This window comes from Pseudonocardia sp. P-1 (assembly GCF_058111925.1).
The window spans coordinates 285757-739612 of record NZ_CM176614.1; the positions used below are offsets into that span (position 1 = coordinate 285757).

Consider the following 453856-nt stretch of genomic DNA (forward strand, 5'->3'; position numbering starts at 1 on the left):
GGCCGGTCCGCGCCGGGTGCTGCGCGAGACCCTCGCCGGGATCGGGCCGGCCGAGCTCGGGGCGGTCCTCGCGGAGGTCCGGGCCCGCTGAACGGCGCAGGCACCGGTGTGAGCGGGCCGTTCGCGGCGACGAGCGGCACCCCGACCTGGTCTTGCTCACTCCGGGTGAACCATCCGGCGCGGTCCGTTGCCCACACGGCTTACCGCCCCGGATGCGCCCGGCGTGCGGCGTGGGTCACCGTTCACACTGGTACCCGTGAAGACATTCGACGACTTGTTCGCCGAGCTGCAGGCCAAGGCCCAGGAGCGGCCGGCCGGTTCGGGGACCGTCGCCGCGCTGGACGCCGGGGTGCACGCCCAGGGCAAGAAGGTGCTCGAGGAGGCCGGTGAGGTCTGGATCGCCGCCGAGTACCAGGGCGACGACGAGCTGGCGGAGGAGATCTCGCAGCTGCTGTACCGGCTGCAGGTGATCATGCTCCAGCGGGGGCTCACCCTCGAGGACGTGTACAAGCATCTGTAGGTCGACCCGACCCACCGACACCACCACCGACGACGACCGTCAGGAGAGCGGAAATGCTCCGCGTGGCACTGCCGAACAAGGGCACCCTGGCCGAGCCCGCCGCGACGATGATGCGCGAGGCGGGGTACCGCCAGCGGACCGACTCGCGCGACCTCAGCGTGGTCGACGACGAGAACGAGATCGAGTTCTTCTACCTGCGGCCCAAGGACATCGCGACCTACGTCGGCAAGGGTGACCTGCATCTGGGCGTCACCGGCTTCGACCTCATGGAGGAGTCGGGCAGCCAGACCCAGGAGATCATCCCGCTCGGCTTCGGCAAGTCGCGGTTCCACTTCGCGGCCCCGGCCGACGCCGACTGGAAGATCGAAGACCTCGACGGCCGCAAGATCGCGACGTCCTACCCCCGTCTGGTCCGCTCGTACCTCTCCGGCAAGCGGATCGGCGCGGAGATCGTGAAGCTCGACGGCGCGGTGGAGATCTCCATCCAGCTGGGTCTGGCCGACGCGATCGCCGACGTCGTGTCCTCCGGGCGCACGTTGCGCCAGCACGGTCTGCAGATCATCGGCGAGGCCATCGCCACCTCGCAGGCCACGCTCATCGAGCGGGAGAAGCGGCACGACCGCGCCGAGGACGCCGAGACCACCCGCCTGAAGAAGGTCTTCGCCGACCGGCTGCAGGGCGTCGTCGTGGCCCGCGAGTACCTGATGATGGACTTCGACTGCCCGGAGGGGCTGCTGGAGGCCGTGGAGAAGGTCGCACCGGGCCTGCAGGCGCCGACGGTCTCGCCGCTGTCGAAGAAGGGCTGGGTCGCGGTCCGCACGATGGTGCGCACCAAGGACACGAACCGCGTGATGGACAAGCTCGCCGACATCGGCGCCACCGCGATCCTCACCTCGGAGATCCGGTCCTGCCGCGCGATGACGGTCAACGGCCACGGCCACTGAGCCCACCCCGTCCGACGTCCGTTCCCCCCACGGCGGCCCGCCCCGGTGACTCCGGTGGCGGGCCGCCGTCGTGCGGCCGGGGCGGTGCCGGCGGCCGTACGGCTAGCGGGCCCGGACGGTCAGGGCCTGGGCGATCCGGCCGGTGTGCCCGTCGTCGTCGAACAGGGTGGCCGAGCAGGTGCCCAGCCCGTCCGGCCCGACGACGGTCGCGGCGTCGACGCCGATCCACTCGCCGGCCGGGGCCCGGTGCAGGTGCACCGTCAGCTCGGTGTTGACGAACAACCAGCGCGTCACGTCCAGCGGTGCGGCGAGCCCGTTCGCACAGTCCGCGGCGACCATCAGTCGCTGCGCCGGGCTCGGATCCTCACCCTCGACGAGCGGGACCCGCATCCGGATCCAGCCGCGCCCCGGGCCCTCGTCGCCGAGGCTGCCCCCGTCGAGCCAGGCCCACTCGATCGCGTCGAGGAACCCGGGCAGCCAGCCGTCCGGCCGCTCGGTGCGCACGACGGCGGCGTCCCGCCCGGGCAGCGCGGCTGCCTGCCCCTGCGCGACGACGGCGGTGTCGGACGCGGCGAGCCGCCAGGCCCGGGCCCGCAGCACGTCCCGGTCACCGGCGCGCATCGTCGCCGACAGCAGCTCGATCGTCCGCCCGGGCCGCTCGACGCCCGCGGTGACCGTGACCGGCCCGGCGGGCACCGCCCCGAGCACCTCGACGGTGACGCGGGCGATCCGCCACCCCGCCTCGGCGCCGCCGGGGCGGGACTCGGGCAGCCGTTCGAGGGCGCGGACCAGCAGCGCCGAGGGCGGGCCCATGTGCTGGGCGTCGGCGAACCAGGGGCCGGTCGTCGACGGCGTCGCCTCGAAGGCGGCGTGGGTGACGCCGTCGGCGGTCTGCTCGCCGCGGGGCAGGTAGAACGGGCCGGGCGGGATAGGGGGCGGTGCGCTCACCCGTCGATCATGCCGCGCCGCCCGGCCAGCCGGGATACGGCGGGGGAGTACCGCCCCACGCGGGGCAGTGGGCCTTGTGGTCGCAGGTGCGGCAGGCCGGGCCGGTGCGGGGCCGGAAGTCCCCGGTGGGGGCGGCGAGCCGGATGGCGGTCCACACCGCCTCGAGCAGGCGCCCGAAGCGGGTGAGCTCCTCGGCGTCGGGCCGGTAGGCCAGGGCGGTGCCGTCGGCCAGGTAGAGCAGGCGCAGCTCGTCGGGGACGCGGCCGTGGGTCAGCAGGACGGCCAGTGCGTAGAACTTGAGCTGGAACAGCACGCCGGACTCGTAGCCCTCGCCGGGCGTCGCGCCGGTCTTGTAGTCGACCACCCGCAGCCCGTCGGGACCGTCGTCGAGCCGGTCCAGGATGCCGCGCAGCGGCACCGGCGCCGCGTCGCCGGCGCCGGGCAGGGCCGCCTCGATGCGGGTCTCCACCGCCGTCGCGGAGACGCCGGCCGGGTCCTCCAGGGCGAAGTAGCGGTCGAGCAGCGCGGAGGCCGAGTCCAGCCAGAGCGCGAGCTGCGGGTCCTCCGGGCCGCTGAACAGCGCCGCCGCGGCGGGCTCCGCGGCCGCGAGGTCGTCCCAGCAGGGGCCGAGCAGCTCCCGCGCGGCCTGCGGGGTCCGGTCGGCCGGGTCCCGGGCGAACAGCCGCTCCAGCACCGCGTGCACCAGTGTCCCGCGGACCTGCGCCTGCGACGGCGGCTCCGGGAGCCGATCGACCGCACGGAACCGGTAGAGCAGGGGGCAGCGGCGGAAGTCCGCCGCACGCGACGGGGACAGGGCGGGGGGACGCGGTGCGGTGGCGGCCGGGGACGCACCGGGTCCGGCCGCGCGGGCGGACGGGGGCTCCTGGACGGTCACGCGGGCAGGCTAGCCGGGCCCCCCGACGATTCCGGGATCCGATCAGCCGGGCGGGGCGGTCGTCGCCGGGTCGGGCTCGCCCTCGGGCACGGCCGGCGCGGGCGGGGCCGGCTCCGGGGGTGTGGAGGCGGGATCCCCGGGCGCGGCCGGGTCGGCCGAGCCCTCCGGCACCGGAGTCGCGCCGGGTGCCGGTGACGGTGCGGTCGCCGGTGGCGTCGCGGCGGGGGCCGGTGCCGTGCACGCGGTCAGGAGGTCCTCCGGGCCGGCGTCCGGGCAGGTCGAGCCGTCGGCGAGGCCGCCGTGCAGAACGTCCGGCTCGCGCGGGTTCTCCGGGCCGCCGAGCAGGGTGTCGGCTCCGGCGCCGCCGTAGAGCCGGTCGGCCCCGTCCCCGCCGGAGAGGCGGTCGTCGCCGTCGCCGCCGAGCAGCACGTCGTCCCCGGCCCCGCCGTCGAGTACGTCGTCCCCGCCCGCCCCGACCAGGCAGTCCCGGCCCGGGGACCCCGTGATGCGGTCGGGTCCGGGGGTGCCCACGACGAGCAGCGGCCCGGTCGCACCCGGCCGGTCGGTGCGGGCGTCGAACACGGCGCCGTCGCCGCTGAGGACGACGGTCTCGGTGACCGAGGTGATGCCGGCGTCGACGCACTCGGCGGGCGGGGCGGCGACGGCCGGGACGACGCTCGGCGAGGCGACCCGCAGGGACCGGGTGCCGAGCAGGTTCGTGCCGATCCTCAGGGTCCCGTCCACCCGGTCGGTGAAGCCGCCCGAGACCGCCAGCCGGAGCGTCGCCGCCTCGGTGCGCGGCAGCAGCACGACCGGTCCGACCGCGACGGTCAGGGGGACCGTCACCACGGTGCCGGGCGCGAGCGTGGTGACCACGCGGTCCTTCCCGTCGAGCAGCGCGCAGTACGACTCGGCGGTCCGCGACCCGATCCGGACGGTGAGCGACCCGACGTTCAGGCCGTCGAGCAGCCCGCCGACCCCGGTGGTGCAGGCGGTCGAGGAGTACGCGGGCAGCGACACCGACAGCGTCGCCGGCACCGAACCGCGGTAGTCCACGGTCACCGAGGTGGTCGTCGTCGAGTTCGCCCGCAGGCCGGTCAGGGCGACCGCGGGCGGGGTCGCGCGCCCGCCCAGCACCACCGTGCCCGCCGAGGTCGAACCCGCGGCACCCGGGTCGCTGTCGGTGAACACGGCCCAGGTGCCCCAGGCCGTGGCCGACACCGCGACGAGCACGGCCGCGGCCCCCAGCGCGAGCGCTGCCCGCCGCCGGGGGACCGCCGGGCTCACGACTGGTTCAGGGTGAACGTCGACCCGACGGTGATCCGGTCGCCCTGCACCTTGTTGTCCGCCGACGGCGGCAGCGCGAAGGTCAGCGTGTAGGTACCGGTGGCCCCGGCGCCCAGCGGCCCGGACGGCAGCGGGCTCTGGACGAAGGTGCGCAGCGGAACCGCCGCCCCCGCGGTGCCCACCCCCGGCCCGGAGACGACCTGGACGGTCATCTCCTCCTGCAGGTTGCCGCCGGCGGCGCAGGCGTTCGCGGCCACCTTCTCCGCCTCCGCCTCGGGCTCGGTGCAGGTGACGTCGGACCCGGTCGCGGTCAGCGATCCGGTGACGGTGCCGGGGACGGAACCGGCGTTGCGGACGTCGACGGTGACGGTGGTGGAGAAGCCGGGGGCGATGGTGGCCTGGTTGAAGAGGACCTTGTCGGCGTTGGAGCCGACGGTGAGGTCGAGGGTGCCGGAGGAGACCTGCCCACCCGGCCCGTCCTCGGTGTCGGTGAAGGCGGCGTAGGTGCCGAGGCCGATCGCGAGTACCGCGACCGCGACCGCGACGACACCGATCCCGACGCGTGTGCGTGTGTCCATGCGCGTGGAGGTTCCCATTGCATCGTCGCAGCTCACCGCCCGATCGTGTACGTCGGGTGTCCGGGAGCGGACCTAGGGTGAGCGGATGGGCCGAGATTCCGTCGCTCCCTCGCATACGTCATGGCCGGTGCCGGCCGTATCCCGCCCGTCCGCGTGGCGCCGGATCGGTGGGGCGCTCGTCACCGTCGTCGTGCTCGGGCTGGTCGGGATGGCCGCGGCGGTCGCGGTCGTCCCAGCGCTGACCGGGTCCCGCGCGTACACGGTGCTGTCCGGGAGCATGGTCCCGACCCTTCCCGTGGGCTCGCTGGTCGTGTCCCGCCCGGTGGACGCGGCCGACGTCGTGATCGGTGACGTGATCTCGTTCGTCGATCGCGACCGGACCAGCGGCGAGACCCGGACCGTCACCCACCGTGTGGTCGCGGTCGATCCCGGCCCCGCGTTCACCACCCGCGGCGACGCGAACCCGGCGCGGGATCCGCATCCGGTGACGGCGCGGGACCTGCTGGGCCGGGTCTGGTACCACCTGCCCTGGGTCGGTGGCGCAGCCGGGTTCCTGCGCACCGGCCCGGGCCTGGTGGTCGGTGGGGGAGCGGTGCTCCTGCTGCTGGGGCTCGGCCTGCTCGTGCCGCGCCGCCGACGCCCCGGCGACCGGGCCGTGCGGGAGCGCGGATAGCGTCGTCGCCCGTGCACGACGCCCTCCCGACCTCCGACGGTGCCACCGGTCCCGTCGACGCCGACCCCACCGACGCCGACCCCACCGACGCCGACCCCACCGACGCCGACCCCACCGACGCCGACCTCACCGACGCCGACCTCACCGGCGCCGACCCGGCCGACGCCGACCCCGCCGACGACGACCACGTCGCCGGGAGCGCCGACGTCGTCTGGGAGCCCCCGCGCCGCGGCGGGCCGTTCCGCGAGGGCGACCGGGTCCAGCTCACCGACCCCAAGGGGCGCCGCTACACCGTCGTCCTCCAGGCCGGCGGGGCGTACCACACCCACCGCGGCCAGATCGACCACGACGACATCATCGGCTCGCCCGAGGGCGGGCTCGTGCACTCCGCGGCGAACACGCCGTACCTGACCATGCGCCCCCGCCTGGCCGACTACGTGCTGTCGATGCCCCGCGGCGCCCAGGTGATCTACCCCAAGGACTCCGCGCAGATCCTCATGTGGGGCGACGTGTTCCCCGGCGCGCGGGTACTGGAGGCCGGCGCCGGGTCCGGCGCGCTGACCTGCTCGCTGCTGCAGGCCGTCGGGCCGACCGGCAAGGTGATCTCCTACGAGGTCCGCGACGACCACGCCCCGCACGCGGTCACCAACGTCGAGACCTTCTTCGGCCACCGGCCCCCGCACTGGGAGCTGACCGTCGGTGACGTCCGGCAGCACCGCGGCGAGGTCGACCGGGTCGTGCTGGACATGCTCTCGCCGTGGGACGTGCTCGACACCGTGCGCGACTGCCTGGTGCCGGGCGGGATCCTCGTCGGCTACGTCGCGACCACCACCCAGCTGTCGGTGCTCACCGAGGCGCTGCGGGAGATGCAGTGCTGGACCGAGCCCGAGTCCTGGGAGGCGATGGTCCGCCCCTGGCACGTGGTGGGTCTGGCTGTCCGTCCGGAGCATCGGATGATCGCCCATACGGCCTTCCTGCTGACCACCCGGCGGCTCGCCGACGGCGTCACGCCGCCCCGGCAGCAGCGACGGCCGACCGGCCGCTGACCTGTGCGTTCTGTCCGGTTTCGACCGGATCGCGGCCGCGACGCGCCGGAGCGCGGAACGAGAACGTTACGAACTACCCTCCGTGTGGACGTGGCGGTGACGCCCGTGAAGCCGCAGAGTGACCACATGGTGCCGACCGGCTGAGGCCCGGATCACCGGTTCGACGCACCGTCGCGGTCACCCGTCACGGGTACCGTGGTGAGACGGAACACGGAGGGAGGCTGCCGTGAACCACCCCTACGACGACGGTCCCGGCAACCAGGGTTTCCAGTCTGACCGCGACCTCAGCCCCGCTGAGGCCGCCGAGCACATCCGTCATCTCGAGCACGAGATCTCCTCGCTGCGTCAACGGCTGACCGAGACGCCCCGGCACGCCCGAGTGCTGGAACAGCGGCTCGCCGAGACCACGAGCCGGCTCTCCGCGCTCAACGCTCGGAACGAGAAGCTGACCGAGACCCTCAAGGAGGCCCGCGGCCAGCTGGTCGCGCTCCGCGAGGAGGTCGACCGGCTCGCGCAGCCGCCGTCCGGCTACGGGGTCTTCCTCGGCCGGTACGACGACGACACGGTCGACGTCTTCACCTCCGGCCGCCGGATGCGGGTCCCCGTGTCCCCGGCGGTCGAGGGCGAGACGCTGCGCAGCGGCCAGTCCGTCCGGCTCAACGAGGCGCTCACCGTGGTCGAGGCCATGGGCTTCGAGCAGGTCGGTGACCTCTACTCGCTGCGGGAGATCATCTCCCGTCCGGGTGAGGACGGCTCGGCCGGTCGCGGCCTGGTCGTCGGCCACTCCGACGAGGAGCGGGTCGTCTGGCTGGCGGCGCCGCTGTTCGAGCTCGGACAGGAGGAGGGCACCAGCCCGCTCAAGTCCGGCGACTCGGTCATGGTCGACTCGCGGGCGGGCTACGCCTACGAGCGGGTCGCCAAGGCCGAGGTCGAGGACCTCGTGCTCGAGGAGGTCCCGGACATCGCCTACTCCGACATCGGCGGCCTGTCCCGGCAGATCGAGCAGATCCAGGACGCGGTCGAGCTGCCGTTCCTGCACACCGAGCTGTTCACCCAGTACGAGCTGCGCCCGCCCAAGGGCGTGCTGCTCTACGGGCCGCCCGGCTGCGGGAAGACGCTCATCGCGAAGGCCGTCGCGAACTCGCTGGCGAAGAAGATCGCCAAGCAGCGGGGCGACGACCCGGACGAGGGGCGCGCGTTCTTCCTCAACATCAAGGGCCCCGAGCTGCTCAACAAGTTCGTCGGCGAGACCGAGCGGCACATCCGGCTGATCTTCCAGCGCGCGCGGGAGAAGGCGAGCGCCGGCACCCCGGTGATCGTGTTCTTCGACGAGATGGACTCGATCTTCCGGACCCGTGGCTCGGGTGTGTCCTCCGACGTGGAGACGACGATCGTCCCCCAGCTCCTGGCCGAGATCGACGGCGTCGAGGGCCTGGAGAACGTCATCGTCATCGGTGCCTCGAACCGTGAGGACATGATCGACCCGGCGATCCTGCGGCCGGGCCGGCTCGACGTGAAGATCAAGATCGAGCGCCCGGACGCCGAGGGCGCGATCGACATCTTCTCCAAGTACATCACCGACACCCTGCCCATCCACGAGGACGACCTGGCCGAGTTCGGCGGCGACCGCACGGCGTGCACCACCGCGATGATCCAGCGGATCGTCGAGCGGATGTACGACGAGTCCGAGGAGAACCGCTTCCTCGAGGTCACCTACGCCAACGGGGACAAGGAGACCCTCTACTTCAAGGACTTCAACTCCGGCGCGATGATCCAGAACATCGTCGATCGCGGGAAGAAGTCCGCGATCAAGGCGGTGCTCGAGTCCGGCCAGCCGGGGCTGCGGGTCCAGCACCTGCTGGACGCGATCGTCGACGAGTTCGCCGAGAACGAGGACCTCCCGAACACGACCAACCCCGACGACTGGGCGCGGATCTCGGGCAAGAAGGGGGAGCGGATCGTCTACATCCGCACCCTGGTCACCGGCAAGAACGACGCCACCGGCCGTGCGATCGACACCGCGTCGAACACCGGCCAGTACCTGTAGGCGCGCTCCGCGCGCACGGGCCCCGCCGCATCCTGCGGCGGGGCCCGTCGTGTGTCCGGGGATCGTCACCCGGTGGAATGATGTCCGGACGAAACGGGCATCCTGTGCACGGAGCCGTGCACGTCCGTGTCGCGGCCCGCCACCACGGAGGTCGTCATGGCCGGCATCATCGGGCGCATCAGCGCATTCCTGAAGAGCCCGCAGGGGCGTCGCTACAGCGACCAGGCCAAGCGGATGGCGAGCGATCCGCGCAACCGGCAGCGGGCGCAGGACATGCTGCGCCGCTTCCGCGGGAAGCGCTGAGCGCTGTCCGATCCGTTCACGACGCCGGGCCGCCCGCGGCCTAGCGTCGTGGGCATGGACACCTCGATCGGCGCCGAGCTCGACATGATCGGCATCGTGGTCACCGACATGACCCGCTCGCTGGCCTTCTACCGCCTGCTGGGGCTGGAGTTCCCCGAGGGCTCCGAGACCGAGGCGCACGTGGAGACCACGCTGCGCGGCGGTGTGCGTCTGGCCCTGGACCTGCAGTCGATGGTGGAGGGCTTCCACCCGGGCGCCGCCCCGGACGGCCACGGACGGGTCGGGCTGGCGTTCCGGCTGCCGACCGTCGCGGCCGTCGACGACGCCTGGCGCCGGATCACCGCGGCCGGTCACGCCTCGGTGCTGGACCCGTTCGACGCGCCGTGGGGGCAGCGCTACGCCACCGTCGCCGACCCCGACGGCTCGTCGCTGGACCTGTTCGCCTGGGCCTGACCCGCGGCGCGGACCCCGCTCACCGCGGGCCGGGCGGCGGCGGGAGCGCCAGTGCCAGCAGCCGCGACGACAACGACTTGCCGTGCGTGTCCAGCTCGGTCGACACGGTGACCCCGCCGCCGCGGATCCCGGTGCAGACGAACTGCAGGCAGCTCACCCGGGGCAGCTCGTGGCGGGTGACCTCGCCGCCGACCCAGCGGTCCAGGCCCGCCCGCACCAGCTGCGGGGTCAGCACGGCCACGAGCAGCGGGTAGAACGCGTCGTCGTACGGGACCACGGTCAGCGTCGCCACCGTCCCCTTGTCCCCCGCGCGGCAGTGCGCGATCTCATGCAGCAGCACAGCCGGCCTCCAGGACGGTGACCCGCGGGACGACGGCCGCGCGGGGGACGAGGGTGGACAGCACACCGACGACCTCGTCGAGCCGGGCGCGCACACCGCCCCCGCCCGCCGGGCCGTTGGTGTAGAGCGCCTCCACCTCGTGGGCGAGGACGTCGAGCACGACCGGGTCGTGGTGCAGCGCCGCGACCCGCAGCCGCGCGTCGGTGTCGCCGCCGCGGACCTCGATCCGGGGGGCGACGGCGAGGCCGCGGACCCGCTCGGCGACGACGTCGGCGGCCAGCCGGGCCCGGGCCGCGGCGTTCGGGCCCACGTAGGAGATCCCGGCCTCGACCCGGTGCCCGGCCCGGTAGCCGACGCTGACCTTGAGCTCGTCCGGGCGGGCCCGGCCGGTGGCGCCGGTGACGCGGACCCGGTCGGGGCCGTCGTCGTCCACGGACACGCCGCGCAGGTCCAGGACGACGTCGGGGGTGCGGTAGCCGGTCGGGTCGGTCACCTCGTAGAGCAGCTGCTCGCGGACCGTGTGCCGGTCGAGTCGGCCGCCGGTGCCGTCGAGCTTGCCGTAGCGCGCGGTCCCGTCGGCGGCGACGTCGGCGAACGGGAACCCGAGATCGGCGAGCCGGGGGACGTCGAGGTGCCCGGGGTCGGCGGCGTACCCGCCGGTCAGCTGTCCGGCGCACTCCAGCAGATGTCCCACCAGGGTGCCCGCGGCGGCCTCGTCCGGGTGGTCGAGATCCCACCCGAGCCGGTGCGCCAGCGGCGCGAGGAACAGCGAGGGGTCCGCCACCCGCCCGGTGACGACGACCGCGGCTCCGGTGTCCAGCGCGGGCGCGATCGCGTCGGCGCCGAGGTAGGCGTTGGCCGACACGAGCTCGCCGTGCTCGTGCAGGGGGACGCCGTCCTCGGCCGCGCGCGCCGCGGGGTCGACCACGTCGAGCACGTCGTCGCCGGTCACGACGGCCACCGGCGCGGCGGACCCGAGGCGGTCGAGGTGCTCGCGCACGACACGACCGGCCGCCGGTGGGTTGGCCGCCCCCATGTTGGTGAGCAGCCGGACCCCGCCCGCGAGCAGGTCCGGCAGCAGCGCGGTCAGCCGCTGCCCGAGCCGGGGGTCGTACCCGGTGGCCGGGTCGGCGAGGCGCCGGCGGTGGCCGAGGGCGATGGTGCGCTCGGCGAGGCACTCCAGGACGAGGTCGTCGAGCGCGCCGCGGCGGGCCAGGTCGACCGCGGGCCCGATGCGGTCACCGGCGAAGCCTGCACCGCTGCCGATCCGGGTGGTGGCCGAGGGCATCGGGGTCTCTCCTCAGAGGCTCAGGGCGCCGGTGAGCAGCGCGACGACGGTCATGACGGCGGTGGTGCCGAACGCCCACCCGAAGACGAACCGCTGGTGGCGGCCCAGCTCGACGGCGGTGAGCCCGAGCAGGATGAAGGTCGAGGCGGTGAGCGGGCTGAGCGGGAACCCGGTGGTCATCTGGCCCAGGATCGCGGCCCGGGCGACCTCCGCCGGGTCGCCGCCCAGCGCGGCCGAGGTCTCCGCCAGCACCGGCAGGACGCCGAAGTAGTACGCGTCCGGGGTGAACACCAGGCTGAGCGGCATCGAGGTCAGCGCCACCGCGACGGGGAGCACGCCGCCCGCGCCCTCGGGGACGAGCCCGACCAGCGACTGCGCCATCGCGGCGATCATCCCGGTGCCGCCCAGGACGCCGGTGAACACGCCCGCCGCGAAGATCATCGCCGTCACCAGCACGACGTTGTGGCCGTGCTTCTCGAACAGCGCGCGCTGGCCGTCCCAGGTCGGCCGGTTGACCAGCAGTGCGACGACGAAGGCGCAGAGGAACACCACCGGCAGGTCGGCCAGCTGCAGGAGCAGCACGACGACCAGGGTCAGGGTGAGCACGACGTTGACCACGAACCGGACCCGGTCGGCCCGCGACCGCACGGCGGGCGCCCCGGCGGCCCCGGGTGCGTCGGCGGGCTCGGGCAGCGCGACGACGCCGAGGCGGGCGCGTTCGCGGCGGCCGATGACCCAGGCCGCGAGCAGCACCCAGGCGATCCCGGCGGCCATGGCGGGCAGCAGCGGCACGAACACGTCGGAGGCGGTGAGGTCGAGCGCGGCCATCGCCCGCGCCGTCGGGCCGCCCCACGGGATCATGTTCATCACCCCGGCCCCGAGGCACACCAGCGCCGCCAGCACGATCCGGCGCATCCCGAGCCGGTCGTAGAGGGGCAGCATGGCGCTCACCATGATCAGGAAGGTGGAGGCGCCGTCACCGTCGAGGGCGACGAGCACGGTCAGCGCGGCCGTGCCGACGCAGATCTTCAACGGATCCCCGCCCGCCCACCGGACCACCCGGCGGATCGCCGGGTCGAACAGCCCGGTGTCGAGCATCAGGCTGAAGTACAGGATCGCGAAGGTGATCATGAAGGCGACCGGGGCGACGGTCTCCAGACCGGTCGCGACGTACTCGCCCAGCCCGCCGCCCAGCCCGGCGGCGACGGCGGCGGCGGCCGGGACGACGGTCAGGGCCAGCAGCACCGACACCCGCCCGGACAGCACGGCCGCCAGGAACACGGCGATGGTCAGGAATCCGATCGCGGCGAGCATCGTCGACCTCCTCGTCGGCGTCCGGGCCGGCATCGGCCCGGACGTACGGTGCGGGCCGGAACCTATGATCGTCAAAGACCGAATCCGGATCGACTGATGCGGTGGCGACATGGATCTGACGTTGCAGCAGCTCAGGACGGTGGTCGCGGTGCACGACGCGGGGGGATTCACCGCGGCCGCGGCCGTGCTGCGGACTGCGCAGCCCTCGCTGAGCCGCACGGTCGCCGAGGTCGAGCGGCTTCTCGGGGCGCGGCTGTTCGAGCGGACCACCCGCCGCCTGGAACCGACCCCGGCCGGCGCGGCGGTCGTCGCGGCCGCGCGCCGGGCCCTCGACGGGGTCGCGGCGGAGCTGCGCCACGTCGAGCACGTCCTGGACGGGCAGGCGGGCACCGTGCGGATCGCGACGCTGCCGTCCCTCGCGGCGATCCTGCTCCCGGGGGTGGTGTCGGCGTTCCTGCACCGCCGCCCGGGGGTCCGCCCGGAGATCTCCGACGCCCTCGCCGACGAGGTCACCGAGCGGGTGCGTTCCGGCCGGGCCGACCTCGCCGTCACCGTGGTGCACGGCCGGGCCCCCGAGGACCTCCTGGTCACCCCGGTGGCCGCCGACCGGTTCTGCGCCCTGCTGCCTCCCGGTCACCCGCTCGCCGGGCGCCCGGAGCTGCGCTGGACCGACCTCGACGGCGAGGAGTTCGTCGACTTCGACGCGTCCACGAGCATCCGCCAGCACGTGGACCGGGCGCTGGCCGAGTCGGGCAGCCGCCCCGGGCGCGGCGTCGCGGCCCGCAACATCGCCGCGGTCGCGGGGCTCGTCGCGGCCGGCCTCGGCGTGACGGCCGTGCCCGGGCTGGTGGTGCCGCTCACCGGTTTCGCCGGACTGGCCGCGGTCCCGCTCGCCGATCCGGTCGTCCGGCGGCGGATCGCGCTGGTGCTCCCGCGTGGACGCCGCCCCGTCCCGGCCGCGTCCGCGTTCGCCGGGCTGCTGACCGGGGCGTCGGTACGGCCGCCCCTGCCGGCGCACGCGCGGTGGGCGGCACCGGTCGCGCCTCTCGGCACGGGGGACCGGGCCTAGGAGCCCGGCCGGACGGCGACCGGGAGGGCACCGGGGGCCACCCCGGCCAGGGCCCGGACCTCGCGGGACAGGTGGGGCTGGTCGGCGTAGCCGGTGCGGGCGGCGACGGCGGCCGGGGGACGCCGTCGTACAGCAGCGCGGCCGCGGCCCGGAAGCGCAGCACCCGCCGTGCGACGGCCGGTCCGTACCCGAGAGTGGCGACGCAGCGGCGGTGCAGGGTGCGTCCGGTGACGCCGAGCCGGTCGGCCAGCTCCGCGGCGGGCATGCCCCCGGCCAGGGCGCGCAGCGCGGGACGGGGGAGCGGGGCGGGCGTCCGGTCGTCCACCGCCGCCGCCTGCAGGGCGAGGGCCAGCCGGGCGAGCCACGCGGCGTCGCCGTCGCCGTCGTCGGCGGGGGTGGGCCGGAGCAGCCGTCGCCGGCCGGGGTCGAGCACGTCGGCGAGCGGGACCCGGCGGTCGCGCAGCGCGTCGGCCGGGACGCCCAGCAGGGCCGGGAGGGCGCCGGGGCGGAAGCGCAGGCCGGTGGTCACGCCGCCCGCGGGCGAGCCGGCGAGGTGCGCCGCGGTGTCGGGACCCGCGACGACCGCCCGGCCGCCGGACAGGAGCAGGTCCATGCAGCCGTCGGGGAGGACCCGCTGGGTGTGCGGCGCGGTACCGGTGTGCGCCCGCCAGGCCACCTCGACGACCGCGCGCAGCGGCCCGGTGGGAGGCGTCTCGGCGTAGCTGCGCACACGGTCAGGCTACGGACGCGCCGCGACCCCGGGCCGCGGGTGCGGTCCGGGGTCGCGCAGGCGTGCGAGGGTGCGGTCAGGCGGTCTTCAGGACGGCCTCGATCTCGAGCAGGACGCTGATCTTGTCGCCGACGACGACGCCGCCACCGTCCATCGGCAGCTCGATGTCGACCCCGAACTCGGAGCGCTTGACGGTGGTCGTGGCGGTGAAGCCGGCGCGGGTGCCGCCGTAGGCGTCCGGGCCGAAGCCGCCCAGCTCGAGGTCGAACTCGACGGGACGGGTGACGCCCTTGATCGTGAGGTCGCCGGCCAGGACGAAGTCCTCACCCTTGGCGGTGAGGCCGGTGGAGCGGAAGGCCCACTCCGGGTACTTCTCGACGTCGAAGAAGTCGGCGGAGCGGATGTGGCCGTCGCGCTGCTCCTGGCCGGTGGTCAGCGAGGTGGCGTCGACGGTCGCGGTGACGCTGGAGTCCTCGAACTTCTCCGCGGTGACGAGCTCGCCCGAGACGCCGGTGAAGCGCCCGCGGACCTTGCTGACCATCATGTGACGGACGGAGAACGAGACGTCGGAGTGCGCCGCGTCGATGTCCCAGGTGCCGACGACGTAGCCGGGGATCGTGGTGGCCGTGGTCATGATGTCTCCTCGCGAGATGGTTGAACTTTCACTTGTTGAGAGCGATACTAGGGACAACAAGAGAAACGCTCAAATGTTTCGGAGGGTGCTGTGGGTCACACACGCTGGCTCGACGACGAGGAGCAGCGGACGTGGCGGGCGTTCCTCGCCGCGCAGCGGCTGGTGTCGGACAAGGTCGAGCGACGGCTGCAGTCCGGGGCGGGGATGCCCCAGGCGTACTACGAGATCCTGGTCCGCCTGTCCGAGGCGCCGGACCGCACTCTGCGCATGAGCGTCCTCGCGGACTCCGCGCTGTCCTCGCGCAGCCGGGTGTCGCACGCGGTGGCCCGGATGGAGGAGGCGGGCTGGATCGAGCGGCGGTCCTGTCCCACCGACCGCCGCGGCCAGCTGGCCCGGCTGACCGACCGCGGCTTCGAGGTGCTGGCCGGTGCGGCCCCGGACCACGTCGAGAGCGTCCGCGAGGCGGTGTTCGACGGGCTGACCCCTGCCCAGCAGGCCGGGCTGCGCGAGGCGTGCGAGGCGGTCGTCGCGCACCTGTCCGGTGGCGGGGAGTGGCCCGTGACCCGGGACTCGGGACCGGACGGCCCGGACCCGGCCCAGGCGTCCTAGGCTGGGCACATGCCTCATTTCGACGTCGTCGTACTCGGAGCCGGACCCGGTGGATACGTGGCGGCCATCCGTGCTGCCCAGCTCGGCCGCAGTGTGGCGGTGATCGAGGAGAAGTACTGGGGCGGTGTCTGTCTCAACGTGGGCTGCATCCCCTCCAAGGCGCTGCTGCGCAACGCCGAGATCGCGCACATCGTCACCAAGGAGCAGAAGACCTTCGGTCTGTCCGGTGAGGTGTCGCTCGACTTCGGCGCCGCCTTCGACCGCAGCCGTTCGGTCGCGGACGGGCGCGTCAAGGGCGTGCACTTCCTGATGAAGAAGAACAAGATCACCGAGCTCGACGGGTTCGGCCGGTTCACCAAGCCGGGCGAGATCGAGGTCGAGCTGTCGAAGGGCGGCAACGAGACCGTCACCTACGACGACGTGATCATCGCTGCGGGCTCCACCGTCAAGCTGCTGCCGGGCACCGAGCTGTCCGACCGCGTCGTGACCTACGAGGAGCAGATCCTCACCCGCGAGCTGCCGGAGAGCGTGATCATCGCCGGTGCCGGTGCGATCGGCGTCGAGTTCGCGTTCGTGCTGGCCAACTACGGCGTCGACGTCACCATCGTCGAGTACCTGGACCGGCTGCTCCCGCTCGAGGACGCGGACGTGTCCAAGGAGCTGCTCAAGGCCTACAAGAAGCTCGGCGTGACGGTGCGGACCTCCACGAAGGTCGAGTCCATCACCGACGACGGCAAGGGCGTCACCGTCTCGGTCTCCTCGTCCAAGGGCAGCGAGGAGCTGCGCGCGGACAAGGTCGTGCAGGCGATCGGCTTCGCCCCGCGGGTCGACGGCTACGGCCTCGACAAGCTCGGCGTGAACCTCACCGAGCGCGGCGCCATCGAGATCGACGACTACATGCGCACCAGCGTGGAGCACGTCTACGCGATCGGTGACGTCACCGCGAAGCTCATGCTCGCCCACGTCGCCGAGGCGCAGGGCATCGTCGCCGCCGAGACCCTGGCGGGCGCCGAGACCCAGGAGCTGAACTACAAGATGATGCCGCGCGCGACCTTCTGCAACCCGCAGGTGGCGTCGTTCGGCTACACCGAGGCCGAGGCCCGCGAGCTGGCCGACGAGAAGGGCTGGAAGGTCAACACCGCGACCTTCCCGTTCACCGCGAACGGCAAGGCGCACGGCATGGCCGAGCCCGCCGGCTTCGTCAAGCTGATCGCCGACGACACCTACGGCGAGCTGCTGGGCGGGCACATCATCGGCGCCGAGGCGACCGAGCTGCTGCCCGAGCTGACCCTGGCCCAGAAGTGGGATCTGACCGTCCACGAGATGGCGCGCAACGTGCACGCGCACCCGACCCTGTCGGAGTGCCTGCAGGAGGCGATCCACGGCCTGGCCGGCCACATGATCAACTTCTGATCACGGCCGCGACGGGCCCGCGTCCCACCCGGGAAGCGGGCCCGTCGCGCTGTCCGGCCCCGCCTCCGGGTGCACGGGGACCCGCCGGCGGGGCGGGGAGGGTCAGGACCGGCGGGAGTCCGGCTCGCGGCGGGCGGTGTGCTCGCGACGCGTGGTGGAGCCCGCGGCGGCGCGCTGCTCGTGGCGCTCGGCGGCCAGTGCCGCCTCCACCGCGGCCTGCACGGCGGCGGTGTTGACGTCGGGATCGATCAGCCTGGCGGCGGCGAGGGAACGGGCCGAGACCGAGATGCTGACCATGGGTGACTCCTGGAACTGTCGCGTGGTGGGCGTGGTGGGCGTCGGGGGAGGCTCCACGCTGGGCCCTTCCCGGGGTGGCGTCGCGCGACCCGCCCGGTGTCGACCGATTCAGGTACCGATGTGGGTGACGTATGTTACCCACTGGTAAACGCGCTGGCCCGAGGACCTTAACGGACGAGGTCGGCCAGCAGCAGGCGGGTGACGTACAGGCCGTCGGGGACCCAGGCCCGGTCCGGCGCGCCGATCCGGGCCGCCAGCTCGTCGAGGGTCCACCAGCTGCCCTCGGCCACCTCCGAGGGCTGGTGGGTCACCGGGCCGTCGGAGAAGGCGCGGTAGACGTGCACGTGGGCCCGCAGACCGTCCGGGCCGGTGCCGGGCCCGGTGTCGACACCCAGCGCGTCGGCGTCGAAGGCGACCACGGCCAGCTTCTCCAGCGGCACGCCGGTGACGCCGAGCTCCTCGCCCAGCTCGCGGGCGGCGCACGCGTCGGGGGTCTCGCCTTCGTCGAGGACCCCGCCGGCGAGGCAGTCCCACATCCCGGCCATGACCAGCTTGGTGTCGGTGCGACGGTGCACGTAGACCCGCGTGCCGTCGGCGGAGCGGAGCAGGACCGCCGTCGTGGCGTGCCACAGCGAGCGCGCGTAGACCTCGCCGCGCTCGGCGACGCCGGTGGGCGTGCCACCGGCGTCGAAGACGGTCAGGCGCTCACGTGCGGGATCGGTCACGCCACGATGATCCCGCCGGGCCGCGGTGCACCCCGGGTGGGGGCGCGGACGGTTAGTCTCGTGCAATGCACTCTCGCGCAGGGGGCCGGTCGTGACGGCCCGCCGGATCATGGGCACCGAGGTGGAGTACGGCATCGCCGTGCCCGGTGACCCCACCGCGAACCCCGTCGTCACCTCGACGCAGGTGGTGCTGGCCTACGCCGCCGCGGCGGACGTGCCCCGCAACCGCCGGGCGCGCTGGGACTACGAGGTGGAGTCGCCGCTGCGCGACGCCCGGGGGTTCGACCTGTCGGCGCCGTCGCTGGCGCCGCAGCTCGACACCGACCTCGACGACCTCGGCGCGGCGAACGTCATCCTCACCAACGGCGCCCGGTTCTACGTCGACCACGCCCACCCGGAGTACTCGACTCCCGAGGTCCTGTCCCCGCGCGACATCGTGACCTGGGACAAGGCCGGCGAGCGCATCATGCTGGAGGCGGCGAACCGCGCGGCCACCGTGCCGGGCGCGCCGCGGATGCAGCTCTACAAGAACAACGTCGACGGCAAGGGCGCCAGCTACGGCTCCCACGAGAACTACCTGATGGCCCGGACGACGACGTTCCCGTCGATCGTCACCGGCCTCACCCCGTTCTTCGTGACCCGCCAGGTCGTCTGCGGCGCCGGCCGGGTCGGCCTCGGTCAGCAGGGTGACGAGGCCGGCTACCAGATCGCCCAGCGCTCGGACTACGTCGAGGTCGAGGTCGGACTGGAGACCACGCTCAAGCGCGGCATCATCAACACCCGCGACGAGCCGCACGCCGACGCCGACAAGTACCGCCGCCTCCACGTCATCATCGGCGACGCGAACCTGTCCGAGATCTCGACGCTGCTCAAGGTCGGCACCACCGCCCTGGTCCTCGACATGATCGAGAAGGGGCGCTCGTTCGAGGACCTGCGCCTGGCCGAGCCGGTGAAGTCGGTCTCGCGGATCAGCCACGACCCGACGCTGCAGCGGACCGTCCCGCTGGCCGACGGCCGTCACCTCACCGCGGTGCAGATCCAGCAGGAGTACCTGGCCCGCGCGGTCGAGCACATGGAACAGACCGTCTCCCCGCGCCGCGAGGAGTGGGACCCCGACACCCGCGAGGTCGTCGAGGAGTGGGAGTCGGTGCTGGTCGACCTGGAGCGCGACCCGATGCTGACCGCCGACCGGCTCGACTGGACGGCCAAGCTCAAGCTGCTCGAGGCCTACCGCGAGCGCGACGGCCTGACCTGGGCGTCGGGCCGGCTCGGGATGGTCGACCTGCAGTACTCCGACGTGCGGCTGGCCAAGGGTCTCTACAACCGGCTCGTCACCCGCGGGTCGATGCGCCGGCTGGTCACCGAGGAGCAGGTCGCCGCGGCGATGACCGAGCCGCCCGAGGACACCCGCGCCTACTTCCGCGGCACCTGCATGGGCCGGTTCCCGGTCGAGGTCGCCGCCGCGTCCTGGGACTCGGTGATCTTCGACCTGGGCCGCGAGTCCCTGGTGCGCATTCCGACACTCGAGCCGCTGCGCGGGACCCGCAAGCACGTGGGGGAGCTGTTCGAGGCGGTGTCGACGGCCGAGGAGCTGGTCGACAAGCTCACCGCCTCCTGAGCCCGCCCGCCGGGGGGAGCGGATCACACGCCGCTGCGCAACAGGCGATTTTGTCGCCCCCGGTGGGTAGGGTGAACCTGCAGGCAACTCTGCGAGGAGGAGGCGTCATGTCCCAGGAGCAGACCAAGCGCCAGGGTGGCGGCGACGGAGACGACGAGTCCGGGGAGAACGCGTCCGGATCCGGTCAGGAGCGCCGCGAGAAGCTCGGTGAGGACGTCGACACCATCCTCGACGAGATCGACGACGTGCTGGAGGAGAACGCGGAGGACTTCGTGCGGTCCTACGTGCAGAAGGGCGGTGAGTGAGCCCCACGAGGCCACTCACCCTGCCGCACCCCGGCACCAGCAGTACCGTCCCGGCCGGGTCCGCACCTGCGGGCCCGGCCGTGCCGGAAGGGCCGCGGACCCCGCCGACGTGGGGGAGCGGGACCACCGGCGCACGCAGTTCGAACGAAAGGCACGTCCGAGAGATGGAGTTCCGGCCGTCGGTCACCTCCGGGCTGGTGCCCGGGCACCACACGGGTCAGCTCGGCACCTTCCTGACCGGGTCGCAGTCGTTCTCCGACTTCGTCGGCGGCGCGGCCCCGCACCTGCTCCCCGGCGCGGGCCTGGACCGGACAGCCGGTCCCGGCACCTCCGCCGACGCCCTGGGCGTCCCGCACGGCACCACGATCGTCGCGCTGCTGTTCGCCGGCGGCGTCGTGATCGCCGGTGACCGGCGCGCGACCGCGGGCAACGTGATCGCCCAGCGCGACATCGAGAAGGTGTTCGTCACCGACACCCACTCCGCCGTCGGCATCGCCGGCTCCGCGGGGATCGCGCTGGAGATGGTCCGGCTGTTCTCGGTCGACCTCGAGCACTACGAGAAGCTCGAGGGCGTCCCGCTCTCGCTCGACGGCAAGGCCAACAAGCTCGCCGGCATGGTCCGCCAGAACCTGGGCGCGGCGATGCAGGGCTTCGTCGTCGTCCCGCTGTTCGCGGGCTACGACACCGACGCCGCCGACCCGGCGCAGGCCGGCCGGATCGTCACCTTCGACCCGACCGGCGGCCGGTACGACGAGAACCTCGGCTTCCACGCGGTCGGTTCCGGCTCGGTGTTCGCGAAGTCGTCGCTGAAGAAGCTGCACGACCCGGCCGCGGACCTCGACGGCGCGGTGCGCACCGCGGTCGAGGCGCTCTACGACGCCGCGGACGACGACACCGCCACCGGTGGGCCGGACACGGTGCGGCGCATCTACCCGGTGGTCGTCGGCATCACCGCGGAGGGCGCCGTGCGCCGCGACGACGCCGAGATCGCCGCCGTCGTCGACCAGGTGATCGCCGGGCGCCGGGAGCGCCCTGGCGGTCCGTCCCGCTGACACCCTCCCCGCACGAAGCACGAGCCTGGAGCGCCTCCCCATGACGATGCCGTTCTACTCCTCCGTCGACCAGCTGCTGCGCGACCGTTCCGAGCTGGCCCGCAAGGGCATCTCGCGCGGCCGCAGCGTGGTCGTGCTGACCTACGCCGGTGGCGTGCTGTTCGTCGCGGAGAACCGGTCGACGGCGCTGCACAAGGTCTCCGAGATCTACGACAAGATCGGCTTCGCCGCGGTCGGCCGGTACAACGAGTTCGAGAACCTGCGTACCGGCGGGATCCGGATGGCCGACTTCCGCGGGTTCACCTACGACCGGCGCGACGTGACCGGCCGGATGCTGGCCAACGCCTACGCCCAGGCGCTGGGCACCGCGTTCGTGGAGCAGCAGAAGCCCTTCGAGGTGGAGCTCTGCGTCGCCGAGGTGGGCGTCGAGGCGGCCGGGGACCAGCTGTACCGGATCACCTACGACGGGTCGATCACCGACGAGCCGCGCTTCGTCGTCATGGGCGGTCAGACCGAGCCGATCTCGCAGAAGCTGTCCGAGACCTACGAGTACGGCCTGGAGCTGGGCGCGGCGATCGAGGTGGCGCTGGGCGGGCTGCAGGTGCCGGGCGCGGACCCGGCGTCGCCCGGCAACGGCGCGAACGCGCAGCCGCGGGTCCTGGGCGCCGAGGCGCTCGAGGTCGCGGTGCTCGACCGGACCCGGCCACGGCGGACCTTCCGCCGTCTCGAGGGTGCGGCGCTGGCCGACCTGCTCCCGGCCGCGAACCGCGGCACCGAGGAGCCCGAGCCCGACGTGGCGGGCGGGGACGACACCCCGGCCGCCGGTGGGGCACTGGGCGGGGACGGGGCGTCCTGACCCGCTTCTCCGCGACCACCGCGTCCGAGGCCGTCGTGACGGCCTCGCGAGACGACGTCTGGCGCGTCCTGACCGATCCCGATGTGCTGCCGACGCTGACGCCGCTGCTCAACCGGATCGACGCCGACTCCGCGCGGGACGCGGCCGTCGACGGCTACGAGCTGTGGCGCTGGCACATGGTGCGGATCGCGGTGCTCGGGGTGGGCATCAAACCGGTGTTCACCGAGCGGATGACCTTCGTCGAGGGCAAGCGGATCGAGTTCACCCATGCGCCGCCCACCGGAGTCAGCGAGTGGGCGGGCGCGGAGGGCTACTACGCGCTGAGCGACGCCGACCCGGAGCCGGACGGCTCGCCGGCGACGCATCTGGAGATCTCGCTGACCGTCGACGTCGACATGCCGCTGTCGCGGCTCGCGGCGCCGGTGGTGACCCGGACGATGAAGGCGACGATGGACGCGACCGGGGACCGGTTCGCGGCCAACCTGCTGCGTCGCCTCGGGGCGCGCGAGCGCTGAGCGGGTTCAGCCGCGGTCCGGGTTGTCGACCGGGAGCTCCAGGGTGATCGACCCGGCGCGCTCGAAGGTGAGGGTGACCGGGTAGGTCGGGCCGACCGACAGTGCCTGGCGCAGGTCGTCGAGGGTCACCGTGGCCCGGGTGACCGACGCCGCGCCGGCGGGGACGGTGGACCCGGTGTCCCCCACCAGCAGCGTCGCGCCGCCGAGCAGGGCCTGCTCGCCGCCGACGGCGACGTCCTCGGCCAGCGGGGAGCTCGCCGAGACCAGCCGGTCGGCGGTGTCGCCGCTGTTGACCGCGACGAGGCGCAGCCCGACGTCGGAGCCGGCGGGGTGGGCGATCCCGCCCTCGGCGTCGTCGGCGGGTGCGATGGCCGCGTCGCGGATCTCGATCGTGCCGATCGAGGCGACCGCGTCGCCCGCGGTGCCCATCGGGTCGTCCAGGTCGACGGTGGGTGCGGCGGTGCCGCACCCCGCGAGCAGGAACAGGGCCAGCAGTGCGGGCGCGGTACGTCGCATGTGCCCGGGTTCCCCGTTCCGGGCCCGTCCACGCACGGTCCGTCTCCGTGGCATGCTGGTTGAAGAATCAACCATATTGGGGGAGCGGATGAGCGACATCGTCTTCGGCATGGACACCTTCGGCGACGTGCCGGTGGGCGACGACGGCACGCCGCTGTCGCACCCGCAGGCCATCCGCCAGGTCGTCGACGAGGTGGTGCTGGCCGACGGGGCCGGCGTCGACGTCGTCGCGCTGGGGGAGCACCACCGCCCCGAGTACGCCATCACCACCCCGGAGACGGTGCTCGCCGGGATCGCGACCCGTACCTCCCGGATCCGGCTGTCCTCCGGCGTCACCGTGCTCAGCTCGGACGACCCGGTGCGGGTGTACCAGCGCTTCGCCACCCTCGACGCGCTGTCCGACGGCCGTGCCGAGGTCATCGTGGGCCGCGGCTCGTTCACCGAGTCCTTCCCGCTGTTCGGCTACTCCATGAACGACTACGAGCAGCTGTTCGAGGAGAAGCTGGAGCTGTTCGTGCAGCTCCTCGACGAGAAGCCGGTGACCTGGCGGGGCGCCACCCGCGCCGCGCTCGACGGCGTCGAGGTCTTCCCGACGACCGGCCGCCGGCTGCCCGTGTGGGTCGGGGTCGGCGGCTCGCCGGAGTCGGTGGTCCGCACCGCCCGCCACGACCTGGGCCTGATGCTCGCCATCATCGGCGGCCCGGCCGGACGGTTCGCGCCCTACGTCGACCTCTACCACCGCGCCGTCGAGCAGTTCGGGCACGCGGCGAAGCCGGTCGGCATGCACTCGCCGGGCTTCGTCGCCGACACCGACGAGGAGGCGAAGGAGATCTTCTTCGCCCCGTACAAGGCGCAGATGGACCGGATCGGCGCCCAGCGCGGCTGGCCGCCGCTGGACCGCGCCCGGTTCGAGGCCGAGGTCTCCGGCGGTGCGCTGCACGTCGGGTCCCCCGAGACGGTGGCCCGCCGCATCGCCGACTCGATCCGCTCGCTGGGCGCCCAGCGCTTCGACCTGATCTACACCGTCGGGCCGCAGCCGGTGTCCGCCCGGCTGCGCGCGGTCGAGCTGTACGGCACCCGGGTCATCCCGATGGTGCGCGACATGCTCGCCTGAGCGGACCCACACTCCCCCCGGCGGCCGGAGGGAGTGGCTGCGGCCCCGGGACTCAGGCGGGGATGATGCGGGCCGCCGCGGCGCGCAGGCCGTCGACCAGGGCGCGCAGGGCGGGGAGGTCGGCGTCGGACCCGCGGGTGGCCAGGACCAGTGAGCGGCCCGCCGCGGGCCGGCAGGGCAGCAGGCGCACGCCGTCGTCGGCGGTGACCGGGACCGGGCCGGTGCCGCCGGGGACCGCGGACCCCGCCACCGCCATGCCCGGGACCAGCGCGATCGCGAGCCGCGCACGGACCAGCGCCAGCTGCGTGGCGAAGTCGCCGACCCGGTAGCGGATGTCCGGTTCGGTCCCGACGCCGCGCAGCAGCTGCAGCAGCGCCTCGTAGGGCTCGGTGCCGACCGGGCCGGAGGTCCACACCCGCCCGGCCAGGGTGCGCAGCGGCACCGGGTCGGGCCCGGTGAGCGGGTCGTCGGCGGGGACGGCGAGCATCGCGGGCTCGGTGGCCAGCGCGGTCACCCGGATCCCCGCGGGCAGCCGGGCCGGACGCTGGGTCCAGCTCTCCATGAGCACCGCGTCCAGGTCGCGCGACTGCAGCGCGGGCAGCAGGTCGACGACCTCGCCGTCGTCGACGGTGGGGACCAGCCGGGGGTGCGCGGCGGCCAGTCCGTCGATGACCTCGGGCAGCAGGGTCCGCAGGGCGCTCGCGACCGAGCCGATCCGCAGGGGTCCGGCGGCGTCGTCGTGCAGGGCGGCGAGGTCGCGCTCGGCGCCCGCGACGGTCGCCGCCGCGGTGGCCGCGTGCCCGGCCAGCACGTGCCCGGCCGCGGTGAGCCGGATCCCCCGCCCGTCCGGTTCGACGAGCCGGGCGCCGGTCTCACGTTCGAGCTTGCGCAGCTGCTGGGTCACCGCGGGCCCGGTGATGTGCAGCGCGGCCGCGGCGGCGCCGACCGAACCGTGCTCGGCGACGGCGTCGAACACCCGCAGCCGGTCCCAGGAGATCACACAGCACAGCTTATCGGTACCGGGTAGGAACAATCATTGGAGCTTCGCGGTGCCGGCGGGGATCGTGGAGCACGTGAACGCACGCACCACCCCCGATCCGCACTCCGCCCTCCTTCTCGTCGCCGGCGCCTCGGTCCTGGCCTGGACCGGCATCCTCGTCGCGCTCGCGGGCGCCGACCCGGCGACGGCGTCGGTCTGGCGGTGCGTGCTCGCCCTGGTCGTGCTGGGGCCGTGGGCACTGGCCGAGTACCGCCGCGCCGGTGGCCTCCCACCGGCGACGGTCGGCTGGTCCCTGCTGTCCGGGGTGTTCCTGGGTGCGGACTTCCTGCTGTGGACCCGCGCGGTGCTCGACGCGGGCGCCGGGATCGCGAACGTGGTGCTCAACATCCAGGTGCTGGCGCTGCCGCTGATCGCCTGGGCCGTCGCGGGGGAGCGGGTCCCGCGCCGGCTGGTGTACGCGGCGCCGCTGCTGCTGGGCGGCATCGCGCTGGCCGGCGGGGTGCTCGGCGCCGGGGTCGGCGGACCGGAGCCGGTGCGCGGCGCGGTGCTCGGCACCCTCGCCGGGATCGCCTACGCCGGGTTCCTGCACCTGAACCGCTCGGTGTCGCGGGGGCGTCCGCGTCACCTGGTGACCCCGGTCGCGCTGGCGACCGTCGGGGCCGGGGTGACCTGCGGGATCGTCGGCGTCGCCGGGGGCGGGATCGCGGTCGCCCTGCCCGCGACGACCTGGGCCTGGCTGATCGTGCTGGCGCTGGCCGGGCAGGTGGTGTCCTGGGTGCTGATCGGGCGCGGCTCGGCCGGGCTGGCGCCGGGCACCGCGGGGGCGCTGCTGCTGGTGCACCCGGTGCTGTCGGTGGTGCTCGGCATGCTGGTGCTCGGGGAGACCCTGACCGCGTGGCAGGTCGCGGGCTGCGCGCTGGTCGTCGCCACCGTCGCCGCGCTGGTCGGTCCGGCCGGGACCACCGGGCGGCTGCGCCGGGTGGTGGACCGCCACGAACGGGCCTGGGCCACGCTCACCCCGCGGGCCTGACCCGCCTGGTCACAGCTCGATGCGCTCGGCCCCCGTGTAGACGTTGCCGGTCCGCCCGCGCAGGAACCCGACCAGGGTCATCCCGGACTCCTCGGCCAGCTCGACGGCCAGCGACGACGGCGCCGACACCGCCGCGAGCATCGGCACCCCGGCCATCACGGCCTTCTGCACCAGCTCGAACGACGCCCGCCCCGACACCATCAGCACGGTGCCGGTGGCGGGCACCCGGCCGTCCATCACCATCCGGCCCAGCACCTTGTCCACCGCGTTGTGCCGGCCCACGTCCTCGCGGGCGGCGAGCAGGCCGCCGTCGGCGTCGAACAGGGCGGCGGCGTGCAGCCCGCCGGTGGAGCCGAACACCTTCTGGTGCTCGCGCAGCCGGTCGGGCAGCTCCAGCAGCAGCTCCCGGCCGATCCGCAGCGGGTCCGCCGCCGGGGAGTGGCGGGTCTTGAGCTTCACCGCGTCCAGCGAGGCCTTCCCGCACACCCCGCACGACGAGGTGGTGTAGAAGTTCCGCTCCACCGACGCGTCCGGCGGGGCGACGCCCTCGGCCAGGTCCACGTCGAGCACGTTGTAGGTGTTGCGGCCCTGCTCGTCGACGGAGTTGCAGTACCGGGCCCCGGCCAGGTCCAGCCCGGAGCCGATCACACCCTCGGTCAGCAGGAACCCGTGCGCGAGCTCCACGTCGTGGCCGGGGGTGCGCATCGTCACCGACAGCGCCTTCCCCCCGACGCGCAGCTCCAGCGGCTCCTCGGCCACGAGGGTGTCCGGCCGCGAGCGAGTGCTGCCGTCCGCGTTCAGGTGCAGCACCGGTCGCCGCACGGTGAGCCGTCCCATTCCGATCCCCTCCCGCTGTCGACCCCCCAGGGTAGGAGGAGGATCAGCCGCGTGCGCGGGTACGGGGGGCGGCGGCCGGGGGCGGGGATCGTGCCGGCGGGCGGTGCGTCCTCGCGGATGGGGTCGGCGAAGGCGTCGCTGGACTGGCACGGGGCGGCGCTGCTGACCCGCACCGTCGCCGTACTGGGCCGGGCGGTGGACGGGCCGCTGGTCGTGGTGCGTGCCGCCGGGCAGGAGCTGCCGGAGCTGCCGCCGGGCACCGAGGTCGTCGACGACCCGGTCCCCGGGCTCGGCCCGCTGCCCGCGATCGGCGCCGGGCTGGCCGCCGTCGCGGGCCGGGCGCAGGCGGCGTTCGTCGCGTCGGTCGACCTGCCGCTGCTGCACCCCGCCTTCGCCGCCCGCGTGCTGGACCTGCGCGGGGAGCACGACGTCGCGCTGCCCGAGGCGTTCGGGCACCACCAGCCGCTCGCCGCCGCCTACGCCACCGCACTCGCCCCCGTGATCGACGGGCTGACCGCGGCCGGGCAGGGCCGCCCGCCGTCGCTGTTCGACCGGGTCGCGGTGCGCCGGCTCGGCGAGCAGACCCTGCGCAGCGACCCGGTACTGGCCCGCCTCGACCCGGACCTGGCGTCGCTGACCAACGTCAACACCCCCGCCGAGCTGGCCGCGGCCCGGGCCCGCCCGCTGCCCGCGGTGCGGCTGGTCGAGGGGGCGTGATCCGCACCGTCCGCGCCCGCACGGCGGGGGAGCTGGGGCGCCCGGTGGCCGTCGCGGGCGGGACGGGGCCGCTGCCGCCGTGGTTCCCGCTGGTGACCGGTGACGAGCTCGAAGGGGTGTGACGGGGGTCTCGACCTTGCTACGGTGCGGAGGCCGAAGGTCACCACCACCACCCCGGAGGTCGACGATGACCGCCACCCGCCCGCAGGGATCGCGCCGGGGCTTCCGCCCCCGCCACGTCCGCCTCACCGAGCCGCTGGTCCGCGAGAACGGGGTGCTGCGCCCGGCGTCCTGGGACGAGGCCCTCGACCGTGCCGCGGCCGGGTTCGCCGGTGTCCCGGGCGACCGCTTCGGCATGTTCAGCTGCTCCAAGGCGACCAACGAGATGAACTACGTCGCCCAGAAGTTCGCCCGGGCGGTGATGGGCAGCAACAACGTCGACAGCTGCAACCGCACTTGACACGCTCCCAGCGTCGTCGGTCTGACGGCAGTGTTCGGTGCCGGCGGCGGCACCTCCGCCTACGTCGAGGCGGAGAACGCCGACCTCCTCGTCCTGTGGGGTAGTAACGCCCGCGAGACGCACCCGATCTTCTTCCACCACGTGCTGCAGGGGATCCGCAAGGGCGCCCGGATGTTCTCGGTCGACCCGCGCCACACCTCCACCGCGCACTGGGCGGACTCCTGGCTCGGGCTCGACGTGGGCACCGACATCGCGCTGGCCAACGCGGTCGGCCGCGAGATCATCCACGCCGGGCTGGTGAACCACGCGTTCGTCGAGCGCTCCACCACCGGCTTCGAGGACTACCGGGCCGCGGTGGAGCCGTACACGCTGGAGCGCGCCGAGGAGATCACCGGGGTACCGGCGTCGTCGATCCGGGAGCTGGCGCACGCCTACGGCCGCGCCGACCGCGCCCAGATCTGCTGGACCCTGGGCATCACCGAGCACCACAACGCCGCCGACTACGTCTTCGCCCTGATCAACCTCGCGCTGCTGACCGGGCACGTCGGCCGCTACGGCTCCGGCCTGGTGCCGCTGCGCGGGCAGAACAACGTGCAGGGCGGCGGCGACATGGGTGCCATCCCGGCCAAGCTGCCCGGCGGCTACGACGTCGGCGACGCCGAGGCCCACGCCCGTTTCCACGCCGTCTACGGCGGCGTCGAGTTCCCCGACCGTCCCGGCCGGCACCTGTCGCAGATGTTCGAGGCGATGGAGGCCGGACAGATGAGCGCGCTGTACTGCATCGGGGAGAACCCGGCCGAGTCCGAGGCCGACGCCACCCACGCCCGGCACCTGTTGTCCTCCCTCGACCACCTCGTCGTCCAGGACATCTTCCGCACCGCGACGGCCGAGCTCGCCGACGTCGTGCTGCCCGCGGCCGCGGACTGGTGCGAGTACGAGGGCACCGTCACCAACTCCGAGCGCCGCGTCCAGCGGGTCCGCAAGGCCCTCGACCCGCCGGGCCTGGCCCGCCCCGACACCCACATCATCTGCGGCGTCGCGCAGCGGCTCGGGCACGACTGGGGCGAGCCGACGGCCGAGCAGGTGTGGGACGAGCTGCGCTCGGTGTCGCTGAACTGGCACCACGGCATGAGCTACGACCGCCTCGACGCGCTCGGCGGCATCCAGTGGCCCTGCCCCGCCGAGGATCACCCGGGCACCCCGCTGATGCACACCCGGCTGTGGGCCGACGACCCGGACGAGCGCGGCGCGCCGGCGCCGTTCACCCCGGTCGAGCACGTCCCGCCGGCCGACGAGCTCACCGAGGAGTACCCGATCCGGCTCACCACGGTGCGGCTGCTCGACGCCTACAACTCCGGGGTGCAGACCGGCGGCTACGCCTCGCCGCTGCGCCGCCGCGAGTCGCTGCGCATCGACGCGGCCGACGCCGCCGCGCTCGGCGTCACCGACGGCGACCGGGTGCGGGTCACCAGCCGTCGCGGCAGTGTCGAGGCGCCGGTGTGGGTCGACCGGTCGCTGCGGCCGGGGCTGGCGTCGTTCACCCCGCACTTCACCGAGCAGGTCGACGTCAACGCGCTCACCAACGACGCCTGGGACCCCAAGTCGGGCACCTCGGAGTTCAAGGCGACCGCCGTGCGGATCGAGAGGCTGTGAATGGATCTCCACATCTCCACCGCCGCACCGACCGCGGCCGAACGGGACACGATCGACGCCGCGTTCGCGCTGCTCGCCCCCACCGCCGCGGACGCCACCGCCGGGGACCGGCCGACCCGGTCGGCGCACGCCGGGCACGCCGCCCGCTCGCGGCGCCACCTGCTGCTGCCGCTGCTGCACGCGGTGCACGACGCGGCGGGCTGGCTGTCGGAGGGGTCGCTGAACCACGTCGCGCGGACGCTGCAGGTCCCGCCGGCCGAGGTGTACGGCGTCGCCACCTTCTACGCGATGTTCTCGGTGGAGCCGCGCGCGCCGCGGGTGGTGCACGTCTGCGACGACGTGGCGTGCGGCCCGTCCGGCGGCGAGGAGATCGTCGCGGCGCTGGAGCGCGACCTCGACGGCGGGCGCGCCTGCGTGGTGCGCAGCCCCTGCCTGGGACTGTGCGAGCGGGCGCCCGCGGTGCTGCACCAGCGCGCGGGCGAGCCCGACCTGTCACAGGCCCCCGCGACCCCGCAGGCCGTCCTCACCGCGGCGCACGCGCCCGCCGACCCGGCCGGGGAGCAGGCGGCCGAGGCCGACCGGGCCTTCGCCGACACCACCGTCTCGGCCCCGCAGACCCGGACCGGGGAGCACCTGCGGCTGCTGCGCCGGGTCGGCGTCGTCGACCCCACCTCGCTCGACGACTACCGCGCCCGCGGCGGCTACGCGGCCCTGCGCCGCGCGGTCCGCCTCGGCGCCTCCCGGGTGATCGCCGAGCTCAAGGACGCCTCGCTCACCGGGCGCGGCGGCGCCGCGTTCCCCACCGGCGTCAAGTGGGAGGGTGTGGCGCAGTCCCCGGAGCGCCCGCACCACCTCGTCTGCAACGCCGACGAGTCCGAGCCGGGCACCTTCAAGGACCGGGTGCTCATGGAGGGCGACCCGTTCGGCCTGGTCGAGGCCATGACGATCGCCGGCTACGTCACCGGCGCCACCGTCGGGCACCTCTACGTCCGCGGTGAGTACCCGCTGGCCACCCGCCGGCTGCAGGACGCGATCGCCGCGGCCCGGGCGCGCGGCCACCTCGGCGACGACGTGATGGGGGAGGGCTTCGCCTTCGACATCGACCTGCGCCGCGGGGCGGGCGCCTACATCTGCGGTGAGGAGACCGCGCTGCTGGAGTCGATCGAGGGCTACCGGGGCGAGCCGCGGAACAAGCCGCCGTTCCCGGCGACCTCCGGGCTGTTCGGGAAGCCGACCGCGATCAACAACGTCGAGACCCTCTACAACGTGCTGGAGGTGCTGAACATCGGCGGCGGGGCGTTCGCCGCGGTCGGCGGGGGCCGGTCCACCGGGTCCAAGCTGTTCTGCGTCTCCGGTGCCGTCGGCGCCCCCGGGGTGTACGAGGTCGACTTCGGCACCACCCTGCGCGAGCTGCTCGACCTCGCCGGGGGCACCCGCGGCACGCTGCGCACCGTGCTGCTGGGCGGCGCCGCGGGCGGGTTCGTCCTCCCGCAGGACCTCGACGTGCCCCTCACCCTGGAGGGGGCCCGCGACATCGGCGCCACCCTCGGGTCCGGTGTCGTGCTCGTGTTCGACGACCGCGCCGACCTCACCGCCACCCTCCGCCGGATCGCGGCCTTCTTCCGCGACGAGTCCTGCGGGCAGTGCGTGCCGTGCCGGGTCGGGACGGTCCGCCAGGAGGAGGCACTGGCCCGGCTGGAACGCGGTGCCCCGCTCGGGTCGCGGGAGACCGAGCTGGGCCTGCTCGACGACCTCGCGCGGGTCATGCGCGACGCGTCGATCTGCGGGCTCGGGCAGACCGCGCCGTCGGCCGTCGCCTCGGCACTCGACCTGGGGCTGATCGCGGCGCCGTCGCACTCGTCGAACGGACACGGAGGGCGTCGATGACCACGACCAGCGGGAAGGGCCCGATGGGGCCGGGCGGCGGCTCGCGGGCACCCCGGGCCGGGGAGGTCGACGGTGCGCCCGAGGCCGACGCGTCGTCCGGCGACGGCACCCCCGGCGACGGCCCCGGCGCGGGCGAGGGCGTCGCCGCCCTGCACCGCACGAACGGGGCCGGCGCGGTCGGCGTGACCGTCGCCGACCCGGCGGGCTCCGGTCCCGGACCGGCCGAACGGCTCGCCGGCGGCCCGGTGATGCTCGGCGCGATCCGGCGCACCGTCACCGTCTCCCTGGACGGCACCGAGGTCCGGGTCCCGGAGGACGCGACGATCCTCGACGCCCTGCACCGCGAGGGCTCGCCCGCCCAGGCCGACACCCCCACCCTGTGCTGGGCGCCGAACATGGACCCGGTGAACGCCTGCCGGGTCTGCGTGGTCGAGGTCGAGGGCTCCCGCGCGCTGGTGCCCTCCTGCGCGCGGCGCTGCGAGGACGGCATGGAGGTGCGGACCGACACCGACACGGTCCGGCACAGCCGCCGGATGGTCCTCGAACTGCTGGCGTCCTCGGTGGACATGACCCAGGCGAGCGCCGACGTGGCGCGCTGGATGACCGACTACGGTGTCGACCCCGACCGCTACGGCCCACCCGCCCCGCCGGCCGCGGCGGGGGAGCGCGACCGCCGCCACGCCGGTCACCACCCGGCCCCCGACGGCGCGACCCGGGCCACCGTCGCCCAGCCCGTGAAGATCGACAACGAGCTCTACGTGCGGGACTACTCGCGGTGCATCATGTGCTACAAGTGCGTCAACGCCTGCGGGACCGACGCCCAGTTCACGTTCGCGATCGCCGCCGCGGGCCGCGGGTTCGACGCCCGCATCGCCACCGAGCACGACGTCGAGCTGCCCGGGTCGGCCTGTGTCTACTGCGGCAACTGCATCGGGGTCTGCCCGACCGGGGCGCTGAAGTCCGTCGCCGAGCACGACCGCCGCGAGGCAGGCGACTGGCACCCCGACGAGGAGACCGTCACGACGACGATCTGCTCGTTCTGCGGGGTCGGCTGCAACCTGGAGCTGCACGTGCAGCGGGGCGAGATCGTCAACGTCACCAGCCCGGCGGACCACTCGGTCACCCACGGGCACCTGTGCATCAAGGGCCGGTTCGGGTTCCGGCACGTGCAGAACCTGCCGGAGGCGTGAGCACCGCGGCCACGAACCGGGTCAGCTCCCGCTCCACGTGCTCGGCCACCGGCAGCCGGGGGTCGAAGCTCCACCACAGCAGGGTGCCCTGCCAGTGGGTCGCCAGGAGCGCGCCGGCGCCGTCCGGGGCGCCCGGGGTGCCGGCCAGGCACGCGTCGAGGACGTCGGTGAGCGCCTGCCGCCAGGCGGCGCCCCGCCGTCGGACGTCGGGGTCGAGGAGGTCCTCGCGCAGGACCAGCAGTGCGTCGGCGTAGCTGTCGATCCCGCCGTACTGCCCCGACAACCCGACCAGGAACGCGACGGCGCCCTCCGGCGTGCGCTCCGCCTCGGCGCCGCTCCCGGCGGTCTCGCGGTCGAGCCGGTCCCACGCGTGCAGCAGGGTCCGGCGCAGCAGGTCGGACTTGCCGCCGAAGCGCTGCACGAGCGTGGCCGGGGCCAGACCGCTCGCCCCGGCCAGCGCGGCGAAGGTGAGCGCCTGCGGCCCGCGGGCGTGCAGCACGTCGAGGGCGGCGTCGAGGACGTCCGCGTCGGGGACCTGCTTGCGACGGGGCACGGCTCACCCTCTCAGGCGGGCGGCGCCGTCGACGCCGCGGACCCGGCGAGGCCGGCCGGGTCGGGGCTGTAGGCGACCATCCAGGTCGGCTCGATCCGGTAGAAGACGACCTCGTCCCAGACGAACCCCTCCGGTCCGTAGCAGCGCTGCAGGTGGTCGAGGGTCGCGGGCCACCGGGGGTGCGCGGGCGCGCCGGCCGGGTTGAGCGGGTGCGCGGTCCCGTGCGTGAAGATCCCGAGGTCGTCGCCGCGCAGGTGGGCGGCGCTCACCGCGGGGCGGTCCGCGAGGTGACGTGCCTTCACGGCGCCGGGGTCGGTGCCGACGACCCACGCGCCGTGCAGGAAGTGTCCGTCCACACCACTGACCCGGGGCTCGCCGCGCCGCGTGGTGGTGGCCAGCGCCAGGGTGCAGATCCCGGTGGCGACCCGGACGAGCTGCGCGGCGGTCAGCGTCCGTTCCCCCGGGGTGACGATGCTGCGCAGGTGGTTCCCGGCTCCGGAGACGGAGGCGTCCAGCAGTCGCTGGAGGTCGGTGAGCTCGGTGGTCGTCTCGAACATGCCGGTGGTCGGTCCCCTCGTCGGCTCGGGTGGGCTCCGACGAATATAACCGAATGCTCGTTTACAAACAACTCGGTCCCCGGCAGGCTGCCCGGTGTGACGGACCTGAGGGACAGGGTGGCGCTGGTGGCGGGCGCGACGCGCGGCGCCGGGCGGGGGATCGCGGTCGAGCTGGGCGCCGGCTCAACGTCTTCTACGACCTGGCCAAGATCGCGCCCATCCGGCTGGCCCGGTCCTGGGCGCACGAGCTGCGCGGGCACGGCGGGACCGCGGTCGCGGTCACCCCGGGCTGGCTGCGCTCGGAGATCATGCTGGAGCAGTTCGGGGTCACCGCCGACACCTGGCGCGACGCGTGCGTGACCGAGCCGCACTTCGCGATCTCGGAGAGCCCGCGGTTCGTCGGCCGCGGGATCGCCGCGCTGGCCGCCGACCCCGACCGGCACCGCTGGAACGGCCGCTCCACCTCCTCGGGCGAGCTCGGGCGGGTCTACGGGGTCGACGACGTCGACGGGTCCCGGCCCGACGCCTGGCGCTACGTCACCGAGGTCCAGGACGCGGGACTGCCCGCCGACACGACCGGCTACCGGTGAGGCTCACACGGACGCGCGCGCGTCGCGCCGCCGGATGACCAGCAGCGCCAGCAGCGCGAGCACCGCGGCCGCGACGCAGAACGCGATCCCTGCGGTCCGCAGCCCCCACGCCTGGCTCGACGCCCCCAGCCCGACGACCGGCAGCGAGATCGCCACGTAGACCACCACGAAGTACGACGACGTCGTCCCCGCCCGCTGGTGGGCCTCCACCCGCGCGTTCACCGCGGCCAGGCCCTTGGAGAACGTCATGCCCTGACCGGCCCCGGCGACCACCGCGCCGGCCACCAGCTCGGCCATCGATCCCTGCGCCACCGACAGTGCGACGAGCGCGAGACCGGCCGCCAGCAGCACACAGCCCAGGGCGAGGATCCGCTCGGTGGGCGCGGTGCGGACCGCGAGCTGTGCGAGCACCGAGGCGCCCAGCAGCAGCAGCGACATCGCCCCGGCGACGGCATGGTTCGGGATCCCGATCAGGTCCGACACGATGCGCGGGGACAGCGCGGTGAACAGGCCCAGCACCGCGAACCCGGCGAACCCGGCCGTCGCCGCCGGCACGAACACGGCGCGCACCGCGGGCGGCACCTCGGGGACCTGCGGCCGCAGGGCCGGGTGCGCGGGCCGGTCGGTCACCGTCTCCGGGGCGCCCAGCACGAGGAGCCCGCACAGCGCGACGGCGACCGCGTGCACCGCGAAGGACAGGTGCAGCGGCGCGGGCAGGTACTCCACGGCCACCCCGGCGAGCGCCGCGCCCAGCCCGAGCCCGCCGATGTTCGCGACGGTCGCGACCGCGGCCCCGCGTTCGCGCCACGACTCCGGTGCGGCCTCGATGACCGCGGCGGTCGCCGCCCCCGCGAAGATCCCGGCGGAGAACCCGGACAGCAGCCGCCCCACCAGCAGCACCCACACCGGACCCGCGACCAGGAACACCAGGCTCGACGCCAGCGACAGCGCCACACCGGCCAGCAGCACCGGTCGCCGCCCCAGCTGGTCCGACCACCGGCCGGTGACCAGCAGCGCGGCGAGCACACCGACCGCGTAGAGCGCGAAGACCACGGTCTGGACGGTGGGCGAGAACCCGAGCTCGCGCTGGTAGAGCGCGTACATCGGGGTCGGCATCGTCGCCCCGAGCATGACCACGGCGAACGTCACGGCCAGGCCGGGGAAGGCGGCGGCCCGAGGCAGGCGGAGGATGGCGGAACCCCTTCCGGTGGACGTTGCGCGGTGCACCGCCATGATCGCAGCCGGTCGGTGCGACGGCATCCGCACCTGCGCCGCCCCCGGCCGGACGGTCAGGGGCGGCGCAGGACGTGCAGGTCCACCCCGCCCGGCAGCCTGCGGGATGTGACCGTCCAGGTCTCCCGGGCCGCGTCGAGCCAGCGGGGCGCCTCGGGCCGCCCCGGGTCGGCCAGCCACACCTGCCCGTCCGGGCCGGTCACCTGCGGCAGCAGCGCGGTGAGCGCGTCCGCGGCGGCCGCACCGTAGAGCACGTCGGCGGCCAGGACCAGGTCCCAGCCGCGGCCGGTCAGGGCGTCGCCGGAGCCGTCGAACGCGGCGACCGCCGTCGCGACCCGCAGCCCCGCGCGGCGCGCGGTCGCCGCCACCCAGCCCGGTGCGGCGGGCGAGCGGTCGGTCGCGAGCACCGGGTGCGCCCCGGCCCGGGCGGCCACCAGCGACGGCAGACCCAGCCCGCAGCCCAGCTCCAGCACCGAGCGTCCGGCCAGCAGGTCGGGACCGGCGTCGTCCAGCGCCGTCGCCAGCGCCCGCCCGGACGGCCACAGCCGCGCCCAGTGCGGCGGGTGCAGCTCCTCCACACCCTCGTCGACGGCGACCGGGTCGAACGCGACGGCGTCCGGGTCGGCGGGACGCAGCAGGTCCAGCGGCCCGCCCGGGAGCCGAACCCGCTCGTGCGCCCCCGGGTCAGACACCGGCGCGGTGGGTGAACCGGCCGCCGACGAGCGTCGCCGCGACCGGCATGGCCCGCAGCGTCGCCGGGTCGCAGGAGGTCGGGTCGGCGTCGGTCAGCACGAGGTCGGCGGGCGCGCCCACGGCGACCGCGGCGGCCGAGCCGTCGACCACCCCGAACGACGCACCGAGCGCGGTCGCGCGGTCGATCTCCTGCTCGGGGTGCCAGCGGTCCCGGTCGTCGGCGGTGCGGTGCACGGCCGCGGCGAGCGCGATCCACGGGTCCAGCGGCGCCACCGGGGCGTCGGAGCCGAGCGCGAGGCGGGCCCCGGCACGGTGCAGCGTCGCGAACGCGAACGCCCGGCCGGTGCGGCCCGCCCAGAGGCGGTCGGCGACGTCGCGGTCGTCGAGGGCGTGCTCGGGCTGCACGCTCGCGACCAGGCCGAGCCCGGCGAAGCGGGGCACGTCGTCGGCGGTGAGCAGCTGGGCGTGCTCGACCCGCCCACGGGCGCCGGTCTCGGCGAACGCGTCGAGGACCAGGGTGTTGGCGTGGTCGCCGATGGCGTGCAGGGCCGCGGTGAGGCCGGCCGCGTGCGCCCGGGCCAGGAGCGGCCGCAGCTGTGCCGGCGGGACCAGCAGCAGCCCGCACGGGTGCTCCAGGGGGTTCTCCGCCGGCGCGGGGTAGGGGTCGTAGCAGTAGGCGGTGCGGGTGTTGAGCGACCCGTCGGTGATCACCTTCAGCGGGCCCGCGGTCAGCAGGCCCCCGGTGCCCTCGACGACGTCGCCGCTGCGCAGCCCGGAGGCCAGGGCGTCGTCGAGGCGGTCGGGCCACACCGACGCCTCGACCCGCAGCCCGGTCGTGCCGCCGGCGATCCGGCGCCGCCAGTCCGGCAGCGACCACGGCGCCTCGAAGTCGACGACGCCGACCACCCCGCGCGCCGACGCCGCGGCGACGGCGTCGTCGACGAACCCGTCGAGGACCTCGGTCGGTGCGTCCTGGAGCGCGGGGGAGACGACGGCGAAGAACTCCGACTCCCGGATCCGGCCGGTCGGGTGCCCGCCGTGCCCGAAGCGGGCCAGCGCGGCGCCGTTGAGCCACCCCTGGTGCAGGTCCCCGGACACCAGCACGACCGGGGTGTCACCGGTGACCGGGTCGAGCAGCGAACGGTGCGCCTCGTCGGGCCACAGCGCGTCGCGGAACCCGAACCCGACCAGTACCTCACCGGCGGCGGGCGGTGCGGTCGCCATCCGGGCCGCGACGAGTGCCGCGGCGTCGGCGGCCGAGCGGGCGCCGGACACGTCGAGCCTGCGGCGGGCCAGCGCCCACTGCGCCATGTGCACGTGGTGGTCCCACAGCCCGGGGAGCAGCGCCCGCCCGTCGCACCCGACGACCTCGGCGCCGCCCGGGTCGAGCCCGGCGCCCACGGCGCGCACCCGGCCCCCGGCCAGGAGCACGTCGAGGGGGTCGCCCAGGCCGTCGCAGCCGGGCCGCAGCGGCCGCACCGACCGCAGCAGCACGGTGCCCGTCGCCACGGTGTCCGTCGCCACGGTGCCCGTCGGCACGCCGCTCATCCCTGGAACGGGCGGTCCCGCCCGGTCCAGCGGTCCTCGTCGCGGCGGTAGACCGGGATCGGCTTCTCGGCGACCCGGAAGGTGTAGCGCCCTGCCTCCTCGACGACCTCGCCGTCGGTGGCCAGCATGCTCGGCTCCAGCAGCTCGACGTCGAGGCTGGGTACCTCCCGCTGGTGGTAGACCCGGCTGTGCCCCAGGGCCCCCAGGATCAGCGCGAGGACGACCCGCAGCCGGGAGAACCGCACGTCGGCGCGCAGCCAGCGGACGTCGAGCAGGCCCGAGTCCAGCGTCGGACGCCAGGCGGGCACCGCGCCGCGCGGGTGGTACGGGCCGTTGCCCACGAACAGGAACCAGACCTTGTACCAGCGGTCCCCGAGCCGGACCGAGATCTTCTCCGAGCGCTGGAGCACCGTGATCAGTGCCGCGGCGAACGCCGGCCACTTGCCGTAGCGCGGCTGCCACTGCTCGCGCAGCCGCACCAGCTCCGGGTAGGAGCCGATCGAGGCGGTGTTGATGAAGTAGCGGGTGCGGGTGACCGAGACGTCCTCGGGGTCGTCCAGGCGGCCCGGATGGGCCTCGACCAGGGCCAGGTCGACCGCGACGGCCTCGCCGGCCTGGGTGGCGTCGACGGCCTCCTGGGTGTCGTAGACACCGACGTCGCGGGCGAAGTGGTTCAGGGTCCCGCCGGGCACGACGACCAGCGGCAGGCCGTGCCGGTCCGCGACCGCGGCGGCGGTCGCGACGGTGCCGTCCCCGCCCGCGACGCCGACCGCCTGCACCCAGGAGCCGAGCCGGTCCAGGGCGTCGGTCAGCATGTCCTCGACCTTCACCCCGTCACCGACGACGAGGTGGTGCGCGGCGGGCAGCCGCTCGCGGACCTCCTCGGACACGTCCTGGTCGGGCGGCCCGGAGAACGGGTTCGAGACGATGACCAGGCCCTCGCCCTGCGGCAGGACCGGGACGGTGTCGATCGGGCGGGCGCGGGCCTCGTCGCTGGGACGCACCGGCCACCAGCGGTTCGTCAGCTTCGCCACGCCGGTGCCGATCGCCGCCCCGACGAGCACGTCGGAGGTCCAGTGCACGCCCACGTGCACCCGCGACCAGCCCACCAGCGCCGCCAGCGGCACCACGACCGGTGCGGCCCGGCGGTTCTCCATCACCACCGCGGTCGCGAACGCCGCGGCCGAGGCGGCGTGCCCCGACGGGAACGACGACGACGACGGCGGGTCGGCCACCGTCCGGTAGACGGGCAGCTCCGCCGCGGCCGGCCGCCGGCGCGGCAGCAACGGCTTGAGCAGCGCGTTCGCGGTGAGGCTGGTCAGCGCGATGGAGGCGATCCCGCGCATCGCCGCCTTGCGCCCGGCGCCGCGGCGCACCGCCATCAGCGCCGCGATGGTGAACCACAGCACGCTGTGGTCGGCGGTGCGGGTGAGCCGGCGCAGCGAGGTGTCCACCCGGCTCGGCGGACGGCTCGCGATGAACTCGGTCACCGCCCGGTCGGCCCGGGAGACCGAGTCCACCCCGCGGTCCAGACGACGGGACCTGCGGGCGACGCGTTCGAACCATCCACTCACAGTCGTGACAGTAGAGGGGGTCGGGCGCCTACCCTGAACGGCATGCAGCGTCGGATCTTCGGGGTCGAGACGGAGTTCGGTGTCACGTGCACCTTCCACGGGCAGCGCCGACTGTCCCCGGACGAGGTGGCGCGCTACCTCTTCCGCCGGGTGGTGTCGTGGGGCCGGTCCTCCAACGTCTTCCTCCGCAACGGTGCCCGTCTCTACCTCGACGTCGGGTCGCACCCCGAGTACGCCACGGCGGAGTGCGACTCGCTGACCCAGCTCGTGTCGCACGACAAGGCCGGTGAACGGATCCTCGAGGACCTCCTCGTCGACGCCGAGCGACGCCTGGTCGACGAGGGCATCGGCGGGGACATCTACCTGTTCAAGAACAACACCGACTCCGCGGGGAACTCCTACGGCTGCCACGAGAACTACCTCGTCGCGCGGCAGGGCGAGTTCTCCCGGATCGCCGACGTGCTCCTGCCGTTCCTGGTCACCCGCCAGCTCATCTGCGGGGCCGGGAAGGTCCTGCAGACCCCGCGCGGCGCCGTGTACTGCCTGTCCCAGCGGGCCGAGCACATCTGGGAGGGCGTCTCCTCGGCGACGACCCGGTCCCGGCCGATCATCAACACCCGCGACGAGCCGCACGCCGACGCCGAGCGCTACCGGCGGCTGCACGTGATCGTCGGCGACTCGAACATGTCCGAGGTGACGACCCTGCTCAAGGTCGGATCGGCCACCCTGGTGCTGGAGATGATCGAGGCCGGCGTCCAGTTCCGGGACTTCACCCTGGACAACCCGATCCGCGCGATCCGCGAGATCAGCCACGACCTCACCGGGCGCCGCCCGGTGCGGATGGCCGGCGGCCGGGAGGCCTCCGCGCTGGACATCCAGCGCGAGTACCACGCCCGCGCCGTGGAGTACCTGGAGGCGACCGGGCACCCGGACCCGGCGATGGCGCGCGTGGTCGAGCTCTGGGGCCGCACCCTCGACGCCGTCGAGTCCCAGGACCTGTCGAAGATCGACCGGGAGATCGACTGGGCGATCAAGCACCGGCTGGTGGAGCGCTACCGGGCCAAGCACGACCTGGAGCTGTCCAGCGCCCGCGTCGCCCAGCTGGACCTGGCCTACCACGACGTCCGCCGTGGTCGCGGCCTGTTCGACATGCTGCAGCGCAAGGCGCTGGTCGACCGGGTCACCGACGACGGCGAGATCGAGGCGGCCAAGGACACCCCGCCGCAGTCGACCCGGGCCAAGCTGCGCGGGGACTTCATCGCCGCCGCACAGGCGGCCGGACGGGACTTCACCGTCGACTGGGTGCACCTGAAGCTGAACGACCAGGCCCAGCGAACCGTGCTGTGCAAGGACCCGTTCCGCGCCGTCGACGAGCGGGTGGACCGCCTGATCGCCTCGCTCTGACCGCGGCCCCGGGGTGGGTGGACACCCACCCCGGGGTACGGCTCAGTCGGGCTGGGCGATCCGGCCGAACCGCGACTCCTGCGGGTCGGCGAACACGTGCAGCCCGAACCGCGACGACAGCTCCCGGCAGACCGCGACGCCGCGCACCGAGTTGCCGTGCCGGTCCAGGCCGGGGGAGTACACGCCGAGCCCGAACCAGCGCGGCAGCACCCCCATGATCCCGCCGGACACCCCGCTCTTGGCCGGGATGCCGACGTCGTGCGCCCACTCGCCGGCGGCGTCGTACATGCCGCACATGCTCATCACGCTGACCACGGTGCGCAGGTGCTCGCTCGGCAGTGCGCGCTCGCGGGTCAGCGGGTTGACCCCGCCGTGGGCCAGGGTGGCGCCCATCGCCGACAGCTCCGGCGCGGTCACCGTGATCGAGCAGGCGGCGAGGTAGACGTAGAGGGTGTCGTCGATGTCGCCATGCAGCATGCCCAGGCTCCGCATGAGGTAGCTGAGCCCGAGGTTGCGGTCGTTGGAGACCAGCTGCTCGTCGAGGACCGCGCGGTCGATCTCCAGCGACGGGTTGCCGGTGTAGACCCGGTTGCGCTCCAGGAGCCGCTCGGCGCGCTCCTCCTTGGTGGCCCCCTTGACCATGTTCGCCGCGACCAGCGCCCCCGCGTTGATCATCGGGTTGAACGGGCGGTGGTGCGTCTCGTCGAAGGTGATCGAGTTGAACGGGTCCCCCGACGGCTCGACCCCCACCCGGCGCAGCGTCTCGGCCAGGCCGTTGTCCTCCAGCGCGAGCCCGTAGGTGAAGACCTTCGAGATCGAGTGCAGCGGGAAGCGGACGTCGCAGTCGCCGACCTGCCACTGCGTGCCGTCGACGTTCGTGCCGGCCAGGCCGAACTCCTCGGCGCGGGCCTCCATCTCCGGCGGGTAGTAGCTGACGACCTCCTCGCCGGGCAGCAGGATGCCGCTGCCGGCGGTGCAGGTGCTGCGGAGGTCCTCGAACTGCTGCTGGACCATTTCGCGTTCGGCCTGCGCGACCATCGGTGTCCCTTTCGTCGAGGGTGTCCGGTCGCACCGTAGCGAGCGCGCGGCTCAGGCGTGGCGCAGCGGCCAGGGCGCCCACACGACCGGAGCGTCACCCGGGCCGGCGCACGCGGTCGCCCCACGGCCGTCGGACGCGGTGCCGGCGACGGTCTCCCCGGACGACGACCTGCCGCGGTGCGGTCCGAGCGCGTGCCCGGCCCACGTGACGCCGTCGCGACGGGCGCACCACTCCCGGAACGTCCCGGCGACGACCGCCGCGACGGTGTGCTCGAGCTCGTCGGCGACCTGCTCCCAGGTGTCGTCGCAGGCGTCGCACCCGCACGGCGGCAGGTGCGCGGACAGCAGGTGCCCGGCCCGGACCACGACGCCCGGGAAATCCGTCCGGACCAGCGTCACCGTGGCCGCGTCCGGGTCGCGCGGGCGCAGCGTCGTCACCCGGACCGCGCCCGGCTCGTCCCGGGCGGGGGCGTCCTCGTGCTCGACATCGACGTCGTAACGGGCGGCCAGGTGCGCGGCGACGGCGTCGGCGACGGTGTGCAGCGGCCGGAACCGCTCGGAGTGGGTCACCACCGAGTAGCTGTCCTCCGGCGGGCCGTCCGGACCCCAGCGGCTCCCGTACGGGACGACCGCGCCGGTGGCGTCGTGGAACACGGCGGCCGGCACGTCCGGTCGCCGGTAGGTGTCCATGCCCGGCAGGGTGCCGGACCCCGCGGGCCGGGCGCACCCGGAATCTCCGGGCCCGGATCGGCGACGCCACCGGGGCGTCGTCCCTCCGGCCGGGGGCGTCCGGTCACCGGACCTACGGCCCGGGCCGCCGCGGGGCCGGGATCCGGGCCGCGGGTCGCCACAGCCGCTCCCAGCCCATGTCCGCGAAGCAGGGACCCTGGGTGGCCTCGGAGAACTTGATGTCGTTGTGCCCGGCGTTCCACTCCAGTACGACGGGCCGCTCGTCGGCGTCGACGGCCAGGTCCCACCCGACGCAGCGCGCGAACGGCATCCCCCGGTGCAGCTGCAGCACCGCGGCGACGCACCCGTCGAAGCCCGGCACGGTGGTCCCCGTGAACCCCGCGCCGGAGTCGGGGTGGGCGTCGACGCGCGTCCAGCGCGGGGTCAGGCCGTGGTCGGCGAGCCGGCCGGTCGTGGTGTCCACGGCGACGCGCACGTGGCTGGCGGAGCGCACGTGGGTGTCGGCGGCGCGCCCGAACCGCAGGTAGGCGGCCCGGACCGAGGCGACGCCGTCGTCGGTCACGACGGTGGTGACCCGCATCGTCGCCACCGAGCCCGGGGTGAACCCCGCGAGCAGCGGGTGCTGGTCGACCCAGCTCTGGAACACCCCCGACGGCAGCCCGCCGAGCTCGGCGGGGTCGAACCCCGACCGGTGCAGCACCCGCACCCCGGCGCCCTGGATCGAGTCGTCGGACTTGAACACCGCCCGGTCGGAGCCGGCGAACAGCACCGACGCGAGCCCGGCGCGGTCGAGGTGGCGCAGGTCGCGGTCGTAGAGGCCGCCGTTGACCCAGTAGGCGACGTCGGCGAACAGGTCGGACCGCAGCAGCCGCCGCGACAGCGGCTTGAGCTTCGAGACCTCGCCGTAGGGCCCCTGCACCGCGGGGAGCACGACCCGGCCGTAGTAGTTGTCGGGGATCCAGCCCTCCCGGAACTTCCCGGCCACCGCGGCGTAGACGCGCAGCCAGGGGGCGTAGCCGCGCCAGCCCAGCACGTCGCCGGCCCAGGCGTCGCACGCCCGGGCCGTCGCCGGGTCGGACGGACCGCGCTCGGCCTCGATCGCGGCGAGGAGCGCCGCAGCCTCCCCGCGGTGGCGGCGGTGGAACCGGATGGCCCCGGCCCGGCGCAGCGCCCGGTCCGCGACGACGTCCAACGTGGCCATGCGTGCCCTGCTCCCGGTGTCGACGACGATGTCCCCCAGAGGACTCGTCCGCGGCGCCGGATCGTTAGAGCCCGTCGGGCAGCCAGCCGTCGCCGGAGGGGTACATCTCGGTCGCCTCCTCCCGCCGGCCCGGGCGCACGATCCGGCCCAGCCGCGACTCCGACGGGTCGGCGAACACGTGCAGCCCGAACCGGTCGGACAGCTCGCGGCACACCGCGACCCCCCGCACCGAGTTGCCGTGCCGGTCCAGCCCGGGGGAGTAGACGCCGACCCCGATCGCGTCCGGGATCGCCGCCAGGATCGCCCCGGACACGCTCGACTTGGCCGGGATCCCGACCTCGTAGGCCCACTGCCCGGCGGCGTCGTACATGCCGCACATGCTCATCACGCTGAGCACGTCACGGGTGTAGGTCCGGGGCAGCGCAGGCACCCCGGTGAACGGGTTCGCCCCGCCCCGGGCCAGGGTCGCCGCCATCGTCGACAGCTCCGCGGCGGTGACGGTCACCGAGCAGGCCGCCAGGTAGACGTACAGGTTGTCCTCGATGTTGCCGTGCAGCATCCCCAGGCTGCGCATGAGGTACGACAGGGCGACGTTGCGGTCGTTGGAGACCAGCTGCTCGGCCAGGACGTCGTCGTCGACGGCCAGGTCGGGGTTGCCCGCGTAGATCCGCAGCCGGGTCAGCAGCCGCTCGACCTTCTCCTCCTTGGTGGCGCCGTGCACCAGGTTCACCGCGACCAGCGCCCCCGCGTTGATCATCGGGTTGAACGGGCGGTGGTTGACCTCGTCGAAGCTGATCGAGTTGAACGGGTCGCCGGAGGGCTCGACCCCGACCCGCAGCAGGACCTCCTCACGGCCGTTGTCCTCCAGCGCCAGGCCGTAGGTGAACACCTTGGAGATCGAGTGCAGCGGGAAGCGGACCCCGGCGTCGCCGACCTCCCACTGTGTGCCCTCGATGTCGGTGGCGGCCAGCCCGAACAGCTGCGCCTGCCCGGCCATCGACGGCGGGTAGTACGCGACGACCCGCCCGTCGGGGACCCCGCCGGGGCTCCCGACCGCACGGTGCAGCTCCTCGAGCTGCCGCTGCACGATCGCGCGCTCGGTCTGCTGCTCCATCGGCGCCCCTCCTCGCGGACCGGTCCGTCCGGTGCGGAGCGCAAACTAGATCACCGGTGCCGGGTCACTCGATCCCGGGCATGATCCGGCGGCGCAGCTCGGCCAGCTCGTCCTGTACCTCCGGGTCGGCCGGACCCGCCTTCTCCGGCGCCGGGGCGACCCCCATCGACCGCAGCAGCCCGGTCGCGGCCGCGGCCGGGTCCCCGGTCTCCCCGAGGACCGGGTGCAGACCCTGGTCGGCCAGGTGGTGGAACACCAGATTCACCACGGTCCACGGGTTGAACGTCTCCTGCTCACCGGACATGCGCCACCTCCACGTGCCGGTACGGCCGCGGCGCCGCACCCCGGGTCGAGCCTTTTCCGTTCACGCGCCGCCGTCAACGACCCTGTCGCAGGATGAGACACCGATCAGCGGTGACCGGTCCCCAGACCGGCGTCGCGGGCGGCGACGATCGCTGCGGCCCGGTCCGCGACCCCCAGCTTGAGGAAGATCGACGACACGTAGTTGCGGACGGTCTGGTGGCTCAGGTGCAGCTCGGCTGCGATCACCGGGTTCGGCAGGCCCGCCGCGATCCGGTCGAGCACCTCCCGTTCCCGGGCGCTGAGCTGCGGGAACGTCTCCGGGGCCGCAGCCGTGCCCCGGTGCACCGCCAGGGCGGCGTCGGCGACCGCGGGCCCCAGCACCGACCCGCCCGCCGCGACGATCCGGATCGCCGCGGCGATCTCGGCCTCGTCGGAGCCCTTCACCAGGTAGCCGCGGGCACCGGCGCGCAGCGCGGCCAGCACCGTGCCGTCGTCGGACAGCATCGTCAGCACCACGACCGCGACGTCCGGGTGGCGCTCGGCGAGCCGTGCGGTGACCGTCATCCCGTCCGGACCGGGCAGGTACAGATCCAGCACCACCAGGTCGGGCCGGGTGGTGGCGACGGCGGCGAGCGCCGCGTCGCCGTCCGCGGCCTCACCGGCGACCTCGGCGTCGGGCATCCGCTCGACCACCCCGCGCAGCCCGGCCCGGAACAGCGGGTGGTCGTCGACGACCAGCACCCGCACCGGGCGTCCCGGCTCACCCACCGGACCGTGCCCCGCCCACCGGAAGCACGGCCCGGACCAGCGTGCCCGTGGGCACTCCGGGGAGCACCTCCAGCGTCCCACCCAGCGACCGGGCCCGCTCCGACATCGAGGCCAGACCGGTCCCGCCGCTCGGCGCCGCACCGCCCGCGCCGTCGTCCTCGATCTCCAGGCACAGCCTCGGCCCGTCCAGGGTCAGTCGCACCGAGCACCGCCCGGCCGCCGCGTGGCGCAGCACGTTCGTGATCGCCTCAGAGGTGATCCGGTAGGCGGCGACCTCGACGGCGGCCGGCAGCGTCGTGCCGTCCAACCCGCTCTCCACGACGAACCGCGGCGCGCTGTCGGTGTGCCGGAACGTGGTGAGGTACCGGTCCAGCGCCCCGGCCAGACCGAGCTCGTCGAGCGCTGGGGGGCGCAGCGCGTCCACGATCCGCCGCAGCTCCCCGATCACGTCCCGGACCTCGGACTTGACCGCGTCCACCCGGTCCGGGACCGCTCGGGCCGGGTCGGCACCCCGTGCGGCGTGCGCGATCCCGTCCAGGGCGAGGACCAGCGCCGCCAGTGACGGCCCGACGCCGTCGTGCAGGTCGGCCCGCAGTCGTCTCCGTTCCCGCTCCAACGCCTCCACCAGCGCCTCCCGGGACCGGCGCAGCTCGGAGCGCAGCACCGCCGCCTGCACCGTCGCGGCCAGCGGGCGCGCCAGGTCCGCCAGCAGGACCTGGTCGCGCGCGGTCAGCGGCTCCCCGGGGCGGCGGGTCGCGACGTGCAGCTCACCCACCGGGGTCCCCTGGTGCAGCAGCGGAACCGTCTCCACCGCGCGCCCGTCGCCGGGGCGGCGGCCGAGCACCGACTCGGTGCCGCACTCCCCGCCGCTCCCGTCCGCCTGGCCGTCGTGGACCCGCAACGCCACGTACGGGACCCGCAGCGCGGTGCGGACCTCGGCCAGCGCCGCTCCCGGAACGTCCTCGGGGTCCAGGTTCGCCTCGAGCCGCTCGGCCAGCCGGGTCAGCGCGGCGTAGGGGTCGTCGCGGTCGCCGTGGATGAGGGTCCGCGCCATCCGTTTCACCCGCGACAGCAGCGGCGCGAGCACCAGCGCGACCGTGGCCGCGCCCAGCAGCGCCGCGCCCTCGGGCAGGACCCGGTCGGCCAGACCGACCACCCCGACGTAGACCAGGAGCAGGCACAGCGCGACCGTCCCGAACACCAGCGTCCGGTGCAGGGCGGGCTCGACGCCCCAGAGCCGGTGCCGCACCACCGCGACAGTGATCGCCAGCGCGGCCAGCCCCAGCGCCAGGCCGGTGAGCACGTCGCTCACCGGTGGCCCCGGCACGAACAACGACGCCGCGACCACCGCGGCCGCCAGGAGGAACCAGCGCAGCCGCACCCGCTCCCCGTCATCGCCCCGCAGATAGGTCACCACCGCCGCGGGGACGCAGACGAACGCCGCCGCGAACACGCACCCCACGACGAGCCCCTCGACCAGCGGCGTCACCCACCGCGGGCCGGTCACCAGGGGGTTCGCGGCCAGTCCCAGGGCGACCCGCGGCTCGAGCAGGCTCAGCACCGGTACCGCGACCAGCACGACCAGCAGCACCCGTTCGGCGACCGTCCAGAACCGGCCGGCGGGCCGTCCGTCCGGGAACCACAGCGGCAGCAGCGTGATGAGGGCCAGGAACGGCGTCCAGGTGGCGCCCGCGACCAGCGCCGCCCACTCCGCCCCGGGCAGTGCACCGGGGCGGCTCCGCAGCGCGTAGTCGGCCCAGCTCAGCGCCAGGAACGACACCCCGAGACCGGCAGCAGACAGGAGCACCAGACCGATCCGGTGCCCCGGCCGTCGCGCGAGAACGAACGCTCCCGCCGGCGGGACGAGCACCCCGACCAGCGCGTTCACGACGTACACCGACCCGGGCCCGAGAGTCCGCCAGTTCACCACCGCCGGCGGGACGGCCGCGGCGACGCACACCGCGGACCCGACGGCCACCGCCCACACGGCGACGACGGTGCCGCGGCGGGCCGGACGTATCCCGGCGGGTTCCACCGGCCCATCATCGTGCGCCGGGGTCCCGCTGTCACCGGACACCGGTCACAGACCGGACGGGTACACCGGTCCCTGGCCGTGGGACCGCCGCCCGCGCTGCACTCGTCGTCGTCCGTCGGGTGACGGGGCGAACGGAGAGAGGGTGGACGGCGATGACAGGGACCGAGCGATGGCTGGCGATCACTGCGGGCGCGGGTGTGCTGGGCGGCGTTGCGTGGACGGCGAAGGTCGTGACGCTGTGGGCGACCGGCACGGAGGGCGGGCTGGACCAGCTGTTCTTCGGGGTGGGGTTCGCCGCGTTGCTGCTCGCGGCGACCGGGCCGGGGGTGTGGCTGCTGCGCGGGCGGCCGATGGCGTGGCGGGTCCTGGGCGGCGTCCTCGGGCCGCCCCTGGGCGTCCTGATCTTCCTCGTGGGGGTGCAGGGGGCGGTGGAGCCGGTGAACCCGGCGCTGCCGTTCGGGCTGGCGGGGGAGGTCGGGATCGTGCTCGCCGCGCTCGCCGGAGTCGTGCTCGGCGGCGGGCGGATGGTGCGGGTCGTCGGCGACCGGGTGTCGGCGCCGTCGGCGACCTGAGGCGACACCCCGGCGCGGTCCCGCGTGCCTGCGGCCCGGGGCGCCCGATCCGTCCCGTCCGGCCTGGCTACGATGCCCGTCGTGTCCTCCGCCCGCGCCGAGCGACTGGTCAACCTGGTGCTCTGCCTGATGTCGACGCGCCAGTACCTGTCCGCGGAGCGGATCCGGTCGATCGTCCCCGGCTACGCCGACGGCGCCGGCGACGAGGCGTTCTTCCGGATGTTCGAGCGGGACAAGGCCGAGCTGCGGGAGCTGGGCGTGCCGCTGGAGACCGGCCACAACTCGGTGTCCGACACCGTCGAGGGCTACCGGATCGCCCGGGCCGACTACGAGCTCGGCGAGATCCACCTCGACCCGGACGAGGCGACCGTCGTCGCGCTGGCCGGGAACCTGTGGGACTCCCCGGAGCTGGCCGGCGCCGCGCACGGGGCGCTGGTGAAGCTGCGCGCCGCGGGCGTCGAGGTCGCCGAGACCCCGGCCGCGGCGATCCGGCCGGGCGCCGCCGCGGGTGAGCCGGCCCTCGCGCCGCTGCTGGGCGCGGTGCGCACCGGCCGCGTGGTCACCTTCGACCACCGCCGCGGCGGCCCCACCGGCGAGCTGGTGCGGCGGACCGTCGAGCCCTGGGGCGTGGTGTCGTTCCGGGGCCGCTGGTACCTGGTGGGCCACGACCGCGACCGCGACGACGTGCGCTGTTTCCGGCTCTCCCGCGTCGAGGGCCCGGTGCGTGCCGTCGGACCGGAGGGCGCGGTCACCGTGCCCGACGGTGTCGACCTGCGGGCGCTGGTGCGTGCCTCGGCGGGCCCGCAGCCGGTGTCGGGCACCGCACGGGTCTGGGTCGCGGCGGGACGCGCGGCCGGGCTGCGCCGCACCGGCCGCGAGCGCGGGCCACGCGAGCACGCCGGACGGCCGGGCGTGGAGATCGAGCTGGACCTGCGCGACCGAGGCACCGTCGCGCGGTGGCTGGCCGGGCACGGCCCGGACGTCGCCGTCCTCGACCCGCCGGAGCTGGCCCGCGCGGTCCGCGAGCTGTGGGAGGCCGCGCTCGGCGCCGGTGCCCTCGGGACCCGCACGTGAGCCGCCAGGGCGTCGCCCAGCGCCTGCCCCGGCTGCTGTCGCTGGTGCCCTACCTGCGGGCGCACCCCGGGGTGCCGGTCGCCGAGGCCGCCGCGGACTTCGGCGTCGACGAACGGCAGCTGCGCAAGGACCTGGAACTGCTGTGGATGTGCGGGCTGCCCGGCTACGGGCCGGGTGACCTGGTGGACCTGTCCTTCGCCGGGGACACCGTCGACGTCGTCTTCGACGCCGGGCTGACCCGGCCGCTGCGCCTGACCACCACCGAGGCGACCGCGTTGCTCGTGGCGCTGCGGATGCTGCACCAGACCGCCGGGGTCGTCGACTCCGACGCCGTCGGGCGGGCCATCGCGAAGGTCGAGGCCGCGGTGGGGGAGGCGGCCGGTCCGGGCGGTCTGGTCACCGTCGAGTCCGGGATCGGCGAGCGCGACACCACCGCCGTCGTGCGCCGGGCCCTCGACCGCGGGCGCGCGCTGCGCATCGTCTACTTCACCGCGGGCCGTGACGCGGTGTCCCGCCGCGACGTCGACCCGATGCGGCTGGTCGTCAGCGGCGGGCGCGGCTACCTGGAGGCGTGGTGCCGCCGTGCCGAGGACGTGCGGATGTTCCGCCTGGACCGGGTGGAGCAGGCCGAGGAGCTCGACGAACCGGCCCGCGCCCATCCCGAGGCCCGGCCCGTCGACGTCTCGCACGGGCTGTTCAGCCCGCGCGCCGAGCACCGGTACGCGGTCCTGGAGCTCGACCCGGACGCGCACTGGGTCGCCGAGTACTACCCGGTCGACGAGGTGCGCACCGGGGCCGGTGAGCTGGTCGAGGGCGACCCGCCACCCGGCGCGCCGGACCCGGTGCCCGCCGCGGCGGGCGGCGACGAGCTGCGGGTGCTGCTCCGCTTCGCCGACGACGACTGGCTGGTCCGCCTCGTCCTGGGGCTCGGTGGCGCGGCCCGCATCGTCGAGCCCCCGGAGCTGGCGACGGCGGTGCGCGAACGGGCCCGCGAGGCCCTCCGGATCGCCGACGCATCACCCTGAGTCACCCCGACACCCCCGGGAGGGGGAATGCGACAGGATGACGACGACGGTATGAACACCGGGTGACCGGAGCCACGTCCCGGGACGGGGGGACCGGGCGACCGATTCGCCCGTGTCTACACTCGGTGTCGACCCGGCCCGATCGACGCGAGGTGGACCCATGCCCGGTGGTTACGAGTGGCTGATCATCATCGCCGTTCTGCTCCTGCTGTTCGGCGCGAAGAAGCTGCCCGAGATGGCGCGGTCGGTCGGTCAGTCCGCCCGCGTGTTCAAGGGCGAGATGAAGGGCCTCAAGGACGACGACGCCCGCAGCCGGCAGGCCGAGGAGCCCAAGCCCGCCCAGGAGCTGCCCGCCGCCGCACCGGCGCCGCAGCAGACCGCCCCGGCCCCGCAGCAGACGCCGCAGCAGCCGCCGGCACAGGCCACCGACCGGCCCGCCGGTCCGACCGCCTGAGGCACCTCCTCCCGTGAAGGCGCCGTTCCGTCGGAAGCGCAGGCTGAACCCCGACGGGACCATGACCCTGATCGAGCACCTCTACGAGCTGCGCAACCGGCTCGGCATCTCGCTCGCCGCGATCGTGGTGACGACGGTGTTCGGCTACATCTGGTTCGAGGTCTCGTTCTTCGGTTTCCCGAGCCTGGGTGAGCTGCTCAAGGAGCCGTACTGCTCGCTGCCGCCCTCGGCGCGCGCGTCGCTGACGGCCGACCCGAACGCCTGCACCCTGCTCGGCACCACCCCCTTCGACCAGTTCATGCTGCGCCTGAAGGTCGGGGCGACGGCCGGAGTGATCCTGGCCTGCCCGATCTGGCTCTACCAGCTGTGGGGCTTCATCACCCCGGGCCTGCTGAAGAAGGAGCGCCGCTACGCGCTGGGCTTCGTCTCGGTGGCCGCGGTGCTGTTCGTCGCCGGCGCGGTGCTGGCCTACCTGATCATCCCGCAGGCGCTCGGCTTCCTGCTGACCATCGGTAGCGAGATCCAGACGACGGCGCTGACCGGCACGTCGTACTTCTCGCTGGTCGTGAACCTGATCGTCATCTTCGGGGTCAGCTTCCTGATCCCGCTGCTGGTCGTCGCGCTCAACGCGGCCGGGGTCGTGTCCTACGACGTGCTCCGCCGCTCCCGGCGCGGGCTGATCTTCGGGCTGTTCTGCTTCGCCGCGATCGCCACGCCCGGCCAGGACCCGATCTCGATGCTGGCGCTGGCGTTCGCGCTGACCCTGCTGTTCGAGGGCGCCATCCAGGTCTGCCGGATCACCGACCGGCGCCGGGCCCGCCGTCGCGCCGCCGAGGGCTGGGACTCGCTGGACCCGGACGAGCCCTCGCCGCTGGACACCACGCCGTCGCCGATCGAGGGGCCGTCCCGGATCGAGCCGTCCCGGATCGAACCCCCCGCGCCGGTGTCGACCACCCGGGCACCCGTCGTTGCCCCGGACGGCGGCACCGCGGGTGCGGGGAACGGCCGCGCCGGGGGTGCCGGGACGAACGGGACCGTCCCCGGGGCGCCCCGCTACGACGACATCACCTGACCGGGGCGGTGCCGCGGACCCCCCCGCGGCCCCGTCCGGCACGGCTCCGTAGGCTTGCCCCCCGGATCGGGTCGGGCGGCACTGAGGAGCGGGTCGGGACAGATGAAGTACAACCGGGTGGTCATCAAGCTCAGCGGACAGGCGATGGCCGGTGCCGACGGCTTCGGGTTCTCCGCGCAGGCCCTGTCCCACCTCGCCGACCAGATCCGGCAGATGCGCGCGCTGGGGGTGCAGGTCGCGGTCGTCGTCGGCGGCGGGAACGTGTTCCGCGGCAACCGCTCCGAGACCTGGGGGATCGACCGCGTCGAGGCCGACAACATCGGCATGCTCGGCACCGTGATCAACGGTCTCCTGCTGCGCGGCAAGCTCTCCGCGGGTGGTGAGGAGAACGTCCGCGTCATGACGGCGATCCCGATCAACGCCGTCGCCGAGCCGTTCCTGCGGCTGCGCGCCAAGCGGCACCTGGAGAAGGACGCGATCCTGATCTTCTCCGGCGGCAACGGGCAGCCGTTCATCACCACCGACTACCCGAGCGTGCAGCGCGCCCTGGAGATCGGCGCGGACGCGCTGCTGGTGGCCAAGCACGGCACCGACGGCGTCTACGACACCGACCCGCGCACCAACCCCGACGCCCGCCGCTACGAGCGCCTGCCCTACGACGAGGTCCTGTCGCGCCGGCTGGCCGTGATGGACCAGACCGCGTTCATCCTGGCCCGCGACCACGGCCTGCCGCTGCACGTGTTCGACATCGAGAAGGACGGCCTGATGGCCGCGATCTGCCGTGGTGAGCACCACGGCACGGAGATCAACCCCGACATCGTCGAGGCGGAGTTCGCCCACCCGGAGTAGGCCGGCGGTGCCACGTGGCCCGGCTCACCCTGTGACGGAGCAGGGTGTCGGTGCCGTGTGACAGCCTGGGGCCGTGAATGGTTCCGCCGCCGACCCGGCCGCCGCGTACGCGGCGGCGAAGGCCCGCGCCGCCTATCCGCGGCTGGCCGAGTTCACCGGTCTGATGCCCTTCGACCTGGACCCGTTCCAGCGCGAGGCGTGCGAGGCCCTGGAGGACGGCCACGGCGTCCTGCTCTGTGCGCCCACCGGCGCCGGCAAGACCGTCGCGGGTGAGTTCGCCGTGCACCTGGCCCTGTCCGAGGGCCGCAAGTGCTTCTACACCACGCCGATCAAGGCGCTGTCCAACCAGAAGTACGCCGACCTGGTCGCCCGCTACGGCGCGGACGCGGTCGGCCTGCTCACCGGTGACACCGCGGTCAACGGTGACGCCCAGGTGGTCGTGATGACCACCGAGGTGCTGCGCAACATGATCTACGCCGACTCCGACAAGGCGGCGAACCGTCGGCTGGACCACCTCGGCTACGTGGTGATGGACGAGATCCACTACCTGGCCGACCGGTTCCGCGGCGCGGTCTGGGAGGAGGTCATCCTCCAGCTGCCCGGGCACGTCGCGGTCGTCGGGCTCTCGGCCACGGTCAGCAACGCCGAGGAGTTCGGCGACTGGCTGGTGGAGGTCCGCGGCGACACCCGCGTGGTGGTCGACGAGCACCGCCCGGTGCCGCTGTGGCAGCACATGATGGTCGGGAACCGGTTGTTCGACATGTTCGGTGAGCGGAGCACCCCCGGCGGGCCCGGTGAGGTCGTCGTCGACCCGGAGCTGGTCCGCTACACCCGCGAGATGGCGCGGCGGGACTTCACCACCTCACGCGGCTCGGACCGGGCGGGCGACCGCGGGCCGCGCGGCCGGGGTGGTCCGCAGCGCGGCCGCACCCGGGCGGGAAGACCGACTCCACGGCCGTCGTCGGGCGGGGGCCGCGCGGGGGCGGGCCGTCGCGCGGTGGGTTCCGGCCGCCGTCGCGGGTGCAGGTGATCGACCGGCTCGACCGCGAGGGGCTGCTGCCCGCGATCACGTTCGTCTTCTCCCGCGCCGGCTGCGACGCCGCGGTCGGCCAGTGCGTGCGGGCCGGGGTGCGCCTGACCGTGCCCGAGGAGGTCGACGAGATCCGCCGGATCGTCGAGAAGCACACCGGCGACCTGCCGCAGGCCGACCTCGGCGTGCTCGGGTACTGGGAGTGGCGCGAGGCCCTCGAACGCGGCGTCGCCGCCCACCACGCCGGGCTGCTGCCGGCGTTCAAGGAGACCGTCGAGGAGCTGTTCGTCGCCGGCCTGGTGCGCTGTGTGTTCGCCACCGAGACCCTGGCGCTGGGCATCAACATGCCCGCCCGCACCGTCGTGCTGGAGCGGCTGGTCAAGTACAACGGCGAGGCCCACGTCGACCTCACCCCCGGCGAGTACACCCAGCTCACCGGGCGTGCCGGGCGGCGCGGGATCGACGTCGAGGGCCACGCCGTCGTGCTGTGGGCACCCGGCATGGACCCGGAGCAGGTCGGCGGGCTGGCCTCCACCCGCACCTACCCGCTGCGCAGCTCGTTCCGGCCGGTCTACAACATGTCGGTCAACCTGGTCGGGCGCCTGGGCACCGACGCCGCCCGCGAGCTGCTGGAACGCTCCTTCGGGCAGTTCCAGGCGGACCGCTCGGTGGTCGGGCTGGCCCGGCGGATCGACCGCAACACCGAGGCCCTGGACGGCTACCGGGAGGCGATGAGCTGCCACCTCGGCGACTTCGCCGAGTACGCCGACCTGCGCAGGCGCATCGCCGACCGGGAGAAGTCGCTGCGCCGCCAGAACACCGTCGCCGCCCGCGACGAGGCCTCGGAGTCGCTGCGCGAGCTGCGTCCGGGCGACGTGATCGCGGTGCCCTCGGGCAAGCGCGCCGGGATCGCCGTGGTGCTCGACCCGGGGATCGGGGCGGTGTCGGCCGCGGGCCGCGACGCCGAGGTCCGGCCGCTGGTGTGCACCGAGGACCGCTGGGCGGGACGGTTGTCGGCGGCGGACTTCCCGGACGCGGTGGAGGTGCTGGGCCGGATCAAGCTGCCGAAGCGGGTCGAGCACCGGTCCCCGCAGGTCCGCCGGGACCTGGCCTCCTCGCTGCGTGCCTCCCGGCTGGGGGAGGGGCGCGCCCTCGGGCGTCGTCGCCGGCCCGGGGTGCAGGACGACCCGGAGCTGTCGACACTGCGCCGGGCCCTGCGCGCGCACCCCTGCCACGGCTGCGACGACCGCGAGGCGCACGCCCGCTGGGCGGAGCGGCACGCGAGGCTGGAGCGGGAGACCGAGACGCTGCGGCAGAAGGTGCGGGCCACGACGCACTCGCTGGCCCGGGCGTTCGACCGGATCCGGGCGCTGCTCGCCGAGCGCGGCTACCTCGTCCCGGCGGGGGAGGCCGAGCCCGGCGAGGAGGAGATCACCGCGCACGGCCGGGTGCTGGCCCGGCTGTGGGGCGAGTCGGACCTGCTGGCCGCCGAGTGCCTGCGGCACGGCGCGTGGGACGGCCTGGAGCCCGACGAGCTGGCCGCGGTGGTCTCGGCGCTGGTCTACGAGTCCCGCCGCGACGACGCACCGATGCCGCGGCTGCCCACCGGCCCGGTGTCCGACGCGCTGGAGCGGACCGTTCGGCTGTGGGAGGAGCTCGACGCCGACCAGCGCCGGCACAAGGCCGAACGCACCCGCGCACCCGACCTGGCCTTCGCCTGGCCGATGCACCGGTGGGCCCGCGGCGAGTCCCTGGCACAGGTCCTGGAGGCCGCCGAACGGAACGGGCACGAGTTGTCCGCGGGCGACTTCGTACGCTGGACCCGGCAGGTCCTCGACCTGCTCGACCAGATCGCCGGGGTCGCCGGGCGGTCGAGCGCGGTCGGGAAGGCGGCCCACCGGGCCTCCGGTGCGGTCCGGCGCGGCGTGGTCGCGGCCGGTATGCAGTAGCAGTCACGAACAGCACCGGCAGTCACGAGCAGCACCAGCTGTCACGACGGCACGACGAGAGAGACGGGCGGACGAGTAGGCGATGAACAACCCGCAGGGACCGGACCGGCATCCCGAGGATGCCGCGGAGCGGACCGGGGAGATCCCCGCCTGGGGCACGCCACCGCCCGGCGGGTGGGGCGCCGACCCCGAGACCACCGGAGCCTGGTCCCCCGACCGCGACGACCGTGACGGCTGGGCCGCCCCCGACGCCGCCCACGACGCCGGCGGCGCACCCGCGCAGGGCACCGGCGGCTGGGACGCCGTCCCGCCCGCGGGCGGACGCCACAGCGGCGACACCGGCGGCTGGGCCGCCCACGACGGGGGCGCCGGGGACCCGGCCCGCGGCGAGCCGCTGTGGGGCGACGAGGCCGGCCCCGACACCGGCACCGACGGCGGATGGGCCGTCCCGACCGGGCGCCGCGCCCGTCGCCGGGCCGCCGAGACCGGAGCGCCCACCGACGCCGTCCCCGCGTCGTCGCCCGGGTCGCCCTGGGCCGACGCGCAGACCACCGCGGCCGTCCCGGCCGACGGCGGGTCCGGGCCGGGCGGATGGCAGAACCCCGGCCCCGGCGAGGACGAGCCCTGGGTCTCCCGGGACGCGGTCCGCTCCCCGTCGCGGACGCGGCGCTACGTCCTGGCCGGGATCGGCGCCGTGGTGGTGGCCGCACTCGTGGTCGGCGCGCTGTTCTGGGCGGGCGTGCTCGGCAGCGACCGGCTCGACCGCACCGCGCTGCAGGCCGGGGTCAACCAGGTCCTCACCCAGGACTACGGCCTGCAGGTCGGCGCGATCGCCTGCCCGGAGGACGTCGAGGTGTCGGCCGGCACGCAGTTCACCTGCCAGGCCGTCGTCGACGGCGAGCAGGTGGAGGTCCCCGTCGTCGTGACCAGCGACCAGGGCGACTACCAGGTCGGGCGGGTCTGACCGGGCCGCGGTGGCGGGCCGGGTAATCGGCTGGCGCGCGGGGCGCGCGGACGCGAGGCTCGTCGGATGTGAGCCCCGATGACCCGTTCGCGCCGCACCCCGCCCCGCCGGCCGTCGCCCCCCACCCGGTCCGGACCCTGACCGACCCCGCCGACCGGCGCCGCGCGTTCGACCTGTTCCTGGGCACCCTGCACCACGGCCCGATCACCGACGACGCGTGGGAGGCCCACGGGCAGGCCCCCGACGAGCACTGGCTCGGCGTCGTCGACCCCTCCGGTGCGGTGGTCGGGTCGGCGTACTCCTTCCCGACCCGGCTGACCCTGCCCGGCGGGGCCCGGGTCCCCGCCGCCGCGGTCAGCGGCGTCGGGGTGCGACCCGACCGGACCCGCGCCGGGCGCCTGACCGCGCTCGTGCGCGCCCAGCTGACCGCGGCCCGCGACCGCGGCGACGTCGCCGCGGTGCTCCGCGCGTCGGAGGCCGGCATCTACGGTCGCTACGGCTACGGCGTCGCCTCCCGCGCCGACCAGGTCCGCGTCACGGCGGGGGCCGCGTGGCGCCCGGAGGCCCCGGCCGGGGGCACGGTGCGGATGCTCGACCCCGACGAGGCGACCGGGCTGCTGCCCGGCCTGCAGGAACGCCTCGCCGCGGACCGCCCGGGCGGGATGACCCGCTCCGCGCGCTGGTGGCGGCGGGCGCTGCGCCCCGCGGGCCCGCCCGCCGGCGAGTACAAGGGCGTGGCGGTGCACACCGGCACCGACGGCGTCGACGACGGATTCGTGGTGTGGGGCGTCGCGGAGGGCGACCTGGCCACCGGCGGCACGGACGAGGTCCGGGTGCAGCAGCTCTGGGCCGCCGGGCCCGCCGCGACCGCCGGGCTGTGGCGGTTCCTGACCGGCCTCGACCTGGCCGGCGCGGTGACGAGCTGGGCACGTCCCCTCGACGAGGACCTCGACCTGGTGCTGGCCGACTCCCGGGCCCACCGGGTCACCGGCCGCGGCGACGACCTGTGGCTGCGCCTGCTCGACCCGGACGCCGCGCTGCGGGCCCGCGCCTGGGGCCCCGGCGGACCGGTCGTGCTGCGGGTGCACGACGCGTTCCTCGGCGACACCGGCACCTGGCGTCTCGCCGACGGCGCCGCCGAGCCCGCCGCCGGCACCGATCCGGACCTGGAGTGCACCGTCGACGCGCTGGCGGCGGCGTTCCTCGGCGACCGGTCGCCGTCGTCGCTGGTGGCGGCGGGCCGCTGGCGCGAGCACACCCCCGGCGCCCGGGTCCGGGCGGACGCGCTGTTCGCGGTGCCCGGACCGGCGCCGTGGTGCGGCACGTTCTTCTGAGCGTCCCCGCCGCCGACGCGGACGCTCAGGCCCGGCGGCGGGCCCGGACGACCGCGTCGTGGCCGGTCACCGTGCTGCCGTCGGGCAGCGTCACCGGCCGCGGCCGCGCGTCGGCGACCAGCACCTCCCACCGGTCCGGGTCGAGCGCACCGGCGAGCTCGTGCTCGTCGGGGAACAGCTCCGGCTCCGGCGGGCGCGGGATCCCGGCGGCCAGGTCGCGCGGGTGGTGCAGCACCAGCAGCAGCGTCCCGCCGGGGGCGACGGCGTCGGCGAGCGCGGCGTACAGCGGGCGGCGCACGTCCGGGGGCAGGTGCAGGAACTGGGCGTTGACCAAGTCGTAGACGCCCGCGGCGGGCGGGGCGGAGCGCAGGTCGGCGGCGGTGAGGGTGACCGCGTCGGCCCACCCGGCCCGCTCGACGGCGGCCCGGGCCCGCTCCACCGCGACGGGGGAGACGTCGACGGCGTCCACCCGCCAGCCCCGCGCGGCGAGCCACACCGCGTCGCCGCCCTCCCCGCAGCCGACGTCGAGCGCCCGCCCGGGCGGCAGGTCCGCGGCCTCGGCGACGAGGGCGGCGTTGGCGTCGCCGCTCCAGATCTGCGGACGGGTGTCGTAGTGGGCGTCCCAGAACGCCGCGGACCAGCGGTCCTCGGTCACGGTGGCTCCTCCGGTGGATGTGGTCGGTGTGGTGGGCGCAGCGGCGGTGGTGATGCCGGTGGCGAGTCCGTGCACCCGGTCGTCCGCGACGAGCGCGGCGACCCGGCGCTCGGACGCGGCACCGAACGGGTCTGCGGGAGAGGAGGTCATGGCACCACCCTGCGCGCCTCCGCGCGAGACTGGCAAACATCGTTGCCAGGATGGCAAACTGCCGGTGTGGACGAGGCGATCGCGGACACCCTGGCCGGCGTCGGCCCCCGGCTGGCCGGGCTGCGCACCGCGCACGGCATGACCCTGGCCGACCTGTCGGAGGCCACCGGCATCTCGGTGAGCACGCTGTCGCGCCTCGAGTCCGGCGGGCGCCGTCCGACCCTGGAGCTGCTGCTCCCGATCGCGGCCGCCCACCAGGTGCCGCTCGACGAGCTCGTCGCCGCCCCACCGGTCGGCGACCCGCGGGTGCGGCTGCGGCCGCGCCGGGCCAACGGGATGACCGTCGTCCCGCTGACCGAGCGCCCCGGCGGGCTGCAGGCGTTCAAGATGCTCATCCCGTTCCGCGGCGACGAGCCCGACCCGCGGGTGCACGAGGGCTACGAGTGGCTCTACGTCCTCGACGGCAGGCTGCGCCTGGTCCTCGGCGGGCACGACGTCGTGCTCGGCGCCGGGGAGGCCGCCGAGTTCGACACCCACGTCCCGCACTGGTTCGGCTCCGCCGACCGCGACCGCGCCGTCGAGCTCCTCAGTCTGTTCGGCCCGCAGGGCGAGAAGATCCACACCCGCGCCGCGCCGCGGGAGCGCCGCACCGCAGGCAACTGAGGCTGAGCCTCAGTCGAAGAACGCGGGCACGTCCACCGGGCCGCCCGCCTCGGCGAACTCCGCCGCGACCGCCCCGCGCAGCGCCTCGTCGTACAGCAGGTCGGCCACCACCGCCGCCAGCCCGGCGGCGCCGTCGAGCACCGCGCGGTCCCCGGCCGCGCTCGCGGCGGCCTCGGCGAACCCGGTGGTGTGCAGCGCGGTGCCCGGCTCCGCGATCGCGATCATCGGATGGATCGACGGCACCCGCAACGAGACGTTGCCCAGGTCGGTCGACCCGGTCTCGGTGTCCGGCACCACCCCGCGCGGGTACACCGTGCGCCCCCGCCCGGCCTGGTGCACCGCCCAGCGCGCGGCGAGGGTCCGGTTGTGGCGGATCGGCAGGTACGGCGGGCGCGGGTCCCACTCCAGGGTGTGGCCGCAGCCGGTCATCGCCGCCGCCGCGACGGCGATCGCCTCCACCCGCGTGGTCAGGTCCCGCAACGTCTCCGGGTGCTGCGAGCGCAGGTAGTAGCGCGCCGACGCCCGTTCCGGTACGACGTTGGGCGCCTGCCCGCCGTCGACCACGACGCCGTGCACCCGATCCCCGTCGGGGATGTGCTGGCGCAGCATCGCGATCCCCTGGTACCCCATCACGACCGCGTCCAGGGCGTTGCGGCCCCGGTGCGGCTGGGCCGAGGCGTGCGCGGCGACCCCGTGGTAGGTCACCTCCAGCTGGCGGCGCCCCAGGAACGGGTGGTCGGCGATGTCGTGGGCGAACGGGTGCACCATCACCGCGGCGTCGACGCCGTCGAAGGCGCCGTCGCGGGCCATCGTCTCCTTCCCGCCCCCGCCCTCCTCCGCCGGCGTGCCGAGCAGCACCACGGTGCCGCCCACCGGGTGCGCGGCGAGCACCCGCGCCAGCGCCAGGAACGCGCCCACCGCCGCCGAGCAGATCACGTTGTGCCCGCAGGCGTGCCCGATGCCGGGCAGCGCGTCGTACTCGGCGAGCACCGCGACCGTCGGGCCGTCCCCGGAGCCGAGCGTCGCCCGCAGCGCCGTGTCCAGCCCGTGCACGCCGACGGCGGCGTCGACCCCGTGCCCGGCCAGCAGCGCGGCCACCGCGGCGACCGAGCGGTGCTCGGAGAACGCGGTCTCCGGGTGGGCGTGCAGGTCGTGCGACAGCGCCAGCAGCTCGTCCCGCAGCTCCTCGACCGCGGCCGCCACCGCCTCCCGCACCGCGGCCGGGGCGCCGTCGTGGGGGGAGGTGATCGGGTCGGCCGCCGCCGCGCGCACCGCGGTCTCCCGGGCCACGGCCTCGTCGTACGCCGACGACGGCGGGACCGGCAGCCCGTGGTCCGGGCAGGTCACGACGACGCCGCCGCGTCCAGGGCCTTCCGCAGCCGCCCCACCGACGACTCCAGACCCCACCGCCGTGCCAGCTCGTCGAGCCGGTCCGGGTCGGCGAACGACGCCGGGAGCACGTCGTCCCGGCTCAGGTCGACCTCGGCGTCGGTCCGCACCCGCACCACCGGCTCGACGACGTCGAGGTAGTCCCGCGCCGCCGCCAGCTTCGCCCGCGGCCCCGGCCCGATCCGGGTGTCGCCGTCGCCGACGGCGGCCAGCAGCTCCGCCCACGAGCCGAACCGGCCCACCAGCGTCGCCGCGGTCTTCGCCCCGACCCCGGGCACGCCGGGCAGCCCGTCGGAGGGGTCCCCGCGCAGCATCGCCATCTCCGCGTACGCCGCACCCGCCCGCTCCCGGGGCACCCCGAACTTCTCGGCGACGTCGTCCGGGCCCAGGTTCTCGGCCTTGTTCAGCCCGCGGCCGATGTACAGCAGCCGCACCGGCGGGGCGTCGCGCACGATCTGCATGAGGTCCCGGTCCCCGGACACCCCCAGCACCGGGTCGGAGGCCTCCCGGTGGGCCAGGGTCCCGATGACGTCGTCGGCCTCGCAGCCCACGGCCCCGCCGGTCGCGATCCCGGCCGCGGCCAGCACCTCCATGATCAGCGGCACCTGCGGGGCGAGGGTGTCCGGCACCTCCTCGGGCACCCCGGCCGGCACCTCGTCGCCGGCCCGGCCCGCCTCGACCCGGTGCGCCTTGTACGACGGCAGCGCGTCCACCCGGAACGCCGGCCGCCAGTCCAGGTCGAGGCAGGCCACCAGCCGCACCGGGCGGTGCTCGGTGACCAGCCGCGCGATCATGTCGGTGAACCCGCGCACCGCGTTCACCGGCGTCCCGTCCGGGGCGGTGACGCTCTCCGGCACGCCGAAGTAGGCACGGAAGTACATGCTCGCGGAGTCCAGCAGCATCAGCGGGCGCTCACTCATGCCGCGAGTCTGGCACCGCCGCCGTACCCGGGTGGGCGCCGCACCCGCGCGGACCGTGCAGAATGCCCGGTGTGGAGAACAGCGGAACCACGACGAACAGCGGACCTGCTGCGGTCACCGGGCGCGACGACTGGACCGCCGAGCGGGATCTGTTCGTCGTCACCGAGCAGCGCGGTGGCCCCGCCGAGGACGCCCTGGCCGACACCGGCCCACTCGCCCGCGAGTTCGCCACCCTCACCGGTGCCCTGCTCGCCTCCGGCACGGTCGCCGACGTCCTCGCCCGGGTCGTCGCCGCGGTCCGCCGGGTCGTACCCGGCGCGGACATGGTCAGTGTCACCCTCCGCGACGACGACGGCTGTTTCCACACCCCCGTCGAGACCGACCCCGCCGCGTCCACGATCGACGAGGCCCAGTACACCAGTGGCCGCGGTCCCTGTGTCGAGGCCGCCCGCGCCGACGGCCCCGCGCTGGCGTTCTCCGACGACCTCGCCGCCGAGAGCCGCTGGAGCGACTTCGCCCACGCCGCCGTCGGGCACGGGTTCCACTCGGTGCTGGCGGTCTCGCTGATCCCCGACGCCGAGCCGCCGCGGCTGCCCGGCGCGCTCAACGTCTACGCCACCGACCGCCGGGCGTTCACCTCCGCCGACCGCGACCGCCTGATGCTGCTCGCCACGCACGCGTCGCTGGCCCTGGCCACCTGCGTCGCCGTGTCCGACGCCGGGCTCCAGGAGACCCAGCTGCGCCAGGCGATCGCCTCGCGCGACGTGATCGGCCAGGCCAAGGGCATCCTGATGGCGCGCCGCGGGCTCACCGCCGAGGAGGCCTTCGACGTGCTCCGCCGCACCTCCCAGGACCTCAACGTCAAGCTCGTCGAGCTCGCCGGGACCGTCACCGCGCACCCCACCGCGCTCGACACCGACTGACCCGCGCTCCGGCTCCGCAGGCGTCCGGTGACGCAGCGCGTCCGGACGCCCACCGGCCTCCGCCCGGCCCACGCCGCGGTGCTCCGGGTGGCGGTCGTGTACCCCCCGTGCCCGCCTACGCTCACGGTCATGACCGATGCCGTCCCCACCGAGCTGCTCGCCGACCGGCTGCGCCGTGCCGGTGAGCACGCCGCCGAGCAGGGCACCGACGTGCTGTTCCTGACCCCGGGAACCGACCTGCGCTACCTGACCGGGTTCGACGGGTCCTCGCACGAGCGCCTGACCTGCCTGATCGTCCCGGCCGCCGGGCACCGGGCGCCGCCCGCGCTCGTCGTCCCGTCGCTGGAGGCGCCCGGGTTCGCCGGTGTGCCGCTGGAGGCGCTCGGCATCGACCTGGTCATCTGGACCGACGGCGAGGACCCGTACCTGCTGGTCAGCGACCTCGCCGGCGGCCCCACCCGGATGTCGGTCGACGACGACATGCCCGCCCGCCACGTCCTCGGCCTGCGCCACGCCTTCCCCGACGTCCCGCAGTACCTCGGCGGCACCGTGCTGCGCGAGCTCCGCATGCGCAAGGACCCGGCCGAGATCGACCGCCTGCGCGAGGCCGGCGCCGCCATCGACCGGGTGCACCGGCGGATGGGCGAGTTCCTGCGCCCCGGCCGCACCGAGGCCGAGGTCGGCGCCGACATCACCGCCGCGATCATCGCCGAGGGCCACACCGAGGCCGCGTTCGTCATCGTCGGCTCCGGCCCCAACGGCGCCAGCCCGCACCACGACGTCTCCGACCGCGTGATCGAGGCCGGCGACGTCGTCGTCATCGACATCGGCGGGCCGCTGCCCGGCGGCTACAACTCCGACTGCACCCGCACCTACGCCGTCGGCGGCGAGCCCGGACCGGACGTCAAGGAGACCTACGCGGTGCTGCAGGAGGCCCAGGAGCGCGCCGTCGCCGCCGTCCGGCCCGGTGCCACCGCCGCCGACATCGACGCCGCCGCCCGCGAGCACATCGCCGCCGCCGGGCACGGTGAGCACTTCATCCACCGCACCGGGCACGGCATCGGCCTCGACGTGCACGAGGAGCCCTACATCGTCGGCGGCAACGACCTCGTCCTCACCGAGGGCATGACCTTCTCGATCGAGCCCGGGATCTACCAGGCCGGCAGGTGGGGTGCCCGGATCGAGGACATCGTCGTCGTCACCGCCGACGGCGTGGAGCGGCTCAACACCACCGCCCGCGACCTCGTCGTCCTGTAACGACCCCCCGGGGCGCGTTCGGGGTCACCCTCCGGGTGTTCCCCGAGCGCGCCGGGCCCCGGTGGTGCCAGGGTGGGGGAGGTCCCACCCGCACCACGAAGGAGCACCCCGTGAACATGCCCGTGACCCAGCGTCTCGTCCGTCCCCGCAACGGGAAGGTGATCGCCGGGGTCTGCGCCGGGCTGGCCGACCGTTTCGGGATGGGTCGCAACACCGTGCGGTTCCTGTTCGTGCTGTCCTGCCTGCTGCCCGGCCCGCAGTTCGTCATCTACCTGGCGCTCTGGCTGATCATGCCGAAGAGCACCGTCTGACCGGTGTGAGCGCCGTCGCGGGGACCCGGTGTGGACCCGTGACGGCGCCCCTGCCATCATCTCCCGCGTGATCGAGCCGACGACCGCCGCCGCCGCGCGCCCCGTGCGCGTCGCCGCGTGTCGCTGTCGTCGGGGTCCGTCCCCGCGCGGCTGACACCGCCGTCCCGGCTCACCGTCCGTGGACCGCTCACGCCGCCCGGGTACCGACCCGCTCCGGACCCGAGTCCGTACCGGCCGCCCCGGCCCCGCACGCGAAGCGATCACCAGGTGCACACCCTCTCCGGCCAGACCGTCCTGGCCCTGCACGCCCACCCCGACGACGAGTCGATCTTCACCGGTCTGACCCTGCGCCGCCTCGCCGACGCGGGCGCCCGCGTCGTGCTCGTCATGGCCACCGGCGGCGACCTCGGCGGGTCCCGCCTCCCCCTGGAACCCGGCGAGACCGTCCCCGACCGCCGCCGCCGCGAGCTCACCGACGCCGCCGCCCTGCTCGGTGTACATCGCCTGGTGCTGCTCGGGCACCGCGACTCCGGCCTGCCCGGCGGCCCCGGCCTGCGCCACCCGCGCGCCCTCGCCGGCGCCGACCCCGTCGCGCTCGGCCGCGCCGTCGCCGAGATCGTCGACGCCGAGGGCGCGGGCACCGTCCTGCACGACGACGATGCCGGCATCTACGGCCATCCCGACCACCGCGCCGCGCACGCCGCGGGTGCCATCGCCTGCTCGCTCACCGGCGCCCACGGCTACCGGATGACCGTCGACCGCGAGCACCTCGCGCTGGCCGCGCGCGACCGGCACCTCGTCCACGGCGCCGCGCACGCCGCCGGCGTCGGCTACGGCCGGGTCACCGCCGAGATCGCCGTCGCCGTCGGGGGCGGTCCGGCCGAGCTCGCCGTGAAGCGGGCCGCGATGCTCGCCCACGCCAGCCAGATCGCCCCGGACGCGGTCGACGAGGCCGGCTTCGCCGCCGCCTACGGCTACGAGTGGTTCCTCCCCGGCGAGAACACCGGCGGCCGGGCCCGCGGCGGTGTCCTGGAGGCGCTGGGCAACGCCCATCTGCTCGCCGGGACCCGCTGACCGCAGCCCCCGTCCCGCGCCCGCTCCCGCCCCGGGCCCGGTCCCGCGTCCGATGCCGCCGCGTCGGGCGGTCGCGGCGCTCCACTACGCTGTCCGCACGACCGCGCTCCGCCGCAGCACGACGAGCGGTGACCGAGCAGGTGCGGTCGGTACGGGTAGGGTCGCCCGGTCGACACCGATCGGGCGGGGGAGAGGACGAGCATGGTCGAACCGCCGGGCCCGGTCCTGGTCGTGGTTCCCACCTACGACGAGCGGGAGAACCTCGGTCCCGCCGTCGCGCGGCTGCACGCCGCGCTGCCCGACGCCGACGTCCTCGTCGTCGACGACGCCAGCCCCGACGGCACCGGAGAGCTCGCCGACGCCCTCGCCGCCGCCGACGAACGCGTCCGCGTCCTGCACCGCTCCGGCAAGGACGGCCTCGGCGCCGCCTACCTCGACGGCTTCCGGCACGCACTGACCGGCGAGCACCAGGTCGTCGTCGAGATGGACGCCGACGGCTCGCACGCCCCCGAGGACCTCCCCGCGCTGCTCGCCGCCCTGGCCGACGCCGACGTCGTCCTCGGCTCCCGCTACGTGCCCGGCGGGCGCGTCGTGAACTGGCCCTGGCACCGCGAGCTCCTCTCCCGCGGCGGCAACCTCTACTCCCGCCTCGCACTCGGCGTGCCGCTGCGCGACATCACCGGCGGCTACCGCGTCTACCGGCGCACCGTGCTCGAGCAGCTGCACCTGGACTCGGTCGCCTCCCAGGGCTACTGCTTCCAGGTGGACATGGCCTGGCGGGCCCTGCAGGCCGGGTTCCGGGTCAGCGAGGTCCCGATCACCTTCACCGAGCGCGAGCGCGGCGCCTCCAAGATGAGCGGCGGCATCGTCGCCGAGGCGCTGTGGCGGGTCACCTGCTGGGGCCTGTCGCACCGGCTCGGCCGCGACACCCCCCGGCGCCCCGCGGGGCCGGTCACCGAGGGCGCCGCACACGGCTGAGCCGCGCGGCGCCCCCGGGTGCGCTCAGGCGCGCGCCGGCAGGGCCGCCAGCTCCGGCACCAGGTCGTCGAGACCGAGCGTGCCCTGGGCGAGCGCGGCGGCGTGCCACGCGGCGAGGTCGAACTGCTCCCCGCGGGCTGCGTGCGCGGCCCGGGCCCGCTCCCGCCCGGTCAGCCAGGCCCGCTCGCCCAGCTTGTAACCGATCGCCTGGGCCGGTCCGCCGAGGTAGCGCAGCAGCTCCGAGTCCGCCATCGCGTCCCCACCGCCGACGTGCCGGCCGAAGAACTCCCGCCCCAGCTCCGGGGTCCACCGCTGACCGGCACCGACCGGCGAGTCGTCCGGTACCGGCAGCGACAGGTGCATCCCCAGATCGATCACCACACGCACCGCGCGCAGCATCTGGGCATTGAGGTAACCCAGCCGCGAGCCCGGGTCGGAGTGGTGGCCCAGCTCGTCCATGAGCCGCTCCGCGTAGAGCGCCCAGCCCTCCACGTCCGCGCTCACCGCACCCACCAGCGACGTCTGGAACGTCGACAGCTCCCGGCTGCGCACCGCCCACGACGCCAGCTGCAGGTGGTGGCCCGGGACGCCCTCGTGGTACCAGGTGCTGATCAGGTCCCACAGCGGGTAGCGGTCGTCCTCGCTCGCGGGCAGCCAGGTCCGGCCCGGCCGCGAGAAGTCCAGCGCCGGCGGTGTGTAGTACGGCGCCGCCGCGCTGCCCGCCGGCGCCAGCCGGGACTCGACCTCCCGCAGCCGGCCGGACAGGTCGAAGTGGACACCGTCGAGCTCGGCGATCGTGTCGTCCATGATCTTCTGCAGGTGCGCCCGGGCGGCCTCCCCGCCCACGACGACCCCGGTCGAGCCCCCGTCGGTCTCCAGGAACTCCATCGCCTCGCGCACGCTGCCGCCGGGCACGATCCGCGCGGCCTCGACGGCCATCTCCTCGCGGATCCGGCGGAACTCCGACCAGCCCCACTCGTAGACCTCGACGGTGTCGATGTCGGCGCCGTTCCAGAACCGGTTCGCGGTCCGGTACCGGTCGGGGCCCACGCCGTCCGGGGTCCCCTCCGCGGCCGGCAGGTACTCCGCGGCCAGCCAGTCCCGCAGCTCGCCCAGCGCCGCCGTCGCCTCCCGCGCACCGCGGTCCAGGTCGGCGCGCACGGCGTCACCGACGGAGGCGTCCGCGGCGAACCCGGCGAACCAGCCACGGCCGCCCGCGTCGCCGTTCCAGGCGTCGATCTGCTCGGTCACCCGCACCACCTGGCGCGGTGTGGCGAACAGACCGCGACGGCGGCCCTCGGCCAGGGACGCCCGGTACCCGGCGAGTGCCTCGGGGACCCGCGCCATCCGCGCGGCCACGGTGGCCCAGTCCTCGTCGCCGTCGACCGGCATGAGGGTGAACGCGGTCCGCAGGGTCGCCAGCGGTCCGAACAGCTCCTGCACCGCGCGCAACGGCTCCCCGGAGGTCAGGTGGTCGAGCTGGGCGCCGAGGCGCTCACGCAGCAGCCGCGCGCAGCGACGCTCGTCGGGGTCGGCGGGCTCCCGGGCGCCCGTGGCGGTGTCCAGCCGCTCCAGGGTCTCCCGACAGGCGGCGACGAGCGCGGCGGTGCCGTCGGGGGAGAGGTCGGGCAGCTCGTCCTGCCGCTCGGTCCAGCCGAGGTCGCCGGCGAGGACCGGGTCGAGCTCGGCGAGGCGCCGGACGTGGTCGTCGGCGAGGTCGCGGACCGCCCGGGCGGGGCGGGAGGGGCTGGCGGTGCCGGTCTGCTGATCGTTCATCACCGGTCATCATGCCCGCACGCGACGGAGCCCGGACCCCCCTGAGGGATCCGGGCTCCGTGGTCACCGGGTGGTGGTCCGGTGTGTGCCTGCGGTGCGGCCGGGATCAGGCGATCTCGGCGCGCCGCTCGCGCAGCAGCTCCAGGCGCTCGTCGAGCAGCTCCTCGAGCTCGGCGATCGACCGGCGCTCGAGCAGCATGTCCCAGTGCGTACGCGGCGGCTTCTGCTTCTTCTGCTCCGGCTCGGTCCCGTCCACCCGACGACCGACGCCGCCCTGCGGGGACTCCCACGTCGCGGGAGCCTCGGCGTCGTTCGCGAACGGCACCTGGAACTCGTAGCCGGACTCGGACACATAACGGACCATCTGCCGCGGCGCCAGGTCGTGGTTGCGGTCCGTCTCGTAGCTGACAGCCCCGAGCCGGCTGCCACGCAGAACGCGGTCGGCCATGCGTCACCCTCCTGTAGCGCGATGTCGAGGGAGCACCTCGACGGTTACGTCTTCGCCACCGGGTGTAACGTACGTGGAGCTACGGTATTCCGGCGGCAGGGCAGAACAGACCCGCTCGAGTTACCTCGCGGTAACCCGCTCTGCGCCCGATTGACCAGTGTTCCCTATCGCCGCCCGTTACACACTCCGATGTGACGTGTCAGCCATGTGTGACGGTGCCCACCGGGGTGTCGACGAGTGTTCACACAGCCGACCGGAGCGGTGCACGGCCGGGGGAGCGCACCGGCAGCAATGCGACCAGGCCCGCCGCCAGGACCAGCACGATCCCGATCGTCCCGGCCCGGTCCGAGCCGAACACGTAGGTGAACAGGCCGATGAGCGCCGGCGCCAGGAACGACACCGCGCGCCCGGTCGTCGCGTACAGACCGAACAGCTGGCCCTCCTGCTGCGCCGGGCACACCCGCAGCAGGTACGACCGCGACGACGCCTGCGCCGGCCCCACGAACAGCCCCAGCACCAGACCGAAGATCCAGAACATGGTCGGCCCGGACACGAACAGGAGCACCACCCCGACCACGACCAGCCCGGCCAGCGAGCCGACAACGACCGCCTTCGGGCCGAACCGGTCGTCGAGCCTGCCCCCGAGCAGCGCCCCGGCGGCGGACACCACGTTGATCGCCACGCCGAAGATCAGCACCTGGCCCGGCTCCAGCCCGTACACCGTCACCGCCAGGACCCCGCCGAAGGCGAAGATCGCGTTCAGGCCGTCCCGGTACAGCGCGCTCGCCCCGAGGAAGTACACGGTGTGCGGGCTGGCCCGGTAGAGCGCGCGCAGGTCGGTCACCAGCCTGCGGTAGGAACCGGCCACGCCCAGCTTCGGGCCGTGCGGTGCCACCGGTGGCGTCTCGGGCAGCAGGAGGAACATCGGCGCAGCGAACACCGCGAACCACACCGCCGCCACCAGCACCGCGATCCGTACGTCCAGCCCGTCGGCGGTGGGGACACCGAGCAGGCCGCCGTCGCCGGACAGCAGGAACACGTACACCCCGAGCAGCAGCACGATCCCGCCGATGTAGCCCAGCGCCCAGCCGAAGCCCGACACCCGCCCGACCGTCGCCGGCGTCGACACCTGCGCCATCAGCGCGTAGTACGACACCGCCGCCAGCTCGGCGAAGATCGACGCCAGCGCCAGCAGCAGCAGGCCGAGCCACAGGTAGGACCAGTCGTCGCGGACGAAGAACATCCCGGCCATGCAGAGCACGACCAGCGCCGTCCACACCCCGGTCGCCCGCAGCCGCCGCCCCGTGCGGTCCGCGCTCTGCCCGACCACCGGCGCCATCAGTGCGATCAGCACCCCGGCGGCCGCCGTCGACCATGCCAGCCAGCTGTTCGCACTGACCGAGCCCGGCAGGTCCGCCCCGACGGCGTCGGTCAGATATACCGAGAACACGAAGGTCAGCGCGATGTGCTGGAACCCCGAGGAACCCCAGTCCCACAGACCCCAGGCCCACAGCCGGGATCGGCGGGGCGGGGCCGGCTCTGCGGTCGGAGCGGTCGAGGCGGTCACGGCGCGAGCGTATCGACGCCCGCGGGACCCGGCCTCCGATCATCTACGCAGGCGCCCACCCGGTCAGCTCCCGACGACGTCGAGCAGCCGGTCCGGCCGGTCGGACAGCAGTCCGTCCACCCCGAGGGCCAGCAGCCGTCGCATCTGCTCGGCCTCGTCCACCGTCCACACGTGCACTTCGTGCCCGGCCCGGTGCGCCGCCTCGACGAACCGGCGGTCCGACGCCACCGGGATCGGCCCGAACATCGGCGGGACCTGCGCGAACACCCCTGCCGGCGCCGGCAGCAGCCGGCCCGGGACGCCCCACGCGCGGGCCCGCAGCGCCACCACCTCGGCCTGCCCCATCGACGTGCACAGCCTCGGCCCGGCCAGCGTCCGGGCGACGCCCAGCCGGCGGGCGGAGAACGAGCCCAGGCACACCCGGTCCCAGGCGTCGGCGGCGTCGAGCACCGCCAACGTCGGCGCGACGACCTCGGCCGACTTCAGCTCGATCGTCACCCGCACCCCGGGGACCGCGTCGAGCACCTCGGCCAGCCGCGGCAGCGGCTCGGTGCGCTGCGCCCCGGTGACCCGCACGGTGTCGAGCTCCGCGGCGGGGCGCGCGTCGATCCGCCCGGTGCCGTCGGTGGTGCGGTCCAGCGTCGGGTCGTGGTGCACGAACGGCACCCCGTCGGCGCTGGCGTGCACGTCCATCTCGACGTAGCGCAGACCGTGGTCGGCGGCGGCGGTGAACGCGGCGACGGTGTTCTCGCAACCGGCCAGCTCCCCGATGTGCCAGCCACGGTGGGCGTAGGCGCGGGGGTGCGGACCGTCGAGGTACGGGTGGTGCACGGCGGTCAGCCTGGCACCTGCCCGATCACGCCACCACGGGGGAGCCGGAAACCCTCGGTGTCGATCAGGGGACGCATGAGGTCCCCGTGCGTGTCCAGCCGGGCCGGTAGATCGTGGAGGGTGAACACCAGGTCCGCGGGCTCGCGGCAGCCCTCGACCTCCGCCCACGTCACCGGGGTCGCGACGGTGGGTCGCTCGCGGCCGCGCAGCGAGTAGGAGGCGATGGTGGTCTTGGCGGTGTTGTTCTGACTCCAGTCGACGAAGACCTTGCCGCGCCGACGGGCCCGGGTCATCACCGCGATCACCTCGCGCCGGTGCTCCGCGGCCAGCCGCTCGGCCACCTCGCGGGCGAACTCACTGGTCCGCTCCGGATCGGTGACCCGCGCCGGCAGGTAGAGCTGCATCCCCTTGCCGCCCGACGTCGACGGGTACGCCACGAGTCCGTGCTCGTCGAGCAGGTCCCGCACCCACAGCGCCACCCGGCAGCACTCCACGATCGTCGTGCCCTCGCCCGGGTCCAGATCGAACACCACGCGGTCCGGCGGGTGGCGTCCGTCGCGCGGGCCCAGGCGCCACTGCGGCACGTGCAGCTCCAGCGCGGCCAGGTTCGCCGCCCAGGCCAGCCCCTCGGCGTCGGCGAGGACCGCGAAGTCCGCGGACTCCGACCGGCCGCCGGGCGTCCCGACGCGGGCGGTGCGCAGCCATTCCGGCGCGTGCCGGGCCACGTTCTTCTCGAAGAACGACGACCCCTCCACCCCGTCCGGCCAGCGCTTGAGCGTCGCCGGCCGGGCGTCGAGGTGCGGCACCATCACCTCGGCGACGGCCAGGTAGTGCCCCAGGACGTCGGCCTTGGTCGTGCCGGTGGCGGGGTAGAGCACCTTGTCCGGGTTGGACAGCGACGCCCGCCCGTACCCCTCGCGTCGCGCGGTCCCGCGCTGTGCCGTCCTCCGGCTCGTACCGTCCACCCGGACCTCCCGCCAGTCGTCGCCCGCGCCCTCGGGGTATCCGGATCCGGCCCGGACGGCGACCACCCCGGGCAGGCCCTGGTCGCGCACCGCGTCGAGCAGCCGGGCGCCCGCGTTCGGGTACGACGGCGCCGCCCGCCGGTGCGGCCCGTCCAGCGGCAGCTCCTCCAGCAGCGCGCGACGCTCCTCGGCGGGCAGCGCCCGGACGTCGCGGCCGCCGGTGTGCAGGACGTCGGCCACCCACAGCTCGCCGCGGCCGGTCAGCTCGGCGTCGAGCAGGTGCCCCCCGGCGCCCAGCGCGGGCCCCAGGCCACGCAGCGCACCCGGCGGGTCGAACGGCTTCCCGGCCCGGCCGTCGCCGTCCACGGGGCGCAGGGACAGCCGGCCGCCGTCCACCCGCACCAGCACCCGGCGGCCACCGAAGACCGGGCGGACCGTCCAGTCGTCCCCGGTGGGCAGCCGGTCGGCGGGGCGGGGGACGGCCAGGACGACGTCGTGGGGGAGCGGCTCACTCCCGGCGTCCATGCCGTCGGGCTGGTCCCGGGTGCGGCGCAGCAGCCAGTTGTCCTTCCGCCCGCCGGAGCTGCGGTGCAGCAGCACGAACCGGCCGCGGACACGCCCGCCGTGCAGGACGAACGCGATCTCGCGGTCGTTCCACTTCTCGGTGTCGTAGCGGCCGTGGTCCCAGATCGCCATCCCGCCGCCGCCGTACTCGCCGCGCGGGATCTCCCCGGAGAACTCCAGGTACTCCAGCGGATGGTCCTCGGTCCGCACGGCCATCCGGACGGTCTCGGAGTCCTCCGGCAGTCCCTTGGGGACCGCCCACGACGCCAGGACGCCGTCGCGTTCGAGCCGCAGGTCCCAGTGCAGCGCCGTCGCGTGGTGCTCCTGGACGACGAACCGGTCGCCGACGGCGTCCGGCGGCCCGGCGTCGTGCTCGGGCACCGGCTCGGGCGTGCGCCGCGCGTCGCGCCGGCGGCGGTACTCGTCCAGGGGCACAGCGGCAGCGTAGTGACCGGCACCGACACCGACCGGGTCGTCGTTATGACAGTTCCGGTGGGGCCGGGACGGCTCGACCGTGCGGGGAGTGCCGGTCGAAGATACGTTCGACCCATGACCAACGACCACAGCGCCGACGCCGTCGACCCCGGGACGGCCGAGAAGGACCCCGCGGACTGGACGACCGGCGACGAGCCGATGACCGGCCCGCAGCGTTCCTACCTGGAGACGCTGCTGCAGCAGGCCGGGCAGGACGCCCCGGAGGACCTGGGCAAGCTGACCAAGGCCGAGGCCTCGAAGCGGATCGACGAGCTGCAGGACGCGACCGGCCGCGGCAACTGAGCCGGTCCGGTCAGGGCGCGACGAGTTCCACCTCGAAGCCCTCGGCGTTCTCCGCGAACAACGCGGTGTGGTTCGGGCCGCCGGCATGCGGGTAGGCCCCGGCGAACAGCTCGGACCACCCGTGCGCGGCGCAGTCCGCGCGCAGCGCGTCGAGCCGGGCGCGGCCGGACACGGCCAGGGCCAGATGGTTCAGACCCGGACGCGTCCGGTCGTGCACGCCGTGGACGGCCGGCGACTGTTCCAGGACCACGTACACGCCCGAGGGGTGGGTCCAGATCCGGCCGCGGTCCCAGCCGTCGTCACGCAGGGTCCAGTCGAGCTCTGTGAGCAGCCAGTGGAACGACGGCGCCGTCCCGGTGAGGTCTCGGGTCCACAGCTCGACATGATGGATGGCGGCGGTCATCGATCCACCTTAGCGTCGAGCCGATAATGCACGTTATGACAGTTCGAGCGGTGCGGGCCTGCGCACCGAGGTGACCCTCCTCCCCCCCGAACGGCGCCATGCCGCAAGGATCACCCGGCCCCGGTGCCTCCGAGACCTCCCGGCGTCCTAGGTTGGACGCGTGAAGGTCCTGCTGCTCGAAAACATCCACCCCCGCGCCGCCGAGGCGTTCCGACGCGACGGCTTCGAGGTCGAGACCCGGCCCGGGTCGCTCAGCGGCGACGAGCTGCACGACGCGCTCGCCGGTGTGCAGCTGCTCGGCATCCGCTCCAACACCACGATCACCGCCGAGGTGCTCGATGCCGCCAAGGACCTGCTGGCCGTCGGCTGCTTCTGCATCGGTACCAACCAGGTCGACCTCACCGCGGCCGCCGAGCGCGGCATCGCCGTGTTCAACGCGCCGTACTCGAACACGCGCAGCGTCGTCGAGCTGGTCATCGGTGAGATCGTCGTGCTGGCGCGGCGGCTGACCGAGAAGACCCAGCGGATGCACGAGGGCGTCTGGGACAAGTCCGCCAAGGGCGCGCACGAGTTCCGCGGCCGCACCCTGGGCATCGTCGGCTACGGCAACATCGGCACCCAGCTGTCCAACATGGCCGAGGCCATCGGCCTGCAGGTCGTGTTCTACGACACCGCCGACCGGCTCGCCCACGGCAACGCCCGGCGGATGCCGAGCCTGGACGCGCTGCTGGCCGAGTCCGACGTCGTCTCCATCCACGTCGACGGCCGCCCCGGCAACGCCGGACTCTTCGGCGCCGAGCAGTTCGCCCGGATGAAGCCCCGCTCGATGTTCATCAACGCCTCGCGCGGCATGGTCACCGACGAGCACGCCCTGCGGGACAACATCCTGTCCGGGCACCTCGCGGGCGCCGCCGTCGACGTGTTCCCGGTCGAGCCCAAGGCCCAGGGCGACGAGTTCGACTCACCCCTGCGCGGCCTGGACAACGTCATCCTGACCCCGCACATCGGCGGGTCGACCCAGGAGGCGCAGGAGGGCATCGGCACCTTCGTCTCGCGCAAGATGCTCGACTTCGTGCAGCTCGGTGCCACTCCCCTGTCGGTGAACCTGCCCAACGTCGGCGCCCCGAACCCGCCCGGGGTGTTCCGGACCGCCTACCTGCACACCAGCACCCCCGGTGTGCTCGCCGACATCAACCGGCTGCTGGCCGACGCCGGCGTCAACGTCGTCGGGCAGTCGCTGTCCACCGGCGGCGACCTCGGCTACGTCCTGACCGACACCGACCAGGTCCTGCCCGAGGACGTGCTCTCGGCGCTCCGCCGGGCCGCCCAGACCGTCTGGCTGCGGTCCTACCGGCTCTGAGCGCTCAGGCGCAGGCGTTCGCGCCGTACTCCTCGACGTCGGAGGGATGCATCGGGCCGTGCACCCCGTGGAAGACGACGAACTCGACGCCGGTCGGGCGGCGGAACAGCCCGCCCGTCCGGCGCCGGTACACCAGCGGCGCGCAGCGGTACCCGAACAGTGCTCGCGCCCACCCCTCGGCCTCGCCGCGCGCCAGCGGCTCCGACCCGGTGACGGCGAGCTCCCAGATCCCCACACCGGTCGCCGGGGAGCTCCGGTCCGGTGCGGTCGAGGCCACCAGCGTCAGCTCACCGGTCCCCCGCATCGCCGGGACGACGGTCCGCGCGCGGTGCCAGTCGGCCACCGGGTGCGGGTAGGGGTAGGTCAGCAGGCCCTCGCGCAGCGCCGTCACGGGTCCCCCGTGCTGCTCGTGGATCAGCTGTGCCAGGTCCACCGACCGCTTGCGGCGCAGGTCGGCGTTGACCAGACCGGCTTCGACCGTCATCCCCGTGGCCTCATTTCCGTCCCCGCGTCCCGGGACGGACCTCCGGCGCTGAGGCGGCGCGGTGGGGCCCGACGCCCGGGTGGGAGGACCCTCGAACGGTCCGGCGTCGGCACCGTGTTCTACGGCTCGTAGAGCATTCTAGATCACGTGTGGCATCCGGGCGAGAGCGGGATCACATGATCGCCGGATCACACGAGTCGTCGGTAGTGCACGCTCAGCGGATCGACCGGGTAGTCGGCGAACGGCGGGCAGACGGCGAAGCCGAAGCGCTCGTAGAGCCGCCGCGCCGGGGCCCAGTACTCCCCCGCGCCCGTCTCCAGGTACACCGCCCGGTGCCCCCGCCCGCGTGCCGCGTCGAGCAGCCGGGTCAGCACCGCGGCGCCGACGCCGCGACCGCGGGCCCGCTCGGCCGTCCGCATGGACTTGATCTCCGCTGCCGGGTGCTCGGGCACCGACCCGGCCGCCAGCTCGCTCAGCGCGCCGCAGCCGAGGAGGGTGCCGTCGTCGTCGCGGGCGGCCCAGACGGTCACACCGGGCCCGCGGAGTCCGTCGAGGTCGAGCGCGTGTGTGCTCTCCGGCGGCCCCTGGGCGCGCATGTCGGAGAGGTGCCCTGCCAGGAACCGCCGGATCTGCGCTCCGGACAGGTCGTCGACGTCGATCTGCACGTGCTCCATCCTGGACCCTCCCCCGGCGGGCACGGCTCAAGAATTGCTCAAATACTGCGCCGACCCATTCGGCACGCTCCTATCGTCGGTACATCGCACTTTCACCGGCGGCGGGTGGCCGCGAACCGACCGGCGAGGAGAACACCGTGAGCGCAGTCGTCGCAGTACTGCTGGTCATTGTCCTGATCGGCCTCGCCGTCCTGATCGGAACGCTCCGTGAGGTGCGTCCGACCAGGCCGAGTGTGGTCCGGGCGCGGGAGTTCCGCCGTTCCGCCCGGCCGGGCGCCCACGATTAGGAGGACCTCCGTCGTTATGCTTCCGGAGATCCCGGGTGAATCCGGGGCGGCGAACCGGGAGGAACTGCAGTGGCGAAGGTCGAGACGATCCGGCTGGTCGACGACATCACCGGCGGCGACGCCGACGAGACCGTCGATTTCGGGCTCGACGGCCGCCGGTTCGAGATCGACCTGACCGCGGACAACGCCGCGGCGCTGCGGGACGCGCTGGCCCCGTTCGTCGGGGTCGCGCGTGCCGCGGGGTCCCCGCGCACCGGACGCAACGCGGGCGTGTCCGCGCCGTCGGCCGGGCGCAGCGGTGCGGACGGCTCGGACGCCGCGACCCGCGAGCACAACCGCGCGGTGCGGGCCTGGGCCCGGGAGAACGGCTGGACACTGTCCGAGCGGGGCCGCATCCCGTCCGAGGTCGTCGAGGCCCACCGCCGCGCCCAGGACGGCGACGCCGCGGGCGACACGCCGCAGGGACCGGTCGCCGGTGAGCCCGCCGGCGAGGCCAGCCCGGCGGCGCGGGCCGTCCCGGACAGCGAGAGCGGGGACGAGGCCCCCGCGGAGCGCAGGCAGCCCTCCGCCGCGGCGCCCGCGGTCGAGTTCAGCGGCTGACCCCGCTCCCCGGGCCGGTCCGGCCCGGGGAGCCCGTCACCGGCTCGGTGACGGGATGCCCGGCGGCGGCGCCGGCAGCGGACCGGAGCTGTAGAGCCCGGAACGGTCCACGTCGCGACGTTCCAGGGTCGGCGCGACCGCGTTCGGCCGGTACGGCTGGATCGCCTGCACCTTGCCCCAGTCCCGGCCCGGGTCGCCCTCGAGGTAGGTGGGCAGCTCCGCCTGCTTGCCGATCACGGTGATCCAGCCCAGTGGGCCGCCGGCCTGCGGGGACGACCACCCCTCCCCGTCGGCACGCATCTGGCTGCCGTCGGCCTGCAGCCGGTAGGCGGGGACCTCGGCGATGCCGCCGGAGGTCCGGAACGGGTGCAGGCACGGGCTGGCGAGCGACACCGGGTACTCGAGGAACATCGGCTGGTCGCCCACGACCTGTGACAACGGCGCCAGCTGCGGCGCCCGCAGCGGCGCGATGGCGAGCCAGCCGTCGGCGCCGAGCGAGTTGTCCTGCACGACCATCCGGACCTCGGTGGCCGCTCGGGCGGTCTCGGGCAGGTCGAACCGCAGCTCGCGCCACGGCATCTCCTCCACCCGGCCGTCGTCGAGGGTGGTCTGCTCGACGACGCGGACCCGCCCGTCCGACAACCGTGTCGCGTACTGGACGGTGAGCCGGTTCCCGTTGCCCAGGCGCCCGGCTGCCGTGACGACCAGCGGTGTGGTGCCGGCGCGCTGCTCGGCGGTCAGCATCACCCACGGGGTGCGCAGGGTGCCGGTGTTGCGGTCGCCGCGGGGCACGTAGCTGCCGAACGCGGGTGCCGCGTCGCTCCCCAGACCGCCGGACAGGACGTACTCGAACCCGGAGGCGCCGGTGCCGCCGCCGGTCGGCGGGATCCCGTCGCGGACGAAGCCGCTGCCCCCGCTGTTGGGGTCGAGCAGCTGGGCGTCGGGGCTGTTGGCGGGGACCACCCCCGGGGCCAGCGGTGCCGGGGTCGAGGTCGGCTCCCCCGGCGGGGGCGGCGGCGCGACGGTCGGGAGCAGCCCGGAGCGGGCCGGCGCGGCCATCCCGGTCGGCTCCGGGGCGGGGGGCAGCACGCCGTCGACGGGCCTGCGCTCGGCGAACACCTGGCTGGCGAGCCCGCAGGACCCGCCGAACGGGTGCGACAGCGCGTCGGCACCCATCGTCCACGTGCCGGAGCGGTCCTGGACGGCCGAGACCATCGACCACACGTTGAACGTGACGAGCAGCCCGCACAGCACCGCCAGTGGCGCCGAGGTCAGCCGCAGCCGCCGGGTCGCCCGCAGCGCTGATGACGCGTCGCGGCGCCAGTCCCGGGCCCGGACCCAGCGGCCGACCACCGGGATCCGCCCCAGCGCGCGTTCGACACCCGCCAACTGGTCGGGGTGCCGCTCCTCGCGGATCCCGCGCAGGTGCTCGACCCCGGCCCCCGCGGCGAGCAGCAGCGCGACGAGCAGCAGGATCGTGGAGAGTTCGTAGCCGGCGACGGTGACCTGCTCACCGGCCCAGGGCACGCCCCAGTTGTTCGTGTACCACCACAGGTTCGGCCCGGCCGCGGACAGCGCCGCCACCAGGAACACCGCCGACAGGAACGCGAGCCGGTTGCGCAGCGAGCGCAGGACGTCCGAGCCGGTGGCGATAGCGGCGAGCGCCACCATGCCCGAGCCCAGACCGACCAGATCCCCGAAGTGGTGGGTCCACTTGGTCGGGGTGAGCGCGAAGATCAGCAGCGCGATCACGGTGCTGCCGATGAGGCGCTGGGCGGGCCCGAGCGCGGCACCGGGGATCCGGTTGCGCCGGATCAGCACGACGACGCACGCCAGCAGGCAGAGGATGACCAGCAGGATCGGGAACCGGCGCGCGATGGACCCGTCCGCGAGCCCCTCGAACAACGGCGCGTAGCGCTGGGCGATCTCGGTGTACCACGGCCAGTCCGGGCCGATGTCGGACCGCAGCCGGGTGGAGTCGATCACCGCGGCCCAGCTCTGGTCCGCCCAGGCGATCATCAGGATCGCGGTGCCCGAGGCCAGCAGGGGCGCGAGCACCGGCACCGCGCCGACGGCCCGGATGCGGGCCGCGAGCAGGTGCCACAACGGACGCACACCGGCGATGAACGGCGCGATCGCGATCAGCCCGGCCGGGTTCGCCCCGACCGCCATCGACGCCGCGAACAGGCCGAGCGCGACCGGCAGCAGCCGCTGCAGGGCCAGCGCCCGCTCGACGCAGACCAGCGCCAGCAGCGAGCACACGACGACGACCGGCTCGGGCCGCAGCCCGGAGTTGTAGGCCATCCAGAACGCCAGGAACACCATGCCCGCGGCCCAGGTGGCGGCGCGGGAGCGGCGGGCCTGACGGCCCAGGCGCGGGAGCAGGCCGCGGGAGACCAGCCACCAGGCCATGATCCCCATCAGCACCGAGGGCAGCCGCAGCCACAGCAGCGAGTCCGAGACCCGCACCCACAGCGCGTAGAGGTCGTAGAACCAGCCGAACGGCGCCTCCGCGGCGTCGTACCAGCGGTAGTAGTTGCCGACGTAGCCCGAGGTGGGGACGTCGCGGACGATGCCGAGGGTGAACCCGTCGTCGGAGGTCTGGCCCCCGATCGCGGCCCACCCGACCAGCACCACTGTGACGATCAGGTCGATCGGCCGGGGCCTCGCACGGGACCACCAGCGGCGCAGCCGCGGCGGCCACCGCCCGGCGAGACCGCCGATGGCGTCGCGGCCCGCCCGGTGCGGGCTGCGGCCCAGGTGCCGGTCGACGCCGGCCAGCGCGAGCAGCGAGCCCAGCAGCGCCGCCACGGCGACGACGGTGGCCGCGGTCTTCCACACCGACGGGCTGGTGTCGAAGCGGGTGTCCGGGGTGATCCGGACCGCGGTGCCGGCCGTCGGGTCGAGCGCGGTGTCCAGGTCGGAGTAGATCCCCACGACCTGCGGCCGCAGGTCGCCCTCGAAGGTCTGCGCGCCGGAGCCCAGGTCGATCGTGGTGGACGTGCCGTCGGAGGTGATCCGGACCTCCGACGGGCCGGCCCGCAGCGGCGCCGTGGCGAGCTGCTGGCCACGGTCGACCAGCGCCAGCTGGCCGTCGGCGACGGTCAGGACCATCCCGGAGCGGGCGCCCTCCGGCGACTCCGGCGGAACGGTCGACAGCACCGTGGCCGAACCGTCGGTGCGGTCGTCGAGGCTGCGGATCGCGTCGGCGGGGACGACCACGGACATCGTCTCCGGGCGCAGCGCGACCAGCGGCGCGTTGACGTCGGCGGTGCCGTCCGTCACCGACGGCCAGACGATCGTGGTCGTGTGCTGCACCACGGGCAGGAAGGGCACGGCGACGGCGAGCACGAACGCCAGGAGGCCGAGCCGGCCCGCCCAGCGCAGGCGTCGACGGTCGCGGAGCGTGTCGACCGGAGCCGGCGCGGCGACCGTCGCTTCGGAGGTGAGCACCGAACGACGGTAGCGGCCTCGCTCCGTGTGATCCGGGGAGCCCCCGGGGGTGATCAGCCCACCGGGACGTGGTGCCGGTCGCGGAACCGCCTGCCCTGCAGCCACCACCCGAGGACGCGGGTGATCCAGGGCAGCATCACGTACACCATGACCGGGGTCAGGACGATCGTCGTGACCGCCAGCCGTGGCACGACGGGCCAGTCCGCGAGCAGCGCGCCGAGGGTCACCGTGGCCAGGAGGTTCATCGGGAAGAAGACGAGCCAGATCGTCGTCGCCTGCTTCCAGCGCGGCGGTGTGACCTGGGGTGGGCCGGCCGTCTCCACCGCGGTGGGCTGGTCGAACCAGCCCTCGATCCCGGTGCGGCGCTCGGCCCGGGTCATCTCCGCCAGGCCCTGGGCGGACCCGAGCCACCAGCGGCGCTCCGGGCTGGCCTCCCAGCGCCCGAGCGACTCCGGGGAGTCGAAGCGGGCCAGCATGTGCCACTCGTCGGAGCCGTCGCGGCTGCGGACCCAGCCGCCGCCGAGGAAGCCGGGGAACCCCTCGGCCATGAGCAGGCCGGAGCGGATCCAGGCGGTCATCTCCGCGGCGTGACCGGGGTCGGCGCGACGGGTGAAGGAGACCGTGACGGGGTCGCCGCCGGTCGGAGCGGGAGCGGACGCGGCGGCGGGGGTGGTGCCGTCGGCCCGGTCGCGGGTGTCGAGGGACATGCCCGTCATGGTGACCGCTGACCCGCCGGACTCCCAGCCCGGCCGCACGACATCACTCCGGGACACTCTCCGGAGCCCGCTCCCCCGCCGTCCCGCGTCGAGAGGTCCCGCCGTGCCCGTACCCGTCCTGCGCCGGGCCACTGCCCGTGACGTGCCGTCCGTCGTCGCGCTGCTGGCCGACGACCCGCTCGGCGCCACCCGGGAGACCCCGGACGACCTGGCGCCCTACCTCACCGCGTTCGCCGAGCTCGACGCCGACCCGCGACACCTGCTCCTGGTCGCCGACGACGACGGCACGGTCGTCGGGACCCTGCAGCTCAGCCTGCTGCCGGGCCTGGCCCGCCGCGGCGCGCTGCGGGCACGGATCGAGGCCGTCCGGGTGGTCGCGGGCCGGCGCGGCGACGGGCTCGGGGCGATCATGGTCCGGTACGCCGTCGACGAGGCCCGTCGACGTGGCGCGGCGCTCGTCCAGCTCACCTCCGACCGGTCCCGTACCGACGCCCACCGGTTCTACGAGCGCCTCGGGTTCCTCCGGACCCACGACGGCTTCAGCCTCCCCCTCACCTGACGGCCGCTCCCCCGGCTCGGCTCGGTCCTGGCGGCTCTGTTGTCGTCGTTTCGACGACCACGAGTAAGCGTCAATGAAACATTGACCTCAGAGGAAACCGAGGCGCCGGCGGCGGGGATCCGGACCACGAGCGGGTCTCGACAGCCGTGGGGGCATTCCGGTTCGCCCCCGTCCGGCCGCGGGAGGTTCAGCGGGCCCTGGACAGGCCCGGTCGTGCGTGGCCGCCGGATGGTCCGTCCCCGCCGCGGCGGCCCGCACAGGGCCGTCCAGGGCGCCCCCAGCGCCTCCTGAGCCTCCTGGGCCTCCTCCGGCGACGACCGGCCCCCGGGGCGCCACCGGCGCGTGGCCCGGCCGCCGGCACCGCGGCCGTCGTCGTGGCCCGCTCCCCCGCGACACGCCGGTGTCGCGCAACGGTTGACCGCGCGTATGCGTCAATGAACCATTGACATCATGAGGTACGAGGAAGCGCAGCGCTGGCTGGAACGGGCCGACCCCTCGATCGCGAAGAAGCGGGAGTCCATCACCGAACAGCTGGACGGGATGAAGGAGCGGGCGGCCGACGGCGTCCTCACCCACGACGGGGCGGCCGCCTGGTACGCCCTGGTGCAGGAGATGCGCCGGCTGGCCGACTACTACGAGCGCGACCTGATCCGCACCCTGCGGGCCGGCGGGATGACCTGGAAGGAGGTCGCCGACGCCGTCCAGGCCCAGCTGTCGAGCCGTCAGGCGGCCCAGGCCAAGTGGAAACGCCTGGTCGACCCGACCCGGCGGACCACCAACGGGAACATGCGCCGAGGCGGACGTCCCCGCCAGGACCAGGTCCCCCGGCACGACGGGTCCACGGAGCCGGACGGGAGCGCCGGTCAGGATCGGACGGAGTAGTCACCCTTCCCCCGGACGGCCCTGTCCGGTGACGGTGCGCAACCTCCGGTGACCGTCGTCGTTGATCCTCGTGACGACGGCATCCGAGGAGGCGGCTGGTGGCTGGACAGGGCAACGACCGGCGCAGGTGGGCGGCGGTCGTCTCGATCGCGGTCGCGGTGTGCACGGTCGGCCTCGCGCTGGTCCCGCCCGCCCAGGCGGCGGCACCGGAGCCCGAGCAGGTCGCGTCGGTGCAGGACCTGCTGGACCCCTCCCCGCCCGGGTCGAACGACTGGGGCTGCCGGCCGTCGGAGGAGCACCCGGAGCCGGTCGTCCTCGTCCACGGCCTCTCGGCCAACCAGGGGAACAACTGGGCCTACATGGCCCCGCAGCTGGCCCAGCGCGGTTACTGCGTGTTCTCCCTGACCTACGGCCGCAACCCCCTGGCCCCGCCGCCGCTGACCCAGGTCGGCGGGCTCGCCCCGATGGAGGACAGCGCCGCCGAGCTCGCCGCGTTCGTCGACCGGGTGCGCGGGGCCACTGGTGCCGCGAAGGTCGACATCGTCGGCCACTCCGAGGGTTCGCTGATGCCGAACCACTACGTCCGGTTCCTCGGGGGCGCCGAGAAGGTCCGGCGCTACGTCGGCCTGACCCCGCTCTGGGACGGCACGAGCACCGCCGGGCTGGCGTTCCTGAACCGCACCGGTGAGCAGCTCGGCCTCGGCCCGGCGGTCGGCACCGTCCTCGACCCGCTGTGCGCGTCCTGCCGTCAGTTCCTGCGCGGCTCGGACTTCCTGCAGCGCATGAACTCCGACGGCGGGCCCCGCGCCGACGGCGTCGACTACACGATGATCCTCACCCGCTACGACGAGCTGGTCGTCCCCTACACCTCGGGCCTGCTCGACGGCGCGCACAACATCGTTCTGCAGGACGGCTGCCCCACCGATCTCGCCGAGCACGTCGCCGTCGCGTTCGACCCGGTCACGCTGCAGCACGTGCTCAACGCGCTCGACCCGGCCCGTGCGAACCCGGTGCGCTGCCTGCCGGTGGGCCCGGACGCACCCGCCGCGTCCTGACCGTGCCACGCTGTCGCCCGTGACGGCGGTGACGACGGCGGAGGACCTGCTCGCGGCGGCCCGGGACGGCGTGGAGGTCGGCTCGGCCGTCCTGGACGAGACCGACCTGCGGGAGACCGACCTCGCCGGGCTGGTCCTGCGGGGCGGTTCGCTCGCCGGGGCGGATCTGCGCGGCGTGCGGCTGGACCGGGCGCGGATCACCGGGACGTCGCTGGCCGGGGCCGATCTGCGCGAGGCGGACCTGACCGACGCCGTGCTCGGCGGGGTCGACCTGTCCGGGGCCCGGCTGGCCGGGGCGACGCTCGGCGACACCCGGTTCACCGGCTGCCGGATGATCGGCACCGTCCTGCGCGGACTGCGTGGGCTGACGGCGTCGTTCGTCCTGGACGACTGCTCGCTGCAGCTGGCCGACCTGCGCGACGTCGCGATGCGCGGGCTGCGGATCGCCGACTGCGACCTCTCCGAGGCCGATCTGTCCGGCGCCGACCTGCGCGACGTCCGGTTCGAGCGGTGCCGGCTGCGCGGCACGGTGCTGCGCTCCACCCGGCTCGACGGCGCCGACCTGCGGGGCTGCGATCTCGGCGAGGTCACCCCCGACACCCCGCGCGAGCTGCGCGGGGCGATCGTCTCCCCCACCCAGGCGGGCGCGATCTGCGCGGCGCTGGGACTGACGGTGCTCGAGCCGTAGGCCGGGTCAGCCGACGGGGCGGTCGAGACCGCCGCGGCGCATCGCGTCCTCGACCTGGCCGGCGATCCACGGGTCCTCGTCGCACTGCGGACCGGCCGCGGTGAGCGGGCCGAGCCGGACGACGTCCGCGGCGCGGCAGAGCGGCGAGGTGCCGGCGAGCTCGTCGTCGCCGGTCTGGTCGTCGGGCACGACGGGGCGCGAAGCGTCCGCGACCCGGTCCTGCCGGGCCGCCTCCTCGCGGTGGTAGGCGGCGAGTTCGGCGTCCCCGGCGGCGCGGGCCGCGTCGGCCCGGGACCGTGCCTGGTCGCGCAGCTCGGCGGCCACGGTGCTGACCCGGTCCGCGGTCCGTGCGTCGCCCGCGCGGGTGGCGGCGTCGCGGGCCCCGCCGACGGCGTCCAGCACGATCTCGCCGCGCCCGGGGACAGCCACGGCGTCGGTCGGGTCGACCGCTGTGCCGTCGACCGCCGTGCCGTCGGCGGCCGCGGCGGTGGGGGTGACGTCCCGGGCCGGGTCCGTGCCGGCGGCGCCACCGACGAGGGCCGCCGCCAGCCCGGCACCGCCGACCAGCGGGACGGTGCCGAGAAGGGCCAGGCGGCCCGGCGTGGTGCGTGGACGTCGGTGCCGTGCGCTCATCGTGATCGCCTCCTGCACTGTCGGTAGCCGGAGCCGGAGGGGCTCAAACCTGCCTCGCCCGGCCGGGCCTCAGCAGGGGACGATCACGAACCGGACGACACGACAGACGACGCCCTCGGTGCGCGGGGCGTCCCCGGTCGGGGCGGGGGTCGCGGTCCGGGCGTCGTCGGGCGCGGTGCCGGTCGGCGGGGCCGGGGTGGTGGTCGGGGCGGGCGGCGTCGTGGGTGCCCCGGTCGGGGGACGGCGGCGCGACGGCGCGCGTCGGCCTGCTCCCGGGCCCGTTGCGCGGCACGGTCCTGCGCCGCGCGCTGCTCCGCGGCCAGACGCTCCCGTGCGGCGGCCTCGGCGGCCCGGCGCTCCTCGGCGATCCGGCGGTCCTCGGCGATCCGGGCCGTGGCCGCCCGCACCGCCCCGTCGGCGACGGCGGCCGCGCGCGTCTCGCGGGCCGCGACCGGTGCCGTGGTGGGCGCGATCCCGGTGCCGGAGCCGTACCAGCGCGACGGCATCGGGATCGACGAGGCGTCGTCGACGGTCGGGCCGGACGCGAAGGTCGGTACCGGGACGTGGTCGTCGACCCGCTGGTCCGCCGGAGCGACCCCGCCGAGGACCCCGGTCCCGAGGAGACCCGCGACGGCGACCGACGCGACCAGCACCACCGGGACGACCCCGGCCAGGGTCACGCGGAGACGCCGGCGGCCCCGCGGCGGCCGGGCCCGGCCCTCGACCGGTCGTGGCGCGTCCCACGGGCCGACGGGCGCCGTCGCGGTCGCGCCCCGGGAGCGGGCAGCGGAGCTCGGCCACACCTCGGGCCCGGCGGGGTCCGGGCCGGCCGGGCCGGGCCCGCCCGGCATCCGGTGCCGGCCGGTCACGTGGTGGAGCCGCTCGCCGTGCGCATGGGGTGATCGTCACCGGCGGACGGCGGTACGGCCATGCACCGAACGGGTGTGTCGCCGTCGCAGGCCGTCCCGGTGGGGTGAACTGCGCGCCGCCCGGACGGGCGGCCGGGCTCAGCCCCCGAGCAGCGACAGCGCGGGTCCGGGCACCCGGACGTCGACGGGCGGGGTCTCGGCGATCCGCAGGCGCAGCCGGAGCAGCGCCCCGTCCGCGGCGCCGGTGTCCGGGTCGGCCGGTGTGACGGTGCCCGGGGAGACACCGGAGGAACCACTGCCGGCCGGGTCGTCGTCCGGCGGTGCGGCGGACCGTGGGGCGGCCTGGGGCGGGACGGCCACGCGCGGGTCGGGCACCACCGGCCGCGGGACCGTCGGCCGGGACGGGGCGGACCACCCGGTGTCGTCGCCGGGTGCGGTGTCGTCGGCCGGGGGCGTGTCGTCCGGGGCGGTGTCGTCCGGGGCGGTGTCGTCCGGGGCGGTGTCGTCCGGGGCGGTGTCGTCCGGAGCGGTGTCGTCCGGAGCGGTGACCTGGCCGGGCGCCGGCGCAGTGCCCGTGCCGGGCGCGACCGCGAGGGGTCCGGGCGCGGTGCGGTCAGCCGGGCCCGCCGGAGCGGGGCCGTCCGCCCCGCCGGTCGTCGACGGCGGTGCGGCGGCGCGCGACGCACCACCCCCGCCGGACCGGACCGGGCCGGACCCGCCGGTGGCCGTACCCGGCGACCCCGGCTCCCGGGGCGACCCCGCCGTGGAGTTCCGGGGTGCGGCGGCCGCGGCGTCGGCGGCCGCCCGCACCGGTGCCTGCGCGAGCGGTGCCGGGTCGGCCATCCGCGCCGGGGAGCCACCGCCGGGCACGGCGGGACCGGCGGCGAGCGGCGCGGCCGGGCGGGGGCCGGTCTGCTCCCCCTGCTCTCCCTGCGCCGCGACGGGCTGCTCCCCCGGCGTCACGGTGACGACGACCGCCGCGGCGACTGCGATCGCCCCGACCACGGGGACCGTCACGGCCAGGACCCGCCTGACCAGTCCGGCCCCCGCCGCCCTCCGGTGCCTGCCGCTCATCGCTCGGTCCTCCCCCACGTCCGGTACCGCCCCGCGTCACCGAGCGTCGAGTCTGGACCAGACGGCGCTGCGGGGCCAGCCCGAACGGGTGAGCAGGAACGGTGTCACCGCTCCAGTGCGCTGTGCATCCGCGCGAGCCGGTCCGTGCGCTCGGCCCGCAGCGACAGCGCCGTCTCCAGGTCGACCGCCACGAACCGGGTGCGGGTGCGCGGCGCCGACTGGGCGACGACGTCGAGGTCCCCGGAGATCACCGTCGCCACCATCATGTAGCCGCCGCCGGACACCGCGTCCCGGTGCAGCACGATCGGCTCCACACCGCCCGGGACCTGGATGGAGCCGATCGGGTAGGGCGAGTCGACGATGTTCGACGGGTCCTGGCCCGCCCCGAACGGCGGCTCACGGTCGACGGTCTCCAGCTCCCCGCCGGTGTAGCGGAACCCGATCCGGTCCGCGACCGGGGTCAGCGTCCACGTGGTGTCGAGGAAGGTGGCGCGGCCCCGGTCGGTGAGCCGGTGGTCGTAGAGCCCCATCACGACCCGGACCTCGACGTCCTTCGCGAGCGACGGCCGCAGGTCCTCGGGTACGACGAGCCCGGCCCGGCCGGTGCCGGACCCGACGGGCAGGACGTCGCCCTCGGCCAGCGGCCGGCCGTCGAGCCCGCCCAGGGCGCCGAGCGCGTACGTGGCGCGGCTGCCGAGCTTCTCCGGCACGTCGATCCCGCCGGACACCGCGAGGTAGGCCCGTGCGCCGGCCTTGAGGTAGTCGAAGGCCAGCACGTCGCCCTCGGCGACGTCGAAGGACTCCCAGACGGGCACCGCCGACCCGTTGACCTTCGGGGCGATCGTCGCCCCGGCGACGGCGAGGGTCGCCGGGCCGGTGAACACCAGCTCCGGGCCCATGTAGACGATCTCCAGTGCGGCGGCGCCGTCCGGGTTCCCGACCAGCGCGTTCGCGCAGGTCAGCGAGTACTGGTCCAGCGCGCCCGACGGCGGGATGCCCAGGTGGTAGTAGCCGGAGCGGCCACCGTCCTGCACGGTGGTGGACAGACCGGGCTTGCGGACCTCGATGCGTGTCACGCGAGCACCTCCAGCAGGCGCTTGTTGTAGCCGTCGGGGTCGTCGAGGAACGGTTGCAGGTCGAACGCCACCGGACGGGCGGTGATCCGGTACTCCCCCGCCTCGGCGGCGGCGTGGAGCTGGTCGTACTCGTCGCGGTCGATGCCGCGGAACTTGACCATGTCCCCGGGCCGCATGAACACCATGTGCTCGGTGAAGTCGGGCTTGCTCTGGGTCGGGTCGTAGATCGGCGCCGGGGTGATGCCGAACATCTGGTAGCCCCCGGCGCCGCGCACCGAGTAGATGCAGGAGAAGCAGCCGCCGTAGCCGACGGTCTGCTTGGGGGTGTCGGTGCGCGGGCGCAGGTACTTCGGCACCACGATCTGCCGGTCCCGGGGCACCATCTGGTACTTGAACGGCAGCCCGGCGCTCACGCTGTCGCTGCCGGGCGCGACCCTGCTGCGGGCCAACGCGCTGAAGAACGTGCTGACCTGGGCGGCGAACGCCGTCGCCGCGGTCGGGTTCGCGGTCCTCGGCGACGTCGCGTGGGCCGCGGTGCCCGCGCTGGCCCTGGGCCTGCTCATCGGCGGCCGGCTCGGCCCGGTCGTGGCCCGGCGTCTCCCGGCCCGCCTGGTCCGGATCGGCATCGCGGTCGCGGGCCTCGGCCTGGCCCTGCGGCTGTTCGTCCAGGCCTGGCTCTGAGCGGTCCGGCGTGGCCCTGCGCCACGCCGTGGGCGGGCCCTCAGCCCCGGCGGTACTCCAGCATCGCGGTGACCGGGCCGTCGGTGCGGTGCCCGTGGCGGCGCAGCCAGCCGTCGAGCTTGCCCTGCACCGTCGGCAGGTCCGGGCGCCGGTGCGGCTCGGTGCGCATCGCCTGCTTGAGCAGCGCCAGGTGGGCGGTGCGGCTCGGCAGGTGGGTGAGCTTCGCCCCCGCCGCGGCCGCCCGCAGCCCGGCGACGGCGTCGGCGGACTCCCCGCGCGGTGGGTGCCCGCTCAGCGCGAACGACACCGCCGCCGCGAGCTGCCAGGCGTCGGAGGCGGGCGAGGCGGGCTTCCCGGCCGCGGCCTCCGGCGCCAGGTAGTCCGGCGTGCCCAGGACGTAGCCGGTCTGGGTCAGCGTGGAGTCGCCCTGCTTGCGCGCGATCCCGAAGTCGATCAGGTGCGGGTGCCCCTGCGGGTCGACGACGATGTTGCCCGGCTTGATGTCGCGGTGCAGCACCCCGGCACGGTGCGCGGTGTGCAGGGCCCCGGCGATGCCGGTCCAGATGCGGGCCGCGGAGATGTCGTCCACCGGGCCCTGCTCGCCGACGAGCTGGCCCAGGGACATGCCGTCGACGTACTGCATGACGATGACCAGCCCGTCCATGCCCTGCAGGCCAGGGTCGGACGAGGCGTGCAGCAGGTCGTGGATCTGCACGCAGCACGGGTGGCGCAGCGCGCCGAGCGCGGCGGCCTCCCGGCGGATGCGCTCCTCGGTCTCCGGGTCCGCGGCGTGCGCCGACTTGACCGCGACGGTGTGGCCGAGCTTGGCGTCGTGGGCCAGCCAGACCCCGCCGAAACCACCGGCACCGAGGCGGCGCATCAGCCGGAACCGGGGCGCCCGCGGCGGACCGCCCGCCACGGGTGCGACGAGCGTGGGCCGGCGCGGCGGCCCCGCCGGGGGCCGTCCCGCACCGGAGACCGGGCCGCGGGCCGCTCCCGGCACCGGGCCGCGGAGCGGACCCGCGGCGGGGTGCGCGGCCGGGCCGGTGAACGGCGGCGGTCCGGCGGGCGGGCGCCCGGCCGGGCCGGGGGCGTACCCGGCGGGTGGCAGCGCGCCGTACCCGGACGGCGGGCGGGGCGCGGCGGCGAACCCGGCGTAGGGCGCGGACTGCTCGATCGAGGACGGCCCGCGGGTGCCGTCGGTCCCGGCGGCGCCCGGGGTCTCGCGGGCGGAGAAGCGCTGGGCGAGACGCTCGGCGACGCTGGGCGTCGCGGCGGCGCCGGACTGCGGGGCGAGCCCGTCGCCGCCACCGCGCCCGGCCCGCGACGACCCGGTGCCGGTGCGTCCCGCGGCGGGCGGCTCGGCGCGGCGCGGCGGCGCGTCGCGCCCGGCGCGGATCCGCTCGACCGTCGCCCGCGACGGTGCGGGGAACAGCGGGACGATCAGCACCCCGGCCAGGCTCGCTGCCAGGATGCCGACCCACAGGTGCTCGGCGGTGCCCGCGGGGACCCCTCCGGTCAGCACGATCAGCGCGAACAGCGGGAGCCAGAAGAACTTGGCGGGCCAGCGGGGCCCACGACGCAGCGCGGTGCGCGCCTGGACCGCGACGAGCACGGTCGCGAGCAGCGGCACGACGCCGAGCAGGGCGACGGAGGTGACCGACGTGACGACGTCCCCGCCGATGGACCCGGCCACGGTGCCGCGGCCCAGGTAGCTGCTCTGGGTCCCGACGACGCTGCAGGTCTCGACCCGGATCGACGAGGTGGCCGACGGGCTCAGCCCGGGGACGGCCGGCACGCCGGCGGTGGCACGGCTGAACACCCCGCCCGCCCCGACGAACACCGCCAGCGGGAGCAGGCCCGCCGACAGCACACCGATCCCGGCCAGCAGCACGGACTCGGCCGAGCCGTAGCCCGACGAGGACCCGGAGCCGATCCCCCGGCGCAGCAGCGCGACCAGCGCCGCACCCGCGGTGGGCAGCAGCCCCGTCAGCACGCCGAGCGCGGTGACCGACCAGGCCCAGTCCCCCGGGCACACGTCCGGCACACCGAGCCCGCGGATGCCCTCCAGAACCCCGGCGACGAGCGCCACCAGCGCGTCCACGCCCGTCCTCACCCCCGAACTCGGTCCGGGTGCGGCCACCCGGACTGCCCACTATCGCATCACCCGGGTGGGGCCCGGCGGAGCAGCGGGTGCACGGGGGCGCGCGCGGGCGGGCGGAGCGGGGTCAGCGCACGAAGAGGTCCAGGTCGGTGTTGAACCGGTCGAGCAGCTCGGCCAGGGAGTCGCGGTCGTGGGTCGGCCAGTGCGCGATGACCTCGCGCAGCGGCGCCAGGCGGGCCTCGCGGACCTGCTCCCGGGCGGCGAGGCCGGCCGGGGTCAGGGTGACGCTGACCGAGCGGGGGTCGCGCTCGTGCGGGGACACGTCGACGAGGCCGGCCCGCGACAGGCGCGAGACCTGGCGGCTGGCGGTGGGCTTGGAGACGCCCAGCTTGCCGGTCAGCGCGGTGAGCGAGAGGGCGCCCTCGTCGTCGAGCAGCATGAGGACCGGGTAGGTGTAGCGGTCCACGGCGTCGTTCGCGCCGTAGCCGTTGGACCACACCGACTCCATGGTGCGGCGGACCAGCAGCGTGATCTGCTTCTCCAGCGAGTGCAGCGGGTCCTGGGTCGCCGTGGCGAGACCGCCGGTCGCCACGGTTGCGTCGTCGTCAATCGGGTCAATCGGACGTTCCGTCATGATTCGCATGCTACACACGTTGCGGACTGCAACATTGACGATCGCAATCACGTAAGCGGATCGAAAGGTTCGTGCGCCTTCACGCAACGATGCTCCGCCGAACGAGTGTGATCAGCGACGCCCGTCGTCGAAAGCGCTGGACGAACCGCCCGCTACCGGACGGAGCGCCCGCCTCGTGTTACCCACGTGTTGCGTCTCGCAATCATTAGCGTTGCAATCGATCTTACCGGGCGACGCGGCCCGGGCCACGAGATCGAGGAGGCGCTCAACCGTGTGCGGAATCTGCGGCTGGATCGACTACCGACACGACCTGGGGGCGGACGAGCACGCCCGCACCCTCGCGGCGATGAACGACACGATGTCCTGCCGCGGACCGGACCAGCAGGGCGTGTGGGCCCAGGGTCCGGCGGCGCTGTGCCACCGCAGGCTCGCGGTCATCGACATCGAGGGCGGCCGCCAGCCGATGACCCTCGACGAGGGCGGGGCCCCCGCCCTGCACATGGTCTACTCCGGCGAGACCTACAACTTCCGCGAGCTGCGCGAGCAGCTCGCCGCCGCCGGGCACCGGTTCCGGACCTCCAGCGACACCGAGGTCGTGCTGCGGGCGCACCGCGAGTGGGGCGCGAAGGACCCACGGGACGTCGCCCGCCGGCTCAACGGCATGTTCGCCTACGCCCTGTGGGACTCCGGCACGAACGAGCTGGTGCTGGTGCGTGACCGCCTGGGCATCAAGCCGCTGTACTACTACCCCACCCCGCACGGGGTGCTGTTCGGCTCCGAGCCCAAGGCGATCCTGGCCAACCCCGAGGCCGAGCGGGTCGTCGACGCCGAAGGCCTGCGCCGGGCGCTGGCGTTCGTCTCCGACATGTCCAACGCGGTGTTCCGCGGCATGCGCGAGGTCCCGCCCGGCTGCGTCGTGCGGGTCTCGCGGGACGGCGGCGTCCGCGAGGAGCGCTACTGGCAGCTCACCGACACCGGGCACACCGACGACGTCGACACCACCGTGCACCACGTCCGCGAGCTGCTCGAGGACACCGCGCTGCGCCAGCTCTACGCCGACGTCCCGCTGTGCACGCTGCTCTCGGGCGGGCTGGACTCCTCGGCGCTCACCGCGCTGGCCGCGAAGCACGTCGACGGCACCGTGCGGTCCTTCGCGGTGGACTTCGTCGGCTACGCCGACAACTTCGTCGCCGACGACGCGCGCGGTACCCCCGACTCCCCCTACGTGCACGAGGTCGCCGAGTACGTCGGGACCTCGCACCGCGACATCGTGCTGCGCACCGAGGACATGATGGACCCGGCCGTGCGCCGGGCCACGGTGCACGCCCGCGACCTGCCCGCCGGCATCGGCGACATGGACTCGTCGCTGTACCTGCTGTTCTCCGCGATCCGCCAGGAGTCCACGGTCGCGCTGTCCGGGGAGTCCGCCGACGAGGTGTTCGGCGGCTACCGCGACTTCCACGACCCGGAGACCGTCGCCGCGGACACCTTCCCGTGGCTGGCCGGGCGGATGATGAACGCCGACCAGTCCGACCCCGGGCTGTTCGACCGGGCCCTGTGGGACAAGCTCGACGTCCCCGGCTACCTCGACGACCAGTACCGGGCCGCGCTCGCCGAGGTGCCGGAGCTGACCGGCCCGGCCGCCGACGACCCGCACGAGCGCCGGATGCGCGAGATCTGCTACCTCTACCTGACCCGCTGGCTGCCGGTGCTGCTGGACCGCAAGGACCGGATGAGCATGGCCGTCGGGCTCGAGGTGCGGGTCCCGTTCTGCGACCACCGCCTCGTCGAGTACGTCTTCGGCACGCCGTGGGCGCACAAGAACTTCGACGGGCGCGAGAAGTCGCTGCTGCGCCACGCCACCTCCGACCTGCTGCCCGAGTCGGTGGTGCAGCGGGTCAAGAGCCCCTACCCCTCCACCCAGGACGACTCCTACGAGAAGTCGCTGCGCGACCAGGTCGCCGAGATCGTCGGGCAGGGCGACGACGCGCCCGTCGCGCCGCTGGTGGACCGGGCGGCGGTGCGGCGCAGGCTCGACGAGGGCGGTGGCCACGAGGCCAACTCGATGGGCCGCCGGATGCAGCTGGAACGCATCATCGACCTCAACACCTGGATCGGCGACTACGACGTGCAACTCTCGCTGTAGCCCCGTGGCAGGTTCTCCCCGTGGGTGGTTGTGTGGGTACCGACCCGCACGACCACCCACGAGGTGAGGCCACATGGGACTGACCCGCACCGACGGCCCGCTGTCGCCGTACGCGCCGACCACGGTGAACTACGCGATCGACGGCCCGCCGCACAAGCTGCTCATGCATCCGTTCCCGAGGCGGGTGCGGGCGGAGTTCGCCGGGCGCACCGTGCTCGACACCCGCGGCGGGTTCCTCGTCCACGAGTCGAACCTGCTGCCCGTGCTCTACGTCCCCGAGACCGACCTCGACCAGGACGTGCTGGTCGCCACCGACCACACCACGCACTGCCCGTTCAAGGGCGACGCGTCCTACCGGTCGCTCGTCGTGGGCGACCGGATCGCCGAGAACGCCGTCTGGCACTACCCCGAGCCCGTGGCGGCCGCACCCTGGCTGCGCGGGCTCGCCGCGGTGTACTGGAACGCCGCCGACGCCTGGTACGACGAGGACGAGCAGGTCTTCGCCCACCTCACCGACCCCTACACCCGGGTCGACGTGCGCCCGACCCACCGCGAGGTCGTGGTCACCCACGTCGCGACCGACGGCGTCGAGACGGTGCTGGCCCGCTCGGAGCACCCGTGGGTGCTGTCGGAGACCGGGCTGCCGAACCGCTGGTACCTGCCCGCCGCCGACGTCGCCGTCCCGACCACGCCGAGCGGGCTGCGCACCCGCTGCCCCTACAAGGGCGAGGCGCACTACGAGCACGCCGACCTGCCCGGCGGGACCCGGCTGGCCGAGGTGTTCTGGCACTACCCCGACCCGCTGCCGGAGTCGGCGCGGGTCGCGGGACTGCGGTCCGTCGCGGGCGGCAGCCGGGACGACGGCTCCCGGGTCGTGGTCACCGTCGACGGCGCCGAGGCCTGAGGGGATCCGGCAGCGCTCAGTCCTCGTCGGCGACGATCAGGGCCTCGATCGCGGGCAGCGCGGCCTCCAGCGCGGCGCGCTGGGCGGCGTCGAGCCGGTCGAGACGGCGGGCGACCAGCGCGGTGCGCTGGCTGCGGACCTCGCGCAGCCGGTCGAGCCCGTCGGCGGAGATCGAGATGAGCACGCCGCGGGCGTCGCCCGGGGCCGCCGCGCGCTCGACCATGCCCTGGTCGTCCAGCGCGGACAGCACCCGGGACATCGTCGGTGCGGTCACGCCCTCCCGACGGGCCAGCTCCGACAGGCGCAGCGGGCCGTGCTGCTCGACGGTGACCAGGGTCGACAGCTGCAACGGCGGCAGCGACTCGGAGCCGTCGATGCGGATCCGGCGGTTCAGCCGGCCCACGGCCAGCCGCAGCCGGGATGCCACCTCGTCGTCGCTCGTCTCGAAGCGGCTCGACACCACGGTGCCGCCGGAGCCGCCGGACTCGCTGCCCGATCCCTCACTCATCGCCCCATTCTGCCAAAGAAGTGATGAGCAATGGCATCGGCCCTCGGAGGCGGCGGGGGCGTGGAAGGGTCGGGGAGATGGAGACCCCCGACCCCGTCGCCCTCGCCGGCTCGCTGATCGCCCTCGGCACCCGGGGCGGCGGGGAGCGCGCGGCCGCCGACCTGCTCGCCGGCCTGCTCGACGACGGCGGCTTCACCGTGCGCACCGAGCCCGACCCGGCCGACCCGGCGCGGGCGAACCTGGTGGCGCGCCGCGGCGACGGCCGCCCGCCGGTGACCCTCACCGGGCACCTCGACACCGTCCCCGCCGACCCGGCGGGCTGGTCGTTCGACCCGCACGCCGGTGACGTCGTCGACGGGCGGCTGCGCGGGCGCGGCAGCACCGACATGAAGGCCGGGGTCGCGGCGCTCGTCGTCGCGGCGCTGCGCAGCGACCCGGCCACCCCGCTGCAGCTGGTGTTCACCTTCGGCGAGGAGACCGGCGGCGACGGCGCCCGCCTGCTCACCGGCCTGGAGCCGTCACCGCTGCTGGTGGTGGCCGAGCCGACCGCCAACCGGGTGCTGCACGGCCACAAGGGCGTGCTGTGGCTGCGGCTGGTGCAGCACGGGGTCGGCGCCCACGGGTCGCGCCCCGAGCTGGGCGACAACGCACTCGTCGCGCTCGGCCGGGTCGCGGCGGCGCTGCACGACCACACCTGGCCCGTCAGCGCCACGCACGGCGCCGCCACGGCCAACCCCGGGACGCTGCACGCCGGGCTGCAGCCCAACCTGGTGCCCGACCGCGCCGAGCTGGAGGTCGACCTGCGCCTGGTCCCCGGCCTGGACGCCGCCACCGCCCGCGACGAGGTCGCCGGGATCGCCCGCGCCGCGCTGGCCGCCACCCCCCACCGCGGCGTCCCGGACGTCGAGGTCCGCTTGGACCTGCCCGCCGTCGCGACCGACCCGGCCGACCCGCGGGCGGCCGCGGCCGCGACGGTGCTCGGGTACGGCGGGCCGGCGGCGTACGCGTCCTACTTCACCGACGCGTCGGTGCTCGTCGGGGCGCTCGGGGACCCGGCGGTGCTGGTGTACGGGCCCGGCGACCCCGAGCTGGCGCACGTCACCGACGAGACCTGCTCCGCGGCCCGGGTCGGCGAGGCCGCCGACGCCCTGGTCCCGGCGCTGGTCAGAGCTTGCGCAGCCGCACCCGCGTGACGTCGTGGCTCGGCCCCTTGGTCAGCACCGCGCTGGCCCGTGAGCGGGTGGGCAGCACGTTCTGCTCCAGGTTGGGCTGGTTGATCGTCGCCCAGATGTGCTCGGCCCGGGCCACGGCCGCGTCGTGGTCGAGCTCGGCGTAGCGGCGGAAGAACGACTGCGGGTCCCGGAACGCGGTCTCGCGCAGCCGCAGGAACCGCTCGACGTACCAGCGGCGGACGTCGGCCGTGGCGGCGTCGACGTAGACCGAGAAGTCGATGAAGTCCGACACGGTCAGCGCGCCCGCGACCGCGGGCTGGAGCACGTTGAGGCCCTCGACGATGAGGATGTCGGGGCTGCGGACCACGAGCTGGGAGTCGGGCACGATGTCGTAGACCAGGTGCGAGTAGACCGGGGCGCTCACCTCGGGGCGGCCCCCCTTGATCTCGGAGACGAACCGCAGCAGCTTGCGGCGGTCGTAGGACTCCGGGAAGCCCTTGCGCTCCATCAGCCCGCGGGCCTGCAGCTCGGCGTTGGGGTAGAGGAACCCGTCGGTGGTGACCAGCTGCACGTCGGGGTGCTCCGGGGAGCGGGCCAGCAGCAGGCGCAGCAGCCGCGCGGTGGTCGACTTGCCGACCGCGACCGAGCCGGCGATCCCGATCACGAACGGGGTGCGGGCCCCGCCCGAGCCGAGGAAGCGCTGGTAGGCCCGGTAGAGCCGCCCGCCCTCCTCCACGTGCAGGTTGAGCAGCCGCGACAGCGGCAGGTATACCTCGCGGACCTCGTCGAGGTCGACGAAGTCGCCGTAGCTGCGCAGCTGCTCGAGCTCCTGGGCCGACAGCGGCACCGTGGTCGAGGACGCGAGCTGCGCCCAGGAGCGGCGGTCGAAGTCCACGAACGGTGAGGCGCTCCCCCGGGCCAGCCCGGAGCTGCGCCGGCCGCCGTACTGCGGGGGCGCCGCGGCCGCGCGGGTCGCGCGCTCCGACGGGGGCGTCGGCTGCGGGGCGCTCACCGCTGCGCCGCGGTCGGGGCCCCGGCCACCGGCCCCCGGCGGCCGTCCGGGGGACCCGGTGGCGCGGGGAGCGGTGCGGAGGGCGACGTCGCCGTGGTCATGGCTGACCAACCTAGACCCCGGTCACGGCCCGGATCACCGTCGGGACGCCGTGAGATCACTCGCAGCTCCCGTCGGGCGGGCCGGGCGCGGCCGCCGTATCGTCGTGCACCGTTTCTCCCTGATGGAGGCCCTGAGCTCCGTGTCCATCCTGCTCTCCTGTCTCGGGCTGCTCGCGGTCGTCGCGCTCACCCTGGGAACCGCTGTCTCCGTCGCCTCGGAGTTCTCCCTCACCGCGCTCGAGCGCAGCCGCATCGACGCCGCCGTCGCCCGCAGCGACGACCGGCGGACCCGCTCGGTGCAGCGGGCGCACGCCGGCCTGTCGTTCCAGCTGTCGGGCTGCCAGCTCGGCATCACCGCCACCACCCTGGCCACCGGCTACATCGCCGAGCCCGCCGTCGCCGAGCTGATCCGGCCGGTGCTGGAGGCCGTCGGGCTGCCCGCCGGGATCGCCTCGGGCACCGCCACCGTGCTGTCGCTGGTCCTGGCGACGGTGCTGTCGATGGTGTTCGGCGAGCTGGTCCCGAAGAACCTCGCCATCGCCCACCCGATGGAGGTGGCGCGCTCGGTGGTGTGGCTGCAGGCCGGGTTCGCCGCGGCGTTCCGCTGGCTCATCACCGGCCTGAACACCGCGGCCAACGCCATCGTGCGCCGCCTCGGCATCGAGCCGGCCGAGGAGCTGCGCTCGGCCCGCTCCCCCGGCGAGCTGAGCTCGCTGGTCCGGGCCAGCGCCGAGAGCGGCAGCATCGACCCGGGCACCGCGGTGCTGCTGGAGCGCTCGCTGCGCTTCACCGACCGCGTCGCCGAGGACCTGATGACCCCGCGCGTGCGGGTGGAGACCATCGACGCCACCGACACCGTGACCGACCTGGTGGCGCTGGCCCGCCGGTCCGGGTTCTCCCGGTTCCCGGTCGTGGACGGCGACCCGGACGTCCCGCTGGGGCTGGTGCACGTCAAGCAGGCGTTCTCGGTCCCGCCGGCCCGCCGCGCCGACACCGCGGTGCGGGACCTGGCCCGGCCGGTCGAGACCGTGCCGTCGTCGCTGGACGGTGACGAGCTCATGACCCGGCTGCGGGCGGCCGGGCTGCAGACCGCCGTCGTCGTCGACGAGTACGGCGGCACCGCGGGCCTGGTGACCATGGAGGACCTGGTGGAGGAGATCGTCGGCGACGTCCGCGACGAGCACGACCGCGGCGAGCAGAACCGGGTGCGCCGCCTCGGCGACGGGGTGTGGGCACTGTCCGGGCTGATGCGCGACGACGAGGTCGACGAGGCCACCGGCTTCCGGATGCCGCACGGGGAGTACGAGACCCTCGCCGGGCTGGTCGTGGCCCGGCTGGGCCGCATCCCCGACGTCGGCGACGCCGTCGAGGTCGACGGGTGGACCCTCGAGGTCCTGCGCCGCGACCGCAACCGGGTCGCCGAGGTCCGGGTGGGGCGCACCACCGACCGCACCACCGACCGCACCGCGGCGCACGGGGCGGTGCCGGCGTGAACGACCTGATCGCACTGCTCGCCGCCGTCGCCCTGCTCGGTGTGAACGCGTTCTTCGTCGCCGCGGAGTTCGCACTGATCTCCGCCCGCAAGGACCGCCTGGAGGCCATGGCCGACGGCGGGTCCGCCGGGGCGCGGCGGGTGCTCGACGCCTCGCACGACCTGTCCCGGATGCTCGCGGCCTCCCAGCTGGGCATCACCATCGCCTCGCTGCTGCTCGGCCGGCTCGGCGAGCCCGCCGTCGCGCACCTCATCGACGGGCCGCTCGCCGCCGTCGGGGTGCCGGAGGCGTTCGCCTACCCGGTCGCGTTCGCGGTGTCGCTGATGATCGTCGTCGTCGCGCACATGATGCTCGGCGAGATGGTGCCGAAGAACATCTCGATCGCCGGTCCCGAACGCGCGGCGATCCTGCTGGTCCCGCCGTTCCTGGTGTGGACCCGGGTCACCCGCCCGTTCATCGACCTGTTCAACGCGATGGCCAACGGCACCCTGCGCCTGGTCGGGGTGACCCCGCGCGACGAGCTGGAGACCGCGTTCACCACCGGCGAGCTCGCCGAGATGCTGGGCGACTCGCGCCGGGAGGGCCTGCTCGACGACTCCGAGAGCTCCCGGATCGAGCGGACCCTGTCCTCGGCGGAGGCGACCGTCTCCGACGTCGTCGTCGCGCTGGAGGACCTGGTCTGCCTCGACGCGGGCCCCGGCGGGTCGACGACGGTCTCCGCGCTCACCGAGGCCGTGGAGCGGACCGGGTACTCCCGCTTCCCGATCCGCGGCGCCCAGGGCAGGCTCACCGGGTACCTGCACGTCAAGGACGTGCTGGACCTCGCCGACTCCGAGTCGGCGACGATCCCGCCGCAGCGGGTGCGCAGCCTGCCCTCGGTCCCGGCCTCGGCCCGCCTGGACGAGGCGCTGGCGACGCTGCGGGCGGCCCGGGCACACCTGGCCCGCGCCGTCGACGGGCACGACACCACCGTCGGCATGGTCACCATGGAGGACCTCACCGAGGCGTTCGTCGGCAGCGTCCGCGACGCCACCCACGCCCCCGGCACCCCGACCTGACCCGGGCGGGTCGTACCGTCGGACACCGTGCCCACGCCCTCCGCCCCCACCACCGCCGTGCCCGTCCTCGACGGCGCCGCGTGGCGGGCGCGGGCGGCGGCGCACCGGGATCGGGTCGCGGTGTGGACCGTGCCGCACCGCGAGCGGCGACGGCGCGGCGAGCCGCACCCGGTGTGGGACTTCCTGTTCACCTACTACTCCCACCGCCCCGCCCAGCTGGAGCGCTGGGACCCGGGTGCCGGAGTGGCGCTGGCCGACGCCGCGGAGCTCGCCGACCGCCCCGGCCACGTCACCCGGCCCGACGGCACGGTGCTGTTCGACCCCGCGGCGGCGCCGGCGCGGCTGCGGACGACGGCGGCGTTCGTGCACCGGCTGCTCACCGCGACCCGCTCCCGGGCGCCGCGGCTGGGCTGCTTCGGCCTGCACGAGTGGGCGATGGTCTACCGCACCGACGACGCCCGGCACCGCGACACGGTGCCGCTGCGCCTCGGGCGGGCGGGCACCGACGCCGTCGTCGAGTCGGCGCGGATCAGCTGCACCCACTACGACGCCTACCGGTTCTTCACCGACGCCGCGGCCCCGCGCAACGAGCTCGTCCCGACCCGGGAGCGGCAGGTCGACATGGAGCAGCCGGGCTGTCTGCACGCGACGATGGACCTCTACAAGTGGGCCTACAAGCTCGCCCCGGCGGTGCCGTCGGAGGTCGTGGCCGACTGCTTCGCCCTGGCCGCGGACGTGCGCGAGCTGGACATGCGGGCCTCCCCCTACGACCTGTCCGGCCACGGGTTCGACCCGGTGCCGATCGAGACGCCCGCCGGGCGCGCCGAGTACGCCCGCGCCCAGGCCGGGTTCGCCGAGCGGGCGGCGCCGCTGCGCGAGGAGCTGATCGACCTCGCGGGGCGCCTCGCCGGGGCCGGTGACCGGCCCGGGAACGACGACGGGGCCGCCGGGGAGGTCCCCGGCGGCCCCGCGATCGCGTAGCGGCTCAGCTCGCGACGAGCTCGTCCAGCAGGCCGGTGCGGGCCGAGGCGACCAGGTCGGCGAACTGGTCCACGCTCATCTGCACGCGCTGGCCGAAGTCGTCGGTGACCACGATGCGCTTCTCCGGCGCGGCGTCGTCGTCGACGTACAGCTCGGGGCATCCGCAGTTGCAGCTGCCGCAGAAGGTGGCGATGTGTCGCACTCGGGTGCTCCTCGTCGTCGGTCCGGGGTGGCGGGACGGGTGCCCGCGCCGTCGTGAGGGGTCGCGCACCCGGGCCCGCCGGTTCCGGGCGTCACCCGATGGGGTCAACCGGTCACCGTCGGGGCACTAGTGCTTCGGGAGGTCGGCCGGGTCGGTGCCCTCGATGAAGAAGTCGATGTCGTTGTGCTCGGAGGCGCCGTACGGGGCGAGGTCGGTGACGCCGTGCGCAGCGAGCACCTCGTCGTCGATGAAGGTCTGCCCGGTGGGGCGGGCCGGGTCGGTCAGGACGGCCACGGCGGCGTCGGCCATGATCTCCGGGGTGCGGGCCCGCCTGCCGGCGTCGTCGCCGCCGAGCAGGTTGACCACGGCCGCGGTGGCGATGGTGGTGCGCGGCCACAGGCAGTTGGCCCGGATGCCGTCGCCGGCGAACTCGTGCGCCCAGCCCAGGGTCAGCAGCGACATGCCGTACTTGGAGAGCATGTAGGGCGGGAACTCCCCGAGCCACTTCGGGTCGAGGTTGATCGGCGGGGACAGGGTGAGGACCTGCGCGTCGTCGGAGGCCTTCAGGTGGTCCAGCGCGGCCCGGGTCAGCAGGTAGGTGCCGCGCGAGTTGATCGACTGCATGAGGTCGTAGCGCTTGGGCGTGACGTCGGCGGTGCCGCTCATGTTCAGCGCACTGGCGTTGTTGACGACGATGTCGACCCCGCCGAAGGTCTCGACGGCGGTCGCGACGGCGCGGTCCACGTCCTCCTCGACCCGCACGTCGCCGACGACGGCGACGGCCTTGCCGCCGGCCTGCTCGATCTCGGCGACCGCGGTGTGCACGGTGCCGGGCAGACGGGGGTCGGGCTGGTCGGTCTTGGCCAGGATGACGGAGTTGGCGCCGCGGCGGGCGGCCGCGAGCAGGATCGCGAGGCCGATGCCACGGCTGCCGCCGGAGATGACGATGGTGCGGCCGTTCAGGTCCCGCTGGGCAGGCTGGGTCATGGGGTCCTCCGGTGACGGTGCGTCGGTGCACGTGCTCGGAGCGCACTGTAACAGTCAGATCTGACCGTTTCCGTGGAGGTGGGTCACACGCGCCGGTCGCAGTCGGTTCAGGGCGGCCGCGACCTCGTGCCGCCGCGGCACCGCGACGTCCACGGGGGCGCCCCGGGTGATCGCGTCGGGCCCCTCGCGGCGCACCGCCTCCTCCAGCCGGTCCAGGGCCTGTGCGAGGGTGACCCCGCGCAGGTCGAGGGCGGCCAGGGCGTACCCGACGCCGGTGGTCTGGCCGGGGTCGGCGAGCTGGGCTATCGCGGACAGGTCGATGTCGTCGGCGCCGAAGGTGAGCCGGCCGCGGCCACGGGCGGTCACCCGGCGCCGGCCGCGCACCGAGGCGTCCACGCTGCGGGGGTCGAACTCGCGGCGCGCGAACGCCGGGAACGCGGAGTCGCCCGCCTCGTCCGCCCGCCCGGCGATCTCCCGGGCCCGCCCGGTGACCTCGGAGGCGGTGTAGTCCTGCAGCAGGACCACCGTGTCGGCGCGGTCGAGGTACTCCCCCGACCCGCCCATGACGAGCACGGTGGACACCCCGTGCCCGCGGTGCAGCGGCCGGACCCGCTCGACGAACGGGACCAGCGGCTCGGCCGGGATCAGCGCGCGCATCCGGTCGTCGCGGATCATGGCGTTGGTGGCGGCGGTGTCCTCGTCGATCAGCAGCACGCCGGCACCGGCCTCCAGCGCCTCGACCGTGGCGGCGGCCTGGGAGGTCGACCCGGACGCCGACTCCGTCGAGAAGTCGTCGGTGGGGTTCCCGGACGGCAGGCCGGTGACGAAGGCCGACACGTCGACGCGCTGCACCGAGCGCTCGTCCTCGGCGCGCACCGACACCGTGTCGGCACGGGCGACGACGAGCTCACGGCCGTCGCCGGGGACGTGGTCGTACACGCCGCTCTCCAGCGCGCGCAGCAGCGTGGACTTGCCGTGGTAGCCGCCGCCGACGATCAGCGTGACCCCCTCGGGGACGCCCATCCCGGTCACCGTGCCGCGGTGCGGGACGTCCAGGGTCACCCGCAGCTCCGGCGGGGAGACGAACGGCACCCCGCCGGCCAACGGCCGGTCGTCGACACCGGAGGCCCGCGGCAGCACCGCGCCGTCGGCGACGAACCCGACCAGGCCACGACCGGCCAGCGCGTCGCGCAGGGCACCCGCGTCCTCGACGGTCTCCACGAACTGCTCGGCCGCGGCGGTGTCGGCGGTCTCCCAGCGCAGCGCGCCGAGCACCGCGCGGGCAGCACGACCGTCAGCGCGGCGGCCGCGGCCCCGCCGTCGATCCGGCGCCCACGGCCGGGCAGCGGGACCGACAGCTCGGCGACGACCGTGCCGTCGGGCCGGATGCGGACCGCGCTGCGGTCGAGCACCTCCTGGCCGCCCGCGTCGACCCGCAGGGTGCTGTGCTCCACCGCGCGGCGCAGGGCGCGGGCGAGGAACCCGCCGAGGGCACGCGCGCGGACGGCGCCGTGGTACAGGCCGGGCGGCAGTCCCGCGGTCCGGGCGGGCACGGTCACCCGCAGCCGCGACGGCGGCGCGAACGGGTCGGCCTGCACCGTCCGGATCTCGAGGTCGTAGCCGTCCTCACCCGTCCAGACGCCGGTGAGGCCCTTGTAGGAGCGGTACGAGGCTCCGTCGAGGTCCTGCAGCCGGTAGCCGAGCGCGGCGACGTCGCCACGCCGGCGGGGTGCGTCCGGGCGGTCGTGCGGGGTCATGCGGGGTTCACTCCTCCACCGTCGTGGCGGCCACCCGCGGACCCGCCGGGCCCGGTCCGCGGCGGACCGGGCCCGGGCGCGGGTCAGCGCGCGGTGAACGCCTGGATCACCAGCTGGTCCCCGGGCGGGGTGGCGGCGCAGCCGGTGCCCTCCATCGGGACGAACAGCGAGTCGGTCTCGCCGGGCGGGTAGACGCGCAGGCCGCGCACGGCCGTCGGGCGGCAGGCCGCCTCGTCGAAGTTGCGCACGTTCACCACCCGCAGTGTCGCACCGGCGGTCCCGCCGGGGGCGAGGCGCACCGGGTCGCCGTGCCCGCCCTGCATCGCGGCGGCCGGGCCGATCTGGTGGCCGTCGTCGCCGCCGACGTAGGACACGCCGGGAAAGCCCCGCACGTAGCAGGTGCGGCCGCCCTGGTTGCGCAGCGTCAGCGTGACGTACGACGAGCCCGCGGCGCCGCCGCCCGGGTCGGCCGCGACCGAGCCGGCGAGCTCGGAGGTGTGGCAGCGCTCGTCGCCGCCCGCCTCGGCGCCCCCGGTGCCGGTGTGGGTGCCACCGTTCCCGGCTCCCCCGGCCGATCCGGTGCCCCCGGCGTCGGACACCGGGGCGCTCGTCGTCGGCGCGGCGGCGCTCGGGGTGGCGGAGGCGCCACCGGAGCCGGCGGCCGCCGGCCAGTCGCCACCGCCACCGCAGCCGGCCAGCACGGCGCCGCAGGCGGCGATGGTCACGGCCCAGCGGGCGGTGCGGTGCAGGACATACCCGTCCATGTCAGTCCCCCGATCGTCATGGTGTGTACGTCTCCTCGGACGTATCGGCACGCAACCGGTTGCCCCGATCCTTCGTGATGCGAACGAGAGTTCACCCGTCCGTTCCCGACAGGCGCCCGGTCGGTACCGTCCTGTCCCGTGTTGTCGCGTATGTCCGGTATTCATCTGGCCCGTGGGGCCGCGATCGGCGTGGTCGAGACCATCCCGGGGGTCAGCGGCGGGACCATGGCCCTGGTCGTCGGGATCTACGAGCGCCTGATCGCCCAGGGGGCCCACCTCGTCGCCGCGGCCCGGGGGCTGCTCCCGGGCGCGGCGGGCGGTGACGCGGCGCCCCGCGAGGAGCTGCGACGGCTGGACTGGGGCCTGCTGCTGCCCGTCGCACTGGGCATGGTGCTGGCGGTCCTGGCGGCGTCGCAGGTGCTCCCGGGGCTGATCGAGGACCACCCCGTCGGCGCCCGGGCGGTGTTCCTGGGGATGGTCGCCGCGTCGGTGGCGGTCCCGCTGCGGATCACCGGGCGGCTGCGCGGGCCGCGCGAGTGGGCGCTGGTCGTCGTCGCGTTCGTGGCGACGTTCGCGGTCAGCGCGCTCCCCCCGGCCGTCGGCGACGGCCGCCCGCCGATGCCGCTGGTCGGGCTGGCCGCGGCGGTCGCGGTGTGCGCGTTGGTGCTGCCGGGCTTCTCCGGGTCGTTCCTGCTGCTGGTGTTCGGGCTCTACGAGCCGACCCTGCGCGCGGTGCGCGACCTCGACCTGGCCTACATCGCGGTGTTCGGGCTCGGCGCCGTGCTGGGGCTCGCGAGCTTCGTGTCGGTGCTGACCTGGCTGCTGGAGCACCACCGCCGCACCCTGATGGTGATCATGACCGGGGTGCTGCTGGGGGCGCTGCGGGCGCTGTGGCCCTGGCAGGACGACGCCCGCGGTGTCCTGGCGCCCGACCCGGGCTGGTGGTGGATGCTGCTGCCGGCCGCGGCCGGCGCCGCGGTCGTCCTGGCGATCATGGCCGTCGAGCGGCGGGTGGACGGGTCGGCGGCGCCGGCCGCCCCGGAGGACACCCCCGAGCGCGCCCCTGACCGGGCCGCGACCCGGGTCATGGACCGCGTCCCGGGCCCCGTCGCGGACCCGGGCGCGCACCGCGCCCTGGACCGGACCGTGGACGACGCCGACGTGACCCGCCCGATCCCCCGGGTGGAGCCGCCGCCGCGCCGCGACCGCTGAACGGCGGGCCCGGGATCCCGACGGCCGGGCGCCCGGCTCAGCGCTCCAGCCACTCCGGGCGTCCGGAGCCGCGCGGGACGAGCACCGTGCGGTACTCCCCCGGCGTCGCGCTCATCGTGACCTGGTCGGTCACCCCCTGGTAGTGCCCCAGCGCGGTCTGCGCGGTGAACGTCTCCGGGGCGGGGTAGGCGTGGCGCTCGCCGGTGCCCGCGACCTCGCGGGCGTAGCCGAGGTCGAGGACACCGAGCTCCAGCATCCAGAGCGCGGCCCGGGCCAGCGACACCTCCACCGCCCAGGAGCCGCCCTCCACCGCGCGGCGGCGCAGTGCCGCCGCGACCCCGGCGGCGGTCAGCCAGGACACGATGTAGTCGTTGACGACCAGGATCGGTGAGAGCCGGGGCGCCACCGTCGGGTCGGTGGCCGAGCCGCCCTCCAGGGTCATCATCCCGACCAGGGTGCCCGCGGACTGGTCGAACCCGACGCGGTGCGCCCACGGCCCGACCGGCCCGTGCAGGGTGTTCGAGGCGTGCACGATGCCGGGCCGCACCGCGGCGGCCTCCTCGGCGGACAGCCCGAGCCGGTCCAGGTAGCCGGGGCGGCGGTTGGCGTAGAACACGTCGGCGTCGGCGAGCAGCCCGCGCAGCAGCGCGGCGCCGTCGGCGGCGTGCGGGTCCACCGTGGCGGACCGGACGCCGACGTTCGCGGTGACGTAGGTGCTGTCGTGCTCGAACTCCGTGGGGCGCCAGATGTTGAGCACGTCCGCGCCGTGCAGGGCCAGCGCCCGGCCGGTCCCGGCGCCGGCGATGACGTGGCCCATCCCGAGTGCGCGCAGCCCGTCCAGCGGCAGGTCGGCGCGGCGGCGCTGCGGGAACGGCTCGGGCGGGGCGTCGCCGATGCGGCGCAGGGTGATCGGCGGGGTGCCGGCCAGCGCCGCGTGCTGCTCGGTCGCGAGCCACTCGGCGGGGGTGCGGGCCATCGGCATGACGATGCCGGCGTCGCTCGCGGCCGCCTCCAGCTCGGCGGCGTCCCACCGGGCGACCGCGTTGGCGACGCCGCTCTCGGGCACCCCGAGGAAGGTCTCGGCCCGGGCCCGCAGTGCCGGGTACGGGTTGAGCGGCATCACCCAGCGGTCGTCGCGGGTGCGGTGGAACGAGAACCCGAGCGCCTGCGAGGTGATCACCGGGCTGGCGGCGGGATGGCCGTTCACCAGCTCCCAGCGGCGGTCGTAGAACGGGCAGAGCCGGTGCGGGGCGCGGCGCACGTCGACGGTGACGTCCTGGCCGTCGCCGCCGCGGTCGCGGTGCACCGCGGCCATCCCGACCGACTTCGCGGCGAGCGCGACGGCCGCACCGCCGCCGAGGCGCAGCGCGCTGGGCACGACCGGGTCGGCGCCGACGAAACCGACCCGCCCGCCGGCGTCGGCGCCGCTCATCCCGACGCAGCCCAGCAGCCCGTCGAGGGCCGCGCCGGGGTCGAAGGCGTCGTCGGTGGCGGGGGACGCGACGTTCGCGAGGATGCGCTCGGCGGTGGCGTCGCCGGTCGTGGCGCCGGTCGTGGCGCCGGTGGTGCTCATGCGGTGGGTCCTTCCACGTGCCGGGCCCGCAGGTACTCGCCCACGGACTTGCCGATCTGGTCCACGCGCAGATTGGCCGAGCCGCCCGAACCGAGCAGCCCGACGAGCACCAGGTGCACCGCGCGCAGGTGCGGGAACTCGTGGCGGACGATGCGGCCCCCCGCCTCGGGGAGCAGCGCGGCCGCCCGCTCGGTGGTCAGGGTGGCACGCAGCCACTCCCAGTGCGCGGGGTCGCGGCACCAGACGCCCACGTTGGCGTTGCCGCCCTTGTCCCCCGCCCGGGCCCACGCGTAGTCGCCCAGCTCGGCGCGCGGGCCGGTCGGTGCGGGCAGGTCCGGCTCCGGGTGCACCGGCTGCGCGGTCTCCTCCGCGGTGGCGGTCCGGGTGGCGCGCGGGACCTCGACCCGGCTGCCGTCGTCGAGGACGGCGTGGTGGTCGAGCAGCGCGGACTCCAGCAGCGCGGGCCAGTACTCGATCCGCGGCCACGGCTGCGACGCCCGTGGCGCGTGCCCGTCGTGGTGGAAGCCGGGGAAGCCCTGCAGGTACAGCGACCCGACGGCCGGTGCGAACCGGAGCAGCGGTTCCTTCTCGCGGGCGGTCGCGATCACCCGGATCGGGACGGTCGCCGCCCACTGGGTCGGCGGGTCGACCGCGGCGACGCCGAGCGGGGTGACCTCGAGGGAGTCGACGTGCCCCTCCAGCGCGGCACGCAGCTGGGCGCGCAGCAGCTCCACCTTGCCCTCGACGTCCGGGGCGGTGCAGAACAGCATCGTGGAGATCTCGTAGCCGATCGGGGCGAACACCGCGACCTTCGCCGTGGGCGGCGGCGGGGACCCGGTGACGGGGCCGATCGCGACCCGGTCCGGGCCCTCCTGGCTCAGCCGCACGGAGTCGAGGTGCACGGTGACGTCGGGGTTCAGGTAGCGGGGGCCCTGGATCTCGTAGAGCAGCTGCGCGGTGACGGTCTCCACGGTGACGGTGCCGCCGTCGCGGGCGTGCTTAGTGATCACCGAGGAGCCGTCGGCGGCGACCTCGGCGATCGGGAAACCGGGGCGCAGCATGCCGGGCACCGACCGGAACCCGGAGAAGTTTCCGCCGGTGGCGTGCGCACCGCACTCGATGACGTGCCCGGCGGTGACCGCGCCGGCCAGCGCGTCGAACTCGTCGGGGCCCCAGCCGTGCCACCAGGCCGCCGGGCCGGCGGTGAGCGAGGCGTCGGTGACCCGCCCGGTCACGACGACGTCGGCGCCGGCGGCCAGCGCCGCGGCGATCCCGAATCCGCCGAGGTAGGCGTTCGCGGTGATCGGGGTGAACCCCCAGTCCTTGAGCGGGGCGCCGGTGTCGAGGTGCTCGAGCCCGTGGCCGTCGGTGTGGAAGTCGGCGAGCCGGTCGAACACCCCGTCCCCGGCGACGTGCGCGACCCGCAGCGGCAGCCCGGCCGCCGCGATCCGGCCGCGCAGCTCCTGCGCCATCCCGGCCGGGTCGAACCCGCCCGCGTTGGTGACGACCCGGATCCCGCGCCGGGCGATCTCGGGCAGGTGCGGGGTGAGCTGGTCCAGGGCGTAGGCGACGTAGCCGGGGCCGCCCCGCCCGGCCGCGGCGGCGAGCGCGGCGAGGGTGATCTCGGCGAGGTAGTCGCCCATCAGGACGTCGACCGGGTCACCGGCCATCGCCTCGTCGACGGCGGTGTACCGGTCGCCGAGGTAGCCGGAGACGTTCGCGATGCGCACGGGACGGGAGGCCATGCCGGTCACGCTAGGACGGCGGCCGTACCGGTGACCAGGACCGATGGATGCAGGTCGGCGTGACCTCTAGGGTCACGGTTCGTGGAGCTGTTCCATCTGCGGTACTTCCTCGCCGTTGCCGACGAGCTGAACCTGACCCGGGCGGCGGCCCGGCTGCACCTGGCCGCGTCGCCGTTGTCGCGGCGGGTCCGCGACCTGGAGCGGGAGCTCGGCGCGCCGCTGTTCACCCGGTCCGCGCGCGGGATGGCGCTCACCGCGGCCGGACGGGCGCTGCTGCCGCGGGCCCGCGACATCGTGGCCCGGGTGGAGGCGCTGCCCGGCGCGCTGGCCGCCGCGGACGGGCACCCGGTCGTCGTCGTGGGGATGGCGCCGGACGTGACCGCGGCGGTCCGCGACGGGTTCCTGGAACGGCTGCGGGCCGCCCGCCCGGAGCTGGCGGTGCGGATCCGGCCCGGGACCAGCGCGGAGCTGGCCCGTGCGGTCGCCCGCCGCGAGCTGGACCTGGCGTTCCTGCACGGCGGGAGCGACGACCCCGGGCTGACCGTGCGGCGGGTGGACACCCGGCCTGCCGCCGTCGCCGTCGGGCACGGGCGCGGCTTCGACGACCGCACCGAGGTCCGCCTCGAGGAGCTGGCGGAGCTGCCGTACGTGTCCATCCGCTACGACGCCGCGCCGGCGGTCTACCGGGCCACCGGCGAGCTGCTCGCCCGGCACGGCGTGCACCGGCGGATCGAGCTCGACACCCACAACCCGGGCGACCTCACCCACGTCGTGGCGGCCGGGGAGGCGTTCACACTGGTCGGACTGGGGTCCGGCGCCACGCACAAGGCGTTCGTCGGGGAGCCGGTGCACGTGCTGCCGGTGACCGGGGCGCAGGTGCGGCTGGGCACCGACGCGGTGTGGCGCGGTGACCGGGCCGCCGACCCCGGCGACGTCGTCGGCGTACTGGCGGCCGCGGCCGGGACGCCGACGGGCCCCGTGGCGTGATGCCACGGGGCCCGGCTGCGGGACGGGTGCGGTCGGGTCAGACGCGGGCCGGGGCCCGGTCACGGGCCTCGAAACCGGCCTCGATCTCGTCGAGGGACAGGTGCGCGGTCTCCCGGGCCGACCAGGCCGACGCCGCCGCGACCAGGCAGATCACACCGCCGAACACGGCGACCGGCAGCCAGCCGCTGACGCTGTTCTCGGCCAGGGCTGCGGCGATGGTGGGGGCGAAACCGCCGAACGCGAAGCCGATCTGGGTGCCGACGGCCATACCCGTCAGGCGGACCTTGGCCGGGAACATCTCGCCGTAGAACGAGGGCCACACGCCGTTGGCGGCGCTGTAGACGATCCCCGACAGCAGGATGCCCGCGCCGAAGACCAGCAGGACCACCCCGGTGGACACGGCCCACAGGTAGGCGGCGAGCAGCACCGCGCTGCCCAGCGCGCCCGCGATGAACACCGGGCGCCGCCCGATCCGGTCGGCGAGCGTGGCGAACAGCGGGATGGCGGCGAGGGCGACCACGTTGGCGCTCACGACGACCCACAGCATGGTCGAGCGCTCCAGGCCGACGGTGTTGACCGCGAACGACAGCGCGAACACCGTCATCAGGGTGCTGACCGAGGCCACCGTCGCGGCGAGGGTGACACGCAGCAGGTTCGGCCAGTGGCCGCGGAACAGCGCGGCGATCGGGAGCTCGTCCTTCGCCTTCGGTGCGCCCTCGGCGTCGGCGACCTCGGTGGTGAACACCGGGGTCTCGTGCAGCGTCCGCCGGATCAGCACACCGGCGACCATCACCAGCACGCTCGCCCAGAACGGCACCCGCCAGCCCCAGGACAGCAGCGCGTCCTCGGGCAGCAGCGCGATCGGCAGGAACACCGCGGTCGCGATGATCTGCCCGCCCTGGGTGCCGGACAGGGTGAAGCTGGTGAAGAACGCGCGGCGGCCCTGCGGGGAGTGCTCCAGCGTCATCGAGTTCGCGCCGGCCTGCTCACCGCCCGCGGACAGGCCCTGCAGCAGCCGGCAGGTCACCAGCAGCGCCGGGGCGAGCACCCCGACCTGGCCGTAGGTGGGCAGGAAGCCGATCGCCAGCGTCGCGACCCCCATCATCATCAGGGTCGCGACCAGCACCTTCTTGCGCCCCAGCCGGTCACCGATGTGACCGAAGAGCACCGCACCGAGCGGGCGAGCGACGTAGCCGAAGCCGAAGGTGGCCAGCGACAGCAGCGTGCCGGCGACCGGGCTGGAGTCGGGGAAGAACACCTTGTTGAACACCAGCGCCGCGGCGGTGCCGTAGATGAAGAAGTCGTAGTACTCCAGGGCGCTGCCGATCCACGCGGCCAGGGCGGCACGTGTCGGTTGCGCCTGCGGCGCGGTGGGCGCGGCGGACGGTTGCTGGCTCACGGTGGCTCCCGGCGTGTGCGACGTTGCAGGCACTGGTGTGGACGACGGCTCCCGGGCGGCGGGCCGCTCGCTTATGTACCGTCTGGTTACGTACCGAATAGTGAGTTGCGCGGCGACACCTGTCAAGAGCCGGAGGGACGCCGGTCCCGTCAGTCCTGTCCGACGCGGGCGGTCAGGTACTCCACCACCAGGTCACCGACCATGCGGCGGTAGTGCGCCCGGCGGGCCGGGTCCAGCAGGTCGCGGCCGAAGATGGCCGAGACGGTGTGCCGGTTGGCCACCCGGAACACGCAGAACGAGCTGATCAGCACGTGGACGTCGAAGGCGTCGACGTCGTCGCGGAACATGCCGGTCTCCCGGCCGCGGGCGAGGATCGGCTCCAGCACTCCGACCGCGGGCCCGGCCAGCCCCTCGCGCACCGGGGAGGACCGCAGGTGCTCGGCGTGGTGGATGTTCTCGATCGCCACCAGCCGGATGAAGTCCGGGTGCGCCTCGTGGTGGTCGAAGGTGAGCTCGGCGACCGCACGCACCGCACGCGCCGGATTGAGGTCCGACACCGACAGCTGCTGCTCCAGTGCCCGGATCCCGGCGTAGGCCCGTTCGAGAACGGCCAGGTAGAGACCCTGCTTCGAGCCGAAGTAGTAGTAGAGCATCCGCTTGGTGGTCCGGGTGCGCGCAGCGATCTCGTCGACCCGTGCCCCGGCCAGTCCCCGGTCGGCGAACTCCGCGGTCGCCTCGTCCAGGATCTCGGTGCGGGTGCGCTCGGCGTCGCGCTGCCGGACGCCGTCCTCCGGTGCCGCTGCCACTGCGGTCCCCCTCCGCCGGTCCGCGCCGCCGGGATCCCGGCGGCGTCCCCGGACTCTACGGATCACCGGCCGTCTCCCCTGGCCGATCCGTCCGTCGTCCGGTACAACTAACCGTACGGTACATAGATCCGAGGAGGGATCCGTGCGGAGCAGCAGCGAGACCCGGCGCGACACCGACGCCACCGGAACCGGCACACGGGTGCGGACGGGGTTGATCGGCGCCGGCATCGGTCCGTCGCTGTCGCCTGCCCTGCACGAGCGCGAGGGCGCCGCGCACGGCCTGGATCTGACCTACCGGCGCTTCGACCTCGACGTCCTCGGGGTCGCACCGGACGGCGTCGGCGACCTGCTCCGCCGGGCCCGCGCCCAGGGCCACGCGGGACTCAACATCACCCATCCCTGCAAGCAGCGCGTGATCGGCCACCTCGACGCCCTCGCCCCGGACGCCGCCGCCGTCGGCGCGGTCAACACCGTCGTCATCGGCACGGACGGGTCGATGACCGGGCACAACACCGACTGGACCGGGTTCCGCGACGGCTGGCGGGCCGGGCTGCCCGGCGCCGCGACGGACCGGGTCGTGCTGCTGGGCGCCGGGGGCGCCGGCGCCGCGGCCGCCTACGCCATGGCCCGCGAGGGTGTCGCCGTCCTGCAGGTCGTCGACGTCGACGGGGACCGCGCCGCCGCGCTCGCCGCGTCGGTGACCCCGCACCTGGCCCCCGGCGCGCAGGCCACCGGGCACCCGTCGCCGGAGCTGGCCGCGCTGCTCCCCGGCGCCGACGGCCTCGTGCACGCCACACCGGTGGGGATGGCCGAGCACCCCGGCCTGCCGTTCGACCCCGCGCTGCTCGCGACCCGCCCGTGGGTCGCCGAGATCGTCTACCGGCCGCTGGACACCGCGCTGCTGCGTGCCGCGCGCGCCGCGGGCTGCCGCACCGTCGACGGCGGCGCGATGGCGGTGCACCAGGCCGCGGAGGCGTTCCGTCTGTTCACCGGCGTCGCACCGGATCCGGCGCGGATGCTCGCCCACCTCGCCGAGCTGATCACCGCCGAGCAGGAGGCCGCCCGTGTCGCCTGAGACCGCACCCGCCGGAACCGTGCCCACCGCAACCGTGCCCACCGCAACCGTGCCCACCGCAACCGTGCCCACCGCAACCGTGCCCACCGCAACCCCGGCCACCGGGACCGCGCGCCTGTCCCTGGCCACGGTCTGCCTGTCCGGCACGCTGGAGGACAAGCTCGCCGCCGCCGCGATCGCCGGGTTCGACGGCGTCGAGATCTTCGCGCCGGACCTGCTCGCCGACCCGGGGTCCCCGGCGGCGATCGGCGCCCGCTGCCGCGACCTGGGCCTGTCGGTGGACCTCTACCAGCCGCTGCGCGACATCGACTCGACCGACCCCGACCGGTTCGCGGCGAACCTGCGCCGCGCGGACGCGACCTTCGAGGTCATGGCGGGGCTCGGCGCCGACACCGTGCTGGTGTGCTCCTCGGTGTCCCCCGACGCCGTCGACCCCGCCGCCGACGCCGACCTGCTCGCCGCCCAGCTGCACACCCTCGCCGCCCGCGCCCACGAGCGCGGGCTGCGCATCGCCTACGAGGCGCTCGCCTGGGGCAGGCACGTCGACACCTGGGACGCCTCCTGGGACGCCGTGCGCGCCGCCGACCACCCCGCGCTCGGCCTCTGCCTGGACTCCTTCCACGTCCTGGCCCGCGGCTCGGACCCGGCCCCGATCGCCGAGGTCCCCGGCGGGAAGCTGTTCTTCCTGCAGCTCGCCGACGCCCGGGAGCTGTCGATGGACGTGCTGTCCTGGAGCCGTCACCACCGGCTGTTCCCCGGTCAGGGCGGGTTCGACCTGCCCGCGTTCCTCGCCCCGGTGCTGGCGGCCGGGTACGCCGGGCCGCTGTCGCTGGAGGTGTTCAACGACGTCTTCCGCCAGTCCGACCCGGTCCGCACCGCCGTCGACGCCCGCCGCTCGCTGATCGCCCTCGCCGAGGCCACCGCGCTGGCCGGGGCCGGGACGGACCCGGTCGCCACCGCGGCGCCGTCCCTCGACGGGACCGCGTTCGTCGAGCTGACCGCGGGCCCGGAGCTGGGCCGGGTGCTGCGTGCACTGGGGTTCAGCCGTACCGGGGTGCACCGCACCAAGCAGGTGGAGCGCTTCGAGCAGGGCGGTGCCCGGCTGCTCGTCAACGCGGCGGGCACCGGGTCCGGTGCGGTCGCGGCGATCGCCGTCGAGACCCCCGACCCGGACGCCTCCGCGCGCCGCGCAGCCCGGCTCTGTGCCTCCCCGGTCCCCCGCGCGACCGGGCCGGAGGAGGCCGAGTTCGCCGAGATCCCCGCACCGGACGGAACGGCGCTGTTCCTGTGCCGCACCTCCGGCGACGCGGGCCCGGACGCCACGCACGGCCCTGCCTGGCCGCACGACTTCGTCGGCGTCGACGAAGCGCCGGCCCCCGGGACCGGGATCACCGGGATCGACCACGTCGGCCTGACCCAGCCCTACGACGCGTTCGACGAGGCGGTGCTGTTCCACCGTGCCGTCCTCGGCCTGGACCCGGTCGGCGACGGGGAGTACGCGGCCCCGTTCGGGCTGGTCCGCAGCCGGGCACTCGCCGACCCCCGGCGCCGGGTCCGGCTCGCGCTGACCGTGTCGGTGCTGCGTCGCGGGGACTGGAGCCCGGCCGTCGCCGACCCGCAGTACGTGGCCCTGGCCTGCGACGACGTGCTCGCCACCGCGGCCGCGGCACGGGCCGCCGGGGTGCCGCTGCTCGCGGTGCCCGCCAACTACCACGACGACCTGGCCGCCCGGCTCGACCTGCCCGCGGACACCGTCGCCGCCTACCGGGAGCTCGGGGTCCTGCACGACCGCGACGCGCACGGCGACTACCTGCAGGTCTGCACCGAGCTGCTCGGCGGACGGCTGTTCCTCGCCCTGGTGCAGCGCACCGGCACGCACGACGGGCACGGCTGGCCGGACGCCCCGGTCCGGATGGCGGCCCACCGCCGGTCCCGGCTCGCCCGTGGCTGAGCGGTCCCGCCGGCGTCGCGGCCGTCGTCGGGGAGGTCCCGGCCCCGCGCACGCCGCCCCGCTGCCGGGGACCTGATCGCCCGGTCTCAGGTCGACTGCTCCGGCGACGGCTGCGCGGCCAGGCGCGCCGAGTAGATCGAGTACCCGTCGAGCCACCGGGCCACCGCGGTCGCCACCAGCGTCGCGGCGACCAGCGGGACGGCGATCCCGAACCCGGTGCCGGTCAGCTCCAGCACCAGCACGAGGCCGGCCAGCGGCGCCTGCATCCCGGCCCCGATCATCGCGGCCGCCCCGACCAGGGCGAACGTGCCGACCGGGGTGCCCGGCCACAGCGCCGACCAGGCCCCGCCGAGCGCGGCCCCGAGCACCGCGCCGGTGCACAGCGTCGGGGTGAACAGTCCGCCGGACGCGCCACTGCCCAGGCACATCGCCGTCACCAGCGGCTTCAGCACGGCCAGCGCCGCGAACAGCAGCAGCGCCCCGCCGCCGAGGAAGGCCTGCTCGGCCAGGTCCGCGCCGTTGCCGTAGAGCTGCGGGAACGCCAGCCCGGCGACACCGAGCAGCCCGAACGCGACGACCGGGGCGGCGATCCGCCACCACGTCCGCCGGGGCCCGTGGTGGGACACGAACCCGATCAGCCGGACCCAGACGGTCGCGAGCACCCCGATCAGCACGCCCGCGGGCACCGCCCACACCAGCAGCGACGGCGTCGTCGCCGGGACCGGGAGGCCCGGGTAGACCGGCCCGGCGGGCAGGTACAGCCAGGCGACGACGGTGGCGGTCGCGGTACAGGCCAGCGCGGGCAGCACCACCGGCAGCCGCACGGTGCCGACGAGCACCTCGGCGGTGAACAGCGCCCCGCCCAGCGGCACGTCGTAGACGCAGGCCAGCCCGGCGCCCGCGCCGCAGGCGACCAGCAGCCGTCGCTGCTCGAGCGACAGCCCGCCCCAGCCGGCCAGGACCGCGCCCCACACCCCGCCCATCAGCTTGGGCGCGGCCTCCCGGCCGAGCGAGGCTCCCAGCCCGACGACGATCTCCGACAGCGCCGCGGTGCCGGTGCTGCGGCGCACCCCGAGCCGCGCGTCGCCGGTCCAGATCGCGTCGTCGACGTCGGTGCGGCCGGGCACGAACCGACGCAGCAGGTACCCGCCGACCCCGGCGACGAGCCCCGCCACCAGCAACGGCCACACCCGGCCCCAGGCGTCGGCCCGCTCGACCGCCGCCTGGAACCCCTCCGCCGCCCCGGACCCCCAGGCCCACTCCGACACCGCGTGCAGCAGCGCCATCAGGACGATCCCGGACAGCCCGGCGGCGACGCCGGTCGCGACGAGCAGCAGCCAGAACCGGACGGTCAGCGGCGATGCACCGTCACCGGTGACGTTGGGCTGGTCGGTGGCGGCCCGCTTCGACCCGACGCGCGTCCGCAGGACGGGGGCGGGGACCCGCAGGCGCTCACTCGGTCGGCGTGACACGCCACCATGATCCCCGCCCTGTCCGGACATTCGTCCGGGGGGCCGGTGCCGGCTCAGGCGAAGGCGTCCGGCGGCGGGCAGGAACAGACCAGGTTCCGGTCGCCGTGGGCGCCGTCGATCCGGCGCACCGGAGGCCACACCTTCCGGTCGTGCACCCCCGGGGTGACCCCGGTCGGGTACGCGGCCAGCTCCCGCGGGTACGGGTGGTCCCACTTGTCGTCGGCCAGGCAGGCCGCGGTGTGCGGGGCGTTCCGCAGCGGGTTGTCCTCGGCGGGCCACTCCCCCGCGGCGACCCGGTCGATCTCGCCGCGGATCGACACCATCGCGGCGACGAACCGCTCGATCTCCGCGAGGTCCTCGGACTCGGTGGGCTCGACCATCAGCGTCCCGGCCACCGGGAAGGACATGGTCGGGGCGTGGATGCCGTGGTCGATGAGCCGCTTGGCGACGTCGTCGACGGTCACCCCGGTCTCCTTGGTCAGCGTGCGCAGGTCGAGGATGCACTCGTGGGCGACCGTGCCGTCGGCGCCCGCGTAGAGCACCGGGAAGTGCTCCCGCAGCCGGGTGGCGACGTAGTTGGCGGCCGCCACCGCGGTGAGCGTGGCGCGGCGCATCCCGTCCAGGCCCATCATCCGCAGGTAGGCCCAGGAGATCGGCAGGACGCCGGGCGAGCCGTGGCGGGCGGCCGACACCGGGCCGACGCCGCCGTCGGACCGGGGTGTGCGCCCGGGCAGGAACGGCGCCAGGTGCTCGGCCACCGCGACCGGGCCGACGCCGGGCCCGCCGCCGCCGTGCGGGATGCAGAAGGTCTTGTGCAGGTTGAGGTGGCTGACGTCGCCGCCGAAGGCCCCCGGGCGGGCGACCCCGACGAGCGCGTTGAGGTTGGCGCCGTCGACGTAGACCTGGCCGCCGGCGGCGTGCACCGCGGCGCACACGTCGCGGACCCCGGCCTCGTAGACGCCGTGCGTCGACGGGTAGGTGATCATCAGCGCGGCGAGCCGGTCGCCGTGCTCGGCGATCTTCGCGTGCAGGTCGTCGAGGTCGACGTCGCCGCCCGGTGCGGTCCCGACGACGACCACCCGCAGCCCGGCCATGATCGCCGAGGCGGCGTTGGTGCCGTGCGCGGAAGCCGGGATCAGGCAGACGTCGCGGTCGGTCGCCCCGCGGCTGCGGTGGTACGCGGCGATGGCGAGCAGGCCGGCGAGCTCGCCCTGGCTGCCCGCGTTGGGCTGCAGCGACACCGCGGCGTAGCCGGTGAGGTCGGCCAGCCAGGTCTCCAGCTGGTCGATCATCTCCCGGGTGCCTGCGGTGTCGGACTCCGGCGCGAGCGGGTGCAGGTCGGCGAACTGCGGCCAGGTCACCGCCTCCATCTCGGCGGCGGCGTTGAGCTTCATGGTGCACGAGCCCAGGGGGATCATCGTGCGGTCCAGCGCGAGGTCGGCGTCGGCGAGGCGGCGCAGCCAGCGCATCAGGGCGGTCTCGGACCGGAACTCGTGGAACGTCGGGTGTGTGAGGTACTCGCTCGCGCGGCGCAGACCCGCGGGCAGCGCGTCGGCGGTGTCCCCGTCGAGCGCGGCCACGTCCACCCCGGTGACGCCGAACGACGCCCACACGGCGTGCAGGTGCGCCACGGTGGTGATCTCCGAGGTGGCGACGCCGACCTCGTCGTCCGAGGCGCGGCGCAGCGCGATCCCGGCGTCGTGCGCGGCGGCGACGACGGCGTCGGCGCGGCCGGGGACGCGGGCGAGCACGGAGTCGAAGAACGCGTCGTGGACGATCTCCACCCCGCCCGAGCGCAGACCTGCGGCGAGCACCGCGGCCATCCGGTGGGTGCGGGTGGCGATGTCGCGCAGCCCGTCCGGGCCGTGGTGCACCCCGTAGCAGGCGGCCATGACCGCGAGCAGGACCTGCGCGGTGCAGATGTTGGAGGTGGCCTTCTCCCGGCGGATGTGCTGCTCGCGGGTCTGCAGCGCCAGCCGCAGGGCGTAGTGGCCGTCGGCGTCGCGGGAGACCCCGACGAGGCGTCCCGGCAGCTGACGGGCGTGGCGCTGCCCGACCGAGAGGTAGCCCGCGTGCGGGCCGCCGAAGCCGAGCGGCACCCCGAAACGCTGGGTGGACCCGACCGCGGCGTCCGCGCCGAACTCCCCGGGCGGGGTGAGCAGGGTCAGGGCCAGCAGGTCCGCCGCGACGGCGACGAGTGCCCCGCGCCCGTGCGCGGCCTCGACCAGCGCCGACGGGTCGGCGACCCGTCCCGACGCGCCCGGGTAGGACAGCAGCATCCCGAAGAACTCGCCCTCGGGCAGCACGCCGTCGGCGAGGTCGGCGACGACCAGCTCGATGCCGAGCGGCTCGGCGCGGGTGCGCAGCACGTCCACGGTCTGCGGCAGCGTGTCGGCGTCGACGACGAACCGCGGGCTGCTCGAGCGGTTGGCCCGGCGCAGCAGCGTCATCGCCTCGGCGGCGGCGGTGGCCTCGTCGAGCAACGAGGCGCCGGCGACCGGGAGCCCGGTCAGGTCGGACACCATCGTCTGGAAGGTCAGCAGGGCCTCGAGCCTGCCCTGGCTGATCTCGGGCTGGTACGGCGTGTACGCGGTGTACCAGGCCGGGTTCTCCAGCACGTTCCGGCGGATCACCGACGGGGTGCGGGTGCCGTGGTAGCCGTAGCCGATCATCGGGACGGTGACGGTGTTGCGCCCGGCCAGCTCGCGCAGCTCGGCCAGCATCTCGGTCTCGCCGACCGGCGCGGGCAGCGAGGCACCGACCGGTGCGTCGTCGCGGATGGTGTCGGGCAGCGCGCGGGCGGCGAGCGCGTCGAGGGAGTCGACGCCCAGCACCTCCAGCATCCGGGCCAGGTCGTCGGGGCGGGGCCCGATGTGGCGCTCGGCGAACGGGAGTCCCCGCTCCAGCTCGGCGAGGGTGGGACGGTGCTCGGACGTCGGGCTCACGGCGCCTCCGGAGGTCGTCGGGCGGATCGGGGCAGGGCGACTGGCCCCTTCCCCTCTGTCCGTACCCGCAGACCGGGCGCCTGAGAGATTCACCGGAGGCTTCCGGCTTTCCCCGTCGGCGGACGGGCGCCCCGCGTGCGTGTGCGGCCCGTCGCTTTCCAGAGGCGCCTCGACCGCGCGGTCCGTGTGCCTGAGAGATTCCGGGAAGGGGTTGCTCCTTCGGCGCCCGGGCTCGTTCCCCGGGGCTCTCCCGCGCGGCGTCGACGACTACTGGGCCAGCCTACCTGCGTAGTTCTGCGGCGTCGCCGCCTGCGCCGGCTCGTCACACTTCCTGCCATGTCGAACACCAGCGCTCCGAACACCACCCCGGCCACCACCGCCGCGTTCCACGCGCAGGCGATGCTGTCCTTCGGCGTCTCGCTCGCGGCCGTCGTCGTCGGAACCGTCTACCTGCCCGTCGACGGGTGGGTGAAGGCGTTCCTCGCCATCGCCGTGCTGTACGCGATCACCTCGGCGTTCACCCTGGCGAAGTGCGTACGGGACCGGCAGGACAGCCTGACCGTGGTCAACCGGGTCGACCAGGCACGGATGGAGAAGCTGCTGGCCGAGCACGACCCGTTCCGCGCCGTCGCGTAGGCCTGCCGGAGCGGCGCATCGACACCGCCGCGTAGGCCTGCCGGAGCGGCGCATCGACACCGCCGCGTAGGCCTGCCGGAGCGGCGCATCGACACCGTCGCGTAGGCCTGCCGGAGCGGGAGTCAGGAGATCGCGCGGCGTGCGCGGCGGCGGGCCAGCTCGTCCTCGGGGGCCTCGTCGACGGTGCCGCCGTCGGCGCGCTCGGCCGGGAAGTCCTTGATGACGCCGGAGATCTCGCGCATCGCCCCGGACACCGCGATCCCGAACACGCCCTGGCCGCCCTGCAGCAGGTCGACAACCTCCTCCGGGGAGGTGCACTCGTAAACGGTGGTGCCGTCGGAGAACAGGGTGATGCCGGCCAGGTCGCGGATCCCGCGCCGGCGCAGGTGCTCGACGGCGATCCGGATGTTCTGCAACGAGACACCGGCGTCGAGCAGCCGCTTCACGATCTTGAGGACGAGGACGTCCTTGAAGGAGTACAGCCGCTGGCTGCCCGATCCGGCGGCGCCGCGGATCGACGGCACGACCAGGCCGGTACGGGCCCAGTAGTCCAGCTGCCGGTAGGTGATGCCGACGACCTGACACGCGGTCGGCCCGCGGAAGCCGACCAGGCGGTCGGTCACCCCGTCGAGCCCCTCACCGACGAGCGGGTCCGGGAACAGCTCTCCCTGACCCGACCCCTCGGGTGGTGGCGTCTGCACCGCGCGGTCTCCCTCGGTCGGGACCGTGGCCCTCCTCTACCATGTGACTCTGGGTAGTGGGTGAGTTCCACGGATGTCATCAGTCGTGATGACGGTAGGCCCAGTGGTCGAGGTGGTCAACGCGGCTCGCCGACCCGGGCGTACCGGACACCCGCCCGGGTTGCCGGGTACGGAGGACGTACAGCCGCCGAACGGTTGGTGACGTCGGTGAACGGTCGGACCGCGGTTCATCCGGTTCCACCGTCGGGTGACGGCGGTGGTCACCCGGACGGATCAGCCCGGCTGGGCCCCGCGGAAGTCCTCCGGCGACACGGAGTCGAGGAACTCGCGGAACTTCTCGACCTCGTCCTCCTGCTCGTCGGGGATGACCAGACCCGCCTCGGCGAGGACGCTCTCGTCGGCGTGCACCGGGACACCGGTCCGCAGCGCCAGCGCGATCGAGTCGCTCGGCCGCGCGGACACCGTGACGCCGCCGTCGAAGATCAGCTCGGCGTAGAAGGTGCCCTCCTGCAGGTCGGTCACCCGCACCTGCTCGAGCCGCCGCCCGAGTGCCCCGATCACGTCCTTGAGCAGGTCGTGGGTCAGCGGCCGCGCGGGCTTGACCCCCTGCTGCTCCAGGGCGATCGCCGTCGCCTCCACCGATCCGATCCAGATCGGGAGGTATCGGTCGCCGTTCGTCTCCCGCAGCAGCAGGATCGGCTGGTTCGCCGGAAGTTCGACCCGGACGCCCACGACGCGCATCTCGCTCATCAGCCCGCCTCCCCGGCCCTGTCGGGCCTGTCGGGCCACCCGGGTGGACACGCCACCCCGGCCGCCCTGATCGCCTTGCTCGCCCTGACCCGTGCGGCGGACCCGACGGGCTCCGTGTCGTTGCCACCGCACTGCCACCGACACCTGATGACGCTACACGGCGGTCCGCCCCGACGCGCGCCTCCGGACGGGGAGTGACGGGGTCCGTTCGACGATCGTCACACGCCCGTCGCGCACGGCGTGTCGGCTCGACACCCGACGGTCCCCGTGCGCGCAGAAAGCCCGTCGCACCAGGGGTACGGGGGCACCCCCCGGCCGCGACGGGCCGGTCGTACGCGGGGGTCCGTGAGCGGCATCCGGGACGCCGCGGCACGGACCCGCGGTCAGCCCTGGGCGCCCGGCTCGCGGGGCCCGGTCAGGAAGACCAGTCGGAACTTGCCGATCTGCACCTCGTCGCCGTTGGCGAGCACCGCCGTGTCGACCGGCTCGCGGTTGACGTAGGTGCCGTTGAGGCTGCCGACGTCCACCACGACGAACTCACCGGCGTCGCGGCGGAACTCCGCGTGCCGCCGGGAGACGGTGACGTCGTCGAGGAAGATGTCGCTGTCGGGGTGCCGGCCGGCGCTGGTGGTCGGCACGTCCAGCAGGAAGCGCGAGCCGGCGTTCGGACCGCGCCGGACGACGAGCAGCGCCGACCCGGCGGGAAGCCCGTCGACACCCGAGACGGCGGGCTCGGCGGCCGGCTGCTCGACGTCGGCGAGGAAGTCCGCCCGGAAGACCGACGTGGTCTCCGGTGCGCGCTCCGGTGGCACGTCGCGCGGGTCGTTCGTGGTCACCTCGGGGACTCCTCCTCGCGGATGCGGTACCCGGACGGCGTCCGGGCGGTCAGGGCTGTTGCGGGGCCGGTGTCCCGGTCCCTTCCGGACGGCACGTCCAGGGGATGTGAACCTACCGGTCGGAGCGGCCGGGGCGATACGGAGGTCGGCGCGCCGTGCCGCGTGGTGCGGCGGGCGGGCCGGCTCAGGCGCCGTCGGACAGCTGGCGGTAGGCCTCGGCGTCGAGCAGACCGTCGAGCGAGGCCCCCTCGGCCAGGCGGATCTCGACGATCCACCCGTCGCCGTAGGGGGCGGAGTTCACCAGCTCCGGACCGGCGTCCAGCCCGTCGTTCACGGCGACGACCTCGCCGCCGACCGGGGCGTAGATGTCCGACACCGACTTGGTCGACTCGACCTCGCCCATGGCGTCGCCCGCGGCGAGGGTGTCGCCGACGGCCGGCAGCTGCACGAAGACGACGTCACCGAGCTGCGACTGGGCGTGGTCGGTGATGCCGACCCGGACCACCCCGTCCCCGCTGCGGCGCACCCACTCGTGGGCCTCGGTGTAGGACAGGTCCGACGGAATCTCCGAGCTCACGCCGGGGAGCCTATCCCCCGGCGCCGCCGTGATCGAACCGGGTCGACGGGGCCGGGACGCCCGGCGCCGGGCGCCGCAGCGCCAGCCGGAACTGGGCCAGGTACAGCAGCCCGGACCACAGGTAGAGGGCCACGCCCCAGATGGCGAAGGCGTTCGCGACGACGCCGACCACGGCCTCGGCGGGCGAGGGACCGTCGCCGAGCAGGAGCAGCGGGAAGGCGTAGAGCAGGACGAAGGTGGCGGCCTTGCCGAGGTAGACGACCTCGAAGGGGCCGTAGCCGCGGTGGCGCAGCACGAACACGCAGACGGCGAGGACGACGTCGCGGGCCACCAGCGCGACCACCGCCCACCACGGCACGATGTCGCGCGCGGCCAGCCCGACCAGCGCGGCCAGGATGTAGAGGCGGTCCACGGCCGGGTCGAGCATGGCGCCGAACCGGCTGAACTGGTCCAGGACGCGGGCGAGCTTGCCGTCGAGCCAGTCGGTGAACCCGCCGATCGCCAGCACCGCGACGGCCCAGCCGTCGGCCTCCGGGCCGAGCATCAGCCACAGGAACAGCGGTACCCCGGCGAGGCGCAGCATGCTGAGCGCGTTCGGGACCGTCCAGAGCCGGTCGTCGTCGGTGGGCGGGCCGACGGTGTCGTGCACCGAGTCCCGGACGGTGTCGCGCACCGTGTCCCGGACGGTGTCACGGGCCTCGCGGACCGAGTCGGCGGCCTCGCGGGCGCTGCGGCGCACCGCGGCCGCCCGTCCGGTGTCGCTCTCCCCGCCCACACCGGGCACCCTAGTCGTCGGGTCGGGATGTGCGGGTCGCCCCGTCGGGGTGAGGATGGGGACATGACCGACACCAACATCTCCCTGCGCGACATCCAGGCCCCCCTCAAACAGCAGTACCGCGACGACCCGGAGTCGGCGGTCATCACCCTGAAGGCGGACGGCGAGCTCGGCTCCGGTGTGGCGTGCAAGGTCTCGACCGGCCAGGCGATGGCCGAGGCGGGCCTGCACCCGGCAACCGGTGGCGACGGCACCCAGCTGTGCTCGGGCGACATGCTGCTGGAAGCGCTGGTGGCCTGTGCCGGGGTGACCCTGCGCGCGGTGGCCACCGCGCTGGAGCTCGAGGTGCTCGGCGCCGTGCGCGCCGAGGGCGACCTCGACTTCCGCGGAACCCTCGGCGTCGCGAAGGACGCCCCGGTCGGTTTCCGGGAGATCCGCCTGTCCTTCGACGTCGACATCCGCGACGGCGGCGCGCCCGCCGCCGAGGACAAGGTCGCGACCCTGGTGAAGCTGACCGAGCGGTACTGCGTCGTCCTGCAGACGATCCAGGGCAGCGCGACCACCTCGGTCGCGGTCAACCCGGCCGCCTGACCCGCGGGCAGCACGCCGGAAGGTGACCACCCGGACACCGGGTGCCACCGCCGTCCGGCGTGCACCGGACAGCGCCGAACGGCCGTAGGTCCTGGTCGGACCGGGTCTGTCGATCCCGGTCGCCCGCCGGTGGCGATCCGCTCGTCGCGTGTCACCGTCGGTTCGGCGCCCCACACGCTCCGGGCTCTCCGGTCCCCGCCGGGGGCCTCCGTACGGTTGATCCGTCCAGGAGTTCGTGACGGGGTGTGCCCGGCGCCGCGACGTGCGGCCGCGGGGTGCGCGCGGCAGGTGAGACGTGATCAAACTGGCGGACGCGCTGACGTCCGGCGATCACGTGTGCGCGGTCCCGGACAGTACGGAGCACCTCGGCGAGCTCGCCGCGGCCTACGTCGCGCACGGTCTCGACCGGGGCGAGCGCATCCTCTACTTCGACGACGACGGCGCCGCCGACGTCCTGCTCCGCCGCCTCGTCGAGGACGGCGTCGAGGTGGACGACCCGCTGCGGCACGGCCAGCTCGAGATCCTGCCCGCCGAGCGGACCCGGCGCACCTTCCGCACCCCGCTGTCCGACGTGCACGCCGGGATGTCCGGCGAGGTCGCCCGCTCCCGCGAGCTCGGCTGGAACGGCACCCGGATGACCGGCCAGATGCACTCGGTGCTCGAGGCGGGCGCCGCGGGCACCCTCCCCGAGTACGACGGCCTGCTGGCCCGGCTCGTCCGCGAGAGCGCGGGCGGGCTGACCGCCCTGTGCACCTACGACACCGAGCACTTCCCGGCCGAGCAGATCGACATCATGCGGGCGCTGCACCGCGACCACGTCCCCTGCTCCACCGCCTACGACGACGGCCTGCTGCGGATCGTGCGCCTCGGTACCGGCCACGCCCGGCTGGCGGGCGAGGTCGACCACAGCAACCGCTCGAAGATCACCTCGCTGCTGCACTCGGCACTGGACGCCGCGCTGCGTTCCGCGGACGCCTCCACCGACATCGGCCTGGACCTGGCCTCGGTGCGGTTCGTCGACGTCGCCACCGCGGTCGCGCTGGTGCACGCCGCCGAGGGCTTCCCGGCCACCCACCGCCTGGTGCTGCACCGGGTCCGGCCGCGGGTGCTGCGTGTGCTCGAACGCTGCGGCGCGGCCTTCTCCCCCCAGCTCGTGTTCGACGACCGTCCGCCGGCCCCCGAGGTCGTGCACCCGGGAGGACAGCTCCGGTGAAGGTCAACGCCGCGCCCCGCCCGCCCGGCTTCCGGCACGCCCTCGTGCACGCCGACGACCCGGTCGAGCTGCTCGCCACCGTCGCCCCCGCCGCCCGGGCCGCGGCGCGGGACACCGGCGCCCGGGTCGCGGTGGACCTGCCCGCACCGCTGGAGCAGGCGCTGCACGACGAGCTCGGCGACGAGGTCGAGCTCGGCAGGCTCACCTCGCTGACCAGCTCGGCCCGGGAGTCCGGACAGACCGTCGCCGCCTGGCGGGCCCGGGAGCTGCGGGCGCTGACCTCCTCGGGCCGCCCGGTGTTCGTGGTGAGCGCGCACGACCCGGACCTCGACGGCGTCGACGGCGGTTTCTGGGTCGAGCTGGAGGCCGCGCTCAACATCTCCCTCGCCGGGCTACCGGTCCTGCAGGTGTGCGCCTACCCACGGCTGCCGCTGCACGGCGCGGTCGGCGAGTCGGCGGTGGTCAACCACCCGCTGCGGCTGCACGCGTCCGGGCTCACCGAGAACCCGCGGCACCGCCCGCCCGCCGAGGCGCTCGCGGCCCTGCCGATCGCGCCGCCACACCTGCTCGGACCGCCGGACGTCACGTTGTCCTACAACACCTTCGAGCTGTCCCGGGTGCGCGACGCCGTCGAGGAGGCCGCCCGGGTGTGCCGGTTCGACACCGCGCGCGGCGAGGACATGGTGCAGGCGGTCAACGAGGTCGCCACCAACGCGGTCGAGCACGGCTCCCCGGAGGCGGGGCTGTCGGTGTGGGCGCGCGACGGGGAGCTGGTCTGCGAGGTGCAGGACAGCGGCGCGATCGCGCTGCCGCTGATCGGGCTCGCGCCGCCGCACCCGTCGCAGGCACGGGGGCGCGGGACCTGGATCGCCCGGCAGCTCTGCGACAGCCTGCACGTGTGGCGTGCCCCGGACGGGACCCACGTCCGGCTGCTCTCCCGGGCCTGACGCAGATCTCACAATCCGGCCGTACCCGGATCTCACACCGTGGGCACTGCTGGGCTATCCTCGTCCCACGACACCACACGGAGACGCCGCCCGCCGTCCGTGTCGGTGCGGTTCCGTCGTGCTCGCTCCGCGATCCGAGGCCTCCCGCCCGGCGCGCCCCGGCTCGGTACGGAGCCGATCGCGGGCCGCACGTCACGACCGATCCGGGGAAACGGCCATGTCCGACGATCACTGTCGATCCAGTGAGCAGAGCACTCCCACCTCCACCCCGCACGTGCGGGTGCTGGGCTCGTTCGGGCTGCGCGCGGGTGATCGCGCCGTCCCGCTGCCGGTCGACTCCCGTCGCCTGGTCGCCTACCTCGCCGTCCACCGGCGGCCGCAGCCGACCGCGGCGCTCGCCGCGACGCTGTGGCCCGGGGTCGGTCCCGTCCCCGCGGCCCGGCTGCTCGACGAGGCCGTGGCCGGCGTCGACGTACCGGGCCTGCTCGACGCCGACCACCTCGGTCGGCTGCAGCTCGGTGACGACGTGGTCGTCGATCTCACCGAGGCCATGCTGTTGATCCGCGGGCTGTCCGCGCCCAGCATGCTGCGCACCGTCCGTGAGATCGGCGCGCCGGAGACCGCGCTGCTGGAGGCCGACATCCTCCCGTCGTGGACCGCGGCATGGATCGCCGTGGAGCGCGAACGGTTCCGCCAGCTGCGCCTGTCCGCCCTGGAAGGACTGGCCGGCACGCTCACCGCCGCCGACCGGCACGACGACGCCGTCGCCGTCGCGCGCCGGGCCGTCGCCACCGCGCCGAGTCGCGAGCGGTCGCGCCGTGCCCTGGTCGAGGCCCTGCTCGCCGGCGGGCACGTCGCCGACGCGCTCGCCGAGTACGAGGAGTTCCAGCGGCTGCTCCGCAACAGCGTCGGCGCCACCCCGGACTCCGAGCTGGACCGCCTGCTCGCCCCGCTCGACGCGGGCTGGCCGCTCGGCCCGGGCCTGCACCGCCCGGCCCGGCGCTTCGCCGTGGGCATGCCCGGCACCGCCCGCGGCCCGCAGCGCTCACGCCGGGTCGTCGCGGGGAGCCCGGCCAGCGGGCGCTGACCGCTCACACCGACGACGAGGGGGCGCGACCGTCCGGTCGCGCCCCCTCGTCGTGTGCGGTGGTCAGTGGAACTGCGGACGGCGCTTCTCGCCGAACGCGGCGAGACCCTCGGCCCCCTCCGGCCCCGCGGCGCAGGTCGCGATGGAGTCCGCCTCCGCCGCCAGCTGCTCGTCGAGCCCCCGGTCCCAGGTCGCGGTCAGGAGCCCGCGGATGCGGCCCAGCGCGGCCGTCGGTCCCTGGGCGAGCCGGTGCGCGACCGCGGCGGCCTCGTCGGCCACCCGGTCGTCGTCGACGACGGAGGCGAGCAGGCCCAGTTGGGCCAGCGTCTCGGCCTCGAGGACCTCGTCGGTGAGCAGGACCCGCCGCGCCCGCGCGGCGCCGATCAGCCGCGGCAGCGTCCAGGTCATTCCGCCGTCCGGGGAGAACCCGATGCCGGGGTAGGCCGGGCGCATCCGGGTCGAGGTCCCGCCGACGGCGAGGTCGCAGGCCAGCGCGATGCTCATTCCCGCACCGGCGGCCCAGCCCGGCACCGCCGCGATCGTGGGCACCGGGGAGGCGGCCAGCGGGCGCAGCATGGAGTGGAAGGTGTCGGCGAGGCCGTGCACGTAGGCGTAGCGGTCCTCGGCCCCGGCGAAGGCTCGCACGTCACCGCCGGTGCAGAAGTTCTCGCCGTCGCCGTGCACCAGCACCGCTCCGGTCTCGGCCGGGTCGAGCGCCAGCAGCGCCTCGGTGACCTCGGCCATGGCGGGCCCGTCGAGGGTGCCGTGCCGGCCGGTGGAGACCCGGCAGCGCAGCACCCGTCCGTCGCGGGTGACGGCGGGAGCGCTCGTCGCGGCGCTCACGCGAGCGCCCGCAGCTTCGGCGCGACGTCCTCGGTGAACTGCGTCAGGAACCGGCGCTGGTCGTGGCCCGGTCCGTGCACCACGAGGTGGTTCAGGCCCGCGTCGAGGTAGGGCTTGATCTGTTCGACGGCCTCGTCGGGGTCCGACGCGACGATCCAGCGCTTCACCACCTGCTCGATCGGCAGCTCGTCGGCCAGGCGCTCCATCTCCTGCGAGGAGTCGACGGAGTTCTTCTGGTCGGCGGTCAGCGACAGCGGCGCCCAGAACCGGGTGTTCTCCCGCGCGGCGTCGGGGTCCCGGTCGTAGCTGATCTTGATCTCGATCATCTTGTCGATGGCGCCTGCGTCGCGGTCGGCCTTGCCCGCGCCCTCCTCGACCCCCGGGAGGAGCTTGTCGGTGTAGAGGTCCATGCCCTTGCCGGAGGTGCAGATGAACCCGTCGCCGAACCGGCCGGCGAACCGGGCGACCATCGGGCCCCCCGCGGCGACGTAGATCGGCACCGGCTGCTCCGGCCGGTCGTAGATCATGGCGTCGACGAAGGTGTAGTACTCGCCCTCGATGCTGACCGACTCCTCGGTCCACAGCGCCCGCATCATCTTCACGGCCTCGCGCAGCCGGGCGAAGCGCTCCTTGAACTCGGGCCACTCCCGCCCGGACACCGCGATCTCGTTGAGCGCCTCGCCGGTGCCGACGCCGAGTGCGACCCGGTTGCCGGTGAGCAGCGCCATCGTGGCGAACTCCTGGGCCAGCACCGCCGGGTTGTAGCGGAACGTGGGGGTGAGCACGGAGGTGCCGATCTGCACCCGCTTCGTGCGCTCCCCCACCGCCGCCATCCAGGGCAGTGCGGCCGGGGCGTGCCCGCCCTCGTGCCGCCACGGCAGGAAGTGGTCCGACGCCCAGACGCTGTCGAGCCCGAGCTCCTCGGCCAGCACCGCGTACTCGACGAGGTCGCGGGGGCCGAACTGCTCGGCCGACGCCTTGTACCCGATCTTCAGATCCACGGATCCGTCCTTCTCGCGTGATCGCCCGGCGCCCGGTCTGCGAACGCCGCTGGTCCTGCAGGTCTTGCTACACCCCGGGGCCGTCCGGCGCAGCACCGCGGCGCCCGCGACACACGGGCGGTGACCGGGGCCACGCCGCGCCCGGGCCCGGGCGCGGTCGGCGGTGCCGCGAGGTGAGTGCCGGGCGGGGCGCACGCGGCGGGGCTCGTACGATCGACGACGTGTTCGACGCCTCCGACCCGGACGAGATCCCGCTCCCGCCCGAACCCGAGGACGACTACGGCGACGAACCCCCACCGGAGGACGCCTGGGCCGCCGCTCCCGCCGGGCCGGGCCGGCTGCCGGAGCCGGAGCCGGTCCCGGAGCGGGTGCACAGCAGCGACCCGCACGAGATCCTGCGCCGCGTCTTCGGCTACGACGCGTTCCGCGGCGAGCAGCAGGCGATCGTCGAGCAGGTCACCGGCGGCGGGGACGCGCTGGTGCTCATGCCGACCGGTGGCGGCAAGTCGCTCTGCTACCAGGTACCGGCGCTGGCCCGGCCGGGCACCGGGGTCGTGGTGTCGCCGCTGATCGCACTGATGCAGGACCAGGTCGACGCGCTGCGCGCGCTCGGGGTGCGGGCCGGGTTCCTCAACTCCACCCAGGACGCCGACGAGCGCCGCCTCACCGAGCAGGAGTTCCTCGCGGGCGAGCTGGACCTGCTCTACCTCGCCCCGGAGCGGCTGCGTGTCGAGGCCACCGTGCGGCTGCTCGAACGCGGCCGGATCGCCCTGTTCGCGATCGACGAGGCGCACTGCGTCGCGCAGTGGGGGCACGACTTCCGGCCCGACTACCTGCTGCTCTCCGAGCTGCCGAAGCGCTGGCCGGACGTCCCGCGGATCGCACTGACCGCGACCGCGACCGACGCGACCCGCACCGAGATCGCGCAGCGTCTGGAGCTGACCGGGGCTCAGGCCTTCGTCGCGAGCTTCGACCGGCCCAACATCCAGTACCGGATCGTCGCGAAGAACGAGCCGCGCCGTCAGCTGCTGGAGCTGCTGCGCTCCGAGCACGCCGGGGACGCGGGGATCGTCTACTGCCTGTCGCGCAGGTCGGTCGAGCAGACCGCGGAGTTCCTCACCGCGCAGGGGATCCGGGCACTGCCGTACCACGCGGGGCTCGACGCGTCGGTGCGCCGGGAGAACCAGTCCCGGTTCCTGCGCGAGGACGGCCTGGTCATGTGCGCGACGATCGCGTTCGGCATGGGCATCGACAAGCCCGACGTCCGCTTCGTCGCCCACCTCGACCTCCCGAAGTCCGTGGAGGGCTACTACCAGGAGACCGGGCGGGCCGGCCGCGACGGCGAGCCGTCGACGGCGTGGCTGGCCTACGGGCTCGCCGACGTCGTCCAGCAGCGCAAGATGATCGACGACGGCGAGGGCGACGCCGCGCACAAGCGGCGCCTGGCCCAGCACCTGGACGCGATGCTCGCGCTGTGCGAGACCACCGAGTGCCGCCGGGCGCAGCTGCTGCGCTACTTCGGGCAGAAGCCCGCTGCCCAGCGGTGCGGGAACTGCGACACGTGTCTGACGCCGGTGTCGTCGTGGGACGGCACGGTCGCGGCGCAGAAGGTGCTGTCGACGGTGTGGCGGCTGAAGAAGGAGCGCAACCAGGAGTTCGGCGCCGGGCAGGTCGTCGACATCCTGCTGGGCAAGCGCACCCCGAAGGTCGACCAGCACCGCCACCACGAGCTGTCGGTGTTCGGCGTCGGGACCGAGCTGACCGACGTCGCGTGGCGCAACGTCCTGCGCCAGCTCGTCGCGCGCGGGCTGCTGACCGTCGGCGGGAACTACTCGACGCTGCGGTTCACCGACGAGTCCCCGGCCGCGATGCGTGGCGAGCAGAAGGTCATGCTGCGCTCCGAGCCGGAACGCGCGGCGCGGTCGTCGCGGTCGCGGGGCGGGTCGAAGCAGGCCGTGGAGATGCCGGCCGAGCTCGCGCCGGTGTTCGAGCGGCTCCGGGCATGGCGGGCGGCGACGGCGAAGGAGCAGGGCGTCCCCGCCTACGTGATCTTCCACGACGCGACGCTGCGTGAGATCGCGACGCGGTCCCCCGCCGACCGGGCCGCGCTGGGCACGATCTCCGGGATCGGCGAGGGCAAGCTCGCGCGCTACGGCGACCAGGTGATCGACGTGCTGCACGGGGCCGACTCGTGACGCGCCCGCTCATCGGCATCAGCTGCTACAGCGAGCGGGCCGACTACTGGATCATGCGCGACGACGACGTCGTGCTGGTCCCCCGCACCTACGTCGAGATGGTGCTGGCCGCGGGCGGCGTCCCGGTGCTGCTCGCCCCGGTGGACGGCGCCGAGGAGGCCGTCGACGCCCTCGACGGGCTCCTCCTCATCGGCGGCCAGGACGTCGACCCGGCCCGCTACGGACAGGTGGCCGGCGCGCACACCGACACACCGCGCACCGGGCGTGACGCCGCCGACGTGGCGGCGCTGCACCGGGCGCTCGGCCGCGGGATCCCGGTGCTGGGCGTGTGCCGCGGGCTGCAGCTGCTCAACGTGGCGCTCGGCGGGACGCTGCACCAGCACCTGCCCGACGTGGTCGGTGCACAGGTCGCCGGAGCGCACTCGGCCGGACCGGGGGTGTACGCGCCGGTGCCGGTGCTGACCGAGCCGGGGACCCGGGCCGCGGAGATCCTGGGGCCGGGCCCGGTGACGGTGCGCTGTCACCACCACCAGGGGGTGGACCGCGTCGCCCCCGGGCTGCGGGTGTCCGCCCGCGCCGGGGACGTCGTCGAGGCGCTGGAGTGGAGCGACCCGTCGGGCCCCGGCGGTGCCGACGCGCCCTGGGTGGTCGGTGTCCAGTCCCATCCGGAGCGCGACGCCGAGGACCTGCGCCTGGCCGGTGCCCTGGTCGCCGCCGCCACGCGGGCCCGCAGCCGCGCCTTCCGCCCGGTCCGCCTCGCCGGCTGACCCGGATCCGCACGCGGGCAGTCGGTGTCCGCGATCGGGGCCAGACTGTGAGGTCATGACGGAGATGGGGACGAGGACGGGTGTCGACTGGAACGGCGAGCTGCTCGCGCAGCTGACGTTCCACTGGGAGACCGCACTGCGCCCGCGGCTGGCCGGGCTCACCGACGACGAGTACCACTGGGAGCCGGTGCCCGGCTGCTGGGGCGTGCGCCGCCGCGGGGAGTCGGTGACCCCGCCGGGTGCCGGGTCCGGCGACTGGGTGATCGACTTCGCGTTCCCGACGCCGGAGCCGCCGCCGGTCACGACGATCGCGTGGCGGTTCGGGCACCTCCTGGTCGGGGTGTTCGCGATGCGCTCGCACTCCCATTTCGGCGGGCCGGCCGTCGACTACGGCTCCTACGCCTACCCCGGTACCGCGGCGGCGGCGCTCGACGCACTCGACGCCGAGTACGCCCGCTGGACCGCCGGGGTCGCCGCGCTCGGCGCCGAGGGCCTCGCCCGGCCGTGCGGACCGGCCGAGGGCCCCTACGCCGACGCGCCGCTGGCCACCCTGGTGCTGCACATCCACCGGGAGGCCATCCACCACGGGGCGGAGATCGCGCTGCTGCGGGACCTCTACCGCGCCCGCGGCTGAACACCCCGTCGACCGGAGCGCCTACTCTGTCGCACAACGAGATCCGGTGCGACGGACGACGGGGGCCCGCAGTGGGACAGGACACGGCGACGGGGCGGACGACGGCGGGACCGGTCACACGGTCGGGTCCACTGCGCGGGGGCGGTGCTGCTCGCCGCCCTGCTCGGTCTGCTGGCCGTCGTCGTGCTGGTCTGGACCGTCCTCGCCCAGGCGCTCGCGCTGGCCCCCGGTCGGCTGGTGGGTGCCGCTGCTGCAGGACGTGACGTCGCAGGGGCTGCTGCTCGTGCTGGGCTCGCTGCGCGACGGCCTCGGCGTGTGGAACGTCGTCCTGGCCCTGGTCGGGGTGGCGGCCGCCGTCGGGGTGCGGGCGCTGTGGCGGCGCCGTCGGGCCGGCTCGGTGCTGATCGGCCTCACGGTGGCCGCCACGCTGATGGCCACGGGAACGTACACGGCGCTCGTGGTGACCGTCGCCCGCGACGGCGGCGGGCTGCACCCGTTCCTGCCGGTCTCGCCCGTCCCGGTCGCCGCGCCCGGGCCTGACCGCACCGTCGAGTTCGGTGCTCCGGGCGGGACCCCCCTGCTCGCGGACCTCTACCTGCCCCGGCCCGGCGGCGGCCCGGCGCCGGTGTTGGTGCGGGTGCACGGCGGCGGCTTCGTGCAGGGCTCGCGGGGCCCGTCGCCGTACAACCGGTTCCTCGCCGACAACGGGTACGCCGTCGTCGACGTCGACTACCGGCTCGCGACCGAAGAGCTGCACGACTGGGACACCCAGGTCGGCGACGTCGGCTGCGCGCTCACCTGGGTCGGCACCGCCGGCCCGGGGCTCGGGCTGGACACCTCGCGGGTCGGGATCTTCGGCGAGTCGGCAGGCGGCAACCTCGCGGTCGACGCCGCCTACCTCGACCGCGCGGGGGCCCTGGCCCCGACGTGCGGTGACCTCGCCGCGCTGCCCCGGGTGCGGGCGGTCGCCGGGATGTACCCGGCGGTCGACCTGACCGCCACCGAGCCGTTCTCCGCGATCGGGCGCCAGGTCGGGGCGGCCTACATCGGCGGGTCGCCGGAGCAGTTCCCGCAGCGCTACGCGTTCACCGACTCGATCACCCACGCCCGGCCCGACTCGCCGCCGACGCTGGTCGTGCAGGGCTCGGCGGACCACCTCGTCCCGGCGGCGCCGGTGGCCCGTTTCGCCGCCGCGACCGACGAGCTCGGCATCCCGACCCGCTACCTGCAGCTTCCCGGGCTCGAGCACGGCGCCGGGGACGGGCTCGGCACCGTCACCCCGGGCACCGAGCTGCAGCGCGCGGCCCTGCTGTCCTGGTTCGACCGCTGGGTGCGCTAGGCGCGCCCGATCCGCTTGAGCACCGGGGGCAGGTCCCCGGAGTGGAGCACCCCGAGCCGCTGGGTGGCCCGGGTGATCGCGACGTAGAGGTCGTTGAGCCCGCGCGGGGACTCGTCGAGCATCTCCTGCGGCTCCACCACGACGACGGCGTCGAACTCCAGGCCCTTCGACGCCGCGACCGGCAGCACGACGACCGGCGCGTCCAGCTCGGACTCGCCCTCGGCGGGCTCGGGGGTGGTGAGCCCGGCGGCGTCGAGGACGGCGCGGACCCGGTCCAGGCGGCCCTGCGGCGTGAGGACGACGGTGCGCCCGTCCCCGACGGCGTCGCGCTCGGCGCGCACGCGCTCGGCCAGGACCCGGTCGCCGTCGGCCCCGGCGGGCAGCACCGCCGCCCACGGCGGCACCCCGGTCGAGCGCACCGACGACGGCGGCCGCAGCGAGGCGTCGATCTCGGCCAGCACGTCATCGGCGACGTCGGCGATCTCCGAGGGCGTCCGGTAGTTCACCGTCAGCTGCTCCAGGCGCCAGCGGCGTGCCACGAACGGTGACAGGACCTCGTCCCACGAGCCCGCGCCGCCGCGGTCACCGGTCTGGGCGATGTCCCCGACGAGGGTCATCGACCGGGCGGGGGCGCGACGCATGACCATCCGCCAGGCCATCGCCGACAGCTCCTGCGCCTCGTCGACGATGATGTGGCCGTAGGTCCACTCACGGTCCGCGGCCGCCCGCTCGGCGGTGGAGTCGTAGCGGGAGACCTGCATGCGCTCGGCGAGCCTGTCGGCGTCGATGATGTCGGTGGCGCGCAGCAGCTCGGGGTCGAGGTCCTCCTCCAGGTCGAGCACGTCGAGCACGCCCTGGGCGTACTCGACCTCCTCGCGCAGCGCCGCGGCCTCTGCGGCGGCCTGGGCGGCGCCGTCGTCTCCGAGCAGTTCGGCGGCCTCGTCGAGCAGGGCGACGTCGGCCGGGGTCCAGCGCAGGTCCGGGGGCACGTCGGCGTCGGGCGCCGCGCGCTCCAGCAGGGCCCGCTCGGGCGCCGGGATCCGCCGGGCCACCGAGTTGAGCCGGCGACGATCGGCGAACAGGTCGGTGAGCAGCTGCTCGGGCGACAGCGTCGGCCAGAGCTCCTCGAGCTGCGTCGCGACCTCGGCGGACTCGGCGAGCTCGTCGCGGATGTCGTCGACGTCGCGCCGGTCCAGCAGGCCGGACTCGCCGCCGCCGACGCGACGGGCGACCTGCTGGGCGAGCAGCCGCAGCAGCTCCTTGCGGAAGATGCGACGGGCCTCGTTGTGCGGCTTGCGGGAGCGCCGGGCCCGGGTGCGGGCCTGGGCGACCGTGTCCCGGTCGAGGACGACCCGCTGCTGCTCCACGACGAGCTCGACCGGGGTCCGCGGCAGCTGCTGCCGGTCGCGCACCGCCGCGGCGATCACCGGCGCCATGTCGGCGCGGCCCTTCAGCTCGGCCGTCGCCGGGGTCTCGGTGCGTCGCGCGTCCAGGCCGGGGAACAGCTGGGCGACGGTGCCGAGCACGACGCTGGTCTCCCCCAGCGAGGGCAGGACCTGGCCGATGTAGCGCAGGAACGTCGGGTTCGGCCCGACGACGAGCACGCCGCGCCGGGCGAGCCGGTCACGGTGGGTGTAGAGCAGGTAGGCCGCGCGGTGCAGCGCCACCGCCGTCTTCCCGGTGCCGGGCCCGCCCTGCACGACCAGCACCCCGGACGGCTTCGACCGGATGATCCGGTCCTGCTCGCCCTGGATGGTGGCGACGATGTCGCCCATCCGCCCGGTACGGGCCGAGGACACCGCCGCCAGCAGCGCGGCCTCGCTGGTGAGCCCCGAACCCGAGCGGGCCCGCTCCGCCTCGGTCATCTCGGCCAGGTTGAGCGGCTCGTCGTCGACCGCGACGACCTGCCGCAGCCGGGTCCGCAGGTGCCTGCGCCGCCGCATCCCCTCGGGGTTCGCGGCGGTGGCGGTGTAGAACGGCCGGGCGGCGGGTGCCCGCCAGTCCATCAGCAGGGGCTCGTACTCGTTGTCCTCGTCGAGCAGGCCGATGCGGCCGACGTAGCGGATCTCGCCGTCGTCGGCGTCGAGCCGGCCGAAGGCCAGCCCGTGCTCGGCGGCACGCAGACCGGCGAGCCGGTCGGTGAGCATCTCCGCGGCGGCGTCGCGCTGGGTGATGGCCTGCGGGGTGCCGACGGTCTCCTCGCGCAGCGTGTCGGCCAGCCGGCGTGCGGTGTCGCGACGGCGGTCCTCGAGCTGTTCGTAGAGCATGGCCACGTAGGACTGTTCGTGGGCCAGCTCCGGGTCGACCGGCGCGGCGGGGTCGGCCGCGGCAGCCGGGGAGCCGGCAGCGGAAGTGGGTTCGGGCACGGCGCGGGGATCCTCCACCGGGGGGACGTACACGACACGTCCGCGCGGTGGCAGGACGAGCCTGTCGCCGACGGAGCGACTGACCAGGCTACCAGTGGTGCACGACCATCCGGTGAACGACGGACCGGGCATCGGACCGCTGCGGGGACGGCGGCGGGATGCGCCGTCCCCCGCCGTCCTGCACGGTCCGGCCCGGCGCGGTCAGCCGCGGACCCGCGGGGCCCGTCCGTGGGGCTGTTCCACCGGCTCCACCCACTCCGGGGTGGGGGTCGGAGCGGTGGCCGGGCCCTCGTCGTCGAGCGCGATGGGCTCGCCGTGGTGGCGCAGCCGCATCGGGGCGCCGTCGGTGAGCCGGTACTCGGTCTCCTCGGGGGTGATCGAGACCCGGATCCGGCGTCCCTGCCACTTCAGGCCGAACGAGATCCGCGACAGCGACGCCGGGAGCACCGGTGCGAACGACAGCCCGTCGGCCTCGCAGCGCATCCCGCCGAAGCCCAGCACGACCGCGGTCCAGGTCCCGGCCATCGACGCGATGTGCATGCCGTGGTCGGTGTTGCCCGCCAGGTCCTGCAGGTCCACCAGGGCGGCCTCGGCGAGGTACTGGTGGGCCAGCTCCAGGTGCCCGGTACGGGCGGCCATCACCGACTGGGTGCACGCCGACAGCGACGAGTCCCGCACCGTGATCGCCTCGTAGTAGGCGAAGTTGCGGCGCTTCTGCTCCTCGGTGAACGCCTCCGGGAAGATCTGCATCGCCAGCACGAGGTCGGCCTGCTTGATGACCTGCTTGCGGTACAGGTCGAAGTAGGGGTAGTTCAGCAGCAGCGGGTACCGCTCGGCCGGGGTCTCCTCGAAGTTCCACCGCTGGTGGTCGGTGAAGCCCTCGGACTGCGGGTGCACGCCGAGGCGCTCGTCGAACGGGATGAACATGGCGCCGGCGGCGTCGCGCCAGGACGCGATCTCCTCGGAGTCCACCCCGAGCCGTGACGCCGAGCGCGGGTGCTTCGCGGCGACCTCGGCGGCGTAGCGCAGGTTCTGCTGGGCCATCAGGTTGGTGTAGACGTTGTTGTCCGCGATCGAGGAGTACTCGTCGGGGCCGGTGACGCCGTCGATGCGGAAGTTGCCCGCCGAGTCGTGGCTGCCCAGCGAGCGCCACAGCCGCGCGGTCGCGACCAGCAGCTCCAGCCCGACCTCCAGCTCGAACTTGGTGTCGCCGGTGGCGTGCACGTGCCGCTTCACCGCGTCGGCGATGTCGGCGTTGATGTGGAACGCCGCGGTGCCCGCCGGCCAGTAGCCGGAGCACTCGTGGCCGCGGATGGTGCGCCACGGGAACGCGGCACCCTTCAGGCCGAGTGTCTCGGCGCGCTCGAAGGCCAGCGGCAGGATCGACTTGCGCCAGCGCAGCGCGTCCGCGGCGGCCTCCGGGGCGACGAAGGACAGCACCTGCAGGCAGAACGTCTCGGTGTCCCAGAAGGTGTGGCCGTCGTAGCCGTCGGCGGTCAGCCCCTTGGCCGGGATGCAGCGGCGCTCGGCGCGGGCGCCGGCCTGCAGGATGTGGAAGGTCGCCAGCCGCACGGCCTGCTGCAGCTCGGCGTCGCCGTCGATCTCGACGTCGGCGGTGGCCCAGAAGTCGTCGAGGTAGTCGCGCTGCTCGGCGACCAGGCCGTCCCAGCCGGTGTAGCGGGCGGCGGCGATGGCGGCGCGCACCTGGTCGTAGACGGCGGGCAGGCTGCGCCGCGAGGACCAGCCGTAGGCGAGGTACTTGACCACGCGCAGCGACTGGCCGGGCTTGACCCGGGCGATGACGGTGGTGCGGGCGAGGTCCTCGTTGGCGTCGGTGGACACCTGGACGCCGTCCGGGCCGAACACCTCGTGCTCCATCGCCGCGCCGCAGCGCAGCTCCGACTTGCGGGTGCGGTGCACCAGGGTGGCCCCGGCGTCGCCGGCGCGGGACTGCTCGGGCTCCAGCACGTTGTCCAGCGCGGTGTCCAGGCGCGGGTCGTCGGCGTCGCGGCCGGGCAGCTGCTCGTTGGCGACGAGCTCGGACTGCAGCACCAGCAGCGCGCCGTCCCCGGCCGCGCCGCTGCCCTCGTTGCCGTTGCTGACCAGCTCCACCTCGTAGGAGATCGCGGCGACCGCGCGCTGGGTCAGCGACACCATGCGGGTGGAGCGGACCCGGACCCGGCGCCCGGCCGGGGACTCCCACTCGACCTCGCGGTGCAGCGTGCCGGCCTGCATGTCCAGCACCCGCTCGTGCCGGTGCAGGGTGCCGTAGCGCAGGTCGAACGGCTCGTCGTCGACCAGCAGCCGGATCAGCTTGCCGTTGGTCGTGTTGATGATCGTCTGCCCGGACTCGGGGTAGCCGTAGCCGCCCTCGGCGTACGGCAGCGGACGCACCTCGTAGAAGGAGTTCAGGTAGGTGCCGGGCAGGACGTGCGGCTCACCCTCGTCGAGGTTGCCGCGCAGCCCGATGTGGCCGTTGGACAGCGCGAAGACCGACTCGGTCTGGCCCATCGCGTCCAGGTCGAGACGCGGTTCGCGGACCACCCACGGCTCGACGGTGAAGGTGGGCAGGTGGTCGGGCTTCACGAACGCTCCAGCAGGTCGGCGAGATCGGTGACGACGACGTCCGCGCCGTGCTCACGCAGCGCGTCCGCCTGGTCGAGACGGTCGACGCCGACGACGGCGCCGAAGTCCCCCGCGTGGCCGGCCTGCACGCCGGCCAGCGCGTCCTCGAACACGACCGCGGCGGACCGGTCCACCCCGAGGTCGGCCGCGGCGGCGAGGAAGGTGTCGGGAGCGGGCTTGCCGGGCAGGCCGCGCTCGCGGGCGGTGACGCCGTCGACGCGGTGGTCGATGAAGGTCTCCAGCCCGGTGACCCGGAGGATCTGCTCCGCGTTCGCGCTGGAGGACACGACGGCGGTGGTGAGCCCGGCGTCCTTCACCGCCTCCAGGTAACGGCGCGACCCCGGGTAGACCTCGACGCCGTCGGTGCGGATCCGCTCCTGCACGAGGTCGTTCTTGCGGGTCGACAGGCCCCACAGGGTCCCGGTGTCCGCGGAGTCGTCCGGGGACCCCTCGGGCAGCTCGATCCCGCGCGAGGCGAGGAAGCTGCGGGTCCCCTCGAGACGGGGCTTCCCGTCCACGTACGGACCGTAGTCGGCGTTGACGTCGAACGGGGTGTACCCGTCACCGTCGCGGGAACGGAGGTACTCGTCGAACATCTGCTTCCACGCCGCGGCGTGGACGCTCGCGGTGTCGGTGAGTACGCCGTCCAGGTCGAACAGGCACGCGCGTGTGCCCTCGGGCAGCCCCAGCATGGCGCGCACGCTATCCGGATCGATGAAGGTCCGTCGCCCCGGGCGGTGCACGCCACTCCCCCGCCGACGGGTGTCACACGACGGGCACGCCCAGCGGCAGGACCAACAGGACGAGCGGGACGCGGGCGGACCGCTCCGCCGGGTCCGCCGGATGGACCTCCACCCGGGCCGTGGGCCCGTCGGGGGCGTCCGGGTCCAGCCGCACGTGGACCGCGCCGCCCGCGCTGTGCGGCTCGATCTCCTCCTGCACCCCGCGGCGGACCGCGGCGAGCACCGACAGCGGCGGCACCGCCGACGACGGGTCGACACCGGCCCCGGACGGGTCGTCGAGCTCGGTGGTCAGCCGGGCGCCGAATCGGGTCCGTTCGATCTGCAGGTACGCCCGCACGGCGGCGAGCTCCTCGTCGAGCCGGATCGAGGGCTCCCCGGCCCGGTCCGCGGCCCGGGACAGGTCGGCGAAGCCGAGCAGCAGCTCCCGGGCCCGTGGCGGGTCGGTGCGCACCAGCGAGGCGATGGTGTTGAGGGTGTTGTAGACGAAGTGCTGCTCCAGCCGCCGCGACAGCGGCCCGTGCCAGGGGCCGTCCGGGGCGGCGGCCGGCGGCACGGGGTCCACGGGGACGGGCGGGACGGCGTCGCGGACCCGGATGCGGACGGTCTCGTCGGGGGCCGGGGCGCGATGCGCGCCGGGCCGGGCCGGGCGGCCCTCGTCCGGTGGCGTGTCACCGGCGGGCCGGTCGGGGTCCGCGGTGCCGGCGCGGCCGGCGGGGCCCGGGGCTCGGGTGCCCGGCGGGGCGTCCCCGTCCTCGGACGCGGGCCGGGTGCCCGGTGCGGCCGCGCCACCGGCGCGGGGCAGGACGACGGTCTCCGGGCCGTGCCCGGGTGCCAGCCCGGTCCCGCGGCCCGGGCGGCGCAGCGCGACGGTCGGGCGGGCCGCCGACGCCGCCCGGCGTGCCGCGTCGATCGCGCCGGCCAGGTCGTCGTCGTGCTCGGCGGGCGCCACCAGACCGCGCCAGGACGGCAGGGTGAGCCGTCCGGCGGCCGTCCGGCCCCGGTGCTCGACCGCCGCGACCAGGCCGGGGGCCAGCCAGCGGGCGTCGACACCGATCCCGTCGGGCACCCCGAGCGGCGGGCTCCCGGTGGCGGGGACGCGCAGCACGGTGCGGGCGTCGACGTCGGCGGCGCCGATCCCGACGCGGCCCACGTAGCGGAGCCCGTCGGGCTCGGGCAGCGCCAGCAGCACGGCACCGATCCGCTCCCGGCCCCCGCCGGGGCCCCCGGCGGGCACCCAGCCCGCGACGAGCACCTGCCGGTGGCGGCGCAGCGGCACCCGCAGCCAGTTCCGGGTGCGCCGCCCGGGCTGGTAGGGCAGGTCGAGCCGCTTGAGGTGCAGCCCGTCGAGGCCGTAGCGCTCCGCGGTCCGGACCACGAGGTCGGCCTCGTCGAGCCCGAACGAGGGCGGGACCAGGATCTTCGGCCCGGCCAGGTCGAGCGCCTCCAGCTCCGCGCGGCGCCGCCGGTAGGGCAGCTCGAGGGTGCGGCGGCCGTCGCAGAACAGCAGGTCGGTGACCACGTAGCCGACCGGCACCTCGGTCCGCAGGGCCGCGTCCGGGGACACCGTCGCGGTGCGGCGCAGCAGCGGGCCGCGCGACGGGCGGCCCGCCTCGTCGAGGGCGACCACGGTGCCGTCGAGCACCATGCCGCCCGGCGGGGCCTGGTCGCCGAGCACGGCGAGCTCGGGGAAGGACCCGGTCACGCTGCGTGCGGTGGAGGACAGCAGCCGGACGCGGCCGGGCCGGGCGTAGGCCACACAGCGGTGGCCCTCCCAGGCGAACTCGACCGCCCAGCGGTCCGGGTCGCCCGCGTCGGTCAGCTCCCCCGCGGCGGGCAGCATCGGCGGGACGAGGTCGGGCATGGGCGCAGCAGGACCCGCGCCGGCGCGCGCCTGCCCGGCGCCGTGCGTCGCACCGACCCCCACCACGGCATCCACGCTATCCCCCGCACGGGCGAGTGCGGGCGCCACCTCGGCGCTGCGGCGCCCGGTGTCGGGGGTGTCTGCGACGATCGGTCCCATCATGACGCTCACCGACCGGCTGCCGCGCTCCTCCGACCCCGCGAACCCCCCGGATCCCGCCGCGCTGGTGGACACCTTCGCCGAGTGGGCGTTCGACGAGCGCGGTCTGTCGCTGTACCCGGCGCAGGAGGAGGCGCTGCTGGAGCTGGTCACCGGCGCCAACGTGATCCTCTCGACGCCGACGGGCTCGGGGAAGTCGCTGGTCGCGATCGGCGCGCACGCCGCGGCGCTGGCCCGCGGTGAGCGCAGCTTCTACACCGCGCCGATCAAGGCGCTGGTCAGCGAGAAGTTCTTCGCGCTGTGCGAGGTGTTCGGCGCGGACAAGGTCGGCATGCTCACCGGCGACGCCGCGGTGAACGAGAAGGCGCCGATCATCTGCTGCACCGCGGAGATCCTGGCGAACCTCGCCCTGCGCGAGGGCCCCGGGACCGACGTCGGCTCGGTGATCATGGACGAGTTCCACTTCTACGCCGACCCGTCGCGCGGCTGGGCCTGGCAGGTGCCGATCGTCGAACTGCCGCAGGCACAGTTCCTGCTGATGAGCGCCACGCTGGGCGACACGTCGTTCTTCGCGGAGGACCTGACCCGGCGCACCGGGCGGGAGACCGCGGAGATCACCTCCGTGGAGCGGCCGGTGCCGCTGCACTTCCGCTACGTCGTCGAGCCGCTGCACGAGACGATCACCGAGCTGCTGTCGACGCGTGAGGCGCCGGTCTACGTCGTGCACTTCACCCAGCAGGCCGCCGTCGAACGGGCGCAGGCGCTGATGAGCGTCAACGTCACCTCCAAGGAGGACAAGGCCGCGATCGCCGAGACGATCGGGGCGTTCCGGTTCACCTCCGGCTTCGGCCGCACCCTGTCCCGCCTCGTGCGCCACGGGATCGGCGTGCACCACGCCGGCATGCTCCCCCGCTACCGCCGGCTGGTGGAGACCCTCGCCCAGGCCGGCCTGCTCAAGGTCATCTGCGGTACCGACACCCTCGGCGTCGGCATCAACGTGCCGATCCGCACGGTGCTGTTCACCGCCCTGTCCAAGTACGACGGGCGCCGCGTGCGCCCGCTCAAGGCCCGCGAGTTCCACCAGATCGCCGGCCGCGCCGGGCGGGCCGGGTACGACACCGTCGGCACCGTCGTCGCGCAGGCCCCCGAGCACGACATCGAGAACGCCAAGGCACTGGCCAAGGCGGGCGACGACCCGAAGAAGCGTCGCAAGGTGGCGCGCAAGCAGCCGCCCGAGGGGTTCGTCGGCTGGTCGGAGACCTCGTTCGAGAAGCTGCAGCAGGCGCGTCCGGAGCCGCTGACCAGCCACTTCGAGGTCACCCACGCGATGCTGCTCAACGTGGTCTCGCGCGGCGGGGACACCTACGCCGCGATGGAGCACCTGCTCACCGACAACCACGAGCCCCGCAAGCGGCAGCTGAAGCACATGCTGCGGGCGATCGCGATCTACCGGGCGCTGCGCACCTCCGGCGTCGTCGAGCAGTACACCGTGGACGGTGCGACCCGTCCACGGGCGCGGGTGGTCGACGAGCTGCAGCTGGACTTCGCGCTCAACCAGCCGCTGTCGCCGTTCGCGCTCGCGGTGTTCGAGCTCCTCGACCGGGAGTCGCCGACCTACGCACTCGACGTGCTCTCGGTCATCGAGTCGACCCTCGACGACCCCCGCCAGATCCTCGCCGCCCAGCAGAACAAGGCCCGCGGCGAGGCGATCGCGGCGATGAAGGCCGACGGCATCGAGTACGAGGAGCGGATGGCCCGCCTGGAGGAGGTCACCCACCCCAAGCCCCTCGACGAGATGCTGCACGCCGCGCTGGAGACCTACCGCCGCGGCGCACCGTGGGTCGCCGACGCCGTCCTGTCGCCGAAGTCGGTGGTCCGGGACATGAGCGAGCGGGCGATGACGTTCACCGAGTACGTCTCGCACTACCAGCTCGCCCGCTCCGAGGGCCTGGTGCTGCGCTACCTGGCCGACGCCTACCGGGCGCTGCGCCAGACCGTGCCCGAGCACGCCCGCACCGAGGAGCTCACCGACCTCGTGGAGTGGCTGGGCGAGCTGGTCCGCCAGACCGACTCCTCGCTGCTCGACGAGTGGGAGAAGCTCGCCGCCGGGGCGGGTGCCGACGGGGAGGTGCTGCCGCCGGGGGCCGAGGTCGCCGTCGCCACGCCGACCGGGGTCACCGGCAACGCCCGCGCGTTCCGGGTCATGGTGCGCAACGCGCTGTTCCGCCGGGTGGAGCTCGCGGCGATGGGCCGCTACGCCGAGCTGGGCGATCTCGACGCCGACGCCGGCTGGACCGCCGACCGCTGGCGGGACGCCCTGGCCCCCTACTTCGCGATCCACGACCGGATCGGCTTCGGGCCGGACGCGCGCGGGCCCGAGCTGTTCGACCTCACCGAGGAGACCGACCGCTGGCTGGTGCGCCAGGTCCTCGACGACCCGGCGGGTGACCGGGACTGGGCGATCACCGCCGAGGTGGACCTCGCGGCCTCCGACGAGGCCGGTGAGGCCGTCGTGTGGGTGACGGAGGTGACCGACGGGTCGCCGGCCTGACCCGATCGGCCCGTCGCGGGACGTGGACGTAACCCGGTCGGCCCCACCGGGCGGGTCGGATCGGTTACGGTGTCCACCGATCATGAGGGAAGTCCCTCCCACCGGAGCGAACGGGGGCGGTGGATGCAGCAGGCCGACGTCGCCGCTGCTCGCGCCGACCACGGACGGGCGCTCGTCCCCGCAGCGCTGCCCGACCCCGCCGACCTCGCCGGTCCCTGGGCCTCGGAGCTGGCCCGGCACTCGGTGCTGCCGGCCACCGAGCTCCGCCCGGTCCTCGACCGGGTGACCACGCAGCTGCGGGAGGCCGCGCTGGCGGAGCGGTACGACCCGGCCCTCCCGGCGGCAGCCGGCGGGGACCTGGTGCGGGCGCGGATCCACCAGCCGGGCTGCCTGGAGATCGGGATGGAGCTGCTCGGGGCGCACCTGGAGCCGGCCGCGGACACCGCCGCCCGGGTCCGGCGGATCGCGGCCGTGCTGGCGGCGTTCGCCCGCGGGTTCACCGAGGCGACCCGCAGCCTGGTCCTCGCCGAGCACGAGCAGGTCACCCGGGCCGCGCTGGAGGCCCGCCGCGTCGCCGAGGAGGCCCGCCGCCGCTCGGACCTGCGGCTGCGGACCGTCGTCGACTCCGCGGCCGTCGGGATCGTGATCTTCGAGCCGGACGGGCGGCTCGTCGAGGTGAACGAGGCGGCCGCCGTCATGACCGGGTACACGCCCGCCCAGCTGCTGAGGATGCGGGTCACCGACTTCGTGCACCCGGAGTCGGCGCCGGAGGTGTGGGCCGAGCGGCCACGGCTGCTCGACGGCTCCCTGGACCGGCTCCGGGTGGTCCGCCCGGTCCGGCGCGCCGACGACAGCGACGTGTGGATCGACGCCGTGGTCACCCTGCTCGGCGGGGTCGGCGGTGAGGAGCAGCTGCTCGTCGCGGTGGTGTCCGACGTGACCGACCAGTTGCTGATGCAGGAGAGCCTGGCCCACCAGGCGTCGCACGACCCGCTGACCGGGCTGCCGAACCGGTCGCTGTTCTTCGAACGCCTGGGCGCCGCGATCGACGCGGGCTCCTCCGGTGCCCGCCCGGGGATCTGCTACCTGGACCTGGACGGGTTCAAGGTCGTCAACGACACCCTGGGCCACCAGTCCGGGGACCGGCTCCTGCAGGTGCTGGCCGACCGGCTCCGGGGCGCGCTGGAGCCCGGCGGGCATCTCGTCGCGCGGATGGGCGGCGACGAGTTCGTCGTGCTGGTGCCGCGCACCGCCGACCGGGCCGAGCTGGAGGAGGTCGCGACCCGCGCGCTGGGGACCGTGCGCCGCCCGGTGCGCGTCGACGGCCGCGACATCGTGATCTCGGCGAGCGTCGGGGTGGTGCGCCACGACGGCGAGCTGGGCATCGACGAGCTGATCGCCGCCGCCGACACCACCCTGTACTCGGCCAAGCGGGCCGGCCGCGGACGCTACGTGCTCTACGACCGCGACCGGCACCGCGACGACGTCGCCCGCTTCGAGCTGTCCTCGCAGATGCCCGAGGCGCTGCGCCGCGACGACTTCGTGGTCGTCTACCAGCCCCTGGTGCGCCTGACCGACGAGCAGACCATCGGGGTCGAGGCGCTGGTGCGCTGGCAGCGGCCCGACGGGCAGCTGCTGGGCCCGGACCGGTTCATCCCGCTCGCCGAGGAGACCGGGCTGGTCGTGCCGCTGGGCCGCCGGGTCCTCGACGAGGCGTGCCGGCAGGGCCGGGTCTGGGCCGACGCGTACCCGGACAGGCCGCTGACGATCAGTGTGAACGTCGCCGCCCGGCAGGTGACCGAGTCGGACCTGGTCGCCGACGTCGCGGCGACGCTGGAGCGCCACGACTGGCCGCCGGAGCTGCTGCAGGTCGAGCTGACCGAGTCCGACCTGATGGGCTCCCCCGGCCGGCCGCTGGCCACGCTGCGCGAGCTCGACCGGCTCGGCGTGAAGATCGCCATCGACGACTTCGGGACCGGCTACTCCAACCTCGCCTACCTGCGGCACCTACCGGTGCACCGGCTCAAGCTGGCCGGGCACTTCCTGGCCGGGACCGCCGAGCGCGACGACGTCATCCTGCGCACGCTGATCTCGCTGGCCTCCGCGCTGGACCTGGAGGTCACCGCCGAGGCGGTGGAGACCCGGGAGCAGGCGGCGCGGCTGCGCGAGTACGGCTGCGCCAACGCCCAGGGCTGGTACTACGCACCCGCGGTCGTCGCGGAACGGGTCCCGGACCTGATCCGGGACCCGTTCCTGCGTGCCCTCTGAGCTCAGCCGTTGCGCTCGTCGCGCCAGGCGATCCAGTCCTTCAGCCGGGACAGGTCGTAGCCGCCCTGGCCGTCCTGGCCGACGGTGAACAGGCGCACCCCGGCGTCGTGGAGGGCGGCGCCGTCGTCCTCCGGGGCGCCCTCGACGCCGACCGAGCGTTCGATCTCGGCCGGGTCGCGGCCGATGTCGCGGCAGTGCCCGTCGAGGATGCCGCTCTTGCGGGTGACGGTGTCGACGTCGCCGAAGCCGTGCCAGATGCCGGCGTGCTCGGCGGTGTAGCGCAGGGTCTTCTTCTCGCCCCCGCCGCCGATGAGGATCGGGATGTCGCGGGTCGGCGCCGGGTTGAGTACCGACCAGCGGCTCCGGATGCGGGGCAGGGCCGCGGCCAGGTCGTTCAGCCGGCCGCCCGCGGTGCCGAACTCGTAGCCGTACTCGTCGTAGTCGCGCTGGAACCAGCCGGAGCCGATACCCAGGATCAGCCGGCCGTCGGAGATGTGGTCGACGGTGCGGGCCATGTCGGCGAGCAGCTCGGGGTTGCGGTAGCTGTTGCAGGTCACCAGGGCGCCGATCTCCACCCGGGAGGTCGCCTCGGCCCAGGCGCCGAGCATGGTCCAGCACTCGAAGTGCTTGCCGTCGGGCTCGCCGTAGAGCGGGAAGAAGTGGTCCCAGTTGAAGACGACGTCGACGCCGGCCTCCTCGGCGGCGGCCACGGTGCGGCGGATGTCGGCGTAGTCGGCGTGCTGGGGCTGCAGCTGCAGTCCGATGCGGACGGGACGGGGATCGGTCATGTCCCCATCCTGGCCCCGGCGGCCGGGCCCCGCAGGGCACCCGCGGGTCAGAGCCGGCGCAGCCCGGCCAGCACCCGGTCCATCAGCGCGACGCTCGGCCCGTCCTCCGCCGAGGACACACCGTGCACCACCAGGCGCCCCTCGGAGGCGAGGTCGTCGATGAGCACCCGGGCGACGCCCAGCGGCACCGCGGCGAGCGCCGCGACCTCCGACACCGACCGGGGCCGGGTGCACAGCCGCAGCACCGCGGCGCGCTCGACCGAGTCGGCGCGCGGGACGGGGCCGGGGGCGGGCCGCACCGAGACCAGCGTCTCCAGCCGCAGCTCGGCGCGGACCCGGGTACGGCCGCCGGTCATGACGTAGGGCCGGACCGTGGCGAACGCCGGGACCTCGAGCGGCGCGGCGTCCGGCGGCGCGGTCAGCTGGGGCGCCGGGTGCCGGGGCGCGGGCGGGGAGGACGCGGGGCCCGCCGCCGCGGCCGGACGACCCGGTCCCGGCGCGGGGCGGCCGGCGACCACGGGCAGCGGCGCGGTGTCGGCGGGCCCGGGCGTGCCGGGGTCGCCGTCCGGGCCGCGACCGGTGCCCGCCGCCGCGGGGTCACCGGTCGCGGTGCCGCCCGCCGTGGTGCCGCCCGCCGTGGTGCCGCCCGCCGTGGTGCCGCCCGCCGTGGTGCCGCCCGCCGTGGTGTCGCCCGCCGGGTGCCCGGCCGACTCCACGCGGGCCGCCGCACGGCGCGCCGCCCGCTCGCGGCGGCTCAGCCGGGTGCGCTTCGCGGAGTGCCCGCCGAACCGGGCCCCGGTCACTCCGACCAGGTTCGCCGGCCCGGACTCCGGCTCCTCCGCCACGACGGCGGGCTCCGGGTCCGGCTCCGGCGGCCTGCCGTGCGGGTACTCCGGGTCGGGGGCGTGCCGGGACGGGGGCGCCCCGAACCGGGCCCCGGTGCGTCCGATCTCCGACCGTGCCATCCACCCTCCGCGCCTCGCGGCCGCGGCGACCCGCGGGCGCCGCTGTCGTCCGTTCCGTCCCGCGGTGCGGTCGTCGTCACGATGCGCGACCGGGGAGCCACAGGGTGGCGCGGGACGGCTACCGCACCGTGTCGTCCGTGTCACGTCCGTGTGACGTGACCCCGTCGGTGCAGGTCACGAGCACCGTGGTTCACCCGATCCGGCTAGCGGCGCAGCAGCGTGGTGAACGCGGCCAGCGCCTGCCCGGCGGTCCGCTCGGCCGCGGGCACGACGCCGAGGAACGCGACGTAGCCGTGGATGAGACCGGGTCCGTCGACCTCGACGACCTCCACCCCGCCCGCGCGCAGCGCCACGGCCCAGTCGCGGCCCTCGTCGCGCAGCGGGTCGAACTCGGCGGTGGCGACCACCGCGGGCGCCAGCCCGGACGGGTCAGCGGGCGCGGCGGCCCCCAGCGGCGCGACCTCGGGTCCGGCCGGGGTCGGGCCGGACAACAGGCTGTCCCAGAACCAGCGCATGTCCGCGGCGGTGAGGAAGTAGCCCTCGCCGTTCTCCCGGTACGACGGAGTCGCCCCCTCCGGCGCGAGCGCCGGGTAGAACAACAGCTGGGCGGCCGGGCGCGGGCCGCCGCGGTCGCGGCAGCGCAGCGCCAGCCCGGCGACCATGCTCGCCCCGGCGCTGTCGCCCGCCAGCCCGAGCCGCCGGCCCGGGAACCGGCCTGCGACGGCGAGCAGCGCGGCCCAGGCGTCGTCGAGCGGCGCGGGGTGCGGGTGCTCGGGCGCGAGCCGGTAGTCCACCGCGACGACGACCGCGCCGGTCGCATTCGCCACCCGCCGGCACACCGGGTCGTGGGTCTCCAGGTCCCCGACGACCCAGCCGCCGCCGTGCAGGTAGAGCACCACGGCCGCGCCGTCGTCGCCCTCGGGGACGTAGCTGCGCACCGGCACCGGGCCCGCCGGGCCGGGGACGGTGTCGTCGTCGACCCGGCCGACCTGCTCGGGCACGAACCCCGGTCCGCGTCGGGCCAGGGCGAGCGACCGGTAGTGGGCCCGGGTGGCGACCGGGTCGCCGTCGCGGACCAGCGGCAGGGCCCCCGCCCCGGCGAGGGTGTCGAGCACGGTCCGGAACGCGGGGTCGAGCGCCATGGCCGTGACGCTAGCCGGTCCCCGGGGGATGTGCAGACACTATTGTTCTAGTACATTGCGAACAAGTTCGGATCACTCGACGAGAGGGACGCCATGACCACACCCGTCGTGCGCACGAGCCGTCGCCGGCTCCTCGCCACCGCACCGGCCACCGCACTGACCGTCGCGGGCCTGGCCGCCCTGGTGGCCACCCAGCCGCCCGGCCGGACGCTCCAGACCACCCTCGCGGTGGTCGTCGTGGGCCTGCTCGCGATCGGGCTGCCGCTGCTGCGGCTGCGCTCCGGGCGGCCCGACGTGGAGCGCCGCGCCGTCGGCACCGCCTGGGCCTTCGCCGTCATCGTGTGGTGGGTGCCCGGCACCCGGCTGGCTCCGCAGGTCCCGGGCTGGGCCTGGACCGCCGGCGTCCTGGTGGCGGTCGCCGCCGCCTACGGCATCGGACACCTGCTGGCCGGACCGGACGCCCCGCGGCCGTCGGCGACCGGCAGCGCCCCGGCCGCCGCGGTGCGCACCCCGCTCGCGCCCGGTGAGCGCTACCTGTGGGCCCGCACCGTGCTGTCCCGCCCCACCCTGGTCGTCGCGGCCGTGCTGCTCCTGGCGGCGGTCGCCCAGCTGTGGGCCGGTGGCAGCGCGATGCTGGTCGTCGTGCTCGTCGCCGCCGCCGTCGTCTCGACCGCACTGACCGCCGTCGCCCGGGTCCGCGTGGACGGCGACGGGGTGCACGTCCGGCAGGCGCTGCTCGGACGGCCGCTGGCCGAGGCGCCGCTCGCCGAGGTCCGCGGCGCGCGGTCGGAACAGCTCGACCCGGAGCGCTTCGGCTGGAACGAGTACGGCGTCCTGCGCCGGTCGCCGTCCATGCTCGGCTACCGCGCCCGGCGGGCCGGGGAGGCGCTGGTGCTCGACCTCACCGACGACCGCCGGTTCGTCGTCACGGTGCCCGACGCGGCCACCGCGGCCGGGCTGGTCAACGCCGAGCTCGACCGTCGCGCCGGGCACGGCGCGGCCGGTGCCGCACCGTCGTGCTGATCCGGGTCGACCCGTCGTCGCCGGTGCCGCTCGGGGACCAGGTCGCGGCCTCGGTCCGCCGGGCGGTCGCCGACGGCCGGGCCACCGCCGGGGACCGGCTGCCCCCGGCCCGCGAGGTCGCGGGCGCACTGGGGATCAATCTGCACACCGTGCTGCGCGGCTACCAGCAGCTGCGCGACGAGGGCCTGGTCGACCTGCGGCGCGGCCGCGGGGCGGTGCTCACCGAGCGGGCCACCGGCGGACGCGCCGAGCTGGAGCGCAAGGCCGGTGAGCTGGCCGAACTGGCCCGGCGGCTCGGGCTCGACGAGTCCGACGCCCTCGGCGCGGTGCGGGCGGCCTTCCGCTGACGCCGCGGCGCCGCCGTCAGCCGAGCGGGCTGCGCGGCAGCAGCCGGTCGGAGATGATCTTGCGCTGGATCTCGCTGGTCCCCTCGAAGATCGTGGTCAGCCGGGCGTCGCGCCAGTGCCGTTCCACCTGGTGCTCGGTGGTGTAGCCGTTGCCGCCGTGCAGCTGGATGCCGTCCGCGGTGACCTCGGCGGCCATCTCGGTGGCCAGCAGCTTGACCATCGCCGCCTCCCGCTCGCAGGGCTCGCCGAGGTCGAGCCGGTGCGCCACGTTCTGGTAGAAGGCGCGGGCCTGCTCGACCCGGGCGGCCATCGTCGCGAGGGTGAACCGGACGGCCTGGAAGTCGCCGATCGGGTGCTCGAACTGGTGGCGTCGCTGCAGGTAGCGCACGCAGTCCTCGACGGCGGCCCTGGCGAGCCCGACCGCCCGCGCGGCGGTGTGCACCCGGGCGATGTTCAGCCACGACTGGGCGTCGGCGAAGCCCTCGCCGCCGGCGCCGAGCTGGTTGCCGACCGGCACCCGCACGCCGTCGAACTCCAGGTCCCAGGTGACGAAGCCGTGGTAGCCGATCTTGTCGATCGGGCGGCCGGTGATCCCGGCGGGGAAGGTGTCGCGCTCCTTCTCCACGACGACCGTCGCCAGGCCCGCGGAGCGCTTCTCCCCCGGCGCAGGGTCGTCGGTGCGCACCAGCACCTGGATGAAGTCGGCGGCCTTGGCGTTGCCGGTCCAGCGCTTGTGCCCGGTGATCACGAACTCGTCGCCGTCGCGGACCGCGCGGGTCTCCACCCCGGCCAGGTCGGACCCGGCGTCGGGCTCGGACAGCGCGATCGCGCCGATCCACTGCCCGCGGGCCGACCGGCGCAGCAGCTCCGCACGGCGCTCCGGGTCGGTGACGGCGGTACCGGCGCCCTGCGCGCGGGCGATGATCGACCCGACGCTCATCCACGCCCGGGCCAGCTCCTCGGCGACCATGCAGTACTCGAACGCCCCGAGGCCCAGCCCGCCGTGCTCACGGTCGACGGTGATGCCGAAGTAGCCCAGCTCGCCCATCTCGTCGAGGAGGTCGCGCGGGATCTCGCCCTTGCGCGGGTCCAGCTCGTCGGCGACGGGCAGCACCCGGGTCGCGGCGAACTCACGGGCCTGCTTCTGCAGCGCCTCGCGCTCGGGGGTGTGGTACAGCGCGGTCAGTACCGGGACAGGCGGCTCGAGAAGATCGTCACTGGCCATGGGCGCAGTATCACCCGTCCCGGCCGCCCCCGCCCGGACCCGACCGGTCCGGCCCCGACCTTCGGCACAGGACCGCTGCGTCTCGCATCGCCGCGTGCGCATGTCGGCACGGGGTGGGAGGGTCGGCAGCGGGCGGCGCGGCCCGACCCGTGGGGGCACGGGATCGGTGTGGCCGCGACGCCGCCGCGCGGCCGCGACCGCGGTCCGCGCGTCCACGCAGGAGGGGAGCGCACCATGCCCGACAACCGCGTCGTCGTGTACAAGGGACCCGGCGAGGTCGCCGTCGAGTCGATCGACTACCCGAAGCTGGAGCTGCCCACCGACGTCGTGGATGGGCTCGGCATCGCGCGGAAGGCTCCGCACGCGGCGATCCTGAAGATCGTCACCACCAACATCTGCGGATCCGACCAGCACATGGTCCGCGGCCGCACCACCGCACCGGTCGGGCAGTCGCTCGGCCACGAGATCACGGGCGAGATCGTCGAGGTCGGCGACGACGTGCTGTTCGCGAAGGTCGGCGACATCTGCTCGGTGCCGTTCAACATCGCCTGCGGGCGTTGCCGGATGTGCAACGAGGGGAAGACCGGCGTCTGCCTGAACGTCAACCCGGCCCGTCCCGGCGCCGCCTACGGCTACGTCGACATGGGCGGCTGGATCGGCGGCCAGGCCGAGTACGTGATGGTGCCCTTCGCCGACTTCAACCTGCTGCGCTTCCCCGACCGCGACCAGGCGTTGGAGAAGATCCTCGACCTCACGATGCTGTCGGACATCTTCCCGACCGGCTACCACGGCGCGGTGACCGCCGGGGTCACCACCGGATCGACGGTCTACGTGGCCGGCGCCGGGCCGGTCGGGCTGGCCGCGGCGCACGCCGCGCAGCTGCTGGGGGCGGCGGCGGTCGTCGTCGGGGACATGATCCCCGAGCGGCTCGCGCAGGCGCGCAGCTTCGGCTGCGAGACGGTCGACCTGTCCGGCGACGGGACCCTGGCCGAGCAGCTGGAGCAGCTGCTCGGCGAGCCCGAGGTGGACGCCGCCGTCGACGCCGTCGGGTTCGAGGCCCGCGGGCACGGCCGCGACGCCGGGGAGGCGCCCGCGACCGTGCTGAACTCGGTCATGGAGGTGACCCGGGTCGGCGGCGCGCTCGGCATCCCGGGGCTCTACGTCACCGGCGACCCGGGTGCCGCCGACGACAAGGCCAAGGAGGGCACCCTCGGCGTGCGGATCGGGCTGGGCTGGGCGAAGTCGCACAGCTTCACCACCGGCCAGTGCCCGGTGAAGAAGTACAACCGGCAGCTGATGCAGGCGATCCTGTCCGACCGGGCGCAGATCGCGAAGGCGGTCAACGCGACCACGATCTCGCTGGACGACGCCCCGCGCGGCTACCAGGAGTTCGACGGCGGCGTGGCCCGCAAGTTCGTGATCGACCCGCACGGCAGCGTCGCGGCGTGAGACCGGCCGGGTCCGGTGCCGCCGTCGCGGTGCCGGGCCCGGCTCACCCGCCCGCCCCGGCGGCGCGCCGGTAGAGCTCGGCGGCGGCGCGGGAGAAGCCGTCGGGCACCCCGGCGGCGGCGAACGCGTCGGCCGCCTCGTCCATCTCCCCCGCCCAGCGCCACGCCTTTCCCGCCATCCGCTCGCGGGCGCGGGCCAGCGCGGCGGCGTGGTCGACCCCGGCCCGGTCCAGCTCGGCGTGCAGGGCCCCGGTGACGCCGAACGCCGCGGCGGCCTCCTCGAGCGCCAGCCACAGCACGGGTGCCGCCTTGCTCTGCAGCGCGAAGCAGGCCTTCAGCCCGCTCGCGGCGCCCAGGTCGGTCCCGGCGGTGCCGAGCACCCGGGCGTCGAACGGGCCCGGCTCGAACAGGGTGGCGGCGGTGTCCGCCCCGGGCCCGGACAGCCACAGCGTCGTGGTGCCCGCCGTCCAGGCGGGCGGGCCGATGACGGCGCCGTCGCAGACGGTCGCGCGGTCGCCGAGCAGTGTCGCGATGCCGCGGACGGTGTCCGGGGACACCGCGTTGGCCTCGACGTAGAGCGGGCGGTCGGTGCGCCCGGCCAGCCCGGCGCCGACCAGGCCCGCGACCTCGCGCGCGGCGTGCGGCGGGCAGATCGACACGATGACGTCGGCCCGGGCGGCGAGGTCGGCGACGGTCGGGACCGCCTGCAGGTCGGCCAGCTCGGCGCGCTTGGCGGTGGCGTGCGAGCGCCCGGCGTCGGCCCAGATCACCGCGCCCGCGCGGGCCTTGAGCGCCGATCCGAGCGCGGCGCCCATCGCGCCGGGGTGCAGGACCCCGACCACCGGCCGGGCGGGCAGGGACACCGGCTGCGCGGACGGCGACGACATGGGGTGATGATGGCACCCCGCCCCGCCCGTCGCGGCGGGCTCACCCCGTCCCGAGTGCGGCGGCCGGGTCGTCGAGCACCACGCGCGCGGCCTGCGGGCCCGCGTCGAGGAACCAGGTGTCGTCGTCGACGGCGGTGGTGTGCCGGACAGGCGCCCGGCACACGACGGGACGACGGTCTCGACTGGCGTGTCGGGCGGGCGGGGCGGCACGGTCGTCGCATGACCCCTGATCCACTGTTCACCGGCGACGCGGTCGGTGGCTGGCTGCAGCTGCCCTCCCCCGCCGTCGCCGAGATCGCCGGCTCCGTCGGGTTCGACCTGGTCTGCGTCGACACCCAGCACGGCCTGATCGGCGACGACACCGTCCTGGGCATGCTGCAGGCCCTGTCCGCGACGGGCACGCCGTCGCTGGTGCGGGTCCCCGGCCACGGAGCCGAGGGCATCGGGCGGGCCCTGGACCGGGGTGCCGACGGCGTGATCGTCCCGCTGGTCGACACCGCCGAGCAGGCCGCTGCCGCGGTCGCGGCGTGCCGCTACCCGCCGGACGGGGTCCGCAGCTTCGGGCCGGTCCGCCCCTCGTGGCAGGGCCGCGACGTGTTCGCACCGCCGCGCACGGTGGTGATGGTGGAGACGGTCGCCGCGGTGGCGAACCTGGCCGACATCGTGGCCGTCGACGGGGTCGCGGCGGTGTTCGTCGGGCCGTCGGACCTGGCGCTGGCGCACGGGCTCCCGCTCGCCGCCCAGGGCGACGGCGGCCCGGAGTCCGACCGGCACGCCGAGCTGGTCTCCGGGATCGCCGCGGTGTGCGCGGGGGCCGGGGTACCGGTGGGGATCTACTGCGACTCCCCCGCACACGTGCGCCGCTTCCGGGGGCTGGGGTGCACCTTCACGATGCTCGCCGCCGAGCAGGCGATCCTGCGGTCGGCGCTGGCGGAGAAGCTGGCCGACGCCCGGCCCTGAGTCGTCAGCCCGCGGAGCGGTCGGGCACTGCGGGACGGCCGGGCACAGCGGGACGGTCGGCCGGGGCGGTGCGGGCGGGCTCCCGGGCGTCGACCATCGTGAGCCCGGTGAGCCGGCCGGCCACCCCGCGGTGGCCGGTGCTGCGCCGGAGCCCGACCAGGCCCGCGATCCCCCACAGCAGCCCGAGCACGCCGAGCGCGCCGGACGGCCCGGACAGCAGCAGGAACCCTCCGGTGCCGAGCAGTACCCGGGCGAGGCGGCGCCCGCGGCCGGGGACGCCGCCGCCGGGCAGCGCGGGCCGCAGCCGCACCGCCCGCTGGCCGACGGTGCCGCCGCGCCCCACCAGCGGCACCACCAGGAACATCAGCAGCGGCAGCCAGAACCCGAGGACGGTGTTCGCGGTGTCGAACCAGTCGGGCAGCGGCCCGCCGGTGTACCCGGTCAGCGCGGTCCCGGCGAGCAGCAGCGAGCCGAGCAGGGACCCGGTCACCCAGACCGCCGCCAGGTCGCAGAGGGCCCCGAGCAGCCGGCGTCCGGCCGTCACCGGGGCGGGCCGGTCGGGGTCGGCGCCGGCGTCCCACGAGCGGGGCCGCACCAGGGCCGCGGCGAGACCGCCGAGCAACGCGCCCGCGGTGTTGGCGATCAGGTCGTCGACGTCGGCGAGCCGGTAGGCGCACGGGAACAGGAACCAGTTGCCGGTGTACTGGGTGGCCTCGACGAGCAGGGACACCGCGAGCCCGGCGGCCACGGTGACCGGCCGGCAGCGAGCGGCGGAACACCCCGCGCAGGAACCAGCCCAGCGGCGCGAACAGCGCCACGTTGAGCACCACCTGCTGCACCGCGGCGTTCGCGAGCCAGGCCCGCACCCCGGTCGCGTCCTGGCGGGCGGCGATCCGGGTGATGTCGCCGACGAAGGCGAACGGCCGGGTCTGCAGCGAGTCCGCCGCGGTCCGCCCCGCGCAGAACGCCGCGTCGACCTGGGGCAGCGGGAGCAGCGTGTAGCCGAGGACCGCCAGCCCGTACACCGGGACGGCGACGAGGACGGCCAGCTCGCCGGGCCCGAAGCGGCCGCGGCGGCGGTAGGTCAGCGCCACGGCGGGGACGAGCACGGCGAGCACCAGCGCCGACCCGAGCCCGATCGCGAGCACCCCGGGGATGATCCGGTCGTTCACGGTCGCCGACGTTAGCGACCGCCCGGGGTGCGCCCGGGGACCGAAACGGGTGGTTCAGCCCAGGACGTCGAGGATCTGCTGGGCGGCGAGGGTGGGGGTGAGCCCGCCGTCGCGGACCTCGGCGGTGAGCTTCGGGAGCCGCTCGGCCGTCGCCGGGTCGTGCAGCACCCGGTCCATGAGCCGGTCGCGCACCATCTGCCACATCCACTCGACCTGCTGGTCGGCGCGCCGGGTCGCGAGCTCGCCGCCGGACTCGAGTGCCTCGCGGTGGGCGGTGACCTTCTCCCACACGGTGTCCAGGCCCTTCCCGGTCTGCGCGGAGCAGGACAGCACCGGGGTGCGCCAGTGCGCCGAGGTGGGGGTCATCATGTGCAGCGCGCCGGCGAGCTCGCGGGCCGCGGCGCGGGCGTCGCGCTCGTGCGGGCCGTCGGCCTTGTTCACGGCGACGACGTCGGCGAGCTCCAGGATGCCCTTCTTGATCCCCTGCAGCGCGTCGCCGGTGCGGGCGATGGTGAGGAACAGGAAGGTGTCGACCATCCCGGCGACGGCGGTCTCGGACTGGCCGACCCCGACGGTCTCGACGAGGACGACGTCGAACCCGGCGGCCTCCATGACGACCATCGTCTCCCGGGTGCGGCGGGCGACCCCGCCGAGCGTGCCCGCCGACGGCGACGGCCGCACGAACGCGTGCGGGTCGACGGCCAGGCGCGGCATCCGGGTCTTGTCACCGAGGATGGACCCGCGGGTACGGGTGGACGACGGGTCGACGGCGAGGACCGCCACCCGGTGGCCCCGGGAGGTGAGCGTGGAGCCCATCGCCTCGATGAAGGTCGACTTCCCGACCCCGGGTACCCCGGAGATGCCGACCCGCACCGCGTGCCCGGCCTTCGGGGTCAGCTCCAGGAGCAGCTCCTGGGCGGCCCGCTGGTGGTCGGGCCTGCTGGACTCGACCAGGGTGATCGCCCGGGCGAGCAGGGTGCGGTCGCCGGCCAGGACACCGCGGGCGAGCTCCGCGGGGTCGGGGACGCGAGGGGCCATCGGCGGGACTCTCCTTGCGGGTCGGCACCGCGCCCGGTGCGCGGGTGGGCGCACCGGGCGCGGCGACGGCGGCACGATGACGAGCCACCGTGACGGCGGCACCGTGACGACGCCACCGTGACGGCTGCGGTGGCTCAGTCGGCGTAGACGCTGCCGGTCGGGGCGGACGTGTCCGGCTCGTCGTGGCCGAGCGCGGCGGCCAGCTTGCCGAGCAGGTCGACCGCGGCCTCGGCGATGACCGTGCCGGGCGGGAACACCGCGGCCGCGCCCATCTCCAGCAGCTCCGGCACGTCCGCGGGCGGGATGACCCCGCCGACGACGACCATGATGTCGTCGCGCCCCAGCTCGGCGAGCTCGCGGCGCAGCTCCGGGACCAGCGTGAGGTGCCCGGCGGCCAGCGAGCTGGCGCCGATCACGTGCACGTCGGACTCGGCGGCCTGCTTCGCGACCTCGGCCGGGGTCTGGAACAGCGGCCCGACGTCGACGTCGAAGCCGATGTCGGCGAACGCGGTCGAGATGACCTTCTGGCCGCGGTCGTGGCCGTCCTGGCCCATCTTCGCGACCAGGATGCGGGGCTGGCGGCCCTCGTGGCCGGCGAACTCGGAGACGAGCTCGCGGGCGCGGTCGATCGCCGGGTTCTGCCCGGCCTCGGCGGAGTACACACCGGAGATGATGCGGATCTGTCCGGCGTGGCGCCCGAAGACCTTCTCGAGTGCGTCGGAGATCTCCCCGACCGTGGCCTGGTCGCGGGCCGCGTTCACGGCCAGCTGGAGCAGGTTCTCGTCGTCGGAGCGCGACGAGCCCTCGGCGATCTTCTCCGCGGCGCCGGTGAGCGCGCGCAGGGCCTCGTCGACGGCGCGGTCGTCGCGATCGGCACGCAGCCGGGCGAGCTTCTCGAGCTGCTCGCGGCGCACGTTCGCGTTGTCGACCTTGAGCACGTCGATCTGCTCGTCGGCCTCGACGACGTACTTGTTGACGCCGATGACCGGCTGGCGGCCGGAGTCGATGCGGGCCTGGGTGCGGGCCGCGGCCTCCTCGACGCGCATCTTCGGGATGCCGGCGTCGATGGCCTGGGCCATGCCGCCCGCCTTCTCCACCTCGTCGATGTGCGCCCACGCCCGCTTCGCGATGTCGTAGGTGAGCTTCTCGACGTAGTACGAGCCGCCCCACGGGTCGACGACGTCGGTGGTGCCCGACTCCTGCTGCAGCAGCAGCTGGGTGTTGCGGGCGATCCGGGCGGAGAAGTCCGTCGGCAGCGCGAGGGCCTCGTCGAGGGCGTTGGTGTGCAGCGACTGGGTGTGGCCCTGGGTCGCGGCCATCGCCTCGATGCAGGTGCGGACGACGTTGTTGTAGACGTCCTGGGCGGTCAGCGACCAGCCGGAGGTCTGCGAGTGCGTCCGCAGCGACAGCGACTTGGCGCTCTGCGGCTCGAAGCGGTTCACGAGCTTCGACCAGAGCAGGCGCGCGGCCCGCATCTTGGCGACCTCCATGAAGAAGTTCATGCCGATCGCCCAGAAGAAGCTCAGCCGCGGTGCGAACTTGTCGATGTCCAGGCCCGCGTCGACCCCGGCCCGCAGGTACTCCACGCCGTCGGCAAGGGTGTAGGCGAGCTCCAGGTCGTTGGTCGCCCCCGCCTCCTGGATGTGGTAACCGGAGATGGAGATCGAGTTGAACTTCGGCATCCTCCGGCTGGTGAAGCTGAAGATGTCGGAGATGATCTGCATCGACGGCTGCGGCGGGTAGATGTAGGTGTTGCGGACCATGAACTCCTTCAGAATGTCGTTCTGAATGGTTCCGGTCAGCTTCTCGGGGCTCACGCCCTGTTCCTCGGCCGCGACGATGTAGAGCGCCAGCACCGGGAGCACGGCGCCGTTCATCGTCATCGACACCGACATCCGGTCCAGCGGGATGCCGTCGAACAGCTGGCGCATGTCGAGGATCGAGTCGATCGCGACACCGGCCATCCCGACGTCGCCGGCGACGCGCGGGTGGTCGGAGTCGTAGCCGCGGTGGGTGGCCAGGTCGAACGCGATCGACAGGCCCTTCTGCCCGGCGGCGAGGTTGCGCCGGTAGAACGCGTTGGACTCCGCGGCGGTGGAGAACCCGGCGTACTGGCGCACCGTCCAGGGCTGGTTGGTGTACATCGTCGGGTACGGCCCGCGCAGGTACGGGGTGATGCCCGGATAGGTGTGCAGGAAGTCGACGCCGGCGAGGTCGTCGGCGGTGTAGAGCGGCTTGACGCCGATCCCCTCCGGCGCCTCCCAGACCTCGGCGGAGCCGGTCCAGGTGGTCGCGGGGGTGGTGTCGCCCAGGAGCGGCACGCCGGTGAAGTCGGGAATGCTCACTTCGAGCCCTCCAGGTGGGTGTACACGTCGTCGAGGACGGCGAGGGCGTCGCAGCCGGCGAACAGGTGACCGTCGACGCCGGGCACCTCGTCCTTCGGCTTCCCCGCGAGCAGGATGCGCGCGGCGCCGGCCTCGCGCAGCGCGGCGGCGGTCTCGGCGGCCCGCTCGTCGTAGACCGTGTCCGAGGAGCAGAGCACCACGACCGGCGTGCCGTCCTTGCCGTAGGCCTCGACGACGTCGGCGGTGGAGTCGGTCGGGCCGGCGTCGACGGTGTCGACGCCACCGGCGGCCAGCAGGTTGCGGGTGAACCCGGCGCGGGCGGTGTAGACCGCGAGCGGGCCGAGGGTGGCGAGGAAGGCGGTGGGGCGCGAGCCCGTCTCGCTCAGCAGCGCGTCGGAGCGGTCCCGGTGGGCCTCGTAGGCCTCGGCGGGGCGGTAGAGCGGCAGCCCCCCGCGCTCGACGGCCGGCGGCAGCGGGGTGCGCTCGACCGGCTTCTCGTTCAGGTCGGGGAACTCCGAGACGCCGGTGAGCGGCGTCCTCCGCTTCGCGACGTCGGCCTCGCGGCGGGCGCGGACCTCGCCGGCCCGCTCGGCGACCAGGCCGGAGTCGAGGGCGGCGACGGCGCCGCCCGCGGCCTCGATCTCGACGAAGAACTCCCAGGCCAGCCGGGCGAGGTCGTCGGTGAGGTGCTCGATGTACCACGAGCCGCCGCCCGGGTCGATGACCCGCGCCAGGTGCGACTCCTCCACGAGCAGGTTCTGGGTGTTGCGGGCGATGCGGCGGGAGAACGGCTCGGCGACGCCGAGGGCGGCGTCGAAGGGCGGCACGGTGACCGCGTCGGCCCCGCCGACGCCCGCGGCGAACCCGGCGACGGTGCCGCGGAGCATGTTGACCCACGGGTCGCGGCGGGTGAACAGCGCCTCGGGGACGGTGGCGTGCTGGGTCTGCGGCACGTCGGTGACGCCGGAGGCCTCCAGCACCCGGGCCCACAGCCGCCGCCCGGCGCGCAGGGCGGCGATCGTCGGGAACTGCTCGGGGGTGGCGGCGTAGCGGAACTCGAGCAGCCGCGCCGCGTCGGCGACGGCGATCCCGGCCGCGTCGAGCGCCCGCAGGTAGGCGACGCCCGCGGCCAGGGACCAGCCCAGCTCCTGGGCGTCGGAGCCGCCCGCCTCGCGGATCACGGTCGCGTCGACGGTGATCGCGGTGACCTTGTCGAAGGTGCCGTGGACGCGGCGGGCGACCTCGACGACCGCGTCGACGTCCGGGCCGGACCCCGCGCGGGCGCGCAGCCCGATCGGGTCCACGCCCAGCGAGCCGAGCAGCTCGGCGTCCTCGACGCCGTTGCGCGCGGCCAGGTCCAGGTAGGCGTGCGCGGCGGCGACCTGCTCGGTCCCGGCGTCCAGGGCGACCCCGGCCAGGTCCAGGTGCACGCCCTCCAGGGCGCGGGCCAGGTCGGCGACGGCGATGCCGCCCTCGCCCACGCGCAGCCACACCGAGGTGACGCCGCACTCCAGGTCGGCCAGCACGGCCTCGCGGACGGCCGCCGGATCGGTGCCGGCGTGGCGCTGGCGGATGTCCCAGCCGGTGGGGACGTGCCCGTCGGTGCGGGCGCCGCGGGTGAACGGCCACGACCCCGGCACGCCGGTGGGCGGCAGGTCGGTGGTGTCCTCGTCGGCGTAGAGCGGCGCGACACGGATGCCGTCGGGTGAGGTGCGGGTCAGGGTCTCGACCCCGGCCCCGAGCTCGGCGTCCTCGCCGATCCGGCCCGACTTGCGCACCACCGCGTCCGCGGCGGCGAGCCACTGGTCACGGGTGACCGGGTCGAAGCCGCCGGCCAGGACCAGCTCCTCCGGCTCCACCGGACCGTCCACGGCAGAGCCCTCCGGACCGGCTGCGCGGTCGACCGCGCTGCGGTCACTGTCCGTCATCCGCTCTGTTCTCCTCACCGGCCCGCGGGGCGGCCTCGTTGCCCGCCGGGTGGCGCCGTCGTCGACGCCACCGAAGTGCAGTGGAGTCTAGTGAGCCGGTGCCGCCGGAGGCATGCGCTGTGGCGAGGCGCGCACGGCCTGTGATGCACCCGACTGGCGCAACGGGACCGTCCGGGGGTCTCGCGGCGTACACCCGGCGGTTCCCCGCCGGTAGTCCTCATGGGTAGCCCCGGGCGGCCCCGGACGCCAGTCTGGGGCCGTGTCGACTCCCGGACCCGCACCCGCCGTCCCCGGGCTGACCCCGGTCGCCCGCGTCCACGTCCTGCTCGACCCGCCGCTGGAGGTCGGCCGGACCCCGTTCGGCCGGGAGCGGGAGATCCCCATCGTGGGCGGCACGGTCTCCGGACCCGGCCGCGACGGCGAGGGCCTGCACGGCGAGGTGCTCCGCGGCGGGGCCGACCGCCAGCGGGTGCTCGACGACGGCACCGCCGTGATCGACACCCGCTACACCGTGGCGCTGCGGTCGGGGCACCTGCTGCAGCTGGCGACGGCGGGCTACCGCACCGGTCCGGCCCCGGTCCTCGACGCGCTGCTCGCCGGGGAGCCGGTCGACCCGGCCCGCTACTACTTCCGGGTCGTCGTCGACGCCCGGACCGCCGACCCGGACCTGGCCTGGCTCAACACCGCGGTGTTCGTCGGCTCCGCGGTCCGCACCGCCGACGCGGTCGCCTACGACGCCTACCTCGTGACCTGAGACGGGTGGGAACAACCGGGGGTGGGGGTGCATTGTGGTCGGCATGCCCCCCGTGACCCGAGGATTCGTCGGGCGCAGGCCGCGGGACCGGCGGCTGCCACCCGGCCAGTACGACGCCGGTGACCAGTGGCCGGTGCTGACCGCCGAGCGCGCCCCCACCCTGGACACCGCCCGCTGGACCTTCCGCATCGACGGCCTCGTCGAGCGCCCGGTCGAGTGGACCTGGGACGAGATCCGCGCCCTGCCCCGCGAACGCTGGGACGGCGACATCCACTGCGTCACCACCTGGTCGAAGTTCGGGATGCGCTGGAGCGGGGTCGCGGTCGACACGCTGCTGGAGACCGCGGGGCCGCTGCCGGAGGCACGGTTCGCCGTCGCGCACTCGCACTCGGGCTACACCACCAACATGCCGCTGTCCGACCTCACCGGCGGCCGGGCGTGGCTGGCGTTCGAGGCGCAGGGTGCGCCGCTGACCCGCGAGCACGGCGGCCCGGCGCGGCTGCTGGTGCCGCACCTGTACTTCTGGAAGAGCGCGAAGTGGGTCGCCGGTCTGCGCCTGACCGCCGAGGACGAGCCCGGTTTCTGGGAGCGCAACGGCTACCACGACCGCGGCGACCCGTGGTCCGAGCAGCGCTTCCAGGGCGACTGACCGTGGACACCACCCCGGCCACCACGCCCCGCCGGACCCTGCGCTGGCAGACCGCGACCGTGCTGTCGGTGCACGACGAGGCCCCGGGGGTGCGGACGTTCCGGCTCGGCCTGGCCGAGCCCGCCACGCACCTGCCGGGCCAGTACTACGTGCTGCGCCTGACCGCCGAGGACGGCTACACCGCACAGCGCAGCTACTCGGTGGCCTCCGCTCCCGACGGGCGGCCGGAGATCGCGCTGACCGTCGAACGTCTCGACGACGGTGAGGTGTCGGAGTTCCTGCACGACGTCGTCGTCGTCGGGGACGTGCTGGAGGTCCGCGGCCCGGTCGGCGGCCGGTTCGCCTGGGACGGGGTCTCCCCCGCGCTGCTGGTCGGCGGCGGCTCCGGTCAGGTCCCGCTGGCCGCGATGCTGCGCCACGCCCGCGCCACCGGCCGTCCCGACCTGGTCCGGATGCTGGTCTCGGTCCGCACCCCCGACGACCTGTTCTACGGCGAGGAGCTCACCGGGCCCCCGGTCACCACGGTGTTCACCCGGACCGCCCCACCCGGCGCGGTCCGCCCGGCGGGCCGGCTCACCCTCGACGACCTGGCCCCGCTCGTCCGCGGCGGGGAGACCGCGTTCGTGTGCGGCTCCCCCGCCTTCGCCGCCGCCGCGGCCGACCTGCTCGCCGCCGCCGGGGTCCCCTACCACGCGATCCGGATCGAGCAGTTCGGCCCGACCGGGGCCTGACCCTGCGGCCCGCCGCGGGGGTGCGGCAGGATGACGCCGCCCCGCCCGCGCACCGCAGGAGCCGACGATGACCGTCACCCCCGCCGAGACGTCGTTCCCGAGCGGCGGGCTGCGCTGTGCGGCCTGGCACCTCGCCCCGGTCGGCGACGCGCTCGCGAACGACCGCGGCCGCCCCTGCGTGGTCATGGCGCACGGCTTCGGCGCCACCCGCGACTCCGGGCTGCTGCCCTTCGCGCAGCGTTTCGCCGCTGCGGGCTGCGCGGTGCTCGTGTTCGACTACCGCGGGTTCGGCGCCTCGGACGGCACCGGCGATCCCCGTCTGGACCAGGACGTCCACCACGGCAGGCACCGCGCCGACTACCACGCCGCGATCGCGCACGCCCGCACGCTGCCCGGCGTGGACCCCGAGCGGATCGTGCTGTGGGGCAGCTCGTACTCCGGCGGGCACGTCGTCCCGGTCGCCGCCCGCGACGGCCGGGTCGCCGCGGTGATCTCCCAGGGTGCGGCGATGGACGGGACCGCCGCGCTGCTGGAGATCCTGCGCTACGCCGGACCCGGGCAGCTGGCCCGCCTCACCGGGCACGGGCTGCGCGACGCCGCCGCCGGGCTGCTCGGACGCCCGCCGCACCGGATCGCGGTGTTCGGACCGCCCGGGTCGACCGCGGCGATCACCTCGCACGACGCCGAGAGCGGCTACTCCTCGATCACCGGGCCCGGGTTCCGCAACACCATGCGGGCCCGGGGCGCGCTGCGGATCCCGCTGAACCGCCCGGTGACGGCGGCGGCGCGGCTGCGGGCGCCGATCCTCGTCGTCGTCGCGGCGCGGGACTCGATCGCGCCGCCGGCGTCGGTGCGCGCGGTGGCCGCGCGGGCCGGGGCGGGCTCGGAGGTGCTGGAGCTGCCGTGCGGGCACTTCGACATCTACCTCGGCGCGATGTTCGAGCGGTCCGTGACCGCACAGGTGGACTTCCTCCGCCGCACGCTCGCCGTCGCCTGACTGAGCCGGACGGAGGACCCGCAGGCCCCGGCTGGGGCAGCACCACCTGTGAGCGGCCACACTCCGTAAAACTGAGCACCTATCGCCTACTCGCTCGCCGTAACAGGCCCCTCCCCCGTGGCGATGTCACGGGGGACCACGGCGGCCTCACCGGTCCGTACCCCTGAACCCACAGGGAGCTCCCCACTGGACCGGGGGAAGCGTTCCGTCGCCGTGTAGGGAGATGACGGCACGTGACGATGTCCCCGCCCCGCGCGGGGGTCGCCGTGGCGCACCCGGCCCCGGCCGGTGCGCCCGCGCGACACCCGGACCGCCTGCACCGGTTCTTCGAGGCCACGGTCGCCCGGACACCACGGGCGGTCGCGCTGCAGGACGGCGGCCTGGAGCTGACCTACGCCGAGCTGGACGCGCGCGCGAACCAGCTCGCCCGCCACCTGGCCGGGCTCGGCGCGGGCCCGGGCCGGCGCGTCGGGATCCTGCTGCACCGGACCTGGCGGACCTACGCGGTGCTGCTGGCGATCGGCAAGACCGGCGCCGCGTTCGTCCCGATCGACCCGGCCGCCCCGGCGGACCGGGTCGGCTACATCCGCGACGACGCCGGGCTGGACCTGCTGGTCACCACCTCGGACCTGGCGGGCGAGCTGCCCACGCCCGGGCTGGTGCTGCTCGACACCTGCGTCGACGCCGTCGCCGCACTCCCCCGTCACCCGCTCGCCCCGGTCGCCCCCGACCCGGACCCGGCGCCGCTGGCATACATCATCTACACCTCGGGCTCCAGCGGGCGACCCAAGGGCGTCGCGATCGCCCACCCGAGCATCTGCAACTTCGTGCACGTCATCACCCGCGTCTACGACGTCCGCCCGCACGACCGCGTCTACCAGGGCATGACCATCTCCTTCGACTTCTCGATCGAGGAGATCTGGCCGACCTTCGCGGCCGGGGCGACGCTGGTGGTCGGGCCGACGGACTCGCGCCGGATCGGCGCGGAGCTGGGCGACTTCCTCGCCGGCACCGGCGTCACCGTGCTGTGCTGCGTGCCGACCCTGCTGGCGACGATCCCGCGGGAGCTGCCCGCGCTGCGCACCCTGCTCGTCGGCGGCGAGGCCTGCCCGGCCGGCCTGGTGGAGCGCTGGGCGCGCCCCGGGCGGCGGATGCTCAACACCTACGGCCCCACCGAGACCACCGTGACCTGCACCTGGGGCGAGCTGCACCCGGGGAAGCCGGTCACGATCGGGCGCCCGGTGCCGACCTACTCCGCGGTGATCCTCGACGACACCCTGCGCGAAGTCCCCCGCGGCGAGGTCGGCGAGCTCTGCATCGGCGGCCCCGGGGTCGGCATCGGCTACGTCAACCTGCCGGAGAAGACCGCCGACCGGTTCGTCCGCCACCCCGCGGCGCCCGCGAACGGCGACGGGCGGCTCTACCGCACCGGTGACCTCGCCCGGTTCGACGAGCACGGAGAGATCGTCTACCTGGGCCGCGCCGACGACGAGGTCAAGATCCGCGGGCACCGCGTCGACCTGGGCGAGATCGAGACCGTCGCCCTGGAGCACGCCGACGTGGAGAGCGCCGTGGCCGCGGTCGCGAGGACCGACGACGGCACGGGCGAGGAGCTCACCGTCTACGTCGTCCCGGCCGCCGGGCCGGGCGGGCCGGTGGACCGGGCGGCGCTGCACGAGCTGCTGCGGACCCGGCTGCCCGAGTACATGGTGCCGGGCTACCTCGAGGTGCTCGACGCGCTGCCGATGATGCCCAGCGGCAAGGTCGACCGGCCGAAGCTGCCGGCCCCGTCCGGGCCGCGGATCGTGGTGACCCACGGCCCGCACGTCGAGCCGTCGACGGAGCTGGAGACCGGGGTCCGGGCGGTGCTCGCCGAGGTGCTGGCGCTCGACGCCGGCCAGGTCTCGGTCACCGCCGACTTCTTCGACGAGCTCGGCGGGCACTCGCTGCTCGCCGCGCGGCTGGTGACCCTGCTGCGCGAGCGCGGCGTCGGCCGCTCCCCCGCGGTGCGCGACCTGTACGAGCACCCGACGGTCCGCGGCCTGGCCGCGGCACTGGACCCCGACGCGGCGGGCGACGGCGGCGACGGCTCCGTGCCCCGCCGCCGCGCCCGGAGCCGCTGCGCCACTCCCGGCGCCGCTACTCGACCGCCGGGACCGCGCAGGGCGCCGCGTTGTTCGTGCTGATGCTGGTCATGACCCTGCCCGCGGCCGGGGTGTACGCCTGGCACGGCGGCCGGGTCGCCCCGGACGTGCTGGCCCAGCTCGCCCTCGGCGCCACCGCGATCTTCCTGCTGCAGCGTTGGCTGCTCGCCCCGCTCGCGGTGCGCGCGCTCACCGCCCGGGTCGCACCCGGCCGGTACCCCATGTGGGGACGGGTGCACCTGCGCCTGTGGGCCGCGGACCTGCTGCTGTCGGTGTCGCCGCTGCCGGTGCTGTCCGGCGGTCCGCTGGCCCCGGCCTACCTGCGGATGCTCGGCGCCACCGTGGGCCGCGACGTGCACCTGGGCACCTCGGTGGTGTCGATGCCCGCGCTGCTGCGGATCGGCGACGGCGCCACCGTCGGCTACGGCGCCGCGCTGCGGCCCTGGACGCTGGCCGACGGCTGGGTGACCGTCGCCCCGATCGCGGTCGGCGAGGGCGCCCACGTCGGCGCCAGCGCGGTCGTCGAACCGGGTGCGGTGGTCGGCGCGGACGCCGTCGTCGGGGAGCAGTCCGCGCTCGCCGCGGACCAGGTGGTGCCGCCCGCCGAGCACTGGGCCGGGTCCCCCGCGGTGCCCGACGCCGCCGACGCCGCGGTCGCCGAGCTGACCGAACGCGGCCCGGCACCGTCCTGGACGCGGCCGCAGCGGGCGGCCGCGCTGGCCGGGATCGTCGCGCTGGAGCTGGTGTCGCTGCTGGCGCTGGTCCCGGCGGTGCTGCTGGTGTGGTCGTCGCTGCTGCTGTTCGGCGACGGCCCCGCCCTGCTCGTCGCCGCCCTGGTCGGGCCGGTGTTCGTGGTGACGGTGTGCGTGCTGGTGGCCGTCGGCCGGTGGGCCGTCGCGCCCCGCACCGGGCCCGGGGTCTTCCCGGCGCGCTCCGCGCTGGGGCTGCGCAAGTGGTTCGGCGACAAGCTCCTCGAGATGAGCCTGACCTACACCAACTCGCTGTACTCGACGCTCTACACGGTCGGCTGGCTGCGGCTGCTCGGCGCCCGGATCGGGCGCGGCGCGGAGGTGTCCACCGCCTCGCACATCGACCCGGAGATGCTGACGATCTCCCAGGGCAGCTTCGTCGCGGACATGGCGAGCGTGGGCAGCGCGACGTTCCACAACGGCTGGATGGTCCGCCGTCCGACGCTGGTGGGGCGGCGCGCGTTCGTCGGGAACGCCGCCGTCGTCCCGGCCGGGTCGACGCTCGGCGACGAGTCGCTGATCGGCGTCGCGACGGTGCCCCCGGCGTCGGGCGTGCCGCACGACACCACCTGGCTGGGGTCCCCGGCGATGCACCTGCCGGTGCGCCAGGACTCCGGGGACCACCCGGAGTCGCTGACGTTCACGCCCTCACGGCGCCGCGTCGCGGAGCGGCTCGGCATCGAGTTCCTCCGGGCCACGCTGCCCGCCTCGGCGATCTCGGTGTCGATCTACCTGTTCCTGCAGGGCCTGTCCGGCGTGGCCCGCACCGGCGCCGCGTGGCAGGTCGTGCTCGCGGCACCGGTGCTGGCGCTCGCCTCGGCGCTCGCGCTGGTCCTGCTGGTCGCAGCGGTGAAGTGGCTGGTCGTGGGCACCTACCGGCCGCGGACCGAGCCGCTGTGGACCCGGTTCGTGCGCCGCTCGGAGTTCGTCACCGGACTCTACGAGGCCTCCGCGGTGCCCGGGCTGCTGAGCATGCTGTCCGGGACCCCGTTGCTGCCGCCGATGCTGCGGCTGCTCGGCGCCCGGATCGGGCGGCGGACCTGCGTATCGACGACCTACCTCACCGAGTACGACCTGGTGGAAATCGGGGACGACGCCGTCGTCGGGCGGGACGTGTCGCTGCAGACCCACCTGTTCGAGGACCGGGTCATGAAGATGTCGACGGTGTCGGTCGCGGACGGCGCGTCGGTCGGGGACCGGACGATCGTGCTCTACGACGCCGTGGTCGGCGCCGGGGCGCGGCTCGACCCGCTGTCGCTGGTGATGAAAGGCGAGCACCTGCCGCCCGGCTCCCGGTACCGGGGCATCACCGCCCGCGCGGTGCCCGACGCCGCACCGGCCGACGCGGCACCGGCCGTGCCGCCTGCCGTGCTGCCCGCCGTGCAGCCCGCCGCGGCGCCGGAGACCGTGGCCGGGACCGTGCGGGTCGCGGCCGTCGACCCGGAGCGCACGATGGTCCTCACCCGGGTGCAGGGGACCGACGACCCGGGCCGCACGCTGCGGATGCGCTCGGTCCTGGCCGGGCGCCAGGCCCCGCGCCGCGGCAGCACCGGCCGGCACCGCGCGGGTGCCGCCGGCTCGGCCGGTGCCCCCGGGACCGGGCCCGCCGGCGCCGGGCACGACCGCCGTGCCCCCGCCCGGCCGGGCAGCACGCCCCGTGCGCGGCACCGCCACGCCGCCGCGGGCCCCGACGATGGCGCCGGCGCGGTCGTCGGTGCGGGCGACGGGGGAGCGACCACCGGAGCAGGTACCGCCGCACGCGTCCCGGTCCCCGCGGCGCGGTCCGCGGAACGCACCGCACGGACCCTCCCCGCCGTGCCGCCCCGGCCGGGACCGGGGACGGCACCGCCCCCGGTGCCGCAGCCGCGCGACCACCGTTCCGCCCGCTCCGGGCCGGGCCCGCGGTGAGCCTGTTCGGGCGACTGCTCGGCCGCCGCGGCCCGGCCCCCTCCGCCGGCGACCGCCCGGTGGCGCTGGTCTACCGCGGACCGGCGTCGCGGCCGACGGGGTGCGCGGAGTCGGTGGCGGCGCTGCTGGCGTCCTCGCGGCACGGGTTCGACGTGCACTACACCGGCCCGCGCGAACGGCTCCCGCTCACCGCGGACACCCTCGCCCGCGCGACGCTCTACGCCCAGCCCGGCGGCGGCACCCTGTCCGCGGCGTGGCGCACGATGCGGCCCGCGGCCGGCCCGCTGCGCGACTGGGTCGGCGACGGCGGCCGCTACCTCGGGTTCTGCCTGGGCGGCTACCTGGCCGGGGCCACCCCCGGGTTCGGCCTGCTGCCCGGCGACACCGACCGCTGGATCGACTCCCCCGGCGCCACCGTCGGCCACGACGGCGACGCCCTGGTCCGGCTCGACTGGCGCGGCCGCGACCGCACCCTGTTCTTCCAGGACGGCCCGCACTTCCTGCTCGACTCCGGGACCGTCCTCGCCCGCTACCCCGACGGGCTCGTCGCCGCCGCCGTGACCCCGTTCGGGCACGGCCGGGTCGGCGTCGTCGGCCCGCATCCCGAGGCCGGACCCGACTGGTTCGCCGACGCCGGGCTGCCCCCGGCCGACGCCCGCGACCTCGGGCACCAGCTGATCGACGAGGTTCTGACATGACCCGACCGCAACCGCCCGGCAGCCACCGCCGCGGCGCCGACCGCCCCGCGCCGCCCCGTCCGCCGGCGCCCGCCCTCGTCCCCGTACCGGGCGCGCCCCGGCGGACCGGCACCGGCACCCACCGCGCCCCGGAGGGACGGCCGGACGCCGCCGCCACCCGGACCGCGAGCCGGCCGCGCCGGCCGTCCGGTCCGCCCGGCACCGCGCCCGCGACGACCGTCGCCGTCCCGGCCCCCGCACCGCGGGTCCCCCGCCTGCCCCGTCGGCACCCGCGCGGACCCTGCGCACCCCGTCCGCACCACCGGACACCACGGGGACCACCACCGTGCTCCCGGCCACCACCCGGGCCACGCCCGCCCCGGACCCGGCTTCCCCGGCCGCGCCGGAACCCGCGCCGCCCCGCGAGCGCGCCTCGCGCCTGCTCGGCGTCGACGCCACCCGCGGGATCGCGCTGCTCGGCATCATCGCCGTGCACGCCCTCGTCGAGGCCACCGACGACGGCACCCCCACGCCCAGCTACCTCGTGTTCGGCGGTCGCTCCGCGGCGCTGTTCGCCGTCCTCGCCGGGGTCTCGTTCGCGTTCATGACCGGGCGCGCCCGGGTCCGCACCCCCGACCTGCGCGCCACGGCGGCGATGCTCGCCACCCGCGCCGGCGTCCTGATGGTGCTGGCACTGGCCCTGAGCTGGACCGACCCGTCGATCGCGGCGCTCATCCTCCCCTACTACGCGATCGCGTTCCTGCTCGCGATACCGCTGGTCGCGCTGCCGACCCGGGTCCTCGCGCCGCTCGCGGTGCTGCTGGGTCTCGGGATACCGGTCGGATCGCACCTGGTGCGCCCGTTCCTGCCGGTGCCCGACCTCGGCAACCCCTCGGTGCTCGACCTCGTCACCGACCCCGGCGCGCTGCTGTCGGAGCTGACCCTGACCGGCGCCTACCCGGCGGTGGTCTGGCTCGCCTACATGGCGGTCGGGATCGTGGTCGGACGGCTGCGGCTCTCGGACCGGCGCACGGCGGCGGCGCTGCTGGCCGGCGGCGTCGTCGCGGCGACGGCGGCCACCGGGCTGTCGATGTGGCTGCTCGGCCCGGGCGGCGGGTACGCCGCGATCGCCGCGGTGAGCCCGCCGGAGATCCTCGACAGCGCGCCGACGATCGCCGATGCCGTCACCGGCTACCCCGACGGCGTCACCCCCACCTCGACGTGGTGGTGGCTCGCGACCGTCGCGCCGCACTCGGGCACGCCGCTCGACGTCGTCCAGACCACCGGGTCCGCGCTCGCCGTGCTCGGCGCGGTCCTGCTCCTGGCCTCGGTCACCGCCCGCGGTGCCGGGCCGCTGCTGGGGCACCTGCTGCGCCCGCTCGCCGCAGCCGGGTCGATGACGCTGACCCTCTACGTCGGCTCGATCCTGTTCATGAACTCCCCGCTCGACGACCTGGGCCCCTGGGAGGGCTACCTGTGGCAGGTCGCCGTCGCGGTCGGGATCGGGCTGGCCTGGCGGCGCGCGGTCGGGCGCGGTCCCCTGGAGACCGTCGTGTCGGCGCCCGCGCACGCCGTCCGGGACCGGCTCCGCGGCCGGGCCCGCGATCGGGTGGCGTAGCCGGGCGGTGCCGCACGCCGGTCGCCGCCCGTGCGCACCGCGGCTAGCCTCGCCCTCATGATCGACCTGACCCGGCTGCGCCGGGCCCTCGTCGGCGTCGCCGTCGTCCTGGCCGTGCTGGGGGGCTGCGCGGCCGGCGTGCCGCAGGTCGAGCGGGCGGCCCCGTGGCCGCAGCGCCCGGTCGTCGACGCGTCGCTGGACCTCGCCCCGGACCTGTCCTCGGCCACCGGCCGCCAGACCGTCCGCTTCACCCCCGACGCCCGGATCTGCGAGCTGGTCTTCCGGCTCTGGACCAACCGGCCGACCGTCGTCTCCGACGGCGGCTCGTCCCGGGTCACCGACGCGAGCGTCGACGGCACCCCGGTCACCCCGCGCACCGAGCAGGCGGGCGCCCCGGACGGCGCGCCCGGCACGCTCGTCGAGCTGCCGCTGCCGTCCTGCGCCGACGCGGGCACCACCGTCACCGCGCAGCTCGGGTTCACCCTCACCCTCGGCGAGGACTCCACCGAACGCATCGGGCACTCCCCGTCGGCGGGCACCGCCTGGCTCGGCAGTCCGCTGCCGGTGCTGGACTGGGTCCGCGGCCGCGGCTGGGTCCGCACCCCCGCGGTGCGGATGTCCGGCGAGACCGTCGTCGCCGAGGACTACCGGCTCGCCTCGCTCGCCGTCACCGCGGCGGCGGACCAGCAGGTCGTCGGGGTCGGGACCGCCACCGGCACCCGCGACGCCGGCGGCGGGCGGCTCACCCGCACCTTCGCCGCCGACGCGGTCCGCGACGTCGCGGTCGCCGTCGGCGCCTACGAGGTCACCGAGTCCACGGTCGGCGCCACGAGGGTGCACGTCGCGCTGCCCACCGCGGGCCGCGCCGGCGCCCGGCGCGGCGGTGAGCTCCGCGGCTCCGCGCAGGACTGGCAGGGCGACGTCGCCCGCTTCCTGCCCGCCCTGGAACGGCTCCTGGGGCCCTACCCGTACCCGGACCTGTGGCTGACGGTCGTGCCCACCCAGAGCGACGGCGTCGAGTTCCCGACCCACCTGCAGTTCGGCGACGTCGACGACGCCACCCGCCCGTCGCTGGCCGCGCACGAGATCGCCCACTCCTGGTTCTACGCGCTGGTCGGCAACGACCAGGCCCGCGACCCGTGGCTGGACGAGGCGTTCACGACCTGGGCCCAGGCCCTGGTGGCCGACCAGCGCGACCTGTACCGGATCGGCAGCTTCGGGCCCGGCGACGTCGCGGGCCCGATCGGCGCCCCCATGTCGTTCTGGGACTCCCGCGGCGGGTTCACCGACCTCGTCGACGGCGTCTACGACCAGGGTGCCGCCGCGCTGTTCGCGGGTCGCGACGCCGTCGGCGCGCAGCGCTTCGACGCCGCGGTCCGCGCCTACGTCGAGGCGAACGCACACCGCGTCGCCGCCCCGGCCGACGTCGAACGGGCCTTCGCCGACCTGCCGCAGGTGCTCGACGTGCTGCGCGAGCACGGCGCCTTCGACCCGCGCACCGGCGGCTGAGCGCCTCCGCGGCGACCCGCGTGTCCAGGGCCACCGGGTCCGCCCCCCCACTGATCTTCTACTTACGGTAGAACTACTACTGGACGTAGAACTTCGCTCGGGAGGTCCGGATGGACGCGCTCGACCTGGCCCGCTGGCAGTTCGGGATCACCACGATCTACCACTTCCTGTTCGTGCCGCTGACCATCGGCCTGTCGGTGATCGTCGCGTCGCTGCAGACCGCCTGGTTCCGCACGGGCCGGGAGGAGTACCTCCGCGCCACGAAATTCTTCGGGAAGCTGTTCCTGATCAACTTCGCGATGGGCGTGGTCACCGGGATCGTGCAGGAGTTCCAGTTCGGGATGAACTGGAGCGCCTACTCCACCTTCGTCGGCGACGTGTTCGGCGCACCGCTGGCGATGGAGGCGCTCATCGCCTTCTTCCTGGAGTCCACCTTCATCGGGCTGTGGATCTTCGGATGGGACCGGCTGCGGAAGGGCGTGCACCTGGCCTGCATCTGGGCCGCGGCGATCGGGTCCAACCTCTCGGCGTACTTCATCCTCGCGGCGAACGCGTGGATGCGGAACCCGGTCGGCTACGAGGTCGACCGCGCCACCGGACGGGCCCGGCTCACCGACATCGGCGCCGTGCTGACCAACCCGCAGGCCTGGTCGACCTACACCCACGTCGTCGCCGCGGCGTTCCTGATCGCGGGGCTGTTCGTCGCCGCGGTGAGCTCCTGGAAGCTGATGCGCGAACGCTGGAGCCGTCCCGGCGACCGGGCGCCGCACCCGAGCGAGCACACGCTGTTCCGCAAGACCCTGCGCACCGGGTTCCTCGTCACCCTCGTGGCCGGGGTGCTGGTCATCGCCTCCGGTGACCACCAGGCCAAGCTGGCCGCCACCTACGAACCGATGAAGCTCGCCTCGGCCGAGGCGCTGTGGCAGACCGAGGAGTCGGCCGGGTTCTCGCTGTTCGCCGTCGGCGACGTCCAGGGCAGCCGCAACCACGTCAACGTGCAGATCCCCGGTGTCCTGAGCTTCCTGGCCACCGGCAGCCCGTGGGGTCCGGTGCAGGGCATCGAGAACGTGCAGGCGCAGTACGAGGCGCTCTACGGGCCCGGGGACTACCGGCCCAACATCGCCGTCCTCTACTGGGCGTTCCGGCTGATGATGGGCCTCGGCCTGGCCGGGGTCGCGGTCGCGACGGCCGGGCTCTGGCTGACCCGCGGCGGCCGGCTGCCCGGCTTCACCCGCGACGGCGCACCGGCTCCGGCCGGGCGGCTGTCGCGGTGGGCCTACCGGGGTGTGGTCGCCGCGCTGCCCGCGGCGCTGGCGGGGAACATCGCCGGCTGGGTGCTGACCGAGATGGGCCGCCAGCCCTGGACGGTGCACGGCGAGCTGCTCACCGCGCAGAGCGTGTCCCCCGGAGTGAGCCTGGGCCAGGTCGCGTTCTCCCTGGCCGCGTTCACCGCGCTCTACGGGATCCTCGCCGTCGTCGAGGTGCGGCTGCTGTTCCGCTACGTCGCCGCCGGACCCGCCGCCCCCGCGGCCCCGCCCGACCCCGCCGACGACGCCGACACCGACGCCGAGCGCCGCCCCGCGGCGTTCAGCTACTGACCCCGGAGGGACGACGATGGACCTGCCCACGATCTGGTTCCTGGCCGTGGCCGTGCTGTGGACCGGCTACCTGGTGCTCGAGGGGTTCGACTTCGGCGTCGGGATGCTGGTCCGCGTCCTGGGCCGCGACGCCGAGGACGACCGCGAGGCCGCCCTCGGCGCGATCGGCCCGGTGTGGGACGGCAACGAGGTGTGGCTGATCGCCGCCGTCGGCGCGATGTTCGCCGCGTTCCCCGCCTGGTACGCCGCCATGCTGTCGGGCCTCTACCTGCCGGTGCTGCTGGTCCTGCTGGGCCTGATCGTGCGCGGGGTCGGGCTGGAGTACCGGCACAAGCGCTCCGACCCGCCGTGGAAGGCCCGCTGGGACCTGTTGATCGGTCTCGGGTCGCTGGTGCCGGCGTTCGTGTGGGGCATGGTCCTCGCGAACCTGGTCCGTGGCCTGCCCACCGTGCTCAGTGCCCCCGGCAGCGGGCAGAACACCGTGGTCACCGCGTCGCTCGGGGACCTGCTGAACGGCTACGCGCTGCTCGGCGGCGTCGTCACCACGGCGCTGTTCCTGCTGCACGGCGCGGTGTTCCTGGCACTGAAGACCGACGGGCCGGTGCGGTACCGGGCGCGGCGGTTCGCGCTGCGCGCGGTGGCCCCGGTGCTGCTGGTGACCGTCGCGTTCCTGGCCGCGACGCTCGCGCTGCGCGAGCCGTCCTGGACCACCACGGTCGCCTGGGTCTCCGGCGCGGCCCTCGCCGCGGCCGGGGTGGCGCTGCTGGCCGGCCGCGAGGGGTGGGCGTTCACTGCCACCGCGCTCGCGATCGGCGGGCTGTCGGTCGTGCTGTTCGGCCAGCTGTACCCGACGCTGCTGCCCTCGACGACCGACCCCGCGCACACCCTGACCGTCGCGAACGCGGCGTCCGCGCCGTACACGCTCGGCGTCATGTCCTGGATCGCGGCCGTGTTCCTGCCGCTGGTGCTCGGCTACCAGTCCTGGAGCTACTGGGTGTTCCGCCGCCGCCTCGGCGGGGCGCGGGTCGCCCCGGCCGGGACCTCCGACACTGGTGACACCGCGGTACCGGCCCCACGATGACGACCGTGTCCACCCCGTCCGCCACCGCCGGGGCGCCGCCCGCGGGCGGCCCGCCGGTCGACCCCCGGCTGCTGCGCACGGCGAGCGCGGTCCGGGTGCACCTGGCCGTCGCCACGGTCTGCGGGGTCGCCGCGACCGGGCTGATCCTGGCCCAGGCCTGGCTGGTGTCGCGGGTGGTGGCCGGGGCGACGCCGTCGTTCGGCCTCGACGGCGCACGCACCGGGCCGGGTGCCGGGCTCGACACCCTGGCCTGGCTCGTCGGGGGCGTCGCCGTCGTCGCGGTGGCGCGGGCGCTGCTGTCCTACGGCGCGGAGTCCGCGGCGCTGCGCAGCGCCGCCCGCGCCAAGTCCCAGCTGCGGATGCAGCTCGTGCGCCGGCTCGCGCTCGCCGCACCGGACCCGCGGCGGTCCTCCGGTGAGATCGTCACCCTGGCCACCCGCGGCCTCGACGCCCTCGACGACTACTTCGCCCGCTACCTTCCCCAGCTGGTGCTCGCGGTGCTGGTCCCGGTCGCGGTGCTGGTCGTCGTCGCCGACGCGGACTGGATCTCCGCGGTCGTCATCGCCGTCACGCTGCCGCTGATCCCGCTGTTCATGGCCCTGGTCGGGATGCACACCCGGGCCCGCACCGACCGCCAGTGGCGGCTGCTGTCCCGTCTCGGCGGGCACTTCCTCGACGTCGTGCAGGGGCTGCCGACGCTCGCGCTGTTCCGCCGTGCGCAGGTCGTCGCGGGCAAGGTCCGGGAGACGACCGACGCCCACCGGCACGCCATGACCGGCACCCTGCGGGTCGCGTTCCTGTCCGCGTTCGTGCTGGAGGTCCTCGCGACGCTCGCCGTCGCCCTGGTCGCGGTCGAGGTCGGGCTGCGGCTGCTCTACGGGGACCTCGACTACGCCACCGCACTGTTCGTGCTGGTCCTGGCCCCGGAGGCCTACCTGCCGCTGCGCGAGGTCGGTGCCCGGTTCCACGCCAGCATGGAGGGCGTCGCCGCGGCCCGGCAGGTGTTCGCCGAGCTGGACCGCCCGGCCGGCGGCGCGCCCGGCGGGACCGCACCGGTGCCGGCGGCCGACCCGGCGGGCCGCGGCCTGACCGTCGACGGGCTGCGGGTGCGCTACCCCGGCGCGGACGCCGACGCCGTCGCCGGGCTGTCGCTGGACCTCGCCCCCGGGGAGACGGTGCTGCTGCGCGGCCCGTCCGGGGCCGGGAAGTCCACCCTGCTCGGCGTGCTGCTCGGCATGGTCGCCCCGACCGGCGGCACCGTCACCGTGCACGGCCGCGACGGCACCGGCGCCGACCTCGCGGACCTGGACCTCGACGCCTGGCGCCGCGGGGTGGCCTGGGTGCCGCAGCAGCCGCACCTGTTCGCCGACACCGTCGCCGCCAACGTCCGGCTCGGCGCCGGGCGGGACCACGCGGGCGTCACCGACGACGCCGTGCGGGCGGCCGCACGCCGGGCCGGGCTCGACGCCGTCGTCGCCCGGCTGCCGCACGGCTGGGACACCGTGCTCGGCGAGGGCGGCGCGCAGCTGTCGTCGGGCGAGCGGCAGCGGGTCGCGCTGGCCAGGGCGTTCCTGCGCGACGCCCCGCTGGTCCTGCTCGACGAGCCGACCGCGCACCTCGACCCCGACTCCGCCGACGCGGTCCGCAGCGCGGCCGCCGAGCTGCTCCGCGGGCGCACCGCGGTCGTCGTCGCGCACGACGCGGGCTGGGCCGAGCACACCGACCGCACCGTCACGATCACCCCGGTCGCGACCACACCCGCCGGACGTCCGCGATGAGCCCCTGGTCGCTCGCCCGCAGCGTGCTGGCGCCCCGGCTGCGCGGCGTCGTCGGCGGGGCGCTGCTCGGCGCGCTCGCCACCGCCTGCGGCGCCGGGCTGCTGTCGCTGGCCGCCTGGCTGCTCGCCACCGCCGCCCAGCACCCGTCGGTGACGGCGCTGTCGGTCGCCGTGGTGCTGACCCGTGCCCTCGGCGTCGGACGCGGGGTGGCCCGCTACGCCGAGCGGCTGGTCGGGCACGACGCCGCGCTGCGCGCGCTGTCGGACATGCGCGGCCGCGTCTACGCCCGGCTCGCCGCCACCGAGCCGGTGCGCCGGTTCCGGTCCGGCGAGCTGGTCGCCCGGCTGGTCGGCGACACCGACTCGGTGCAGGACCTGGTGGTGCGCGGGGTGCTGCCGGTCGTCGCAGCCGGGGTCGCCGGGTCCGGTGCGGTGCTGCTCGCCACCGCGCTGTACGTCCCCGGCGGGGCGCTGCTCGCCGCCGGGCTGCTGCTCGCCGGGGTCGCGGTGCCCGCCCTCGCCGCGGCGCTGTCGCGGCGGCCCGCCGAGCGCGCCGGTGTCGCCCGGGACCGGCTCGCGACCGCCCTGGTCGACCTGCTCGACGGCGGCCCGGAACTGCTGGCCCACGGCGCGACCGGCCACGCCGTCGACGCCGTCGCCCGCGCCGACGCCGAGCTGACCCGCACCGCCCGCCGCGACGCCGCGCTGCTCGGCCTCGGCGCGGGGTCCGGCGCCCTGGTCGCCGGGCTCACCCTGGCCGGGACGCTGCTGCTGGGCGTCGCCGCCGTCGACGCCGGCACCCTGGGCGCGGTCCCGCTGGCCGTGCTGGTGCTGACCGCGCTGGCCGCGTTCGAGATCGTCGCGCCGCTGCCGGCCGCCGCGGCGCGGCTCGCCGCGGTCCGCGCCGGGCTGGCCCGGCTGGTGCCGGTGCTCGACGCCGCACCCGCCGTCGTGCACCGCGACCCGGGGCCGGGACCGCTGCCGCACCGCGGTGACCTGCAGGTCCGCGGGCTCACCGCCGCCTGGCCCGGGCCGGGACCGGACGGGCGCGGCCGCACCGTCCTGCACGGGGTGGACCTCGACGTCGGACGCGGGGAGGTCGTGGCGCTGGTCGGTGCCAGCGGGTCGGGCAAGTCGACGCTGGCCGCGGTGCTGTTCCGGTTCCTCGACCCGCGCGCGGGGTCGGTCCGGCTCGACGGGCACGACCTGGCCCTGCGCCCGCCCGACGAGGTCCGTGCGGTGGTCTCCGGGGTACCCGCCGACCCGCACGTGTTCGACTCGACGGTCCGGGAGAACCTGCGCCTGGCCGCCCCCGACGCCGACGACGCCCACCTCACCGACGTCCTGCGCCGGGTCGGGCTCGCCGGCCTGGCCCTCGACGACGAGGTCGGCGCGCACGGCGCGCGGCTCTCGGGCGGGATGCGCCGGCGGCTCGCGCTGGCCCGCGCACTGCTCGTCGACCCGGCGGTACTGGTGCTCGACGAGCCCACCGCGCACCTCGACCCGGACACCCGTGACGCCGTCCTCGACGACCTGCTCGCCGCCGCGGCGGGCCGGGCCGTGCTGGTCATCACCCACGACCCGGCGGTGCTGCCGCGGGCCGACCGGGTGTACACGCTGCGCGACAAGAGGGTTCGGCTGCGCAGCGGGGCTGCGTGCGGCCCTCGCGAACCGCGGCCCTACTCTGCTCCGAACGTCCGATAGCGGGCCCCGGCCGGCTCCGGGCGTTCGCGAGGTTCTCTCAGTCAGGTCACAGGAGGCCCCTGACACGCTGGGAGCACCTCGCCGGGACACCGTCCCGCGCAGGAGTGCAGGAGTCAGTACGAGCCCGCGCGCGCCACGGCATCCGCCCGGCGCCGCGTCCGGTCAGAACGTGAGGTCACCACCCCGTGCGAGCGTCACGCCGTCCCTCCCCGACGACGTCCGGACCGAGGTCCCCGTCGCGGACCCCCCGGTTCCGTCCCGGCCTGCGCCGGACCCCGGCCCTGGCCCTGCTGCTCGCGGGGGTCCTGGCCCTCGCCGCCTGCACCTCGGGGACCGGCGGCGACACCACCACCGGTGACACCGTGCCGTCGTCGGCGCTGGAGGCCTCCGCGAAGGCCGTGGACCTGAACGGCTGGCGCTGGGACGAGCAGCCGGGCCCGATGGAGATCGGGGTGACCCACACCCAGGACAGCCTCGACGACACCGAGCCCGCGCAGGCCCGCCAGCGCGGCGTCGACATCCTGTCGAGCCTCGGGCAGGAGTACCAGAACCACCACCTCATGGGCTTCGGCACGCTGAACCCCGAGCCCCGGCCCGGTGAGTTCGAGTGGGGCTCGCTGGACCGCCGGATGCAGCTCACCGAGGAGACCGGTGGCAAGGCGATGCTGACGCTGTGCTGCTCCCCGGACTGGATGAAGGGCGCGCCGCGCGACAGCGGCGACACCCGCTGGGACCGGCTCGAGAAGGCGCCGCTGCCCGAGCACTTCGCCGACTTCGCCAACCTGGCCAGGGAGGCCGTGCAGCGCTACCCGCAGGTCGACCGCGTCCTGGTGTGGAACGAGCTCAAGGGCTTCTACAACCAGGCCGAGAACCGCTGGGACTACGAGGGCTACACGAACTTCTACAACCAGGTCTACCAGGCCGTGAAGTCCGTCCGGCCCGACGTCCAGGTCGGGGGTCCGTACGTGGTGATGAGCAGCGTCCCGGTCGACTCGGGCGACGCCTCGGACATCCGCGGCCCCTGGGGCGCGCTCGACCAGCGGCCGCTGGACGTGCTGGACTACTGGCTGAAGAACAACGTCGGGGCGGACTTCATCGTCGTCGACGGCTCCACCACCAACCGCGGCCAGCAGGACGCGATCTCCCCGGTCGACGTCGGCGCCGAGAAGTTCTCGGTGATCGACCGCTGGATCCAGGAACGGACGCAGCTCCCGATCTGGTGGGCCGAGTTCTACGCCAACGTCCCCGCCGACGCCCAGGCCGGTTTCGCCTCCCCCGCCAGCGCGGTCTCGACGATCGCCGCCCTGCAGGCGATGGCCCGCTCCGGCACCCAGGGCTCGCTGCTGTGGGGCCCCGAGGGCAGCAACTCGCTCGAGTACTCCTCGCTGTGGACCCCAGCGACCGACGAGAACGGCGGTCAGCCGACCCCGCTGACCGAGGCGTGGCGCTGGCTGGTGCCCAGGCTCCGTGAGGGCACCGTCGAGCTGGGCCGGGCGACCGACGGCTCGTCGCTGGGTGGTTTCCGCGCGGCGGACGGCTCGGTGCTGCTCGTCAACTTCTCCGCGACCGCCGTGCCGGTCTCCGGCCAGGACGACATCCCCGGCTGGGCGATCGTGCCGATGACCAGCAGTTCCTGACCCCCGCGACGACCGACGGGCCGGCACCGCAGCAGCGGAGCCGGCCCGTCCGTCGTGGGTGGGTCAGGCCTTCGGGCCACCGGCCACGTAGATGACCTGGCCGCTGACGAACGACGAGCGCTCGTCGACGAAGAACGACACGGTCTGGGCGATGTCCTCGGGCGCGCCGGGGCGCTGCACCGGGATCTCCTTGGCCCGGGCGGCCTTGAACTCCTCCCAGTCCACACCGATGCGCTCGGCGGTCGCCTTGGTCATCTCCGAGGCGATGAAGCCGGGGGCGATGCAGTTCGCGGTGACGCCGAACTTGCCGAGCTCGATCGCGAGGGTCTTGGTGAAGCCCTGCATGCCGGCCTTCGCCGCGGAGTAGTTCGCCTGGCCGCGGTTGCCCAGCGCCGAGGTCGAGGAGAGGTTCACGACCCGGCCCCAGGCGGCGTCGACCATGTGCTTCTGCACCGCGCGGGTCATCAGGAACGCACCGCGCAGGTGCACGCCCATGACCGCGTCCCAGTCGTCGACGGTCATCTTGAACAGCAGGTTGTCCTTGGTGATACCGGCGTTGTTGATCAGCACCGTCGGGGCGCCGAGGCGCTCGGTGACCGCGTCGACGGCCGCGGCGACGGCCTGCTCGTCGGCGACGTCCGCACCGAACGCGGCCGCGGTCCCGCCGGCGGACTCGATGGCCTCGACGGTGGCCTTCGCGGCCGACTCCTCCAGGTCCAGCACCGCGACCTTGTGCCCGTCGGCGGCGAGCCGGATCGCGGTGGCGGCCCCGATGCCGCGCGCCCCACCGGTCACGACGGCGGTCCTCTGCTGCTGGGTCATGTCTCTCCTCGCTGATCGACGGTGATCTCCGGGTGTCTCCCGCAGCCGATCGTGTCACCACCTACCGCCGAGTCACATCGCGGCCCGTGCGACATCGCTCACCCCCGGTCGGAGGCGCCGGGTGCACTAGCGTCGAGGTGTCCGTTCCCGACCAGGAAGGATTTTCATGGCCGTCGAGCGTTCCGAACCGACCTACCGGCTTGCTCTGCCGGAACCCACGACCTCGTTCGAGCAGGACGCGGAGTACTGCGTGCTGGACCTCGGACACGGGTGGACCGAGTACCGCTTCCACGACTACGACGAACTCTTCAAGATCCCGGGCCTCTACGAGAAGCTGTTCTACGACATCCTGCAGTGCCAGTCCCCGGCCGTGGTGGCCGGCGCGCTGGCCGAGCAGCTCGACGCCGTGGGCGTCGACCCGTCCGGGCTGCGGGTCCTCGACGTCGGCGCCGGCAACGGCATCGTCGCCGAGGAGCTGCGTGCCCGCGGCGTCGGCAAGGTGGTGGGGATCGACATCCTCCCCGAGGCCCGCGAGGCCGCCGAGCGGGACCGCCCGGGGGTCTACGACGACTACCACGTCGTGGACCTCACCGACCTGGACGACGAGACCACCGAGAACATCGCCGCGGGCGGTTTCGACGCCCTGACCTGCGTCGCCGCGCTCGGCTTCGGCGACATCCCGCCCGCGGCGTTCCGCGCCGCGTTCGACATGGTCGCGGTCGACGGCTTCGTCGCGATCACCCTGCGGGACGACTTCCTGAACGACGGCGACACCTCCGGGTTCGCCGGTCTCATCTCCTCGCTGCTGGCGTCCGGCGAGCTCGAGGAGCTCGGGTCGACCGTCTACCGGCACCGGCTCGCGACCAGTCGCGACCCGCTGCTCTACCGGGCCGTCGTGGCCCGCAAGCGCCGCCCGCGCGGCTGAGCCCGCGCGTTCGCACCGGTCCGCGACGCGTCGGCCGGTGCGAACGCGCCGCGGCGAGACCTTCCGGACATTTCGGGTTAGGTTAGCCTCGGTTATTGTCCCGATGTGCATCGACGACTGATCCTCCTGCTGGCCCTCGTGGGCCTGCTCACCGCCTGTACGTCCGGCGGTCCCGGCCCGACGGACGCCCCGTCCACCGCCGACGGCGCGTTCCCCGTCCGCATCGACCACGCCTTCGGCGCCGCGGAGATCCCCGCCCGCCCACAGCGGGTCATCGCCCTCGGCGTCACCGACGCCGACCCCGTCCTCGCCCTGGGTGTGACCCCGGTCGCGGTCGCCTCCTACACCTTCTACCAGGAGACCGGCGGGCTGGGTCCGTGGGCCCGCGGGCTCGTGCAGGGTGAGGCACCGCAGGTGCTCACCGAGCCCGAGCCGAATCTGGAACGGATCGCCGCGCTGCGCCCGGACGTGATCATCGCGCTGTCCTCGGGCATCGACCGGGCCGCCTACGACCGGCTGACCGCGATCGCGCCGGTCGTCGCCCGTCCCGCGGGCTCCATCGCGTTCGGGGTGAGCCGCACCGACCAGATGCGCGCCGTCGCGACCGCGCTGGGTGAGACCGCTCGCGGCGAGGAGCTGGTCCGGACCGCCGACGCCGCGTTCGCCGACGCCGTCACCGCGCACCCGCAGTTCCGCGGGAAGGTCGGGGCGACGGTGCTGCCCTTCGACGGCATGTACGGCGCCTTCACCGCCGCCGACGCCCGCGGCCAGTTCATGACCGGTCTCGGCTTCGCGCAGCCACCGGCCATCGCCGAGCGCGACGATCGGCAGAGCTTCTACGTCGAGGTCTCCTCCGAGCAGGCCGGCCTGCTCGACGGCGACGTCCTGGTGATGCTGGCCGACGAGGGCGCCGCGAAGCAGCAGGTCGACTCCGACCCGGTCCTGCGCCAGGTCCCGGTCGTGGCCCGCGGCGACATGATCGTCCCCGACGCCGACACCCGCGGCGCGATGACCTACAACTCCGTCCTGTCCGCGCCGTTCGCCCTGGAGCGGCTCGTCCCGCAGCTCGCGGAGAAGCTCGGCGGCTGATCCGGGTTAGGGTCGCCGGGTGAGCGTGATCGAGCGATTCCGACTGGACGGCAGGGTCGCCGTCGTCACCGGCGCCTCCTCCGGCCTGGGCGTGGCCTTCGCCAAGGGCCTCGCCGAGGCCGGCGCGGACCTCGTGCTGGGGGCGCGGCGGGCCGAGAAGCTGGCCGACACCGTGGCGCTGGTCGAGGCGGCCGGGCGGCGGGCGGTGGCCGTCGCCACCGACGTGGCGGAGCCGGAGGACTGCCGGGCCCTGGCGCAGGCCGCCGTCGACGAGTTCGGCCGGCTCGACGTGCTGGTCAACAACGCCGGCGTCGGCACCGCGGTGCCCGCCCTGAAGGAGACCCCGGAGCAGTTCACCGGCGTCGTCGACGTGAACCTCAACGGCTCCTACTGGATGGCGCAGGCCTGCGCCGCCCACATGGCGCCCGGGTCGAGCATCGTCAACATCTCCTCGATCCTCGGGCTCACCACCGCGTCGCTGCCGCAGGCGGCCTACTCCGCGTCCAAGGCGGCGATCGTCGGCCTGACCCGGGACCTGGCCCAGCAGTGGACCGGCCGCCGGGGCATCCGGGTCAACGCGGTCGCGCCCGGGTTCTTCGCCTCCGAGATGACCGACCAGTACCAGGACGGCTACCTGGAGCGGATGACCGAGCGGATCCCGATGGGCCGCAAGGGCGACCCGGAGGAGCTGACGGCGGCCGTGCTGTTCCTCGCCTCCGACGCCGGTGGCTACGTCACCGGCCAGACCTGGGCCGTCGACGGCGGCATCACGATCACCTGACCGGCCGGTCCGGTCCCGGGGGCGCCGTACGGCGTGCCCCCGGGACCTCCGCGCTCAGCTGCGGGGCACGTCGTCGGACTCCGGGGTCAGGCCGGAGGCGGGCACCAGGTTCCAGCGCTCCAGCGCCGCCCGGACCTGCTCGGCGGCGTCGACGTTGAGCGGGCCCGAGGTCCACAGGGCGTAGGGCAGGTTCAGGAACCGGTTCTCCCTCACCGCGGGCAGGTCGCGGGTGTCGGGACGGCTCTTGAGGACCGCGACCTTCTCGGCGAAGGTCTGCGGCGGGTAGTCGACGAACAGGAACGCGGCGGGCTGCGCCGTCGCGACCCGCTCCCACGAGACCCTGGTCCAGGTGTCGTCGACGTCGGAGAGCGCGTTGCGCGCCCCGGCCGCCTCCATGATCGCCTGCGGGGCGCCGAACCGGCCGCTGGAGAAGGGCGTGTCGGTGCCGCTGTCGAACAGGAACACCGTCGGCGGTGTCGCGGCCTGCGGCGCCTTCCCCAGCGCGTCGAGCCGGGTGTCGAGGTCGGCGACGACACGGTCGGCGTCGGCGGTGTGCCCGGTGATGGTGCCGAGGTTGTGCAGGTCGTCGCGCAGCGCCGTCCAGGGGTCGACGATGCCGCGGGCGCTCTGCCCGTCGGCCTGGCGGCAGGACTCGGTCAGCACGTACGGGGCGATGCCCTGCTCGCGCAGCCGGGCCGGGGTGAGGTTCTTCTCCTCGCTGTAGCCGTAGTTCCAGCCGGCGACCATCACGTCGGGGTCGCGGGCCAGCACGGTCTCCAGGGTCGGGTACTCCGGCGCGGCCTGCGCCAGGCCGTCGACGGCGGCGCCGTAGTGGCGGCGCAGCGTCTCGGCGTCGCGCTGCATGCTCGACACCGCCGTGACGCGGTCCTGGGCGCCGAGCGCCAGGACCATAGAGATCATGTTGCCGTCGTTGACGAAGATGCGCTGCGCCGGCGCCGGGAACTGCGCGGGGGCACCGCAGTTCTGCACGGTGACCGTGCCGGCCGGGTCACCGGGTGCGGCGGGCGCCGGGGCGGGCGCCGAGCAGGCGGCGAGGGCGACCACCCCCGCGACGAGGACGGCGGACAGGCGTAGCGGACGGGTCACGAGCTCTCCCTGAGCGAGTCGAACACGAGGCGGGACCGCCCGGTCACCGGATGCGTGACACGGGCGGCGGCGACCCCGAAGACCCGTGAGACGGTGCCGGGGTCGAGGTCGGACACGGCCGGGAGGGCCCGGCCGTCGTGCAGGACGACGAGGCGGTCGCACCAGCGGTCGGCCAGGTCGAGGTCGTGCAGGCTCACCACCACGGTCCGGTGCAGCGACCGCACCAGCTCCAGCAGGCCCAGTGCGTGCCGGACGTCGAGGTGGTTCGTGGGCTCGTCGAGCACCAGGACACCGGCGTCCTGGGCGAGGCCGCGGGCGAGCAGCACCCGGCGGCGTTCACCACCGGAGAGCCGGTCGACCGGCCGGTCGGCGAGGCCGTCGAGGTGGACCGCGGCCAGCGCCGCGGTGACCGCGGCCCGCTCGACCGCGTCGCCGCCCGCCCACGGCGGCCGGTGCGGCACCAGGCCGAGCGCGACGACCTCCCCGGCGCACAGGTCCGGCGGCAGGTCCTCCTCCTGGCCGACGAACGCGATCCGCCGGGCCCGCTGCCGGGCCCGCAACGCGGTCAGCGGGGTGCCGTCGAGCAGCACCCGCCCCACGGTGGGCCTGCGGATCCCGGCGAGGGCACGCAGCAGGGTGGACTTCCCGCTGCCGTTGGGCCCGACGACGCCGAGCACCTCGCCCGGCTCGACGGCGAGGTCGACCCCGGTCAGGACGGTGCGGCCGCCGAGCACGCAGGTGAGGCCCTCGACCCGCAGGCTCACGCCATGCTCCCGGCGGTCCGGTAGCGGCGTCGCCCCATCAGCACCAGGAACACCGGGGCACCGATCAGCCCGGTGACCACACTCAGCGGCATCTCGGTGGGCCGCACCGCGACCCGGGCGACGACGTCGACGACGAGGAGGAACAGTGCGCCGCCCAGCGCGGTCACCGGCAGCAGCACCCGGTGCCGGGACCCGACGAGCAGCCGGGCCAGGTGCGGCACGACCAGGCCGACGAAACCGATCGCCCCGGACACCGCGACGAGCACGCCGACCGCGACCGCGCACACGGTGAACAGCGCGGTCCGGGCGGCGGTCACCGGCACGCCGAGCGCGGCGGCGGTGTCGGGCCCGGCGGTGAGCGCGTCGAGCCAGCCGCTGAACGTCACGAGCAGCACCAGCAGGAGCGCCACGGTCACCGCGGGCACCGCGACCCGGTCCCACTGCGCCCCGGACAGGCTCCCCAGCAGCCAGAACAGCACGGACTGGGCGGCGGCCGGGTCGCCGGAGCGGAACACCAGGTAGCTCGCCGTCGCCGAGAACGCCGAGCCGAGCACGGTGCCGGTGAGGATCAGCCGGATCGGGGTGAGCCCGCCCTGGGCGACGGCGATCGCCCCGACCAGTGCCCCGGCGGCGAGGGCCCCGAGGAGTGCACCGGTGAACAGCGCCCAGGTGCCGAGCGCACCCAGCACCCCGGTGGTGATGACGGCCGTGGCGCCGACGCTCGCGCCGGAGGACACCCCGAGCAGGTAGGGGTCGGCGAGCGGGTTGCGCACGAGGGTCTGCACCCCGGCCCCGGCGAGCGCGAGGCCCGCGCCGACGATCGCGGCGAGCAGCGAGCGCGGCATCCGCAGGTCCCGGACGATCGTCGAGACGGGGCCGGGCCGGTCGTGCAGCACCGCGTCGACGACCTTCGCGACGGGGAGGTCCTCGGCGCCGAACGCGAGCGAGCCCACGAGCGCGACCGCCAGCAGTACGGCGAGTGCCGCGGTCACGGTCGCGGACCGCACCCCCCGTCGCTCGAACATCTGCACAGTTCATCATGTGATGGCTGGAGATGGGATGGGGGAAGGATCACCGCGCGGGATGCAGCCGTACCGGCAACGCGGCGAGCCGCGCCCCGACCGGTCCGCCCGGGTGCACCTCGACGAGCCCGGTCACCGGACCGGCGGGACGGGCGTCGGGGAACCTGTCCCGCAGCACCTCCAGCACGGCGCGGAGCTCGAGGCGGGCCAGGTGCGCACCGGCGCAGAAGTGCGGGCCGTGCCCGAAGGTCAGCGGGTGCCCGACCACCGGGGCGGCGTCGATCCCCCGGATGTCGACCAGCACCGGCGCCCCGGCGGGCAGCGCCTCGCCCGCGAGGTCGACGGCGGTCCGGGCGAAGCGCCACAGCGAGAACGGGGCGGGCGGATGGACCCGCAGCACCTCGGCGACCAGCGCGTCGAGCTCCTCGGCGGTGCGGCCGGCGAGCCCGGAGTCCAGTGCGTGGGCGACGACGTACCCGAGCGCGGCATCGGTGGTGAGCTGCCCGGCGAACACCAGCCCGAAGACGAGGTAGCCGACCTGGGCGTCGGTGAGGTCGGGCAGGGCGGTGCGCAGCCCGGCCGCGACGCCGTCGCCGGTCCCGTCGGTGACCGCGGCCGTCCCGATCGCCTGCAGCCGGCCGAACGCCGCGCCCGCCACCGCCGGGTCGGGGCTCCACATCGCGCGGCAGGCGGCGACGGCGTCGTCGAGGAGCCCGGGAGGGGCGCCCACGACCTCGAGCACGACGGCCAGCGGGTAGCGGGTGGTGAAGTCCTCGGTCAGGTCGACCTCACCGGGGCCGAGACCCTCGAGGAGGGCGGAGGCGAGGGAGTGGGCGCGCCCGGCGTACCGGGCGAGCGCGCGGGCGGACAGCAGCGGTGCGTGCGCGCGACGCAGCCGGGCGTGTCCGGGACCGTCGGCGGTGGTGAGTGACAGCCGCTCTGCGACCGACGGTTCGAGGTCGGTGACCTCGGGCGGGGCGAGCGCGGTGTCCTTCGCGAACCGGGGGTCGGTGAGCACCCGGCGCGCGAGTGCCTCCTCGGTGACCACCCACACCGCGGGTCCGTCGGGTAGTGCCGTGCGCACGACCGGCCCTCCGGTCACGGCGGCGTCCGGTTCGGACAGGAGGCGGGTGCGGGCGGTGAACGGGCACGTCATGGCACGAGCGTGCCCGTCGACGCGGACACCTCGGGTCCTCAGTCGAGCAGCACCGTGCGCAGGTCGAGGCGGCGCAGCACCCGGTCGACGGCGTGCGGGTCGACACCGGGCTCACGCCGCGCGGCCAGTACCTCGGTCCGGGCGGCGGACAGCGCCGAGGCCTGGGCCTCGGCGAAGGCGGTGCGGGCCTTCTTCACCGCGGCGATCCGGGACCGCTCCTCCTCCGAGGGCGTCTCCCCCGACAGCACCCGCTCCAGCCGCTCGACCCGCTCCCGCATCGCGGTGCCGACCTCCTCGGGCAGGCCCCGCACCGTGCGTTCGAACTCCAGGGTCGCGACGGCGGCGCGGCGCGCCCGCAGCACGATCTCGCGTTCGGCGCGCTCCTCGGCATCCGCCTCGTCGTCGATGTCGAGGGCGCGGACCAGCATGCCGAGGGTGAAGCCGGGCACGAGCAGCGTCACGAACAGCACCGACACGGCGATGAGGACGAGCTGGTCGCGGGCGGGGAACGGCGCCCCGGACGCGGTCTGCAACGGCAGCGACAGCGCGAGGGCGAGCGTGGCGAGACCGCGCATGCCGCACCAGGACAGCAGCACCGCCTCGCGTCCGGTGAGCGGCGCGGCGCCGGCCGCGGCGGCGTCGTCGGCGCTGCGGGACAGCAGCCGCCAGGCGACGACCATCCACAGCACCCGCACCGCGACGACGACCACGCACACGACCGCCGCGTGCGCGAGCATCGTCGGCAGCTCGTCGCCCGCGGCGAGCACGACCTGGCGCAGGTCGAGTCCGATCAGGCCGAACGCGAGCCCCGTGACCAGCAGCTCGACGACGTTCCACAGCGAGGACTGGGTGAGCCGCTCGGCGGCCTCGTCGGCGTCGGCCCCGGCGCGCAGCTGCAGCGCGAGGACGACGACGGCGATCACCCCGGACGCGCCGAGCTCGTCGGCGGCCAGGTAGGTGGCGAACGGCAGGACCAGGGTGAGCGCGCTGCGCCCGGTGGCGTCGGTGAGCCTGCCGAGCACCCGGCGCGCCAGCCAGGCCACACCCAGTCCGATGAGGACCGCGCCGGCGGCGCCGAGCACGAACCGCAGGCCCAGCCCGAGCGGGCTCAGCTCGTCGCCGGAGACGGTCGCCAGCACCGCGGCCTGGAACACGACCAGCGCGGTGGCGTCGTTGAACAGGCCCTCGCTCTGCAGCACCGCCACCACGCGGCGCGGGATCGGGACCTGCCCGGCGACGGCCTCGACGGCGACCGGGTCCGGTGGGGCGACCATCGCCCCGAGCGCGACGGCGGCGGTGAGTGCGAGCCCCGGCACGAGCAGCCAGACCGTCCCGGCGACCGCGGTGGCGGTGACCAGCACCAGGCCGACGGCGAGCAGCGCGATCGTCCGCCTGCGCGCCCGGAACAGCGCCCACGACGTGCGCTGCGCCGTGGCGAACAGCAGCGGCGGCAGGAACAGCGGCAGGATCAGCTCGGGGTCGATGACGAACGCGTCGGGCAGTCCGGGCAGCAGCGCGACGACCACGCCGAGGACCACCATCAGCGCGGTCCAGGGCAGCCGGAGCCGGTCCCCCACCCCCACCAGGACGACCGCGGCCACCATCAGCCCGACGAGCACGAGCAGCATCTCCACGGACCGACACCCTGCCCTCCCCGCCGCCCGACGGCAGCCGACGCGCCGTGCCAGGATCACGGCGAGACCCACCGCCACCGATCCGAGGAGGTCCGCCCCGTGCCCCGCAACCCCTACGACGAGCTGCCCCCGGTCCCGTCGTTCACCCTGACCAGCACCGACGTGAACGACGGCGCTGCGCTCGCCACCCCCCAGCTGTCCGGCATCTTCGGCGCGGGCGGCGAGGACGTCTCGCCGCAGCTGTCCTGGTCCGGCGCGCCGGAGGGGACGCAGTCCTACGCCGTCACCTGCTACGACCCGGACGCCCCGACCGTCGCCGGGTTCTGGCACTGGGCGGTGTTCGACGTGCCGGCCTCGGTGACCTCGCTGCCGTCCGGCGCCGGTGACGACAGCGGGTCCGGCCTCCCCGAGGGCGCGGTCCAGCTGCCCAACGACGCGAGCCTGGCCCGGTACCTGGGCGCCGCCCCGCCGCCCGGGCACGGTCCGCACCGGTACTACTTCGTGGTGCACGCGGTCGACGTGCCCACGCTGGACGTGCCCGCCACCGCGACGCCCACGTTCCTGGCGTTCACCCTGTTCAGCCACACCGTCGGCCGCGCCGTCCTGGTCGGGACGCACGCGAACCTGAGCTGAGTGGCCGGCCGGCGTGGACACGGACGCGGAGCTGGACCGGCTGTACCGGGTCCCGCCGGAGGACTTCGTCGCCGCACGCGACGACGCCGCCGCCCGTGCCCGCGCCGACGCGGACACCGACGCGGCCCGGGAGATCGCCGCCGCCCGGCGGCCCACCCGGGCCGCGTGGCTGGCGAACCTGCTGGTCGACGACGCTCGCGACGAGGTCGAGGGGCTCCTGGCCCTGGCCCCGGTGCTGGCCCACGCCCAGCGCTCCCTCGACGGCGCGGCCCTGCGGGAGGTGTCCGCGCAGCGCAACCGGCTGGTCGGGGCGCTGGCCCGCCGGGCCGCGGCCCTCGGTCGCGCCGCGGGGGCCCGGGTGGGCTCCGGTGTGGAGCGCGACGTGCGGTGGGTGCTGGAGTCGGCGCTGGCCGACCCGGACCTGGCCGACCGGGTCCGGTCGGGGCGGCTGGAGCGCTACGAGCGGCACAGCGGCTTCGGGCCGCTCGGGGAGGCGGGGTCCGCGGCGGAGGGCTCCACGGCGGACGCGGACGCTCCGCGTGGCGCCCGGTCCCCGCATCCGGAGCGGGGCGGCGAGCGCCGGGACGGCGACGGGGAGCTCGCCGGGCGACGGCGCGACGCCCGCCGGCGGGAGGCCGAGCACCGCGCCGCGCAGGAGCGGGAGCGACGCGAGGCCGAACGGCACGCGCAGGCACTCGCCGACGCGGAGAAGGCCGTCGAGACCGCCCGGCTGGCCGCCCACGACGCCGGCCGGGAACGCGACGACGCCCGCGACCGCGCCGACCGGGCCGACGGGCGCCGCGACGACGCGCACCGCCGGGTGGACGAGCTGACCGCCGAGCTGGACCGCGCCCGCTCCGCCGCCGAGGACGCCGACCGTGCCCGCGACGAGGCCGGCCGCGCCGCCCGGGACGCCGCGAGGCGGGCCGAGCAGGCCGAGGAGGACCTGGCCCGGGCCGAGGAGGCGCTGCACGGGCTGCGGTCGGACTGAGCCCACGTCGCACCGGCTCGGCCCACCCGCCGTGGCATCCTGGCCCGCCCGGTCCGACAACGAGGAGCTCCCGTGCCCGACGATCCCCGCCGTCACATCCGTGCCCCGCAGCAGATCAAGCACCTGAACGACGACCTGCTCGCACGGCGCGACCGTGGCGAGCTGCCGTTCGAGCTGCCCGTCCTGACCGTCCCCGGCCGGCGCAGCGGCACACCCCGGCACACGCCGCTGACGGTGTACGCGACCGGCGGGCAGCGGTTCGTCGTCGGCGGGTTCCCGGGCGCGGACTGGATCGTCAACGTCCGGGCCGCGGGCGGGCGGGCCACGCTGAGCACGGGACCCGACGCCGACCCGGAGTCCGTCGTGCTGGTGGAGGTGCCGCCGGAGCAGGCGCGCCCGGTGCTGGAGGCGTGGCCGCAGGTCACCCCGGAGGGCGTCGGGATCATGGTGGAGAACGGGGTCGTCGCCGAGCCGACGCCCGAGGCGCTGGGTGCCCTGACCGGCATCTGCCCGGTGTTCCGCATCGACCCGGCCCGGTAGCCGTACGACACCGGCGGCTCCGCGTGGCACGGTGACCGGCATGGACATCGGCATCGTCTTCCGGCCCGAGCTGCCCCCCGAGGAGCTGCCGGGCGTGGCCCGTGACGTCGAGGCCGCGGGGCTGGACCAGCTGTGGCTGTGGGAGGACTGCTTCCTGCACGGCGGGACCGCCACCGCGGCCGTCGCGCTGGCCCACACCGGCGCCCTCACCGTCGGGGTCGGGCTGTTCCCGGTGCCGCTGCGGAACCCGGCGGTCGTCGCCATGGAGACCGCCTCGCTCGCCCGGCTGTTCCCGGGCCGCTACCTGCCGGTCCTCGGGCACGGCGTGCTCGACTGGATGGGCCAGGTCGGCAACCGGGTCGCCTCGCCGCTGACCCTGCTCGCCGAGCACACGACCGCGGTACGGGACCTGCTCGCCGGTCGCGAGGTCACCCGCTCCGGGCGCTACGTCTCCCTGGACCGGGTCCGGCTCGACCACCCGCCGACGACCGTCCCACCGGTGCTGGTCGGCGGGCGCGGGCCGCGCACCCTGCGGCTGGCCGGGGACCTCGCCGACGGGGTCCTGCTCGACTCGGGCCTGTCCCCCGCCGACGTCCGGTCCTCGCTCGACGCGTGCGGCCCGGGCGGCGCCGCGGACGGGTTCCGGCGCGTCGGCTACGTCGCGCTGCCGGAGCACCGGGCCGAGGTGGAGGCGGTCGTCCGGAGCCACGCCGCGGCCGGGCCGGACACCGTCGTCCTGGTCCCGCCGGCCGGCGCCCCGGACCCGCGTCCCTGGCTGGAGGCCGTGTCCGCGGCCCGCAGGACGCTCACGCCGGAGCGGTGAACCCCGAGCGCAGCTCCCGCTTGCGGACCTTCCCGGTCGCCGTCCTGGGCAGCGGCTCGTCGGTCCACCGCACGTGCGCGGGCGCGGCGAACTCCCCCACCCGCGCGGCGACGGCGGCGCGGACGGCGTCGTCGTCGCGGGCCGCTCCGGGGCGGGCCCGGACCAGTGCGGCGACCTCCTCGCCCAGGCGCGGGTGCGGCACGCCGAGCACCGCCACCTCCAGCACCCCGTCGACGGTGTGGATCGCCGCCTCCACCTGCGCGGAGTACACGTTCTCCCCACCGCGCAGCACGACATCCTTCAACCGGTCCACGACGTACACCCAGCCGTCGGTCACGTGCCCCAGGTCGCCGGTGCGGAACCAGCCGTCGACGAACGCCTCGGCGTCGGCGTCGGGCCGGTTCCAGTAGCCGCGGACCACGTTCGGGCCGCGGAACCACAGCTCGCCGACCTCGCCGTCGCGCAGCGCCTCACCGCCCGGGCCGGCGACCCGCAGCCGGGCCCCCGGCGCGGGCCGGCCGACCGAGTCGGGACGGGCCCGGTACTCCGACCCGGTGTTCGCGCAGATCGCCGAGGTCGTCTCGGTCAGGCCGTAGCCGTTCGCGGCCCCGGCGCCGAGGTCGCGCCCGATCCGCGCGACGAGCTCGGGCGGCACGGGTGCCCCGCCCATCCCGACCGTCCGCAACGACGCGAGGTCGGCGGGGTCGGCGCCGTCGAGCAGCTCCGCCGTCGTCGACGGGACACCGTTGGAGCGGGTCAGCCGCTCGGACCGGACGACGGCCCGCGCCGCGGCCGGGTCCCAGCGGTGCAGGGTGGCGAGCTTCGCCCCGCCGAGCACGGCGCCGACGAGTCCGTTGATGCCGGCGATGTGGAACATCGGGTACATCAGCAGCGTCCCCTGCTGCCCCGGCGGCGGTTCCACCCCCGAGTCGAGCGCGGTGGCGCGGGCCTGCAGCGCGACGTTGAGCAGGTTCGTCACGTGGTTGCGGTGGGTGCCGACCGCGCCCTTCGGTCGGCCGGTGGTGCCGGAGGTGTAGAGGATCGTCGCGTCGTCGTCCGGGCCGGGCGCGGTGACCCCGACCGGGTCACCGGGGCCGTCGGTGCGCAGCCCGAGGTCCTCCCACCCGGTCACCGGACCGGGCGCGGGCGCGCCGCCCCCGCGGACCCGGACGACCGGCACCCCGGTGCCGCTCCCACCGCACAGGGCGGCGCACCGTTCGGGGTCGGCCACGACCAGCCCGGCACCGGAGTCGGCCACCGCCCACGCCAGCTCGGGTGCGCTCCACCAGGCGTTCAGCGGTACGACGACCAGCCCCGCGACCTGCGCGGCGAAGAAGACGACCGGCCACTCCGGCAGGTTCCGCATCGCGATCGCGACCCGGTCGCCGGGGCGCAGCCCGAACCGCCCGGTGAGCACGCCGGCCAGGTCGGCGACCAGGCTCCGGTGCTCGCCGTAGGTGCGACGCTCGCCGTGGTGGACGGTGAACGTGCGCTCCGGCCACGCCGCCGTCGCCGCCCACAGCTCGGCCAGGGTGTGCGGGCCACGCCGGTAGACCCGCATCGCGGCGCCACGTACGTCGGCGTCGACCAGCTCGAACTCCGCACCGGGCGCGGTCAGTGCGGCGATCACCGGGCCGAGCCCGGTGGTCGCGGCGGTGTCGTCTCTCGGGGTGTCTCGCATCGGCGCACCTCCTCGTGCCCGTCCGTCCTACCCCGGCGGCCGCTCCGGCGGAAGCCGTGATCGTTCGCTCTCGACAACGATCGTGTCCCGACTCACCGCGCACCAGTACGCCTGTCCCATTTAGGCTCGGGTCGTGATCACACGGTGAGCCCCCGCCCGTCGCTGTCCGGATGGTGGCGCTGGCCGCTGCTCGCCGCGCTGACCGTGCTCGTGACGGCCGGGCTCGCCGCGGTCGACGTGCCCTCCCCCGCCCTGTTCGCCGGGCTGCTGGTCGCGACCGTCCTCGCCCTGACCGGGCTCGGCCCCGCCCGGGTCGCCCGCCCGGCGACGTCGGGTGCGCAGGCGGTCATCGGGGTCGTCATCGGCCTGCTCGCCCGCCCGGACACCCTGGCCGCGGTGGCGGCCGAGTGGCTGCCGGTCCTGCTGATCAGCCTCGCGACGCTGCTGGTCAGCATGGGGTCCGGCCTGCTCATGGGTCTGCAGCGCGGGGTCACCCCGCTCACCGGGATGCTCGCGCAGACCGCGGGCGGCGCGTCCGGGCTGGTCGCGATCAGCCGCGAGCTGGGCGGCGACGAGCGCACCGTCGCCGTCATCCAGTACCTGCGGGTCGGGCTGGTCACCGCGACGATGCCGGTGGTCGCCGCGGTCGTCTACGGCGCCTCCCCCGGCGCACCCGCCGCCGCGGTCACCGGCCCCGGCGCGCCGTGGTGGGTCGGGCTCGCGGTGACCGCGCTGTGCGTGGGCGTCGGCGTCCCGCTCGGGAAGCTCGCGCGGGTCCCCGCCGGAGCCCTGCTCGGGCCGATGGTGGTGGCGCTGGTCGTCAGCCTGGCCGGGTTCTCCTTCGCCGCGTCGGTGCCGCTGCCGCTCGTCGACGTCGCCTACGCCGTCATCGGCTGGCAGGCCGGGCTGCGCTTCACCCGGACCGCGCTCGGCACCGTCGCGCGGGTGCTGCCGCTGGCGACCGCTTTGATCCTGGGCGTCGTCGCGCTCTGCGCCGGACTGGGGCTGCTGCTGTCGTACTCCACCGGCATGACCCCGCTGGAGGGCTACCTCGCGACCACCCCGGGCGGGGTCTACGCGGTGCTGGCGACGGCGATCTCCTCCGGCGTGGACGTCACCTCGGTGGTCGCGGTGCAGGTGCTGCGGGTGATCCTGATGCTGCTGGTCGCGCCCTGGATCGCGCGGCTGGTCGGCCGGCGGCTCGGCCCGGGCGGCGCGGCCTGAGACCCGCTCAGCGGACCCGCGCGATCCTCCCCGGCGGCGGCGCCGGGACCGCACCGGGGTGCAGCAGGCCGGCGATCGCCTCGACCCCGTCGACCAGGCGCGGACCGGCCCGCACCACGAACGACGCCGAGTCGATCGCGTGCACCGGGACACCGGCGGGCAGCCACGGCAGCGCCGCGCGGGCCTGGGCGAGCGCGTCGTCGAGGCCGAAGCCGCACGGCGCGACCAGCACGGCGTCGCACGGGGGCAGGTCGGCCGGGTCGACGGCGGTGCTGCGCCCGCCCGGGGCGGCCGCCACCGGGACCCCACCGGCCGCGGTGACCAGGTCGGGCACCCAGTGCCCGGGCAGGAACGGCGGGTCGGTCCACTCCAGCACCAGCACCCGCGGCGCCGGGCGGCCCCGCACGGCGACGGCGACGGCGTCGAGGCGCGCCACCAGGCCGGCGACCAGCGCGGCGGCCCGGTCCGGCACCCCGGCCGCGGCGCCGACCGCGGTGACCGTGTCGAGCACGTCGGCCAGCCGGTGCGGGTCCAGCGACAGCACCCGGGCCCGGGTCCCCAGCTCCTCCTGCACCTGGGCGACGGTCGAGCCGGGCAGCGCGCACACCGCGCACAGGTCCTGGGTGAGGATCAGCTCCGGGTCGGCGGCGCCGAGCCGGGCGCGGTGGACCTCGTACAGCGGCAGCCCCGCGGCGGCCCGCTCGCGGACGACGGCGTCGATCTCCCCCGGAGACGCGGCGGGCGGCAGCGCGGAGTCGACGACCACCGGCACCCGGTCCCGGACGCCCACCGGGTCGTCGCACTCGAAGGTGACGCCGACCAGGTCGGCGGCCAGGCCGAGCCGCCCGGCGATCTCGGTCCCGGCCGGGAGCAACGACGCGATCCGCACACCGCGGAACGGTAGGCGGTGGCGTGGGCCGCGGCGAGGAGGAAGGATCGCGGCATGACCGTGCACGAGCGCGCCGGGACCCCGGCCCGCCCCGAGGACCTCGTCGACGTCGACGCGCTGCTGGCCGCGTACGCCGCGACCCACCCCGACCCGTCGGTCGACGTGCAACGGGTCGCGTTCGGCACGTCCGGGCACCGCGGGTCGGCGTTCACCGCGACCTTCAACGACGACCACATCGCCGCCACCAGCCAGGCGATCGTCGAGTACCGGGCCGCGCAGGGCACCGACGGCCCGCTGTTCCTCGGGCGCGACAGCCACGCACTGTCCGAGCCGGCCTGGCGCACCGCGGCCGAGGTGTTCGCCGCCAACGGCGTCGACGTCGTCGTCGACTCCCGGGACGGGCTGACCCCGACCCCGGCGATCTCGCACGCGATCCTCGTGACCAACGCCGGTCGCGACGTCCGGCACCTCGCCGACGGCGTGGTCGTCACCCCGTCGCACAACCCGCCCGCCGACGGTGGCTTCAAGTACAACCCGCCGGACGGCGGCCCCGCCGGCACCGAGGCGACGACCTGGATCGCCGACCGGGCCAACCAGCTGCTCGAGAACGGGCTCACGGAGGTGCGCCGCGCCCGGTTCGACGCCGCCGCCGCGCACCGCTACGACTACCTCGGCACCTACGTCGACCAGCTCGACCAGGTGCTCGACATGGCCGCGGTCCGCGACGCCGGCGTCACCATCGGCGCGGACCCGCTCGGCGGTGCCTCGGTCGACTACTGGGGCGTGATCGCGCAGCGCTGGGGCCTGGACCTGACCGTGGTGAACCCCGACGTCGACCCGGCCTTCGGGTTCATGACCCTGGACTGGGACGGGAAGATCCGGATGGACTGCAGCTCGCCGTACGCGATGGCGTCGCTGCGGGCCCGGATGGAGGCCGACCCGGCTCCCTTCACCATCGCCACCGGCAACGACGCCGACGCCGACCGGCACGGCATCGTCACCGCCGACGGCGGCCTGATGAACCCGAACCACTACCTCGCCGTCGCGATCGGCTACCTGTTCGCCCACCGCCCCGGCTGGCCCGCGGCCGCCGGGATCGGCAAGACCGCCGTCAGCTCGTCGATGATCGACCGGGTCGCCGGTGACCTCGGCCGCAGGCTGGTCGAGGTGCCCGTCGGGTTCAAGTGGTTCGTTCCCGGCCTGCGCTCGGGGCAGATCGGCTTCGGCGGCGAGGAGAGCGCGGGCGCGTCGTTCCTGCGCCGCGACGGCTCGCCGTGGAGCACCGACAAGGACGGCCTGCTGCTCGCCCTGCTGGCCTCGGAGATCACCGCGGTCACCGGGTGGACCCCCAGCGAGCACTACGCCCGGCTCACCGAGCGGTTCGGCGCCCCCGCCTACGCCCGCACCGACGTCGCGTGCTCCCGGGAGGACAAGGCGGCGCTGTCGAAGCTGGACGCCGACGCCGTCACCGCCACCGAGCTCGCCGGGGACGCGATCACCGCGAAGCTCACCCGCGCCCCGGGCAACGACGCCGCGATCGGCGGACTGAAGGTCGTCACCGACGCCGGGTGGTTCGCCGCCCGCCCCTCGGGCACCGAGGACGTGTACAAGGTCTACGCCGAGAGCTTCCGCGGGCCGGAGCACCTGACGCGCGTCCAGGACGAGGCGCGCGGCGTGGTCGCGGCGGCCCTGGAAGGATCGGGGGCGTGAGCAGCACGCACGCACTCGGGTTCGGTATCGACATCGGCGGCTCCGGCATCAAGGGCGCCCCGGTGGACCTGCACAAGGGCCGGCTGGCCGCGGACCGGGTGCGGATCCCGACGCCGCAGCCGTCCACACCGGAGGCGGTCGCCGAGACCGTCAAGCAGATCCTCGACGAGTTCGACTGGCGGGACTCCTTCGGCTGCACGTTCCCGGCCGTCGTCCAGCACGGCGTGACCCGCACCGCGGCGAACGTGGACCGGGCCTGGATCGACTGCGACGCCGCCGCGGTCCTGCGCCGGGTCACCGGCCGGGACGCGCTGCTGGTCAACGACGCCGACGCCGCCGGCGTCGCCGAGGCCGAGTTCGGCGCGGCCGCCGACCGTCATCACGGGCTCGTGCTCGTCGTGACCCTCGGGACCGGCATCGGGTCGGCGCTGGTCAACCACGGGAAGCTGGTGCCCAACACCGAGCTCGGACACCTGGAGATCGACGGGGTCGACGCCGAGTCGCGCGCCGCCGACTCCGCCCGTGAGCGCGAGGACCTGGACTGGGAGGAGTGGGGAGGGCGCCTGCAGCGCTACTTCACCCACGTCGAGAACCTGGTGTGGCCGGACCTGATCGTGGTCGGCGGCGGGGTCAGCAAGAAGTTCGAGAAGTGGTCGCCCTACGTGCGGACCCGCACCGAGCTCGTCCCGGCCGGGCTGCTCAACGAGGCCGGGATCATCGGGGCAGCGCTGCTGGCGCACGGCTGACCGGCTCCCCCGGTGCCGGCGCGGCGGCCGGGCGCAGGACCACGCTGCGATGCGACACCGCACCGTGCAGGCGCAGCCGTTCCGACACCGGGTCGTGGCCGGGCGCGGACACGAGCACGGTGACCCACCCGTCGGCGCGGCCGCGGACGGCGAACCGGCCGTCCTCGGATCCGGCGGCGACGTCGACCTGCCCGCCGGTGTGGTCGACGACGGTCACCCGCGCCCGCGGCACGGGCCGGCCCGCGTCGTCGACCACCCGGCCGATCAGCGTCGGGACCGGGTGGGCGAGCAGCCGGGCGTCGGCGAGGGCGTCCGGGTGCGCGCCACCGACCGAGGCCTCGTCGGCGACGGCCTCGGCGATCCGGTGCTCCCGCTCGCGCTCGGCGTCCCCGGCCGCCTCCTCCGGCCCGGCCGCGGCCTCGCGCCCGGCGGCGCGCCGGTCCCGCCACGCACCCAGCGCGACCAGCAGCGCACCGAACGCCCACCAGGCCAGCAGCCCGAGGACCGGCACGGTGATCGCGGTCGCGTCGAAGTAGAGGATGCCCCGGGCGGCGTCGATCGCCTGCCCGAGCGGCATGACGTGGTGCAGGACCTGGAAGAAGCCCGGCACCATCTCCTTCGGGATCGCCCCGCCCGAGGACGGGATCGACATCAGCACGAACAGGCCCATCGCGACGCCGGGCAGCGCGCGGCGCACGAACGGGGCCAGCCCGAACGTCGTCCAGGCGACGGCCTGGGACAGCAGGAACCCGACGACGAGCACGGCCGGGTGGAACGGGATCGCCTGGATCGCGGTGCCGATCGCCCAGCACACCACGGTGGCGAACAGGCCGAACCCGGCGAGCGCGGTCAGCTTGGTGCGCCGCGACAACGCGGTGGCCTGCATCATCATCATCATGACCGCGATGTAGCCGGAGATGTTGCAGGCCATCGCGATGTAGAACAGCGACGTGCCGAAGCCGTCACCGGGCGCGGTCGGTGCGAGGTCCACCACCCGCAGCGGCCCGCCGGACCCGGTGGACAGCGGCGCGAAGATCCCCTGCAGGACCTGGACGAGCTGCAGGCCGTCGGCGCGGGCGATGTAGAGCGTGTGGCCGGCCGGGTCGTACCCGGCGACGACGTCGCGGTGGAAGATCGCGTCCCGGATGTCGGCCGCGGCGGCGACCGGGGTGACGTCGAACCCGCCCGGCGACGCCTGCGCCAGCTCGGCGGACACGGTCGCGGCGGCCTGCTGCCCGACGACCCCGACCGGGATGCCGTGCGGGGCCGGGGCGTGGAACGGCAGCAGGTAGAACAGCATGAAGCCCAGCACGAAGAAGGCGGGGAACCACAGGGCCAGCGCCAGGTCCTTCGCCGTCCGCGAGCGCGTCGGCTCCTGCACCTGCTCCTGTGACACGCGTCCTCCGTCTAAGATTGCTTCATGCAATAGTTTGCGGTGCTCACGAATGTACAAGCACACTGCAGCGACTGCACGACTGCACTCCCCGCACGTTTCGAGGGTGCGAGCCGCGCCGGGACCGGCGGGAGAGGTGGGACGGGCATGATCGGCGAGATGCTGACCGACCAGGAGGCGCGCTGCCACGGGCTGCGGGAGCGCAAGAAGGTGCGGACCCGCCAGGCGCTGCGCGCCGCGGCGCTGGAACGCGCGCGCACCCAGGGCCCGGACGCGTTCACCGTCGAGGAGATCTGCGCCGACGTCGACGTCGCGCCGCGGACGTTCTTCAACCACTTCCCGTCGAAGGACGCGGTGCTCTTCGACTGGGACACCGCCTCCCTCGACGAGCTCGCCGCCGAGGTCCGCGCCCGGACCGAGGCGTCCCCGCTCGGGGCGGCGACGGCGGTGCTGGCCGAGGTCGCCGTGGCGCTGACGACCAGCCCGACCTGGCACGGGCAGATGGAGCTGCTGCGCACCCACCCCGAGCTGCACCCGCGGATCGCCCACGTCGGCCGGACCGTGGAGCAGACCGTCGCGCAGGCGCTCGCCGGGCGCGACGGCGCCGACACCCCCGCGACGGCCCACCGGCTCGCCGCGGCCGCTGCGATGGCGGTGATGCAGGTCGCCGTCGCCGGCTGGCTGGCCGACCCGGCGGGCCCGCCGGCCCGCCGGGTCTACGGCGACGTGCTGGCGGCCGCCCGGGAGGCCTTCGCGGCACTGCCGGACTGAGCGCGCCCGGACTCAGGTGAGCGGCGGGCCGTAGGTCAGCCGGACCACGCCGTTCTCGTAGGCCTCGGACTCGCGCAGCCGCAACGGCACCCGCGCGCCCTCGGCGAACAGTCGCAGCCCGGCCCCGAGCGACACCGGGTAGACGAACAGGTTGAGCGTGTCGACCAGGCCGTCGGCGAGCAGCGCACGGACCAGGGTGACGCTGCCGGAGACGTAGATGCCGCCGTCGGTCGCGTCCTTGAGCTGCCGGATCCGCGCCGGGTCGTACGGGCCGAACACCCGGGAGTTCTCCCACTCCAGCGGGTCGGCCAGGGTGGAGGTGACGACGTGCTTGGGCGCGCCGTTGAAGAACGCGCCCCCGGACTCGACGTCGTGCCCGCGGGCCGACCAGGCCGGGTGGAACATCTCGTAGGTGTTCCGGCCGAGCAGGATCGCCGCGTCGGTCAGCCGGCCGATCGCCTCCCCCATCGCGTCGGTGAAGCCGTACTCCGCCGTCCAGGACGGGTCGGAGACGACCCCGTCGAGGCTGATGAACTCGTGCACGTCGATCGTGCCCACTGTGGTCTCCCGGGGTCGAGGCGAGGGGTCATCGGCTACGACCGCAGACGTGTGGGGAACTCATCGGTTCCCCCTGTCGGTCACGCGAGGTCGGCGACGGTCGCCGCGGCGCCGCGGGACCACAGCGACTCCAGCGTCGAGCGGAACGCACCGGCGAACCGCTCGTCGGAACCGAGGTCGCCGAACACCCCGCGGTGGGACAGGAACGACCCCGGGGTGTCCCGCTCGGCACGCGCGAGCGCGGTCATCTCCTCGGCCAGGCGGTCCTGCTGGGTGATCTCCCGCCCCTGCTCGTCGGCACCCTCGGCGTAGCGGCACCACCCGGCGACGACGGCCGCGGCCCGCTCGACCGGCCCGCCCGCGGCGAGCTGCTCGCGCACCACCGGCAGCAGGAAGATCGAGATCCGGTCGGAGCTGCCGTAGTTGATCCGCATCAGGGTGTCGGCGACGCCCGGGTTCGCGAAGCGTTCCAGCAGGGTGTCCTTGTAGGCGTCGAGGTCGATACCGGGCACCGGCCGCAGCGTCGGCGTGGCCTCGTCGTCCATGTAGCCGCGCAGGAACGCCGCGAACGTCGGGTCCTGGGCGACCTCGTGCACGTAGCGGTGCCCGGCGAGGTAGCCGAGGTAGCCCAGCGCCTGGTGGGTGGCGTTGAGCAGGCGCAGCTTCATGAACTCGTACGGGACGACGTCGCCGACGACCTGGACCCCGACCCGCTCGAACTCCGGGCGGCCCGCGGCGAAGTGGTCCTCGAGCACCCACTGGGTGAACGGCTCGCACACGACCGGCCAGCCGTCGCGCAGCCCGAACCGCTCCGCGAGGGCCTCGCGGTCGGTGTCGGCGGTGGCCGGGGTGATCCGGTCGACCATCGAGTTCGGGAAGGTGATCGACTCCGCGACCCAGGCGCCCAGGCCGGCGTCGCGGAGCTGGGCGACTCCGGTGAACACCCGGCGGGCGACGTCGCCGTTGCCCTGCATGTTGTCGCAGCTCATGACCGTGAGCGGGCCGGTGCCGCGCTCCCGGCGGCGCGCCAGCGCCTCGACGACCAACCCGAACGCCCCGGTCGGGGCGGAGCCGGCGGCCATCGCGTCGAGGTCGGCGCGGATACCGGGGAAGTCCGGGTCGAACTCGCCGGTCTTCTGGTCGATCGCGTAGCCGCCCTCGGTGATCGTCAGCGAGACGATCCGGGTGTCGGGGTGCGCGATCCGCTCGATGACGGCCTCGGGGTCGTCGGGGGCGTAGAGGTAGTCGACGAGCGACCCGACGACCCTGGGCGTCAGCGTCCCGTCCGCCTCCTTCAGCACGAGCGTGTACAGCCCGTCCTGGGCCGCGAGCACGTCGCGCATCCGGTCGTCGGCGCCGAGCACCCCCACCCCGCAGATCCCCCACTCCGGCGCCCCGCCGGAGGCGAGCAGCGCGTCGACGTACATCGCGAGGTGCGCGCGGTGGAAACCGCCGACGCCGATGTGGACGATCCCGCGGCCCACGGCGGCCCGGTCGTAGCCGGGGACCTCCACGCCCTCGATCCCGTCGGTCCAGATCCCGGTCTCGTCCAGCGAACGCATGGTCCCCCTCGCCACGTCCCCGGCGCCCCACGGCGCCGTCGGGTGAGAGGCCGACCCTACCGCTCACGCTGTCCGACGCAAGCGCTTCCGCGAGCGGTTGCCGCGAGCTGAATGCAGCACCAGTCCGGTCGCCGCTGTAGCCTCGTGCGCTGCGTCGACTCGGAATGATGGCTTGCGTTCATCGCAAGTCACGGCCTACGGTCGCCCGGTGACCGACCCCCGTGCCCCCCGGGCCGCCGACGACGCGGTGGCAGGGCGGGTGCGCGCCCTGCTCGAGCGCGACGGCTGGACCCAGCGCCGGTTCGCGGCCGCGGTCGGCTTGGAGGAGACCAAGCTGTCGAAGTCGCTCGCCGGGCGCCGCCGCTTCGCCGCCGACGAGCTCGTCCGCATCGCCGACGTCACCGGCGAGACCGTGGCCCGGCTGCTGCACGGCCGCGACGGAGCGCGCGCCCGGACCGCGGTCCCCACCGGCGCCGCCGCCGCGGCCGCCGAGCCCGACCCCGGCCGCGAGCCCGGCGGCACGCACGGCACCCGCGGCCGCATCCTCGACGCGGCCTGGGAGCTGATCGCCGACCACGGTTACCACCGGGTCCGCACCGCCGACGTCGCGCGGGCGGCGGGCACCAGCCCGGCGGCGATCCACTACCACTTCCCCACCCGCTCGGAGCTGCTCGACTCCGCGCTGCGGCACAACGTGCGCCTCGCCTTCGACCGCCAGGTCGCCGAGCTCGACATGATCGCCGATCCGCACGACCGGCTGCTGCGGCTGATCGACCTCCAGCTCCCCGACGGCGCGCTGCTGGAGCGCGAGTGGTCGATCTGGATCCAGGTGTGGGCGGAGTCGGCGATCGACCCGGCCCGGCGCGAGCTGTACTGGGACGCCTACGACCGCTGGTTCCGCACCGTCGCCATGACCCTCGCCGAGGGCGCCGCCGCCGGGGTGTTCGTCCCCGACGCCGGTGACGCCGCCCGTCGGCTCACCGCGCTGGTCGACGGCCTGGGCATCCAGGTCATGGCGCGTACCCCCGGCACCTCCGTCGCGCAGATGCGCGCGGACCTCGCCGCCTTCATCGACCGGGCCGTGCTCGCGGCACCGGCACGCACGGAGCGAACGGAGAACGGATGAACCGTGACGTCATCATCACCTGCGCGGTGACCGGGGCCGGGGACACGGTGCGGCGCAGCCCGCACGTGCCCGTCACCCCGGCCCGGATCGCCGCGGACGCGATCGCCGCGGCCCGGGCCGGCGCCGCCGTGGTGCACATCCACGTGCGCGACCCGGAGACCGGCAGCCCGTCGCGGGCGGTGGAGCTCTACCGCGAGACCGTGACCCTGATCCGGGACTCGGGCGTCGACGTCGTGCTCAACCTGACCGCGGGCATGGGCGGTGACCTGGTGATCGACGCCGAGGACCCGCTGAAGCCGATCGACGGCACCGACCTGGTCAACGCCCTGGAGCGGCTCCCGCACGTCGAGGAGCTGCTGCCCGACATCTGCACGCTGGACTGCGGCTCGCTCAACTTCGGCGAGGGCAACCAGCTCTACGTCTCCACCCCGGACATGCTGCGCACCGGCGCCAAGCGGGTCCAGGAGCTCGGCGTGAAGCCCGAGCTGGAGATCTTCGACACCGGCCAGCTGTGGTTCGCCACCGTGCTGGTCGACGAAGGCCTCATCGACGCCCCGTCGCTGTTCCAGCTGTGCATGGGCATCCCCTACGGCGCCCCGGCCGACCCGGGCGTGCTGGCCGCGGAGGTGAACCTGCTCCCCGAGGGCGCGAACTTCGCGTCGTTCGCGATCGGGCGCGACCAGCTGCCGTGGGTGGCCCAGTCGGTGCTGGCCGGCGGGCACGCCCGCGTCGGGCTGGAGGACAACCTCTACCTCTCGCGCGGGGTGAAGGCGACCAACGAGCAGCTGACCGAGCGGGCGGTGGAGATCGTGCAGAACCTCGGCGCCTCGGTGGCGACGCCGGACCGCGCCCGCGAGATCCTCGGCCTGAAGGAGCGCACCGGTGCCTGAGCCGCGTCCCGTCACGGAGATCCGGACCGTCGCCTGCATCGGCGCCGGGGTGATCGGCGCCGGCTGGGCGGCGTACTTCCTGGCCCGCGGGCTGCGGGTCCGGGCCTGGGACCCCGCCCCGGACGCCGGGGAGAAGCTGCGCCGGGTGGTCGACGCCGCCTGGCCGGCGCTCACCGAGCTGGGCCTGGCCGAGGGCGCCGACCGGGACGCGCTGACGGTGCACCCGACCGCGGCCGAGGCCGTCGCGGGAGCGGACTTCGTGCAGGAGAGCGCCCCGGAGGACCTGGAGCTCAAGCGCGCCCTGCTCGCCGAGCTGGCCGACGCCGCCGTGGCGGCCGGGCCGGACGTGGTGGTGGCGTCGTCGACCTCGGGGTTCCCGATGACCGACATGGCCACCGCCGCGGCCGAGCCGGGCCGGCTCGTCGTCGGGCACCCGTTCAACCCGCCGTACCTGATCCCGCTGGTCGAGGTCGTCGGCGGCGAGAGGACCGAGGGCTGGGCGACGTCACGGGCCGCGGACTTCTACCGGCACATCGGGAAGTCGGTGATCGAGATGGAGCGGGAGCTGCCCGGCTTCATCGCGAACCGGCTGCAGGAGGCGATCTGGCGCGAGGCGCTGCACATGGTCGCCGCGGGCGAGGCCACCCCGGAGGAGATCGACCGCTCGATCACCGACGGCCCGGGGCTGCGCTGGCCGGTGCACGGTCCCTGCCTGACCTTCCACCTGGCCGGTGGCCAGGGCGGGATGGCGCACATGCTGGACCACTTCGGACCGTCGCTGAAGGCACCGTGGACGCGTCTGGAGGCCCCGGAGCTGACCCGGGAGCTGCGCGACGACATGGTCGCCGGCGCCGAGGTCTCCGCCGGTGGGCGGCCGATGGCGGAGCTGGTCGCCGAGCGCGACCGGGCCGTCATCGCCGTCCGGCGTGCGGTCGCCGCGGCCCGCGCCGCCGGGACCACCGGTGGATGAGCCGCTGCGGTACTCCGCCACCGTCCGTCCCGAGTGGATCGACTACAACGGGCACCTGTCCGAGCCGTACTACGTGCTGGTGTTCGGCGACGCGACGACCGCGCTGATGGACCGGGCCGGGATGGACCCCGGCTACCGCGCGGCCACCGGCCGTTCGCTGTACACGGTCGAGGCGCACGTCCGGTACCTGCGCGAGGTCGGTCCCGGCGCCGCGCTCGAGGTCCGCACCCGGGTCCTCGGCCGCGACGCCAAGCGGCTGCGCCTGTGGCACGAGCTGCACGTGGAGGGGCGGCTGCGGGCGACCGAGGAGCTGATGTGCCTGCACGTCGGCCCCGACGGGGCCGAGGCGTTCCCCGCCGGCGTCGCCGCCGCCCTCGACGCGCTCGTCACGCCCGGCGAGCCGGAGCAGGCGGGCCGGTCCATCGCGGCCGTCGGCCGGGGGGAGGTGCACCGCCCCTCGACGTGATGTGCCCGAGACCGCGGCCCCGGCGCGACCGGGGCCCTCTGCGAGGAGACACGTTCATGATCAGCCCGACACCGGCGCGCGACGGGCTCTCCCGCCGCCGCCTGCTGGGCGGGGCGGCCGGGCTCGCCGCGGCCGCCCTGCTGGCCGGCTGCGGCGGGCCGGCGGCGGCCCGCGAGGCGGGAGCCCCCCGTCGTGGCGGCGTCCTGCGGGTGGGGGTGACCGGCGGCGGGTCGTCGGACACCCTCGACCCGCACAGCCCCGCCACCAACCCGGACATCGCCCGCGTCGTCAGCCTCTACGAGCCGCTGCTGCGGTGGGACGACGACTACACGCTCCAGCCCGCCGTCGCCGCGTCCGTCCGCCCCGACCCCGGCGCCCGCAGCTGGACCGCGGTCATCCGGCCCGGCATCACCTTCCACGACGGGCGTCCGGTGACCCCCGACGACGTCGTCGCGACCTTCCGGCGGATCACGGACCCGGCCGATCCCAAGTCCGGTGCCGCCCAGCTGGAGACCCTGGACGACGTCGTCGTCGCCGGTGACGACCGGGTCCGGTTCCTGCTCTCCGAGCCCGGGCCGGTGTTCGACCAGTACCTGGCCGAGTACAGCGTCGGGATCGTCCCCGCCGACTTCTCACTCGACCGTCCGGTCGGCACCGGGGCGTTCCGGTACCAGTCCTTCTCCCCCGGCCAGCAGAGCGTGTTCGTGCGGCACGACGGCTACTGGCGTCCCGACCAGCCCTGGGTCGACCGCCTCGAGCTGATCAACTTCAGCGAGGAGGACGCCCGGATCAACGCGCTGCTGTCGGGCCAGGTCGACGCCATCGACCAGGTCCCGCTGTCGCTCACCGAGGTCGTCGGCGCCTACGACTCGATCTCCCTGCTCACCGCCGAGACCGGCAGCTGGCTGCCGTTCACGATGCGGGTCGACGTCGAACCGTTCGACGACGTCCGGGTCCGGCAGGCGCTGCGCCTGGCCACCGGCCGCGGCGAGATGGTCGCCCAGGTGCTCTCCGGCCAGGGCGTCGCCGCGGGCGACCTCTACGGCCGCTTCGACCCCGACTACCTGGACCCGCGCCGGGAGCAGGACCTGGAGCGGGCGCGCGACCTGCTGGCCGCCGCCGGGAAGCCGAACCTGTCCCTGGAGCTCGTGACCTCACCGATCCAGGCGGGCTCGGTGGAGTCGGCGCAGGTGCTGGTCACCCAGGCCCGCGCCGCCGGCATCGACATCGGGCTGCGCCGGGTGGACACCTCCACCTTCTTCTCCGACCAGTACCTGCAGTGGGAGTTCGCGCAGAGCTTCTGGAACACCCGCAACTACCTGCCGCAGGCCGGGTCGTCGTCGCTCCCGGACTCGCCGTTCAACGAGACGCACTGGAACGACGCCGAGTACATCCGGGTCGTCCGCCGGGCCCGCGCCGAGGTGGACACGGCCCGGCGCGGCGAGCTGGTCCGCCAGGCCCAGCGCATCGAGTACGACCGCGGCGGCTACCTCATCTGGGGCTTCCCGAACCGGGTGGACGCCCACCAGAGCTACGTCGGCGGGCTCACGCCCAGCCGCACCGGGCTGTCGCTGTCCGGCTACGAGTTCCGGAAGGCATGGGTCGGCGCATGAGCCTCGTGACGAGAATGATCCTCCGGCGGCTGCTGGTGAGCGTCCTGGTCCTGTTCGTGGTGTCGCTGCTGGTCTTCGCGGCGACGCTGCTGCTGCCCGGCGACCCGGCGCGCGCCATCCTCGGCCAGCAGGCCACCCCGGAACGGGTCGCGGCGCTGACCCAGCAGCTGGGCCTGGACCGGCCGGTCTGGGAGCGCTACCTCGGCTGGCTGGGCGGCGTCCTCACCGGCGACCTCGGCTACTCCGCGGCCACCCAGGGACCGGTCACCGAGCTGCTCGGAGGCCGGATCGCGGCGTCCGGGGTGCTGCTCGTGCTGACCGCGGTCGTCGCCACCCCGGTCGCGCTGGCGCTGGGCGCCTGGGCCGCGGTCCGCCGCGGCACCCGCACCGACTCGGCGCTGTCGGGCAGCAGCCTGGTGCTGGCCGCCCTGCCCGAGTTCGTCATCGGCGTGCTGCTGGTGGTGCTGTTCGCGACCTCGGTGCTGCAGGTCCTGCCGTCGGTCACGATCGCCCGGCCGGGCGAGCCGGTGTGGAGCCGGCCCGAGCAGCTCGTGCTGCCGGTGCTGACCCTGGCCCTGGTCGTGATCCCCTACGTCGTCCGGATGACCCGGGCGACGCTGTCGGAGACCTTCGACACCGGGTTCGTCGAGATGGCCCGGCTCAAGGGCCTCCCCGAACGCACGGTGCTGCTGCGCCACGCCGTCCCGCACACGATCGGGCCGGTGGCCCAGGTGCTGGCACTGCAGCTGGCGTGGCTGGCCGGCGGCGTCGTGGTGGTCGAGTTCCTGTTCCGCTACCCCGGCATCGGGCAGGCGCTGATCGACGCCGTCAACAACCGCGACGTGCAGGTGGTCCAGGCGATCTCGATGCTGATCGCCGCGTTCTACGTCGTGGTCAACCTGGCCGCCGACGTCGCCGGGATCCTGGCCGACCCGCGGATCCGTACCTCCGGAGGTACCCGATGAGCATCACCGGTCCCCCCGTCACCTCCGGCGCCGCGTCCGCACCGGCCGGACTCGTCCGGCGCACCTTCCGGCGCCGCCAGGCCCGGATCGGCGCAGCGCTGACCCTGGTCGTCGTCGCCGTCGCCCTGCTCGGGCCGACGATCGGCCCTCTGCTGACCGGCTTCGGCGTCGACGACTTCGCCGGCCGCCCGTTCAGCTCGGACGGTGTCCTCGGCACCGACGACCTCGGGCGCGACGTGGTCGCCCGCTTCCTCGCGGGTGGTGGGCCGGTCCTGCTCTACGCGCTCGCCGCGACCGCGCTGGGCCTGGTCGGCGGTGCGGTCGCCGGCATGCTCGCCGGGTACTCCGGCGGCCGGCTCGACACCCTGATCATGCGGGGCGGCGACGTGCTGCTGTCGTTCCCGCAGCTGGTGCTGGCGCTGCTCGCGGTGGCCGTGCTCGGCTCGTCCGTCTGGCTGCTGGTGCTGGTCATCGGGATCTCGCACATCCCCCGGGTGGCCCGGGTCGCGCGGCAGGCCACGCTGTCGGTCGCCGGGCAGGACTACGTGCTGGCCGCCCGGATGTACGGCGTCCCGCGCCGCCGGATCCTCGGCACCGAGATCCTGCCGAACATCACCGGCCCGCTGATGGTGGAGCTGGGCCTGCGGTTGACCTACTCGATCGGCTACATCGCCTCGCTGTCGTTCCTCGGTCTCGGCGTGCAGCCGCCGGCCGCGGACTGGGGTCTGCAGATCAACGAGAACCGGATCGCGCTGATCGTCGCCCCCTGGGGCGTCCTGCTGCCGGTGCTGGCCATCGCGGTCCTCACCGTCGGCACCAACATGATCACCGACGCCCTCGCCAAGGAGTCGGCCGACACCACCGGGGAGGGCGCATGACCGCCACCGCGACACCCACGATCGGCTGCACGGGCCTGCGCGTGTCCACCACCGGCGGGCGGGAGGTGCTGCACGGTGTCGACTACGCGGTCGCCCCGGGTGAGATCCTCGCGCTGGTCGGCGAGTCCGGCTCCGGGAAGACGACGGCGGCACTGGCCGCGCTCGGCCACTTCCGGACCGGGCTCGCGCACACCGGCGGCACGATGGCGTTCCACGGCCACACCGAGACCCACGACGACCTGCTCACCCTCGACCAGGTCACGCTGCGCGGGGTCCGCGGCCGGCTGGTCAGCTACGTGCCGCAGGACCCGGCGCTGTCGCTGAACCCGTTGCTGCGGGTCGGCACCCAGGTCGCCGAGGTGCTGGAGGCGCACTCCTGGGACGGTGACGTCACCGGCCGGGTCCGGGAGGTCCTCGCCGAGGTCGGCCTGCCCGACGACGACGCGTTCCTGGCCCGCTACCCGCACCAGCTCTCGGGCGGGCAGCAGCAGCGGGTCGGGATCGCGGCCGCGTTCGCGAACCGGCCCGACGTCGTCGTGCTCGACGAGCCGACGACCGGGCTCGACGTCACCACCCAGGACCTCGTCCTGGACACCGTGCGGGAGCTGGTGACCCGGTCGGGGACGGCGGCGCTCTACATCACCCACGACCTCGCCGTCGTCGCCGGGCTGGCGGACCGGGTGGCGGTCATGCAGTCCGGGGAGGTCGTCGAGACCGGGCCGGTGGCCCGGGTGCTCACCGCCCCCGAGCACCCGTACACGCGGGGCCTGATCGCCGCGGTGCCCGACCTGGACCGGCGTATGGAGCGGACACCGGTCCCGAGCGGCGACGCGGGCGGCGAGCCGGTGCTGCGGGTGTCCGGCGCCGGGAAGCGCTACGGCGCGACCACCGTCCTCGACGGGGTGGACCTGGAACTGTGGCCGGGCGAGTGCCTGATGCTGCTCGGCGAGTCCGGCTCGGGGAAGACCACGCTGGCCCGCGGGCTGTCCGGGCTGCTGCCGCTGGACTCGGGGACGCTGACGCTCAAGGGCGAGGAGCTGACCACCCCGCGGTCCCACGCCCAGCTGCGCAGCGTGCAGTACGTGTTCCAGAGCCCGTTCGCGTCGCTGAACCCGCGCCGGACCCTGGCCGGGTCGCTGGAGGTGCCGCTGCGCCACCTCACCGACGCCGACGCCGGCAGCCGCCGGGCCCGGGTGCTGGACATGCTGCGCCAGGTACGGCTCGACGAGTCGTTCGCGGCGCGCTACCCGGGGTCGCTCTCGGGCGGCGAGCGACAGCGTGCGGCCATCGCGCGGGCCCTGGTCACCGCACCGGACGTGCTCGTGTGCGACGAGGTCACCTCGGCGCTGGACGTGTCGGTGCAGGCCGCGATCCTGGACCTGCTCGCCCTGGTCCGCCGGGAGCTGGGCACGGCGATGGTGTTCGTGACCCACAACATCGCCCTGGCCCGCGAGGTGGCCGACCGGATCGCGGTGCTGCAGGGCGGCCGGATCGTCGAGCAGGGCACCGTCGAGGAGGTCCTGTCGAACCCCGCGAACGACTACACCCGCGAGCTGCTGGCGCACACGCCGTCGATGGCGGCGGTCCGATGAGCGGGGGGATGCGGGGCACCGTCGCGCCCGGGTACTCCGCCGTCGCGGACGCCTTCGCCGCGGTGCTCGCCGGGAGCCGTGCCGGCGTCGCGTTCTCGGTGGTCCGCGACGGGGAGGTGCTCGTCGAACTGCACGGCGGGCTCGCCGACCCCGCCACCGGACGGCCCTGGGAGGCGGACACGGTCGCGGTGCTGTTCTCCGGCACCAAGGGTCTGACCGCGGCCGCCTGCGCGGCGGTGTCCGACCGGCTGGAGCCGGACGCTCCGGTGGCCCGGTACTGGCCGGAGTTCGCTGCGGGCGGCAAGGAGTGCGTGACCGTCGGCCAGGTGCTCTCGCACACCCTCGGGCTGCTGTACCCCGACCCCGAGCCGGTCGGGGCCGACCGGTGGGACGACCGGGCGTGCGCCGCGGTGCTCGCCCGGCAGGAGCCGCTGTGGGAGCCGGGCACGGCGGTCGCCTACCACCCGACGACCTACGGGGCGATGACCGCGGAGCTGCTGGCGCGGGTCACCGGGCGGAACCCCCGTGCGGTCGTGCGCGACCTGGTCACGCAGGTCCCCGGTGCCCGGGTGTTCCTGGGTGCGGCCCCACCGGGACCGGCGCGGATCGTGCGCGACCCGGACTACCGGATCTCGACGTTCCTCACCGACCCGCGGCGTCGACGACTCGTCGAACGGATGTACCGGACGCTGCTCGAGGAGCCGGACCTGCCGAACACGGGCGCCTACCACCGGTCCGGCGGGCTGGCCGGGGCCGGCCTGGCGAGCGCGCCGTCGATGGCCCGGTTCTACGCGGCGCTGTGCCCGTCGGGCCCGGTACCGGGGGCCTCCCCGGTACCGGCCGCGGCGCTGGCCCGGGCCACCCGGACCTGGTCGGAGGGGACCGATGCGGTCAACGACCGGCCACTGCGGTTCGGCCTCGGCTTCGAGCTCGCCGACCCGATCGGGACCTACGGACCCGAGCCGGTCGCGTTCGGGCACTCCGGCGCGGGCGGCGGGCGGCACGGTGCCTGGCCCGAGCGGGGGCTCGGGTTCTCCTTCCTCACCAACGAGATGCGCGCCGAGGACGTCGACGACCGGGCGTCGAGCCTGCTGGCGGCGCTGCAGACCTGCGGGTGAGCTCCGACGCCGACGGGGCGCCCGCTGTGCGGACGCCCCCGTCGGTGCGGTCGTGGCGCGCTCAGGCGAAGTCGAGCACGTCCGCGGCGTCGAGGCGGGGCAGCCGCGGGTGCCAGGCGTCCGGGCCGGGGTGGCCCAGGTTGACCACGAGCAGCGCGCGGTGCCGGCCGCCGGGGAAGAACTCCTCGGTGACGGCGTCGGCGTCGAAGCCGGCCATCGGGCCGGTGGCGAGGCCGTGCGCGCGGGCGGCGAGCAGGACGTAGCCGATCTGCAGCGAGGCGTTGAACCGCGCCATCGGCTCGCGGCCCGCACGGCCCTGGGACTCCAGGCCCTCGCGGAAGCCGGGCTTGACCGGGAACGTGGTGTCCGAGTGCTCGTGGAAGTCGAGGTCCGCGGCCAGGATCGCGACGACCGGGGCGGCCTCGGACTTGGCCCGGTTGCCCTCGGCGAGCAGCGGCAGCAGACGCCGCTTCCCCTCGTCGCTGCGGACGAAGGTCACGCGCAGCGGCTGGGTGTTGGCCGCGGTCGGCGGCCACTGGGCCAGGTCCCACACCGCGCGGAGCGTCTCGTCGGTGACGGGCTCGTCGGTGAAGGTGTTGGCGGTGCGGGCCTCGGTGAACAGGGCGGCGCGGCCGGCCTCGTCGAGGCGGGGCAGGAGCACCGGGGAAGCGGTCTGGGCAGTCACAGAAGGTAGAGCGTTCAACGACCTCGCCGGTATTCCGCTCCGGGGATGATCCGGATCACCCGGTGGCGTGGACACCCCAGCGCAGCACCTGGGACTCGCCGGGGACGAGTTCGATCAGGTCGGTGCCCGAGTTCAGCGCGTCCGGCGGGCAGGTCATCGGCTCGACCGCGATCGCCCGCGACGGCGTCACCGCTCCGTCCGGGCCCTGGCGCGGGAAGTCCGACGGGGTGAAGACCTGCACCCAGCCGAACGCCGCGTCGGCCCACAGCTCGGTGCCGCCGCCGTCCCGGGACCCGACGCGGTGCCGGACCCGGCCGTCGGCACCGCCGTCCGGGCCGTCGCCGGGGGTGCAGCCGCCGAACGCGCTGTCCAGGACCAGCCCGGCGAGCCGGGTCCGGGAGACCGCGCCGTCCAGCGGCCGCGCCGGGCCGTCCGGGAGCTGGTCGCGCAGCGGCAGCTCGGTCCGCGCGGACAGGGTCAGCTCCAACTCGTCGGTCGGCACGTCACCGACCCGCAGGTACGGGTGGAAGCCGAGGCCGAACGGGACGGGCGCGTCCCCGAGGTTCTCCACGACCGTGGTGACGGTGAGCCCGTCGCGGCCGACGGCGTAGGTCACCGTGACCCGCACCGGCTGCGGCCAGCCGGGCTGCACCGGCGCGACGGCGGTCAGCGTGATCCGGTCCCCCGCCCGCTCCACGGGGGTCCAGGGCACGTGCCGCAGCAGGCCGTGGATGGCGTTGCCGGCGTCCGGCTCGGTCAACGCGAGCTGCCTGCGGGTCCCGCGGTGGGTCCAGGCGCCGCCGCGGACCCGGTTCGGCCAGGGCGCGAGGACCGCGCCAGAGCCCTTCGGCGGGCGGGCCGTGGGCGGGTGCGGCTCGACCCGGACCCGGCCGCCCTGGGAGAACCCGGCCAGCGCCGCCCCGACCTCGTCGACCTCGGCCCGGGAGTCGCCGCTGACGATCACGAACCGTTCACCGCACGCGTCCACGTCGGTGAGTCTCCGTGATCGCTCCGCTCAGCCGGCCAGCGGGGTGGCGCGGGCGGTGTCGGCGTCGCCGACGATCTCGACCGGGGCGGGCGGCCCCAGCTCGGCGACGGTGAACCCGACGCCCGCGTCGCGGGCGAGCCCGACGACGTGCTCGTGGTGGGTGAACAGCAGCACCTGCGCGGTGGCGGCCAGCTCCCCCAGCACGGCGACGGCGGCGGCGCCGCGCTCGTCGTCGAAGGTCATGAGGACGTCGTCGAACACGACCGGCACCGTCGGCAGCCCGGCGGCGACCCGGTCGGCCTGCAGCTGCTCGATCCCGGCCAGGCGCAGCGCGAGGTGCACCTGGTCGGCGGTGCCCTCCGAGAGCCGGGTCGGGGCGAGCTCCTCGCCGTCGGCGCGCACCGCGACCAGGCTGCGTCCGGCGCCGCCCGCCTCGGCCGGGGGCCGCAGCGCGACGAACCGGCCACCGGTGAGGCGTTCGAGCACCACCCCGGCGCGGACCAGCAGCGGGGAGGCGTGGCTGCGCTCGTAGGCCTCCAGCTCGCGACGCAGGATCTCGCGCTGCAGGTGCAGCACCAGGTAGCGCTCCGCGGCGTCGGCGACGCCGGCCAGCTCGGACTGGGCGCGGGCGTACAGCTCGGCGGCCCCCTCGGCCTCCTCCAGCTCGCGGCGCCGGGCCCGCAGCCCGCCCAGCTGCTCACGGACCTCGTCCTGCTCGGCCCCGAGCTCGCGCTCGTGGGCCTCGGCCCGGTCCAGGGCCTCGGTCAGCGCACCGGGCTCGGTGTCCGGGGCGGCGGCGACGAGCTCGTCCGCGTCGAGGTCGGGCGCCGCGGCGGCCAGCAGCCGCTCCTGCTCGGCGATGCGGGTGTCGAGCACGGCGACGTGCGCGCCGCGCTGCGCCGCGGCCTCCAGCCCGCCCGGCTCCGGGGCCTCGGTCAGCGCCAGCTCGACGGCGAGCCGGTCCAGCACCGCGGTGGCCGCGGCCGCACTGCGGGCGGCGCGGGCGGCGTCGTCCTCGGCGGCGGTGATGCCGTCGTCAAGATGGCCGGCCGACACCGCGGCCTTGGTGACCTCGCGGACGCGGTCGGCGAGCTCGCCGAGCCGGTCCGCGGACGCGGTACCGGTCGGTGCGGGCTCCAGGTGCCGCTCCACCAGCGCGACGACCGCCCGCCCGTGCGCGGCGACGGCGCGCTCCAGGCGGCGGGCCTGTTCGTCGTCCTGACGGGCGAGCGCCCCCGCGGTGCGGGCGTCGGCGACGGTGTCGCGGCGGGTGTCCCAGCCCGCGGGCTCGAGGTCGGTGGGCAGCCCGGCGCCGCGCAGCGCGAACCGCCAGCGCTGGGCGGCCAGCTCCCGTTCGTGGCGGGCGGCGTCGGCCGCTCCCCCGGCGCGTTCGGCCTCGCTGCGCAGCCGGGCCAGCAGCACCCGACGGTCGCGGGCGTGCTCGGCCTCGGTGGCGAGGTCGGCGGCCGCGACGAGCAGCACGTCCAGCGGGGCGCCGTCGCGTGGGCGCCCGGCCGCGGCGAGCGCGGAGCCCAGCGCCCGTTCCTGCACCTCGGCCTGGTCGCGCAGCCGGGCCAGGCGCTCGTCGGCGCGGGCGGCGTCGTCCTCGGCGCGGGCGGCCTCGGCCAGCGCGGCGACGACGGCGTCGGCGTCGTCCGGGTCCGGGAGGGCGACGCCGTGCGCCCGCCACAGCGTCGCCCAGGCAGCGGCCGCGGCGGCGGTGCGCTCCCCGGCCGCGGCGGCGGCGGCCGCGGTGCGGGCGGCCTCGGCGTCGGCGGTGTCGAGCTCGGCGTCCCGGTGGGCCAGCTCGGCGACCCGGTCCGCGGAGGCGATCATGTCGTCGGCGACCCGGTCGGCCCCGGCGAGCGCGGCGGACAGCCTGCCCGCGGCCGCGGCGGCGCCGCCCGGCCCCGCGGCGAGCAGCTGCTCCAGCGCGGCGTCACGGGCGGCGCGGGCCGCGGCGAGCGCGTCCGCGCCGACCGGGCGGCCGTCGGCGGCCACCCCGTCGCGGGCGGCCCGGGCGCGGTGCGCGCGCTCCACGGCGTCCGCGGCGGCCCGCTCGGCGCCGCGCTGCTCCTGTTCGGCGGTGCGCAGTGCGGCCCGCAGCTCCCGGACCTCGCGGCGCGGCGGGGCCAGCACACCGCGACCGTCGACGGCGGGGCCGTCAGGGGTGCCGTCGGGGGTGCCGTCGGGGGTGCCGCGGTACCCGGCCGCGACCAGCGCCTCGGCGCGCCGGCTGCGGGCGGCGTCACCCTCGGCGACGGCGGCCCGGCACAGCGCGGCGGCCGAACCCTCGGCCTCGATCGCGCGGCGGACCTCGGCGACCCGGCCGACCCGGTCGGCGTCGAGACCGCCCGGGACGTCGGCCACCTCGCGGACCTCGGCGAGCGCGTCGGTGTGCAGCCGCTCCGCACGGGCCTGCTCCGCGATCGCCTCGGTGAGGCGACGGGCGTGCTCGTCGAGGTCGCGGGCCCGGTCGGCCGGCAGGTGGACGGCGGCGAGCCGGTCGGCGGGGCTGCGCCCGTCCTCGGCGACCAGCCCGGCCAGCGCGGCCTCCGCGCGGCGGTGGGCCTCGGCGGCGTCGGCGCGCAGCCGGGCCGCCCGCTCGGCGTCGCCGCGGCGGGCCTGCGCGGCGGACTCCAGCTCGCGGACCCGGGTGGCGTCGGCGAGCAGGTCCTCGTCGAGGTCGAGCTCGGCGCGGCGGGCCCGCAGTGCGTCGGCGGTGGCACGGTGCTCGTCGCGGGCGGTCTCGGCGTCGGCCAGCGCGGCGGTGGCGCGGGTGTACTCCTCCAGCGAGGCCGCGTCGAGGGCGGCGCCGGTCGCGCACAGGGCGGCGCGTTCGGCGCGCAGCGCGGCCAGCTCCCGGGCCGGGCCCTGGCCGCGGACGGCCTGCCGGGCCCGGTCCGCCGCCCCCGCCGCCGCGCGACGGGTGCGGGTCAGCTCCGCGGCGCGGCGTTCCAGCCGGGCGATCTCCTCGGCCAGCGCCGTCACCTCACCGGCCCGCGACACCCGCTCCCCCACGGCCTTCTCGGTCTCGGTGAACCGTGCGAACGCCGCGCGCACCTCGACCGACCGGTTACCCCGGTGGTCCTTGAACAGGGCGTCGGCCTCGGCGTCCAGCGCGGCGATCAGCGCGCGGGCGTCGCGGCCGCTGCGGGCGGTGAACACCAGCTCGGCGAGGTCCCCCTCCCCCGCGCACAGTGCCCGGCCGCCCTCGCGCAGCTCCTCGTGGCCGAGCCCGAACCCCTCCCGCCAGCGGCGCCGGGCGTCGGCACCGGACTCACCCCAGGGCGGGTCGGCGACGGCGCCGGTGTCGTCGTGCAGGCCGCGGGTGGTGCGGCGGAGCACGGTCTCAGCCCCCGCAGCGGCGACCCGGGCCGAGACGGCCAGCCGCGACGGGCCGACGGCGTAGGCGTGGCGCACCGGCCGGGGCATCCCCCACAGCAGGTCGGACAGGGCGTCGAGCAGGGTGGTCTTGCCGGCCTCGTTGGGGCCGGACACGATCGTCAGACCGTCGCCGAGGGTCAGCTCGCGGCCCTCGTAGGCGCCGTAGCGCTCCAGGACCAGGGTCCGCAGCCGCGCGGTCGTGCTCACGCCCCGGCCATCCGGGCCAGCAGCTGCTGCTCGGCCTGGCGGGCCAGCGCTGCGAGGCGCTCGTCGTCGCGCAGGTCCAGCAGGCCCGCCTCGCGCAGCCTACGGCCGACCTCGCGTTCCAGCGGAGCGGCGAGCTCGCGGATGCGGTCCGGGTCGGCGGCCAGACCGGCCGCGGCGGCGGACACCGCGGCGGTCAGCTCCGGGTCGACGGCGAGCGCCCCGGCGGGCGGGCGGGTGCGGTTGCGGACCTTCTCCAGCACCGCGCCGCAGCGCTCGGCGAGCAGCTCCAGCTCGGTGCGGACCCCCTCGGCCGACGTGAGGTCCGCGGCGGCCGGCCCGGCGCCGTGCAGCGTCACCTGGGCGACGACGGTGCGCGGCGCGGCGGCGGCGCACCGCTCGCGCAGCGCGGACTCGACGGCCTCGTAGACCTCGTCCGCGCCGCCGAGCCCGGCGATGTCGATCTCGACGAGCTCCCAGCGGGCGACGTCGAGGACCAGCGGGGTGACCGTCGCCCACCGCTCGGGGGCCGCGTCGACGAGCAGGGCGCCCTTCGCGCCGCGCTCCTGCGGGTGGCGGCCCTGCAGGTTCCCGGAGAACCAGGCCGGGTGCGGGCCGTCGCAGACGGCGCGCTGCTCGTGCACGTGCCCGAGGGCGAAGTACTCGTAGCCGCAGCCGGACAGGTCCTCGGGGCGGCAGGGGGCGTAGGTGTCGTGCCGGTCGTCTCCCTGCACCGAGGTGTGCAGCATGCCGACGTTGACCAGACCGGGGATCCGGTCGGGGTAGGCGGGGACGAGGTTCTCCAGCACCGCGCGGCGGGCGAAGCCCTGGCCGTGCACGGCGAGGCCGAGGTCGTCGTCGACGACGGTCTCGGGCGCGTCCACCGAGAGCCGGTGGGTGTTGGGCGGAAGCCGCAGCGACCGCGTGATCTCGGACTCGGCGTCGTGGTTGCCGCTGATGAGGAACACCGGGATGCCCTCGTCGTGCAGTCGCGAGAGCTGCCGGACGAAGAACGCGCCGGTCGCGTAGTCCTTCCAGTCGCCGTCGTAGACGTCACCGGGCAGCACGAGCGCCTCGGCCCGGGAGTCGACGACCGCGTCGACGAGGTTCTCGCAGGCCCGCCGGGTCGCCGCGCGCAGCGTCGTGGCGAGCCCGGAGTCGCCGAGCCGCGACAGGCCGCGCAGCGGACTGTCGAGGTGCAGGTCGGCGGCGTGCACGAAGCGCACGGAGGAACTCCCGGAGCGGTCGGGTACGGGGAACCGCCGAGTCTAGGACGGGGCCCCCGCCGTTCCCCGCCGCGACACCGCCCGCCCGCTCACCGATGACGACGCCGCAGGTCAGGTGGGGCGGCCCACACAGCGGCGCCGGTCACGTTCCGGTGTCCGGACGATGGCCGGTGGGTAGATCCTGGCCGTCCGATCCCGAGAGAGAGCCGCGAGGTCGAGCCCGATGATCCAGCTCTGCGAGCGCTGCTACGCCCCCGTCGACGCCGCGACCGAGCGCGTCTACCGGTTGTCCCACATCGAGTCGGCCGACGCGGCCGGCGAGGTGACCTGGCGCGAGGCCGTCGTGCACGTCGCGGCGTGTGTCCCCGCGGGCACCGTCGTCCCGGCCGGGCGGTGGGCCGCGTGATCCGGGACGCGCTGTGCGAGCGCTGCCTCAACCCGATCGACCCGACCCGCGAGCCGCTGCGGATGTGCACCCACGGCGGCACCGCGGCCGACGGCGGACCGGCCCGCAGCTTCGTGCACGCCCTGCCGTGCGTGCGCCCGGACACCGGTGACTGGGACCGCGGGCGTCGTGGCCTGTCACCGGCCGCGGTGCGGCACGCCGCGGCCCGCGCCGACCACCGCTGACCCGGCGCCTCAGCCGTCCCGGCGGGGATCGCCCTCCTGGTAGACGTCCGGCACCCCGTCACCGTCGTCGTCGCGCGTCTCGACCGCATGGAGACGCCGGTAGTGGGCGTTGCGGGAACGCAGGACCACGGTCGCCAGCAGCGCCGCGAGCAGCGAGCCGCACAGCACCCCGATCTTGACGTGGTCGTCCTGCGGGGTCCCGGTCCCGAACGCGAGCTCACCGACCAGCAACGACACGGTGAACCCGATCCCGGCCAGCTGCGCGAGGCCGAGCAGGTCCCACCAGGACAGGTCGTCGGACAGTTCGGCCCGGGTGAACCGCTGCACCAGCCAGGTCGAGCCGAGCACGCCCACGGTCTTGCCGACCACCAGGCCGGCGACGATGCCGAGGGTGACGGTGTCGACCAGGGCCGCGCCGAACCCACCGCCGTCACCGTCGCCGCCGACCACCGTGACTCCGGCGGCGAAGAACGCGAACACCGGCACCGCGAAGCCGGCCGACAACGGGCGCCAGCGGTGTTCGAAGTGCTCCGACAGCGACACCCCGTGCACCCGGCGACGCCCTAGGACCGGCACCGCGAACCCGAGCAGGACCCCGGCGACGGTGGCGTGCACCCCCGACTCGTGGACCAGCATCCAGGTGACCGCGGCGAGCGGCAGCAGCACCCACCAGGAACGGATCCCACGCTGCACCGCGAGGGTGAACAGTGCGAGCGGCACGAGGGCACCGAGCAGCGCAGGCACCGACAGCTGGTCGGTGTAGAAGACCGCGATGATCGTGATGGCCAGCAGGTCGTCGACGACGGCGAGGGTCAGCAGGAAGGTCCGCAGCGCGGTGGGCAGGTGCGTCCCGATGACGGCGAGCACCGCGAGCGCGAACGCGATGTCGGTGGCTGTCGGGATCGCCCAGCCGACCAGCGCGTCGGGGTTCGCGAGGTTGATCGCGACATAGATCAGCGCGGGCACCGCCATGCCGCCGACGGCCGCCGCCACCGGCAGCAACGCCGTGCGCGGGTCGCGCAGGTCCCCGGCCAGGAACTCGCGTTTGAGCTCCAGCCCGACGACGAAGAAGAAGATCGCGAGCAGACCGTCGGCGGCCCAGGTCGCGAGCGACAGGTCCAGATGCAGCGCGGCGGGCCCGACGGTGAACCCGGCGAGCGCGGTGTAGGCGTCGCGCCAGGGCGAGTTGGCGAACAGCAGCGCGACCGCGGCCGCGATGACGAGCAGGACGCCGCCGACGGTCTCGGCACGCAGCACGTCGGCGACGCGACGGGCCTGCGCCCACGAACCGCGGGCGAACAGGCGACGGGAGGAGGGGGTGGTGTTCACGGGGCTCCGGGGAGGTCGGGAGGGCAGGGGGCAGCGCTCGCCGACCAGACTTCCCGGCACACCAGGACGAAATCTTAACGGTCCCGGGCCCCCGCGTCAGCCCTTTCGAGGCGCTCGCCACCTCCCGCACCGGACGCCCGGGGGCGGCCCCCTCGTGCCGTCCCCGGGCGTCAGGATCGCGTCAGGACCCGGCCCGTCGGTGTCGCCGCGGGCGCACGATGACGCGATGAGCGACATCGCCGGATGGGCGCTGATCCTGGTCTACCTCCTGCTGGCCGTGGCCGCGGCCAGGGCCGTGCTCGTGGGCCCGCGCCGTCAGCCCAGCGCGGCGGCGGCCGCGGCGAGGCCGCGGATCCGGTCGACGTCGCCCGCGGCGACGGCGTCGGCCGGGGCGAGCCAGGAGCCCCCGACGCAGGAGACGTTGGGCAGGGCCAGGTAGCCCGGTGCCGAGTCGACGGTGATCCCACCGGTCGGGCAGAACCGCAGGTCCGGGAGCGGCCCGGCGACCGATGCCAGGAACGGGCGCCCGCCCGCGGCCTCGGCGGGGAAGAACTTGCAGGCGGTGTGGCCGCGCTCGGCGACGGCCATCATCTCCGAAATCGTCGCGGTGCCGGGGAGGAAGTCCAGCCCGGAGTCCTCCATCGCGTCGAGCAGCCGCGGCGTCGCACCGGGGCTGACCAGGAAGCGGGCGCCCGCGTCGACCGAGGCGCGGACGTCGTCCGGGGTGCGGACGGTCCCGGTTCCGACGACCGCGTCGGGCACCTCGGCCGCGATCCGGCGGACGGCCTCGAGCGCGGCCGGGGTCCGCAGGGTCACCTCGATGACCGGCAGCCCGCCGTCCACCAGGGCACGGGCGAGCGGGACGGCCGTCGCGGCGTCGTGCAGCACGACGACGGGGACGACGGGGGCCAGCTCCAGCAGCTTCTCGCTCATGGTTCCTCTCGGACGGGACGGTCTCTCAACCGGTCCCTCAGTGGGGCAGGACGACGGTCGCACCGGTGTCGGCGGGTCCGACCGCGGCGCGGAACGCCGCGAACAGCTCACGTCCGGTGCCCGTCGTCGGGCCGGACGGGCCGGCTGGCCGGGCGGGCTCGCGGGCGTCGAACTCGTCGGCGTCGACCAGCAGGGACAGGGTGCCGTTCAGGGTGTCCAGGCGTACCAGGTCGCCGTCGCGCACGTTCCGCAGCGGTCCGCCCTGCGCGGCCTCCGGGGTGACGTGCAGCGCGGCGGGGACCTTGCCCGAGGCGCCGGACATGCGGCCGTCGGTGACGATCGCGACCTGGTGCCCGCGGTCCTGCAGCAGCCCCAGCGCGGGGGTCAGCTTGTGCAGCTCGGGCATGCCGTTGGCGCGCGGTCCCTGGTACCGGACGACGGCGACCAGGTCACGCCCGTCGAGCTCGCCCGCGGCGAACGCGGCCAGCAGGTCGTCCTGGTCGTCGAAGACCACGGCCGGCGCCTCGACGACGCGGTGGTCGGGCTCGACGGCGGAGGTCTTGACCACCGAGCGGCCCAGGTTGCCGTGCAGCACGCGCAGCCCGCCGTCCGGGGAGAACGGGTCGGCGACCGAACGCAGCACCGACTTGTCCAGGCTCTCCGTGGTGCCCTCACGCCACACGAGGGTGTCCCCGTCGAGGAAGGGCTCGTGGGTGTAGCGGGACAGGCCGGGACCGTCGACCGTGCGGACGTCGTCGTGGGCCAGGCCGTGCTCCAGCAGCTCCCGGATCAGGAGCTGCATGCCGCCCGCGGCGTGGAAGTGGTTCACGTCCGCCGTGCCGTTGGGGTAGATCCGGGCCAGCAGCGGCACCACGGCGGACAGCTCGGAGAAGTCGTCCCAGGTGATCTGCACGCCCGCGGCGGCGGCCATCGCGACCAGGTGCATCGTGTGGTTGGTGGAGCCGCCGGTGGCCAGCAGCGCGACGATCCCGTTGACCACGGCCTTCTCGTCGACGACCGCACCCATCGCCGTGTCCGGGTCACCCGCGGCGGCGAGCGCGCGGCGGGCGACCTCGTCGGTCAGGGCGTCGCGCAACGCGGTGCCGGGATTGACGAACGACGACCCCGGCAGATGCAGGCCCATGACCTCCATCAGCAGCTGGTTGGAGTTCGCGGTGCCGAAGAAGGTGCAGGTCCCGGGGCCGTGGTAGCTGGCCGACTCCGCCTCGAGCAGCTCGGCGCGGTCGGCCTCGCCCGCGGCGAACGCCTGCCGGACGCGGGCCTTCTCCTTGTTCGGCAGGCCCGAGGTCATCGGACCGGCGGGTGCGAGCAGCACCGGCAGGTGCCCGAAGGACAGCGCGCCCATCACCAGCCCGGGGACGATCTTGTCGCAGACCCCGAGCAGCACCGCGGCGTCGAACATGTCGTGGCTCAGCGCGACGGCGGTGGACAGGGCGATGACGTCGCGGGAGAACAGCGACAGCTCCATGCCGGCGCGGCCCTGGGTGATGCCGTCGCACATGGCGGGGACCCCGCCGGCGACCTGGGCGACCCCGCCCGCGGCACGGGCCGCGGCCTTGATCCGCCCGGGGTAGGTCTCGAACGGCTGGTGGGCCGAGAGCATGTCGTTGTAGGCGGTGACGATGCCGATGTTGCGGGCGGGCGACGCGGTGAGGGTCAGCTTGTCCGGCCCGCACGCGGCGACCGCGTGGGCGAGGTTGGCGCAGCCGAGGTCGGCGCGGCCGGGGCCGGCGGCGGGCCCCGCGGCGGCGGCCGCGCGGATGCGCTCGAGGTAGGCGGCGCGGGTGGTGGCCGAGCGGGCGGTCACCCGCCGGGTGACGGCGTCGACGACGGGGTGCAGCGGCACGGAAGCGGTCACGGTACGTCGATCTCCAGGTGGTGGGGTGCGTGGCGAACCGTTCGATAGGCACTCTACCGACTGACTTATGTACTCACAAGACGTTAGTGAGACCCGATCAGCGTTTCACCAGGTCGAAGCCCTGTGGTTCACTGGACGAATGCGAGGACGCACCCCGACCAGCGCGCCCGCCACGGCGGGCGAGATCTTCCGGCTGGTCCGGGACGGCGTGGCCGGGACCCGGACCGAGATCGGTCGCGAGACCGGCCTGTCCCGGACCGCGGTCGCCGCGCGCGTCGACCGGCTGCTCGCCGACGGCCTGGTCACCGAGGTGGTCGGCGCCGCCGCGACCGGCGGACGGCCCGCCGCACGCCTGGAGTTCAACGCCGCGGGCGGCACCGTGCTGGCGCTGTCGGTCGGTGTCAGCCGGTCCAAGGCCGCCGTGTGCGACCTGTCCGGCGCCGTGCTCGCCGAGGAGGTCGTGGACATCCCCGCCTCCGCCGGGCCGGAGCACCTGCTCTCCGAGGCGGTCATCCGGCTGGAGAAGCTGCTGCTCACCGCCGGGGTCGACGACGCGACGATCCGCGGCATCGGGCTGTCGATCCCCGGCACCGTCGACGGCGCGCGCGGCTGGTCGGTGGGTGTCCCCGCGCTGCCCGGCTGGGAGCGGATCGCGCTGCCGCCGCTGCTCACCACCCGCTTCCCCGCCCCGGTGCTGGTCGACAACGACGTGAACGTCATGGCCCTGGCCGAGCACGACGCCCACCCCGACGTCGACGACCTGCTGATGGTCAAGATCGGTTCCGGGGTCGGCGCCGGGCTCGTCTGCGGCGGGGTGCTGCAGCGCGGCGCCTGGGGCGCGGCCGGCGAGATCGGGCACACCCCGGTCCACGACGGGCCGGGCATCGGCTGCGGCTGCGGCAACATCGACTGCCTGGAGGTGCTGGCCTCGGGCCGCGCCCTGGTGCGCGACCTCGCCGAGTGCGGGCAGCCGGTCACCGCGATCGCCGACGTCGTCGCCCTGGTCAAGCAGGGCGACCCGGACGCGGTGCGGCTGGTGCGCATCGCCGGGCGCCGGCTCGGCGAGGTCCTCGCCGCCGCGGTGAACCTGGTCAACCCCGCGCTGGTCGCGATCGGCGGGGACCTGGTCGGGGCGTTCGACCCACTCGTCGCGGGCGTGCGGGAGGCGATCTACCGGCGCTCGATGGCCGCGGCCACCCAGAACCTGCGCATCGAGCCGGGCCTGCTCAGCGGGCGGTCGGGCGTGATGGGCTGCGCGATCCTGGTGCTCGACGAGGTGCTCTCCCCCGGCTCCGTCGACGCCGCCCTGTCGGCCTGAGCCGCTCAGCGGTGCGGCGCGCGGAGAAGGTCGAACCGCATCGTGCGCGACAGCGTGAACCCCATCGCCTCGTAGAGCCGGATCGCGCCGTGGTTGTCCGCGGCCGCGTGCAGCACCGGGCGCTCGCCGCGGGCGACGATCCCGGCGGCGACGGCGTCGACCAGGCGGCGGGCCAGCCCCCGGCCCCGGAACTCCGGGGCGGTGCAGACAGCGCTGATCTCGGTCGCCCCGGCGGCGCCGTCGCCGCCGATGCGCATGCGCTCCCCCGCCATCGCGACCAGCCGGCCGTCGTGGCGGACGCCGAGGTAACGGCCCAGCTCGGCGGTGCGCGCCAGCCAGGGCCCGGGCCGGGTACGACCGGTCAGCTCCGCCATCTCCGCCCGGTCCGACGGCCCCAGCTCGACGAGGTCGTCCGCGGCCGCGCCCGGCACCGCGCCGCCGTCCATCTGCACCCCGGGGAACGCGCGCAGCAGCTCCCAGCCCGCCGGGATCCGCGGCGGCCCGGCGGCGGCGCGCACCACCACGACCTCGCTGCCCGGCGCGCAGAGCGCCGCGAGGTCGGCCCAGTCCCCGGCGCTGCCGTGCCCGTCGGCGTCGAGCGGGAGCGCCGCGAACGGCGACACCTCCGGGTCGAAGCGCACCGCGGCACCACGGGTCGCACCGAACCCGCTCAGCCGTCCGCGCAGCGCGGAGGTCACCGGGTCGGCCAGGTCCGCGTCGAGGCGGTGATGGACATCGGTCACGGCCGCCATCGTGCCCCCGGGGCCCGGCCCGCCGGTGCGGGGGTCGGCTACCGTGCCCGCGCCCCCGGCCACCGCCGCGCACCCACCTCCCGACCAGCACCCTCGTTCGACCGGAGCCGCCATGTCCACCGTCGCCGACGCCTTCGCCACCCGTCACGGGGCAGCCCCGACCGGGGTCTGGTTCGCCCCCGGGCGGGTCAACCTGATCGGCGAGCACACCGACTACAACGACGGCTTCGTGCTGCCCTTCGCGCTGCCGCACCGGGCCGTCGTCGCCGCGGCGCCCGCGGCCGGGGGCCGTAGCCGGGTCCGGTCGGTGCAGGAGCCGGGCGCCCCGGTGGAGTTCTCCGCGGCGTCGGTGGTGCCCGGCGAGGTGCCCGGCTGGGCGGCCTACGTGGCCGGGACCTGCTGGGCGTTCCGCGAGGCCGGCTACCCCGTCGGCGAGGTGGAGCTGGAGCTGGACTCCGACGTGCCGGTCGGGGCCGGGCTGTCGTCGTCGGCGGCGGTGGAGTGCGCGGTCGGCGTCGCGCTCGCCGGGCTCGCCGGGGCCGACGTCGACCCGACCACGCTGGCCCGGATCGCGCGGCGCGCGGAGAACGAGTTCGTCGGCGCCCCCACGGGCGGCATGGACCAGATGGCCTCGATGCACGGGCGCGCCGGCCGGCTGGTGTTCCTCGACACCCGCGGTGACACCGTCGAGCTGGTCCCCTTCGACCTGCCGGCGCACGACCTGGAGCTGCTGGTCGTCGACACCCGGGCGCCGCACGCGCACGCCTCGGGCGAGTACGGCGCCCGGCGCGCCGACTGCGAGGCCGCGGCCGCCGCCCTCGGCGTCCCGGCCCTGCGGGACGCGGGCCCGGACGACCTGCCCCGGATCGCCGACGAGCGGATCCGGCGCCGGGCCCGGCACATCGTGACCGAGAACGCCCGGGTCGTCGAGACCGTGCGACTGCTGTCGGGCGGCGCGGACCCGCGGGCGATCGGGCCGCTGCTCGACGCCTCGCACACCTCGATGCGCGACGACTTCGAGATCACGGTCCCGCACGTCGACGTGGCCGTCGAGGCGGCCCGCGACGGCGGCGCGACCGGCGCGCGGATGACCGGCGGCGGCTTCGGCGGCTGCGTGATCGCGCTGGTCGAGGCCGACGGGGCGGCCGCGGTCACCGCCTCGGTGCGGGAGGCCTTCGCGCAGCGCGGCTGGGCCGAGCCGGTCGTGTTCCCGGGCACGCCGTCGGACGGGGCGGGCCGGCTGGCCTGACCGAGGCCGTTCCGCCTTTCGCGAGCGGAACGGAATCGGTACAGTGCGGAAGTGCCCCGTCACGCGGGCCCTGGCACCGCTCGACCCGAACCCGTTCGCTTACCGAGGAGACGGCTCGTGCCGCACCCCCTTCCCGTCATGGACCCCGCCGACGTCGTCGTGTTCGGCGGCACCGGCGATCTCGCGATGCGCAAGCTGCTGCCCGCGCTCTACCTCCGCGACCGCGACGGCCAGCTCGCCGACGACACCCGCATCGTCGCCGTGTCCCGATCCGGGCTCGACGACCCCGGCTACCGCGACAAGGTCGACTCCGAGCTGCGGCGCACCGCGCCGCGCTGGGCCGGCCCCGACGCCTGCGCCGACGACGCGCAGCACCACCGCTTCCTGGACCGGCTGCACCACGTGACCCTCGACGTCGCCGACGACGACTGGTCGCTGCTGTCGGAGCTGATCGGGGCGCCCTCCCCGGGGCGCACCCGGGTGCTCTACCTCGCCTCCGCCCCGCAGCTGTTCGGGCGGATCTGCGTCGGCAGCGCGGCCGCCGGCATCGTCGACGACCGCACCCGCGTCGTGCTGGAGAAGCCGCTGGGCACCGACCTGGCCTCGGCGCAGGCGATCAACGACGAGGTCGGCTCGGTCTTCGCCGAGGAGCAGATCTACCGGATCGACCACTACCTCGGGAAGGAGACGGTGCAGAACCTGCTGGTCCTGCGCTTCGGCAACTCCCTGTTCGAGCCGCTGTGGAACGCCTCGCAGATCGACCACGTGCAGATCACCGTCGCCGAGTCGATCGGCGTCGGGAACCGCGCCGACTACTACGACGGCTCCGGCGCGCTGCGCGACATGGTGCAGAACCACCTGCTGCAGCTGCTGTGCCTGGTCGCGATGGAGCCGCCGGCCAAGATCGACGGCGAGGGCGTGCGCGACGAGAAGCTCAAGGTTCTGCAGTCGCTGCGGCCGCTCGACGGTCCCGACGTCGTGCGCGACACCGTGCGCGGGCAGTACGCCGAGGGCCTCGTCGACGGCACCGCCGTGCCCGGCTACGCCACCGAGCTGGCCGAGTCCCGCGCCGGGACCCCGCGCGAGCGGGAGCGCTCCTCCACCGAGACCTTCGTGGCGCTGCGCGCCGAGGTCGCCAACTGGCGCTGGGCCGGGGTGCCGTTCTACCTGCGCACCGGCAAGCGACTGGCGACGCACGCGTCGGAGATCGTGGTGCAGTTCAAGCCGGTCCCGCACTCGATCTTCCCGGCGTTCGGCGAGGAGATCCCGGCCAACCGGCTCGTCCTGCGGCTGCAGCCCGACGAGGGCGTCCGCCTGCACATGACGGCCAAGCAGCCCGGCCCCGGCGGGATCCGCCCGATCCCGGCACCGCTGGACCTGAGCTTCGCCCGCACCTTCGGCGACCGGCTGCCCGACGCCTACGAGCGGCTGCTCATGGACGTGCTCCGCGGCAACCCGACGCTGTTCATGCGCCGCGACGAGATCGAGGCCGCCTGGCGCTGGGCCGAGCCGATCCTGCGGACCTGGGAGGCCACCGACCAGCGGCCGCGCCCCTACACCGCGGGCAGCCACGGCCCGGCCTCGGCGACCGCGCTGATCGAGCGCGACGGCCGGGCCTGGCACGAGGACTACTGAGCCGGGCCCTCCGGCGCCCGGCAGCGGTCCGCGCTGTACAGGTGCGAGTCCGGGAAGTGCCGGGCGGCCAGCGCCTCACCCACGATGATCACGGCGGTGCGCTGGATCCCGGCCTCGTCGACGGCCTTGGGCATCTGTTCCAGGGTCCCGCGCAGCACGATCTCGTGCGCACGCGACGCGTGTGCCACCACCGCGGCCGGACAGTCGCCGCCGTAGGACGGGGCGAGCGCGTCGACGACCTCGGCGATCCGGTGCACGGCCAGGTGCAGCACCACGGTGCCGCCGGCGGCGCCCAGCTTGTCGAGGCCCTCGTTCTCCGGCATCGGGGTCGCCCGCGCGGCGATCCGGGTGAGGGTCACGGTCTGGGCGACCGTGGGGACGGTGAGCTCGCGGCCCAGCGCCGCGGCCGCCGCCGCGTACGCGGGGACGCCGGGGCACACGTCGTAGGGCACGCCCTCGGCCTCCAGGCGGCGCATCTGCTCGGCCATCGCGGAGAACACCGACGGGTCGCCGGAGGCGAGGCGGGCGACGTCGAGCCCGTGCCGGTGCGCGCGCACCATCTCGTCGAGGATCTCGTCGAGGGTCATCAGCGCGGTGTCGACGGTGCGGGCGCCGGGCGGGCAGATCTCCAGCATCTCCGGCGGCACCAGGCTGCCCGCGTAGAGGCAGACCGGCGCGGCCGCGATGAGGTCGCGGGCCCGCAGCGTCAGCAGGTCGACCGCACCGGGGCCGGCCCCGATGAAGTGCACCGTCACAGCTCGGTCCTCACAGCACGTTCCTCCAGCTCCACAGGGTCACGGGCATGGCGGGGCGCCATCCGTGGAAGCCGCCGACGGGGACGGCGCGGGCGACCTGCACCCGTACGAGGTCCCCGCCGTGGGCGGCGTGGGCGGCGGCCAGTGCCGCCTCGGTCTGGACGGTGACCGCGTTGGCGACCAGGCGACCGCCCGGGCCCAGCGCAGCCAGGCAGGCGTCGAGGACACCCTCGCGGGTCAGCCCGCCGCCGACGAAGACGACGTCGGGCCGTTCCAGCCCGGCCAGTACGTCCGGCGCGGGACCGGTCACCACCCGCAGGCCGGGGACACCGAGCGCCGCGGCGTTGGCGGCGACCCGGTCGGCGCGCTCGGGACGGGTCTCGACGGCGATCGCGCGGCACCGCGGGTGCGCCCGCATCCACTCGATGCCGATCGACCCGGACCCGGCGCCGATGTCCCACAGCAGCTCCCCCGCGCGCGGCGCAAGGTGGGCGAGGGTGACGGCGCGGACCTCGCGCTTGGTGAGCTGACCGTCGTGGTCGTAGGTGTCGTCGGGCAGGCCGGGCGTCTCCGCCGGCGGGACGAGCCCGGCGTCGGGGACGCACTCGATCGCGACGACGTTCAGCGCGTCCGCGTCGCCCCGCCAGGCCGCGGCGGTGGCGGACACCCGGCGCTCGTCCGGCGCGCCGAGCCGCTCCAGCACCGTCATCCGCGAGCCGCCCCATCCGGCGCCGTCGAGCAGCCCGGCGATCTCGGTGGGTGACCCGGCTCCGGCCGAGAGCACGATCAGCCGGGCGCCCGGGGCCAGCGCCCGGCGCAGCGCGTCGAGCGGGCGGCCGACGACGCTCAGCACCGCCACGTGCTCCGAGCCCCAGCCCAGCCGGGCGCAGGCCAGCGCCACCGACGACGGGTGGGTCAGCACCCGCAGCCGGTCCGGCCCGGCGACGCGGGCCAGCGTGGCGCCGATCCCGAAGAACATCGGGTCGCCGGAGGCGAGCACCGCGACGCGCCGGTCGGCGAGGGAGTCGAGGATCCCCGGCAACGCCGGGACCAGCGGCGACGGCCACGCCCGCCGCTCCCCCGCCACGTCGGCGGGCAGCAGGTCGAGCTGGCGGGGCCCGCCGAGCAGCACCTCGGCGTCGCGCAGCGCGTCGCGGTGGGTCTCCGGCAGCCCGGCCCAGCCGTCGGCGCCGACCCCGACGACGGTGAGCGGGTCACCCACCGGTCTTGTCCGTGACCCCGGCGGCGTCGAAGGTGGCGACGTCGGCCATCGCCCGCGCCGCGCCCTGCAGCACCGGCAGCGCGAGCAGCGCGCCGGTGCCCTCGCCGAGGCGCATGTCGAGCTCCAGCAGCGGCGCGAGGCCGAGGTGGTCCAGGGCGAGCGCACCGCCCGGCTCGGCGGAGCGGTGCCCGCCCAGGCAGTAGCCGGCGACGTCCGGGGCGAACGCGGCGGCGACCAGGGCGGCGGAGCCGGCGATGACGCCGTCGAGCACCACCGGGACCCGCAGCGCGGCGGCGCCCAGGACGAACCCGGCCAGCCCCGCGTGTTCCAGCCCGCCGACGGCGGCGAGCACCCCGAGCGGGTCGGCCGGGTCGGGCCGGTGCAGCTCCAGGGCGCGGCGCACGACGTCGGTCTTGCGGGCCAGGGTCTCGTCGTCGACGCCGGTGCCGCGCCCGGTCGCGACGGCCGGATCGGCGCCGGTGAACGCGCACACCAGCGCGGCCGCGGCGGTGGTGTTGGCGATGCCCATGTCCCCGGTGAGCAGGCAGCGGTTCCCGGCGGCGACCAGGTCGCGGGCGACCTCGATGCCGTGCTCGAGCGCGGCGCGGGCCTGCTCGCGGGTCATGGCCGGGCCGGTGGTCATGTCGGCGGTGCCGCGGGCGACCTTGCGGGGCAGCAGGCCGGGCACCGGGTCGAGCCCGGCGGCCACCCCGACGTCGACGACGAGGACCTCCGACCCGAGCTGGCGGGCGAACGCGTTCACCACCGCACCGCCCGCGGTGAAGTTCGCGACCATCTGCGCGGTGACCTCCTGCGGCCACGGGGTGACGCCCTGGGCGTGCACGCCGTGGTCGCCGGCGAAGATCGCGACCGCGGCCGGGGACGGCACCGGCGGCACCTCGGCCCCGGCGATCCCGGCGAGCGCGACGGCCACGTCCTCCACCCGGCCGAGCGCGCCACGCGGCTTGGTCATCCGGTCGAGCCGGTCGCGGGCCGCGGCCCGGGCGGCCCCGTCGACCGGAGCCACGGCGTCCACGGTGGACTCCAGCAGGGCGGTGGGCGCGGCGCCGGGCAGCCCGCGAGCGCCCCAGGTGTCCTGGTGCACCGCCCAGTCCAGCGGGCGCCGCCGGGCCCAGCCGTGCTGCTCCAGCTCGGGGCGGTCGGGGAAGGCGTCGACGTGGCCCACGCACAGGTAGGCGACGACCTCGACGTGCGCGGGCAGCCCGAGCAGCGAGCCGAGCTCGGTGAGGCCGTCGTCGCCGAAGAACGACACCCAGCCGACCCCGAGGCCCTCGGCGCGGGCGGCCAGCCACAGGTTCTGCACCGCGAGCGCGGCGGAGTACGGGCCCATCTCGGGGCGTTCGTGGCGGCCGAGGGTGTGCCGGCCGCCGCGGGTGGCGTCAGCGGTCACGACGACGTTCAGCGGGGTCTCGCGGATCGCCTCCACCCGGATCGCACGCAGCGCCTCGGCACGGGCGGCGGGCAGCGACGCGGCGTAACGGTCGCGCTGGGCGGAGACGAGGGCGTGCACGCGCTCGCGGACGCCCGCGTCGCGGACCAGGACGAAGTCCCAGGGCTGGGAGAACCCGACGCTCGGGGCGGCGTGCGCGGCCTGCAGGACGCGGGTGAGGACCTCGTCGTCGACCGGGTCGGGCCGGAAGCCGGTGCGGACGTCGCGGCGGGAGTGCAGGACGTCGTAGAAGTCCGTCACGTCGGCATTCCTCCTGCGGTACACGGCACGGCGACGGATGAGACGACCACACGTCCGCAGAGGTGGTCAACTGTCCCTTCGGGTCGGTCGGGCACCTCACATGTGCCGGATGGGGCATGCTCGACGACCGTGCTCTGCCCCTGCGGTACCGGCCGCCCCGAGGACACCTGCTGCGCCCCCGTGCTCGCCGGGCGCCCCGCCGCCACGGCGGAGGCGCTGATGCGCAGCCGCTACACCGCGTTCGTGCGGGGCGACCGTGCGTACCTGCTGGCGTCGTGGCATCCGTCGACGCGGCCGCGACGGTTGCGGCTGGAGCCGGGGTCGGTGTGGACGGGGCTGGAGATCGTGGCGCGCTCGGGCGGGACGATGTTCTCCGCCGACGGGACCGTCGAGTTCCGGGCTCACCGGACCGACGGGGTGCTGGCCGAGTGCAGCCGGTTCGTCCGGGAGGACGGGCGGTGGTTCTACGTCGACGGGGACGTCGGGTAGGTAACGCCCCATACCTCGGCGACGACTCCGCGTGGAGCGACGGGCGGGGGACGGCTGGCACGGCACAACGAGCATGGCCCGGACGGGCGGTTCGTGAAGGCGAGCACGGGCGTCGGCGCGTTGCTGCTGGCCCTGTGGCTCGCCGTGTCCGGCGGAGGCCTGGGCGGCGGCGCGGCCGGCGGGGTCGCCGGCTCGGGGTCGTCGGCCGCGGCGGGCCCCTCGGGGTCCGGCGCATCGGCCTCGCGAAGCGTCCGGGCGAAGAACCGGAGCCTGGACGGGACGGTACGACGGCTGTCCCGCGCGGGGCGGGAGGTGCGTCGCCTCGAGAGCGACGTCCGGACCGACTGCGCGTCGGTGTCCTACGCTCGCGTGCGCGACTTCCTCGTCGGGACCCCGTGTGTCGGGGTCGGCCGGGCGTCGTTCGAGGTGCGGGAGGGCGGCGCGCGGGTGGTGGTGGCCGTCGCCGCGGTCGAGATGCCGCGGACGGCCGACGCGATGGGATTGAAGCGCCTCGTCGACACCTACGGCACCGGCAACGTCCGGGAGCTGCGGACACCGCATGGGGTGCGCTGGACGGGGCGCCACTACACCTCGGGACGCGACGACGTGACGGTCGTGAACGCCCAGGCCGAGCCGGTCGGCGCCTCCGCTGCGGCAGCGCGGCTGGCAGACGCGGTGGCCCGCGACGCCGCTCGGAGCTGAGGTCGGAATCCCGGTGACGACGAACGGGCGCCCACCTGCGACGAACGAATCGATATCGAACGCATGTTCGAGTACGATCGATGGCATGACCGCGACCCACGAGCCTCCCGTCCACGCCACCGGCGTGGACCGGCGCGGGTTCGCCTCCGGTGAGCTCGCGCTGCTGCGGCTCCTGGTCGACCAGGTCGTCGACGACGACATCACCCTGCTCTCCGAGGCCGACCTGATCGACCAGGTCCGGCAGATCGAGTCCCTGCAGGCCTCCCTCGCCGCGCTCCAGGCGACGCGCATCCGGGCGTTCGCCCAGGCACACGTCGAGAACCGCCTCACCGACGACCGCGCCGACGCCGACGGGCTCCACCGCAGTGTCGTCGCGCAGGTCCAGCTCGCCTGCCGCGTCTCCACAGCCGAGGCCCGCACCCGGGTGGCGAACGCCCGGGACCTGTACGCCGGGTTCGGGCGCGTCCGGGACCTGCACATCGCCGGTGAACTCAGCGCCGCGAAGGTCTCCGCGATCGCCGTCGAATGCCGTGACCTCGATGCGCGCCGGCGCAGACAGGTCGATGCCCGCCTCGCCGTGCACGACCTGACCCGGCTCGGCATCGGACGGCTCCGCGCCATGACCCGCCGGCTCGTCGCCGAGATCGCCCCCGACCGGTTCCGCGCCCGCGTCCACGCCGCCCGGGCCGAACGACGGGTCACCCTGCGACCCGCACCGGACGCGATGAGCTACCTCACCGCCTACGTCCCGGTCGAACAGGGCGCCGCCTGCCTCGCCGCACTGCAGAAGGCGTTCGTCGAGGTCCAGGTCGACCCGCAGCCCCTGACCCGCACCCGCGGACAGGTCCTCGCCGACACCCTCGTCGAACGCGTCACCGGCCAGGCCACCGCAACCGCCGTCAACCTCGAAGTCCAGGTCACCGTCCCGATCCAGGCCCTGCTCGACCCGCAGTCCCCACTCCCCGCCGAGATCCCCGGCCTCGGACCCGTCCCCGCCGACCTGCTCGCGAACCCCGAGGGCGCCAAGTCCCTGCGCCGCCTGCTCACCGACCGCGGTCTGGTCATCGGCGGCGACTCCCGCAGACGCACCTTCACCGGACTCCTCGCCACCCTCGTGAAAGCACGCGCGGAGAACCGATGCACCGAGCCCTACTGCGACGCACCCGTCCGCCACCTCGACCACATCCACCGTGATGCCGACGGCGGACGCACCGAGCTCGACAACGGGCGCGGGGTGTGCGAGTTCCACAACCACGTCCGCGAACAACCCGGCTGGCACGTGGCCCGTGGCCCGGACGGGGTCACGACCACCGGTCCCACCGGGCACACCTACCTCGCACCCGACCCGCCGTGAGCCGCGTCGCGACTGTCGCCGGTGCGGCGACGCGGCTAGCGTGCCGGGACGTGGATCATTCCCCGCTCGGCGACGACCCCACCGGCGGACCGCTGGACGGCGTGCTGGTCGCCGACTTCTCCCGCGTCCTCGCCGGGCCCTACGCCACGATGATGCTGGCCGACCTCGGCGCGACGGTGATCAAGGTCGAGGGTCCCGGCGGCGACGACACCCGCACCTGGAAGCCGCCGGTGGTCAGCGACCCCGAGCAGGGCGACATCTCCACCTACTACCTGTCGATCAACCGGAACAAGCGGTCCGTGGTGCTCGACCTGACCGACCCGGGCGACCTCGCGGCGGCACGCGAGCTGGCGCGGCGGGCCGACGTCGTCGTCGAGAACTTCCGGCCGGGCGGCGCGGCGCGGTTCGGTCTGGACCACGACAGCGTCTCGGCCGGCAACCCCGGGGTCGTGTACTGCTCGATCACCGGGTTCGGCGCCCGCGGCGGCGCCCACCTGGCCGGCTACGACCTGCTCGTCCAGGCGGTGTCCGGGCTGATGAGCCTGACCGGCGACGTCGACGGGCCGCCGTTCCGCGCGGGCGTCGCGGTGTTCGACGTCCTCACCGGACTCCACGCCGCACTCGCGGTCGGCACGGCGCTGCGGCACCGCGAGCGGACCGGGCAGGGCCAGCTGCTGGAGACCAACCTGCTGTCGGTCGCGATGTCCACACTGGTCAACCAGACCGAGGCCTACGTCGCCGCGGGCGCGGTCGGCCGCCGGATGGGCAACGCCCATCCCAGCGTCTTCCCGTACCAGCCGATGCCCACCGCGGACGGCGACCTCATCGTCATCGCCGGCAACGACGGCCAGTTCCGCAAGCTCGCGACCGTCCTCGGTGACCCGGCCATGGCCGAGGACCCGCGCTTCGCGACCATGTCCGACCGGATCGGCCACCGGGAGGAGATCGAGCAGCGGCTGCGCGCCCGCCTCGCCACCCGCACCGCCCAGGAGTGGTACGACGCGATCACCGCCGCCGGCGTGCCGTGCGGCCCGATCAACACCGTCGACGGCGGTGTCGCCCTCGCCGAGGAGCTCGGCCTCGACCCGGTCGTCCGGGCCGACGACGCCGCCGCCGTCCCGACCGTCCGCAACCCGGTCACCTGGTCGGCCACCCCACCGTCCTACCGCCGCTCTCCTCCGCCACTGGGCGCCGACTCCGCCGAGGTCCGGGCCTGGCTCGACCAGAACGGATAGTTCCGGACGATCGACGGCGACATGCCGCCGGCTGGACGCCTCACGACACGCCGCCTGACGTCTCCTGTTGCGGGCCGCCGGAGGATCGGCCGATGAGTTCGGGGGCGCAGACGGCGAAGCGGCCGTCGCAGTGGGCGATCTGGTTCTTCGGGGCACTCGGCGGGATCCTGTGGGGGTACGACACGGGCGTCATCTCCGGGGCGATCCTGTTCATCCCCGACGACATCCCGCTGTCGTCGCTGGAACAGGGCACGGTGGTGTCCGGGCTGCTGGTCGGCGCGATGCTCGGGGCGGGCGTCTCCGGCAAGCTCGCCGACACCCTCGGCCGGCGGCTGCTGATCCTGCTCGGCGGGATCGTGTTCGTCATCGGCACGCTCGGCGCCGCCCTCGGGGCGAACGTCGCGATGCTCGTCGGGTTCCGGTTCGTGATGGGCGTCGGCGTCGGCATCGTGTCGGTGGTCGTGCCGATGTACCTGTCCGAACTGGCACCGGCCCGCATCCGCGGGCGGCTGACGTCGCTGATGCAGCTGCTGGTGACCGTCGGGATCTTCCTGGCCTACGTCACCGACTTCGCCTTCGCCGAGTCCCGGGACTGGCGCTGGATGATCGGTCTCGGCGTGATCCCCGCGGTCATCCTCGCCATCGGCATCTACACCCAGCCGGAGAGCCCCCGCTGGCTGGTCGCGCAGAAGCCCCACCGTGGCGAGGAGGACGCGCGGGTCGTCCTGGAGCGGCTGCGCGGCACCCCCGAGGCGGCCGAGGCCGAGCTGTCGGAGATCCGGGAGAGTGTGCGCGTCGAGCGGGAGAACACCGAGAAGGTCGCGATCCGGACGCTGTTCTCCCCGCGGCTGCGGCGGCTGACCCTCATCGGGATGCTGCTGGTCTTCTTCCAGAACTTCGTCGGCATCAACACGATCATCTACTACGCGCCGACCCTGCTCACCGACGTCGGCTTCGGGGCGACCGGCGCGATCGGCGCCAACGTGGGCATCGGCGCGGTGAACATGCTGATGACGCTGCCCGGGATGTGGCTGATCGACCGCGCCGGGCGACGCCCGTTGCTGCGCTGGGGCGCGGTCGGCATGTGCCTGGCGATGATCGTCCTGGCCGTCACCAACCTGGTCGGGCTGGAGCAGGGGCCGCTGCTGCTCGGGCTGACACTGGCCGGGATCGTCGTCTACATCGCCTCGTTCTCGATCTCCTGGGGCCCGGTGCAGTGGGTGCTGCTGCCGGAGCTGTTCCCGCTGCGGGTCCGCGCCGGCGCGGTCGCGTTCTGCGTGACGTTCAACTGGCTGTTCAACATGACCGTCGCGCTGCTGTTCCCGTCGCTGCTCGAGGCGTTCGGCGCGGGCTGGAACTTCCTGTTCTTCGCGGTGACGACGGCGGCCGCCTACGTCTACGCGACCCGGCTGCTGCCCGAGACGAAGGGCCGCAGCCTGGAGGAGATCGAGCGGGACCTGGCCCAGCCAGTCACGGCGAAGCCGGCGTGACCGGCGAGGTGTGCGCGGTGACCTCCGGGGCCTCGTGGCGGTACGGCTCCACCGCGACGGCGCACACCTGACCGCTGCACCCCTGCGCGAAGCCCGACGTGCCCCGGTCGCGGGTCACGGCGTTCGGGTTGCCGTGCACGCAGAGGCCGTCGTCGCCGAGCTCGGGACGGTCCGGGTCCGGGCGCGGGTCCCACCACGCCCCGGTCGGCAGCTGGAGCACGCCGGGCCGGATGTCGTCGGTGACCCGCGCCGCGGCCAGGCAGGCGCCCCGGTCGTTGTGGAGGCGGACGACGTCGCCGTCGCCGATGCCGAGCCGGGCGGCGTCGTCGGGGTGGATGCGCACGACCTCGCGCCCGGAGCGTTTCGACCCGGCCGAGTGGGCGCCGAAGTCGAGCTGGGAGTGCAGCCGGGTCGCCGGCTGGTTGGAGACCAGCCAGAACGGGTGCCGGTCGTCGGGGACCTCGGTGGGCTCGATCCACGCCGGGTGACCGGGGTGGTCGGGCAGCCCGAGCGCGGCGATCGGGCCGGACCCGACCTGGACGCGGCCGGACGCCGTCGGCAGCGGGTGCGCGACGGGGTCGGCGCGGAAGCGGGCCAGCACCCCGCCGTCGTCGGGGCGCTGGGGCAGCTCCAGCTCGCCGCGCTCCCAGAACTCCTCGAACGACGGCGCGTCGAGCCCGCGGTCCGCCAGGCCCTTACGGGTGCGGTCGTACATGTGGACCAGCCACTCGTGCGACGTCCGGCCCTCGGTGAAGGCCTCGCCGTGCCCGAGCCGCACGGCCAGGTCGGCGAGCACGTCGTAGTCGTCGCGGGCCTCGCCGTGCCGGGGCACCAGCTGCTTCATCGCGACGACGAGCGGGTCGGAGCTGGTGGCGCCGATGTCGTCGCGTTCGAGGGTCGTCGTGGACGGCAGCACGACGTCGGCGTGCCGCGCGGTGGCCGTCCACATCGGGTCGTGGACGACGAACGTGTCCAGCTCGGCGACCGCGCGCCGCATCCGGCGCAGGTCCTGGTGGTGGTGGAACGGGTTGCCGCCGGCCCACCAGGCCATCCGCACGTGCGGGTAGGTGTGCTCGACGCCCTGGTAGGAGTAGGTCTCCCCCGGGTGCAGCAGCATGTCCGCGACCCGCGCGACCGGGATGAACGAGGTCACCGGGTTCGGCGCCCGGGAGAACGTGGGCACCGGCACCGCGTTGCGCGGGCGCCCGTAGTGCCCGAGCGACCCGAGGCCGTAGTTGAAGCCGCCGCCGGGCAGGCCGATCTGGCCGAGCACCGCGGCGAGCGCCGTCCCGCCCCAGACCGGCTGCTCGCCGTGCTCGGCGCGCTGCAGCGACTGCGCGACGGTCACCAGGGTGCGGCCGTGCGCGATCCGCCAGGCCAGCTCGCGGATCGTCGCCGCGGGGATGCCGGTGACGCCCTCGGCCCATCCGGCGTCGCGCGCCGGGGCGGCGAACAGGTACTCGCGCAGCCGGTCCCAGCCGTCGCAGTGCGAGGCGAGGAAGTCGATGTCGGCCCGCCCCGCCTCCACGACGGTGTGCATGAGCGCCAGCATCAGCGCGACGTCGGTGCCGGGCCGGATCGGCAGCCAGGTGGCGTCGACCTCCTCCGGCAGGTCCGGACGCAGCGGGCTGACCAGCACGAACACCGCGCCCCGGTCGCGGGCGGCGCGCATGGCCCCGCGCTCGACGTGCCGGCTGACCCCGCCCGCGGCGATCGCGGAGTTCTTCAGCGCCATCCCGCCGAACGCGACGACGGTGTCGGTGTGCGCCGCGACCTGGTCCCAGGTCACCGCGTAGCGGGTCACCGCGTCGAAGGTGCCCAGCACGTGCGGCAGCACCACCTCGGCGGCGCCGCCGGAGTAGGTGTTGACCGAGCGGGTGTAGCCCCCGGTCAGCGCGAGGAACCGGTGCAGCTGGCCCTGGGCGTGGTGGAAGCGACCGGCCGACGCCCAGCCGTAGGAGCCGCCGTAGACGGCCTCGTCGCCGTGGGTGGAGCGGACCCGGTGGGTCTCCTCGGCGAGCCGGTCGAGCACGGCGTCCCAGGACACGGTGCGGTAGCCGTCGCGCCCACGACCGGGGTCACGGCCCGGGCCGCGGTCCCACCAGCCGCGGCGCACCGCGGGCGCGGCGACCCGGGCGGCGTGCCCGACGGCCGCGGGGATGTTGTCCAGCACCGGGGACGGGTCCGGGTCGCCCGGGTGCGGGCGGACCCGCAGCCTGCTGCCGTCCCAGCGGGCGTGGAACACGCCCCAGTGCGCGCTGTGGGTCCTCACGTTCTCGGTCACCACCGACCACCGTAACCCGCATGCGGGGGCCCGCATACGGGAAAGCCCGTCCCATGACGACGACCGCTGAACTGCTGACCGACCACCTCGGCCGGATCGACGAGCTCGTGCGCGAGGTGGTGGACGGCCTGTCCGAGGCCGACCTCGCCCGCCGCCCGGAGGGTGCGGACGGCCCCGGCAACCCGATCGGCTGGCTGGTGTGGCACCTGCTGCGGGTGCAGGACGACCACGTCGCCGAGGCGTTCGGGTCCGACCAGGTCTGGACCGGCGAGGGCTGGGCGCAGCGCTTCGGACTGGACCTCGACGTCGCCGACACCGGGTTCGGGCACACGTCGTCGCAGGTCGACGCCGTGCGCACGACCGCGGACCTGCTGGCCGGCTACGGCGCGGCGGTGCACGAGCGCACCGTCGGACACCTCGCGGGCCTCGCCGACGACGACCTGTCCCGCGTCCTGCCGCCCACCTGGGGGGAGAACGTGACCCTCGGCGAACGCCTGGTCAGCGTGGTCGGCGACGACCTCCAGCACGCCGGCCAGGCGGCCTACCTGCGCGGGCTGCTCGGAGTGTGACCCCGCCCGCCACCTAGGCTGGTCCCGATGGCCACCGCACCCGCACGCGTCCCCGACCTGACCGCTCTCGCCCTGCTCCGTGACATCGCCTGCACCGGGAGCATGTCCGCCGCGGCCGAGGGGCTCGGGCTGACGGTGCAGGCCGCGTCCGCGCGGATCCGGGCCGCCGAGCAGCAGGCCGGGGGCCCGGTGCTCGAACGTGCACGCCGGGGGCGGCGGTCCAGCAGGCTCACCACCCGCGGGGTCCTGCTCGTGGAGTGGGCGGGCCCGCTGCTGGCAGCCGCGTCCGACCTGGACGTCGCGGTCGCGGCGCTGCGCGACGAGCCGGCCGGGGAGGACACCGTCGTCCTGGCCGCGAACCCGGTAGTCGCGGAGTGTCTGCTGCAGGCCTGGCTGGTCGAGCTGCGCGACGGTCCGGGCGGGCGGGTCGTGCTGCGCGACACGCCGGATCCGGCGGCGGCGGTCCGGTCCGGTGACGCGGCGGTCGGTGTGGTGTCCACGCCCGGCCCGCTGGAGGACCTGCACGCGGCGACGGTGGGATCGGACCCGCTGGTGCTCGTCGTCGCCCCCGGCCACCCGTGGGCCGGGTCCGAGGGCGTCGACGCCGCACAGCTGGCCCGCACCCCGCTGCTCACCCGTCCGCCGGGTGCCGGGGCCCGGCCCGCGCTGGACGCCGTGCTCGACGCCGCCGGTGCCGGTGAGCCCGTGCCGCCGCGGCGCGAGTACGCCGCGGACGCCGCCCTGCGTGCGGCGGTCCGCGCCGGTGAGGGCCCCGCGGTGCTGGGGCGGGCGGTGGTCGGCGCCGACGTCGCGGCCGGGTCGCTGGTCGTCGTCGACGTCCGCGGTCTGGACCTGACCCGGGAGTTCCGCGCCGTCTGGCGGGAGGGCACCTCGCCCCGCGGCACCGCCCGTGACCTGCTGCGGGTCGCCACCGGCGGCCGGATCCGCTGACCCGGCCGGACCCGACCCGGTTCAGCCGGCGACGACGGTGAGCAGCGCGTGCCCGGCGAGTGCGGCCGCGACGCCGACGACCGCGCTCGCCGCCGCGTAGCCCACGGCGAGCGCGGTGCGGCCGCGTTCGAGCAGCGACAGCGTCTCCCAGCCGAAGGTGCTGTAAGTGGTGAACGCCCCGCAGAACCCGGTGCCGAGCAGCGCGGCGAACCCCGGCCCGAACAGCGGGGTCAGCGCCACCACGCCGCCGAGCACGAAGGACCCGGCCACGTTGATCACCCAGGTGCCCCACGGGAACGCCGAGGGCGTGCGTGCCTTCACCGCGGTGTCGACGAGGTAGCGCAGCGGCGCCCCGACGGCCGCACCGAGGGCGACGAGCAGCGCCGTCACCGGGCTGCGTCCCCGGCGAACGCGCGGGTCAGCGCCGCGCCGAGCGCCGTCGCGGCGACGGCGAGCACCGGGGTGCCGACCATCAGCGCCGTCGACCCCGGCGAGCCGAACGCCGGCGCGGCGACGTCGACGGCGTAGGTGGAGAACGTCGTGTAGCCGCCGAGCACCCCGACGCCCAGCGCCGGGCGGACGAGCGGGTGGGCCCGGAACCGCTCGGTGACCAGCACCATCAGCACCCCCATCAACAGGCAGCCGGTGACGTTGATGAGCAGCGTCGTCCACGGGGCGGGCGGGCCGACGAGCCCGAGCAGCCAGCGCGCCTCGGCGCCCACCACCCCGCCGGCGGCGACCACCGCGAGCACCGCGGGCCGGCCGGGCGTGCTCACCCGGCGGCCTCCGCCCGGGCGGCGCGGCGCGCCGTGGGCAGGCCGATCGCGGCCGCGACCAGGCAGGCCGCCGCACCCAGGGCGAGCCCGCCGCGACCGCCCCACTGCTCGCTGACCCAGCCGGCGACCGGACCGCCGATCGGGGTGGACCCGAGGAAGGCCACCGACCACAGCGCCATCACCCGGCCCCGCATGTGCGGGGCCGACGCCAGCTGCAGCGTCGAGTTGCCGCCGGCCATGAACGCGACGCTGGCCATCCCGACCAGCCCCATCGCGACCAGCGCGACCCACAGCGACGGCGCGACCGCGGCCAGGCCCAGGACCAGGCCGAACAGCAGCGCGGTCCGCACCAGCATCGGCACCCCGGTCCGTCCGTTCCCGGCGACGACGAGCCCCCCGACGACCGCCCCGACGCCCATCGCGCCGGTGAGCCAGCCGTAGGTGGCCGCGTCGCCGCCGAAGGTCTGCGAGGCCACCACCGGCAGCACCACCGGGAACTCGTAGGCCAGGCATCCGATCAGCGCCATCATCACCAGCGGCACCCGTAGCTCGGGGTTGTCGCGCACGTGGGCGAACCCCTCACGCAGCTGCCCGGGCGCCCGGGGCGCCGGAGCGGTGGGCATGAGCGCGGAGGTGTCCAGGCGCAGCAGCGAGGTCACGACGGCGACGAAGCTGATCGCGTTCACCGCGAAGCAGATGCCGGTCCCGCCCGCGACGATGACCAGCCCGGCGACGGCCGGTCCGACCGCGCGCGCGGCGTTGACCAGGACCGAGTTGAGGGTGACGGCGTTGCGCAGGTCCTCGGGCCCGACCAGCTCGTGCACGAAGGTCTGCCGGGCCGGGTTCTCGACGGCCTTGTTCAGCCCGAGCACCGCGGCCAGCACGTAGACGTGCCAGAGCGCGACCGTGCCGGTGAGGGTGAGCACGGCGAGTGCGGCGGCCTGCAGGCCCATCATCGTCTGCAGGCCGACCATCAGCCGTCGCCGGTCGAGGCGGTCCACCCACACCCCGGCGTAGGGGCCCAGGAGCAGGGTGGGCACGGTCTGCACGGCGACGACGGTGCCGAGCACCGCGGCGGACCCGGTCAGCTCGTACACCAGCCAGGACTGGGCGATCGACTGCATCCAGGTACCGACCAGCGAGATCGACTGGCCGCCGATCCAGAGCCGGTAGTTGTGACCGGACAGAGCGGCGAAGGTGCGGGCGAGCGCCCGGCGGGACACCTGGTCCGGGCCCGCGCTCACCGGGCGTCCCGCAGGGCCCCGGCGAGCGCGTCGAGCGCGGGCAGTGCGGCCCGCAGCCGCGCGGTGTGGTCGGAGGTCAGGGCGTCGACGTGGGCGGCGAGCAGCCGGGTGCGTTCCTCGCGGCGTCGGCGGTGCTCGGCAGCACCGGCCTCGGTGACCGCGACGCGTACGGCGCGACCGTCGTCGGGGTCGGTGTCGCGGACGAGCAGCCCGGCGGCCTCCAGCTTGCCCGCCAGACGCGACAGCATGGTGGGGTTGACGCCCTCGACGGCGGCGAGCTCCCCCATCCCGATCGGGCCGCGGACGGCGACGGTGCCGAGTACCGACAGGGCGCTGCGGGTGAGGTCGGAGCCGCGGGTGGCCCGGTCCAGGCCCCGGGCGATCCGGGCCAGGTCCGTGCGCAGCCGCGCCAGCTCGTCGGGGTCGAGGCCGCTCATGCACGCTCCATATGTTTGCCTGTCGGCAAGCATATACCCGCGCAACGATCCACGCCGGCCGCGGTCGGACGGGGCGGCGCGACGGTCAGGCGGGAGCGGCCTCCGGCTCGGCGGACCGGAGCCGGGACGCGAGCCGCTGCAGGTCGTCGCGGAGGCGGAACAGCTCGTCCATCGACATGCCGGTGGCCTTGATGACCTGGTCCTGCGCGGCCGCGGCCTGCTCGCGCAGCGCCTTGCCCTTCTCGGTCAGCGACACCTGCACGGTGCGCTCGTCGTCCGGGCGACGGGCGCGGGTGACCAGCCCGTGACCCTCCAGCCGGGTCAGCATCGGCGACAACGTGCCGCTGTCGAGGAACATCCGCTCGCCGAGCTCCCGCTGGGGCACCGTCTCCTCGGCCCACAGCACGAGCAGAACCGCGTACTGGCTGTAGGTCAGGCCGATGGAGTCGAGGATCGGGCGGTAGCACCCGGTCATCGCACGGGACGCGGAGTGGAGCGCGAAACAGAGCTGCTCGTCGAGCGCCAGCGGCGCAACGGTTCCGGGCTCGGTCATTCCCACAGGGTAAGCGCTCGATGTCGGGAGTTCATCCGAGCCCGCAGGATCGGGCACGCCGCGGCCGCCCGCAGGTCGGGGATGTCGAGGAACGGGTCCGGGGCGCGACCACCCCCGAAGCGGTCGCACCCCGGACCCGGGGCCGACGGACCGGAAGGCTCCCCAGCGCCCGGTCCGTGCAGAAGTCCGTGTCGTTCTGTTGTGCACCTCGGATTCCCCGACTCTGCGCGCCTCAATCGCAAACAGCTCCGGTTCACCCGCAGCGCGCAGTGTCGGCGCGCACCGTGACCCGGTCGCCGGTATCCCGCTGCGACAACGGGGTGACGGCGGTTCGGTACCACGGCGGTACCGCGACCGCCCGTCAGCGCCGGCGGCCGGGTGGCGGGACGATCTCGGGAGCGGTCATGTCGGGCCTCCGTGCAAGGGTGGGTCCCGGGGTGTCCGCACCCCGTCCGGCCCCCGGTTCGGCCGGGGGCCGCGGATACCCGGAATCGATGACGTCCGGAGGCACCGTGCACGCGGTCCGCACCACCGCCCGGCTCCTGCTGGGCGCGTTCCTGGTCGCCGCGGGCATCGCCCACCTGCTCGTCCCGGCCGAGTTCCTGGCCCAGGTGCCACCGTTCCTGCCCGCGCCCGGCGCGGTGGTGCTCGTGTCCGGGCTCGTCGAGATCGCGGTCGGGGCCGCGGTCCTCCTCGCACCGGCCCGGCTGCGCCCGCACGCGGGGCTGGTCGCGGCGGCGCTGTTCGTGCTGGTGTTCCCCGGCAACGTGGCGCAGTACGTCACCGGCACCGACGCGTTCGGCCTCGACAGCGACGGCGCCCGCGCGACCCGGTTGCTGTTCCAGCCGCTGCTGGTGGTGTGGGCCCTGTGGGCGTGCGGCTCCGGTGCCCTGCTGCGGCGGGGCCGCCGCAGTATCGCCTAGGAGGTCTGCACGGTCCGGGCGAGGATGCCCAGGGTCGCCTTGAGCGACGCGGCGGAGATCACCGGGAACAGGTCGGAGTCGCGGTACTGCGGGTGGATGTCGGACCAGTCGCACCACGAGACGACCCGGGTGCCGCCGCCGTCGGCCTCGGCGACCGGCTCCAGCCGGTAGCCGTAGACGTGGCCGACCGGCGGGCGCATGACACCCACGATGGTCCAGGAGATCTCGCGGTCGGGCACGTAGCTCGCGATGTGCACGGTGACGTCGTAGCGGCCCATCGGGCGGTCGCCGAGCGACTCGCGGTCCATGTGCACGACGAAGGTGTCCCCGGCCGCCGAGACCGGCCCGCCCTCGGCCGACATCAGCATCCCGGAGCTGTCGACGGCCACGTGCCCGCGCGGGTCACGGAGCACGGCGAAGATCTCGGACGGGCTCGCGTCGACGATGCGCGAGGCTTCGATCCGCTGGTCGCTCATGGACCCGATCATGCCCCGGTCCCGACCGGTCCGGCCGGGGACGGGGCACGACGGTGGCGCGGTCAGGAGGCGGGGCCGACCGGGAAGCGCAGGACGGCGCCGACGCCGTCGGTGAGCGTGACGTCGTCGCCGGGGTGGACCAGCACGACGGCCGCACCGGTCGCGGCGGCGGCGCGGACCAGGACGTTCGCGGCCGGACCGGACAGCGTCGGGGTGTCGCCGACGAGCTCGTCGGCCTTCTCCCCCACCGCGGCCGGGTCGGAGCCGGCGACCAGTTCGGTGCCGGGCACCGCGGCCGGGTCGACCAGCAGGGTCTCGACGGCGTGCGCGCGGGTGGCCCCGGTGACCTCGCCGAGCCCGGTGACGGCGAGCCCGTCGCCGCGCCCGGACGCGGTCGCGAAGCTCGAGAGGGCCTCGCCGCGGCGGGTCTCGCGGACCTCGTCGGCCGCGGCACGGACGGTGTCGTCGACCTGCTCGGGCACCGTGCCGCCGGTGTTCTCGATCTCGGCCATGATCCCGGCCGAGGCCGGCGGGAGCTCGTCGCGCAGGCGGGACCGGGACTCCGCGTCCCCGACGACGACGAGCAGGCCCGCGTTGCCGGCCCGGACGGACTTCTCGACCTGCTCGGCGACGGCCTGGGAATTGCGCTTCCAGGTCTCCTCGACCCGGGCGTCCGCGGTGCCCTCGCCGGGGCCCGCGGTGCTCGCCTTGTGGACCGGGCCGCCCGAGTCGGTCGACACCTCGGAGACCGTGCCGTCCACACCGCGGACCCGGCCACCGGTCCGGTCGACCGCGACGACGACCGTCGCCACGTCCTCCCCCACCGCGCCGAGCACGCCCAGCAGGTCCGGGACCGCACCCCAGGCCGCGGTCCCGCGCTCGGGCGGGAACTCGGTGTGCCGGTCGAGCAGGACCCGCGCGGCGTCGGCGACGAGGACCCGCCCGGCCGTGCCGTCGGGGGCGTCGGCGGCTGTCACGGCCTCGTCGAGCACGGTGAGTGCCGACTCGTCGGCACCGTCGTCGGCCAGGCGCTCCCGCAGCTCGCGCCAGCGCAGGCGGTACTGCTCGGTGGCGTCGGCGGTGTCGTGCGTGGCGTCGAGCACGACGGTCGCGAAGGGACCGTCGCTGTCGTTCAGGGGTCGGATCCAGTCGGTACGCATCACCCGCCGCCTTCCCGGCACACCGGGCGGCAAACGTCGCGCCGGGTCAGGTCGACCAGGCCCCCGCGGCGTCGGCGAGGGCCTCGGCGACGCCGGCGGGCAACGGCCCGTTCCCGCGGTCGGCGGCCGAGAGCGCACCGGTGACCCGGCCGTCGTGGCGCAGCGCGACCGCGACGGCGACCGCCCCGGGCAGCAGGGCGCCGCTCGCGCCGCGTTCGAACCCGTCGGCACGGATCCGGGCGCAGGTGTCGAGGAGCGCGGCGGCGGCGCCGGGATCGCCCTCGTGCGCGGCGAGCGCGACCCGCTTGCGCTGGGCCTGGCCGAGGTGGGCGAGCAGGACCCGGCCGGCCGCGGTGTCGGGCAGCGGCGCGCGGACCCGCGCCGACAGCGCCACGTCGAAACCCTCGTCGGCGCCCGCCCAGTCGAGGTAGACGGCGTCGTCGCCGATCCGGGCGGCGAGCAGCACCGGCAGCCCGGTGTGCCGGGCGAGCTGGTCGAGCGCCTCGTGCGGGATCGCCGGGACGGGTGGTTCCCCCGCCCTCGCCGCGAGCATCCAGGGCGCGGGGCCCAGGGTGTACCGACGGTCGCGCTCGTCGAGGTAGCCGGTGGCGACCAGACCGTCGACGAGCTTCTGCACCGAGGACACCGGGGCGCCGACGCGGCGGGCCAGCGCCGACAGGGAGCTGCCGCCGGGCCGGCGGGCGGCGGCCTCCAGCAGACCGGCCACCCGGTCCACGGTCCGGTGGTGGTTACGCATATGGGTAAGCCTAGCTCGCAGGAGCGAGAAAAGTTAGCCATGCTCATGGAGAGCGTGACGGCGAGCGAGCGGAAGGAGCACGACATGGGTGGCGCACTGGACGGGCTGCGGGTGATCGACCTGGCGTCGGTCGTCATGGGCCCGTACGCCTGCCAGATCCTGGGCGACCTGGGCGCGGAGGTGATCAAGATCGAGCCGCCGGCCGGGGACATGACCCGCCGCACCCTGCCGCAGCGCAACCCCGGGATGGGCGCGCTCGCGCTGAACGTGAACCGCAACAAGCGCTCGGTGGCGCTCGACCTCAAGACCGAGGCCGGCCGCGCGGTGCTCGACGACCTGCTCGACACCGCCGACGCCCTCGTGACGAACATGCGCCCGGGTGCGCTGGACCGGCTCGGACTCGACCCCGGGCGGGTCGCCGAGCGCTTCCCGCGCCTGGTCCAGGTCCGCGCGCAGGGCTTCCGCAGCGACTCCGAGCTCGCCGACCGCGCCGCCTACGACGAGATCGTGCAGGCGTCGTCGGGGATGGTGGACCTGATGCGCCGGGCGACCGGCACCCCCTCCTACGCGCCGACGATCCTGGCCGACAAGGTCTGTGCGCTGACGATCGCCTACTCCACGCTGGCCGCGGTGATCCACCAGCGGGCCACCGGCGAGGGGCAGCTGGTCGAGGTACCGATGACCGACACGCTCCTCGCGTTCAACCTGGTGGAGCACCTGTCCGGGCACACCTTCGTGCCCGCGGAGGGCCCGACGGGGTTCAACCGGTCGATGGCCGCCGGGCACGAGGCCGTCGCGACGAAGGACGGCTGGGCCTGCATCCTGCCCTACACCCCGCGCAACATCGCCGACTTCTTCACCGCGGCCGGCCGCGACGACCTCGCCGCCGACGAGCGGTTCGCCACCTCCCCCGCGATGGCCGCACACCAGCCCGAGCTGTACGCGCTGATCGCCGAGCTGGCCCCCCGGCGCACCACCGACGAGTGGGCGCAGCTGTGCGCGCAGCACTCGGTCCCGTTCGCGCCCGTCCTCGCCGTCGACGACGCCGAGACCGACCCCTACGTCACCGACGGCGGCCTGCTCACCGAGGCCGAGCACCCCACCGAGGGCCGCTACCGGTCCATCGGCTTCCCGGTCCGGTTCACCGCCACCCCGGGCGGGATGCGCACCCCGGCCCCCACGCTGTGCGCCGACGGCGCCGACGTGCTGCGCGAGCTGGGCCGCACCGACGACGAGATCGCCGCGCTGGTCGCCGACGGGGTGCTCGCCCGATGAGGGCCGCCGACGTCCTCGCCGCCGGGACCACCCCGCTGACCGCGCCCGCGTTCACGCCGGGATCGCACCGGTTCACCGACCGCGAGTACCTGAACGTCGTCTACCGCACCGATCCCGACGCGTTCCGTCGCGCGCTGCCCGAGCCGTTGGTGGCCGGGGAGCCGCTGGTCCGGTTCGAGGTCATGCACATGGGCGACGTCGACGGCTTCGGCCCCTACACCGAGTCCGGGCAGGCGCTGGCGTGCTCCTTCGACGGCGAGGACGGTGAGTACCTGCACGGCATGTGGCTGGACAACGCACCGGCGACCTTCGCCGGGCGCGAGCAGAGCGCCTACCCGAAGGCGTTCGGCACACCACGACTGGGCGTCGAGGACGGCGCGCTCGTCGGCACCCTGCACAAGGGCTCGCTGCCGGTGGCCGTCGCGACCATGGCCTACCAGCACACCGAGCTCGATCCGGCGGAGGCCGCCGCGCAGGTCGGCGTGCCGACCTTCATGGTCAAGCTCGTGCCGGGCCGATCCGGACCGGTCGACGCCCGGCTGGTCCGCACCCGGATCACCGACCTGACCGTGAAGCGGGCGTTCACCGGACCGGCCCGGCTGCAGCTGTTCGACCACGTCCTCGCGCCGCTGGCGGACCTGCCGGTGCGCGAGATCGTCTCCGCATCACACGTGCTGACCGACCTCACGCTCGCGCCGATCACCACCGTGCACGACTACCTGGAGGAATCGTGAGGATCACCGAGATCGGTGCCGGCACCATCGGCGTCTCCTGGACCGTGCTGCTGGCCGCGGCCGGACACGACGTCGTCGTCACCGACCCGCGGCCGGACCTGGCCGAGGTCGTCGACGCCGGTGTGCGCCGGTTCGGGTCGGCGGACCTGCTCGAGCGGGTCGCCTGCGAACCGGACCTCGCCCGCGCCGTGGCCGGTGCCGACGTCGTCCAGGAGCAGGGACCCGAGCGCCTGGAGGTGAAGCAGGACATCTGGGCGACCGCGGCCGCGCACGCCCCCGCCGGTGCGCTGCTGCTCAGCTCCACCTCGGGGATCCTGCCCACCGACGTCGCCGCCCGGCTCGACGACGACGCCGCCGCCCGGTTGCTCGTCGCGCACCCGTTCAACCCGCCGCACGTCCTGCCGCTGGTGGAGCTCGTCGCCGGCAGGCGCACCGCGCGCGACAACGTCGCGCGGGCCGCGGAGTTCCTGCGCTCGGTGGGCAAGGACCCGGTCGAGATCCACAAGGAGGTGTACGGCTTCGTCGGCAACCGGCTGCAGTCGGCGCTGTTCCGCGAGGCCGTCTCCCTCGTCCGTGACGGTGTGGTCTCCCCCGCCGAGCTCGACCGCGTGGTCACCGGGGCGCTCGGTCCGCGCTGGGCGACCGGCGGACCGTTCCTGAGCTTCCACCTCGGCGGCGGCGACGGCGGCCTGCGCCACCTGCTGGAGCACCTCGGCCCGGGGATGGCGCGCCGATGGGCCGACCTGGGGGACCCCACCCTCGACCCGGACACCGTCGAGGCGATCAGCACCGCCACCGAGGACGCCTACGGCCCCAGCCGCGAGGCCCTCACCACCGCACGCGACCGCGCCGAGACCTCCGTGCTCGCCGCCCGGTCGGAGATGGAGGAGTCATGACCGCACCGCTTCCCGCCGACCTCTTCGGCTACGTCGACCTGCTCGCCCCCGAGGAGCAGCAGATCCTCTCCCGGGTCCGCTCCTTCGCCGAGGAGCAGATCGCCCCGATCGCCGACGCCTGCTGGGACCGCGCGGAGTTCCCGCACGATCTGCTCCCGGGGTTCGCCGAGCTCGACGTCGTCGGGCTGGCGCGGGAGTGGCCGGACCGGCCCGCCTACTCGCGGCTGCTCACCTCGTTCGTGTCGATGGAGCTGTCCCGCGTCGACCCGTCGATGGCGACCTTCTTCGGCGTGCACGCCGGGCTCGCGCTGACCTCGATCGACCTGTGCGGGTCGCAGGAGCAGAAGGACCGCTGGCTCCCTGCCATGCGCCGGATGGAGAAGATCGGCGCGTTCGCGCTGTCCGAGCCGCACGGCGGGTCCGACGTCGCGGGCGGGCTGGAGACCACCGCCCGCCGCGACGGCGACGAGTGGGTGCTGGACGGCGCCAAGCGCTGGATCGGCAACGGGACCTTCGCCGACCTGGTGATCGTGTGGGCCCGCGACGTGGCGGACGACTCGGTCAAGGGCTTCGTCGTCGAGAAGGGCACGCCCGGGTTCACCGCCACCAAGATGGAGGGCAAGCTCGCGCTGCGCACCGTCCAGAACGCCGACCTCACCTTCGACGGCGTGCGCGTCCCGGAGGCGAACCGGCTGCCCGGCGCACAGACCTTCGCCGACACGAACCGGGTACTGCGGGTGACCCGTGGCGGCGTCGCCTGGAACGCGGTCGGCGCGATGGCGGGAGTCTTCGAGCTGGCCCGCGACTACGCGGTCGAGCGCGTCCAGTTCGGGCAGCCGATCGCGTCCTTCCAGCTGGTCCAGGACCACCTCGTCTCGATCCTGGGCGCCGTCGTCGCCTCGCTCGGGATGGCGGTCAGGGTCGCCCAGATGCAGGACGACGGCACCTTCCGCGACGAGCAGGCGGCCCTGGCCAAGCGACAGGCCACCCTGATGCTGCGCGACGCGGTCGCCCGGGCCCGGGAGGTGTTCGGCGGCAACGGGATCCTGCTGGAGAACAAGGTCGGCCGGTTCTTCAACGACGCGGAGGCCCTCTACTCCTACGAGGGCACCAAGGAGATCAACACCCTGGTCGTGGGGCGCGCGGTCACCGGGATCGGGGCGTTCGTGGGACGGAGGCCCGCGAAGCACTGAGCACCGCCAGGGCGTCGCGCAGCGCCCGCAGCCCGGTGACGGCGGGGTCGTCACCGGGCAGCGCCGCGAGATGGGCGTCGACGCACTCCCGGTACAGGCCCGCCAGGTGGTCGGTCAGCAGGGTCCAGGCCGCCACCCGCTCGCCGAGCGCCCCGTCGCGCCACCGCAGGGCGGCCCGGGCCAGGTCGCGGTGGGCGCCGTCGTAGGAGGCGACGGCGGCGTCGTTGCGGCCGATCTCCCCGGTCGTGAGGGTGTGCAGGAACCGGACCGGGAACAGCACCGTCTTGGTGACCGCGCGCGGCCCGCGGGCCAGCAGTGCGGCCGGGTCGGCGACCGCGGCGAGCCAGGCGTCGTCGACGCGCTCGACGAGGAACCCGGCCGAGCCGCGGACCAGCTCGTCGTGGCCGGGCGGGACGGCCCCGTCGCGGACGTCGGTGCCGTGGCGCAGCACGCCGGAGTCGAGCAGGTCGAGCCGGTCGACGGCGGGCAGGCGGGCCGGTCGGCGCCCGGTGCCGTGGCGCACGGTGTCCGGGTCGGCCCAGAACACCGAGAGCCGTTCGGCGAGCCCGTCGGTGCCCGCGGCCGCGTCCCGGGCCGCGGCGACGACGTCGTGCACCCGCGAGGCCGTGCCGCCGCCGGTCTCCCGCAGCACCAGGGCCAGGTCGACGTCGCTGACGGCGGGGGCGAACCCGCCGTGCGCGAGGCTGCCGAGCGTGTAGGCCGCCACCAGCTCGTCACCGAACTCGCGGCGGGCCGCGTCGGTCGCGGCGGCCAGCACCGCCTCGCCCCGCTCGTCGTCCGCCACCGGTCCAGCCTGCCACGCGGGGCCGTCGGACGACCGCCGGACGAACCGGAGGGCCCACCCGTCCCGCCGCGGGTTGCGCACCGCCGGCACCCGGGGATGATCACCGAGTGCTCTACATCGGACCGGTGGAGATCCCCGGGTCGGACGACCACGAGGGGTTCGTCAGCGCGGACACCGCCGACGGCCGCGCGACGGGGATCTGGAGCGACGCACGCCGCGCCCCGGCCATCGCCTACCGCGCGGCCTGCGAGTGCGGCTGGCGCGACGACGTGGCGTTCGTCCCGGACCGGCTCGGCCACTCCGCGGCGCTGCGCGCGTTCGTGGACCACCACTTCACCCCGGTCACCGGCTCCCCCGCGCTCGACCCGGTGCGGCACTTCCTCCCGGCCTGGGCCGCCGTCGTCGGCGCGCGGGAGCTCGCGCCCGCGATGGCCTGAACGACCGGTTCGTGCACCTGCGGCCGGTTGTCGGCAGACTGCGAGGATGTCCGCCCCACACCGCCACGCTGCGCCCGACGTGACCCGCTCCACCCCCGTCCTGGCCCTGCGGGTGCTCGCGACCGCGTCGGTCGTCGTCCTGGCCTGGCAGTTCGTGACCGCCGCCGGCCTGTTCACCGGCGGCGACGTCGGTCCGCACGGCACCGGCGCGATCGTGCTGCACGTCGTCACCGGGCTCGCCGCGGCGGCCGCGGTGTGGCTGCGTGTCGTCACCGCCGGCGCGTGGTGGCCGTCGGTCCTCGCCGTGGCGGTCTTCGCGTTCACCTTCGTCCAGGCGTGGTTCGGCGACATCCCGGGCCTGATCGTGCACGTGCCCGGGGCGATGGCACTCGTGGCCGGGTCGGTGTGGCTGGCCGCCTGGTCGTTCCTCCGGACCGGCTGACGACCCGGACGGCCGGTGACGTGGGTCACCCGAACCACGTGGCCGCTCCGTCCGAACCCGACCGGGGTGGTCCGTCCGATTCGGCGCGCGCGATCACGACACCCCCCATACCCTCGACAGGACCCGGCCCGGGTTGTGCCCTCGGCCCCCGACCGGGTCCGGACACCGACGTCCGGCCGCTCACCACCCCAGGCGACCCGACGGGAGGCCGCGCGATGTTCGTGGAGACCGGGCAGGACCGGCGGCTCGAGCACGTCCCCACCCACCCGGACTGGGTCGCGGAGATCCGCGGCCGGGTCCGGGCCCACGTCGACGAGACCGTGCGGCTCCGGTGCGCCGAGCACGTGCACTCGATGCGCGGTGCGGACTTCGTCGCCGGGGTCCTGAGCGACTTCGTCGGCCGGGGCAAGTACCTGCGGTCGATGTTCGGCTACCTGGGCTGGCGGGCCGCCGCCCCGGACTCCCCCGCCGCGCTGGCGGCCGTGTCCGGGCTGGAGCTGCTGCACGCCTTCGCCCTGCTCCAGGACGACGTCATGGACCGCTCGCAGATGCGCCGAGGCCGCCCGACGGTGCACGTCCAGCTCGCCTCCTGGCACCGCGACCAGGGCATGTCCGGCTGCCCGGACCGGTTCGGCGAGTCCGGCGCGGTGCTGCTGGGCGACCTGTGCCTGGTGTGGGCCGAGCAGGCGATGCGTGAGAGCGGGCTGCCGCGTGCGGTGCTCGAGCGCGGCTGGCCGCGCTACGACGAGATGCGCTCGGAGCTGGCCGTCGGACAGTTCGCCGACCTGCTCAACGAGGCCCGCCGCGTCCCCACCCTCGACGAGGTGATGGACGTGCTGCGCCGCAAGTCCGGCAACTACACCGTCCGGCGCCCGCTGGAGCTCGGCGCCGCGATGGCCGGGGCCGGACCGGAGCTGCTCGCGGCGCTCGGCGACTACGGGACGATGGTCGGCGAGGCCTTCCAGATGCGCGACGACGTGCTGGGCGTGTTCGGTACCGACGCCACCGGCAAGTCCGCGGGCGACGACCTGGCCGAGCGCAAGGCCACCAGCCTGGTCGTGCTGGCCCGCGAGGTCGCCGGACCGGCCACCCGGGGCGCCCTCGACGCGCTGCTCCACGGCTCGGACGAGGCCGACGGCCCGGTCGACGTCGCCGCGGCGCGGGTGGCGATCGAGTCGACCGGGGCCCGCCGCCGCATCGAGGAGCTCATCGCCACCCGGATCCAGGGTGCACTGCGGCTGGTCGACGGCGCGGTCGCCGACGGGGTGCTCGGCGACGACGTCGCCGCGGTGCTGCGCGCGATGGCCGTGCGCTGCGCCGACCGGGTCTCCTGACCGGGGTCGGCCCCCGCGAGTGGCTGCGGTGCAACAGGATGCGACCCGACGCGCCGTGCGACGCCGGCGGTCCTAGGCTCGCGGACATGGTCGACCGTTCCCCGTCCCGTCCCACCCGCCCCGGAACCGTCGGCCGTGCGGGCCTGCCCCGCGAGCAGGTCCCCTCGCACTTCGACGACGGCGCGGCCGACTACGACCGCCTGGTCGGGATGAACCCCGGCTACCACGACCACCTGCGCGCCTCCGCGGCCCGGATGCGGCTCCCCCGTGACGGCGCCGGGCTGCGTCTGCTCGACGCGGGCTGCGGCACCGGGGCCTCCACCGCGGCGCTGCTCGGTGTCGCCCCGCGCGCCGAGATCGTCGCCGTCGACGCCTCGGCCGGGATGCTCGAGCGCGCCCGCACCAAGCCGTGGCCGGCGTCGGTGCGGTTCGTGCACTCGACCGCCGAGGCCCTCGCCGAGAACGGGGTCGAGGGCCCGTTCGACGGGATCCTCGCCGCCTACCTGCTGCGCAACCTCGACGACCCGGACGCCCAGCTGCGCCGTTTCCACGACCTGCTGCGCCCGGGCGGGGTGCTCGCACTGCACGAGTACTCGGTCGCCGACTCCCCCCGCGCCCGGCTGTCCTGGCACGCGGTCTGCTGGGGGATCATCGTGCCGCTCGGCCGGATGACGACCGGCGAGACCGCGCTGTACCGGCACCTGTGGCGCAGCGTGAACACCTTCGACGGCATCGGCCGCCTGCGCGACCGGGTGCGCGCCGCCGGGTTCGACGCCGTGCACTCCGAGACCATGACCGGCTGGCAGAACGGCGTCGTGCACACCGTGCTCGGGACGCGGTCGTGACCGCCCGCCCGACCGACCCGCGCCGCGTCCGCCACGAGCCCGCCGGTGGCCTCGGCGACGCCGGGCAGCTGGGGCGGCGGCCGCGGGCGGTCGTCGTCGGGGGCGGGATCGCCGGGCTGGCCGCGGCGACCGGGCTGGCCGAGCGCGGCGTCGTCGTCGAGGTGCTGGAGCGCGAGCCCTACCTCGGCGGCCGGGTCGGTGGCTGGTCGGAGACCCTGCCCGACGGCACGCCGGTGTCGATGAGCCGCGGCTTCCACGCGTTCTTCCGGCAGTACTACAACCTGCGCGCGCTGCTGCGCCGCGGCGACCCCGGACTGGAGCGGCTGGTGCCGCTGGAGGACTACCCGCTCGTCGACGCCCAGGGGCGCCGGGACACCTTCCGCGGGTTGCCGCGCACGCCCCCGTGGAACGCCGTGCTGTTCGCGCTGCGCAGCCCCACGTTCCGCCCGTCGGACCTGCTGCGGCTCGACGCCCGCGCCGCCGCGCCGCTGGCCGCGGTCAGCGTGCCCGGCATCTACGAGGCGATCGACCACCTCGACGCGCAGACCTTCGTCGAGTCGATCAACTTCCCGCCCGCGGCCCGGCACCTGGCGTTCGAGGTGTTCTCCCGCAGCTTCTTCGCGCCGCCCTCGACGATGTCGGCCGCCGAGCTCGCGACGATGTTCCACATCTACTTCCTCGGCTCCTCCGAGGGTCTGATGTTCGACGTGCCCGACGCCGGCTTCGACACCGCGCTGTGGGAGCCGCTGCGCCACTACCTGACCACCCGCGGTGTCACGTTCCGGACCGGGGTCGCGGTGTCCTCGGTGGAGCGGTCCCCGGTGGACGGTGTCGGCAGTGGACGGTTCCACGTGAATCATCGCGACGGCGGCGGCAGCGAGGCGGACGCGGTCGTGCTGGCCACCGACGTGCGGGGGCTGCGCGACATCGTCGCCGCCTCCCCCGGCCTGGGCGACCCCGCGTCGGCCGTCGACGGTCCGGACGCGCTCGCCCGGTGGCGCGACGACGTCGCCGCGCTGGGCAGCGCCCCGCCGTTCCTCGTGCAACGGCTCTGGCTCGACCGGCCCGTCGACGCGACCCGGCCGCCGTTCCTCGGCACCGGCGGGCTCGACCCGCTCGACAACGTCTCCGTGCTGGACCGCTACGAGCGCGACGCCGCGGGCTGGGCCGCCCGGCACGGCGGGTCCGTCGTGGAGCTGCACGCCTACTCCGCGGCTCCGCCCCCGGGCGTCGACGACGACACCTGGACCGCCGACCTGCGCCGGCGCTCGGTCGCCCGGCTGCACGAGCTCTACCCGGAGACCGCCGGCGCCGGGGTGGTCGGCGAGCTCGTGCAGTGGCGGGCGGACTGCCCGATGTTCGGCGTCGGCGACTTCGCGCGGCGGCCCACCGTCGCCACCCCCGTGGACGGCCTCGTGCTGGCCGGCGACGGCATCCGGATCGACCTGCCGGTCGCGCTCATGGAGCGCGCCGCGAGCACCGGCTGGCAGGCGGCGAACCGGCTGCTCGCCGGCTGGGGCCTGGCCGGCCACCCCCTCGAGACCGTCCCCACCAGCGGCCGCCTCGGTCCGCTGCGGCGCGCCGCCGAGTACGCGATGCGCACCTGACACCCGTCGAAGGACACCACGTCATGACCCTGCTCTCCCGTCTCACCGCGCACTGGCCGTCCCACTGGCCGCTGCAGCCGCTGCCGTCGCAGAAGTGGGCGGCGCAGAAGCCGACCTACGCCGGCGCGGACCCGAAGCTGATCTCGGCCGCACTGGAGCGGGCGCAGGCGCGCCCGTCGGGGAACTGGTTCGTGGTCGCCGCGAGCCGGGAGATCCGCGGCGACCGTCCGCTCGGCGTGCGCATCGGCGGGGTCGAGCTCGTCGCGTGGCGGGAGGAGGACGGGACGGTGCGCGTGGGTCCCGGCGCCTGCCCGCACCTCGGTGCGCCGATGGCGCTGGCGGCCGTCGACTGCGGCGAGCTGGTGTGCCGCTGGCACGGGCTGCGCCTGGGCGCCCGGTCCGGCCCCGGCTGGGCGGTGCACCCCGTCCACGACGACGGGGTGCTCGTCTGGGCGCGGCTCGACGACGTCGGCGGTGAGGAGCCGACCGAGGCCCCGGTCGTCCCGGCCCGCCCGGCCGGCGCGGTCCTCGACGCCGTGACCACCCTGGTCGGGGTGTGCGAGCCCGAGGACATCGTCGCCAACCGGCTCGACCCGTGGCACGGCGCCTGGTTCCACCCGTACTCGTTCCAGAAGCTGACGGTGGACTCCGCGCCCGCCGTCACCGACGTCGACGAGTCCGACGACCGCTTCCTGGTCACCGTCACCTTCAAGGTCGGTCCGGGGCTCGGCGTCCCGGTGCGGGCGGAGTTCGTGTGCCCGGAGCCGCGGACGGTCGTGATGCGCATCGTGGAGGGCGAGGGCGTCGGCTCGGTCGTCGAGACCCACGCGACCCCGCGCGGCACCGACCGCGACGGGCGGCCCCGGACCGCGGTGATCGAGGCCGTCGTCGCCGGGTCGGACCGGCCCGGGTTCTCCGTCGCCTCGAAGCTCGCCCCGGCGATCCGCCCGGCGATGGCCGCGGCCGCCACCCGGCTGTGGCGCGACGACCTCGACTACGCCGAGCGCCGCTACGCGCTGCGCGCCCGGTAGGACCGTCGGCGCAGCACGGGGCCCGTACAGCCGTCAGCCCACCGGCAGCCCGGCCGGTCCGGCCTTGCGCAGCTCCCGCGGAGGCCTCCCGAACCAGCGCCTCGACGCACGGGACAGCGCCGACTGCTCCGCCAGCCCGATCATCGCCGCGACCTGGGTGAACGGCAGGTCGGTCCGCAGGATCAGGCGCTCGGCGGTGTCCCGGCGGGCGTCGTCGACGACCTGCTCGAACGTCGTCCCCTCCACCGCGAGGTGACGCTGCAGCGTGCGGGGGTGGACCCGCAGCAGCCGGGCGACGGAGCCGATCCGCACCGGGCCCGACGCCAGCGACCGATCGACGGCGGCGCGCACCCGGTCGGTGACGGTGCGCCCGGGCCGGTCGAAGTGGGTCTCCAGGTACTCGATGGCGATGGCGCGCACGGTCTCGTCGCCGCCGGCCAGCGGGCGTCGCACGAGGTCGGCGGGCACCCGCAGCACGGCGGCGGGCCGGTCGAAGCGGACCTCGGCGCCGAAGAACTCCCGGAAGCGGTCGGCGTCGGCGGGAGCGGTGTGCGGCAGGTGCACCGACCGCAGCCCGTAGGGCCCGCCCGACAGCAGCCCGACGATCCGGTGCAGCACCCCCACCCCCAGGTCGGCGACCTGCGGCGGGAGCGGGTCGGTGCTGCCGTACTCCAGCCCGGTCACCCCGGCGACGCCCTCCGGGTCGGCGACGGCGCCGATCGTCAGTGCCGGGCTGTGCACGTAGAGGTAGCGCGAGGCGCAGTCGAGCGCGTCGCCGAGGGTCGCCGAGTTCTGGACGGCGACGGCGAGCGGCCCGAGGATCTCCGGGCCCTGCCGCTGCGCGAGGCGCAGGCCCAGGTCGCCGCACCCGAGCTCGGCGGCCGCGGTCTCCAGCACCCGGGCCACCGACCGGGTCGGGACCAGCGCGTCGGGGTCGGTCCCCTCGACGGCGTCGATCGGGATGCGGAACCGCGCGAACAGCTCCGCTCCGTCGCCGCCCAGCTCGCCGACCAGCGCGACGAGCCCCCGCAACGCCCTCGCCCGGGTGAGTGATCCGGCGCCCATGTCGTACGAGGGTAAGTTGTTGTCGCGCCGAGTCAAGTTACTCCGGGTAGGTTTGGGGCAGACTGGATCTCGGTCGAAGAGGTAGTCAGCGCGGACGCGCCCGATGAGGAGGACCACATGACGCAGGCCGGCACGACGCCCGCTCCGGACAGCACCGCCGTCGAGCACCGCGACGTGATCATCGTCGGAGCCGGGCTCTCCGGCATCGGCGCCGCGGCCCGGCTGCACCAGGAGCTGCCCGGCAAGGACTACGCGATCCTCGAGGGCCGCGAGAACATCGGCGGCACCTGGGACCTGTTCCGCTACCCGGGCATCCGCTCGGACTCGGACATGTTCACCCTGGCCTACCCGTTCCGGCCGTGGCGCGAGCCGAAGTCGATCGCCGACGGCGCCGACATCCGCCGCTACATCACCGAGACCGCCCGCGAGTACGGCGTGACCGAGCGGATCCGCTTCGGCACGAAGGTCGTCGGTGCGTCCTGGGACTCGGCCACCGCGCGCTGGACGGTGGACACCACCACCGCGCAGGGCCCGAAGCGCTACACCTGCTCGTTCCTGTTCATGTGCTCGGGCTACTACGACTACGACAAGGGCTTCCAGCCGGAGTTCCCGGGCCGGGAGGACTTCGCCGGCACCTGGGTGCACCCGCAGTTCTGGCCGGAGGACCTCGACTACACCGGCAAGAAGGTCGTCGTCATCGGGTCCGGCGCCACCGCCGTCACGCTGATCCCCTCGCTGGCCGCGAAGGCCGGGCACGTCACGATGCTGCAGCGCTCGCCGTCGTACCTGACGGTGCTGCCCAGCAAGGACCCGGTCGCCGACCAGCTGCGCCGCTTCCTGCCCGCCACGGTCGCGCACGCGATCCTGCGCCTGCAGTACGTGACGCTGACCCAGGCGTTCTACCAGCTCGCGCGGCGCCGCCCGGAGCGTGTCAAGAAGGTGCTGCGCGGCCTCGCGCTGAAGTTCCTCAAGGACGAGTCCTACGTGGACAAGCACTTCACCCCGAGCTACGACCCGTGGGACCAGCGCCTGTGCGTCATCCCGGAGGGCGACTTCTACAAGTCGATCAACCGGGGTGAGGCCTCGGTCGTCACCGACCACATCGAGCGGATCACCGAGAAGGGCATCCGGCTCCGGTCGGGCGAGGAGCTGGAGGCCGACGTGATCGTCTCGGCGACCGGCCTGTCGCTGAGCCCGCTGGGCGGCATCACGATCCACGTCGACGGCGAGCAGGTCGACATCGGCAAGACCGTCACCTACCGCGGCCTGATGCTGTCGGGCCTGCCGAACCTGGCGTTCTGCATCGGCTACATCAACGCGTCCTGGACGCTGCGCGCCGACCTCGTCGCCCGCTACGTGCCCAAGCTGCTCGCGCTGATGGACCGCGAGCGGATCGCCGTCGCCACGCCGGCGCCGACCGCGTCCCCGGACCGGCCGCTGCTCGACATCGAGTCGAACTACGTGAAGCGCTCGGAGCACCTGTTCCCGCGCCAGGGCCGCAAGGACCCGTGGCGGCTGCACCAGAACTTCTTCCTCGACGCCGTCGGGCTCGGCCGCGCCGACCTCAAGCGGGACATGATCCTCACCCCCGCCTCGGCGCTGGGGGCCCGCGACGCCCGCGTCCCCACCCCGACCGCGTCCGGCATCGCCGCGGACAGGGCCGCCACCCCGGCGACCGCACAGCAGGAGGTGGCCTCCTGATGGCCCGCTCACCGTTCCGCTTCGCCGAGGGCACCGCCGTCGTCACCGGTGCCGCCGGTGGCATGGGCGAGCACGTGGCCCGGCTGCTCGCCGAGCGCGGCAGCGACCTCGTGCTCGTCGACCGCGACGGCGACCGGCTCGGCACCGTCGCGTCGGCGATCCGCGCGAAGCACCCCGGCCTGTCGGTGACCACCGAGACCGTCGACCTGGCCGACCGTGACGCCGTCGACGCGCTGTCGAGCCGGATCCTCGCCGGTCACCCGGAGATCAGGCTGCTGGTCAACAACGCCGGCGTCGCGCTCGGCGGGGACTTCGCCCGGCTGACCCTCGACGAGTTCGACTGGGTCATGGACGTCAACTTCCGCGCGCCGGTGCGGCTGACCCACGCCCTGCTGCCCGCGCTGACCGCACGGCCCGGCGCGCACGTGGTCAACGTGTCCAGCCTGTTCGGGCTGATCGCCCCGCCCGGGCAGTCGGCGTACTCGTCGTCGAAGTTCGCGATCCGCGGCTTCTCCGAGGCGCTGCGCGCCGAGCTCGCCCAGGTCGGCACCACCGTCACCACGGTGCACCCGGGCGGCATCAGGACCGGGATCGCCGCCGGCGCCCGGGTCGGGGTCAACATTCCGGCCGAGGAGGCCGAGCGCGGCAAGAAGGACTTCGAGAAGCTGCTGACCTTCCCCGCGGAGAAGGCCGCCGAGCTGATCGTCGACGCGATCGCGAAGCGCCGCCCGCGGCTGCTCATCGGGATCAGCGCGAAGGTCCCGGACCTGCTGGCCCGGCTCGCCCCGGCGAACAGCATCCGGATCTTCGCGAAGCTGGTGGGCGCCTCCGGGAACGCGAAGGCGGCGCGCACGCGATGACCCTCCCGCAGACCCGCTTCGTCGACGTCGGCGGCACCCGGATCCGGGTCCGCGAGACCGGCGACCCCGCCGGTGAGCCGGTCCTGCTGCTGCACGGGATCGGCCGCAGCCTGGAGGACTGGGATCCGCAGCACGAGTTCCTGTCCCGGTACCGGGTGGTCGCGCTCGACCTTGCCGGGTTCGGCCACTCCGACCGGGTGCCCGGCCCGGCGACGCTGGAGAAGCTCGCCGACACCGCGCTCGCCACCCTCGACGCGCTCGGCGAGACCCGCCCGGCGCACGTCATGGGCAACTCGCTCGGCGGCGCCGTCGCGCTGCTGATCTCCACCCGGCACCCCGAGCGGGTCGTCTCCCTGGTGCTGGCCGACCCCGCCGGGTTCGGTGCCGAGGTGACCCCGGCGCTGCGGGTCATCGGGGTGCCGCTGCTGGGCCGGTTCCTGCTGGGCCACCTGGACGCCAGGGCGGCGCGACGCTCGGAGCGGTCCCTGTTCGTCGACGGCTCCCTGGTCACCGACGAGCGGGTCGCCCGCGCCGTGGAGATCGCGCGGCGGCCGGAGTTCGCCCGGACCTTCGCCGAGGTCGCGGCCGAGCTGGGCACCGTCCGCGGGGTCCGGCCGGGCTGGCGGCGCGCGCTGCTCGACGCGTTCGCCCGCGCCCCGAAGCCGACCCTGGTCGTGTGGGGTGAGCGGGACCTGATCCTGCCCGCGGCCCAGCTGCGCGCGGCGGGCCGGCTCCCGCAGGTCACGACGCACGTGTTCGGCCGGGTGGGACACATGCCCCAGATCGAGGTGCCCGGCGCGTTCGCGACGCTGGCGTGCGATCACCTCGCCCGGGCGGGGCGGCGGACCAGCATCTCCAGCGACAGCCGCGCCGGCACCAGGTAGGGCAGGACCACGGCGGGCGGGCCGTGCACGGTCAGCCAGGTCCGGGTACCGGCCCCGGACGGCCGCACGCCGTGGTCCAGGCTCAGCCGCACCCGGTTCAGCGGGGAGGCACTGCCGCCGAGGGCGACGTCCCAGGCCCAGGTGCGGGCGCGCTCGTCGACCTCGGTGACCGCGAAGGACACCGTGACGCCGAGCGGGCCGCGGACCTGCCCGGTCACCCCGGGGCGTATCCGGTCCGCCGCGGTGTCGACACCGAGGATGTAGGGCGCCCACTCCGGCCAGCGGGCGGGCACGGCGTAGCGCTCCCAGACCTCGTCGGCGGGCTGCGGTCCGCGGGCGTGCAGTGTCAGGCGCATCGACGACGATCCTGACGGCTGCGCGCCCCCGCCGCGCGACGGGCCGGTTGCGGCCGTAGCGTCGGGTTCATGCGGATCGCCCCCTGGCTGGCCGCCCTGGTCACGCTCCCCCTGCTCGCCGCCTGCGGCACCGGCCCCAACCCGGTGACCAACGCGCTGTCCGGCGCCGAGGCCCCGGTCGCCGCGGCGGGCGCGGACCTGGTGCCGGTCACCGTGTCGGTGCCGCCCGGGGCCGCGACCGCCCCGTTCGACGAGCCCCGCGAGGCGCTCGTCCCGGCCGGGTGGACGGTGTCGGTCCTCGCCCGCGTCCCGAACGCCCGGCTGGCCGTCTGGACCCCGGACGGCGAGCTGCTCGTCTCGGTGCCCGACGACGGCCGGGTGCTGGCGCTGTCGCGCACCGGTGAGCAGCGGCCGTTGCTCGACGGGCTCACCCAGCCGCACGGGCTCGCGTTCTCCCCGGACGGCGGCACCCTCTACGTCGCCGAGTCGAACCAGGTGTCGGCGTACGCCTGGGCGCGCGGCGCGGCGACCGGGCGGCGGGTCGTCGTCCCCGGCCTGCCCGATGCCAACTCCCCCGACCTGCGTGGCGCCTACGGCCACGAGCTGAAGTCGGTCACCGTCGGTCCGGACGGCGCGGTCTACGTCTCGGTCGGGTCGACCGGCAACATCTCGGTCGCCGACCGGGACGCCACTCCCCCGCGCGCGTCGATCCTGCGGATGCCGCCCACCGGCGGGCCCGCCGCGCCGTTCGCGACCGGGGTCCGCAACGGCACCGGGCTGGCCACCGCGCCCGACGGGTCGGTCTGGACCGCGGTCAACGGCCGCGACAACGTGCCCTACCCCTACGACCGGCCCTACGGCGACGCCGGCGCCTCGTCGTTCGGGAAGGTCGTCGACGGCTACGTCACCGACCATCCGGCCGAGCCGCTGGCCCGCCTCACCCCGGGCCGCGAGCTGGGCTGGCCGTTCTGCAACCCGGACCCGGACACCGACCCGGGCGTCGCCGGCTCCGCGCAGGACTTCACCGACGTCGGTCTGGTCGCCGACGCCGAGCTGAACCCCGGCGGGCGCGCGATGGACTGTGCGGCGCTGGCCCCCGTGGAGCAGTCCTTCCCGGCGCACTCGGCACCGCTGGGGCTCTCGTTCACCGACGGGGTGCTGCCCGCGCCGTACGCGGCCGGGGCCCTGGCCGGGGTGCACGGCTCCTGGAACGCCGACCCGCCGAGGGCCCCCGAGGTGTCGTTCTGCCCCTGGCGGGACGGGCGCCTCGGCGCGCAACAGACGCTGGTCGGCGGGTTCCAGGACCCGTCCGGAGCGCGCTGGGGCAGGCCGGTCGCGGCCGTCGCCGGGCCGGACGGCGCGGTCTACGTGACCGACGACGACGCCGGTGCGGTCTACCGGGTGGCCCCGCCCGGACGGTGAGCACCCGCCCGTGACCGGGACCGCAGTCGGCCCGGCCGCCCGCGGCGCCGGGGTAGGTTCACCCCGGTCACCCGAGGGCGGACGACCGGGGAGGGTACGGGCCGATGCGGATCGTGGACTGGGCCGGCGACGACGAGGCCGGCCCGGCGGTGGTCCTGCTCGACCAGCGCGCACTGCCCGGCGCGACCGAGCACCTGTACCTGCGCACCGTCGACGAGCTGATCGAGGCGATCCGGTCGCTGGCCGTGCGCGGTGCCCCGAGCCTGGGCATCACCGGCGCCTTCGGGGTCGCGCTGGCCGCGCACCTGCACGGCACGGCGACGCCGGTCGCCGTCGCCGCGGTGCGGGCCGCGGCCGAGCGGATCGCCGTCGCCCGGCCCACCGCCGTCCCGCTGGGGCTGGGGGTGGCCCGGGCCCTGGAGGCGCTCGACGACGGCCCGGCCGCGGTGCTCGCGCAGGCCCGCGCCGTCGCCGCGGAGGCCGCGCGGGTCAACGCCGCGGCGACCGCCCGGGCCGCGGACCTGGCGCAGGAGCTGTGCGCGGACCGCCCGCTGCGGGCGCTGACGGTGTGCAACACCGGCCCCCTGGCCACCGGCGACGGCGGCACCGCGCTGGGGGCGGTCCTGCGGCTGCACGAGCGCGGCGCACTGGCCGAGGTGCTGGCGTGCGAGACGCGCCCGCTGCTGCAGGGCGCGCGGCTGACCGTCTGGGAGCTCGCCGCGGCCGGGGCGCCGCACCGGCTGTGCGTCGACTCGGCCGGTCCCGCGGCGATCGCGTCCGGGCTGGTCGACGCGGTGTTCGTCGGTGCCGACCGGATCGCGGCCAACGGCGACGTCGCGAACAAGATCGGGACCTACATGCTGGCCTGCGCCGCGGCCCGGTCCGGGATCCCGTTCGTGGTGGTCGCGCCGGAGGAGACGATCGACCCGCACACCCCGACCGGGGCCGACATCGTCGTCGAGCAGCGGGGGGCCGAGGAGGTCCGTGAGCACGGCGGCACCCTGCTCACCCTGCCCGGGACCCCGGTCTACAACCCGGCGTTCGACGTGACGCCGTTCGACCTGGTGACCGCGATCGTCACCGAGGAGCGGGCGTGGGGATCGGGCTCGTCGCCCGCACCTTCGACCGCTGGGCCGCGAACCGCCCTCGCACCGCGCTGATCTCGGCGTCGGGCAGCAGCCGCGGCTCGCCGACGGCGCGGGCGCGCAGCCAGACGTCGCAGAGCCACTCCAGCTGGCGGGCGCCGTCGTAGGCGGCGCCGAGGGTGTCGCCGAGCACGAGCGTGCCGTGGTGGCCCAGGACGACGGCGGTGGACTCCCCCAGCGCCGCGAGCGCGTTCACGACCAGCTCACGGCTGCCGAACGGCGCGTACTCCGACACCCGCACGCCGTCGCCGAACATCGCGAGCTGGTAGTGCACGGCCGGGACGTGGTCGGACAGCGTCGACAGCGCGACCGCCGCCGGGGAGTGCGTGTGGACCACCGCGCCGGTGCCGGGCCGGGCCTGCGCGGCCACGTGCAGCGCGAGCTCGCTGGTCGGCTCCCGGGTGCCGTCGACGAGCGTGCCCTCCGCATCGACGAGCACGACGTCCGCGGCGGTCATCGTCTCGTAGTCCACACCGGACGGGGTGACCGCGATCAGGTCCCCGGTGCGCAGCGACAGGTTCCCCGAGGTGCCGACGACGAGTCCGTCGCGGACCATCCGGCGGGACCAGGTGCAGAGCAGATCGCGGGCGGGGGTGTGGTCGTGGGGCACCCGGGCAGGATCCCACGCCCACCCGACCGGGGGTCACACCTCCGGGTCGACCCGTGCCCGTCGGGGCGCGCCGGGTGCCGCCGGGGCCGCAGGATCGTGCCACCGCGGACGCCGGGCTCGGCCGGGACGCCACGCGGAGGGCGGTAGGACCCCGACCGCGCCGGCCCCCGGCGCAGGAAGCGAGCACATCGTGAGGACCGCCCTGCGTGCCGCCACCACCGCGGCGGGCGCCGTCGCCGCCGCACTCGCCCTGGCCGCCGTCACCGCCGGGACGGCGTCGGCGCAGCCCGCGCCGCCCGCCGAGCCGCCGCTGAGCCCCGCCGACCAGGCCGCCCAGTTCGCCTGCCTGCAGAAGTACCTGGACTTCGGGGCGCTGCCGGGGCAGTCGCTGGAGGACCCGGTGGCGTTCTCGCTGCTGGTCGCGAAGGCCGCCCAGGAGTGCGACGCGGTCCGGGCACCGGCCGCTCCCGCCGCCCCGGTCCCGGGGGCCTGACCGCGGGTCAGAGCAGGTCGCTGCGGCTGAGCACCCCGACCAGCACGTCCTCGGCGTCGACGACCGGGACGACCCGGAACCCGCGCCGGGACAGCAGGTCCTCGGCGTCGGTGAGCGGGTCGCCCGGGTGCACGACCTCGACGTCGCGGGTCATCACCTCCGAGACGGTGCGGGCCCGCAGCCGCCGGCCGCCGTCCAGGGAGCCGTGCATGAGGTCGGCCTCGGAGACGATGCCCAGCAGGTGGTCGCGGTCGTCGACGACCGGGACCGCGGTGAACCGGTAGGACAGCAGGACCTCGGCGGTCTCGTCGAGGGCCAGCTCCGGCGGGATCGCGACCAGCCCGCCGTCGGTCATCACGTCCGCGACCCGCAGCGACGACGTCGGCCGGCCGCCGATCCGGCCCGCACCGCGCGGCGCCATCGCCTCCGGCAGCGGCGCCACCGGCACGACACCGCCGATCCGGCGGGCGGTGCGGCGCAGCCGCCCACCGGAGTGCCGGTGCCGCAGCAGGTCGCTGCGGGTGATCACACCGACCAGGATGCCCTTGTCGACGACGGGCACCAGCCGCAGCTCGCCGTAGACCCGCATGCGGTGCGCGACGATCGAGACGTTCGTCGTCGGGAGCACCGACACGACCTGCTCGGTCATCGCGTCGCCGACGACGGCGTGCGGGTCGTCGCGGTGGCGCAGCACGTCGACCAGCGAGATCACCCCGACCAGGGAGAACCGCCGGTCGACCACGGGCAGGGCGGAGAACCGGGACTCCGCCATCCGCTCCTGCGCCCGGGCCAGCGGTGCGTCCGCCCAGATCATGACGACGCGTTCGGTCATGACATCGCGGGCACGCACCACCATGGACGCACCGTAACCACGGCGACGGTGCGTCCGCCATCGCTCACCGTTCGAGGTGGCCGAACCGGTGCCGGGTGCGGCTGACCGCCTGCTCCCGCAGCACGGACGGCATCTCCCGGCGTCCGTCCAGCACCACCGGGGTGTCCACGACGGAGGCGCCCACCTGGGCGGCGGCCGCCCGCAGACCGTCGGGCACGGTGCCCAGGGCCCGGATCCGCTCGCCCGCGACGGGGACGAGCCCGTCGCCGCCGTGCACCCCGCCGGGGACCTCGCCCGGCGGGATCCCCGGCCCGTGCAGCCGGACCGGCACCCCCGCGGTGGCCGCGGCGAGCAGCACCCGCAGGACGTCGGCGCGGGCGGCACCGACGCCGCACCACAGCGTCGCCGACGGGGCGGGCCGGTAGCGGAACACGTTGGACTCCGCGGCCAGCCCGGTCGGGTCGTGCTCGACCCCGAACTCGGTGTCCCACGCGCGGGCGTCGGAGGCGGCGGCGCGGGCGAGGCGGTCGCGGGCGGCCGGGTCGAGGTCGGCCGCCGCGGCCAGGACGCGGTCCGCGGCCGGGCCGGACGTCGGTCCCGGCCCGGGGAGGTCGCCGTCGTGCCAGGTACCGAACTGGGCGACGTAGTTGGGTCCACCGGGCTTGGCACCCGGGCCGAGCACCGAGCCCTTCCAGCCGCCGAAGGACTGGCGCTGCACGATCGCGCCGGTGATGTGCCGGTTGACGTAGGCGTTGCCGACCTCGACGCGGTCGAGCCAGTGCGCGATCTCGTCGGAGTCCAGGGAGTGGATGCCGCCGGTGAGGCCGAAGCCGGTGTCGTTCTGCCAGGCGATCGCCTCGTCGAGGTCGCGGGCTGCCATCAGGCCGAGCACCGGGCCGAAGCACTCGGTGCGGTGGAACCAGCTGCCCGGCGACACCCAGGCCCGCACGCCCGGTGTCCACACCGTCTCCGAGACCCGGCGCGGGCGCACCAGCCACCGCTCCCCCGGCTCCAGCGTGGTGAGCGCCCGGTGCAGCTTCGCCGAGGGCGCCTCGATGAGCGGGCCCATGGTCGTCGCGAGGTCGGTTCCCGGGCCGACGTGCAGGGTGGTGACGGCGTCGACGAGCTGGCGGCGCAGCCGCCTCCCGGTGGCCGAGCCGGTCGCGGCCGGGCCGACGAGGATGGCCAGCGACGCCGCGGAGCACTTCTGCCCGGCGTGCCCGAACGCCGAGCGCACGAGGTCGGCGACGGCGAGGTCCGGGTCGGCGGCGGGGGTGATGACCAGTGCGTTCTTGCCGCTGGTCTCGGCGACGAGGTTCAGGTCGGGCCGCCAGGACCGGAACAGCGCGGCGGTCTCCGACGAGCCGGTGAGCACGACGCGGTCGATCCCGGGGTGGGTGACGAGCCGGCGTCCGGCGTCGGCCTCGTCGGTGGGCAGCAGCTGCAGTGCCTCGCGCGGGATCCCGCCGCGGTGCAGCGCGGCCACGCCGGCCTCGGCGCACTCGCGGACCTGCGGGGCGGGCTTGAGCAGCACCGGGGCGCCCGCGGCGAGCGCGGCGAGGCAGCCGCCGAGCGGGATCGCGACCGGGAAGTTCCAGGGCGGGGTCACGCCCACGACCCGGTCCGGGGTGAACGGGGCGCCGTCGAGCTCGGCGGCGCGCTCGGCGTAGTAGGCGGCGAAGTCGACGGCCTCGGAGATCTCGGGGTCGGCCTCGGCGACGGTCTTGCCCGCCTCGTGCAGCATCACCGACAGCAGCGTGCCGCGGGCGGCGGCCAGCGCGCGGGCGGCGCGGTGCAGCGTCGCGGCCCGCTCCGCGGCGGGGACGTCGCGCCAGCCGCAGGTGCGGGCGCGCTCGACCGCGGCGTCGACCGCGGCCGGGTCGGTGACGACGGGGACCTCGGTCCGGGCGACGGCGGTCGTCGCGGCGCGACGGGCCCACTCCCGGTTCGCGGGCAGTGACGGGTCGGTGTCGGGCTCGGCGCGGAACCCGGCCGGCACCGGGTCCCCGGGCAGCGGGCCGTCGGTCCCGACGGGTGCGGACACGGTGCGGTCCTGGGTGCGGCGCGGGGTGTCGGCGACGGCGTCGCGGTCGCGCACCGAGGCGAGGAACCGCTCCTGGTAGGTCGCCGGACCGCCCGATCCGGGGGCGAACAGCGTGTACAGGTAGCCCTCCGGCGAGGCGTTCTCCTCCAGTCGCCGGACCAGGTACGACACGGCGGTGTCGAAGTCGCCGCGGTGCACGACGGGGGTGTAGAGCACCAGCTGCGAGCCCGGCCCGGACTCCGGCAGGTCGCCCGCGACGGCGTCGGCGAACGCGGGGGCCATGCCCTGCAGCATCTCCAGGTCCAGCTGGGCCCGGGCACCGCGGGCGTCGGCCAGCTCCAGGGCGAGCGCGACGTGGTGCAGGTGGTGCGACGCGACGCCCAGGCGCATCCCGTCGGCGTGCGGGCCGCCGATGCCGCGGTCGAGGAGCCGGACGTAGTTGGCGTCGACCTCGGCCTTGGTGGCGTAGGGCGCCTGCGGCCAGTCGTGCAGCTCGGCGTCGACCCGTTCCATCGCCAGGTTCGCGCCCTTGACCAGGCGCACCTTGATCGGCGCCCCGCCCGCGGCGGCACGGCGGGCGGCGAACTCCCCGAGCTCGTCGAGCGCGGCGACGGAGTCGGGCAGGTAGGCCTGCAGGACGATCCCGGCGGGCAGGTCGTGGAACTCCGGGCGCGCCAGCAGCGTGGTGAACAGCGCGACGGTGAGGTGGAGGTCCTTGTACTCCTCCATGTCGAGGTTCACGAACACGCCGTGCTCGCGGGCGGCCCGGTAGAGCGGCAGCAGCCGGTCCACGAGCAGGTCGCGGCTGCCCTCGAGGTCCCACGGCACGAGCTGGGCGACGACCGAGGACGCCTTCACCGACACGTGGTCGACGCCCGGCCGGCGCAGCAGCGCGATCGTGCGGGCGAGGCGCCGGTCCGCCTCGTCGTGGCCGAGGACCGCCTCGCCGAGCAGGTTGAGGTTCAGCCGGTGCCCGTCGCGCCGGGCCGCGGCGAGGCGGCGGTCCAGGCCGCGCCCGCCCGCGTCGACGATCAGGTGCCCGACCAGGCTGCGCAGCCGCGACCGCGCCGCGGGCACGACGACGTGCGGCAGCGCCGTCGCCAGCCGGCCGCCGGCCCGCAGCAGCAACCGGTCGGTGCCGGTGACGAACGCGGGCAGTGCGGCGCCCGCCCCGGCGAGCCGGGCCAGCTCACGGGCCGCGACCCGGTCGTCGGCGGGGCGGGCGACGCGGTCGACGAAGCGCAGCGTGAAGTCGACCCCGGCGGGGTCGTGCATCAGCGCGGCCAGCCGCTGCGTCGGGTCCGCTCCGCGGCCGGAACCCGACGACGGTGCGGTACCGGTGCGCTCGGTCCAGCGGCGGACGCGCTCGACGGCGCGCCCGGTCAGCGCGTCGTCGAGGGCGGGGACGGGGTGGGTGGGGTGCACGCTCACCCGCCCAGTCTGGACCCACTGTCAGGACCGTGTCACGTCGACGGTGCTGACAATCCGGTGACGACCGTGGTCAGGACTCCGTGAGATCGGTGCCGGGCAGCGGCCCGAGCAGGGCGAACGCGTCCAGATAGGGCTCGACGTCGCCGCGCTCGGTCCAGGCCCGCAGCTGCGCCGCCGACCGGCGGGTGACCAGGGCACGGGCCAGCTCGAAGTCCGGGGCCCGCACGACGACCGCAGCCCCCGCCTCGTCGCCCGCGGACACCCAGCGGCGGCCGTCACCGACCAGGGCGATCGACGCCCGGTCCCCGACCGCGCCGGCGAACCGGCCCAGGAACGTGTCCATGACCGCGTAGAGGCCGGGGGTGTGCTGCCCGCCGGGCTCGCGCAGGGCACCGCGCAGGTCCTGCTCGTGGATGATCACGTCGCCGAGCGGGCGGGTGTTGTGGGCCGCCATCCAGTCGCGCAGCGGGCCGGTCAGCGACTCCCACTCCGCGACGAGTGCCGCCACGTCGTGGTCACGCCGCGCCCGCACCTGCCGGTCCGTCCACTCCTCGTTGTGGTCGTCGGGCTCGTCGCCACGCACCACGTCCGCGCCCAGGCCGACCATGTGCGAGAACAGGTCGCGCACCGTCCAGTCCGGGCAGGACGGGACCGTCAGCTCCGCGCGCTCGGGCGACAGGTCCCGCACCAGGTCGATGACCCGGCGTTGCGCCCGGGTCCACTCCTCGATCTCGTCGATACCGCTCACGGGCACCGATCCCACCACGACCGGGGCCCCTGTGCCGTCCCATGGGTGTTTTGCCTGGACCGAGCCCGGGCACCTGGGGATCATCGAACCGGACACGACGGCGACGACGGTCACGGCGACTCCGCCGGACGGCACCGCCGGCACCGGGGACCACCCGGTGCGTCGGTGAGGAGAGGACGAGCGTGAGCAGCCCACCCCCGTACCCGGGTCGCCCCGGGGACCCGCAGGACCCGCACAACCTGGACCAGCCGACGCAGCAGAACCAGCCCTACGGCGGGCAGCAGTACGGCGAACAGCCCGGTCAGCCGTACGGGCAGCAGCCGTACGGGCAACAGCCGCGGGACGGGGAGCAGCCGCAGTACGGGGGGCAGCCCACCGGACAGCAGTACGGGCAGCAGCCCTACGGTCAGCAGCAATACGGACAGCAGCAGTACGGCGCGCAGGGTCACGACCCGGCCGCCTACCCGTACCGTCCGCCCGCCGGGCCGCCGGGGTGGCCGCAGGGCGGGGCGCCCACGACCCCGCCGCGCAACGGCATCGGGATCGCCGCGCTGGTGCTCGGCATCCTCGCCGTGCTGCTCGGGTTCTTCCTGGTCGGCGCCCTGTTCGGTGTCGTCGCGGTCGCGCTCGGCATCGTCGGGATCAGCCGGGCGTCCAAGGGCGCCGCCACCAACCGCGGGGTCGCGATCACCGGGCTCGTGCTCGGCCTGGTCGGCATCGTCATCGCGATCGCCGTCGTCGCCTTCGGTCTCAGCGTGTTCAACCAGGTCGGCGGGGACGAGTACGTCAGCTGCGTGCAGCAGGCGGGCACCGACCAGTCCGCGATCGCGCAGTGCCAGCAGGACTTCGAGGACCGCCTCCAGGGGCAGCTGGACCAGGACGGCAACTGAGCCCCCGCCCGCGGGCCCCGTGGCCGGTCACCGGTCACGCGGGCCCGCGGCGTGGAACGGGCCCCCCGCACCGAACACCAGCCGGGCGAACCGCTCCCCCATCCGCAGGTGCGCCTCAGGACACGGGTGCAGCCGGTCGGGCAGCGGCAGCTCGGCCGCGTCGGCGTCCCCGTAGAGCTCACGGCCGTCGAGGTGGGACAGCGCCGGGTCCTGCGGGGTGCGGCCGGCCAGGACCCGCGCGAGCTCCTCGCGGATCACCGACAGCGTCAGCTTCCCCGCCGCCACCTCGGCCGGATCGCCGGTCGCGCGGAACCGCAGCCGCCCGTCGACGACCTCCGGCGCGCTCGGGCCCGGGGTGTGCTCGTGGATCGGGCACAGCACCGGGGACACCACCAGCAGCGGGGTGTCGGGGTGCCCGTCGCGGATCGTGTCGAGGAACCCGTGCACGGCGGGGGCGAACGCCCGCCGGCGCATCAGGTCGGCGTTGACGACGTTGATCCCGATCTTGACGCTGATCATGGCGGCGGGGGTGTCGCGCAGCGTGCGGGCGACGAACGGGTCCAGCATCGCGCTGCCGGAGAACCCCAGGTTGACCAGCTCGACCCCGGCGGTGCGGGCGGCGAGCGCGGGCCAGGTGGTGCTGGGCCCCGCGGCGTTGCTGCCCTGGCTGATCGAGCTGCCGTGGTGCAGCCACACCGGGCGCCCACCGGTCGGGACGACGGCGACCGGCGCGTCGGTGCGCAGCGCGACGACCTCGGTGATCTCGTTGTGCGGCAGCCAGATCTCCACGAGCGCGTCGCGGCCGGGCAGGGTGAACCGCACCGGACCGGGTGGGCCGTCGGTGACCGCGACCTCCCCCGTCGCCGGATCGGTCATCAGGAGCTTCCCGCCGGAGGTCGTGGCGCTGCCCGTCGGCCGGCCGTCGACGATCAGGTCGTAGGCGCCGTCGGGCCGCAGCGGGGCACCGACGAGACCGATCCGGGTGCGCAGGGTCTCCAGCTCGACGGTCCGCGCGGCGGTGCGGAACACGACACGCACCCCGGACGGCTGGCTCTGCGCGCCGGCCAGCTGCGGGTCGGTGTTGCGGGCGCGGGCGGGGGCGGGCAGCCGCTGCGGGAGCAGGCCCCGTTCGCCGTCGACGACGTCGAGGACGCCGTGCAGCAGCTCGGGCCCGATCGCGGTGGTGATCACCCCGGCAGCCTGGCACGCGCGCGGCGCCGGTTCACCCGAGAATCGGGCGGTGCTGATCGCCGCCGTCGTCCAGACCGTCGCGACCGTGCTGCTGGCCGGGATCGCCTGGACCGTGCAGGTGGTGGTCTACCCGGCCTTCGCGCTGGTCCCGGCCGGGTCGTGGGCCCGCTACCACGCCGCGCACAGCCGGGCGATCACGCTCGTCGTCGGTCCGCCGTGGGTCGCGCAGGGGCTCGCGACGGCGGCGCTGCTGGTCCTCGCGCCCGGCGAGCCGCTGGTGTGGGTGGCCGCGGTGGCGGCCGCCGCGGGTGTCGCGGTGACGCTGCCCGCGGTGTCGCTGCACGGCCGGCTCGACCCGGCCGCGCACCCGGGGGACCTGCGTCGGCTGCTGCGGGTCAACCTGGTCCGTGCGCTCGTGTGGTCGGCCGGGTCCGTGGTGGGGGTCCTGCTGACGACCGCCTCCGGCGCGTGACCCAGGATGGCCGGGTGACTGCGACCGAGGACGAGCGCACGGCGGCCGACGACCGCGCGCACACCGGGGTGGAGCGCGTGCTGGTGATCGCCGCGCACCCCGACGACATCGACTTCTCCTGCAGCGGCACCGTCGCGGTGTGGACCGCGGCCGGGGTCGCGGTGACCTACTGCCTGGTGACCGACGGCGACGCGGGCGGCTTCGACCCGGCCGTGCCGCGCAGCGACATCGCGGGCATCCGCCGGGCCGAGCAGACCGCCGCGGCCGCCGAGGCCGGCGTCACCGACCTCGTGTTCCTCGGCCACCCCGACGGGCGGCTGACCGTCACCCTGGAGCTGCGCCGGGACCTGGCCCGGGTGATCCGGCAGGTCCGGCCGGACCGGGTCGTCGTCCCGCAGCCGGTGCGCGACCTGCGCAGCATGTACGGCAGCCACCCCGACCACACCGCGACCGGCGAGGCGGCCCTGTGCGCGGTCTACCCCGACGCACGCAACCCCTACGCCTTCCCCGAGCTGGCCGAGGCCGGGTACGAGGCACACACGGTCGGCGAGGTGTGGGTCCTGGGTCCGGCCCCGGCCGACGACCCCGAGGGGGCACGACACGTCGACATCACCGACACGATCGACGTGAAGATCGCGGCGCTGCGCGCGCACGCGAGCCAGACCGCGCACATGACCGGCCTGGAGGACATGATCGGGCAGTGGTCCGGGTCGCTGGCGAAGCGGGCCGGGTTCCCGTCCGGTCGCCTGGTGGAGTCCTTCCACGCGCTCGACACGCGCTGAGACCCCCGGGCCCGGGTGGGCTCAGGCGGCGGCGCGGATGCGGACGTGGGTGCCCGCGTCGTCGCCCCAGACGTGCAGCAGGTCGCAGAGCTGGCGGGCGATCCAGATCCCGCGCCCGTGCGCGCGGCCCGGGTCCGGCGGGGCCAGGCCGGGCAGCGGGTCGGCGAGCCGTCCGCCGTCGTGGATCTCGCAGACGACATCCTGCTCGGGCGTCCACAGCATGAGCCGCGCCGTGTGCGTCCCGTGGTGGACGGCGTTGGTGGCGACCTCGTTGACCGCGACGGTGACGTCCTCCGCGCGGCTGTCGGGGAACCCCTGGCCGCGCAGTGCCCCGTCGACGGCGCGGCGCACGTCGCGCAGCTGCGTGGCGTCGAAGCGGAACTCCCGTGCGGGGGCGCCGAGCTCGGCGGGCACCGGGGCGCCGAGGCCGTCGAGCAGCCGGCGCGGGTCGGCGTCGACGCCGGTCGGGACGGGTCTGCCGTCGTCGAGGACGAACGGGTGCGCGCGCCGCACGACCTCGGCGACGGGCCCGGGCAGGTCGGCCGGGAAGAAGCAGAGCAGCCGCAGCGGCAGGTCGGCCAGGGCGAGCGCCGCGGCCGCCTCGACCTCGCCCCAGTAGGCGCCGCGCGGGTCGTCGAGGTCCGCGGAGTGCTCGACGACGACGGTCACGGGCCCCGCGACCGCCCGGTGGCGGGCGCGCAGGACCCGGGCCAGCCGCGCCGCCTCGGTCTGGCCCGACGGGCCGTCGGGCCCGCAGTCGCGGCACAGCCGCAGCAGCCCGGCGACGGCGTCCGCGCCGAGGGCCTCGGCGACCCGGCCGCGCAGCGCGACCTCGGTGACCGGGCGGAGCAGGGTCGCCACCGACCCGCCCGCGGCGAGCGCGTCGAGCACGGTGTCGGCGAGCCGGTCGGTCAGGTCGTCGTCGCCGCCGTGCCGGCACAGGGCGTGCACCAGCCCGCTCACTCCGCCGCACCCCCGGCGAGGCCCAGCGCGTCGGCGGGGCAGAGGACGTGCCGCTCGCGGGTGCTCATCTCCAGCTGCGGGGCGAACCCCGCACCGCAGCGTTCGAGCAGCCGGGCCACACCGGGGCGCAGGTTCACCAGCCGCAGCCGCACGCTGACCGGGAGCTCGTCGGCGGCGTGCACGAGGCTGACCGCACCGGCGACGTCGACGAACCGCAGCGCGGACAGGTCCGCGGTCAGCGTCCCCTCGCCGACGTCGCCGCGCACGACCTGGTCGATCAGTCTGGCCAGCACCCGGCGGACCTGGGGCCGGTTGGCGTGGTCGACCTCGCCGGCCAGCCGGACCCGGGCCGGGCCGATCTCGGTGACGCGCAGCAGGCTGTCGTCGTAGAGCGGGGCGGCGGTCAGCTCGGCGGGGTGCAGGCTGCGCATCGTCGCGATGAGCTCGTCGGGGTAGCGCAGGTGGTCGTAGACGCACAGCGCGCGCAGCGGGTGGTCGCGGACGGCGTCGTCGAGTCTGCGGTCGTACTCGTCGAGCACCTGTCCCCCGGGCCGGCGCAACCCGTGGTCCATCTGGCCGCTGAAGCGCAGCCCGGCCCAGCCGTCGTCGAGGGCGGAGGTGATGTTCTGCTCCATCGCCCCGGTGAGCTCGTCGAGCGGGGCGTGCAGGGCGGCGCGGGTGAAGTCGCCCGGGACGAGCTGGAACTGCCCGGACCGCAGCGGGCCGGTCACGTCGACGCCGTCGTCGGCCAGGCGGGACAGCACCAGCCCGGCGGTGTCGTCGTCGAAGTAGGCGACCCGCTCCCCCGCCGCGAGCCCCTCGGCCAGGAACGCGGCGACGTCCTCGGCGAGCTGCTCGTCGCTGACCGGCACGGTCAGCACGTGCCGGCGGGGATCCCGTACCGGTGCGGTCACACGTCACCCCCGTCGCGGCGTCCCCGACGGCCCCCCGACTGTGACGCTGCGTACACGATAAGTGATCACGGGTTCCACGGCGACCCGACGCTGTTGTTCAGGCGCGCCGAGGAGTAGAGTTAGCCGGACCGAACTCCGGTGTTCGGGGCGCACGGAGCGAGCAGGGGCCCGGGCGCCGATCAGGAGGTGGACGCCATGTTCCGAGCCGCTCCGCAGTCGCGGTCGACCGAGGTGCGCACGGTCGTGCTCGCCGGTGTGCTCATGGTGCTGCTGGCCGTCGCCACGATCGTCTCCGTGCCGCTGGCACCCACCGCCGTCACCCTGGTCCTGGCCGCCGCCGCGCTGGCCGTGCGGCCGCTGGTCGTCGCCCACGTGCGCCGCGGCGCCCGGGCCGAGCGGGTCGCCGCACACCGCTGAGGGCACCTACGGTGGGGTCCCGCGACCCGAGGAGCCCCATGACGACCGTCGGCGAGGCCGGCTGGCAGGTGCTGACCGCCCACGGCATCGACACCGTGTTCGGCAACCCCGGCTCGAACGAGCTGCCCTTCCTCGCGGCGATGCCCGACGGGGTGCGCTACGTACTCGGCCTGCACGAGGGTGCCGTACTGGGCATGGCCGACGGCTACGCCCTGGCCACCGGCGGCCCGGCGCTGGTCAACCTGCACGCGGCGTCCGGGTCGGGCAACGCGATGGGCGCGCTCACCAACGCCGTCTACTCCCACTCCCCGCTCGTGCTGACCGCGGGCCAGCAGGTGCGGTCCACGGTCGGCCAGGAGGTCATGCTGACCAACGTGGACGCGGCCGCGCTGCCACGCCCGCTGGTCAAGTACGCCGCCGAGCCCGCGTCGGCCCAGGACGTGCCGCGTGCGCTGTCCCAGGCGGTGCACACCGCGCTGCTGGCCCCCCGGGGGCCGGTCTACCTCTCGATCCCCTACGACGACTGGTCCCGCGAGGCGGGCCCGGACGCCGCGCACCTGCCGTCCCGGCGTGCGACCGCCGCCGCCGAGCTCGGCGAGGTGGCGCTCTCCGAGCTCGCCGGGGCGCTGGCCGGGGCGGCGAACCCGGTGCTGGTGCTGGGCCCGCAGGTCGACGCGGACCGGGCCAACGACCACGCCGTCGCCCTCGCCGAGCGGCTCGCCTGCCCGGTCTGGATCGCACCGTCGGCGTCGCGGTGCCCGTTCCCGACCCGGCACCCGGCGTTCCGCGGCATCCTCCCGGCCTCGGTGCGCGACGTGTCCGACCGGCTGGCCGGGCACGACGTCGTGCTCGTCGCGGGCGCGCCGGTGTTCCGCTACCACCAGTGGGTCCCCGGTGACCTGCTGCCGGCGGGCACCCGGCTGCTGCACCTGACCGCGGACCCGGCCGAGGCCGCGCGGGCCCCGATGGGCGAGGCGTGGGTCGGCCCGGTCGGCCCGGCGCTGGCCGCGCTCGCCGGACGGGTGCCCGCCTCCGGGCGGGAGCCGCTGCCGCCCCAGTCCGGGCCGCCCGCACCGCAGGGCGCCGAGGACCACGTGCCGCCGCAGCAGCTGTTCGCGCTGGTCCGCGACGCGGCCCCGGCCGGGACCGTGCACGTCTGCGAGTCCACCTCGACCATCGACGACTTCGTCGCCCAGGCCGATCTCACCGAGCCGGGCAGCTACCTGTTCCCCGCCTCCGGCGGGCTGGGGTTCGGGCTGCCCGCCGCCGTCGGGGCGCAGCTGGCCCACGGCGAGGCGCGCCGGGTGGTCGCACTCGTCGGCGACGGGTCGGCCAACTACGGCATCACCGCGCTGTGGACGGCGGCGCAGTACCGGGTGCCGGTGGCCTTCGTGATCCTGCGCAACGGCACCTACGGTGCGCTGCGCGGCTTCGCGGGGCTGCTGGGCACCGGGGAGACACCGGGCCTGGACGTCCCCGGCCTGGACTTCGTGAAGATCTCCGAGGGCTACGGCGTCCCGGCGGTGTCGGTGTCCGACGCCGCGTCGGCGGCGGCCGCGCTGAAGGACGCGTTCGCTGCCGACGGGCCGCGGCTGGTCGAGGTCGTCACGGCCCCGGGCGTGGCGTAGGCGCCCATCCCGTCGCCGCTCACACCGTGGCCAGCGCGGCGTAGCGGCCCGCGTCGGCGAGCAGCTCGTCGTGGCTGCCGGACTCGACGATCCGGCCGTGGTCGACGACGGCGATCCGGTCGGCGTCGCGCACGGTCGACAGCCGGTGCGCGATGGTGATCGTCGTGCGGCCGTGGGCCAGCGCGTCGAACGCGGCCTGCACGGCCCGCTCGGTGCGGGTGTCCAGCGCGCTGGTGGCCTCGTCGAGGACCAGCACCTTCGGGTCGCGCAGCAGCGTCCGGGCGATGGCGATGCGCTGCTTCTCCCCGCCGGAGAAGCGGTGCCCGCGCGACCCGACGACGGTGTCGTAGCCGTCCGTCAGGCCGGTGATCAGGTCGTGGACCTGTGCTGCGCGCGCGGCGGCCTCGATCTCGGCGTCGGTGGCGTCCGGACGGGCGTGGCGCAGGTTCTCCCGCACGGTGGCGTGCAGCAGGTAGGTGTCCTGCCCGACGACGCCGACGATCCGGGTGAGGTCGGCGGCGGCCATGTCCCGCAGGTCCACGCCGTCGATGGTGACCCGGCCCGCGGTCGGGTCGTGCAGCCGCGCGACCAGCCCCGCCAGGGTGGTCTTGCCGGAGCCGGTCTCGCCGACCAGCGCCAGGGTGGTCCCGGCCGGGACGTCGAGGTCGATCCCGGCGACGGCGGCGGCGTCGCTGCCCGGGTAGGCGAAGGTGACGCCCTCGAGGCGCACGTGCCCGCGGACGCGGTCGTGGTCCACCGCGACCGGGTGCTCGGGCTCCACGACGTCGACGGTCAGGTCCAGGTACTCGAAGATCCGGGCGAACAGCGCCAGCGACGCCACGATCTGGACCCCGACGCTCAGCAGCCCCATGACCGGGCGGAACAGCCCGCCCTGCAGCGCGGTGAACGCGACCAGGGTGCCGATGCTCATCGTCCCGGCCGCGAAGGGCAGGCCGGCGGCGAGGTAGATGACCGCCGGGACGGCGGCGAACACGACCTGGGTGACGGCCATCGTCCAGCGTCCGGCGAGCTGGGAGCGCAGCTCCAGCCCGATCAGGCGCGACGAGGAGTCGGTGAACCGCCGGGTCAGCTCCGGTCCGCTGCCGAGGGTCTTGGACAGGGCGACGCCGTCGACGGACAGGCTCTCCTCGACGGTGACGTTGAGGTCGGCCAGCTCCCGCTGCTGGGCGGCGGTGATCGCGCGGCGGGTGCGGGCGACCCGGCGGGTCAGCAGGATCGCCGGGGGCAGCACGACGAGCGAGACCAGGGTGAGCTGCCAGGACAGTGCGAGCATGGCGACCAGGGTCGCGACGGTGGTGGTCAGGTTGGACGCGACCGAGGTCGCGGTGTTCGTGACCACCGACTGCATGCCGCCGATGTCGTTGGTGATGCGCGACTGCACCTCACCGGTGCGGGTGCGGGTGAAGAAGGCCAGGCTCTGGCGCTGCAGGTGGGCGAAGACGCCGGTGCGCAGCCCGTGCATGACCTCCTGGCCGATGCGGGTGGAGATCCAGGTCTGGGCGACGCCGAGTGCGGCGGTGACCGCGGCGACCGCGACCATCCCGCCGGCGAGCCAGGCGAGCAGGGCGACGTCGCGCTGCGGCAGCGCCACGTCGATGACCTCGCGCAGCAGGAACGGCGAGGCCATCCCGACGATCGACGAGGCGACGATCGTCGCGACGACGACCGAGAGCGGGCCCCGGTGCGGGGCGAACAGGGCGCCGATGCGCCGCAGCGAGACCGCGCGGGCCTGTTCCTTCTCCTCCGGGGAGGGGGTACGGGTGTCGGGCCGGCCGGGCCGGTTCGGGGGTCGGGGATCCAAGGAGCGCTCCTCACAATGCTGTGGTTACCTCACTATGAGGCAGCAACAGCATTGCTTGCTAGTCTGTTCCCGTGCCGGACCGGGACCAGACCAGGACCTCGCGCAGCGACCTCGTCGACACGTTCTGGTCGGTGGCGCGCTCGCTGCGCCACGCCTCGGCCGAGCGGCTGGCGGGCTGGGGCCTGACGCCGTCGCAGGCCCGGGCGCTCGGCACGCTCGTCCGTCACGGCGAGATGCGCCCGGGCGCACTGGCCGGGCACCTGCGCATCACCCCGCGCTCGGCGACCGAGGTCGTCGACGCACTGGCCGGGCTCGGGATGGTCGAGCGGGCCACCGACCCTGCGGATCGGCGTGCGGTGCTGGTGCGGGTCACGGACAAGGGCGCGGCGACGACGCAGGCCGTGCGGGCCGCTCGGGCCGACGGCGCCGAGGCCCTGTTCGCCCGGCTGTCCGATGCCGACCGTCGCGAGCTGACCCGGATCCTCGGCGTCCTGCGCGACGGGACCGACGGGCACCGCCCCTGCTGAGCGCCGGCGTGGTCCGCCGCTCCCGGGCGCGGCCAGGTCGCCGGGCTCAGAGCCCGGTGGGGTCCGACCGGCCGCACCCCGTCGGCGGCCGCGACCCCCGGTCGCGCCCGGTCCGGACCACGGCCCGCACCGCCGTCCCGGCCGCCAGGACCACCGTCCCGGTGAGCACCGACACCGGGGGCAGCAGCACCGCCAGCAGCACGCAGCCGAGCAGCCCGGACCCCGACAGCGCCCGTCGCCACGGCCGGTCGCGGTGCAGGGTCAGCGCCGCGGCGTTCGCGACCGCGTAGTACAGCAGCACCGCGAACCCGGACAGGCCGATCGCGGTGACCGGGGCGGCGGTCAGGACCAGCAGCAGCACGACGGCGCCGGTGGCGAGCTCGGCGCGGTGCGGCACCGCGAACCGCGGGTGCACCGCGGCCAGCGCGCCCGGCAGCTCCCGGTCGCGCGCCATCGCCAGCACGGTGCGGCCCACCCCGGCGACCAGTGCCAGCAGCACCCCGGCCGAGGCGAGGGCACCCCCGACCCGGACGAGCGGCGCCGTCGGGTCCCCGGCCGCGGTGGCCAGCGGCGCAGCGGAGGCCGCCAGTGCGTCCGGACCGGCGGCCCGCAGCGCCGCGACCGCGACGACCGCGTAGACCACCAGCACCAGGCCGAGCGCGAGCGGGATCGCCCGCGGGATGGTGCGGGCGGGGTCGCGCACCTCCTCCCCGAGGGTGGCGATGCGGGCGTACCCGGCGAAGGCGAAGAACAGCAGCCCGGCCGCCTGCAGCACCGCGAGCGGACCGGCGCCGGCCCAGCCGTCGAACGGGGAGACGACGGCCGGCCGGGAGAACGCGGCGACGACCACCGCGGCCAGCACGGCGACGGTGCACACGACCAGCAGCCGGGTGACGAGCGCGGTGCGGGTGATGCCGCGCAGGTTGACCGCCACCATCGCGACGACGGCCGCCGCCGCGACCGCGCGGGCGTGCTCCGGCCACGCGTAGGAGCCCAGCGTCAGGGCCATCGCGGCGCACGAGGCGGTCTTGCCGGTGACGAACGCCCACCCGGCGAGGAACCCCCACGTCTCCCCCAGCCTGCGACGCCCGTACACGTAGGCGCCGCCGGACTCCGGGTACCGGGCGGCGAGCCAGGCCGAGGACATCGCGTTCGCCGTCGCGATCGCCCCGGCCACCAGCAGCGCCGGGAGCAGCGCGGTCCCGGCGATCGCCGCGGCGGGCCCGAACACCGCGAACACCCCCGCACCGAGCATGGAGCCGACACCGAGGACGACGGCGTCGCCGGTACCGAGCCGGCGCTGCGGGGTCGTGTGCACGTGCTCACCCTTCCCCGACGTGCGACCGGCCGGTCGGCGGGGTACCCGGCGGCTCATGGGACAGACCGCGCACGACCGGCCGCTGACGTTCACCATCGGGCGCGAGGAGCTCGTCGTCCGGCAGCGGTACGAGGTGCTCAGCATCGTCAACGACATCCTGGTCGCGCTGTGGTTCGTGATCGGCAGCGTGCTGTTCTTCCACGAGGCCACCACCTACGCGGGGACCTGGCTGTTCCTCATCGGCTCGATCGAGCTGATGATCCGCCCGGTGATCCGGCTCGCGCGCCGGGTGCACCTGCGGCGGATCACCGGGGCGCCGCCGGAGGCGGGCCACGACTTCTGATCCGTCCCGCTCAGCCCGCCCGCCGGGTGCCCCCGAGCAGACCGGGGAGCACCGCGACCCCGTCGACGACGTCGGTCGGCCCCGCCGCGCGGAGCTCGGCGCGGCCCTGCGCCCCGGTGAGCACCGCGACGACCCGCCCGGCCCGGGCGTTGCGGCCGGCCTCGACGTCGAGCACGGTGTCCCCCGCTGTCAGCACCGCCGCGGGGTCGTCGACCCCGGTCAGCGCCATCGCGCGCCGGATCATCGCCGGGTCGGGCCGTCCGGCCGCGACCTCCTCGGCACAGACCACGGCGTCGAGCTGCCCGGTGAAGCGCCCGGGGAGCGCGGCCAGCAGCGGGTCGGTGACCTGCCGGTCGAACCCGGTGGTCAGCACCACCGCGATCCCCGCCGCGCGCAGCGCGGCCAGCGCCTCGGGGACCCCGGGCAGGGGACGCGGCGGGGACGCGGCGTAGGCGTCGGCGAGGCGGGCGACGAAGGCGTCGTGCAGGCCCTCGACGGCGCGGGCGTCGCGGACGCCGGTGAGCGCGCCGAGGGCCTCGCGCTTGTCGGCCCCCATCCAGCGGCGGATCGCGACGTCGTCGGCCGGATGCCCGGCGCGGGCGACGACGTCGGCGAGGACCCGGTAGACCGCTCCCCCCTCGTCGACGGTGGTCCCGGCGATGTCCAGTGCGGCGAGTCGGATCACGTGTCACTCCCGAGGCGGCGGCGGACCAGCGCGGACAGCTGGTCGACCGCGACGATCAGCACCAGTACGACGAGGATGTGGGTGAGCATCTCGTCGAACCGGAACAGCTGGATGGACTGGTTGATGAGGAACCCGATGCCGCCGGCGCCGACCAGGCCGAGCACCAGCGACGAGCGGACGTTGACGTCGAAGCGGTAGAGCAGCAGCCCCACCAGCTGCGGGGTGACCGACGGCAGCAGCGCGTGCACGGCGACCTGCAGCCGTCCGGCACCCGCGGAGCGCAGCGCAGTGGGCGGGCCGGGGTCGGCGTCCTCGACCGTCTCGGCCCACAGCTTGCCCATCACGCCGATGTTGTGCAGGACCAGCGCGAGCACCCCGGGGAACGGGCCGAGCCCGACCGCGGTGACGAAGACCAGTGCGAACACGACGTCGGGCACGGCACGCAGGAACGACAGCAGGCCACGGGCGACCTGGTAGGTGACCGGCCCCGGGGCGGTACCCCGCGCGGCGGCCAGGGCGAGCACCAGCGCGAACGGGATCGACAGGGTGGTGCCGAGCAGCCCGATCCACAGGGTGACCAGGGCTCCCTGCAGGCTCGGCCCCAGTACCGCCCAGGACAGGTCGGGCGGGACCGCCTCGGTGAGGAACTCGGCCATGCCGTCGGCGCCGCCGAGCAGCGTCGCGAACGACATCTCGGTGGTGCGCCAGGCGATGACGTGCACGACGAGCAGCACGACGACGACCGTCGCGGCCAGGGCGAGGGTGCGCGGGTCGCGGCGCCGCGGCGGGACGGGCACGCGGCGGACGTCCGGTGCGGTGGTGGTCACGGTGCGGCCTCCAGGGCGGCCGCCGGCTCACGGTGGTCGGCGGTGTCGGGGTAGAGCGCGCGGACGTCGCCGCCGGGTGGTCCGTCGAGGACGACGTGCCCGGACCGCAGCCCGACGACGCGGTCGGCGTGCCGGGCGGCGAGGTCGGGCTGGTGCAGGACGGCGAGCACGGCGAGGTGCTCGGTGTGGGCGAGCGCGGCGAGCAGGCCGAGCACCTGCTCGGCGGCGGCCGGGTCGAGCGCGGACACCGGCTCGTCGGCGAGCAGGACCCGGGCGCGCTGGCACAGCGCGCGGGCGACGGCGACCCGCTGCTGCTGCCCGCCGGACAGCGACCCGGCGCGGTCGTGGGCGCGTTCGGCGAGGCCGACGCGGTCCAGGCAGCCCATCGCCTCCTCCCGCAGCGCCCGCGGGAACAGGGCCGGGACCAGCGAGGACCGCAGCGGGAGCCGTCCCAGTGCGCCGGCGCAGACGTTGTCGAGCACGGTGCGCCGGGTGACGAGGTGGATCCGCTGGAAGACCAGGGCGACGTCGAGTCGTCCGCGCGGCCGGCCGTCGACGAGCACCCGGCCGAGGTGCGGGGTCAGCCCGGCGGCGGCGCGCAGCAGCGTCGACTTGCCCGAGCCGTTGGCGCCGAGGACGGCGAGCAGCTCCCCGGCGTGGACGTCGATGTCGACGCCGTGGAGGACCTCGCGGTCGCCGTAGCGCACCCGGGCGCCACGGACCGCCAGCAGCGCGCTCACTGGACGTCCTTCTCGGTCAGGCCGAGCGTGCCGGCCAGCTCGAACAGCGGTGCGTAGGTGTCGCGGGTGACCGGGACGAGCTTCCCGGGCGGGGTGACGTCGAGCAGCGCGCCGATCTCCCCCACCGCCTGCGGGTCGAGGTTCAGCAGGGCGTCGGTGACGGCGGCCTTGAAGGCCGGGTCGAGGTTGCCGCGCACGGTCACCGGGTCGTTGGGGATCGGCGCGGAGGTCCAGACCCGGCGGAACCCGGCCGGGTCGAACGTCCCCGACGCGGTGGCCGAGGCCAGCTGCTGGGAGTTGATCTCGGCGGCGTCGACGGTGCCGTTGGTCAGCGCGAGCAGCGCCTCGGGGTGGCCGCCGGCGTAGTCGACCCGGACGTCGGCGGGGGCGAGCCCGGCGTCGAGCAGTGCCTTACGTGGGAGGGCGTCACCGGAGGTGGAGCCGACCGAGCCCAGGGCGAGGGTGCGGCCGCGCAGCTGGGCCACCGTGGTGACGTCGGAACCGCGCGGCACCCAGATCCCGGCGGTGTAGGCGGACAGTTCCCCGGTCGAGGTGCCGAACGAGGCGACCGGTTCGGCCCCGGCGCGCTCGGACGCGAAGACGTAGCCGAGCGGGCCGAAGATCCCGATCTCCAGACGGTCGTTGCGCGTGGCGAGGACCTCGGCCGCGTAGTCCTCGGTGACCTGTACCCGGACCGGGCAGCTCAGCCGGCGTTCGAGGGCGTCGCCGAGGATCTCCGCGGCGGGCACGAGCTTCGCCGGGTCCTCGAAGGGTTCGATGCCCATCCGGATCTGCCCACCGGGGCAGGTGGGCGACCCGGCGGCGGCGGGGCCGGACGGACCGGAGCAGGCGGTGAGGGCGAGGCTCGCGGCCAGTGCGGCGACGACGAGCAGGCGGGGGCGGCGCATGGGGGTGTCTCTATGTGGTTGTCAAGCCGCTGCGAGCGCCGGATCGGGTTCGGTGACGATCGGCGGGGTGTAGGGCGTGCGGTCGCGGAGCATGGCGAACAGGACGTCGATGCGGCGGCGGGCCAGACAGATGAGGGCGGCGTTGTGGCGTTTGCCCTGGGCTCGTTTGCGGTCGTAGTAGGCGCGGCTGACGGGGTCGGCGAGGCTGGCGAACGCCGAGAGGAACAGCGCGGACTTGAGGGCGTGGTTCCCGCGCTGGGAGCGGGTCTCGCCCTTGATCGAGGTCCCGGACCGTCTGGTGACGGGTGCGAGGCCGGCGTAGGCGGCCAGGTGTCCGGCGGTCGGGAACGCGGATCCGTCGCCGACGATGGTGAGGATCTTGATGGCGGTCCTGACCCCGAGTCCGGGCATCGAGGTCAGGACCGATCCAAGAGGGTGGGCCTCCAGGCGGGCCTCGAGCTCATCCGCCAGATTGCCCCGTTCGGCGTGGACGTCACGCAGCTGCGCGGCGACTCCGCTGATGACGCGGGCGAAGGCGGCCGTGCCGGCGACCACGAGCGTCTGGGCGTCGAGGGCGGCCATGATCTGGGCGGGCAGGGTCCGCGCCAGGCGCGGCGAGCGCGGTCGCATGAGCTCGGCGATGCCGTTCTCGCCGAGCTGGCGCAGCGCCGTGGGGGTGGGTGCGGCGGCGAGCAGGTCCTGGACCCCGCCGCGGTCCAGACGGGGCCCGATCAGACGTTCCAGGGCCGGATGAATGTGCAGCAGGGCGTCACGCAGCCGGTTGGTCAGCCGCGTGGATTGCCCGGCGAGGTCGTCGTCGTAGCCGGCCAGCACCGACAGCTCAGCGAGGGTCTCGTCGTCGCTGCCGACCCGGCGCAGCGTGTGCGGCATACTGCGTGCGGCCTCGGCGATGACGTGCGCATCGCGGGCATCGGTCTTGCCCTGGCCCGGGTGCAGGTCGGCGATCCGACGCATCGCCAGCCCAGGCAGGTAGGCCACGTCGAGGTCCATGCTGCGGGCGACCGCGACGGCCAGCGCGCCGATCGAGGCCGGTTGATCGACTACCACCAGCACCCGACCGTGCTCGGCGAGCGCGCTGAACACCGAACGCAGGGCGGTCTCGTCGTTGGGCAAGGCCTTGTCGTGCACCCGCTTGCCCGCAGCGTCGAGCGCGCAGGCGTGGTGCTCGGACTTGCCCACGTCCAGCCCGCAGAACACCGCGAACGGCACCGCTTCGATCTCCTCGGACAACCGGAGCCCTTCCGTCGTCGTGGCAGACCAGCCTGGACACCCGCGCCGGCAGCCACGTTACGAGCAGACCACGCAAGCGGGTCAGGTCTCTATCAGCGGTCGTTGGCACCCTCCGGCCACAGTGACAACACCCCCCAGATCATCAACGACAGGGGCAACAAGTCATGCCGTGGCCGGTGGCCTGCAAGCCCTCACCGGGCTTGATCAAGAAGGTAACGGGGCTCCCGTTTCAGAGGACGCGGTCGAGCACGGCCGGTGCGAGGCCGAACGCGGTGGTCATGCCGATGCCGGAGGTGACCGCGACGGCGGTCGTCGCCGGTGCGACCGGGCGGATCAGGAACTCGCCGGGGGCGTCCGCGTAGACGCCCCGCCAGCGGCGGACGACGTCGACGTCGGTCCCGAGCAGCGCCCGGGTCTCGGTGAGCAGCAGGTCGTCGAGGGTCTCGTCGGTCCAGGGCTCGGGCGTGCGGTCGTAGTGGTGGGTGTCGCCGACGACGAGGTCGCCGCCGGGCAGCTGGGTGAGCATGTGGTTGACGCCCGCGTCGAGCAGGTCCGGGCGCTCGGTGCGCCAGCGCTCGCGCAGCGCGGCGGCGCCCGCGGTGCCCGACAGGGCCGGGTAGCGCAGCATCGAGCTGCCGGTGAGCACGGCCGGGCCGATCGTGAGCGGGGTGTACGGGCGGACCTGCAGCATCTGCAGGACGCAGCGCCGCAGGCCCGCGTCGTCGGCGAGGCCGGGGACGAGGCGGTCCAGGTCGTGACCGACGCACAGGAGGACCCGGTGGGCCCGGAACTCCCCGCGCCCGGTGCGGACGACCACCGGGCCGTCGCCGTTGTCGTATCCGATCTCGCCCGGCACGGCGCCGGCCGCGTCGATGCTGTGCACCGGGCAGCCGAAGTGGATCTCGGCACCGGGCCGGGCCGCGAGCCACGCCGCGATCGCCCCGGCCGCCCGGCGCTGTTCGACCCGCAGGTCACGCGGCAGGAACGCCCCGCCGTGCAGTCCCTCGCGGGCGACCGGGACCCGGTCGACGACCCGCGCCGGGTCGAGCAGTTCGACGTCGTCGCCCCGAGTGGCCGCGAGCTCCTCGAGCGCGGCGCGCTCCTCGGCCGACCGGGCGACGACCACGGTGCCGCACTCGGCGACGCCGAACCCAGCCGCGGCACCCAGTCGCAACCAGGTGCCGCGGCCGCGGGTGGCGAACTCCAGCGCGTCGCCGGTCTGGGCGGTGAGGCAGCCGTGGCCGAAGTTGCGCACCGTGGCCCCGACGGCGTGCTCGTCCCGCTCGAGCACGGTCACGTCCAGGCCGCGGTCGACGGCCTCGACGGCGTGGGCGAGGCCGACGACGCCGGCCCCGACGATCAGGAGGTCACTCGTCCGGGTCACGGCGGCGACGGTGCCAGCCGGATGTCCCGGACCGCAATGACTTGCCGATACAAGTCGGAATCCGTTCACCTGCCCGACCGCTGGACGTCGTGCTCAGCGCCCTGGCACTTGTAGAGTCACCATCCGTGGGGACCCCGTTGCACCGCACGCTGGCCGACGAGCTGCGCACCCGGATCCGCAGCGGCGCGATCGGTGTCGGGGAGGCGCTGCCGTCCGAGGCCGAGCTGTGCCGGGAGTTCTCGGCGTCGCGCGGCCCCGTTCGCCAGGCCCTGGCCGCCCTGCGCGACGAGGGCCTGATCGGCGGCGGGCAGGGCCGGCGCCCGGTGGTGCTCGACGCGGTACCCGCCCAGCCGTTCGAGTCGTTCCTGTCCTTCACCCGGCGTGCGGAGCTGACCGGCCACGTCCCGGGCCAGCGCCTGCACGAGATCGCGCTGCGGCACCCGTCGCCCGCGGTCGCGGCGGCGCTGGGCCTGGAGCCCGAGGACTACGCGGTCCAGCTGATCCGGCTGCGCCTGCTCGACGACCGTCCCGCGATGCTGGAGCGGATGACCTACGTGGAGAAGGTCGGGCGCGCCCTGCTCGACGCCGATCTCAACGCCGGGTCGATCTACGCCCTGCTCACCGGCCAGGGCGTCGACCTGCACGCGGCCCGGCACACCTTCGACGCCGTCGCCGCCGACGAGCTGGACGCGTCCCTGCTCGACGTCGAGGTCGGACATCCACTGCTCCGCGAACGGCGGCTGACCTGGGACTCCTCCGGGGACGCCCTCGAGTGGTCGGAGGACCGCTACCGCCCGGACGTCGCGACCGTGACGGTGACGAACACCCGCAGCGGGCGGGGTGGGTTCGCGCGGGAGTGAGCGGGTGGGGTGGGGTCGCCCGCGCGTGGGCGGCGACGCGCACCCGCCGGCGACGGCGGTGCGGCCACCACTGCGGCCACCCCTGCCGCCACTGTCGCTGCCTCTGTCGCTGCCTCTCCGACCCAGAGGTGCCCCTGTTCTGAAGTCGCTTACCGGGTAAGCGAATCGACACATCTCCCCTCCGGAGGCGGGAGGACGACCGCCCTGCCGATTCGGTTCGTGCGATGAGCTGTTCCCGCAGACAGACCCCCGGAGTCGGATCCGCCGCGACCACCAGCGGCCGGCATCCTTACGACCGGAGAGGCCCGCACACACCCCGCCGCATGGACCGTCTCCGCAGACGTAGTACTCCGGACCTCTTCGGGCGGGGCGGCGGCGACGGCAGCGACCCGGCCCCACTGGACCGGCCCGCACCCGCGCCCGACCGGACCCGTACCCGGCCCGGCCCGGCCCGGCCGATCGGGAGCGACGTCAGGGACGCACGGCCTGGCGCGGCGCCGCACCCGGCGCCCCGGCGGCGGCGAAGGCGTCGTCGAGCGCGTCGAGGGACCACGGGCCACCGGTCAGCTCGGCGAACGGGAACCGCGTGTGCTCCGCGACGAGGAACGCGACCGCGGCGGCGAGGTGGCGGGGCGCGTAGTTGTGCACGCCGACGACCGTGTGCAGCCCGCGGACCAGGCGTTCCGGGTCGAGTCCCACCGCGGGGCCGGGCAAGACCGACCCGGCGAGGACAGCGGTACCGCCGACGTCGAGCGCATCGAGGCAGGCGCGCACGGCGGCGGGTGCACCGGACAGCTCCAGCGCGACGTCGAACGCCCGCTCCGGCGGGGTCCCGACCGTGTCCGCGGCGCCGAAGCGACGGGCCCGGGCGCGACGGTCGGCGTGCGGGTCGGCGACCACGACCTCGGCACCCGCGCGGGAGGCCATCGCCACCGCGGTCACACCGAGCATGCCCGCACCGGTCACCAGCACCCGCGTTCCCGGTCCCGGCGAGCCCGCGGCGTCGAGGACCGCGGCGACCGTAGCCGTCGCGCACGAGGCGGGTGCGGCGACCTCGTCGGGCACCGCTGGGGGGACGACGACCGTCGCCGTGCCCGGGCCGAGCAGGCAGTGGGTGGCGAACCCGCCGGTCAGCGGACGAGCCTCGTCCAGCGGGGCGTGACCGTACTTGTGCAGGCCGGTGCACTTCTGGGGGATCCCGCGACGGCAGCGGCGGCACTCCCCGCAGGACGCGGCGACCGAGAAGACGATCCGGTCGCCGGTCCGGACCGCTGCACCGTCGACGTGGCGCAGGCCCGGCGCCGTCGCGACGACCCGCCCGACCTGCTCGTGCCCGAGCACCCCCGGCACCGGCGACGAGCGATGACCGCGGGTCGTGTGCAGGTCCGAACCGCACACCGTCGCCAGGTCGACCGCCACCAGGACCTCCCCCGGCCCCGGCTCGCCGAGCGCGGTCGTGACCAGGCGGAACGGGGCGCCGACACCGTCCCAGCGGGCGTAGCGGGCGGTCGTCACGGGAGCTGCCATGCCCGCGACGGTCGCACCACCTCGCCGGCCCGTCCACCACCCTGTATGGACAAGTTGGTGAACGCACGGCGGCGCGGTTCGCCGACACCGGGCGGGGGTACGCCGTGCGGGCACCGCACGAACGACCCGGAGGCACCCCGATGTCCGACAGCACGCTCAGCAAGGACCCGACCGCGGACCCGGCGGAGCACGAGGCGTACTTCCCGTCGCCGTACTCCCTGGACGCCTACACCGCGCCGAGGACCGACTTCGACGGTCTCGCCACCGAGCGGAACGCCTGGTCCGGCGGCCGCTGGAAGGTGCTCGTGCTGGCCACCGACGAGCGCTACCTGCGCATGGGCAACGGCACCTTCTTCTCCACCGGCAACCACCCGGTGGAGACTCTGCTCCCCCTGCACCACGTCCTGGAGGCCGGGTTCGGCGTCGAGATCGCGACGCTCACCGGCAACCCGGCGAAGTTCGAGTGGTGGGCCTACCCCGGCGAGGACGAGGCGGTCGGCAGCGCCCGCGACACGCTGCTCGCGCAGTGGCGGGCCCCGAAGTCGCTGGCCGAGGTCGTCGAGCGCGAGCTGGGCGAGGACTCGGACTACCTCGCGGTGTTCGTCCCCGGCGGGCACGGCGCGCTGTCCGGGCTGCCGTTCTCCACCGACGTCCGCGACACCCTGGAATGGGCGATGCGCACCGACCGGCTCGTGGTGTCGCTGTGCCACGGGCCCGCCGCGTTCCTCTCCACCCGCATCGGCCGCGGCCGGTCGGTGTTCGAGGGCTACGAGATGTGCGTGTTCCCCGACGCCCTCGACGCCGGCGCCAACATCGACATCGGCTACCTGCCCGGCGAGATGCCCTGGCTGCTCGGCAAGGCCCTCCAGGACGAGGGCGTCCGTGTGGTCAACGACGACATGACCGGCCGCTGCACCACCGACCGCAACGTCATCACCGGCGACAGCCCGCTGGCCGCGAACGAGCTGGGCAAGCTCACCGCGACCGCGCTGCTGGAGCACGCGCGCCGCCGGGGCTGACCCCGCCCCGGCGCCTCAGGGCGCCGTACCACCGGCCGCGAGCCGCCACACCCGGTCGCGGCTGAACGGCTGGTGGTACGGCCGCACCCCCAGCGCCCGGCGGATCGCGTTCGCGACCGCGGGCGCGACCGGGTTGTAGGGCGCCTCGCTCATCGACTTCGCGCCGTAGGTGCCGAGCGCGTCGTGGGTGCGGGCGTACCGCACCTCGGTGTCCGGGACGTCCGCCATCTGCGGCACCCGGTAGGTGCGGAACACCGGGTTGAGGATCTCCCCGGACTCCCCCACGTACACCTCCTCGTAGAGCGCGCTGCCCAGCCCCGTCGCGGCGCCGCCCTCGACCTGCCCGCGCAGCTGCTCGGGGTTCAGGACGGTGCCGGCGTCGACGGCCTGCACCGAGCGCAGCACCCGGACCTCGCCGGTCGCGGTGTCCACCGCGACGCGCACGCCGTGGCAGTTCGCGGTGATCGCCCGCGCGGTGCCGGGCTCCTCCCCCGTGGCCGCCAGCCCCCGGGCGAGGACGCGGCGGCCAGCACGTCGTCGAGCGTCCACTCGCCGCCGGGCGCCGTGACCCCGGCCGCGTGCAGCTCCCCGCCGCCGGTGACGGCGAGGATCCGTTCCCGCAGCGCGGTGGCCGCGGCGTGCAGCGCCTTGCCGGCGACGGTGGTGCCCGCCGAGGCGAACGCGCCGGTGTCGTAGCCGCAGGCGTCGGTGTCGCCGTGGTGGGCGTCGACCCGGTCCGGGGTGGTGCCGAGCACGGTTGCGACGACCTGGCGGTGGGTCGTCGTGGTGCCGTTGCCGAACTCGACGGTGCCGGCGCCGAGCCGGTAGCGCCCGCCGGGCAGCAGCGTCACCGTGGTGGTCGCGGCGTGCCCGAACGGGGCCATCGTCGTCATCATGCCCAGGGCGACGCCCTCACCGACCCGCCATGTCGGGCCGTCGGGGACCGGGTCGCCGGTGCCGTCGGCCAGGGCGTCCTGGACGAGGTCGATGCACTGGTCCAGGCCGTAGCTGGTCCAGTGCAGGTCGTGCTCCGGCTCGCCGTGGTGGGCGACGTGCAGCGGGTCCCCGGCGCGCACCATGGTGCGCCGGCGCAGCTCGAACGGGTCGAGGCCGGTGGCGATCGCGAGCTCGTCCATCGCGGACTCGACGGCGAACATCACCTGGCCCAGGCCGTAGCCGCGGAACGCGCCGCTGGGCACGTTGTGGGTGTAGACGACCTCGGCGTCGAGGCGCTTGACCGGGCAGTTGTACACGCTGACCGACTCGGCGACGGAGTGGAACAGCACCCCGCGGGAGTGGTTGCCGTAGGCGCCGGTGTCGGACAGGACGTCGAGCTTCATCGCGGTGAGGCGGCCGTCGTCGTCCGCGCCGAGCGTGACCGCGACCCGCATCGGGTGGCGCAGCGCGGTGCGGGTGAACTCCTCGGACCGGGTGAACTCGTGGACGACGGTACGCCCGGTCCGCAGCACGGCGAGCCCGACGAGGTCCTCGGCGAACATCTCCTGCTTGCCGCCGAACCCACCACCGACCCGCGCGGTGTGCACCCGGACCCGGTCCGGGTCGAGTCCGAGGACGCGGGCGAGCTCGCCGCGGGTGAGGAACGGTGATCATCACGGGTGAGGGGATCGGTGCCGGACGTGGCACCGATCCCCTCACCCGTCGCGATCATCTCGAGCCTCAGACCCCTGCGGCGTCCTGCCGGGCCAGCTCGGTCACCAGCGCGTCGGCCACGGACCGCAGCTTCGGCACGGCGGAGTCGAGGAGCGCGTCGGTCATCCGGATCGTCGGGCCGGAGATGGACACCGCGGCGGGCAGCGGCCCGTCGAGCGCGACGGCGACGCACCGCACCCCCAGCTCCTGCTCGCCCTCGTCGACGGCGTAGCCGGCGGCACGGACCTTGTCGAGCTCGGCGAAGTACTCCTCGGGCGAGGTGATCGTGTTGTCGGTGTGCCGCACGAAGTCGGTGTGCCGCAGCACCTCCCGCGCCCGCTCGGCCGGCATCCGGGACAGCAGCGCCTTCCCGACGGCGGTGCAGTGCGGCGACACCCGTCGCCCGACCTCGGTGAACATCCGCATCGAGTGACGGCCGGGCTCCTGGGCGACGTAGACGACCTGGTTCCCCTCCAGCAGCGCCAGGTTGGCGCTCTCCCCCAGGTCGTCGACCAGGCCGGCGAGCCGCGGGCGCGCCCACATGCCCACCAGGCGTCCGGCGGTGTCGCCGAGGCGCACCAGGCGGGGGCCGAGGGCGTACTCGCGCGAGGACTGCTGGCGGACGTAGCCGCGCCCGGCCAGCGTCCGGACGAGCCGGTGGATGGTCGGCAACGGGAGCCCGGAGGTGGCCGCGAGGTGGGACAGGCTGACCGTGCCACCCGCGTCGGCCATCGCCTCCAGCAGGTCCACGGCCCGTTCCACGGACTGCACGGTCCCCGAGCGGGCCGGTGCCGCCGCGGCGACGTCCGCGGCGGCACCGACGCGACTGTCGGGATCGTTCTTCCGCATGACGGAAGTCTAGCCCTGCTCGGGCGGTGCGGCCGGGACCTCGGTGCCGTCCGGGGCGCCGGGTGCACCCGTCATCCGCTCCACCGAGCCGCGGCGCAGCAGCCTGCCGTGCGGCTCACCGGACACGTCGACGTCGCGGCCGCCCAGGACGGTGCGCCGGACCACGCCGGACAGCGACCGGCCGGCGTAGGCGCTCACCTTGTTCTTGTGGTGCAGCCGGTCCGGGTCGACGACGAAGGCGGCGTCGGGGGCGAAGACGGCGAGGTCGGCGTCGTAGCCGAGCGCGATCCGGCCCTTGGAGCGCAGCCCGACCAGGTCGGCGGGCTTCGACGCCATCCACTGGACCACCTGCGCGAGCCCGATGCCGCGCCGGCGGGCCTCGCTCCACACCAGCGACAGCCCCAGCTGCAGCGACGACACCCCGCCCCAGGCGAGCCCGAAGTCCCCGGAGTCGAGCAGCTTCAGCTCGGCGGTGCTGGGCGAGTGGTCGGACACGATGCAGTCGATCGTCCCGTCGAGCAGCCCCTCCCACAGCAGCTCCCGGTTCGACGCCTCGCGGATCGGCGGGCAGCACTTGTGCGTGGTGGCGCCGTCGGGGATCTCCTCGGCGAACAGCGTGAGGTAGTGCGGGCAGGTCTCGGCGGTGATCCGGACGCCGTCGCGGCGCGCGGTCGCGATCATCGGGAGCGCGTCGGAGGAGGACACGTGCAGCACGTGCGCGCGTGCCCCGGTCCAGCGGGCCCGCTCGATGACCTCGGCGATCGCCAGGTTCTCCGCGCCGCGCGGACGCGAGCGCAGGAAGGTGTCGTACTTCGCGCCGTGCGGGGTGGGGGCCTTCTCGATGGCCCGGGAGTCCTCGGCGTGCACGATCATGACGGCGTCGAAGGTGGCCAGCTCGGCCATGTCGCGTTCCATCTCGTCGGCGTCGAGCGGCGGGAACTCGTCGACGCCGGAGTGCAGCAGGAAGCACTTGAACCCGAAGACGCCCTCGTCGTGCAGGCCGCGCAGGTCACCGAGGTTGCCGGGCACGGCGCCGCCCCAGAACCCGACGTCGACGAACGCCTGGTGCTCGGCGACCTTGCGCTTCACCTCCAGCGCCGCGACGTCCACGGTCGGCGGGATCGAGTTCAGCGGCATGTCGACGATCGTGGTGACCCCGCCCGCCGCGGCGGCCCGGGTGGCCGAGGCGAAGCCCTCCCACTCGGTGCGGCCGGGCTCGTTGACGTGCACGTGGGTGTCGACGAGGCCGGGCAGCAGCACCTCGTCGTCGGCGAGGTCGATCACCCGGGCCCCGTCGAGGCCGTTGCCGAGCGGCTCGATGGCGACGATCCGCCCGCCGGTCACGCCGATCTCGCGGGGCTGCTCGCCCGCCGTGGTCATGATCCGCTTCCCGCGGACCACCAGGTCGTAGCTGGTCATGACATCTCCAGGGAAATCCGGTGATCTTCTTGGTTCGTGGTGCCGCGTAGGTGCGGCTCGTCGAGGTGGTCAGGCCGAGCCGGACCAGCGACTCGGCGACGGTGACCGCGGCCAGGACCATCACGACGAGCACCCGGGTGGCGAGGTAGGTCTGGATGCCGAACCAGGCGATCGCGACCGCACCCCGCACCAGGGCCGGGAGCTGGGCACCGCGCACGCCGAAGGAGATCCGGCTCATCACCGGGAACGGCAGGCCCGTCCGGTAGCCCATGTACCCGGCGACGGTGAGCAGCACGAACAGCACCAGCGCACCGATGCCGAGCGAGACCAGGATCTGCCAGGCGCCGAGGCCGAGCGCGAACAGGCCGAGGGCGAAGCCGTAGTTGCCCAGGCTGTGCACGTCGACGGCCCACAGGGTGAAGATGTTGTAGGCCTTCCACGACCGTCCCTCGACGGTGGTCGGCGCGAGGTCGCGGTTGTAGAGCCGGGGGCTCGGTGCGGCGGCGCCGTCCTGCGTGACGGGCACGGCGGCCACCCGCTCACCGGTCGGCGCTGCTGCGGATAGGTCGCTCGTTCCGGGTCCCGTCATCGGGGCCACCTCGGATCCCACGTCGTGGCGCGACCAACGTAACGCGCTGATTTCCGCGATGTGAAACGAATCTCTTACGTAGCGGAATCACGCTATGGCGCCGGTCATGCAAGCGTCAAGGGGTCGCCGCCGACGACGATGCTTGACAGCCCCCTGACGCCGTGGTCCGATTCACACCGCAAAACGGAATCACTCTTCCGCATTGCGGAATGATCGGAGGCTCCGGTGACTGCCCTCTTCTGTTCCGGTGACGCGATGCGCGGCGGCCGGCTCCACCACAACGTGTCCGCCCACCCGTTCCTGGGCGGGGTCCGGACCGCTCCGCACTACCGCATGTACTCGGTACGCGACCAGTTCCCGGCCCTGCTGGAGGACCCCTCCGGCGGCGTGCCGCTGGCCGGGGAGATCTACGACGTACCGCTCTCGGCGATCCGCACCGACTTCCTGCCCGACGAGCCGCCGGAGCTCGAGCTCACCGTCATCGAGCTCGACGACGGCCGCGACGTCCTCGCCGTCGGGCTGCGGCCCGGTGTGCTGGAGCGCCAGCGCGACGAGCTCACCGACATCACCACCCACGGCGGCTGGCGGGCCTACCGGGGACTGCCCGAGCCCACCTGAGGACCGAGGAGGCCCCTGAAGTGCGCTACACCGTCAACTGCTCCATCGTGTTCCCCAACCTGCCGCTGCTCGACCGGCCCGCGGCCGCCGCGGCGGCCGGCTTCGACGCCGTCGAGTTCTGGTGGCCGTTCACCGACTCCGTGCCCGGCGACCACGAGGTCGACGCCTTCGTCACCGCCGTCGCCGACGCCGGCGTCACCCTCACCGGGCTCAACTTCACCGCGGGCGACATGCCCGCGGGCGAGCGCGGCATCCTGTCCGACCCGGCCCGCGCGAGCGAGTTCGCCGACAACGTCGCCGTCGCCCTCGGCATCGGCGAGCGGCTCGGCACGCTCGGCTTCAACGCCCTGTACGGCAACCGGCGCGACGACCTGGACCCGCGCGTCCAGGACGAGACCGCCGTCCGCAGCCTCGCACTGGCCGCCGACGCGGCCGCCGGCATCGGCGCGGTCGCGCTGCTCGAACCGGTCAGCGGCGTCGACGCCTACCCCCTGAAGACCGCCGACGACGCCGTCGCCGTGCTCGACCGGGTCGGGTCGCCGCACCTGCGGCTGCTGCTCGACGTCTACCACCTCGCTGTGAACGGCGACGACCCCGCGGCCGCGATCGACCGCCACGCCGACCGGATCGGCCACGTCCAGATCGCCGACGCCCCGGGCCGCGGCGAACCCGGCACCGGGGACCTCCCGATCGGCGACCTGCTCGCCCGGGTCGCCGCCGCCGGCTACGACGGCCCGGTCAGCCTCGAGTACAAGCCCGTCACCGCCGACCCGTTCGGCTGGCTGACCAGGGAAGGAGCCTCCGCATGAGCGCCATCGCCTTCGTCGGCCTCGGGATCATGGGCGGCCCGATGGCCCGCCACCTCGTGAAGGCCGGGCACGACGTCGTCGGCCACAACCGGAGCCCGGGGAAGGCCGAGGCCCTCGCCGCCGACGGCGGCCGGGCCGCCGCGACGGTCGCCGAGGCGGTGACCGGCGCCGACGTGGTCGCGCTGATGCTGCCCGACTCCCCCTACGTCGTCGACGTCTGCACCCGCGACGGCGGCGTGTTCGACACCGCGGAGCCGGGCACCCTGGTGGTCGACTTCTCCACGATCCGCCCCGACGTCGCCCGTGACCTCGCCGCCCGCGCGGCCGAGCGTGGCCTGCGGATGCTCGACGCCCCGGTCTCCGGCGGCCAGGCGGGCGCCGAGAACGCCGCCCTGTCGATCATGGTCGGCGGGGAGGAGGCCGACGTGGCCGCCGCCCGCCCGCTGCTCGACGTCGTCGGGAGCACCGTCGTGCACGTCGGCCCGTCCGGGGCCGGGCAGACCGTCAAGGCCTCGAACCAGCTGATCGTCGCCGGGAACATCGCCCTGCTCGCCGAGGCGATCGAGTTCCTGCGTGCGCACGGCGCCGACCTCGACGCCGCCGTCCGTGTGCTCGGCGGCGGGCTCGCCGGCTCGAAGGTCCTCGACCAGAAGGCCCCGAGGATGCTGGCCGGGGACTACGCCCCCGGCTTCCGGATCGACCTGCACCACAAGGACATGGGCATCGTCGCCGACTCCGCCCGCGAGGCCGGGGTGGTCGCCCCGGTGGCCGCGCTCGTCGCCCAGTTCGTCGCCGCCACCCGGGCCGCCGGAGACGGCGGCCTCGACCACTCCGCCCTGCACCGCACCGTCCGCCGCCTGAACGGGGAGTCGTCATGACCCGGATGACCGCGGCCGAGGCCGCCGTCCGCATCCTGGAGGCCGAGGGTGCCACGCAGGCGTTCGGCGTGCCGGGTGCGGCGATCAACCCCTTCTACGCCGCGATGCGCGCCCGCGGCACGATCGGCCACGTCCTGGCCCGCCACGTCGAGGGCGCCTCGCACATGGCCGAGGGCTTCACCCGCGCGCGCCCGGGGAACATCGGCGTCTGCATCGGCACCTCCGGCCCGGCGGGCACCGACATGGTGACCGGGCTGTACTCGGCGTCGGCGGACTCGATCCCGATCCTGGCCATCACCGGGCAGGCTCCGGTCGCGCGGCTGCACAAGGAGGACTTCCAGGCCGTCGACATCGCGGCCATCGCGGCACCGGTCACCAAGATGGCGATGACCGTGCGCGAGGCCGCGCAGGTGCCGGGCGCGTTCGCCCAGGCGTTCCACCTCATGCGGTCCGGCCGGCCCGGTCCCGTGCTGATCGACCTGCCGATCGACGTGCAGCAGACCGTCATCGACTTCGACCCCGACACCTACGCCCCGCTGCCGGTGCACCGCCCCGCGATGACCGGCCCGCAGGCGTCGCGGGTGCTGGACCTGCTCGCCGAGGGCGAACGGCCGCTGATCGTCGCGGGCGGCGGCATCGTCAACGCCGACGCCTCCGCCGAGCTCGTCGAGCTGGCCGAGATCCTCGGCGTCCCGGTCGTGCCGACCCTGATGGGCTGGGGCTCGATCCCCGACGACCACCCGCTCGCCGCGGGGATGGTCGGGCTGCAGACCGCGCACCGCTACGGCAACGCCACCTTCCTGGCCTCCGACGTCGTCGTCGGGATCGGGAACCGCTGGGCCAACCGGCACACCGGTGGGCTGGACACCTACCGGCGCGGGCGCCGGTTCGTGCACGTCGACATCGAGCCCACCCAGATCGGGCGGGTGTTCGCCCCCGACTACGGCGTGGTCTCCGACGCCGGGGCCGCGCTGCGCGTCCTGCTGGCCGAGGCCCGCCGCCGCCGCGACGCCGGGACGCTGCCGGACCGCAGCGCGTGGGCGGAGTCGTGCCGCGAGCGGAAGGCGACGCTGCTGCGGCGCACCGACTTCGGCTGCGTCCCCATCAAGCCGCAGCGGGTGTACCAGGAGATGAACCGGGTCTTCGGCCCGGAGACCCGCTACGTGACGACGATCGGGCTGTCCCAGATCGCGGCCGGCCAGTTCCTGCACGTCTACCGGCCCCGGCACTGGGTCAACTGCGGCCAGGCCGGACCGCTCGGCTGGACCATCCCGGCCGCGCTGGGCGCCGTCGTCGCCGACCCGTCGACCCCGGTCGTCGCGCTCTCGGGCGACTACGACTTCCAGTTCATGCTGGAGGAGCTCGCGGTCGGCGCCCAGTTCGGACTGCCCTATGTGCACGTCGTGGTCAACAACTCCTACCTGGGCCTGATCCGGCAGGCGCAGCGCGCGTTCGACATGGACTTCCAGGTCTCCCTGGCCTTCGACAACATGCACGCCGACGAGGAGCTGACCGGGCTGCCCAAGGGCTACGGCGTCGACCACGTCCGCGTCGCGGAGGGGCTGGGCTGCGTGGGGCTGCGGGTCACCGAGCCCGACGAGATCGCCACGACCCTGCGCCGGGCGTCGCAGCTGGCCTCGGAGCACAAGGTGCCCGTCGTGGTCGAGGTGGTGCTGGAGCGGGTCACGAACATCGCGATGGGCACCGAGATCGACGCCGTCACCGAGTTCGAGGACCTCGCCGAGACCCCCGCCGACGCCCCGACCGCGCTGGCCCACCGCCGGTGAGCGCGATCCTGCTGGCCCCGGACAAGTTCAAGGGCTCGCTGGACGCCGCCGCCGTCGCCGACGCGCTCGCGGCCGGGATCGCCGACGTCGACCCGGGCCGCCCGGTGCGCCGCTGCCCGGTCGCCGACGGCGGCGAGGGCACCGTCGCCGCGGCGCTGGCCGCCGGGTGGGAGCCGGTCACGACCACCGCGACCGGCCCCACCGGGGCTCCGCTGACGGCCGTCTGGGCCCGCGACGGCGTGTCCGCGCTGGTGGAGCTGGCCTCGACGGCCGGGCTCGCGGTCCTGCCCGGCGGGGAGCGCGCCCCGGGCGGCGCGGGCACCGAGGGGCTCGGCACCGTGCTGGCCGCGGTGCTCGACGCCGGGTGCACCGACGTCGTCGTCGGGCTCGGGGGCAGTGCCACCACCGACGGCGGCGCCGGGCTGCTGCGCGGGCTCGGCGCCCGCGTGCTCGACGCCGGCGGCGCCGAGATCGGGCGGGGCGGCGCGGCGCTGGCCCTGGCCGACCGGCTCGACCTGGCCGGGCTGCACCCGCGGCTGCGGGACCCGGCCGTGCGGGTCCGGCTCGCCGCCGACGTCGACAACCCGCTGCTCGGCCCGCACGGCGCCGCGGCCGTCTACGGTCCGCAGAAGGGCGCCGACGCCGCCGGGGTCGCCGCGCTCGACGACGCGCTGGCCCGCTGGGTGCGGGTGCTCGCCGCCGCCACCGGCACCGATGCCGACGCGCTCGCCGCGGCGCGCGGCGCCGGTGCCGCGGGCGGGGCGGGGCTCGCGCTGACCGCCGTCTGCGGGGCGCGCGTCGCACCCGGCGTCGGTACCGTCCTGGAGCTGACCGGCTTCGACGACGAGCTGGCCGGTGCCGGCCTCGTCGTGACCGGGGAGGGCAGACTGGACGCCCAGACCCTGCGCGGCAAGGCCCCGGCCGGGGTCGCCGCCGCCGCCCGCGCGGCCGGGACCCCGGTCGTCGCCGTCGCCGGGCAGGTGACCCTCGGCCCGGCCGCACTGCGGGCCGCGGGTTTCGTCGCGACCTACGCCCTGACCGACACCGCCCTCGACCACCGCGACGCGGTCGACCGCGCCGCCGAGCTGCTGCGTCTGCTGGGCGCCCGGATCGCCACCGACCACCCGTCCCCCACCCGCCCGATGATCAGGAGCAGACCGTGACCGACCCCTCGCTCATCGACCTCGCCTCCCGCGCGCTCGGCGGCTCGGTCGTCGCCGCGAACGACGAGTTCTTCGCCCAGCGCGAGAACCTCATCACCGCCGCCCCGCCCCGCTTCGACCCCGACGAGTTCGGTCTCAAGGGCAAGGTCTACGACGGCTGGGAGACCCGGCGCCGCCGCGAGCCCGGCCACGACTGGGCGCTGGTCCGCCTGGGTGCGCCGGGCGTGGTGGACCACGTCGTCGTCGACACCTCCTGGTTCAGGGGCAACTACCCGCCGGAGATCGCCGTCGAGGCGACCGCCGTCGACGGCCACCCCTCCCCCGACGAGCTGGAGAAGGCGCCCTGGCACGAGATCGTGCCGCGCTCGGCGTGCGCCGGGCACACCGCGAACGTCTACCCGGTGACCGACACCCGCCGGGCCACCCACCTGCGGCTGATCATGCACCCGGACGGCGGGATCGCCCGGTTCCGGGTGCTCGGCCGGGTGCTGCCCGACCCGCGGTTCCTCGAGGGCACCGTGGACCTGCTCGCGGCGGAGAACGGCGGACACGTCACCGGCTGCTCCGACGAGTTCTACTCCTCCCCCGGCAACCTGCTGCTGCCCGGGAAGGCGCGGCACATGGGCGAGGGCTGGGAGAACGCGCGGCGCCGCGACGGCGGCAACGACTGGGTCGAGTTCGCGCTCGCCGCGGGCGGGGTCCCGCGGCACGTGGAGGTCGACACGACCTGGTTCGTCGGGAACGCGCCGGGCTGGGTCTCGGTCAGCACCCGCGACGAGCGCACCGGCGGGTCGTGGACGGTGCTGCGCGACCGCGAGCGGGTGCAGCCCGACACCCGGCACCGGTTCCTGCTGCCCGGCGCCGCACCGGCCACCCACCTGCGTCTGGACGTGTTCCCCGACGGCGGGCTGTCCCGGCTGCGGTGCTGGGGCGAGCTCGACGAGGACGGCGCGGCCGCCGTGCGCCGCGCCCTCGACGCGGCGGGCTGACGGCCCGGGGCCGGTCGGGGTCAGGTACCGGAGGAGACCGGCCTGCCACCCGCGCGGTCGTCGCCGGCCCGGCGCGGCCCGGGCACGGTCCCGGCACCACCGGCGGTGCCGGCACGGGCCGCGGTCAGCGTCCGCACGGCGACCTCGGCGGAGGGGAAGGCACTGCAGCGCTGCAGGACCTGGCGGGCGCGCAGCGGCAGCAGCTCCGCCCGGCCGCCGCACCCGGCCAGGTGCAGCCGCACACCCTCGGCACGCGAGCGGGCGACGACCGCACCGAGCCGCTCGGTGGCGGGCCCGTCGAAGGCGTTGACCCCGGAGAGGTCGACGACGACGTGACCCGGGGTCCGCCCGCACCGCGCCTGCGCGTCGAGCATCCGCGCCAGCGCCTCCACCCCCGCACGGTCCAGCCGCCCGGACACCCGGACCAGCCGCACCCCCGGTCCCGCCGTCTCGACCGCCAGCCCGATCCCCGTCTGCCCCGCCACGTCCGCCTCCTCGCCGCGCCGGGCCCGCCCGGGCCCGGACACCCGCGGCCTTCCCGGAGCTCCGCGGTCTACACGCGCAGGGACGGCTTGATCGATACCGTCGCCCGGTTCGGGGAAACCGGACCAATCCGGCCGCACCGCGTGATATACATCACCTCGCGTGAGCAGCCGGACTCCCACCGGCACGCACCCGCCTCGTCGCAGGCCACGCACCCCGAGGACCCACCACCCGTCGCTGGGGAGCGGACGGGTGGTCACCCCGGCCGGGGCCGGCGGATTCGGGACCGCCGACCCCGGCCGACTCGGCCCCACCCACCACCGTCCGGGGCGGTCGCACGGCCCCGTCGGAGATCAGGCCGGGCGGTGCCCCGGCGCGGGCGCGGGCCTGCCGTGGGCACGCGGCGGGCGCGGCGCGACACCGGCCCGCTCGGCGGGGTGCAGCCGGTCCGCGCCGATCGCGGGCCGGACCGGCACCGGGCGCAGCCGGCCACGCGCAGCGGCCGTGAGCACCTCGACGACGGCCTCGAACGACGGGTACCGCCCGTCGGGCAGCGGGAGGAGCTGCTGGCGGACCACGCCGCTCGCACCCCACGCCTCGGCCTCGGCGAGGACCTGCCAGCGGTGGGCGGGCCAGCGCAGACCGGCCAGCACGCGTCCGAGGTTCTCGCGCAGCCGCTCCAGGTCGCCCGGCGACACCGGCAGCGGGTCGACCGGCGACAGCACGGTCCGGGCGGCCGGGACCGGGCGCAGCGCGCGTCCCGGCACGGGGGGTGCGCTCACGCGGCCCACCCCCTCTCCAGCTCGGGCTGCTGCGCCCCGCTGCACGCCGGGTCTCCGTCGAGGTGCCGGTAGGAGAAGGCGGGCCTCTCCAGCGGGGCCGCGGGGTCGGAGTGCCGGAAGATCCGACAGACCGAGCCGTCCGCGACCGACGACCAGCATCGTTCGCAGATGCGGAGCCGGGGAGTGTTCTGCTGCACGATCCACCGCCTGGGGCGATTCCGGGACCCTGCCCGCCCGCCCCGTTCCGATCGACGTCCGCAGGTCGGCAAGGTCATCTGCACCGAGTGTGGTGTACGACATATCGACCCGCCACTCCTGGGCGTGTACTGGCGTCGGCTCCGCGGGGCCGACGTTTGCCGCACGGGGCGTCCGGGAACTGTTCACTCCCCCTCCGCGCGGTAGCGCTGCTCCAGCTCACGGACCTCCCCGATCCCGGCGAGCTCGGCGAACGCGTCGAGGCCGCCGAGCCGGTCGATCAGCGACGCCGGGGTGCCCTCGGCCCGCAGCCGCTCCAGCAGCTCCCGCATCCCGGCCGTCGCCGCGAGCAGGGTGCCCACGGGGAACAGGACCAGGGCGAACCCGAGCTCGGCGAGCCGGTCGCGCGACAGCGGCGGGGTGCGGCCGCCCTCGGCCCAGTTGAACACCAGCCGGTGCCCGGCCAGCGCGGTCGCGACGGTCTCGATGTCGCGCTCGGAGGTCGGCGCCTCCACGAACAGCAGGTCGGCGCCGGCGTCGGCGAACCGGCGGGCCCGGTCGATCGCCGCGTCCAGCCCGTCGACGGCGGCGGCGTCGGTCCGCGCGATCACCAGCAGGTCCGGGTCGGTGCGGGCGTCGACGGCGGCCCGCACCTTCGCGGCCATCTCCGCGGCGGGCACCACCTGCTTGCCCGCGAGGTGCCCGCACCGCTTGGGCATGACCTGGTCCTCCAGGTGCAGCGCGGCGACCCCGGCCCGCTCGTAGTCGCGGACGGTGCGGATGACGTTGAGCGGGTTGCCGTAGCCGGTGTCCGCGTCGGCGATCAGCGGCAGGTCGACGGCGTCGGCCAGCCTGCCCGCGTGCGCGGCCATCTCCGCACCCCCGAGCAGACCGACATCGGGCCGGCCGAGGAGCCCGGCCGTCGTCCCGAACCCGGTCATGTAGACGACGTCGAACCCGGCCTGCTCGACCAGCCGCGCGGACAGCGCGTCGTAGGCGCCGGGGGCGAGCACCGGGGTGCCGGCGTCGAGCAGGGCACGCAGGCGCGCCCGGCGGTTCCCTGGTCGGCTGAGGAGGTCGGCCACGGCGGGGTCCCTTCGTCGAGCTGAATTGTGTACACGCCTCGCCCACTCTGCACGTCATCCGGACGTAGCAACAGGTGGAGCCTTGTGCGTGACCGGCGGCACTCGTAGGTTGCATACAGCCCGACGCCGGAGGTGACGATGGTCGACACGACTCCCCGGCGCGCCTCCGAGCGCGCCCAGGCCGCGCTGCGCGAGGAGATCCTCACCGGTGCGCTGGCCGCGGGCGCCCACCTGGGCGAGGTCGAGCTCGCCGACCGCCTCGGGGTGTCGCGCACCCCGGTCCGCGAGGCGCTGTCCCGGCTCGCCGCGGAGGGGCTGGTCGAGCTGCACCCGCACCGCGGTGCGCGGGTCGCCACGTTCTCCGAGGCCGACCTCGACGACATCTTCGGGGTCCGCACCGCGCTGGAGCCGCGGGCCACCGCGCTGGCCGCCGCCCGCGCGACCGCCGCCGACCTCGACGAGCTCGACGACCTCGCCGGCCGCATGCTCGCCGTCGGCGGCCCCGGCCCCGGGCAGGACCTCGACGCCCTGGTCGCCCTGAACCGGCGGTTCCACGCCCGGCTGCTCGAGATCGCCGACACCCCCGCGCTCGCCTCCGCGCTGGCCGGCGTCGTGCACGCACCGGTCGTGCTGCGCACCTTCCACACCTACGACGCGGCGTCGCTGGCCCGCAGCCTCGCCCACCACGCCGAGATCGTCGCCGCACTGCGCGCCGGCGACGGCGGCTGGGCCTCCGCGGTGATGGTCAGCCACATCGCCAACGCCCGCGCCATGATGACCGGGGACCGCCGGTGACCGGGGCCGGGGCGGGACCGCACGGTGCGCCGTTCTCGGGCCGGGTCGGCTGGGGCGCGGCACCGGCCGTCGTCGTGGTGGACCTCGTGGCCGCCTACACCGAGCCGGACGGGCCCTTCTTCCTCGGGGACACCGCGACCGCGGAGCGCGTCACCGGCGGCTGCGACGCCGTGGTCGCCGCGGCCCGCGCGGGCGGGCACCCGGTCGTCTGGACCGTCGTGCGCTACGCCGCCGACCTCGCCGACGCCGGGTTCTTCGCCGCGAAGGTCCCCGCCCTGTCCTGCTTCGCCGAGGGCGCCCCCGGGGACTGGGGCCGGCTCGTCCTCGACCCGGCGCCGGGCGAGGCGCTGCTGGCCAAGCAGCACGCGTCCGCCTTCGCCGGGACCTCGCTCGCCGCGACGCTGCGGGCCCGCGGGGTCGACACCGTCGTCACGGGGGTGTCGACGTCGGGCTGCGTCCGCGCCACCGCCACCGACGCGCTCGCCGCCGGGTTCCGCCCGGTCGTCGTCGCCGACGCCTGCGCCGACCGCGACGCCGGCGTCCACGCCCGCAACCTCGCCGACCTCGACGCCAAGTACGCCGACGTCGCCGACCTGCCCAGCACCGTCACACAGCTGTCCACCCCGGAGGTCTGAGTGCACTACGGCGTCTTCATCCCGAACGCGACCAACGGCTACATCCTGTCCCCCGGCAGCCCGCAGTACCGGCCGAGCTTCGCCCACAACGTGGCGATCACCCAGGAGGCCGAGCGCCAGGGCCTCGACTTCGTGCTCTCGATGATGAAGCACCGCGGGGCGGGCGGGCCGAGCGACTTCTGGGGCGAGTGCCTGGAGTCGTTCACCCTGTTCGGCGGGCTCGCCGCGGTGACCGAGCGGATCGGGCTCTACCCGTCGGTGACCACGCTGGCCACCCACCCGATCATGGCCGCCCGGATGGTCGCGACGATCGACGAGATCTCCGGCGGACGCTGCGGGCTCAACATCGTGACCGGCTGGAACAAGCCCGAGTACACGCAGATGGGGCTGTGGCCCGGCGACGAGTACTTCGAACGCCGCTACGCCTACGCCGCCGAGTACGTCCGGGCGCTGCGCGCGCTGTGGAGCGAGGGGACCGCGACCTTCTCCGGCGAGTTCTTCTCCTTCGACGACGCCGACATGCGCCCCAAGTCGCTGCACACCCCGACGATCGTCTGCGCGGGCCAGTCGCCGGCGGGCCAGGCGTTCACCGCCGAGCACGGCGACCGGAACTTCATCATGGCCGAGCGCTCGAAGGTCGGGGACATCGCCGCCGGGGTGCGCCGGCTCGGCGACGAGGCGGGCCGCGACGTCGGCACCTACGCGCTGTACTGCATCATCGCCGAGGAGACCGACGACGAGGCCGACCGGCTGTGCGCGCACATCGTCGAGAACGCCGACCTCGAGGCGATCAGCTACATGACCACCAGGGCGTCGCTGGACACCAACCCGGACGGCACCTCGGCCCAGCTGCTGGCGTCGCTGGAGCGCCCCGCCTCGGAGGGGAACATGGCGTTCCTGTCACTGCCGGTGGTGAAGGGCTCCTACGAGCGGGTCGCGGCCCAGCTCGACGAGATCGCCGCGACCACCGGCATCGACGGGGCGCTGCTCACCTGGCCCGACTTCGTCGACGGCGTCACCAAGTTCGGCGAGCGCGTGAAGCCGCTGCTGCGGGAGGCCGCCCAGCCCGCCACGGCCTGAGGAGTCCCCACTCACGGTGCGTGAGGGGGGTTGTCCCCACTGCCCGTTCTGGTGCGAGCCGGAACCATCGGGGGGTGTGACCGACACCCGGCCCGCGCCGCGCTCCGACTTCTCCGACCGGCTCCGGCATCCCGTTCCGCACCTGTTCGTCTACGCGTTCGCGATCGTCCCGGCGATCGCGGTCGTCGCCGCGGTCCCGCTCGCGTGGGGCTGGGGTCTGACCTGGCTCGACGCCGGCCTCGCACTCGGCCTCTACGTCGTGTCCATGCTGGGGGTGACCGTCGGTTTCCACCGCTACTTCACCCACGGGTCGTTCACCGCGAACCGGCCCCTGAGGATCGCGCTCGCCGTCGCGGGCAGCCTCGCCGTCCAGGGGCCGGTCCGGCACTGGGTGGCCGACCACCGCCGTCACCACGCCTACGCCGACGCCGAGGGCGACCCGCACTCGCCGTGGCGCTACGGCACCTCCCCCGCCGCGCTGGTCCGCGGCTTCTGGCACGCCCACATGGGCTGGATCTTCGACCGGTCGCTGACCGACCAGCGCCGCTTCGCCCCGGACCTGCTCGCCGACCCCGACATCGACCGGGTCCACCGCGGCTTCACCGTCCTGACGATCCTGTCCGTGTTCGGCCCCGGCGTCGTCGGCGGCCTGGTGACCTGGTCCTGGTGGGGCGCGTTCACCGCGTTCTTCTGGGCCGGGCTGGTCCGGGTCGCGGTGTCGCACCACGTCGCGTGGTCGACCAACTCGATCTGCCACCTCGTCGGTGAGCGGCCGTACCGGGCCCGGGACCGCTCCACCAACGTCTGGCTGCTCGCCGTCCCGAGCATGGGCGAGTCCTGGCACAACCTGCACCACGCCGACCCCACCTCGGCCCGGCACGGCGTCGGCCGCGGCGAGATCGACATCTCGGCCGGGACGATCCGGCTGTTCGAGAAGCTCGGGTGGGCGTGGAACGTCCGCTGGCCGACCGAGAAGCGGCTGGCGAAGCTGGCCGCCCGGCCGGACGAGCCGGCCGCCGCCTGAGCCCGGCCCCGGGGTCCCGCTCAGCGGGGTCCCGGGACGGCGGGCACGACGTGCACGGCACCCCGGGACCGCACGCGGCACCGGTCGCCGGGGTGCGGCACCCGGTCCGTCCCGGCCCGCACCCGCAGCAGGGTGCCCCGGTCCGGGACCCGCCCGTCGAGCAGCACGGTGACCAGCACGGCGTCGCCGACGAAGTCGACGGTGCCGACCCGGGCGGGCGCGCCGGGACCGTCGGCGCCGGCCAGCTCCAGCTCCTCGGGGCGCAGCACCGCCACCAGCGGTGCCGCCGGGACGTCCGCGGTGCGGCAGGGGACGGCGCCCAGCGCGGTCGTGACCGTGCCGTCCTCCACCCGGGCGGGCAGCAGCACCGCGTCGCCGACGAACCCGGCGACCCGGGCCGAGGCGGGGGCGGCGTAGAGCTCGCGCGGCGGTGCGGTCTGTTCCAGGCGGCCGTCGTGCAGGACGGCGACGCGGTCGCTGACCGCCAGCGCCTCCCGCCGGTCGTGGGTGATGAGCACCCCGGTGGCGTCCGCGGCCCGCAGCGCCGCGACGACCTCCCCACGGACCTGCTCGCGCAGCCCGGCGTCGAGCGCGGAGAACGGCTCGTCGAGCAGCACCACCCGGGGGTCCGGCGCGAGCGCCCGGGCCAGGGCGACCCGGCGGCGCTCCCCGCCGGACAGGGCGTGTGGCAGCCGGTCGGCCTCGGCGGTCAGGCCGACCAGCGCCAGCAGCTCCGCGACGCGCCCGCGCGCGGCGGCGGCCGGGCGCCGGCCGGGCCCGCGACGCAGCCCGAACCCGACGTTGCCGGCCACGGTCAGGTGCGCGAACAGCGCCCCCTCCTGCGGGACGAGCCCGACCCGGCGCCGCTCCGGCGCGACGGCGGTGACGTCGTCGCCGTCGAGGTGCACCGTCCCGGCCGAGGGCCGGTGCAGCCCGGCGACCACCCGCAGCAGCGTCGTCTTCCCGCTGCCCGACGCGCCGAGCACCGACACCAGTTCACCCGGCGCGACGTCGAGGTCGATCCCGTGCAGCACCGGGTCCCGGCCGTAGCCCGCCCGCACCCCGCGCACCGACAACCCGGTCCTCATCGTCCTCCTCCCGGCCCGCCCGCGGTGGCCCGGACCAGCAGCGCCGCGGGGACGCAGGCCAGCAGCAGCAGCGCCAGCGCCGCCGGGGCGGCGGCACCGTAGGCCCCGAGCGAGGTCTGCGACCACAACCGGGTGGCCAGGGTGTCGATCCCGGTCGGGCGCAGCATGAGCGTCGCCGGGAGCTCCTTCATCGCCGTCACCGCCACGAGCAGCCCGCCGGCGGCCACCCCGGGCGCGGCCTGCGGCGCCGTCACCGACCACCAGGTCGACCACGGCGTCCGGCCGAGGGTGCGGGCGACCTCCTCGGCCTCGACCGGCACCCGCTCGACCGCCGTGCGGGTCGCGCCGAGCGCCTTGGGCAGGAACAGGATCGCGTACCCGAACACCAGCACCGCCGCGGTCTGGTAGAGCGCCGGGACCAGCGCGAGGGACAGGAACACCAGGGCCAGCCCGACGACCACCCCGGGCAGCCCCTGCCCGAGGTAGGCCACCGACTCGGTCGTGGCGACCGCGCGGGACCGGTACCGGGCCGCGAGCACCCCGACCGGCAGCGCCATCGCCACCGCCAGCAGCGCGGCCGCGCCGGACAGCAGCAGCGTCCACCCGGCGGCGACGGCCAGCCGCGGCAGGTCGGCGTCCACCCCGCCGGCGGCGACGACCCGGCCGACCAGAACGGCGGGCGGCCCGACCAGCGTCACCGCCGCGACCGCGCCCAGACCGGCGACGACCGCGGCGCCGGCGGCCGGGCGCAGCCGCACCGGTGCGGCCGCGGTCGGCGCGGTGCCCGCCCGGGCCCCGGTGAAGCGGCGCCGGGCGGCCCGCTCGGCCGCGACCAGGCCGAGCGTCGCGGCGGCCAGGACCAGCGCGGTCGCCGCCGCGCCGGTCCGGTCGACGGTCCCCTCGTAGGCGGCCTGCACCGCCCAGGTGAACGACTCGTAGCGCAGCAGCGCGGGCGCCCCGAAGTCGGCGAGGGTGTACAGCGCCGCGAGCAGCGTCCCGGCCAGCGCGGCGGGCAGCGCCTGCGGGAGCGTGACCCGGCAGAACGCGCTCACCGGGCCGAGGCCGAGGGTGCGGGCGGCGTCCTCCGGCCCGGTGTCGGCGGCGCGCAGGGCGGCGGCCGCGGGCAGCGTCACGTACGGCGTGCAGGCCAGCACCAGCACGACGGCCAGCGGGCCGAGACCGCGGGCCTCGGGCCGGACCGCGAGCACCGCGAACGCGAGCAGGTAGGACGGCACGGCCAGCGGCAGCGCGGCCAGCACCCACCACAGCCCGGGTCGGGGCAGCCGCACGCGGACCAGCGCCGTCGCGGTGGCGAGGCCCAGCAGCAGGGAGCCGGCGCCGACGACGGCGACCAGCACCGCCGAGTTCAGCGCCAGGGTGAGCGTCCGTTCGCGCGCGAGCAGCGCGGCGACCCGCCCGGGGTCGGCACCCGCGACCCGGACGACGAGCCACACCAGGGGCAGCGCGGCGCACGCGGCGACGACCACCGCCGCGCCCAGCAGGGCACGGGGTGGTCGTCGCCGGCGCCGCACCGGGGCCGGCGGGCCGGCCGGCGCGGTGCGGGGCGGGGACCGGCGCAACAGCACGGTCAGAGCAGCCCGACCTGCGTCATGAGCTGCGTCGTGCCGTCGAGGTCCTCCAGGTCGGCCAGGTCGAGCCGCGGCGCCCGCAGGTCGGCCAGCGCGGGCATGCCCGCGGGCCCGGCGACGCCCGCCACCAGCGGGTACTCGCCGGTCTCGCGGGCGAAGTACTCCTGGGCCTGCGGCGACACCAGGAACCGGAGCAGCTCCCGGGCCTCGGTGGACTCCGCGGCCCCGGCGAGGACCCCGGCGCCGGTGACGTTCACCAGCGCGCTCGCGGTGCCGGGCGCGCCGAACTTCAGCGCGGTGTTCGCGGGCGGGGTCTCGGCGGCGGCGACGTAGTAGTGGTTGATGAGCCCGACGTCGACGACGCCGCTGTCCACCGCCTCCAGGATCGCGGTGTTGCGCGGGAAGACCTGCACCTCGTTGGCGCGCAGTCCCTCCAGGAACGCGCGGGCGGCGTCGTCGCCCTCCTGGACGCGCAGCGCGGTGACGAAGGCCTGGAACGAGGCGTTGGTCGGGGCGATGCCGACCCGACCGCGCCAGCGCGGGTCGGTGAGCTCGGTGACGTCGGCGGGGACCTCGGCCTCGGGCACCCGGGTGTTGTAGGCCGCGACCCGGACCCGGCCGGTCAGCCCGGTCCAGGTGCCGTCGGTGGCGGTGTAGGGCGCGGTGACCGCGCCGCGCACCTCCTCGGGCAGCGGCGCGAAGGCGCCCGCCCCGGCCAGCGCGCCCAGCGCGCCGGCGTCCTGGGAGAGGAACACCTGGGCGGGGGTCGCGGCGCCCTCCTCGGCGAGCTGCGCGGCGAGCTCGGTGGTCGAGCCGTAGCGGGTGTCGACGGTGATCCCCGACTGCTGCTGGAACTGCGCCAGCAGCGGGCCGACCAGGTCCTCCTCCCGCCCCGAGTACAGGGTCAGGGTGCGCGGCCCGTCGCCCGCCGCCGGGGCCGGGTCGGCCGGGGCACCGCCGCAGCCGGCCACGAGCAGGGCGGCGGCCAGGACGGCGCCGGTGAGCACGCCGCGCCGGGTCGGTCGAGTCGTCGATGGGGTCACGTGGTCCTCCGGGGTGCATGGGGGATCCGCCCGGTTCGCCGGGTCGGTCCCTTTTCGAGCGAGGGGAGGCTAACCTCTGGCGAGGACGTCCTGATCTCCCGAGAATTGAGGGGGTGCGCGCAGGTGCTGCGGGTGCTGCTGGTCGACGACCACCGGTCGTACACCGACCTGCTCGCGCTCGGCCTCGCCGTCCACGGTGACGCGGAGGTCGTCGGCGTCGCGCACGACGCGGCGGCCGCCCGGGCCGCCCTGGCCGGCGGGGACCCCCGGCGGGCGCCGCAGGTCGTGGTCCTCGACGTGCGTCTGCCCGGGGGCGGCCTGACCCTGCTCGGCGACGTCCACGCCGCCGGGGCCCGCGCCCTGGTGCTCACCGCGCACCCGCGGCCCGGTCCGGCCCGCGAGGCCCTCGAGGCGGGCGCGGCCGGGTTCCTGGGCAAGCAGACCCCGCTGGCGGGGATCGTCGCCGCCGTGCGGACGGTCGCCGCGGGCGGCACCGCGCACCCGTCCGCCGCGGAGTCCGAAGCGACCGGGGCGACCCTGCCGCGGCTGACCCCACGCGAGCTCGACGTGCTGCGCGGGCTGGCCGGGGGCCGCGACGTCACCCGGATCGCCGCGGCGCACCGGCTGTCGCCGCACACCGTGCGCGACCACGTCCGCGCGCTGCTCGGCAAGCTCGGCGCCCGCTCGCAGCTGGAGGCCGTCGTCGCCGCCGAGCGGCTCGGGCTCGTCGCCCTGGACCCCGGGGGCGAGCCGGTCCCCGGGCCGCCGGGCAGCCCGTGCCGTGAGCGCACCCGGTACCACGGGCCCGGTCGTCGCCGGTCCGGACCGGCGGCTGCTGGCCCGCACCCTGGCGCGGCACGCGGTCGTCACCGCCGCCGCGGTCGCGCTGGTGTGCGCGCTGGTCGCCGCCGGGGTCTGGTGGCTGGCCCACGCCGAGGCCGAGCGGCGCGCCGAGGAGGTGTCGCGACGGGTGGCGACGGCCGTCGTCGTCGGCCTGGCCGACCGCGACCTCGCCACCGCCGGGACCGCCGGGCGCGAACGGCTGCTGGCGGACCTCGCGCCGTTCCGCGCGACCGGAATGGTCAGCCGGGTCAAGGTGTGGCTGGTCGAGGGCCCGACGGCGCGGCTGGTGTTCTCCGACGAGGCCCGCATCGAGGGTCTGACCCGCCGGTTCGATCCCGTCCTCGCCGCCCGGCTCGACGGCGGCGCCGCGGTGGTGCTCCCCGTCCCCGACGACGGCGAGCACCGCTACGAGCACGGCGACGGGCTCCGCGAGGTCTTCCTCGGCTTCACCGACGGTGCCGGGCGCCCGGCCCGGCTGGAGGTCTACGTCCCGGTCGACGTCGACGGGGCCACCGCGCACGCCGTGGGGCTGCTGCTGCCACCCGCGGTGGCCGGGATGCTGCTCGTCGCGGCCGCGGTCCTGCCGCTGTCGGTGGCGCTGGCGCGGCGGCGCGAGCGCGAGCGGACCGAGCGCCGCGACGCCGCTCAGTACGGGCTCGCCGCCGGCGAGCTCGCCCGCCGCGACCTGGCCCGCCGCCTGCACGACGACGTGCTGCCGACCCTGGCCGGCGCCGGGCTGATGCTCGACCTCGCCCCGGCCCGGCCCGAGCTGCTGGACCGGGCCCGGGCCACGGTCGGCGACGGCGTCGTCCGGATCCGGTCGGTGCTCGACGCCCTGCACCCGGCCGACGTCGACGCCGCCGGTCTGCCCGCCGCGCTGGCCGCGCTCGCCGCCGGCGGCGACCCGCCCGCGGCAGTCGTCACGACCGGGGACCCCGCCGGGACCCTCGACGACCGCGGCGCGGTCCTGCTGCACCGCGTCGCCTCGGAGCTGCTGCGCAACGCCCGCGCGCACGCCCGTGCCCGCACCGTCGAGGTCGGCCTGCACGTCGCGGCCGGCCGGGCCCGGCTCACCGTGACCGACGACGGCACCGGTTTCGACCCCGCCCGCGGCCCGGAACCCGGCCACATCGGGCTGCTGCTCGTCCGCCGCGCGGTGGCCGACGCCGGCGGGACCCTGGAGGTCCGCAGCGCGCCGGACCGGGGCAGCACCGTCACCGTCGTGCTCCCCCGCCGCGGCTGAGCCGGCCGCCGCGCCGCATCGGTGCACGGTGTGCGCCGACGCACGTTCGGCAAAGTTGCACAGTCTGCATCTTTGAGCCAGACTCGTTGCGTGACGTCAACTACCCGCCCCGTGCGCACCCCCGAGGAGGCCGCGGCCCACCGCCGCGACGTACTGCTCCCCCTGACCGGCCTGCTGATGGCGCTGTTCGTCGGCGTGCTGTCCAGCACGATCGTGTCGAACGCGCTGCCCCGGATCCTGGGCGACCTCGGCGGGACCCAGGCCGAGTACACGTGGGTGGTCTCGGCGTCACTGCTGGCGATGACGGCCTCGACCCCGATCTGGGGCAAGCTCGCCGACCTCTACTCCAAGAAGCTGCTGGTCCAGGCCGCGATCGGGATCTTCCTGATCGGCTCGCTGCTCTGCGGGCTGGCGGTCTCCACCGGGCAGCTCATCGGCTTCCGGGTGCTGCAGGGCCTCGGCATGGGCGGGCTGCAGGCGCTGACCCAGGTCGTGATCGCGGCGATCATCACCCCGCGCGAGCGCGGCCGCTACATGGGCTACCTCTCGGGGATCATGTCGATCGCCGTCGTCGGAGGTCCGCTGCTCGGCGGCATCATCGTCGACTCGCCGCTGGGCTGGCGCTGGTGCTTCTTCGTCGGCGTCCCGCTGGCCGCGCTCTCACTGCTCGTGCTGCAGCGCACCCTGAACGTGCCCACCCCCGTCCGCGCCGACGGCGAGCGCCCCAGCATCGACTACCTGGGCGCCACCCTCATCGCCGCCGCGGTGTCGGCGCTGCTGCTGTGGACCTCGCTGGCCGGCAAGCAGTTCGGCTGGGCCTCGCCGACCTCGTTCGGCCTGATCGGCGCCGGCCTGGTGCTGCTGGTGGGCGCGATCGTCGTCGAGCGACGGGCCAAGGACCCGGTCGTGCCGCCGTTCCTGTTCCGCGACCGCACCGTCGTGCTCGCCACCGTCGCGAGCCTGTTCGTCGGCGTCGCGATGTTCGGCTCCACCATCTTCCTGTCCCAGTACTTCCAGCTCGCCCGGGGCGCCAGCGCCACCGAGGCCGGGCTGCTCACCCTGCCCATGATCGTCGGCATGTTCGGCGCGTCGAACGTGGCCGGCCAGCTGATCACCCGCACCGGCGTCTGGAAGCGCTACCTCGTCGGCGGCGCGGTCTCGCTGACCGCGGGCCTGGCGCTCGGGGCGGCGGTCATCTCCTCGACCACGCCGTACTGGCTGGTCGCGGTCGCGATGGCACTGGTCGGCATCGGCGTCGGCACCACGCAGCAGAACCTCGTGCTCGCCGTGCAGAACACCGTCGCGCTGCGGCACATGGGCGCCGCGAGCTCCACGGTGACGTTCTTCCGCTCGCTCGGCGGCTCGGCCGGCGTCGCGGGGCTGGGCGCGCTGCTCGCCTCCGTGGTCGGGTCCCGGACCGCGGCCGGGCTGGCCGACGCCGGTGTCGACGGCGGGGCGGCCGTCGGCGGCGGGCAGGTGCCGCACCTGGCCGACCTGCCCGAGCCGGTGCGCTCGATCGTCATGGAGTCCTACGGCCACGCCACCTCGATGATCTTCCTGGTGGCCGCGCCGCTGGCCTTCCTGGCCCTGCTGGCGATCCTGGCCCTGCGCGAGGTCCCGCTGCGCGACACCCTCGACATCGCCAAGCCCGCCGACCCCGCGGCCGGTGCCCCGGCCACCACCCCGGCCCCGCCGACCGGTCCGGTGCTGCACGGGTTCGTGCGGGCCGACGGCGCCCCGGCGGGCGGCGCCGTGCTGACCGTCCTCGACGGCACCGGCGACGAGCTCGGCCGCACCCGCGCCGACGCCGACGGGCACTACCGCATCTGCGTCGCCACCGGCATCGTGTCCACCGTGTACCGCTGGGAGGGCCGTCCGGCCGCGCGCCGGGTGACCGTCGGCGCGGACGGGCTCCGACTCGACGTCGACCTGCCGGCCGGCACACCCGCCGACGGCACCACACGCACCGCCGACGGGCATCCGGGCCGGCACGAGCTCGTCTCGGTCATCGAGGCGCCCGAGCGCGAGCGGACGGGGGCCGACCGTGGCTGAGCAGGCCGCCCCCGGGCGTCGCGAGCGCAAGAAGGCCGCCACCCGGGCCGCGCTCGCCGGCGCCGCACTGCGGCTGTGCAGCACGCACGGCCCGGACGCGGTGACCGTCGAGCAGATCGCCGACGCCGCCGACGTCGCGCCCCGCACCTTCTTCAACTACTTCACCTCGAAGGAGGAGGCGGTCGTCGCGGGCTACGCGTCGTCGGCGGACACCCTGCTGACCGCGTTCGCCGCCCGCCCCGACGACGAGCCGGTCACCGAGTCGCTGCGGCACGCGCTGCGCGCCGTGGTCACCGACCCCGGCTACCTCGACCGGGTGCAGGCACTGCGGGCGCTGCGGGGGCACCCGGCGATCGTCGCGCACCAGATGGCCGCGTTCGCCGCCCAGGAGCGGGCGCTGGCCGACGCCGTCGTCGCCCGGACCGGGTCCGACCCGGCCCGCGACCTCTACCCGACCCTGGCCGCGGCCGCCGCGGTGACCGGGCTGCGCGTCGCGGTGCAGCACTGGCTGGGCGACCACGGCACGGACCCGCGCTCGCCGTCGCTGACCCAGCTGGTGGACGAGGCCATGGCCGTGTTCGACGCCGGCCTGCGCGCCCTGGCGGGGGCCCCGGCCTGACCCGGCGGGCGGCCGGGAGAGGATCACCGGCGTGCCCGTCACCACCGTCCTGGACCGCCCGGCCCCGGCACCGCTGGAGCTGACCCTGCACCCGGCGCCCGACCCCGGTGCGCCCGTGCTGCTGGTCGTGCCCGCGATGGGGATGCGGGCGTCGTTCTACACCCCGCTGCTGGGGGCGCTGGCCGACGCCGGCGTCGCCGCCGCGGGCACCGAGCTGCGCGGGCACCAGGCCCGCCCCGCTCCCCCGCCCGGGCGCCGCCACGACTTCGGCTACGACGACCTCGTCGGCGACCTCGCCGCCGCCGTCGAGGCGGTGCACACCGAGCGGCCCGGCGCGCCGGTGTTCGTCGTCGGGCACAGCCTCGGCGGGCACCTCGCCACCGCGTACGCCGCACGGCACCCCGACCGCGTCGACGGTGTCGCCCTCGTCGGGTCGGGCAGCGTCGACTGGCGGGTCTGGGGGCCGGCCCACCTGCTGCGGACCCAGGCCGTCGTGGCCGCGGCGATGCTGATCGGGCACTTCCCGGGCGACCGGGTCGGCTTCGCCGGGCGGGAGGCCCGCGGGCAGATGCGCGACTGGGGCCGGTGGGCCCGCACCGGGCGGCTCGCGTTCGGCACGCCGCGGGTCGACCACACCCCGTCGATCGCCGCGGTGCACCTGCCGGTCCTCGGGATCGGGTTCGAGCGCGACGGGCTCGCCCCGCCCGCCTCGGTCGACGCGCTGCTGGGCATGTTCGGCGCGGCCACGGTGACCCGCCACCGGCTCGACGTGCCCGCGGCACGCCCGCACTTCGGGTGGGCCCGCGAGCCGGCCGCACTCGACGTCGTCGTGCCGCTGCTGACCGGCTGGGCCCGCGACGCCGCCGGGGCGTGACCCCGGCGGCGTCGGCGTGCGGGCGCTGCGGCTCAGACCCCGGTGTTCACCGACTCGTGCCACGGGATGACCAGGCGTTTCGCGGTGGTCACCATCAGGTAGAGCAGTGACCCCAGCACCGCGAGCAGCACGATCACCGCGAACAGACGGGGCGCGTCGAGGGCGTTGAGGCTCGACACCACCAGGTAGCCGAGCCCGGCACTGCCGCCGAGGTACTCACCGACGATCGCGCCGATCACCGAGAACACGATCGCGACCTCGGCGCCGGCGAACACGTACGGCAGGGTCGCGGGCAGCTCCAGGTTCCGGAACGTCGCCCAGCGCGAGGCGCCCAGCCCGGTCATGACGTCGCGGTGCCCGCGCTCGACCGAGCGCACCCCGAGCATCACGTTGAGCATGATCGGGAAGAACGCGAGCAGCCCGGCCATGATGATCTTCGAGGTGGGGCCGAAGCCGAACCAGATCACGAAGATCGGCACGAACGCCACCTTGGGCACCACCTGCAGCGCGACCAGGGCGGGCTGCACCGCGCGGCGCAGCCACTCGATCCGCCCGAGCAGTGCGCCGACGCACACACCGGCGACGAGCGCGGCGCCGAACCCGACGAGGACCTCGAGCAGCGTCACGCCGATGTGGCCCCAGATCGCCGGGTCGGCCAGCAGCTCCCCCAGCGCGCCGACGACGGCGGCCGGTGCGGGCAGGATGAACTCCGAGACCCCGACCACCGAGACGGTGAACTGCCAGGCGCCCACGAGCAGCAGCAGGAGCACCGGCCCGGAGATCCACGGCAGGCGCCGCAGCCAGGGCGACTCCTTCTCGGGGCCGCCGGGGTCGGTCACGGGGGTGGCGGGGTCGGTCGCCGGAGCGGGCCGTTCGGTCGTGGTCATCGGTTCAGTCCTCCCGGTCCAGCTCGGTGCGCAGCCCGGCGACCAGCGCGCCGAACTCCGGTGTCGTCTCGGTCGCCGCGGACCGCGGCCGGGGCAGGTCGATCGTGGTGATCGACCGGATGCGTCCCGGGCGCGGGGTCAGCAGCACGACCCGGTCGGCCAGGAACACCGCCTCGGGGATCGAGTGGGTCACGAACACGACGGTGGCGCCGGAGACCGCGTGGATCTGCTGCAGCTCCAGGTTCATCCGGTCGCGGGTCAGGGCGTCCAGCGCACCGAACGGCTCGTCCATCAGCAGCACCGACGGGTCGCAGGCCAGGGCGCGGGCGATCGCGGCCCGCTGGCGCATGCCGCCGGACAGCTCCCGCGGGTAGGAGTCCTCGAACCCGCCGAGCCCGACCGTGGCGCACAGCTCGGCGGCCCGGGCGCGACGCTCGGCACGCGGCACCCCCCGCAGCTTCAGCGGCAGCGCGACGTTGTCGGTGATCGTGAACCACGGGAACAGGTTCGCCTCCTGGAACACCAGGCCGAACTCGGCGAAGACCGCGTCGTCACGACGGCCGGCGGCCCACGCGGGCCGTCCGCCCGCCTCGACCAGCCCCGCGGACGGGGCGAGCAGGCCGGACAGGATCCGCAGCAGCGTCGTCTTGCCGCAGCCCGAGCGCCCGACCAGCGAGACGAACTCGCCGCGGGCGACGTCCAGGTCGATCCCGGACAGTGCGCGCACCTCCCCACGCCGGGTCGGGTACACCTTGTCCACACCGGACACCCGCAGGCCGACCGCACCCCCGGTCGGGCCCGCGTGCACCCCGGAACGGGTCGCGGTCGCCGGGGTCGCTGTCTCCTGGGTCATGCTCGTCTCCTGCTCCGCTGCCGGGGACCGTCGTGTCGTCGGGGTGCTCATCGGGCACCCTCCGTGCCGTTCAGGCCGGCGTCGAGCCACTGCGCCGGGTCCAGGCCGGCGGGGACCTGACCGACCGAGGACACCTCGTCGTAGGTGGCCTGCCAGCGCTGCGGGGAGATGCCGGTCGGGCCCTGGCCCGCCGCGTAGCCGTCGACGTAGGAGGCGAGCGCGGCGCGGGCGACCTCGGGCCGGTCCAGCGCCGAGACCTGGTACTTCGAGCCGATGAGCTGCATCGTCTCGGCGAAACCGCCTCCCTCGTCGGCGGTGATGAACGCGGTGGCGTCGGCGATCGCCGCGAGGTAGCGGCGCAGCTTGTCCTGCTCCTGCGGGTCGGTGGCGGTGGCCTTCGAGGTGGCGTAGATCTGCGACCCGGCGGAGATGGCGTCGTTGGGGTCGTAGACGACGGCCTCGGGCCGGGTCGCCTGCAGCAGCATCGCGGTGTCGAGCGAGACGATGAACGCGTCGACGCGGCCGGTGTTCACCAGGTCGAACACGCCGGGGCTGAGCCCGACGACCTGGCGGCGCAGCTCGGCGGGGGCGATCCCGGCCGACCCCGCGACGAGGTCGAGGGTGATCGAGCTGGTGCCGCCCTCCGACGGCGTCCCGACCAGCTTGCCGCGCAGCTGCGCGGCGTCGGTGACCGGCGCCCGCTGCGAGGAGACCAGACGCAGCGGCCCGTTGTGCACCACGCCGCCGATCGCGACCAGCGGTGCGCCGCGCTCGCCCGCGGCGACCATCGTCTCGATGTCGCCGATCCGGGAGATCTCCGCGGACCCGGCGAGCAGGGTCTGGATGGCCGGCGCCGAGCCCTGGGTGGCCTCGAAGGTCACGTCGAGACCGTGGGCGGCGAAGAAGCCCTTGGTGTCGGCGATCATCTCGGCGGCGTAGCCGAGCGACTCCATCGGCAGGATGTTGAGGAAGGTGATCCGGTCGCGGCCGTCCTCACCGCCGCCCGCGCCGCATCCGGCGAGGACGAGGCAGGCGGCGAGCAGGACCGCGGCGAGCCGGGTCGTCGTGCGGGTCATCGGGGGACCTCCGGTGCGTGCTGGGTCGACGCGAGGGACGGCGCGGGTGCGGCGACGGTGTCCGTGCCGCGGTACCACGCGGTGGCGTTGCCGTGGCGGACCGCGGCCCGGGCGGCGGGGTCGAGGGCGGCGAGGAGACGGGCCACCCCGTCGCCGTGGCGGTGCGGGTGGTCACCCGCGTAGAGCAGGAGCCCGGCGGCGCCCAGAACGTCCAGGGCGTCGTGCAGCTCGCCGGGGTCGCGCGGCAGGTGGACCGGCGCGGTGGTGAACCGGACCTGCTCGCGGACGTACTCCGACGGCATCCGGTCCACCCACGGCACCTCGCGGCGGATGCCGCGCCACTCCTTGTCCAGGCGCCACAGCAGCGGCGGCAGCCAGGACGAGCCGCACTCGGCGACGGTCACCCGCAGCTCCGGCAGCGCGCCGAGGGCGCCCTCGGCGACCAGCGACACCAGCTGGGACTGGGCGACCTGCCCGTGGGACAGGTAGTCCTGCAGGTAGGTGTGGGTGAACCCGGTCGTGGTCGGGGCACTGCCGACCCGGCCCCAGGCGTGCAGGGTGACGACCAGCCCGGCCGCGGCGGCTGCGGCGAGGACCGGCCGGAACACCGGGTGCCCCCACCGCAGGTCGTGCCCGCGCACCGGGAGCAGCACCTGCACGAAGCGCGGGTCGTCCGCCCGGCGCTCGATCTCGGCGACGGCCGCGGCCGGGTCGCCGAGCGGCACCGCGACCGAGCCGCGGGCGCGGGGCTCGTGGTCGAGGAACCGCTGCGCGGTCCAGGTGTTCACCGCCCGGCACAGGGCGGCCTCGAAGGCGTGGTTGCGGCTGACGTCGAACGCGGTGGTGCAGGTCAGGACCGCCGTACCGACCCGGCCGCCCCGGGTGCGGGCGCGTCGAGGACCGCGGCACGCAGGGCCGCGACGTCGTGCGGGGCGGGCCCGTCGACCATCGCGGGCGGGTAGGCGCCGGCCTGGACGGGGTCGGCGCGCAGGGCGGCGCCCGCCGCGTAGTCACGCCAGTACGGGCTGAGCAGTTCCGCGAGGTCGGCGAACGACGCCGGCGCGACGTGGGTGTCGGCGTCGAAGAACTCCTCGGGCGGGTCGGCGCTCATGCCTCGCTCCCGGGCAGGGGCAGGCCGTAGAGGCGGGCGGCGTTGGCGGCCGCCATCGGCCGGCGCAGCGCTGCGGGCAGCACCCGCAACGCGGTGATCGGGTCGTCGAAGTCCCAGTGCGGGTAGTCGGAGGAGAACAGGATCCGGTCGGTCATCCCGGTCTGCTCCCAGGTCGTCGCCAGGTGTGCGGGCACCGGCGGCTCGTCGATCGGCTGGGTGGTGAACCACACCCGCTCGCGCACGACCTCCGACGGCGGGCGGGTCAGCCACGGGACGTCGTCGCGGCACAGCTCCCAGGCGTCGTCGAGCCCCCAGAGCAGCGACGGCAGCCAGGACACCCCGCCCTCGACGAGCACGAACTGCAGGTCCGGCACCGCCTCGAGGACACCGCCGGCGACCAGCCCGGTCAGCGCGACGGCGACGGCGTTGCCGTACCACGCGTGCTGCTCCAGGTAGAACGACGGCCAGCCGTCCCCGCGGTGGCCCTCGGTGCCGCCGAGGTGGATCGCCACCGGCAGCCCGTGCGCGGCGGCCGCGGCGTAGATCGGCCGGTACTTGGCGTCCGACCACGGCAGGAACGTGCCGCTGGGGAACAGGACCTGCACGAACCGCGGGTCCGCGGCGCGGCGCTCGATCTCGGCGACGGCCTCCGCCGGCGACTCGTGCGGGATGCAGATGCTGGCCCGCAGCCGCGGCTCGGGGTCGAGCCAGTCGGTGACCAGCACGTCGTTGTACGCGCGGCACAGCGCAGCCGCGAACGCGGGCTCCTCGGCGCCCGCGGTGTGGCCCTGCATCGGGATGAGCACCCCGGCGACGACGTCGTAGGGGTCGAGCAGCTGGCTGCGCATCAGGTCCAGGTCGCTGCCCGGGGGCCGGACGGCGCTGCCGGGCGGGCCCGCCTCGGGATGGGAGTCGCGGCGCATGCCGCCGTGCCGGACCCGGGGGTAGACCGCGGGCGGCGGCGCGCCGCGCAGCCCGAAGCGCAGGAACCGGCGCCGCCAGGGCTCGGGCAGCGCGGCCGCGAGCCGGTCGGCGGTGACGACCGGGTGGATGTCGGCGTCGACGATCGGGGTCCGGGCGCGACGCCGGGCGGGGGCCCGGCCGGTGACGGGTGCGGTGCTGGTCATGACGCCTCCTCGGTGGTGGGACGGCGGCCGGTGTCGACGACCACCCAGCGGTCCTCGACGGTCACCTCGAAGGTCTCGGCGGTGTACGGACCGGGTGTCATGCCCGGCGGGCCCGGCTCGACCGACGCCGGGAGGCTGCGGGCGGGCGCGTCGCCGGGCTGGTAGGAGAGGCCGGTGCGCACGTCGTACTCCCAGCCGTGCCAGGGGCAGGCGACGAGCACGTGGCCCTCGTCGAGCCGCACGTCCGAGGGACCGGTCGCCACCGGGGCCCCGGCGACGGAGCCGCGGCACAGCGGGCCGCCCTGGTGCGGGCAGTGGTCGGCGAGGGCGTAGTAGTCGTCGCCGACCCGGAAGACGCCGATCGAGCGGGTGCCGACCCGCACCACGCGGTGCTCGCCGGGGGCGAGCTCGTCGGCGGGCAGCACGGCGAGCCTCACGTCCCCTCCCCCGCCCCGGCCAGCAGCTCGACCGTGCCCGCGGTGGCGTCGAGCCGGATGCGGTCGCCGGTGCGCAGCACCTGCACCGGGTCGGCGTCGAGGTCGGCCAGGGCGGGGACCCGGGTGACGACGGCGCCGAGCGCGGCCTTCGTCGTGGTGACCGTGAAGACCATCCCGAGCGGGGCGGTGCCGAGCAGCCGGGTGCTCTGGAAGAACGCCGACCAGCCCGAGGACCCCTTGGCGCCGGGGAACACGAGGATCTTCCCGGAGAAGCAGACGCCCTGCAGGGCGTGCCGGGCCTCGACGATCGTGCCGGTCGCCGGGTCGATGCCGCCCCAGCCGGAGATGGTCTCGGGCGACACCAGCGCCTCGCCGGTGACCACGCCGGGCACCACGGTCCGTCCGCGCAGGACGGTCCCGACCGTCGCGGTCATCGCAGCTCACCCGACCAGCGGCCGGTGACCGCGGCCTGCACGCAGTCCTCGGTGGTGCCGAACCACGCCTCGATCCCGAGGATCGCCGGCAGGTAGTGGGCCTGCTTGGCGGAGTCGGTGGCGAACACCCGGGTCCCGGGCGGGGCCAGGCGGGACATCGCCGGGCAGGAGTCGGTGAGGACCTTCGCGCCGGCGGCCTCGATGGTGGCGGTGTAGCCGCTGCGCTCGGCCACCGCGGCCAGCGCCCGCGGCGCCATGATCCACAGCGAGGTGCCGTCGTGCAGCCTGCGGCCGTCGAGGAGCCGGGCGACGTCGCGGATCTGGTCGAGCGAGGCGTGCGGGCAGCCGAGCAGGACGAAGTCGACCTGCGTGCTCGTGCCCTGGTCGTTGAGCCGGGCGTAGGTGGCGGCCCGCTCGGCGGCGCCGTAGACGACCGCGTCGGCCGGGACACCGCCGCCGAACGCTGCGTCGACGGTCGGGGCCTCGGGGGTGACGCCGGGGACGTGGTACATCTCGACCCCGCCGGAGGAGGCGGCCGCGGCGCCGAAGTGCTTGAGGTCGGTGAGGTCGGGCAGGGCGAGGTCACCGGTGACGACCGGGCGGGCCTCCTGCACGACGTCACCGGTGAAGTAGCCGAGCAGGCCCCAGTCGAGGAACCCGCCGACCGGGGTGTCGACCCGGACCAGGTGGGTGCCGCGCCGGTGTTCGTCGTGGTGGTTGCCCCAGCACGGGACGCGCCCGGTGAGGCCGGCCGCGCCGGTCGACGCGGTGCCCTCGCAGTTCGTGCGGGCGCCGAGCACCGAGTTGGCGTAGACCACCGCGGAGGACTCCATCCAGGCGCAGTGCTCGCCGCGGACCGGGAGGTTCCCGACCTGGTACGGCGTGCACGTGGCGAGGATGGAGACGCCGCGCCGGCCGTAGAAGGTCTCCGCGTCGGCCTGCAGCTCCACGAACTGCGCCGGGTACGGCGCGACGGCCGCCGCGTCGGCGCCGAAGCCCTGCTGGAGCTGGCAGGTGGGCACCGCCATCGGCGGGATCTCGTGGGTCTCGTCGCTGTCGAGGTTGATCACCGAGAAGGCGCGGTCCCAGCCGCCCTCGGCGACGAGGCGGGCCTTGAGCGGGGAGGGCTGGGTGGCGGTCCCGGCCACGTTGCGGACCGAGCAGAGCCGCTCGGCGTCCAGTGCCTCGGCGTAGCGGGTGAGCAGGTCCATCGCGGCGGCGACGGCGGGCCCCTCGGCCCCGTCGAGCATCCTGCGGTCGTCGTCGGTGAGTATCACGGGGCGCCTCCGGGCATCGTTGCCTGTCTCCTCGTGGTGGTGGCGGTGGGACGGGTCAGTCCCCGACGTTCTCCCGGATCCGGTCGGTCAGGGCGTCGGCGGGCACGTCGTGCAGGCTGCCCTGCGGTCCGGCGAGGTCGAGGGCGTGCGCGGCCGCGTGGCCCATCGCCGCGCACGGCCCCATGACGCGCACGCTCGACAGCGCCGCGGCGTCGCCGTCGATGCAACGGCCCGCGGCGACCAGGTTCGACGCGGCGGGCGGCAGCATCGAGCGCAGCGGCACGTAGTGCAGGTGGTCGGCGTCGAAGGTCTCCCAGACGTAGCCGTCGGGGCTGTCGTGCAGCTCGATCGGCCAGGCGGTGCGGGCGACGGCGTCGTCGAAGCGGACCCCGCCGCGCACCTCCTCGACGGTGAGCTGGTGGGCGGCGGCGATCCAGCGGGTCTGGCGGCGGCCGGGCAGCCCGTAGGAGCGCACCGTGGCCTTGCCGAACACCTCGGGGAACTCCGCGCGCAGGAACTCGACGACCCGGTCGGCCTGCGCCTTGCCCTCCAGCTGGGCCTCGGCGGCGGCGATCGGGTCCAGCGGCGCCTCGATGTGGGTCATGTTGAGCACCGCGGTGTCGCGGCCGGGGAAGTAGAAGGCGAGGCCGTCGCGACGGAGCAGGCCGTACTGGTCGGCCTTGGCCGCGACCCGGGCCGCGAGCTCGCCGGGCTCCGGTGCGGCACTGGTGTCGAGGTGCTCGACGACGAGCTGCTGGCTGCCGTAGATCTCCCGGTCGGGCAGCCGGCACTCCAGGCCCGCGGCCCAGGCGAGCGCGGCGTCGCCGCTGGCGTCGACGAACCCGGCCGCGGTGACGTCGACGGCGCCGTAGCGGGTGGCGAAGCGGGCGCCCAGGACACGGTCGCCGTCACGCTCGACGCCGGTGAGGGTGGCGTTGGTGAGGACCCGGATGCCGTGGGCACGGACGGTGTCCTCGACCCAGCGGCCGAGGCGCACCTCGTCGTAGCCGACGGTGAGGGTGTGGCCGGTGCGGCGGAACAGGTCCCCGCCGGCCTCGAGGTCGGCGAACATGGAGTCGAACAGGCCGTGGGTCAGCTGCCGGAACTCGGGGCCGTTGCCGTAGACCCCGCAGAACAGCCCGATCAGCGAGTTGACCATCTGCCCGCCGAGGACGGGGGCGGCGTCGACGAGGACGACGTCGCGGCCGAGGCGGGCGGACTCGACGGCGGCGGAGAGCCCGGCGATGCCGGAGCCGACGACGCAGACGTCGGCGGTCACCGCGTGCTCGGCCGGGTCGCCGGCGCGCAGTGGGGCGTCCCGGATCACGGTGTGGACCGGCAGGGGCGTCAGCGGGTGAGGCATGGCTCACACACTAGGAACGGCGCGCGCCGCCCCGGAAATAGAACGTTCGCCTGCCGGACCATCGACCGGACGAATAGTCGCAGCTCTACAGGGTGGCCGACAGTTCGACGATGAGCTCGCGGAGCCACCGGTGGGCCGGGTCCGGGTCGAGGTCGGTGTGCCACCAGAGACGCTCGCGGATCGGTCCGGGATCGCCCGGGCAGGGCAGCACGACCAGCCCGAGGCGGTCGGCGACCTGGCGGGCGAGCCGCTCCTGCAGCAGCGCGACGCGGTCGGTCCCGGCGACCAGGTAGGGCACCGACAGGTAGCTCTCCACCCGCACCCTGATGTCGGGTTCGACCCCGAGCCGGGCGAGCTGGCGGGTCATCGGCGCGGCCGCCGACATGCCGCGGTCCGGGGCGAACGGCACCACCCAGGGCATCGCGGCGAGCTCGTCGAGGTCCAGGGTCGGGTCCGGCCCGGCGGCGACCGGGTTGTCGGCGTCGACGACGCAGACCCAGCGGTCGTCGAACAGGGCGGTGGAGCGCAGCTCGGGCCGTTCGAAGCGGGCGGCGGGCGGGGCGATGAGGCCGTCGATGAGCCGTATCGTCTCGCCGATGTCGGCGGAGAAGGACTCGCGGACCAGCCGCAGCCGCAGCTCGACGCCGGGGGCGCGCCGGGCCGCCGCCGCGGACAGCGCGGGCCCGAGCACGGCGACGGTGTAGTCGGCGACGAGCAGGGTGAACCCGCGCCGGGCGCTCGACGGGTCGAAGCCGTGGCCGGTGCCGAACAGCCGCTCGGCGGCCGAGCAGACGCCCTCGACCTGCTCGACGAGCTGGGCGGCGAGCGGGGTGAGGACGTAGCCGCCGGGGTGGCGGGACAGCAGGTCGTCGTCGAAGTGACGGCGCAGCCGGGACAGGGCCGCGCTGGCGGCGGGCTGGGAGATGCCGATGCGGGCGGCGGCGCGGGTGACGTTGCGTTCGCGCAGCAGCTCGCGCAGCGAGACGAGCAGGTTGAGGTCGAGGTTGGCCAGCCGGACCGTCGGCGGGGTCGTCACGGCGCCGCAGGCTAGCCGCTCACCCCGTCCGGAGCACCCACCCGGTCACCGTGCCGTGCGCCCTGCCGCTCACCCCGGCGGAACGCGCTCGGGGTGACGCCGCGGACCCGGGTGAAGGCCGCGCTGAAGCCGAACGGGTCGGCGTACCCGACCCGGCGCGCGATCCCGGCCAGCGTCGCGCCGGGCTCGGCGAGCAGCAGGTCCGCCGCCAAGGTCATCCGCCAGCCGGTGAGGTAGGTCAGCGGCGGCTCGCCCACCCGGTCGGTGAACCGCTTGGCCAGGGTCGCCCGGGACACACCGGTGGCGGCGGCGAGCCCGGCGACGGTCCAGGCCGCGGCGGGGTCGGCGTGCAGCAGCCGCAGCGCCCGCCCGACCACCGGGTCGTGCTGGGCCGTCCACCACCGCGGCCGGCTTCCGCCGGGCCGGTCGAACCACTCGCGCAGGGTGCAGACCAGCAGCCAGTCCAGGAGCCGGTCGAGCACGACCTGCCGGCCGGGGGCGTCGACGGCGACCTCGGCGGCCACGTGGTCGAGCACCGTGTCCCCGCTGCCCCCGGCACCGACCCGCAGCACCGGCGGGAGCGCGTCGAGCAGCCGGGCGCCGACCTCGCCGCCGGCCGGGGAGGCCCCGGTGATCAGGGTGCTCGCGTCGCTGCCCGGCGCCGGCGCCGGGTCGTGCCAGCCGAGCCGGTGGCGGGTGCCGCTCTGGTCGGGCGTCGCGCAGTCCACGCCGCAGACGATCGGCTCGGCCGGGGTGCCGACCTCGTCGACCACGTGGAAACCGGCCGGGCCGCGCACGACGGCGGTCTCCCCCGCGGCCAGCCGCACCGGGTCGGCGCCGGGGACGAGGATCCACCCCGCGCCGGTCAGCATGGCGCACAGGGTCAGCGGTGCGCCGTCGACGAAGTGCAGCGACCAGGGCGGGGTCAGGGTGGTGCTGCCGAACAGCGAGCCGTGCGACCGCAGCCCGCGGACCAGGTCACCGAAGGGGTCCACCGCACCGAGGTTAGACGACCGGACAGGAGTTCCGGCGTCTCACCCATGTCGTCGTCCGCGCCGCGGTGGTGTGGTGGCCCCATGCCCACCACCGACACCCCCACCACCGACAGCCGCACCGCTCTCACCGACGGCGACCGCGTCTTCCTCGCCCGCCCGCTGCACGGCTTCCTGAGCGTCGCGGGCGGCCCGGTGCCGCCGCAGCCCCGCCCGGTCTGGTTCGAGGCGACCGACGACGGCACCGTGCAGCTGTTCACCGGGCCGGAGTCGCTGCACATCCGCCGCAGGCGCAGGGACCCGCGGGCCTCGCTGGTCGTCGCCGCGCCGGTCGGGGAACGCGAGCGCTGGGTCGCGGTCGACGGCTCCACGACCGTCGAGACCGACGGGGCACACGCGCTGGCGCAGCGGCTGGCGCAGCGCTACTGGGACCTCGACGACCCCGCGCGCGCCGCGGACCTCGCGGCGATCCTCGCCGAGGACCAGGTGCGGCTGGTGATCCACCCCGAGCGGGTGCGGCGGCTGATGTTCTGACCCCGGCCCGACCCGCCGGCCCGGGCGCCCGGCTCAGGGGGTGCGACGGCCCGACCACGCGGGTTCGACAGCCGCCCAGTCCTCCGCCCAGGCACGGGCGAACGCACGCCCGTTCCAGGCGAAGACCAGCCGCCCGGCGACCCACACCACGGCGGCCCACACCACTGCGGTGAGGAACCCGGCGGCGACGGCCACCGTGACGGCGTCGGCGGGGGTCGACGGCGGCGGCGCCAGCCGGCCGTCGGTGCCGACCCAGGCCGGCACCCGGTCACCGACGTCGTGGACGCCGGGCAGCGTGCTGCCGCCCGAGTGCGGCAGCCCGTCGGGGCCGGTCCAGCTCAGCGTGAGCGACTGCTGGCCGGTCTGCAGGTCGCCCACCGCGCTCGCCCGCGCGGTGACCGTCGCCGCGACCGGCACGCGCTCACGGGCCTCGACCGCGCCCCGCTCCAGGACCGACCCGTGGGCCGCGGCACCGGCGAGCCACGCCACGACCAGCCCGCAGGCGGCGAGCAGCCCGAGCACCACCGCGAGCAGGTCCTCGCGACGGGACGCCCGACGACGGAGCCGGTCAGCGGGTCCCGGCTCCGAGCCCGGCGGGTCGGCTGCGCGCATCGTTCCTCCTGGGGTCGGTCACGACGGGTCCTCCCCACCACCGCGGGTGAGGGGGCGATCACCGAGGACTACCCCCGTTATCGCCCCGTGACATCCCCCCGGGACGGAGATCACGCCCACCGGACGCCGTGCGGTCCCCTTCCGTACCCGGGCGGTCGGCCGCGCAACGATCCGCCGCCGGGCCCGCCACCCACCCGTTCGCCGTGCACCGCAGCCCATTCGCCGCCGCGGGGCGCGCCCGGGCAACCGCGGCACTCCGACGGGCGTCTGCCCCGATGTCACCCGGGTGGGTGATCTGTGACGTGGAGGTGGGCATGTCCCGGACCGAGCGGCTCCGTCGCCGTCGTGGCGTTCTGGTGACCGGGCTCGTGCTCGTGGCCGGGGTGGGGCTGGGTGGCACCGCGATCGCCACCGCCGACCCGGAGCAGAGCCGGGTCGCCGCGCAGGCCCACGCCGAGCCCGCCGTCCCCGGGACACCGTGCGCGGCGTCGGTGCGGGCGTGCGTGGACCTGGAGACGCGGCAGGCGTGGCTCGTCCGCGACGGGAAGGTCACCGGCGGACCGTTCCGGGTCACCACCGGGGGCGAGGGGAAGGCCACCCCGGTCGGGCACTCGTTCCGGGTGTACCGCAAGGAGGCCGACCACCGCAGCGGCGAGTTCCCCGGCCCGGACGGCCGCCCGGCGCGGATGCCGTGGTCGGTGTTCTTCGCCGACGGCGGGATCGCCTTCCACGGCGGCGACCTCAGCCGCGAGTCGGCGGGCTGCGTCAAGCTCGGCGCCCGCGACGCGCAGCGGTTCTTCGACACCCTGCAGGTCGGGGACAAGGTGCAGGTCGTGAACGGGTCGGTGGAACGCAGGCACCGCGCGGAGGCCCACGGCCGGGCCTGAGCCGCACCGACCCGGTCCGCGGGTCAGCCCGGCAGGACGATCCGGGTGCCCTCGGGCGCCCGGTAGGCGTCGACCACCCGGTTCAGCTCGATCTGGTAGTAGAGGGTCTGCAGGCCGAACACGAAGCACAGCAGCAGTCCGACGACCGGGCTGCAGGTGACGGGCAGGCCCGCGGAGCGCTGGCTGTCGGCGATCCGCTGCCCCGTGTTGTAGAACGACACGAGCGGCGCCACGACCGTCCAGCCCAGGAACAGCAGCACCAGCAGCGGCCCGGCGACGGGCACCTGGCGGCGCGGGTCGAACTCCGCCATCTCGCGGTGGATCCTGTAGTACCAGACGAGCCCGTAGATGCCGAGGGTGATCAGCGGCAGACCGAGCCACACCGCGACCGGGTTGCGGCGCTTCATCGCCAGCCCGACCGGGGCGTGCGGCGGCGCCGCGAGCTCGCCGGGGTGCCACGGGTCGAGTCCCGTGCCCGGGCCGCTGTGGGGACCGGGCGCCGGGTGGGCCTGCGGCCCCGGAGCTCCGTACCCGGCGGGTGCGCCGTACCCGGCGTCACCGGCGGGCGGGGGTCCGACCGGCTGCGGACCGGCGGGGTGGAGCCGGTGCGGGTCCGACGGGTGAGGGGGCTGGGTCATCGGCGGGGATCCGATCTGTGCGGAGGAGCGACGCGGGCGACCCGCGTCCGTCCCCGGCGACCTCGCCGTCCGCGAGCCGGTCGTCAGCCCCGTCCGGCGCAGACCACGCCGGACCGGCCCGCGACGTCAGGTCGCGGGCCGGTCCGGATGGGGTGGGTGCGGTGGTGGGTCAGCTCGTGCTGGCCGCCCGCCGCGGCAGCACCCAGTTCGGGCGCGGGAAGTGGCAGGTGTAGCCGTACGGGAACTTCTGCAGGTAGTCCTGGTGCTCCGGCTCGGCCTCCCAGAAGTCACCGGCCGGCTCGACGTCGGTGCTCGCGCGGCCCGGCCAGAGGCCGGACGCGTCGACGTCGGCGATGGTGTCCAGGGCGACCGCCTTCTGCTCCTCGTTCGTGTAGAAGATCGCGGAGCGGTAGCTGCGGCCGATGTCGTTGCCCTGCCGGTCCTTCGTCGACGGGTCGTGGATCTGGAAGAAGAACTCCAGGATCTCGCGGTAGGAGATCCGCTCCGGGTCGAAGACGATCTCGACGGCCTCGGCGTGGTCGCCGTGGCGCCGGTAGGTCGCGTTCGGGGTGTTCGGGTCGCCGGAGTAGCCGACCCGGGTGGACACGACGCCCGGGCGCTCGCGGAGCAGCTCCTGGACACCCCAGAAGCACCCACCGGCGAGGATCGCGGTCTCGGTCATCAGGCTTGAACCTCCCTGTGTCGGGTCTCGACGGCTACAACGGTGCGGGCACCGCCGATGTTCCGTCGCGCACGACGGGTCTCCCGGTCTCGCGCCGGCCCCGCCGATGACCGATGCTCACACACATGGGAGCGGGCGCGGAGGAACTGACCACCGAGGAACAGGCCGTCGTGGAGACGGTGCGCGACTTCGTCGACCGGGACGTCCGCCCGGTGGTGCGGGAACTGGAGCACGCGAACACCTATCCCGAGAAGCTCATCGAGCAGATGAAGCAACTCGGGATCTTCGGGCTCGCCGTCCCCGAGCCGTGGGGCGAGGCCCCGGTGTCGATGCCCTGCTACGCCCTGGTCACCGCCGAGCTGGCCCGTGGCTGGATGAGCCTGGCCGGCGCGATGGGCGGGCACACCGTCGTCGCGAAGCTGCTGGTCGCCTTCGGCACCCGCGAGCAGCAGGACCGGTACCTGTCGCGGATGGCGACCGGTGAGCTGCGCGCGACGATGGCCCTGACCGAGCCCGGCGGCGGCTCGGACCTGCAGGCCATGACCACCCACGCCCGCCGCGACGGCGACCACTACGTGATCAACGGGTCCAAGACCTGGATCACCAACTCGCGGCGCTCGGGACTGATCGCGCTGCTGTGCAAGACCGACCCGGCTGCCGAGCCGAAGCACCGCGGCATCTCGGTGCTGCTGGTCGAGCACGGACCCGGGCTCACCGTCTCCCGTGACCTGCCCAAGCTCGGGTACAAGGGCGTCGAGTCCTGCGAGCTGTCCTTCGACGACATGCGGGTGCCCGCCGACGCGGTCCTCGGCGGTACCGAGGGCCGCGGCTTCGCCCAGATGATGAAGGGCCTGGAGACCGGCCGGATCCAGGTCGCCGCGCGCGCACTCGGCGTCGCCGACGCCGCGCTGGCCGACTCCCTGGCCTACGCCCGGGAACGCGAGTCGTTCGGCAAGCCGATCTGGCAGCACCAGTCGGTCGGCAACCACCTCGCCGACATGGCCACGAAGATCACCGCCGCACGGACCCTGATCCTGCACGCCTCCCGGCGGTACGAGTCCGGGCAGCGGTGCGACATGGAGGCGGGCATGGCGAAGCTGTTCGCCTCCGAGACCGCCATGGAGGTCGCCCTCGACGCGGTGCGCATCCACGGCGGCTACGGCTACTCGACCGAGTTCGACGTCGAGCGGTACTTCCGCGACGCCCCACTGATGATCGTCGGGGAGGGCACCAACGAGATCCAGCGCAACGTGATCGCCGCCCAGCTCGTCAAGCGCGGGGGCCTGGAACGGTGGTGAGCCCTCAGCCCACGCACAGTCGGCACACATCGGGGCCTGCCATGATCGCCACGCACGGGACCGACGGCGGGGAGGGGACGGCGTGGCGGCCGGGATCGTGGAGGCGGCGGCCGACCAGGGGCTGAGTGCGGCGCAGGTCGCCGCGGCGCGCCGGGCGGGCCGGACGAACGCGCCGGTGACCGCGGGGACGCGCGGCTACGGGCGGATCCTGCGCACCAACGTCTTCTCCTCCTACAACACGATCCTGTTCGCGATCGGCCTGGTCCTGCTGGTGCTGGGCCGCTACGGCGACGCCCTGACCAGCGTCGGGCTCGGCCTGGTCAACGCTGTCGTCGGGGCGGTGCAGGAGATGCGGGCCAAGCGGAAGCTGGACCGGCTGCAGCTGCTCGACGCCGCGGAGGTCACCGTCGTGCGGGACGGTTCCGAGCAGCGGGTGCCGGCCGCCGACGTCGTCGCCGGGGACGTGCTGGTGGTGCGGGCGGGCGAGCAGGTCGTCGTCGACGGGCCGGTGCTGACCGGGCGGGCCGAGGCCGACGAGTCGCTGCTCACCGGCGAGTCCGACCCGGTCGTCAGGACCCCCGGCGACCTGCTGCGCTCGGGCAGCCACTGCGTCGCCGGCACCGCCCGCCAGCGCGCGACCGCCGTCGGCGCCGACAGCTACGCCGGCCGGCTGACGCTGCAGGCCCGCGCGGACACCACCGAGGCGACACCGCTGCAGCGGCGCATCGACTTCGTCGTCCGGCTGACCATGGTGCTGGTCGTGCTGATGAGCGGCGCGATCCTGGCCCAGGCGTTCCTGGAGGGGTTCTCGCTGCTGCGGGTCGTGCAGATCACCGCGGTGCTGTCCGGGCTGGTCCCCTACGGCCTGTTCTTCCTGATCGCCGTCGCCTACACCCGCGGCGCGGCCCGGCTGGCCGGGCGCGGCGCGCTGGTGCAGCAGGTCAACGCGGTGGAGGCGGTCACCCACGTCGACGTCGTCTGCACCGACAAGACCGGCACCCTGACCACCGGCGCGCTGCGCCTGGACGGGCTCGACCCGCTCGACGGGACCGACCCGGGGCCGGTGCTCGCGCGGTTCGCGGCGACGGTGGCCGACCCGAACCTCACCTCAGCCGCGCTCGCCGCGGCACTGCCCGGCACGCCGTGGGAGCTGCGCGACGAGGTCGCGTTCACCTCGTCGCTGCGCTGGTCCGGGCAGGTCACCACCGGCGGGGAGGCGTTCGTGCTCGGCGCCCCGGACGCGCTCGCGCCGCATCTGGGTGACCCGGACGCCGTCGCCGACCGGGTGGAGGCCCGCGCCGCAGCCGGGTTGCGGGTACTGCTGCTGGCCCGGGCCGCGCGGGCGGGCGCCGGGCTGCGCGACGACGACGGCCGTCCCGCCCTGCCCGGCCTGGAGCCGGTGGCGCTGGTGGTGCTGTCCGACGAGCTGCGCCCCGGCGTCGCCGACGCCCTGGAGCGGTTCGCCGCGGACGGGGTCGCGGTGAAGGTGCTCTCGGGCGACGACCCGCGCACCGTCGCCGCCCTCGCGGCGAAGGCCGGGCTCGACGTGGGTGAGGCGGTCGCCGGGTCCGAGATCGAGGAGCTCGACGACTCCGCCGGGGGCCGGGCCGCGCTCGACGCGCTCGTCGCCCGGACCACGGTGTTCGGGCGGGTCACCCCGGAGCAGAAGGAGCGGGTCGTCGCGAGCCTGCGCCGGGGCGGTGCGCACGTCGCGATGCTCGGTGACGGGGTGAACGACGCGCGTGCCCTCAAGCGGGCCCACGTCGGCGTCGCGATGCGCAGCGGCTCGGCGGTGACCCGCGACGTGGCCGACATCGTGCTCGTCGACGACTCGTTCGCCGCGCTGCTGCCGGCGCGCACCGAGGGCCGCCGGATCATCGACGGCATCGCCGTGTCGATGTACGTGTTCCTCACCCGGGTCGCCACCCAGGGCCTGGTGATCATGGCCGTGACCATGCTCGGGCTCGGGTTCCCCTACTCCCCCACCCAGGTCGGGCTGACGCTGCTGACCGTGGGCGTGCCCACGCTGTTCCTGACGCTGTGGGCGACGCCGTCCGAGCCGGACCCGGACCTGCTGGGCAACCTCGCCCGCTTCGTGGTGCCGGCGTCGGTGGTGACCGCGGCGGCGGGGACGGTCGTCTACACGGTGCTCTACCAGGGCATCCTGGCGGGCTTCACCAGCGGACGGACCCCGGCGCAGGTGATCGAGCAGTTCCAGAGCTACACCGGGCTGACCTACGGCACCGACGCCGACTTCGCCGGTGCGGCCGCGACGCTCGGCGCCCAGACCGGGCTGTCGACGTTCGTGGGGCCGGCGTCGTTCGTGCTGATCCTGTTCCTGCTGCCGCCGCACCGGTTCCTCGCCGCGTGGACGGCGCCGGTGTCCGACCGTCGCCCGGCCTGGCTGGTGCTGGGCCTGACCGTGGTGTTCGCGGGCGTGGTCGGGACCCCGGCGCTGTCGTCGTACTTCGGGCTCACCGGCGCGGCGCGGCCGGTGTTCCTGGTGGTGCTGCCGGTCCTGGTCTGCTGGTTCGCCCTGATGTGGGTGGTGCTGCGGTTCCGGCTGATGGACCGGATGCTGGGGACCGACCGGCTGCCCGGGCGGGTCGGTCAGCCGCCGTCCTGACGGGCGGAGTCCGGTGGGGCGGGCACGCCGTCGCCCCCGACGGTCTCGCTCCCGTCCCCGGTGGCGGTCCCGGTCCCGGTCCCGGTCCCGGTCGTCGTGCCGGTGCCGGTCTCGGTGCCGCGTGCGGCGGAGGCCGGGGCCGTGCCGTTGGCGGCGGTGACGGGGGTGCCCGCGGCGACGTCGTCCACACCGGCGAACCGGCGGTCCCGCAGGTCGATCTGCTCACCGAGGTAGCGCAGCAGGACCGCGACGACGGCCGCGACCGGCACCGCGAGGAACGCACCGGCGATCCCGGCGAGCGACCCGCCCGCCGTCACCGCCAGCAGCACGACGGCACCGTGCAGCTTGAGGCTCTGTCCCTGCAGGAAGGGCTGCAGCACGTTGCCCTCGATCTGCTGCACCGCCACGACCAGCACCGCCACCGCGACCGCGGTGCCGAAGCCCTGCGTGACCAGCGCGATGAGCACGGCCAGCGAGCCCGCGACGACCGCACCGACGATCGGGATGAACCCGCCGATGAAGGTCAGCACGGCGAGCGGCAGCGCCAGCGGGATGCCCAGCAGCACCAGGCCGATGCCGATGAACACGGCGTCGATGAGGCTCACCAGGGCCTGGACGCGGATGAAGCCGCCGAGGACGTCCCACATCCGGCGCAGTACCTCGGCGATGTGCCCGCCCGCGCTGCGCCCGGTGATCGAGGTCAGCCACGGCAGGAACCGGGGCCCGTCCTTCACGAAGAAGAACGTCAGCACCAGCGCCAGCACCAGCGAGATCAGCCCGGACGCCAGGGTGGACACCCCGGTCAGGACGCCGCCGGCGATGGCGGTGGCGCTCTGCTGCAGCTGCCGGGTGACCTGGTCGACGATGTCACCGATCTGGCTGTCGCCGAGGTTGAGCGGCGGCCCGGACACCCACTGCTGGATCTGCCCGAGCGCCGCGATCACCCCGGAGGTGATCTGCTGGGTCTGCCCGGCGATCGACGGCGCGATGCTCACGAACAGCCCGGTCACCGCGGCGATGCCGACGAGCAGCACGATCGCCGAGGCCGCCGCGGCCGGGACCCGCCACCTGATGAGCAGCGCCGCGGGCGGACGCAGGACGGTGGCCAGCAGGATCGCGAGCACGACGGGCCAGGCGACGACCCACAGCATGCCGATGACGTAGCCGACGATCACCAGTCCGACGGCGATCAGCGCGACCCGCAGGCTCCACGCCGCCAGCCAGGTGAGCCCGTTGCCGATGACGGTGCCGCGGCTGGCGGCCGGGGCCGTCGGCGACGGGCTCAGCAGCCCGCCCCCCGCCGGGTCCCGCCGCGCCCCACGGTTCTCGGCGCGCGCGGCCGGTTGCGACCCCGAATCCATGACCCACTCCGTTCGTACCGGTCGACCTGCGGCGGGAACCCTAGCGGCGCAGGAGCCCCGGTGCCCGCCGCAACGCCCACACCACACCCGTCGGGGAGCGCTCAGAGGTCGTCGGCGAGATGGCGGAATCCGGCGGGCCGGTCGCGGTGCAGCGCCCACAGGGTCGCGGCGAGCGCGGCGGGATCCTTGCGGGGGTGCCCGGGCTCGATCGCGCCGGGGACGATCAGCTGGGCGACGTGCACGCCGTCGCCGGCGAGCTCGTCGTGCAGCATCGCCGCGAACGCGCCGAGCCCGGCGAAGGCGATGGAGGTGCCCGCCACCCGCGACGACGGCCGCGCCCCGCTGCCGCCGTTGACGAACAGCACCGTGCCGCGGCCCAGCGCGCGCATCCCGGGCAGCACCTGGTGCACGGCCGCGACCGGGCCGTACACCGACATCTCGACCGGTCCGACGAGGTCGGCCGGGGTGGTCTCGAGCAGCGGCCGCAGGAAGTCCTTCTGCGGTGCGGGGCTGTACTGCAGCACCTCGACCGGGCCGACGGTCTCCGCGACCCGCTCCAGCGTCGCGGCGAGGGCGGCGGGGTCACGGGCGTCGGCGGTGAAGGGGTGCGCGGCGACGCCGTCGTCGGCCAGTCCGGCGGCCAGCGCCTCGGCGCGGTCGCGGCGCCGTCCGATCAGGGCGACGTCGAACCCCTCGTGCCCGAAGCGCCGGGCCGTCGCCGCGCCGAGTCCCGGTCCGGCACCGACGATCGCGATGGTGGTCATGGCGTGATCATGCGGGTCGTGGGGTGGATGCGCACGGTCCGCGGTGCCCGCGGGGTCAGCCGCCCGACAGCAGGGTGAGCCGGTCCGCGACGGCGCCCAGCTGCGTGCTCATCCCGTTGAGCTCCTGGGCGGCGTCGCCGAGCAGCCCGGGGTCACCGAGGGAGGCGCCCGCGATGCAGTGCCGGGCGGCGTCGGCGCCCGCGGCGAGCCCGTCACGCCAGTACACCTGGGCGACGGCGTCCGGGATCGCCGGGTACGCCTGCGCGGAGGCGACCTCGTCGCGCAGGTCGCGGCAGGCCTCGGCCAGCGCGACGGTCCCGCCGCCGGACCCGGCGCGCGCGATGTCGCGCAGGGCCTCGGTGATCGCGGTGACGTGCACCTGACCACCCGCGGCGCGCCAGTCGCCGACCGCGGCCGTCGCGGTGGCGGCGTCGTCGATCCCGCGGCCCGCCGCACCCGCGGCGCCGACGACCACCGCGAACACGACGAGCATCCCGGCGATCCCGGCGGCCAGGCCCGCGCCGACCGCGAGCGGACGACGGCGGCGCGGCAGCAGCGTGGCCGGGAAGCCGGGCAGCGTCCCGTCGGCGCCGGGCCCGGCGGCGGGCTCGACGACGACCGGGGCCGGGGTGAACCAGGGCCGCTCCGGGGCCGGGGCGGGCGGCGCGGGGTCCGCTCCGTCGCGGGGTGCGGGGACGGCCGCCCACCGGGGCGCGGTGCCGTGCCGCGGCGCGGTGGTCGGCGGCGCCGGGCGGGGCTGCGGGACGGCGATCCGGTGGGCGGACACCTCCGGCTGCGGTGCGACGTGGCGGTGGCCGTCGACCTCCGGCCGGGTCACGGCCTCGCCCCGCGGGGCGCCCCGCTGCGCCGGGACGGCGATCGTGGGCGGGGTCTCACGCAGGGCGTGCCGCGGGCGGTACGACGTGCCGTCCATGACGTCCCCCTCTCCGGCGTGCGGGCGCTTCACGCAGTGCATCGCGCCGGCGCCGAGATCGTCACCGACTCCCCGACAGTGTCACCAGAAATGGCGACCCGCGCATGCGCTGGGCGCCGTCCACCGTTCACCCGACACTCGTAGCATCGCGTCCGTCATGGCCGATCCCGTCCGTCCGCTGCGCACCGGCGCGGCCGCCCCGTCCGCGCACGTCGCACCGGGCCGGACCACGGTGCCGCGCTACGCCGGCCCGGCCGGCCGCGGCGACGCGCCGCACCTGGTCGTCGTCGCCGGGTCCGCGCCGGATCCCGACCTCGGGCCCGCCGACCGCCTGGTCCGGCTGCCCACCGGCGGGGACCCGGCGGGCCTGCTGGACCGGGAGCTCGCGACGCTGGTCACCGGCACCCGGATCCTGGTCACCGGCCCCGAGACCGTCGTGCAGGCCGTGCGCGCCGCGGCGCTGCACCGGGGCGCCCTCGACGCGGAGCTCGTCCTGGTCCCGACCGACATCACCGACTCCACCCGGGACCGGACGGTGCACTGCGGACACTGCCACCACCGCGTCGTCGTGCACGCCGACGTCGGGGACGCCGTGGCCTGCCCCGGCTGCCGGCTCGTGCTGCACGTCGCCGGACACCACTCGCGCCGGCTCGCGGCGTTCCTCGGCGCGCCCACCCCGGAGCGGGCGCCGTGAACCGGCCCGCCGTGCACCTGCGGGTCGCCGCGGTCACCGACGCCGCGCCCGGCGTCCGTTCCCTGGAGCTCGCCGCCGCACCGGGGACCGGGCCGCTGCCCGCGGCCCCGCCCGGCGGCCACATCGGCGTCGAGTGGGCGCCCGGCCGCTGGAACTCCTACTCGCTGACCGCGCCGTCCCCCGCACCCGACCGCTGGCACGTCTCGGTCGCGCGACGCCCGGACTCCCGCGGCGGCTCGGTGTGGGCGCACGGTCTCGCCCCGGGCGATGCGGTCGTGGCGACGACGCCGCGCACCTCGTTCCCGCCGGTCGACACCGCACGCCACCACCTGCTCGTCGCGGGCGGGATCGGGGTGACCCCGATCCTGTCCCACGCCCGCTGGCACGCGTTCTGGGGGAACCCGTTCACGGTGCTCACCGTCCACCGCCCCGGTCCCGCGCCACACCGCGACGAGCTGCGCGCGCTCTGCGGGGACCGGCTGGTGGAGGCCACCGGCCGCGTCGAGGCCCACGCCGCGCTGGAGCGGCTGCTGACCACTGCGCCGTTCGGCAGCCACGTCCACACCTGCGGCCCGCCCGGTCTGATCGCCGCGGCCGCGCGGACCGCCCGCGCCGCGCACTGGGTCGACGCCCGCATCCACGCCGAGGCGTTCGTCGCCGAACCCGGGCCCGGTACCCCGTTCCGTGCGGTGCTGCGCCGCAGCGGTCGCACGGTCGAGGTCGGTGCCCGCGAGACCCTGCTCGACGCCGTGCACCGCGCCGGGGTCGCCGCGCCCGCGATGTGCCGGCGCGGGGTCTGCGGCGAGTGCGTGACACCCGTCGTCGACGGTCGGGTGGAGCACCGCGACACGGTCCTGACCGCCGACGAGCGCGCCGACCGGATGGCGCTCTGCGTGTCCCGCGCCGCCGGGACGGCACTGGAGCTGGACCTGTGACCGGCGTCGACGACTACCCGTTCCCGCTGCCGCACCCGACCTACCGGATCAGCGCGAACGTCGAGCCGGCCGGGGTGGAGCGCCGTACCGAGGCCGGCTCCTGGGGCGCGCGGATCGTGCACGACGGCCCGGACCGTCCCGCCGTCGCCGCCCAGCGCGCGTCGCTCCTGGACCGTGGACCCGCGCGCTTGGTCGCCGCGCCGCACGCCCGCGCGTCCTGCTGGGACGCCTGCCTGTACCTGCTCGGGCGCCTCGCCGCCGAGCAGCCCGGCACCTGCACCCTGACCCGCACCCCCGGCCGGACCGGCGGAACGGGCGTTTGGCGGTTCCGTGACGCGGCCACCGGCACCGACCAGGAGTTCGTGTTCGGCGACGACGCCACCCTGCCCGAGCACCCGTTGCGCTGGGTGTCCCGGCTCGTCGCGGAGGACGTGGTGGTGCTCGGCGCCCGCGACGACGCGCTGTGGCTCGACGCCGGTGCCGTCGCGTTCGCCTCGGTCTGGTCGCTCGGGTTCGACGCCGGCATGAGCTTCCGGGAGCTGCACGGCCCGGTCCCCGGCAACGGTCCCGGCGGGGTGTTCGAGCGCGCCGAACGCTTCCTGCTGCACCTGCACCCCGGCGAGGCCTACCGCCGTCTGAACTGGGGGCTGCAGCCCGACGACCGCCGTGACCTGTCCCTCGACGCCGCCCCGCTGTGGCAGCCCGCCCGGGCCCGGCTCGACCTCACCGACCCCGGCCGGCAGATCCACCTGCGCACCGAGGTGCAGCACCTGGTGCGGCTGCCGCTGACCGGCGCGGTGCTGTTCCTGATCGATGTCCGCCTGCTGCCGCTCGACGAGGTCGCGCGGGTACCGGCCTGGCGCGAGCGCCTCGCGTCGGTCCTGGAGACGCTGCCCCCGGAGGTCGCGGAGTACAAGGAGCTGGAGCCGCTGGCCTCGATCGCCGCGGGGTGGTTGCGCGCCGGGTCCTGACCGGCACCATCGGTGGCGGTGGCGGCCCCACAGCCCCGTCCCCCTCCCGACCCGCCCCGGGCAGCCGGGCCCCTCGTCCGCACCGGTACGAGCACACGTTCGAGCGGGAGACCGCACCGCCCGACCGCCCACCACCCGACCGCGACCGACAGCAACTAGCCTCGCGCGCCGTGACCGACGCGACCCGTACCACCGTGCTCGACCTCGTCGCCGACCCCGGGCTGCCGACCGAGCTCGCCCACCGGCTCGTCCGCGACCTGCCCGCCGCGCTCGAGGAGCACGACGACGCCCGCTGGGAGGTCCGCCTCGCCGACGAGCCGATCGTCCTGGACGAGCGCGGCGCGCTGCCCGCCCTCGACATCGGCGACCGGGTGCGCGAGCGGGACGGCGCCGACGCCGTCGTGCTGCTCACCGACCTGCCGCGCCGATCCGGGGCGGACCCGGTCGTCGCCGACGGCGGGACCGGGCACCGGGTGGGCCTGGTGTCGCTGCCCGCGCTGGGCGCGATCAACCAGTACCGGCGGTGCCGCGACACGGTGGTCCGTCTCGTGACCGGGCACCTGGTGCCCCCCGACCGCGCGGGCGCCGAGGGGAGCGGAGCGCCGGACGCCGGTCATGCGGGGGCACTGACCCGGATCGACCCGGGGACCCGCGCCGGAACCGACGGCGACCACCGCCACCAGGACCGCGACCAGGACCGCGACCGCGATCGGGTGCGCGCGGACGACTCCGATGCCGGCAGCGGCGGGGTGGAGGACGACATCGACGTCCGCCTCGCGCTGACCGGGCTCCGCGGGCGGGTCCGGCTGCTGGCCGGGATGGTCCGCGCGAACCGTCCGTGGCGGCTGGTGCCGAGCCTGTCCCCCGCCATCGCCGCGGCAGCGGCCGGGGCGGCGTTCGGGATCTTCTACTCCAACATCTGGGAGCTGGCGACCGCGCTCGGGACCGCCCGGCAGGTGACGGTCATGCTGATCGCCCTGGTCGGGATGACCGCGTGGCTGATCCTCGACAACCGGCTGTGGGAGTCGCGGCGACACCGCTCGCTGCGCGAGGAGATGCTGCTGTCGAACCTCTCGACGGTGATCACCGTGGGGTGCGGGGTGCTGGTGATGTTCGCGCTGCTGTTCGTCCTGGCCCTGGTCGCGGCGGTCCTCGTCATCCCGCCGGACTACCTCGCCTCGACCCTGATGCGCGAGTCCGGTCCGGACGACTGGATCATGATCGCCTGGCTGTCGACGTCCATGGGGACGGTCGCCGGGGCACTGGGTTCCGGGTTCGCCGACGACGGCGCGGTCCGCCAGGCCGCGTACAGCCGCCGGGAGCAGGAGCGGCGGGCGCGGCTGGACCGGGCCGACGACGGTCACCGCGGCAGGGACACCCCGGCCTGACCCCCACCGGCGACGCGCCGGGGCCGCAGTGCGGTGCGGTGCACCCGGAACCGGCGTGGATCCGGCGGGTCAGCCCTGGACGAGGGCGTTCCGCAGGACGCGCAGCGCCGCGGCGTCCCGCGCCTGCCCGTCCGCGGCGGCGTCGAGCCGGGCGACCAGGTCCGCGGGCAGGTCGAGCACGATCCGGACCGGCGCCGCGTCCGACGTCGTGCTCGGGCTGCCGACGTCGTCGCCCCCGGCGCCGTCGGAACCCGTCACCGCGGCCGTGGGTGCCGCCGGCTCCGCCGCGTCGGCCCGCGCACCGGCCGACGCGGTGCCGTGGGCCGCGGCCCGCGTGGCCGTGTTCCCGTCGGACGCGGGCCGGGTCCCGGTGGCGGCGGGCTCGTGCCCCCGGCCGCGCAGGACCAGGGCCAGCACCGGCAGGGCGATGGTGCCGAGCGCGTCGACGATCCCCGCGACGCCGAACCAGCGCCAGTACCACTCGCTGTCGCCGACCTCGCCGTCGGTGATCACCGGCAGCGCCAGCATCGTCGCGACGACGGCGATCGCGGCCAGCGTCAGCCCGAGGCCCGCACGGATCACGGTGCGGCGCCGCTCGGCGAGCAGGAGGAGCAGGTTCGCGTGTGCCAGGCTGATCGCGACGATCGTCGCCACCAGCAGGCTCTTCAGCACCGAGCCGTCGCCGTCGCCCTCGAGGAGCCCGTCGCCGCCCCAGACCAGCCACAGCGCGGCTCCCGCGGCGACGACGCTCGCCGCCAGTCCGGCGAACCCGAGGGCCCGTACGGCGCGGGTGACGACGGCGAGGTGGCAGAGCGCCGAGGTGCCGAACGCGGCGACGATCAGGGTGGTCGCGACGATCCGGGCCTGCAGGTCACCGAAGCCACCGCCGAGCAGGGCGACGATCCCGCAGAGCGAGGCGACGAGCAGCGAGGCGACCACCGCGACGATCATCGCGCGGCGGGCCCCGCGGACCGGGGAGGCAGCGGGTGCGGTCATGCCGGCGAGGCTAGGGCCATCCGGGGCGGTCGGGCCTCCGTAGGGCTACGGCATCCCGGCGAGCAGGGTCGCGACGCCCTCCCGGTGCTGGGCGACGGCGTCGTCGACCCGCCCGCGCCGGGCCCGGCCCGCCGCCCGGGTGGAGACGAGTACGGCCAGGGTCCGCCCGTCCGGACCGGCGATCCCGACGCGGCCGAGGTCGTGGCCGGTGAGCAGGTCCATGGCGCGGGCCAGCGCGTCGGGCGGGAGCGCCGCGTGGACGTGCAGCCGGGCCCGGGCGCGGCGCAGCCGGTCGGGGCTCCACGGGCCGGTGTCGGCGACGCCGCGGTAGAGCTCGTCGAGCCGCGGGTCGCCGCCGGGCAGCCGGACCCGGACGTCGCGATGGGTCTGGTTCAGCACCGCGTCGACGATCTCCACCAGCTCCCACCCGTGCGCGTCCCCGTCGACGGTGGCGAGCACGTCCGGAACCGCGCCGGGCAGCGGTGCGCCGCGCACGCCGGGGTCGGGGACGAGCGCGGCGATCCGGATGCGCTCGCCGTCCTTGCCACCGCCGACGGCGTCGTGGTCCTCCGGGCGGCCGCCCCAGTCGGGGCCGTCGTGCCAGGCCACCGCGGCCGGTTCGTGGACGAGCAGCGCACCGTTGTTCCAGGCCCGGTAGGCCAGGTCCCAGTCCTCGCCGCCGTAGCCGACGTAGCGCTCGTCGAAGCCGCCGAGGTCGTCGAACAGGCTGCGGTGCAGGGCGAGCACGGCGCTGATGACCAGCTGCCAGTCCGTGCCCGACGCGTCGAGCAGGTCGCGGGTGCGGCGGTAGCCGTCGGCGAGCCAGGCCGGGTCGGGCAGCTGCGGCGCGGCGGCCGGGTCGTCGCCGGGGGCGGTGCCGGACAGGTCCGCGTGCCGGCGACGCCCGACGGCGAGCACGTCCGGGCAGGCCGCGATCCGCGCGGTGAGCGCCGCGACGAAGCCGGGCCCGGGGACGGTGTCGGCGTCGAGGAACACCAGGACGTCACCCTCGACCTGCGCGGCGCCGCGGTTGCGCGCCGCGGCGGCGCGGAACCCGCGGTCGTCCTGGGTCACCACCCGCACCGGGACCGGCCCCGCGAGCGCGGCCGGGTCGGGCGGCTCCGGGGACCCGTCGTCGGCGACGACCACCGACACCGGCGGTCGGGTCTGCGTCTGCAGCGCGGCGACGGTGCGGGCCAGCTGTGCGGGCTGCCGGTAGTGGCACACCACCACCCCCACCGACGGCGGCGGCCCGATGTGCGGCGCGAGCAGGTCCCAGCGGTTCCCCGGCACGCTCACCGGGCGACCATCCTCCGGTAGAGGGCGGCGTGCCCGGCCCCGGCGTCCGGCCAGTCCGGGACCGGGCCGCGGGTCGCGCCGGGCCGTGTCAGGGCGTCGGCGACGAGGGCGTCGCGGCGGGTGTCGTCGTCGTAGAGCGCCACCGCGCCCGGGGCCGCGGCGTCGACCTCGAGGGCGTAGGCACCGGCCGCGGCCAGCGGGTAGCGGCCGTGGGCCAGCCACGCCAGCAGCGAGCCACTGGCACTGACGGTGCGGCTCGGCGCGACCGGGACGGTGACCGCCGCCGCGGCCGCGGCGAGCGCCGCCGGCTCCAGGTGTCCGGTGAGGATCCAGTCCACCCCGCGGGACCGGGCGTACCCGGCGAGGGACCGGGCGAGCTCGTCGTGCCCGTCGGACACCGCCCCCGCGGCGACGACCGCGGGCCGGTCCGGGTGCGCCGCCGCCGCGTCGATCACGGCCTCGTGCCCCTTGCCGGGGTAGACGAACCCGAGCACGCCGAGCGTGGGGCGCCCCGCCCAGCCCGGGGCCTGCTCGGCGGGAACGACGACCGGCAGCGGCAGCGCCACGGTCACCGGGTCGGCCGCGCCGAGCGCGCGGGCCTTGTCGGCCTCGTGCCCCGCGGACACGACGACCGCGTCGGCGACGGCGACCACGCGCCGGTAGCCGGCGGACCGGCGGACGTCACGGGCCGGGTCGGGGTCGGCGCCGGGCAGGTCGTGCAGGGTCACGACGAGCGGCCGTGGCAGGACCTCCACCTGCTCGACGAAGGCGTCGGCGGCCGCGGCGACCCCGGCACCCCACAGCGCGTCGGTGAACTGGGCGTGGGTGAGGTCGGCCTGGCCGGAACCGACCGGGACCACACCGTCGGCGACCACCGCGGCGGCGACGGCGGCGGCGTGCCGGACCACGCCGTGCCCGGACGCCCCGGGCGCGACGACCCGCACGGTGACGGTCACCGCGCCACCCCGGCCAGGACGCGGCGGTACTCGCGGGCGTGGGCGTCGGCGACCTCGGCGCGGCGCCGTTCCCGGTCGCCGGGGTCGGCCCGCCAGGCCGGACGGGTCCGGTGCGCCAGTGCGACGGCGGCGCCGAGCGAGGCGCGGTCGGGGCCGTCGTCGGTGAGGGTGTAGGTCAGGCAGGGCGCCTGCTCCCGGAAGTGTCCGACGTCGGGCACCAGCGCGGTCGTGCCGAGGTCGTGACAGGCCTCCAGCCAGCCGGAATGGGTCCCCCACCGGTACGGGAGCACCGACACGTCGAGCTCCTGGAGATAGGTGTGGAGGGCGTCGTCGTCGAACGGGGGGTGCACCCGCAGCTCGAGGCGGGGCTCGTCACGCAGCGCGTGCGCCACGGCGCGGCCACGCGCGTCGTCGTGCGCGTCGACCCGCAGCCGGACGTCGGGCGGGGCGGTCGCGGCGAGCGCGCGGGCCACCCCGACCGGGTCGGCGTTGGTGCGGTGGCTCTTGGCGTGCAGACCGACGACGAACCCGTCGGCGCGGCGGGGCCGGGGACGGCGCAGCCACTCCGGCCCGACGACGGCCGGGTGCCCCAGCACCAGCGCCTCGCGCCCCCAGCGTTCCCGGATCCGCGCGGCGGCCCCCGGGGTCAGCGTGACGAGCCCGGCGGCGGCCGGTACCAGCACGTCGAGGGCCGCGGCGTGCGGCGCGGGGTCGGCGTGGTGCGGGTTGCGCAGGTCGTGCACGGTCAGCACCAGCGGGACACCCGTCTCCCCCAGTGCCGCGACGAGTGCGCGGAGCTGGTCGGGGGTGCGGTCGTCGAAGCCGAAGTGCACGTGCAGCAGGTCGACGTCCGCGGCGTGCGCGCGCAGATGGTCGGCGTCGAGCCACGGCGAGGGCCACCACACCCCCGGACGGGCACCCGGGACCGGCGGGTCCGGGAGCCGGACCACCTCGGGGTGGTGCAGCGACGCCACGTAGGGATGGGCGGTGGGCACGGACGCCACGCGCACGCGACGGCTCCTCTCCTCGGGTCCCCCGGGATGCCCGTCCGGGCGCGGATCAACCGCACGGGTCACGATGACCGGGTGACCGATCCGCGCCGCCGCCACTACGGCGTCCTCTACGGCCTCGAGGCCCCGCCGCCGGGACCGCTCGCCCTGGTGTGGGGCAACTGCCAGGCCGAGTCGGTCCGGGTGCTGCTCGCCGGCGTCGACGGCCTGCCGGTCACCCCCGTGCGCATCCCGCCGGTGCACGAGCTCACCGCCGACGACCTGCCCCACCTGCGCCGGCTGCTGTCCCGGACCCGGCTGCTGGCGTCCCAGCCGGTCCGCGACGACTACCGCGACCTCCCCCTGGGCGCCGCCCAGGTCGCCGCCGGGCTGGCGCCGGGGGCGGTCGTCGTGCGCTGGCCGGTGATCCGCCATCCCGCGCTGCACCCGTGGTCGGCGATCGTGCGCCACGCGGCCGACCCGGCCGCCGTCCCGCCGGGGGTGCCCTACCACGACCTGCGGGCCCTCGCGGCCGCCGCGGGACGCGCGCCGGGGCCGCCGCCGACGCCGGAGGCGTTGCGCGAGGTGGGCCGCCGCGGGGTCGCCGAGCTCGCCCGGCGGGAGGCCCGGGACACCGACGCGGGGGTGTCCGACGCGATCGCCGGGTTCGGGGCGGCGGCCGCGCACACCCTCAACCACCCCGGCAACGGGGTGCTGATGCTGCTCGCCGGGCGGATCCTCGACGCCGCCGGGATGCCGGGCGTCGTGTGTGACCCCGGACGCACCCTGCTCGGCGGGATCCGGTCCCCGCTGCGCGCCGACGTCGTCGACGCCCTCGGGCTGGACACGCCGCCGCGCCCGCACTGGTGCGTCGCCGACCGGGCGATCGGCGAGGACGAGGTCGCCGCCGCGCAACGGGCCTGGTACGCCACGCACCCCGAATGGGTGGACGCCGGGCTGGCCCGGCACGCCGACACGCTGGAGCTGCTGGGGCTGTAGCCGGGCCGGGGCCCAAGGTCGAGTTGTGGGGGGGCCCGGGGCACCGCATGATCGGTGGAACGTCCGGGTTCAGCCGCCAGCTCGCACGGTTCCGCCCTACGAGCCTCGGAGCGTGTCGACCCATGACCCCGCCCGCCTTCCACCGGTGACCGCCCGGATCGCGCTCATCGCCTCCGCCCGCTACCCGATCCGTGAACCGTTCCCGGGAGGGCTCGAGGCGCACACCGCCGGGCTCGCGTCCCGGCTGCGACGCCGCGGTCACGACGTGACCGTCTTCGGCGCGCCCGGTTCCGACCCCGGACTGCGGGTGCGGGAGATGGCGGTGCTGCCCCAAATCTCGGGTGCCGCCCGCAGCGACGTCGGCATGCCGCCGGAGTGGTTCCTCGCCGAGCACCACTCCTACCTGGAGCTGCTGCTGGCGCTCTCGCGCGAACGCGGCCGCTACGACGTGGTGCACAACAACTCCCTGCACTACCTGCCGCTGGCGCTGGCCGACACCCTCGACGCGCCCGTCCTGACCACGCTGCACACCCCGCCGACGCCGTGGATGGAGTCCGCGGTGCGGCTCGGCGACCCGCAGCGGCTGCGGTTCGCCGCGGTCAGCGCGCACACCGCGCGCGCCTGGGCGCCGACCGGTGCCCGCGCGACGGTGGTCCGCAACGGGGTCGACACCACGGCCTGGGAGTACGGGCCGGGCGGTGGGGTCCCGGTGTGGTCGGGCCGCGTCGTCCCGGAGAAGGGCCCGGTGGAGGCGATCCGGGCGGCGCGGCTGGCCGGGACCGGGCTGCGCCTGGCCGGGCCGTGCCCGGACCGGGCGTTCTTCGACTCCTGCGTCGCCCCGCTGCTCGGTGACGGCGTCGACTACCTCGGCCACCTCGACCACCGGGCGCTGGCCCGCCTGGTCGGGGACGCGACCGTCGCCGTGGTGTCGCCGTGCTGGGACGAGCCCTACGGCCTGGTCGTCGCCGAGGCGCTGGCGTGCGGCACCCCGATCGCCGGGTTCGCCCGGGGTGCGCTGCCCGAGATCGTCGATCCGCTCAGCGGGGTGCTGGCCGAGCCCGGCGACGTCGAGGGGCTGGCCGAGGCGATCCGCGCGGCGTCGCTGCTCTCGCGCACCGACGCCCGCCGGCACGCCGAGGCGACCTGCTCGGCCGAGGTCATGATCGACGGCTACGAGCGCCTCTACCGGGCCCTGGCCGCGGCATGACCGGCGGCACCGGCCCGGGCGCCACCGCCGGCACGATCGTCTACTACGTGCACCACCACGGCAGCGGGCACGCCCACCGCGCCGCCGCGATCGCCGCGCACTGCCGTACCCCGGTCGTCGGGGTCGGGTCCCGGCCCGCCCCGCACGGCTGGCCCGGCGCCTGGCACGAGCTGCCCCTCGACACCGGCGACGGCGACGCCGGCGACGGCGACACGGCCGACGTGACCGCGGGCGGGACGCTGCACTGGGTGCCCCGCCACCACGACGGTCTGCGCGCCCGGACCGCCGCGGTCTCGGCGCTGCTCGCCGCGGGCCCGGCCCGGCTGCTCGTCGCCGACGTGTCGGTGGAGATCGCGCTGCTGGCCCGGCTGCACGGGGTGCCGGTCGCCGTCGTCGCGCAGCCCGGGGAACGGCTCGACCGGGCGCACCGCACCGTCTACGACCTGGCGGAGGTCCTGCTCGCGCCGTGGCCCGCCGATCCGCCGCGGCCGTGGCGCCCGGAGCTGACCGGCCGGACGGTGCACCTGGGCGGCCTGTCCCGCTACGACGACCGCACCGCCCGCCCGCGTCCGGGCCGTCGCCGGGTGCTGGTCCTGACCGGCAGCGGCGACGGCGGCGCCGACCCGGCCGCACTCGCCGCCGCGGCGTCCGCCACCCCGGACTGGACCTGGCGGGTCGCCGGCGGCCTGACCGGCGCGCTGCGCGACGCCCCGCCGAACCTCGCCTGCGCCGGGTGGACGGGCGAGGTGTGGGCCGAGCTGCAGGACGCCGACGTCGTCGTCGGGCACGCCGGGCAGAACGTCGTCGCCGAGATCGCCGCCGCCCGCCGCGCCGCTGTCATCGTCCCGGCCGAGCGTCCCTACGGCGAGCAGGTCGCCACCGGCGCGGTGCTGCGGGCGGCCGGGCTCGCCACGGTCCGCGACCGCTGGCCCGCACCGGCCGACTGGCCCGGGGTGCTCGACGAGGCGGTGTCCCGCGGCGGGGCGGGCTGGTCGCGCTGGTCCGACGGGCGGGCCGCGGAACGCGCGGCCGCGGTGCTCGACGGGATCGCCGGGTGAGCGCGCCCGGAGCGCGGGTCGCCGTGGTCACCGTGGTCCGCGGCCGCGCCGGCCACCTCGCCCGCCAGCGCCGGGTGCTCGCCGCGGGACCGCAGGTGACCCACGTCGTCGTCGGGATGGGTGCGGAGCCCGCCACCGACGGTGCGGGCCCGCCGACCCGGGTGCTCACCGTGCCCGCGCCGGGGCCGTTGCCGCTGGCGGCGGCGCGCAACGCCGGGGCGGGCGCCGCGCTCGCCGGCGGGGCGACGCTGCTGGTGTTCCTCGACGTCGACTGCCTGCCCGGGGACGGCCTGGTCGACGGCTACCTCCGCGCCGCGGCACGACGCCCGGACGCACTGCTGTGCGGGCCGGTCACCTACCTGCCGGCGGGGGTGCTGCCGGAGCGGGACCTGCACCACCACACCGACCCGCACCCGGCGCGCCCGGCGCCGGCCGACGGGGCGCTGGTCGCCGAGCCGCGCCGGGAGCTGTTCTGGTCGCTGTCGTTCGCCGTCACCGCCGACGCGTGGCGGGCCGGCGGCGGGTTCTGCGAGGACTACGCCGGCTACGGCGGCGAGGACACCGACTTCGCGCTCTCCTGCGGGCTGGACCTGGTGTGGGTGGGCGGGGCGCACGCGTACCACCAGCACCATCCGCCGGCCCGGACCGACCCGGCCCGGATCGCCGAGATCGTCGGCAACGCCCGGCTGTTCCACGACCGCTGGGGGTGGTGGCCCATGGCGGGCTGGCTGCGTGAGCTGCACGCGACGGGCGCAGTGGAGTTCGACCCGCGGCGTGACGTGCTGCGGGTCGGGTGAGACCGGCCGGGTCTCAGCGGGCGGTGCGGGGCGGGCAGGCGCAGAACTGCACCGGGCGCATGCACGAGTAGCACAGGTCCGACGCCCGGCCCGGCCGCGCACGGCGGGTCAGGGCCCGGTGTGCGCACGCGAGGATCGACATGACCGGGACGTGTCCCGCCGGCACCGCCCCCACACGCGACGGGACGGATCGAGGGGACGGGCGGCCCCGCAGCTGCGACGGACGGCCGCAGCCGCCGCGACGTCCGGGCGAGCGGCAGCGGCCGACCGTCTCAGCGCGGGGTCACTCCGGGCCCCGGGAGCGCAGCTCCTCCACCCGTCCCATCGCCTCGCGCAGCTCGGTCAGCCACTCGTCGGCGTGCCGGCCGACCAGCCGCACCGACCAGGCCAGCGCGTCCGACCGGGACCGGGCCACGCCGGCGTCGACGAGGGTGTCGAGCACCGCCCGCTCGGGCTGGCGCAGCCGGGTCATCACCGGCACCGAGATCGTCGTGAACAGCTCGCGCGTCCCGCCGATCCGCGCGCCCCAGGCGACCTTGCGCCGGTAGCGGCTCTCGGCCTCGCGGGCGATCTCGATCCGCCGGTCCCGGGTCTCCTCGCGGAACCGCGAGATCCGCCCGGTCTCGGCGGCCGCGGCGTCCGCACGCCCCGCATCGGTGTCGGGGTGGTCGCCGCCCGGCGAGGGCAGCTCCCCCACCACGACGATCTCGTCCCGGTCGACCGTCACCTCCGGCGCGCCGGTGAACCACCCGTCGGGCAGCCGTCCGGTGAACCACGCCGCGGCGTCGTCGGCCGGGGGGAGGTCGGCCTGCTGCCAGCCGCCCCGTCCGCGTCCTCGTCCTGTCATCGCGCACCTCCTGCATCGATGATTACAGGATTACACCGTAATGAGCTGAGACACCAGCAGGACGGCGCCGAGGGTCACCATCGCGGCGCCCGCGACCCGGGACACGACGCGCGCCGCGGCGGGCCGCGCGGCCAGGACGGTGCGGGCGCCGACGCTCACGCCGGTGTAGACGAGGGCGCAGCCCAGCACGTGCACGAGGCCGAGCAGGAGGATCTGCCCGCCGACGGGGACCGCGGCGGCCGGGTCGGTGAACTGCGGCAGCAGCGCCAGGAACAGCAGCAACGCCTTCGGGTTGAGCCCGCTGACCCCGGCGCCGCGGACCAGGTCGCCGAGCCCGGACCCGCCGCGGTCCACGGCCGCGGCGGCGGGGCCGGCCGGGCGGAGCAGCGTCGTCGCGCCGAGCACCAGCAGGTACGCGGCACCGACGGCGGTGAGCACGGTGAGGACCTCCGGCCGGCGCGCGACGACCGCCGCGATCCCCGCCGCGACGAGCGCGGCGAGCGCCAGGTGCCCGCTGAGCAGACCCGCCAGCGACGGCAGCACCGTCCGCCCGCGCAGCCCCGCGCGGATCATGTACGCCCAGTCCGCACCGGGTGTGAGGACCAGCAGCAACGACAGGCCGGAGAACCCCAGCACGCTTCCGATCGGCATACCCCGACGCTAGGCAGGATGCGCCGACAGGTGTTCCCGATGATTCCACCGCACGCCCCGGATGGTGCAAGAATTCTCTCCGTGGACGCGATCGACCGGAAGATTCTTGCCGAGCTGCAGGCCGACGGCCGTCTGACCGTCACCGAGCTGGCCGAACGGGTGCGGCTGTCGGTGTCGCCGTGCCACCGCAGGCTGCGTGCCCTGGAGTCCTCCGGGGCGATCGCGGGCTACCGCGCCCACCTCGACGCGCACCGGCTCGGCCTGGGCTTCGACGCCCTGGTGTTCGTGACCATGCACGAAGCCGTGCAGGACACGGTGCAGGCGTTCGAGTCGGCCGTCGAGGACATCGAGCAGGTCGTCGCCGCCCAGCGGCTGTTCGGCGACCCGGACTACCTGCTGCGGATCATCACCCGGGACCTGCCCGCGTTCCAGCGGCTCTACGACGAGCGCCTCACCACCCTGCCCGGGGTGCAGCGGCTGTCCTCGACGCTGGTCATGAAGGACGTCGTCGCCGACCGGGGGCTGCCGCTGGAGCACGGGCTCGCCCCCGGCCGGGCCGGGTGAGACGCTGGCGCCCGACCAGCTGAGAAGGGCCGATCATGACGAGCACGATGCAGAAGACGCTCCACCACTGGGTCGCGGGAGCGCGGGTCGAGGGCACCTCCGGGCGGACGTCCGAGGTCACCGACCCCGCCACCGGCGAGGTCACCGCGCACCTGCCCCTCGCGAGCGCCGACGAGGCCGCCGCGGTGATCGCCGCCGCGAAGGCCGCGTTCCCGGCCTGGCGCGACACCTCGCTCGCCAGGCGCACCCAGATCCTGTTCCGCTTCCGCGAGCTGCTCGACGCCCGCGCACCGGAGCTGGCCGCGCTGATCACCGCCGAGCACGGCAAGGTGCTCTCCGACGCCGCGGGCGAGGTCGCGCGCGGCCAGGAGGTCGTCGAGTTCGCCTGCGGGATGCCGCACCTGCTCAAGGGCTCGGCGACCGAGAACGCCTCCACCGGCGTCGACGTGCACTCGGTCCGCCAGCCGCTGGGCGTCGTCGGGATCATCAGCCCGTTCAACTTCCCGGCGATGGTCCCGATGTGGTTCTTCCCGGTCGCGATCGCCACCGGCAACACCGTGGTGCTCAAGCCCTCGGAGAAGGTGCCCTCCGCCGCGCTCTGGATCGCCGAGCTGTGGTCCGAGGCCGGCCTGCCCGACGGCGTGTTCAACGTCCTCAACGGCGACAGGACCGCCGTCGACGCGCTCCTGACCAGCCCGGACGTCAAGTCCATCAGCTTCGTCGGCTCCACCCCGATCGCCCGCCACGTCTACGAGACCGGCACCGCACACGGCAAGCGCGTCCAGGCGCTCGGCGGGGCGAAGAACCACATGGTCGTGCTGCCCGACGCCGACCTCGACCTCGCCGCGGACCAGGCGGTCAACGCCGGGTTCGGCTCCGCGGGCGAGCGCTGCATGGCCGTGTCCGCGCTCGTGGCCGTCGGCGACATCGCCGACACCCTGGTCTCGAAGATCGCCGACCGGGCCCGCGCCCTGCGCACCGGCGACGGCCGCCGCTCCTGCGACATGGGCCCGCTGGTCACGCGCGCCGCCCAGGAGCGGGTGTCGGGCTACATCGACGCCGGCGAGTCCGAGGGCGCCGTCGTCGTCGTCGACGGCAGGCAGGGCGAGTTCGACGCCGACGGGTCCGGCTTCTTCGTCGGCCCGACCCTGCTCGACCACGTCGGCACCGACATGACCGTCTACACCGACGAGATCTTCGGCCCGGTGCTGTCGGTGGTGCGCGTCGAGACCTACGCGCGCGCCGTGGAGCTGATCAACGCCAACCCCTACGGCAACGGAACCGCGATCTTCACCAACGACGGCGGCGCCGCCCGCCGCTTCCAGAACGAGGTCGAGGTCGGCATGATCGGCATCAACGTGCCGGTGCCCGTGCCGATGGCCTACTACAGCTTCGGCGGCTGGAAGAACTCGCTGTTCGGCGACACCCACGCGCACGGCACCGAGGGCGTGCACTTCTTCACCCGGGGCAAAGTCGTCACCACCCGCTGGCTCGACCCGAGCCACGCGGGCGTGAACCTCGGCTTCCCGCGCAACGGCTGAGCCGGCCGCCGGGCGGCCACCCCGACGGCGCCGCCCGGCACCGGCGCACCGGACACCGCTCGGGTCCCGCAGGCCCTCTCGGCGCCCGGCGGGAGCACCGGCGCGCCCGCCCGTACGGCGACATCGGGCACCGGGTGTGGACGCGGCGCGCGGAGGTACCCCCCTGGTATGACCTCCTTCCTGGGACGACTGGTGGACCGGCTGCGCGGGCGCGGCCCGGCCGAGGACGTCGAGCCCGACCCGAACCTGGCCAACTCCCGCGAGACCGGCGGCCTGCCCCGGGAGGACGGCGACGCGGCGTCCACCACCGGCACCGGCGCGTCGGGCGAGTTCGTGGGCCGCGTCGCCGGGCGCGACGAGGGTTACGCGGGCCGGACCGGAGCCGAGGCCCGCGCGGAGGCGCTCGCCGAGGACGACCGCGAGGACGAGGCCCGCTGACCGGGTCCCCCCGGGGCGCGGAGCGAGCCCCGGGGGGACCGGACGTCGGGGGCGGTGCCGGGCTCAGGGGGTGAAGAGCACCTTCACCGCGCCGTCGGTCTTGTCCTGGAACATCGAGTACGCCTGCGCGGCCTCCTCCAGCGGGACCCGGTGGGTCGCGAAGTGATCGACGCCGAGCGGGTCGTCGTCGCCGAGCAGCGGCAGCAGGTCCGGGACCCAGCGCCACACGTTGGCCTGCCCCATCCGCATCTGCACCTGCTTGTCGAACAGGGTGAGCATCGGCAGCGGGGTGGCGCTGCCGCCGTAGACCCCCGACAGGGAGATCGTGCCGCCCCGGCGCACCGCGCCGATCGCCAGCTCCAGCGCCGCGGTGCGGTCGCTGCCCGCCGTCTCCATGACCGTGCGGCCCGGCCCGGAGGGCATCGCGGCCACCACCTTCTGGGCGGCGGCCGCGACCGGGGCCCCGTGGGCCTCCATGCCGACCGCGTCGATGACGGCGTCGGCGCCGCGGCCACCGGTCATCGACCGGATCGCGCCGAGCACCTCGTCGTCGCCGTGGCTCAGGTCCAGCGCCGGGATCCCACGCGCCTCGACCCGGGCCAGCCGCTCGGGCACGAGGTCGACGCCGACCACCTGCCGCACGCCCAGGTGGGCGGCGATCCGGGTGCACATGTCCCCGATCGGTCCGAGCCCCAGCACCACCAGCGTCCCGTCGGCGGGGGTCGCGGCGTACTGCACGGCCTGGTACGCCGTCGGCAGCACGTCGGACAGGAACAGGAACCGGTCGTCCGGCGGCCCCTGGGGCACCCGGATCGGCAACGAGTTGCCGAACGGCACCCGCAGGTACTCGGCCTGTCCGCCGGGCACCTGACCGTAGAGCGCGGTGTAGCCGAACAGGGACGCGCCGGTCCCCTGGTCGCGGTTCTGCGTGGTCTCGCACTGGGACTGCAGGCCGCGCCCGCACATCCAGCAGTGCCCGCAGCTGACGTTGAACGGGATCACGACGCGGTCGCCGACCGACAGCTCGGTGACGGCGGGCCCCACCTCGGCCACCACACCCATCGGCTCGTGGCCGAGGACGTCGCCGGGCGACAGGAACGGGGTGAGCACCTCGTAGAGGTGCAGGTCGGAGCCGCACAGGCCGGAGCTGGTGATCTGCACGACCACGTCGTCGGGCTGCTCGACGACCGGGTCGGGGACGGTGTCCACCCGGACGTCGCGGCGGCCGTGCCAGGTCAGGGCACGCATGGGGTCCTCCTCGGTGTCGCCGGTGGTGCGGCGCCCGGCTACCCGGCCGCCTCCCGGCGAAACCGGCATGGGCGCCCGGCCGGCGGGTAGGCGTCGACGGTCACCCCCCACCACCGGAGGACCGCCATGGAGCCCCAGCCCGTCACCGAGGACCCGGCCGGTCCGGCCGACGGCATCACGAACCGCCTCGCGCCGTACGTCGCCTGGCTCGCGACACAGGTCGGCGACGAGGCGACGCGGCGCCGCTACCGCGAGGTCGCCGAGGCGTTCCTGCGCTTCTCCGCCGCGGACCGGGGTGCGCCGGGAACCCGTGGTCAGCGGTTCGTCGTCGCCCACCGCGACCGGGCCGCCCCGGAGACCACGCGGGCCGCGATGGACCGCCTCGTCGAGTACGACGCCGTCGTGCGGTGCACGCTCCCCTTCGACGCCTGAGGCCGTGGTGGCGCGCGCCCGCCCCGCCCGCCTCACCGCGGCCCGCGGGCGGCGTCGTGCCCGCCGGTCCGGTCGCCGTCACCGGCCGGCTCGTCGATCCACGCCGCGGGGTCCCTGTCCTCGGTTCCCACGTCGTCGGTGCCCGCGTGCACGCTGCGGTCGCGCAACCCCGTCACCCGGCGGCCCGCCGCCTCCACCCCGCGCTGGAGACCCGCGTACGGGGCGTCGCCGAACGCGTGTCCGAACACCGCGACCGCGCCCAGCACCAGCAGCAGGACCCCCACCAGCACCGAACCGGTGTTGGTGGCGAACGGCCCGGCCGGGACCAGCCGGAGCACGCCGGTCAGGAGCCCGAGCAGGACCTCGGCGGTGCCCAGGACCATGAGCACCACCCCGAAGCCCCGTGCCCAGGGCAGCCGCGTGACGCACGGCAGCCCGGCCACGCCGAGGACGAGGTGCACCAGGTCGCGCAGCGGGTCCACCCCGATGCCCAGCAGCTCCCCGCTCGCCGCGGGCAGCCCGGGAAGGCCGCTGTAGCGGAACCCGAGGAGCCCGTAGAGCAGGAGCAGGAACGCCGCGACGACCACCAGCAGCTGCGGCCAGGGGAACACCGCGTGGCCGTGGGAGTGGTGCTGGGACTGGGTGGGCATACTCGTCCTCCGGGTGGTGCGGCACCGGTCGGTCCGGCGTGACGGCGCGGCTACCCGCCCACCGGCAGCGGATGCCGATCGTGACGGGCACGACCTCCGCGGACCCGGGTAGTGCGGTGCACGGCGCCCCGCGCGGGCCGCCGGCACGGGAGGGGGAACCGGGTGACCGAACGGGTCGACGCCGTCGTGGTCGGGGCCGGGCACAACGGCCTCGTCGCGGCGAACCTGCTCGCCGACGCCGGCTGGGACGTCCTGGTCTGCGAGGCCGCCGAGGCGCCGGGCGGCGCCGTGCGCTCGGCGGAGATCACCGCGCCGGGCTTCGTCAGCGACCTGGCCAGCGCGTTCCACCCGCTCGGCGCCGCCTCACCGGTGCTGCGCGAGCTCGACCTCGGCGCGCACGGGCTGCAGTGGCGCCACGCCCCCACCGTCCTCGCCCACCCCACCCCCGACGGCCGGTGTGCGGTGCTGCACCGCCGCCTCGACGACACCGCCGCCGCGCTCGACGACGACCACCCCGGCGACGGCGACGCCTGGCGCGCGCTGGTGACGCAGTGGGACCGGATCGGCGACGACGTCGTCGCCGCCGCGCTGCGCCCGTTCCCACCGGTCCGGCCGGCCTCCCGGCTCCTGCGCACGCTCGGCACCGGCGACGCCCTGCGGCTGGCCCGGATGCTGGTGCAGCCGGTGGCGCGGATGGCCCAGGAGCACTTCGGGGCCGGGCCGCCCCGCTGCTGCTGGCGGGCAACGCCCTGCACACCGACCTCGGGCCGGACTCCGCGGCGGGCGCCGCCTACGGCTGGCTGCTGGCGATGCTCGGCCAGCGTGTCGGCTTCCCGGTCCCCGCGGGCGGGGCCGGGGCCCTGACCGGTGCGCTCGTCGCCCGGCTGACGGCCCGCGGCGGGCGGATCGACTGCGGACGGCCGATCCGGACCGTCCTGGTCGGACCGTCCGGCCGGGCCTGCGGCGTCGTGGACGCGGACGGCCGGCGGGTCCTCGCCCGCCGGGCGGTGCTCGCCGACGTCGACGCGCCCCGCCTCTACCGCGACCTGGTCGGGGAGGAGCACCTGCCGGCCCGCTTCGTCGCCGACCTCGCCCGGTTCGACTGGGACTTCTCCACGGTCAAGGTGGACTGGGCGCTCGGCGGGCCGGTGCCCTGGACCGCGCCGGGTGCCCGGTCGGCGGGCACCGTGCACCTCGGCGCCGACCTCGACGGCCTGCGCCGCTACGCCGCCGACCTGACCGCCGGCCGGCTGCCCCGCGACCCGTTCCTGCTGTTCGGACAGATGACCACGGCCGACCCGACCCGCTCCCCGCCCGGCACCGAGTCCGCCTGGGCCTACACCCATGTGCCGCGCGGCCTGGGCTGGGGCCGCGACCAGGTGCTGCGCTGGGCCGACCGGATGCAGCAGGTCGTCGAGGACCACGCGCCCGGGTTCGGGTCGCGGGTGCGGGCCCGCGCCGTCGCCGGGCCCGCGGACCTGCAGGGCCGCGACGGCAACCTCGTCGACGGGGCGATCACCGCGGGCACCTCCGCGGTGCACCAGCAGCTGGTGTTCCGCCCGGTGCCGGGCCTGGGCCGCGCCGACACCCCGGTGCCGGGGCTGTTCCTCGCCGGGGCGTCGGCGCACCCGGGCGGCGCGGTGCACGGCGGGCCCGGCGCCAACGCGGCGCGGGCCGCGCTGGCCGCGTCCGGGGCGACCGGGGTGCTCTACCGCGGCGCGGTGCGGTTCGCCCACCGGCGGCTGTACGGCTGAGCCCCGGCCCCGCGGTCGGGTTTGGACCCGCCGGGACCGGACATACGGCAGCCCGTGAGCCTCGACCACCGACCCGACGTCCCCGGCGCCGACCACCGGGGTGGCCGATCCGGGCCCGCCACCGGCGTCCTGGACCCGGTGCCCGCACCCGCAGGCCCCGCCGAGCCGTTCCCCGGCGGGGCCGGGGCCACGCTCGCCGCCGCCGTCGCCGCCGGTGGGCTCGACCTCCCGCTGCCCGGTTCCGGGGCGACCGCGACCCGGTGGGCGCGGCTGGCCCGGATCGCACGACGCGACCTGCCGGTCGCGCGGCTGGCCGAGGGGCACGCCGACGCCGTCGCGATCCTCGCAGACCACCACCGCTCCCCCGCCCCGGGCGCCGGCTACGGGGTATGGGCGTCGCGGTCCGGCGGCGGGGCCCGGCTCGACGGCGGCCACGACGAGCTCCGTCTGTCGGGCACCGTGCGGTTCTGCTCGGGCACCCACCTGCTCGACCGGGCACTCGTCGTCGCCGGTGCCGGGGACGGCACCCGGCTCGTGGACCTGGACCTGCGCGCCCCACAGGTGGAACGGGTGACGGCATGGCGGGCCGCCGGGATGGCCGCCAGCGACACCCACGACGTCGTCCTGCACGACGTGCCCGTGCCGGCCGAGGCGGTGGTCGGCGGGCCGGACGCCTACACCGCCCGCCCCGGGTTCGCCCACGGCGGCGCCGGGGTCGCCGCGGTGTGGCTGGGCGCGGCCGCCGCGATCGTCGACCACGTGGCGGAGCCGCTGCGCACCACCGAGCCGGACCCGCACCGGCTGGCCGCGCTCGGGACGGTGCACGCCGCCGTCGCCGCCGCGGACGCCCTGCTCGCCGTCACCGCCGCCCGCATCGACGCCGACCCCGCCACCGCCCACCACGACGCGGTGGCCACCGTGCGGGCCGCCGTCGAGCGGGCGTGCCGGAGTGTCCTCGACACCGCCCCGGAGATCGCCGGGGTCGCCGTGCTGGCCGGGTCGCCGCTGCTCACCGCACGCCTCGCGGACCTGCAGATCTACCTGCGCCAGCACCACGGCGGACGCGACCTCGCCGCGCTCGGGCGCGCCCTGGTCACCCCGGCGACCTGATGGAGCCCGTGCAGACCCCCGACGTCTGGGAGGACGCGGCCGCGACCCTGGCCCGGCGCGGTCTCGACCCGTCGTCGTTCGGCCGCCTGGTCGTGGTGTGCGCCCACCCCGACGACGAGACCCTCGGCGCGGCCGGGCTCATGCGCGGGGTCCTCGCCGCGGGCGGCACCGTCGAGATCGTCCTGGCCAGCGACGGGGAGGCCGCCCTGCCCGAGGTCGGGTCGATCGACCGGGCCGGGCTGGCCCGCACCCGCCGCGCCGAGCTCGACGCGGCGCTGGCCGAGCTGGGCGTGCCCGCGACGGTGCACCGGCTCGGGCTGCCCGACTCGGCGCTGCGCGAGGACCAGCTCGTCGGTCCCCTGGCCGGGCTGCTCGCCGGCGCCGACGCGTGGGCGAGTCCGTGGCGGGGCGACCCGCACCCCGACCACGCCGCGGTCGGCCGGGCCTGCCCGGCGGCGGCCCCGGTGACCGCGCACGGTTTCGGGTTCCCGATCTGGGCCCGCACCCGGATCGCGCCGACCGATCCCGGCGTGCCGTGGGACCGCGCCCACCGGCTGGCCCTGTCCGCCGACGACCGGGACGCCAAGCGCCGCGCGATCGCCGCGCACGCGTCGCAGTCCGCGGTGCCGCCCGGCGGGGCCCGCGCGGTGCTGTCCGCGGCGACGCTCGCCCACTTCCACGGCGGTCACGAGGTCTACTTCCGGGAGCCGCCGCCCGCGGGGCGCCGCCGGAGCTGTTCGCCGGGCTCTACCGCGACGGCGCCGACCCCTGGGCCGTGCGCACGTCGTTCTACGAGCGGCGCAAGCGCGACGTGCTGCTGGCCTGCCTGCCGCGGGAGCGCTACGCGCTGGCCGCCGAACCGGCCTGCGGGCTCGGCGAGCTGACCCGTGGCCTGGCGGCGCGCTGCGACCGGGTGGTGGCCTCCGACGTGGTCGACGAGGCCGTCGCCGCCACCACCGACGCCCTCGGCGGGATCACGGGCGTCGAGGTCGTGGCGGCCGACGTCGACGACGACCGGGCCGTCCCCGGCGGCGTCGACCTCGTCGTCCTCGCCGAGTTCCTCTACTACCTGCCCGCCGCGCGGGTGGGCGCCGTGCTCGACCGCATCGCGGACGCGCTGGTGCCGGGCGGCGACCTGGTACTGGTGCACTGGCGACAGTGGCCCGCCGAGGCGCCCGCCGACGCCGCCACCGTGCACGCGCGGGTGGTGGCCGACGACCGCTTCGACACCCTCATCGAGCACACCGACGAGCAGTTCCTCCTGCACGTGGTCCGGCGCCGGTGAGCCGGGCCACGCGATCAGGGACCGCACCGTCCGCCGCGGGCGTGCTCGTCCCCGCCCACGACGAGGCGGGCACCATCACCGCCTGCGTCCGGTCCGTGCTGACCGCCCTCGACCACACGCCCGGGCTCACCGCGCGGGCGCTGTGCGTGGTCGCCGACCGCTGCTCCGACGCCACCGCCGCGCTCGCCCGGACCGCCGCCGCGACGCACCCGGCCGCGGACCGGGTGCGGGTGACGGTGCTCGAACCCACAGCCGGGGTGGCCCCGCTGCCCGGCTGCCGGTCCGCGCCGCGGCCGCACGAGGTGGCCGGGCCGCTCACGATCGGCGCGGTCCGCGAGCTCGCCGCCGTCACCCTGGCCGCAGTGCTCGCCGCCGACGGCGCCGCCCCGGCGACGACCTGGCTGCTCGGCACCGACGCCGACGGCACCGTGGCCCCCGGCTGGGTCGCCGCACACCTGGCGTTGGCCGCGGCCGGCGCCGACGCCGTCGCCGGTGGGGTGGTGCTCGACGTGCCCGGGCTGCCGCGCCCGCCCGGGGAGCCCGCGCCGCCCGACTACCCGGTGTACGGCGCGAACCTGGGCGTGCGCGGCGACGCGTGGGCCGCGGTGGGCGGGTTCCCGCCGCTGGCCTGCGGCGAGGACCACGGGCTCGTCGCCCGGCTGCGGGCCGGCGGCTACCGGGTCGTCGCGGGTGCGCCCGCGACGGTGCGGACCAGCGCCCGCACCCGCGGCCGGGCCCGTGGCGGGCTCGCCGACCTGCTGCGCGACGCCGGTGCGCCGGCCCTCCCGCAGGCCGGGCCGGGTGTCGGCGCAGGCGGGGCGGGCAGGCCGGTCGCCTGAGCGTCGCCGCCGGGGGTCAGCGCGGCGGCCCGTCGAAGTCGTCGGGCGTGGCGGTGTCGAGGAACCGGCGGAACGCCTCCAGCTCGCCGGAGCCGCTGCCCAGCCCCTCGACCACGACCGTCGACGGGTCGACCCCGGCCACGGTCAGCACCGCGTCGGCGACGACGATGTCGGCGCCGAGCAGCAGCGCCAGCACCACCGCGTCGCTGGTGCGCGAGTCGACGCGGGTGCCGTCGTCGAGGTCGAGCTCGGCGTGGAACACCGCGTCGCGCAGGGTGTGCACGCGGACCCGGACCAGGCGGCGGCCCGCGGCGCGCAGCACGGCGCCGATCAGGCGGTGGGTGCCGGGGCGGGCGCTCCGCACCCCCTCCAGCGCGGCCGCCGCGGCCAGCGCCTCGGCCTCCCCCACCGCGACGACGACGATCCGCCCCGCCCCGGACGTCTCCTCCAGCAGGACGACCCGGTCGGTCGTGGCCGCGTCGGTGCCGACGGCCTTCACCCGTACCTGCGGCATCTGCGCACATCCCGTCCTCGGTGTCGCACGGGGTACCCGCCGGGCGCCGGACCACACCCGCGCGGCGCGCGGAGTCCGACCTCACCGGCCGGCGCCGCGTGGACACCGGGCGCGTGGGTACCCCGCGCGGATGACGACCCCCGACACCGCGGTGATCGACGTCGACGGCACGCTCGTCGACACCAACTACCACCACACCATCGCCTGGTCCCGCGCCCTGCGCCGGTTCGGCGTCACGGTGCCGCTGTGGCAGCTGCACCGTGCGGTCGGGATGGGCGGGGACCAGCTGGTCCCCGCCGTCGCCGGTCAGGGGTTCGAGGACACCCACGGCGACGACGCCCGCGCCGCCTGGAAGGAGGAGTTCGACCCGCTGCTCGGCGAGGTCGTCGCCCTGCCCGAGGCGGCGGAGCTGCTCGTCGACCTGCGCGACGGGTTCGGGATGAAGGTGGTGCTGGCCAGCTCGGGCGATCCCGAGCACGTCGAGGCCTATCTGGACCTGTTCGACGGACGCACCCTCGCCGACGCCTGCCTCACCCGGTCCGACGCGCGCCGCACCAAGCCCGACCCGGATCTGGTCAAGGCGGCGGTGCGCCGGGTCGCCGGGTCGACCGCGTTCGTCCTGGGCGACTCCGAGTGGGACGTGCGCGCCGCCGCTGCCGCCGGGCACCCCGCCTACGCGGTGCGCACCGGCGGAGCGGGCGTCGACGAGCTGACCGCGGCCGGCGCCGTCGAGGTCCTCACCGACCTCGCCGCGGTGCGGCAGGCGATCCCGCGGATCCTGCGCGGCTGACCCCGGGACCGGGCTGGCAGCATCGGCGCGGGTCGTGGTCGCGTCCCGCGACGGGCCGGACAGGAGCACCGCATGTCGATCATCGCCGTCGAGGAGCACTGGACCTCCCCCGCGCTGGACGCGGCACTGGCCGCCCTGCCACCGCACCGCCGGGACCCGAGCACGGCCCTCAACGACATCGGCGACCACCTCGCGCAGCTGCACGACCTCGGCGCGGGCCGGCTCGCCGCGATGGACGCCCAGGGCGTCGACCTGCAGGTGCTCTCGGTCGCCCCGCCGTCGACCGGACCGCTGGACCCGGCGGACGCGGTCGCGCTGTCCCGCGAGCTCAACGACACCGCCGTCGCGGCCGTCGCCGACCACCCGCGGCGCCTGCGTGCGATGGCGACCCTGCCCACCGCGCAACCGTCGGCGGTCGCGGCCGAGCTGGAACGCGCCGCCGACCTGGGCCTGGTCGGGGCGATGGTCTACGGCCGCAGCGGCGACATCCTGCTCGACGACCCCCGCCTCGACGACCTGTTCGCCGTCGCCGCGGCACGCGCGCTGCCGGTGTTCGTGCACCCGCAGGTCCCGCCGCCCGCCGTGCGCGACGCGTCCTACTCCGGGTTCGGCGACACCACCGACCTGGCGCTCGCGACGTTCGGGTGGGGCTGGCACGTGGAGGCCGCCGTCGCGGTGCTGCGCCTCATCGCCCGCGGCACCTTCGACCGGCACCCCGGCCTGACCGTCGTACTCGGGCACTGGGGTGAGCTGCTGCCCTACTGGGCCGACCGCGCGAACGGCGTCGCCCGGGTCGCCGGGCTGGAGCGCTCGGTACCCGAGTACGTGCGCGAGAACATCGTGCTCACCTGCTCGGGGATGCTCGACCCCGCGCACCTGCGGCACGCGCTGGCGGTGACGACGCCCGACCGGCTGCTGTTCTCCACCGACCACCCCTTCCAGCACCCGTCGCGGGCGGAGGTCGCGGGGTTCCTCGACGGGTTCGCCGCCGCCGACCGCGACCTGTTCACCGAGGGCAACGCGCGTCGGCTGTTCCGCATCGAGGGACCGGTCGGCCCGGACCGGTAGCGGCGGTGGTGTCGTCCGCCACCGGTGTGTCACGCGCCGTACGGGCCCGCCCGAGGTAGGGTGGGACCCGGATCAGATCTGCCGACCGTCCCGGGTGTTCCACGGCCGGGTCGTACGGCGGGTCCCGGACACCGTCGACGGCCTGTGGCGCTTCCCGCAGCCGGACCGCCGACCCCCGTGACTGCGATCCCCCACCGGCCGGTTCGTGGTGCGGAGGGGCCATCCGGCCCTTCGTCACGTCGAGCACGTCCGGTCGCGGCCCCCCGGGGACGCGGCCACGGACCGGCGCCGCAGGACGTCGACAGGAGCAGTACGTGGCGCGAGGAGGCAGGCCCCGGACCGGGGCTCGCCAGGGCACCCCCCAGCGACGTCGCCGCCCACGGGGCAGCGACGTGATGTCGGTGCTGACCGGGGCCGCACGCGAGGTGCGGACCGCCCTGCGGACCGGCCGGGTCACCCCGGCCACCCGCACCAAGTTCCAGACGGTGGCGCTGCTGCTGCGCGACGAACGGGCCCGGGTCCGCGACCGGCACGACGACGCGAAGCGGGCCGAGACCCTGCAGCGTCTCGACGAGATCGCGAAGGCACTGGCGATGGACGCGGTCCGCGACGCGGGCCTGCTGGCCCTGCTCGCCGACGACGCCGTCGTCTCCGACTCGGCGCGCGCGCTCAAGCGGGAGATGCTGCGCTCGGCCGGGATCGAGGTCGACGAGCCCGAGCCGGAACCGGAACCCGTCGAGATCCCGCTGGTCCCGGCGAAGCCGCAGGTCGTGCCGCAGTCCGTGGTGGCCCGGCAGATGGCGAACCCGTTCCTCGCGCCCGACTTCTCCGCCGCGCCGCCGAGCGGCCCGCGCCCGACGCCGCTGACCGGCTGGGAGCTGCTCGGCCCGCTGCTGCGCTCCTTCGAGCGCGCCGGGGCCGGCGCACCGGCGTGCATGGAGCTGCCCGAGCCCTCGACCCGCCCGGTACCGGGCGGCCGGGAGCTGATGCCGCACCAGGCGGAGCTCGTCGCCGCCGCGGAGGACGGCCACCGCACCTTCCTGCTCGCCGACGAGCCCGGGCTGGGCAAGACCGCGCAGGCACTGCGCGCGGCCGAGGCCGCGAACGCCTACCCGCTGCTGGTCGTCGTGCCGAACGTGGTGAAGACCAACTGGGTGCGCGAGGCCGCGCTGTGGGCGCCGCGCCGGGCCGCGACCGCGATCCAGGGCAACGGCGACTCCGTCGACGGTTTCGCCGACATCGTCGTCGTCAACTACGAGGTGCTCGACCGGCACATCGGCTGGCTGGGCGACTTCGGGTTCCGCGGGATGGTCGTCGACGAGGCGCACTTCATCAAGAACCGCACCTCCCAGCGGTCCAAGCACGTCCTGGAGATCGCCGAGAAGATCCGGTCGTTCATCCCCCGGCCGCTGCTGATGGCGCTGACCGGCACCCCGCTGATCAACGACGTCGAGGACTTCCTCGCCATCTGGCAGTTCCTCGGCTGGATCGACGCGACGAAGCCCCGCGCCGAGCTGCTCGACAAGCTCACCGCGACCGGGATGACCCCGGCCGACGGTCTGTTCGAGCGCGCCGCGCGCCAGTGCGTCGTCGACATGGGCATCGTGCGCCGTCGCAAGATCGACGTCGCCGCGGACATCCCGGCCCGGCGCATCGCGGACCTCCCCGTCGAGATCGACGGCCCGACCGGCCGGTCCATCCGGGCCGCGGAGAAGGCGCTGGCCCGGCGGATGGTCGCCCGCTACACCGCCGCGCTCGCCGCCCGCCGGTCCGGTCCGACGGTCGAGGGCATCGACCACGGCCTGGTCCGCGACGTCGCGGGCTGGGAACAGAAGGACGCCGCGGAGGCGGGCTCCGGGGACAACGTGTTCACGATGATGCGCCGCCTCGGCCGGGCCAAGGCCGGGCTGGCGGCGGACTACGCGGTGCAGATCGCGCGCAGCGCGGGCAAGGTCGTGTTCTTCGCCAAGCACGTCGACGTCATGGACGCCGCCGAGCAGACCTTCGCCAAGCAGGGCGTGCGGTACTCCTCGATCCGCGGCGACCAGACGCCGTCGGTGCGCCAGCGCAACATCGACGCGTTCGTGAACGACCCCGGCGTCGCGGTGGCGGTGTGCTCGCTGACCGCGGCGGGGGTCGGGCTGAACCTGCAGGTCGCCTCGAACATCGTGCTCGCGGAGCTGTCCTGGACCGCGGCCGAGCAGACCCAGGCGATCGACCGCAGCCACCGGATCGGACAGTCCGAACCGGTGACCGCGTGGCGGATCCTCGCCGCCCAGACGATCGACGCCCGGATCGCCGACCTGATCGACTCCAAGGCCGGCCTCGCGGCGGCGGCGCTCGACGGCGCCGACGACGTGTCCGGGTCGTCGGCCGACGTGCAGCGCGAGGCCCTGGTCGCGCTGCTCACCGAGGCCCTGGAGGCCGACCTGGCGGCGTGAGCGGCCGGGTCAGCTCGCCGGCGGCGTGTAGAACTGCAGGTCGTTGCCCTCGGTGTCGCGGAACGGGAAGATCCGGCCCCAGGAGTGCTCGCTGATGTCGCCCTGGACGTGGCCGCCGCGCTGCTTCAGGTCGTCGAGGGCCTCCTCGATGGACGTCTCCGGGTGGAAGCTGATCACAGCACCGCCGTGGTCGGCGGTCTCCGCGGTCTCCCGGCCGTTGAGCCCGATGGTGAGGCCGCCGGCGTCGAGCTCGGTCCAGTCGTCGCTCTCCATCGTCACGGCCAGGCCGAGGACGTCGCGGTAGAACGCGGTCGCCCGCTTCATGTCGGTCACCGGTACCCAGACCGCTGCCACCTGCTTCGCCATGTCCACTCCGTTCCGCCGGCGTGCGCCGGCGTGTCGCCCGGCACCCTGTCCCCGGACGGCTACCCCGGGGCGGTGCGGCGAAACGACGGGCTCAGGCGGAGCCGCCGAGGTGCTCGGCGAAGTGGCGCTCCATCGCCCGGAACAGCCGGATCCGGTTCTCCGGGTTGGCGAAGCCGTGTCCCTCGTCGGTGGCCAGCAGGTACTCCACCGGCACCCCGCGCTCGCGTAGCGAGGCCACGATGTTGTCCGACTCCGCCTGCACGACGCGGGCGTCGTTGGCGCCCTGGGCGACCAGCAGCGGCGTGCGGATCCGGTCGGCCATCGTGATCGGCGAGCGGGCCGCGAGGTCGGCTGCCTGCTCCGGCACGTCCGGGTCGCCCGCGTAGCGGTACCAGGCGTTGACCTGGTAGGGCCGGACGAACTCCGGCAGGGTCCGCATGAAGTTGGCCAGGTCGGAGATGCCGACGTAGTCGACGGCGGCGGCGAAGCGGTCCGGGGTGACGGTCACGCCGACCAGCGCGGCGTACCCGCCGTAGGAGCCGCCGTAGATGCCGATCCGGTCCGGGTCGGCCCAGCCCTGCCCGACGGCCCAGTCGCAGGCGTCGATCAGGTCGTCGTGCATCGCGCCCGCGAGCTCACCGATCGCGGCGGTGAGGTGGCGGCGGCCGTAGCCGGTGGAGCCCCGGAAGTTGACCTGCAGCACGGCGTACCCGCGGTTCGCCAGGAACTGGACCTCGGGGTCGTAACCCCAGGTGTCGTGCGCCCACGGCCCGCCGTGCACGACCAGGACCAGGGGCAGCCGCTCGGTGTCCTGCCGGGTCCTGCCGACGGGCAGGGTCAGGAAGCCGTGCAGCGGGAGGCCGTCGCGGGCGGTGAACGACACCGCGTCCATCGGTGCGAGGTCGGCCGGGTCGAGGTGCGGGTGGCCGCGGAACAGCTCCCGGCTCTCCCCCGTGGCACGGTCGTAGAGCCGGTACACGCCCGGCTCGCGGTCGTGGGTGTACCCGGCGATCCAGAGCCGCCCGGACTCGTCGGAGGAGACCGACTCCAGCACGCCGTCGGACAGCGCGGACAGGGCCTCGAACACCGGCGCGAACTCCGGGTCGAGGACCTCCAGGTGCGGCCGGTCCCCCACGTACCGGGCGGCGACGACCTCGCCGGTGGCGCGGTCGGTGAGCAGCGTCTGCGGCAGGCCGGGGCCGAGCAGCCCCAGCGTGTCCAGGCTCCTCCCCTCGACGGCGGACACCACGGTCCGCTCGCCGGTCGCCCGGTCGATCCGGACCAGCCGCAGGTCGTCGGAGTCCTGGTGGAGGCCCAGGAGCAGGCCGGTGCCGTCGGGGGTGACCATCTGCGGGTACACGCCGACCGGGTGCTCCGGGCCGCCGACGGTGTGCAGCAGCCGTCGCCCGCCGTCGGGGTCGACCGCGGAGATCTCGTAGTCCCCGGCCGCGGTCATGACCGAGTGGAACGCCGGGCGCCCCTCGCGGTCGGTCAGCCAGGTCTCGCGCAGCCCGGGCTGGGCCAGCTCCAGCGTGGTCTCGCCCGTCGCGAGGTCGACCCGGAACATGTCGATCGACATCGGGTCGGGGTTCATCCAGACCAGCACGGTGCCGGGCCGCTCGTGGGAGGGCTCGACCCCGAACACCCGCGAGCCCGGCGCCATCGGCGTGAGGTCGACGGCGGGCTCCCCGGGGGCGTCGAGGTCGACCCGGTACAGGTGCCAGTCCTCGTTGCCGTCGGTGTCCTGCTCGTAGAGCATCCAGCGCGGGTCGCCGGTCCAGTGGTAGCGGGAGATCCCGCGGCGGGTGTCGTGGGTGACCGCGACGGCGTCGGCGTGGGTCTCCTCGACGGCCCGGACCCAGAGGTTGCGCCGTCCGCGGTGCGACGCCAGGTAGGCGATGCGCGTCCCGTCCGGCGACAGCGAGGGCCCGGCGAACTCCGGGTCGGCGAAGAAGTCCTCGAGGGTGATGCGGGTGCGGGTGCGGGTCGTCGGTGCCTGGGTCATCGGTGCCTCCTCACGGAGCCGGGGACCGTCCCCGGTGCCTGGGGCCCATGGCACCGTCGGCCGTCGCGGCACACTCCAGTGATCGTGATCCGGGTCACCCGCCGGCACGGGGCGCGGTGGTCTCCCGGGCACGCCGGCGCGAGCCGAGCCCAGGTGGCGCTCATGCGGCCCGGCCCGCAGGCCGCGCCCTCCCGTCGGTGGTGCGCGACCTGCTCACCACCCGCGACGGCGCGGGCCACGTCTACCTGCGGACCTCCGGCGCGGGCCTGCGCCTCGACCTCGGCGACGCGCACCCGATGGTCGGCCGGGTCGCGCCGGAGTTCCGCCTCGCCGACGGCACCTGGCTCGGCGAGCTCACGGCCACCGGCTCGGGTGTGCTGCTCGACCCGGGGGCCGACCCCGCGCCGGGCGCCGTGGCACACGGCTGGGCGGACCGGATCCGCCGCGTCACCGGCCCGCTGCGCGACGACCTCGGCACCGGCACCGTGCTCCTGCGTCCCGACGGCGTCGTGGCCCGGGTCGGCGGGGACCGGCCCGATCCCGCGGCGCTGCGGCGGGCGGCCCGCCGCTGGTTCGGGGAGCCGGCCGCCTGACCGGGCGCGTGCCCCGGCGGGCGGACCGCCGGGGCACGCCCGTCAGTTGCCGACGCCGTCGAGCAGCCAGTGGTAGCGCAGCCGCAGCGCGCGTTCGGTGCTGGCCAGGGCGGCCGCGAGACCGAGCGCGATGTTGAGCCAGATCGGCAGGTGGACCGGCGACTCGAACACCCCGACCGCCGCCGCGACCGGCGGGATCCGGCTGAGCGGCTCGAGCAGCTGCAGCAGGTTCAGCCCGACGCCGACGACCAGCGCCACCACCGAGACGACGCCGAGCACGCGGCTGAGCGAGGGGTGCTCGCGCTCCAGGCGGGCCCGGCGGCCCTCCGCCGAGCGCGGGTCCGGGACGAGCTGCCGGACCGCACCGGCGGCGGTGACGTACCGGCAGCGCTTCACCCCGAACGCGCTCGTCGCGACCTCGATGGCGCCGCCCTCGACCGGGACGACGGCCGGTACCCGCGACGACGCGTGGTGCCGCCCGTCGCGATACACCTGCGCGACGACCTGCCCGGTCTCCCCGCTGCCCTGGTGGCGCACGTCGACGGAGTACCGCACCGGCCGCCCGTCGGCGCCGTTCAGGTCCAGGTACAGCAGGGAACGCCCCAGGAACAGCTGCCACCAGCGGAAACGCTTCAGCGGACTGCCGTCGCCCGGTCTCACGCGTCGGACGGCGCGGTGTCGTCGCCACTCGGTCAGCATCCGGTCCCCCCGAACCCGTGCCCTGACCAACACACTGTATTGGTCCGTTCGACGACACGCTAACACGGTGTACTAGTACGCTGCCAGGGGTGGACGAGACGCAGCGTCGGAGGCTCGGCAGCCGGGACCGGGTGCTCCTGGCCGCGATGGAGCTGTTCGGCCAGGACCCGGGGACCCGGCTGAGCGTGCGCGCGGTCGCCGCGCGGGCCGGGGTCAGCACCGGCTCGCTGCGCCACCACTTCCCGACCCAGCGGGCGCTGCAGGACGAGGTCCTGACCCGCGTCTACGACCTCGTCGCCCCCGACGACGCCATCCACGACACCGCGGTGCCGGCCCGGGACAGGCTCGCAGCCTGCCTGCGAGAGGTGCTGAACCGCACAGGGGTCGGGGAGCAGGCGCGCCGGGCGCTGCGGACCGCGGTCGACACCTTCGTCGTACCCGAGCCGACCGAGGAGCTCCGGACGGCCTACCTCGCCATCGAGCGCGAGGTGCGGCGCCGGGTCGAGTACTGGCTGACGACCCTGGTCGACGAGGGCGCGCTCGCCCCGGGCGACAACGCCCGGCGGGCACGGTTCCTCATGACCGTGGTCGACGGGCTCGGCATGGAACGGGCGCTGCCCGCCGCGGACCCGATCCTGCGGACCGAGACCGAGACGCTGTACCTGGCCGTGGACACCGTCCTGGGCGACCCGGGCGGCGGGACCCGGGGCGACGGCCGGTCCTGATCACACGCCCCGCCCCGGGCACGTGCGTCACGCCGGGACCCGCTCCAGGAAGCGCCGCAGGTGGCCGGCGACGACGTCGAGGTGGCTCTCGAGCAGGAAGTGGCCGCCGTCCACCAGGTGCACCTCGACGTCCCCGGCGTCGCGGGCGAACGCCCGCGCCCCGTCCGGTCCGAAGATCTCGTCGTTGCGCCCCCACACCGCCAGCACCGGGACCCCGCTGCTGCGCAGGAACCCGTGCAGGCGCGGGTAGAGCGGGCGGTTGGTGCGGTAGTCGCGGAACAGTGCGAGCTGGACCGCGTCGTTGCCCTCCCGGGAGACGAGCGCGTGGTCGTGGTGCCAGGTGTCCGGGTCCACCGTTCCCGGGTCGGGCACGCCGTGCAGGTACTGCCACCGGATGGCGTCGAGGTCGAGGGCGGCGCGGACGGCGGGCTCGGCCTCCGGGCCAGGCGCGTCGCCGTAGGCCCAGACGTCGGTCCAGAACGACTCGACGAAGCCGTCCTCGTAGCCGTTGCCGTTCTGGGTGACGATCGCGGTGATCCGCTCCGGGTGGGCGAGCGCGAGCCGCCAGCCGATCGGTGCGCCGTAGTCCTGGACGTAGAGGGCGTAGCGGTCGACACCCAGCAGCTCGAGCAGCCCGTCGGTGATGTCGGCGAGCGCGTCGAAGGTGTAGTCGAACTCCGCCGCGGGCGGAGCGGCGGAGTGCCCGAAGCCGAGGTGGTCCGGCGCGATCACGTGGTGGTCGCCGGCCAGCAGCGGGATCAGGTGCCGGAACATCGACGAGCTGGTCGGGTAGCCGTGCAGCAGGACGATCGTGGGTGCGTCGGCGGGGCCGGCCTCCCGATAGAAGATCTCGTGTCCGTCGACGGTCGCGGTCCGGTGGTGGACGAGCGGCATGACTAACTCCTTCAAGGGTTCGATCCGGTTAGACCTCCTCACGGAAGCACGCCCGCGTGTAACCTGTCAAAGGACTCGATGCGGTTAGGAGACGACGTGGACCTGCTGCTGGACCTGCTCAACAGCAGACCCCTGGTCGACGGCGTGGAGCGCGACGCCCTCCGCGACCCTGCCTCCGCGCGCCGCTGGGCGCGGGAGCACGGCGGCGACGGCGGCCCGGAGGAGCTGACGGTCCTGCGCGACGCGCGGGACGCCCTGACCCGGGTCGCCCGGGGCGGCGCCGACCCGGGCGTCGCGCTGGCCCCGCTCCTCGACGGCGTGCACCGGACGCCGGAGTTCACCGACGGGCGGCTGACCTGGCGGACCGTCGCCCCTCCGCACGCCCGGCTCGCCGTCGGGGCCGTCCTCGCCTGGGCCGCCGTCGAGGAGGAGCTGCCCGGACGGCTGCGCCCCTGCGCGAACGACGAGTGCCGGCTGTTCCTGCTCGACCGCAGCCGCGCGAACCGCGCCCGGTGGTGCTCGATGGCGGTCTGCGGGAACCGCGCCAAGGCTCGCCGGCACTACGAACGGACCCGCTGAGGCACCCTCAGCCGGACCCCTCCACCAGGGCGGTCACCCGGATCTCGACCCGCATGGTGGCGAGCCCGAGCACGGTGACGCCGGTCTGGGTCCAGACCGGGGGCCCGCCCGCCGAGCCGGCTGCGGAACTCCCGGACCATGATCCGGTTGTGCTCGTCGCCGATGGCGTCGGACCCGGGCGCGACCTTGTGGTACGAGTTCACGTGCACGACGTCGGCCCAGGTCGCGCCGGCCTCGGCGAGCGTGCGCCCGACGTTGTCGAACGCCCGCACGATCTCCTGCTCCAGGTCCTCGGCGACGACCAGGTCGTCGTCCCAGCCACCCTGGCCCGAGGTCTCCACCCGGTTGCCGATCCGGACCGCCTGGCTGTATCCGAGCAGGTCGCGGGCGGTCACACCGTAGCCCGGCGTGACGTGGAAGGTGGCGGTCTCGCGCTCAATGACTTCATCCATGAATTCTGCGGGTTCATGAGCAGGAAGGTGGCCTTCGGTATCGCGCGCAGCCAGTCGACTTTCCTGCGGTGCGAGGCCATGTTGAGCAGCACCGTGCCGCCCTCGTAGTCGAACCAGACCGGTGTCAGGTTGGGGATGGCGTTCAAGCTGATCACCACACAGACACCACCGGAACAAGGGAGTTCAGACGCCCGCGCTCCGCTGGCCGCGAAGAAAGCCGAAGCAGCCTTGAGGAGGTCAAGCGGCTGCGCCTGGCTGATCACGGCGGTCACTCCCGCGGCCGGGGGTGCACACGATCGCGACGCCGGTTCGGTCCGGACAGTCGAATCCCGAACGTCAACCGTGTCTGAGAGCGTGTTTGAGAAGATCAAGTCGCGGGTGTGAAGACGTATTTCTGTTGGCGGGCGGCCGGCTTGCCGCGGGCGATGCGGCGGGTGATGGTGTTGATCGCGGCCCAGCGGATCATGGCCTCGGAGACGGCGGGGTGGCGTTCGTAGTCGCGGGCCAGACGGCGGTGTGCGGTCAGCCAGGCCAGTGTCCGCTCGACCACCCAGCGGCGCGGGAGGACGGCGAACCCGCGCTGCTCAGGCGGTTTGCGCACGACCTCGACGCTGGTGCGCAGGATCGTGTTCGCCCACTCCAGCAGGCGTCCGGCGAACCCGGCGTCGGCGTAGACGAACCGCACCCTGGTGCGCAGGTACAGGTCGAGCAGGATCGACTTCGCCCCGTCGCGGTCCTGCACCGACGCCGAGCACACCACCGTGGTCAACAGCAGGCCCAGGGTGTCGGTCACGATGAACCGCTTCCGGCCGTTGATCTTCTTCCCTGCGTCGAAGCCGCGCGAGTCCTGCCCGACGGTGTCGGCACCCTTCACCGACTGCGAGTCGATGATCCCCGCGCTCGGTTCAGGGTCCCGCCCCTCGTCGGCACGTAGCTGACGGCGCACGACCGGGAGGATCTTCTCGGTGACCTTCTGCTGTTCCCACCGGTTGAAATACCAGTAGACGGTCTGCCAGGGCGGGAAGTCCGCTGGTAGAGCCCGCCAAGCGCACCCCGCCCGCACGACGTAGAGGATCGCGTCGACCACGTCCCGGCGCGGGTGCTTCTCCGGACGCCCACCCGCCCCGGCCTCGGGCAACAGCGGTTCGATCAACGCCCACTGCTCATCGCTGGTGTCCGAGGGATACCGCCGCTGACGCCGAGCCACCCGTCCACGATGGACCAGAGCGCGGCCCGCGCGGCGCAGACACGCCGACCCTTCTCAAACACGGTCCTCGGCACCGACACCGGCCGCACCCCCACCTACGCCCTCGTCTCCCACACCCCACTACCCCACCTGCGCCCGGACCCGCCCGCGGCCGACCTCACCTACACAACCGCAGGTCAGTCGACTGTGGATGAAAGTCCCTACCACTGGCTGAGCATCAAGGCCACGGTCACCCGCGAGATTCCGGAGGACGACCCGGTCGAGGGCCCGCGCCTCACCGCGCACATCGACAGGATGGCCCGCAAGTACCTCGGGGTCGAACGCTATGAGCTGCGCGACCCCGGCCGCGAGGAACAGCGCATTCTGTTCGAGCTGCGTGTCGACCGGGTCGCCACCTTCGGACGCCCGTGACGACTACCCGCTCGGTGGCGCCGTGTCTCTCGTCAGGGCTGTCGGCGGGTCAGCAGCCTGGATGCTCAGGGTTCGGTCCCGCTGTCGTCAGCGGGGAACGCCCGACCGTCCGACGGTGCGCGGGGACGCACCGGTCGAGTACGCGCTCCGAAGGTCCGCAGCACCACGCCGAGAGCCACCACGATGACCACCGCCAGCAGCGCGGACACGAGGAGCGTGCTCGTGACCGTGCCCGTGAGCTCGGAGCCGACGCCGATGACGACGACCGGGACCGACATGCCCAGGTAGCCGGCGAGGAAGAAGGCGGAGACCACGGCTGCGCGGCGGTCGGCGGAAACGAGGCGATTGAGCTCGGCCAGACCGCCGCGGAAGATGAAGCCGATCGCGACACCGCTGGCGACGGTGGCCAGCAGGAACAGCCAGAGCGCCGTGATGACGAGCGCGGAGTCCAGTGCGGCCAGGCCGAGTAGCAGCAGCACGAGTCCCGTCGCCGCCGAACGCCTGCTGGGCAGCCGAGCAGAGACCGCCTGGCCGATCGCACCTGCAGCGAAGATCAGGAACGACACCGCACCGACGACCGCCAGATTCCGGACCCCGAATCCGTCTGTCAGGAATGTCGGTGTCAGGCTGCTGAAGAGACCGAGGAGCGTGAACGCGGCGAAGATCCCGAGGGCGGCTCCGGCCATCACCGACCGCAGGTCTGCGGGAACCCCGACGTCCGGTGTGAGCACGACGACCCCGTCCCGCCCGACGGCCGTCTCCGGTACCACCACGAGCGCACAGGCGGCCAGGAGCAGCAGGCCGAGATAGACCCAGAACACGGTCGTCGTGGGCCCCGGGACGTACTGGGCGAGCGCACCCGCCAGCAGCGGCCCCAGGCCCAGACCGGTCAGATTGGCGCCCGACGCGACGACGGCGGCAGCATCTTGATCCCCGCGAGGATGGAGCTCGGCGATGGCGGCGGTGGCGGTTCCGGTGGCGAGGCCGACCGCGATACCGCTCAGCACCCGGGCCACGATCAGGAGCGGCACCGCGGATGCGACGAGGAACACCACCGTACTGGCAGCGGCCACGACGACCGTGCCGGCCAGAACCTTCTTTCGTCCGATGTGGTCACTGATGCCGCCGAGGAACAACAGGGCGAGGAGCGTCCCCCCGGCGTAGGCGGCGAACACGATGGTGATCGTCAACTCGCCGAAACCGATCTGTTGCCGGTACAGCCCGTACAGCGGAGCCGGGATGGTCCCACCCAGCATCATCAGCAACAAGACACCTGCCATGAGGGAGTACGCAGCCCTCGATCGTCCGGAGTGCGTGCTCGACCTCGTCGCCCCGCTCGCCATCGGCTCCCTCGATCCACTCCCGTACACGGAGCCTTTCCGGCATCGGCCCGTTGATCCGGCGATGTTCTGGAGGAGATCCGTCCAGCGGTCCGTGCCGGTTCGTGTCAGCTGCGGCGGCGGGCCAGGCCCACCACGAGTGCGAGGAGGACTGCGACGCCGACGGCCGGACCCCATCTCCGGATCCAGGCCGGAGCCATCGACGACAGCAGGTCACCGACGTCGAGTGCTTCCTGCGATGTCGCCGAGGATGCGGGCGGTACGGGACGAGCGGAGATCCCAGAAGCCGGCGCGGTCGCCGGGCCCGGTCCGGGTGCAGCGGGAGCGTCGTCCTGCGCGAGGGTGGTCGCGAGGCACGTCGCGAACTGCCCGATCATCTTGTCGGCGACATCCGAGATCACGCCGCGGCCGAACTGGGCCGGCCTGCCGGTGACGGCCATGTCGGTCGTCATCCGGACCTCGCTGCGTCCGGGGCCTGCCTCCGAGACCGTGCCGGTGACCTGGGCCTTGGCCGTTCCGTTCCCACGGGAGTCGCGGCCGGTCGCGGAGATGAGGACCCGCCGTGCGGCGTCGTCGCGCTCGACGTAGACTCCCTCGCCCTTGTAGGTCAGCGAGATCGGACCGAGCTTGACCTTCACGATGCCCGCGAAGGTGTCCCCGGTGAACTCGGTCAGAGCGGCGCCGGGGAAGCAGGGAGCGACGAGCTCCGGGTCGTTCAACGCCTTCCATGCATCCTCGACGGGGACGTCGATGACGAAGCTGTTCTGCAGGATCATGTGTGGTCCGTTCTCAGACGCCCGGGGCGTAGAGCCCGAAGCGGAGCTCCGGGTCGCCCGGGGTCCAGGTGTTGGTGAACTGCGAGCGGGCGCCCATCGCGGCCACTCGGTCGATCAGCTGGTTGCCGAGCTCGAGCTGGCCCGGTTCCCACTGCTCGAGGGCGTCCCGGACGTCGGTCGCCGCGCCGAGGTGCTCGTAGAGCTTCCACGCGTCAGCGGCGGCCTTCGCCGAGCCCGCGGCCGCGTGCGGGCGGGCGGCGAACGCCGCGTCCCCGATGATCGCGACCCGCCCGTCGACCATGCCCGGGATCCGGGTGTCGAACACGACCTGGATGTAGGGCTCATCGGTCCGGGTGACGACCTCGGCCGGCCCGGGAGCCAGATCGCGGACGGCGGCCTCCCGCAGCTCGTCGACGTAGCGCTGCTGGACCGTCCCCGGATGGATCGAGACCGGGCACTCGAACCCGCGGGTGTCGGTGGTGAGCTCGTGCAGCTCGCGGCCCGGCGCCACGTTGCGGTACCAGACGTAGTTGATCAGCCGCCTGCCCTCGGTGAGCTCGCCGTCCATGCCGGGGATCGTGTAGAGCACGATGTGGCTGTGGTCAGCGACGTTGTAGTTCAGGGCGTCGTCGAGGAGCGCGCGGGTCCCGGAGCTGACCCGGTCCTCGCGGACGGTGCCGCGCCAGCCGACGTAGCCGGAGTACTCGCGCTCCAGGTCGGGGAACATCCGCCGGCGGCCGGTGGAGGTGATGCCGTCGGCGAACACCACCAGGTCGGCGCGCTCCCGGCGGCCCGAGACGAAGCGCAGGTCGACCCCGTCGGCGTCCTGGTCGAAACCGGCGCAGAACTCGCCCAGGTGGTAGTGCTCGGTTCCGAAGTCGGCCAGCAACGCGCGGTAGACGGAGCCCCACGAGGTGTACCGCCACTGGGCGGGTTCCTCGAACACGATCTCGTTGCGGGCACCGATGTAGCGCAGCTTGCTCGAACGGGTGCTGAGGTCCTCGATGCGGTGCGCGCTGTGCTCGTGGAACCACTTCATGGTGATCGGCTGCAGCACGATGCCGCCACCGCGGTGGTCCAGCTGCTCGGGTGTTCGCTCGACGACGTCGACCGAGAAGCCGAGTCGGCGCAGCAGCAGCGCACTGGTGAGGCCACCGATCGAGCCCCCGACCACAACGGCGCGCAAGCCGGTGTACTGATTCACGGCCAGTCCTCCCTGACGTGGTGCGACCGACCCAGCCTGACAAGCCACGCCCCGTTCCTCGCTGTGTGAGAACACAGCGAGAAACGGATCCCTTGGGGATTTCCCCAGTGGCTGCAGGGCGACGCCTCTCAGGTGACGGGCTCCCGGTCGGCACCGAGGACGTCGGAGGCCATGAGGGCCACCGTGAAGTGGAGCAGGGATTCCGAACGCGCCAGCACCATCCCGGTCAGCTCCTCGATCCGTTTGAGGCGCAGGCTGATCGTGTTCGGGTGGACGTAGAGGTCCTCGGCCGTGCGCGCGACGCTCGCGCCCCGGTCGAGGTAGGTCCGGATCGTCTGCACCAGCTGCGCACCCCGGCGGTCGTCGTGCTCGCGCAGCGGTGCCAGCACGTGCTCCGCGAAACGGCGCAGCTCCTCGGGGTCGTCGAGCTGGAGCAACAGCCCGTAGACACCCAGCTCCGGCAGCGAGACCGTCCGGTCCCGGCCGCGGAGCAGTGCGAGATCCAGCGCTCCGCGCGCCGTCCGGACGGCCGGGGGCAGCTCGACCGCCTGCTCCCGCCGGTGCCCCACGACGACCGTCGCCGTCCCGCCGTCGAACGCACGGCGCGCCGAGACCCGGATCAGTTCGGCGGCCTCGGCCACCGACGGCCCACCGATGGTCCCGGGCCACAGCACGACGATGTGGCCTCCCGACGAGGTCACGAGGGGCCGGGGCTCGCAGCGGTCCGCTATGGACTGCGCGACGCCCAGGAGCGCCCGGACGGTGTCGGTGCCTGCGTCCGGCGCGGCGACGAGGACGGTGTGTGGGGAGTTCAGGTCGTGTCCCAGCGGCGCGGCCCGGGCTGCGATCGACTCGGCGTCGATGCCTGCCAGCAGGTCGGTCAGCAGCTCGCCCCGGAGTCGCCACTCCACGTCCACGGCGGTCCGGCGGCGGAGGAACTCCAGCGCGCAGACGACGGCCGCGTGCTCGATCGCCCGGCGCTCCAGTTCGCCGAGGCCGCCGACCCTGCCGGGGAGCCACAGCTGCGCGATCACCTCTTCCCCGAGCAGCACTGGTGCGAGCATCCGCTCCGGATCGTCGTGCTGGGTGATCCCGGACGCCGACGGCGACGCCTGAACGGGGAAGGGCCCGTCCAGCGCTCGTCGCCCGGAGCGGGCGTCGGCCACGACCGCGCCGTTCCGGTCGGTGACCACGACCGGCCGGCTGAGCAGCCGGGCCAGCGCTTCGGCGACCCCTTGCACTCCGCCGCCCCGCAGGGCGACCGCGGTGAACTCGCGGTGGATGTCCTCGGCCTGCTCGAGCATGCGCCGTTGCTCGGTCAGCGAGGTGATCAGCCGAGCGCTCTGCAGGGCGCTGGCCGCCTGGTTGGCCAGCGTGGTCAGCAGCGACAGCTCGTCCGGCCCGTACTCGTGCACGGTGCGCCGGTAGCAGTTGAGGGTGCCGACCGACTCGCCGCCCACCAGCAGCGGAACGGCGGCGATCGAGCGGTGTCCGTACCCGCTCGCGAGGCTCGCCCACGGTTCGAACGACACGTCGGCCAGGATGTCGGGAATCGGTACCGGTCTGCGGTCCACGAAGGCGCGCGTCGACGGGCCGTCCGCCAGCGGACCGGATCCCAGCGCGATGGTGTGGCGGTCGTTCACGGCGGCCACGTACTCCTCGGACAGCCCGTGCGAGCCGGAGATCACCAGCTGCCGCCGATCGTCGTCGGCCAGCAGCACACCACTCGCCTCGTGACCCGTGAGCTGACAGGCCGTCTCGGCGATGAGATCCAGCAGATGCGGAAGGGAGAGGCTGGCGTTCACCGCACTTGCGATCCGGCCGACCCCGCTGAGCCAACGTCGCAGTTCATCACCGCGGGCCGCCTCACCCGATGATGCCTGACCTTCGTCCGTCCGCTCCGACACGCCCGCGAATGATACTGGGATTCGCCACAGCTGATGACGAGCAGCGCTGTGGGGTACGCCAGTTCTCCCTATGGTGGCCACCACTACCGTCCGGGACAGCCGGGTCCCCGGCGCGCCCTCACCCACCACGCACGACCGGCTGGTCGTGTACCGAACGACGATCGGACAGGCAATGAAGCCGCCACGGTTCCAGTACCGCGATCCCGACACGCTGGCGGACGCGGTCGCACTCAAGGCACGACACGGTTCCGACGCACTGATCCTCGCCGGGGGCCAGAGCCTGATGCCGATGCTCAACATGCGGCTCGCCGCGCCCTCCGTCGTGATCGACATCAACGGCGTCACGGACCTGCAGCAGATCACCCGCAACGGCGACGTCGTCGAGATCGGCGCCGGCGTACGCCAGTCGGCTCTCGAGACCGACCCGCTGATCCGCGAGGCCCTGCCGCTGCTGGCCCGGGCCGTGCCCCACATCGGACACATCGAGAACAGGCACCGCGGAACGGTCGGCGGCAGCCTCGCGCACGCCGACGCCTCGGCCGAGCTCCCCTGCACCGCCGTCGTCTCCGATGCCGTCGTCGTGCTGCAGGGCCAGAACGGCCGCCGGGAGATCCCGGCGTCGTCGTTCTTCGACGGTTTCATGACCAACGCCTGCGCCGATGACGAACTCGTCGTCGCGGTCCGCTACCCGGTCACCCCGGCCGGAGCAGGTACCGCCTTCGTCGAGGTCGCCCGTCGCAACGGCGACTTCGCACTCGCCGCCGCCGGCGTGATCGCCGAGGTGGACGGCGACGGCCGCTTCACCCGGCTCGCGGTCGGTGTCGCCGGCGTGGCGTCGGTCCCGCTGCGTGCGACCGACGTGGAACAGGAGCTGCTCGGCCGACCGGTCGACCCGGCCACGATCGAGGCCGCCGCCAAGCGCGTCGAGGCGGCGGTGACCACCGGCGACGACATTCATGCGACGTCGGCCTATCGCAAGCATCTCGCGGCGACCGTCGTCTCGCGTGCCGTGCTGGCCGCGGCCACGGACGCCCGGAACGGAGGGAACCGGTGACCACCACCGAGCACCAGGCAGCTGCGGTCGACACCGAGACCCGCACGATCACGCTGCGCGTCAACGGTCGCGACGTGAGCCGCACCGTCGAGACCCGCACCACGCTCGCCGACTTCCTGCGCGACGACCTGGACCTGGTCAGCGTGCACCTCGGCTGCGAGCACGGTGTCTGCGGCTGCTGCACGATCCTGCTGGACGGCGAGTCCGTCCGCTCCTGCCTGATGCTGGCCGTGCAGGCTCGCGGGCACGAGATCGAGACCGTGGAGTCGCTGTCGGCCGACCAGAACGCCCTGCACCCGATCCAGGAGGCGTTCGCCGAGGAGCAGGGCCTGCAGTGCGGCTTCTGCACCCCGGCGATGGTACTGCGCTGCAAGGAGATCATCGAAGACGGCAAGGCTCGCACCGACGACGAGGTCCGGCACGAGATCTCCGGCATCCTGTGCCGCTGCACCGGCTACCAGAACATCGTCAACGCGGTCCAGAACGCGAGCCGCAAGCTCGGCGGCAAGGAGGCCGGCGCGTGACCACCACACAGGACCCCACCGTGGACACCTCCGACAAGCCCACGGCCGGATACAAGTACATCGGCACCGACCGCAAGCGGGTCGAGGACCCCCGCCTGCTCGTCGGCCGGGGCAACTACATCGCCGACATGAAGGTCCAGGGCCTGCTGCACGCCGCGATCCTGCGCAGTCCGGTTCCGCACGCGCGGATCGACTCGATCGACACCAGCGAAGCCCTGAAGATCCCGGGAGTCGTCGCCGTCCTGACCGGCGAGGACTGCAAGGCGCACATGAACCCGTGCATGAACTTCGGGCCGCCGACCATCGCGCAGTACCCGATCGCGGTGGACAAGGTCCGCTACGTCGGCGAGGCGGTCGCGGTCGTCGTGGCGGAGAGCCGCTACATCGCCGAGGACGGCGTCGACGTGCTCGACGTCGAGTTCTCCGACCTCCCGCTGGTGACCGACCCGAAGGCGGCACTGGAGCCCGGCGCCGCACCGCTGCACGACGAGCACGGCAGCAACCTCGCCTACGAGCGGACGTTCGAGTTCGGCGACATCGCCGCCGCGATGGACGAGGCCGACCTCGTCGTCTCCGACACCCTGCACTGGGGCCGCTCGGCCGGCATGCCGATGGAGACCTCCGGCGCGATCGCCCGTCCCGGGAACAACGGCGTGCTCGAGGTCTACTGCAACTCACTGAACTTCAGTTACCTGCAGTTCCTGGTCGCCGGTGCGTTGAAGATCCCGTCGAACAAGCTCAAGATGCAGCCCGTCGCCGCGGGCGGCAGCTTCGGCAGCAAGTTCACCGCGCACAAGGTGCCGACGCTGACCGCGTTCCTGGCCCTGCGTACCGGACGGCCCGTGTCCTACGTCGAGGACCGCCTCGACCACCTGATGAACTCCGACCACCACGCCTCGGACCGGTACTACGAGGCACGGATGGGGTTCACCAAGGACGGGATGATCACCGGCTTGGACATCGACGTCCTCGACGACTACGGCGCCTACCTGCAGTTCGGGACGGGGACCCACGGAAACGCGCTCTCCCAGCTGACCGGGCCGTACCGGTTCCGCAACGCTCGCTACGCGCTGCGCGCCGCGCTGACCAACAAGTGCCAGCAGGGCGCCTACCGCGGGTTCGGCTCCGAGGTGCACAACTGGGTGCTGGAGCGGCTCGTCGACCAGGCGGCGACGAAGCTCGGTCTCGCTCCGGAGGACATCCGGCGCCGCAACTTCATCCTTCCCGAGGAGTTCCCCTACAAGATCCCGGGCGGGAACCTCTACGACAGCGGCAACTATCCCGCCGTGCTCGACAAGGCACTCGGGATGATCGACATCGAGCACTGGAGGAAGGAGAAGGCCCGTCTGCGGGAGGAGGAGGGCCGCCACATCGGGATCGGCATCGCGACCACCCAGGAACGGTCGGTGTTCTCCTCGACCGAGTTCTGGTTCTGGTTCGACGAGCCGGCCTTCCCGATCACCTCCAGCCCGGAGAGCGCCACGATCACGATCGATCCGGCCGGTGCGTTCCAGCTGCAGCTGCACTGCCAGGCGATGTGGGGCAACAGCCCGGAGACGGTCGCGACCACGGTGCTGGCCGAGGAGTTCGGCGTCGAGCCGGAGACGGTCAACGTGTCCTACGCCGACACCTCCCGGGCGCTGCCCGGCACCGGCCCCGGGGGCAGCCGCTTCACGGTGATGGTGGCCGGCGCGGTCCGCGGTGCATCGCGCAAGCTCAAGAAGAAGCTGATCGACATCGCGGCGCACAGCCTCGAGGTCTCGGCCGACGACCTCGAGCTCGTCGACGGCCAGGTGCAGGTCGTCGGGGCGCCCGAGCGGTCGCTCGGGATCCCCGAGCTGGCCGGGTCGGCGTACTTCTTCGCGCTCAACCTGCCCCCCGGGATGGAGAGCGGTCTCGAGGAGAGCCACACCTACGACCACCCCTACACCACGCTGCCGGCGGCGGACCGCTCCGACCTCGGGGTCTTCTACCCGATCATGGGGCACGCCTGTCACATCGCGGTCCTGGAGGTCGACCCGGACACCGGCCAGACGAGCTTCCTCGACTACGTGGCGGTGCACGACGCCGGCACCGTGGTGAACCCCAAGAGCCTGGGCGGGCACGTCACCGGCGGCGCCGCGCAGGGCCTGGGCTCCACGCTGTACGAGGAGCTGGCCTACGACGCCGAGGGGCAGTTCAAGTCCTCGACGTTCCTGGACTACCTGGTCCCCACGGCGAACGAGGTGCCGCCGTTCCGGATCGGGCACGTCGAGACCCCGTCGCCCTACACCGAGTTCGGGATCAAGGGCGGTGGCGAGGGCGGCCGGATGGTCACCCCGTCCGTGGTCTCCTCGGCGATCGACGATGCGCTGGCCGAGTACGGCATGCACGTCCAGCAGCTGCCCGTCAAGCCGGCGGACATCGTCGAGACCGTGCAGAACGCCCGCGCCGGCGAGTAGCCCTCCCCCGGTCCGGCCCGGCAGCGCCACCACGGTGCGATGCTGCCGGGCCGGACCGGCTCCATCCATCCCCGCGGAGGAACCCGACGTGCCCCACCCCTTCCGTTCACCGGCCGAGCTCTCCGAGGGTCTCGGATCGGTCGGCTACCTGGCCGACGACGCGCTCTCGATGGCGGCCTACCTCGCGCTGGGCCTGAACCGCCCGTTGCTGCTGGAGGGCGCCAATGGCGTGGGCAAGACCGAGATCGCCAAGGCACTGGCCGACCTGTTGGGCCGCGACCTGGTCCGGTTGCAGTGCTACGAGGGCATCGACGCCTCCCAGGCGCTCTACGACTGGCACTACGCGCGCCAGCTGATCGACGTCCGGGCGCGCGAGTCGACCGGCTCCGCGGACGTGTTCACCCGCGACTACCTGCTGTCCCGGCCGTTGCTCACGGCCCTGGAGGCCGGCGACCGCGCGGTGTTGCTGATCGACGAGATCGACCGGGCCGACGACGAGTTCGAGGCGTTCCTGCTGGAGCTGCTGTCCGACTTCGCCGTCACGATCCCCGAGATCGGCCGGATCGCGGCGTCCTCACCGCCGCTGGTCGTGCTGACCTCGAACCGCACCCGGGACCTGCACTCCGCGCTGCGCCGCCGATGCCTGTACCACTGGGTCGGGCACCCGGACGCCGAGCGCGAGTTCCAGATCCTGCGAGTGCGTGCCCCGCACATCCCGGTCGTGCTGGCCAAGCAGGTCGCCGACGCCGTGCAGCGGATCCGGGCGCTCACGCTCGGCAGCCCGCCCGGGGTGGGTGAGGCGATCGACTGGGCCGGAGCGCTGCAGATGGTCGGTGCCGCGACGCTGTCCCCCGCTGACGCGGTGGCCACGCTCAGCGCGCTGGTCAAGGACATCGACGACCAGCAGCGGGTCGCCGAGATCGTCGACGACCTGGTGCCACGCGCGTCGTGACAGCCACATCCGAGGCACCGTTCGACGTGACGGCGACGAGCTGCACCGGGTTCGCCGCGGAGCTGCGCAGGCACGGCATCCCGGTCGGGCCGGAACAGACGACGACGCTGTACGCGGCCCTGCACCAGATCGGCCGGGTGCGGCTGCGCGACCTGTACTGGGCCGGGCGGATCACGCTGGTGGGCGGCCGGGAGCAGTTCGCGGCCTACGACGCGGCGTTCCGCGCGTTCTTCATCGCCGAGACCGACGGCGACACCGTCGCCCTGCCCGCACCGCGGACGACCGCGCCCCAGGTCGACCGCGAGACCTCGAGCTCGGCGAGCACGCCGAGCGCCCGTCCGTCTGACATCCGGGAGGACGAGGTCGACCAGGCCCGGCTGACGCCGTCGGACGTGCGGGTGCTGAAGGAGAAGTCCTTCGCGCGGATGGACGCCGCCGAGCGACGCCGGGCCGCCGCGCTGATACGGCGCCTGGGCACCGAGCTTCCCCGCCGGCGCAGCCGCCGCCGGGTCCCGGCCCCCCGCGGACGGCACCTGGACCCACGGGCACTGCTGCGCTCGGCTCTGCGCACCGACGGCGAGCCGGTCCGGCTGCCCCGCCGGCACAACCCGCTGCAGGAGCGTCCGCTGACCCTGGTGGTCGACGTGTCCGGGTCGATGGCGCCGTATGCGACGGCGTTGCTGTGGTTCGCCCACGCCATGCTGCGCGCCGGGCACCCGGTCGAGGTGTTCACCGTCGGTGTCGAACCGACCCGGGTCACCGACGAGCTCCGCCGGCCGTCGCTGGACGTCGCGCTCGCCCGGGTCGCCGCCGCCGTCGGCGACTGGGATGGCGGCACCCGGCTCGGCACGTCGTTCGCCACCGTCCTCGAACGTTATAGCGGGCACCGTGCGCTGCGCGGCGCCGTCGTCGTGATCTGCTCGGACGGGCTGGACCGCGACGAGCCCGAGATCCTCGGCGACGCCATGCGCTCGTTGCACCGCGTCGCCCACGGCACCGTCTGGCTCAACCCGCTCAAGGGCGACAGCCGCTACCGGCCCTTGCAGCGGGCGATGGCGGCGGCCCTGCCCCACATCGACGTCTTCCTGCCCGGCCACAACGTGGCCGCCGTCGAGCAGCTCTGCGCTGCGCTCGCCGCCTCCCGCCGGGCGGCGTGACCCCGCACCCCGAGGAGGAGCACGTGCCCCACCCGAACCCCGCCCAGCGGATGGTCGACGCCGCCCGGGCGTGGCTGGACGGCCTCGACGAGCAACAGCGAGGCGCCGCGCAGCTGCCCTGGCCCTCCGACGAGGAACGGCAGCTGTGGTTCTACACCCCCACCGACCACGGTGGGCTGGCGCTGCAGGCGATGCGTCCCGCACAGCAGGGCCGTGCGATGCAGCTGCTGCACAGCGGCCTCTCGACCGCCGGCTACGTCACCGCCTCGACGATCATGGGCTTGGAGAACGTGCTCGACCAGGTCGAGGGCTTCACCGTCGACTGGGGGCGCGAGCGCGGGCGCGACCCCCAGCTGTACTGGATGCGCGTGTTCGGCGAGCCGACCCTGCACGGCCCCTGGTCGTGGCGGTTCGGCGGGCACCACGTGTCGGTGCAGCACCTCGTGCTCGACGGCCGGGTGCAGGCCAGCACCCCGTGTTTCCTCGGAGCCGACCCGGCCGAGTCGCCGCTGCTGGGCCCACACCTGTTACGTCCCCTCGGTGGTGTCGAGGACCTGGGCCGGGACCTGGTCCGGTCGCTCGACGAGGACCCGCTCGGCCGAGCCCTGCTCACCCCGATCGCCCCGGTCGACATCGTCGGGGGGAACCGGTCGAGGGTCGGCGACACCGACCACGAGATCCGCCCCCTGTGGGACACCTTCCGCGGACGCTTCACCGAGCAGCGCCTCGCCGACCGGGTCGTGGCGATGCACGAGGGCGCCGAGGAGAAGGCCGGGTTCCGCCCCTCCGACCACGAGGCGGTCACGCTCACCGCTGGCCCGAAGGGGGTCCCGGCCGCCGACCTCACCACCGACCAGCAGCAGGTGCTGCGGGCCCTGCTGGAGGTCTACACCGGACGGATCCCGGACGAGCTCGCCGAGGCAGAGGCGGAGAAGTTCCGCGGCGACAAGCTGCTCGACGTGCACTTCGCCTGGGCCGGCGGGATCGAGCGGGGGCAGCCGCACTACTACCGCATCCAGGGCCCGCGGTTCCTCGCCGAGTACGACAACACCCAGCGCGACGTGAACCACATCCACTCCGTGTGGCGGGACCCGGAAGGCGACTTCGGCGAGGACGTCCTCGCACAGCACCGGGCACGGTTCCACCGCGACGGCTGAATAGGCGGTGCACAGCTCACCACTCGGCACGGCCAGGTTCTTTCCCACACCAGGCTCGGTCCCCATCGGGACGGTCGCGTTCTGTCGGGGAGCGGCGTGAGTCGCGCCCCGCCTCGTGCCGTCCGGTCGTGCATCGACGGCAGCGCGTGCAGCACGAGCACCCAGAGTCGGCGCCGCCCGGCCGGGACGGCCGGGGCCCGTGCGCCCCCGGCCCGGTCGCTCACCCGGGTGTCCGGCCACCGGGCAGGGCGTCGAGGACATCGGGGCCGGCCTGCACTGCACTGCGTTGCATGTGGTGCAGTACACCGCGCAGTCCGCCCATCTCCTCGCCACCGCCGGCCCTCCCGGGTCCGCCGTGCACCAGCTGCGGCAGCGGGGAGCCGTGGCCGGTCGACTCAGCTGCGTGCGCCCCCGACAGCACGAGGATCCGCCCGTGCCACGGCGCGAGATCGAGCACCATCCTGCTCGCGAGCTCGACGTCGGCGGTGACCAGGGAACCGGCCAGGCTTCCCTGCCCGCGGGCGGCGAGCCGGACGGCGTCCTCGGGCCTGTCGTAGGCCAGTACCGTCGCCACCGGGCCGAACGGCTCGACCTCGTGCGGTTCGGCACGGTCGGGGTCCGGGCCGTGCAGCAGGATGGGAGATAGAAATGCGCCCCGCTCCGGGTCGGCGTCGACGGTGTCGACCCGGTACGGATCGCCGAACACCCGCTTCGTGGCCCCTTCCAATGCCGCCACGGCCTGCCGGACCTCGTCGCGTTGGGCGATCCCGGCGAGGGCACCCATCCGGACCCCTTCGGCGGCCGGGTTCCCGACAGTGACCCGGCTCAGCCGATCGGTCAGCGCCTCGAGGACGGCGCCGACCAAGGGCGCGGGCACCAGCGCGCGGCGGATCGCGGTGCATTTCTGCCCCGCCTTGACCGTCATCTCGGTGACGACCTGCTCGACGTACAGGTCGAACTCGGGTGTGCCCGGCACGGCGTCCGGTCCCAGGATCGAGCAGTTCAGCGAGTCAGCCTCGGCGTTGAACCGCACGGCGCGTGAGGTGACGGTCGGGTGGTTGCGCAGCAGGTGTGCGGTCGCAGCAGACCCGGTGAACGACAGCAGATCCTGCTCGGTCAGGTGCTCGAGCAGGTCCCCGACCCCGCCGCAGAGCAACTGCACGGAACCGGGCGGTAGCAGGCCGGACTCCACGACGAGCTCGACCAGCCGGGCGGTGAGGAACGCTGTCGCAGTGGCCGGCTTGATCACGGCGGGAACTCCGGCGAGCAGGGACTGGGACAGCTTCTCCAGCGGCCCCCACACCGGGAAGTTGTAGGCGTTGACCTGTACCGCGACACCCCGCAACGGCACGCACACGTGCCGGCCGAGGAAGCTGCCCGCACGCCGGCCGAGTGGGATCGGTTCGTCCTCGACGTAGACTCTCGCATCCGGGAGCACCGTTCGTCCCAGCTCGGCGTAGGAGCGGACGACGGCCAGTCCTCCGTCGACGTCGAACCGGGCGTCGAACAACGTCGCTCCGGTCCGGGCGGACAGCGCGTAGAGCTCGTCCCGATGCCCGCGCAGGAACCCGCCGAGGTCCTCGAGCAGCGCCGCGCGCTGGGGGAAGGTCAGGTCGCGCAGTGCGGGGCCACCGGTGTTCCGTCCGTGCTCCAGAACGGCACGGAAATCGATCCCCTCGGTCGAGACGTGGGCGACCGTGTCCCCGGTGACCGCGTCGAACACCGGCCGGCCCTCGCCGTTCGGGACGTGCCAGGTATCGCGGACGTAGCTGGGCAGGATCGGTGCGGTCACTGCGGACCTCCCCCGGACGCGATCCGGATCACGGTGCGGGCACCCCGCCCGTCGCCGAGTGCGGCGAACGCCTCGTCGATCCCGTGCAGGTCGGTGGTCGCGGTGCGCAAGGCATCGAGGTCGAGCCGGCCCGCGCGGGCGAGGTCGAGCAGCTCGGGCACGTCCCGGTCGGGGTCGGTCGAGCCGTACACACACCCATGCAGCGTCCGGCCGAACCAGAACAGCTCCAGGGCGGAGAACTCGACGGTGCTGGTCTTGGCGCCGACCCCGACGACGGTCACCGTCCCGCCGCGGCGGCTGGCGTTCCAGGCGGTTCGGGTCGTCGCACTGCCACCGACACAGTCGAACACGTGGTCGGCGCCGCGCCCACCGGTGAGCTCGCGCACTGCCGTGAGCGCCTCGTCGCCCGCCGGGACGAACGCGGTGGCTCCGTGCTCGAGTGCGAGGTCGCCCTTCTCGGAGGTCACGTCGATACCGATGATCGTCTCCGCGCCGCGGATGCGGGCGGCCTGGATGGCACACAGCCCGATACCGCCGAGGCCGATGACAGCCACCGACTGGCCCTTCCGGACCCCGGCGGTGTGGAACACCGCGCCCGCGCCGGTCAGCACGGCACATCCGAGGATGGCGACCCGTTCGAGGTCGGTGTCGGCGGGCAGCGGCACCACCGCGCGTTCGCCGACGACGGTCTCCTCGGCGAACGCCCCGGTTCCGAGGGCGGCGTAGATCGGGGTGCCGTCGGTCAGGGTGGCGTAGGGCTCGGCGGCCGCATCGTCGGTGTGCTCACACAGGTAGGGCTCACCCTCGCGGCAGAACCAGCAGGTTCCACACGACGGTGACCAGTTGAGCACCACCTTCTCGCCCACCGACACCCGGGTCACCTCGGCTCCGGCCGCGACGACGACGCCGGCGCCCTCGTGGCCGAGTACCGCGGGCGTCTTCTGGCGCAGCGTCCCGTTCGCCAGCGACAGGTCCGAGTGACACACACCGGCCGCGGCCAGGCGTACCCGGACCTGGCGTGGTCCGGGATCGGGCAACACGATCTCGTCGACCGTGATCGGGCCGCCGCGTTCGCGCAATACTGCTGCTCTGACCATCGGGGGTCCTCCGAGTCGGGGTGGGGCGGGTTCAGCGGAACGCGGGGATGCCGGTGACGGCCTGGCCGATCGACAGTGCGTGCATCTCCTCGGTGCCCTCGTACGTGAGCACGGTTTCGAGGTTGGCCATGTGTCGCATCACCGGGTACTCGAGCGAGATGCCGTTGGCGCCGAGCAGGGTCCGAGCGCTGCGGGCAACATCCAGTGCCGCACGGACGTTGGCCAGCTTGCCGACGCTGACGTGGTTGTGGTGCAGGCGCCCGGTGTCGGAGAGTCGGCTGACCTGCAGCGCGAGCAGGCTCGCCCGGTTGACCTCGACGACCATGTCGGCGAGCTTGCGCTGGGTCAGCTGGAACGCCGCCAGCGGACGGCCGAACTGCTCGCGTACGAGTGTGTAGTCCCGCGCGGCGAGGTAACAGGTCCGGGCCGCGCCGACGACACCGGCGAGGATCCCGAACCGGGCCTCGTTCAGGCAGGTCAGGGGCCCGCGCAGGCCTCTGACCTCGGGGAAGGCGGCGGAGTCGGGCAGCCGGACGCCGTCGAGTACGAGCTCGGAGGTCACCGAGGCCCGCAACGAGAGCTTGTGCTCGATCTCCGGAGCGCTGAACCCGGGAGTGTCGGTCGGGACGACGAACCCGCGCACACCGTCGCCGGTCTGCGCCCACACGACCGCGACGTCGGCGACGGACCCGTTCGTGATCCACATCTTGGTGCCGTCGAGAATCCAATCCGTCCCGTCGCGGCGGGCCCGGGTCCGCATTGATCCGGGGTCGCTGCCCGCGTCCGGCTCGGTCAGCCCGAAGCAGCCGATCGCCTCACCGGCCGCCATCCGGGGCAGCCACTCGGCCCGGTGGTCCTCGCTGCCCCAGCGGTGGATCGCCTTCATCGCCAGCGACCCCTGCACCGAGACGAAGCTGCGCAGCCCGGAGTCGACGGCTTCCAGCTCGCGGCAGGCCACCGCGTAGGCGGTGGCCGTCGTGCCGGCGCAGCCGTAGCCGTCGAGGTGCATGCCGAACACGCCGAGCTTGCCGAACTCGACAGCGAGCTCGCGGGCCGGTAGCCGCCCGTGCTCGAACCAATCGCCGACGTGCGGCGCGAGCCGATCCTTGGCGAATTCCCGGACCGCGTCGCGGATGTCGCGTTCCTGTTCGGCGAGTTCCGCGTCGACGTCGAGGAAGTCCTCGTGATCAGGTGACAGTGTGTCGGCCATGCCGGAAAGGTAGGCGCGGACGCCCGCGCCTCCTGTCCGGTTTCGCTACACGGTCACCGCGGGCGGAACGCGGGCAGGCGGTTCTCGTCGATGCCCAGGATCCGCATCTTCCGGTACAGCGTCGAGCGCGCGATCCCGAGCCGCTCGGCCGCGGCGAGCTTGTTGCCGTGGGTCTCGGCGAGTGCCTCGAGCAGGATGTCGCGCTCGGCGCGCTGCAGCGAGGCGGCCCCGGACCGGTTGGTGCTGTCGCGATACTCGGGTGGGAGGTGCTCGTGGGCGATGTCGGAGCCGAGCGAGCGGGTCACCGCGGTGGCGAGCACGGCTCCGAGCTCGCGCACGTTGCCGGGCCAGTCCAGCCCCGACAGCGTCCGCAACGTGGACGGTTGGAGTCGGGGCGCGGGTCGCCGTGCGGTGTGAGCGCCGATCAGTCGCGGCGCGAGATCGGCGATGTCCTCCCCGCGGTAGCGCAGTGGTGGGACGGTGATCGAGACCGGGAAATGGTCCAGCGTGCGACCGGCCGGGGAGTCGCCCTCGCGGGTGCGGACGGTCGCGACGATCCGGACGCCCGACCCCACCGGGGTCTCGAGGAGCGCCTCGACCCGTCCCGCCAGGTCGGGGGCCAGCTGGGCGAGGTGACGCACCACGACCGTCCCGCCGCCGTCGATGCCCGAGGCGAGCCGGTCGAACCACGCGCCCGGATCGTCCGGGGAGGTGCGCGCGTCCAGCACCGTCAGTGGCTCCTGGTGACGCCGCTTGCGGTGCAGGTGGGTGGCGACGAACAGCTTGCCCGTGCCCGGCTCGCCACACAGCAGCAGTGGCCGCTCGTCGTCGACGACGGCCTCGACCTCGTCACGCAGCCGAGCGACGGCGACGCTGCGGCCGGGCAACACGTCGCTTCGGGCGTCGGTCCGCCGGGCGCGCCGCACCCGGTGTCCACCGGTGGGCGCGCTGCCCGGCGATTCGCGCGCCGCGGGGCGCATCTCGACCAGGACCCCGGCGGTGCCGTCCCGATCACCGATCCGGGTCGCGCGGGCGTCGACCACGACGCCTCCGGAGAGCGCGACGTCACCGACGCACTCGTCACCGGTGCCCAGCATTCGGCAGGCCCACTCCCACAGGCTCGCCTGGTCGGACATGTCGAGCAGGGCGGACGCTGCCGTGTTCGCCATGACGACGTCCTCGTTCAACGACAGCACCGCGGTGCTGCTCGATCGCCGCCCAGCCCGCAGGAACCGTTCGAGCAGCATCTGCTCCCGCCGTGACGCGTCGGCGTACATCCGGGACTCGATCTCGCGCACGGCGGCGAGCACGAGCGGCTTCATCAGCTCCTGCGTGTCACTGACCCGGCAGGTGACGTCGAGAACACCCTCGACCACACCGCTGATCGGATGCCGCAGTGGTGACCCGATGCAGGTGAACTCCTGCAGGTTCTCCCGATAGTGCTCGAAACCGGACACAACGAACGGCTTGCGTGCCTCCAGCGCGCTGCCGATGCCGTTGGTGCCCGTGTACTCCTCGGCGTAGTGGAACCCGGGGGCGACCATCGCCCGGTCGAGCGCCTCCTCGAGCGCTCGAATTCCGGCCCGGCGGTCGATGATCTGCGCGTCGGAGTCGGCGAGCAGGATCGACGCCGGCCCGCTGCCCACCTGCTCGGCCAGCCGGTCGATCACCGGCCCGGCTGCGCGCAGCAGCCGGTTGGGCCGTTCGAACTCGGGCCGGTAGGGCACGTCCTCGCTGGTCGGGGCCATGCCGACCATCTGGCAGCGGCGCCATGACGTGAGGATGTCGTCTCGGAAGGCGGACCTCGTGCCGACTGGCAGAGCCGCGTCGCCGTCGAGCGTCCGCTCCCGTTCCTTGCGCAGTGCCGTGGCGGGCTGGTCGGGGTGCACGGTCGTCGCCTCCTCGCCGTCGAGGTCCATACCAGGTTAGGCGACCGAGCACAGCAGTGCGGTGGCCACGCGCACTGTCCCAATTCGCTACAGGACCCGATTCGCGAGATTCGGGCCGGTGGGGTCAGGACGTGACCGGCGCCGAGTCGTCGGTGATGCCGAGCTCGGCTCGGACACGCTTCTTGTCGAGCTTGCCCACCGAGGTCCGCGTGATGGTCTCGACGAACAGCACAGTGTCCGGAACCCAGAACCGGGGGAACCGTTCCGCCAGATGGGAGCGGAGATCGTCGCCGGTCACGTTCCCGGCCGCGACGACGTAGGCGACCGGTCGCTCGACCCACGTCGGATCGGGTACCGCGACCACGACGGCGTCCTCGACCTCCGGGTGCCCGAGCAACGCGTTCTCCAACTCGACCGAGGAGATCCACTCACCACCGCTCTTGACCAGGTCCTTGGTGCGGTCCTTCACCTGCATCGTGCCGTCGGGATGGAACACGGCGACGTCGCCCGTACGTAGCCAGCGGTCGCGGTGGCTGTCCGGATCCGGCCGTTCCAGGTAGCCCGACGCCGCCCAGGACGCCATCACCTCCAACTCGCCCGTCGTCTCACCGTCCCACGGGAGCTCCGCGCCCTCGGCGTCGACGATGCGCATCTCGACCAGCGGGAGCGGCCGCCCCTGGCGCGCCTGAACGTCGAGGACAGCCGGATCCTGCAGCTCACCGGGACGCTCGGCGGCCGAGGAGAACGTCGCCATGGGCGAGGTCTCGGTCATCCCCCAGCCGTTGACCACGCAGACGCCGGCGGTACGCGACCACCACTCGATCTCGGTGGGCGATGGCGCCGACCCGCCGAGCCACAGCCGCCGCAATGTGGCGAGGTCGTGCACGCCCCCGGCCGTCTCCCAGGCGCGGCGCATCATGGTTCCCACGGTCACGGCGGCGACGGCGGTGCTCGCACCGTGCTGGCGGATCAGCCGGAGAAGGTCCTCGGGTCGCGGGTGGGTTCCGGGCAGGATCAGGGTGGCGCCAGCGAGCGCCGCCGCATAGGGCACGCCCCCAGGCGTTGACGTGCGACATCGGTGTGGCGAGCAGGACGCGTTCGTCCGGATCGATCGCGGCCGAGCCGGCAGCGCACAGGGCGAGAGCGTGCAGCACCGTGCTGCGGTGGCTGTAGAGCACCCCCTTCGGGTCGCCGGTCGTGCCGGACGTGTAGCACACCGCGGCGGCGGTGGTCTCCGGGAACTCGGGCAGGTCCCGGACGGGAGCGGCATGCTCGACGAGGTCGTCGTACGGGTGCACGTTTTCCCAGCCGCAGCCGGTGGGCACCGCGCCGAGGACGAGGACCGTCTCCACGGTGTGGAGGCGGTCCCGGACGGCCTCCAGCGACCCGAGCAGATCCGGGTCGACCAGCACCACCCGATCACCGGCATGGTTGATCGTGTAGGCGAGCTGCTCGGGCGAGAGCCGGTGGTTCCCGGTGTGCAGCACCGCGCCCATGCACGGCACTGCGAAGTAGGCCTCCAGGTGCCGGCGGGAGTTCCAGGCCAGGCTGAGCACTCGGTCGCCCGGGCCGATGCCGAGATCGCGCAGCACGGTGACGAGCCGACGCACCCGGTCACCGAGCTGGGCGTAGGTGAACCGCTCGTCGCCGGCCGCCGCCCCGGTGATCACCTCCCGGTCGGCGAAGACCCGTTCGGCGCGCCAGAGCAGCCGCGACACCAGCAGCTGCCGGTCCATCATCAGCCCGTCCATGGGGTTCCGCCTCTCACCGGTCGGTGGTTCGTGACCGGGAAGGCTCGCCGCCGCGACGACCGTCGCACTGTCCGGTTTCGCTACACGCTGGGGCACAGCCGACCCGTGTAGCGAAACCGGACAGTGGGCGCGGTCACGACCATCCACACTTCCGCCTCATCCGAACCCAACGAGAGGAACAGTCGTGACCGACCGCCCGCTCACCCCCGTCGTCGACGGGTTCACCTACCTCGAGGGCCCGAGGTGGCACGACGGCCGCCTGTGGCTCTCCGACTTCTACTCCCACAAGGTCGTCGCGGTCACCCCCGAGGGCAAGACCGAGGAGATCGTCACGGTCCCGGCCCAGCCCTCCGGGCTCGGCTGGCTCCCGGACGGCACCCTGCTCGTGGTGTCGATGCGCGACCGCAAGCTGCTCCGCCTCGAGCGCGGGACACTGGTCGAGCACGCCGACCTGACCACCACGACCGGCGGGCACGTCAACGACATGGTCGTCGACGGCCACGGCCGCGCCTACGTCGGTGACTTCGGCTTCGACCTGATGGGCGGGGCAGCGTTCCGCACGGCCGACCTCACCCGCGTCGACCCGGACGGCACCGTCTCGGTAGCCGCCGAGGACCTGATGTTCCCGAACGGCTCGGTGATCACCCCGGACGGGAAGACCCTGATCGTGGGCGAGACGTTCGGCAATCGGATCTCCGCGTTCGACATCGGGGCCGACGGCGAGCTCGGCCCACGGCGGGACTGGGCCCACTTCGGGGCGCTGCCCGACACCGACGACGTCGGACAGCTCGTCGCGGCGGCCTCCATCGGCCCGGACGGCAGCTGCCTCGACGCCGACGGCGCGCTCTGGGTCGCCGACGCGATCCACCACCGCTGCGTGCGGGTGGCCGAGGGCGGCGAGATCCTCGAGGAGATTTCGACCGGCGACGAGGGCGTGTTCGCCTGCATGCTCGGCGGCGACGACGGTCGCACGCTGTTCCTGTGCGTCGCCCCGAACTTCGACGAGGGCGAGCGCTCGACCACCACCCTCGGCCGGCTCGTCTCCACCCGGGTCGACGTGCCGCACGCCGGCACCCCGTGAGCTCGGCACCTTCGTCACCGACTCGTTGCAAAGGAGCACGAACACTATGAGCACGACCACCGACACCGCCGACACCGCTGTCGAGGAGCTCGACGTCCTCGTGATCGGCGCCGGGTTTGCCGGCATCTATCAGCTCGATCGGCTTCGTGACCTCGGCTACTCGGTGAAGATCTGGGAGGCCGGTGAGGGGCCGGGCGGTATCTGGTATTGGAACTGCTACCCCGGTGCCCGGGTCGACAGCGAGGGATCGGTCTACCAGTTCTCCTACAAGGATCTGTGGAAGGACTGGGAGTACAGCGAGCGCTATCCCGGCTGGGCCGAGGTGCGTGAGTATTTCGCCTACCTCGACCGCAAGCTCGACTTCAGCAAGGACACCCGGTTCAACACCCGCGTCACCTCGGCCGAGTTCGACACCGAGCGCAACCAATGGGTGGTGCACGCCGCTGACGGCAGCACGGCGTGCTGCGCCTACCTGGTGCCCTGCCTCGGATTCGCCTCCAAGCCCTACACCCCGCCGATCGCGGGCCTGGACAGCTTCCGTGGCACCTGTCACCACACCGGGCTGTGGCCGCAGGAGGGTGTGGACTTCACCGGCAAGCGGGTCGCCGTCGTCGGCACCGGCGCCAGCGGCGTGCAGGTCGTCCAGGAGTCCGCCCGCGACGCCGCCGATGTGACCGTGTTCCAGCGCACGCCGGTCCTGGCGCTGCCCATGCACCAGCGCACGCTCACCCCGCAGGACCAGGCCGAGATCAAGGCCGGCTTGCAGGGCCGGCTGGACTATCGGGCCGACACGTTCGCCGGATTCGACCGCGACCTCGACTTCGCCCCCGGTAGCACCGTCGAGGTCACGCCCGACGAGCGGGCCGAAGTCTTCGAGCGGCGTTGGGAGCAGGGCGGGTTCTTCTACTGGCTGGGCATCTTCCAGGACATCCTGATCGACCCGGAGGCCAACGACCACGCCTACACGTTCTGGCGGGACAAGACCCGGGCGCGCATCCACGACCCGAAGGTCGCCGACAAGCTCGCCCCCATGCAGGCGCCGTACCCGTTCGGGGTCAAACGGCCGTCGCTGGAGCAGAACTACTACGAGGTGTTCAACCAGGACAATGTGCACCTGGTCGACATCGGCGAGAACCCGATCGACGCCGTCACCGAGACCGGCATCACAACAGCTGACGGCACCGAGCACGAGTTCGACATCATCGTGCTCGCCACCGGTTTCGACGCCGTCACCGGCGGCCTGACCCAGATCGACATCCGCGGCACCGACGGCACCCTGCTGCGCGACAAGTGGTCCTCCGGGGTCGACGCCCACCTCGGCATCGCCACCGCAGGATTCCCGAACCTGCTGTTCGTCTACGGCCCCCAGAGCCCCTCGGGCTTCTGCAATGGCCCGACCTGCGCCGAGATCCAGGGCGAGATGATCGTCGAGACCCTCGACCACCTGCTCCGAAACGGCCACAGCCGGTTCGAGGCAACCCGCCAGGCCGAACAGGAATGGACCGAACACTGCGCCGAGGTGGTGAACCAGACCCTGTTCCCCACGGTCAAGTCCTGGTACATGGGCGCCAACATCCCCGGCAAGAAGGTCCAGATCCTCAACTACCCCGCCGGGCTGCCCACCTACCGGGACAAGTTCGCCGAAATCAAGGACAAGGGCTACGCCGGATTCACCATCACCTGACACCCGATACCCCAGCAACTCGGGGCCGGCCGCCACGGTGTGCCCGGCCCCGAGTGGCCGCTGTGGCCAGCGGGTCGCGACCTTCCGGACAGCCCCGGGTTTCACCGCCCGGCGGGATATCTGTCTCCTCCTACTACACAGCCGATTCACGAACAACCGCACGTTCGCGTTAGTGCAGTCAACGGAATTCAACCTACAAGTCATTGCTTCACCTGTAAAGTGCACCCCGGTACCCACGGACGGGAGCGACGGATGACGACGGACCGGGCGACACCGGAGGCCGGCGGTGACGGGCCGACGTGGCTCGACGGCGAGGAGAAGGCCGCGTGGACCGGCCTGGTCTCGCTGATCATGCTGCTGCCCGGCCGGCTGGAGGCACCGCTGCAGCAGACGCACGGTCTGACGCTGTTCGAGTACCTGACGCTCAGCCATCTGTCCGAGGCGCCGGGGCGCAGGCTGCGAATGAGCGAGCTCGCCTTCCTGACGAACGGCTCGCTGTCCCGGCTCTCCAACGTGGTCAAACGACTGGAGGGCCGCGGCTGGATGCACCGCTCCCCCGACCCCGACGACGGCCGCTACACCCTCGCCGCCCTCACCGACGCCGGGTTCGACGTCGTGCACGCCGCGGCGCCGACCCATCTGCGCGCGGTCCGTGCCCTCGTCCTCGACCGGCTCGACGCGGCGGACCGGGCGGCGCTGGGCCGGATCGCCGTCGCGCTGGGGGTGCAGGACTTCCCGCCGTCCTGAGCCGGCGCGACGGGAGGGCACCGGTCGGCCGGCGCCCCGGGCATCCGGGCCGGCACGTGGCCCCCCGGCCCACCACGTTTCCGATCCGGATGCCGCGGAGCGGAAGAGGATGCGCCTCCGGTTCGTTGACACCGACGTCACCGTGTCGATCGTGAGGTCCTGTCATGCCGCTACCGCTGCCGTTGTCGATCCTGGACCTGGCCACCGTCGCCCGGGGTGAGTCCGTCGCCCAGGGCCTGGAGGCCAGCACCCTGCTGGCGCAACGCGCCGAGGAGTGGGGGTTCCGCCGGATCTGGTACGCCGAGCACCACAACATGGGCTCGATCGCCTCGGCGGCGACGAGCGTGCTCATCGCCCACGTCGCCGCGCACACCGAGCGCATCACGCTCGGCTCCGGCGGCGTGATGCTGCCGAACCACTCGCCGCTGCAGATCGCCGAGCAGTTCGGCACCCTCGCCGAGCTCCACCCGGGCCGCATCGAGCTGGGGCTCGGCCGCGCCCCCGGCACCGACCAGGCGACCGTCGCGGCGCTGCGGCGGGACCCGCGCGCGTCGGAGACCTTCCCGCAGGACGTACAGGAGCTGCAGGCGTTCCTCGGTACCACCAGCCTGGTCCCGGGTGTGGAGGCCCACCCGGGCCGCGGCACCGGCGTCCCGCTGACGATCCTCGGGTCCTCGCTCTACGGCGCCCAGGTCGCGGCCGCGCTGGGGCTGCCCTACGGGTTCGCCTCGCACTTCGCGCCGGACGCCCTGGAGCAGGCCGTGGCGCTCTACCGCCGGGAGTTCCGGCCGTCGGAGCAGCTCTCAGCCCCGCACGTCCTGGCCGGGGTGAACGTCATCGCCGCCGACTCCGACGACGAGGCACAGCAGATCCAGCGTGAGGTGCAGCGGTCCCGGGTCCGGCTGTTCACCGGCCGTCGCGGGGCCTCGCTCACCGACGCCGAGGCCGACGCCGTCCTGGACAGCGCCTCGGGCGGGCAGATCCGGTCGATGACCCGCTACACCGCGGTCGGGACTCCGGAGACCGTCACCGCGTACCTGGAGGAGTTCGCCGCCCGCGCCGACGCCGACGAGCTGATCGTCACCGGCCCGGCGCCGCGCCGGGAGAGCTGGTGGCGCAGCTGGGAGCTGCTGGCGACGAAGGTCCAGAACGCGAGCTGACGACGCCGGCGGCGGCGCGGGTGCACGCACCGCCGGCGGGCCTCCATTCCGACGACGCGTCGCGATCGGTCACCGGCCGGCGGACCGGGTCACTCCCCGCCCTCGGTGGTGCGCAACCTCAGGTCGCCCGCCATGTCGATCCGCGCGAGCTCGGCACGGGAGGTGACGCCGAGCCAGGGGTGGACGCTGCCCGGGTGGTGTCCGACCGTGCGGTGGTTCATCAGCACCCGGGCCGCGATCTCCCGGTCGGTGAGCCCCTCGGCGGCCGGCTGGGCGACCCGGAGCTCCTGGGCGGCGAGTCCGGCCCCCGGCCCGTCCGACCCGGACGGGGGTTCCGGCGGCCCGGAGAACGACGCCACCCACCGCAGCATCGCGTTCACGACCGACACCCTGATGCACCTCGCTGCGATGATCCGGGGCGCGCTCGGGCTCCCGGCCCGGGGCGACCGGCGCACGGGCGGGGACGGCGGCACCCGGCCCGGGCACACCGACCCCGCCCACCGCTGACGCGGGCGACGGCCGACCCACGAGGAGACCCGATGAGCAGCACGACGACGAGCTGGCCGAGCCTGCGCGTGGCGGACTGGACCGCCACCCGCGAGACCCTGCACATGTGGACCCAGATCGTGGGCAAGATCCGCATGGCCCACGCCCCGCTGCTCAACCACTGGTGGCAGGTGACGCTGTACGTGGGCCCGCGCGGGCTGACGACGTCGGCGGTCCCGTTCGGCACCGGGGCCTTCGAGATCGAGCTGGACCTGCTGGGCCACCGGCTCGAGGTCCGCAGCAGCGACGGCGGCGCGCTCGGCTTCGGGCTGGCGCCGATGCCGGTCGCCGAGTTCTACGGCACGGTCCTGGACGTGCTCGGCAGGCTCGGCGTCTCCGCGCCGATCCGGCCGCACCCCAACGAGGTCGACCCGGCGATCCCGTTCGCCGAGGACCACACCCACGCCTCCTACGACGCCGAGGCGGCCACCCTGTTCTGGCGGCAGCTGCTGCAGGCGAACCGGGTGATCGGTGAGTTCCGGTCGCACTTCGTCGGCAAGGTCAGCCCGGTGCACTTCTTCTGGGGCGGCATGGACCTGGCCTGCACCCGCTTCTCCGGCCGGACGGCGCCACCGCACCCGGGCGGAGTGCCCAACTGCGGCGACTGGGTCATGGTCGAGGGCTACTCGCGGGAGCTGTCCAGCTGCGGCTTCTGGCCCGGTGGCGGCGAGGAGGGCGCCTTCTACTCCTACGCCTACCCCGCGCCCGACGGCTTCGCCGAGGCCCCGGTCGGCCCCGACGGTGCCTTCTACAGCGCGGACTTCCAGCAGTTCCTGCTGCCCTACGAGATCGCCCGCGCCGCACCGGACCCGGACCGCGCGGTCGCCGAGTTTCTCCGCACGACCTACGCGGCCGCCGCGGAACTCGGGCGCTGGGACCGCTCCGCGCTGGAGGACGACCCGCTCCGCTGGGCGTGACCGGCGGCGTGCCGGTCCTCCCGCGGCCCGCCCCGCGCCGGCGCGGCCGCGCCGGTGGGCGCATCGTCCGCGCTCAGACCTGCTCGAACAGGGCGCCGTGCCGCGCGCGGAGCCGGTACTTCAGGACCTTCCCGCCCACGGTCTCGGGCAGGCCGTCCACGAACACGACCGCCTTCGGCGTCTCGTACCCGCCCAGCGTCGCCCGGCAGTGCGCGATGATCGACTCCGCGTCGGCCTCCGCGCCCTCCCGCAGCACGACGACCGCCGTGACGGCCTCGCCCCAGTGGGGGTGCGGCAGCCCGATCACCGCCGCCTTCTCCACGGCCGGGTGCCCGTGCAGGACGGACTCCACCCGCAGGCTGGAGACGTTCTCCCCACCGGACTTCACGATGTCCTTGAAGCGGTCCACCATGATCCGCAGACCGTCCTCGTCGACGGACGTGCTGTCCCCGGAGTGGAACCAGCCGCCGCGGAACGCCTCCCGCGTGGCCTCCTCGTTCAGGTAGTAGCCCGCCGTGACGATCGGGCTGCGGTACACCGCCTCGCCCGGGACATGCGGGGTGTCCCGGACCGACACCCCGGTCTCGTCGACGACGTCGGAGGCGAGGAGCGGGCTCGGGACGCCGACGTAGTTCACCGACGGAGCCGTCCGCGCGTAGACCTCGCTCCACGTGGCGGGCCAGAACCGGTGGCAGGCGATCGCCTCGGTCTGCCCGAAGATGCCCAGCACCACGAGGCCGGGGGCCCGGTCCTGCAGCCGCGCGTACACGGCCGGTTCGAGGGCACCCCAGCCGTACACCAGCACGGTCAGGCTGGACAGGTCCGCGCCGGTCCGCTCCGCCACGGCGTCGATCGCGGCCACGAACTGCGGAGAGCCCGCCCACAACGCGGTCGGGCGCTCCTCGGCGATCGTCGCCACGAGCTGGTCGGGCAGCGGGCGCCGGCCCAGCACCAGGGAGCCACCGGCCAGGAACGCCGAGAAGGTGAAGATCTGGTCGCCGACGTGGTAGATCACCGGCAGCGCGGTGGCGACCCTGAGGTCGGTCTCCACCCGCAGGCCGCGGGTGAGCGAGACCGTGAAGTTCAGCGCGGCGAGGTGGGTCGACCCGTGCGAGATCATCACGCCCTTGGGCATCGCCGTGGTGCCCGAGGTGTAGAGGATCTCCCAGATGTCGTCCGCGTGGATCTCGACGTCGGGCTCGGTCGTCGGCAGACCCTCGAGGAGGTCCCCGAAGCTCTGGCTCCCCGCGACGGGCCCGCCGCCGATCGTGATCGTGGCGCCGACGCGCAGCCCGGTGGCGGTGAACGCCTGCTCGGCCCGCGGCCACAGCTCCGCGTCGACGATGGCCAGGCCGGGCTCGGCCTGCCCGATCAGGTGCTCGAGCACGTCCGGGGCGAGGGCCGGGTTCACCGGTACAGCCACCATGCCCGCCTTCGCGACACCGACCTTGGCCAGGTAGGCCTCGACGGAGTTCTCGCAGAACAGCAGCACCCGCGCGCCCGGCTCCAGCCCCCGGGCCGCGAGGGCGTGGGCGACCCGGCTGGTGATCCCGTCGGCCTCGCGGTAGGTGACGGAGGCGAACCGCTCCTCGCCGAAGGCACCGGGCCGGCCGGTGATCGCGGTCTTCCCGGGGTAGCTCCAGGTCAGGCGCTCGAACACGTCCCCGACCGAGGTCCGCTCCCACCGGTTCACCGCACGTCGTCCGCGCAGGCGCGTGACATCGATCGTCCCGAGCTGTCCCTGCAGGTCCACACCAGCCTCCTTGCCGAGCTCACCTGAGGCGGACAGCATCGCGGCATCACCTGCCGACCACAAGCCCTTAGTCACTCGCCGTTCACAACATGCCAGGCGCCGGCGCGACCGCGCGGCCGGGCCGCCCGCGCGGGTCCGGACGCGCCCGGGCCGGGCTCGACCGGTGGTGGCGACAGGACTTGCCACGGATATGGTTAGTGAACGACGATGCACTCGTGCGGGCGACGACGCCCGGCCGGCCGGATGCGCAGAGGAGTCGATGTGGACGTTCGGGAGAGCTCCGGGCACAGGGACCTCCGGGAACACGGCCCGGGCCCGGCCCGCTCGGACCAGGGGGGACACCCGTGACGACCGTCCTGCGCTCCGCGCTCGACACCTCGGACGAGGTCTACCTCGCCAACCGCGCGCACACGGAGACGGTCCTGGCCGAGCTCGACGAGCAGGTCCGGATCGCCATCGCGGGGGGCGGCGAGCGCTACCAGCAGCGCCACCGCGACCGCGGGCGGCTGCTCGTCCGGGAGCGCATCGAGCTGCTCCTCGACCGCGACGCCGCGTTCCTCGAGCTGTCCTCGCTCGCGGCCTGGGGCACCCCGTTCACCGTGGGCGCCTCCATCGTGACCGGGATCGGCGTCGTCTCCGGCGTCGAATGCATGATCATCGCCCACGACCCCACCGTCCGCGGTGGCGCGATGAACCCGTACTCGCTGCGGAAGACGCTGCGCGCCCTGGAGATCGCGCGCATCAACCGGCTCCCCACGATCAACCTCGTCGAGTCCGGCGGGGCGGACCTGCCCACCCAGTCCGAGCTGTTCGTGCCCGCGGGCAAGATCTTCCACGACCTGACCGAGCTGTCGTCGATGGCGATCCCGACCATCGCGCTCGTCTTCGGCAACTCCACCGCGGGCGGCGCCTACGTGCCCGGCATGTGCGACCACGCCGTGATGGTCGACCAGCAGGCCAAGGTGTTCCTCGGCGGCCCGCCGCTGGTGAAGATGGCCACCGGAGAGGAGTCCGACGACGAGGAGCTCGGCGGCGCCGCGATGCACGCCAGGGTCTCCGGCCTGTGCGACCACTTCGCCGTCGACGAGCGCGACGCCATCCGGATCGGGCGCCGGATCGTCTCCGAGCTCAACTGGCGCAAGCTCGGTCCCGGCCCCACGCTGCCCGCCGACGAGCCGGTCCACGACCCCGACGAGCTGCTGGGTATCGCGCCGTCGGACATCAAGGTGCCCTTCGACCCGCGCGAGGTCATCGCCCGCGTCGTCGACGGCTCCCGGTTCGGCGAGTACAAGCCGTTGTGGGGCACCAGCCTCGTCACCGGCTGGGCGTCGATCCACGGCTACCCGGTGGGCATCCTCGCCAACGCCCGCGGCGTGCTGTTCAGCGAGGAGGCCAAGAAGGCCTCGGAGTTCATCCAGCTGGCCAACCAGACGGACACGCCGCTGATCTTCCTGCAGAACACCACCGGCTACATGGTGGGGAAGAGCTACGAGCAGGGCGGGATCATCAAGGACGGCTCCAAGATGATCAATTCGGTGGCGAACAGCAAGGTCCCGCACATCACGCTGAACCTGGCCGCCTCCTTCGGCGCCGGGAACTACGGCATGTCCGGACGCGCCTACGACCCGCGACTGATGTTCGCCTGGCCGGGCTCCCGGCTCGCCGTCATGGGCGCCGCCCAGCTCGCCGGCGTGATGTCGATCGTCGCCCGGCAGTCCGCCGCGTCGTCGGGCCGGGAGTTCGACGCCGAGGCCGACGAACGCACCCGGGCCGCCGTCGAGGCCCAGATCGAGAAGGAGTCGCACTCCTTCTTCGTCACCGCCCGCCTCTACGACGACGGCCTGATCGACCCCCGCGACACCCGCACCGTGCTCGGCATCGCCCTGTCGACCGCGCACTCCAACATCGTCGCCGGCCAGCGTGGCTACGGCGTCTTCCGGATGTGAGTGAGGCATGACCATCCACAAGCTGCTGGTGGCCAACCGCGGCGAGATCGCCGAACGGATCATCCGCTCCGCGCGGGCCCTGGACATCGTCACGGTCGCCGTCCACTCCGACCCGGACGCCGACGCGCTGTTCGTCGAGGCCGCCGACGAGGCGGTGCGGCTCCCCGGCGCCGCCCCGTCGGAGACCTACCTGCGGGCCGACCTGATCATCGAGGCCGCGCGGCTCACCGGCGCCGACGCCGTCCACCCCGGCTACGGCTTCCTGTCCGAGAACGCGGACTTCGCCCGCGGGTGCGCGGCGGCCGGCCTCACCTTCGTCGGGCCACCGGTCGAGGCCATCGAGGCGATGGGCTCGAAGATCGCGGCGAAGGCGCTGATGGAGAAGGCGGGCGTGCCCGTCCTGCCCGGCGCCACCGTCGAGTCCGACCCGACCCCGGACGAGGTCCGCGAGCTGGCCGGCGGGATCGGCTACCCGCTCCTGGTCAAGGCCGCCTTCGGCGGCGGCGGGCGCGGCATGCGGATCGTCCGCTCCGCCGACGAGGTCGTCGACGCCGTCCTCGGCGCGCGCCGTGAGGCGGCGTCGGCGTTCGGCGACGGCACCGTGTTCCTCGAACGCTTCGTGGAGGACCCGCGCCACGTCGAGGTGCAGATCTTCGGCGACACCCACGGCACCGTGGTGCACCTGTTCGAGCGCGAGTGCTCCATCCAGCGCCGCTACCAGAAGATCGTGGAGGAGGCCCCCTCCCCCGCGGTCGACGAGGCGCTGCGGACGCAGCTGGGGGACGCGGCCGTCGCCGCGGGTGCGGCGATCGGCTACACCGGCGCCGGGACCGTCGAGTTCGTCATGGCGCAGAACGGCGAGTTCTTCTTCCTCGAGGTGAACACCCGTCTGCAGGTGGAGCACCCGGTCACCGAGGAGATCACCGGCCTGGACCTGGTGGCCCTGCAGATCGCCGTCGCCGAGGGCGAGCCGCTGCCGGCCGAGGCCGTCGACGCCGTCATCACCGGCCATGCGATCGAGGCCCGCCTCTACGCCGAGGACCCGACGCGGGACTACCTGCCCGGGTCGGGCACCCTGCACCGCTTCACCGTGCCCGGCCTGCCCGGCGTGCGTGTGGACACCGGGGTGCGCGACGGCTCGGTGATCGGGACGAACTACGACCCGATGCTGGCCAAGGTGATCGCGCACGGGCGCACCCGCACCGAGGCCGCCCGCAGGCTCGCCAGGGCCCTGGCCGAGGCCGAGATCCACGGCCTGGTCACCAACCGGGACCTGCTCGTCGCGATCCTGCGCGAACCGGAGTTCCTGGCCGGGCGGACCGACACCGGCTACCTCTCACGGCACGAGCCCGCCACCCTCGTCGGCGCCCCGGACGAGCACACGCTCGCCGTGCACGCCCTCGCGGCCGCGCTGGCCGAGCAGGCGGGCCGCCGCGCCGCGGCCCGGGTCCAGCGCCCTGTCCCCACCGGGTGGCGCAACGTCCGCAGCGCCCCGCAGCACGCCGAGTACCGGCTGGGCGACACCGACCTCGACGTGACCTACCGGCTCGTCCGCGACTCGCTCACGGCGAGCGTCAACGGGGCGGCGCTGGCCGACGTCGCCGTCCTCCACGCGTCCTCCGACCTCGTCGCCCTGCGGGTCGGCGGTGTCCGGCGCAGCGTGCGGGTGCACCGCGTCGGGGACGACGTCCACGTGGACAGCGTGCTGGGCGGGACCACGCTCACGGAGCGACCGCGGCTGCCCGAACCCGGCACCGACGCCGCCCCCGGCTCGCTCCTCGCCCCCATGCCCGGCACCGTCCTGCGGGTCGCGGCCGAGCTCGGGCAGCGGGTCGAGGAGGGTGCCGTCGTCGTGGTTTTCGAGGCCATGAAGATGGAGCACTCGGTGCGCGCGCCCGTCGCGGGCACCGTCGTCGAGCTGGGTGTGCAGGTCGGCGACACCGTGGACTCCGGTGAGGTCCTGGCCGTCATCGAGGGAGAGGACGCCTGACATGGGCGACGTGACCTACGAGGTGGTCCAGGGCGTCGCCTGGCTGACCATCGACCGTCCGGACGCGCGCAACGCGCTGAGCAGGTCCGTCCGCGAGGGCCTGTTCGAGGGCGTGCACCGGTTCAACGCCGACGACACGGCCAGGGTCCTGGTGCTCACCGGCGCCGGCGAGAAGGCGTTCTGCGCGGGCGGTGACCTCAAGGAGATGAACGACGTCGCCCTGCAGGTCCCGCCGCCGGACTTCCTGCCGCAGCTGGGCCGCAACATCGACGTGCCCAAGCCGACCATCGCCGCCGTCAACGGCATCGCCTACGGCGGTGGGTTCCTGCTCGCCCAGCAGTGCGACCTGGTGGTGGCCGCCGAGCACGCCCGCTTCGCGGTGTCCGAGGTGCGGATCGGGCGCGGGTCCCCCTGGGCGGCGCCGCTGTCGTGGCTGGTCCCGCCACGCGTCGCGATGAAGATCCTGCTCACCGGCGACCCGATCGGTGCGGCCGAGGCCCAGGGCCACGGCCTGGTCAACGACGTGGTGCCGGCCGCCGAGCTGCGTGGGCACACCCAGCGGCTCGCCGAGCGGATCGCCGCCAACGCACCGCTCTCGGTACTGGCCGCGAAGCGGACGGCGTACCTGTCGGCGAGCCACACCCGCGCCGAGGCCTACGACGTCGCCGAGGAGATCTGGGAGCCCGTCTACCGGTCGCAGGACGCCCAGGAGGGCCCGTTGTCCTTCCGCGAGAAGCGCGCCCCCGTCTGGCAGGGGATCTGACGTGCCCGCGGTGTCCATGGACGCGGTCCTCGACGACCTGGAGGCCGAGAGCGCTGTCGTCCGCGAGATGGTCGCCGGTCTCGACGACGCCGGCGTCGGCGCCGCGACCCCGGCGCCGGGCTGGAGCATCCGCGACCAGCTCACCCATCTCGCCTACTTCGACGAGGCCGCCACGCTCGCCGTCGTCGACCCGGAGTCCTTCCGCAGACGGGCCGCCGGGCATCTGGAGCTGGGCCCCGGCTTCCCCGACCGGATCGCCGAGGACCACGCGACGCTCGGTGCCGACGCGGTCCGGGACTGGTTCGCCGGGGCCCGCACCGCCCTGGTCCGGACCTTCCGCGGCGTCGAGCCGAAGGCCCGGCTGCCGTGGTACGGGCCCGAGATGAGTGCCGTGTCCTCGGTCACCGCCCGGCTGATGGAGACCTGGGCGCACGGCCAGGACGTCGCGGACGCCCTCGGGGTGTTCCGGGAGCCGACGGACCGGCTGCGTCACGTCGCCCACCTGGGGGTGCAGACCTTCGGCTTCACCTTCCGCAACAACGGCCGCGAGGTCCCGACCGCACCGGTGCGGGTCGAGCTGGTCGCCCCGTCCGGGGCGACGTGGACGTGGGGACCCGACGACGCCACCGACCGGGTCACCGGGTCGGCGCTGGGCTTCTGCCTCGTCGCGACGCAGCGCAGGCACGTCGACGACACCGACGTGGCCGTGACCGGCCCGGTGGCCGCGGAGTGGGTCGCGATCGCCCAGACCTTCGCCAACACGCCCGGCCCCGGCCGCGCACCGGGTGCGGTCGCCGCCGCCTTCCCCACGCCGACCCGGACCCTCACGGGAGGACCCGCATGACCCGCGCACCGGTGCGCATCGGCAACTGCTCCGGCTTCTACGGGGACCGCATCGCGGCCGCCCGCGAGATGGTCGAGGGCGGGCCGATCGACGTCCTGACCGGCGACTACCTCGCCGAGCTGACGATGCTGATCCTGTACAAGGCCCGGCAGAAGGACCCGGGCGGCGGCTACGCGAAGACCTTCCTCACCCAGGTCGAGCACGTGCTGGGCACCTGCCTGGACCGCGGCATCAGGATCGTGTCGAACGCCGGCGGGCTCAACCCCGCCGGGCTGGCGTCCGACCTCGCCGCCCTGGCGCAGCGACTCGGCCTCACCCCGAGGATCGCCTACGTCCATGGCGACGACCTGGTCGACCGGCTCGACGACATCCAGGCCGCCGGGCACACCCTGGCCCACCTCGACACCGGCGTCACGCTCGCCGACGCGGGGGTGACCCCGGTGTCCGCCAACGCCTACCTGGGGGCATGGGGCATCACCGAGGCCCTGCGCGCCGACGCCGACGTCGTCGTCACCGGGCGGGTCACCGACGCCTCCGTCGTCGTCGGCCCGGCCGCCTGGTGGCACGGCTGGGAGCGGACGGACTTCGACGCGATCGCGGGCGCCATGGCCGCCGGACACGTCATCGAGTGCGGCCCGCAGGCCACCGGCGGGAACTACTCCTTCTTCGAGGAGATCACCGACCGCCGTTACCCCGGCTTCCCGATCGCCGAGGTCGGCGCCGACGGGTCCAGCGTGATCACCAAGCACGCGGACACCGGCGGGCTCGTCTCGCCGGGCACCGTCACCGCCCAGCTGCTCTACGAGATCGGCGAACCCGCCTACCTCGGCCCGGACGCCGTGGCGCACTTCGACTCGCTGCAGCTCACGCAGGACGGCGAGCACCGCGTCCTGATCTCCGGCACCCGAGGCAGCGCGCCCACCGACCGGCTCAAGGTGGCGCTGAACTACGAGGGCGGCTACCGCAACACCATGACCCTCGTGCTCACCGGTACCCGGATCGAGGAGAAGGCCGCCTGGGCCGAGCAGCAGCTCGTCGAACTGCTGGGCGGGCGGGAGCGCTTCGCCGAGTTCGACGCGCAGCTGCTGCGCTTCGACCACCCCGACGCCCCCACCAACGCCGAGGCCACCGCCCACCTGCGGGTCACCGTGAAGGATCCCGACCGATGCACGGTCGGACGGGCCTTCTCCAACACCACGATGGAGCTCGCCCTCGGCGGCTATCCGGGCTTCCACACCACGACGCCGCCCTCGTCCGAGAGCGCCTTCGGGGTCTACTGGCCGTCCCTCGTGCCCGCCTCCGAGGTGGAGCACCGGGTCACGCTGCCCGACGGCACCACGACACCGGTGCCGCACAGCCCGGTCACCGCCGGGATCCCCGCCCCGGCCGAGCCGGTCGTGCCGGCACCCGTGGCGGGGCCCACCCGGCGGCTGCCGCTGGGCGAGATCGCGGCGGCCCGCTCCGGCGACAAGGGCGGCAACGCGAACATCGGGCTCTGGACCCGCACCGACGACGAGTACGCCTGGCTGCGCGGCCACCTCACCGTCGAGCGCGTCCGCGAGCTGCTGCCGGAGGCCGCCGGGCTCGAGATCCGCCGCTTCGACCTGCCGAACCTGCGCGCGCTGAACATCGTCGTGGTCGGGATCCTGGGGGCGGGCGTCGCCTCCGCCACCCGGCCGGACCCGCAGGCGAAGGGGCTGGGCGAGTACCTGCGCAGCCGCCTCGTCGACATCCCTGTCGCCCTGCTGTCCGGCTGACCGGGGCGGCGACCCCGCGCCGGGTCAGGGGAACATCGCGCGCAGCTCGGGCCGGTTCAGCTTGCCGCTGCCCGTGCGGGGCAGCGCGTCGACGATCTCGATCCGCTTGGGCCCGTGCATCCCCCGCAGGTCCGGGACGGCGGCGCACCAGGCGGCGATCTGCTCCACGGTGACACCCGGCTTGTTGGGGACGACCACCGCGGTCACCTGCTCCACCCACCGCTCGTCGGCTGTCCCGATCACCGCCACCTCGGCGAGGTCGGGATGGTTCGCGAGGTGCTCCTCCACCATCTGCGGGAAGACGTTCTCCCCGCCCGAGACGATCATGTCGTCGATCCGGTCGACGTAGTAGAGGTAGCCGTCCGCGTCCTGCGACATCAGGTCACCGGTGCGGAACCAGCCGTCCGCCGACCACTTCTCCGGGACGTCGATGTTCCAGTACCCCGGGGTGACCGCGTCCCCCCGGACCCAGAGCTCGCCGACGCCCTCGTCCCCCGGACGCAGGTCCGGGCCGCCGTCGACGGGTACGAGCCGCGTGCGCACGATCTGCTCCAGCGGGGTGCCCATCGAGTCCGGACGCCGCACGTCGTCCGGGCCGTAGGTGACCACCAGGCCGTTCTGCTCGGTCTGGCCGTAGATCTCCACGCCCGCGATCCCGGTCCCCGCCTCGAGCCGCTCGATCGCGGCCGTGGGGGTGCGGGAACCGCCGAACATGCAGATCCGGAAGGAGTCGAGCACCACCGGCGACCCCACCGTCCGGTTGCCGACGTCGATCATCATCGTGGAGATCAGGCCACCGAAGGTCGGCCGCAGCTCCTGGGCCAGCTCCAGCCACCGCACGACGTCCCAGCGCGGCATGAACGTGATCTGCCCGCCGAGCAGCAGCAACGGCAGGCTCGCCAGCTGCAGGCCGCCGACGTGGAACAGCGGCATGCAGTTCAGCACGTGGTCGGCGGCGGTGAGCCGGTAGCGGCCGATGGCGCCCTCCGCCTCGGCGACGAGGTTTGCGGTGGGTCTGCCGCACACCCTTCGGCACCCCGGTCGAGCCCGAGGTGTACATGATGCAGGCGTCCTCGCCGTCGAGCCGGGGCAGCACGTCGGCCGCGGGCTCGTGGGCCGCCGGGGCCGCGGCGAACCCGTCGACCGTCAGCAGCTCCGGGCACTCGTCGCCCGGCAGCGCGGCGGCGCGCTCCCGGTCCGCGGCGGGCAGCACGAGCACCCGCAGCCCCGAGTCGCGCACGACGTGGCGGAGCGCCGCGTCGGGGAACATCCGGTTGAGCGGCACGCCGACCGCGCCGGCCTGCCACGTACCGAGCAGCCCGACCAGGTACTCGGGGCAGTTCGGCAGGAGGAACCCGACCCGCTCCCCCGGCTCGACCCCGGTGTGCCTCAGGTACGCGGCGAAGCGGGCGCCGCGTTCGGCGTACCCGGCGTAGTCGACCTCGTCGTCGTCCAGCCGGAGCGCGACGTCCGCCGGGTGGTCGGCCGCACTGCGGCGCAGGAGCGTGGCGATGTTCATCGGCGGGTCCTCCTCGGCCACGACCGCGCTCCGCGCACCCACGCCGTCGTGAGGTGATCAGCTGTTCACTAGCGGAACCTACCGGGAACGACGCGGCACGTCACGCGCCCCGACGGGTCCCCGGCGGTCCGTCACGGCGCGCCCACGCCCCCGGGCGCGTCTGCGCGTGAGGTCGCCGGACCGCCACGGGTGTGGGGGACGCCGCTCCCCGGAACCCGGAGCCGCCCGCGGACGACTGTCGGGGTGTGTGTCCCCCACCGGTCTCCCCGGCCCGCTCGTCGGTCGTCGCGCTCGTCGCCGCGGCCCTGCTGTTCGTCGCCGGGTGCACCGGCACGCCACCCGGCCCCGGTCCGGCGGAACCCGACGCCGGGTTCCCGCTGACGCTGGAGCACGCCTTCGGGGCGACGACGATCCCGGCCCGTCCGCAGCGCGTCGTCGCGCTGGGGGCGGCCGACGTCGCTCTCGCGCGCGAGCTCGGGGCGGACGTCGTCGGCGGCCTGCGCAACGCCGGGGAGTCGCAGCCGCAGGCGCCCTACCTCGCGCCGTTCCCGGACGGGGTGCTGACGATCGACGAGCTGGAGCCGCTGCCGCTGGAGCGGATCGCGGCGTACCGCCCGGACGTCGTCCTGGCCGTGTCGTCCTACCTCGTGACCGACCGCGACGCCTACGAGCGCCTGAGCGCGATCGCCCCGACCGTCGTCCACCGCGACACGCTGTTCGGCACCACGATGCAGGACGACGCCCGGCGGATCGGGGCGGCCCTCGGCGTCCCGGACCGGGCCGAGGAGCTCATCGCCCGGGCCGACCGCGCCGTCGCCGCACTGCGGGCGGAGCTGCCCCGTCTCGCCGGCCGGTCGGTGCTGGTCGGGCAGGCGAGGGGGGACGTCATCCCGGTCATCGTCGACCCGGCGAACCAGTCGACGGCGCTGACCCGCGCACTCGGGCTGGGTCTGCCGCCGACCTTCGCCACCGACCCGCCCGCCGGTGACGGGGTCGCCCCCGGCACGGTCGCGCTGTCCTACGAGGAGGCGGGGCGCCTGGCCGAGGCCGATCTGGTCGTCATGAGCTTCCCGACCGCGGCCGACCGGCGGCGCTTCGAGGGCGACCCGGTGGTCGCGCGGGCGCTGTCGCGCACGACGTACGTCCCGATCGGCCTCGACGAGGCGATCGCGCTGCAGGCACCGAACGTGGTGTCCACCGGCTGGCTGCTCGACCGGCTCCGCCCCGCGCTGGAACGGGTGGCGGCCGCGCCCGCTACCGGCCGCTGAGGAACGCGACCGTCTCCCGGTTCACCTCGTCCGGCCGTTCGAGGTAGCCGTAGTGCCCGGCGTCGGCGATCTCGACGTAGCGGGCGCCGGGCACGGCGTCGGCGACCTCGCGGCTCAGGTGCGGCGGGATGGCCGCGTCGTCGGCGAAGGCGAGCACCAGCAGCGGGACGGCGAGCGCGCGGTAGGCCTCGGTCCGGTCGCGCAGCGCCATCGACACCTGCAGCTGGGCCCGGTGCCCCTTCGACACACCGGCCCCGGCGAACGCCAGGATGTCCAGCCAGTCCTGGGCCTCACGGTCGGTGCGCACGGTCGCCGGCGACAGGTACTGCAGCGCGGACACCGCGGCGTGGTAGTCCTCGGGCAGCTCGACCCCGGCGTCGGCCAGCGCGATCTCGCCGGCGGTGACCGCCCGCTGCACGGGGCCGAGCCGGGCGTGCGCGGCCATCGCGACGACCCGGGAGACCAGGTCCGGCCGGGCCGAGGCTAACTTCAGCACGCCGATCCTCGTCCCGCCTAGAGAGTGACATCACCCAAAAACCCCACACCGCCCGAATCCCCAGGTCGGCGACCTTCTCCGGGCACGCTGTCACACTTTCGGGTGAAACTACTCAGCGTCAGCGAGACGTCGTGCGGCACGTCGGACCCCGGCCCCGTCGCCGCCGTTCGGTTGGGATCCGAGCCCGCAGACCCACGCTCCGCACACGACGGCGGCCGGCACCGGGACACCGGCGCCGGCCGCTGTGGACGGACGGGGACCACTCCTCGGACTACCGGGACACGGCCTCCGACAGGCGGGGGGCGATCCGATCGACGATCCACGGGATCGACAGCGGGGAGGGGTTCCGCAGCCCGATGAACTCGTCGTAGTCGTAGTTCACGACGGCCCCGCGCCGGACCACCGGCAGCCGCTCGAACAGCGGGTTCTGCTCGAGCGTCCTGCGTGCCTCCGCGTCGCCGCCGTCGAACAGGACGAGGGCGTCCGCGTCGAGCGAGGCGATCTGCTCGGAGGAGATCTGCACGCCGAACGACTCCCCCTTCGGCAGCGCGAGGATCTGCGGCGACAGCGACAGTCCCAGCGCCGTGGGCACCGAGTTCATCGCGTCGTCCGGGTCGCGCAGCGCGGTCACCGCGCCGGGCTGCACGAAGCCGAAGGTGTAGGTGGCGCCCTGCAGGGCCGGGTGCGCCGCCCGCGTCTCGTCGAGCTTCGTCTGCACCCGGCCGATGACCTGCTCGGCGTCGGCCGGCCGGCCGAGCGCCGTCGCGAGCTGCGTCGTCATCTCCTGCCAGGTGTCCTGGGCCGGACCCTTCTGGTAGCCGATCGTCGGCGCGATGGCACTGAGCTGCGGATAGGACTTCTCCAGGGCGAAGTAGCCCGGAGCGAAGATCAGGTCCGGCTTCAGGGCCGCGACCTGCTCGATGTCCACCTCGGTGGCCTCGCCGCTCACGGGGAGCACCTGGACGTCCGAGGCCCCCTGGGCCTGCGACGTCCACGGGGCGAGACCGGACTCGCTACCACTGGAGGATGCTCCGACGACGGGTGCGTCGAGGGCCAGCGCGACGTCGACCCCGGTGGGCCCGAGGGCCACGATCCGCGCCACGCCCGGCGGCACCGTCGTGGTGCCGAGTGCGTGGGTGACCGTGACCGAGCCCTGGGCGGTGTCGGGGGCGCCGGAGGGCTCGCTGCCGCAGGCGACGGTCCCGGAGAGCAGTGCGCCGCACACGGCGGCACCGAGGAAGACCCGGCGACTTAAGTTAGGCATACCTCTTAAGCTACGCAGGAAGGATTCCCCGGGAAAGATCCTGGCGGCACCCGTGCTGTGCTGCACCCGTCACAACGGTCCGATGAGGACGCGGCCGAAGGACGGTGGCCCCATGAATGCGGGAGCCCGGGGCCCGGCCGTCGGCACGCACGCAACCCTCGATCGCCGACGTCCCCTACCGGACGCAGGCGCACGCCGACGTCGTGCCGCGGCCTCCCCGGTGAGACCACGGCACGGACGCGACAGGCCCCACGTCCGCAGGAGGCGCCCGTCCGACACCGTCGGAGGCGAACGAGCCGATCGCGCGCCACGCCACCGGGCCGTCGGACGACTACGGGACCACCGATGTCTGACCAGCCGTGGCGCGACCGCGCCCGTGCGGCTGCCGCTCGCGGAGCGAACACAGCAGCCCGTGGAAGGCGTTCCAGACGGCTGCCCCGTCCCCCGCACGCCCGGACTCCGCCAGCCACAGAGCGGACTCGTTCATCGCGCCGGACAGCAGCCGGGTCAGCGGCTCGACGGGCTGGGACACGATCACCCCGTCGTCGACGAGCTGCTGCAGCGACTCCGCCAGATGACGCGCGGAGGTCTGCTCGTCCAGCCGGCGCCACTCCGACCAGCCGAGGACGGCGGGCCCGTCGATGAGCATGATCCGCGACAGCTCCGGGACGTTGGACACCGAGAGGAACGCCCGGCAGCCGGCGACGAACGAGGTCCAGGGGTCCGCGTCGGAGGAGACCGACGTGGACACCCGGTCGGCCACCTCCGCCTGGACCTGGGCCAGGACCTCGCGGAACAGGCCGATCTTGCCGTCGAAGCTGTGGTAGAGGGCGCCCTTGGTGACGCCCGCGGCGGCCACGATCTCGGCCAGTCCGACCGCACCGTAGCCACGCTGCGCGAACAACGTCCGCGCCTCGCGGATCAGGGCCTTCCGCGTCTGCTCCCGTTGCCGGATCCGCACTCCGCTCATGGACCCTCCCGAACTCATGTACCGTCGGTATGTGAGTGTGCTACGGCCTTCTCGAACGTACCGATGGTACGTCGATCTCCCCGAGGAGTCCTGTCATGACCACCGTCGCGCCTCGTGAGCAGCGCGCCGGTACCCGCGAACGGCTCGACGGCCGTCGTGCAGTCCGACCGGGCGACCGTCGCCGGCTGCTGCGGGACCATCCGGAGCTGCAGATCGCCGCACACGACGGCCCGTCCGACACCACCGATCCCGAGGTCGACCCGGCGGCCCGGCCCCGGAATGTCAGACCTCCCGCGGTTCCCGTTCGCCCGCAGCCGCTACTGGGTCGGCGACGGGGACACCGCACGACAGGAGCAGAGCCGACCGAAAGGACGAGCGACCCCGGAGAGTGAGTACGTCCATGACGGAGTACGGCCTGAAGCGACACTTCGACGGCGGGGCGGCCCGCCTAACCTCAACGACATCGCCCGCGACCACCCGGACGCCGTGCTGGACGTGCTGGAGCGCTGGGCGGTGGAGAGTCCGACCCCCGAGACCGCGTGGATCAGCAGGCACGCACTGCGCGTGCTGGTGAAGAACGGGGACCAGCGGGCGCTCGCCCTGTCCGGCGTCACCGGTGGGGAGCACGTCCGGGCCGACCGGCTGGTGCTCAGCCCGGTCACCATCCGGCTCGGCGAGTCGGTCACCCTGCGCGCCGAGATCCGCAACACCGACCGGCGGGCGCACACCGTCGCCGTCGACCACGTGGTGCACCACGTGCGGGGCAACGGGCGGACCCTGCCCAAGGTGTTCAAGCTCGCCGCGGTCGAGCTCGGGCCCGGCGAGAGCCGCGTGCTGGAGAAGCGTCACCCCGTCCGCGAGGTCACAACCCGCCGCTACCACCCCGGCACCCACGTCGTCGATCTCCAGGTCAACGGGCGGGTCGTCGCCGGCGACGGATTCGAGCTCGTCACATGACCGCATCCCGCACGGTCACCACCGAGGACCCGGTCGTCGCCGACCACAGCATCGGCGGGGTGGGGTGCAGCCGGCCGCGGCCCGGATCGACCTGACGCTGCAGGCCGCCGGCGCCGGGCGGTCGTCCCGGCGGTGGTGGCTCGAGCACGTGGTGCTGGCCGAGCCGGGCGCCGTCGTCGACCCGGCCGTGCTCGGCCGTCCGACAGAGGCTCGGGCTGCTCGACGACGGGGCGACCGGTCCGTGCCTGCCGTGGTGCATCGGGCGGGTCACGGTCCGGCGCCCGGTCCGGGCACGCTGCTCGCACTCGTCGAACGGACCCCGGGCGGCACGGACGCAACAGGGTGTCGGGCAGGGCGACGGTCGGTCGGCGCAGCCGATGCGCAGCACCGTCGTGCGTTCGGACGGGCCCGCGGTGGCGGGCGTGCACGCGCCGGCCGCAACGTCGACAACGGCATGAGCGGGCCTCACGATCCCGGCGGTGGACCGGCCAGCTCGGCGAGCAGCAGGTCGACCCGAGCGGCGATGTCGTCGCGGATCAGGCGCATTCGTTCGAGTCCTTCGATCCCTCGTGCCGAAGGCTCGTCGGTGTCCCAGTTGCGGACCTCGGTGTCCCCGCCGTCGACGTGTGCCTCCCGGCCGAGGGTGACCACGAGGTCGACGCGCTGGAGCAGCTCAGGATAGATCGGCGTGGGCGTCTCACCGGTGATGTCCGCACCGGACTCGTCCAGTACCTGCGCGGACAGGGCGTTGACGGCAGTGCCCGGGCTGGTGCCGGCGGAGTGGACCTCGACCCGGTCCTGGGCAGCGGCCCGCATGAGGCCGGCAGCCATCCGGGACTTGCCGCCGTTGCGGACGCAGACGAACAGGACCGAAGGGATAGCGGTCACGACGGTCCCGCCCCCGCTGTGCCACCGGTCAGCTCGCCCAGCAGCGCACGGACCCGGGCGTCGATGTCGTCGCGGATCGGCCGTACCTCGTCGACCGTCCTCCCGGCGGGATCGTCGAGCTGCCAGTCGAGGTAGCGCTTGCCCGGGAACACCGGGCACGCGTCGCCGCAGCCCATGGTGATCACGACGTCGGCGGCGCCGACGGCGTCGGTGGTCAGGCGCTTCGGGATCTCGGTGCCGAGGTCGATACCGATCTCGGTCATGACCTCGCGGACCGCGGGGTTGATGCTCTCGGCCGGAGCGGAGCCGGCGGAGCGGACACGGACGGTCCCGGCGGCGTGGTGGTCCAGCAGGGCGGCGGCCATCTGGGACCGGCCAGCGTTGTGGACGCAGACGAACAGGACTTCGGGGATGGCGTGGGCCATCAGGTGCTCTCCTGGGATCGGTGGTCCGGGGGTGGGGTCGATGTCAGACCGGGGCGGGCAGCAGCTCGTCGACGAGTTGGCGGACCCGCTGCTCGATGGCGTCCCGGATCGGACGGACGGCGTCGAGGTCGAGACCGTCCGGGTCGGCGATGTCCCAGTCCTCGTAGCGGCGGCCGGGGAAGATGGGGCAGGCGTCGCCACAGCCCATCGTGATCACCGCGTCGGCGGCCCGGACGATCTCGTCGGTCCACGGTTTCGGGAACTCGGAGCTGATGTCGATGCCGACCTCGGCCATGGCCGCCACGGCGGCCGGGTTGACCGTGTGCGCAGGGGACGAGCCGCCCGACCAGCCGATGGCCCGGTCCCCGGTCAGGTGTGTGAAGAAGCCGAGGGCCATCTGTGACCGGCCGGCGTTGTGGGTGCAGAGGAACAGCGCGACCGGTCGTCCGTCGTCGCCATCGCCCTCGACCCGTGCCAGGGCCCGCAGCCGCTGGCGTGCGAAGCGCTCGGCCAGCAGCGGCAGGAAGTTCAGCACGACCGCGCGGCCGGCGAACTCGCCGTAGGACGAGTGCAGGAACCGCTCGATGGTCTCCCTGCCGAACGTGTCGTCGAACTCCCGGGCCAGGTTCGTCGCCGCAGTGGTCAGGGCGAGCTGCTGGTCGATCGAGAGGGTGTCGCGGTGCCACGGACCGGTCATGGCGGGCCTTCTTCCTCGACGGGCGATCGTGGTGTGGACGTGGTGGGTCAGGTGCGGGACACCGCATCGGGCCGTGCCGGGAACAGGCGACGGCGGAGCCACAGGGAGACGTAGACCAGCCCGACCAGCACCGGCACCTCGATCAGCGGCCCGACGACGCCGGCGAGCGCCTGCCCGGAGGTCACGCCGAACGCCCCGATGGCGACGGCGATGGCGAGCTCGAAGTTGTTGCCGGCGGCGGTGAACGCGAGGGTGGTGGTGCGCTCGTAGCCCATGCCGACGGCCCGCCCGAGAGCGTAGGAGCCGGCCCACATCAGGGCGAAGTAGGCGAGCAGCGGCAGCGCGATGCGGGCCACGTCGAGGGGCTGTGAGGTGATGGCCTCGCCCTGCAGGGCGAACAGCAGCACGATCGTGAACAGCAGGCCGTACAGCGCGAACGGCCCGATCCGGGGAAGGAACTTCCCCTCGTACCAGTCACGCCCCTTGGCCCGCTCTCCCAGCTTGCGGGTGAGGTAACCGGCGAGCAGCGGGATGCCGAGGAAGATCAGCACGGACGTGACGATCTCCCCCGTGGAGACGTCGAGGTCGGTCACCGGCAGGCCGAGCCATCCGGGCAGGACCGAGAGGTAGAACCATCCCAGCACGCCGAACATGACGACCTGGAACACCGAGTTCAGCGCGACCAGCACGGCGGCGGCTTCGCGGTCACCGCAGGCGAGGTCGTTCCAGATGATCACCATGGCGATGCACCGGGCGAGCCCGACGATGATCAGACCCGTCCGGTACTCGGGCAGGTCGGGCAGCATCAGCCAGGCCAGCGCGAACATCAGCGCCGGGCCGAGGACCCAGTTCAGCAGCAGCGAGGTCAGCAGCAGCCTGCGGTCGCCGGTGACGGTGTCGAGGCGGTCGTAGCGGACCTTCGCCAGCACGGGGTACATCATGATCAGCAGGCCGAGCGCGATCGGCAACGAGACGCCGTCGACAGCCAGGGCGTCCAGCGCCGGGGCGAGCCCGGGGACCAGGCGGCCGAGCAACAGGCCGGCCGCCATCGCCGCGATGATCCAGACCGGCAGGAAGCGGTCCAGGGTCGACAGCCGGGCGACGACAGCGGCACCGTCGTCGGTGGTGTTCTGGGTGGTCACGTCAGTCCTCGTACGTCAGTTCGCAGGTGCGGTGGATACAGGGGCCGTGCGGGTGTCGGCGGCGGGACCGAGCAGGCCCGCGAGACGACCGAGAGCGGCCGGGACCGTGCGGTAGTAGATCCAGGTCCCCCGGCGCTCCCCGGTGATCAGACCCGCCTCGCGCAGCACCCTGAGGTGGTGCGAGATCGTCGGGCCGGACACCTCGAACACGCCGGACAGGTCGCACACACACGCCTCGCCCCCCCCGTGCGAGGCGATCAGCGACAGCAGCCGCAGGCGCACCGGTTCCCCGAGTGCCTTGAACACTCGTGCGAGTTCGGTCGACTCCGACTCGTCGAGGGGGCGTTCCACGAGCACCGAGCGACAGATCGGTTCCTGGTTCGACACTCGTCTATTTTGATCAGCATCGAATCCATGGGTCAAGTGAACAGATGGGGTCGGACCGGGTCGCCGCCGTCAGCCCCCTCGACGCGGCAGGGTCCCACCGGCCAGAGCGGCGGCGACCACCGCGGCTCCGGCGAGAACGACGAACACCTCGGGATAGCCGCCCAGCGGACCCGCGAGTGCGCTCCCCGCCCAGGGGGAGATCGCCACGGCGATCATGACGGGTGCGGACAGGATCCCGTTGAGGCGGCCGTAGGCGCGCGGGTGCCAGCGGTCCGACAGCGCGGTGGCCTGCAGGAGGGTGAAGATCCCGCGGGCGGCGCCGGCGAGCATCGCCGCTGCGATCAGTGCCCACACCGGCCCGGGCAGGACGGCGAGCAGGATCGTGGTCGTGCCGAGCGCGGCCATCACGGCGATGCTGCGGCCACGGACGGTGCTGCGCCGGACGAGGGGGCCGTAGCCGAGCCTGCCGAGGACCTGTCCGAGTCCGCCCAGACCCAGGGCCCAGGCGGCGAGATCGGTCGACATCCCGCGGTCGAGCAGGAGCGGTACCTGGTTGACCGTGACGGCGAAGCTGGTGAACCCGCCGAGAGTGACCACCACGACCAGCAGCCCGAACGCCCTGCTGCGCCGGATCCGTGCCGGATCGTCGTCGACGACCGCCGGAGCGGCGCCGTGGTGGACGGGATCGGCGACCGGCTCGGGCCACGAGCCGCGCAGCCCGAACAGGTGCGCCGGAATCGTGACGACCCCGAGGACGACGGCGAGGACCACGTAGGTCTCCCGCCATCCGAACCGCTCCAGCAACGCGGCGGTGAGCGGGGCGAACACGGTGCTGGCCAAGCCCGCGACCAGGGTCAACACGGTCAGCGCACGAACCCGGTCCGAACCCCACCACCGGGTCAGGGCCGCGAACGCCGGCGGGTAGAACGTCGCCGCCTGCGCGGTCCCGGCCAGCAGCCACGCCGCTACGAAGGCCGGGAACGATCCGGCCGCGGCGATCAGGAGAGTGGCCGGCACGCCGACGACCGCGCCCGCGGTCATCACCCAGCGGGGACCATGACGGTCCAGCACACGCCCGACCGGGATCCCGACCAGCGCGGAGACCACCAGCCCCGCGGAGAACGCCGCGGTGACCGACGGGACGGACCATCCGGTGTCGGCCGCGATCGACGGCGCCAGCACGGGGAAGGCGTAGTAGAGCACGCCCCAGCTGGTGATCTCGGTGACGCACAGGACCGCGAGGACCCGCCACCGGCCACGGGAGGTCAACCCTCCGCCGGGCCGCCCACCGCGACGGCGAGCGGGCCGGGTCGTCGTCTCGTCGGAGGTCACGACGAGGAGGCCGCCCCGGCCGGGTCCGGATCAGGGACGGCGGGACCGCAACAACCGCTACCCGACGCCGTCGCGGCGTCCGACTCGTCGGCGTCGAACAGTCCTGCTCCCCCGCAGACACCGGTCTCGTTGAGCACCAGCTCCACGCGTGCGGCAGCCTCGTGATCACCGATCAGGGCGTCGGCGATCGATCGGACCTGCTCGTAGCCGGTGCGGGCCAGGAACGTCGGCGCGCGCCCGTAGCTCTTCATCCCCGCCAGGTAGAACCCCGGTTCGGGGTGCACCAGCTCGGCGGCACCGTGCGGGTACACGGTTCCGCAGGAATGCACGTTCGGGTCGATCAGCGGCGCCAGCCGGACCGGCGCCTGCAGCGTCGGATCCAGCTCGGTCCGCACCTCCGACAACCAGCCCAGCTCGGGCCGGAACCCGGTCAGCACGAGCACCTCGTCCACGCCGGACAGCGTGCGACCCTCGTCCGAGATCAGGACCACCGTCCCGTCGGCCACCTGCTCGATCCGCTCGGTGCGGAATCCGAACACCGGATCCACCAGCCCGGCTCCGACAGCCTCGGACGCCCGAACCCCGAGCGCCCCGCGAGCGGGAAGCTGATCACCCTCGCCACCGCCGAACACCTGGCCGAAGCCCGGCCGGCGCAGCACCCACGAGATCCGGGCTCCCGGCTCCTCACGGGCGAGCGCCGCCAGGCCGGCCAACGCGGTCAACGCCGAGTGCCCCGACCCCGCGACGACGACGTGCCGACCGGCGTAGCGGGCCCGCTGCGCGGCATCGGTCAGGTCCGGGATCACGGCCCGCACCCGCTGCGCGACCTCCGCCTCACCGACCGCGGTCAGACCGTCACCGCCGAGCGGATTCGGGCTCGCCCAGGTCCCCGACGCATCGATCACCGCTCGAGCCGCGATGCGCCGTCCGTCCGCGGTCCGCACGATCAACGGTTCGCTGTCGCGACCGGCGTCGACCACCCGGTCCCGGCCGCGGCGGGTCACTCCCACCACGCGAGCCCCCGTCCGCACTCGCTCCCCCAGAGCAGCGGCCAACGGCGCAAGGTAGCCCGCGACCCACTCCGCACCGGTCGGATAGGCCTCGGGATCAGGACTCACCCACCCGGTCGGGGCGAGCAGCCGCTCCGCGGCCGGGTCGATCAGCCAGCCCCACGGTGAGAACAGCCGGACATGGCCCCACTCCAGCACCGACGCTCCCGCGCTCGCCCCGGCCTCCAGTACGAGCGGCTCCACGCCACGTTCGGCCAGCTCGGCCGCCGCAGCCAACCCGACCGGGCCGGCACCGATCACCACGACCGGCAGCCCCGCACTCTCGTCCATCCCGCCTCCATCGATGCGCATCAATCAATCCGGCCGAATGTATCGACCCACATCGATGGACGCAACCATCGATCGTCGTCGATACTGGGCTCATGAGCGTGCTCCACACCGACTCGCAGGCAGCACAGCTCCCTGCGCACGACGCCACCACCTACGCGCACTGGTTCGCCTGCCTCGCCGAGCCGGTGCGGGTGCGCCTGCTGCACGCCGTCGCCACGGCCGGGAACCCGGTCCCGGTCGGCCGGCTCGCCGAGCTGGTGGGCATCAGCCAGGCGACCTGCTCGCACCACCTGCGCAAGCTGGCCGACACCGGCTTCGTCATCCTCCGCAAGGAAGGCACCACGACACAGGTCACGGTCAACCCGAACTGCTGCACCGGCCTGCCTCACGCCGCGGACGCCGTCATGGGCCTGCTCGCCCCCGGCCCCTGCTGCCCCGACGACATCCCCGACGGCGTCACCGTCCGCGCCATGACCGACGACGACTGGGACGCGGTGCTCCGGATCTACGGCGAGGGCATCGCCACCGGCCACGCCACCTTCGAGACCGACGTGCCCGACCGCACCGACCTCGACGCCGGCTGGCTGCGCGAGCACCGCTGGGTCGCCGAGATCGACGGTCAGGTCGTGGGCTGGACCGCCGTGCGCCCCGTCTCGACCCGGCCCGTCTACAGCGGCGTCGGAGAAACCTCGATCTACGTCGCCGACGGCTTCCGGGGCCGCGGCGTCGGCAGAGCACTCATCCGTCGGCAGGTCTGCGCCGCGGACGGCGCCGGCCTCTGGACCCTGCAGACCTCGATCTTCCCCGAGAACCGCGTCAGCCTCGCTCTGCACCGCGCTGCCGGCTACCGCACCCTCGGCGTCCGCGAACGCATCGGACAGCACGACGGTCGTTGGCGGGACACCGTATTCCTCGAACGCCGCTCCGATCACCGCAGCTGACCAGCGAGATTCGCCGTCACAAGGCCGTCAGATCCACTGCGACGATCACGCGATTCATGGGAGAACGAGCACGTGGCCGACGACTCGGTGGGTAGGCGGATCGCCACTTACCGACGCCGGGACGGGCTCGGCCGGGCCGCGCTCGCCGGTCTCGTCGGACGGTCCGAGTCGTGACCCGGGCATCGGGCAGCGGATGCATGATCCAGTTGTGGCACATGCCCGGACACCGGCGCAGCTCGATCTCCTGCCCCGCCCGTTCGGCGTCACGCTGTAGCCGCCCGGCGTCAGCGAGGAGGAGGGCCCGGGTGCCGACGAAGGCGGCGATCCGGCCGAGTCCACGCAGGTCGGCGTCGACGGGACTGACCTCGGGATCGTCCAGGGCGGTCCCCGCCGCATACCAACGCCCGGCCCGGCGCAGCCCCTCGATCCCCAGCACCGGGTCGCCCGGCGCGGGCGGGGGCGGTGTGAACGCTGCGGCTCGACGGCCCCGATGGGCGTGACAGGAACAGGTCCGTGTCCTCTTGCTCGTCCCCCTCCTCCTTCCGGTACCGCTGACCGTCATGGCCGTGCGCCATGGCGCCATGGGGGCCACCCTGGGGGGCGCTCGTCGCCGTCCCGGTCACCCCGGGGCTGACCCGGCTCGGCCACGGCCCGTTCGTCACGGCGACACCGAGCCTGCAGACGGCGATGATCCTCGCCCAGGTGTTCCTCGCCCTGGTGATGGCCACCAACCTCGCGGTCGTGGCCGCCCTCGACCGGTGCGACGCCACAGCGGACCGCCGCCGGCACGACGACCTGGAGAATCTGCGCCGAGCCGCCGACACCGACGGGCTGACCGGTCTGGCCAACCGCCGCCGCCTCGACCGGGACCCCACCACAGCCGGACAATCCAGGGGCGTCCGCGGCGAGCCGTTGTCCCTGTTGATTCTCGACGTCGACGAGTTCAAGTCCTACAACGACCGCTTCGGCCACCCGGCTGGCGACCGCGTCCTCGTCGTGGTCGCCGCAGCGATCCGGTCGACGCTACGGACCCCGACCGACCTGCCGGCCCGCTACGGCGGCGAGGAGTTCGTCGTGCTGCTCCCCCACACCGGTCTCGCCGACGCGAGCCGGGTCGAGGCGCGGATCCGGCACGCGGTGGGGGCACTCGCCGTCATTCACGACAGGGCCGCCCGCGGCACCCTGAGCATGAGCGTCGGGGTCGCGAGTGCGCGCCCCGACGACCAGCGGGCCGACCACTCCCGCCTGCTGACCGAGGCCGACCCGGCGCACCACCCCGCCGAGCGCGCAGGCCGCAACCGGTGAAGTGCGCCTGACCCGGCGTCGGCAGACATCCGCCGGGAACGTCACCTCCGCCCGGTGGCGGAGGTGATGGCGACCTCGACGGTCGGGTACCAGGTGAGCGCAGCCAACCTCCGCTGCGCGGCGGGCGACAGGAAACGCAGGTCGAAGGTCCCGGCCACGGCGAAGCCGATCCGACGACGGGTACAGGCATGAAGCGCGTGCGCGAGCGCCTCGGGGCCGCCTCGGCTGATCGTGTCCGACGCCGACACGTCGATGACGACGACGTCGAGCCGTCGGTGACCGGTCCGGGCCATCTCGATCTCCGCATCGAGGAGGCGCAACAACCGGCCACCGGAGGCCGAGTCGAGATGGCCCCGTGTCCGGATGACCGTCGTGCCGTCATGAGGGTGGGTCACGAACGGTCGCTCCGCGCCCGGTCGGGGCGGTGAGGTACGACCGCCGGGGGTCGCAGATCCGAGATTCTCCATGGTCGGCTCCCAGCACAGGTCCGTCGCGCGCGGAGCGCTCCGGGCGGAACGGCGAGCTTGTACTCAACCCGGTGCCGTGCAGCTACCCGAATCGTCGCGGCCCACACCTCACGGCACGAGCCCAGGACCACCCGGATTCCGCCCCGCCGCAACCCGCGACCGTGACGGGTGGCGAGATCGCCACGAGGTGGGTCTTCGGTGACCCGTCGCGGTTCGCGGGCCTGCTACCGCGCCGCACACGCGGTGCCGCCGAGCCGCACCCTGCGCGAACGTAGCCGAGGGCCCGGAACCCGATCCTCCATGTCCGTCCGCCGTGGGACTTCTCGCCCGCCGCGCCGCCTCGGCAGCGGCCACCAGCGGAACAGTGACCACGGATCCCACCGTCGTCACCTCCGACAACAAGGCTGACCAGCGGCCGGCCGAGCCCGGCGGCGACCGCGACGGTATTCCGTTGCCATGGAGCCAGGACGGCGCTGGGGCCGCCCCGCTGCACCACCGGTTCCTGCCGCGCCCCGGCAACTCGACCGGCGCCCGGTGACCGGATGCACCGCCGGTCTCGGCGATACTCCCCGCTGTCGCGGGTACAGGACCACGATGTGGACCAGGAGCCGGAAGCCCACGGGGGGCGAGCCCGTCAGCACGCCGCCCGGCCGGTCCGACGCCCGCGCCTGCGGTGCTCGGGCGACACGAGACCGCCTCTCGCGTCGGTACAACGCCGGCCTGCATCGGAGCGCGACCCGGGATCACGACATGGACCGTCCTCCGGCTGTGGTGCGACTGTCCGGTCCGCCGCGTTCGGGATGTCTGCCGGAACCGACCTCGGCCGCAGGTACCCGGCGGTAGGCGACGATGGAAGACAAGCCGAATCCCGGCCGCAGGACGTACTGGGGCGCGCGATATACCCGCAGCTGGTTCACGATGCTCGTCGGGGCACCCCTGGCGGTCGGCATCTACCTGTCGATCCTGCAGAACACGTCGGCATGGCTGGTGCTCGCGCCGATCACCGTGGTGATCATCGCAGCGCTGTGGCTGGTGCCGGTGGCGGTCGTCTCCGACAGGGGCATCCGGTTCGTACTGTCGGGCACGGCCCTGCCCTGGTGCCGGGTGGCAGCGGTACTCGACCCACGCCCCGGGGACGAGGTGGTGCGGCTCGAGCTGACCGACGGGCGCGTCGTCAGGGTGCCTGGCGTGCCGCCGAGCGAAGCTCGCTACCTCCGGACGCTGCGCTCCGGTGGGGCCTGAGCGCACGCGCCGCCACCCGCCGTCCGCTCCGCGTCGCGGTGCGGACTCGTACCGCCTGCAGCTCCGGAACACGCAGGGCTGCTGACGCGCCCTGCGCACGTGGTCAGGCAGTCGCCGGGCGTGGAGCAGTTCGCCCGGCGCCGTAGGTGAGGCGGCGCAGCAGGGCCTCGGCCGGCCCCCGCCGGCCCGCGCGATCCAGAGCAGCGGCGACGACCACGGTGGCCATCCAGGTGGCGACGGCGACCGCGGCAGCCGCGGCGGCGCCGAGCCGGCCGCCGAGGTCGAGCAACGCCGGCTCGGTGGCGACGAACCACACCGGCGACTGCGCGATGTAGAACGTCATCGACCGGCGACCGCAGGCGGCCAACGCGTTCGTGACCGGTCCGCGCCGCCGGCCGAGGCGGTCCGCCACGAGCGCGATCGCGGCCGTGAAGGCCAGCCCCCCGGCGACACCGGTCGCCGCGAACGTCGCCTCGGCCAGCACACCGGCCACGACCGAGTCCGGGGCCCACACACCCACCGCCTGCAGCGCGACCGGCTGCGCGCCCAGCACCGCCACCGGGAAACCGACCAGCACGACCCGGGTCAGGAGACGCCGGTAGCGGTCGGGTTGCTCGAGCAGCCGCATCCGGCCGGCCAAGACCCCGATCAGTACCGCGGGCGCGACGCTCAACCCGGCGAGGGGCAGCACCACGAGGGCAGACGCGCGCAGCACCGCGCTGTCGAGCAGGGTCGCCCCGACGGCCAGCGGAGCGTCCGCGGCGAACTGTTGCAGGGCAGTAGCAGACGCGACCCCGAACACGAGCGTGACCACGAACACCGTCCACAGCCGACGGCCCGACCAGGTCACCACACCGGCGAACAGCAGGGCGAACACGCCGTAGGAACCGATGATGTCACCGCTGTAGAGCAGGACGACGTGGGCGATGCCGAACACGACCAGCCAGGCACCGCGCCGCCGGATCAGCCGCCGCGCGTTCGCGGGGTCCCCGCCCGGGCCGGTCTGGCGCCGGGTCATCTGTACGAGGCCGTAGCCGAACAGGAGCCCGAACAGGGGCGCGGCCCGCCCGTCGACGACGGAGGTCAGGAGCCACTGCACGGCGACGTCCACCGGGCCGCCACCGGCAGGTCTGGCGAGCAGGTTCCCGCCCGCGTGCAGCATCCGGGAGTGGGCGAGGGCGATGAGCAGCAGCATCACCCCCCGCGCCAGATCCGGCGCCAGGAGGCGCTCCGAATCCGGTGTCGGGGAGACCCCACCGACCGCGGTCCGACGGGTTCGCGACATGGGACGCACGGTATTGATCTCATCCGATTCTGCGCATCGTTCCGGCGGAGGACCACGCCCCTACGAAGGGAGGAACGTCGTTCGCTCTTCGACCCACCTGTCATCGGCACACCGGCCCGGGTCCCGGTGCCGCGGTCCGTTCGAGCGCCGGGACGAAGGTCGGGGTGGTGGCCGGCCATGCCGGGGAGGCACGGGCCCGTTCGGGTCGCCGGTGCGGGCGAAGGCCCAGTAGGCGATCATCTGCACGTCCAGCTGTTGCCGGCCGGGTGCCAGTGTGGACGGTTGGCCGGCGAGGGCAAGGGTGCCTACGACGTCGGAGCCGTGGGCCGCGGTCGGGCGGGACACCGTCTCACCGCTCGGGGTGGTGCTGGGGATCGGAGAACAGGTAGGTCGAGACAGGTGCGGTACGGGCGTAGTCACGCTCCAGGCCGCCGTGGTCGACCAGGCCACGGAGTAGGAACACACCGGATCTCAGCCGACCCGCTCGCGGATGTGAACTCGTGTCCAATCCGATGGCGTAGCGGGTGCTGCCGGCCAGCCCGAGCGCAGCGCTGAGAGAGACCCAGTACGGATCGCGCATGGCCCCTCCATCTCGCGTCCCTCCTGCGGTACCGCGTCAGCGTTCGACTGAGCGCCACGGCGGACGTCCGGGCAGAGAGCCCTCGCCCACGCGAGCCGTCGAGGACAGCCCGACACGGCATGCACCATGCCCGCCGAGGTCCGGTGGGCACCACCTCGAGGGCTGAACCGCACCCCACACCGCGCGGGGCTCCCCCACACCCGTGCCGTCCCCGTCGTGCTTCCGGTACTCCTCAGGACGGTCGACCGGCCGCGGGCGCGACACGTGACCGCCTCGTCGACGTCCTCTACCCCGACAGCACTGGCCCATGCGGCGCTGACCGTCCTCCGTCCCTGGGGCGTCCGCGGCGTGCTGGCCGACTTCACCCTGCCGGCGCCCGGGCTGAACGGACCTACCCGAGCGGTGGCTCCACACCGGTCGTCTGCTCGATGGCCTCCACGAAGCGGCCACGCAGTTCAGATGACGTAGGCCTCGTGTGTCTCGGGCGCGAAGAGCTCAGCGGGGGCGAGCTGGCGGTCGGTCAGGCCCTGCTCGTATGCGTAGCGAAGGAAAACGTCCAGCGTCCGGCGGTTCGCATCGAGGCCGTAGGGCCAGAAGTCCCGGCCCAGCAGCGTTCGGATCCGCTCGACCTCGTCGTAGAGCCAGGGGACGGCGTAGGGGTTCGCCGCCGTTTCCGCCATGCGCGCCATCGAGAGCGACTTGGCCTGCTCGAACGCACTGAGCAGGGAACCGGCCAGCCAGGGCCGCGCCTCGTAGACGTCCCGCCGCAGGACCACGGTGTGCATGATCGGGAAGATTCCGGTGTCCCGGGCGTACTGCTCCTCGACCGCGCGGGGGTCGGCGAACAGGCGTCGTACCTCGGGCCGGCCCTCGAGCATCGGGCGTGGCGTGCGGGGCGCGTAGAGCGCGTCGATCTCACCGGTGACGAGCATGTCCACCAGCGTCCGGTCCGGAGCGATGGGTGCCACGTCGATCTCCGGCGGCAGGTCCAGGGCCTGCTTCTCGACCCGGCCCGGAGAGTGCATGCCACCGGTCCGGTACCGCACCGACGCCACCGGGACATCGTGCCGGTCGGCCAGGATCCCGCGGATCCACACCACGGCCGTCAGCTGGTACTCGGGCACGCCGACCGTGCAGCCGACCAGGTCCGACGGGTTCTCGATCCCACTGTCGCCGTTCACGTAGATGCCGTGGTGCCGAAACGATCGCGAGGGGAACGCCGGGATCGCGATCAGACCGCCGGCGTCCGGTGCGGCCGCGACTGCGGTCGCATAGGACCCCAGTGACATCTCTGCTGCGTCGAACTCCCGGTGCCGGAGCATCCTGAAGAAGGTCTCCTCGACCGGGAGGCTCAGATAGGTGAGGTCGACGCCGTCGGGCCGGACGGTGCCGTCGGCCAGCGCGCGGGTCCGGTCGTAGTCCCAGCAGGCCAGGGTGAGCGGGACGCGGCTCATCGGGGACCTCCGGGTCCGGGGCGCCCCGCGGCGCGTCGCCCGCTCGTCTCGCAGGTCATGTCTTCCTCGCAGATCATGTTCAGCTCCTTCGGGGGGGGCGGATCCGGGTCGGGCTCGTCGCCGTCGTTCGTGCGACTGCCGGAGTCGGTGAGCACAGCCGGGAGGGCGGGTCAACGACCGCACCGACGGAGCATCGCGTTGACCAGCGGAATGCCGACGTACACCGCCAGCGGGACGAGCACCATGCTGGTGACCAGGGACTGGGCGAGCACCGGCAACGTCGTCACGACCGGGCCGGCGGTGGCGGTGAACAGCAAAGAGAACGGGAACAAGCCGGCCCAGACCACCACGGCCGTCCGCCACCGGGGCGGCGCACCGGAAGGCTGCGCCCGGCCGACGGTGACCGGGGCCGGTGCCCCGTCGGTGAGCAGGTCGGCGGCAGCCAGGCACCGGGCCCGCGAGGCGCTCGCCTCCCAGACGGCGAGCGTGGCCGCGCTGTCGAAGACCAACGCGACCGTGACGGCACCGTCGTCGTGGCGCTCGACCTGCGAGTCCAGGTGGCCGAGGACGCGGGAAGCCTCGGCGCCGAGCTCCGCCGCCCAGGCGTGGAGCTGCTCGTGACGCCCGGGCAGAGGCCGGCGGGTGGCCGACACCGTCACCGGGAGCCGCAGCCTCTCCGACACGGCGGACTCAGCGGGCTGCCGGGGGCAGCAGCCCGGGCGGCAGCCCATACATCTGGTCCTGGACGACGTCCACGATCGCCGGGCCGTCCTGGGCCAGGGCCTTCTCCAGCGCCGGGCCGAGCTCGTCGTCGGCCGTCACCCGTACGCCGTAACCGCCCAGGGACCGGGCGAATTCGGCCAGGTCGGGATTGCCGTAGAAGACCCCGAGATAGCGCCCAGCATGCGCCGCCCGCTGCCGGTCGCGGGTGTTGCCGTAGGCGCTGTTGTTCATCACGACGTTGACGACCGGGATCGACTCCCGGACACAGGTCTCGAAGTCCTGGGCGACCATCCAGAAGCTGCCGTCCCCGCTGACCGCGACCACGCGCTGGCCGGGGCGGGCCAGCGCCAGCCCCATCGCGGCGGGAAGGCCCCACGCCATCGCCCCGCCCGCGGAGCCGAAGAACGACCCGGGGCGGTGCAGGCGCAGGTAGCGGTGGCTCCACGGGCCGAAGCTGGGCGCGTCCTGCACGAGCAGGACGCCGTCGGTGTCGGCGATCCCTTGCAGGGCGGACACCGCGGCCGCACTGCTCACGCCCCCGGCGGGATCGTCGTCGGCCAGCGCGGGCGAGGAGAGGGAGGACGCCCGTTCGTACGACTCCCGCAGAGCACTGCGGCGATCGGCGCGGCGCGCGGCCAGGTCCGGTGCGGTCCCGTCCACAGCCTCGGTCAGCGCCCGGGCGGCGAGCGCGACGTCGGCCACGATGCCCACCTCCGGCAGGTACACCCGCCCGAGCTCCTCCGGGTCGACGTCGACGTGGACCAGCCGGGTGTCCGACGACACCAGGGTCCACCGCTTGGTCGTGAACTCGGAGAACCGGCAGCCCAGCGCGACCAGTACGTCGGCGTCGCGGACCACGTCCTCGGTCACCGAGTGCGCGCCGTAGCCCAGCGCACCGAGGAACGCGGGATGGTCGTGCGGGACGGAGCCCTGCCGCAGCCATGTCGTGAGCAGCGGAGCTCCGAGCCGGTCGGCGAGCTCGAGCACGGCGGCCGGGTCCCCGCCACCACCACCGCCGACCAGCACCACGGGGCGCTCTGCGGCGCGCAGGAGCGCGGCCGCGTCCCGCACCGCCGCGGGAGCCGGGCCCGGCGGGTGGGTCCGTGAGCGCACGGCCGGGCGGACAGCGTCGTCCACGACGTCCTGCAACACGTCCAGCGGCAGCGACACCACGACAGGTCCCGGGCGGCCACCGACGGCCGTGCGGACGGCACGTTGCAGCAGCTCCGGTACCCGTTCCGCCTGATGGATCTCGACGGCCCACTTGCTCATCGGCCGGAACGTGGCGACGACGTCGGACTCCTCGAACGCGCGGCGCTCCACGACCCCGGCAGACACCTGCCCGACCAGCAGCACCAGCGGCACCGACTCGTCGTAGGCGTTCTGCACGGCGATCGCGGCGTTGGCCGCTCCAGGGCCACGGGAGACGAGACAGACCCCGACCCCCGCACCGGACCGGGACACACCATCGGCCAGGAACCCCGCCACCTGCTCGTGACGGGTCGAGACGAACCGGACGGCCTGCTGGCGGGCCAGACTGTCGATCAGGTCCATGACCGTCGTCCCCGGCACCCCGGCGACCAGGTCGACCCCCTCTGCGGCCAGGCACTCGACGACGAGGTCCGCCCCCGTCCGAGCCGTGGCCCCGTCCTCGATCTCCATGGATCCCCCTGTTGCCGGGCTTCCCGTGTGTATTGACACAGTCGAGAGTTTGGCAGAAAGTCCTTCTGCATCACAGAGGAAGTTTCCTTCCTGCGGCGAACAACCCCGAAGGGCGGGACCGTGCCGTCCCGGTCGCCGCGCGACCCACCGTCGGCGGGAGAGCCGTGTCCATCCACGTCATCGGCGTCGTGGCCCTCGTACTCGTGTTCATCGTGGGCACAGTCCGACCGGTCAACATCGGCGCACTCGCACTGATCGCGACATTCCTCGTCGGCACCCTCGTCGTCGGCGAGAGCCCCGACGAGGCGATCGCGGGATTCCCCCCCGATCTGTTCGTCCTGCTGGTCGGGGTGACCTACCTGTTCGGCCTGGCCGCGGTGAACGGGACCCTGGAGTGGCTGGTCGATCGAGCCATCGAACTGGTGGGCGACCGCCCCGTCCTCGTCCCGTGGCTGATCTTCGTCTTCTCCGCGATCCCGACCACCGCGGGCGCACTCGGCCCGGCAGGCGTCGCCATGCTGGCCCCGCTGTGCATGCGCCTGGGTGAGCGCTACGGGATCGACCGCCGGATGGCGGCGTTGATGGTCATGCACGGCTCGTGCCTCGGGAACTTCTCGCCGCTCAACGGCCTTGCGGTCATCGTCCGCCAGACCGCCGAGAACAACGGACTCCAGGTCTCCGCCGCCGAACTCTTCCTCGGCAACGCGGCGTACAACATCATGCTGGCCGTCGTGATCTACCTCTGCTTCGGCGGTCGCGACCTGCTGCGCCGACGTCACGAGCAGGCGACGAGCGCCGCCGCGCTCGTCCGCGCGGGCAGTGCCGGGACACATGTGGCCGATGGCGACGCGACGAGCAGAGCGGTCGATGCCGGGCCCGGTGGGGCGGCCTCGGGCACGACCTCCACGAAGCCGTCCCTCGACGTCCCGGATCGCACCCGGCTGCGCCTGGACCAGATGGTGACGCTCGTCGTCATCGTCGCCGTCGCCGTCGGTGCCCTCGTCCTCGACCTGGAGATCGGCTTCCTGGCCCTGATCGCGGCGGCGCTGCTGCACCTGACGTTCCCGTCCCGTTTCCAGCTGGCCGACAAGCGGATCGTGTGGTCGGTGGTGCTGCTCATCTGCGGCATCGTGACCTTCGTCGGGGCACTGCAGCGCTACGGCACGGTCGACGTGATCGGCGGCGGGATCGCCGCGCTGGGTGCGCCGCTGCTCACCGCGTACCTGCTCTGCCTGGTGGGCGCGTTCACGTCCGCGTTCGGCTCCAGCGCCGGCCTGCTGGGAGTCCTCATCCCGCTCGCGGTGCCGTTCCTCGTCCAGGGCGAGGTCGGTGTGACCGGAATGATCATCGCGCTGTCGATCTCCGCGACCGTCGTCGACTCCACCCCCTTCTCCTCGGTCGGAGCACTGACCCTGGCCACCGCGCCGGAGCAGGAGCGGCGGCCGCTGTTCCGCACGATGCTCGGCTGGGGCGCGGGGATGGTGGTGACGGCACCGGTGATCACGTGGCTCCTGTTCGTCCTGCCCACGAGCTGAGCCGACCCGGGGAGACACCTCCTCCTGCCGCACGTCGGCGACGACACGCCGCCGGCTCGTTCTTCCGGAAGGACTCACCCATGACCGTGTCCGACACCCCTCGCGCCGTCGTCGACGGCCGTTTCGAGGTTCTCCTGGGCGGTCGGCCGCTGGGCGGTACGGCCCGCTACGAGGTGGAGGACCCGACGACCGGCGGCATCCTGACCGACGCCCCGGACTGCTCGGTCGAGGACGTGGACCGGATCGTGGCGGCCGCCGCCGGGGCACAGCGCGCCTGGGGATCGCTCCCGCCGAGAGCGCGCGCGGCGACGGTGCGCGACTTCGCGGCTCTGCTGCGGGCACACACCGACGAACTCGCCACCCTCGACGCGGTCGATGCCGGGTTCCCGCTGCCGGTCATGCGGGCCGACGTCGACGCGGCGGCGACCCTGCTCGAGATCATGGCCGACCACGCCCTGGCCCTGGGTGGGGCGACCTACCCGCTGTCGGAGAACCTGCACTACAGCGTGCAGGAACCCTACGGCGTCGTGGGCCGGATCGTCCCGTTCAACCATCCGCTGTTCTTCGCCGCAGGGAAGGTCGCCGCTCCCCTGGTCGCCGGTAACGCCGTCGTCCTCAAGGCTCCCGACCAGGCGCCGTTGTCCTCGCTCCGAATGGCCGAGCTCGCCGCCGAGGTGTTCGGGCCAGATCTGTGCGCGGTCGTGTCGGGGCGTGGCGCGGTCAGCGGACAGGCGCTGGTCAGACACCCCCTGATCCGCAGGATCGGCTTCATCGGGGCACCCGACACCGGACGGCTCATCCAGCGCGAGGCCGCGGAGTCCGGCGTGAAGTACGTGACCCTGGAACTCGGCGGCAAGAACGCCCTGGTCGTCATGCCCGACGCCGACCTCGACGCGGCGGCGGCGAGCGCCGTCTCCGGGATGAACTTCACCGCCACCGCCGGACAGTCCTGCGGATCGACCAGCCGGCTGCTGCTGCACGAGTCGATCGCGGACGAGGTTCTGGCCTCCGTGGTCGATCAGGTGCGCGCCGTCCGGGTCGGGCACCCGCTGACCGACGGGACCCAGATGGGCCCCGTGATCGACCGCAGACAGTACGACAAGACGCTCGGTGCGATCCACGCCGCGACCGATGCCGGCGCCGAGGTGGTCGCCGGTGGCGGGCGCCCCGACACCGTCGGCGAGCAGGGCTGGTACGTCGCTCCGACCGTGCTCGCCCACATGGCACCGGACAACCCCGCTGCCATGGAGGAGATCTTCGGCCCGGTGCTCTCGGTGCTCACGTTCGCCGACGAGGCCGACGCGGTCGAGATCGCCAACCGCACCGACTACGGCCTCACTGCCGGGGTGTGGACGAGCGACGTCACCCGCGCGTACCGGATGGCCGGGCGACTGCAGGCCGGCTACGTCTGGATCAACGGCAGCTCCCGCCACTACTGGGGACTCCCCTTCGGCGGGACGAAGTCCTCCGGCGTCGGGCGCGAGGAGTCCGTCGAGGAACTGCTGTCCTACAGCGAGACCAAGGCCGTGACAGTCGCTCTGCAGGGCTGAACCCGGTTGACGCACCCAGAGCAAGTTGCTCTACTGGACAGAGATGGACTCTTCTAAGCAGAACACGCATCGGGGCGGCCCACGGGCGCCCGAGGGGACGGATCGATGACCGACCAGACCGACGTTCTCGACGCCGTGCGTCGCGGGATGATCCCCGCGCACGTCTACAACGACCGGGAGATCTTCGAACTCGAGAAGGAGCGCGTCTTCTCCCGCGCGTGGGTCTTCGTCGGGCACGAGTCCGAGATCGCCCGGCCCGGCGACTACGTGGTCCGCAGGGTGCTGGAGGACTCGTTCATCGTCACCCGGGACGAGCAGGGCGAGATCCGCGCGCACTTCAACATGTGCCTGCACCGCGGCATGCAGGTCTGCCGCGCCGAGATGGGCAACGCCTCGCACTTCCGCTGCCCGTACCACGGCTGGTCCTACCGCAATGACGGCCGGATCGTCGGCCTGCCGTTCCACCAGGACGCCTACGGCGGCGAGGCGGGCTTCAAGCGCAAGGGTCAGCGGCTGCTGCCGGCCCCGAACCTGGCCACCTACAACGGCATGATCTTCCTCAGCATGGACCCGCAGGCTCCTCCGCTGGAGGAGTTCCTCGGCGACTTCCGGTTCTACCTGGACTACTACACCAAGCAGAGCGCCAGCGGCATCGAGCTGCGCGGCCCGCAGCGGTGGCGGGTCAAGGCGAACTGGAAGATCGGCGCGGAGAACTTCGCCGGCGACATGTACCACACCCCGCAGACCCACACCTCGGTCGTGGAGATCGGCCTGTTCCGCGAGCCCAAGGCGGAGAAGCGCAAGGACGGCGCCACCTACTGGGCCGGGGCCGGCGGCGGGACGACCTACAAGCTCCCGCCGGGCACCCTGGACGAGCGGCTGCGCTACGTCGGCTACCCCCAGGAGATGGTCGACCGGATGACGCAACAGTGGTCGCAGGACCAGCGTGACCTCGTCGGCACCGACGGCTTCATGATCAGCGCGGCGTCGATCTACCCGAACCTGTCGTTCGTCCACAACTGGCCCCGGGTGGCCGAGTCGGACGACGTGCTGCCGTTCATCTCGATCCGGCAGTGGCAGCCGATCAGTGAGGACGAGACCGAGGTGCTGTCCTGGTTCGCGGTCGACGCCGAGGCCCCGGAGGAGTTCAAGGCGTTGTCCTACAAGGCCTATCTGATGTGCTTCGGCTCGACCGGCATGTTCGAGCAGGACGACGTGGAGAACTGGGTCTCGCTCACCAACACCGCCGCCGGCTCGATGGCACGGCGGCTCCAGCTCAACAGCCGGATGGGGATCCTCGAGGACGACACCGAGGTCGTCCCCCAGCTGACGCCCGAGCAGTTCCACGGCCCGGGCTCGGCCCACACGGGCTACAGCGAGTACAACCAGCGGGCACTGCTCCATCGCTGGGCCGACGATCTGGCGACCCCACAGGCGGCCGCCGGCACCCTGACCGTCGGTGAGCCCGAGGCGGTGACCCCGGCATGAACAACCCGACCACGACCGCACCGACCGGTCCCGGGACGCATTCGTCGCGGTCCGCCCTCGGCGGGCACGCCTCCCGCGTGCAGCGCACCGGGACCACCATCGGCTTCGGCGACGAGCGCCACCTGACGGCCCACCAGTGGCTGGTCGACGAGGCGTGGCTGCTCGACGCCCAGGCCTACAGCGAGTGGCTCGACCTGCTCACCGACGACATCCACTACCTGATGCCGGTACGGGTCACCACCGCCCTGGGCGCCGGTTACGACACCTCGCCGGGCATGGCCCACTTCGACGAGGACAAGTACTCGCTCTCGCGCCGGGTGGCCCGGTTTCTCACCGAGCACGCCTGGACCGAGGACCCCCCGTCGCGGCTGCGCCACCACCTGAGCAACGTGCGCACGTTCGCCGCCGACGACCCCGATCACCTGGTGGTGGAGTCGGCGACGCTGCTGTTCCGCAACCGGGGCGACGTCCGCGAGGGTTCGTTCGTCTCCGCCGGGCGCGAGGACCTGCTGCGCTCCACACCCGAGGGCTGGAAGCTGGCCCGCCGCACGATCCTGGTCGACGACTCGGTCATGCGGATGCAGAACCTGGCGATCTTCCTGTGACGCTGAGGTGGGAGGGCGAGCAGGCCGACGCGCGGGCCGCGCGCCGGGCCGCGTCCGAGCACGCCGAGCTGCTGGAGAACGCCGCCGGCGAGCCGATCACGGTGGCGAACGAGTTCGCCGAGGTCCGGGTGCGTCTGGTCCGCACCCGCAACGGGGCGCGGCTGCTGGTCGAGTCGCCCAAGTCCGGGCAGTGGGTCACCCTGTGCCCGCTCGAGCTCGAGTCGCTGACCTGGCAGAACACCGCCACGTTCTCCGCGATGATCGGCACCCCGTTCGCCCCGTTGATCCCCGACGAGGACACACCGCCCGCACCGAGCGGGGCCGGCTCGTGACCGGGTGGCTGGAGGGCAGGCGCGCCCTGGTCGTCGGGGCCGGGTCGGGCATCGGCCGCGCGGTCGTCGACGTGTTCCGGGCCGAGGGCGCCCGGGTCGCGGTCCTCGAACGGGACGCCGAGAAGTCGGCCGCCCTCGCGGCGGCCCGACCCGAGGTGCCGGTCACCGTCGGCGACGCGACGACCCGCCACGACAACGACCGTGCCGTCGCAGCCGCGGTGGAGGCCTTCGGCGGGCTGGACGTCCTGGTCAACTGCGTCGGGGTGTTCGACTTCTACCGCAGCATCACCGAGCTCGACGCCGACGTCCTGGACACCGCCTTCGACGAGATGTTCCGGACCAACGTCCTGAGCCACCTGCACTCGGTGAAGGCGGCGCTGGGTCACCTGCAGGAGTCCGGACGCGGGGTCGTGCTGCTCACCGAGTCGACCTCGTCCTACTCCCCCGGCCGCGGCGGGATCCTCTACATGTCCTCCAAGTTCGCCGTCCGCGGACTGGTCACCGCCCTCGCCCACGACCTGGCGCCCGAGGTACGGGTCAACGGCGTCGCGCCCGGCGGCACGGTGGGCACCGACCTCCGCGGACTGCCGAGCCTGGGCACCGCCGACCGCAGCCTCGGTGACACCCCCGGCCGGGAGCAGGAGCTGGCCGCCCGGGTGCCGCTGCAGGTGGCGCTGTCCGGCGAGGACCACGCCTGGAGCTATGTCTTCCTCGCCTCCGAACGCGCGCGCGGCATCACCGGCGGCGTCGTGCACCCCGACGGCGGAACCGGCGTCTCCGCGCCGCGAAAGCGTTCGTGACGAACCCGACCCACCCCACAGAGAGGACCACCATGGCCCGGCTACTGGCCGACGTCGAAGCATGCCAGGGATACGGCAACTGCATCACCGGCGCCCCGGACGTCTACGACATCGACGACGACGGCAAGGTCGTGCTGCTCCGGACGGAGATCGCCGACGAGGACCGCCCGCGGGTGCAGGAAGCGGCCCGCAGCTGCCCGGTCGACGCGCTGGGCATCGAGGACTGATGGACCGGACCACCGGCACCGTCGTCGTGGTCGGCAGCTCCGTCGGCGGTGTACGCACCGCGCAGGCGCTGCGCACCGAAGGATTCACCGGCCGGATCGTGCTGGTGGGGCAGGAGGCCGACCTCCCCTACGACAAGCCGCCGCTGTCCAAGCAGCTGTTGGCCGGTGTGTGGGACACCGACCGGATCACGCTGCTCGGCACCGCGGCCGCCGAGGCGGCCGGCATCGAGCTGCGGTTGGGCGTCGGCGCGGCGCGGCTCGACGTCGCCGGCCGGCGTATCGAGCTCGCCGACGGCACGGCGCTGGGCTACGACGCCGTCGTCCTCGCCACCGGAGCCGACGCCCGGCCCTCCCCCTGGATCGCCGAGTCCGGGGTGCACGTGCTCCGCTCGCTCGCCGACGCCACCACGCTGCGCCGTGACCTCGACGCGCAGAGCCCCGTGGTCATCGTCGGCGGCGGTTTCATCGGGGCCGAGGTGGCCGCGACCGCCCGCTCACTGGGCCGGGAGGTGACCGTCGTCGACCCGCTGCCGGCTCCGATCGGCCGGGTGGTCGGCGACGCCGTGGCCGAGCACGTCACCACGCTGCACCACCGGCACGACGTCGCCACCCGCTTCGGGGTGGGCGTGGAGGACGTGCACGGGCGGGCCGGAGACCTACGGGTACGGCTCACCGACGGCACCGAGCTCGGCGCGGGCACGGTGGTGGTCGGGATCGGCGCGATCCCGAACGATGCCTGGCTGCAGGACTCCGGCCTGCTGGTCGACGACGGCGTCGTCTGCGACGAGCACGGCCGCGCACCGGGATCCCCCGACGTGTACGCGGTGGGCGACGTGGCCCGCTGGTACCACCCCGGCCTCGAGGAGCACCGGCGCGTCGAGCACTGGACCAACGCCGTCGAGCAGGCCGCCGTCGTCGCGCACAACCTTGTGCACCCCGACGACCTCCGCGCACACCGCCCGGTCGAGTACGTGTGGAGCGACCAGTACGACTGGCGGATCCAGATCGTCGGACGGCCGGGTGCCGCGACCCGGCACGAGCTGCTCGGCGACCTCGACGGCGCGCAGGCGCGCGGCGCCGCGGTCTACACCGACGACAGCGGCCTGCTGTGCGGCGCGGTCACGGTGAACTGGCCGAAGGCGCTGGTCGTCTGCCGCAGGCTGATGGGCACTGCCGCGACGTTCGACGACGCCGTGGCCCAGCTCGCCGGGCTCCCGGCCCGCCGCGCGGCGAGCACGTCGTGACCGACCCGAGCACGGAGCTGGCCCCGCTCCGCCGGCAGGTCGCCGACGCCTGCCGGGTCCTGGCCGCTCGCGACCTGGCCCCCGGCTATCTCGGACACATCAGCCTGCGGATCGACGAACGCCGGCTGCTGGTGCGCTGCCGGGGACCGCAGGAGCGCGGGCTCGCCTGGACCACGGCGCAGGACGTGCACCTGGTCACGCTCGACGGCGAGCCGGGCACCCCGGACGAGCTGCAGGGGTGGGACCCTCCGAACGAGCTGCCGCTGCACGCCGAGGTGCTCCGGACCCGGCCCGAGGTCACAGCCGTCGTACACGCACACCCGGAGACGGTGGTCGCAGCCGACCTCGCCGGGCTGGGTATCCGCCCGATCATCGGCGCGTTCGACATGCCCGGCACGAAGCTGGCCCACGCGGGTGTACCGGTGTATCCCCGCGCGGTACTGATCCGCAACCGCACACTGGCCGCGGAGATGCTGGCCGCCATGGGCAGCTGCCCGGTGGTGCTGCTGCGGGGGCACGGTCTGACCAGCGCCGGCGCCGGCGTGCCGGAGGCGGTACTGAACGCGGTGTCGGTGGAACGGATCGCGCGGCTGTCCCTGACCGTCGTCTCGGCCGGCGGGCGGCTGCGGGACCTGCCCGAGGCCGACATGGCCGAGCTGCCCGATCTCGGCGGCTCGTTCAACCATGACACGGCCTGGCGGCACGAGCTCGCACGGTTGGCCTGACATGAGCGAGCACCGGAGTTCGGACCCGGCCACCACCCATGCCGAGTGCGACTCTCTGCACAGCAGACATCGCGTAGGGTCGTGCCATGGACGGAGTCGAGGGCTTTCCGCCCTCACCGGAGTACGGCGAGTCGCCGCGGTATCCGATCGAGTCGGTCGACAACGCGTTGCGGATCCTGCTGCTGCTCGGCGAGCGACCGCGGCTGCGGCTCACCGACGTCAGCCAGTATCTCGACGTCGCCTCATCGACCGCGCACCGATTGCTGATGATGCTGCAGTACCGCGGGTTCGTTCGGCAGGAGCCCAGCACCCGCGGCTACATCCCGGGGCCGACGCTGGACGGGCTCGCCTTCGGCGTCCTCCGTCGGCTCGATGTACGCACCCGCGCGAGGCCGGTGCTGGAGAGGCTCAACGCCGACCTGAACGAGACGGTGCACCTGGGCCGGCTCGAGGGCAGCGACGTGCATTTCATCGATTCGATCGAGAGCGGCCGGGCGCTGCGCGTCGGGGGCCGGCTGGGCCGGACGATGCCGGCGCACTGCACGTCCAACGGCAAGGCGATGCTGGCCACCCTCACCGAGGCGGACCTGTTCCGCATCTACCCCGACGAGGAGCTGACCCGCCTGACCCCCAACTCCGTGGGGACCCGCACCGATCTGGTGCGCGAGCTCGCCGAGGTTCGCAGCCAAGGTTTCGCGACCAGCCAGGAGGAGAGCGAGGAGGGCGTGAGCTCCCTCGCCGTCGCGCTGTCCTCCGGCCCGACGCCGCTGGCCGTGACGGCCTCCGCCCCGGTCAGCCGGATGACGGCCTGTACCCGCGAAACCGTCCTCGCGCAGCTGCTCGCCGCAGCCGAGGAGATCGACAAGCTCCTGCTCTGACGCTCCACATCGTGGGGCGAAAGACGTCCACACGATCGGAGACCGCATCCGCATGACCATCGAGTCCGTAACCCCGACGACGACCGACCTCCGCCAGCTGGTGGCCACGTCGTGCCGGGTGCTCGCCGCCACCGGCCACCACGACCTGATCTGGGGGCACGCCTCGGTCCGCGACCCGCACGGCCGCGGCGTCTGGCTCAAGACCGCGGAGTGGGGGCTCGACGAGGTCACCCCGGAGCGGGTGCACCTGGTCGACCCGTCCGGAACGGTGCTCGAGGGCGACGGCGCACGGCACAGTGAGTACCCGATCCACACCGAGATCATGGCGGCCCGCCCGGACGTCGGCGCGGTCGTGCACACGCACCCACCACATGCCGTCGCCCTGGCCGCCAGCGGGCAGGACCTGCGCCCGGTCAGCCACGCGGCCAACTACTTCGTTCCACCGGCGGTCCCGCGCTTCACCGATACCGCGGACCTCGTCCTCACCCCGGACCTGGGCCGATCGGTCGCGCTCACACTCGGCGACGCCCGGGCGGTGTTCCTGGTCAACCACGGCATCGTGGCCGTCGGTGCAACGCTGCCGGCGGCCACCGTCGCCGCGGTGCTGCTCGAGCAGGCGTGCGAGCAGCAGCTGCGCACGCACGCCGCCGGTGGATGGCCGACCTGGTCGCCGCCCGAGGAGTCGCTGGCCAAGCGGGACCACATCTACAACGACCGCGCCGTGCAGGCAGCCTGGGACTACCTCGTGCGCCGGTGGGGAGGCTGAGCCATGCAGTTCCATCTCGACGGCTACCGGACAGGCGATCCCCTCGTCGAGGACGCGCACCCGTGGGTACGGGAGCGGCCGTCCGGCCTGCCGGACGAGACCGACGTGTTGATCGTCGGCTGCGGTCCCGCCGGTCTCGTCCTGGCGGCGCAGCTGGCCAACTTCCCCGACATCCGGACGGTGGTGGTCGACCGCAAGGACGGCCCCCTCGAGGTCGGACAGGCCGACGGGGTCGCCTGCCGCACCGTCGAGATGTTCGAGGCGTTCGGCCTGGCCAACCGCTTGATCGACGAGGCGTACCGGGTCAACGAGGTCAGCTTCTGGCGTCCGGACCCGGAGGACCGGTCCCGGATCGTGCGCGCCGGTCGTGTCGACGACGTCGAGGAGGGCCTCTCCGAGATGCCGCACGTGATCGTCAACCAGGCCCGGATGCTCGCCCACCTGCGCGAGCACATGGAGCGGTCGGCGAGCCGGACGACACCGTTCTACGGCCTGCAGGCCGACGACATCGATATCGACACCAGCGGCTCGTCCGACCACCCGGTCACCGTCGAGCTCGTGCACCTCGAGGGCTTGCAGCCGACCGGCGAGTCCTCGACGATCCGGGCCAGGTATGTGGTCGGCTGCGACGGATCGCGCAGCGGTACCCGCCAGGCGATCGGCCGCAGCCTGGTCGGCGATCCGATGAACCAGTCCTGGGGCGTCCTCGACGTCCTGGCGGTGACCGATTTCCCCGATATCCGCCTCAAGTGCGCCGTCCACTCCGCCAACGACGGCAACATCCTGATCATCCCGCGGGAGGGCGGCTACCTGGTCCGGCTCTACATCGAGCTCGACAACGTCCGCGACCGGGACATGCTCCGGAACCAGGACGCCACCCCGGAGAAGCTCACCGCCGTGGCGAACCGGATCCTGCACCCGTACACCCTCGAGGTGCACGACGTCGGGTGGTGGGCGGTCTACGCGATCGGCCAGCGCCTGTGCGACAAGTTCGACGACGTCCCCGCCGGTGAGACCGACACCCGCCTGCCGCGGGTGTTCATCGCCGGCGACGCCTGCCACACCCACAGCGCCAAGGCCGGGCAGGGCATGAACGTGTCGATGGCCGACACCTGGAACCTCGGCTGGAAGCTGGGCTCGGTGCTACGCGGAACGGCCCGACCCGAGCTCCTGCACACCTACAGCCAGGAGCGCCAGGAGGTCGCCCAGGAGCTCATCGACTTCGACCGCGAGTTCGCCGCTATGTTCAGCGCCCGCCCGTCGGAGTCCGACGCTGCCGACGGGGACGGCGTCGACCCCGCCACGTTCCAGCAGTACTTCCGCGACCAGGGACGCTTCACCGCGGGCGTCGCCGTCCGCTACCCACCGTCGATGATCACCGCGGCCGGGTCGTCCCAGCACCTCGCCCCCGGGTTCCCGGTGGGGATGCGGTTCCACTCCGCCCCCGTCGTCCGGCTGGCCGACGCCGCACCGATGCACCTCGGACACGTCGCCCGGGCCGACGGCGCCTGGCGCCTCTACCTCTTCGCCGACCGGGCGGATCCCGCCGCCACCCGTTCCGCGCTCCGGCAGCTGTGCGAGGTCCTCGGCTCGGACCGGTCGGCACTGACGCGGTTCACCCCCGCGGGCACCGAGCCGGACTCCGTGATCGATGTCCGGGCCGTGTTCCAGCAGCACCACCGCGACCTGGCCCTTGACCGGATGCCTGCGGTCCTGTTGCCCCGCAAGGGCAGGTTCGGCCTGGTCGACTACGAGAAGATGTTCTGCCCGGACCCCGCCGAGGACGACGTCTTCGACATCCGGGGCGTGGACCGCGAGACCGGATGCATGGTTCTCGTCCGCCCGGACCACTACGTCGCGCACGTACTCCCCCTGCACGGACACGAGGAACTGACCGATTTCCTGTCCGGAGTCCTGCTACCGGCGCGATGAGCTCCGATCACCCGGTGCGCCAATCGGACGCCGAAGAGTCGACTGCCCGGTCGCGGTGGCGATGCTCACCGTCCACGCAATCCGAGCAACCGTGCGTCGGCGGGACGTGACCACCCCACCGCACCACACCACACCAGAATCACCCGACGGCACAACGATCGTGGAGCACGACCATGACCTCAGTTCGCGCCATGGAGCAACGTGCTTCACGTCTGCTCCACAATACGACCACAGTGGACTCCAGTGTGATCATTGAGGATGATCGTCCGAGGATCATCACCGTCGACGTATCCCCAGGTCAGAAACAGAAAAGGCGGCACCACCCGAAGGTGATACCGCCCGTTTCCGACAGTCGGGACGACAGGATTTGAACCTGCGACCCCTTGACCCCCAGTCAAGTGCGCTACCAAGCTGCGCCACGTCCCGGCCACCCCTCGCGGGGCACGTGGAACCTTACCGTACCCACGGCAGCATCCCACCGGGGGTGTCGTCCGTGGCGTCGACGCTGCGTACGAGCGCGACGGCCTCGAGCTGCGACCCGACGTCGAGCTTCGCGAGCACCGCCCTGACCTGCGTGCGGACCGTCGGGAGCGACACGACGAAGTGCTCGGCGATGGCGTGCACCCGCACCCCGCCGGCGAGCAGTTCGAGGACCTCCCGCTCGCGGCGGGTCAGGGTCGCGATGCGTCCGCGGACGGCGCGCTGACGGCGGTCCCACTCGACGTAGCGCTGCACGAGCTCGTCGCGGTGGGTGGTGTGCAGCAGCGACCGCCCGACGCGGGCCTCCCGGATCGCGACGACCAGTGCGGGCATCGAGGCCGTCTTCGACACCCAGGTGAAGCCGCCCTGGTGCAGGGCCGCGCCGATCCGGGTGGGGCTGGAGCTGCCCGAGAGGACGAGGACCCGCCACCCCTGGGCGCGCAGCCCCGGGATGAGCGGGATGGTGTCGATCCGGCGGCCCTCGGCGTCGCGTCCGAGGTCCAGGTCGAGGACCAGCAGTCCGGGCTCGACCCCGGCGACGGCGCGGTGCACGTCGACGTGCGAGTGCGCGGGGCGGAACGAGGCCGGTTCGCCCTCCGCGCGCAGGGCCAGCGCCAGCGACGACCCGACGAGCTCGTGGTCGTCGATGATCAGCACCGTCGCGAGCGGTGCGACCGTCTCCGGCCGGGGGTGTGACACCCGCCCGCCCCCCACTCGGGCGGGTGTCACGTCAGGGCTCCCAGCGTGAGCAGGCCACGCCCCAGGAGCGCGGTCCGGCGGTCGAGCGCCGCGACCTCGTTCTCGTACTCCATCGGCCGGGAGCGGAGCTCCCACAGCTCCAGGGCCTGCCGCCAGGCGACGTCGCGCGCCAGCACCACCGGGACGTCGGCGACGCAGCCGAGCAGCTGCTCGGACAGCGAGGTCTCGCCGGGGTCGTTCCGGTCGAAGCCGTCGAGCAGGCGGACCATGTGCAGCGAGAACACGTCGTTCACGGCCCGGTAGTCGGCCCGCTCGGCCGGGCCGGGTGTACTGCGCCCGAGGACCGTGCAGGTACGCACGACCGCGGGCGCCAGATCGAAGTTGACGTGCGCGTTCACCCCGACCACCGCGTACTCCGCCGGGGAGATCCGCTCGTGGTGACGGCGTTCCAGCAGCACCCCCCAGGACCGCGGCGGGGTCCCCCCGGTCGCCTCGGCGTACAGGGCCCGGAAGTAGCGGCGGGCGAACTCGACGTCGAGCCGGACCAGGAAGTCCCGGTCCGCGAACAGGTCGTCGTCGAGCTGGTCCCGGATGCCGCGGGTGATGCGCAGGTAGAGCCGGTTGAACGAGGCGACGCCGTCACCGGGGCCGTACTCGCACTCGAGGATCTCCTGGAGGTGCTCCAGGCGCGCGACGACACCGTCGATCGTCTCCGGTGGCGTCGCGAGCAGCGCTCCGACGCGCGCCCGGCCCGCCGGGGCCGTGCCCTCGCCGGAGGGCGTCTCGATGGTGGCCGTCATCGCCTGCCTCCGTGTCGCTCGATCCGGTGATCAGCCTGGTCGAACGTGCCCGGCGAAGGTATAGGGCGAATGACCTAGATGTCGGTGCGGTGCTCGCGGAGGACGGCCGCGGCGCTGGTGCGGTTGGTGACGTCGAGCTTGGCGAACACCGAGGCGAGGTGGGCGCCGACCGTCTTCGGGGTGATGAACAGCCGGGCCGCGATCTGCTTGTTGGTGGCGCCGTCGGCGAGGACCTCCAGCACCTCCCGCTCCCGGTCGGTGAGCCGGGCCAGCGGACCGTCCACGGCGACCGGGGCACGACCGTCCGTCACGACCGCGGCGAGCTCGGGCACCTCGATCCGGGCCCGGTGGGCGACCTCGGCGATCTCGCTGAGCAGCGGACCGGCCCGCAAACCCGCGGCGAGCCGGGCGGCGCGGCGCAGGTCCGCGGTGCCGTCCTCGGTGCGGCGGCCCGCCAGCAGCGCCTCGGCGCTGCGCAGCCGGGCGTAGGAGCCCGGGTAGGGCTGGCCGAGGCCGTCCAGCAGGTCGGCGACGCCTCGCCAGGTGCCCGGGTCGGACCCCGCGGTGGTCCGGGCGTCCTCGGCGGAGCACATGGCCTCGTAGCTCGCGATGACCCCGCGCAGCGCGGGGGCGGAGCGGTCCCCGCGGTCGAGGAGGTCGCGCCGGTGGCGGCGCAGCCGTCGCAGCCCGCTGGCGTCGGGGGGACGTCCGGCGAGGACGGCCTGGGCGTGCGCGCGGGCACCGTGCCAGAGCAGCGGCGCGACCGCGAAGACGTCGTCGATGCCGGACTCGACGACGTCGAGCCCCTTCCCGACGTGGGCGAACGCCAGCTCCGGGTTGCCCCGCCACATCTCCAGCCCGGCGCGCAGGATCAGCAGCGGCAACCGCTGCTTGGGCAGGCCCGTCGATCCGGCGATCAGCTCGGCCGCGGTGAGATCGACGTCGGAGCCGTCGAGGTCGCCACGGCCCATCCGCAGCCGGGCGCGGGCCAGGCGCAGCTCCAGCATCTGCGCCCCGGACGGGCCGGCCGACCATGCCGTCGCCACCTCCCGTTCGGCCTCGTCCCAGGCACCGGCGCGGAACAGCCCGTTCGCCGCCACCACCCGCAGCGACACCGACGAGGTCCGGCCCAGCCCCAGCCCGGCCATCCGCTCGGCTCCCGCCCGGGCCGCGGCGACGCCGTCGTCGAGGGCGTTGAGCGGGCCGGTCAGCAGCTCCGCGCGCCGGGCCAGGCACTCCCCAGCGTCTCCGGGTCGCCGTCGGCCTCGGCGACGGCGACGGCCTCGGTCAGCGCGTCGAGTCCGGCGGCGCCGTCGAGGGAGTGCGCGGCACCGAACCCGAGCGTCGCCAGTACCGACGCCAGTGCCCGCGGCTCCCCCACCCGGCGTGCCGCGACCAGCGCGTCCTCGGCGACGGCGCGGGCACCGGCGTAGTCGGCCCGGTCGAGCAGCGCGCCCGCGTAACCGGCGAGGACCTCGGCGCGGGCGGCGACGGCGGTGTCGGCCGGATCGTCGCCGGCGGGCAGGGTGGCGACGGCGCGCCGGTAGGCCTCCTCGGCCTCGGCCAGCTGGCCCGCCGCACCGAGGTAGCGCCCGAGCCGGGAGCGCAGCACCGCCTGTTCGGTGCCGGGGGGCGCGTCGGGCTCGCCGAGCCGTTCGGAGAGCAGCGCCACGGCCGAGTCGTGGTCGCCCGCCAGGGCCGCCGCGGACGCGGCGCGCTCCAGGTAGCGGCTGCGGTCGCGGACGGCGTCGGGGACCGGCAGCGTCGCCGCGCGCAGCCAGTGCCGGTGCGCCTCGGCGTAGCCGCGCAGCCGTTCGGCCTCCTGCGCCGCGTCGAGGGTCGCCTCCAGCGCCTCGTCCGGGCGCCCGGCGAGCTGCCAGTGGTGGGCGAGGCGGGCCGCCGACCCGGGGACGCGGTGACCGCCGTGCAGCGCGGTGGCGTAGCGGCCGTGCAGCTCGACCCGCTCGGCGGGGAGCAGGTCCGCGGAGACGACCTCGGTCATCAGGCCGTGCCGCAGCGTGTAGCCGTCGGCACCGGCGACGACGACGAACCCGGCGTCGGCCGCCTCCCGCACGGCCGCGGCCAGCTCCGGCCCGTCGACGTCGACGACGGCGGCCAGCAGCGTGTGCTCGACCTCCCCGACCCCGGCCGCCACGGCCCGCACGACCTCCACCGCCCCCGTCGACAGCCCGGCGGCGCCCGCCCGCACCAGCTCGCGGACGGTCTGCGGCACGCCCCGCGGGTCCCCGTCGAGCACGGCACGGACGGTCTCGCGGGCCAGGAACACGTTCCCGCCGGAGTGCCGCCACACCAGGTCCTCGACGTCGTGGCGCCCCGGTGCCCACTGCGCGACCAGCTCGGCCAGCTCGTGCCGGGGCAGCGGCTCCACCCGGGCGAAGCGCACGCCGCGGTGGCGGCGCAGCTCCCCGGTGAGCCCGAGCAGGTCGATCGGGACGCCACCGGCCGGGTCGTCGCGGTAGGTGCCGACCAGCAGCACCGGCGACGACGACAGCGCCGCCAGCAGGTAGGCGAACAGGTCGCGGGTGGAGCGGTCGGCGCGGTGCAGGTCGTCGACGACGAGCACCACCGGTGCCCGGCGGGCCGCCCGCTCGACGACGGCTGCCAGCTCGCCCAGCATCTCGACCCGCCCGGCCGGCCCGTCGGCGCGGTCCAGCCGGGACAGCGCGGCCGCGCACTCCCGGCCCAGCGCGCCGCGGGTGCGGGACTGCTCGCGCAGCGCCGACACGACGGGCCAGAACGGCGGGGCGTCGGCGATGTCCAGCGCGCGGCCGGACAGCACGACCGCGCCGCCGCTCGTCGCGGTGCGGCCGAACTCCGACACCAGCCGGGTCTTGCCGACCCCCGCGTCGCCGCCGAGGAGCACGGCCGAGGCCCCGCCGGCGACGGCGTCACGCAGCGCGTCGGCGAGCAGGTCCAGCTCCGCGACTCGGCCGTGGAACACCTCGGCCGGTGTCTCCCTCACGCCCGGCCACGATAGTGACGGTGTCGTCACCGTTCCAGGGGTCCCACGGCGACGGTGCGCCGGGCGAGCAGGATCGACAGCCAGGCGTGGATGCGGGCGTCGGGCTCGCAGCCCCGGCCGTCCCACGGGTGCAGCAGGTCGGCGTACCAGGAGGCCTCGGTGCGGGCGTCGTCGACGAGTTCGTCGCCGCCGCACAGGGCCAGCGCCAACTCGCAGGCGGCGCGCACTCGCCACACCCAGAGCCGCTCGAACACCGTCACCTCGACACCGTCACGTCCGGGCACTCGTCGGGGCACCGCCGGTGGTTACAGGCGCGGCGTCACGATCCGGCGACCTCGACCTCGACCACGACCTTGCCGACGGCCCCGCCGGACCGCAGGTGCGCGACGGCGCCGGGGGCGTCGTCCAGGGACACGACCCGGTCGACGGTGGCGCGCACCCGGCCGTCGCCGACCAGGCCGAGGACCGGCGTCAGCGCCGCGGCGACGGCCGCCCGCTCGTCGGCGCTGCGGACGCTGAAGGTGGTGCCGATCAGGCGGAGCCTGCGGAAGGACAGGGTGTTGAGGTCCAGCGTCGCCGACGGGCCGGCGAGCCGGCCGATCTGCACGACGGTCCCGCCGATCCGCACGGCGGGCAGGGCCGCG

General features: G+C 74.8%; 426 protein-coding genes, 1 tRNA gene, 11 pseudogenes and 1 riboswitch (2 of these 439 running past the window's edge). Of the genes and pseudogenes, 223 read left to right on the top strand and 215 right to left on the bottom strand.

Annotated elements, in window-relative coordinates; genetic code table 11:
* The 3 genes from AC0GKK_RS01355 to hisG form a co-directional block, all read left to right on the top strand.
* Positions 1 to 91 carry the 3' portion of an HAD family hydrolase gene (locus AC0GKK_RS01355; protein WP_489882953.1) on the top strand. The gene continues 608 nt to the left of window position 1, outside the view, so the window shows 91 of its 699 coding nt (coding positions 609–699); its start codon lies off the left edge, out of view; it ends in the stop codon at positions 89 to 91.
* Positions 92 to 256: 165 nt separating this feature from the next.
* On the top strand, positions 257 to 520 hold the full coding sequence (locus AC0GKK_RS01360; RefSeq protein WP_062395155.1) for a phosphoribosyl-ATP diphosphatase: 264 nt from the start codon (positions 257 to 259) through the stop codon (positions 518 to 520).
* Positions 521 to 573: 53 nt separating this feature from the next.
* The gene (gene hisG / locus AC0GKK_RS01365; RefSeq protein ID WP_100877718.1) at positions 574 to 1464 is read left to right on the top strand and encodes an ATP phosphoribosyltransferase; all 891 of its coding nucleotides are present in this window, start codon (positions 574 to 576) and stop codon (positions 1462 to 1464) included.
* Positions 1465 to 1566: 102 nt separating this feature from the next.
* Here hisG and AC0GKK_RS01370 read toward each other — a convergent pair whose 3' ends face one another.
* Genes AC0GKK_RS01370 through AC0GKK_RS01385 form a run of 4 tightly spaced genes read right to left on the bottom strand, consistent with a single transcriptional unit; the run spans position 1567 to position 5172 of the window.
* Positions 1567 to 2412: a thioesterase family protein gene (locus tag AC0GKK_RS01370; protein WP_379672762.1), complete on the bottom strand. Its 846-nt coding sequence runs from the start codon at positions 2410 to 2412 to the stop codon at positions 1567 to 1569.
* A gap of 7 nt (positions 2413 to 2419) precedes the next feature.
* Entirely contained in the window at positions 2420 to 3307 is an 888-nt protein-coding gene (locus AC0GKK_RS01375) for a RecB family exonuclease (protein ID WP_489882954.1), read from the bottom strand.
* 42 nt (positions 3308 to 3349) lie between these two features.
* A complete protein-coding gene (locus AC0GKK_RS01380; RefSeq protein ID WP_489882955.1) occupies positions 3350 to 4594 on the bottom strand; it encodes a calcium-binding protein in 1245 nt (414 codons plus the stop codon).
* Entirely contained in the window at positions 4591 to 5172 is a 582-nt protein-coding gene (locus AC0GKK_RS01385; protein ID WP_489882956.1) for a TasA family protein, read from the bottom strand. Before AC0GKK_RS01385 ends, AC0GKK_RS01380 begins: the two co-directional genes overlap by 4 nt.
* A 127-nt stretch (positions 5173 to 5299) precedes the next feature.
* On the opposite strand from AC0GKK_RS01385, the gene AC0GKK_RS01390 reads away from it, so the two are divergent.
* The 5 genes and pseudogenes from AC0GKK_RS01390 (at position 5300) to AC0GKK_RS01410 (ending at position 9694) form a co-directional block, all read left to right on the top strand.
* Positions 5300 to 5845 carry a signal peptidase I gene (locus AC0GKK_RS01390; RefSeq protein ID WP_489882957.1) on the top strand — a complete coding sequence of 182 codons (546 nt, stop codon included), beginning with the start codon at positions 5300 to 5302 and terminating at the stop codon, positions 5843 to 5845.
* A gap of 233 nt (positions 5846 to 6078) precedes the next feature.
* Positions 6079 to 6891: pseudogene (locus AC0GKK_RS01395) on the top strand (tRNA (adenine-N1)-methyltransferase); the annotation flags it as partial.
* Positions 6892 to 7117: 226 nt separating this feature from the next.
* Positions 7118 to 8938 carry a proteasome ATPase gene (arc, locus tag AC0GKK_RS01400; protein WP_489882958.1) on the top strand — a complete coding sequence of 607 codons (1821 nt, stop codon included), beginning with the start codon at positions 7118 to 7120 and terminating at the stop codon, positions 8936 to 8938.
* Between the two features lie 156 nt (positions 8939 to 9094).
* Positions 9095 to 9241, top strand: a complete 147-nt coding sequence (locus tag AC0GKK_RS01405; protein WP_168172083.1) for a hypothetical protein — start codon at positions 9095 to 9097, stop codon at positions 9239 to 9241.
* Between the two features lie 54 nt (positions 9242 to 9295).
* Entirely contained in the window at positions 9296 to 9694 is a 399-nt protein-coding gene (locus tag AC0GKK_RS01410) for a VOC family protein (protein WP_489882959.1), read from the top strand.
* A 19-nt stretch (positions 9695 to 9713) separates the two neighbouring features.
* Here AC0GKK_RS01410 and AC0GKK_RS01415 read toward each other — a convergent pair whose 3' ends face one another.
* From AC0GKK_RS01415 to AC0GKK_RS01425, 3 genes are read right to left on the bottom strand one after another with little or no spacing between them, the layout of a single operon-like run.
* The gene (locus AC0GKK_RS01415) at positions 9714 to 10034 is read right to left on the bottom strand and encodes an AtuA-related protein (protein WP_489882960.1); all 321 of its coding nucleotides are present in this window, start codon (positions 10032 to 10034) and stop codon (positions 9714 to 9716) included.
* Entirely contained in the window at positions 10021 to 11322 is a 1302-nt protein-coding gene (locus AC0GKK_RS01420) for an acyclic terpene utilization AtuA family protein (protein ID WP_489882961.1), read from the bottom strand. Before AC0GKK_RS01420 ends, AC0GKK_RS01415 begins: the two co-directional genes overlap by 14 nt.
* A 12-nt stretch (positions 11323 to 11334) precedes the next feature.
* Complete coding sequence (locus AC0GKK_RS01425) at positions 11335 to 12636, bottom strand: CitMHS family transporter (protein ID WP_489882962.1); 1302 nt, start codon at positions 12634 to 12636, stop codon at positions 11335 to 11337.
* A gap of 109 nt (positions 12637 to 12745) precedes the next feature.
* Between AC0GKK_RS01425 and AC0GKK_RS01430 the strand changes: the two genes are divergently transcribed.
* Positions 12746 to 13705, top strand: coding sequence for a LysR family transcriptional regulator (locus AC0GKK_RS01430; RefSeq protein WP_489882963.1), 960 nt, complete (start codon positions 12746 to 12748; stop codon positions 13703 to 13705).
* 502 nt (positions 13706 to 14207) lie between these two features.
* Here AC0GKK_RS01430 and AC0GKK_RS01435 read toward each other — a convergent pair.
* Positions 14208 to 14435, bottom strand: a pseudogene (locus AC0GKK_RS01435) (DUF6597 domain-containing transcriptional factor); the annotation flags it as partial.
* A gap of 76 nt (positions 14436 to 14511) precedes the next feature.
* Complete coding sequence (locus AC0GKK_RS01440) at positions 14512 to 15069, bottom strand: YceI family protein (RefSeq protein ID WP_346107368.1); 558 nt, start codon at positions 15067 to 15069, stop codon at positions 14512 to 14514.
* Between the two features lie 90 nt (positions 15070 to 15159).
* On the opposite strand from AC0GKK_RS01440, the gene AC0GKK_RS01445 reads away from it, so the two are divergent.
* Both AC0GKK_RS01445 and lpdA read left to right on the top strand, forming a co-directional pair.
* Positions 15160 to 15678 (top strand): MarR family winged helix-turn-helix transcriptional regulator, encoded by a 519-nt coding sequence (locus tag AC0GKK_RS01445; RefSeq protein ID WP_346107370.1) that lies wholly within the window; start codon positions 15160 to 15162, stop codon positions 15676 to 15678.
* A 9-nt stretch (positions 15679 to 15687) separates the two neighbouring features.
* Complete coding sequence (lpdA, locus tag AC0GKK_RS01450) at positions 15688 to 17091, top strand: dihydrolipoyl dehydrogenase (protein ID WP_489882964.1); 1404 nt, start codon at positions 15688 to 15690, stop codon at positions 17089 to 17091.
* Positions 17092 to 17193: 102 nt separating this feature from the next.
* On the opposite strand, the gene AC0GKK_RS01455 is transcribed toward lpdA, so the two are convergent.
* On the bottom strand, positions 17194 to 17388 hold the full coding sequence (locus AC0GKK_RS01455) for a hypothetical protein (protein ID WP_062395124.1): 195 nt from the start codon (positions 17386 to 17388) through the stop codon (positions 17194 to 17196).
* Positions 17389 to 17555: 167 nt separating this feature from the next.
* Positions 17556 to 18113 carry an NUDIX hydrolase gene (locus tag AC0GKK_RS01460; protein ID WP_489882965.1) on the bottom strand — a complete coding sequence of 186 codons (558 nt, stop codon included), beginning with the start codon at positions 18111 to 18113 and terminating at the stop codon, positions 17556 to 17558.
* 109 nt (positions 18114 to 18222) lie between these two features.
* On the opposite strand from AC0GKK_RS01460, the gene dop reads away from it, so the two are divergent.
* The 5 genes from dop to AC0GKK_RS01485 all read left to right on the top strand — a co-directional run bounded on the left by dop (position 18223) and on the right by AC0GKK_RS01485 (position 22459).
* Positions 18223 to 19731, top strand: a complete 1509-nt coding sequence (dop, locus tag AC0GKK_RS01465) for a depupylase/deamidase Dop (protein ID WP_178373948.1) — start codon at positions 18223 to 18225, stop codon at positions 19729 to 19731.
* Between the two features lie 107 nt (positions 19732 to 19838).
* Positions 19839 to 20036 (top strand): ubiquitin-like protein Pup, encoded by a 198-nt coding sequence (locus AC0GKK_RS01470; RefSeq protein WP_020626587.1) that lies wholly within the window; start codon positions 19839 to 19841, stop codon positions 20034 to 20036.
* A 164-nt stretch (positions 20037 to 20200) separates the two neighbouring features.
* Complete coding sequence (gene prcB, locus AC0GKK_RS01475; RefSeq protein ID WP_083474099.1) at positions 20201 to 21088, top strand: proteasome subunit beta; 888 nt, start codon at positions 20201 to 20203, stop codon at positions 21086 to 21088.
* 40 nt (positions 21089 to 21128) lie between these two features.
* Positions 21129 to 21944, top strand: coding sequence for a proteasome subunit alpha (prcA, locus tag AC0GKK_RS01480; RefSeq protein ID WP_208823746.1), 816 nt, complete (start codon positions 21129 to 21131; stop codon positions 21942 to 21944).
* Between the two features lie 35 nt (positions 21945 to 21979).
* Entirely contained in the window at positions 21980 to 22459 is a 480-nt protein-coding gene (locus tag AC0GKK_RS01485) for an SRPBCC family protein (protein ID WP_062395116.1), read from the top strand.
* 6 nt (positions 22460 to 22465) lie between these two features.
* Here AC0GKK_RS01485 and AC0GKK_RS01490 read toward each other — a convergent pair whose 3' ends face one another.
* A complete protein-coding gene (locus tag AC0GKK_RS01490; RefSeq protein WP_208823744.1) occupies positions 22466 to 22975 on the bottom strand; it encodes a copper chaperone PCu(A)C domain-containing protein in 510 nt (169 codons plus the stop codon).
* A gap of 88 nt (positions 22976 to 23063) precedes the next feature.
* Here AC0GKK_RS01490 and AC0GKK_RS01495 point away from each other — a divergent pair, with 88 nt between their 5' ends.
* Complete coding sequence (locus AC0GKK_RS01495; protein WP_073574829.1) at positions 23064 to 24089, top strand: LLM class flavin-dependent oxidoreductase; 1026 nt, start codon at positions 23064 to 23066, stop codon at positions 24087 to 24089.
* Positions 24090 to 24141: 52 nt separating this feature from the next.
* Here the strand turns inward: AC0GKK_RS01495 and AC0GKK_RS01500 are convergent, their stop codons facing one another.
* Positions 24142 to 25089 carry a LysR family transcriptional regulator gene (locus AC0GKK_RS01500; RefSeq protein ID WP_405417022.1) on the bottom strand — a complete coding sequence of 316 codons (948 nt, stop codon included), beginning with the start codon at positions 25087 to 25089 and terminating at the stop codon, positions 24142 to 24144.
* Between the two features lie 73 nt (positions 25090 to 25162).
* Here AC0GKK_RS01500 and AC0GKK_RS01505 point away from each other — a divergent pair, with 73 nt between their 5' ends.
* Positions 25163 to 26119 (top strand): DMT family transporter, encoded by a 957-nt coding sequence (locus AC0GKK_RS01505; RefSeq protein ID WP_405417024.1) that lies wholly within the window; start codon positions 25163 to 25165, stop codon positions 26117 to 26119.
* Positions 26120 to 26128: 9 nt separating this feature from the next.
* Here the strand turns inward: AC0GKK_RS01505 and fdhD are convergent, their stop codons facing one another.
* Positions 26129 to 26956, bottom strand: coding sequence for a formate dehydrogenase accessory sulfurtransferase FdhD (gene fdhD, locus AC0GKK_RS01510; RefSeq protein ID WP_062395101.1), 828 nt, complete (start codon positions 26954 to 26956; stop codon positions 26129 to 26131).
* Positions 26957 to 27007: 51 nt separating this feature from the next.
* Here fdhD and AC0GKK_RS01515 point away from each other — a divergent pair, with 51 nt between their 5' ends.
* From AC0GKK_RS01515 to AC0GKK_RS01535, 5 genes are all read left to right on the top strand, one after another.
* Entirely contained in the window at positions 27008 to 27673 is a 666-nt protein-coding gene (locus tag AC0GKK_RS01515) for an NTP transferase domain-containing protein (protein ID WP_489882966.1), read from the top strand.
* Complete coding sequence (locus AC0GKK_RS01520; protein ID WP_489882967.1) at positions 27670 to 27795, top strand: hypothetical protein; 126 nt, start codon at positions 27670 to 27672, stop codon at positions 27793 to 27795. Before AC0GKK_RS01515 ends, AC0GKK_RS01520 begins: the two co-directional genes overlap by 4 nt.
* 65 nt (positions 27796 to 27860) lie before the next feature.
* A complete protein-coding gene (locus AC0GKK_RS01525; RefSeq protein WP_405417028.1) occupies positions 27861 to 29786 on the top strand; it encodes a molybdopterin oxidoreductase family protein in 1926 nt (641 codons plus the stop codon).
* Positions 29787 to 31673 carry an NAD(P)H-dependent oxidoreductase subunit E gene (locus AC0GKK_RS01530; RefSeq protein WP_489882968.1) on the top strand — a complete coding sequence of 629 codons (1887 nt, stop codon included), beginning with the start codon at positions 29787 to 29789 and terminating at the stop codon, positions 31671 to 31673. It abuts the gene before it with no gap.
* Positions 31670 to 32863 (top strand): 2Fe-2S iron-sulfur cluster-binding protein, encoded by a 1194-nt coding sequence (locus AC0GKK_RS01535; protein WP_489882969.1) that lies wholly within the window; start codon positions 31670 to 31672, stop codon positions 32861 to 32863. The genes AC0GKK_RS01530 and AC0GKK_RS01535 overlap by 4 nt, the downstream gene beginning before the upstream one ends.
* Here AC0GKK_RS01535 and AC0GKK_RS01540 read toward each other — a convergent pair.
* Both AC0GKK_RS01540 and AC0GKK_RS01545 read right to left on the bottom strand, forming a co-directional pair.
* Positions 32814 to 33416 (bottom strand): TetR family transcriptional regulator, encoded by a 603-nt coding sequence (locus AC0GKK_RS01540; protein WP_062395095.1) that lies wholly within the window; start codon positions 33414 to 33416, stop codon positions 32814 to 32816. The two genes, AC0GKK_RS01535 and AC0GKK_RS01540, sit on opposite strands and share 50 nt — an antisense overlap.
* Before the next feature lie 11 nt (positions 33417 to 33427).
* The gene (locus AC0GKK_RS01545; protein ID WP_489882970.1) at positions 33428 to 33973 is read right to left on the bottom strand and encodes a pyridoxamine 5'-phosphate oxidase family protein; all 546 of its coding nucleotides are present in this window, start codon (positions 33971 to 33973) and stop codon (positions 33428 to 33430) included.
* Between the two features lie 179 nt (positions 33974 to 34152).
* Here AC0GKK_RS01545 and AC0GKK_RS01550 point away from each other — a divergent pair.
* Positions 34153 to 34563: pseudogene (locus tag AC0GKK_RS01550) on the top strand (SDR family oxidoreductase); the annotation flags it as partial.
* 3 nt (positions 34564 to 34566) lie between these two features.
* On the opposite strand, the gene AC0GKK_RS01555 reads toward AC0GKK_RS01550, so the two are convergent.
* The 4 genes from AC0GKK_RS01555 to AC0GKK_RS01570 form a co-directional block, all read right to left on the bottom strand.
* A complete protein-coding gene (locus tag AC0GKK_RS01555) occupies positions 34567 to 35712 on the bottom strand; it encodes an MFS transporter (RefSeq protein ID WP_489882971.1) in 1146 nt (381 codons plus the stop codon).
* Positions 35713 to 35852: 140 nt separating this feature from the next.
* Positions 35853 to 36488: a class I SAM-dependent methyltransferase gene (locus AC0GKK_RS01560; RefSeq protein ID WP_208823731.1), complete on the bottom strand. Its 636-nt coding sequence runs from the start codon at positions 36486 to 36488 to the stop codon at positions 35853 to 35855.
* The gene (locus tag AC0GKK_RS01565) at positions 36481 to 38028 is read right to left on the bottom strand and encodes an amidohydrolase (protein WP_489882972.1); all 1548 of its coding nucleotides are present in this window, start codon (positions 38026 to 38028) and stop codon (positions 36481 to 36483) included. The genes AC0GKK_RS01560 and AC0GKK_RS01565 overlap by 8 nt, the downstream gene beginning before the upstream one ends.
* A 5-nt stretch (positions 38029 to 38033) precedes the next feature.
* Entirely contained in the window at positions 38034 to 39611 is a 1578-nt protein-coding gene (locus AC0GKK_RS01570; RefSeq protein WP_357545625.1) for a bifunctional phosphatase PAP2/diacylglycerol kinase family protein, read from the bottom strand.
* A gap of 42 nt (positions 39612 to 39653) precedes the next feature.
* Here AC0GKK_RS01570 and pafA point away from each other — a divergent pair, with 42 nt between their 5' ends.
* Entirely contained in the window at positions 39654 to 41015 is a 1362-nt protein-coding gene (gene pafA, locus AC0GKK_RS01575; RefSeq protein ID WP_062395087.1) for a Pup--protein ligase, read from the top strand.
* Between the two features lie 42 nt (positions 41016 to 41057).
* On the opposite strand, the gene glsA (AC0GKK_RS01580) is transcribed toward pafA, so the two are convergent.
* From glsA (AC0GKK_RS01580) to AC0GKK_RS01610, 7 genes are all read right to left on the bottom strand, one after another.
* Positions 41058 to 42053, bottom strand: coding sequence for a glutaminase A (glsA, locus tag AC0GKK_RS01580; RefSeq protein ID WP_405417064.1), 996 nt, complete (start codon positions 42051 to 42053; stop codon positions 41058 to 41060).
* A gap of 51 nt (positions 42054 to 42104) precedes the next feature.
* Positions 42105 to 42743, bottom strand: a complete 639-nt coding sequence (locus AC0GKK_RS01585) for a DUF6226 family protein (protein ID WP_489882973.1) — start codon at positions 42741 to 42743, stop codon at positions 42105 to 42107.
* A 112-nt stretch (positions 42744 to 42855) separates the two neighbouring features.
* On the bottom strand, positions 42856 to 43944 hold the full coding sequence (locus AC0GKK_RS01590) for a sugar-transfer associated ATP-grasp domain-containing protein (RefSeq protein ID WP_489882974.1): 1089 nt from the start codon (positions 43942 to 43944) through the stop codon (positions 42856 to 42858).
* A gap of 64 nt (positions 43945 to 44008) precedes the next feature.
* Positions 44009 to 45058 carry a glutaminase A gene (gene glsA, locus AC0GKK_RS01595; RefSeq protein ID WP_062395077.1) on the bottom strand — a complete coding sequence of 350 codons (1050 nt, stop codon included), beginning with the start codon at positions 45056 to 45058 and terminating at the stop codon, positions 44009 to 44011.
* Positions 45059 to 45122: 64 nt separating this feature from the next.
* The gene (locus AC0GKK_RS01600; RefSeq protein ID WP_208823721.1) at positions 45123 to 45362 is read right to left on the bottom strand and encodes a hypothetical protein; all 240 of its coding nucleotides are present in this window, start codon (positions 45360 to 45362) and stop codon (positions 45123 to 45125) included.
* A gap of 104 nt (positions 45363 to 45466) precedes the next feature.
* Positions 45467 to 46129 carry a response regulator gene (locus AC0GKK_RS01605; protein ID WP_346107411.1) on the bottom strand — a complete coding sequence of 221 codons (663 nt, stop codon included), beginning with the start codon at positions 46127 to 46129 and terminating at the stop codon, positions 45467 to 45469.
* Positions 46122 to 48164, bottom strand: a complete 2043-nt coding sequence (locus AC0GKK_RS01610) for a sensor histidine kinase (protein ID WP_489882975.1) — start codon at positions 48162 to 48164, stop codon at positions 46122 to 46124. Before AC0GKK_RS01610 ends, AC0GKK_RS01605 begins: the two co-directional genes overlap by 8 nt.
* 152 nt (positions 48165 to 48316) lie before the next feature.
* On the opposite strand from AC0GKK_RS01610, the gene AC0GKK_RS01615 reads away from it, so the two are divergent.
* The 9 genes and pseudogenes from AC0GKK_RS01615 to AC0GKK_RS01655 all read left to right on the top strand — a co-directional run bounded on the left by AC0GKK_RS01615 (position 48317) and on the right by AC0GKK_RS01655 (position 58487).
* A complete protein-coding gene (locus AC0GKK_RS01615; protein ID WP_489882976.1) occupies positions 48317 to 48736 on the top strand; it encodes a hypothetical protein in 420 nt (139 codons plus the stop codon).
* A gap of 81 nt (positions 48737 to 48817) precedes the next feature.
* Positions 48818 to 49810: a helix-turn-helix transcriptional regulator gene (locus AC0GKK_RS01620; protein ID WP_489882977.1), complete on the top strand. Its 993-nt coding sequence runs from the start codon at positions 48818 to 48820 to the stop codon at positions 49808 to 49810.
* Entirely contained in the window at positions 49807 to 50835 is a 1029-nt protein-coding gene (locus tag AC0GKK_RS01625) for a helix-turn-helix transcriptional regulator (RefSeq protein WP_489882978.1), read from the top strand. The genes AC0GKK_RS01620 and AC0GKK_RS01625 overlap by 4 nt, the downstream gene beginning before the upstream one ends.
* Positions 50836 to 50995: 160 nt before the next feature.
* A complete protein-coding gene (gene tatA, locus AC0GKK_RS01630) occupies positions 50996 to 51289 on the top strand; it encodes a Sec-independent protein translocase subunit TatA (protein ID WP_073574847.1) in 294 nt (97 codons plus the stop codon).
* Positions 51290 to 51350: 61 nt separating this feature from the next.
* On the top strand, positions 51351 to 52361 hold the full coding sequence (tatC, locus tag AC0GKK_RS01635; protein WP_489884078.1) for a twin-arginine translocase subunit TatC: 1011 nt from the start codon (positions 51351 to 51353) through the stop codon (positions 52359 to 52361).
* 102 nt (positions 52362 to 52463) lie between these two features.
* A complete protein-coding gene (gene pyrH / locus AC0GKK_RS01640) occupies positions 52464 to 53210 on the top strand; it encodes a UMP kinase (protein ID WP_062395067.1) in 747 nt (248 codons plus the stop codon).
* A 73-nt stretch (positions 53211 to 53283) separates the two neighbouring features.
* Positions 53284 to 56189 (top strand): annotated as a pseudogene (locus AC0GKK_RS01645) (DEAD/DEAH box helicase).
* Between the two features lie 82 nt (positions 56190 to 56271).
* Positions 56272 to 57153, top strand: a complete 882-nt coding sequence (locus AC0GKK_RS01650; protein WP_476651457.1) for a DUF4333 domain-containing protein — start codon at positions 56272 to 56274, stop codon at positions 57151 to 57153.
* Positions 57154 to 57221: 68 nt separating this feature from the next.
* Positions 57222 to 58487, top strand: coding sequence for a GNAT family N-acetyltransferase (locus tag AC0GKK_RS01655; protein ID WP_482637513.1), 1266 nt, complete (start codon positions 57222 to 57224; stop codon positions 58485 to 58487).
* A 25-nt stretch (positions 58488 to 58512) separates the two neighbouring features.
* Here the strand turns inward: AC0GKK_RS01655 and AC0GKK_RS01660 are convergent, their stop codons facing one another.
* Complete coding sequence (locus AC0GKK_RS01660) at positions 58513 to 59292, bottom strand: SAM-dependent methyltransferase (protein WP_405421816.1); 780 nt, start codon at positions 59290 to 59292, stop codon at positions 58513 to 58515.
* A 78-nt stretch (positions 59293 to 59370) separates the two neighbouring features.
* Between AC0GKK_RS01660 and AC0GKK_RS01665 the strand changes: the two genes are divergently transcribed.
* Positions 59371 to 59955 carry a helix-turn-helix domain-containing protein gene (locus tag AC0GKK_RS01665; protein WP_073575325.1) on the top strand — a complete coding sequence of 195 codons (585 nt, stop codon included), beginning with the start codon at positions 59371 to 59373 and terminating at the stop codon, positions 59953 to 59955.
* 9 nt (positions 59956 to 59964) lie between these two features.
* On the opposite strand, the gene AC0GKK_RS01670 is transcribed toward AC0GKK_RS01665, so the two are convergent.
* The gene (locus AC0GKK_RS01670) at positions 59965 to 61302 is read right to left on the bottom strand and encodes a M20 family metallopeptidase (RefSeq protein ID WP_489882979.1); all 1338 of its coding nucleotides are present in this window, start codon (positions 61300 to 61302) and stop codon (positions 59965 to 59967) included.
* The gene (locus AC0GKK_RS01675) at positions 61299 to 62264 is read right to left on the bottom strand and encodes a 5'-3' exonuclease (protein ID WP_062395055.1); all 966 of its coding nucleotides are present in this window, start codon (positions 62262 to 62264) and stop codon (positions 61299 to 61301) included. Before AC0GKK_RS01675 ends, AC0GKK_RS01670 begins: the two co-directional genes overlap by 4 nt.
* A gap of 71 nt (positions 62265 to 62335) precedes the next feature.
* Here AC0GKK_RS01675 and AC0GKK_RS01680 point away from each other — a divergent pair, with 71 nt between their 5' ends.
* The 5 genes from AC0GKK_RS01680 (at position 62336) to AC0GKK_RS01700 (ending at position 66807) form a co-directional block, all read left to right on the top strand.
* Entirely contained in the window at positions 62336 to 63187 is an 852-nt protein-coding gene (locus tag AC0GKK_RS01680; protein ID WP_489882980.1) for a GAF and ANTAR domain-containing protein, read from the top strand.
* Between the two features lie 129 nt (positions 63188 to 63316).
* A complete protein-coding gene (locus AC0GKK_RS01685; RefSeq protein ID WP_489882981.1) occupies positions 63317 to 64444 on the top strand; it encodes a M24 family metallopeptidase in 1128 nt (375 codons plus the stop codon).
* A 116-nt stretch (positions 64445 to 64560) separates the two neighbouring features.
* A complete protein-coding gene (locus tag AC0GKK_RS01690) occupies positions 64561 to 64755 on the top strand; it encodes a PspC domain-containing protein (protein WP_073575328.1) in 195 nt (64 codons plus the stop codon).
* A gap of 267 nt (positions 64756 to 65022) precedes the next feature.
* Positions 65023 to 65829, top strand: coding sequence for a PIG-L deacetylase family protein (locus AC0GKK_RS01695; RefSeq protein ID WP_073574853.1), 807 nt, complete (start codon positions 65023 to 65025; stop codon positions 65827 to 65829).
* 201 nt (positions 65830 to 66030) lie between these two features.
* Positions 66031 to 66807, top strand: a complete 777-nt coding sequence (locus tag AC0GKK_RS01700) for a polyprenol monophosphomannose synthase (RefSeq protein WP_489882982.1) — start codon at positions 66031 to 66033, stop codon at positions 66805 to 66807.
* 24 nt (positions 66808 to 66831) lie between these two features.
* Here AC0GKK_RS01700 and AC0GKK_RS01705 read toward each other — a convergent pair whose 3' ends face one another.
* From AC0GKK_RS01705 to ligD, 5 genes are all read right to left on the bottom strand, one after another.
* Entirely contained in the window at positions 66832 to 68583 is a 1752-nt protein-coding gene (locus AC0GKK_RS01705; RefSeq protein WP_489882983.1) for a DUF885 domain-containing protein, read from the bottom strand.
* 106 nt (positions 68584 to 68689) lie between these two features.
* The gene (locus AC0GKK_RS01710; protein ID WP_020627709.1) at positions 68690 to 69031 is read right to left on the bottom strand and encodes an RNA polymerase-binding protein RbpA; all 342 of its coding nucleotides are present in this window, start codon (positions 69029 to 69031) and stop codon (positions 68690 to 68692) included.
* A 241-nt stretch (positions 69032 to 69272) separates the two neighbouring features.
* Entirely contained in the window at positions 69273 to 70598 is a 1326-nt protein-coding gene (locus AC0GKK_RS01715) for an MFS transporter (protein WP_489882984.1), read from the bottom strand.
* A gap of 63 nt (positions 70599 to 70661) precedes the next feature.
* The gene (locus AC0GKK_RS01720; RefSeq protein ID WP_308819143.1) at positions 70662 to 71429 is read right to left on the bottom strand and encodes a glycerophosphodiester phosphodiesterase family protein; all 768 of its coding nucleotides are present in this window, start codon (positions 71427 to 71429) and stop codon (positions 70662 to 70664) included.
* Between the two features lie 5 nt (positions 71430 to 71434).
* Positions 71435 to 73393, bottom strand: coding sequence for a non-homologous end-joining DNA ligase (ligD, locus tag AC0GKK_RS01725; protein WP_489882985.1), 1959 nt, complete (start codon positions 73391 to 73393; stop codon positions 71435 to 71437).
* Between the two features lie 114 nt (positions 73394 to 73507).
* Between ligD and AC0GKK_RS01730 the strand changes: the two genes are divergently transcribed.
* Positions 73508 to 73735, top strand: coding sequence for a DUF3072 domain-containing protein (locus AC0GKK_RS01730; RefSeq protein WP_489882986.1), 228 nt, complete (start codon positions 73508 to 73510; stop codon positions 73733 to 73735).
* A gap of 10 nt (positions 73736 to 73745) precedes the next feature.
* On the opposite strand, the gene AC0GKK_RS01735 is transcribed toward AC0GKK_RS01730, so the two are convergent.
* Entirely contained in the window at positions 73746 to 74138 is a 393-nt protein-coding gene (locus AC0GKK_RS01735; RefSeq protein WP_489882987.1) for a VOC family protein, read from the bottom strand.
* Between the two features lie 160 nt (positions 74139 to 74298).
* On the opposite strand from AC0GKK_RS01735, the gene serA reads away from it, so the two are divergent.
* The gene (gene serA, locus AC0GKK_RS01740) at positions 74299 to 75498 is read left to right on the top strand and encodes a phosphoglycerate dehydrogenase (protein WP_489882988.1); all 1200 of its coding nucleotides are present in this window, start codon (positions 74299 to 74301) and stop codon (positions 75496 to 75498) included.
* A gap of 4 nt (positions 75499 to 75502) precedes the next feature.
* Here the strand turns inward: serA and AC0GKK_RS01745 are convergent, their stop codons facing one another.
* Positions 75503 to 75982 (bottom strand): hypothetical protein, encoded by a 480-nt coding sequence (locus tag AC0GKK_RS01745; RefSeq protein WP_405417094.1) that lies wholly within the window; start codon positions 75980 to 75982, stop codon positions 75503 to 75505.
* A 188-nt stretch (positions 75983 to 76170) separates the two neighbouring features.
* Positions 76171 to 76656 carry a GNAT family N-acetyltransferase gene (locus AC0GKK_RS01750; RefSeq protein ID WP_208825088.1) on the bottom strand — a complete coding sequence of 162 codons (486 nt, stop codon included), beginning with the start codon at positions 76654 to 76656 and terminating at the stop codon, positions 76171 to 76173.
* A 356-nt stretch (positions 76657 to 77012) separates the two neighbouring features.
* Here AC0GKK_RS01750 and AC0GKK_RS01755 point away from each other — a divergent pair, with 356 nt between their 5' ends.
* Complete coding sequence (locus AC0GKK_RS01755; RefSeq protein WP_083474090.1) at positions 77013 to 77543, top strand: histone-like nucleoid-structuring protein Lsr2; 531 nt, start codon at positions 77013 to 77015, stop codon at positions 77541 to 77543.
* Positions 77544 to 77579: 36 nt separating this feature from the next.
* On the opposite strand, the gene AC0GKK_RS01760 is transcribed toward AC0GKK_RS01755, so the two are convergent.
* Together AC0GKK_RS01760 and AC0GKK_RS01765 are read right to left on the bottom strand one after the other, a co-directional pair.
* Positions 77580 to 80996, bottom strand: a complete 3417-nt coding sequence (locus AC0GKK_RS01760) for an arabinosyltransferase domain-containing protein (protein ID WP_489882989.1) — start codon at positions 80994 to 80996, stop codon at positions 77580 to 77582.
* Between the two features lie 53 nt (positions 80997 to 81049).
* A complete protein-coding gene (locus tag AC0GKK_RS01765; protein WP_083474738.1) occupies positions 81050 to 81703 on the bottom strand; it encodes an antibiotic biosynthesis monooxygenase in 654 nt (217 codons plus the stop codon).
* Positions 81704 to 81815: 112 nt separating this feature from the next.
* Here AC0GKK_RS01765 and AC0GKK_RS01770 point away from each other — a divergent pair, with 112 nt between their 5' ends.
* The 4 genes from AC0GKK_RS01770 (at position 81816) to AC0GKK_RS01785 (ending at position 84896) form a co-directional block, all read left to right on the top strand.
* Positions 81816 to 82271 (top strand): GNAT family N-acetyltransferase, encoded by a 456-nt coding sequence (locus tag AC0GKK_RS01770; protein WP_062395034.1) that lies wholly within the window; start codon positions 81816 to 81818, stop codon positions 82269 to 82271.
* A 450-nt stretch (positions 82272 to 82721) separates the two neighbouring features.
* On the top strand, positions 82722 to 83153 hold the full coding sequence (locus AC0GKK_RS01775; protein ID WP_405417100.1) for a hypothetical protein: 432 nt from the start codon (positions 82722 to 82724) through the stop codon (positions 83151 to 83153).
* 98 nt (positions 83154 to 83251) lie between these two features.
* Positions 83252 to 84208, top strand: a complete 957-nt coding sequence (locus AC0GKK_RS01780; protein WP_489882990.1) for an esterase/lipase family protein — start codon at positions 83252 to 83254, stop codon at positions 84206 to 84208.
* A 19-nt stretch (positions 84209 to 84227) separates the two neighbouring features.
* Positions 84228 to 84896: a pentapeptide repeat-containing protein gene (locus AC0GKK_RS01785; protein ID WP_157818222.1), complete on the top strand. Its 669-nt coding sequence runs from the start codon at positions 84228 to 84230 to the stop codon at positions 84894 to 84896.
* A 6-nt stretch (positions 84897 to 84902) separates the two neighbouring features.
* Here the strand turns inward: AC0GKK_RS01785 and AC0GKK_RS01790 are convergent, their stop codons facing one another.
* The 5 genes from AC0GKK_RS01790 to AC0GKK_RS01810 form a co-directional block, all read right to left on the bottom strand.
* Positions 84903 to 85529 carry a hypothetical protein gene (locus AC0GKK_RS01790; RefSeq protein WP_489882991.1) on the bottom strand — a complete coding sequence of 209 codons (627 nt, stop codon included), beginning with the start codon at positions 85527 to 85529 and terminating at the stop codon, positions 84903 to 84905.
* 83 nt (positions 85530 to 85612) lie between these two features.
* Entirely contained in the window at positions 85613 to 86209 is a 597-nt protein-coding gene (locus AC0GKK_RS01795; RefSeq protein ID WP_489882992.1) for a hypothetical protein, read from the bottom strand.
* Positions 86210 to 86536: 327 nt separating this feature from the next.
* Positions 86537 to 87415 carry a hypothetical protein gene (locus AC0GKK_RS01800; RefSeq protein ID WP_489882993.1) on the bottom strand — a complete coding sequence of 293 codons (879 nt, stop codon included), beginning with the start codon at positions 87413 to 87415 and terminating at the stop codon, positions 86537 to 86539.
* Between the two features lie 161 nt (positions 87416 to 87576).
* A complete protein-coding gene (locus tag AC0GKK_RS01805) occupies positions 87577 to 88548 on the bottom strand; it encodes a 5-oxoprolinase subunit C family protein (RefSeq protein WP_405417107.1) in 972 nt (323 codons plus the stop codon).
* A complete protein-coding gene (locus AC0GKK_RS01810) occupies positions 88545 to 88961 on the bottom strand; it encodes a carboxyltransferase domain-containing protein (RefSeq protein ID WP_476651433.1) in 417 nt (138 codons plus the stop codon). Before AC0GKK_RS01810 ends, AC0GKK_RS01805 begins: the two co-directional genes overlap by 4 nt.
* Here AC0GKK_RS01810 and AC0GKK_RS01815 point away from each other — a divergent pair.
* A complete protein-coding gene (locus AC0GKK_RS01815) occupies positions 88939 to 89229 on the top strand; it encodes a TSUP family transporter (RefSeq protein ID WP_405417109.1) in 291 nt (96 codons plus the stop codon). The genes AC0GKK_RS01810 and AC0GKK_RS01815 overlap by 23 nt on opposite strands.
* A 40-nt stretch (positions 89230 to 89269) precedes the next feature.
* Here AC0GKK_RS01815 and AC0GKK_RS01820 read toward each other — a convergent pair whose 3' ends face one another.
* Positions 89270 to 91333, bottom strand: coding sequence for a serine/threonine-protein kinase (locus AC0GKK_RS01820; protein WP_489882994.1), 2064 nt, complete (start codon positions 91331 to 91333; stop codon positions 89270 to 89272).
* A 124-nt stretch (positions 91334 to 91457) separates the two neighbouring features.
* Entirely contained in the window at positions 91458 to 91967 is a 510-nt protein-coding gene (locus tag AC0GKK_RS01825; protein ID WP_405417111.1) for a MarR family winged helix-turn-helix transcriptional regulator, read from the bottom strand.
* Positions 91968 to 92238: 271 nt separating this feature from the next.
* Here AC0GKK_RS01825 and asnB point away from each other — a divergent pair, with 271 nt between their 5' ends.
* Positions 92239 to 94113 (top strand): asparagine synthase (glutamine-hydrolyzing), encoded by a 1875-nt coding sequence (gene asnB / locus AC0GKK_RS01830; protein WP_482637496.1) that lies wholly within the window; start codon positions 92239 to 92241, stop codon positions 94111 to 94113.
* 73 nt (positions 94114 to 94186) lie between these two features.
* Positions 94187 to 95017, top strand: coding sequence for a DUF427 domain-containing protein (locus AC0GKK_RS01835; protein ID WP_476651429.1), 831 nt, complete (start codon positions 94187 to 94189; stop codon positions 95015 to 95017).
* A gap of 16 nt (positions 95018 to 95033) precedes the next feature.
* On the opposite strand, the gene AC0GKK_RS01840 is transcribed toward AC0GKK_RS01835, so the two are convergent.
* Complete coding sequence (locus tag AC0GKK_RS01840) at positions 95034 to 95525, bottom strand: MarR family winged helix-turn-helix transcriptional regulator (protein ID WP_476651427.1); 492 nt, start codon at positions 95523 to 95525, stop codon at positions 95034 to 95036.
* Positions 95526 to 95602: 77 nt separating this feature from the next.
* Here AC0GKK_RS01840 and AC0GKK_RS01845 point away from each other — a divergent pair, with 77 nt between their 5' ends.
* Complete coding sequence (locus tag AC0GKK_RS01845; protein WP_482637495.1) at positions 95603 to 96718, top strand: M20/M25/M40 family metallo-hydrolase; 1116 nt, start codon at positions 95603 to 95605, stop codon at positions 96716 to 96718.
* Here AC0GKK_RS01845 and coaA read toward each other — a convergent pair.
* Entirely contained in the window at positions 96690 to 97619 is a 930-nt protein-coding gene (coaA, locus tag AC0GKK_RS01850; RefSeq protein ID WP_489884079.1) for a type I pantothenate kinase, read from the bottom strand. The genes AC0GKK_RS01845 and coaA overlap by 29 nt on opposite strands.
* Before the next feature lie 313 nt (positions 97620 to 97932).
* Between coaA and AC0GKK_RS01855 the strand changes: the two genes are divergently transcribed.
* From AC0GKK_RS01855 to AC0GKK_RS01865, 3 genes are read left to right on the top strand one after another with little or no spacing between them, the layout of a single operon-like run.
* Positions 97933 to 99303 (top strand): hemolysin family protein, encoded by a 1371-nt coding sequence (locus tag AC0GKK_RS01855; protein ID WP_482637494.1) that lies wholly within the window; start codon positions 97933 to 97935, stop codon positions 99301 to 99303.
* Positions 99300 to 100361 carry a hemolysin family protein gene (locus AC0GKK_RS01860; protein ID WP_482637493.1) on the top strand — a complete coding sequence of 354 codons (1062 nt, stop codon included), beginning with the start codon at positions 99300 to 99302 and terminating at the stop codon, positions 100359 to 100361. The genes AC0GKK_RS01855 and AC0GKK_RS01860 overlap by 4 nt, the downstream gene beginning before the upstream one ends.
* 27 nt (positions 100362 to 100388) lie before the next feature.
* A complete protein-coding gene (locus tag AC0GKK_RS01865; protein ID WP_482637492.1) occupies positions 100389 to 101342 on the top strand; it encodes a 3-methyladenine DNA glycosylase in 954 nt (317 codons plus the stop codon).
* A gap of 4 nt (positions 101343 to 101346) precedes the next feature.
* Here AC0GKK_RS01865 and AC0GKK_RS01870 read toward each other — a convergent pair whose 3' ends face one another.
* The 5 genes and pseudogenes from AC0GKK_RS01870 to AC0GKK_RS01890 form a co-directional block, all read right to left on the bottom strand.
* The gene (locus tag AC0GKK_RS01870; RefSeq protein WP_405417126.1) at positions 101347 to 101544 is read right to left on the bottom strand and encodes a hypothetical protein; all 198 of its coding nucleotides are present in this window, start codon (positions 101542 to 101544) and stop codon (positions 101347 to 101349) included.
* A gap of 126 nt (positions 101545 to 101670) precedes the next feature.
* A complete protein-coding gene (locus tag AC0GKK_RS01875; protein ID WP_482637491.1) occupies positions 101671 to 102531 on the bottom strand; it encodes an SDR family oxidoreductase in 861 nt (286 codons plus the stop codon).
* A gap of 54 nt (positions 102532 to 102585) precedes the next feature.
* A complete protein-coding gene (locus AC0GKK_RS01880) occupies positions 102586 to 103752 on the bottom strand; it encodes a P-loop domain-containing protein (protein WP_489882995.1) in 1167 nt (388 codons plus the stop codon).
* A gap of 116 nt (positions 103753 to 103868) precedes the next feature.
* Positions 103869 to 104288 (bottom strand): annotated as a pseudogene (locus AC0GKK_RS01885) (ABC-ATPase domain-containing protein); the annotation flags it as partial.
* Between the two features lie 83 nt (positions 104289 to 104371).
* Positions 104372 to 105052 (bottom strand): DUF4232 domain-containing protein, encoded by a 681-nt coding sequence (locus AC0GKK_RS01890; protein WP_405417131.1) that lies wholly within the window; start codon positions 105050 to 105052, stop codon positions 104372 to 104374.
* 150 nt (positions 105053 to 105202) lie between these two features.
* Between AC0GKK_RS01890 and AC0GKK_RS01895 the strand changes: the two genes are divergently transcribed.
* Positions 105203 to 106264 carry a DUF368 domain-containing protein gene (locus AC0GKK_RS01895; protein WP_489882996.1) on the top strand — a complete coding sequence of 354 codons (1062 nt, stop codon included), beginning with the start codon at positions 105203 to 105205 and terminating at the stop codon, positions 106262 to 106264.
* Between the two features lie 37 nt (positions 106265 to 106301).
* Here AC0GKK_RS01895 and AC0GKK_RS01900 read toward each other — a convergent pair whose 3' ends face one another.
* On the bottom strand, positions 106302 to 107837 hold the full coding sequence (locus AC0GKK_RS01900; protein ID WP_489882997.1) for a CoA transferase: 1536 nt from the start codon (positions 107835 to 107837) through the stop codon (positions 106302 to 106304).
* On the bottom strand, positions 107834 to 109582 hold the full coding sequence (locus AC0GKK_RS01905; RefSeq protein WP_482637488.1) for an acyclic terpene utilization AtuA family protein: 1749 nt from the start codon (positions 109580 to 109582) through the stop codon (positions 107834 to 107836). Before AC0GKK_RS01905 ends, AC0GKK_RS01900 begins: the two co-directional genes overlap by 4 nt.
* Positions 109583 to 109663: 81 nt before the next feature.
* On the opposite strand from AC0GKK_RS01905, the gene AC0GKK_RS01910 reads away from it, so the two are divergent.
* Positions 109664 to 110569, top strand: a complete 906-nt coding sequence (locus tag AC0GKK_RS01910; RefSeq protein WP_062394974.1) for a LysR family transcriptional regulator — start codon at positions 109664 to 109666, stop codon at positions 110567 to 110569.
* 37 nt (positions 110570 to 110606) lie between these two features.
* Here AC0GKK_RS01910 and AC0GKK_RS01915 read toward each other — a convergent pair whose 3' ends face one another.
* Together AC0GKK_RS01915 and AC0GKK_RS01920 are read right to left on the bottom strand one after the other, a co-directional pair.
* The gene (locus AC0GKK_RS01915) at positions 110607 to 111968 is read right to left on the bottom strand and encodes an MFS transporter (protein ID WP_482637487.1); all 1362 of its coding nucleotides are present in this window, start codon (positions 111966 to 111968) and stop codon (positions 110607 to 110609) included.
* Positions 111969 to 112117: 149 nt separating this feature from the next.
* Positions 112118 to 112774: a TetR/AcrR family transcriptional regulator gene (locus tag AC0GKK_RS01920; RefSeq protein WP_062394969.1), complete on the bottom strand. Its 657-nt coding sequence runs from the start codon at positions 112772 to 112774 to the stop codon at positions 112118 to 112120.
* Positions 112775 to 112916: 142 nt separating this feature from the next.
* Here AC0GKK_RS01920 and AC0GKK_RS01925 point away from each other — a divergent pair, with 142 nt between their 5' ends.
* Positions 112917 to 113849, top strand: a complete 933-nt coding sequence (locus AC0GKK_RS01925; protein WP_482637486.1) for a shikimate dehydrogenase — start codon at positions 112917 to 112919, stop codon at positions 113847 to 113849.
* Between the two features lie 79 nt (positions 113850 to 113928).
* Positions 113929 to 115800 (top strand): sugar phosphate isomerase/epimerase and 4-hydroxyphenylpyruvate domain-containing protein, encoded by a 1872-nt coding sequence (locus tag AC0GKK_RS01930; protein ID WP_489882998.1) that lies wholly within the window; start codon positions 113929 to 113931, stop codon positions 115798 to 115800.
* Between the two features lie 86 nt (positions 115801 to 115886).
* Here the strand turns inward: AC0GKK_RS01930 and AC0GKK_RS01935 are convergent, their stop codons facing one another.
* Positions 115887 to 117272 (bottom strand): chloride channel protein, encoded by a 1386-nt coding sequence (locus AC0GKK_RS01935; protein ID WP_489882999.1) that lies wholly within the window; start codon positions 117270 to 117272, stop codon positions 115887 to 115889.
* Positions 117273 to 117325: 53 nt separating this feature from the next.
* Complete coding sequence (gcvP, locus tag AC0GKK_RS01940; RefSeq protein ID WP_357545667.1) at positions 117326 to 120217, bottom strand: aminomethyl-transferring glycine dehydrogenase; 2892 nt, start codon at positions 120215 to 120217, stop codon at positions 117326 to 117328.
* A gap of 168 nt (positions 120218 to 120385) precedes the next feature.
* Positions 120386 to 120480, bottom strand: a riboswitch (glycine riboswitch).
* A 73-nt stretch (positions 120481 to 120553) separates the two neighbouring features.
* Here gcvP and AC0GKK_RS01945 point away from each other — a divergent pair.
* On the top strand, positions 120554 to 120853 hold the full coding sequence (locus tag AC0GKK_RS01945) for a YiaA/YiaB family inner membrane protein (protein ID WP_489883000.1): 300 nt from the start codon (positions 120554 to 120556) through the stop codon (positions 120851 to 120853).
* A 122-nt stretch (positions 120854 to 120975) separates the two neighbouring features.
* On the opposite strand, the gene AC0GKK_RS01950 is transcribed toward AC0GKK_RS01945, so the two are convergent.
* The 5 genes from AC0GKK_RS01950 to clsA form a co-directional block, all read right to left on the bottom strand.
* Positions 120976 to 121554, bottom strand: coding sequence for a MerR family transcriptional regulator (locus AC0GKK_RS01950; RefSeq protein ID WP_083474081.1), 579 nt, complete (start codon positions 121552 to 121554; stop codon positions 120976 to 120978).
* Positions 121555 to 121827: 273 nt separating this feature from the next.
* Positions 121828 to 122304, bottom strand: a complete 477-nt coding sequence (locus AC0GKK_RS01955) for a bifunctional nuclease family protein (RefSeq protein WP_010224693.1) — start codon at positions 122302 to 122304, stop codon at positions 121828 to 121830.
* Between the two features lie 383 nt (positions 122305 to 122687).
* Complete coding sequence (gene garA, locus AC0GKK_RS01960) at positions 122688 to 123140, bottom strand: glycogen accumulation regulator GarA (RefSeq protein WP_062394962.1); 453 nt, start codon at positions 123138 to 123140, stop codon at positions 122688 to 122690.
* Between the two features lie 184 nt (positions 123141 to 123324).
* The gene (gene gcvH, locus AC0GKK_RS01965; protein WP_062394959.1) at positions 123325 to 123717 is read right to left on the bottom strand and encodes a glycine cleavage system protein GcvH; all 393 of its coding nucleotides are present in this window, start codon (positions 123715 to 123717) and stop codon (positions 123325 to 123327) included.
* 10 nt (positions 123718 to 123727) lie between these two features.
* Complete coding sequence (clsA, locus tag AC0GKK_RS01970) at positions 123728 to 124492, bottom strand: cardiolipin synthase ClsA (protein WP_083474080.1); 765 nt, start codon at positions 124490 to 124492, stop codon at positions 123728 to 123730.
* Between the two features lie 63 nt (positions 124493 to 124555).
* On the opposite strand from clsA, the gene AC0GKK_RS01975 reads away from it, so the two are divergent.
* The 4 genes from AC0GKK_RS01975 to AC0GKK_RS01990 all read left to right on the top strand — a co-directional run bounded on the left by AC0GKK_RS01975 (position 124556) and on the right by AC0GKK_RS01990 (position 128330).
* Entirely contained in the window at positions 124556 to 125083 is a 528-nt protein-coding gene (locus AC0GKK_RS01975; RefSeq protein ID WP_062394956.1) for an OsmC family protein, read from the top strand.
* A 295-nt stretch (positions 125084 to 125378) separates the two neighbouring features.
* Complete coding sequence (locus AC0GKK_RS01980) at positions 125379 to 126296, top strand: MEDS domain-containing protein (protein WP_178373818.1); 918 nt, start codon at positions 125379 to 125381, stop codon at positions 126294 to 126296.
* Complete coding sequence (locus AC0GKK_RS01985) at positions 126293 to 127243, top strand: ATP-binding protein (protein WP_482637483.1); 951 nt, start codon at positions 126293 to 126295, stop codon at positions 127241 to 127243. Before AC0GKK_RS01980 ends, AC0GKK_RS01985 begins: the two co-directional genes overlap by 4 nt.
* Before the next feature lie 217 nt (positions 127244 to 127460).
* Positions 127461 to 128330 (top strand): AfsR/SARP family transcriptional regulator, encoded by an 870-nt coding sequence (locus AC0GKK_RS01990; RefSeq protein WP_145982953.1) that lies wholly within the window; start codon positions 127461 to 127463, stop codon positions 128328 to 128330.
* Between the two features lie 63 nt (positions 128331 to 128393).
* Here the strand turns inward: AC0GKK_RS01990 and AC0GKK_RS01995 are convergent, their stop codons facing one another.
* A complete protein-coding gene (locus AC0GKK_RS01995) occupies positions 128394 to 129173 on the bottom strand; it encodes an enoyl-CoA hydratase/isomerase family protein (protein ID WP_062394944.1) in 780 nt (259 codons plus the stop codon).
* Positions 129170 to 130174, bottom strand: a complete 1005-nt coding sequence (gene fgd, locus AC0GKK_RS02000; RefSeq protein WP_073574906.1) for a glucose-6-phosphate dehydrogenase (coenzyme-F420) — start codon at positions 130172 to 130174, stop codon at positions 129170 to 129172. Before fgd ends, AC0GKK_RS01995 begins: the two co-directional genes overlap by 4 nt.
* A gap of 368 nt (positions 130175 to 130542) precedes the next feature.
* Between fgd and recQ the strand changes: the two genes are divergently transcribed.
* The 4 genes from recQ (at position 130543) to AC0GKK_RS02020 (ending at position 135109) form a co-directional block, all read left to right on the top strand.
* Complete coding sequence (gene recQ / locus AC0GKK_RS02005; protein WP_174525563.1) at positions 130543 to 132369, top strand: DNA helicase RecQ; 1827 nt, start codon at positions 130543 to 130545, stop codon at positions 132367 to 132369.
* Positions 132366 to 133136 carry a gamma-glutamyl-gamma-aminobutyrate hydrolase family protein gene (locus AC0GKK_RS02010; RefSeq protein ID WP_482637482.1) on the top strand — a complete coding sequence of 257 codons (771 nt, stop codon included), beginning with the start codon at positions 132366 to 132368 and terminating at the stop codon, positions 133134 to 133136. The genes recQ and AC0GKK_RS02010 overlap by 4 nt, the downstream gene beginning before the upstream one ends.
* Positions 133137 to 133191: 55 nt before the next feature.
* Positions 133192 to 133770: a DinB family protein gene (locus tag AC0GKK_RS02015; protein ID WP_226369293.1), complete on the top strand. Its 579-nt coding sequence runs from the start codon at positions 133192 to 133194 to the stop codon at positions 133768 to 133770.
* A gap of 241 nt (positions 133771 to 134011) precedes the next feature.
* Positions 134012 to 135109: an alpha/beta hydrolase fold domain-containing protein gene (locus AC0GKK_RS02020; protein WP_482637481.1), complete on the top strand. Its 1098-nt coding sequence runs from the start codon at positions 134012 to 134014 to the stop codon at positions 135107 to 135109.
* Here AC0GKK_RS02020 and AC0GKK_RS02025 read toward each other — a convergent pair.
* The 4 genes from AC0GKK_RS02025 to AC0GKK_RS02040 all read right to left on the bottom strand — a co-directional run bounded on the left by AC0GKK_RS02025 (position 135106) and on the right by AC0GKK_RS02040 (position 142866).
* Entirely contained in the window at positions 135106 to 137376 is a 2271-nt protein-coding gene (locus AC0GKK_RS02025; protein ID WP_357545728.1) for a HelD family protein, read from the bottom strand. The genes AC0GKK_RS02020 and AC0GKK_RS02025 overlap by 4 nt on opposite strands.
* A 300-nt stretch (positions 137377 to 137676) precedes the next feature.
* Positions 137677 to 140061 (bottom strand): glycoside hydrolase family 65 protein, encoded by a 2385-nt coding sequence (locus AC0GKK_RS02030; RefSeq protein WP_178373824.1) that lies wholly within the window; start codon positions 140059 to 140061, stop codon positions 137677 to 137679.
* A complete protein-coding gene (locus AC0GKK_RS02035; protein ID WP_062394933.1) occupies positions 140058 to 140792 on the bottom strand; it encodes a beta-phosphoglucomutase family hydrolase in 735 nt (244 codons plus the stop codon). The genes AC0GKK_RS02030 and AC0GKK_RS02035 overlap by 4 nt, the downstream gene beginning before the upstream one ends.
* A 73-nt stretch (positions 140793 to 140865) precedes the next feature.
* On the bottom strand, positions 140866 to 142866 hold the full coding sequence (locus tag AC0GKK_RS02040) for a histidine kinase (protein WP_489883001.1): 2001 nt from the start codon (positions 142864 to 142866) through the stop codon (positions 140866 to 140868).
* Here AC0GKK_RS02040 and AC0GKK_RS02045 point away from each other — a divergent pair.
* Both AC0GKK_RS02045 and AC0GKK_RS02050 read left to right on the top strand, forming a co-directional pair.
* Positions 142865 to 145414, top strand: a complete 2550-nt coding sequence (locus AC0GKK_RS02045; protein ID WP_489883002.1) for a DEAD/DEAH box helicase — start codon at positions 142865 to 142867, stop codon at positions 145412 to 145414. The genes AC0GKK_RS02040 and AC0GKK_RS02045 overlap by 2 nt on opposite strands.
* Before the next feature lie 123 nt (positions 145415 to 145537).
* Positions 145538 to 147682 (top strand): putative bifunctional diguanylate cyclase/phosphodiesterase, encoded by a 2145-nt coding sequence (locus tag AC0GKK_RS02050; RefSeq protein WP_489883003.1) that lies wholly within the window; start codon positions 145538 to 145540, stop codon positions 147680 to 147682.
* 2 nt (positions 147683 to 147684) lie between these two features.
* On the opposite strand, the gene AC0GKK_RS02055 is transcribed toward AC0GKK_RS02050, so the two are convergent.
* The 3 genes from AC0GKK_RS02055 to AC0GKK_RS02065 all read right to left on the bottom strand — a co-directional run bounded on the left by AC0GKK_RS02055 (position 147685) and on the right by AC0GKK_RS02065 (position 150577).
* Complete coding sequence (locus tag AC0GKK_RS02055; RefSeq protein WP_482637477.1) at positions 147685 to 148470, bottom strand: LLM class F420-dependent oxidoreductase; 786 nt, start codon at positions 148468 to 148470, stop codon at positions 147685 to 147687.
* 47 nt (positions 148471 to 148517) lie between these two features.
* Positions 148518 to 149435 carry a DUF742 domain-containing protein gene (locus AC0GKK_RS02060; RefSeq protein ID WP_489883004.1) on the bottom strand — a complete coding sequence of 306 codons (918 nt, stop codon included), beginning with the start codon at positions 149433 to 149435 and terminating at the stop codon, positions 148518 to 148520.
* A 203-nt stretch (positions 149436 to 149638) separates the two neighbouring features.
* Entirely contained in the window at positions 149639 to 150577 is a 939-nt protein-coding gene (locus AC0GKK_RS02065; RefSeq protein ID WP_482637475.1) for an alpha/beta hydrolase, read from the bottom strand.
* Positions 150578 to 150670: 93 nt separating this feature from the next.
* On the opposite strand from AC0GKK_RS02065, the gene AC0GKK_RS02070 reads away from it, so the two are divergent.
* Together AC0GKK_RS02070 and AC0GKK_RS02075 are read left to right on the top strand one after the other, a co-directional pair.
* The gene (locus tag AC0GKK_RS02070) at positions 150671 to 151600 is read left to right on the top strand and encodes a hypothetical protein (RefSeq protein ID WP_489883005.1); all 930 of its coding nucleotides are present in this window, start codon (positions 150671 to 150673) and stop codon (positions 151598 to 151600) included.
* Positions 151594 to 151947, top strand: coding sequence for a GntR family transcriptional regulator (locus AC0GKK_RS02075; protein WP_251782654.1), 354 nt, complete (start codon positions 151594 to 151596; stop codon positions 151945 to 151947). The genes AC0GKK_RS02070 and AC0GKK_RS02075 overlap by 7 nt, the downstream gene beginning before the upstream one ends.
* Before the next feature lie 16 nt (positions 151948 to 151963).
* On the opposite strand, the gene AC0GKK_RS02080 is transcribed toward AC0GKK_RS02075, so the two are convergent.
* Positions 151964 to 153172 (bottom strand): acyl-CoA dehydrogenase family protein, encoded by a 1209-nt coding sequence (locus AC0GKK_RS02080; protein ID WP_489883006.1) that lies wholly within the window; start codon positions 153170 to 153172, stop codon positions 151964 to 151966.
* Between the two features lie 234 nt (positions 153173 to 153406).
* On the opposite strand from AC0GKK_RS02080, the gene fdhA reads away from it, so the two are divergent.
* Positions 153407 to 154621, top strand: coding sequence for a formaldehyde dehydrogenase, glutathione-independent (fdhA, locus tag AC0GKK_RS02085; RefSeq protein WP_482637474.1), 1215 nt, complete (start codon positions 153407 to 153409; stop codon positions 154619 to 154621).
* A gap of 43 nt (positions 154622 to 154664) precedes the next feature.
* On the opposite strand, the gene AC0GKK_RS02090 is transcribed toward fdhA, so the two are convergent.
* Positions 154665 to 155507: an NAD(P)-dependent oxidoreductase gene (locus AC0GKK_RS02090; protein WP_251782660.1), complete on the bottom strand. Its 843-nt coding sequence runs from the start codon at positions 155505 to 155507 to the stop codon at positions 154665 to 154667.
* 40 nt (positions 155508 to 155547) lie between these two features.
* Entirely contained in the window at positions 155548 to 155670 is a 123-nt protein-coding gene (locus tag AC0GKK_RS02095; protein ID WP_489883007.1) for a hypothetical protein, read from the bottom strand.
* A 56-nt stretch (positions 155671 to 155726) separates the two neighbouring features.
* Between AC0GKK_RS02095 and AC0GKK_RS02100 the strand changes: the two genes are divergently transcribed.
* Positions 155727 to 156467 (top strand): HpcH/HpaI aldolase family protein, encoded by a 741-nt coding sequence (locus tag AC0GKK_RS02100; protein ID WP_489883008.1) that lies wholly within the window; start codon positions 155727 to 155729, stop codon positions 156465 to 156467.
* Between the two features lie 4 nt (positions 156468 to 156471).
* Here the strand turns inward: AC0GKK_RS02100 and AC0GKK_RS02105 are convergent, their stop codons facing one another.
* Positions 156472 to 157215, bottom strand: a complete 744-nt coding sequence (locus tag AC0GKK_RS02105) for a VanZ family protein (protein WP_489883009.1) — start codon at positions 157213 to 157215, stop codon at positions 156472 to 156474.
* A gap of 71 nt (positions 157216 to 157286) precedes the next feature.
* Between AC0GKK_RS02105 and AC0GKK_RS02110 the strand changes: the two genes are divergently transcribed.
* Positions 157287 to 157469: a hypothetical protein gene (locus AC0GKK_RS02110; protein WP_489883010.1), complete on the top strand. Its 183-nt coding sequence runs from the start codon at positions 157287 to 157289 to the stop codon at positions 157467 to 157469.
* A gap of 224 nt (positions 157470 to 157693) precedes the next feature.
* Here AC0GKK_RS02110 and meaB read toward each other — a convergent pair whose 3' ends face one another.
* The 3 genes from meaB to AC0GKK_RS02125 all read right to left on the bottom strand — a co-directional run bounded on the left by meaB (position 157694) and on the right by AC0GKK_RS02125 (position 162950).
* Positions 157694 to 158677 (bottom strand): methylmalonyl Co-A mutase-associated GTPase MeaB, encoded by a 984-nt coding sequence (gene meaB, locus AC0GKK_RS02115; RefSeq protein ID WP_346106699.1) that lies wholly within the window; start codon positions 158675 to 158677, stop codon positions 157694 to 157696.
* Positions 158678 to 158811: 134 nt separating this feature from the next.
* Positions 158812 to 161022, bottom strand: coding sequence for a methylmalonyl-CoA mutase (gene scpA, locus AC0GKK_RS02120; RefSeq protein ID WP_489883011.1), 2211 nt, complete (start codon positions 161020 to 161022; stop codon positions 158812 to 158814).
* Positions 161019 to 162950, bottom strand: coding sequence for a methylmalonyl-CoA mutase family protein (locus tag AC0GKK_RS02125; RefSeq protein ID WP_489883012.1), 1932 nt, complete (start codon positions 162948 to 162950; stop codon positions 161019 to 161021). Before AC0GKK_RS02125 ends, scpA begins: the two co-directional genes overlap by 4 nt.
* Before the next feature lie 259 nt (positions 162951 to 163209).
* Between AC0GKK_RS02125 and AC0GKK_RS02130 the strand changes: the two genes are divergently transcribed.
* From AC0GKK_RS02130 to AC0GKK_RS02195, 14 genes are all read left to right on the top strand, one after another.
* Complete coding sequence (locus AC0GKK_RS02130) at positions 163210 to 163704, top strand: DUF3237 domain-containing protein (RefSeq protein ID WP_489883013.1); 495 nt, start codon at positions 163210 to 163212, stop codon at positions 163702 to 163704.
* Between the two features lie 43 nt (positions 163705 to 163747).
* Positions 163748 to 164353, top strand: coding sequence for a sulfite oxidase-like oxidoreductase (locus AC0GKK_RS02135; protein ID WP_179759888.1), 606 nt, complete (start codon positions 163748 to 163750; stop codon positions 164351 to 164353).
* 2 nt (positions 164354 to 164355) lie between these two features.
* Entirely contained in the window at positions 164356 to 165084 is a 729-nt protein-coding gene (locus tag AC0GKK_RS02140; RefSeq protein ID WP_482637469.1) for an FAD-binding oxidoreductase, read from the top strand.
* Positions 165085 to 165151: 67 nt separating this feature from the next.
* Positions 165152 to 166081 (top strand): alpha/beta hydrolase, encoded by a 930-nt coding sequence (locus tag AC0GKK_RS02145; protein WP_350590312.1) that lies wholly within the window; start codon positions 165152 to 165154, stop codon positions 166079 to 166081.
* A 239-nt stretch (positions 166082 to 166320) separates the two neighbouring features.
* Positions 166321 to 168267 carry a non-ribosomal peptide synthetase gene (locus tag AC0GKK_RS02150; protein WP_489883968.1) on the top strand — a complete coding sequence of 649 codons (1947 nt, stop codon included), beginning with the start codon at positions 166321 to 166323 and terminating at the stop codon, positions 168265 to 168267.
* Positions 168261 to 170882 carry a Pls/PosA family non-ribosomal peptide synthetase gene (locus tag AC0GKK_RS02155; RefSeq protein WP_489883969.1) on the top strand — a complete coding sequence of 874 codons (2622 nt, stop codon included), beginning with the start codon at positions 168261 to 168263 and terminating at the stop codon, positions 170880 to 170882. Before AC0GKK_RS02150 ends, AC0GKK_RS02155 begins: the two co-directional genes overlap by 7 nt.
* Positions 170879 to 171580 carry a BPL-N domain-containing protein gene (locus AC0GKK_RS02160; protein WP_301548893.1) on the top strand — a complete coding sequence of 234 codons (702 nt, stop codon included), beginning with the start codon at positions 170879 to 170881 and terminating at the stop codon, positions 171578 to 171580. Before AC0GKK_RS02155 ends, AC0GKK_RS02160 begins: the two co-directional genes overlap by 4 nt.
* 325 nt (positions 171581 to 171905) lie before the next feature.
* Positions 171906 to 173177: a heparan-alpha-glucosaminide N-acetyltransferase domain-containing protein gene (locus AC0GKK_RS02165; RefSeq protein WP_489883014.1), complete on the top strand. Its 1272-nt coding sequence runs from the start codon at positions 171906 to 171908 to the stop codon at positions 173175 to 173177.
* A 57-nt stretch (positions 173178 to 173234) separates the two neighbouring features.
* On the top strand, positions 173235 to 174686 hold the full coding sequence (locus AC0GKK_RS02170) for a M1 family aminopeptidase (RefSeq protein WP_405417164.1): 1452 nt from the start codon (positions 173235 to 173237) through the stop codon (positions 174684 to 174686).
* A 110-nt stretch (positions 174687 to 174796) separates the two neighbouring features.
* On the top strand, positions 174797 to 176284 hold the full coding sequence (locus AC0GKK_RS02175; RefSeq protein WP_489883015.1) for a cytochrome ubiquinol oxidase subunit I: 1488 nt from the start codon (positions 174797 to 174799) through the stop codon (positions 176282 to 176284).
* Positions 176285 to 176300: 16 nt separating this feature from the next.
* Complete coding sequence (gene cydB / locus AC0GKK_RS02180) at positions 176301 to 177365, top strand: cytochrome d ubiquinol oxidase subunit II (RefSeq protein ID WP_476654782.1); 1065 nt, start codon at positions 176301 to 176303, stop codon at positions 177363 to 177365.
* Between the two features lie 5 nt (positions 177366 to 177370).
* The gene (gene cydD, locus AC0GKK_RS02185) at positions 177371 to 179143 is read left to right on the top strand and encodes a thiol reductant ABC exporter subunit CydD (RefSeq protein WP_489883016.1); all 1773 of its coding nucleotides are present in this window, start codon (positions 177371 to 177373) and stop codon (positions 179141 to 179143) included.
* Positions 179140 to 180846 (top strand): thiol reductant ABC exporter subunit CydC, encoded by a 1707-nt coding sequence (cydC, locus tag AC0GKK_RS02190; RefSeq protein ID WP_489883017.1) that lies wholly within the window; start codon positions 179140 to 179142, stop codon positions 180844 to 180846. The genes cydD and cydC overlap by 4 nt, the downstream gene beginning before the upstream one ends.
* A 185-nt stretch (positions 180847 to 181031) precedes the next feature.
* Positions 181032 to 182483, top strand: coding sequence for a GH39 family glycosyl hydrolase (locus AC0GKK_RS02195; protein ID WP_489883018.1), 1452 nt, complete (start codon positions 181032 to 181034; stop codon positions 182481 to 182483).
* Positions 182484 to 182546: 63 nt separating this feature from the next.
* Here AC0GKK_RS02195 and fabG read toward each other — a convergent pair whose 3' ends face one another.
* A complete protein-coding gene (gene fabG, locus AC0GKK_RS02200) occupies positions 182547 to 183305 on the bottom strand; it encodes a 3-oxoacyl-ACP reductase FabG (RefSeq protein ID WP_100877802.1) in 759 nt (252 codons plus the stop codon).
* Positions 183306 to 183471: 166 nt separating this feature from the next.
* Here fabG and AC0GKK_RS02205 point away from each other — a divergent pair, with 166 nt between their 5' ends.
* From AC0GKK_RS02205 to AC0GKK_RS02215, 3 genes are all read left to right on the top strand, one after another.
* Positions 183472 to 184230: a class I SAM-dependent DNA methyltransferase gene (locus AC0GKK_RS02205; RefSeq protein WP_489883019.1), complete on the top strand. Its 759-nt coding sequence runs from the start codon at positions 183472 to 183474 to the stop codon at positions 184228 to 184230.
* A 318-nt stretch (positions 184231 to 184548) separates the two neighbouring features.
* On the top strand, positions 184549 to 185319 hold the full coding sequence (locus tag AC0GKK_RS02210) for an ABC transporter substrate-binding protein (RefSeq protein ID WP_489883020.1): 771 nt from the start codon (positions 184549 to 184551) through the stop codon (positions 185317 to 185319).
* 19 nt (positions 185320 to 185338) lie between these two features.
* Positions 185339 to 186100: an SDR family NAD(P)-dependent oxidoreductase gene (locus tag AC0GKK_RS02215; RefSeq protein WP_489883021.1), complete on the top strand. Its 762-nt coding sequence runs from the start codon at positions 185339 to 185341 to the stop codon at positions 186098 to 186100.
* A 54-nt stretch (positions 186101 to 186154) separates the two neighbouring features.
* On the opposite strand, the gene AC0GKK_RS02220 is transcribed toward AC0GKK_RS02215, so the two are convergent.
* From AC0GKK_RS02220 to AC0GKK_RS02240, 5 genes are read right to left on the bottom strand one after another with little or no spacing between them, the layout of a single operon-like run.
* Positions 186155 to 187207: an ABC transporter substrate-binding protein gene (locus AC0GKK_RS02220; RefSeq protein ID WP_489883022.1), complete on the bottom strand. Its 1053-nt coding sequence runs from the start codon at positions 187205 to 187207 to the stop codon at positions 186155 to 186157.
* Positions 187204 to 187971 (bottom strand): ABC transporter ATP-binding protein, encoded by a 768-nt coding sequence (locus tag AC0GKK_RS02225; RefSeq protein ID WP_489883023.1) that lies wholly within the window; start codon positions 187969 to 187971, stop codon positions 187204 to 187206. The genes AC0GKK_RS02220 and AC0GKK_RS02225 overlap by 4 nt, the downstream gene beginning before the upstream one ends.
* A complete protein-coding gene (locus tag AC0GKK_RS02230; protein ID WP_489883024.1) occupies positions 187968 to 188996 on the bottom strand; it encodes a FecCD family ABC transporter permease in 1029 nt (342 codons plus the stop codon). Before AC0GKK_RS02230 ends, AC0GKK_RS02225 begins: the two co-directional genes overlap by 4 nt.
* A gap of 46 nt (positions 188997 to 189042) precedes the next feature.
* Positions 189043 to 190149 (bottom strand): cytochrome P450, encoded by a 1107-nt coding sequence (locus AC0GKK_RS02235; RefSeq protein ID WP_489883025.1) that lies wholly within the window; start codon positions 190147 to 190149, stop codon positions 189043 to 189045.
* 38 nt (positions 190150 to 190187) lie between these two features.
* The gene (locus tag AC0GKK_RS02240) at positions 190188 to 191777 is read right to left on the bottom strand and encodes a Na+/H+ antiporter (protein WP_489883970.1); all 1590 of its coding nucleotides are present in this window, start codon (positions 191775 to 191777) and stop codon (positions 190188 to 190190) included.
* 105 nt (positions 191778 to 191882) lie between these two features.
* Here AC0GKK_RS02240 and AC0GKK_RS02245 point away from each other — a divergent pair, with 105 nt between their 5' ends.
* The 4 genes from AC0GKK_RS02245 (at position 191883) to AC0GKK_RS02260 (ending at position 194770) form a co-directional block, all read left to right on the top strand.
* On the top strand, positions 191883 to 192416 hold the full coding sequence (locus AC0GKK_RS02245) for a YbhB/YbcL family Raf kinase inhibitor-like protein (RefSeq protein ID WP_476654770.1): 534 nt from the start codon (positions 191883 to 191885) through the stop codon (positions 192414 to 192416).
* A gap of 13 nt (positions 192417 to 192429) precedes the next feature.
* Entirely contained in the window at positions 192430 to 193407 is a 978-nt protein-coding gene (locus AC0GKK_RS02250; RefSeq protein ID WP_489883026.1) for a hypothetical protein, read from the top strand.
* A 72-nt stretch (positions 193408 to 193479) separates the two neighbouring features.
* Complete coding sequence (locus tag AC0GKK_RS02255) at positions 193480 to 193947, top strand: nitroreductase/quinone reductase family protein (RefSeq protein WP_083474069.1); 468 nt, start codon at positions 193480 to 193482, stop codon at positions 193945 to 193947.
* A 40-nt stretch (positions 193948 to 193987) separates the two neighbouring features.
* Entirely contained in the window at positions 193988 to 194770 is a 783-nt protein-coding gene (locus AC0GKK_RS02260; RefSeq protein WP_489883027.1) for an LLM class flavin-dependent oxidoreductase, read from the top strand.
* Here the strand turns inward: AC0GKK_RS02260 and AC0GKK_RS02265 are convergent.
* A complete protein-coding gene (locus tag AC0GKK_RS02265) occupies positions 194754 to 196451 on the bottom strand; it encodes a class I adenylate-forming enzyme family protein (RefSeq protein WP_489883028.1) in 1698 nt (565 codons plus the stop codon). The two genes, AC0GKK_RS02260 and AC0GKK_RS02265, sit on opposite strands and share 17 nt — an antisense overlap.
* Before the next feature lie 144 nt (positions 196452 to 196595).
* On the opposite strand from AC0GKK_RS02265, the gene AC0GKK_RS02270 reads away from it, so the two are divergent.
* Positions 196596 to 197675 (top strand): AbrB family transcriptional regulator, encoded by a 1080-nt coding sequence (locus AC0GKK_RS02270; RefSeq protein WP_062394860.1) that lies wholly within the window; start codon positions 196596 to 196598, stop codon positions 197673 to 197675.
* 7 nt (positions 197676 to 197682) lie between these two features.
* Here AC0GKK_RS02270 and AC0GKK_RS02275 read toward each other — a convergent pair whose 3' ends face one another.
* Complete coding sequence (locus AC0GKK_RS02275) at positions 197683 to 198564, bottom strand: TroA family protein (RefSeq protein WP_489883029.1); 882 nt, start codon at positions 198562 to 198564, stop codon at positions 197683 to 197685.
* Between the two features lie 54 nt (positions 198565 to 198618).
* On the opposite strand from AC0GKK_RS02275, the gene pgm reads away from it, so the two are divergent.
* Positions 198619 to 200274, top strand: coding sequence for a phosphoglucomutase (alpha-D-glucose-1,6-bisphosphate-dependent) (gene pgm / locus AC0GKK_RS02280; protein WP_489883030.1), 1656 nt, complete (start codon positions 198619 to 198621; stop codon positions 200272 to 200274).
* Positions 200271 to 201020: a polyphosphate--glucose phosphotransferase gene (gene ppgK, locus AC0GKK_RS02285; protein WP_489883031.1), complete on the top strand. Its 750-nt coding sequence runs from the start codon at positions 200271 to 200273 to the stop codon at positions 201018 to 201020. The genes pgm and ppgK overlap by 4 nt, the downstream gene beginning before the upstream one ends.
* Here the strand turns inward: ppgK and AC0GKK_RS02290 are convergent.
* Positions 200989 to 202416 (bottom strand): carboxypeptidase regulatory-like domain-containing protein, encoded by a 1428-nt coding sequence (locus AC0GKK_RS02290; RefSeq protein ID WP_489883032.1) that lies wholly within the window; start codon positions 202414 to 202416, stop codon positions 200989 to 200991. The two genes, ppgK and AC0GKK_RS02290, sit on opposite strands and share 32 nt — an antisense overlap.
* Before the next feature lie 144 nt (positions 202417 to 202560).
* On the opposite strand from AC0GKK_RS02290, the gene AC0GKK_RS02295 reads away from it, so the two are divergent.
* A complete protein-coding gene (locus AC0GKK_RS02295; protein WP_489883033.1) occupies positions 202561 to 203184 on the top strand; it encodes a TetR/AcrR family transcriptional regulator in 624 nt (207 codons plus the stop codon).
* Positions 203185 to 203196: 12 nt separating this feature from the next.
* Here the strand turns inward: AC0GKK_RS02295 and AC0GKK_RS02300 are convergent, their stop codons facing one another.
* Positions 203197 to 203742, bottom strand: a complete 546-nt coding sequence (locus AC0GKK_RS02300; RefSeq protein ID WP_489883034.1) for a dihydrofolate reductase family protein — start codon at positions 203740 to 203742, stop codon at positions 203197 to 203199.
* An 80-nt stretch (positions 203743 to 203822) separates the two neighbouring features.
* Positions 203823 to 205304: a mannitol dehydrogenase family protein gene (locus tag AC0GKK_RS02305; protein ID WP_489883035.1), complete on the bottom strand. Its 1482-nt coding sequence runs from the start codon at positions 205302 to 205304 to the stop codon at positions 203823 to 203825.
* Positions 205305 to 205512: 208 nt separating this feature from the next.
* Between AC0GKK_RS02305 and AC0GKK_RS02310 the strand changes: the two genes are divergently transcribed.
* Genes AC0GKK_RS02310 through AC0GKK_RS02350 form a run of 9 tightly spaced genes read left to right on the top strand, consistent with a single transcriptional unit; the run spans position 205513 to position 214922 of the window.
* On the top strand, positions 205513 to 206430 hold the full coding sequence (locus AC0GKK_RS02310; RefSeq protein WP_489883036.1) for a TetR/AcrR family transcriptional regulator: 918 nt from the start codon (positions 205513 to 205515) through the stop codon (positions 206428 to 206430).
* Positions 206427 to 207320, top strand: coding sequence for a beta-keto acid cleavage family enzyme (locus tag AC0GKK_RS02315; protein ID WP_489883037.1), 894 nt, complete (start codon positions 206427 to 206429; stop codon positions 207318 to 207320). The genes AC0GKK_RS02310 and AC0GKK_RS02315 overlap by 4 nt, the downstream gene beginning before the upstream one ends.
* Positions 207313 to 208290, top strand: a complete 978-nt coding sequence (locus tag AC0GKK_RS02320; protein WP_489883038.1) for a 3-hydroxyacyl-CoA dehydrogenase NAD-binding domain-containing protein — start codon at positions 207313 to 207315, stop codon at positions 208288 to 208290. The genes AC0GKK_RS02315 and AC0GKK_RS02320 overlap by 8 nt, the downstream gene beginning before the upstream one ends.
* A complete protein-coding gene (locus tag AC0GKK_RS02325; RefSeq protein WP_489883039.1) occupies positions 208283 to 208756 on the top strand; it encodes a thioesterase family protein in 474 nt (157 codons plus the stop codon). Before AC0GKK_RS02320 ends, AC0GKK_RS02325 begins: the two co-directional genes overlap by 8 nt.
* Before the next feature lie 56 nt (positions 208757 to 208812).
* Positions 208813 to 210369 (top strand): ABC transporter substrate-binding protein, encoded by a 1557-nt coding sequence (locus AC0GKK_RS02330; RefSeq protein WP_062394840.1) that lies wholly within the window; start codon positions 208813 to 208815, stop codon positions 210367 to 210369.
* Between the two features lie 5 nt (positions 210370 to 210374).
* The gene (locus AC0GKK_RS02335) at positions 210375 to 211334 is read left to right on the top strand and encodes an ABC transporter permease (RefSeq protein WP_178373966.1); all 960 of its coding nucleotides are present in this window, start codon (positions 210375 to 210377) and stop codon (positions 211332 to 211334) included.
* Positions 211331 to 212212: an ABC transporter permease gene (locus AC0GKK_RS02340; protein ID WP_489883040.1), complete on the top strand. Its 882-nt coding sequence runs from the start codon at positions 211331 to 211333 to the stop codon at positions 212210 to 212212. The genes AC0GKK_RS02335 and AC0GKK_RS02340 overlap by 4 nt, the downstream gene beginning before the upstream one ends.
* On the top strand, positions 212209 to 213804 hold the full coding sequence (locus AC0GKK_RS02345; RefSeq protein WP_489883041.1) for an ATP-binding cassette domain-containing protein: 1596 nt from the start codon (positions 212209 to 212211) through the stop codon (positions 213802 to 213804). Before AC0GKK_RS02340 ends, AC0GKK_RS02345 begins: the two co-directional genes overlap by 4 nt.
* Before the next feature lie 8 nt (positions 213805 to 213812).
* Positions 213813 to 214922, top strand: coding sequence for a serine hydrolase domain-containing protein (locus tag AC0GKK_RS02350; protein ID WP_489883042.1), 1110 nt, complete (start codon positions 213813 to 213815; stop codon positions 214920 to 214922).
* A 61-nt stretch (positions 214923 to 214983) separates the two neighbouring features.
* On the opposite strand, the gene AC0GKK_RS02355 is transcribed toward AC0GKK_RS02350, so the two are convergent.
* The 4 genes from AC0GKK_RS02355 to AC0GKK_RS02370 all read right to left on the bottom strand — a co-directional run bounded on the left by AC0GKK_RS02355 (position 214984) and on the right by AC0GKK_RS02370 (position 221412).
* On the bottom strand, positions 214984 to 215583 hold the full coding sequence (locus AC0GKK_RS02355) for a malonic semialdehyde reductase (RefSeq protein WP_346109369.1): 600 nt from the start codon (positions 215581 to 215583) through the stop codon (positions 214984 to 214986).
* Between the two features lie 79 nt (positions 215584 to 215662).
* Positions 215663 to 216595, bottom strand: a complete 933-nt coding sequence (locus AC0GKK_RS02360; protein WP_073574956.1) for an aldose 1-epimerase family protein — start codon at positions 216593 to 216595, stop codon at positions 215663 to 215665.
* Between the two features lie 27 nt (positions 216596 to 216622).
* Positions 216623 to 220189, bottom strand: coding sequence for an AAA family ATPase (locus AC0GKK_RS02365; protein WP_489883043.1), 3567 nt, complete (start codon positions 220187 to 220189; stop codon positions 216623 to 216625).
* A complete protein-coding gene (locus AC0GKK_RS02370; RefSeq protein ID WP_489883044.1) occupies positions 220186 to 221412 on the bottom strand; it encodes a metallophosphoesterase family protein in 1227 nt (408 codons plus the stop codon). The genes AC0GKK_RS02365 and AC0GKK_RS02370 overlap by 4 nt, the downstream gene beginning before the upstream one ends.
* 223 nt (positions 221413 to 221635) lie before the next feature.
* Between AC0GKK_RS02370 and AC0GKK_RS02375 the strand changes: the two genes are divergently transcribed.
* Together AC0GKK_RS02375 and AC0GKK_RS02380 are read left to right on the top strand one after the other, a co-directional pair.
* Positions 221636 to 221818 (top strand): hypothetical protein, encoded by a 183-nt coding sequence (locus tag AC0GKK_RS02375; protein ID WP_062394822.1) that lies wholly within the window; start codon positions 221636 to 221638, stop codon positions 221816 to 221818.
* Positions 221815 to 222042 (top strand): hypothetical protein, encoded by a 228-nt coding sequence (locus tag AC0GKK_RS02380; protein WP_139282747.1) that lies wholly within the window; start codon positions 221815 to 221817, stop codon positions 222040 to 222042. Before AC0GKK_RS02375 ends, AC0GKK_RS02380 begins: the two co-directional genes overlap by 4 nt.
* A 9-nt stretch (positions 222043 to 222051) precedes the next feature.
* Here AC0GKK_RS02380 and nhaA read toward each other — a convergent pair whose 3' ends face one another.
* The 3 genes from nhaA to edd all read right to left on the bottom strand — a co-directional run bounded on the left by nhaA (position 222052) and on the right by edd (position 226183).
* The gene (nhaA, locus tag AC0GKK_RS02385; RefSeq protein WP_489883045.1) at positions 222052 to 223371 is read right to left on the bottom strand and encodes a Na+/H+ antiporter NhaA; all 1320 of its coding nucleotides are present in this window, start codon (positions 223369 to 223371) and stop codon (positions 222052 to 222054) included.
* A gap of 315 nt (positions 223372 to 223686) precedes the next feature.
* On the bottom strand, positions 223687 to 224304 hold the full coding sequence (gene eda / locus AC0GKK_RS02390; protein ID WP_062394815.1) for a bifunctional 4-hydroxy-2-oxoglutarate aldolase/2-dehydro-3-deoxy-phosphogluconate aldolase: 618 nt from the start codon (positions 224302 to 224304) through the stop codon (positions 223687 to 223689).
* Positions 224305 to 224341: 37 nt separating this feature from the next.
* The gene (gene edd, locus AC0GKK_RS02395; protein WP_489883046.1) at positions 224342 to 226183 is read right to left on the bottom strand and encodes a phosphogluconate dehydratase; all 1842 of its coding nucleotides are present in this window, start codon (positions 226181 to 226183) and stop codon (positions 224342 to 224344) included.
* 139 nt (positions 226184 to 226322) lie between these two features.
* Here edd and AC0GKK_RS02400 point away from each other — a divergent pair, with 139 nt between their 5' ends.
* Positions 226323 to 227501: an ROK family transcriptional regulator gene (locus AC0GKK_RS02400; RefSeq protein ID WP_062394813.1), complete on the top strand. Its 1179-nt coding sequence runs from the start codon at positions 226323 to 226325 to the stop codon at positions 227499 to 227501.
* 5 nt (positions 227502 to 227506) lie between these two features.
* On the opposite strand, the gene AC0GKK_RS02405 is transcribed toward AC0GKK_RS02400, so the two are convergent.
* Positions 227507 to 228244: a GNAT family N-acetyltransferase gene (locus AC0GKK_RS02405; protein WP_489883047.1), complete on the bottom strand. Its 738-nt coding sequence runs from the start codon at positions 228242 to 228244 to the stop codon at positions 227507 to 227509.
* Positions 228245 to 228365: 121 nt separating this feature from the next.
* On the opposite strand from AC0GKK_RS02405, the gene galK reads away from it, so the two are divergent.
* On the top strand, positions 228366 to 229502 hold the full coding sequence (gene galK / locus AC0GKK_RS02410; protein WP_346108817.1) for a galactokinase: 1137 nt from the start codon (positions 228366 to 228368) through the stop codon (positions 229500 to 229502).
* 138 nt (positions 229503 to 229640) lie between these two features.
* Complete coding sequence (zwf, locus tag AC0GKK_RS02415; protein ID WP_226357024.1) at positions 229641 to 231137, top strand: glucose-6-phosphate dehydrogenase; 1497 nt, start codon at positions 229641 to 229643, stop codon at positions 231135 to 231137.
* Here zwf and cobM read toward each other — a convergent pair.
* Genes cobM through cobT form a run of 3 tightly spaced genes read right to left on the bottom strand, consistent with a single transcriptional unit; the run spans position 231131 to position 234825 of the window.
* Positions 231131 to 231892, bottom strand: a complete 762-nt coding sequence (gene cobM / locus AC0GKK_RS02420; RefSeq protein WP_178373871.1) for a precorrin-4 C(11)-methyltransferase — start codon at positions 231890 to 231892, stop codon at positions 231131 to 231133. The two genes, zwf and cobM, sit on opposite strands and share 7 nt — an antisense overlap.
* Before the next feature lie 10 nt (positions 231893 to 231902).
* Positions 231903 to 233114: a precorrin-6y C5,15-methyltransferase (decarboxylating) subunit CbiE gene (cbiE, locus tag AC0GKK_RS02425; protein ID WP_178373872.1), complete on the bottom strand. Its 1212-nt coding sequence runs from the start codon at positions 233112 to 233114 to the stop codon at positions 231903 to 231905.
* Positions 233107 to 234825, bottom strand: a complete 1719-nt coding sequence (gene cobT, locus AC0GKK_RS02430; RefSeq protein WP_489883048.1) for a nicotinate-nucleotide--dimethylbenzimidazole phosphoribosyltransferase — start codon at positions 234823 to 234825, stop codon at positions 233107 to 233109. The genes cbiE and cobT overlap by 8 nt, the downstream gene beginning before the upstream one ends.
* Positions 234826 to 234954: 129 nt before the next feature.
* On the opposite strand from cobT, the gene AC0GKK_RS02435 reads away from it, so the two are divergent.
* The 5 genes from AC0GKK_RS02435 to AC0GKK_RS02455 all read left to right on the top strand — a co-directional run bounded on the left by AC0GKK_RS02435 (position 234955) and on the right by AC0GKK_RS02455 (position 240095).
* Positions 234955 to 235314, top strand: coding sequence for a YchJ family protein (locus AC0GKK_RS02435; RefSeq protein ID WP_083474068.1), 360 nt, complete (start codon positions 234955 to 234957; stop codon positions 235312 to 235314).
* A gap of 93 nt (positions 235315 to 235407) precedes the next feature.
* On the top strand, positions 235408 to 236016 hold the full coding sequence (locus AC0GKK_RS02440; RefSeq protein WP_489883049.1) for a hypothetical protein: 609 nt from the start codon (positions 235408 to 235410) through the stop codon (positions 236014 to 236016).
* An 85-nt stretch (positions 236017 to 236101) separates the two neighbouring features.
* The gene (locus AC0GKK_RS02445; RefSeq protein ID WP_489883050.1) at positions 236102 to 237370 is read left to right on the top strand and encodes an HNH endonuclease; all 1269 of its coding nucleotides are present in this window, start codon (positions 236102 to 236104) and stop codon (positions 237368 to 237370) included.
* Positions 237371 to 237420: 50 nt separating this feature from the next.
* Positions 237421 to 238605 (top strand): CaiB/BaiF CoA transferase family protein, encoded by a 1185-nt coding sequence (locus AC0GKK_RS02450; protein ID WP_489883051.1) that lies wholly within the window; start codon positions 237421 to 237423, stop codon positions 238603 to 238605.
* A gap of 92 nt (positions 238606 to 238697) precedes the next feature.
* A complete protein-coding gene (locus tag AC0GKK_RS02455) occupies positions 238698 to 240095 on the top strand; it encodes a sugar porter family MFS transporter (RefSeq protein WP_489883052.1) in 1398 nt (465 codons plus the stop codon).
* Here the strand turns inward: AC0GKK_RS02455 and AC0GKK_RS02460 are convergent.
* Positions 240076 to 242379: a molybdopterin-dependent oxidoreductase gene (locus AC0GKK_RS02460; RefSeq protein WP_489883053.1), complete on the bottom strand. Its 2304-nt coding sequence runs from the start codon at positions 242377 to 242379 to the stop codon at positions 240076 to 240078. The genes AC0GKK_RS02455 and AC0GKK_RS02460 overlap by 20 nt on opposite strands.
* Positions 242380 to 242432: 53 nt before the next feature.
* Between AC0GKK_RS02460 and AC0GKK_RS02465 the strand changes: the two genes are divergently transcribed.
* Together AC0GKK_RS02465 and AC0GKK_RS02470 are read left to right on the top strand one after the other, a co-directional pair.
* A complete protein-coding gene (locus AC0GKK_RS02465) occupies positions 242433 to 242948 on the top strand; it encodes a mycothiol transferase (protein ID WP_482637435.1) in 516 nt (171 codons plus the stop codon).
* A gap of 27 nt (positions 242949 to 242975) precedes the next feature.
* Positions 242976 to 243899 carry a LysR family transcriptional regulator gene (locus AC0GKK_RS02470; protein WP_482637434.1) on the top strand — a complete coding sequence of 308 codons (924 nt, stop codon included), beginning with the start codon at positions 242976 to 242978 and terminating at the stop codon, positions 243897 to 243899.
* Positions 243900 to 243920: 21 nt separating this feature from the next.
* On the opposite strand, the gene crcB is transcribed toward AC0GKK_RS02470, so the two are convergent.
* The 5 genes from crcB to AC0GKK_RS02495 form a co-directional block, all read right to left on the bottom strand.
* On the bottom strand, positions 243921 to 244289 hold the full coding sequence (crcB, locus tag AC0GKK_RS02475) for a fluoride efflux transporter CrcB (RefSeq protein WP_208825434.1): 369 nt from the start codon (positions 244287 to 244289) through the stop codon (positions 243921 to 243923).
* Positions 244286 to 244675 carry a fluoride efflux transporter FluC gene (locus tag AC0GKK_RS02480; protein ID WP_405417232.1) on the bottom strand — a complete coding sequence of 130 codons (390 nt, stop codon included), beginning with the start codon at positions 244673 to 244675 and terminating at the stop codon, positions 244286 to 244288. The genes crcB and AC0GKK_RS02480 overlap by 4 nt, the downstream gene beginning before the upstream one ends.
* A complete protein-coding gene (locus AC0GKK_RS02485) occupies positions 244672 to 245919 on the bottom strand; it encodes an MFS transporter (RefSeq protein ID WP_489883054.1) in 1248 nt (415 codons plus the stop codon). The genes AC0GKK_RS02480 and AC0GKK_RS02485 overlap by 4 nt, the downstream gene beginning before the upstream one ends.
* A complete protein-coding gene (locus AC0GKK_RS02490) occupies positions 245916 to 246356 on the bottom strand; it encodes a MarR family winged helix-turn-helix transcriptional regulator (protein WP_062394780.1) in 441 nt (146 codons plus the stop codon). The genes AC0GKK_RS02485 and AC0GKK_RS02490 overlap by 4 nt, the downstream gene beginning before the upstream one ends.
* Positions 246357 to 246441: 85 nt before the next feature.
* Positions 246442 to 246909 carry a MarR family winged helix-turn-helix transcriptional regulator gene (locus AC0GKK_RS02495; RefSeq protein WP_062394777.1) on the bottom strand — a complete coding sequence of 156 codons (468 nt, stop codon included), beginning with the start codon at positions 246907 to 246909 and terminating at the stop codon, positions 246442 to 246444.
* Between the two features lie 494 nt (positions 246910 to 247403).
* On the opposite strand from AC0GKK_RS02495, the gene AC0GKK_RS02500 reads away from it, so the two are divergent.
* On the top strand, positions 247404 to 247832 hold the full coding sequence (locus AC0GKK_RS02500; RefSeq protein ID WP_489883055.1) for a DoxX family protein: 429 nt from the start codon (positions 247404 to 247406) through the stop codon (positions 247830 to 247832).
* On the opposite strand, the gene AC0GKK_RS02505 is transcribed toward AC0GKK_RS02500, so the two are convergent.
* The 3 genes from AC0GKK_RS02505 to AC0GKK_RS02515 form a co-directional block, all read right to left on the bottom strand.
* Positions 247829 to 248308 (bottom strand): SRPBCC family protein, encoded by a 480-nt coding sequence (locus AC0GKK_RS02505; protein ID WP_489883056.1) that lies wholly within the window; start codon positions 248306 to 248308, stop codon positions 247829 to 247831. The two genes, AC0GKK_RS02500 and AC0GKK_RS02505, sit on opposite strands and share 4 nt — an antisense overlap.
* Positions 248309 to 248370: 62 nt before the next feature.
* Complete coding sequence (locus AC0GKK_RS02510; RefSeq protein WP_489883057.1) at positions 248371 to 249468, bottom strand: baeRF2 domain-containing protein; 1098 nt, start codon at positions 249466 to 249468, stop codon at positions 248371 to 248373.
* Between the two features lie 46 nt (positions 249469 to 249514).
* Entirely contained in the window at positions 249515 to 250225 is a 711-nt protein-coding gene (locus AC0GKK_RS02515) for an IclR family transcriptional regulator (RefSeq protein WP_208825419.1), read from the bottom strand.
* Positions 250226 to 250309: 84 nt separating this feature from the next.
* On the opposite strand from AC0GKK_RS02515, the gene AC0GKK_RS02520 reads away from it, so the two are divergent.
* From AC0GKK_RS02520 to AC0GKK_RS02535, 4 genes are read left to right on the top strand one after another with little or no spacing between them, the layout of a single operon-like run.
* The gene (locus AC0GKK_RS02520) at positions 250310 to 251500 is read left to right on the top strand and encodes a CaiB/BaiF CoA transferase family protein (protein ID WP_489883058.1); all 1191 of its coding nucleotides are present in this window, start codon (positions 250310 to 250312) and stop codon (positions 251498 to 251500) included.
* A complete protein-coding gene (locus AC0GKK_RS02525) occupies positions 251497 to 252234 on the top strand; it encodes an acetoacetate decarboxylase (protein WP_208825417.1) in 738 nt (245 codons plus the stop codon). The genes AC0GKK_RS02520 and AC0GKK_RS02525 overlap by 4 nt, the downstream gene beginning before the upstream one ends.
* A complete protein-coding gene (locus AC0GKK_RS02530) occupies positions 252231 to 253130 on the top strand; it encodes a 3-hydroxyacyl-CoA dehydrogenase NAD-binding domain-containing protein (protein ID WP_489883059.1) in 900 nt (299 codons plus the stop codon). The genes AC0GKK_RS02525 and AC0GKK_RS02530 overlap by 4 nt, the downstream gene beginning before the upstream one ends.
* Positions 253127 to 254323, top strand: a complete 1197-nt coding sequence (locus AC0GKK_RS02535) for an acyl-CoA dehydrogenase family protein (RefSeq protein WP_251782758.1) — start codon at positions 253127 to 253129, stop codon at positions 254321 to 254323. The genes AC0GKK_RS02530 and AC0GKK_RS02535 overlap by 4 nt, the downstream gene beginning before the upstream one ends.
* Here the strand turns inward: AC0GKK_RS02535 and AC0GKK_RS02540 are convergent.
* Entirely contained in the window at positions 254277 to 255128 is an 852-nt protein-coding gene (locus tag AC0GKK_RS02540; RefSeq protein ID WP_489883060.1) for a hypothetical protein, read from the bottom strand. The two genes, AC0GKK_RS02535 and AC0GKK_RS02540, sit on opposite strands and share 47 nt — an antisense overlap.
* 107 nt (positions 255129 to 255235) lie before the next feature.
* Here AC0GKK_RS02540 and AC0GKK_RS02545 point away from each other — a divergent pair, with 107 nt between their 5' ends.
* The 6 genes from AC0GKK_RS02545 (at position 255236) to AC0GKK_RS02570 (ending at position 260824) form a co-directional block, all read left to right on the top strand.
* A complete protein-coding gene (locus AC0GKK_RS02545; RefSeq protein ID WP_489883061.1) occupies positions 255236 to 255565 on the top strand; it encodes a hypothetical protein in 330 nt (109 codons plus the stop codon).
* A 46-nt stretch (positions 255566 to 255611) separates the two neighbouring features.
* On the top strand, positions 255612 to 256007 hold the full coding sequence (locus tag AC0GKK_RS02550) for a hypothetical protein (RefSeq protein WP_489883062.1): 396 nt from the start codon (positions 255612 to 255614) through the stop codon (positions 256005 to 256007).
* Positions 256008 to 256222: 215 nt separating this feature from the next.
* The gene (locus AC0GKK_RS02555; RefSeq protein ID WP_489883063.1) at positions 256223 to 257341 is read left to right on the top strand and encodes a polyprenyl synthetase family protein; all 1119 of its coding nucleotides are present in this window, start codon (positions 256223 to 256225) and stop codon (positions 257339 to 257341) included.
* Between the two features lie 86 nt (positions 257342 to 257427).
* A complete protein-coding gene (locus AC0GKK_RS02560; protein WP_224402583.1) occupies positions 257428 to 258186 on the top strand; it encodes a class I SAM-dependent methyltransferase in 759 nt (252 codons plus the stop codon).
* Entirely contained in the window at positions 258183 to 259793 is a 1611-nt protein-coding gene (locus AC0GKK_RS02565; RefSeq protein WP_405417248.1) for an FAD-dependent oxidoreductase, read from the top strand. Before AC0GKK_RS02560 ends, AC0GKK_RS02565 begins: the two co-directional genes overlap by 4 nt.
* 23 nt (positions 259794 to 259816) lie before the next feature.
* Complete coding sequence (locus AC0GKK_RS02570) at positions 259817 to 260824, top strand: DUF5914 domain-containing protein (protein ID WP_489883064.1); 1008 nt, start codon at positions 259817 to 259819, stop codon at positions 260822 to 260824.
* A 33-nt stretch (positions 260825 to 260857) separates the two neighbouring features.
* On the opposite strand, the gene AC0GKK_RS02575 is transcribed toward AC0GKK_RS02570, so the two are convergent.
* Positions 260858 to 261889, bottom strand: a complete 1032-nt coding sequence (locus AC0GKK_RS02575; RefSeq protein WP_489883065.1) for an AraC family transcriptional regulator — start codon at positions 261887 to 261889, stop codon at positions 260858 to 260860.
* A gap of 117 nt (positions 261890 to 262006) precedes the next feature.
* On the opposite strand from AC0GKK_RS02575, the gene AC0GKK_RS02580 reads away from it, so the two are divergent.
* From AC0GKK_RS02580 to AC0GKK_RS02590, 3 genes are read left to right on the top strand one after another with little or no spacing between them, the layout of a single operon-like run.
* Positions 262007 to 263590, top strand: a complete 1584-nt coding sequence (locus AC0GKK_RS02580) for a flavin-containing monooxygenase (RefSeq protein WP_405417250.1) — start codon at positions 262007 to 262009, stop codon at positions 263588 to 263590.
* Entirely contained in the window at positions 263590 to 264450 is an 861-nt protein-coding gene (locus tag AC0GKK_RS02585; protein WP_224402586.1) for an SDR family NAD(P)-dependent oxidoreductase, read from the top strand. Before AC0GKK_RS02580 ends, AC0GKK_RS02585 begins: the two co-directional genes overlap by 1 nt.
* On the top strand, positions 264447 to 265334 hold the full coding sequence (locus AC0GKK_RS02590; RefSeq protein ID WP_208825609.1) for an alpha/beta fold hydrolase: 888 nt from the start codon (positions 264447 to 264449) through the stop codon (positions 265332 to 265334). Before AC0GKK_RS02585 ends, AC0GKK_RS02590 begins: the two co-directional genes overlap by 4 nt.
* Here the strand turns inward: AC0GKK_RS02590 and AC0GKK_RS02595 are convergent.
* Entirely contained in the window at positions 265271 to 265690 is a 420-nt protein-coding gene (locus AC0GKK_RS02595) for an SRPBCC family protein (RefSeq protein ID WP_224402587.1), read from the bottom strand. The two genes, AC0GKK_RS02590 and AC0GKK_RS02595, sit on opposite strands and share 64 nt — an antisense overlap.
* Before the next feature lie 69 nt (positions 265691 to 265759).
* Here AC0GKK_RS02595 and AC0GKK_RS02600 point away from each other — a divergent pair, with 69 nt between their 5' ends.
* Positions 265760 to 267112, top strand: a complete 1353-nt coding sequence (locus AC0GKK_RS02600) for a PQQ-dependent sugar dehydrogenase (protein ID WP_489883066.1) — start codon at positions 265760 to 265762, stop codon at positions 267110 to 267112.
* A gap of 104 nt (positions 267113 to 267216) precedes the next feature.
* A complete protein-coding gene (mtnA, locus tag AC0GKK_RS02605) occupies positions 267217 to 268272 on the top strand; it encodes an S-methyl-5-thioribose-1-phosphate isomerase (protein ID WP_489883067.1) in 1056 nt (351 codons plus the stop codon).
* Here mtnA and AC0GKK_RS02610 read toward each other — a convergent pair.
* Positions 268190 to 268813: a class II aldolase/adducin family protein gene (locus AC0GKK_RS02610; RefSeq protein ID WP_489883971.1), complete on the bottom strand. Its 624-nt coding sequence runs from the start codon at positions 268811 to 268813 to the stop codon at positions 268190 to 268192. The genes mtnA and AC0GKK_RS02610 overlap by 83 nt on opposite strands.
* Positions 268814 to 269057: 244 nt before the next feature.
* Between AC0GKK_RS02610 and AC0GKK_RS02615 the strand changes: the two genes are divergently transcribed.
* Entirely contained in the window at positions 269058 to 269360 is a 303-nt protein-coding gene (locus AC0GKK_RS02615; protein ID WP_251782773.1) for a hypothetical protein, read from the top strand.
* A gap of 7 nt (positions 269361 to 269367) precedes the next feature.
* Here the strand turns inward: AC0GKK_RS02615 and AC0GKK_RS02620 are convergent, their stop codons facing one another.
* The 3 genes from AC0GKK_RS02620 to AC0GKK_RS02630 form a co-directional block, all read right to left on the bottom strand.
* A complete protein-coding gene (locus AC0GKK_RS02620; RefSeq protein ID WP_489883068.1) occupies positions 269368 to 270216 on the bottom strand; it encodes a CBS domain-containing protein in 849 nt (282 codons plus the stop codon).
* Between the two features lie 40 nt (positions 270217 to 270256).
* Positions 270257 to 273667 (bottom strand): proline dehydrogenase family protein, encoded by a 3411-nt coding sequence (locus AC0GKK_RS02625; protein WP_489883069.1) that lies wholly within the window; start codon positions 273665 to 273667, stop codon positions 270257 to 270259.
* A gap of 70 nt (positions 273668 to 273737) precedes the next feature.
* Positions 273738 to 274415: a maleylpyruvate isomerase family mycothiol-dependent enzyme gene (locus AC0GKK_RS02630; RefSeq protein WP_489883070.1), complete on the bottom strand. Its 678-nt coding sequence runs from the start codon at positions 274413 to 274415 to the stop codon at positions 273738 to 273740.
* A gap of 182 nt (positions 274416 to 274597) precedes the next feature.
* Between AC0GKK_RS02630 and AC0GKK_RS02635 the strand changes: the two genes are divergently transcribed.
* Entirely contained in the window at positions 274598 to 275305 is a 708-nt protein-coding gene (locus tag AC0GKK_RS02635; protein ID WP_476654684.1) for a DUF4190 domain-containing protein, read from the top strand.
* Between the two features lie 27 nt (positions 275306 to 275332).
* On the opposite strand, the gene AC0GKK_RS02640 is transcribed toward AC0GKK_RS02635, so the two are convergent.
* Positions 275333 to 276496, bottom strand: coding sequence for an SGNH/GDSL hydrolase family protein (locus AC0GKK_RS02640; protein ID WP_489883071.1), 1164 nt, complete (start codon positions 276494 to 276496; stop codon positions 275333 to 275335).
* A gap of 49 nt (positions 276497 to 276545) precedes the next feature.
* On the opposite strand from AC0GKK_RS02640, the gene AC0GKK_RS02645 reads away from it, so the two are divergent.
* Both AC0GKK_RS02645 and AC0GKK_RS02650 read left to right on the top strand, forming a co-directional pair.
* Positions 276546 to 276968, top strand: a complete 423-nt coding sequence (locus AC0GKK_RS02645; RefSeq protein ID WP_357460952.1) for a hypothetical protein — start codon at positions 276546 to 276548, stop codon at positions 276966 to 276968.
* 14 nt (positions 276969 to 276982) lie between these two features.
* Positions 276983 to 277750 (top strand): PIG-L deacetylase family protein, encoded by a 768-nt coding sequence (locus AC0GKK_RS02650; RefSeq protein WP_253069497.1) that lies wholly within the window; start codon positions 276983 to 276985, stop codon positions 277748 to 277750.
* A 21-nt stretch (positions 277751 to 277771) separates the two neighbouring features.
* Here AC0GKK_RS02650 and AC0GKK_RS02655 read toward each other — a convergent pair whose 3' ends face one another.
* Positions 277772 to 278713 (bottom strand): ATP-binding protein, encoded by a 942-nt coding sequence (locus tag AC0GKK_RS02655; RefSeq protein WP_489883072.1) that lies wholly within the window; start codon positions 278711 to 278713, stop codon positions 277772 to 277774.
* Entirely contained in the window at positions 278710 to 279627 is a 918-nt protein-coding gene (locus AC0GKK_RS02660; RefSeq protein ID WP_489883073.1) for an MEDS domain-containing protein, read from the bottom strand. Before AC0GKK_RS02660 ends, AC0GKK_RS02655 begins: the two co-directional genes overlap by 4 nt.
* 195 nt (positions 279628 to 279822) lie before the next feature.
* Between AC0GKK_RS02660 and AC0GKK_RS02665 the strand changes: the two genes are divergently transcribed.
* Complete coding sequence (locus AC0GKK_RS02665; protein ID WP_208825571.1) at positions 279823 to 280044, top strand: hypothetical protein; 222 nt, start codon at positions 279823 to 279825, stop codon at positions 280042 to 280044.
* Between the two features lie 38 nt (positions 280045 to 280082).
* A complete protein-coding gene (mdlC, locus tag AC0GKK_RS02670) occupies positions 280083 to 281672 on the top strand; it encodes a benzoylformate decarboxylase (protein ID WP_489883074.1) in 1590 nt (529 codons plus the stop codon).
* Positions 281673 to 281691: 19 nt separating this feature from the next.
* Here the strand turns inward: mdlC and AC0GKK_RS02675 are convergent, their stop codons facing one another.
* On the bottom strand, positions 281692 to 283494 hold the full coding sequence (locus AC0GKK_RS02675) for an ABC transporter ATP-binding protein (RefSeq protein ID WP_405417265.1): 1803 nt from the start codon (positions 283492 to 283494) through the stop codon (positions 281692 to 281694).
* A 71-nt stretch (positions 283495 to 283565) separates the two neighbouring features.
* Between AC0GKK_RS02675 and AC0GKK_RS02680 the strand changes: the two genes are divergently transcribed.
* Positions 283566 to 284021 (top strand): MarR family winged helix-turn-helix transcriptional regulator, encoded by a 456-nt coding sequence (locus tag AC0GKK_RS02680; RefSeq protein ID WP_062394714.1) that lies wholly within the window; start codon positions 283566 to 283568, stop codon positions 284019 to 284021.
* Between the two features lie 46 nt (positions 284022 to 284067).
* Here AC0GKK_RS02680 and AC0GKK_RS02685 read toward each other — a convergent pair whose 3' ends face one another.
* Entirely contained in the window at positions 284068 to 285276 is a 1209-nt protein-coding gene (locus AC0GKK_RS02685; protein WP_489883972.1) for an APC family permease, read from the bottom strand.
* A 118-nt stretch (positions 285277 to 285394) separates the two neighbouring features.
* Between AC0GKK_RS02685 and AC0GKK_RS02690 the strand changes: the two genes are divergently transcribed.
* Positions 285395 to 285682 (top strand): YrhK family protein, encoded by a 288-nt coding sequence (locus tag AC0GKK_RS02690; RefSeq protein WP_476654673.1) that lies wholly within the window; start codon positions 285395 to 285397, stop codon positions 285680 to 285682.
* Between the two features lie 10 nt (positions 285683 to 285692).
* Here AC0GKK_RS02690 and AC0GKK_RS02695 read toward each other — a convergent pair whose 3' ends face one another.
* From AC0GKK_RS02695 to AC0GKK_RS02720, 6 genes are all read right to left on the bottom strand, one after another.
* Positions 285693 to 286367 carry a phosphonatase-like hydrolase gene (locus AC0GKK_RS02695; RefSeq protein WP_482637413.1) on the bottom strand — a complete coding sequence of 225 codons (675 nt, stop codon included), beginning with the start codon at positions 286365 to 286367 and terminating at the stop codon, positions 285693 to 285695.
* The gene (gene phnE, locus AC0GKK_RS02700) at positions 286364 to 287194 is read right to left on the bottom strand and encodes a phosphonate ABC transporter, permease protein PhnE (RefSeq protein ID WP_489883075.1); all 831 of its coding nucleotides are present in this window, start codon (positions 287192 to 287194) and stop codon (positions 286364 to 286366) included. The genes AC0GKK_RS02695 and phnE overlap by 4 nt, the downstream gene beginning before the upstream one ends.
* Positions 287191 to 287934, bottom strand: a complete 744-nt coding sequence (locus tag AC0GKK_RS02705) for a phosphonate ABC transporter ATP-binding protein (RefSeq protein ID WP_489883076.1) — start codon at positions 287932 to 287934, stop codon at positions 287191 to 287193. The genes phnE and AC0GKK_RS02705 overlap by 4 nt, the downstream gene beginning before the upstream one ends.
* A complete protein-coding gene (locus tag AC0GKK_RS02710; protein ID WP_489883077.1) occupies positions 287931 to 288842 on the bottom strand; it encodes a phosphate/phosphite/phosphonate ABC transporter substrate-binding protein in 912 nt (303 codons plus the stop codon). Before AC0GKK_RS02710 ends, AC0GKK_RS02705 begins: the two co-directional genes overlap by 4 nt.
* 21 nt (positions 288843 to 288863) lie before the next feature.
* A complete protein-coding gene (locus AC0GKK_RS02715; RefSeq protein ID WP_489883078.1) occupies positions 288864 to 290093 on the bottom strand; it encodes an IS110 family RNA-guided transposase in 1230 nt (409 codons plus the stop codon).
* Between the two features lie 229 nt (positions 290094 to 290322).
* On the bottom strand, positions 290323 to 291477 hold the full coding sequence (locus AC0GKK_RS02720; RefSeq protein WP_489883079.1) for a TIGR03364 family FAD-dependent oxidoreductase: 1155 nt from the start codon (positions 291475 to 291477) through the stop codon (positions 290323 to 290325).
* A gap of 125 nt (positions 291478 to 291602) precedes the next feature.
* Between AC0GKK_RS02720 and AC0GKK_RS02725 the strand changes: the two genes are divergently transcribed.
* Positions 291603 to 292337 (top strand): GntR family transcriptional regulator, encoded by a 735-nt coding sequence (locus AC0GKK_RS02725; RefSeq protein WP_482637408.1) that lies wholly within the window; start codon positions 291603 to 291605, stop codon positions 292335 to 292337.
* Between the two features lie 471 nt (positions 292338 to 292808).
* On the opposite strand, the gene AC0GKK_RS02730 is transcribed toward AC0GKK_RS02725, so the two are convergent.
* On the bottom strand, positions 292809 to 293864 hold the full coding sequence (locus AC0GKK_RS02730; RefSeq protein ID WP_489883080.1) for an alcohol dehydrogenase catalytic domain-containing protein: 1056 nt from the start codon (positions 293862 to 293864) through the stop codon (positions 292809 to 292811).
* 140 nt (positions 293865 to 294004) lie between these two features.
* On the opposite strand from AC0GKK_RS02730, the gene hchA reads away from it, so the two are divergent.
* Positions 294005 to 294883, top strand: coding sequence for a glyoxalase III HchA (gene hchA / locus AC0GKK_RS02735; RefSeq protein ID WP_100877878.1), 879 nt, complete (start codon positions 294005 to 294007; stop codon positions 294881 to 294883).
* A 15-nt stretch (positions 294884 to 294898) separates the two neighbouring features.
* On the opposite strand, the gene AC0GKK_RS02740 is transcribed toward hchA, so the two are convergent.
* The 5 genes and pseudogenes from AC0GKK_RS02740 to AC0GKK_RS02760 all read right to left on the bottom strand — a co-directional run.
* Entirely contained in the window at positions 294899 to 295315 is a 417-nt protein-coding gene (locus AC0GKK_RS02740; RefSeq protein ID WP_489883081.1) for a molybdopterin cofactor-binding domain-containing protein, read from the bottom strand.
* Positions 295246 to 296427 (bottom strand): xanthine dehydrogenase family protein molybdopterin-binding subunit, encoded by a 1182-nt coding sequence (locus tag AC0GKK_RS02745; protein WP_489883082.1) that lies wholly within the window; start codon positions 296425 to 296427, stop codon positions 295246 to 295248. The genes AC0GKK_RS02740 and AC0GKK_RS02745 overlap by 70 nt, the downstream gene beginning before the upstream one ends.
* 133 nt (positions 296428 to 296560) lie before the next feature.
* Positions 296561 to 297382: an IclR family transcriptional regulator gene (locus AC0GKK_RS02750; protein WP_405417302.1), complete on the bottom strand. Its 822-nt coding sequence runs from the start codon at positions 297380 to 297382 to the stop codon at positions 296561 to 296563.
* 9 nt (positions 297383 to 297391) lie between these two features.
* Complete coding sequence (allB, locus tag AC0GKK_RS02755) at positions 297392 to 298801, bottom strand: allantoinase AllB (protein ID WP_251782810.1); 1410 nt, start codon at positions 298799 to 298801, stop codon at positions 297392 to 297394.
* A gap of 166 nt (positions 298802 to 298967) precedes the next feature.
* Positions 298968 to 299390, bottom strand: a pseudogene (locus AC0GKK_RS02760) (cytosine permease); the annotation flags it as partial.
* A gap of 225 nt (positions 299391 to 299615) precedes the next feature.
* On the opposite strand from AC0GKK_RS02760, the gene AC0GKK_RS02765 reads away from it, so the two are divergent.
* From AC0GKK_RS02765 to alc, 6 genes are read left to right on the top strand one after another with little or no spacing between them, the layout of a single operon-like run.
* A complete protein-coding gene (locus AC0GKK_RS02765) occupies positions 299616 to 300008 on the top strand; it encodes an allophanate hydrolase-related protein (RefSeq protein ID WP_405417308.1) in 393 nt (130 codons plus the stop codon).
* Between the two features lie 20 nt (positions 300009 to 300028).
* The gene (locus tag AC0GKK_RS02770; RefSeq protein ID WP_489883083.1) at positions 300029 to 300817 is read left to right on the top strand and encodes a hydroxypyruvate isomerase family protein; all 789 of its coding nucleotides are present in this window, start codon (positions 300029 to 300031) and stop codon (positions 300815 to 300817) included.
* The gene (locus AC0GKK_RS02775) at positions 300814 to 301695 is read left to right on the top strand and encodes an NAD(P)-dependent oxidoreductase (protein ID WP_489883084.1); all 882 of its coding nucleotides are present in this window, start codon (positions 300814 to 300816) and stop codon (positions 301693 to 301695) included. The genes AC0GKK_RS02770 and AC0GKK_RS02775 overlap by 4 nt, the downstream gene beginning before the upstream one ends.
* Positions 301692 to 303482 carry a glyoxylate carboligase gene (gcl, locus tag AC0GKK_RS02780; protein ID WP_405417313.1) on the top strand — a complete coding sequence of 597 codons (1791 nt, stop codon included), beginning with the start codon at positions 301692 to 301694 and terminating at the stop codon, positions 303480 to 303482. Before AC0GKK_RS02775 ends, gcl begins: the two co-directional genes overlap by 4 nt.
* Positions 303479 to 304645 (top strand): glycerate kinase, encoded by a 1167-nt coding sequence (locus AC0GKK_RS02785; RefSeq protein WP_476654635.1) that lies wholly within the window; start codon positions 303479 to 303481, stop codon positions 304643 to 304645. The genes gcl and AC0GKK_RS02785 overlap by 4 nt, the downstream gene beginning before the upstream one ends.
* Entirely contained in the window at positions 304642 to 305634 is a 993-nt protein-coding gene (alc, locus tag AC0GKK_RS02790) for an allantoicase (protein ID WP_100877899.1), read from the top strand. The genes AC0GKK_RS02785 and alc overlap by 4 nt, the downstream gene beginning before the upstream one ends.
* A 20-nt stretch (positions 305635 to 305654) precedes the next feature.
* Here alc and AC0GKK_RS02795 read toward each other — a convergent pair whose 3' ends face one another.
* The 4 genes from AC0GKK_RS02795 to AC0GKK_RS02810 form a co-directional block, all read right to left on the bottom strand.
* Complete coding sequence (locus AC0GKK_RS02795) at positions 305655 to 306119, bottom strand: sodium-independent anion transporter (protein WP_489883085.1); 465 nt, start codon at positions 306117 to 306119, stop codon at positions 305655 to 305657.
* A 351-nt stretch (positions 306120 to 306470) separates the two neighbouring features.
* Positions 306471 to 306899, bottom strand: coding sequence for a DUF2795 domain-containing protein (locus AC0GKK_RS02800; RefSeq protein ID WP_482637398.1), 429 nt, complete (start codon positions 306897 to 306899; stop codon positions 306471 to 306473).
* A complete protein-coding gene (locus tag AC0GKK_RS02805; protein WP_405417318.1) occupies positions 306896 to 307096 on the bottom strand; it encodes a hypothetical protein in 201 nt (66 codons plus the stop codon). The genes AC0GKK_RS02800 and AC0GKK_RS02805 overlap by 4 nt, the downstream gene beginning before the upstream one ends.
* Positions 307097 to 307279: 183 nt before the next feature.
* Positions 307280 to 308179, bottom strand: a complete 900-nt coding sequence (locus AC0GKK_RS02810; protein ID WP_100877903.1) for an isocitrate lyase/PEP mutase family protein — start codon at positions 308177 to 308179, stop codon at positions 307280 to 307282.
* Between the two features lie 138 nt (positions 308180 to 308317).
* On the opposite strand from AC0GKK_RS02810, the gene AC0GKK_RS02815 reads away from it, so the two are divergent.
* The 4 genes from AC0GKK_RS02815 (at position 308318) to AC0GKK_RS02830 (ending at position 311713) form a co-directional block, all read left to right on the top strand.
* Complete coding sequence (locus AC0GKK_RS02815) at positions 308318 to 308974, top strand: GntR family transcriptional regulator (RefSeq protein WP_476654632.1); 657 nt, start codon at positions 308318 to 308320, stop codon at positions 308972 to 308974.
* Positions 308971 to 309609, top strand: a complete 639-nt coding sequence (locus tag AC0GKK_RS02820) for an isochorismatase family protein (protein WP_482637397.1) — start codon at positions 308971 to 308973, stop codon at positions 309607 to 309609. Before AC0GKK_RS02815 ends, AC0GKK_RS02820 begins: the two co-directional genes overlap by 4 nt.
* Positions 309610 to 310689 (top strand): LLM class flavin-dependent oxidoreductase, encoded by a 1080-nt coding sequence (locus AC0GKK_RS02825; RefSeq protein WP_489883086.1) that lies wholly within the window; start codon positions 309610 to 309612, stop codon positions 310687 to 310689.
* Between the two features lie 76 nt (positions 310690 to 310765).
* The gene (locus tag AC0GKK_RS02830; RefSeq protein ID WP_405417324.1) at positions 310766 to 311713 is read left to right on the top strand and encodes an acyl-CoA desaturase; all 948 of its coding nucleotides are present in this window, start codon (positions 310766 to 310768) and stop codon (positions 311711 to 311713) included.
* Between the two features lie 20 nt (positions 311714 to 311733).
* On the opposite strand, the gene AC0GKK_RS02835 is transcribed toward AC0GKK_RS02830, so the two are convergent.
* The 3 genes from AC0GKK_RS02835 to AC0GKK_RS02845 are packed head-to-tail and all read right to left on the bottom strand — an operon-like array spanning position 311734 to position 315397.
* On the bottom strand, positions 311734 to 312801 hold the full coding sequence (locus AC0GKK_RS02835; protein ID WP_489883087.1) for an ABC transporter ATP-binding protein: 1068 nt from the start codon (positions 312799 to 312801) through the stop codon (positions 311734 to 311736).
* Positions 312798 to 314387 (bottom strand): ABC transporter permease, encoded by a 1590-nt coding sequence (locus AC0GKK_RS02840; protein WP_489883088.1) that lies wholly within the window; start codon positions 314385 to 314387, stop codon positions 312798 to 312800. Before AC0GKK_RS02840 ends, AC0GKK_RS02835 begins: the two co-directional genes overlap by 4 nt.
* A gap of 2 nt (positions 314388 to 314389) precedes the next feature.
* Complete coding sequence (locus AC0GKK_RS02845; protein WP_489883089.1) at positions 314390 to 315397, bottom strand: extracellular solute-binding protein; 1008 nt, start codon at positions 315395 to 315397, stop codon at positions 314390 to 314392.
* Between the two features lie 168 nt (positions 315398 to 315565).
* Between AC0GKK_RS02845 and AC0GKK_RS02850 the strand changes: the two are divergent.
* The 5 genes and pseudogenes from AC0GKK_RS02850 to AC0GKK_RS02870 all read left to right on the top strand — a co-directional run.
* Positions 315566 to 316081 (top strand): annotated as a pseudogene (locus AC0GKK_RS02850) (response regulator); the annotation flags it as partial.
* A gap of 133 nt (positions 316082 to 316214) precedes the next feature.
* Entirely contained in the window at positions 316215 to 317519 is a 1305-nt protein-coding gene (locus AC0GKK_RS02855) for a sensor histidine kinase (protein ID WP_489883090.1), read from the top strand.
* Positions 317520 to 317609: 90 nt separating this feature from the next.
* Positions 317610 to 319571, top strand: a complete 1962-nt coding sequence (locus AC0GKK_RS02860; protein ID WP_489883091.1) for an MFS transporter — start codon at positions 317610 to 317612, stop codon at positions 319569 to 319571.
* Positions 319564 to 320190 carry a TetR/AcrR family transcriptional regulator gene (locus AC0GKK_RS02865; RefSeq protein ID WP_405417338.1) on the top strand — a complete coding sequence of 209 codons (627 nt, stop codon included), beginning with the start codon at positions 319564 to 319566 and terminating at the stop codon, positions 320188 to 320190. The genes AC0GKK_RS02860 and AC0GKK_RS02865 overlap by 8 nt, the downstream gene beginning before the upstream one ends.
* Before the next feature lie 31 nt (positions 320191 to 320221).
* Positions 320222 to 321064, top strand: coding sequence for an alpha/beta hydrolase family protein (locus tag AC0GKK_RS02870; protein ID WP_489883092.1), 843 nt, complete (start codon positions 320222 to 320224; stop codon positions 321062 to 321064).
* Between the two features lie 32 nt (positions 321065 to 321096).
* Here the strand turns inward: AC0GKK_RS02870 and AC0GKK_RS02875 are convergent, their stop codons facing one another.
* The 12 genes from AC0GKK_RS02875 to AC0GKK_RS02930 form a co-directional block, all read right to left on the bottom strand.
* Positions 321097 to 321951 carry an ABC transporter permease gene (locus AC0GKK_RS02875; RefSeq protein ID WP_083474056.1) on the bottom strand — a complete coding sequence of 285 codons (855 nt, stop codon included), beginning with the start codon at positions 321949 to 321951 and terminating at the stop codon, positions 321097 to 321099.
* 4 nt (positions 321952 to 321955) lie between these two features.
* Entirely contained in the window at positions 321956 to 322804 is an 849-nt protein-coding gene (locus AC0GKK_RS02880) for an ABC transporter ATP-binding protein (RefSeq protein ID WP_489883093.1), read from the bottom strand.
* A 47-nt stretch (positions 322805 to 322851) separates the two neighbouring features.
* Positions 322852 to 323880, bottom strand: coding sequence for an ABC transporter substrate-binding protein (locus AC0GKK_RS02885; RefSeq protein WP_251782827.1), 1029 nt, complete (start codon positions 323878 to 323880; stop codon positions 322852 to 322854).
* Complete coding sequence (locus AC0GKK_RS02890; protein WP_489883973.1) at positions 323877 to 324734, bottom strand: amidohydrolase family protein; 858 nt, start codon at positions 324732 to 324734, stop codon at positions 323877 to 323879. Before AC0GKK_RS02890 ends, AC0GKK_RS02885 begins: the two co-directional genes overlap by 4 nt.
* Positions 324731 to 324991 (bottom strand): hypothetical protein, encoded by a 261-nt coding sequence (locus tag AC0GKK_RS02895; protein ID WP_489883094.1) that lies wholly within the window; start codon positions 324989 to 324991, stop codon positions 324731 to 324733. Before AC0GKK_RS02895 ends, AC0GKK_RS02890 begins: the two co-directional genes overlap by 4 nt.
* Entirely contained in the window at positions 324988 to 326118 is a 1131-nt protein-coding gene (locus tag AC0GKK_RS02900) for an amidohydrolase family protein (RefSeq protein WP_489883095.1), read from the bottom strand. Before AC0GKK_RS02900 ends, AC0GKK_RS02895 begins: the two co-directional genes overlap by 4 nt.
* Positions 326115 to 326555, bottom strand: a complete 441-nt coding sequence (locus AC0GKK_RS02905; protein ID WP_062394627.1) for a Rieske (2Fe-2S) protein — start codon at positions 326553 to 326555, stop codon at positions 326115 to 326117. The genes AC0GKK_RS02900 and AC0GKK_RS02905 overlap by 4 nt, the downstream gene beginning before the upstream one ends.
* Complete coding sequence (locus AC0GKK_RS02910) at positions 326552 to 326989, bottom strand: aconitase X swivel domain-containing protein (RefSeq protein WP_489883096.1); 438 nt, start codon at positions 326987 to 326989, stop codon at positions 326552 to 326554. The genes AC0GKK_RS02905 and AC0GKK_RS02910 overlap by 4 nt, the downstream gene beginning before the upstream one ends.
* Positions 326986 to 328266: an aconitase X gene (locus AC0GKK_RS02915; protein WP_482637386.1), complete on the bottom strand. Its 1281-nt coding sequence runs from the start codon at positions 328264 to 328266 to the stop codon at positions 326986 to 326988. The genes AC0GKK_RS02910 and AC0GKK_RS02915 overlap by 4 nt, the downstream gene beginning before the upstream one ends.
* Before the next feature lie 55 nt (positions 328267 to 328321).
* On the bottom strand, positions 328322 to 329629 hold the full coding sequence (locus tag AC0GKK_RS02920) for an FAD-dependent oxidoreductase (RefSeq protein WP_489883097.1): 1308 nt from the start codon (positions 329627 to 329629) through the stop codon (positions 328322 to 328324).
* Positions 329630 to 329714: 85 nt separating this feature from the next.
* Positions 329715 to 330665, bottom strand: coding sequence for a LysR family transcriptional regulator (locus tag AC0GKK_RS02925; protein ID WP_208823587.1), 951 nt, complete (start codon positions 330663 to 330665; stop codon positions 329715 to 329717).
* 11 nt (positions 330666 to 330676) lie between these two features.
* Positions 330677 to 331660 carry an AraC family transcriptional regulator gene (locus tag AC0GKK_RS02930; RefSeq protein WP_405417343.1) on the bottom strand — a complete coding sequence of 328 codons (984 nt, stop codon included), beginning with the start codon at positions 331658 to 331660 and terminating at the stop codon, positions 330677 to 330679.
* Positions 331661 to 331741: 81 nt separating this feature from the next.
* On the opposite strand from AC0GKK_RS02930, the gene AC0GKK_RS02935 reads away from it, so the two are divergent.
* Positions 331742 to 332191, top strand: a complete 450-nt coding sequence (locus AC0GKK_RS02935) for a pyridoxamine 5'-phosphate oxidase family protein (protein WP_405417344.1) — start codon at positions 331742 to 331744, stop codon at positions 332189 to 332191.
* A 33-nt stretch (positions 332192 to 332224) separates the two neighbouring features.
* Here the strand turns inward: AC0GKK_RS02935 and AC0GKK_RS02940 are convergent, their stop codons facing one another.
* Complete coding sequence (locus AC0GKK_RS02940; RefSeq protein WP_251782835.1) at positions 332225 to 332803, bottom strand: Rv1733c family protein; 579 nt, start codon at positions 332801 to 332803, stop codon at positions 332225 to 332227.
* Between the two features lie 314 nt (positions 332804 to 333117).
* Between AC0GKK_RS02940 and AC0GKK_RS02945 the strand changes: the two genes are divergently transcribed.
* Positions 333118 to 333690 carry a L,D-transpeptidase gene (locus tag AC0GKK_RS02945; RefSeq protein WP_405417346.1) on the top strand — a complete coding sequence of 191 codons (573 nt, stop codon included), beginning with the start codon at positions 333118 to 333120 and terminating at the stop codon, positions 333688 to 333690.
* 23 nt (positions 333691 to 333713) lie between these two features.
* On the opposite strand, the gene AC0GKK_RS02950 is transcribed toward AC0GKK_RS02945, so the two are convergent.
* Both AC0GKK_RS02950 and msrA read right to left on the bottom strand, forming a co-directional pair.
* On the bottom strand, positions 333714 to 334328 hold the full coding sequence (locus AC0GKK_RS02950) for a DUF4234 domain-containing protein (protein WP_405417347.1): 615 nt from the start codon (positions 334326 to 334328) through the stop codon (positions 333714 to 333716).
* 169 nt (positions 334329 to 334497) lie between these two features.
* A complete protein-coding gene (msrA, locus tag AC0GKK_RS02955) occupies positions 334498 to 335010 on the bottom strand; it encodes a peptide-methionine (S)-S-oxide reductase MsrA (protein ID WP_482637381.1) in 513 nt (170 codons plus the stop codon).
* Positions 335011 to 335135: 125 nt separating this feature from the next.
* Here msrA and AC0GKK_RS02960 point away from each other — a divergent pair, with 125 nt between their 5' ends.
* A complete protein-coding gene (locus AC0GKK_RS02960; protein ID WP_489883098.1) occupies positions 335136 to 336308 on the top strand; it encodes an acyl-CoA dehydrogenase family protein in 1173 nt (390 codons plus the stop codon).
* Between the two features lie 82 nt (positions 336309 to 336390).
* The gene (locus tag AC0GKK_RS02965) at positions 336391 to 338934 is read left to right on the top strand and encodes an HAD-IC family P-type ATPase (protein WP_489883099.1); all 2544 of its coding nucleotides are present in this window, start codon (positions 336391 to 336393) and stop codon (positions 338932 to 338934) included.
* Here AC0GKK_RS02965 and AC0GKK_RS02970 read toward each other — a convergent pair.
* The 3 genes from AC0GKK_RS02970 to AC0GKK_RS02980 all read right to left on the bottom strand — a co-directional run bounded on the left by AC0GKK_RS02970 (position 338919) and on the right by AC0GKK_RS02980 (position 341993).
* Complete coding sequence (locus AC0GKK_RS02970) at positions 338919 to 340295, bottom strand: AI-2E family transporter (protein ID WP_489883100.1); 1377 nt, start codon at positions 340293 to 340295, stop codon at positions 338919 to 338921. The genes AC0GKK_RS02965 and AC0GKK_RS02970 overlap by 16 nt on opposite strands.
* Before the next feature lie 101 nt (positions 340296 to 340396).
* A complete protein-coding gene (locus AC0GKK_RS02975) occupies positions 340397 to 341059 on the bottom strand; it encodes an SDR family NAD(P)-dependent oxidoreductase (RefSeq protein ID WP_251782841.1) in 663 nt (220 codons plus the stop codon).
* Between the two features lie 55 nt (positions 341060 to 341114).
* Positions 341115 to 341993, bottom strand: coding sequence for a hypothetical protein (locus AC0GKK_RS02980; RefSeq protein WP_489883101.1), 879 nt, complete (start codon positions 341991 to 341993; stop codon positions 341115 to 341117).
* 157 nt (positions 341994 to 342150) lie between these two features.
* Here AC0GKK_RS02980 and AC0GKK_RS02985 point away from each other — a divergent pair, with 157 nt between their 5' ends.
* The 4 genes from AC0GKK_RS02985 (at position 342151) to AC0GKK_RS03000 (ending at position 345981) form a co-directional block, all read left to right on the top strand.
* A complete protein-coding gene (locus AC0GKK_RS02985) occupies positions 342151 to 342687 on the top strand; it encodes a dimethylamine monooxygenase subunit DmmA family protein (RefSeq protein ID WP_476654600.1) in 537 nt (178 codons plus the stop codon).
* Positions 342684 to 343622 carry a PDR/VanB family oxidoreductase gene (locus tag AC0GKK_RS02990; protein WP_489883102.1) on the top strand — a complete coding sequence of 313 codons (939 nt, stop codon included), beginning with the start codon at positions 342684 to 342686 and terminating at the stop codon, positions 343620 to 343622. Before AC0GKK_RS02985 ends, AC0GKK_RS02990 begins: the two co-directional genes overlap by 4 nt.
* Complete coding sequence (locus tag AC0GKK_RS02995; protein ID WP_489883103.1) at positions 343619 to 344593, top strand: heme-dependent oxidative N-demethylase subunit alpha family protein; 975 nt, start codon at positions 343619 to 343621, stop codon at positions 344591 to 344593. Before AC0GKK_RS02990 ends, AC0GKK_RS02995 begins: the two co-directional genes overlap by 4 nt.
* Before the next feature lie 170 nt (positions 344594 to 344763).
* The gene (locus AC0GKK_RS03000; protein WP_405417359.1) at positions 344764 to 345981 is read left to right on the top strand and encodes a hypothetical protein; all 1218 of its coding nucleotides are present in this window, start codon (positions 344764 to 344766) and stop codon (positions 345979 to 345981) included.
* 69 nt (positions 345982 to 346050) lie between these two features.
* On the opposite strand, the gene AC0GKK_RS03005 is transcribed toward AC0GKK_RS03000, so the two are convergent.
* From AC0GKK_RS03005 to AC0GKK_RS03020, 4 genes are read right to left on the bottom strand one after another with little or no spacing between them, the layout of a single operon-like run.
* Entirely contained in the window at positions 346051 to 346977 is a 927-nt protein-coding gene (locus tag AC0GKK_RS03005) for a hypothetical protein (protein ID WP_489883104.1), read from the bottom strand.
* A 45-nt stretch (positions 346978 to 347022) separates the two neighbouring features.
* Positions 347023 to 348276, bottom strand: a complete 1254-nt coding sequence (locus AC0GKK_RS03010) for a glycosyltransferase family 2 protein (RefSeq protein ID WP_489883105.1) — start codon at positions 348274 to 348276, stop codon at positions 347023 to 347025.
* Positions 348273 to 349232, bottom strand: a complete 960-nt coding sequence (locus AC0GKK_RS03015; protein ID WP_482637373.1) for a hypothetical protein — start codon at positions 349230 to 349232, stop codon at positions 348273 to 348275. Before AC0GKK_RS03015 ends, AC0GKK_RS03010 begins: the two co-directional genes overlap by 4 nt.
* Positions 349229 to 350242, bottom strand: a complete 1014-nt coding sequence (locus tag AC0GKK_RS03020; protein ID WP_346108207.1) for a glycosyltransferase family protein — start codon at positions 350240 to 350242, stop codon at positions 349229 to 349231. The genes AC0GKK_RS03015 and AC0GKK_RS03020 overlap by 4 nt, the downstream gene beginning before the upstream one ends.
* Before the next feature lie 75 nt (positions 350243 to 350317).
* Between AC0GKK_RS03020 and AC0GKK_RS03025 the strand changes: the two genes are divergently transcribed.
* The 4 genes from AC0GKK_RS03025 (at position 350318) to AC0GKK_RS03040 (ending at position 354282) form a co-directional block, all read left to right on the top strand.
* Complete coding sequence (locus tag AC0GKK_RS03025) at positions 350318 to 351220, top strand: WcbI family polysaccharide biosynthesis putative acetyltransferase (RefSeq protein WP_489883106.1); 903 nt, start codon at positions 350318 to 350320, stop codon at positions 351218 to 351220.
* A gap of 145 nt (positions 351221 to 351365) precedes the next feature.
* On the top strand, positions 351366 to 352427 hold the full coding sequence (locus AC0GKK_RS03030; protein WP_489883107.1) for a glycosyltransferase: 1062 nt from the start codon (positions 351366 to 351368) through the stop codon (positions 352425 to 352427).
* The gene (locus tag AC0GKK_RS03035) at positions 352424 to 353485 is read left to right on the top strand and encodes a glycosyltransferase (protein ID WP_489883108.1); all 1062 of its coding nucleotides are present in this window, start codon (positions 352424 to 352426) and stop codon (positions 353483 to 353485) included. The genes AC0GKK_RS03030 and AC0GKK_RS03035 overlap by 4 nt, the downstream gene beginning before the upstream one ends.
* Positions 353482 to 354282: a glycosyltransferase family 2 protein gene (locus AC0GKK_RS03040; RefSeq protein WP_489883109.1), complete on the top strand. Its 801-nt coding sequence runs from the start codon at positions 353482 to 353484 to the stop codon at positions 354280 to 354282. The genes AC0GKK_RS03035 and AC0GKK_RS03040 overlap by 4 nt, the downstream gene beginning before the upstream one ends.
* A gap of 283 nt (positions 354283 to 354565) precedes the next feature.
* Here the strand turns inward: AC0GKK_RS03040 and AC0GKK_RS03045 are convergent, their stop codons facing one another.
* Both AC0GKK_RS03045 and AC0GKK_RS03050 read right to left on the bottom strand, forming a co-directional pair.
* Positions 354566 to 355129, bottom strand: coding sequence for a hypothetical protein (locus AC0GKK_RS03045; RefSeq protein ID WP_208823552.1), 564 nt, complete (start codon positions 355127 to 355129; stop codon positions 354566 to 354568).
* A gap of 30 nt (positions 355130 to 355159) precedes the next feature.
* Positions 355160 to 355780: a LysE family translocator gene (locus tag AC0GKK_RS03050; RefSeq protein WP_489883110.1), complete on the bottom strand. Its 621-nt coding sequence runs from the start codon at positions 355778 to 355780 to the stop codon at positions 355160 to 355162.
* An 81-nt stretch (positions 355781 to 355861) separates the two neighbouring features.
* On the opposite strand from AC0GKK_RS03050, the gene AC0GKK_RS03055 reads away from it, so the two are divergent.
* The 3 genes from AC0GKK_RS03055 (at position 355862) to AC0GKK_RS03065 (ending at position 358323) form a co-directional block, all read left to right on the top strand.
* Positions 355862 to 356344 (top strand): Lrp/AsnC family transcriptional regulator, encoded by a 483-nt coding sequence (locus AC0GKK_RS03055; RefSeq protein ID WP_100877935.1) that lies wholly within the window; start codon positions 355862 to 355864, stop codon positions 356342 to 356344.
* A 47-nt stretch (positions 356345 to 356391) separates the two neighbouring features.
* Positions 356392 to 357885: a CoA-acylating methylmalonate-semialdehyde dehydrogenase gene (locus tag AC0GKK_RS03060; RefSeq protein ID WP_476654868.1), complete on the top strand. Its 1494-nt coding sequence runs from the start codon at positions 356392 to 356394 to the stop codon at positions 357883 to 357885.
* Positions 357886 to 358053: 168 nt separating this feature from the next.
* Entirely contained in the window at positions 358054 to 358323 is a 270-nt protein-coding gene (locus AC0GKK_RS03065; protein ID WP_346108190.1) for a hypothetical protein, read from the top strand.
* Between the two features lie 63 nt (positions 358324 to 358386).
* Here the strand turns inward: AC0GKK_RS03065 and AC0GKK_RS03070 are convergent, their stop codons facing one another.
* Positions 358387 to 359571 (bottom strand): alcohol dehydrogenase catalytic domain-containing protein, encoded by a 1185-nt coding sequence (locus AC0GKK_RS03070; protein ID WP_489883111.1) that lies wholly within the window; start codon positions 359569 to 359571, stop codon positions 358387 to 358389.
* A gap of 126 nt (positions 359572 to 359697) precedes the next feature.
* Here AC0GKK_RS03070 and AC0GKK_RS03075 point away from each other — a divergent pair, with 126 nt between their 5' ends.
* Positions 359698 to 360003: a hypothetical protein gene (locus tag AC0GKK_RS03075; RefSeq protein WP_476654586.1), complete on the top strand. Its 306-nt coding sequence runs from the start codon at positions 359698 to 359700 to the stop codon at positions 360001 to 360003.
* A 32-nt stretch (positions 360004 to 360035) separates the two neighbouring features.
* Here the strand turns inward: AC0GKK_RS03075 and AC0GKK_RS03080 are convergent, their stop codons facing one another.
* The gene (locus AC0GKK_RS03080; protein ID WP_489883112.1) at positions 360036 to 360653 is read right to left on the bottom strand and encodes a DUF4383 domain-containing protein; all 618 of its coding nucleotides are present in this window, start codon (positions 360651 to 360653) and stop codon (positions 360036 to 360038) included.
* 162 nt (positions 360654 to 360815) lie between these two features.
* Here AC0GKK_RS03080 and AC0GKK_RS03085 point away from each other — a divergent pair.
* From AC0GKK_RS03085 to AC0GKK_RS03105, 5 genes and pseudogenes are all read left to right on the top strand, one after another.
* Positions 360816 to 362407, top strand: a pseudogene (locus tag AC0GKK_RS03085) (phytoene desaturase family protein).
* A gap of 54 nt (positions 362408 to 362461) precedes the next feature.
* Positions 362462 to 363517 (top strand): acyl-CoA dehydrogenase, encoded by a 1056-nt coding sequence (locus AC0GKK_RS03090; protein ID WP_308819342.1) that lies wholly within the window; start codon positions 362462 to 362464, stop codon positions 363515 to 363517.
* Positions 363517 to 364401, top strand: coding sequence for a PIG-L deacetylase family protein (locus tag AC0GKK_RS03095; RefSeq protein ID WP_489883113.1), 885 nt, complete (start codon positions 363517 to 363519; stop codon positions 364399 to 364401). The genes AC0GKK_RS03090 and AC0GKK_RS03095 overlap by 1 nt, the downstream gene beginning before the upstream one ends.
* Positions 364293 to 364802: a class I SAM-dependent methyltransferase gene (locus AC0GKK_RS03100; protein WP_489883114.1), complete on the top strand. Its 510-nt coding sequence runs from the start codon at positions 364293 to 364295 to the stop codon at positions 364800 to 364802. The genes AC0GKK_RS03095 and AC0GKK_RS03100 overlap by 109 nt, the downstream gene beginning before the upstream one ends.
* Positions 364803 to 364843: 41 nt before the next feature.
* Positions 364844 to 365641 (top strand): glycosyltransferase family 2 protein, encoded by a 798-nt coding sequence (locus AC0GKK_RS03105; RefSeq protein ID WP_489883115.1) that lies wholly within the window; start codon positions 364844 to 364846, stop codon positions 365639 to 365641.
* A 16-nt stretch (positions 365642 to 365657) separates the two neighbouring features.
* On the opposite strand, the gene AC0GKK_RS03110 is transcribed toward AC0GKK_RS03105, so the two are convergent.
* A complete protein-coding gene (locus tag AC0GKK_RS03110; RefSeq protein ID WP_405417387.1) occupies positions 365658 to 366155 on the bottom strand; it encodes a bifunctional nuclease domain-containing protein in 498 nt (165 codons plus the stop codon).
* A 130-nt stretch (positions 366156 to 366285) separates the two neighbouring features.
* On the opposite strand from AC0GKK_RS03110, the gene AC0GKK_RS03115 reads away from it, so the two are divergent.
* The 3 genes from AC0GKK_RS03115 to AC0GKK_RS03125 all read left to right on the top strand — a co-directional run bounded on the left by AC0GKK_RS03115 (position 366286) and on the right by AC0GKK_RS03125 (position 370454).
* Positions 366286 to 366945 carry an HAD family hydrolase gene (locus AC0GKK_RS03115; RefSeq protein WP_489883116.1) on the top strand — a complete coding sequence of 220 codons (660 nt, stop codon included), beginning with the start codon at positions 366286 to 366288 and terminating at the stop codon, positions 366943 to 366945.
* Positions 366946 to 367017: 72 nt separating this feature from the next.
* Positions 367018 to 368013, top strand: coding sequence for an amidohydrolase family protein (locus tag AC0GKK_RS03120; protein ID WP_489883117.1), 996 nt, complete (start codon positions 367018 to 367020; stop codon positions 368011 to 368013).
* 395 nt (positions 368014 to 368408) lie between these two features.
* Positions 368409 to 370454, top strand: a complete 2046-nt coding sequence (locus AC0GKK_RS03125; protein WP_062402906.1) for a DEAD/DEAH box helicase — start codon at positions 368409 to 368411, stop codon at positions 370452 to 370454.
* Between the two features lie 9 nt (positions 370455 to 370463).
* Here the strand turns inward: AC0GKK_RS03125 and AC0GKK_RS03130 are convergent, their stop codons facing one another.
* Both AC0GKK_RS03130 and AC0GKK_RS03135 read right to left on the bottom strand, forming a co-directional pair.
* Positions 370464 to 370820, bottom strand: coding sequence for a VOC family protein (locus AC0GKK_RS03130; protein WP_062394510.1), 357 nt, complete (start codon positions 370818 to 370820; stop codon positions 370464 to 370466).
* 91 nt (positions 370821 to 370911) lie between these two features.
* The gene (locus tag AC0GKK_RS03135; protein WP_489883118.1) at positions 370912 to 372825 is read right to left on the bottom strand and encodes a S9 family peptidase; all 1914 of its coding nucleotides are present in this window, start codon (positions 372823 to 372825) and stop codon (positions 370912 to 370914) included.
* A 197-nt stretch (positions 372826 to 373022) separates the two neighbouring features.
* Here AC0GKK_RS03135 and AC0GKK_RS03140 point away from each other — a divergent pair, with 197 nt between their 5' ends.
* Positions 373023 to 373418 (top strand): aromatic-ring hydroxylase C-terminal domain-containing protein, encoded by a 396-nt coding sequence (locus tag AC0GKK_RS03140; protein WP_489883119.1) that lies wholly within the window; start codon positions 373023 to 373025, stop codon positions 373416 to 373418.
* Between the two features lie 42 nt (positions 373419 to 373460).
* Here AC0GKK_RS03140 and AC0GKK_RS03145 read toward each other — a convergent pair whose 3' ends face one another.
* Complete coding sequence (locus AC0GKK_RS03145) at positions 373461 to 374078, bottom strand: hypothetical protein (protein WP_489883120.1); 618 nt, start codon at positions 374076 to 374078, stop codon at positions 373461 to 373463.
* A 128-nt stretch (positions 374079 to 374206) separates the two neighbouring features.
* Here AC0GKK_RS03145 and AC0GKK_RS03150 point away from each other — a divergent pair, with 128 nt between their 5' ends.
* Positions 374207 to 374842, top strand: coding sequence for a TetR/AcrR family transcriptional regulator (locus AC0GKK_RS03150; protein WP_489883121.1), 636 nt, complete (start codon positions 374207 to 374209; stop codon positions 374840 to 374842).
* Positions 374843 to 374869: 27 nt separating this feature from the next.
* Here AC0GKK_RS03150 and AC0GKK_RS03155 read toward each other — a convergent pair whose 3' ends face one another.
* Positions 374870 to 375736: an alpha/beta fold hydrolase gene (locus AC0GKK_RS03155; RefSeq protein WP_489883122.1), complete on the bottom strand. Its 867-nt coding sequence runs from the start codon at positions 375734 to 375736 to the stop codon at positions 374870 to 374872.
* A gap of 96 nt (positions 375737 to 375832) precedes the next feature.
* On the opposite strand from AC0GKK_RS03155, the gene AC0GKK_RS03160 reads away from it, so the two are divergent.
* Positions 375833 to 376315: a CGNR zinc finger domain-containing protein gene (locus tag AC0GKK_RS03160; protein ID WP_489883123.1), complete on the top strand. Its 483-nt coding sequence runs from the start codon at positions 375833 to 375835 to the stop codon at positions 376313 to 376315.
* On the opposite strand, the gene AC0GKK_RS03165 is transcribed toward AC0GKK_RS03160, so the two are convergent.
* The 3 genes and pseudogenes from AC0GKK_RS03165 to AC0GKK_RS03175 all read right to left on the bottom strand — a co-directional run bounded on the left by AC0GKK_RS03165 (position 376297) and on the right by AC0GKK_RS03175 (position 378013).
* Entirely contained in the window at positions 376297 to 376767 is a 471-nt protein-coding gene (locus AC0GKK_RS03165; RefSeq protein WP_489883124.1) for a Rid family hydrolase, read from the bottom strand. The genes AC0GKK_RS03160 and AC0GKK_RS03165 overlap by 19 nt on opposite strands.
* Positions 376707 to 377030 carry a pyridoxamine 5'-phosphate oxidase family protein gene (locus AC0GKK_RS03170; protein WP_489883125.1) on the bottom strand — a complete coding sequence of 108 codons (324 nt, stop codon included), beginning with the start codon at positions 377028 to 377030 and terminating at the stop codon, positions 376707 to 376709. The genes AC0GKK_RS03165 and AC0GKK_RS03170 overlap by 61 nt, the downstream gene beginning before the upstream one ends.
* A 73-nt stretch (positions 377031 to 377103) precedes the next feature.
* Positions 377104 to 378013, bottom strand: a pseudogene (locus AC0GKK_RS03175) (IS5 family transposase).
* Here AC0GKK_RS03175 and AC0GKK_RS03180 point away from each other — a divergent pair.
* On the top strand, positions 377984 to 378385 hold the full coding sequence (locus AC0GKK_RS03180) for a hypothetical protein (RefSeq protein WP_489883126.1): 402 nt from the start codon (positions 377984 to 377986) through the stop codon (positions 378383 to 378385). The pseudogene AC0GKK_RS03175 and the gene AC0GKK_RS03180 overlap by 30 nt on opposite strands.
* Positions 378386 to 378450: 65 nt before the next feature.
* Here AC0GKK_RS03180 and AC0GKK_RS03185 read toward each other — a convergent pair whose 3' ends face one another.
* The 4 genes from AC0GKK_RS03185 to AC0GKK_RS03200 all read right to left on the bottom strand — a co-directional run bounded on the left by AC0GKK_RS03185 (position 378451) and on the right by AC0GKK_RS03200 (position 383693).
* On the bottom strand, positions 378451 to 379644 hold the full coding sequence (locus AC0GKK_RS03185; RefSeq protein WP_489883974.1) for an MFS transporter: 1194 nt from the start codon (positions 379642 to 379644) through the stop codon (positions 378451 to 378453).
* 188 nt (positions 379645 to 379832) lie between these two features.
* On the bottom strand, positions 379833 to 380501 hold the full coding sequence (locus AC0GKK_RS03190) for an SRPBCC family protein (RefSeq protein ID WP_489883127.1): 669 nt from the start codon (positions 380499 to 380501) through the stop codon (positions 379833 to 379835).
* A gap of 13 nt (positions 380502 to 380514) precedes the next feature.
* The gene (locus AC0GKK_RS03195) at positions 380515 to 381705 is read right to left on the bottom strand and encodes an FAD binding domain-containing protein (protein WP_489883128.1); all 1191 of its coding nucleotides are present in this window, start codon (positions 381703 to 381705) and stop codon (positions 380515 to 380517) included.
* Between the two features lie 128 nt (positions 381706 to 381833).
* The gene (locus AC0GKK_RS03200) at positions 381834 to 383693 is read right to left on the bottom strand and encodes a helix-turn-helix domain-containing protein (protein ID WP_489883129.1); all 1860 of its coding nucleotides are present in this window, start codon (positions 383691 to 383693) and stop codon (positions 381834 to 381836) included.
* A 91-nt stretch (positions 383694 to 383784) separates the two neighbouring features.
* Here AC0GKK_RS03200 and AC0GKK_RS03205 point away from each other — a divergent pair, with 91 nt between their 5' ends.
* From AC0GKK_RS03205 to AC0GKK_RS03230, 6 genes are all read left to right on the top strand, one after another.
* The gene (locus tag AC0GKK_RS03205) at positions 383785 to 384666 is read left to right on the top strand and encodes an FAD binding domain-containing protein (protein WP_489883130.1); all 882 of its coding nucleotides are present in this window, start codon (positions 383785 to 383787) and stop codon (positions 384664 to 384666) included.
* Positions 384663 to 385190, top strand: a complete 528-nt coding sequence (locus tag AC0GKK_RS03210) for a (2Fe-2S)-binding protein (protein WP_093354793.1) — start codon at positions 384663 to 384665, stop codon at positions 385188 to 385190. The genes AC0GKK_RS03205 and AC0GKK_RS03210 overlap by 4 nt, the downstream gene beginning before the upstream one ends.
* A complete protein-coding gene (locus AC0GKK_RS03215) occupies positions 385187 to 387631 on the top strand; it encodes a xanthine dehydrogenase family protein molybdopterin-binding subunit (RefSeq protein ID WP_489883131.1) in 2445 nt (814 codons plus the stop codon). The genes AC0GKK_RS03210 and AC0GKK_RS03215 overlap by 4 nt, the downstream gene beginning before the upstream one ends.
* A gap of 88 nt (positions 387632 to 387719) precedes the next feature.
* Positions 387720 to 388583 (top strand): AAA family ATPase, encoded by an 864-nt coding sequence (locus tag AC0GKK_RS03220; protein ID WP_489883132.1) that lies wholly within the window; start codon positions 387720 to 387722, stop codon positions 388581 to 388583.
* Entirely contained in the window at positions 388580 to 389740 is a 1161-nt protein-coding gene (locus AC0GKK_RS03225) for a vWA domain-containing protein (RefSeq protein ID WP_489883133.1), read from the top strand. Before AC0GKK_RS03220 ends, AC0GKK_RS03225 begins: the two co-directional genes overlap by 4 nt.
* 23 nt (positions 389741 to 389763) lie before the next feature.
* Positions 389764 to 390897 carry a DUF3500 domain-containing protein gene (locus AC0GKK_RS03230; protein WP_489883134.1) on the top strand — a complete coding sequence of 378 codons (1134 nt, stop codon included), beginning with the start codon at positions 389764 to 389766 and terminating at the stop codon, positions 390895 to 390897.
* Positions 390898 to 391117: 220 nt separating this feature from the next.
* Here AC0GKK_RS03230 and paaZ read toward each other — a convergent pair whose 3' ends face one another.
* From paaZ to AC0GKK_RS03260, 6 genes and pseudogenes are all read right to left on the bottom strand, one after another.
* Entirely contained in the window at positions 391118 to 392689 is a 1572-nt protein-coding gene (gene paaZ, locus AC0GKK_RS03235; RefSeq protein ID WP_489883135.1) for a phenylacetic acid degradation bifunctional protein PaaZ, read from the bottom strand.
* Positions 392686 to 393786 (bottom strand): zinc-binding dehydrogenase, encoded by a 1101-nt coding sequence (locus tag AC0GKK_RS03240; RefSeq protein WP_093354783.1) that lies wholly within the window; start codon positions 393784 to 393786, stop codon positions 392686 to 392688. Before AC0GKK_RS03240 ends, paaZ begins: the two co-directional genes overlap by 4 nt.
* Before the next feature lie 31 nt (positions 393787 to 393817).
* Complete coding sequence (locus AC0GKK_RS03245) at positions 393818 to 394996, bottom strand: acyl-CoA dehydrogenase family protein (RefSeq protein ID WP_093354779.1); 1179 nt, start codon at positions 394994 to 394996, stop codon at positions 393818 to 393820.
* A gap of 53 nt (positions 394997 to 395049) precedes the next feature.
* Positions 395050 to 396915, bottom strand: a complete 1866-nt coding sequence (locus AC0GKK_RS03250) for a sigma-54-dependent Fis family transcriptional regulator (protein ID WP_489883136.1) — start codon at positions 396913 to 396915, stop codon at positions 395050 to 395052.
* Positions 396916 to 397009: 94 nt separating this feature from the next.
* Positions 397010 to 397936 (bottom strand): AMP-binding protein, encoded by a 927-nt coding sequence (locus AC0GKK_RS03255; RefSeq protein ID WP_489883137.1) that lies wholly within the window; start codon positions 397934 to 397936, stop codon positions 397010 to 397012.
* 58 nt (positions 397937 to 397994) lie between these two features.
* Positions 397995 to 398636 (bottom strand): annotated as a pseudogene (locus AC0GKK_RS03260) (AMP-binding protein); the annotation flags it as partial.
* A 184-nt stretch (positions 398637 to 398820) separates the two neighbouring features.
* Between AC0GKK_RS03260 and AC0GKK_RS03265 the strand changes: the two are divergent.
* The 4 genes from AC0GKK_RS03265 to AC0GKK_RS03280 all read left to right on the top strand — a co-directional run bounded on the left by AC0GKK_RS03265 (position 398821) and on the right by AC0GKK_RS03280 (position 403308).
* Positions 398821 to 399717: an SMP-30/gluconolactonase/LRE family protein gene (locus tag AC0GKK_RS03265; RefSeq protein WP_093354769.1), complete on the top strand. Its 897-nt coding sequence runs from the start codon at positions 398821 to 398823 to the stop codon at positions 399715 to 399717.
* 46 nt (positions 399718 to 399763) lie between these two features.
* Positions 399764 to 401401, top strand: a complete 1638-nt coding sequence (locus AC0GKK_RS03270) for a flavin-containing monooxygenase (protein WP_489883138.1) — start codon at positions 399764 to 399766, stop codon at positions 401399 to 401401.
* A 252-nt stretch (positions 401402 to 401653) separates the two neighbouring features.
* Positions 401654 to 402148, top strand: a complete 495-nt coding sequence (locus AC0GKK_RS03275) for a MarR family winged helix-turn-helix transcriptional regulator (RefSeq protein WP_489883139.1) — start codon at positions 401654 to 401656, stop codon at positions 402146 to 402148.
* A 164-nt stretch (positions 402149 to 402312) separates the two neighbouring features.
* Positions 402313 to 403308 (top strand): LLM class flavin-dependent oxidoreductase, encoded by a 996-nt coding sequence (locus tag AC0GKK_RS03280; RefSeq protein ID WP_489883140.1) that lies wholly within the window; start codon positions 402313 to 402315, stop codon positions 403306 to 403308.
* Between the two features lie 89 nt (positions 403309 to 403397).
* Here the strand turns inward: AC0GKK_RS03280 and AC0GKK_RS03285 are convergent, their stop codons facing one another.
* Positions 403398 to 403697, bottom strand: coding sequence for a helix-turn-helix domain-containing protein (locus tag AC0GKK_RS03285; protein ID WP_489883141.1), 300 nt, complete (start codon positions 403695 to 403697; stop codon positions 403398 to 403400).
* 150 nt (positions 403698 to 403847) lie between these two features.
* On the opposite strand from AC0GKK_RS03285, the gene AC0GKK_RS03290 reads away from it, so the two are divergent.
* A complete protein-coding gene (locus AC0GKK_RS03290) occupies positions 403848 to 404771 on the top strand; it encodes a DUF5996 family protein (RefSeq protein WP_489883142.1) in 924 nt (307 codons plus the stop codon).
* A 73-nt stretch (positions 404772 to 404844) separates the two neighbouring features.
* Here AC0GKK_RS03290 and AC0GKK_RS03295 read toward each other — a convergent pair whose 3' ends face one another.
* On the bottom strand, positions 404845 to 406563 hold the full coding sequence (locus AC0GKK_RS03295; RefSeq protein WP_489883143.1) for an AMP-binding protein: 1719 nt from the start codon (positions 406561 to 406563) through the stop codon (positions 404845 to 404847).
* Between the two features lie 305 nt (positions 406564 to 406868).
* On the opposite strand from AC0GKK_RS03295, the gene AC0GKK_RS03300 reads away from it, so the two are divergent.
* Genes AC0GKK_RS03300 through AC0GKK_RS03320 form a run of 5 tightly spaced genes read left to right on the top strand, consistent with a single transcriptional unit; the run spans position 406869 to position 413824 of the window.
* A complete protein-coding gene (locus AC0GKK_RS03300) occupies positions 406869 to 408470 on the top strand; it encodes an acyl-CoA carboxylase subunit beta (protein WP_465880394.1) in 1602 nt (533 codons plus the stop codon).
* A gap of 7 nt (positions 408471 to 408477) precedes the next feature.
* Positions 408478 to 410460, top strand: a complete 1983-nt coding sequence (locus tag AC0GKK_RS03305) for an acetyl/propionyl/methylcrotonyl-CoA carboxylase subunit alpha (RefSeq protein WP_489883144.1) — start codon at positions 408478 to 408480, stop codon at positions 410458 to 410460.
* A 1-nt stretch (position 410461) separates the two neighbouring features.
* Entirely contained in the window at positions 410462 to 411223 is a 762-nt protein-coding gene (locus AC0GKK_RS03310) for an enoyl-CoA hydratase/isomerase family protein (protein ID WP_062394483.1), read from the top strand.
* A gap of 16 nt (positions 411224 to 411239) precedes the next feature.
* The gene (locus AC0GKK_RS03315) at positions 411240 to 412067 is read left to right on the top strand and encodes a TIGR03084 family metal-binding protein (protein ID WP_489883975.1); all 828 of its coding nucleotides are present in this window, start codon (positions 411240 to 411242) and stop codon (positions 412065 to 412067) included.
* Positions 412064 to 413824: an acyclic terpene utilization AtuA family protein gene (locus AC0GKK_RS03320; RefSeq protein ID WP_489883145.1), complete on the top strand. Its 1761-nt coding sequence runs from the start codon at positions 412064 to 412066 to the stop codon at positions 413822 to 413824. The genes AC0GKK_RS03315 and AC0GKK_RS03320 overlap by 4 nt, the downstream gene beginning before the upstream one ends.
* 24 nt (positions 413825 to 413848) lie before the next feature.
* Here the strand turns inward: AC0GKK_RS03320 and AC0GKK_RS03325 are convergent, their stop codons facing one another.
* Together AC0GKK_RS03325 and AC0GKK_RS03330 are read right to left on the bottom strand one after the other, a co-directional pair.
* Complete coding sequence (locus tag AC0GKK_RS03325; protein WP_489883146.1) at positions 413849 to 414850, bottom strand: class I adenylate-forming enzyme family protein; 1002 nt, start codon at positions 414848 to 414850, stop codon at positions 413849 to 413851.
* Positions 414851 to 414890: 40 nt separating this feature from the next.
* Positions 414891 to 415343, bottom strand: a pseudogene (locus AC0GKK_RS03330) (AMP-binding protein); the annotation flags it as partial.
* A gap of 245 nt (positions 415344 to 415588) precedes the next feature.
* Between AC0GKK_RS03330 and AC0GKK_RS03335 the strand changes: the two are divergent.
* Positions 415589 to 416611: an ABC transporter substrate-binding protein gene (locus tag AC0GKK_RS03335; protein WP_482637358.1), complete on the top strand. Its 1023-nt coding sequence runs from the start codon at positions 415589 to 415591 to the stop codon at positions 416609 to 416611.
* Here AC0GKK_RS03335 and AC0GKK_RS03340 read toward each other — a convergent pair.
* The 3 genes from AC0GKK_RS03340 to AC0GKK_RS03350 form a co-directional block, all read right to left on the bottom strand.
* The gene (locus AC0GKK_RS03340) at positions 416598 to 417107 is read right to left on the bottom strand and encodes an alpha/beta fold hydrolase (RefSeq protein ID WP_489883147.1); all 510 of its coding nucleotides are present in this window, start codon (positions 417105 to 417107) and stop codon (positions 416598 to 416600) included. The two genes, AC0GKK_RS03335 and AC0GKK_RS03340, sit on opposite strands and share 14 nt — an antisense overlap.
* 271 nt (positions 417108 to 417378) lie before the next feature.
* Positions 417379 to 418371 carry an iron-siderophore ABC transporter substrate-binding protein gene (locus AC0GKK_RS03345; protein ID WP_482637357.1) on the bottom strand — a complete coding sequence of 331 codons (993 nt, stop codon included), beginning with the start codon at positions 418369 to 418371 and terminating at the stop codon, positions 417379 to 417381.
* A 331-nt stretch (positions 418372 to 418702) separates the two neighbouring features.
* Positions 418703 to 419341, bottom strand: a complete 639-nt coding sequence (locus tag AC0GKK_RS03350) for a TetR/AcrR family transcriptional regulator (protein ID WP_482637356.1) — start codon at positions 419339 to 419341, stop codon at positions 418703 to 418705.
* A gap of 486 nt (positions 419342 to 419827) precedes the next feature.
* Here AC0GKK_RS03350 and AC0GKK_RS03355 point away from each other — a divergent pair, with 486 nt between their 5' ends.
* Positions 419828 to 420298, top strand: coding sequence for a hypothetical protein (locus tag AC0GKK_RS03355; protein WP_482637355.1), 471 nt, complete (start codon positions 419828 to 419830; stop codon positions 420296 to 420298).
* Here the strand turns inward: AC0GKK_RS03355 and AC0GKK_RS03360 are convergent.
* From AC0GKK_RS03360 to AC0GKK_RS03395, 8 genes are all read right to left on the bottom strand, one after another.
* Positions 420291 to 420569 (bottom strand): hypothetical protein, encoded by a 279-nt coding sequence (locus tag AC0GKK_RS03360; RefSeq protein WP_482637354.1) that lies wholly within the window; start codon positions 420567 to 420569, stop codon positions 420291 to 420293. The two genes, AC0GKK_RS03355 and AC0GKK_RS03360, sit on opposite strands and share 8 nt — an antisense overlap.
* 194 nt (positions 420570 to 420763) lie before the next feature.
* Positions 420764 to 421186 (bottom strand): arsenate-mycothiol transferase ArsC, encoded by a 423-nt coding sequence (locus AC0GKK_RS03365; RefSeq protein WP_482637353.1) that lies wholly within the window; start codon positions 421184 to 421186, stop codon positions 420764 to 420766.
* Positions 421183 to 421611 carry an arsenate reductase ArsC gene (locus AC0GKK_RS03370; RefSeq protein ID WP_405417438.1) on the bottom strand — a complete coding sequence of 143 codons (429 nt, stop codon included), beginning with the start codon at positions 421609 to 421611 and terminating at the stop codon, positions 421183 to 421185. The genes AC0GKK_RS03365 and AC0GKK_RS03370 overlap by 4 nt, the downstream gene beginning before the upstream one ends.
* 43 nt (positions 421612 to 421654) lie before the next feature.
* Positions 421655 to 422308, bottom strand: a complete 654-nt coding sequence (locus AC0GKK_RS03375; protein ID WP_346104994.1) for an arsenate reductase ArsC — start codon at positions 422306 to 422308, stop codon at positions 421655 to 421657.
* Positions 422309 to 422355: 47 nt separating this feature from the next.
* Complete coding sequence (gene arsB, locus AC0GKK_RS03380; RefSeq protein ID WP_476654553.1) at positions 422356 to 423450, bottom strand: ACR3 family arsenite efflux transporter; 1095 nt, start codon at positions 423448 to 423450, stop codon at positions 422356 to 422358.
* Between the two features lie 15 nt (positions 423451 to 423465).
* Positions 423466 to 423837, bottom strand: a complete 372-nt coding sequence (locus tag AC0GKK_RS03385; protein WP_489883148.1) for an ArsR/SmtB family transcription factor — start codon at positions 423835 to 423837, stop codon at positions 423466 to 423468.
* Positions 423838 to 423906: 69 nt separating this feature from the next.
* Positions 423907 to 425106, bottom strand: coding sequence for an MFS transporter (locus AC0GKK_RS03390; RefSeq protein WP_489883976.1), 1200 nt, complete (start codon positions 425104 to 425106; stop codon positions 423907 to 423909).
* A gap of 59 nt (positions 425107 to 425165) precedes the next feature.
* On the bottom strand, positions 425166 to 426509 hold the full coding sequence (locus tag AC0GKK_RS03395) for an FAD-dependent oxidoreductase (protein WP_489883149.1): 1344 nt from the start codon (positions 426507 to 426509) through the stop codon (positions 425166 to 425168).
* Between the two features lie 92 nt (positions 426510 to 426601).
* Here AC0GKK_RS03395 and AC0GKK_RS03400 point away from each other — a divergent pair, with 92 nt between their 5' ends.
* Entirely contained in the window at positions 426602 to 427450 is an 849-nt protein-coding gene (locus tag AC0GKK_RS03400) for a helix-turn-helix domain-containing GNAT family N-acetyltransferase (protein ID WP_489883150.1), read from the top strand.
* A 16-nt stretch (positions 427451 to 427466) separates the two neighbouring features.
* On the opposite strand, the gene AC0GKK_RS03405 is transcribed toward AC0GKK_RS03400, so the two are convergent.
* Positions 427467 to 428033 carry an alpha/beta hydrolase fold domain-containing protein gene (locus tag AC0GKK_RS03405; RefSeq protein WP_489883151.1) on the bottom strand — a complete coding sequence of 189 codons (567 nt, stop codon included), beginning with the start codon at positions 428031 to 428033 and terminating at the stop codon, positions 427467 to 427469.
* On the opposite strand from AC0GKK_RS03405, the gene AC0GKK_RS03410 reads away from it, so the two are divergent.
* A complete protein-coding gene (locus AC0GKK_RS03410; protein ID WP_489883152.1) occupies positions 428024 to 428755 on the top strand; it encodes a diguanylate cyclase in 732 nt (243 codons plus the stop codon). The two genes, AC0GKK_RS03405 and AC0GKK_RS03410, sit on opposite strands and share 10 nt — an antisense overlap.
* A gap of 41 nt (positions 428756 to 428796) precedes the next feature.
* Here the strand turns inward: AC0GKK_RS03410 and AC0GKK_RS03415 are convergent, their stop codons facing one another.
* Complete coding sequence (locus tag AC0GKK_RS03415) at positions 428797 to 429222, bottom strand: STAS domain-containing protein (protein WP_476654549.1); 426 nt, start codon at positions 429220 to 429222, stop codon at positions 428797 to 428799.
* 313 nt (positions 429223 to 429535) lie between these two features.
* Between AC0GKK_RS03415 and AC0GKK_RS03420 the strand changes: the two genes are divergently transcribed.
* Both AC0GKK_RS03420 and AC0GKK_RS03425 read left to right on the top strand, forming a co-directional pair.
* Complete coding sequence (locus tag AC0GKK_RS03420) at positions 429536 to 429760, top strand: hypothetical protein (protein WP_489883153.1); 225 nt, start codon at positions 429536 to 429538, stop codon at positions 429758 to 429760.
* A gap of 311 nt (positions 429761 to 430071) precedes the next feature.
* The gene (locus AC0GKK_RS03425) at positions 430072 to 430464 is read left to right on the top strand and encodes a hypothetical protein (RefSeq protein ID WP_482637347.1); all 393 of its coding nucleotides are present in this window, start codon (positions 430072 to 430074) and stop codon (positions 430462 to 430464) included.
* A 103-nt stretch (positions 430465 to 430567) separates the two neighbouring features.
* On the opposite strand, the gene AC0GKK_RS03430 is transcribed toward AC0GKK_RS03425, so the two are convergent.
* The 4 genes from AC0GKK_RS03430 to AC0GKK_RS03445 all read right to left on the bottom strand — a co-directional run bounded on the left by AC0GKK_RS03430 (position 430568) and on the right by AC0GKK_RS03445 (position 436168).
* On the bottom strand, positions 430568 to 431749 hold the full coding sequence (locus AC0GKK_RS03430; protein ID WP_482637346.1) for a DUF418 domain-containing protein: 1182 nt from the start codon (positions 431747 to 431749) through the stop codon (positions 430568 to 430570).
* 1035 nt (positions 431750 to 432784) lie between these two features.
* A complete protein-coding gene (locus AC0GKK_RS03435; protein ID WP_482637345.1) occupies positions 432785 to 433783 on the bottom strand; it encodes a substrate-binding domain-containing protein in 999 nt (332 codons plus the stop codon).
* Between the two features lie 170 nt (positions 433784 to 433953).
* The gene (locus tag AC0GKK_RS03440) at positions 433954 to 434466 is read right to left on the bottom strand and encodes a putative antibiotic biosynthesis monooxygenase (protein ID WP_482637344.1); all 513 of its coding nucleotides are present in this window, start codon (positions 434464 to 434466) and stop codon (positions 433954 to 433956) included.
* A gap of 7 nt (positions 434467 to 434473) precedes the next feature.
* A complete protein-coding gene (locus tag AC0GKK_RS03445) occupies positions 434474 to 436168 on the bottom strand; it encodes a thiamine pyrophosphate-binding protein (RefSeq protein ID WP_482637343.1) in 1695 nt (564 codons plus the stop codon).
* A 164-nt stretch (positions 436169 to 436332) separates the two neighbouring features.
* Here AC0GKK_RS03445 and AC0GKK_RS03450 point away from each other — a divergent pair, with 164 nt between their 5' ends.
* The 12 genes from AC0GKK_RS03450 (at position 436333) to AC0GKK_RS03505 (ending at position 448250) form a co-directional block, all read left to right on the top strand.
* Positions 436333 to 437703, top strand: coding sequence for an SLC13 family permease (locus AC0GKK_RS03450; protein WP_482637342.1), 1371 nt, complete (start codon positions 436333 to 436335; stop codon positions 437701 to 437703).
* A gap of 80 nt (positions 437704 to 437783) precedes the next feature.
* On the top strand, positions 437784 to 439253 hold the full coding sequence (locus tag AC0GKK_RS03455) for an aldehyde dehydrogenase family protein (protein ID WP_482637341.1): 1470 nt from the start codon (positions 437784 to 437786) through the stop codon (positions 439251 to 439253).
* Positions 439254 to 439358: 105 nt separating this feature from the next.
* The gene (locus AC0GKK_RS03460; RefSeq protein WP_482637340.1) at positions 439359 to 440741 is read left to right on the top strand and encodes a Rieske 2Fe-2S domain-containing protein; all 1383 of its coding nucleotides are present in this window, start codon (positions 439359 to 439361) and stop codon (positions 440739 to 440741) included.
* Positions 440738 to 441346: a 3-phenylpropionate/cinnamic acid dioxygenase subunit beta gene (locus AC0GKK_RS03465; protein ID WP_073575176.1), complete on the top strand. Its 609-nt coding sequence runs from the start codon at positions 440738 to 440740 to the stop codon at positions 441344 to 441346. Before AC0GKK_RS03460 ends, AC0GKK_RS03465 begins: the two co-directional genes overlap by 4 nt.
* On the top strand, positions 441343 to 441678 hold the full coding sequence (locus AC0GKK_RS03470) for a hypothetical protein (RefSeq protein WP_482637339.1): 336 nt from the start codon (positions 441343 to 441345) through the stop codon (positions 441676 to 441678). Before AC0GKK_RS03465 ends, AC0GKK_RS03470 begins: the two co-directional genes overlap by 4 nt.
* The gene (gene hcaB, locus AC0GKK_RS03475; protein ID WP_482637338.1) at positions 441675 to 442478 is read left to right on the top strand and encodes a 3-(cis-5,6-dihydroxycyclohexa-1,3-dien-1-yl)propanoate dehydrogenase; all 804 of its coding nucleotides are present in this window, start codon (positions 441675 to 441677) and stop codon (positions 442476 to 442478) included. Before AC0GKK_RS03470 ends, hcaB begins: the two co-directional genes overlap by 4 nt.
* Before the next feature lie 32 nt (positions 442479 to 442510).
* Entirely contained in the window at positions 442511 to 442705 is a 195-nt protein-coding gene (locus tag AC0GKK_RS03480) for a ferredoxin (RefSeq protein WP_010223632.1), read from the top strand.
* Complete coding sequence (locus AC0GKK_RS03485) at positions 442705 to 443949, top strand: NAD(P)/FAD-dependent oxidoreductase (RefSeq protein WP_482637337.1); 1245 nt, start codon at positions 442705 to 442707, stop codon at positions 443947 to 443949. The genes AC0GKK_RS03480 and AC0GKK_RS03485 overlap by 1 nt, the downstream gene beginning before the upstream one ends.
* Entirely contained in the window at positions 443946 to 444674 is a 729-nt protein-coding gene (phtC, locus tag AC0GKK_RS03490; protein ID WP_179760128.1) for a 3,4-dihydroxyphthalate decarboxylase, read from the top strand. Before AC0GKK_RS03485 ends, phtC begins: the two co-directional genes overlap by 4 nt.
* 86 nt (positions 444675 to 444760) lie before the next feature.
* Complete coding sequence (locus tag AC0GKK_RS03495) at positions 444761 to 445552, top strand: IclR family transcriptional regulator (protein WP_482637336.1); 792 nt, start codon at positions 444761 to 444763, stop codon at positions 445550 to 445552.
* A 52-nt stretch (positions 445553 to 445604) separates the two neighbouring features.
* On the top strand, positions 445605 to 446318 hold the full coding sequence (locus tag AC0GKK_RS03500) for a class II aldolase/adducin family protein (protein ID WP_482637335.1): 714 nt from the start codon (positions 445605 to 445607) through the stop codon (positions 446316 to 446318).
* A 3-nt stretch (positions 446319 to 446321) separates the two neighbouring features.
* The gene (locus AC0GKK_RS03505) at positions 446322 to 448250 is read left to right on the top strand and encodes an FAD-dependent monooxygenase (protein WP_482637334.1); all 1929 of its coding nucleotides are present in this window, start codon (positions 446322 to 446324) and stop codon (positions 448248 to 448250) included.
* A gap of 352 nt (positions 448251 to 448602) precedes the next feature.
* On the opposite strand, the gene AC0GKK_RS03510 is transcribed toward AC0GKK_RS03505, so the two are convergent.
* From AC0GKK_RS03510 to AC0GKK_RS03540, 7 genes are all read right to left on the bottom strand, one after another.
* Positions 448603 to 448676, bottom strand: a tRNA-Pro gene (locus tag AC0GKK_RS03510).
* A gap of 27 nt (positions 448677 to 448703) precedes the next feature.
* A complete protein-coding gene (locus tag AC0GKK_RS03515; RefSeq protein ID WP_489883154.1) occupies positions 448704 to 449429 on the bottom strand; it encodes a LuxR C-terminal-related transcriptional regulator in 726 nt (241 codons plus the stop codon).
* A gap of 26 nt (positions 449430 to 449455) precedes the next feature.
* A complete protein-coding gene (locus AC0GKK_RS03520; protein ID WP_489883155.1) occupies positions 449456 to 450229 on the bottom strand; it encodes a DUF5995 family protein in 774 nt (257 codons plus the stop codon).
* A 74-nt stretch (positions 450230 to 450303) separates the two neighbouring features.
* On the bottom strand, positions 450304 to 451377 hold the full coding sequence (locus AC0GKK_RS03525) for a helix-turn-helix transcriptional regulator (RefSeq protein ID WP_489883156.1): 1074 nt from the start codon (positions 451375 to 451377) through the stop codon (positions 450304 to 450306).
* 59 nt (positions 451378 to 451436) lie between these two features.
* Positions 451437 to 453212, bottom strand: coding sequence for an ATP-binding protein (locus tag AC0GKK_RS03530; RefSeq protein ID WP_489883157.1), 1776 nt, complete (start codon positions 453210 to 453212; stop codon positions 451437 to 451439).
* A 26-nt stretch (positions 453213 to 453238) separates the two neighbouring features.
* Positions 453239 to 453472 (bottom strand): hypothetical protein, encoded by a 234-nt coding sequence (locus AC0GKK_RS03535; RefSeq protein ID WP_405417467.1) that lies wholly within the window; start codon positions 453470 to 453472, stop codon positions 453239 to 453241.
* Between the two features lie 59 nt (positions 453473 to 453531).
* Positions 453532 to 453856, bottom strand: the 3' end of a protein-coding gene (locus AC0GKK_RS03540) for a quinone oxidoreductase family protein (RefSeq protein ID WP_489883158.1). The gene runs 656 nt beyond the window's last position; 325 of the gene's 981 nt are visible here — the last part of the coding sequence; the start codon falls outside the window, past its right edge; its stop codon occupies positions 453532 to 453534.

Excerpts from the sequence above, each read along its gene's own strand:
- hisG (WP_100877718.1), top strand. The coding sequence starts at position 574 with ATGCTCCGCGTGGCACTGCCGAACAAGGGCACCCTGGCCGAGCCCGCC.
- AC0GKK_RS01385 (WP_489882956.1), bottom strand. The coding sequence starts at position 5,172 with ATGGACACACGCACACGCGTCGGGATCGGTGTCGTCGCGGTCGCGGTC.
- AC0GKK_RS01405 (WP_168172083.1), top strand. The coding sequence starts at position 9,095 with ATGGCCGGCATCATCGGGCGCATCAGCGCATTCCTGAAGAGCCCGCAG.
- AC0GKK_RS01410 (WP_489882959.1), top strand. The coding sequence starts at position 9,296 with ATGGACACCTCGATCGGCGCCGAGCTCGACATGATCGGCATCGTGGTC.
- AC0GKK_RS01420 (WP_489882961.1), bottom strand. The coding sequence starts at position 11,322 with ATGCCCTCGGCCACCACCCGGATCGGCAGCGGTGCAGGCTTCGCCGGT.
- AC0GKK_RS01425 (WP_489882962.1), bottom strand. The coding sequence starts at position 12,636 with ATGCTCGCCGCGATCGGATTCCTGACCATCGCCGTGTTCCTGGCGGCC.
- AC0GKK_RS01430 (WP_489882963.1), top strand. The coding sequence starts at position 12,746 with ATGGATCTGACGTTGCAGCAGCTCAGGACGGTGGTCGCGGTGCACGAC.
- AC0GKK_RS01440 (WP_346107368.1), bottom strand. The coding sequence starts at position 15,069 with ATGACCACGGCCACCACGATCCCCGGCTACGTCGTCGGCACCTGGGAC.
- lpdA (WP_489882964.1), top strand. The coding sequence starts at position 15,688 with ATGCCTCATTTCGACGTCGTCGTACTCGGAGCCGGACCCGGTGGATAC.
- AC0GKK_RS01455 (WP_062395124.1), bottom strand. The coding sequence starts at position 17,388 with ATGGTCAGCATCTCGGTCTCGGCCCGTTCCCTCGCCGCCGCCAGGCTG.
- dop (WP_178373948.1), top strand. The coding sequence starts at position 18,223 with ATGGGCACCGAGGTGGAGTACGGCATCGCCGTGCCCGGTGACCCCACC.
- AC0GKK_RS01470 (WP_020626587.1), top strand. The coding sequence starts at position 19,839 with ATGTCCCAGGAGCAGACCAAGCGCCAGGGTGGCGGCGACGGAGACGAC.
- prcB (WP_083474099.1), top strand. The coding sequence starts at position 20,201 with ATGGAGTTCCGGCCGTCGGTCACCTCCGGGCTGGTGCCCGGGCACCAC.
- prcA (WP_208823746.1), top strand. The coding sequence starts at position 21,129 with ATGACGATGCCGTTCTACTCCTCCGTCGACCAGCTGCTGCGCGACCGT.
- AC0GKK_RS01490 (WP_208823744.1), bottom strand. The coding sequence starts at position 22,975 with ATGCGACGTACCGCGCCCGCACTGCTGGCCCTGTTCCTGCTCGCGGGG.
- AC0GKK_RS01495 (WP_073574829.1), top strand. The coding sequence starts at position 23,064 with ATGAGCGACATCGTCTTCGGCATGGACACCTTCGGCGACGTGCCGGTG.
- fdhD (WP_062395101.1), bottom strand. The coding sequence starts at position 26,956 with ATGGGACGGCTCACCGTGCGGCGACCGGTGCTGCACCTGAACGCGGAC.
- AC0GKK_RS01530 (WP_489882968.1), top strand. The coding sequence starts at position 29,787 with ATGGATCTCCACATCTCCACCGCCGCACCGACCGCGGCCGAACGGGAC.
- AC0GKK_RS01535 (WP_489882969.1), top strand. The coding sequence starts at position 31,670 with ATGACCACGACCAGCGGGAAGGGCCCGATGGGGCCGGGCGGCGGCTCG.
- AC0GKK_RS01545 (WP_489882970.1), bottom strand. The coding sequence starts at position 33,973 with ATGTTCGAGACGACCACCGAGCTCACCGACCTCCAGCGACTGCTGGAC.
- pafA (WP_062395087.1), top strand. The coding sequence starts at position 39,654 with ATGCAGCGTCGGATCTTCGGGGTCGAGACGGAGTTCGGTGTCACGTGC.
- glsA (WP_405417064.1), bottom strand. The coding sequence starts at position 42,053 with ATGGTCGCGCAGGCCGAACGCGAAATGGTCCAGCAGCAGTTCGAGGAC.
- AC0GKK_RS01585 (WP_489882973.1), bottom strand. The coding sequence starts at position 42,743 with ATGGACACCTACCGGCGACCGGACGTGCCGGCCGCCGTGTTCCACGAC.
- AC0GKK_RS01590 (WP_489882974.1), bottom strand. The coding sequence starts at position 43,944 with ATGGCCACGTTGGACGTCGTCGCGGACCGGGCGCTGCGCCGGGCCGGG.
- glsA (WP_062395077.1), bottom strand. The coding sequence starts at position 45,058 with ATGGAGCAGCAGACCGAGCGCGCGATCGTGCAGCGGCAGCTCGAGGAG.
- AC0GKK_RS01600 (WP_208823721.1), bottom strand. The coding sequence starts at position 45,362 with ATGTCCGGTGAGCAGGAGACGTTCAACCCGTGGACCGTGGTGAATCTG.
- AC0GKK_RS01615 (WP_489882976.1), top strand. The coding sequence starts at position 48,317 with ATGACAGGGACCGAGCGATGGCTGGCGATCACTGCGGGCGCGGGTGTG.
- tatA (WP_073574847.1), top strand. The coding sequence starts at position 50,996 with ATGCCCGGTGGTTACGAGTGGCTGATCATCATCGCCGTTCTGCTCCTG.
- tatC (WP_489884078.1), top strand. The coding sequence starts at position 51,351 with ATGACCCTGATCGAGCACCTCTACGAGCTGCGCAACCGGCTCGGCATC.
- pyrH (WP_062395067.1), top strand. The coding sequence starts at position 52,464 with ATGAAGTACAACCGGGTGGTCATCAAGCTCAGCGGACAGGCGATGGCC.
- AC0GKK_RS01650 (WP_476651457.1), top strand. The coding sequence starts at position 56,272 with ATGAACAACCCGCAGGGACCGGACCGGCATCCCGAGGATGCCGCGGAG.
- AC0GKK_RS01660 (WP_405421816.1), bottom strand. The coding sequence starts at position 59,292 with ATGACCTCCTCTCCCGCAGACCCGTTCGGTGCCGCGTCCGAGCGCCGG.
- AC0GKK_RS01675 (WP_062395055.1), bottom strand. The coding sequence starts at position 62,264 with ATGAGTGAGCGCCCGCTGATGCTGCTGGACTCCGCGAGCATGTACTTC.
- AC0GKK_RS01685 (WP_489882981.1), top strand. The coding sequence starts at position 63,317 with ATGACCGATGCCGTCCCCACCGAGCTGCTCGCCGACCGGCTGCGCCGT.
- AC0GKK_RS01690 (WP_073575328.1), top strand. The coding sequence starts at position 64,561 with ATGCCCGTGACCCAGCGTCTCGTCCGTCCCCGCAACGGGAAGGTGATC.
- AC0GKK_RS01700 (WP_489882982.1), top strand. The coding sequence starts at position 66,031 with ATGGTCGAACCGCCGGGCCCGGTCCTGGTCGTGGTTCCCACCTACGAC.
- AC0GKK_RS01705 (WP_489882983.1), bottom strand. The coding sequence starts at position 68,583 with ATGAACGATCAGCAGACCGGCACCGCCAGCCCCTCCCGCCCCGCCCGG.
- AC0GKK_RS01710 (WP_020627709.1), bottom strand. The coding sequence starts at position 69,031 with ATGGCCGACCGCGTTCTGCGTGGCAGCCGGCTCGGGGCTGTCAGCTAC.
- AC0GKK_RS01730 (WP_489882986.1), top strand. The coding sequence starts at position 73,508 with ATGACCAACGACCACAGCGCCGACGCCGTCGACCCCGGGACGGCCGAG.
- AC0GKK_RS01735 (WP_489882987.1), bottom strand. The coding sequence starts at position 74,138 with ATGACCGCCGCCATCCATCATGTCGAGCTGTGGACCCGAGACCTCACC.
- AC0GKK_RS01745 (WP_405417094.1), bottom strand. The coding sequence starts at position 75,982 with ATGACGGTCGAAGCCGGTCTGGTCAACGCCGACCTGCGCCGCAAGCGG.
- AC0GKK_RS01750 (WP_208825088.1), bottom strand. The coding sequence starts at position 76,656 with ATGGAGCACGTGCAGATCGACGTCGACGACCTGTCCGGAGCGCAGATC.
- AC0GKK_RS01765 (WP_083474738.1), bottom strand. The coding sequence starts at position 81,703 with ATGTCCCTCGACACCCGCGACCGGGCCGACGGCACCACCCCCGCCGCC.
- AC0GKK_RS01775 (WP_405417100.1), top strand. The coding sequence starts at position 82,722 with ATGAGGTACGAGGAAGCGCAGCGCTGGCTGGAACGGGCCGACCCCTCG.
- AC0GKK_RS01790 (WP_489882991.1), bottom strand. The coding sequence starts at position 85,529 with ATGAGCGCACGGCACCGACGTCCACGCACCACGCCGGGCCGCCTGGCC.
- AC0GKK_RS01825 (WP_405417111.1), bottom strand. The coding sequence starts at position 91,967 with ATGACGGAACGTCCGATTGACCCGATTGACGACGACGCAACCGTGGCG.
- AC0GKK_RS01835 (WP_476651429.1), top strand. The coding sequence starts at position 94,187 with ATGGGACTGACCCGCACCGACGGCCCGCTGTCGCCGTACGCGCCGACC.
- AC0GKK_RS01840 (WP_476651427.1), bottom strand. The coding sequence starts at position 95,525 with ATGAGTGAGGGATCGGGCAGCGAGTCCGGCGGCTCCGGCGGCACCGTG.
- AC0GKK_RS01845 (WP_482637495.1), top strand. The coding sequence starts at position 95,603 with ATGGAGACCCCCGACCCCGTCGCCCTCGCCGGCTCGCTGATCGCCCTC.
- AC0GKK_RS01855 (WP_482637494.1), top strand. The coding sequence starts at position 97,933 with ATGGAGGCCCTGAGCTCCGTGTCCATCCTGCTCTCCTGTCTCGGGCTG.
- AC0GKK_RS01875 (WP_482637491.1), bottom strand. The coding sequence starts at position 102,531 with ATGACCCAGCCTGCCCAGCGGGACCTGAACGGCCGCACCATCGTCATC.
- AC0GKK_RS01890 (WP_405417131.1), bottom strand. The coding sequence starts at position 105,052 with ATGGACGGGTATGTCCTGCACCGCACCGCCCGCTGGGCCGTGACCATC.
- AC0GKK_RS01895 (WP_489882996.1), top strand. The coding sequence starts at position 105,203 with ATGTCCGGTATTCATCTGGCCCGTGGGGCCGCGATCGGCGTGGTCGAG.
- AC0GKK_RS01900 (WP_489882997.1), bottom strand. The coding sequence starts at position 107,837 with ATGAGCACCACCGGCGCCACGACCGGCGCCACGACCGGCGACGCCACC.
- AC0GKK_RS01905 (WP_482637488.1), bottom strand. The coding sequence starts at position 109,582 with ATGGCCTCCCGTCCCGTGCGCATCGCGAACGTCTCCGGCTACCTCGGC.
- AC0GKK_RS01945 (WP_489883000.1), top strand. The coding sequence starts at position 120,554 with ATGTCGAACACCAGCGCTCCGAACACCACCCCGGCCACCACCGCCGCG.
- AC0GKK_RS01955 (WP_010224693.1), bottom strand. The coding sequence starts at position 122,304 with ATGAGCGAGATGCGCGTCGTGGGCGTCCGGGTCGAACTTCCGGCGAAC.
- AC0GKK_RS01975 (WP_062394956.1), top strand. The coding sequence starts at position 124,556 with ATGACCGACACCAACATCTCCCTGCGCGACATCCAGGCCCCCCTCAAA.
- AC0GKK_RS01990 (WP_145982953.1), top strand. The coding sequence starts at position 127,461 with ATGTCCGACGATCACTGTCGATCCAGTGAGCAGAGCACTCCCACCTCC.
- AC0GKK_RS02015 (WP_226369293.1), top strand. The coding sequence starts at position 133,192 with ATGACGGAGATGGGGACGAGGACGGGTGTCGACTGGAACGGCGAGCTG.
- AC0GKK_RS02025 (WP_357545728.1), bottom strand. The coding sequence starts at position 137,376 with ATGCTCTACGAACAGCTCGAGGACCGCCGTCGCGACACCGCACGCCGG.
- AC0GKK_RS02035 (WP_062394933.1), bottom strand. The coding sequence starts at position 140,792 with ATGCTGGGGCTGCCCGAGGGCACACGCGCGTGCCTGTTCGACCTGGAC.
- AC0GKK_RS02045 (WP_489883002.1), top strand. The coding sequence starts at position 142,865 with ATGACGCTCACCGACCGGCTGCCGCGCTCCTCCGACCCCGCGAACCCC.
- AC0GKK_RS02040 (WP_489883001.1), bottom strand. The coding sequence starts at position 142,866 with ATGATGGGACCGATCGTCGCAGACACCCCCGACACCGGGCGCCGCAGC.
- AC0GKK_RS02050 (WP_489883003.1), top strand. The coding sequence starts at position 145,538 with ATGCAGCAGGCCGACGTCGCCGCTGCTCGCGCCGACCACGGACGGGCG.
- AC0GKK_RS02055 (WP_482637477.1), bottom strand. The coding sequence starts at position 148,470 with ATGACCGATCCCCGTCCCGTCCGCATCGGACTGCAGCTGCAGCCCCAG.
- AC0GKK_RS02060 (WP_489883004.1), bottom strand. The coding sequence starts at position 149,435 with ATGGCACGGTCGGAGATCGGACGCACCGGGGCCCGGTTCGGGGCGCCC.
- AC0GKK_RS02065 (WP_482637475.1), bottom strand. The coding sequence starts at position 150,577 with ATGGCGCTCGACCCCGCGTTCCGGACCGTGCTCGACACCCTCGCCGGG.
- AC0GKK_RS02070 (WP_489883005.1), top strand. The coding sequence starts at position 150,671 with ATGACCACACCCGTCGTGCGCACGAGCCGTCGCCGGCTCCTCGCCACC.
- AC0GKK_RS02080 (WP_489883006.1), bottom strand. The coding sequence starts at position 153,172 with ATGGCCAGTGACGATCTTCTCGAGCCGCCTGTCCCGGTACTGACCGCG.
- fdhA (WP_482637474.1), top strand. The coding sequence starts at position 153,407 with ATGCCCGACAACCGCGTCGTCGTGTACAAGGGACCCGGCGAGGTCGCC.
- AC0GKK_RS02090 (WP_251782660.1), bottom strand. The coding sequence starts at position 155,507 with ATGTCGTCGCCGTCCGCGCAGCCGGTGTCCCTGCCCGCCCGGCCGGTG.
- AC0GKK_RS02100 (WP_489883008.1), top strand. The coding sequence starts at position 155,727 with ATGACCCCTGATCCACTGTTCACCGGCGACGCGGTCGGTGGCTGGCTG.
- meaB (WP_346106699.1), bottom strand. The coding sequence starts at position 158,677 with ATGGCCCCTCGCGTCCCCGACCCCGCGGAGCTCGCCCGCGGTGTCCTG.
- AC0GKK_RS02125 (WP_489883012.1), bottom strand. The coding sequence starts at position 162,950 with ATGACGGACAGTGACCGCAGCGCGGTCGACCGCGCAGCCGGTCCGGAG.
- AC0GKK_RS02135 (WP_179759888.1), top strand. The coding sequence starts at position 163,748 with ATGCCCCCCGTGACCCGAGGATTCGTCGGGCGCAGGCCGCGGGACCGG.
- AC0GKK_RS02145 (WP_350590312.1), top strand. The coding sequence starts at position 165,152 with ATGACCGTCACCCCCGCCGAGACGTCGTTCCCGAGCGGCGGGCTGCGC.
- AC0GKK_RS02150 (WP_489883968.1), top strand. The coding sequence starts at position 166,321 with ATGTCCCCGCCCCGCGCGGGGGTCGCCGTGGCGCACCCGGCCCCGGCC.
- AC0GKK_RS02170 (WP_405417164.1), top strand. The coding sequence starts at position 173,235 with ATGATCGACCTGACCCGGCTGCGCCGGGCCCTCGTCGGCGTCGCCGTC.
- AC0GKK_RS02175 (WP_489883015.1), top strand. The coding sequence starts at position 174,797 with ATGGACGCGCTCGACCTGGCCCGCTGGCAGTTCGGGATCACCACGATC.
- cydB (WP_476654782.1), top strand. The coding sequence starts at position 176,301 with ATGGACCTGCCCACGATCTGGTTCCTGGCCGTGGCCGTGCTGTGGACC.
- cydC (WP_489883017.1), top strand. The coding sequence starts at position 179,140 with ATGAGCCCCTGGTCGCTCGCCCGCAGCGTGCTGGCGCCCCGGCTGCGC.
- fabG (WP_100877802.1), bottom strand. The coding sequence starts at position 183,305 with ATGACCCAGCAGCAGAGGACCGCCGTCGTGACCGGTGGGGCGCGCGGC.
- AC0GKK_RS02205 (WP_489883019.1), top strand. The coding sequence starts at position 183,472 with ATGGCCGTCGAGCGTTCCGAACCGACCTACCGGCTTGCTCTGCCGGAA.
- AC0GKK_RS02230 (WP_489883024.1), bottom strand. The coding sequence starts at position 188,996 with ATGTTCGAGCGACGGGGGGTGCGGTCCGCGACCGTGACCGCGGCACTC.
- AC0GKK_RS02235 (WP_489883025.1), bottom strand. The coding sequence starts at position 190,149 with ATGACGTGCCCGTTCACCGCCCGCACCCGCCTCCTGTCCGAACCGGAC.
- AC0GKK_RS02240 (WP_489883970.1), bottom strand. The coding sequence starts at position 191,777 with ATGCTGCTCGTGCTCGTCGGGCTGATGGTGGCCGCGGTCGTCCTGGTG.
- AC0GKK_RS02260 (WP_489883027.1), top strand. The coding sequence starts at position 193,988 with ATGGACATCGGCATCGTCTTCCGGCCCGAGCTGCCCCCCGAGGAGCTG.
- AC0GKK_RS02265 (WP_489883028.1), bottom strand. The coding sequence starts at position 196,451 with ATGCGAGACACCCCGAGAGACGACACCGCCGCGACCACCGGGCTCGGC.
- pgm (WP_489883030.1), top strand. The coding sequence starts at position 198,619 with ATGACCGTGCACGAGCGCGCCGGGACCCCGGCCCGCCCCGAGGACCTC.
- AC0GKK_RS02295 (WP_489883033.1), top strand. The coding sequence starts at position 202,561 with ATGATCGGCGAGATGCTGACCGACCAGGAGGCGCGCTGCCACGGGCTG.
- AC0GKK_RS02305 (WP_489883035.1), bottom strand. The coding sequence starts at position 205,304 with ATGCGTTCGCTGGACGAGACCGGGATCTGGACCGACGGGATCGAGGGC.
- AC0GKK_RS02315 (WP_489883037.1), top strand. The coding sequence starts at position 206,427 with ATGAACCGTGACGTCATCATCACCTGCGCGGTGACCGGGGCCGGGGAC.
- AC0GKK_RS02330 (WP_062394840.1), top strand. The coding sequence starts at position 208,813 with ATGATCAGCCCGACACCGGCGCGCGACGGGCTCTCCCGCCGCCGCCTG.
- AC0GKK_RS02340 (WP_489883040.1), top strand. The coding sequence starts at position 211,331 with ATGAGCATCACCGGTCCCCCCGTCACCTCCGGCGCCGCGTCCGCACCG.
- AC0GKK_RS02345 (WP_489883041.1), top strand. The coding sequence starts at position 212,209 with ATGACCGCCACCGCGACACCCACGATCGGCTGCACGGGCCTGCGCGTG.
- AC0GKK_RS02350 (WP_489883042.1), top strand. The coding sequence starts at position 213,813 with ATGCGGGGCACCGTCGCGCCCGGGTACTCCGCCGTCGCGGACGCCTTC.
- AC0GKK_RS02375 (WP_062394822.1), top strand. The coding sequence starts at position 221,636 with ATGATCCAGCTCTGCGAGCGCTGCTACGCCCCCGTCGACGCCGCGACC.
- eda (WP_062394815.1), bottom strand. The coding sequence starts at position 224,304 with ATGAGCGAGAAGCTGCTGGAGCTGGCCCCCGTCGTCCCCGTCGTCGTG.
- AC0GKK_RS02400 (WP_062394813.1), top strand. The coding sequence starts at position 226,323 with ATGCGAGGACGCACCCCGACCAGCGCGCCCGCCACGGCGGGCGAGATC.
- galK (WP_346108817.1), top strand. The coding sequence starts at position 228,366 with ATGTCCACCGTCGCCGACGCCTTCGCCACCCGTCACGGGGCAGCCCCG.
- zwf (WP_226357024.1), top strand. The coding sequence starts at position 229,641 with ATGGACCCCGCCGACGTCGTCGTGTTCGGCGGCACCGGCGATCTCGCG.
- AC0GKK_RS02445 (WP_489883050.1), top strand. The coding sequence starts at position 236,102 with ATGACCGCGACCCACGAGCCTCCCGTCCACGCCACCGGCGTGGACCGG.
- AC0GKK_RS02455 (WP_489883052.1), top strand. The coding sequence starts at position 238,698 with ATGAGTTCGGGGGCGCAGACGGCGAAGCGGCCGTCGCAGTGGGCGATC.
- AC0GKK_RS02465 (WP_482637435.1), top strand. The coding sequence starts at position 242,433 with ATGACGACGACCGCTGAACTGCTGACCGACCACCTCGGCCGGATCGAC.
- AC0GKK_RS02470 (WP_482637434.1), top strand. The coding sequence starts at position 242,976 with ATGGCCACCGCACCCGCACGCGTCCCCGACCTGACCGCTCTCGCCCTG.
- AC0GKK_RS02490 (WP_062394780.1), bottom strand. The coding sequence starts at position 246,356 with ATGAGCGGCCTCGACCCCGACGAGCTGGCGCGGCTGCGCACGGACCTG.
- AC0GKK_RS02495 (WP_062394777.1), bottom strand. The coding sequence starts at position 246,909 with ATGACCGAGCCCGGAACCGTTGCGCCGCTGGCGCTCGACGAGCAGCTC.
- AC0GKK_RS02500 (WP_489883055.1), top strand. The coding sequence starts at position 247,404 with ATGACGTCCGGAGGCACCGTGCACGCGGTCCGCACCACCGCCCGGCTC.
- AC0GKK_RS02505 (WP_489883056.1), bottom strand. The coding sequence starts at position 248,308 with ATGAGCGACCAGCGGATCGAAGCCTCGCGCATCGTCGACGCGAGCCCG.
- AC0GKK_RS02510 (WP_489883057.1), bottom strand. The coding sequence starts at position 249,468 with ATGCGTACCGACTGGATCCGACCCCTGAACGACAGCGACGGTCCCTTC.
- AC0GKK_RS02515 (WP_208825419.1), bottom strand. The coding sequence starts at position 250,225 with ATGCGTAACCACCACCGGACCGTGGACCGGGTGGCCGGTCTGCTGGAG.
- AC0GKK_RS02520 (WP_489883058.1), top strand. The coding sequence starts at position 250,310 with ATGGGTGGCGCACTGGACGGGCTGCGGGTGATCGACCTGGCGTCGGTC.
- AC0GKK_RS02525 (WP_208825417.1), top strand. The coding sequence starts at position 251,497 with ATGAGGGCCGCCGACGTCCTCGCCGCCGGGACCACCCCGCTGACCGCG.
- AC0GKK_RS02535 (WP_251782758.1), top strand. The coding sequence starts at position 253,127 with ATGACCGCACCGCTTCCCGCCGACCTCTTCGGCTACGTCGACCTGCTC.
- AC0GKK_RS02550 (WP_489883062.1), top strand. The coding sequence starts at position 255,612 with ATGTCCGCCCCACACCGCCACGCTGCGCCCGACGTGACCCGCTCCACC.
- AC0GKK_RS02555 (WP_489883063.1), top strand. The coding sequence starts at position 256,223 with ATGTTCGTGGAGACCGGGCAGGACCGGCGGCTCGAGCACGTCCCCACC.
- AC0GKK_RS02560 (WP_224402583.1), top strand. The coding sequence starts at position 257,428 with ATGGTCGACCGTTCCCCGTCCCGTCCCACCCGCCCCGGAACCGTCGGC.
- AC0GKK_RS02570 (WP_489883064.1), top strand. The coding sequence starts at position 259,817 with ATGACCCTGCTCTCCCGTCTCACCGCGCACTGGCCGTCCCACTGGCCG.
- AC0GKK_RS02575 (WP_489883065.1), bottom strand. The coding sequence starts at position 261,889 with ATGGGCGCCGGATCACTCACCCGGGCGAGGGCGTTGCGGGGGCTCGTC.
- AC0GKK_RS02580 (WP_405417250.1), top strand. The coding sequence starts at position 262,007 with ATGACGCAGGCCGGCACGACGCCCGCTCCGGACAGCACCGCCGTCGAG.
- AC0GKK_RS02585 (WP_224402586.1), top strand. The coding sequence starts at position 263,590 with ATGGCCCGCTCACCGTTCCGCTTCGCCGAGGGCACCGCCGTCGTCACC.
- AC0GKK_RS02590 (WP_208825609.1), top strand. The coding sequence starts at position 264,447 with ATGACCCTCCCGCAGACCCGCTTCGTCGACGTCGGCGGCACCCGGATC.
- AC0GKK_RS02595 (WP_224402587.1), bottom strand. The coding sequence starts at position 265,690 with ATGCGCCTGACACTGCACGCCCGCGGACCGCAGCCCGCCGACGAGGTC.
- AC0GKK_RS02600 (WP_489883066.1), top strand. The coding sequence starts at position 265,760 with ATGCGGATCGCCCCCTGGCTGGCCGCCCTGGTCACGCTCCCCCTGCTC.
- mtnA (WP_489883067.1), top strand. The coding sequence starts at position 267,217 with ATGCGGATCGTGGACTGGGCCGGCGACGACGAGGCCGGCCCGGCGGTG.
- AC0GKK_RS02610 (WP_489883971.1), bottom strand. The coding sequence starts at position 268,813 with ATGGTCCGCGACGGACTCGTCGTCGGCACCTCGGGGAACCTGTCGCTG.
- AC0GKK_RS02620 (WP_489883068.1), bottom strand. The coding sequence starts at position 270,216 with ATGGTGGTGCGTGCCCGCGATGTCATGACCGAACGCGTCGTCATGATC.
- AC0GKK_RS02665 (WP_208825571.1), top strand. The coding sequence starts at position 279,823 with ATGTTCCGAGCCGCTCCGCAGTCGCGGTCGACCGAGGTGCGCACGGTC.
- mdlC (WP_489883074.1), top strand. The coding sequence starts at position 280,083 with ATGACGACCGTCGGCGAGGCCGGCTGGCAGGTGCTGACCGCCCACGGC.
- AC0GKK_RS02685 (WP_489883972.1), bottom strand. The coding sequence starts at position 285,276 with ATGCTCGGTGCGGGGGTGTTCGCGGTGTTCGGGCCCGCCGCGGCGATC.
- AC0GKK_RS02690 (WP_476654673.1), top strand. The coding sequence starts at position 285,395 with ATGGGACAGACCGCGCACGACCGGCCGCTGACGTTCACCATCGGGCGC.
- AC0GKK_RS02710 (WP_489883077.1), bottom strand. The coding sequence starts at position 288,842 with ATGCGCCGCCCCCGCCTGCTCGTCGTCGCCGCACTGGCCGCGAGCCTC.
- AC0GKK_RS02730 (WP_489883080.1), bottom strand. The coding sequence starts at position 293,864 with ATGGCAGCTCCCGTGACGACCGCCCGCTACGCCCGCTGGGACGGTGTC.
- hchA (WP_100877878.1), top strand. The coding sequence starts at position 294,005 with ATGTCCGACAGCACGCTCAGCAAGGACCCGACCGCGGACCCGGCGGAG.
- AC0GKK_RS02750 (WP_405417302.1), bottom strand. The coding sequence starts at position 297,382 with ATGCGGAAGAACGATCCCGACAGTCGCGTCGGTGCCGCCGCGGACGTC.
- allB (WP_251782810.1), bottom strand. The coding sequence starts at position 298,801 with ATGACCAGCTACGACCTGGTGGTCCGCGGGAAGCGGATCATGACCACG.
- AC0GKK_RS02775 (WP_489883084.1), top strand. The coding sequence starts at position 300,814 with ATGAGCGCCATCGCCTTCGTCGGCCTCGGGATCATGGGCGGCCCGATG.
- gcl (WP_405417313.1), top strand. The coding sequence starts at position 301,692 with ATGACCCGGATGACCGCGGCCGAGGCCGCCGTCCGCATCCTGGAGGCC.
- AC0GKK_RS02815 (WP_476654632.1), top strand. The coding sequence starts at position 308,318 with ATGGTCGACACGACTCCCCGGCGCGCCTCCGAGCGCGCCCAGGCCGCG.
- AC0GKK_RS02835 (WP_489883087.1), bottom strand. The coding sequence starts at position 312,801 with ATGAGGACCGGGTTGTCGGTGCGCGGGGTGCGGGCGGGCTACGGCCGG.
- AC0GKK_RS02875 (WP_083474056.1), bottom strand. The coding sequence starts at position 321,951 with ATGACCACGACCGAACGGCCCGCTCCGGCGACCGACCCCGCCACCCCC.
- AC0GKK_RS02880 (WP_489883093.1), bottom strand. The coding sequence starts at position 322,804 with ATGACCCAGGAGACAGCGACCCCGGCGACCGCGACCCGTTCCGGGGTG.
- AC0GKK_RS02885 (WP_251782827.1), bottom strand. The coding sequence starts at position 323,880 with ATGACCCGCACGACGACCCGGCTCGCCGCGGTCCTGCTCGCCGCCTGC.
- AC0GKK_RS02895 (WP_489883094.1), bottom strand. The coding sequence starts at position 324,991 with ATGAGCGCCGACCCGCCCGAGGAGTTCTTCGACGCCGACACCCACGTC.
- AC0GKK_RS02900 (WP_489883095.1), bottom strand. The coding sequence starts at position 326,118 with ATGACCAGCACCGCACCCGTCACCGGCCGGGCCCCCGCCCGGCGTCGC.
- AC0GKK_RS02910 (WP_489883096.1), bottom strand. The coding sequence starts at position 326,989 with ATGACCGCGACGGTCGGGACCGTCCTGCGCGGACGGACCGTGGTGCCC.
- AC0GKK_RS02920 (WP_489883097.1), bottom strand. The coding sequence starts at position 329,629 with ATGCCTCACCCGCTGACGCCCCTGCCGGTCCACACCGTGATCCGGGAC.
- AC0GKK_RS02935 (WP_405417344.1), top strand. The coding sequence starts at position 331,742 with ATGCCCACCACCGACACCCCCACCACCGACAGCCGCACCGCTCTCACC.
- AC0GKK_RS02940 (WP_251782835.1), bottom strand. The coding sequence starts at position 332,803 with ATGCGCGCAGCCGACCCGCCGGGCTCGGAGCCGGGACCCGCTGACCGG.
- AC0GKK_RS02945 (WP_405417346.1), top strand. The coding sequence starts at position 333,118 with ATGTCCCGGACCGAGCGGCTCCGTCGCCGTCGTGGCGTTCTGGTGACC.
- AC0GKK_RS02950 (WP_405417347.1), bottom strand. The coding sequence starts at position 334,328 with ATGACCCAGCCCCCTCACCCGTCGGACCCGCACCGGCTCCACCCCGCC.
- msrA (WP_482637381.1), bottom strand. The coding sequence starts at position 335,010 with ATGACCGAGACCGCGATCCTCGCCGGTGGGTGCTTCTGGGGTGTCCAG.
- AC0GKK_RS02960 (WP_489883098.1), top strand. The coding sequence starts at position 335,136 with ATGGGAGCGGGCGCGGAGGAACTGACCACCGAGGAACAGGCCGTCGTG.
- AC0GKK_RS02970 (WP_489883100.1), bottom strand. The coding sequence starts at position 340,295 with ATGGATTCGGGGTCGCAACCGGCCGCGCGCGCCGAGAACCGTGGGGCG.
- AC0GKK_RS02975 (WP_251782841.1), bottom strand. The coding sequence starts at position 341,059 with ATGACCACCATCGCGATCGTCGGTGCCGGACCGGGACTCGGCGCGGCG.
- AC0GKK_RS02980 (WP_489883101.1), bottom strand. The coding sequence starts at position 341,993 with ATGGACGGCACGTCGTACCGCCCGCGGCACGCCCTGCGTGAGACCCCG.
- AC0GKK_RS02985 (WP_476654600.1), top strand. The coding sequence starts at position 342,151 with ATGGCCGATCCCGTCCGTCCGCTGCGCACCGGCGCGGCCGCCCCGTCC.
- AC0GKK_RS03005 (WP_489883104.1), bottom strand. The coding sequence starts at position 346,977 with ATGACCGCACCCGCTGCCTCCCCGGTCCGCGGGGCCCGCCGCGCGATG.
- AC0GKK_RS03035 (WP_489883108.1), top strand. The coding sequence starts at position 352,424 with ATGACCGGCGGCACCGGCCCGGGCGCCACCGCCGGCACGATCGTCTAC.
- AC0GKK_RS03045 (WP_208823552.1), bottom strand. The coding sequence starts at position 355,129 with ATGACAGGACGAGGACGCGGACGGGGCGGCTGGCAGCAGGCCGACCTC.
- AC0GKK_RS03050 (WP_489883110.1), bottom strand. The coding sequence starts at position 355,780 with ATGCCGATCGGAAGCGTGCTGGGGTTCTCCGGCCTGTCGTTGCTGCTG.
- AC0GKK_RS03060 (WP_476654868.1), top strand. The coding sequence starts at position 356,392 with ATGCAGAAGACGCTCCACCACTGGGTCGCGGGAGCGCGGGTCGAGGGC.
- AC0GKK_RS03065 (WP_346108190.1), top strand. The coding sequence starts at position 358,054 with ATGACCTCCTTCCTGGGACGACTGGTGGACCGGCTGCGCGGGCGCGGC.
- AC0GKK_RS03070 (WP_489883111.1), bottom strand. The coding sequence starts at position 359,571 with ATGCGTGCCCTGACCTGGCACGGCCGCCGCGACGTCCGGGTGGACACC.
- AC0GKK_RS03075 (WP_476654586.1), top strand. The coding sequence starts at position 359,698 with ATGGAGCCCCAGCCCGTCACCGAGGACCCGGCCGGTCCGGCCGACGGC.
- AC0GKK_RS03080 (WP_489883112.1), bottom strand. The coding sequence starts at position 360,653 with ATGCCCACCCAGTCCCAGCACCACTCCCACGGCCACGCGGTGTTCCCC.
- AC0GKK_RS03095 (WP_489883113.1), top strand. The coding sequence starts at position 363,517 with ATGGAGCCCGTGCAGACCCCCGACGTCTGGGAGGACGCGGCCGCGACC.
- AC0GKK_RS03110 (WP_405417387.1), bottom strand. The coding sequence starts at position 366,155 with ATGCCGCAGGTACGGGTGAAGGCCGTCGGCACCGACGCGGCCACGACC.
- AC0GKK_RS03115 (WP_489883116.1), top strand. The coding sequence starts at position 366,286 with ATGACGACCCCCGACACCGCGGTGATCGACGTCGACGGCACGCTCGTC.
- AC0GKK_RS03120 (WP_489883117.1), top strand. The coding sequence starts at position 367,018 with ATGTCGATCATCGCCGTCGAGGAGCACTGGACCTCCCCCGCGCTGGAC.
- AC0GKK_RS03125 (WP_062402906.1), top strand. The coding sequence starts at position 368,409 with ATGTCGGTGCTGACCGGGGCCGCACGCGAGGTGCGGACCGCCCTGCGG.
- AC0GKK_RS03130 (WP_062394510.1), bottom strand. The coding sequence starts at position 370,820 with ATGGCGAAGCAGGTGGCAGCGGTCTGGGTACCGGTGACCGACATGAAG.
- AC0GKK_RS03135 (WP_489883118.1), bottom strand. The coding sequence starts at position 372,825 with ATGACCCAGGCACCGACGACCCGCACCCGCACCCGCATCACCCTCGAG.
- AC0GKK_RS03155 (WP_489883122.1), bottom strand. The coding sequence starts at position 375,736 with ATGCCGCTCGTCCACCACCGGACCGCGACCGTCGACGGACACGAGATC.
- AC0GKK_RS03165 (WP_489883124.1), bottom strand. The coding sequence starts at position 376,767 with ATGGATGAAGTCATTGAGCGCGAGACCGCCACCTTCCACGTCACGCCG.
- AC0GKK_RS03180 (WP_489883126.1), top strand. The coding sequence starts at position 377,984 with ATGGACCAGAGCGCGGCCCGCGCGGCGCAGACACGCCGACCCTTCTCA.
- AC0GKK_RS03185 (WP_489883974.1), bottom strand. The coding sequence starts at position 379,644 with ATGATGCTGGGTGGGACCATCCCGGCTCCGCTGTACGGGCTGTACCGG.
- AC0GKK_RS03190 (WP_489883127.1), bottom strand. The coding sequence starts at position 380,501 with ATGATCCTGCAGAACAGCTTCGTCATCGACGTCCCCGTCGAGGATGCA.
- AC0GKK_RS03205 (WP_489883130.1), top strand. The coding sequence starts at position 383,785 with ATGAAGCCGCCACGGTTCCAGTACCGCGATCCCGACACGCTGGCGGAC.
- AC0GKK_RS03240 (WP_093354783.1), bottom strand. The coding sequence starts at position 393,786 with ATGGTCAGAGCAGCAGTATTGCGCGAACGCGGCGGCCCGATCACGGTC.
- AC0GKK_RS03245 (WP_093354779.1), bottom strand. The coding sequence starts at position 394,996 with ATGGCCGACACACTGTCACCTGATCACGAGGACTTCCTCGACGTCGAC.
- AC0GKK_RS03250 (WP_489883136.1), bottom strand. The coding sequence starts at position 396,915 with ATGGACCTCGACGGCGAGGAGGCGACGACCGTGCACCCCGACCAGCCC.
- AC0GKK_RS03270 (WP_489883138.1), top strand. The coding sequence starts at position 399,764 with ATGAGCACGACCACCGACACCGCCGACACCGCTGTCGAGGAGCTCGAC.
- AC0GKK_RS03275 (WP_489883139.1), top strand. The coding sequence starts at position 401,654 with ATGACGACGGACCGGGCGACACCGGAGGCCGGCGGTGACGGGCCGACG.
- AC0GKK_RS03280 (WP_489883140.1), top strand. The coding sequence starts at position 402,313 with ATGCCGCTACCGCTGCCGTTGTCGATCCTGGACCTGGCCACCGTCGCC.
- AC0GKK_RS03290 (WP_489883142.1), top strand. The coding sequence starts at position 403,848 with ATGAGCAGCACGACGACGAGCTGGCCGAGCCTGCGCGTGGCGGACTGG.
- AC0GKK_RS03295 (WP_489883143.1), bottom strand. The coding sequence starts at position 406,563 with ATGCTGTCCGCCTCAGGTGAGCTCGGCAAGGAGGCTGGTGTGGACCTG.
- AC0GKK_RS03305 (WP_489883144.1), top strand. The coding sequence starts at position 408,478 with ATGACCATCCACAAGCTGCTGGTGGCCAACCGCGGCGAGATCGCCGAA.
- AC0GKK_RS03310 (WP_062394483.1), top strand. The coding sequence starts at position 410,462 with ATGGGCGACGTGACCTACGAGGTGGTCCAGGGCGTCGCCTGGCTGACC.
- AC0GKK_RS03315 (WP_489883975.1), top strand. The coding sequence starts at position 411,240 with ATGGACGCGGTCCTCGACGACCTGGAGGCCGAGAGCGCTGTCGTCCGC.
- AC0GKK_RS03320 (WP_489883145.1), top strand. The coding sequence starts at position 412,064 with ATGACCCGCGCACCGGTGCGCATCGGCAACTGCTCCGGCTTCTACGGG.
- AC0GKK_RS03345 (WP_482637357.1), bottom strand. The coding sequence starts at position 418,371 with ATGCCTAACTTAAGTCGCCGGGTCTTCCTCGGTGCCGCCGTGTGCGGC.
- AC0GKK_RS03350 (WP_482637356.1), bottom strand. The coding sequence starts at position 419,341 with ATGAGCGGAGTGCGGATCCGGCAACGGGAGCAGACGCGGAAGGCCCTG.
- AC0GKK_RS03370 (WP_405417438.1), bottom strand. The coding sequence starts at position 421,611 with ATGGCCCACGCCATCCCCGAAGTCCTGTTCGTCTGCGTCCACAACGCT.
- AC0GKK_RS03375 (WP_346104994.1), bottom strand. The coding sequence starts at position 422,308 with ATGACCGGTCCGTGGCACCGCGACACCCTCTCGATCGACCAGCAGCTC.
- AC0GKK_RS03395 (WP_489883149.1), bottom strand. The coding sequence starts at position 426,509 with ATGGACGAGAGTGCGGGGCTGCCGGTCGTGGTGATCGGTGCCGGCCCG.
- AC0GKK_RS03400 (WP_489883150.1), top strand. The coding sequence starts at position 426,602 with ATGAGCGTGCTCCACACCGACTCGCAGGCAGCACAGCTCCCTGCGCAC.
- AC0GKK_RS03410 (WP_489883152.1), top strand. The coding sequence starts at position 428,024 with ATGGCGCCATGGGGGCCACCCTGGGGGGCGCTCGTCGCCGTCCCGGTC.
- AC0GKK_RS03405 (WP_489883151.1), bottom strand. The coding sequence starts at position 428,033 with ATGGCGCCATGGCGCACGGCCATGACGGTCAGCGGTACCGGAAGGAGG.
- AC0GKK_RS03415 (WP_476654549.1), bottom strand. The coding sequence starts at position 429,222 with ATGGAGAATCTCGGATCTGCGACCCCCGGCGGTCGTACCTCACCGCCC.
- AC0GKK_RS03425 (WP_482637347.1), top strand. The coding sequence starts at position 430,072 with ATGGAAGACAAGCCGAATCCCGGCCGCAGGACGTACTGGGGCGCGCGA.
- AC0GKK_RS03430 (WP_482637346.1), bottom strand. The coding sequence starts at position 431,749 with ATGTCGCGAACCCGTCGGACCGCGGTCGGTGGGGTCTCCCCGACACCG.
- AC0GKK_RS03435 (WP_482637345.1), bottom strand. The coding sequence starts at position 433,783 with ATGAGCCGCGTCCCGCTCACCCTGGCCTGCTGGGACTACGACCGGACC.
- AC0GKK_RS03445 (WP_482637343.1), bottom strand. The coding sequence starts at position 436,168 with ATGGAGATCGAGGACGGGGCCACGGCTCGGACGGGGGCGGACCTCGTC.
- AC0GKK_RS03455 (WP_482637341.1), top strand. The coding sequence starts at position 437,784 with ATGACCGTGTCCGACACCCCTCGCGCCGTCGTCGACGGCCGTTTCGAG.
- AC0GKK_RS03460 (WP_482637340.1), top strand. The coding sequence starts at position 439,359 with ATGACCGACCAGACCGACGTTCTCGACGCCGTGCGTCGCGGGATGATC.
- AC0GKK_RS03465 (WP_073575176.1), top strand. The coding sequence starts at position 440,738 with ATGAACAACCCGACCACGACCGCACCGACCGGTCCCGGGACGCATTCG.
- AC0GKK_RS03480 (WP_010223632.1), top strand. The coding sequence starts at position 442,511 with ATGGCCCGGCTACTGGCCGACGTCGAAGCATGCCAGGGATACGGCAAC.
- AC0GKK_RS03485 (WP_482637337.1), top strand. The coding sequence starts at position 442,705 with ATGGACCGGACCACCGGCACCGTCGTCGTGGTCGGCAGCTCCGTCGGC.
- AC0GKK_RS03495 (WP_482637336.1), top strand. The coding sequence starts at position 444,761 with ATGGACGGAGTCGAGGGCTTTCCGCCCTCACCGGAGTACGGCGAGTCG.
- AC0GKK_RS03500 (WP_482637335.1), top strand. The coding sequence starts at position 445,605 with ATGACCATCGAGTCCGTAACCCCGACGACGACCGACCTCCGCCAGCTG.
- AC0GKK_RS03505 (WP_482637334.1), top strand. The coding sequence starts at position 446,322 with ATGCAGTTCCATCTCGACGGCTACCGGACAGGCGATCCCCTCGTCGAG.
- AC0GKK_RS03520 (WP_489883155.1), bottom strand. The coding sequence starts at position 450,229 with ATGACGGCCACCATCGAGACGCCCTCCGGCGAGGGCACGGCCCCGGCG.
- AC0GKK_RS03525 (WP_489883156.1), bottom strand. The coding sequence starts at position 451,377 with ATGGCCGGGCTGGGGCTGGGCCGGACCTCGTCGGTGTCGCTGCGGGTG.